Annotated in this window: 377 protein-coding genes, 6 tRNA genes, 3 rRNA genes, 1 other RNA gene, 1 pseudogene and 3 riboswitches (2 of these 391 only partly in view); of the genes and pseudogenes, 221 read left to right on the top strand and 167 right to left on the bottom strand. The window is 72.5% G+C overall.

Going from position 1 to position 461373, the window contains the following annotated elements:
- Positions 1–500: the beginning of a helix-turn-helix domain-containing protein gene (locus tag MQV74_RS18575; RefSeq protein ID WP_242719104.1), read on the bottom strand. The gene continues 715 nt to the left of window position 1, outside the view; only the first 500 of its 1215 coding nucleotides appear in the window; the start codon lies at positions 498–500; its stop codon lies off the left edge, out of view.
- A gap of 139 nt (positions 501–639) precedes the next feature.
- On the opposite strand from MQV74_RS18575, the gene MQV74_RS18570 reads away from it, so the two are divergent.
- Positions 640–1104: a hypothetical protein gene (locus MQV74_RS18570; RefSeq protein WP_242719102.1), complete on the top strand. Its 465-nt coding sequence runs from the start codon at positions 640–642 to the stop codon at positions 1102–1104.
- 193 nt (positions 1105–1297) lie between these two features.
- Positions 1298–1735 carry a hypothetical protein gene (locus MQV74_RS18565; protein WP_242719100.1) on the top strand — a complete coding sequence of 146 codons (438 nt, stop codon included), beginning with the start codon at positions 1298–1300 and terminating at the stop codon, positions 1733–1735.
- Between the two features lie 141 nt (positions 1736–1876).
- Here the strand turns inward: MQV74_RS18565 and MQV74_RS18560 are convergent.
- Positions 1877–1952: transfer RNA gene (locus MQV74_RS18560), tRNA-Arg, on the bottom strand.
- A 181-nt stretch (positions 1953–2133) separates the two neighbouring features.
- Between MQV74_RS18560 and MQV74_RS18555 the strand changes: the two genes are divergently transcribed.
- The 3 genes from MQV74_RS18555 to amaB all read left to right on the top strand — a co-directional run bounded on the left by MQV74_RS18555 (position 2134) and on the right by amaB (position 6455).
- Positions 2134–3318: an NAD(P)/FAD-dependent oxidoreductase gene (locus MQV74_RS18555; protein WP_242719098.1), complete on the top strand. Its 1185-nt coding sequence runs from the start codon at positions 2134–2136 to the stop codon at positions 3316–3318.
- 32 nt (positions 3319–3350) lie between these two features.
- On the top strand, positions 3351–4832 hold the full coding sequence (gene hglS, locus MQV74_RS18550; protein WP_242719096.1) for a 2-oxoadipate dioxygenase/decarboxylase: 1482 nt from the start codon (positions 3351–3353) through the stop codon (positions 4830–4832).
- A 96-nt stretch (positions 4833–4928) separates the two neighbouring features.
- Entirely contained in the window at positions 4929–6455 is a 1527-nt protein-coding gene (gene amaB / locus MQV74_RS18545) for an L-piperidine-6-carboxylate dehydrogenase (RefSeq protein WP_242719094.1), read from the top strand.
- A 39-nt stretch (positions 6456–6494) separates the two neighbouring features.
- Here amaB and MQV74_RS18540 read toward each other — a convergent pair whose 3' ends face one another.
- The 3 genes from MQV74_RS18540 to MQV74_RS18530 all read right to left on the bottom strand — a co-directional run bounded on the left by MQV74_RS18540 (position 6495) and on the right by MQV74_RS18530 (position 8336).
- On the bottom strand, positions 6495–7016 hold the full coding sequence (locus MQV74_RS18540) for a GNAT family N-acetyltransferase (RefSeq protein ID WP_242719092.1): 522 nt from the start codon (positions 7014–7016) through the stop codon (positions 6495–6497).
- 126 nt (positions 7017–7142) lie between these two features.
- Positions 7143–7958: an SDR family NAD(P)-dependent oxidoreductase gene (locus tag MQV74_RS18535; protein ID WP_242719090.1), complete on the bottom strand. Its 816-nt coding sequence runs from the start codon at positions 7956–7958 to the stop codon at positions 7143–7145.
- 87 nt (positions 7959–8045) lie between these two features.
- The gene (locus MQV74_RS18530; protein WP_242719088.1) at positions 8046–8336 is read right to left on the bottom strand and encodes a hypothetical protein; all 291 of its coding nucleotides are present in this window, start codon (positions 8334–8336) and stop codon (positions 8046–8048) included.
- A 447-nt stretch (positions 8337–8783) separates the two neighbouring features.
- Here MQV74_RS18530 and rho point away from each other — a divergent pair, with 447 nt between their 5' ends.
- Positions 8784–9962, top strand: a complete 1179-nt coding sequence (rho, locus tag MQV74_RS18525; protein WP_242719086.1) for a transcription termination factor Rho — start codon at positions 8784–8786, stop codon at positions 9960–9962.
- Positions 9963–9976: 14 nt separating this feature from the next.
- Here rho and MQV74_RS18520 read toward each other — a convergent pair whose 3' ends face one another.
- Positions 9977–11308 (bottom strand): M6 family metalloprotease domain-containing protein, encoded by a 1332-nt coding sequence (locus MQV74_RS18520; RefSeq protein ID WP_242719084.1) that lies wholly within the window; start codon positions 11306–11308, stop codon positions 9977–9979.
- A 358-nt stretch (positions 11309–11666) separates the two neighbouring features.
- Here MQV74_RS18520 and MQV74_RS18515 point away from each other — a divergent pair, with 358 nt between their 5' ends.
- Together MQV74_RS18515 and MQV74_RS18510 are read left to right on the top strand one after the other, a co-directional pair.
- On the top strand, positions 11667–12335 hold the full coding sequence (locus MQV74_RS18515; protein WP_242719083.1) for a TetR/AcrR family transcriptional regulator: 669 nt from the start codon (positions 11667–11669) through the stop codon (positions 12333–12335).
- Between the two features lie 264 nt (positions 12336–12599).
- Positions 12600–14129: an MFS transporter gene (locus MQV74_RS18510; RefSeq protein ID WP_242719081.1), complete on the top strand. Its 1530-nt coding sequence runs from the start codon at positions 12600–12602 to the stop codon at positions 14127–14129.
- Between the two features lie 48 nt (positions 14130–14177).
- Here MQV74_RS18510 and MQV74_RS18505 read toward each other — a convergent pair whose 3' ends face one another.
- The 3 genes from MQV74_RS18505 to MQV74_RS18495 all read right to left on the bottom strand — a co-directional run bounded on the left by MQV74_RS18505 (position 14178) and on the right by MQV74_RS18495 (position 16497).
- Entirely contained in the window at positions 14178–14714 is a 537-nt protein-coding gene (locus MQV74_RS18505) for a MarR family winged helix-turn-helix transcriptional regulator (protein ID WP_242719079.1), read from the bottom strand.
- Positions 14715–14784: 70 nt separating this feature from the next.
- Positions 14785–15912, bottom strand: a complete 1128-nt coding sequence (locus MQV74_RS18500; protein WP_242719076.1) for a questin oxidase family protein — start codon at positions 15910–15912, stop codon at positions 14785–14787.
- 48 nt (positions 15913–15960) lie between these two features.
- Complete coding sequence (locus MQV74_RS18495; RefSeq protein WP_242719074.1) at positions 15961–16497, bottom strand: GNAT family N-acetyltransferase; 537 nt, start codon at positions 16495–16497, stop codon at positions 15961–15963.
- A gap of 216 nt (positions 16498–16713) precedes the next feature.
- Here MQV74_RS18495 and MQV74_RS18490 point away from each other — a divergent pair, with 216 nt between their 5' ends.
- On the top strand, positions 16714–17718 hold the full coding sequence (locus MQV74_RS18490) for a sigma-70 family RNA polymerase sigma factor (protein WP_138960222.1): 1005 nt from the start codon (positions 16714–16716) through the stop codon (positions 17716–17718).
- A 106-nt stretch (positions 17719–17824) separates the two neighbouring features.
- Here the strand turns inward: MQV74_RS18490 and MQV74_RS18485 are convergent, their stop codons facing one another.
- Positions 17825–18802 (bottom strand): helix-turn-helix transcriptional regulator, encoded by a 978-nt coding sequence (locus MQV74_RS18485; protein ID WP_242719072.1) that lies wholly within the window; start codon positions 18800–18802, stop codon positions 17825–17827.
- Positions 18803–18918: 116 nt separating this feature from the next.
- On the opposite strand from MQV74_RS18485, the gene MQV74_RS18480 reads away from it, so the two are divergent.
- From MQV74_RS18480 to MQV74_RS18455, 6 genes are all read left to right on the top strand, one after another.
- Complete coding sequence (locus MQV74_RS18480; RefSeq protein WP_242719070.1) at positions 18919–20448, top strand: MFS transporter; 1530 nt, start codon at positions 18919–18921, stop codon at positions 20446–20448.
- A 217-nt stretch (positions 20449–20665) separates the two neighbouring features.
- The gene (locus tag MQV74_RS18475; protein ID WP_242719068.1) at positions 20666–21433 is read left to right on the top strand and encodes a DeoR/GlpR family DNA-binding transcription regulator; all 768 of its coding nucleotides are present in this window, start codon (positions 20666–20668) and stop codon (positions 21431–21433) included.
- Entirely contained in the window at positions 21430–22377 is a 948-nt protein-coding gene (pfkB, locus tag MQV74_RS18470) for a 1-phosphofructokinase (protein ID WP_242719066.1), read from the top strand. Before MQV74_RS18475 ends, pfkB begins: the two co-directional genes overlap by 4 nt.
- 56 nt (positions 22378–22433) lie before the next feature.
- Entirely contained in the window at positions 22434–24614 is a 2181-nt protein-coding gene (locus MQV74_RS18465; RefSeq protein WP_242719064.1) for a fructose-specific PTS transporter subunit EIIC, read from the top strand.
- Positions 24615–24703: 89 nt separating this feature from the next.
- Positions 24704–25096, top strand: a complete 393-nt coding sequence (locus MQV74_RS18460) for a hypothetical protein (protein ID WP_242719063.1) — start codon at positions 24704–24706, stop codon at positions 25094–25096.
- A 101-nt stretch (positions 25097–25197) separates the two neighbouring features.
- Entirely contained in the window at positions 25198–25455 is a 258-nt protein-coding gene (locus MQV74_RS18455) for a hypothetical protein (protein WP_242719061.1), read from the top strand.
- An 84-nt stretch (positions 25456–25539) separates the two neighbouring features.
- Here the strand turns inward: MQV74_RS18455 and MQV74_RS18450 are convergent, their stop codons facing one another.
- From MQV74_RS18450 to MQV74_RS18435, 4 genes are all read right to left on the bottom strand, one after another.
- A complete protein-coding gene (locus MQV74_RS18450; protein WP_242719059.1) occupies positions 25540–26313 on the bottom strand; it encodes a DUF6227 family protein in 774 nt (257 codons plus the stop codon).
- Between the two features lie 203 nt (positions 26314–26516).
- Entirely contained in the window at positions 26517–27749 is a 1233-nt protein-coding gene (locus MQV74_RS18445) for a L,D-transpeptidase (protein ID WP_242719057.1), read from the bottom strand.
- A 238-nt stretch (positions 27750–27987) separates the two neighbouring features.
- Entirely contained in the window at positions 27988–29106 is a 1119-nt protein-coding gene (locus MQV74_RS18440) for a P1 family peptidase (protein WP_242719055.1), read from the bottom strand.
- Between the two features lie 75 nt (positions 29107–29181).
- Positions 29182–30393: a low temperature requirement protein A gene (locus tag MQV74_RS18435; RefSeq protein ID WP_242719054.1), complete on the bottom strand. Its 1212-nt coding sequence runs from the start codon at positions 30391–30393 to the stop codon at positions 29182–29184.
- A gap of 446 nt (positions 30394–30839) precedes the next feature.
- Between MQV74_RS18435 and MQV74_RS18430 the strand changes: the two genes are divergently transcribed.
- Positions 30840–31058: a hypothetical protein gene (locus MQV74_RS18430; RefSeq protein ID WP_242719052.1), complete on the top strand. Its 219-nt coding sequence runs from the start codon at positions 30840–30842 to the stop codon at positions 31056–31058.
- Positions 31059–31098: 40 nt separating this feature from the next.
- Here the strand turns inward: MQV74_RS18430 and mscL are convergent, their stop codons facing one another.
- The 6 genes from mscL to MQV74_RS18400 form a co-directional block, all read right to left on the bottom strand.
- Positions 31099–31596, bottom strand: coding sequence for a large conductance mechanosensitive channel protein MscL (mscL, locus tag MQV74_RS18425; RefSeq protein WP_242719050.1), 498 nt, complete (start codon positions 31594–31596; stop codon positions 31099–31101).
- 138 nt (positions 31597–31734) lie between these two features.
- Positions 31735–32388 carry an RcpC/CpaB family pilus assembly protein gene (locus MQV74_RS18420; RefSeq protein ID WP_278194170.1) on the bottom strand — a complete coding sequence of 218 codons (654 nt, stop codon included), beginning with the start codon at positions 32386–32388 and terminating at the stop codon, positions 31735–31737.
- Positions 32389–32607: 219 nt separating this feature from the next.
- Complete coding sequence (locus MQV74_RS18415) at positions 32608–33459, bottom strand: S-methyl-5'-thioadenosine phosphorylase (RefSeq protein WP_242719048.1); 852 nt, start codon at positions 33457–33459, stop codon at positions 32608–32610.
- Positions 33460–33559: 100 nt separating this feature from the next.
- On the bottom strand, positions 33560–33886 hold the full coding sequence (locus tag MQV74_RS18410) for an FmdB family zinc ribbon protein (protein WP_242719046.1): 327 nt from the start codon (positions 33884–33886) through the stop codon (positions 33560–33562).
- Positions 33887–33953: 67 nt separating this feature from the next.
- Positions 33954–35219: an MFS transporter gene (locus tag MQV74_RS18405; RefSeq protein ID WP_242719044.1), complete on the bottom strand. Its 1266-nt coding sequence runs from the start codon at positions 35217–35219 to the stop codon at positions 33954–33956.
- Between the two features lie 533 nt (positions 35220–35752).
- Complete coding sequence (locus MQV74_RS18400) at positions 35753–37252, bottom strand: potassium/proton antiporter (protein ID WP_278194901.1); 1500 nt, start codon at positions 37250–37252, stop codon at positions 35753–35755.
- Between the two features lie 228 nt (positions 37253–37480).
- Between MQV74_RS18400 and MQV74_RS18395 the strand changes: the two genes are divergently transcribed.
- On the top strand, positions 37481–40354 hold the full coding sequence (locus MQV74_RS18395; RefSeq protein WP_242719042.1) for a penicillin acylase family protein: 2874 nt from the start codon (positions 37481–37483) through the stop codon (positions 40352–40354).
- Between the two features lie 92 nt (positions 40355–40446).
- Here MQV74_RS18395 and MQV74_RS18390 read toward each other — a convergent pair whose 3' ends face one another.
- A complete protein-coding gene (locus MQV74_RS18390; protein WP_242719041.1) occupies positions 40447–41058 on the bottom strand; it encodes a 5-formyltetrahydrofolate cyclo-ligase in 612 nt (203 codons plus the stop codon).
- A 94-nt stretch (positions 41059–41152) separates the two neighbouring features.
- On the opposite strand from MQV74_RS18390, the gene galU reads away from it, so the two are divergent.
- From galU to MQV74_RS18355, 7 genes are all read left to right on the top strand, one after another.
- Complete coding sequence (gene galU, locus MQV74_RS18385; protein ID WP_242719039.1) at positions 41153–42055, top strand: UTP--glucose-1-phosphate uridylyltransferase GalU; 903 nt, start codon at positions 41153–41155, stop codon at positions 42053–42055.
- A 3-nt stretch (positions 42056–42058) separates the two neighbouring features.
- A complete protein-coding gene (glp, locus tag MQV74_RS18380) occupies positions 42059–43435 on the top strand; it encodes a molybdotransferase-like divisome protein Glp (RefSeq protein WP_374120642.1) in 1377 nt (458 codons plus the stop codon).
- 131 nt (positions 43436–43566) lie between these two features.
- Positions 43567–44058, top strand: a complete 492-nt coding sequence (gene moaC / locus MQV74_RS18375; protein WP_242719037.1) for a cyclic pyranopterin monophosphate synthase MoaC — start codon at positions 43567–43569, stop codon at positions 44056–44058.
- Complete coding sequence (locus MQV74_RS18370; protein WP_242719035.1) at positions 44055–44588, top strand: MogA/MoaB family molybdenum cofactor biosynthesis protein; 534 nt, start codon at positions 44055–44057, stop codon at positions 44586–44588. The genes moaC and MQV74_RS18370 overlap by 4 nt, the downstream gene beginning before the upstream one ends.
- Positions 44585–45208, top strand: coding sequence for a GNAT family N-acetyltransferase (locus tag MQV74_RS18365; RefSeq protein WP_242728811.1), 624 nt, complete (start codon positions 44585–44587; stop codon positions 45206–45208). Before MQV74_RS18370 ends, MQV74_RS18365 begins: the two co-directional genes overlap by 4 nt.
- 305 nt (positions 45209–45513) lie before the next feature.
- A complete protein-coding gene (sepX, locus tag MQV74_RS18360; RefSeq protein ID WP_242719034.1) occupies positions 45514–46797 on the top strand; it encodes a divisome protein SepX/GlpR in 1284 nt (427 codons plus the stop codon).
- Positions 46798–46910: 113 nt separating this feature from the next.
- A tRNA-Ala gene (locus MQV74_RS18355) sits at positions 46911–46984 on the top strand.
- Positions 46985–47062: 78 nt separating this feature from the next.
- Here the strand turns inward: MQV74_RS18355 and MQV74_RS18350 are convergent.
- Positions 47063–47956: a sigma-70 family RNA polymerase sigma factor gene (locus MQV74_RS18350; RefSeq protein WP_242719032.1), complete on the bottom strand. Its 894-nt coding sequence runs from the start codon at positions 47954–47956 to the stop codon at positions 47063–47065.
- Positions 47957–48031: 75 nt separating this feature from the next.
- Here MQV74_RS18350 and MQV74_RS18345 point away from each other — a divergent pair, with 75 nt between their 5' ends.
- From MQV74_RS18345 to MQV74_RS18335, 3 genes are all read left to right on the top strand, one after another.
- Positions 48032–48739 carry an FMN-dependent NADH-azoreductase gene (locus MQV74_RS18345; protein WP_242719030.1) on the top strand — a complete coding sequence of 236 codons (708 nt, stop codon included), beginning with the start codon at positions 48032–48034 and terminating at the stop codon, positions 48737–48739.
- An 84-nt stretch (positions 48740–48823) separates the two neighbouring features.
- Positions 48824–49288 (top strand): hypothetical protein, encoded by a 465-nt coding sequence (locus MQV74_RS18340; protein ID WP_242719028.1) that lies wholly within the window; start codon positions 48824–48826, stop codon positions 49286–49288.
- 13 nt (positions 49289–49301) lie between these two features.
- Positions 49302–50519 (top strand): sensor histidine kinase, encoded by a 1218-nt coding sequence (locus MQV74_RS18335; protein ID WP_242719026.1) that lies wholly within the window; start codon positions 49302–49304, stop codon positions 50517–50519.
- 559 nt (positions 50520–51078) lie between these two features.
- On the opposite strand, the gene MQV74_RS18330 is transcribed toward MQV74_RS18335, so the two are convergent.
- Positions 51079–51558: a GNAT family N-acetyltransferase gene (locus MQV74_RS18330; RefSeq protein ID WP_242719024.1), complete on the bottom strand. Its 480-nt coding sequence runs from the start codon at positions 51556–51558 to the stop codon at positions 51079–51081.
- 75 nt (positions 51559–51633) lie between these two features.
- On the opposite strand from MQV74_RS18330, the gene MQV74_RS18325 reads away from it, so the two are divergent.
- Both MQV74_RS18325 and MQV74_RS18320 read left to right on the top strand, forming a co-directional pair.
- Positions 51634–52422 (top strand): exodeoxyribonuclease III, encoded by a 789-nt coding sequence (locus MQV74_RS18325; RefSeq protein ID WP_242719022.1) that lies wholly within the window; start codon positions 51634–51636, stop codon positions 52420–52422.
- A gap of 144 nt (positions 52423–52566) precedes the next feature.
- The gene (locus tag MQV74_RS18320) at positions 52567–53586 is read left to right on the top strand and encodes a DUF6528 family protein (protein WP_242719020.1); all 1020 of its coding nucleotides are present in this window, start codon (positions 52567–52569) and stop codon (positions 53584–53586) included.
- Between the two features lie 84 nt (positions 53587–53670).
- On the opposite strand, the gene MQV74_RS18315 is transcribed toward MQV74_RS18320, so the two are convergent.
- Positions 53671–54297, bottom strand: coding sequence for a MerR family transcriptional regulator (locus MQV74_RS18315; protein ID WP_242728809.1), 627 nt, complete (start codon positions 54295–54297; stop codon positions 53671–53673).
- 231 nt (positions 54298–54528) lie between these two features.
- On the opposite strand from MQV74_RS18315, the gene MQV74_RS18310 reads away from it, so the two are divergent.
- From MQV74_RS18310 to MQV74_RS18300, 3 genes are read left to right on the top strand one after another with little or no spacing between them, the layout of a single operon-like run.
- Positions 54529–56073, top strand: a complete 1545-nt coding sequence (locus MQV74_RS18310) for a flavin-containing monooxygenase (protein WP_242719018.1) — start codon at positions 54529–54531, stop codon at positions 56071–56073.
- Positions 56070–57011, top strand: coding sequence for an alpha/beta fold hydrolase (locus MQV74_RS18305; protein WP_242719016.1), 942 nt, complete (start codon positions 56070–56072; stop codon positions 57009–57011). The genes MQV74_RS18310 and MQV74_RS18305 overlap by 4 nt, the downstream gene beginning before the upstream one ends.
- Complete coding sequence (locus tag MQV74_RS18300; protein ID WP_242719014.1) at positions 57008–57883, top strand: SDR family oxidoreductase; 876 nt, start codon at positions 57008–57010, stop codon at positions 57881–57883. Before MQV74_RS18305 ends, MQV74_RS18300 begins: the two co-directional genes overlap by 4 nt.
- Positions 57884–58099: 216 nt before the next feature.
- Here the strand turns inward: MQV74_RS18300 and MQV74_RS18295 are convergent, their stop codons facing one another.
- Entirely contained in the window at positions 58100–58285 is a 186-nt protein-coding gene (locus MQV74_RS18295; protein ID WP_242719012.1) for a hypothetical protein, read from the bottom strand.
- 81 nt (positions 58286–58366) lie between these two features.
- On the bottom strand, positions 58367–61630 hold the full coding sequence (locus MQV74_RS18290) for a S41 family peptidase (RefSeq protein ID WP_242719010.1): 3264 nt from the start codon (positions 61628–61630) through the stop codon (positions 58367–58369).
- A 176-nt stretch (positions 61631–61806) separates the two neighbouring features.
- Here MQV74_RS18290 and MQV74_RS18285 point away from each other — a divergent pair, with 176 nt between their 5' ends.
- Positions 61807–62397, top strand: coding sequence for a TetR/AcrR family transcriptional regulator (locus tag MQV74_RS18285; RefSeq protein ID WP_242719008.1), 591 nt, complete (start codon positions 61807–61809; stop codon positions 62395–62397).
- Between the two features lie 100 nt (positions 62398–62497).
- Entirely contained in the window at positions 62498–64741 is a 2244-nt protein-coding gene (locus MQV74_RS18280) for an MMPL family transporter (protein WP_242719006.1), read from the top strand.
- A 19-nt stretch (positions 64742–64760) separates the two neighbouring features.
- Here MQV74_RS18280 and MQV74_RS18275 read toward each other — a convergent pair whose 3' ends face one another.
- Positions 64761–65129 carry an SsgA family sporulation/cell division regulator gene (locus MQV74_RS18275; RefSeq protein ID WP_242719004.1) on the bottom strand — a complete coding sequence of 123 codons (369 nt, stop codon included), beginning with the start codon at positions 65127–65129 and terminating at the stop codon, positions 64761–64763.
- A 265-nt stretch (positions 65130–65394) separates the two neighbouring features.
- Here MQV74_RS18275 and MQV74_RS18270 point away from each other — a divergent pair, with 265 nt between their 5' ends.
- From MQV74_RS18270 to MQV74_RS18255, 4 genes are read left to right on the top strand one after another with little or no spacing between them, the layout of a single operon-like run.
- The gene (locus MQV74_RS18270; RefSeq protein WP_242719002.1) at positions 65395–66468 is read left to right on the top strand and encodes an energy-coupling factor ABC transporter permease; all 1074 of its coding nucleotides are present in this window, start codon (positions 65395–65397) and stop codon (positions 66466–66468) included.
- Between the two features lies 1 nt (position 66469).
- On the top strand, positions 66470–67231 hold the full coding sequence (gene cbiQ, locus MQV74_RS18265; RefSeq protein ID WP_242719000.1) for a cobalt ECF transporter T component CbiQ: 762 nt from the start codon (positions 66470–66472) through the stop codon (positions 67229–67231).
- A complete protein-coding gene (locus tag MQV74_RS18260) occupies positions 67219–67977 on the top strand; it encodes an energy-coupling factor ABC transporter ATP-binding protein (RefSeq protein ID WP_242718998.1) in 759 nt (252 codons plus the stop codon). The genes cbiQ and MQV74_RS18260 overlap by 13 nt, the downstream gene beginning before the upstream one ends.
- Before the next feature lie 36 nt (positions 67978–68013).
- Entirely contained in the window at positions 68014–69210 is a 1197-nt protein-coding gene (locus MQV74_RS18255; protein WP_242718996.1) for a serine hydrolase domain-containing protein, read from the top strand.
- A gap of 177 nt (positions 69211–69387) precedes the next feature.
- On the opposite strand, the gene MQV74_RS18250 is transcribed toward MQV74_RS18255, so the two are convergent.
- The 5 genes from MQV74_RS18250 to MQV74_RS18230 form a co-directional block, all read right to left on the bottom strand.
- A complete protein-coding gene (locus MQV74_RS18250; protein ID WP_242718994.1) occupies positions 69388–70239 on the bottom strand; it encodes a DMT family transporter in 852 nt (283 codons plus the stop codon).
- Positions 70236–70766 carry a YbaK/EbsC family protein gene (locus MQV74_RS18245; RefSeq protein WP_242718992.1) on the bottom strand — a complete coding sequence of 177 codons (531 nt, stop codon included), beginning with the start codon at positions 70764–70766 and terminating at the stop codon, positions 70236–70238. The genes MQV74_RS18250 and MQV74_RS18245 overlap by 4 nt, the downstream gene beginning before the upstream one ends.
- Before the next feature lie 168 nt (positions 70767–70934).
- The gene (locus MQV74_RS18240) at positions 70935–72668 is read right to left on the bottom strand and encodes a penicillin-binding transpeptidase domain-containing protein (protein WP_242718990.1); all 1734 of its coding nucleotides are present in this window, start codon (positions 72666–72668) and stop codon (positions 70935–70937) included.
- Positions 72669–72862: 194 nt separating this feature from the next.
- Positions 72863–74491: a penicillin-binding transpeptidase domain-containing protein gene (locus MQV74_RS18235; RefSeq protein WP_242718988.1), complete on the bottom strand. Its 1629-nt coding sequence runs from the start codon at positions 74489–74491 to the stop codon at positions 72863–72865.
- 120 nt (positions 74492–74611) lie between these two features.
- Positions 74612–75220, bottom strand: a complete 609-nt coding sequence (locus tag MQV74_RS18230) for a hypothetical protein (protein ID WP_242718986.1) — start codon at positions 75218–75220, stop codon at positions 74612–74614.
- Between the two features lie 209 nt (positions 75221–75429).
- On the opposite strand from MQV74_RS18230, the gene MQV74_RS18225 reads away from it, so the two are divergent.
- Positions 75430–76197 carry a polysaccharide deacetylase family protein gene (locus MQV74_RS18225; protein ID WP_242718984.1) on the top strand — a complete coding sequence of 256 codons (768 nt, stop codon included), beginning with the start codon at positions 75430–75432 and terminating at the stop codon, positions 76195–76197.
- Between the two features lie 20 nt (positions 76198–76217).
- Here the strand turns inward: MQV74_RS18225 and MQV74_RS18220 are convergent, their stop codons facing one another.
- Positions 76218–77960: a dolichyl-phosphate-mannose--protein mannosyltransferase gene (locus MQV74_RS18220; protein WP_242718982.1), complete on the bottom strand. Its 1743-nt coding sequence runs from the start codon at positions 77958–77960 to the stop codon at positions 76218–76220.
- Between the two features lie 62 nt (positions 77961–78022).
- On the opposite strand from MQV74_RS18220, the gene rsmI reads away from it, so the two are divergent.
- The 10 genes from rsmI to MQV74_RS18170 all read left to right on the top strand — a co-directional run bounded on the left by rsmI (position 78023) and on the right by MQV74_RS18170 (position 91029).
- Positions 78023–78940, top strand: coding sequence for a 16S rRNA (cytidine(1402)-2'-O)-methyltransferase (gene rsmI / locus MQV74_RS18215; protein WP_308402281.1), 918 nt, complete (start codon positions 78023–78025; stop codon positions 78938–78940).
- 353 nt (positions 78941–79293) lie between these two features.
- The gene (locus tag MQV74_RS18210; RefSeq protein WP_242718980.1) at positions 79294–79722 is read left to right on the top strand and encodes a hypothetical protein; all 429 of its coding nucleotides are present in this window, start codon (positions 79294–79296) and stop codon (positions 79720–79722) included.
- Between the two features lie 81 nt (positions 79723–79803).
- Positions 79804–80673 (top strand): TatD family hydrolase, encoded by an 870-nt coding sequence (locus MQV74_RS18205; protein WP_242718978.1) that lies wholly within the window; start codon positions 79804–79806, stop codon positions 80671–80673.
- Between the two features lie 159 nt (positions 80674–80832).
- A complete protein-coding gene (locus tag MQV74_RS18200) occupies positions 80833–82302 on the top strand; it encodes a resuscitation-promoting factor (protein ID WP_242718976.1) in 1470 nt (489 codons plus the stop codon).
- 83 nt (positions 82303–82385) lie between these two features.
- A complete protein-coding gene (rsmA, locus tag MQV74_RS18195; protein ID WP_242718974.1) occupies positions 82386–83255 on the top strand; it encodes a 16S rRNA (adenine(1518)-N(6)/adenine(1519)-N(6))-dimethyltransferase RsmA in 870 nt (289 codons plus the stop codon).
- Complete coding sequence (locus tag MQV74_RS18190; protein ID WP_242718972.1) at positions 83252–84139, top strand: 4-(cytidine 5'-diphospho)-2-C-methyl-D-erythritol kinase; 888 nt, start codon at positions 83252–83254, stop codon at positions 84137–84139. The genes rsmA and MQV74_RS18190 overlap by 4 nt, the downstream gene beginning before the upstream one ends.
- Positions 84140–84232: 93 nt before the next feature.
- Positions 84233–86038 carry an ABC-F family ATP-binding cassette domain-containing protein gene (locus MQV74_RS18185; RefSeq protein WP_242718971.1) on the top strand — a complete coding sequence of 602 codons (1806 nt, stop codon included), beginning with the start codon at positions 84233–84235 and terminating at the stop codon, positions 86036–86038.
- A gap of 145 nt (positions 86039–86183) precedes the next feature.
- Positions 86184–88013, top strand: a complete 1830-nt coding sequence (locus MQV74_RS18180) for an outer membrane protein assembly factor BamB family protein (RefSeq protein ID WP_242718969.1) — start codon at positions 86184–86186, stop codon at positions 88011–88013.
- 49 nt (positions 88014–88062) lie between these two features.
- Positions 88063–90051 carry an outer membrane protein assembly factor BamB family protein gene (locus MQV74_RS18175; RefSeq protein WP_278194169.1) on the top strand — a complete coding sequence of 663 codons (1989 nt, stop codon included), beginning with the start codon at positions 88063–88065 and terminating at the stop codon, positions 90049–90051.
- A gap of 279 nt (positions 90052–90330) precedes the next feature.
- Positions 90331–91029: a helix-turn-helix transcriptional regulator gene (locus MQV74_RS18170; RefSeq protein ID WP_242718967.1), complete on the top strand. Its 699-nt coding sequence runs from the start codon at positions 90331–90333 to the stop codon at positions 91027–91029.
- A gap of 10 nt (positions 91030–91039) precedes the next feature.
- On the opposite strand, the gene MQV74_RS18165 is transcribed toward MQV74_RS18170, so the two are convergent.
- Both MQV74_RS18165 and MQV74_RS18160 read right to left on the bottom strand, forming a co-directional pair.
- Entirely contained in the window at positions 91040–91363 is a 324-nt protein-coding gene (locus tag MQV74_RS18165; RefSeq protein ID WP_242718965.1) for a hypothetical protein, read from the bottom strand.
- Positions 91364–91381: 18 nt separating this feature from the next.
- Positions 91382–93067 (bottom strand): sodium:solute symporter family protein, encoded by a 1686-nt coding sequence (locus MQV74_RS18160; RefSeq protein ID WP_242718962.1) that lies wholly within the window; start codon positions 93065–93067, stop codon positions 91382–91384.
- Between the two features lie 256 nt (positions 93068–93323).
- Between MQV74_RS18160 and galT the strand changes: the two genes are divergently transcribed.
- From galT to galK, 3 genes are read left to right on the top strand one after another with little or no spacing between them, the layout of a single operon-like run.
- Entirely contained in the window at positions 93324–94382 is a 1059-nt protein-coding gene (galT, locus tag MQV74_RS18155; protein ID WP_242718960.1) for a galactose-1-phosphate uridylyltransferase, read from the top strand.
- Positions 94382–95341 carry a UDP-glucose 4-epimerase GalE gene (gene galE / locus MQV74_RS18150; RefSeq protein ID WP_242718959.1) on the top strand — a complete coding sequence of 320 codons (960 nt, stop codon included), beginning with the start codon at positions 94382–94384 and terminating at the stop codon, positions 95339–95341. The genes galT and galE (MQV74_RS18150) overlap by 1 nt, the downstream gene beginning before the upstream one ends.
- Positions 95342–95348: 7 nt before the next feature.
- Positions 95349–96494 (top strand): galactokinase, encoded by a 1146-nt coding sequence (galK, locus tag MQV74_RS18145; protein WP_242718957.1) that lies wholly within the window; start codon positions 95349–95351, stop codon positions 96492–96494.
- 35 nt (positions 96495–96529) lie between these two features.
- Here galK and MQV74_RS18140 read toward each other — a convergent pair whose 3' ends face one another.
- Entirely contained in the window at positions 96530–96985 is a 456-nt protein-coding gene (locus MQV74_RS18140) for a GNAT family N-acetyltransferase (protein WP_242718955.1), read from the bottom strand.
- 235 nt (positions 96986–97220) lie between these two features.
- Here MQV74_RS18140 and MQV74_RS18135 point away from each other — a divergent pair, with 235 nt between their 5' ends.
- Positions 97221–98000 carry a LuxR C-terminal-related transcriptional regulator gene (locus tag MQV74_RS18135; RefSeq protein ID WP_138960158.1) on the top strand — a complete coding sequence of 260 codons (780 nt, stop codon included), beginning with the start codon at positions 97221–97223 and terminating at the stop codon, positions 97998–98000.
- Here MQV74_RS18135 and tamR read toward each other — a convergent pair.
- Positions 97959–98456 (bottom strand): MarR family transcriptional regulator TamR, encoded by a 498-nt coding sequence (gene tamR, locus MQV74_RS18130; RefSeq protein WP_164324112.1) that lies wholly within the window; start codon positions 98454–98456, stop codon positions 97959–97961. The two genes, MQV74_RS18135 and tamR, sit on opposite strands and share 42 nt — an antisense overlap.
- A gap of 263 nt (positions 98457–98719) precedes the next feature.
- Between tamR and MQV74_RS18125 the strand changes: the two genes are divergently transcribed.
- Positions 98720–99559 carry a trans-aconitate 2-methyltransferase gene (locus MQV74_RS18125; RefSeq protein WP_242718953.1) on the top strand — a complete coding sequence of 280 codons (840 nt, stop codon included), beginning with the start codon at positions 98720–98722 and terminating at the stop codon, positions 99557–99559.
- Complete coding sequence (locus MQV74_RS18120) at positions 99559–99927, top strand: VOC family protein (RefSeq protein ID WP_242718951.1); 369 nt, start codon at positions 99559–99561, stop codon at positions 99925–99927. Before MQV74_RS18125 ends, MQV74_RS18120 begins: the two co-directional genes overlap by 1 nt.
- Before the next feature lie 2084 nt (positions 99928–102011).
- On the opposite strand, the gene MQV74_RS18115 is transcribed toward MQV74_RS18120, so the two are convergent.
- Positions 102012–102731, bottom strand: a complete 720-nt coding sequence (locus MQV74_RS18115; RefSeq protein ID WP_374120641.1) for a TetR/AcrR family transcriptional regulator — start codon at positions 102729–102731, stop codon at positions 102012–102014.
- Positions 102728–103741: an acyl-CoA desaturase gene (locus tag MQV74_RS18110; protein ID WP_242718949.1), complete on the bottom strand. Its 1014-nt coding sequence runs from the start codon at positions 103739–103741 to the stop codon at positions 102728–102730. The genes MQV74_RS18115 and MQV74_RS18110 overlap by 4 nt, the downstream gene beginning before the upstream one ends.
- A 308-nt stretch (positions 103742–104049) precedes the next feature.
- Here MQV74_RS18110 and ppc point away from each other — a divergent pair, with 308 nt between their 5' ends.
- Both ppc and MQV74_RS40800 read left to right on the top strand, forming a co-directional pair.
- The gene (gene ppc, locus MQV74_RS18105) at positions 104050–106812 is read left to right on the top strand and encodes a phosphoenolpyruvate carboxylase (RefSeq protein ID WP_374120640.1); all 2763 of its coding nucleotides are present in this window, start codon (positions 104050–104052) and stop codon (positions 106810–106812) included.
- 136 nt (positions 106813–106948) lie between these two features.
- A complete protein-coding gene (locus tag MQV74_RS40800; RefSeq protein WP_308402278.1) occupies positions 106949–110173 on the top strand; it encodes a hypothetical protein in 3225 nt (1074 codons plus the stop codon).
- 165 nt (positions 110174–110338) lie between these two features.
- Here MQV74_RS40800 and pth read toward each other — a convergent pair whose 3' ends face one another.
- From pth to MQV74_RS18070, 6 genes are all read right to left on the bottom strand, one after another.
- On the bottom strand, positions 110339–110935 hold the full coding sequence (gene pth, locus MQV74_RS18095) for an aminoacyl-tRNA hydrolase (protein WP_242718947.1): 597 nt from the start codon (positions 110933–110935) through the stop codon (positions 110339–110341).
- Between the two features lie 90 nt (positions 110936–111025).
- Positions 111026–111613: a 50S ribosomal protein L25/general stress protein Ctc gene (locus MQV74_RS18090; protein WP_242718945.1), complete on the bottom strand. Its 588-nt coding sequence runs from the start codon at positions 111611–111613 to the stop codon at positions 111026–111028.
- Between the two features lie 175 nt (positions 111614–111788).
- Positions 111789–112778: a ribose-phosphate diphosphokinase gene (locus MQV74_RS18085; RefSeq protein WP_138960149.1), complete on the bottom strand. Its 990-nt coding sequence runs from the start codon at positions 112776–112778 to the stop codon at positions 111789–111791.
- 171 nt (positions 112779–112949) lie between these two features.
- Positions 112950–114407: a bifunctional UDP-N-acetylglucosamine diphosphorylase/glucosamine-1-phosphate N-acetyltransferase GlmU gene (glmU, locus tag MQV74_RS18080; RefSeq protein ID WP_242718943.1), complete on the bottom strand. Its 1458-nt coding sequence runs from the start codon at positions 114405–114407 to the stop codon at positions 112950–112952.
- A gap of 161 nt (positions 114408–114568) precedes the next feature.
- Positions 114569–114639, bottom strand: a tRNA-Gln gene (locus MQV74_RS18075).
- Between the two features lie 6 nt (positions 114640–114645).
- Complete coding sequence (locus MQV74_RS18070; protein WP_242718942.1) at positions 114646–115509, bottom strand: terminase gpP N-terminus-related DNA-binding protein; 864 nt, start codon at positions 115507–115509, stop codon at positions 114646–114648.
- Positions 115510–115686: 177 nt separating this feature from the next.
- On the opposite strand from MQV74_RS18070, the gene MQV74_RS18065 reads away from it, so the two are divergent.
- On the top strand, positions 115687–117018 hold the full coding sequence (locus tag MQV74_RS18065) for a sensor histidine kinase (RefSeq protein ID WP_242718940.1): 1332 nt from the start codon (positions 115687–115689) through the stop codon (positions 117016–117018).
- A gap of 141 nt (positions 117019–117159) precedes the next feature.
- Here the strand turns inward: MQV74_RS18065 and MQV74_RS18060 are convergent, their stop codons facing one another.
- Both MQV74_RS18060 and MQV74_RS18055 read right to left on the bottom strand, forming a co-directional pair.
- Positions 117160–117651 (bottom strand): SUKH-3 domain-containing protein, encoded by a 492-nt coding sequence (locus MQV74_RS18060; protein WP_242718938.1) that lies wholly within the window; start codon positions 117649–117651, stop codon positions 117160–117162.
- Positions 117652–117718: 67 nt separating this feature from the next.
- Entirely contained in the window at positions 117719–118315 is a 597-nt protein-coding gene (locus MQV74_RS18055; protein WP_242718936.1) for a YwqJ-related putative deaminase, read from the bottom strand.
- A gap of 247 nt (positions 118316–118562) precedes the next feature.
- Here MQV74_RS18055 and MQV74_RS18050 point away from each other — a divergent pair, with 247 nt between their 5' ends.
- The 3 genes from MQV74_RS18050 to MQV74_RS18040 all read left to right on the top strand — a co-directional run bounded on the left by MQV74_RS18050 (position 118563) and on the right by MQV74_RS18040 (position 123705).
- On the top strand, positions 118563–119552 hold the full coding sequence (locus tag MQV74_RS18050) for an SMI1/KNR4 family protein (protein WP_242718934.1): 990 nt from the start codon (positions 118563–118565) through the stop codon (positions 119550–119552).
- Positions 119553–119560: 8 nt separating this feature from the next.
- On the top strand, positions 119561–122491 hold the full coding sequence (locus tag MQV74_RS18045) for an SUKH-4 family immunity protein (RefSeq protein ID WP_242718932.1): 2931 nt from the start codon (positions 119561–119563) through the stop codon (positions 122489–122491).
- 296 nt (positions 122492–122787) lie between these two features.
- Positions 122788–123705, top strand: coding sequence for a cellulose-binding protein (locus MQV74_RS18040; protein WP_242718930.1), 918 nt, complete (start codon positions 122788–122790; stop codon positions 123703–123705).
- Between the two features lie 48 nt (positions 123706–123753).
- On the opposite strand, the gene MQV74_RS18035 is transcribed toward MQV74_RS18040, so the two are convergent.
- Positions 123754–125340: an MFS transporter gene (locus tag MQV74_RS18035; protein ID WP_242718928.1), complete on the bottom strand. Its 1587-nt coding sequence runs from the start codon at positions 125338–125340 to the stop codon at positions 123754–123756.
- Positions 125341–125814: 474 nt separating this feature from the next.
- Here MQV74_RS18035 and MQV74_RS18030 point away from each other — a divergent pair, with 474 nt between their 5' ends.
- The 4 genes from MQV74_RS18030 to mfd all read left to right on the top strand — a co-directional run bounded on the left by MQV74_RS18030 (position 125815) and on the right by mfd (position 133699).
- Positions 125815–126603 carry an ABC transporter ATP-binding protein gene (locus MQV74_RS18030; RefSeq protein ID WP_138960139.1) on the top strand — a complete coding sequence of 263 codons (789 nt, stop codon included), beginning with the start codon at positions 125815–125817 and terminating at the stop codon, positions 126601–126603.
- Positions 126600–129182, top strand: coding sequence for an ABC transporter permease (locus tag MQV74_RS18025; RefSeq protein ID WP_242718926.1), 2583 nt, complete (start codon positions 126600–126602; stop codon positions 129180–129182). The genes MQV74_RS18030 and MQV74_RS18025 overlap by 4 nt, the downstream gene beginning before the upstream one ends.
- A gap of 205 nt (positions 129183–129387) precedes the next feature.
- Positions 129388–129972, top strand: a complete 585-nt coding sequence (locus MQV74_RS18020) for a phospholipase A2 (RefSeq protein WP_242718925.1) — start codon at positions 129388–129390, stop codon at positions 129970–129972.
- A 187-nt stretch (positions 129973–130159) separates the two neighbouring features.
- A complete protein-coding gene (mfd, locus tag MQV74_RS18015; RefSeq protein ID WP_242718923.1) occupies positions 130160–133699 on the top strand; it encodes a transcription-repair coupling factor in 3540 nt (1179 codons plus the stop codon).
- A 36-nt stretch (positions 133700–133735) separates the two neighbouring features.
- Here the strand turns inward: mfd and MQV74_RS18010 are convergent, their stop codons facing one another.
- Complete coding sequence (locus MQV74_RS18010) at positions 133736–134161, bottom strand: nuclear transport factor 2 family protein (protein ID WP_242718921.1); 426 nt, start codon at positions 134159–134161, stop codon at positions 133736–133738.
- Between the two features lie 285 nt (positions 134162–134446).
- Between MQV74_RS18010 and MQV74_RS18005 the strand changes: the two genes are divergently transcribed.
- Together MQV74_RS18005 and MQV74_RS18000 are read left to right on the top strand one after the other, a co-directional pair.
- Positions 134447–135148 carry an HNH endonuclease family protein gene (locus MQV74_RS18005; RefSeq protein WP_242718919.1) on the top strand — a complete coding sequence of 234 codons (702 nt, stop codon included), beginning with the start codon at positions 134447–134449 and terminating at the stop codon, positions 135146–135148.
- Positions 135149–135197: 49 nt separating this feature from the next.
- The gene (locus MQV74_RS18000) at positions 135198–135962 is read left to right on the top strand and encodes an N-acetyltransferase (RefSeq protein WP_242718917.1); all 765 of its coding nucleotides are present in this window, start codon (positions 135198–135200) and stop codon (positions 135960–135962) included.
- A gap of 51 nt (positions 135963–136013) precedes the next feature.
- Here the strand turns inward: MQV74_RS18000 and MQV74_RS17995 are convergent, their stop codons facing one another.
- A complete protein-coding gene (locus MQV74_RS17995) occupies positions 136014–136829 on the bottom strand; it encodes a hypothetical protein (RefSeq protein ID WP_242718915.1) in 816 nt (271 codons plus the stop codon).
- Positions 136830–137156: 327 nt separating this feature from the next.
- Here MQV74_RS17995 and MQV74_RS17990 point away from each other — a divergent pair, with 327 nt between their 5' ends.
- From MQV74_RS17990 to MQV74_RS17925, 14 genes are all read left to right on the top strand, one after another.
- On the top strand, positions 137157–139283 hold the full coding sequence (locus MQV74_RS17990) for an N-6 DNA methylase (RefSeq protein WP_242728799.1): 2127 nt from the start codon (positions 137157–137159) through the stop codon (positions 139281–139283).
- Between the two features lie 198 nt (positions 139284–139481).
- Complete coding sequence (locus MQV74_RS17985; RefSeq protein WP_308402382.1) at positions 139482–139991, top strand: hypothetical protein; 510 nt, start codon at positions 139482–139484, stop codon at positions 139989–139991.
- Positions 139988–141526, top strand: coding sequence for a serine/threonine-protein kinase (locus tag MQV74_RS17980; protein WP_278194883.1), 1539 nt, complete (start codon positions 139988–139990; stop codon positions 141524–141526). Before MQV74_RS17985 ends, MQV74_RS17980 begins: the two co-directional genes overlap by 4 nt.
- Positions 141527–141705: 179 nt before the next feature.
- A complete protein-coding gene (locus MQV74_RS17975) occupies positions 141706–142344 on the top strand; it encodes a SurA N-terminal domain-containing protein (protein ID WP_242718911.1) in 639 nt (212 codons plus the stop codon).
- A gap of 20 nt (positions 142345–142364) precedes the next feature.
- Positions 142365–143348, top strand: coding sequence for a nucleoside triphosphate pyrophosphohydrolase (locus MQV74_RS17970; RefSeq protein WP_374120639.1), 984 nt, complete (start codon positions 142365–142367; stop codon positions 143346–143348).
- A 154-nt stretch (positions 143349–143502) separates the two neighbouring features.
- Positions 143503–144798: a cytochrome P450 family protein gene (locus MQV74_RS17965; RefSeq protein ID WP_242718907.1), complete on the top strand. Its 1296-nt coding sequence runs from the start codon at positions 143503–143505 to the stop codon at positions 144796–144798.
- A gap of 127 nt (positions 144799–144925) precedes the next feature.
- Complete coding sequence (locus tag MQV74_RS17960; RefSeq protein ID WP_242718905.1) at positions 144926–146029, top strand: transglycosylase family protein; 1104 nt, start codon at positions 144926–144928, stop codon at positions 146027–146029.
- 191 nt (positions 146030–146220) lie between these two features.
- A riboswitch (cyclic di-AMP (ydaO/yuaA leader) is annotated at positions 146221–146406 on the top strand.
- A gap of 4 nt (positions 146407–146410) precedes the next feature.
- The gene (locus MQV74_RS17955) at positions 146411–147151 is read left to right on the top strand and encodes a LysM peptidoglycan-binding domain-containing protein (RefSeq protein WP_242718903.1); all 741 of its coding nucleotides are present in this window, start codon (positions 146411–146413) and stop codon (positions 147149–147151) included.
- A gap of 261 nt (positions 147152–147412) precedes the next feature.
- Positions 147413–148699: a phosphopyruvate hydratase gene (eno, locus tag MQV74_RS17950; protein WP_242718901.1), complete on the top strand. Its 1287-nt coding sequence runs from the start codon at positions 147413–147415 to the stop codon at positions 148697–148699.
- Positions 148700–148797: 98 nt separating this feature from the next.
- Positions 148798–149295, top strand: coding sequence for an FtsB family cell division protein (locus tag MQV74_RS17945; RefSeq protein ID WP_242718899.1), 498 nt, complete (start codon positions 148798–148800; stop codon positions 149293–149295).
- A 30-nt stretch (positions 149296–149325) separates the two neighbouring features.
- Complete coding sequence (locus MQV74_RS17940; protein ID WP_242718897.1) at positions 149326–149847, top strand: DUF501 domain-containing protein; 522 nt, start codon at positions 149326–149328, stop codon at positions 149845–149847.
- Positions 149848–149950: 103 nt separating this feature from the next.
- Positions 149951–150907, top strand: coding sequence for a Ppx/GppA phosphatase family protein (locus tag MQV74_RS17935; RefSeq protein WP_242718895.1), 957 nt, complete (start codon positions 149951–149953; stop codon positions 150905–150907).
- Between the two features lie 442 nt (positions 150908–151349).
- The gene (locus MQV74_RS17930; RefSeq protein ID WP_138960122.1) at positions 151350–152735 is read left to right on the top strand and encodes an NAD(P)/FAD-dependent oxidoreductase; all 1386 of its coding nucleotides are present in this window, start codon (positions 151350–151352) and stop codon (positions 152733–152735) included.
- A 238-nt stretch (positions 152736–152973) separates the two neighbouring features.
- Positions 152974–154272, top strand: coding sequence for an SAM-dependent methyltransferase (locus tag MQV74_RS17925; protein WP_242718893.1), 1299 nt, complete (start codon positions 152974–152976; stop codon positions 154270–154272).
- 117 nt (positions 154273–154389) lie between these two features.
- Here the strand turns inward: MQV74_RS17925 and MQV74_RS17920 are convergent, their stop codons facing one another.
- Both MQV74_RS17920 and MQV74_RS17915 read right to left on the bottom strand, forming a co-directional pair.
- Complete coding sequence (locus MQV74_RS17920; RefSeq protein WP_242718891.1) at positions 154390–156909, bottom strand: ABC transporter permease; 2520 nt, start codon at positions 156907–156909, stop codon at positions 154390–154392.
- Between the two features lie 113 nt (positions 156910–157022).
- Entirely contained in the window at positions 157023–157796 is a 774-nt protein-coding gene (locus tag MQV74_RS17915) for an ABC transporter ATP-binding protein (protein WP_138960119.1), read from the bottom strand.
- 530 nt (positions 157797–158326) lie between these two features.
- On the opposite strand from MQV74_RS17915, the gene MQV74_RS17910 reads away from it, so the two are divergent.
- A tRNA-Leu gene (locus MQV74_RS17910) sits at positions 158327–158409 on the top strand.
- A gap of 69 nt (positions 158410–158478) precedes the next feature.
- Here MQV74_RS17910 and MQV74_RS17905 read toward each other — a convergent pair.
- The gene (locus tag MQV74_RS17905) at positions 158479–159276 is read right to left on the bottom strand and encodes a VOC family protein (protein WP_242718889.1); all 798 of its coding nucleotides are present in this window, start codon (positions 159274–159276) and stop codon (positions 158479–158481) included.
- A gap of 173 nt (positions 159277–159449) precedes the next feature.
- Between MQV74_RS17905 and MQV74_RS17900 the strand changes: the two genes are divergently transcribed.
- Positions 159450–160634 carry a 4-hydroxybenzoate 3-monooxygenase gene (locus MQV74_RS17900; RefSeq protein WP_242718887.1) on the top strand — a complete coding sequence of 395 codons (1185 nt, stop codon included), beginning with the start codon at positions 159450–159452 and terminating at the stop codon, positions 160632–160634.
- 202 nt (positions 160635–160836) lie between these two features.
- Positions 160837–161748, top strand: a complete 912-nt coding sequence (locus tag MQV74_RS17895; RefSeq protein ID WP_242718885.1) for a Bax inhibitor-1/YccA family protein — start codon at positions 160837–160839, stop codon at positions 161746–161748.
- A 158-nt stretch (positions 161749–161906) separates the two neighbouring features.
- On the opposite strand, the gene MQV74_RS17890 is transcribed toward MQV74_RS17895, so the two are convergent.
- Complete coding sequence (locus tag MQV74_RS17890; protein WP_138960116.1) at positions 161907–162137, bottom strand: DUF4287 domain-containing protein; 231 nt, start codon at positions 162135–162137, stop codon at positions 161907–161909.
- A gap of 101 nt (positions 162138–162238) precedes the next feature.
- On the opposite strand from MQV74_RS17890, the gene MQV74_RS17885 reads away from it, so the two are divergent.
- Complete coding sequence (locus MQV74_RS17885; RefSeq protein ID WP_138960115.1) at positions 162239–162550, top strand: hypothetical protein; 312 nt, start codon at positions 162239–162241, stop codon at positions 162548–162550.
- 35 nt (positions 162551–162585) lie between these two features.
- On the opposite strand, the gene MQV74_RS17880 is transcribed toward MQV74_RS17885, so the two are convergent.
- From MQV74_RS17880 to MQV74_RS17870, 3 genes are all read right to left on the bottom strand, one after another.
- Complete coding sequence (locus MQV74_RS17880) at positions 162586–163398, bottom strand: hypothetical protein (protein WP_374120638.1); 813 nt, start codon at positions 163396–163398, stop codon at positions 162586–162588.
- Positions 163399–163667: 269 nt separating this feature from the next.
- Complete coding sequence (locus tag MQV74_RS17875) at positions 163668–164888, bottom strand: acetyl-CoA C-acetyltransferase (RefSeq protein WP_242718881.1); 1221 nt, start codon at positions 164886–164888, stop codon at positions 163668–163670.
- 275 nt (positions 164889–165163) lie between these two features.
- Complete coding sequence (locus MQV74_RS17870; protein ID WP_242718879.1) at positions 165164–166177, bottom strand: SGNH/GDSL hydrolase family protein; 1014 nt, start codon at positions 166175–166177, stop codon at positions 165164–165166.
- Positions 166178–166396: 219 nt separating this feature from the next.
- On the opposite strand from MQV74_RS17870, the gene MQV74_RS17865 reads away from it, so the two are divergent.
- On the top strand, positions 166397–167788 hold the full coding sequence (locus MQV74_RS17865; protein ID WP_242718877.1) for a cystathionine beta-synthase: 1392 nt from the start codon (positions 166397–166399) through the stop codon (positions 167786–167788).
- Between the two features lie 353 nt (positions 167789–168141).
- On the opposite strand, the gene MQV74_RS17860 is transcribed toward MQV74_RS17865, so the two are convergent.
- Positions 168142–168570, bottom strand: coding sequence for a hypothetical protein (locus MQV74_RS17860; RefSeq protein WP_138960111.1), 429 nt, complete (start codon positions 168568–168570; stop codon positions 168142–168144).
- A gap of 41 nt (positions 168571–168611) precedes the next feature.
- A pseudogene (locus MQV74_RS17855) lies at positions 168612–169777 on the bottom strand (purine-cytosine permease family protein); the annotation flags it as partial.
- 158 nt (positions 169778–169935) lie between these two features.
- On the opposite strand from MQV74_RS17855, the gene MQV74_RS17850 reads away from it, so the two are divergent.
- Positions 169936–170769 carry a MurR/RpiR family transcriptional regulator gene (locus MQV74_RS17850; RefSeq protein WP_242718875.1) on the top strand — a complete coding sequence of 278 codons (834 nt, stop codon included), beginning with the start codon at positions 169936–169938 and terminating at the stop codon, positions 170767–170769.
- Positions 170770–170776: 7 nt separating this feature from the next.
- Here MQV74_RS17850 and hutI read toward each other — a convergent pair whose 3' ends face one another.
- From hutI to hutU, 4 genes are all read right to left on the bottom strand, one after another.
- On the bottom strand, positions 170777–171946 hold the full coding sequence (hutI, locus tag MQV74_RS17845; RefSeq protein ID WP_242718873.1) for an imidazolonepropionase: 1170 nt from the start codon (positions 171944–171946) through the stop codon (positions 170777–170779).
- Between the two features lie 187 nt (positions 171947–172133).
- Positions 172134–173483, bottom strand: coding sequence for a formimidoylglutamate deiminase (locus MQV74_RS17840; RefSeq protein WP_242728796.1), 1350 nt, complete (start codon positions 173481–173483; stop codon positions 172134–172136).
- Complete coding sequence (locus MQV74_RS17835; RefSeq protein WP_242728794.1) at positions 173480–174682, bottom strand: allantoate amidohydrolase; 1203 nt, start codon at positions 174680–174682, stop codon at positions 173480–173482. The genes MQV74_RS17840 and MQV74_RS17835 overlap by 4 nt, the downstream gene beginning before the upstream one ends.
- 92 nt (positions 174683–174774) lie before the next feature.
- Positions 174775–176433, bottom strand: a complete 1659-nt coding sequence (hutU, locus tag MQV74_RS17830; protein WP_242718871.1) for a urocanate hydratase — start codon at positions 176431–176433, stop codon at positions 174775–174777.
- Between the two features lie 116 nt (positions 176434–176549).
- Between hutU and MQV74_RS17825 the strand changes: the two genes are divergently transcribed.
- A complete protein-coding gene (locus MQV74_RS17825; protein WP_242718869.1) occupies positions 176550–177938 on the top strand; it encodes a diaminopimelate decarboxylase in 1389 nt (462 codons plus the stop codon).
- 104 nt (positions 177939–178042) lie between these two features.
- The gene (locus tag MQV74_RS17820; RefSeq protein ID WP_242718867.1) at positions 178043–179410 is read left to right on the top strand and encodes an APC family permease; all 1368 of its coding nucleotides are present in this window, start codon (positions 178043–178045) and stop codon (positions 179408–179410) included.
- A gap of 115 nt (positions 179411–179525) precedes the next feature.
- Here MQV74_RS17820 and MQV74_RS17815 read toward each other — a convergent pair whose 3' ends face one another.
- On the bottom strand, positions 179526–180479 hold the full coding sequence (locus tag MQV74_RS17815; protein WP_242728792.1) for an RNA polymerase sigma factor SigF: 954 nt from the start codon (positions 180477–180479) through the stop codon (positions 179526–179528).
- Positions 180480–180750: 271 nt separating this feature from the next.
- Between MQV74_RS17815 and MQV74_RS17810 the strand changes: the two genes are divergently transcribed.
- From MQV74_RS17810 to MQV74_RS17785, 6 genes are all read left to right on the top strand, one after another.
- Positions 180751–181119: an STAS domain-containing protein gene (locus tag MQV74_RS17810; RefSeq protein ID WP_144003825.1), complete on the top strand. Its 369-nt coding sequence runs from the start codon at positions 180751–180753 to the stop codon at positions 181117–181119.
- Positions 181120–181461: 342 nt separating this feature from the next.
- Positions 181462–181977, top strand: coding sequence for an ATP-binding protein (locus tag MQV74_RS17805; RefSeq protein WP_242718865.1), 516 nt, complete (start codon positions 181462–181464; stop codon positions 181975–181977).
- Between the two features lie 187 nt (positions 181978–182164).
- On the top strand, positions 182165–182920 hold the full coding sequence (locus tag MQV74_RS17800) for an LPXTG cell wall anchor domain-containing protein (protein ID WP_242718863.1): 756 nt from the start codon (positions 182165–182167) through the stop codon (positions 182918–182920).
- On the top strand, positions 182887–183864 hold the full coding sequence (locus MQV74_RS17795; protein ID WP_242718861.1) for a COG1470 family protein: 978 nt from the start codon (positions 182887–182889) through the stop codon (positions 183862–183864). Before MQV74_RS17800 ends, MQV74_RS17795 begins: the two co-directional genes overlap by 34 nt.
- Positions 183861–185018, top strand: coding sequence for a hypothetical protein (locus MQV74_RS17790; RefSeq protein WP_242718859.1), 1158 nt, complete (start codon positions 183861–183863; stop codon positions 185016–185018). Before MQV74_RS17795 ends, MQV74_RS17790 begins: the two co-directional genes overlap by 4 nt.
- An 80-nt stretch (positions 185019–185098) precedes the next feature.
- Positions 185099–186454: a hypothetical protein gene (locus tag MQV74_RS17785; protein ID WP_242728790.1), complete on the top strand. Its 1356-nt coding sequence runs from the start codon at positions 185099–185101 to the stop codon at positions 186452–186454.
- Between the two features lie 82 nt (positions 186455–186536).
- Here MQV74_RS17785 and MQV74_RS17780 read toward each other — a convergent pair whose 3' ends face one another.
- Positions 186537–187367 (bottom strand): alpha/beta hydrolase family protein, encoded by an 831-nt coding sequence (locus tag MQV74_RS17780; RefSeq protein WP_242718857.1) that lies wholly within the window; start codon positions 187365–187367, stop codon positions 186537–186539.
- A gap of 211 nt (positions 187368–187578) precedes the next feature.
- On the bottom strand, positions 187579–189069 hold the full coding sequence (locus tag MQV74_RS17775; RefSeq protein ID WP_242718855.1) for a peptide MFS transporter: 1491 nt from the start codon (positions 189067–189069) through the stop codon (positions 187579–187581).
- Between the two features lie 530 nt (positions 189070–189599).
- On the opposite strand from MQV74_RS17775, the gene MQV74_RS17770 reads away from it, so the two are divergent.
- Complete coding sequence (locus MQV74_RS17770) at positions 189600–190277, top strand: response regulator transcription factor (protein WP_016644465.1); 678 nt, start codon at positions 189600–189602, stop codon at positions 190275–190277.
- Positions 190278–190475: 198 nt separating this feature from the next.
- A complete protein-coding gene (locus MQV74_RS17765) occupies positions 190476–191747 on the top strand; it encodes an ATP-binding protein (protein WP_242718853.1) in 1272 nt (423 codons plus the stop codon).
- Positions 191748–191789: 42 nt separating this feature from the next.
- Here MQV74_RS17765 and MQV74_RS17760 read toward each other — a convergent pair whose 3' ends face one another.
- A complete protein-coding gene (locus MQV74_RS17760; RefSeq protein ID WP_242718851.1) occupies positions 191790–192320 on the bottom strand; it encodes a GtrA family protein in 531 nt (176 codons plus the stop codon).
- A gap of 258 nt (positions 192321–192578) precedes the next feature.
- Here MQV74_RS17760 and MQV74_RS17755 point away from each other — a divergent pair, with 258 nt between their 5' ends.
- The 4 genes from MQV74_RS17755 (at position 192579) to MQV74_RS17740 (ending at position 196566) form a co-directional block, all read left to right on the top strand.
- Positions 192579–193730, top strand: a complete 1152-nt coding sequence (locus MQV74_RS17755; RefSeq protein ID WP_242718849.1) for a 5-(carboxyamino)imidazole ribonucleotide synthase — start codon at positions 192579–192581, stop codon at positions 193728–193730.
- Complete coding sequence (purE, locus tag MQV74_RS17750) at positions 193727–194266, top strand: 5-(carboxyamino)imidazole ribonucleotide mutase (RefSeq protein WP_242718847.1); 540 nt, start codon at positions 193727–193729, stop codon at positions 194264–194266. Before MQV74_RS17755 ends, purE begins: the two co-directional genes overlap by 4 nt.
- 39 nt (positions 194267–194305) lie before the next feature.
- Positions 194306–195502 (top strand): dipeptidase, encoded by a 1197-nt coding sequence (locus tag MQV74_RS17745; RefSeq protein WP_242718845.1) that lies wholly within the window; start codon positions 194306–194308, stop codon positions 195500–195502.
- A gap of 143 nt (positions 195503–195645) precedes the next feature.
- A complete protein-coding gene (locus MQV74_RS17740; RefSeq protein ID WP_242718843.1) occupies positions 195646–196566 on the top strand; it encodes an alpha/beta fold hydrolase in 921 nt (306 codons plus the stop codon).
- Positions 196567–196823: 257 nt separating this feature from the next.
- On the opposite strand, the gene MQV74_RS17735 is transcribed toward MQV74_RS17740, so the two are convergent.
- Positions 196824–197981 (bottom strand): acyl-CoA dehydrogenase family protein, encoded by a 1158-nt coding sequence (locus tag MQV74_RS17735; protein ID WP_242718841.1) that lies wholly within the window; start codon positions 197979–197981, stop codon positions 196824–196826.
- A gap of 220 nt (positions 197982–198201) precedes the next feature.
- Between MQV74_RS17735 and MQV74_RS17730 the strand changes: the two genes are divergently transcribed.
- Positions 198202–199527, top strand: coding sequence for a UDP-glucose dehydrogenase family protein (locus tag MQV74_RS17730; protein ID WP_242718839.1), 1326 nt, complete (start codon positions 198202–198204; stop codon positions 199525–199527).
- Between the two features lie 13 nt (positions 199528–199540).
- Here the strand turns inward: MQV74_RS17730 and MQV74_RS17725 are convergent, their stop codons facing one another.
- On the bottom strand, positions 199541–200662 hold the full coding sequence (locus MQV74_RS17725) for a dipeptidase (RefSeq protein WP_242718837.1): 1122 nt from the start codon (positions 200660–200662) through the stop codon (positions 199541–199543).
- Positions 200663–200823: 161 nt separating this feature from the next.
- Positions 200824–202161 (bottom strand): LCP family protein, encoded by a 1338-nt coding sequence (locus tag MQV74_RS17720; RefSeq protein WP_242718835.1) that lies wholly within the window; start codon positions 202159–202161, stop codon positions 200824–200826.
- 129 nt (positions 202162–202290) lie between these two features.
- Between MQV74_RS17720 and MQV74_RS17715 the strand changes: the two genes are divergently transcribed.
- Entirely contained in the window at positions 202291–202839 is a 549-nt protein-coding gene (locus MQV74_RS17715; protein WP_138960088.1) for an acyl-CoA thioesterase, read from the top strand.
- Positions 202840–203204: 365 nt separating this feature from the next.
- Here the strand turns inward: MQV74_RS17715 and MQV74_RS17710 are convergent, their stop codons facing one another.
- A complete protein-coding gene (locus MQV74_RS17710; RefSeq protein ID WP_441349342.1) occupies positions 203205–204692 on the bottom strand; it encodes an LCP family protein in 1488 nt (495 codons plus the stop codon).
- 198 nt (positions 204693–204890) lie between these two features.
- Between MQV74_RS17710 and MQV74_RS17705 the strand changes: the two genes are divergently transcribed.
- Entirely contained in the window at positions 204891–205931 is a 1041-nt protein-coding gene (locus MQV74_RS17705) for a glycosyltransferase family 2 protein (protein ID WP_268255504.1), read from the top strand.
- 34 nt (positions 205932–205965) lie between these two features.
- Here MQV74_RS17705 and MQV74_RS17700 read toward each other — a convergent pair whose 3' ends face one another.
- From MQV74_RS17700 to MQV74_RS17685, 4 genes are all read right to left on the bottom strand, one after another.
- Positions 205966–207762: an LCP family protein gene (locus MQV74_RS17700; protein WP_242718831.1), complete on the bottom strand. Its 1797-nt coding sequence runs from the start codon at positions 207760–207762 to the stop codon at positions 205966–205968.
- Between the two features lie 143 nt (positions 207763–207905).
- Positions 207906–209726, bottom strand: a complete 1821-nt coding sequence (locus MQV74_RS17695; RefSeq protein ID WP_242718829.1) for an LCP family protein — start codon at positions 209724–209726, stop codon at positions 207906–207908.
- A gap of 226 nt (positions 209727–209952) precedes the next feature.
- Entirely contained in the window at positions 209953–211263 is a 1311-nt protein-coding gene (locus MQV74_RS17690) for an LCP family protein (RefSeq protein WP_242718827.1), read from the bottom strand.
- Between the two features lie 126 nt (positions 211264–211389).
- On the bottom strand, positions 211390–212142 hold the full coding sequence (locus tag MQV74_RS17685) for a TIGR03089 family protein (RefSeq protein ID WP_242718825.1): 753 nt from the start codon (positions 212140–212142) through the stop codon (positions 211390–211392).
- A 138-nt stretch (positions 212143–212280) separates the two neighbouring features.
- Here MQV74_RS17685 and MQV74_RS17680 point away from each other — a divergent pair, with 138 nt between their 5' ends.
- The 3 genes from MQV74_RS17680 to MQV74_RS17670 all read left to right on the top strand — a co-directional run bounded on the left by MQV74_RS17680 (position 212281) and on the right by MQV74_RS17670 (position 216061).
- Positions 212281–213750 (top strand): peptidoglycan recognition protein family protein, encoded by a 1470-nt coding sequence (locus MQV74_RS17680; protein ID WP_242718823.1) that lies wholly within the window; start codon positions 212281–212283, stop codon positions 213748–213750.
- 94 nt (positions 213751–213844) lie between these two features.
- Complete coding sequence (locus tag MQV74_RS17675; protein ID WP_242718821.1) at positions 213845–214927, top strand: nucleotidyltransferase family protein; 1083 nt, start codon at positions 213845–213847, stop codon at positions 214925–214927.
- A 129-nt stretch (positions 214928–215056) separates the two neighbouring features.
- Entirely contained in the window at positions 215057–216061 is a 1005-nt protein-coding gene (locus MQV74_RS17670; RefSeq protein WP_242718819.1) for a DNA-3-methyladenine glycosylase family protein, read from the top strand.
- 51 nt (positions 216062–216112) lie between these two features.
- Here MQV74_RS17670 and MQV74_RS17665 read toward each other — a convergent pair whose 3' ends face one another.
- From MQV74_RS17665 to MQV74_RS17655, 3 genes are all read right to left on the bottom strand, one after another.
- Complete coding sequence (locus MQV74_RS17665) at positions 216113–217429, bottom strand: coenzyme F420-0:L-glutamate ligase (RefSeq protein WP_242718817.1); 1317 nt, start codon at positions 217427–217429, stop codon at positions 216113–216115.
- Positions 217426–218394, bottom strand: a complete 969-nt coding sequence (gene cofD / locus MQV74_RS17660) for a 2-phospho-L-lactate transferase (RefSeq protein WP_242718815.1) — start codon at positions 218392–218394, stop codon at positions 217426–217428. The genes MQV74_RS17665 and cofD overlap by 4 nt, the downstream gene beginning before the upstream one ends.
- A gap of 88 nt (positions 218395–218482) precedes the next feature.
- Positions 218483–218998 (bottom strand): cysteine dioxygenase, encoded by a 516-nt coding sequence (locus MQV74_RS17655; protein WP_138960077.1) that lies wholly within the window; start codon positions 218996–218998, stop codon positions 218483–218485.
- Between the two features lie 775 nt (positions 218999–219773).
- On the opposite strand from MQV74_RS17655, the gene MQV74_RS17650 reads away from it, so the two are divergent.
- The 3 genes from MQV74_RS17650 to MQV74_RS17640 all read left to right on the top strand — a co-directional run bounded on the left by MQV74_RS17650 (position 219774) and on the right by MQV74_RS17640 (position 225474).
- On the top strand, positions 219774–220037 hold the full coding sequence (locus tag MQV74_RS17650; protein WP_030672713.1) for a WhiB family transcriptional regulator: 264 nt from the start codon (positions 219774–219776) through the stop codon (positions 220035–220037).
- 233 nt (positions 220038–220270) lie between these two features.
- Positions 220271–223993 carry a glycosyltransferase gene (locus MQV74_RS17645; RefSeq protein WP_242718813.1) on the top strand — a complete coding sequence of 1241 codons (3723 nt, stop codon included), beginning with the start codon at positions 220271–220273 and terminating at the stop codon, positions 223991–223993.
- Positions 223990–225474: a DUF5719 family protein gene (locus MQV74_RS17640; protein WP_242718811.1), complete on the top strand. Its 1485-nt coding sequence runs from the start codon at positions 223990–223992 to the stop codon at positions 225472–225474. Before MQV74_RS17645 ends, MQV74_RS17640 begins: the two co-directional genes overlap by 4 nt.
- Before the next feature lie 15 nt (positions 225475–225489).
- Here the strand turns inward: MQV74_RS17640 and MQV74_RS17635 are convergent, their stop codons facing one another.
- Positions 225490–225945: a metallopeptidase family protein gene (locus tag MQV74_RS17635; protein WP_242718809.1), complete on the bottom strand. Its 456-nt coding sequence runs from the start codon at positions 225943–225945 to the stop codon at positions 225490–225492.
- Positions 225946–226207: 262 nt separating this feature from the next.
- On the opposite strand from MQV74_RS17635, the gene MQV74_RS17630 reads away from it, so the two are divergent.
- From MQV74_RS17630 to MQV74_RS17600, 7 genes are all read left to right on the top strand, one after another.
- On the top strand, positions 226208–226630 hold the full coding sequence (locus tag MQV74_RS17630) for a DUF3499 domain-containing protein (RefSeq protein WP_242718807.1): 423 nt from the start codon (positions 226208–226210) through the stop codon (positions 226628–226630).
- A gap of 187 nt (positions 226631–226817) precedes the next feature.
- The gene (locus MQV74_RS17625) at positions 226818–228434 is read left to right on the top strand and encodes an L-lactate permease (protein ID WP_242718805.1); all 1617 of its coding nucleotides are present in this window, start codon (positions 226818–226820) and stop codon (positions 228432–228434) included.
- Between the two features lie 161 nt (positions 228435–228595).
- The gene (locus tag MQV74_RS17620; protein ID WP_242718803.1) at positions 228596–229960 is read left to right on the top strand and encodes a phosphomannomutase/phosphoglucomutase; all 1365 of its coding nucleotides are present in this window, start codon (positions 228596–228598) and stop codon (positions 229958–229960) included.
- Positions 229961–230170: 210 nt separating this feature from the next.
- Entirely contained in the window at positions 230171–230347 is a 177-nt protein-coding gene (locus tag MQV74_RS17615; RefSeq protein WP_138960070.1) for a Trm112 family protein, read from the top strand.
- A gap of 83 nt (positions 230348–230430) precedes the next feature.
- Complete coding sequence (locus MQV74_RS17610; protein ID WP_242718801.1) at positions 230431–231585, top strand: SIS domain-containing protein; 1155 nt, start codon at positions 230431–230433, stop codon at positions 231583–231585.
- Positions 231586–231704: 119 nt separating this feature from the next.
- On the top strand, positions 231705–232856 hold the full coding sequence (gene manA, locus MQV74_RS17605; RefSeq protein WP_242718799.1) for a mannose-6-phosphate isomerase, class I: 1152 nt from the start codon (positions 231705–231707) through the stop codon (positions 232854–232856).
- Positions 232857–232994: 138 nt separating this feature from the next.
- Complete coding sequence (locus MQV74_RS17600; protein ID WP_242718797.1) at positions 232995–233972, top strand: cation diffusion facilitator family transporter; 978 nt, start codon at positions 232995–232997, stop codon at positions 233970–233972.
- A 76-nt stretch (positions 233973–234048) separates the two neighbouring features.
- On the opposite strand, the gene MQV74_RS17595 is transcribed toward MQV74_RS17600, so the two are convergent.
- Positions 234049–236142: a fructose-specific PTS transporter subunit EIIC gene (locus MQV74_RS17595; RefSeq protein WP_308402277.1), complete on the bottom strand. Its 2094-nt coding sequence runs from the start codon at positions 236140–236142 to the stop codon at positions 234049–234051.
- Positions 236143–236519: 377 nt separating this feature from the next.
- On the opposite strand from MQV74_RS17595, the gene ahcY reads away from it, so the two are divergent.
- Together ahcY and MQV74_RS17585 are read left to right on the top strand one after the other, a co-directional pair.
- Positions 236520–237977 (top strand): adenosylhomocysteinase, encoded by a 1458-nt coding sequence (gene ahcY, locus MQV74_RS17590; RefSeq protein WP_242728786.1) that lies wholly within the window; start codon positions 236520–236522, stop codon positions 237975–237977.
- Positions 237978–238474: 497 nt separating this feature from the next.
- Positions 238475–239089, top strand: a complete 615-nt coding sequence (locus MQV74_RS17585; RefSeq protein WP_242718795.1) for a hypothetical protein — start codon at positions 238475–238477, stop codon at positions 239087–239089.
- An 8-nt stretch (positions 239090–239097) separates the two neighbouring features.
- Here MQV74_RS17585 and MQV74_RS17580 read toward each other — a convergent pair whose 3' ends face one another.
- Positions 239098–240105 (bottom strand): RDD family protein, encoded by a 1008-nt coding sequence (locus tag MQV74_RS17580; RefSeq protein WP_242718793.1) that lies wholly within the window; start codon positions 240103–240105, stop codon positions 239098–239100.
- 107 nt (positions 240106–240212) lie between these two features.
- Between MQV74_RS17580 and MQV74_RS17575 the strand changes: the two genes are divergently transcribed.
- From MQV74_RS17575 to rrf, 4 genes are all read left to right on the top strand, one after another.
- Positions 240213–241220, top strand: a complete 1008-nt coding sequence (locus MQV74_RS17575) for a stage II sporulation protein M (RefSeq protein ID WP_242718791.1) — start codon at positions 240213–240215, stop codon at positions 241218–241220.
- Between the two features lie 680 nt (positions 241221–241900).
- Positions 241901–243425: ribosomal RNA gene (locus MQV74_RS17570) — 16S ribosomal RNA — on the top strand.
- Between the two features lie 310 nt (positions 243426–243735).
- Positions 243736–246858 (top strand): 23S ribosomal RNA (locus tag MQV74_RS17565).
- A gap of 86 nt (positions 246859–246944) precedes the next feature.
- Positions 246945–247061: ribosomal RNA gene (gene rrf, locus MQV74_RS17560) — 5S ribosomal RNA — on the top strand.
- Together the 16S, 23S and 5S rRNA genes form the textbook arrangement of a ribosomal RNA operon.
- Before the next feature lie 108 nt (positions 247062–247169).
- Here the strand turns inward: rrf and MQV74_RS17555 are convergent.
- From MQV74_RS17555 to MQV74_RS17535, 5 genes are read right to left on the bottom strand one after another with little or no spacing between them, the layout of a single operon-like run.
- Positions 247170–248480, bottom strand: coding sequence for a DUF58 domain-containing protein (locus MQV74_RS17555; protein WP_242718789.1), 1311 nt, complete (start codon positions 248478–248480; stop codon positions 247170–247172).
- Positions 248480–249460, bottom strand: coding sequence for an AAA family ATPase (locus MQV74_RS17550; RefSeq protein ID WP_374120637.1), 981 nt, complete (start codon positions 249458–249460; stop codon positions 248480–248482). The genes MQV74_RS17555 and MQV74_RS17550 overlap by 1 nt, the downstream gene beginning before the upstream one ends.
- Positions 249460–250743 (bottom strand): DUF4350 domain-containing protein, encoded by a 1284-nt coding sequence (locus tag MQV74_RS17545; protein ID WP_242718787.1) that lies wholly within the window; start codon positions 250741–250743, stop codon positions 249460–249462. Before MQV74_RS17545 ends, MQV74_RS17550 begins: the two co-directional genes overlap by 1 nt.
- Positions 250740–251519, bottom strand: a complete 780-nt coding sequence (locus MQV74_RS17540) for a DUF4129 domain-containing protein (protein WP_374120636.1) — start codon at positions 251517–251519, stop codon at positions 250740–250742. Before MQV74_RS17540 ends, MQV74_RS17545 begins: the two co-directional genes overlap by 4 nt.
- Before the next feature lie 4 nt (positions 251520–251523).
- Positions 251524–252840, bottom strand: coding sequence for a glycerophosphoryl diester phosphodiesterase membrane domain-containing protein (locus tag MQV74_RS17535; protein ID WP_242718785.1), 1317 nt, complete (start codon positions 252838–252840; stop codon positions 251524–251526).
- A 365-nt stretch (positions 252841–253205) separates the two neighbouring features.
- On the opposite strand from MQV74_RS17535, the gene mtnA reads away from it, so the two are divergent.
- The 7 genes from mtnA to MQV74_RS17500 all read left to right on the top strand — a co-directional run bounded on the left by mtnA (position 253206) and on the right by MQV74_RS17500 (position 262060).
- Positions 253206–254324, top strand: coding sequence for an S-methyl-5-thioribose-1-phosphate isomerase (gene mtnA, locus MQV74_RS17530; protein ID WP_242718783.1), 1119 nt, complete (start codon positions 253206–253208; stop codon positions 254322–254324).
- A gap of 4 nt (positions 254325–254328) precedes the next feature.
- Positions 254329–255018 (top strand): two-component system response regulator MtrA, encoded by a 690-nt coding sequence (gene mtrA / locus MQV74_RS17525; protein ID WP_189176211.1) that lies wholly within the window; start codon positions 254329–254331, stop codon positions 255016–255018.
- Between the two features lies 1 nt (position 255019).
- A complete protein-coding gene (gene mtrB / locus MQV74_RS17520; protein ID WP_242718781.1) occupies positions 255020–257176 on the top strand; it encodes an MtrAB system histidine kinase MtrB in 2157 nt (718 codons plus the stop codon).
- 73 nt (positions 257177–257249) lie between these two features.
- A complete protein-coding gene (locus MQV74_RS17515) occupies positions 257250–259004 on the top strand; it encodes an LpqB family beta-propeller domain-containing protein (protein WP_242728783.1) in 1755 nt (584 codons plus the stop codon).
- A 207-nt stretch (positions 259005–259211) separates the two neighbouring features.
- Entirely contained in the window at positions 259212–260111 is a 900-nt protein-coding gene (locus tag MQV74_RS17510; protein ID WP_242718779.1) for a ComF family protein, read from the top strand.
- Positions 260112–260426: 315 nt separating this feature from the next.
- The gene (gene hpf / locus MQV74_RS17505; RefSeq protein ID WP_374120635.1) at positions 260427–261119 is read left to right on the top strand and encodes a ribosome hibernation-promoting factor, HPF/YfiA family; all 693 of its coding nucleotides are present in this window, start codon (positions 260427–260429) and stop codon (positions 261117–261119) included.
- Between the two features lie 197 nt (positions 261120–261316).
- Complete coding sequence (locus MQV74_RS17500; RefSeq protein ID WP_242718777.1) at positions 261317–262060, top strand: response regulator; 744 nt, start codon at positions 261317–261319, stop codon at positions 262058–262060.
- A gap of 105 nt (positions 262061–262165) precedes the next feature.
- On the opposite strand, the gene MQV74_RS17495 is transcribed toward MQV74_RS17500, so the two are convergent.
- Together MQV74_RS17495 and MQV74_RS17490 are read right to left on the bottom strand one after the other, a co-directional pair.
- Entirely contained in the window at positions 262166–263368 is a 1203-nt protein-coding gene (locus tag MQV74_RS17495) for a winged helix-turn-helix domain-containing protein (RefSeq protein WP_242718775.1), read from the bottom strand.
- A gap of 198 nt (positions 263369–263566) precedes the next feature.
- Positions 263567–264139, bottom strand: a complete 573-nt coding sequence (locus tag MQV74_RS17490) for a GNAT family N-acetyltransferase (protein ID WP_242718773.1) — start codon at positions 264137–264139, stop codon at positions 263567–263569.
- Positions 264140–264439: 300 nt separating this feature from the next.
- On the opposite strand from MQV74_RS17490, the gene secA reads away from it, so the two are divergent.
- Complete coding sequence (gene secA / locus MQV74_RS17485; RefSeq protein WP_242718771.1) at positions 264440–267295, top strand: preprotein translocase subunit SecA; 2856 nt, start codon at positions 264440–264442, stop codon at positions 267293–267295.
- Positions 267296–267372: 77 nt separating this feature from the next.
- Here the strand turns inward: secA and MQV74_RS17480 are convergent, their stop codons facing one another.
- Complete coding sequence (locus MQV74_RS17480; RefSeq protein WP_242718769.1) at positions 267373–267723, bottom strand: Rv3235 family protein; 351 nt, start codon at positions 267721–267723, stop codon at positions 267373–267375.
- 652 nt (positions 267724–268375) lie between these two features.
- On the opposite strand from MQV74_RS17480, the gene MQV74_RS17475 reads away from it, so the two are divergent.
- Positions 268376–268891 carry a DUF6912 family protein gene (locus tag MQV74_RS17475; RefSeq protein ID WP_242718767.1) on the top strand — a complete coding sequence of 172 codons (516 nt, stop codon included), beginning with the start codon at positions 268376–268378 and terminating at the stop codon, positions 268889–268891.
- 71 nt (positions 268892–268962) lie between these two features.
- The gene (locus tag MQV74_RS17470) at positions 268963–269640 is read left to right on the top strand and encodes an HAD family hydrolase (protein ID WP_242718765.1); all 678 of its coding nucleotides are present in this window, start codon (positions 268963–268965) and stop codon (positions 269638–269640) included.
- A gap of 163 nt (positions 269641–269803) precedes the next feature.
- Here the strand turns inward: MQV74_RS17470 and MQV74_RS17465 are convergent, their stop codons facing one another.
- Positions 269804–270370 carry a DJ-1/PfpI family protein gene (locus MQV74_RS17465; protein ID WP_242718763.1) on the bottom strand — a complete coding sequence of 189 codons (567 nt, stop codon included), beginning with the start codon at positions 270368–270370 and terminating at the stop codon, positions 269804–269806.
- Positions 270371–270932: 562 nt separating this feature from the next.
- Here MQV74_RS17465 and MQV74_RS17460 point away from each other — a divergent pair.
- The 3 genes from MQV74_RS17460 (at position 270933) to MQV74_RS17450 (ending at position 277458) form a co-directional block, all read left to right on the top strand.
- Positions 270933–275906: an NAD-glutamate dehydrogenase gene (locus MQV74_RS17460; protein WP_242718761.1), complete on the top strand. Its 4974-nt coding sequence runs from the start codon at positions 270933–270935 to the stop codon at positions 275904–275906.
- A gap of 251 nt (positions 275907–276157) precedes the next feature.
- Positions 276158–276943 (top strand): polyprenol monophosphomannose synthase, encoded by a 786-nt coding sequence (locus MQV74_RS17455; RefSeq protein WP_374120785.1) that lies wholly within the window; start codon positions 276158–276160, stop codon positions 276941–276943.
- Entirely contained in the window at positions 276940–277458 is a 519-nt protein-coding gene (locus MQV74_RS17450; RefSeq protein WP_242718757.1) for a GtrA family protein, read from the top strand. Before MQV74_RS17455 ends, MQV74_RS17450 begins: the two co-directional genes overlap by 4 nt.
- Here the strand turns inward: MQV74_RS17450 and MQV74_RS17445 are convergent.
- The 4 genes from MQV74_RS17445 to MQV74_RS17430 all read right to left on the bottom strand — a co-directional run bounded on the left by MQV74_RS17445 (position 277397) and on the right by MQV74_RS17430 (position 283095).
- Complete coding sequence (locus MQV74_RS17445; RefSeq protein ID WP_242718755.1) at positions 277397–279073, bottom strand: glycosyltransferase family 2 protein; 1677 nt, start codon at positions 279071–279073, stop codon at positions 277397–277399. The two genes, MQV74_RS17450 and MQV74_RS17445, sit on opposite strands and share 62 nt — an antisense overlap.
- Positions 279070–281286, bottom strand: coding sequence for a CDP-glycerol glycerophosphotransferase family protein (locus MQV74_RS17440; protein WP_242718753.1), 2217 nt, complete (start codon positions 281284–281286; stop codon positions 279070–279072). The genes MQV74_RS17445 and MQV74_RS17440 overlap by 4 nt, the downstream gene beginning before the upstream one ends.
- A gap of 107 nt (positions 281287–281393) precedes the next feature.
- On the bottom strand, positions 281394–282185 hold the full coding sequence (locus MQV74_RS17435; RefSeq protein WP_242718724.1) for an ABC transporter ATP-binding protein: 792 nt from the start codon (positions 282183–282185) through the stop codon (positions 281394–281396).
- On the bottom strand, positions 282172–283095 hold the full coding sequence (locus MQV74_RS17430; protein WP_242718722.1) for an ABC transporter permease: 924 nt from the start codon (positions 283093–283095) through the stop codon (positions 282172–282174). Before MQV74_RS17430 ends, MQV74_RS17435 begins: the two co-directional genes overlap by 14 nt.
- Before the next feature lie 149 nt (positions 283096–283244).
- On the opposite strand from MQV74_RS17430, the gene MQV74_RS17425 reads away from it, so the two are divergent.
- From MQV74_RS17425 to MQV74_RS17410, 4 genes are all read left to right on the top strand, one after another.
- Entirely contained in the window at positions 283245–283877 is a 633-nt protein-coding gene (locus MQV74_RS17425) for a TetR/AcrR family transcriptional regulator (RefSeq protein ID WP_242718720.1), read from the top strand.
- Between the two features lie 152 nt (positions 283878–284029).
- Entirely contained in the window at positions 284030–284194 is a 165-nt protein-coding gene (locus MQV74_RS17420) for a hypothetical protein (protein WP_199818958.1), read from the top strand.
- 10 nt (positions 284195–284204) lie between these two features.
- Complete coding sequence (locus tag MQV74_RS17415) at positions 284205–285374, top strand: sensor histidine kinase (RefSeq protein ID WP_242718718.1); 1170 nt, start codon at positions 284205–284207, stop codon at positions 285372–285374.
- Positions 285362–286006, top strand: coding sequence for a response regulator transcription factor (locus MQV74_RS17410; RefSeq protein WP_242718716.1), 645 nt, complete (start codon positions 285362–285364; stop codon positions 286004–286006). The genes MQV74_RS17415 and MQV74_RS17410 overlap by 13 nt, the downstream gene beginning before the upstream one ends.
- Here MQV74_RS17410 and MQV74_RS17405 read toward each other — a convergent pair.
- From MQV74_RS17405 to MQV74_RS17385, 5 genes are all read right to left on the bottom strand, one after another.
- The gene (locus MQV74_RS17405; protein ID WP_242718709.1) at positions 285993–288566 is read right to left on the bottom strand and encodes an ABC transporter permease; all 2574 of its coding nucleotides are present in this window, start codon (positions 288564–288566) and stop codon (positions 285993–285995) included. The genes MQV74_RS17410 and MQV74_RS17405 overlap by 14 nt on opposite strands.
- Complete coding sequence (locus MQV74_RS17400; RefSeq protein WP_242718707.1) at positions 288563–289348, bottom strand: ABC transporter ATP-binding protein; 786 nt, start codon at positions 289346–289348, stop codon at positions 288563–288565. Before MQV74_RS17400 ends, MQV74_RS17405 begins: the two co-directional genes overlap by 4 nt.
- A 116-nt stretch (positions 289349–289464) precedes the next feature.
- On the bottom strand, positions 289465–290361 hold the full coding sequence (locus tag MQV74_RS17395; RefSeq protein WP_242718705.1) for an NAD(P)-dependent oxidoreductase: 897 nt from the start codon (positions 290359–290361) through the stop codon (positions 289465–289467).
- 136 nt (positions 290362–290497) lie between these two features.
- The gene (galE, locus tag MQV74_RS17390) at positions 290498–291490 is read right to left on the bottom strand and encodes a UDP-glucose 4-epimerase GalE (protein ID WP_242718703.1); all 993 of its coding nucleotides are present in this window, start codon (positions 291488–291490) and stop codon (positions 290498–290500) included.
- Positions 291491–291570: 80 nt separating this feature from the next.
- Positions 291571–293214, bottom strand: a complete 1644-nt coding sequence (locus MQV74_RS17385; RefSeq protein WP_242718701.1) for a glycosyltransferase family 2 protein — start codon at positions 293212–293214, stop codon at positions 291571–291573.
- Between the two features lie 233 nt (positions 293215–293447).
- Between MQV74_RS17385 and MQV74_RS17380 the strand changes: the two genes are divergently transcribed.
- Positions 293448–294893, top strand: a complete 1446-nt coding sequence (locus tag MQV74_RS17380; RefSeq protein WP_242718699.1) for a glycosyltransferase family 39 protein — start codon at positions 293448–293450, stop codon at positions 294891–294893.
- Here MQV74_RS17380 and MQV74_RS17375 read toward each other — a convergent pair.
- Positions 294878–296401: a hypothetical protein gene (locus tag MQV74_RS17375; RefSeq protein WP_242718697.1), complete on the bottom strand. Its 1524-nt coding sequence runs from the start codon at positions 296399–296401 to the stop codon at positions 294878–294880. The two genes, MQV74_RS17380 and MQV74_RS17375, sit on opposite strands and share 16 nt — an antisense overlap.
- Positions 296398–299862, bottom strand: a complete 3465-nt coding sequence (locus tag MQV74_RS17370) for a bifunctional glycosyltransferase/CDP-glycerol:glycerophosphate glycerophosphotransferase (protein WP_242718695.1) — start codon at positions 299860–299862, stop codon at positions 296398–296400. Before MQV74_RS17370 ends, MQV74_RS17375 begins: the two co-directional genes overlap by 4 nt.
- Before the next feature lie 154 nt (positions 299863–300016).
- On the opposite strand from MQV74_RS17370, the gene MQV74_RS17365 reads away from it, so the two are divergent.
- The gene (locus MQV74_RS17365; protein ID WP_242718693.1) at positions 300017–302116 is read left to right on the top strand and encodes a bifunctional glycosyltransferase/CDP-glycerol:glycerophosphate glycerophosphotransferase; all 2100 of its coding nucleotides are present in this window, start codon (positions 300017–300019) and stop codon (positions 302114–302116) included.
- A gap of 102 nt (positions 302117–302218) precedes the next feature.
- On the opposite strand, the gene MQV74_RS17360 is transcribed toward MQV74_RS17365, so the two are convergent.
- From MQV74_RS17360 to MQV74_RS17325, 8 genes are all read right to left on the bottom strand, one after another.
- On the bottom strand, positions 302219–302968 hold the full coding sequence (locus tag MQV74_RS17360) for an ABC transporter permease (protein ID WP_242718691.1): 750 nt from the start codon (positions 302966–302968) through the stop codon (positions 302219–302221).
- Positions 302961–303908 carry an ABC transporter ATP-binding protein gene (locus tag MQV74_RS17355; protein ID WP_242718689.1) on the bottom strand — a complete coding sequence of 316 codons (948 nt, stop codon included), beginning with the start codon at positions 303906–303908 and terminating at the stop codon, positions 302961–302963. The genes MQV74_RS17360 and MQV74_RS17355 overlap by 8 nt, the downstream gene beginning before the upstream one ends.
- Complete coding sequence (locus tag MQV74_RS17350) at positions 303905–304516, bottom strand: ABC transporter ATP-binding protein (protein WP_242718687.1); 612 nt, start codon at positions 304514–304516, stop codon at positions 303905–303907. The genes MQV74_RS17355 and MQV74_RS17350 overlap by 4 nt, the downstream gene beginning before the upstream one ends.
- Positions 304513–306201 (bottom strand): hypothetical protein, encoded by a 1689-nt coding sequence (locus MQV74_RS17345; protein WP_242718685.1) that lies wholly within the window; start codon positions 306199–306201, stop codon positions 304513–304515. The genes MQV74_RS17350 and MQV74_RS17345 overlap by 4 nt, the downstream gene beginning before the upstream one ends.
- On the bottom strand, positions 306198–306716 hold the full coding sequence (locus tag MQV74_RS17340) for a hypothetical protein (RefSeq protein WP_242718683.1): 519 nt from the start codon (positions 306714–306716) through the stop codon (positions 306198–306200). The genes MQV74_RS17345 and MQV74_RS17340 overlap by 4 nt, the downstream gene beginning before the upstream one ends.
- A gap of 23 nt (positions 306717–306739) precedes the next feature.
- Entirely contained in the window at positions 306740–307426 is a 687-nt protein-coding gene (locus MQV74_RS17335; protein WP_242718681.1) for a hypothetical protein, read from the bottom strand.
- A 228-nt stretch (positions 307427–307654) separates the two neighbouring features.
- Complete coding sequence (locus tag MQV74_RS17330) at positions 307655–308248, bottom strand: stage II sporulation protein M (protein ID WP_242718679.1); 594 nt, start codon at positions 308246–308248, stop codon at positions 307655–307657.
- 93 nt (positions 308249–308341) lie between these two features.
- On the bottom strand, positions 308342–308623 hold the full coding sequence (locus MQV74_RS17325; protein ID WP_138960023.1) for a hypothetical protein: 282 nt from the start codon (positions 308621–308623) through the stop codon (positions 308342–308344).
- Between the two features lie 327 nt (positions 308624–308950).
- On the opposite strand from MQV74_RS17325, the gene MQV74_RS17320 reads away from it, so the two are divergent.
- Entirely contained in the window at positions 308951–309586 is a 636-nt protein-coding gene (locus MQV74_RS17320) for a response regulator transcription factor (RefSeq protein WP_242718677.1), read from the top strand.
- Here the strand turns inward: MQV74_RS17320 and MQV74_RS17315 are convergent.
- The 8 genes from MQV74_RS17315 to MQV74_RS17280 form a co-directional block, all read right to left on the bottom strand.
- Complete coding sequence (locus MQV74_RS17315) at positions 309583–312423, bottom strand: stealth conserved region 3 domain-containing protein (protein ID WP_242718675.1); 2841 nt, start codon at positions 312421–312423, stop codon at positions 309583–309585. The two genes, MQV74_RS17320 and MQV74_RS17315, sit on opposite strands and share 4 nt — an antisense overlap.
- Complete coding sequence (locus tag MQV74_RS17310) at positions 312420–313367, bottom strand: hypothetical protein (protein WP_242718673.1); 948 nt, start codon at positions 313365–313367, stop codon at positions 312420–312422. The genes MQV74_RS17315 and MQV74_RS17310 overlap by 4 nt, the downstream gene beginning before the upstream one ends.
- 704 nt (positions 313368–314071) lie before the next feature.
- Positions 314072–314971, bottom strand: coding sequence for a class I SAM-dependent methyltransferase (locus tag MQV74_RS17305; RefSeq protein ID WP_242718671.1), 900 nt, complete (start codon positions 314969–314971; stop codon positions 314072–314074).
- Position 314972: 1 nt separating this feature from the next.
- A complete protein-coding gene (locus tag MQV74_RS17300) occupies positions 314973–317264 on the bottom strand; it encodes a bifunctional glycosyltransferase/CDP-glycerol:glycerophosphate glycerophosphotransferase (protein ID WP_242718669.1) in 2292 nt (763 codons plus the stop codon).
- Positions 317265–317581: 317 nt separating this feature from the next.
- Complete coding sequence (locus MQV74_RS17295) at positions 317582–318481, bottom strand: carbohydrate ABC transporter permease (RefSeq protein ID WP_242718667.1); 900 nt, start codon at positions 318479–318481, stop codon at positions 317582–317584.
- On the bottom strand, positions 318478–319758 hold the full coding sequence (locus tag MQV74_RS17290) for a carbohydrate ABC transporter permease (protein ID WP_242728781.1): 1281 nt from the start codon (positions 319756–319758) through the stop codon (positions 318478–318480). Before MQV74_RS17290 ends, MQV74_RS17295 begins: the two co-directional genes overlap by 4 nt.
- A 109-nt stretch (positions 319759–319867) precedes the next feature.
- Positions 319868–321247 carry an ABC transporter substrate-binding protein gene (locus MQV74_RS17285; protein WP_242718665.1) on the bottom strand — a complete coding sequence of 460 codons (1380 nt, stop codon included), beginning with the start codon at positions 321245–321247 and terminating at the stop codon, positions 319868–319870.
- Between the two features lie 216 nt (positions 321248–321463).
- Complete coding sequence (locus MQV74_RS17280) at positions 321464–324730, bottom strand: FHA domain-containing protein (protein ID WP_242718663.1); 3267 nt, start codon at positions 324728–324730, stop codon at positions 321464–321466.
- A 588-nt stretch (positions 324731–325318) separates the two neighbouring features.
- Here MQV74_RS17280 and MQV74_RS17275 point away from each other — a divergent pair.
- The 4 genes from MQV74_RS17275 (at position 325319) to MQV74_RS17260 (ending at position 330669) form a co-directional block, all read left to right on the top strand.
- Positions 325319–326935, top strand: a complete 1617-nt coding sequence (locus MQV74_RS17275; protein ID WP_242718661.1) for a serine/threonine-protein kinase — start codon at positions 325319–325321, stop codon at positions 326933–326935.
- A gap of 155 nt (positions 326936–327090) precedes the next feature.
- Positions 327091–328320, top strand: a complete 1230-nt coding sequence (locus tag MQV74_RS17270) for a serine/threonine-protein kinase (RefSeq protein ID WP_242718659.1) — start codon at positions 327091–327093, stop codon at positions 328318–328320.
- A 205-nt stretch (positions 328321–328525) separates the two neighbouring features.
- Positions 328526–329632, top strand: a complete 1107-nt coding sequence (prfB, locus tag MQV74_RS17265; protein WP_242718657.1) for a peptide chain release factor 2 — start codon at positions 328526–328528, stop codon at positions 329630–329632.
- A gap of 359 nt (positions 329633–329991) precedes the next feature.
- Entirely contained in the window at positions 329992–330669 is a 678-nt protein-coding gene (locus MQV74_RS17260) for a hypothetical protein (protein WP_242718655.1), read from the top strand.
- A 203-nt stretch (positions 330670–330872) separates the two neighbouring features.
- Here the strand turns inward: MQV74_RS17260 and MQV74_RS17255 are convergent, their stop codons facing one another.
- Entirely contained in the window at positions 330873–331064 is a 192-nt protein-coding gene (locus MQV74_RS17255; protein WP_138960010.1) for a hypothetical protein, read from the bottom strand.
- Positions 331065–331304: 240 nt separating this feature from the next.
- Between MQV74_RS17255 and ftsE the strand changes: the two genes are divergently transcribed.
- From ftsE to dacB, 6 genes are all read left to right on the top strand, one after another.
- Entirely contained in the window at positions 331305–331994 is a 690-nt protein-coding gene (gene ftsE, locus MQV74_RS17250; protein WP_138960009.1) for a cell division ATP-binding protein FtsE, read from the top strand.
- Between the two features lie 106 nt (positions 331995–332100).
- Positions 332101–333018, top strand: coding sequence for a permease-like cell division protein FtsX (gene ftsX / locus MQV74_RS17245; RefSeq protein ID WP_242718653.1), 918 nt, complete (start codon positions 332101–332103; stop codon positions 333016–333018).
- Between the two features lie 100 nt (positions 333019–333118).
- On the top strand, positions 333119–334312 hold the full coding sequence (locus MQV74_RS17240) for a S41 family peptidase (RefSeq protein WP_242718651.1): 1194 nt from the start codon (positions 333119–333121) through the stop codon (positions 334310–334312).
- Positions 334313–334330: 18 nt separating this feature from the next.
- On the top strand, positions 334331–334852 hold the full coding sequence (smpB, locus tag MQV74_RS17235; protein WP_138960006.1) for an SsrA-binding protein SmpB: 522 nt from the start codon (positions 334331–334333) through the stop codon (positions 334850–334852).
- 139 nt (positions 334853–334991) lie between these two features.
- Positions 334992–335362, top strand: a transfer-messenger RNA (tmRNA) gene (ssrA, locus tag MQV74_RS17230).
- 204 nt (positions 335363–335566) lie between these two features.
- The gene (gene dacB / locus MQV74_RS17225; RefSeq protein WP_242718649.1) at positions 335567–337168 is read left to right on the top strand and encodes a D-alanyl-D-alanine carboxypeptidase/D-alanyl-D-alanine endopeptidase; all 1602 of its coding nucleotides are present in this window, start codon (positions 335567–335569) and stop codon (positions 337166–337168) included.
- Between the two features lie 7 nt (positions 337169–337175).
- Here dacB and MQV74_RS17220 read toward each other — a convergent pair whose 3' ends face one another.
- Positions 337176–338531 carry an MFS transporter gene (locus MQV74_RS17220; RefSeq protein WP_242718647.1) on the bottom strand — a complete coding sequence of 452 codons (1356 nt, stop codon included), beginning with the start codon at positions 338529–338531 and terminating at the stop codon, positions 337176–337178.
- Positions 338532–338614: 83 nt separating this feature from the next.
- On the opposite strand from MQV74_RS17220, the gene MQV74_RS17215 reads away from it, so the two are divergent.
- The 8 genes from MQV74_RS17215 (at position 338615) to MQV74_RS17180 (ending at position 348811) form a co-directional block, all read left to right on the top strand.
- Positions 338615–339607 carry a LysR family transcriptional regulator gene (locus MQV74_RS17215; protein ID WP_242718645.1) on the top strand — a complete coding sequence of 331 codons (993 nt, stop codon included), beginning with the start codon at positions 338615–338617 and terminating at the stop codon, positions 339605–339607.
- Between the two features lie 425 nt (positions 339608–340032).
- Entirely contained in the window at positions 340033–340740 is a 708-nt protein-coding gene (locus tag MQV74_RS17210) for a hypothetical protein (RefSeq protein ID WP_242718643.1), read from the top strand.
- Positions 340737–342935, top strand: a complete 2199-nt coding sequence (locus MQV74_RS17205; protein ID WP_374120634.1) for a bifunctional polysaccharide deacetylase/glycosyltransferase family 2 protein — start codon at positions 340737–340739, stop codon at positions 342933–342935. Before MQV74_RS17210 ends, MQV74_RS17205 begins: the two co-directional genes overlap by 4 nt.
- A complete protein-coding gene (locus MQV74_RS17200; protein WP_242718641.1) occupies positions 342932–344137 on the top strand; it encodes an acyltransferase family protein in 1206 nt (401 codons plus the stop codon). Before MQV74_RS17205 ends, MQV74_RS17200 begins: the two co-directional genes overlap by 4 nt.
- 164 nt (positions 344138–344301) lie before the next feature.
- Positions 344302–344961 carry a hypothetical protein gene (locus MQV74_RS17195; RefSeq protein ID WP_242718639.1) on the top strand — a complete coding sequence of 220 codons (660 nt, stop codon included), beginning with the start codon at positions 344302–344304 and terminating at the stop codon, positions 344959–344961.
- Positions 344952–345992 carry a hypothetical protein gene (locus tag MQV74_RS17190; protein WP_242718637.1) on the top strand — a complete coding sequence of 347 codons (1041 nt, stop codon included), beginning with the start codon at positions 344952–344954 and terminating at the stop codon, positions 345990–345992. Before MQV74_RS17195 ends, MQV74_RS17190 begins: the two co-directional genes overlap by 10 nt.
- Before the next feature lie 198 nt (positions 345993–346190).
- Complete coding sequence (locus MQV74_RS17185; RefSeq protein WP_242718635.1) at positions 346191–347537, top strand: nitrate/nitrite transporter; 1347 nt, start codon at positions 346191–346193, stop codon at positions 347535–347537.
- Between the two features lie 134 nt (positions 347538–347671).
- Positions 347672–348811 (top strand): uroporphyrinogen-III synthase, encoded by a 1140-nt coding sequence (locus tag MQV74_RS17180; RefSeq protein WP_242718633.1) that lies wholly within the window; start codon positions 347672–347674, stop codon positions 348809–348811.
- Here MQV74_RS17180 and MQV74_RS17175 read toward each other — a convergent pair.
- Positions 348763–349344, bottom strand: a complete 582-nt coding sequence (locus MQV74_RS17175) for an anthrone oxygenase family protein (RefSeq protein ID WP_242718631.1) — start codon at positions 349342–349344, stop codon at positions 348763–348765. The two genes, MQV74_RS17180 and MQV74_RS17175, sit on opposite strands and share 49 nt — an antisense overlap.
- Before the next feature lie 253 nt (positions 349345–349597).
- Here MQV74_RS17175 and MQV74_RS17170 point away from each other — a divergent pair, with 253 nt between their 5' ends.
- From MQV74_RS17170 to MQV74_RS17145, 6 genes are all read left to right on the top strand, one after another.
- Complete coding sequence (locus tag MQV74_RS17170) at positions 349598–350293, top strand: CGNR zinc finger domain-containing protein (protein ID WP_242718629.1); 696 nt, start codon at positions 349598–349600, stop codon at positions 350291–350293.
- Positions 350294–350492: 199 nt separating this feature from the next.
- Positions 350493–351062 carry a sigma-70 family RNA polymerase sigma factor gene (locus MQV74_RS17165; protein WP_138959997.1) on the top strand — a complete coding sequence of 190 codons (570 nt, stop codon included), beginning with the start codon at positions 350493–350495 and terminating at the stop codon, positions 351060–351062.
- Entirely contained in the window at positions 351059–351964 is a 906-nt protein-coding gene (locus MQV74_RS17160) for an anti-sigma factor family protein (RefSeq protein ID WP_242718627.1), read from the top strand. The genes MQV74_RS17165 and MQV74_RS17160 overlap by 4 nt, the downstream gene beginning before the upstream one ends.
- 69 nt (positions 351965–352033) lie before the next feature.
- Positions 352034–354544, top strand: a complete 2511-nt coding sequence (locus MQV74_RS17155) for a HelD family protein (protein ID WP_242718625.1) — start codon at positions 352034–352036, stop codon at positions 354542–354544.
- 335 nt (positions 354545–354879) lie between these two features.
- On the top strand, positions 354880–356301 hold the full coding sequence (locus MQV74_RS17150) for an NAD-dependent malic enzyme (RefSeq protein ID WP_242718623.1): 1422 nt from the start codon (positions 354880–354882) through the stop codon (positions 356299–356301).
- 401 nt (positions 356302–356702) lie between these two features.
- Positions 356703–356984 (top strand): HU family DNA-binding protein, encoded by a 282-nt coding sequence (locus tag MQV74_RS17145; RefSeq protein ID WP_016645140.1) that lies wholly within the window; start codon positions 356703–356705, stop codon positions 356982–356984.
- Between the two features lie 153 nt (positions 356985–357137).
- On the opposite strand, the gene murA is transcribed toward MQV74_RS17145, so the two are convergent.
- A complete protein-coding gene (gene murA / locus MQV74_RS17140) occupies positions 357138–358487 on the bottom strand; it encodes a UDP-N-acetylglucosamine 1-carboxyvinyltransferase (protein WP_138959993.1) in 1350 nt (449 codons plus the stop codon).
- Between the two features lie 243 nt (positions 358488–358730).
- Here murA and MQV74_RS17135 point away from each other — a divergent pair, with 243 nt between their 5' ends.
- Complete coding sequence (locus tag MQV74_RS17135; RefSeq protein ID WP_242718621.1) at positions 358731–359339, top strand: YqgE/AlgH family protein; 609 nt, start codon at positions 358731–358733, stop codon at positions 359337–359339.
- A gap of 7 nt (positions 359340–359346) precedes the next feature.
- On the opposite strand, the gene MQV74_RS17130 is transcribed toward MQV74_RS17135, so the two are convergent.
- Positions 359347–360204 (bottom strand): LysR family transcriptional regulator, encoded by an 858-nt coding sequence (locus MQV74_RS17130; protein WP_242718619.1) that lies wholly within the window; start codon positions 360202–360204, stop codon positions 359347–359349.
- A gap of 104 nt (positions 360205–360308) precedes the next feature.
- On the opposite strand from MQV74_RS17130, the gene MQV74_RS17125 reads away from it, so the two are divergent.
- The 7 genes from MQV74_RS17125 (at position 360309) to MQV74_RS17095 (ending at position 369876) form a co-directional block, all read left to right on the top strand.
- Positions 360309–361505: an MFS transporter gene (locus tag MQV74_RS17125; RefSeq protein ID WP_242718617.1), complete on the top strand. Its 1197-nt coding sequence runs from the start codon at positions 360309–360311 to the stop codon at positions 361503–361505.
- Positions 361492–361791, top strand: a complete 300-nt coding sequence (locus MQV74_RS17120) for a DUF3039 domain-containing protein (RefSeq protein ID WP_037825937.1) — start codon at positions 361492–361494, stop codon at positions 361789–361791. The genes MQV74_RS17125 and MQV74_RS17120 overlap by 14 nt, the downstream gene beginning before the upstream one ends.
- Positions 361792–362027: 236 nt before the next feature.
- Positions 362028–363665 carry a beta-N-acetylhexosaminidase gene (locus MQV74_RS17115; RefSeq protein WP_242718615.1) on the top strand — a complete coding sequence of 546 codons (1638 nt, stop codon included), beginning with the start codon at positions 362028–362030 and terminating at the stop codon, positions 363663–363665.
- A 297-nt stretch (positions 363666–363962) separates the two neighbouring features.
- Entirely contained in the window at positions 363963–364865 is a 903-nt protein-coding gene (locus MQV74_RS17110) for an FAD binding domain-containing protein (protein ID WP_138959988.1), read from the top strand.
- Positions 364862–366925, top strand: a complete 2064-nt coding sequence (locus MQV74_RS17105; protein ID WP_242718613.1) for a 2Fe-2S iron-sulfur cluster-binding protein — start codon at positions 364862–364864, stop codon at positions 366923–366925. The genes MQV74_RS17110 and MQV74_RS17105 overlap by 4 nt, the downstream gene beginning before the upstream one ends.
- 5 nt (positions 366926–366930) lie before the next feature.
- Positions 366931–369225: a xanthine dehydrogenase family protein molybdopterin-binding subunit gene (locus MQV74_RS17100; RefSeq protein WP_374120784.1), complete on the top strand. Its 2295-nt coding sequence runs from the start codon at positions 366931–366933 to the stop codon at positions 369223–369225.
- 153 nt (positions 369226–369378) lie between these two features.
- On the top strand, positions 369379–369876 hold the full coding sequence (locus MQV74_RS17095) for an AAA family ATPase (protein WP_242728777.1): 498 nt from the start codon (positions 369379–369381) through the stop codon (positions 369874–369876).
- A gap of 266 nt (positions 369877–370142) precedes the next feature.
- Here the strand turns inward: MQV74_RS17095 and MQV74_RS17090 are convergent, their stop codons facing one another.
- Positions 370143–370814, bottom strand: a complete 672-nt coding sequence (locus MQV74_RS17090; protein ID WP_242718609.1) for a TetR/AcrR family transcriptional regulator — start codon at positions 370812–370814, stop codon at positions 370143–370145.
- A gap of 106 nt (positions 370815–370920) precedes the next feature.
- On the opposite strand from MQV74_RS17090, the gene MQV74_RS17085 reads away from it, so the two are divergent.
- Complete coding sequence (locus MQV74_RS17085; RefSeq protein WP_242718607.1) at positions 370921–371610, top strand: nitroreductase; 690 nt, start codon at positions 370921–370923, stop codon at positions 371608–371610.
- A 118-nt stretch (positions 371611–371728) separates the two neighbouring features.
- On the opposite strand, the gene MQV74_RS41180 is transcribed toward MQV74_RS17085, so the two are convergent.
- Together MQV74_RS41180 and MQV74_RS17075 are read right to left on the bottom strand one after the other, a co-directional pair.
- Entirely contained in the window at positions 371729–372397 is a 669-nt protein-coding gene (locus MQV74_RS41180) for a L,D-transpeptidase (protein ID WP_242718605.1), read from the bottom strand.
- A complete protein-coding gene (locus tag MQV74_RS17075; protein WP_242718603.1) occupies positions 372387–372956 on the bottom strand; it encodes a SigE family RNA polymerase sigma factor in 570 nt (189 codons plus the stop codon). The genes MQV74_RS41180 and MQV74_RS17075 overlap by 11 nt, the downstream gene beginning before the upstream one ends.
- Before the next feature lie 106 nt (positions 372957–373062).
- Here MQV74_RS17075 and MQV74_RS17070 point away from each other — a divergent pair, with 106 nt between their 5' ends.
- Positions 373063–374040: a L,D-transpeptidase gene (locus tag MQV74_RS17070; RefSeq protein WP_242718601.1), complete on the top strand. Its 978-nt coding sequence runs from the start codon at positions 373063–373065 to the stop codon at positions 374038–374040.
- A gap of 18 nt (positions 374041–374058) precedes the next feature.
- On the opposite strand, the gene MQV74_RS17065 is transcribed toward MQV74_RS17070, so the two are convergent.
- Positions 374059–374133 (bottom strand) — tRNA-Cys (locus MQV74_RS17065).
- A gap of 233 nt (positions 374134–374366) precedes the next feature.
- Between MQV74_RS17065 and MQV74_RS17060 the strand changes: the two genes are divergently transcribed.
- Positions 374367–375530, top strand: a complete 1164-nt coding sequence (locus tag MQV74_RS17060) for a serine hydrolase domain-containing protein (protein ID WP_242718599.1) — start codon at positions 374367–374369, stop codon at positions 375528–375530.
- 87 nt (positions 375531–375617) lie between these two features.
- Here the strand turns inward: MQV74_RS17060 and MQV74_RS17055 are convergent, their stop codons facing one another.
- Both MQV74_RS17055 and MQV74_RS17050 read right to left on the bottom strand, forming a co-directional pair.
- Positions 375618–381329, bottom strand: coding sequence for a glycosyl hydrolase family 18 protein (locus tag MQV74_RS17055; RefSeq protein WP_242718597.1), 5712 nt, complete (start codon positions 381327–381329; stop codon positions 375618–375620).
- Between the two features lie 255 nt (positions 381330–381584).
- A complete protein-coding gene (locus MQV74_RS17050) occupies positions 381585–382013 on the bottom strand; it encodes an ATP-binding protein (protein WP_242718595.1) in 429 nt (142 codons plus the stop codon).
- Positions 382014–382171: 158 nt separating this feature from the next.
- Between MQV74_RS17050 and MQV74_RS17045 the strand changes: the two genes are divergently transcribed.
- Together MQV74_RS17045 and MQV74_RS17040 are read left to right on the top strand one after the other, a co-directional pair.
- Positions 382172–383026 carry a helix-turn-helix domain-containing protein gene (locus MQV74_RS17045; protein ID WP_242718593.1) on the top strand — a complete coding sequence of 285 codons (855 nt, stop codon included), beginning with the start codon at positions 382172–382174 and terminating at the stop codon, positions 383024–383026.
- Entirely contained in the window at positions 383023–383418 is a 396-nt protein-coding gene (locus tag MQV74_RS17040) for a DUF397 domain-containing protein (protein WP_242718591.1), read from the top strand. The genes MQV74_RS17045 and MQV74_RS17040 overlap by 4 nt, the downstream gene beginning before the upstream one ends.
- Here MQV74_RS17040 and melC2 read toward each other — a convergent pair.
- On the bottom strand, positions 383400–384227 hold the full coding sequence (gene melC2 / locus MQV74_RS17035; protein ID WP_242718589.1) for a tyrosinase MelC2: 828 nt from the start codon (positions 384225–384227) through the stop codon (positions 383400–383402). The genes MQV74_RS17040 and melC2 overlap by 19 nt on opposite strands.
- Before the next feature lie 17 nt (positions 384228–384244).
- Positions 384245–384628, bottom strand: coding sequence for an apotyrosinase chaperone MelC1 (melC1, locus tag MQV74_RS17030; RefSeq protein WP_242718587.1), 384 nt, complete (start codon positions 384626–384628; stop codon positions 384245–384247).
- Between the two features lie 367 nt (positions 384629–384995).
- Between melC1 and MQV74_RS17025 the strand changes: the two genes are divergently transcribed.
- The 5 genes from MQV74_RS17025 to MQV74_RS17005 all read left to right on the top strand — a co-directional run bounded on the left by MQV74_RS17025 (position 384996) and on the right by MQV74_RS17005 (position 391181).
- Positions 384996–385673: a hypothetical protein gene (locus MQV74_RS17025; RefSeq protein ID WP_242718585.1), complete on the top strand. Its 678-nt coding sequence runs from the start codon at positions 384996–384998 to the stop codon at positions 385671–385673.
- A gap of 193 nt (positions 385674–385866) precedes the next feature.
- Positions 385867–387363 carry an MFS transporter gene (locus tag MQV74_RS17020; protein WP_242718583.1) on the top strand — a complete coding sequence of 499 codons (1497 nt, stop codon included), beginning with the start codon at positions 385867–385869 and terminating at the stop codon, positions 387361–387363.
- A gap of 133 nt (positions 387364–387496) precedes the next feature.
- Positions 387497–389290, top strand: coding sequence for a DEAD/DEAH box helicase (locus MQV74_RS17015; RefSeq protein WP_242718581.1), 1794 nt, complete (start codon positions 387497–387499; stop codon positions 389288–389290).
- Positions 389291–389641: 351 nt separating this feature from the next.
- The gene (locus MQV74_RS17010; protein ID WP_030680755.1) at positions 389642–390283 is read left to right on the top strand and encodes an IclR family transcriptional regulator; all 642 of its coding nucleotides are present in this window, start codon (positions 389642–389644) and stop codon (positions 390281–390283) included.
- An 88-nt stretch (positions 390284–390371) separates the two neighbouring features.
- A complete protein-coding gene (locus MQV74_RS17005; RefSeq protein WP_242718579.1) occupies positions 390372–391181 on the top strand; it encodes a S16 family serine protease in 810 nt (269 codons plus the stop codon).
- A gap of 190 nt (positions 391182–391371) precedes the next feature.
- Here MQV74_RS17005 and MQV74_RS16995 read toward each other — a convergent pair whose 3' ends face one another.
- The 6 genes from MQV74_RS16995 to MQV74_RS16970 form a co-directional block, all read right to left on the bottom strand.
- Entirely contained in the window at positions 391372–391983 is a 612-nt protein-coding gene (locus tag MQV74_RS16995; RefSeq protein ID WP_242728776.1) for an ArsR/SmtB family transcription factor, read from the bottom strand.
- A 94-nt stretch (positions 391984–392077) separates the two neighbouring features.
- Positions 392078–393052 (bottom strand): glycine betaine ABC transporter substrate-binding protein, encoded by a 975-nt coding sequence (locus tag MQV74_RS16990; RefSeq protein ID WP_374120633.1) that lies wholly within the window; start codon positions 393050–393052, stop codon positions 392078–392080.
- Positions 393049–393939 carry an ABC transporter permease gene (locus MQV74_RS16985; RefSeq protein ID WP_242728772.1) on the bottom strand — a complete coding sequence of 297 codons (891 nt, stop codon included), beginning with the start codon at positions 393937–393939 and terminating at the stop codon, positions 393049–393051. The genes MQV74_RS16990 and MQV74_RS16985 overlap by 4 nt, the downstream gene beginning before the upstream one ends.
- A 5-nt stretch (positions 393940–393944) precedes the next feature.
- Entirely contained in the window at positions 393945–395156 is a 1212-nt protein-coding gene (locus MQV74_RS16980) for a betaine/proline/choline family ABC transporter ATP-binding protein (RefSeq protein ID WP_242728770.1), read from the bottom strand.
- A gap of 118 nt (positions 395157–395274) precedes the next feature.
- A complete protein-coding gene (locus MQV74_RS16975) occupies positions 395275–395922 on the bottom strand; it encodes an ABC transporter permease (protein ID WP_242718575.1) in 648 nt (215 codons plus the stop codon).
- Positions 395923–396036: 114 nt separating this feature from the next.
- Positions 396037–396504, bottom strand: a complete 468-nt coding sequence (locus MQV74_RS16970; RefSeq protein ID WP_242718573.1) for an Lrp/AsnC family transcriptional regulator — start codon at positions 396502–396504, stop codon at positions 396037–396039.
- 121 nt (positions 396505–396625) lie between these two features.
- Between MQV74_RS16970 and hppD the strand changes: the two genes are divergently transcribed.
- Positions 396626–397771: a 4-hydroxyphenylpyruvate dioxygenase gene (hppD, locus tag MQV74_RS16965; protein WP_242718571.1), complete on the top strand. Its 1146-nt coding sequence runs from the start codon at positions 396626–396628 to the stop codon at positions 397769–397771.
- A 34-nt stretch (positions 397772–397805) separates the two neighbouring features.
- Here the strand turns inward: hppD and MQV74_RS16960 are convergent, their stop codons facing one another.
- Positions 397806–399368 carry a tetratricopeptide repeat protein gene (locus MQV74_RS16960; protein WP_242718569.1) on the bottom strand — a complete coding sequence of 521 codons (1563 nt, stop codon included), beginning with the start codon at positions 399366–399368 and terminating at the stop codon, positions 397806–397808.
- Between the two features lie 97 nt (positions 399369–399465).
- On the opposite strand from MQV74_RS16960, the gene MQV74_RS16955 reads away from it, so the two are divergent.
- Positions 399466–400836, top strand: coding sequence for an FAD-binding oxidoreductase (locus tag MQV74_RS16955; RefSeq protein WP_242718568.1), 1371 nt, complete (start codon positions 399466–399468; stop codon positions 400834–400836).
- 52 nt (positions 400837–400888) lie between these two features.
- Here the strand turns inward: MQV74_RS16955 and MQV74_RS16950 are convergent, their stop codons facing one another.
- On the bottom strand, positions 400889–401368 hold the full coding sequence (locus MQV74_RS16950) for an SsgA family sporulation/cell division regulator (RefSeq protein WP_030680789.1): 480 nt from the start codon (positions 401366–401368) through the stop codon (positions 400889–400891).
- Positions 401369–401661: 293 nt separating this feature from the next.
- Between MQV74_RS16950 and MQV74_RS16945 the strand changes: the two genes are divergently transcribed.
- Together MQV74_RS16945 and MQV74_RS16940 are read left to right on the top strand one after the other, a co-directional pair.
- A complete protein-coding gene (locus MQV74_RS16945; protein ID WP_242718566.1) occupies positions 401662–403080 on the top strand; it encodes an RDD family protein in 1419 nt (472 codons plus the stop codon).
- A 138-nt stretch (positions 403081–403218) separates the two neighbouring features.
- Complete coding sequence (locus MQV74_RS16940; protein WP_242718564.1) at positions 403219–403851, top strand: RDD family protein; 633 nt, start codon at positions 403219–403221, stop codon at positions 403849–403851.
- Between the two features lie 136 nt (positions 403852–403987).
- Here the strand turns inward: MQV74_RS16940 and MQV74_RS16935 are convergent, their stop codons facing one another.
- Positions 403988–404311, bottom strand: coding sequence for a hypothetical protein (locus tag MQV74_RS16935; protein ID WP_242718562.1), 324 nt, complete (start codon positions 404309–404311; stop codon positions 403988–403990).
- Positions 404312–404842: 531 nt separating this feature from the next.
- Here MQV74_RS16935 and MQV74_RS16930 point away from each other — a divergent pair.
- Entirely contained in the window at positions 404843–407281 is a 2439-nt protein-coding gene (locus tag MQV74_RS16930; protein ID WP_242718560.1) for an immune inhibitor A domain-containing protein, read from the top strand.
- Between the two features lie 135 nt (positions 407282–407416).
- On the top strand, positions 407417–407740 hold the full coding sequence (locus tag MQV74_RS16925; RefSeq protein WP_242718558.1) for a hypothetical protein: 324 nt from the start codon (positions 407417–407419) through the stop codon (positions 407738–407740).
- Positions 407741–407884: 144 nt separating this feature from the next.
- Here MQV74_RS16925 and MQV74_RS16920 read toward each other — a convergent pair whose 3' ends face one another.
- Both MQV74_RS16920 and MQV74_RS16915 read right to left on the bottom strand, forming a co-directional pair.
- Positions 407885–408469: an isochorismatase family protein gene (locus MQV74_RS16920; protein WP_242718556.1), complete on the bottom strand. Its 585-nt coding sequence runs from the start codon at positions 408467–408469 to the stop codon at positions 407885–407887.
- Positions 408470–408540: 71 nt separating this feature from the next.
- Entirely contained in the window at positions 408541–409875 is a 1335-nt protein-coding gene (locus tag MQV74_RS16915; RefSeq protein WP_242718554.1) for a nicotinate phosphoribosyltransferase, read from the bottom strand.
- Between the two features lie 80 nt (positions 409876–409955).
- Between MQV74_RS16915 and clpS the strand changes: the two genes are divergently transcribed.
- From clpS to MQV74_RS16870, 10 genes are all read left to right on the top strand, one after another.
- Positions 409956–410273, top strand: coding sequence for an ATP-dependent Clp protease adapter ClpS (gene clpS, locus MQV74_RS16910; protein WP_030680803.1), 318 nt, complete (start codon positions 409956–409958; stop codon positions 410271–410273).
- A gap of 11 nt (positions 410274–410284) precedes the next feature.
- Positions 410285–410893 (top strand): DUF2017 domain-containing protein, encoded by a 609-nt coding sequence (locus tag MQV74_RS16905; RefSeq protein ID WP_242718552.1) that lies wholly within the window; start codon positions 410285–410287, stop codon positions 410891–410893.
- A gap of 433 nt (positions 410894–411326) precedes the next feature.
- Positions 411327–412811, top strand: coding sequence for an amino acid permease (locus MQV74_RS16900; protein WP_242718550.1), 1485 nt, complete (start codon positions 411327–411329; stop codon positions 412809–412811).
- 175 nt (positions 412812–412986) lie between these two features.
- The gene (locus MQV74_RS16895) at positions 412987–413409 is read left to right on the top strand and encodes a Mov34/MPN/PAD-1 family protein (protein ID WP_242718548.1); all 423 of its coding nucleotides are present in this window, start codon (positions 412987–412989) and stop codon (positions 413407–413409) included.
- 2 nt (positions 413410–413411) lie between these two features.
- Positions 413412–413529, top strand: a riboswitch (cobalamin riboswitch).
- Between the two features lie 45 nt (positions 413530–413574).
- On the top strand, positions 413575–414537 hold the full coding sequence (locus tag MQV74_RS16890) for an ABC transporter substrate-binding protein (protein WP_242718546.1): 963 nt from the start codon (positions 413575–413577) through the stop codon (positions 414535–414537).
- Positions 414538–414692: 155 nt separating this feature from the next.
- Positions 414693–415694, top strand: a complete 1002-nt coding sequence (locus MQV74_RS16885; protein ID WP_242718543.1) for a FecCD family ABC transporter permease — start codon at positions 414693–414695, stop codon at positions 415692–415694.
- The gene (locus tag MQV74_RS16880; RefSeq protein ID WP_242718541.1) at positions 415691–416536 is read left to right on the top strand and encodes an ABC transporter ATP-binding protein; all 846 of its coding nucleotides are present in this window, start codon (positions 415691–415693) and stop codon (positions 416534–416536) included. Before MQV74_RS16885 ends, MQV74_RS16880 begins: the two co-directional genes overlap by 4 nt.
- 92 nt (positions 416537–416628) lie before the next feature.
- Complete coding sequence (locus MQV74_RS41385) at positions 416629–416733, top strand: putative leader peptide (protein WP_318783814.1); 105 nt, start codon at positions 416629–416631, stop codon at positions 416731–416733.
- 152 nt (positions 416734–416885) lie between these two features.
- Entirely contained in the window at positions 416886–417173 is a 288-nt protein-coding gene (locus MQV74_RS16875) for a MoaD/ThiS family protein (protein WP_138959951.1), read from the top strand.
- Between the two features lie 16 nt (positions 417174–417189).
- Positions 417190–418140, top strand: coding sequence for a PLP-dependent cysteine synthase family protein (locus MQV74_RS16870; protein ID WP_242718539.1), 951 nt, complete (start codon positions 417190–417192; stop codon positions 418138–418140).
- A gap of 269 nt (positions 418141–418409) precedes the next feature.
- On the opposite strand, the gene MQV74_RS16865 is transcribed toward MQV74_RS16870, so the two are convergent.
- Together MQV74_RS16865 and MQV74_RS16860 are read right to left on the bottom strand one after the other, a co-directional pair.
- Positions 418410–418847, bottom strand: a complete 438-nt coding sequence (locus MQV74_RS16865; RefSeq protein ID WP_242718537.1) for a type II toxin-antitoxin system PemK/MazF family toxin — start codon at positions 418845–418847, stop codon at positions 418410–418412.
- 25 nt (positions 418848–418872) lie between these two features.
- The gene (locus MQV74_RS16860) at positions 418873–419913 is read right to left on the bottom strand and encodes a hypothetical protein (RefSeq protein WP_242718535.1); all 1041 of its coding nucleotides are present in this window, start codon (positions 419911–419913) and stop codon (positions 418873–418875) included.
- Positions 419914–420174: 261 nt separating this feature from the next.
- Here MQV74_RS16860 and MQV74_RS16855 point away from each other — a divergent pair, with 261 nt between their 5' ends.
- The gene (locus MQV74_RS16855; RefSeq protein ID WP_242718534.1) at positions 420175–420927 is read left to right on the top strand and encodes an MBL fold metallo-hydrolase; all 753 of its coding nucleotides are present in this window, start codon (positions 420175–420177) and stop codon (positions 420925–420927) included.
- Between the two features lie 115 nt (positions 420928–421042).
- Here MQV74_RS16855 and MQV74_RS16850 read toward each other — a convergent pair whose 3' ends face one another.
- On the bottom strand, positions 421043–422293 hold the full coding sequence (locus MQV74_RS16850) for a PTS transporter subunit EIIC (protein WP_242718532.1): 1251 nt from the start codon (positions 422291–422293) through the stop codon (positions 421043–421045).
- Between the two features lie 229 nt (positions 422294–422522).
- The gene (locus MQV74_RS16845; RefSeq protein ID WP_242718529.1) at positions 422523–423836 is read right to left on the bottom strand and encodes a PTS transporter subunit EIIC; all 1314 of its coding nucleotides are present in this window, start codon (positions 423834–423836) and stop codon (positions 422523–422525) included.
- A gap of 222 nt (positions 423837–424058) precedes the next feature.
- Here MQV74_RS16845 and MQV74_RS16840 point away from each other — a divergent pair, with 222 nt between their 5' ends.
- From MQV74_RS16840 to rdgB, 4 genes are all read left to right on the top strand, one after another.
- A complete protein-coding gene (locus MQV74_RS16840) occupies positions 424059–424292 on the top strand; it encodes a glucose PTS transporter subunit EIIB (RefSeq protein WP_030686811.1) in 234 nt (77 codons plus the stop codon).
- 201 nt (positions 424293–424493) lie between these two features.
- Complete coding sequence (rph, locus tag MQV74_RS16835) at positions 424494–425225, top strand: ribonuclease PH (RefSeq protein WP_242718527.1); 732 nt, start codon at positions 424494–424496, stop codon at positions 425223–425225.
- Positions 425226–425349: 124 nt separating this feature from the next.
- Positions 425350–425748: a hypothetical protein gene (locus MQV74_RS16830; protein ID WP_030686815.1), complete on the top strand. Its 399-nt coding sequence runs from the start codon at positions 425350–425352 to the stop codon at positions 425746–425748.
- A gap of 108 nt (positions 425749–425856) precedes the next feature.
- Positions 425857–426459, top strand: coding sequence for an RdgB/HAM1 family non-canonical purine NTP pyrophosphatase (gene rdgB / locus MQV74_RS16825; RefSeq protein ID WP_242718525.1), 603 nt, complete (start codon positions 425857–425859; stop codon positions 426457–426459).
- 92 nt (positions 426460–426551) lie between these two features.
- Here rdgB and MQV74_RS16820 read toward each other — a convergent pair.
- The 3 genes from MQV74_RS16820 to bcp all read right to left on the bottom strand — a co-directional run bounded on the left by MQV74_RS16820 (position 426552) and on the right by bcp (position 428799).
- Positions 426552–426635: transfer RNA gene (locus MQV74_RS16820), tRNA-Leu, on the bottom strand.
- Positions 426636–426682: 47 nt separating this feature from the next.
- Positions 426683–428209: a glycine betaine/L-proline transporter ProP gene (proP, locus tag MQV74_RS16815; protein ID WP_242718523.1), complete on the bottom strand. Its 1527-nt coding sequence runs from the start codon at positions 428207–428209 to the stop codon at positions 426683–426685.
- Between the two features lie 122 nt (positions 428210–428331).
- Positions 428332–428799, bottom strand: a complete 468-nt coding sequence (gene bcp, locus MQV74_RS16810) for a thioredoxin-dependent thiol peroxidase (RefSeq protein ID WP_030686824.1) — start codon at positions 428797–428799, stop codon at positions 428332–428334.
- A 144-nt stretch (positions 428800–428943) separates the two neighbouring features.
- Here bcp and MQV74_RS16805 point away from each other — a divergent pair, with 144 nt between their 5' ends.
- From MQV74_RS16805 to MQV74_RS16795, 3 genes are all read left to right on the top strand, one after another.
- Complete coding sequence (locus MQV74_RS16805; RefSeq protein ID WP_138959940.1) at positions 428944–429270, top strand: DUF3618 domain-containing protein; 327 nt, start codon at positions 428944–428946, stop codon at positions 429268–429270.
- A gap of 97 nt (positions 429271–429367) precedes the next feature.
- Entirely contained in the window at positions 429368–429670 is a 303-nt protein-coding gene (locus MQV74_RS16800) for a GroES family chaperonin (protein ID WP_051707732.1), read from the top strand.
- 52 nt (positions 429671–429722) lie between these two features.
- Positions 429723–429793: riboswitch (guanidine-III (ykkC-III) riboswitch) on the top strand.
- 29 nt (positions 429794–429822) lie between these two features.
- Positions 429823–430143, top strand: coding sequence for a DMT family transporter (locus MQV74_RS16795; RefSeq protein WP_242718521.1), 321 nt, complete (start codon positions 429823–429825; stop codon positions 430141–430143).
- 117 nt (positions 430144–430260) lie between these two features.
- Here MQV74_RS16795 and MQV74_RS16790 read toward each other — a convergent pair whose 3' ends face one another.
- Positions 430261–433206 carry a transglycosylase domain-containing protein gene (locus MQV74_RS16790; protein WP_374120632.1) on the bottom strand — a complete coding sequence of 982 codons (2946 nt, stop codon included), beginning with the start codon at positions 433204–433206 and terminating at the stop codon, positions 430261–430263.
- A gap of 202 nt (positions 433207–433408) precedes the next feature.
- Here MQV74_RS16790 and MQV74_RS16785 point away from each other — a divergent pair, with 202 nt between their 5' ends.
- Genes MQV74_RS16785 through MQV74_RS16770 form a run of 4 tightly spaced genes read left to right on the top strand, consistent with a single transcriptional unit; the run spans position 433409 to position 436984 of the window.
- Complete coding sequence (locus MQV74_RS16785) at positions 433409–434230, top strand: ABC transporter permease (RefSeq protein WP_242718519.1); 822 nt, start codon at positions 433409–433411, stop codon at positions 434228–434230.
- Positions 434223–435125 (top strand): ABC transporter permease, encoded by a 903-nt coding sequence (locus tag MQV74_RS16780; protein WP_374120631.1) that lies wholly within the window; start codon positions 434223–434225, stop codon positions 435123–435125. Before MQV74_RS16785 ends, MQV74_RS16780 begins: the two co-directional genes overlap by 8 nt.
- A gap of 7 nt (positions 435126–435132) precedes the next feature.
- On the top strand, positions 435133–436116 hold the full coding sequence (locus MQV74_RS16775) for an ABC transporter ATP-binding protein (protein WP_374120630.1): 984 nt from the start codon (positions 435133–435135) through the stop codon (positions 436114–436116).
- Between the two features lie 10 nt (positions 436117–436126).
- Positions 436127–436984, top strand: a complete 858-nt coding sequence (locus tag MQV74_RS16770; RefSeq protein WP_242718517.1) for a DUF1707 SHOCT-like domain-containing protein — start codon at positions 436127–436129, stop codon at positions 436982–436984.
- Between the two features lie 30 nt (positions 436985–437014).
- Here the strand turns inward: MQV74_RS16770 and MQV74_RS16765 are convergent, their stop codons facing one another.
- The 4 genes from MQV74_RS16765 to MQV74_RS16750 all read right to left on the bottom strand — a co-directional run bounded on the left by MQV74_RS16765 (position 437015) and on the right by MQV74_RS16750 (position 439131).
- Complete coding sequence (locus tag MQV74_RS16765; RefSeq protein ID WP_242718515.1) at positions 437015–437389, bottom strand: hypothetical protein; 375 nt, start codon at positions 437387–437389, stop codon at positions 437015–437017.
- Between the two features lie 56 nt (positions 437390–437445).
- Positions 437446–437838, bottom strand: a complete 393-nt coding sequence (locus MQV74_RS16760) for a roadblock/LC7 domain-containing protein (RefSeq protein WP_242718514.1) — start codon at positions 437836–437838, stop codon at positions 437446–437448.
- Between the two features lie 79 nt (positions 437839–437917).
- Positions 437918–438730, bottom strand: a complete 813-nt coding sequence (locus MQV74_RS16755; protein ID WP_242718512.1) for a transcriptional regulator — start codon at positions 438728–438730, stop codon at positions 437918–437920.
- Positions 438727–439131, bottom strand: coding sequence for a hypothetical protein (locus tag MQV74_RS16750; protein ID WP_242718510.1), 405 nt, complete (start codon positions 439129–439131; stop codon positions 438727–438729). Before MQV74_RS16750 ends, MQV74_RS16755 begins: the two co-directional genes overlap by 4 nt.
- A gap of 390 nt (positions 439132–439521) precedes the next feature.
- On the opposite strand from MQV74_RS16750, the gene MQV74_RS16745 reads away from it, so the two are divergent.
- Positions 439522–439896, top strand: coding sequence for a roadblock/LC7 domain-containing protein (locus tag MQV74_RS16745; protein WP_242718507.1), 375 nt, complete (start codon positions 439522–439524; stop codon positions 439894–439896).
- Positions 439897–439914: 18 nt separating this feature from the next.
- Here the strand turns inward: MQV74_RS16745 and MQV74_RS16740 are convergent, their stop codons facing one another.
- From MQV74_RS16740 to MQV74_RS16730, 3 genes are all read right to left on the bottom strand, one after another.
- On the bottom strand, positions 439915–441588 hold the full coding sequence (locus MQV74_RS16740; protein ID WP_242718505.1) for a DEAD/DEAH box helicase: 1674 nt from the start codon (positions 441586–441588) through the stop codon (positions 439915–439917).
- 87 nt (positions 441589–441675) lie between these two features.
- Positions 441676–441879: a cold-shock protein gene (locus MQV74_RS16735; protein WP_007502648.1), complete on the bottom strand. Its 204-nt coding sequence runs from the start codon at positions 441877–441879 to the stop codon at positions 441676–441678.
- A gap of 164 nt (positions 441880–442043) precedes the next feature.
- Entirely contained in the window at positions 442044–443378 is a 1335-nt protein-coding gene (locus MQV74_RS16730; RefSeq protein ID WP_242718503.1) for an SGNH/GDSL hydrolase family protein, read from the bottom strand.
- A gap of 448 nt (positions 443379–443826) precedes the next feature.
- Between MQV74_RS16730 and MQV74_RS16725 the strand changes: the two genes are divergently transcribed.
- Both MQV74_RS16725 and MQV74_RS16720 read left to right on the top strand, forming a co-directional pair.
- Positions 443827–445038, top strand: a complete 1212-nt coding sequence (locus tag MQV74_RS16725; protein WP_242728756.1) for a DUF445 domain-containing protein — start codon at positions 443827–443829, stop codon at positions 445036–445038.
- A gap of 192 nt (positions 445039–445230) precedes the next feature.
- Positions 445231–445671, top strand: a complete 441-nt coding sequence (locus MQV74_RS16720) for a hypothetical protein (protein ID WP_242718501.1) — start codon at positions 445231–445233, stop codon at positions 445669–445671.
- Between the two features lie 28 nt (positions 445672–445699).
- On the opposite strand, the gene MQV74_RS16715 is transcribed toward MQV74_RS16720, so the two are convergent.
- The 3 genes from MQV74_RS16715 to MQV74_RS16705 all read right to left on the bottom strand — a co-directional run bounded on the left by MQV74_RS16715 (position 445700) and on the right by MQV74_RS16705 (position 447161).
- Positions 445700–446008, bottom strand: coding sequence for a hypothetical protein (locus MQV74_RS16715; RefSeq protein ID WP_242718499.1), 309 nt, complete (start codon positions 446006–446008; stop codon positions 445700–445702).
- Between the two features lie 95 nt (positions 446009–446103).
- A complete protein-coding gene (locus MQV74_RS16710; RefSeq protein WP_242718497.1) occupies positions 446104–446316 on the bottom strand; it encodes a DUF397 domain-containing protein in 213 nt (70 codons plus the stop codon).
- Positions 446316–447161: a helix-turn-helix domain-containing protein gene (locus tag MQV74_RS16705; protein WP_242718495.1), complete on the bottom strand. Its 846-nt coding sequence runs from the start codon at positions 447159–447161 to the stop codon at positions 446316–446318. Before MQV74_RS16705 ends, MQV74_RS16710 begins: the two co-directional genes overlap by 1 nt.
- Positions 447162–447379: 218 nt before the next feature.
- Between MQV74_RS16705 and MQV74_RS16700 the strand changes: the two genes are divergently transcribed.
- Positions 447380–448027, top strand: coding sequence for an ATP-binding protein (locus tag MQV74_RS16700; RefSeq protein WP_242718493.1), 648 nt, complete (start codon positions 447380–447382; stop codon positions 448025–448027).
- Here the strand turns inward: MQV74_RS16700 and MQV74_RS16695 are convergent.
- The gene (locus MQV74_RS16695; RefSeq protein WP_242718491.1) at positions 447982–448770 is read right to left on the bottom strand and encodes an HNH endonuclease; all 789 of its coding nucleotides are present in this window, start codon (positions 448768–448770) and stop codon (positions 447982–447984) included. The genes MQV74_RS16700 and MQV74_RS16695 overlap by 46 nt on opposite strands.
- Positions 448771–448931: 161 nt before the next feature.
- Between MQV74_RS16695 and MQV74_RS16690 the strand changes: the two genes are divergently transcribed.
- Positions 448932–450125 (top strand): DNA cytosine methyltransferase, encoded by a 1194-nt coding sequence (locus MQV74_RS16690; protein ID WP_242718489.1) that lies wholly within the window; start codon positions 448932–448934, stop codon positions 450123–450125.
- On the opposite strand, the gene MQV74_RS16685 is transcribed toward MQV74_RS16690, so the two are convergent.
- The 6 genes from MQV74_RS16685 to MQV74_RS16660 form a co-directional block, all read right to left on the bottom strand.
- Positions 450122–450598: a very short patch repair endonuclease gene (locus MQV74_RS16685; protein ID WP_242718487.1), complete on the bottom strand. Its 477-nt coding sequence runs from the start codon at positions 450596–450598 to the stop codon at positions 450122–450124. The genes MQV74_RS16690 and MQV74_RS16685 overlap by 4 nt on opposite strands.
- A 21-nt stretch (positions 450599–450619) precedes the next feature.
- The gene (locus MQV74_RS16680) at positions 450620–451594 is read right to left on the bottom strand and encodes a hypothetical protein (RefSeq protein WP_242718485.1); all 975 of its coding nucleotides are present in this window, start codon (positions 451592–451594) and stop codon (positions 450620–450622) included.
- A 47-nt stretch (positions 451595–451641) separates the two neighbouring features.
- The gene (locus MQV74_RS16675; RefSeq protein WP_242718483.1) at positions 451642–452610 is read right to left on the bottom strand and encodes a NaeI family type II restriction endonuclease; all 969 of its coding nucleotides are present in this window, start codon (positions 452608–452610) and stop codon (positions 451642–451644) included.
- A gap of 17 nt (positions 452611–452627) precedes the next feature.
- On the bottom strand, positions 452628–455612 hold the full coding sequence (locus tag MQV74_RS16670) for a Z1 domain-containing protein (protein ID WP_374120629.1): 2985 nt from the start codon (positions 455610–455612) through the stop codon (positions 452628–452630).
- A 10-nt stretch (positions 455613–455622) separates the two neighbouring features.
- Positions 455623–457152, bottom strand: a complete 1530-nt coding sequence (locus MQV74_RS16665; protein ID WP_242718482.1) for an ATP-binding protein — start codon at positions 457150–457152, stop codon at positions 455623–455625.
- A gap of 296 nt (positions 457153–457448) precedes the next feature.
- Positions 457449–458498, bottom strand: a complete 1050-nt coding sequence (locus tag MQV74_RS16660; protein WP_242718480.1) for an SEC-C domain-containing protein — start codon at positions 458496–458498, stop codon at positions 457449–457451.
- Positions 458499–458735: 237 nt separating this feature from the next.
- Between MQV74_RS16660 and MQV74_RS16655 the strand changes: the two genes are divergently transcribed.
- The 3 genes from MQV74_RS16655 to MQV74_RS16645 are packed head-to-tail and all read left to right on the top strand — an operon-like array spanning position 458736 to position 461295.
- Positions 458736–459530, top strand: coding sequence for a class E sortase (locus MQV74_RS16655; protein WP_242718478.1), 795 nt, complete (start codon positions 458736–458738; stop codon positions 459528–459530).
- Positions 459531–459541: 11 nt separating this feature from the next.
- Positions 459542–459772 carry a DUF3311 domain-containing protein gene (locus MQV74_RS16650; protein ID WP_242718476.1) on the top strand — a complete coding sequence of 77 codons (231 nt, stop codon included), beginning with the start codon at positions 459542–459544 and terminating at the stop codon, positions 459770–459772.
- Positions 459769–461295, top strand: a complete 1527-nt coding sequence (locus MQV74_RS16645) for a sodium:solute symporter family protein (protein ID WP_242718474.1) — start codon at positions 459769–459771, stop codon at positions 461293–461295. The genes MQV74_RS16650 and MQV74_RS16645 overlap by 4 nt, the downstream gene beginning before the upstream one ends.
- Here the strand turns inward: MQV74_RS16645 and MQV74_RS16640 are convergent.
- Positions 461261–461373, bottom strand: partial view of an MFS transporter gene (locus MQV74_RS16640; RefSeq protein WP_242718472.1) — the 3' end only. 1297 nt of this gene lie beyond the right edge of the window; only the last 113 of its 1410 coding nucleotides appear in the window; the start codon falls outside the window, past its right edge; it ends in the stop codon at positions 461261–461263. The two genes, MQV74_RS16645 and MQV74_RS16640, sit on opposite strands and share 35 nt — an antisense overlap.

Raw genomic sequence — 461373 nt, 5'->3', positions numbered from 1 at the left:
TGCAGGTACGAGGTCACCAACTGGTACACCCGGGACAGCACGGCCTGAGCTTCGGACTGCCGGTCTACCGGGGCGCGGTGCACCGCCTTGGCTGCACCGACGACGAGCGCGGGGAGCTCCCTGCCAAGGGTGGCGTAGTGGCACGCTTGAAAGGCCTCGCAGCAGTAGACGAGCCTGCGCTGCAGGACCGCAAGCGGGGGTGGGTCAGCCGAGTCCAGGCTCTTGTGGAGAGCGTCAACGACCCCAAGAGCATCGCTGGGCGGAGCGCTGCCCGCAGGTGGCTCGGGCGGCCGGTCGGTCAAGAGTTGCTCCAGGGGGATGCGCAGGACCTCGGCCGCGCGCACCAGCACCGACAGGCGTGGGTCCTGCTGACGTTTCCCGCCTTCGAGATCCTGCACCCACCGCTTCGTCTGCCCCATGAGGCGACCGAACTCGGGTTGCGTGAGTCGGCGCCGATCCCGCCAGTAGGCGATGCGTCGGCCGATGCGGGAAGTGTCCATGAGCGAGCTCCCGGATAGGGCACGCACTGTGCGTGCCCACCCCTGTTGTACCCGGCTCTACGGTGCGTTGACCGGCGATCACCGATTGTCGGCACGCTCCTGACGGGCGCACCGAACCAGTGGGAGGCAGGGGTACATCGTGGATGGGAACCTCAGAGCCGTATCGCAGTGGCTGGCAGAGGCCGACCCGCGGCCGGGCAAAGTGCGGGCGGAGTGGGAGAAGCACGGCATAGCGCTCCTCCCGCTCGGCCGCCGCTTCGACGCGATCCGCGTCCCGGCCGAACGCATCCACGCCGCAGCGGGCAGCGACCAGCCGGGCGCTGTGGCGACGGTCCTGCGGGCCTGGCTCGATGGGCCGGTGTTCCGGGACTTCCGGAGCAGCATGGGCCCGTACTACGTGCTCATCGCGCCCGGCGCCGACTGGGACGGCCCGGCCGAGCGGCTCACCACCGACACGTACCTCGGCTTCCCGCGCCCCGGCCACGCGACGACGCTCTCCCGCTGGGTGGTCCGGCCCCCGCACCCCGGCGCCCTGTGCGACCCCCAGCACGTGCGCACGCTGCTCGCCACGGCGACCGCTTCCCTCCGGGCGGTGGGGCGATGAGGGCCGCCGACCTGCCTTTGTTCGAGCGGCAGGCCGAGACCGCGTACCGGCTCTACCTGGATCACCTGCAGGTCTGCCGTCGGTGCGGCCTGAGCCGGACAGGGCGGCGGTGCGCGGAGGGCCTGTACCTGAATGGAGATGTGCGGGCCACGCGGGCGGCGGTGCGTCTGTACGAGCGCGGGAGGGCCAGCTGATGCGTGACGTGACCGAGGCCCTGCGCTTGGCCGTAGTGCCTGCCCTCAGCGCGCTCTGCGCAGAGCAGCGGTCCGGCGCCGTGTGCGTGTGGTGCCCGCGCGCGCTGCCGCCCGGCGAAGGCGTCACCCTCAGCCCCGACGGCCGCCTGCGCGCCTGCGTGCCCTGCCACATGGTCCAGGCCCGGGTCCTTGCCACGTACCTCGACTGGTACGACCACGGCATCGCGTGCCTGTACTGCCCCCTCGGCCCCTGCGGCCGCGGCCACGTCCTCGCAGCCGAGCACCTGGCGGCGCGGGAGCGGGCGGGCAAGCCGGAGCTGTCGTGCGTGGGCTGCCGGACGCCCGTCGCGCCCGGCGATCCGGTCCGCCCGCATCTGTGGCAGGGCCTGGGCGGGCCGGTGTACAGCTACCTCCACGCCCGCGCCTGCCCGCGGTAGGCGGCCGGTCAGGGGGGAGGTCGGCGAGTGCTACGTCCAAGACGCGCGCGACGCGCAGCCGCAGGGGGGCGTCAGAGGGCCAACAAAAAGGCCCAGGTTCGGAGTTCATACCCCGTGACCTGGGCCTTTGGCCGTCTGACCTGGTGCCCCCGGCAGGATTCGAACCTGCGACACCCGCTTTAGGAGAGCGGTGCTCTATCCCCTGAGCTACGAAGGCGTGCCGTCCGTGAGGGCGGCTTTGGACAGGGTAGCCGATGGGGGGCCGGGGGCGCCCGGAGGGAGCGGGGTGGGGCTGGGGGACGGGCGCGGGCGGCGCGGCCTCGCCGTGATGGGCGCGGGGGCGGGTGGGGGCGTGGCTACTGTCCGGTGATGGACCTGCACTGATCGTGTGCGTCACGATGGCACCCCCGGTGATGGCGGAAGAGGTGGTCTCGGTGGCTCGGGCGTCGCGGGTCGTGGTGGTCGGGGGCGGGGTCATGGGGGCCTCCGTGGCCTTTCACCTCGCCGAGGCGGGCGTGCGGGACGTCGTGGTCGTGGAGCGGGGCGCGCTCGGGGGCGGCAGTTCCGGCAAGCCGGTCGGTGGGGTGCGGGCGCAGTTCTCCGACCCGGTGAACATCGCCCTGGGCGCCCGCAGCCTGCGGGCCTTCCGCGACTTCGCGGCGCGGCCCGGCGGCGACATCCGCCTGGAGACGGTGGGCTATCTGTTCCTGCTCGACCGGCCGGAGGACGTCGACGCCTTCGAGGAGAGCGTCCGCGTACAGGAGCGGATGGGGGTGCGCGGCCGGATCGTCGGGCCGCGGGAGGCGCACGAGCTGTGCCCGTACGTCAGGACCGAGGGGCTGCTCGCCGCCGCGTACTCGCCCGACGACGGGCACGCCCGGCCCGGCGCCGTCGTCGCCGGGTACGCGCGGGCCGCCGCCGCGGCCGGGGTCTCCTTCGTCACCGGGACCTCCGTGACCGGGATGGACGTGACCGGCGGGCGCGTCACCGCCGTGCGGACCGACCGCGGGGTGGTCACCTGCGACGCCGTGGTGTGCGCCGCGGGCGCCTGGTCCGCGGGGGTCGGCGCGATGGCCGGGGTGCCGCTGCCGGTGCGGCCGCTGCGGCGGCAGATCGCGTTCACCGCCCCGCTCCTGCCGCCCCCGCCCCGCACCCCGTTCACCATCGACTTCTCCTCCACGGCGTACTTCCACACCAGCGACCAGGGGCTGCTGTTCGGGCTCGCCGACCCGGGGCAGGAGGAAGGTTTCGACACGACGTGGACCGAGGAGTGGCTGGAGCTGTTCCGGGCCGTGATGCGGCGGCGCGCGCCCGACCTCGCGGACCTCGACGTCGTGGGCGGCTGGGCCGGGCTCTACGAGGTCACGCCCGACCGCAACGCCCTGATCGGGCGGTCCCGCGCCGTGCCCAACTTCCTGTACGCCACCGGGTTCTCCGGGCACGGCTTCCTCCAGGCCCCGGCCGTCGGCGAGGTCGTACGCGATCTGTATCTGGAGCGCGAGCCGTGCGTGGACGTGTCGTCCCTGAGCGCCGAGCGGTTCCGGGTCGGCGCGGGCGGCAGGCCGGAGGCGCACGTGGTGTGACCCCTCCAGCAGGTACCGCCGAGAGGAGCCCCATGACCTCCCCGTACGCCCCCTGGCAGCTCCGTGCCGCCTTCGCCGCGCGGCTCTCCGACATGTACGGGCGCGAAGTGCCCGCGTACACCACCCTCGTCGACGTCACCCGCGCGGTGAACGAGGACGTCCTGCGCGAGCGCGGCGCCGCCGCCGAGCGGCTCGGGTCCATCGGACGGGTCACGGCCGAGCGGCACGGCGCGATCCGGGTCGGTACTCCGGCCGAACTCGGCCAGGTGGCGCGGGTCTTCGGGGCGCTCGGGATGCGGCCGGTCGGGTTCTACGACCTGCGCGAGGCCGCCGCGAGCGCCGTGCCCGTGGTGTCCACCGCCTTCCGGCCCGTCGACGCGGACGAGCTGGCCCGGAACCCGTTCCGGGTGTTCACCTCGCTGCTGACCCCCGCCGACCCGCGGTTCTTCGACGAAGGGCTGCGCAAGCGCCTTGAGGGCTTCCTCGCCGCGCGCGAGCTGTTCCCGCCCGAGCTGCTCGCGCTCGCCGACCGGGCCGAGGCCGAGGGCGGGCTCGCCGGGGCCGACGCCGAGCGGTTCCTGGGACTCGCCGTCGCCGCCTTCGAGTTGTCGCGCGAGCCGATCGACAAGGGGTGGTACGAGGAGCTGGAGCGGGTCTCCGCCGTGGCCGCCGACATCGGCGGCGTACGCGGCACGCACATCAACCACCTCACGCCCCGCGTCCTCGACATCGACGAGCTGTACCGCAGGATGACCGCTCGCGGCGTCCGGATGATCGACACCGTGCAGGGGCCGCCCGCGTGGGACGGGCCCGACGTGCTGCTGCGGCAGACGTCGTTCCGGGCGCTCGACGAGCCGCGCGCGCTGCGCCTGGCCGACGGCAGCGTCACCAGCGGGGTGCTGCGGGTGCGGTTCGGGGAGGTGGAGGCCCGGGGGATCGCCCTCACGCGGGCGGGGCGCGCCCTGTACGACGAGCTCCTCACCCGCGTCGACGAGCTCCTCGCCGGTGGCGGCGACCGCCTCGCCGGTGGCGGCGACCGCCTCGCCCATGGTGACCGGCGCGGCCCCGCCACCCCGGCCGAGCGCGCGGACGCCGCCCGCGCGGTGTGGTCGGCCGCGCTGCCCCGCACCGAGCACGAGCTGGCCGCACGGGGGCTCGGCCACTTCACGTACCACGTGGTGGCGGACCGGCCCCGCGACGGCGCCCCGCCGCCCACGGCGCTCGGCGACCTCCTCGACGCGGGGTGGGTGCGGGCCGAGCCCCTCGTGTACGAGGACTTCCTGCCCCGCTCCGCCGCCGGGATCTTCCAGTCGAACCTGGAGGCGGCCGGGGTACGGGACGACGCCCGGGAAGGGGCCGCGTACGACAGCGCCTGGCTGTCGGGGGCCATGGGCCGCGAGGTCCTGGATCCGTTCGGCCTGTACGAGGCGCGGCAGCGGGCTTCTCTGGCCGTGGTCGCGCGGCAGCTCCGCATCCCCGGCCCTGGTGCCCCCGCTGGGGGCTGCGCCCCCTAGACCCCCGCATCGCGCTGCGCGCCCGTCCTCAAACGCCGGACGGGCTTGATGGTCGCCGGCCGCATTCCGTCGAAACGCCCTCTCCGAAGGAGTCCCGTGTCGCCCACCCTCCCCACCACCGAATCCCTCCGCCACCGCGCCCGCGCCGCGCTCTCCCGCGTCGGCGCCGAGATCCCCGAGGGCCGGGGGTGTCAGGCCCGTACGCCGATCACCGGTGAGGGCCTTTTCGCGCTCGCCGGGGCCGGGCCCGCCGCCGTCGACGAGGCCGTCGCCGCCGCGCACGAGGCGTTCCTCCAGTGGCGGGCGGTGCCGCCGCCGCGCCGAGGGGAACTGGTGCGCCGCCTGGGCGAGTTGCTGCGGGCGCACCAGGAGGACGTCGCCGATCTGATCACCATCGAGGCGGGCAAGATCCGCTCGGAGGCGCTCGGCGAGGTCCAGGAGATGATCGACATCTGCGACTTCGCGGTGGGCCTCTCGCGCCAGCTGTACGGGCGGACCATCGCCTCCGAGCGGCCGGGGCACCGGCTCGCGGAGACCTGGCACCCGCTCGGGGTCGTCGGGGTGATCTCCGCGTTCAACTTCCCGGCGGCCGTCTGGTCCTGGAACACCGCCGTCGCCCTGGCCTGCGGCGACACCGTGGTGTGGAAGCCGTCCGAGCTGACGCCGCTGGTCTCGCTCGCGTGCGCGCGGCTGCTGGACCGGGCCGCCGACGACGTGGGCGCCCCGGCCGGAGTGCACCGGCTGCTGCTCGGCGACCGGGCCGTGGGGGAGCGGCTCGTGGACGATCCGCGGGTGGCGCTCGTCAGCGCCACCGGGTCCACGCGCATGGGCCGCGAGGTCGGGCCGAGGGTCGCCGCCCGCTTCGGGCGCTCGCTGCTCGAACTCGGCGGCAACAACGCCGCCGTGGTCGCGCCCTCCACGGACCTCGACCTCGCCGTGCGGAGCGTCGTGTTCGCCGCGGCGGGCACGGCGGGCCAGCGGTGCACCACGCTGCGCCGCCTCATCGTGCACGAGGACGTGGTGGACGCGCTGGTGGGGCGGCTCGCGGGGGCGTACCGGAAGCTGCCCGTCGGGAACCCCTTCGACGCGTCGACGCTCGTCGGTCCGCTGGTCTCACCGGCCGCGCTCGACCGCATGCAGGAGGCGCTCGCCCGCGCCCAGGCGGAGGGCGGCAAGGTCCTCGCGGGCGGTCAGCGGCGCCTGGCCGACATCGCGCCCGACGCGGCGTACGTGGAGCCCGTCCTGGTGCGCGTGGGCGTGCAGACGGGCGTGGTGCGGGAGGAGACCTTCGCGCCGATCCTGTACGTGCTGACGTACGGCGACTTCGAGGAGGCGATCGCGCTGCACAACGACGTGCCGCAGGGGCTCTCGTCGAGCGTCTTCACGCGCGACCAGCGCGAGGCCGAGCTGTTCCTGTCCGCCGAGGGCTCCGACTGCGGCATCGTGAACGTCAACATCGGCACGTCGGGCGCGGAGATCGGCGGGGCCTTCGGCGGCGAGAAGGAGACCGGCGGCGGGCGCGAGTCCGGGTCCGACGCGTGGCGCGCGTACATGCGGTCCGCCACGAACACCGTCAACTACTCGGGAGGGCTCGCGCTCGCGCAGAACGTGAGCTTCCTCTGACCGGCGGACCTGCCGGTTCCGCCGGTTCCGCCGGTCCCGTCAGGCGCCCGGCGCCCGGTCCGCCGGCCGGACGTCCGGCCCGGTCAGGTCGCGGACGTAGGTGATCCCGGGGCGGCCGTCGAGGACGGTCTCCCCGGTGGGCACGAAGCCGGTGCGGGCGAGCACGGCCTGCGAGCCGGGGTTGTCGGTGGTGGTCCCGGCCCGCAGCGACGTCAGGCCGTACTCGGTGGCGGCGAGGACGCACACCTGCCGCACCGCCGACGTGGCGAGCCCTTGGGAGGTGGCCTTCTTGGCGATGCGGTAGCCCAGTTCGGCCGAGCCGTCCGCCACGTCGACCAGGTTGACCCGGCCGAGGATCTCGCCGTCGCCGCCGACCACGACGTGGAAGTGGCAGGCCCCCGTCTCCTGTTCGGCGAGCAGCGCGCGGTGGCGCTCGTCGAACGCGGCGAAGTAGGCGTCGCCGCGGTCCGGGACCGCGGCGGCGAAGTAGGCGCGGTTCTCCCGCTCGAAGGCGAGCAGGGCCGGGGCGTGGTCTGCGCGCAGGCGCTGGAGTTCGGGCATGGGCCAACCGTACGTCGTGATGGGTCGTCAGCCACACTGCTTAACGGCCCGTGAACAGGCGACTTTTGGAGATCGGAGGCTCCGGAAGCAGGTCTTCCGGAGCTGCTCGTCCCGCGACCGGAGCCGTCAGCCCCGCCGCGTGATGTCGAAGCCGAACGCCAGCGTTCCCGGGTCGACGGCCGTCACGCCGCCGTCGACCGTGAGGGTGGCGCCGTTGACGAACGACGCCGCGGGCGAGAGCAGCCAGGCGATGGCCTCGGCGACCTCCTCCGGGGTGCCGGGGCGCCCCGCGGGGATCAGCCGCGTCCCCTGCTCGTACGCGGCGTCGAGCCCTTCCTCGCCGTCGCCGAGCCCGGCGGACCGCGCGAACGCGTCCATGCGCCGGTCGGCCATCTCCGTGCGCACCCAGCTGGGGCAGACGGTGTTGGCCCGCACGCCGAGCGCGCCGTAGTCGACGGCGACGGAGCGGCAGAGCTGGAGCAGCGCCGCCTTGGACGTGGCGTACGCGGCGTTGCCGACGCCGTTGCGCAGCGCGGAGACCGAGGCGACGGCGACGACCGAGCCGCGGCTTTCGAGCAGGTGCGGCAGCGCGGTGCGCAGCAGGTGGAAGGGGCCGGTGAGGTTGGTGCTGAGGACGGTCTCCCAGTCCTCGGGGGTCACGTCGCCGACGGCTCCCGGGCGGCCGGTGCCCGCGTTCAGGACGACGCCGTCGAGCTGTCCGTACGCCTTCACGGTCGCCGCGACGAGACCGGCGACGGCCTCGGGGTCGGCCGCGTCGGCGGGGTGCGCGAGCGCGCCGGTCTCCTCGGCGATCTGGTGCAGCGGCTCCGGGCGCCGTCCGGAGACGACCACGTGGTGCCCGGCGGCGCGCAACTGCCGGGCGGTGGCGGCGCCGATGCCCGTTCCACCGCCGGTGACGAGGACAACGCGGGTATCCGTCATGGTCGTTCGGCCTCCTGTGCCCCTCGGGTGTCCGGACCCTCCAGGGTCGCACGCGGTGTGTGACGCGCCGCGTGCGCCCCTGGCGGGTCAGTCGACGTAGACGCTGGCGCCGAACTCGGAGACCGTCGACTCGCCGGGGGCGACCAGTTCGAGGAGGCCGCCGGTGCAGTCGGGGCCGGAGAGGACGAGGGCGACCTCGTCGGTTTGGTTGTCGACGGTGAGCGGTCGGCTGTCCGTGTCGTAGCAGCCTTCGGGGTCGGCGTACGCGACGCCGCCGACGATCAGCACTCCCTCGGCCGCGAGGGCGGAGCCCGGCAGCGCCAGGGCCAGCGTTCCGGCCGCGACGGCGGAGCCGAGGGCGAGGGCGATACGGCGCATGAGCGGTTCTCCTGCCTGCCGGGGCCGCCGAGCGCAGCCCGCGAGGTAACCGAACGTACGCGATCACACGCGGACAGTCACCGGCGTGCGGAAGCTCAAGATCCCGTGCACGGACGGCCGCGCACGCCAGGTCGTGTGCTACGGTGCGAGCAGCACGTGTGTACGCCCCTTCTGGGCGCCGTGCCTTCCTTCTCCGACCCGGCGCACTCTTCGCCCGGCCCGGACTCCCGCTCCCACCAGCCCGTCGTACGAGGCCACGAGCCGTCGCCGTCCGATGTGCACGACATCCGGTGCGCACGACATCCGATGTGCATGACATCCGATGTGCACGGTGCCCGGTGCGCACATCCCGTGTGCGCGGCACCCGGCGTGTACGGCCCCTCGCGACCGGCCTTCTCCGCGCAGTTCGCGCACGTCCCGCGTTTTCGCGAAAGGACCACCCACCCCATGAACCCCACCCAGACCACCCAGTCCACCCAGGCCCTCTCGGCCATCCCGTCCCCGGCCCCCGCGGCCGGTCTGCGGATCCACAGCGGTGTCCTGGACATCGCGAAGGCCGACGGGCACCTGCGCGCCGAAGGCTGCCTGCCCGGACCCGCCGACGTGCTCGTCCCCGCCGCCCTCGTGCGCCGGCTCGGCCTGCGTACGGGCGACTTCGTCGAGGGCACCTGCGGCGCCCGGCCCCGCGTCCTCACCGAGGTCACCCGGGTCAACGGCCGCGCCCCCCAAGGCCTGCGCGGCAGGCCCCGGTTCGGTGACCTCACCCCGCTGCACCCGCGCGAGCGGCTGCGCCTGGAGACGCCGGGCGGCGCGCTCGCCCCGCGCCTCGTCGACCTGGTGGCGCCCGTCGGCAAGGGCCAGCGCGGCCTGATCGTCGCCCCGCCGCGCGCGGGCAAGACCGTGCTGCTGCGCCAGCTCGCGGACGCCGTCGCCGCCAACCACCCCGAGTGCCACGTCATGGTCGTCCTGCTCGACGAGCGGCCCGAAGAGGTCACCGAGATGCGCCGCGCCGTGCGCGGCGACGTGCTCGCCTCCACCTTCGACCGGGCCCCCAAGGCGCACATCGCGCTCGCCGAACTCGCCGTCGAGCGCGCCAAGCGGCTCGTCGAGGACGGCAAGGACGTCGTCATGCTCTTCGACTCGCTGACCCGGCTGTGCCGCGCGTACAACAACACCGCGGCGAGCGGCGGCCGCACGCTCAGCGGCGGCGTCGACGCGGCCTCCGTGCAGGGCCCCAAGCGGCTCTTCGGCGCCGCCCGCCTGGCCGAGGAGGGCGGCTCCCTGACGATGCTCGCCACCGTCCTGGTGGAGACGGGCTCGCGCGCCGACGAGTACTACTTCGAGGAGCTCAAGTCCACCGGCAACATGGAGCTGCGCCTGGACCGGACCCTCTCCGACCGCCGGGTCTTCCCGGCCGTCGACATCACCCCGTCCGGGACCCGGCGCGAGGAACTGCTCGTCCCCGCCGAGGAGCTGGCGGCCGTGCGCGGGCTGCGGCGGGCGCTGGCGCGGCGCGAGCGCGAGGGGTTCGGGGCGCTCCTCGACCAGCTCCGCAAGACGCCCTCCAACGCGGCCTTCCTGCGGCAGGTGCGCCTGTCCGTGCCGGGGGCCGGGCCGGAGGCGTGAGGAGGGCCGCCGCCTCAGGTGCGGGTCACCAGGACGCGGTAGTTGCCGTCCAGGTCCACGCCCGCCACCTTCACCCTCACCCCCGTCCTGCGGTCCGTGAAGGTCTCGCCGAGGGTGAACGGCGCGTCCGAGAGCTCCGCGTGCACGTTGGGGCTGCGCGTGCAGCCGCCGCTGTCACGGGTCGCGTCGGTGACCGTGATGGGCCCGTGGCCGGTGTCGACGTCCGCGTCCACGCGGTACACGAGCACGCCGGGGCGGCACACCGCCTCGTCGTTGCCCGCGCGGGTGCGCAGCTCCACGGCGTACCCCGTCTTCGCGTCGACGGGCACGAACACCAGCTTCGTGCCGCCGCGCCCGGCGAGCGGGGTGAGCAGGTGCTCCGTCGTGCCGTGCGCCGGGGCGCAGTCGACCTGGGTGTCGTCCAGCCAGCCGAGCTTCCATTTGTGCCAGCCGAGCAGGTCGTTGTTGGCGCCCCAGTCCTCGCTCATGATGTCCCAGTGGCCGACCGCGCCGCCGCCGTCGCGCGTGTACAGGTCCGGCAGGCCGAAGACGTGGCCGTTCTCGTGCGGCAGCACCCGGTAGCCGGTCCGGTCGTAGCTGCCCGAGCCGTCGTCCTGGCGGCTGTACACGAAGGAGGCGTTGGCGATCGGCACCCCGTCCGCCACCGGCGCCTCGTGGTTGCCCGCGAACGTCACCGACAGGACGGTGTCGAGCGCCGAGGGCCCCGCGTTCGGCGTGATGAGGACGTTGAGCAGGTCGTACGCGCGGAAGTCCACGGCCGGGTCGGCCGCGGTCACGATGTCGCGGACCAGGTCGCGGTAGCCCGGGTCGAAGGGGGCGCCGCGCTCTATCCCGTACTTCTTGAACGGCTTCGGCATCCGCAGCCAGTCGGGGACCGGCACCTCGGAGCGGTAGTCGAGACGGCCGTACGAGCTGGTGCGGAACCAGTCGGAGGTCTGCGGGAAGAACTCCCCGAGCCGGTCGAGCGCCGAGCCCTCGCCCGGGGCGTCGGAGAAGTCGATCATCAGGTTCAGGGCGCGCACGGTACCGGTGGAGCGGGTGTAGCCGGGGCCCGTCGGGATGCCCTCCGACATCTGCACGCCGAGCTCGCCGCTGATCATGCAGGGGCCGAGCGCCGTGGAGCGGGCCTGCGAGACCGGGCCCGCGGCCGAAGGGGTGTCCGCGAGGAGGCGGCCGGTGCTCGCGGACGTGGTGACGGCGAGCACCACCGCAGCGGCCGAGCCGAGGGCCACGGCCCTGGCGACCCGGTGCCGGCGCGGCCGTCCCGGCGCCCGGGTCCCCGCGCCGCGGCCCCGGCCTATGCCCTTCCACCTCGGCTGCTGCATGCGTGGGCCCTCCGCTCCGCGGCAGCCGCCGGGTCCGGCTGCGCCCTGTGCGATCACCCTGTGCCGGAGGGTGCGCGGGCGCGCGCTGAGCGCGACCGATCGTGGGTTTCTCGGAAAGTTCCGGGGGAGCGGGGCCGGGGGTGTGACGAGGGCCCCGGGGTCTTTCCGGGATGTGACGCAGGTCACGCGGGGGTGGGGAAATAACCGGGGACGGTCTCCCCGTTTAGACCGGTGTCCGAGTGAAACGGGGATCCACTCCCCGGATCGCGCACCTCAGCTCCCGCCGGGAAATTCGTTGGACCCGCCACCCGGGACCCTGCGAACCTGAGGCCTTTGACCGCTTCGAGGAGACTCCGCCGTGTCCACCGCCACCGCCGCGCAGCGCACCGCACCGCGACCGCGGGCCGACGCCCTGCGCAACCGGGAGCGGATCGTCGCCGCCGCGCGCGAGATGTTCGTGCAGCACGGCCCCGACGTACCGCTCGACGAGATCGCGCGCCGCGCGGGCGTCGGCAACGCCACGGTCTACCGTCACTTCCCCGACCGCGGCGAGCTGGTGCACCACGTCCTGCTCTTCGTCACCGACCGCGTCTCGGTCCTGGCCGAGAAGGCGATCGTGGCCGTGGACGCGGAGCCGGACAGCGCCTTCGAGGCGCTGCGCGGCTTCGCGCACGCCGCGGTGGAGGAGCGCATCGGCGCCCTGTGCCCGATCGTCTCCGAGGCCCTCGATCCCGAGCACCCCGAACTGCACGCGGCGCGGCTGCGCGTGGAGGGCGCGGTGCAGGGGCTCATGGACCGCGCCCGGGCGGTCGGCCAGCTGCGTCCCGACATCGGTGTCGCGGACGTGATGATCGCCCTGTCGCAGCTCACCCGGCCGCTGCCGGGTTCCGCCGGCTGCCTCCTCGACTTCGACCGGTTCGTGCACCGCCATCTCCAGCTGTTCCTGGACGGCCTCATGGCACCGGCCCGCTCCCAGCTTCCTGGACACCCCGCGACCTTGGAGGACCTACGCCAGAAGGCCGACTGACCCGGTGACGGCCGTCCGCGGCCCCGGCTCCGCGCCGCCCCGGTCCACCGACCGGGGACCAAAGGACGAGCCGGCCTCACGCCCGCGGCTCATGTGCCGTCCCGCCCGCCCGGTGTCTCCTTTGTCCGTGTCCGAAATCCGTGTCCGTGCCTGAACTCCGTGTCCGTGCCCGAACTCCGTGACCACGTCTGAATCAGCATTCGCCGACTACGCCTGAATCAGCACTCGCCTCGTTCACTCCTGCGTCTCTAGGTGGCTTCACCCATGTCTGCATCACCCGTCACATCACTCGCTCCGGACCCAAAGCGCTGGAAAGCCCTGGTCTTCATCGCGCTCGCCCAGCTGATGGTCGTCCTCGACGCGACCATCGTGAACATCGCGCTGCCCTCCGCCCAGGAGGACCTCGGCATATCCGAGGGCAACAAGCAGTGGGTCATCACCGCCTACGCCCTCGCCTTCGGTGGCCTGCTGCTCTTCGGCGGCCGCATCGCCGACCTCTGGGGCCGTAAGCGCACCTTCGTCACCGGCCTCATCGGCTTCGCCGCGGCCTCCGCGCTCGGCGGCGCCGCGACCGGCGAGGCGATGATGCTCGGCGCCCGCGCCCTCCAGGGCGTGTTCGGCGCGCTGCTCGCGCCCGCCGCGCTCTCCCTGCTCGCGGTGATGTTCACCGAGGCCAAGGAGCGCGCCAAGGCGTTCGGCATCTACGGTGCGATCGCCGGTGGCGGTGGCGCCGTCGGCCTGATCCTCGGCGGCTTCCTCACCGAGTACCTGAACTGGCGCTGGACGTTCTTCGTGAACATCCCGTTCGCGATCGTCGCCGCCGCCGGTGCCTACTTCGTGATCCGTGAGCCCGAGGGCGGCCGCAACCGCTCGCCGCTCGACATCCCCGGCGTGTTCCTGTCGACGCTCGGCCTGGTCGCGCTCGTCTACGGCTTCACCCGCGCCGAGTCCGACGGCTGGTCGGACGGCGTGACCGTCGCGATGTTCGTCGCGTCCGTCGTGCTGCTCGCCGCCTTCGTCCTCACCGAGGCCAAGGTCAAGCACCCGCTGCTCCCGCTGCGCGTCCTGACCGAGCGCAACCGCGGCGGCGTCTACCTGTCGCTCGGCCTCGCGATCATCTCGATGTTCGGCCTGTTCCTGTTCCTCACGTACTACCTGCAGATCGTGAAGGGCTACTCGCCGGTCAAGACGGGCTTCGCGTTCCTGCCGATGATCGCGGGCATGATCACGGGTTCCACGCAGATCGGCACCCGCCTGATGATCCGCGTGCCCCCGCGCTACCTGATGGCCCCGGGCTTCCTGGTCGCCGCCGTCGGCATGCTGCTCCTGACGCAGCTGGAGGTCGACACCTCGTACGCCGGTCTGATCATGCCCGCGCAGCTGCTGCTCGGCCTCGGCATGGGCACGGCGTTCATGCCCGCCATGTCGCTCGCCACGCACGGCGTCGAGCCGCGTGACGCCGGTGTCGCCTCCGCGATGGTCAACACCTCGCAGCAGGTCGGCGGCGCCATCGGCACGGCCCTCCTGAACACCATCGCGGCCTCCGCGACCACGGCGTACATCGAGGACCACGCGGCCTCCGCGACCACCCCGGCGGCGCAGAAGCTGCTCGCCGCGCAGTCCATGGTGGAGGGCTACACCGCCGCCATCTGGTGGGCGGTCGGCATCCTCGCCGCGTCCGCGGTGATCGCCGCCGTGCTCATCAACACCGGCGCCCAGAACGGCGGCCAGTCGGCCTCCGGCGACGGCGACGGCGTCGAGGACGAGGTGAAGATCCCCGTGGTGGCGCACTGACGCCCAGTACCACCCGGCGCTCCTGGCGGATCTGTCCGGCGCTCCCTCCTAGCGGAGCCAGGGCAGGTCCGCCCCCGCCTCCTTCGGCTGAAGTCCCTCGGCGACGATCCGCATGATCTCGCCGAGGGACTTCTGCTGTTCCGGGGTGAGCCGGTCGAAGATGGCCTGGCGCACCGCGTCCACATGGCCGGGCGCGGTCTGCCGCAGCACCTCCTGGCCGTCCTCGGTCAGGATCGCGAACTGCCCGCGCTTGTCGGTCGGGCAGTCCTCGCGCCGCACCCAGCCGCTGCGCTCCAGGCGCGCGATCGCGTGCGAGAGCCGGGACCGGGTGATCTTGGAGTCGCGGGCCAGCTCCGTCATCCGCATCCGGCGGCGCGGCGCGGCCGAGAGCTGCACCAGGAGCCCGTAGTACAGATGGGGCATGCCCGCGTCGCGCTGGAGCTGACGGTCGAGGTAGTCCTCCAGGAGCGTGGAGGCGTGGATGTACGCGAGCCAGGTGCGCTGCTCCTCGTCGTCGAGCCAGCGCGGCCCGGCGGCGGCGCGCTCCCCGGCGGCGTCCCGTGCCGCGGTGGATGGCCTGTCCATGTAACCCACTGTACGAGCCTTCCCTGTGCCCCCGGCAAGGGTGTCCGCCGCCGGGGCGTGGCGAACGCGCTCAGAGGGCGGGCGGGTTGAGCTCCACGCCCCGCAGCGCGGCCGCGCGCGCCCGCTCGTCGCCGACGTCCAGGGCGGTGTCCGCGAACTTGATCGTGTGGTCGTCGCCGTGCGCCGCGGCCCGCGCGAAGACCTCGTCGAAGGTGCTGCGCCCGGCCTCGCCGTACGCGGTGCGCAGCTCGTCGGCGGGTGCCGGGGCCGCCGGGCCGTAGGCGGCGGTGACGGCGGCGCTCGCCGCCCAGGCCGCGTCCAGGGACGCGGGCCACAGTGCGCGGGGGAGCGCGGGCAGGGTGCGCAGGACGGCGTTCGGCGCGGTCGCCGCGTGCACCAGCATGATCGGGTCGGTGTGGCCGTGGGTGGCGTACCGGTGCACGGCGGCGGTGACCAGGTCGCCGAGGCGGGCGTGCGCCGCCTCCGGGTCGGTGGCCGGGCCGGCGGGCCACACCGGCACGGAGGCCAGCTGCGCGAAGCGGTCCGGAAGGCCGCCGTCCTGGACCGGGACGCGCTCCACGGCGGCGAGCGCCGCCGCGGCCCCCGCCGCGGCGGGCAGGGGGCGGGGCGCGCGCGGCGGCAGCGGGGTGTGCCGGGCCGCCCAGTAGCCGAGGCCGTGCGCCAGCTCGGCGACGCGGGGCGCGGTCCGACCGCCCGGCGCGGTGAGGCCGCGCACGGCGTGCCCGACACGGATCACCGGGTGCGTGGAGCCGCCCGCGATGCCGGGAAGCAGCACCGGCCACCAGGCGGCGAGCACCTCGCGCCAGGGCCGCTCGGCCAGGGCGCGGGCGAAGTGGTCGATCCAGTCGGCGGCCCGGCGCGGGTCGCCGAGGGCCGCGCGCCAGTCGTCGTCGCCGATGGGGGCCACGCGCGCGGGCATGTCCTCCAGCTTGTGGCGGTAGTGGTCGAGCCAGCGGTGCACGGTGTGGGCCTGGCCGTTGTGCACCAGGGACTCCACGGCCATCGGGCCGTGGTTGGTGAGGCGCACGACCCGCTCGGGGCCGCTCGCGTGCAGGCGCTGGAGGGCTTCGTCGAGGACGCCGCCGGAGTCGGAGTCGGAGTCGGAGCCGGAGCCGGAGTCGGGGCCGGAGCCGGAGTCGGGGGAGGGCGCGCCGGGGGCGGTGCTGATCTCGTTCATGGCGGCACGCTAGGCGCGCCGACCGGCCGCCAGGAACGGTCTGCGGAACTAGTCCCTTGGCCCTAGGGGCAGCTCGTACCAGGCCACGTCCCAGTAGCGGTGAAACTTCCGGCCGACTTCCGCGTACGTACCGATGTGCCGGAAACCGAACCGTTCGTGCAGGCGCACCGAGGCCGCGTTGGGCAGCGCGATGCCCGCGTAGGCCCGGTGCAGGTCCTCGCCCTCCAGGGCGGCGAAGAGCGCGCGGTAGAGCAGGGTGCCGACGCCGCGCCCGGCCGCGCGCGGGTCGCAGTAGACGCTGACCTCCACGGAGGTCGCGTAGGCGGGCTTGGCGCGCAGCGGGCCCGACGTGGCATAGCCGAGAATGTCAGGTTTCCCCGGTTTGCCGACCTGGGCAACCATCAGGCGGTACGGGCCGTCTTTGGGGTGGGAGAGCAGCCAACGGCGTCTCTCTTCCGGCAGAAACGGGACGGTGTCGAATGTGACGGCTGTCTCACGGACGTAGTGGTTGTAGATCTCCGTGAGGGCCCCGAGATCCGCCTCGTCGCCGGGTCTGACCTGCACCTCTGTGGGTTCCTGCGCCACCCGACCTCCCTGTGTGGCGGCACAGGGTACTGCATGGTCAGGAAAATGGACGCGCGGGTTGGGAATTCTGTCCGGATTCCAGTCGTTGTATCCATCGGATGCGGGGCACCTGGGAGGGTGTGCCGTCCACCACAGGTCCATACCGGACCGCCCGGCCCGCCCGCCACCACGGGTCACCGCCGGACCGACCAGTGACAACCACGCAAGGGAGCACGCATGGCAACCCGTGCCGTCGCCCGTCGCAAGTCCGCCGACACCGGCGAGACCGACGCGGCACGCAGTGTTCGCGCTTCAGGCGGCGAGATCGCCGACCGCGACCTGGTCGGCATGTACCTCGACGAGATAGCGCGCACACCCCTGCTCGACGCCGCCAAGGAAGTCGAGCTGTCCCAGATCATCGAGGCGGGTGTCTACGCCGAGAAGATCCTCGCGGGCGAGGTCGAGGAGAAGTCGGCCGTGACCGCCTCCGAGGAGGAGCTGCGCGCCCTCGTCGCCGACGGCGAGCGCGCCAAGGACGTCTTCATCCGGTCGAACCTCCGCCTGGTGGTCGCCGTCGCCCGCCGCTATCCGCGCAGCGGCCTGCCCCTGCTCGACCTCATCCAGGAGGGCAACGCGGGCCTGGTCCGCGCGGTCGAGAAGTTCGACTACGCCAAGGGCTTCAAGTTCTCCACGTACGCGACCTGGTGGATCCGCCAGGCCATCACCCGCTCCATCGCCGACCAGTCCCGCACCATCCGGCTGCCCGTGCACCTGGTGGAGGAGCTCGGCCGGATCCGCCGCGTGCAGCGCGAGTTCAACCGCGAGCACGGCCGTGAGCCGGAGGCCACCGAGATCGCCGCCGAGCTGGCGTCGACCCCCGAGCGCGTCACGGACGTCCTCGACTGGGCCCGCGACCCCGTCTCGCTGAACATGCCGGTGGACGACCAGGGCGAGACCCAGTTCGGCGACCTGCTGGAGGACACCTCGGCGGTCTCCCCCGAGCAGTCCGTCCTCACGCTCCTGCGCAGCGAGGAGCTCGACGACCTCATCGGCCGCCTCGACCAGCGCACCGCCTCCATCATCAAGATGCGGTACGGCATCGACGACGGCCGCGAGCGCACGCTCACGGAGGTCGGCAAGGAGCACGGCCTCACCCGCGAGCGCATCCGCCAGATAGAGAAGCACGCCCTGCTCGAACTGAAGAAGCTGGCGCGCGACACGGGCTTCGACGCGGCGGCCTAGGCCCGGCGCCCGATGGGGCGGCCCGCCGCCGAGGCGGCACCGGGCGGGCCCGGCCCGCCCGCGCCCGGCCCTGCTCCGCCCCGGCCCGCGGCGCCGGGCCTCGGCGTCAGGTCCGGTCCACCGCCGCACCGAACCGACGCCCCAGGTCCCGTACCCGCGACACCAGCTGCTCCGGCCCGTGCACGGTGAAGTCGCACTCGACCCAGACGAGCCGGCCCGCCACCCACTCCACGGGCTCGGTCACCGTCCCGCGCAGCCGGCAGCGGTCGTCGCCGACCGGGGCCAGCTCACCGAGGGCGGCGGGCAGCCGCCCCCGCACCCGGTCCAGCGGGGCGTGGAACTCCACGTCCACCTCGTACGCCGAGGACTCCGGCCGCCGCGCGAGCACGCTCCGGCGCACATAGGCGTCCGCGCTCCCGCCCGGCAGCATCCGCGGAGCGAACCGCACCGCCGTGGGGAACGGCTCCGACACCCGGTCCACGCGGAACGTACGCCAGTCCTGCCGCTCCAGGTCGAACGCGACCAGGTACCAGCGCCGCCCCGTGGACACCAGGCGGTGCGGCTCGGTGAGGCGCCTCGACGGGGTGCCGTCCTTGGCCTCGTAGGCGAACCGCAGCTGTTCGTGCGCGGCCGTCGCCGACGCGATCACCGTCAGCGTCTCCGGCGCGATCCGCGCCCCGTCCCCGCTGGTCAGCGACATCGTCGCGGCGCCGAGGGCGGACACCCGGTGGCGCAGCCGGGACGGCAGGACCTGCTCCAGTTTGGCGAGGGCCCGCACCGACGCCTCCTCGACGCCCTCGACGGCGTGCCCGGCCCCGGCGCGCAGCCCCACCGCGATGGCCACGGCCTCCTCGTCGTCCAGGACGAGGGGCGGCATCGCCTTGCCCGCGACGAGCCGGTAGCCGCCGCTGGAGCCCTGCGTGGCCCGCACGGGATAGCCGAGCTCCCGCAGTCGGTCGACGTCCCTGCGCACCGTGCGGCGCGAGACCCCGAGGCGCCCCGCCAGCTCGCCGCCGGGCCATTCGCGCGGGGTCTGGAGCAGCGAGAGCAGCTGAAGGAGCCGTGCCGGTGTGTCCGTGGTCATGGGGTCTCCCGCCGCCGTGGTCGTGCGTTCACCGGGAACCGTCTGCCGGGAACGTGATCCCATGGTCCCGGAGAACTAGGTCATGAGCTGACCTATACGGCCTCTAGCCTGACGGCATGACTTCTCCCAGCACCCCCACCGCGGCTGCTCCGTCCCCGGAGGCACCGTCCGACCGCCGTCGGTGGTTCGCCCTCGCGATCGTGATGACGGCCGCCTTCATGGACCTCGTCGACGTGACGATCGTGAACATCGCGATCCCCTCCATCCAGCGGGACGCGGGCGCCACGTTCAGCCAGATCCAGTGGATCACCGCCGGATACGCGCTCGCGCTCGGCGCGGGCCTCATCACCGGCGGACGGCTCGGCGACATCTACGGCCGCAAGAGGATATTCCTCATCGGCATCACGGGCTTCACCGTCGCCTCGGCGCTGTGCGGCTTCGCCGCGAACCCGGAGATGCTGGTCGCGTCCCGCATCCTCCAGGGCTCGATGGCCGCGCTGATGGTGCCGCAGGTCCTCTCGATCGTGCACGCCACGTTCCCCGCGCACGAGCGCGGCAAGGTCTTCGGCCTGTTCGGCATGGTGGTGGGTCTCGGCGCGGTGTCCGGGCCGCTGCTCGGCGCGCTCCTGACGGAGTGGAACCTCTTCGGTCTCGAATGGCGCCCGATCTTCCTGATCAACCTGCCGGTCGGCATCGCGGGTCTGCTGCTCGGGCGGAAGTTCATCACCGAGTCCAAGGCGCCGCGCGCGCTGCGGCTCGACCTCGTCGGCGTCGTCCTGGTCACCGCCGGTCTGCTGATGCTCCTGTACCCGCTGACGCGCGGCCGCGAGCTGGGCTGGCCGCTGTGGGGATACGCGATGATGGCGGGCGCGGTCGTCGTGTTCGGCGTGCTCGTCGCCTACGAGCGGCGCAAGGCCTCCCGGGACGGTTCGCCGCTCGTGGAGCTCTCCCTGTTCAAGGTGCGCAGCTTCGCCGCGGGCATCGCCGTGCAGACCGTGTTCGGCGTCTCGCTCGGCATCTTCTTCCTCGTCTGGACCATGTACATGCAGGTCGGCCTCGGCTGGAGCGAGCTGCGCGCGGGCCTGACCGGCGTGCCCTTCTCCATCGCCGTGTCCGTCGCCGCGGGCCTCTCCGTGCAGAAGCTGGTGCCCCGCTTCGGCCGCAAGGTCCTCCAGGCGGGCGCCCTGCTGATGGCCGCGGGCGTCCTCATCTACATCTGGGAGTCCGGTCGGTACGGCGCGGACATCGCGCCCTGGCAGATGGCGCTCCCCCTCGTGGTGATGGGCCTCGGCATGGGCCTCATCGTGGCCCCGCTGACGGACGCGGTGCTCTCCGAGGTCCCGCGCGAGCACGCGGGCTCCGCGTCCGGCCTCATCAACACCGTGCAGCAGATGGGCAACGCGCTCGGGCTCGGCCTGGTGTCCGTGGTCTTCTTCGGCGTCATGGACGAGAAGGTGGTGCCGCAGCAGGTCGCCGCGGAGTTCGCCCACGGGTTCCAGAACGCCCTGTGGTGGGTGTTCGGCGTCCTCGCGGTCATCTTCGTGCTGATGCTGGGGCTGCCGCGACGCCCCGCGCAGCACGTGGAGGGCGCCGAGGTCCTTGAGGAGGCCACCGCCAAGGACCGCGAGCCGGCGCTCACCTCCTGAGGCCCTCCGGGGGGCGGGCGCTGGGCCCGCCCCCTGCCGAGGCGGGTGAACCGCCTCCACCGCAAGGCCCCACCGCAAGGCCCCGCCAAGCCCGCCCCGGGCTCCGGCGGGGCCCGTTTGTGTCTGTGTGATGCCCGATCCTGTTTACTTCCGCCCGAAGGGTCCGTACGATCCAAGAGAAACCACACACCCGGGCACAAGCAGGAGGCCCCGAGCCATGTACGCGCCAGAGCGGCAGCAGGAGATCCTGCGCCTGGCCAGAGCGGGCGGCCGCGTCGACGTCCTCTCGCTCGCCGCCGAGTTCCAGGTCACCGCCGAGACCATCCGCCGCGACCTGAAGGCCCTGGACCGTGCGGGCCTGCTCCGCCGCGTGCACGGCGGCGCGATCCCGGCGGGCCGCCTGGACTTCGAGCCGGACCTCGCGGAGCGCGAGGGCACCGCCGCCGACGAGAAGGACCGCATCGCCCGCGCCGCCCTCACCGAGCTCCCCGCCGACGGCACCGGCACGGTCATCCTCGACGCGGGCTCCACCGTCGCCCGCCTCGCCGCCCAGCTCCCCCTGGAGTCCGCCCTCACCGCGGTCACCCACAGCCTGCCCACCGCCGCCCGCCTCGCCGACCACCCGGGCATCCAGCTCCACCTGGTCGGCGGCCGCGTGCGGCACCGCACCCGCGCCGCCGTGGACGCCTGGTCCCTGCGCGCGTACGCGGAGATCCGCGCCGACGTCCTCTTCCTCGCCGCGAACGGCTTCTCGGCCGCGCACGGTCTGACCACCCCCGACCTCGCCGAGGCCGCCGTCAAGCGCGCCGCCGTCGCCGCCGCCCGCCGCGTCGTCCTGCTCGCCGACAGCGGCAAGTACGGCCAGGAGCACTTCGCCCGCTTCGGCGACCTCGCCGACGTGGACCTGCTGATCACGGACACGGGCCTCAGCCCCGACGACGCCGCCGCCGTCGAGCGCGCGGGCACGGAAGTGGTGCGCGCATGATCCTCACCGTCACCCCGAACCCCTCCCTCGACCGCGCCTACGACGTCCCCGCCCTCACCCGCGGCGCCGTCGTCCGCGCCACCGGCGACCGCATGGACCCGGGCGGCAAGGGGGTCAACGTCTCCCGCGCGGTCGCCGCCGCGGGCGTGCCCACCCTCGCCGTCCTCCCGCTCGGCGGCGCCCCCGGCGCCCTCGTCGCCCAGCTCCTCGACGAGCAGGGCATCGACGTCGCCCCGGTCCCGGTCACCGGCCCCACCCGTTCGAACATCTCCGTGGCCGAACCGGACGGCACCCTCACGAAGATCAACGCCCCCGGTCCCGAGCTCACCGCGGCGGAGAGCGAGGCCCTGCTCGCCGCCGTCGCCGCGCACTCCGCCCGCGCCGACTGGATCGCCTGCTGCGGCAGCCTCCCGCGCGGCCTTCCCCCGTCCTGGTACGCGGACCTGGCCGAGCGCTGCCACGCCGCCGGGGCCCGGATCGCCCTGGACACCTCGGGCCCGGCCCTCCTCGCCGCCCTCGCGGGCCGCCCGGACGTCGTCAAGCCCAACGCCGCGGAGCTCGCCGAAGCCGTCGGCCGCCCCCTCGCCACCGTCGGCGACGCCCTCAAGGCCGCCGACGAGCTGCGCGAGCGCGGCGCCCGCGCCGTCCTCGCCAGCCTCGGCGCGGACGGCCAGCTCCTCGTCGACGACTCGGGCGCGCACTTCGGGCACGCCCGCGTCGACGCCGTACGCAGCGACGTGGGCGCGGGCGACAGCTCCCTCGCCGGTCTCCTCGTCGCGGGCGGCACCGGGCCGCGCGCCCTCGCCGCCGCCGTCGCGCACGGCGCCGCCGCGGTCCAGCTGCCCGGCAGCCTCATGCCCACCCCGTCCGACCTCGTCCCGGACGCCGTCACCGTCACCGACCAGGTCCCGCTCGACCTGGTCCTGACCGGGCCCGCCGCCTGACCCCGTCCCCTCCCTCGCCCGTGTCCCCGGGCCGTCCGCGCGCAAAGGAGCCCGCGATGAGCGAGAACCACGCCATGATCACCGCGGAGTTGGTCGATCTCGACCTCGACAGGACCGCCTCCACCAAGGAGGCGGCGGCCCGCGCCCTCGCCGAGCGCATGGTGGCCCTCGGCCGCGTCACCGACCTGGACGGCTTCCTCGCCGACGTGGCCGCCCGCGAGGCCCAGATGCCCACCGGCCTCGACGGCGGCATCGGCATCCCGCACTGCCGCAGCGCCCACGTCACCGAGCCCACCCTGGCCTTCGGCCGCAGCGCGGCGGGCATCGACTTCGGCGCCCCCGACGGCCCCGCCGACCTCGTCTTCCTCATCGCGGCCCCCATCGGCGCGGACGACGCGCATCTGACGATCCTGTCGTCCCTGGCACGGCAGTTGATGGACGCGCGGTTCACGGCGGCCCTGCGCGCGGTGACCTCGGCGGCGGACGCGGCGGCGCTGGTCTCCGGGGACGTGGCCGTGGACACCTGGTCCGCCCCGGGAGCGGACCAGGCGGGCACAGCCCCCGCTGCCGATCGGGCGGGCACAGCCCCGACCTCCGATGCGGTGGACGCAGCCTCCACCTCCGATGCGGTGGACGCAGCCTCCACCTCTGACCCGGTGGACGCAGCCCCCACTTCCGATGCGGCGGGCGCAGCCCCCACCGTCGATCAGCAGCAGGCCGAGCCCCGGCGGGAGCCACCGGCGGACGCGCCCCCGGAAGGCGGCACCCCGCGCTTCCGTATCGTCGCCGTCACCTCCTGCCCCACCGGCATCGCCCACACCTACATGGCCGCCGAGGCCCTGGAGAACGCCGCCCGCGCGGCAGGCGTCGAGCTCACCGTCGAGACCCAGGGCTCCGCGGGCTTCACCCGCCTCGACCCCGAGACCGTCGAGCGGGCCGACGCGGTGATCTTCGCCCACGACGTCCCCGTACGGGACAAGCCCCGCTTCGCGGGCAAGCCCACCGTCGACGTCGGCGTCAAGGCGGGCATCAGCCGCCCCGCCGAACTCATCGCGGAAGCGCGGGAGAAGGCCGCCCGCGGCGAGGTCACCGCCCCGGCCCGCCCGAGCCCGGTCGACGGCGCGGGCGACAGCGGCGACAGCTACGCCACCAAGCTGCGCAAGTGGCTGATGTCCGGCGTCAGCTACATGGTGCCGTTCGTCGCCGCGGGCGGCCTCCTCATCGCGCTCGGCTTCGCCATCGGCGGCTGGAAGATCGACAAGGCCCCGTCGGTCGCGGAGCACTTCGTCTGGACCGACCACACCAGCTGGGCGGCCCTGCTCTTCCAGACCGGCGGCCTCGCCTTCGCCTTCCTGGTGCCCGTCCTCGCGGGCTACATCGCGTACGGCATGGCCGACCGACCGGGCCTCGTACCGGGCTTCGTCGGCGGTTCGGTCGCCGTCACCATCAAGGCGGGCTTCCTCGGCGGCATCGCGGCCGGTCTGCTCGCGGGCGCCGTGGTCATGGGCATCCAGCGGATCCGCATCCCCGCCGTGCTGCGCGGCATCATGCCGGTGGTGGTGATCCCGCTGGTCTCCGCCGCGGTCGTCGGCTTCCTGATGTTCCTCGTCGTCGGCAAGCCCATCGCCTCGTTGCAGAGCGCCCTGACGGACTGGCTGGAGGGCCTGTCCGGCGCCAACGCCGTCATCCTGGGCGTGATCCTCGGCCTGATGATGTGCTTCGACCTCGGCGGCCCGCTCAACAAGGTCGCGTACGCCTTCGCCGTCGGCGGCCTCACCCACCCCACCGACGGCTCGCTGAAGGTGATGGCCGCCGTGATGGCCGCGGGCATGGTGCCGCCGCTCGCCATGGCGCTCGCGACGACCGTCCGGGGCCGCCTGTTCACCCCGGCCGAGCGGGAGAACGGCAAGGCGGCCTGGTTCCTCGGCGCCTCCTTCATCACCGAGGGCGCGATCCCCTTCGCGGCCGCGGACCCGCTGCGGGTCATCCCCGCCTCCATGGCGGGCGGCGCGGTCACGGGCGCCCTGTCGATGGCGTTCGGCTGCACGCTGCGCGCCCCGCACGGCGGTGTCTTCGTGGTGCCGCTGATCGGCCGGCCGTTGCTGTACGTGCTCGCGATCGCCGCCGGCGTCTGCGTGTCGACGGCCGTGGTGGTGCTGCTCAAGAGCGCCCGGAAGACGGCCGTCGCTCCCGAGCCGGACACGGCGGACGAGCCACGGGTTCCGGTCGCCGTCTGATCGGACGTTCCCCGGCCCCCCTCGCGTGGGCATACTGCTGGTACTGCGGCATGGGCGCCCGGGCGCGGGCCACACCCGTGGGGGCCACCGTGAGTCAGCTTCAGCAGAGCCACCTCAGCAGCCTGCTCGGCATGGTCACCGAACTCACCGAGCAGGCGCGGGCCGGCCTCGACCGGCCCACGGAGAGCGACCGCGTCTTTCTCGCCGTCTACTCCGGCTTCCTCATCGAGACCGGCGCGGGCATCCGCTGGCTGCTCGAACCCTCCCTGATCGAGTACGCCGCGCACGCCGTCCGCCGCCAGGCCCCCGCCGCCAGCCCGGCCCGCGCCGACGTCGCCGCCCGGCTGCTCGCCACCCTGTGGGCATCCTGCCTGCTCGCTGGTGTCGACACCGAGGACTGGGACCTGGAGGCCCCCGAACTCCCCGCGATCTGCGTACGCATGGCGGGCCTGGTCACCGGCGAGCGCGAACCGGAATCCTGACGCCCGGATCAACCCCGCCCGATGGGAGATGCGTCACTTCAAGGCCAAAGTCCCATAAACGCCCCTGTTGTTAGGCTGGCGGCTGTTGTCTACTGAGCGGCATGTTCGACGGTGCTTCGATCGTTCAGCAGACAAGTGTGGCGCTGTTCGCCGCCGTGACCACCCTCTGGGCCGTGACCTTCCTGCGGCTGCGCCGCGGCCGGGAGGCAGGACCTGAGGTCTCGGGCGCGGGCGGTCCCGCGCTGCGCTCACTGCCCGTCCAATCGGGTCCGCCGGGCGCGGAGTCCGTGCAGCTGACGGCGGCCGAGCGGGCCGCTTTCGCCGGTCTGGTCCGGCAGTTCGGCAAGGGGCGCGACTAGGGCCGACCCGGCCGACCCGGCCGACAGGCCCTGGACCTCGCGCGTGACCGCCGACCACGCTCGGGCGCGGGTGCGCCCGAGCGGCTAGCGGCTGCGCGTCACCGGGAACGCCCGGGCCCGCCGCTCCATCGCCGCGCGGGCCGCGTGCTCGCTCACATACACCTCGCACATGTGGCGGCCGTCGGTCGTCGCCGTGTGCTCGACCTCCCACAGGCTGACTTCCGAGCCGTCGAAGAGCAGGAAGGCGTGCTCGTACAGCGAGAAGCCGAGCCGGGCCTCGCCGGTGAGGCCGGAGCGCCCGAAGGCCTGGGTGATCTGGTGGGCGAAGGCCGCGCGCAGCAGTCGCGCCATGTCCTCGCCGGGGCGGTCCACGCTCGCCGGGTTCTCGGCGCGGCGCAGCAGCCTGCGCGCGTGGTCGGCCGAGTCGTCCGGCACGTACGTGTGCCGCGGTTCGTGCGCGGCGGTCAGCTGGAGGACGACCGGCAGGTCCCCGGCCGGGGTGTCGGGCGGCAGCGGAAGGCGCGCGGTGGCGACTCCGGCCTCCTCCTCGTCCAGATACAGCTCGTACTGGGCCTGGCTGCCGGGGCCCGCGTTGTGCACGAGCTCCCAGAGGGTGAGCGCGCTGCCGTCGGCGAGCAGCCAGGTGTGGCGGTACGTCTCGCGGTGCAGGCCCGCGCTGTGGTGCGCGGAGTGCAGTGAGCTGTCGTAGGCGAGGGACCGCTCCAGGCGCCGGACCGCGTCGTCCGGCAGGTCGAAGGAGTTCAGCGCGCGGCTGAGCAGTCGCTCGAGGTGCTCCTCTGGAGTCAGGGGCTCGGGCGACTCAGGTGGTTCGTACGCTGTCTCGTACGGAACGCTCACGGATACTCCCGGATGCTTCCGGCGTTGCTGCATGTCACCTTGTGCGTGCATACCGTAGCCCCTGGGTCCGACATCATGTCCGGGAACAGGAAAACGATCGAGCCGCACGGCAAGTTCCCGTGCGGCTCGCTCCGTTGAGGCCCTGAGTGCGCCGTTCGGGGCGCCACGCGCGCCCCTTTTGTGGCGTGTCCGTCAGGCCCGCGTCACTCGGCGCTGCCCGCCGTCCACTGGCTCCACGACATGTTCCAGCCGTTCAGGCCGTTGTCGGGGGCGATGGTCTTGTCCGGCGAACCCTTGACCGTCACGACGTCACCGATCAGCGAGTTGTCGTAGAACCACTTGCCCATCGTGTCGCCCTGCGCCCCTTGCACGTCCTGGAGCCCCACACAGCCGTGGCTGGTATTGGTGCTACCGAAGATGGAGGGCGAGCTCCAGTAATTGCCGTGGATGAACGTGCCGGACGTCGACAGGCGCATGGCGTGCGGCACGTCCTTGATGTCGTACTCCCCGCCGAAGCCGACCGTCGAGCCGTTCATCCGCGTCTGGACGAACTTCTCGGAGATCACCATCTGGCCGTTGTACGTGGGGTTCTGCGCGCTGCCCGCGGAGATCGGGACGGACTTGAGGACCTTGCCGTCCCGCTCGACCGTCATCTTCTTGGCGCCCACGTCGACCGTGGAGACCTGCTTGCGGCCGATGGTGAAGGTGACCGTCTTGTCCTGGACGCCGGTGATGCCGTTGCCGCCCTTCACACCGTCCAGGGCGATCTTCATCGTGACCTTGGAACCGGCCTTCCAGTACTCCTGCGGCCGGAAGTCCAGGCGCTGGTTGCCGAACCAGTGGCCGACGACCTTCTGCCCGCTGCTGGACGTGACCGTGATGTGCGACTGCACGTCCTTCTTGTTCGCGATGGCCTTGTCGAAGTTGAACGACACCGGCATGCCGACGCCGACGGTGGTGCCGCCGTCCGGCGCGTACGAACCGATGAAGCTGTTCGCCGACGACACCGTCGTGAACGTCGCGTTCTCCGTCGCCGGGCGGCCCTCGCCGTCCTTGGCGTCGGCGGTGACCTTGTACTTCGTGCCGCGCTCCAGCTGCGCCTTGGGCTTCCAGGTGCTGCCGTCGGCGGATATGGAACCCTCGACCGCGGCGCCGGACGTCACCTGCGTCATCTTCACGCCGGTCAGCTTGCCGTCCTTGACCTTCACGCCGGTGGCGTTGATCGAGGCGTCGGTCGCGCCGTCCTTGGAGGAGATGGATATCTGGGCGCCGGACGCGTCCTTGGCCGCCCCGGACTTCTTGTCGTCCTTGGCGTCGGCGTCACCGCCGCAGGCCGTCAGGGTCAGCGCGCCGACCGCTGCGAGCGCGGCGGTCGCCAGCATGACCCGCCGACGGCGACGGGGCTGAGGCTGCGCTGCAATGTCCGGCGTTGTCACGGGCTGCTCCCATTCGGTCTGCGTTCAGCACGTTCTTGGTATGTACGTGGTCTGATCCAGTACGGGTAAAGAGTCGCCCGGCCGGGCATTGGTTCCGGGATGCGGGTGTGAGCGCTGGCACATGGCTGCGCCCGCGGCTGTTCTCAAGGCCCTTTACCCTGGCGTCACTTGGGATGTTCTGGGCTGTATATAGGGCTTCGCCCCTTTCCCCCTTTTTTTGGTCCTTCGGGCCTCGTCCTCAAACGCCGGACGGGCTCGGATCACCGGCCTCGCCGGCCTGGCCGCTCGGGCCGGGTTCGTAGAGGCTTCGGTAGGACGGGAAGGTGCCGCCCGGGGTTTCCACCGGGTCTGCCGCCAGGAGGGCCCTGACGATCGCTCGCGTCACCATGTCCGCGCCCGCCGCCAGGATCTCGTTCAGCGCCAAGGGGTTCGTGGCGTCGAGCCGGTGCTCGCCGGTGGCCAGGGCGAACACCGTGTCGCCGTCGTTCAGCAGGTGCACCGGGCGCACGGCCCGCGCCATGCCGTCGTGCGAGGTGCCCGCGAGCTTCTGCGCCTGGGCCTTGGTGAGCTCGGCGTCCGTGGCGACGACGGCCAGCGTGGTGTTCAACGGCGGCCGTCCGTTGCGCGCCGCGACCTCGGCCAGGCGCCGCCGGGCCGCCTCGTGGACCTCGGCCGCGGGCAGCTCGACCCGCGCCCCCTCGAAGAACCGCCCGTACAACGCCCCCGTCGCCGGATCCACCCCCGACCCCGCCGCGTTGGCCACCACCAGGGCGGCCACCGTGACGCCCGAGCCGAGGACCGTGCTCGCCGTGCCGACGCCGCCCTTGAGCACGCCCACCACCGCGCCGGTGCCCGCGCCCACATTGCCCTCGGCCATCGCGTGACCGCTCGGGCGCGCCGCCGCGTCCTCCACCGCCGCCCGCCCGAGCGCCGCGTCGGGCCGCGCCCGGAACGCGCCGCCGCGCCCCAGGTCGAACACGCACGCCGCGGGCACCACCGGCACCACGTGCCTGCTCTCGGGCCCCACCCGCACCCCGCGCTCCCGCTCCTCCAGCCAGGCCATCACCCCGGTCGCGGCGTCGAGGCCGTACGCGCTGCCGCCCGTCAGCACGACCGCCTCCACCCGCTGGACCAGGTTCCGCGGGTCGAGCGCGTCCGTCTCCCGGGTGCCCGGGCCGCCGCCGCGCACGTCCACGGCCGCCACGGCCCCGCCCTCCGGCGCGAGCACGACGGTCGTCCCGCTGAGCCAGCCGTCGCCCATCCGGCCCGCGTGTCCGACCCGCAGCCCCGCGACGTCGGTCAGCGCCCCGTCCGACCCGTCCCGCGTCCCTGCCTCAGGTGCGTCAGATGTCGTCATGCGGCATGCGTATCACGGACTTCGCCGGAGGGGACCGGGTGCTCGGGACGGGTGGGTGCCCTCCTCCGGCGGCTGTCAGGCACTCTGCTCGGACCGCACCATCCGGGTCGTCAGCGTCACCCCGACCGCCACCGCGAGCGCCGCCACGACCCCCGCAGCGAGCACCGCCCAGCGGCCCGCGAACGTGCACGCCAGGATCGCGACCGCCGTGACCGGAAGCACCAGTTGCTGCGCGAGCCCCACCTTGAAGTGGCGCGAGTGCAACAGCCACACCGCGAACAGATACACCGCCGCCGGAATCGTCACCGCCGCCGAGGCCGCCGTCTCCGAGATGTGCGCCTTGCCGACCGCCTGCTCCACCGCCACCTCGATGCCCGCGCCGATCGCCGCGGCCGAACCGAAGATCACGTAGTGGCCGTAGCCCCAGAGGAACGCCTGCTGGTTGGAGCGGAGGTGACCGTGGATCGGCACCACGAAGTAGATCCACCACGCGGAGAAGATCAACAGGAGTCCGCCGACGGCGATGGGCAGCAGCTCGCCGAGCGCGTCGTTCTCGTCGATGCCCGACTTCACCGCGATCGTCGCCGCGGAGATCGTCTCGCCAAGCATGATGATCGTGAACAGGCCGTACCGCTCGGCGATGTGGTGCGGGTGCCACGGCGTCGTCCGCGCCCGCTCCGCGATCGTCGGCACGGCCATCTCGGCGATCGCCATCACCAGGAACGTCCACGACCGGGCGCCCTCCGGCAGGACGAGGAGGCCCAGCCAGCCCACCTGGCAGAGCGCCACCCCGGCCGCGTAGCGCAGTGCCGTGCGCCGCTCGTCGCCCGTCGTCGAGGCCGCCGCCCGTAGCCACTGGGCGATCAGCGCGAGCCGCATGATCAGGTAGCCGAGCCAGAGGGCCAGGAACTGATGGTCCTCGAAGGCCTTCGACACCCCGGCCGCGAGCACCAGGACACCGGCGATCTGGAGGAGGGTCACGACGCGGTACAGCGAGTCGTCGTTGTCGTACGCCGAGGCGAACCAGGTGAAGTTCATCCAGGCCCACCACACCGCGAAGAACACCATCGCGTAGTTGAGGACCCCGTCGCCCGGGTGTCCCTCGGCCACGGCGTGCACCAGCTGCACCCCGGCCTGGGCGACCGCGACCACGAAGCACAGGTCGAAGAAGAGCTCCAGCGGTGTCGCCGCGCGATGGGCCTCCTCCCGCCCGCGGGCGACCATCGGGCGCAACGGCGGGGGAGGGGAGGCAGGAGCCGGGCTCGCGGCGGAAGGAGTGGACATCATGGGGCAAGAACAGCAGAGCCGGGCGGCCCGGTGGCCCGGGTCGAGCCGTGTCGGAGCGGGAGCACCCGGGTGGGCGGCGGCGACCCTCCGCCACGCGCCGGGCCACGGCGGCCACGCGCGGGGCCGGGGCCCTCAACGGCCGGGCCGTGCGCGTCACGCGCCGGGCCGTGGCCGCTGCGGCTCGGGCCAGGTCCGTCACGCCCGGGCCCGGGGTCACCGCGGCTCGGGCCGGGTTCGTCACGCGCCGGGCCGGGGTCACCACGGCTCGGGCCAGGTCCGTGCTGCGCCGGGCCGTGGCCACCACGGCTCGGGCCGTGTTCATCACGCGCCGGGTCGGGGTCGCTGTGGACCGGGCCGGGTTCGTCGCGCCTCGGGGTGCGGCCCGCGCGTCCCGGGCCGCAGTCACCGCGGGGCCGGGGCCGCGGAGGCGGACGTACGCTGGAGGCATGAGCACCGCCCCCGCCCCCGAGTCGCGCGACCCCGAGGACACGACGCCCCGGCAGGCCGCCAAGAAGCCGGCCAGCGCGCTGATCTTCGACGATCCGCTGTCGCAGCAGTCCGCGGACGACTCGGACCGCGGCTGGGGCGAGCGGCCGACCGCGGGCGGCGACAGCGCCGCCGACCTCGCCCGCTTCCTGGACGAGAAGCCGCCCCACCACATCTGAGCCCGCGCCGCCGCCCGCGCGGCGCGGGCCCGTGGCCCCGCTAGCGCGCGTCGTCGCCGGTCTGCCCCGTCCCGCCGGGGCTCGCGCCGCGCTGGGCGACCAGGGCGTCGCGGATCTCCTTGAGCACCTCCAGCTCCGTCACCTCGATGACCTCCTGCGTGCCCTCCTTGGCCGCCTGGCGCGCGGTCTGCTTGGCCAGGTACTTCGACATCGGCAGGACCATGAGGAAGTAGACGACGGCCGCGGTGATCAGGAAGCTGAGGGTGGCGCTGAGCACCGAGCCCCACATGATCGGGATGCCGCTCACGGCTTCGCCGTTCTTCACCACGCACGGGTCCTTGAGACACGAGCTGTAGTGGTCGAGGTCCTTCGTCCCGAAGGCGCCCACCAGCGGGTTGATGACGCCCTTCACCACGGAGTTCACGACGCTCGTGAACGCGGCGCCGATGACGACCGCGACCGCCAGGTCGACGACGTTGCCGCGGGTCAGGAAGGCCTTGAAGCCCTGCCAGACGCTCGGTTCCTTCTTCTCGCTCACCACTAGGCCTTTCGTTGCAAATGCGGGTTGTGCGGCAAACCGCTTCGCAACCTACGGCAGCGCCCGGCAGCCCTGTCCACTTCCGTAACGCGAACGAGCGACTTGACAGGGCATCAGCCGCATGCGCGGGCTTGCGGTTCATCGCAGCGTCACCGCGAGGCGTGCCGTGGCACTCGCTCCCGCGAGCCGCGCAGCCGTCGCTCCCGGCACGGAGAGGACGACCAGCGCCCCGGCCTCGGCCGCGCCGTCGGCGGTCTCCGGCACCTCGGCCACCCGGGCGTTGGCCGCGATCACGCGGGGTGCGGTGCCGCGGCCCGTCGCCGGGTCCTCCGCCGCGACCACGTCCACGCGGTCGCCGGGGCGCAGCAGGCGTGCCGTCGCCGCGTCCGCGATCCGGACCGGGGCGCTCACCGGCCGGACCGCCCGCCGCACCGGCTCCCGGCCCCGGTCCGTCCCCTTGGCGGCCACGGACGCGGCGGAGTCCCCGGGCCGCGCCCGCTCGGTCTCCCGCGGGCCCGCCGCCGCGAGTGCCGCGGCGGTCATCGCGAGCCCCACGGCCACCGCCCGCCTGCGGTGCCGCGCGAGGCGCCGCAGCCGCTGCCGCCCGCCGCGCACGTGGACCGGGGAGAAGTGGGGCACCTGGCAGGGCGGTGGCGGGGCGCCTGTGCCCCCACCGCCGCCGGGCCCTGTCCCGGGCCGCGCCCCGGACCCGTACGCCACGGCCCGGGCACCGTGCCGGGTGCCGGTGCGCGTGCCGGTGCGCGTGCCGATGTGTGAAGCGTCCTGCGTCATGACGACCACCGCCCGCCGTGAGGATGTCGGACCGATGAGCTCGGATTCCGATTCCACGATGCGGGCCCGCCGCCGATCCCGCTGAGCCCCGTGCGCTACCGCCCGGTTGTGGACAACTCCCTCACCCGAAGGGAAGGTTCCGCTCCGCCGAGGCCCCGCTCCGCCGAGGGCTGGCTCCGCCGAGGGCCCGCCCCGCCGAGGGCCCGCCCTGGCACTCGGCTACGGCAGCGGGAACCCCGGATCCATCCCGCCCAGCGCCCCCACGCACAGACAGTCCCGCTCCCCGTCGGCTGGCAGCCCGGCCACCGCGTCGAAGAGCACCGTCCGCAGCCGGTCCACGTTCGCGGAGAACACCCGCAGGACCTCGTCGTGGGAGACGCCCGCGCCCGACTCCGCGCCCGCGTCCAGGTCGGTGACCAGCGTCAGCGACGTGTAGCAGAGCTCCAGCTCCCGGGCGAGCGCCGCCTCGGGGTGGCCGGTCATGCCCACCACGGACCACCCCTGCGCCGCGTACCAGCGCGACTCCGAGCGGGTCGAGAACCGCGGGCCTTCGATCACCACGAGCGTCCCTCCGTCCACCGGCTCCCAGTCCCGGCCGCGCGCGGCCTTGAGCGCGGCGGCCCGCCCGGCCGGGCAGTACGGATCGGCCAGCGACACGTGCACCACGTTCGGCACGCTGCCGTCGGGCAGCGGAAGCCCGTCGAAGTACGACTGCGGGCGCCCCGACGTGCGGTCCACGAACTGGTCGGGCACGAGCAGCGTCCCCGGCCCGTACTCGGGGCGCAGACCGCCCACCGCGCACGGGCCGAGCACCTGCCGCACGCCCATGGAGCGCAGGGCCCACAGGTTGGCGCGGTAGTTGATGCGGTGCGGCGGCAGGTGGTGGCCGCGGCCGTGGCGGGGCAGGAAGGCCACCCGGCGTCCCGCTATGTCGCCGAGGAAGAGGGAGTCGCTCGGGGCGCCGTAGGGGGTGTCGACGTGCACTTCGGTCACGTCGTCGAGGAAGGAGTAGAAGCCCGATCCGCCGATGACGCCGACATCGGCCTGCTGCGCGTTCGCCGTGTTCACCATGGCTCGCACAGTAGCCGCAGGGGGAAACGGCCGGGAGTACGCGAAAGGCCCCGCCGTCCCGGGGACGGCGGGGCCTTTCGGAGTGCGGAGAACCGGCGCGCTACGCGGCCGAGGAGCTCGACGAGGTGGTGCTCGACGCCTTGGAGTCCGAGGACGACGAGGAGGAGGACGACGTCGAAGCGGACGACTTCGAAGAAGACGAAGACGACGACGTCGAAGAGGACGACGCGGGCGAGCTGCTCGACGACGAGCCGCGGCTGTCGTTGCGGTAGAAGCCGGAGCCCTTGAAGACGATGCCGACCGCCGAGAACACCTTCTTGAGGCGTCCGTCGCAGTTCGGGCACACGGTCAGGGCGTCGTCCGTGAACTTCTGCACCGCCTCGAGGCCCTCGCCGCACTCGGTGCACTGGTACTGGTACGTCGGCACTTGCTTCCTCCTGGCACTCTCACTCGATGAGTGCTAACGACGGTCCATAGTGACGTATTCCGCGGGTTCAGTCCACCGCCACCGGTACGCGGTGACCCACGCCACGTGCGACGGTCCGGCCCGCGCTGGGGGGAGTGAGCCGCGAACGCAGGGACAGGAGCACGGCCAGGGCGAGCACCGTGCCGCCGAGCGGGACCAGGAATCCGGCGCCGTCCCAGAGGCGGTCCTCCAGCTGGCCCGCGACCGTGACGGCGGCGGCCTGCCCCAGCGCGACGGCGCCGGTGAGCAGGGTGAAGGCCTCCGTACGGGCGGTCGGCGCGACCAGGCTGTCGACCAGCGTGTAGCCGGTGATCAGGGCGGGCGCGATGCAGACGCCGACGAGCAGGCCGAGCCCGGCGAGCAGCAGCACGGACTGCGCGGCCCACAGGCCCGAGGCCATCAGGGTCAGCGCCGCGTACCCGACGACGAGGCGCCGCTGCGGGGAGACCTTCCAGGCGAGGGCGCCGCAGACGATCCCGGAGAGCATGTTGCCCGCGGCGAAGGTGCCGTACAGGACGCCGTTCAGACCGGGACGGTCGATGGACTCGGTGAAGGCGGCGAGGGCGACCTGCATGCCGCCGAAGACGGTGCCGATGCCGAGGAACGTCACGATCAGTACGCGCACACCGGGCACCCGGAGCGCCGAATCGTGCTTCACGCGTGCGTGGGCGTCGCCGGCCGGCTGCGGCTGGGTGCTCTTCTGGGCGGCGAACAGCAGGCCGCCCACCAGGGTCAGCCCGGCCTCCGTGAGGAGTCCGGCGGCCGGGTCGACGCCCGTGCACAGCGCGGTCGCGACCAGCGGGCCGAGCACGAAGGTCAGCTCGTCCGTGACGGACTCGAACGCGGCTGCCGTCTGGGCGAGCGGGGAGCCCTGGAGCTTGACACCCCAGCGGGCCCGCACCATGGGGCCGATCTGCGGCGTCGAGGCACCCGTGGGCACCGCGGCGACGAAGAGGGCCCACAGGGGGGCGCCGGACAGCGCGAGCACGGTGAGGGTGACGCCGGACGCCGTGTGCACGAGCACGCCGGGCAGGAGCACGGCGCGCTGCCCGAACCGGTCGGCGAGCTTGCCGCTGAAGGGGGCGAACAGCGCCATGGAGACGCCGGTGACGGCCGAGACCGCACCGGCGGCGCCGTACGAGCCGGTGGTGTGCTGCACGAGCAGCACGATGGAGATGGTGAGCATCGCGAACGGCTGCCGCGCGGCGAAGCCGGGGAGCAGGAACGTCCAGGCGCGGGGGGTGCGCAGCAACTGCCCGTAGCCCGGGCGGGGGTCAGTGACCGTGGACGCCACGGCCCATGCCTTTCTGCTGCCTGGTAGCGCGCCCGTGCGGGGGCGCCGAGAGCTGTCCTCTAGCGCAGAACTGCGGTAGATACCGGGCAGCCCACTGCGAGGGCGCCGCGGCCGCCATACGGTCGCGCCAGCTCTGCGTCAGACAGAGTTGGTTCGATCAGTGTCGGTGCGTGGATCCCGGAACGCGCTCCGCCGGCGCTGGTGCAGCGCGCTGACGGGACGTGCCGAGTGCGCCTTCATCATACAGGTACATCACAAATGAGGCCTGTGATTACGAGAAGTGAGACCGGTGACACCTGGGAATCCCCCGGCTGTGCCCCGTAGTCCTGGAAATCCGCCGACGGCGCCTCGGCGGTGGCCCCGCGGCCGCACCCAGGCAGCGCCTCGGCCCCTGGCCCCGCCCAGGCAGCGCCTCGGCCCCCGGCCCCGCCCAGGCAGCGTCTCGCCCCCCGGCTCCACCCAGGCAGCGCCCCGGCCACGCCCCGGCAACCCCGCGCCGCACCGGCCGCGCCCTGGCGGCACCCCGAGCGCGGCTACCGCTGCGCTCCCTGCACCCCCAGCCAGCCCGCGAGCTTGCCGCCCCGGGCCACCGCGCGCAGCCGCTTCTCGGCCGCGTCGCGTGCCGGTTCGGTCGCCACCACCAGGAGCTCGTCGCCGTGCCGGAGGACCGTGGTGGGCAGCGGCACGAACGAGGTCTCGTCCCGTACGACGAGGGTCACGGCCGAGCCGGCGGGCAGCCGCAGTTCGTTGACCTCGACGCCGTGCAGCCGTGAGCCCTCCGGTACGGGTACGGAGAGCAGATGGCCGCGCAGTCGCTCCAGGGGGGCCGATTCGATGCCGAGGTCGGAGGCCGTCGTGCCCTTGCCGAGGCCGAGCAGCTTGGCGAGCCCCGGCAGGGTGGGCCCCTGGATCAGCGTGTAGACGACGACCAGGACGAAGACGATGTTGAAGATGCGCTCGCTGTCCTCGACCCCGTTCACCATGGGGATCGTGGCGAGGATGATGGGCACGGCGCCGCGCAGGCCCGCCCAGGACATCAGGGCCTTCTCCTGCCAGGCCGTCTTGAAGGGCAGCAGGCTCACGACGACCGAGACGGGCCGCGCGACGATCGTCAGGACCAGGCCGATGAGCACGGCGGGCCAGATGTCGTCGAGCAGCGTGTGCGGCGTGACGAGCAGGCCGAGCAGGACGAACATGCCGATCTGCGCGATCCAGCCGAGCCCCTCGGCGAAGCCCCGGGTGGCGGGCCAGTGCGGCAGCTTGGCGTTGCCGAGGACCATCGCGGCGAGGTACACCGCGAGGAAGCCGCTGCCGTGGGCCATGGCCCCGGCCGCGTAGGAGGTCACGGCGATGGCCATCACCGCGATCGGGTACAGGCCGGAGGCGGGCAGCGCCACGTGCCGCAGGCCGTAGGCGCCGAGGCAGCCCACCGCGAGGCCGATGGCGGCGCCGATGGCGAGCTCCAGGGCGATCTCGCCGATGAGGACGTACCAGTGGTCCACGGGGCCCGCGGCCGAGAAGGCCACGACGAGGATCACCACGGGGGCGTCGTTGAACCCGGACTCCGCCTCCAGGATGCCGGTGACCCGGGAGGGGAGGGGGACCCTGCGCAGGACGGAGAAGACCGCGGCCGCGTCCGTCGACGAGACCACCGCGCCGATGATGAGGGCCTGTCGCCATTCGAGCCCGACCAGGTAGTGCGCGCCCGCAGCGGTCACGCCGACGCTCACCGCGACGCCCCCGAGCGCCAGGGACGCGGCCGCGGGAAGGGCCGGTTTGATCTCGCCCCACTTGGTGCCGAGGCCGCCCTCGGCCAGGATCACGACGAGTGCCGCGTAGCCGATCACCTGGGTCAGCTGGGCGTTGTTGAACGTGACGTTGCCTATGCCGTCCTGGCCCATGGCGACGCCGATGCCGAGGTACAGCAGCAGGCTGGGCAGTCCGCTGCGCGAGGAGATGCGCACGGCGACCACCGCGACGAGCAGGACGAGCGACGAGACGAGCAGGAGCTGGTTGAGGTCGTGGACAGACAGGGGCGTTCCTTCCGTCGTGCGAGCCGTGATGCTTCGTTACTTTACCTAAGTTTTAACGCTTCCTTGACGGGGACCCCTGTACTTCTTCCACATTGAGCGAACTTCCGTTCGATGTCTCTTTCCGACTCCGCGTCCGGGGCCGTCTCGCCCTGCGCCTATGGTTGCTCCAGCACTCCAGGACCCGCCCATGCCCCGAACTGCCGCTCGCGAAGGACAGCAAGGACAGCGATGCCCTCCAACACCACCGCCCCTTCCGGCGCCAAGCCCGGGAAGAAGAAGGGGCGCCGCGCCCGACTGATCGTGATCCTCCTGGTCCTGGCCGTCGTCGGCGGCATCGGCTTCGGCGCGTACTGGAGCATCAGCACCGTCCGCGCCTCCTTCCCGCAGACCAAGGGCACCATCGACCTGAAGGGTCTGAAGGGCCCGGTCGACGTCAAGCGCGACGGCAACGGCATCCCGCAGATCTACGCCGACTCCGCCGAGGACCTGTTCATGGCCCAGGGGTTCGTGCAGGCGCAGGACCGCTTCTGGGAGATGGACGTCCGCCGCCATATGACCTCCGGGCGGCTCTCCGAGATGTTCGGCAAGAGCCAGGTCAAGACCGATGAATTCCTGCGCACCCTCGGTTGGCACCGGGTGGCCAAGAAGGAGTACGACTCCAAGCTCTCGCCCGAGACGAAGAAGTACCTCCAGGCGTACGCCAAGGGGGTCAACGCCTATCTCGACGGCAAGGCGGGCAAGGAGATCTCGCTCGAGTACGCGGCGCTCGAGTTCGAGAACGACTACAAGCCCCAGAAGTGGACGCCCGTCGACTCGGTGGCCTGGCTCAAGGCCATGGCCTGGGACCTGCGCGGCAACATGCAGGACGAGATCGACCGCTCCCTGATGACGAGCCGCCTCGGCCCGTCCCAGATCAAGGACCTGTACCCGGACTACCCGTACGACCGGAACAAGCCGATCGTCCAGGAGGGCGCGTACGACCCGGTCACCGGGAAGTTCAGCAGCGACGCCACGGACGACTCCCAGACGCAGTCCGGCACCGGCACGGGTACCGGCACCGGCACGGGTACCGGCACCGGCACGGGTACCGGCACCGGCACGGGTACCGGCACTGGCACGGGTACAGGTACCGGCACGGGTACCGGTACGGGTACCGGCACCGGCGCCGCGGGCACCGGTGTCGCGGGCGGAACCCCGCCCCCCAACGGCCTCCAGTCGCAGCTCTCCGGCCTCTCCGACGTGCTCGACGAGGTCCCGGACGCGGGCCTCGGCTCGAACGGCAACGGCATCGGCTCCAACTCGTGGGTCGTCTCCGGCGCCCACACCATCACCGGCAAGCCCCTGCTGGCCAACGACCCGCACCTGGCGCCGCAGCTGCCGTCCGTCTGGTACCAGATGGGCCTGCACTGCCGGACGGTCTCGGCGAAGTGCCAGTACGACGTCAGCGGCTACACGTTCTCCGGGATGCCCGGCGTGGTCATCGGCCACAACCAGGACATCGCCTGGGGCATGACGAACCTGGGCGCCGACGTCACGGACCTCTACCTGGAGAAGTTCACCGCGGACGGGTACCAGTTCGGCGAGAAGGTGCTGCCGTTCACCACCCGCGAGGAGAAGATCAAGGTCGCGGGCGGCAAGACCAAGACGATCACCGTCCGGGAGACCAACAACGGCCCGCTGATCTCCGACCGGGACGACGAACTGGTCAGGGTCGGCAAGAAGGCCCAGGTCGACTCGGCGGCCCCGGACCGCGGCGAGGGCTACGGCGTCGCGCTGCGCTGGACCGCGCTCACCCCGGGCAAGTCCATGGACGCCGTCTTCGAGCTCAACCGGGCGAAGGACTTCAAGGAGTTCCGCAAGGCGGCGGCCTCCTTCGAGGTGCCCTCGCAGAACCTCATCTACGCCGACACCAAGGGCAACATCGGCTACCAGGCCCCGGGCAGGATCCCCACGCGCGGGAAGGGCGACGGCTCGCTGCCCGCGCCCGGCTGGGACCCGAAGTACCGCTGGGACGGCTACATCCCGCAGGACAAGCTGCCCTACGAGTACAACCCCAAGCGCGGCTACATCGTCACCGCCAACCAGGCCGTGGTCAGCGACAAGTACCCGTACAAGCTCACGACGGACTGGGGCTACGGCGCGCGCAGCCAGCGCATCGAGGACCTGATCAAGGCCAAGACCAAGAACGGCGGCAAGATCTCCACGGAGGACATGCGGCTGATGCAGACCGACAACAGCAGCGAGATCGCACGCCTGCTCGTGCCCAAGCTGCTCAAGGTCGACATCGGCGACAAGCACGTCCGTGAGGCGCAGAAGCTCCTGGAGGGCTGGGACTACACCCAGGACGCCGACTCGGCGGCGGCCGCGTACTTCAACGCCGTCTGGCGCAGCATCCTGCAGCTCTCCATCGGCAACAAGCTGCCCAAGGAGCTGCGCGTCAAGGGCCAGTGCCTGTGGGTGGACCACGCCAGCGACACCCGGCCCGCCGACGAGGACAAGAAGGTCCGCGAGTGCGGCGAGCGCGACGCGGACTCGGCGCAGCCCGACGGCGGCGACCGCTACTTCGAGGTCATCCGCAAGATCCTCAACGACGAGGACAACGACTGGTGGAAGACCCCGCGCAACCGCACGGACAAGGAGACGAAGAACCGCGACCAGCTCTTCGCCCGTGCCCTCGCGGACGCCCGCTGGGACCTGACGGCCAAGCTCGGCAAGGACATCGACACCTGGAGCTGGGGCCGGCTGCACCGGCTCACGCTGAAGAACCAGACGCTCGGCACGGACGGCCCCGGCTGGATCCAGTGGGTGCTCAACCGCGGCCCCTGGAAGCTCGGCGGCGGCGAGGCCACGGTCAACGCCACCGGCTGGAACGCGGCGGGCGGCTACGACGTCATCTGGGTGCCGTCGATGCGGATGGTGGTGAACCTGAAGGACTTCGACAAGTCCAAGTGGATCAACCTCACCGGCGCTTCGGGCCACGCCTACAGCGACCACTACACCGACCAGACCAGCAAGTGGGTCAAGGGTGAGCTGCTGCCGTGGTCCTTCTCCAAGAAGGGCGTCGACGACAGCACGAGCGACACGCTGGTGCTCAAGCCCTGAGTCAGAGCTGAAGCCCGTACGGGCACGTGATGCGAAAGGGCCCTCCACGCGCGCGTGGAGGGCCCTTTCGCATGCCGACGCTTTCGGAGGCCTCAGTCGAAACGCCGTACCCCGGAAGGCGTCACGACGGCGCGCACCGGGCGGTCGTGCGCCTCTCCGGGGACGTGCGCGACGACTTCGGCGTCGTACAGGAGCACGACGAGCGCGGGATCGGCTCCCGCCCGCTCCAGGCGCGCCAGGACGCGGTCGTACGAGCCGCCGCCGCGCCCCAGGCGCGTGCCGTGCCCGTCCACCGCGAGCCCTGGGAGCAGCACGGCGTCGGCCTCCAGGACGGCGTCCGGGCCGAGTCGCGGGCCGGAGGGCTCCAACAGGGTCATCTTGCCGGGGTGTTGGACGCGGGCGAGCGAGCCGGGGCCGGTGTACGCCGACCAGTCCAGGTCGTTGTCCGGGAGCAGCACCGGCAGCAGGACGCGGGTCCCGCGCGCGTGGAGGGTGTCGAGGAGCGCGCGGGTGCCCGGTTCGCCGCCCACGGAGACGTACGCGGCGACCGTGCGGGCCGTGGCGAGTTCGGGCAGATCCAGCGCGCGCCCGGCGAGCTCGGCCGCCGCCTTGTGTGCGTCATCTGGCGGCAACCCCCTTCTTACCGCGAGGATCTCCGCACGCAATGTGCGCTTGATTCCCTTGCCGGAGTCGGGGTGATCCATGGCGAAGTCACACATCCTTCCTATTGTGCTCAAATATGGGCCAATAATCCGAAGCCGCAGATTCTCCGCATAGGCACCGGATATGGTGACGGGCATGACTGAGTCTCACCCCAAGATCACCAAGGCTGTCATCCCCGCAGCTGGTCTTGGCACGCGCTTCCTGCCCGCCACCAAGGCCACGCCCAAGGAAATGCTGCCGGTCGTCGACAAGCCGGCGATCCAGTACGTGGTGGAGGAGGCGGTCGCCGCGGGCCTGGACGACGTCCTCATGATCACGGGCCGCAACAAGCGCCCCCTGGAGGACCACTTCGACCGCAACTACGAGCTGGAGTCCGCCCTGGAGAAGAAGGGCGACGAATCCCGGCTCGCGAAGGTCCAGGAGTCCAGCGACCTGGCCACCATGCACTACGTCCGCCAGGGCGACCCCAGGGGCCTCGGTCACGCCGTCCTGTGCGCCGCCCCGCACGTGGGCCGCGAGCCCTTCGCGGTGCTCCTGGGCGACGACCTGATCGACCCGCGCGACCCGCTGCTCGCCCGCATGGTCGAGATCCAGGACCGGTGCGGCGGCAGCGTCATCGCGCTCATGGAGGTCGCGCCCGAGCAGATCCACCTCTACGGCTGCGCGGCCGTCGAGGCCACCGACGAGGCCGACGTCGTGAAGGTCACCGACCTGGTCGAGAAGCCGGACGTGGCGGACGCCCCCTCGAACTACGCGATCATCGGCCGGTATGTCCTCGACCCGCACATCTTCGACATACTGCGCACGACCGAGCCGGGCCGCGGCGGCGAGATCCAGCTGACCGACGCCCTCCAGCAGCTCGCGGCCGACGAAAAGGTCGGCGGCCCGGTGCACGGCGTGGTCTTCAAGGGCCGCCGCTATGACACCGGCGACCGCGGCGACTATCTGCGTGCCATTGTCAGACTCGCGTGCGAACGTGAAGACCTGGGCCCCGACTTCAAGGCCTGGCTCCGCAGTTACGTCACCGAGGAGATGTAGCACTTGAGCAGCAGCGGCACGACGACGCACGGCGGCACCGGGGCGCACCGCGGGCAGGACACCGGCCAGGAGCACGTGTGGTCGGTGGACGAGCACCTGGAGGACATCCTGGCGGCCGTCCGCCCGCTGGAGCCCATCGAGCTCCAGCTCCTCGACGCCCAGGGCTGCGTCCTGGTCGAGGACGTCACGGTGCCCGTGTCGCTGCCGCCCTTCGACAACAGCTCCATGGACGGGTACGCGGTCCGCGCCGCCGACGTCGCGGGCGCGGGCGAGGAGTTCCCCGCCGTCCTGACCGTCGTCGGCGACGTCGCCGCCGGGCAGGGCGAGCAGCCCACCGTCGGCCCCGGGCAGGCCGCCCGCATCATGACCGGCGCCCCGCTGCCGCCCGGCGCCGAGGCGGTCGTGCCCGTGGAGTGGACCGACGGCGGGCTCGGCGAAGGCCCGGTCTCCGGGATGCGGGCCCACAGCGCGGCCCCCGAGGGCGCCTCCGGGGAAGTCCGGGTGTACCGCCCGGCGAAGCCCCGCGCCCACGTCCGCGCGCGCGGCAGCGACGTGCGGGCGGGCGACCGCGCCCTGACCGCGGGCACGGTCCTCGGCGCTCCGCAGATCGCCCTGCTCGCCGCGATCGGCCGGGGCACGGTCACGGTGCGCCCGCGCCCGCGCGTGGTCGTCCTGTCCACCGGAAGCGAACTGGTCCAGCCCGGTGAGGAACTGGCCGACGGTCAGATCTACGACTCCAACAGCTTCTCCCTCACGGCCGCCGCCCGCGAGGCCGGGGCGATCGCCTACCGGGTGGGTGCCGTCGCCGACGACGCGGAGACCCTGCGCTCCACCATCGAGGACCAGCTCATCCGCGCCGACCTCGTGGTCACCACGGGCGGCGTCAGCGTCGGCGCGTACGACGTCGTCAAGGAGGCCCTCTCCGCCATCGGCGACCCGGACGACGAGAAGGGCCTCGGGGCGGGCGGCGGCGTGGAGTTCCGCAAGCTCGCCATGCAGCCCGGCAAGCCGCAGGGCTTCGGCTCGATCGGCCCCGACCACACCCCGCTGCTCGCCCTGCCGGGCAACCCCGTGTCGTCGTACGTCTCCTTCGAGGTCTTCGTGCGGCCCGCCGTGCGCACCCTGATGGGCCTGCCGGACGTGCACAGGACCACCACCCGGGCCCGGCTGGGCGGTGCCGGCGCACTCACGTCCCCGTCCGGCAGACGCCAGTTCCTGCGCGGGCGCCACGACGCCGGGGCGGGCACGGTGACGCCCGTCGGCGGCAGCGGGTCGCATCTCGTCGCCGCCCTCGCGCAGGCGGACGCGCTGATCGTCGTCCCCGAGGACACGACGTCGGTCGAGCCGGGCGCGGAGGTCGACGTGGTGCTCCTCGGCTGACGCCCGCCCCGGGCGGGGACGAAGGGCGTCGGGCTCGGGTGGGGCGACCGCGCGCGGCGGACGGGCGGTACGGTGTCGCGCACAGCAGGCCGCGCGCCCGCGCGGGGTCCGGACCAGGAGCGCCACAGCACATGAGCACCCAGCAGGGACTGACGCACATCGACGAAGCGGGCGCCGCCCGCATGGTCGACGTATCGGAGAAGGACGTGACCGCGCGCACCGCGCGGGCGAGCGGACGCGTCCTGGTCGCGCCACGCGTGATCGAGCTGCTGCGCGGCGAGGGCGTCCCGAAGGGCGACGCCCTCGCGACCGCCCGGATCGCGGGCATCATGGGCGCCAAGCGCACGCCCGACCTGATCCCGCTCTGCCACCCGCTGGCCGTCTCCGGGGTGAAGCTCGACCTGTCCGTCGCCGACGACGCCGTGGAGATCATCGCCACCGTGAAGACGACGGACCGCACGGGCGTGGAGATGGAGGCCCTCACGGCGGTGAGCGTCGCCGCGCTCACGGTCGTCGACATGGTGAAGGCCGTCGACAAGGGGGCCGTCATCACGGACGTACGGGTGGAGGAGAAGACGGGCGGCAAGTCCGGCACCTGGAGCCGCGAGGGGGAGGGCGCGTGAGCGCCTCCACCGGCGCCGCCCCGGGCTCCCCGGCCCCGTACCGCGCCCTCGTCGTCACCGCGTCCAACCGCGCCGCCGCCGGTGTCTACGCCGACACGGGCGGGCCGATCATCGCCGAGGGGCTCGCCGCGCTCGGCTTCGTCGTCGACGGCCCTCAGGTGGTGCCCGACGGCGATCCCGTGGCGCGGGCCCTGCGCGCCGGGGTCGAGGCCGGGTACGACGTCATCCTCACCACCGGCGGCACCGGCGTCTCGCCCACCGACCGCACGCCCGAGGCGACCCGTGGCGTCCTCGACCACGAGGTGCCGGGCATCCCGGAGGCGATCCGGGCGTACGGCCGCGAGAAGGTGCCCACGGCCGCGCTCTCCCGGGGCCTGGCCGGGGTCGCGGGCCGCACCCTGATCGTGAACCTGCCCGGGTCCAGCGGTGGGGTGCGCGACGGCCTCGCGGTCCTGGGCCCGCTCCTGACGCACGCCGTCGACCAGCTGCGCGGCGGCGACCATCCGAGAACCGACGGGGGTGCGAGCTGAACACCCCCAGCTGGCCCGCCGAGCTGACGGACGGTGATGTCACCCTCCGCCCCATAAAGCTGCGTGACCAGCGCGCCTGGCGCGAGGTCAACCGGCGCAACCGCGACTGGCTGCGCCCCTGGGAGGCCACGATCCCGCCGCCCACGCCCGGCGGCCCGGTCGCGCACCGGCCCACGTACCGCCAGATGGTCCGGCACCTGCGGGCGGAGGCCAACGCGGGCCGGATGCTGCCGTTCGTCATCGATTACCAGGGGCGGCTCGTCGGGCAGTTGACGGTCGCCGGGATCACCTGGGGCTCGATGTGCTCCGGGCACGTCGGGTACTGGGTGGACGAGTCCGTCGCGGGGCGCGGGGTGATGCCGACCGCCGTGGCGCTCGTGGTCGACCACTGCTTCCGTACGGTCGGGCTGCACCGCGTCGAGGTCTGCATTCGGCCGGAGAACGCGCCGAGCCGCCGGGTCGTGGAGAAACTCGGATTCCGCGAGGAGGGGCTTCGTCCACGATATCTTCACATCGACGGGGCCTGGCGCGACCACCTCGTGTTCGCGCTCACCGCCGAGGAGGTCCCGGAGGGCCTGCTGCACCGCTGGCACCGGGCCCGGCCACGGCACACCGCGTAGCGGAGCGTGTGCGCGGCGCAGGTGCGGCGGCTCGTGCGGAGCGGTCGGCGAGGTGCTCACCTGGGTGCTTCGGCGCGCGGACGGGGCGAGTTGGCGCCCCGCGGCGGCCGTGGGGCACGGATGCTGCCTCTCTCATAAATGAAATACCTGTTCGAAATTGATCGGTGAGCGACCGTTAAATTCCTTGCGGGAACGGCCTGTTGATCGCACCAGTCGCAAAAAAAGTTTGAGATATCAGCCGGATCGTGCGACACACCGGCCCAATTGGCGGATGGCCTCGACAAAACCCCTCTACCGTGTGAGGCGTGAGCAGCAGCGGCCTCTTCTACGCAGTCATCGTCGGGGCCTGGGCCGCCTACTTGGTGCCGATGTGGCTCCGTAGGCAGGACGAGCTCAATGAAGCCCGTCCGACGGAACGCTTCAGCACCGCCATCCGGCTGCTGTCCGGACGGGCGGGCATGGAGCGCCGATACGCCAAGGACCTGCGCGCGCGTACGTCCGACTCGTCCGAGGAGGAGTCGCGCGCCGAACCGGACGCCGCCACCGACTCGGTGGACGTCCGGGCCTTCGCCATGCTTCCGGACGAGGACGTGGCGACCGAGCCGCGCGGCCGGGCGACGGGACGGCAGCGGCCCCGGTCCCAGGCGGGCGTGGACACGGAGCCGCACGGCCGGCAGCCGTCCGCGCCGGACGCCGCGGACCGGCGCAGGGGCCCCGACCGCCAGGCCCCCGACCGACAGCAGGCCCCCCGCCGGAACCCCCGGGGCGCGGCTGCCGACCGGCAGGCCGCCCGCGGTGCCGCCGAGGCCGCCGCCCGGGCCCGGCGCTCCAAGGTCCTCGCGCGCCGCCGCCGCACCACGGTGATGCTGTTCCTCGCCTTCACGCTCGCCGCGGTCGTCGCCGCGGTCGGCGGCGTGGGGCTGCTGTGGGTGCCCGGCGTGCCCGCGGCGCTGCTGAGCGCGTACATCGTCTATCTGCGCCGCCAGGAGCGGCGGCGCTTCACGTACACGATGGACCGGCGCCGGGCCGAGGCCGCCGCGCGGCAGCTGCGCGAGCGGCAGCCGCGCCGGCACGAGCGCGGCGCCGAGCCCGTCGCCGAGGAGCCCGTTCCGGAGTCCGACCCCGGTCTGTCCGCGCTCGCCGCCGACCGGCGCGCGCTCGTCGAGCAGACCGACCACGCCGAGTGGGTCGACCAGCAGCGCGAGCGGCGGCACGGCCCCGCCCGCGGTGACAGCTGGGACCCGGTCCCGGTGCCCCTTCCGACGTACGTGACGGCCCCGGTCGCCCCGCGCGCCACCGGCAGCGTCGACCTGGGCGCGCCCGACACCTGGAGCTCGGCCCGGTCGAGCACGGCGGAACCGGCCGCGGACGGCACGGCGGACCGCGCCGAGCGGGACGGGGCCGAGCGCGCCGAGCAGGAGCACCCGGAGCGCGAGGAGCGCGCCGAGGCCGCCGGGGACGACGCCCGCAGCGACGCCCGCAGGGCCGCGTCCGCCCGCCGCTCCCGCGAGCGCGGCCGCACCCCGCTGTTCGACCAGTACGACGACGGCGCCTCCGCCGACGGCCGCCCGCGCGCCGCGAACGAGTGACCGGCGGCACACCCCGGGACCCCGTCGCGCCGTCGCGGGGTCCCGCTCGCTGACCAGCGGGGAACGGATTTCCAAGCACCCCGGTGGGGGTGCTAGAGTTTCACTCGTTGCAAGGGCCTGTGGCGCAGTCCGGTAGCGCACCTCGTTCGCATCGAGGGGGCCAGGGGTTCAAATCCCCTCAGGTCCACTGCACATGAAGATCCCGCCCGATCGAAAGATCGGGCGGGATCTTTGCGTTGGGCCCCCGTGCGGGGCCCGGCGGGCCTCAGTCCGGCAGGAGCGCGAGGTCGAGCGCGTGCAGGCGGGACGGGGTGGCGATCACCTCGTAGGCCGTGACGCGGCCGGACTCGATGGTGACGGTCAGGGCCAGGCGCAGCCGGCCGTGGGGGGCCACGACCAGGCCGGGGCGGCCGTTGACCAGGGCCGGGGCGGCGAACCGGGCGTTGCGGGCGAGCACCACCGTCTCGCGGGCGACGGCGTCGGCGCCGCGGATCTCCGGCCGCATGCGCGCGGACAGCGCCGCGGCCTCGGCGCGGCGGACCACGTCGGGGGCCAGGACCGCGAGCAGGGCGGTGAGGTCGCCGCCGCGGGCCGCGTTGAGGAAGGCCTCCACGACGTGCCGGTGCCGGGCCAGCTCCGCGTCGGGCAGGGCGGGGGTGCCGCGGACCTTCTGGCGGGCGCGGCTCGCGAGCTTCTTCGTGGCGGCGGTGGAGCGGTCCACGACGGGGGCGATCCGGTCGAAGGGCACCGCGAAGGTGTCGTGCAGCACGAACGCGACCCGTTCGGCGGGGCCGAGCGTGTCCAGGACCACGAGCAGGGCGCGCCCCACGGACTCGACCAGGACGGCCTCTTCCTCGGGGGTCGGCGTGGTGCGGCTGGGGACGCGGTCGAGGGCGCCCTCGTCGGACAGGAAGTCCTCGCGGCGCGACGCGCGCGTGCGCAGCATGTCGAGGCAGATGCGGGAGACGACCGTGGTCAGCCAGCCCGGGAGGTTCACGATGTCCTCGACGTCGGTGCGGCCGAGCCGCAGCCAGGTCTCCTGCACGGCGTCGTCGGCCTCGGTGGCGGAGCCGAGCATGCGGTACGCGACCGCCCGGAGGCGGCCGCGGTGCGTCTCGAAGCGGTCCGCGAGGCCGTGTTCCTCGTCCTGCTCGTCCATCGGTCACCTTTTCCCGCGTCGCTCCGTCAGGGCCGTGACGTAGCCAACCACCTTGTGGTGACAGGAGTGATGATCATGGATGAGGCCGTACGGACCGGGGCGCCGGTGCTGCTGCACCTGGACTCCAGCGCCGACCGGAGCGACGGTTCGGTGACCCGGGCGCTCGGCGCCGCGTACGCGCGCGGCTGGCTGGCCCGGCACCCGGGCGCCGAGTACCGGTACCGGGACCTGACCGCGGAGCCCGTACCGCTCGTCGGCGAGGGGTACGTCCGGCTCGGGACACGGGTGGAGCGGCAGGGCGCGCTGCCCCTGGAGAAGGTGGCCGCGCTGGCCGAGGGGGCCGACGAGGAGCGGGAGTGGGCGGCGACGCTGCCGCTGGTGACCCAGGTGCGGGCGGCCACGACCCTGCTCGTCGGGGCCCCCATGTACAACTTCTCCGTCTCCGCCGCCCTGAAGGCCTGGATCGACCGGGTCTCCTTCCCCGGCGCGTACACCGACCCGGACAGCGGGCGGCCGCTGCTCGCCGGGACCCGGGTGGTGGTGGCCGCCGCGTGCGGGGGCGGCTACGGTCCCGGCACCCCGCGCGAGGGGTGCGACTTCCAGCTGCCGTACCTGCGGGCGTACTTCGCGGCCCTCGGGGTGGCGGAGGAGAACCTGCGCGTGGTGCGGGCCGAGCTGACGCGGGCCGGGGACATTCCGGCGCTCGGGCGGTTCCGCGAGCTCGGGGAGCGGTCGCTCGCCGGGGCCCGGGAGGCGGTGGGGGAGCTGGCGCGGTCGTTCTAGGCCCGGCGGGGCCCCGCGGCCGGGCGTCCCTCCTCCGGCTGGTCTCCGCGCGTGCCCTTATGGGGTGATCGTTACATTTGACGCATGCTGGGCAGCTGCAAGAGGCGTGCCGGGGCCGTCGGCGGGACGGCGCTGGCCGTCGTGCTCGCCGGGGGCTGCGCGGAGCACGAGGGGCTGCACGTCGAGGGCTCCGCGCTCACGCCGACGCGGATCAGCGGTCCGGTGTACGTCGCCGACGCGCTGGCGCGGCCCCTCCAGCGGCCCACGGCCTTCGGTGTCACCGACGACGTGGCCATGTCCTCGCTGCGCTGGAAGGACTGGGGCGGGCCCACCGCGCGGGCCACGGGGCGGCTCAGCGGCAGCTGGTGCCTGCCGGGCTGCGGCCGGGAGCCGTACGAGGCGACGCTGACGCTCAGCGGGGTCGAGCGGGAGGACTCCGCCGCCTACTACCGGCGGGCGACCGTCGAGCCCGCGAAGCCCGAGGTGCTGCCGCCCGCCGCCGTGAACGTGCAGTTCCAGGGCATCCGGCTGATGGCGCCGGACTTCTGAGGCCGGGGCGCCCATGGGACTGCGGACGAAGATCGGCCTGGCCATCGCGGGCACGGCGGCCGTCGTGTCCGTGGTGATCGGGCTGCTCGTGCACCACCGGACCGTGGAGGCGCAGTACGACAGCGCGCGCAGTCAGGCGGGGGAGCGGCTGCGGACCGCCGTGCAGGACCACGCGGCCGGGATAGACGGCGACCGCACCCTCATCGACCCGCCCGACCTGCCCAGGCCCCTCGCGCGCGCGGCACGGGCGGGCAAGTGGGGCGTGTTCCTCGACCGGAGCGGGAAGGTGCCGCAGCTCTGGGCGGCCAGCGGGTACCGCGACGAGATCGTCGCCGTGAAGCGGCCGTACCGCTGGGAGACCGAGACGGTACGCGATCTGGACCGGGTCCTGTGGGCCGCGGGCGGCATCGGCACCGCCCTCGCGTGCGTGGCCGGGCTGTTGGTCGCGACGCGCCTCGGGCACCGGCTCACCGCGAAGGCGGACGCGGCGCAGCGGATCGCGGACGGCGATCTGACGGCCCGCCTGCCGCTGCACGGCAAGGACGAGATCACCCGGCTCGCCGCCGCCGTGAACACCATGGCGGACGCGCTCGCCGCGCGGCTGCGGGCCGAGCGTGAGGTCACCGCGAACATCGCCCACGAGCTGCGGACCCCCGTCGCGGGCATGGTCACCGCGGCGGGGCTGCTGCCGCCGGGGCGCCCCGCAGAGCTCGTACGGGAGGCCGCGGGGCGGCTGCGGGAGCTCGTCGACGACGTGATCGAGGTGGCGCGGCTCGACACGGCGGGCGAGGAGGTGCGGACGGAGGTGTGCGGGCTCGGGGACGTGGTGCGGCGGGCCGTGGGCGGGGCGGTGGGGGACGCGGAGGGGGTGTCCGTGCGGGTGGTGCGGGACGTGCGGGTGGAGACCGACCCGCGGCGGGTCGAGCGGATCGTGGCGAACCTCGTCACCAACGCGTTGCGGCACGGGCGGGTGCCGGTGGTGGTGGCGGTGGAGGGGGGTGTGGTGTCCGTGCGGGACCAGGGGGGCGGGTTTCCGGAGGCGCTGCTCGCCGGGGGGCCGCAGCGGTTTCGCACGGGGGCGGGGGAGACGGGGCTGGGGCTCGGGCTCACGATCGCGCGGGGGCAGGCGGAGGTCTTGGGCGCCTCGGTGCGCTTCGCCAATGAGGGGGGTGGGGCGGTGGCGACCCTTGACCTCAGCGGCGCGGTGCGGGCCGCCCCGGGCGGGGGGTAGCCGCCCTGGCTCTTCCCCGGGCGGGGGCCTGGTTCCACGGTTGCTCGGCGCCCGGGTGCTGTGCCCACCTGTCCCGCCCTGCGGGACGATTTGCCCACAGCGGGTGGGGCGAGGGCGTCCGCCCGCGGCGGGGAGGCGGCCCCGTCAGGGGCGCGGGGAACTGCGCGAGCGGCCACGGTGGGCTGGTAGACGGACGGCGGCCCGGCGCGGGCAGGCGCTGCACGGCTCAGCCCGGCCCGGCGAGGGGCCCGCTGGGGGTGCGGGGAACTGCGCGAGCGGCCACGGTGGGCTGGTAGACGGACGGCGGCCCGGCGCGGGCAGGCGCTGCACGGCTCAGCCCGGCCCGGCGAGGGGCCCGCTGGGGGCGCGGGGAACTGCGCGAGCGGCCACGGTGGGCTGGTAGACGGACGGCGGCCCGGCGCGGGCAGGCGCTGCACGGCTCAGCCCGGCCCGGCGAGGGGCCCGCTGGGGGCGCGGGGAACTGCGCGAGCGGCCACGGCGGGCCGGTAGACGGACGACGGCACGGCGTGGTCCGGCGTGGGCCGGGGTGGCGCGGAGCTCAGCGCAAGGGCTTGGCGTAGCAGCGGCTCAGGTCGTGGAAGCGGTAGTAGCCGAAGCGGTCGCAGAGGGCGTAGCCGCTGGAGGCGTAGAGGGCGATGGCCTCGGGCTGCTTGGTGCCGGTTTCGAGGACCATGCGGGCCCGCCCCGCCGCGCGGGCGTCCTCCTCCAGGGCGGCCAGGATCCGCCGGGCGAGCCCGAGGCCGCGCGCCTCGGGGACGACGTACATGCGCTTGATCTCGGCGTCGCCGTCCGCGTACCCCTCGCCGTTCTCGTCCATCACGCGCCAGCCGCCCGTCGCCACGGGCGCGTCCGCGGCGTCGTACGCGATGAGGTAGAGGCCGCGCGGCGGCCGGAACATCGTCGGGTCCAGCGGCGTGACGTCGCCCTCGTCCCCGTAGCGCTCGGCGTACTCGGCCTGGACACGGTCGTTGAGCTTCACGGCGTCGGGGTGGTCGAAGGCGACCCGGCGTATGTCCATGCTGTGAATCGTATCCCTATGCAGAAGGTGTGGTGGCTGCGGCGGTCGCCTCCAGTGTGCCGGTAGGGTGCCGGGATGCTCACTGTGACCAGCGTGAATGTGAACGGGCTGCGGGCCGCCGCCAAGAAGGGGTTCGTGGAGTGGCTCGACGGCACCGGCGCCGACGTGCTGTGCCTGCAGGAGGTGCGGGCCGAGCCGCAGCAGCTGCCGGAGGAGGTGCGCGCGCCCGAGGGCTGGCACGTGACGCACGCCCCGGCCGCGGCGAATGGCCGCGCGGGCGTCTCGCTGTACACGCGGCGGGAGCCGGAGCGCGTGCGGGTCGGCTTCGGGTCCGCCGAGTTCGACGGGAGCGGGCGCTATGTGGAGGCGGACCTGCCGGGCGTCACGGTCGCGAGCCTGTACCTGCCCTCGGGCGAGGTCGGCACCGAGCGGCAGGACGAGAAGATCCGGTTCATGGGGGAGTTCCTCGCCTATCTGAAGGACCTGAAGGCGCGGGCCGCGGCGGACGGCCGTGAGGTCCTCGTCTGCGGCGACTGGAACATCGCCCACCAGGAGGCGGACCTCAAGAACTGGCGCGGCAACAAGAAGAACTCCGGTTTCCTGCCGGAGGAGCGCGCCTGGATGTCGGAGGTGTTCGCCGAGTTCGGCGACGTCGTGCGCGTCCTGCACCCGGACGTCGAGGGGCCGTACTCGTGGTGGTCCTACCGGGGCCGCGCCTTCGACAACGACTCGGGCTGGCGCATCGACTACCACGTCGCGACGCCCGGCCTCGTGGGCCGCGCGGTCAAGGGCTTCGTCGAGCGGGCCGCGACGCACGACGAGCGCTGGTCGGACCACGCCCCGGTGACCGTCGTCTACGAGTAGGCCCGGGAAGCCGCCTGCTTGCGCCCTCCGGGCGAACCGCCGGTGAAAGGTCCGGCGGAGGGCTGTCCCGCCCCCGTACGGCATGGCAGATTGCGGACGCGTACATGGCGAGCGCGTCAACTGCCGGTCGGGCGAGGGGGCTTCATGGCTGCTGGTCTTTCCAGACGGAGTTTTCTGATCGGGGCGGGCGCCGCGGGCGCGCTGGGCGCGGCTCCCGCCGCGGCCGGGGCCGCGCCGCGCGGGGTGCCCCCGGGCACCCCTCCCGTGCTCGTCACCGAGCAGGCGAGCAGGCGCCTGCTCGTCCTCGACCCGCGGCGGCGGGAGTGGGACCCGGCCGCCGATCCGTCCGTCGTGCGCTGGCAGTTCTCGCCGCTCGGCGACCCGCGCTACGCGGACCTGCGGCCCGAGGCGAGCTGGGTCTACCCGTGCGAGGCCAGGCCGCGGCGGCTGCGGGGCCGCACGCTGGTCCTGACGACGGCGTCCTTCGGGTTCGTGGCCGCCGTGGAGCACCCGTCGGGCCGCCGTTACTGGGGGACCGCGATCGGCCCCGGCGACGACCTGTTCAATCCGCACTCCGCCGAACTGCTGCCCGACGGCAACGTGGCGGTCGCGTGCAGCACCGGCGCGCTGGTGCGCCTGTACGCCGCCTCGTGCGGGCCGGACGCCACGCGGTACGCGCAGGCGGGCCTCAAGGGCGCGCACGGCCTGTACTGGGACCGGGCGCGGCGCGTCCTGTGGGCGATCGGCGACGACGAACTGGTGACGTACGAGGTCGGCGAGGACCCCGCGCGGCCCGCGCTCACCCGGACCTCCGCCACGCCGCTGCCGGTGGCCGTGCCGGGGCGGACGGCGGGCGGCCACGACCTGTTCCCGGTGGCGGGGCGGCCGGGGCGGCTGTGGGTGACGACCAACGCGGCGGTGTTCCAGTACGAGAAGCGGACGGGAGCCTTCGTGCGCGACTACGCGGGCCACGAGCTGATCGACCGGGACAAGGTGAAGGCGGTCGGCAACGACCCGCGCACCGGGCAGGTGCTCAGCACCGTGCCGGAGGGCGGCCTGGGGGAGACCTGGTGGACGACGCGGGTCAGCGTGCACCGGCCGAGCGGCAGCTATCACCTGGCAGGCGGGGGGATCTACAAGGCGCGTTGGTGGCTGCCGAGCTGACCGGGCCGCAGGGCTGACCGGGCCGCAGGGCCGGAGCGGGCTGGTTCAGGGCGGCGGACCCAGGGCCGGCTCAGGGCGGCGGGCTCAGGGCCGGTTCAGGCGCCGGTCGAGAGCCAGGGAGAGCTCCGCCTCCACCACGCTCTTGGCGAGCGGGCGCAGCTCGTCCGCCGTCACCTCCGGGTGCTCGGCGGCATGCTCGACGGTGAACGCGACGAACAACTCGGCCAGCGCGTCCGCGTGTTCGCGGATGCGCCGGCCCGCCTCCATGACGGACGCCAGCGGAATGCCCTTGCGCACCAGGGCGGCCGAGGCGTCGAGCAGGCGGTTGCTGATGTGCACGATGTCGTCGCCGTCGGTGCCCAGATAGCCGAACTCCATCGCGGCCGCCAGGTTCTCCGGGGTGACCTGGCCCGCGAAGCGGTCGGCCAGCTCCTCGGGCGTGAGGCGGACCGGGGTCTCCTCCGACGGGCCGTCGATGCCGAGGAGTTCGGCCACGTCGCGGCCCTTCTCGAAGGCCTCGGCCAGCTCGGCGATGCCCTGGAGGGTGTGGCCGCGCTCCAGCAGGGCGGCGATGGTGCGCAGACGGGCCAGGTGGTGGTCGTCGTACCAGGCGATGCGGCCCGCGCGGCGCGGGGGCGGGATGAGGCCGCGCTCGCGGTAGAAGCGCACGGTGCGCACGGTGATCCCGGCCGCCGCGGCGAGTTCGTCCATGCGGTACTCGCGCACCGGCGGTCGGTCGCCGCCCGTGCCCGTCGCCCCTGCCGTCCCGTCCGTCACCGCGTCCGCCCCGTCTCCTGCCACAACCCGCACCCTATGCGCAGGCCCGAGTCCTACCGTCGGTAACTTTCCCCCGTCGACCCCTACCCACGAGTACGGAGCTGCTCTACGCTCCGATTGTGCCAGCGATTACTGGCAGAGTCATGGACTTCGGGAGGCGGCGGCATGGCCGAGCGCAAGCGGGTACGCGACAAGGCGCACGAGCACGTCCGGGTGGCGGTGATCGGATCCGGGTTCGGCGGCCTCGGGGCGGCCGTGCGACTGCGCCGCGAGGGCGTCACCGACTTCGTCGTCCTGGAGCGCGCGGGCGCGGTCGGCGGCACCTGGCGCGACAACAGCTATCCGGGCTGCGCCTGCGACGTGCCGTCCCATCTGTACTCGTTCTCCTTCGCGCCCAACCCCGACTGGCCGCGCACCTTCTCCGGCCAGGAGCACATCTGGGACTACCTGGAACGGGTCGCCGACACCTTCCGGCTGCGGCCGCACATCCGCCTCGACACCGAGGTCCGCGGGGCGCGCTGGAACGGCGAGCGGCTGCTGTGGGAGCTTCGGACCAGCCAGGGGCACCTCACCGCCGATGTCGTGGTCTCCGCCACCGGGCCGCTGTCCGACCCGAAGACGCCCGACATCCCCGGCCTCGACACCTTCCCCGGCAAGGTCTTCCACTCCGCCCGCTGGGACCACGACTACGACCTGCGCGGCAAGCGCGTCGCGATGATCGGCACCGGGGCGTCCGCGATCCAGATCGTGCCGGAGATCCAGCGTGACGTACGCCGCCTCACGCTCTTCCAGCGCACGCCGCCGTGGGTCATGCCGCGCGCCGACCGGGACATCACCGGGGCCGAGCGCTGGCTGCACCGGCAGCTGCCGTTCACCACGCAGCTGCGGCGCGGCCTGCTGTGGGGCATCCGCGAGCTCCAGGTGCAGGCGTTCACCAAGCGGCCGAACGAACTGGGCCTGGTCGAGAGCATCGCCAAGCGGAACATGGCGCGCGCCATCAAGGACCCGGAGCTGCGCGCCAAGCTGACGCCGACGTACCGCATCGGCTGCAAGCGCATCCTGCTGTCCAACAGCTACTACCCGGCGCTCGCGCAGCCGCACGTGGACGTGGTCGCGAGCGGCCTCGCGGAGGTGCGCGGCTCCACGGTCGTGGCCGCCGACGGCACCGAGGCCGAGGTCGACGCGATCGTCTTCGGCACCGGCTTCCACGTCACGGACATGCCGATCGCCGACCGCGTGGTGGGCGACGACGGCCACACGCTCATGGAGACCTGGAAGGACGGCATGAAGGCGCTGCGCGGCGCGACCGCGGCGGGCTTCCCCAACTTCCTCACCGTCATCGGCCCGAACACCGGCCTGGGCAACTCCTCCATGATCCTCATGATCGAGTCCCAGCTGAACTACCTGGCCGACTACCTGCGGCAGTTGGACGTCCTCGGCGGCCGGGCCGCCCTCGCCGCCCGGCCGAGCGCGGTCGACGCGTGGAACCGCCGCGTGCAGGAGCGCATGAAGCGCACCGTGTGGAACACCGGCGGCTGCACCAGCTGGTACCTGGACGCCAACGGCGTCAACACGACGGTCTGGCCCGGCACGACGACGGAGTTCCGCACGGCGACGCGCAGCGTGGACCTGAACGAGTACGAGGTGCTGCGGCCCCCGGCCGCGTCCCCCGCCGACCGGGGCGGCCGCGCCCTTGAGGTCTCCGCGTGAGGGGCCGCGGGCACGCCCTGGTCGGTCCGTTCGCGCCGCCCCTCGCCGCGCGCGAGCTGAGCGCCGTGTCGGCCGACGGCACCCGGCTGCACGTCGAGGCGCACGGGCCCGACGGCGCGCCCGCCGTGGTCCTCGTCCACGGCTGGACCTGCTCGACCGCGTTCTGGGCCGCGCAGATCCGGGCCCTGTCGGCCACGCGCCGCGTCATCGCGTACGACCAGCGCGGGCACGGGCGCAGCGAAGTGCCGGTGGAGGCCGCCGGATACAGCACGCGGGCGCTCGCCGACGACCTGGAGGCCGTGCTCGCCGCGACGCTCGCGCCCGGCGAGCGGGCGGTGCTCGTCGGGCACTCCATGGGCGGCATGACGCTGATGGCGGCGGCCGCGCGGCCCGGGGTGCGCGCGCACGCGGCGGCGGCGCTGCTGTGCAGCACGGGCAGCTCGCGCCTGGTCGCCGAGTCGACGGTGCTGCCGCTGCGGGCGGGCGCGGCACGGACCCTGCTCACCCGGCGGGTGCTTGCCGCGCGGGCGCCGATGGGCCCGGTCACGCCGCTCGCCCGCAGGCTGCTCAAGTACGCCACGATGGGCCCCGGTTCGGCCCCCGAGCGGGTCGAGGCGTGCGCGCGGATCGTGCACGCGTGCCCGCGCGTGCCGCGGTACCGCTGGGCGCACGTGCTCGACGGCCTTCGGCTCGACGCCGGGCTCGCCGACCTGACGGTGCCCACGGCCGTGCTCGCCGGGACCGCGGACCGGCTGACGCCCCTCGTCCACGCGCGGCGGCTCGCGGCGGCGCTGCCAGAGTGCACCGGCCTGACCGAGCTGGTGGGGATCGGCCACATGACACCCGTGGAGGCGCCGGAGGCCGTGACGCGGGCCGTCGCGGAACTCGCCGACACGTATCTGGACGGAACGTCCGCACGACTGAAGGAGGGCGCGTGAGCAAGGTCAGCCTGGAGGGACAGGTCGCGGTCGTCACGGGTGCGGCGCGGGGGGTCGGTGAACTCCTCGCCCGCAAGCTGTCGGCACGCGGCGCGCGCGTCGCGCTCGTGGGCCTGGAGCCGGAGGAGCTGAAGCGGGTCAGCGGGCGGCTGCACACCGAGAGCGACTTCTGGTACGCGGACGTCACCGACCACGAGGCGATGGCGCGGGTGGCGGCGGAGGTCAAGGAGCGCTTCGGCAAGGCCGACGTCGTGGTCGCCAACGCGGGCGTCGCCAGCGGCGGGCCCTTCATGGACTCGGACCCCGTCGCCTGGCGGCGGGTCATCGAGGTCAACCTGATCGGCAGCGCGGTGACGGCGCGGGCGTTCCTGCCCGTGCTCGCCGAGAGCCGGGGCTATCTGCTGCAGATCGCCTCGCTCGCGGCGATGACTCCGGCGCCGATGATGACCGCGTACTGCGCGTCCAAGTCCGGCGTGGAGGCGTACGCGCACGCGCTGCGGGCCGAGGTCGGGTACAAGGGCGTGAAGGTGGGGGTCGGGTACCTGTCCTGGACGGACACCGACATGGTGCGGGGGGCCGACCAGGACGACGTGATGCGGGAGTTGCGGCAGCGCCTTCCGTGGCCGTCCAACAAGACCTATCCGCTGGGGCCCGCGGTCGACCGGCTCGTGGCGGGGATCGAGCGGCGCTCCGCCCACGTCTACGGGCAGTGGTGGCTGCGGGGGATGCAGGGGGCGCGGCCCTATCTGCCCGGGATCATCGCAGGGGTCGGGCAGCGCGAGATGCGGCGTCTGGAGCCGCGGCTCGGGCAGGTGTCCAGGGGCCTGGTCGGCGCGGGCGGCTCCGCCGACGAGGCCGTCCGGCCCCACTGACAGCCCGGGCCGCACCTTGGCCTCGGGCCCTGGCGGGACGGCTGGGCGGCACCTCGGCGCTGTGCCCACCCGTCCGCGGGGCGCGGGGGTGGTCCCACCGCCCGCCCCCACCGGGCGGCAGCGCTCCGCGTCGGGGCCGGGCAGGCGAAAGCCGGGGCATGAAAGGGCGGGTGGGTGGGAGGAAACCCCACTCACCCGCCCAAGCACAGCGCAGCGTTACGCGTCGTAGTCGCGGTTGAACCGGTCCTCCGCCTCGCGCTGCGCGTCGTCCAGGGAGTCCTGCGACTGCTCGCGCGCCTGCGAGGACCGCTCGCCCGCCTCGCTCCGCCCCCGCTGCGCGGCCTGCTTGGCCTTTTCGGAGAGCTCCTGCGCCTTGTCCTGGAACTGGTCCTTGATGCCCATGAAGTTTCACTCCCAATGTGGGTGAGGGGATTGGGCCTCGACCAGCCTGACACGCACCGACATCCCACGCATGTCGGACAGTTACGCTCCGTTCGCCCCCCGCGGCGGGAGCGGGGGCCGCCGCCGGTCGGGCACGTCGTCGTACCCGGGAGGGACGGCCGCGGGGCGCGCGGCGAGGAGGTCGAGCGCGACCCGCACCGCGTCGTCGAGCTGGGCGTGGCGCCCCTCGGCCCAGTCGAGCGGGGTGCGCAGCACGGCGAGGTCGGGCTCGACGCCGTGGTTCTCCATGCTCCAGCCGTACGCGTCGAACCAGCCCGCGTTCATCGGCACGGTGATCACCGTGCCGTCGCCGAGCGCGTGCCGCCCGGTCATGCCGACGACGCCGCCCCAGGTCCGCTGCCCCACCACGGGCCCGAGCCCGAGGAGTTTGAACACGGCCGTGATCATGTCGCCGTCGGACGAGGTCGCCTCGTCCGCGAGGGCCACCACGGGGCCCCGGGGCGCGCTGGACGCGTACGACACGGGCTGCGCGTCGCGCGTGAGGTCCCAGCCCAGGATCTTCCGGGTCAGCTTCTCCACGACGAGTTCGCTGATGTTCCCGCCCGCGTTGCCGCGCACGTCGACGATCAGCGCGGGCCGGGAGACCTCCAGGCGCAGATCGCGGTTGAACTGGGCCCAGCCGGAGCCGCCCATGTCGGGGATGTGCAGATAGCCGCACTTGCCGCCGCTGAGGTCCCGTACGACACCGCGGCGTTTGGCGACCCAGTCCTGGTAGCGCAGCGGCCGCTCGTCGATCAGCGGTACGACGGCGACGCGCCGGGCGCGGCCCTCGCCCTCGGCGGGCTGGAAGGTCAGCTCCACGGTGGTCCCGCCCGCCGCGGCGAGCAGCGGGGACGGGCCGGTCACCGGGTCCACCGGGCGCCCGTCCACGTGCGTGAGCACGGCGCCCTCCCGGATGCCCGAACCGGCCAGTGGGGAGCGCGCCTTGGAGTCGGAGGACTCGCCGGGCAGGATGCGCTTGACCATCCAGCCGTCGTCGCGGCGCACGAGGTTGGCGCCGAGCAGGCCGATGGCGCGCTGGTAGTGGGCGGGGCCCTCGTTGCGCCGGGCGGCGCTCACGTAGGCGTGGGAGGTGCCCAGCTCGCCGAGGACCTCCCGGAGCAGGTCGGCGAACTCGTCGGGCGACGCGACGCGCTCCACGAGCGGCCGGTACTGGTCGAGGACGGCGTCCCAGTCGATGCCGCACATCCCGGGGTCCCAGAAGTAGGCGCGGATCAGCCGGCCCGCCTCGTCGAAGGACTGGCGCCACTCGGCGGCCGGGTCGACGTCGTGCAGGATGCGCCGCAGGTCGATCCAGACCGTGGTGTCGCCGTCGCCGGACTCCGTGGACGGCACGGCCCGCAGCTCGCCCTCGTCGACGACGACGAGCCTGCTGCCGTCGCCGCTGAGCGCGAACCAGTCGAGGTGGTCGACGAGTTCGGACTTCTTGGCCTTGGTGATGTTGAAGTACTCAAGGGTCGGCCGTCCCGAGGTGTCGGCCGGATTGGCGAAGGTCTCACCGAGGGCGCCCGAGATCGGCCAGCGCAGCCACACCAGGCCGCCGCCGCTCACCGGGTAGAGGGCCGAGTACTTGGACGCGGCCACCGGGAACGGCGTCACCCGGCTCTCCAGGCCCTCCGCCTCCACGGTCACCTGCCCGTCCCGGGACTCGTCGTCGTCCGGGTCGAGCCCGCCCGCCGCGGGCCGCCCGTCCGGGAGGAGCGCGAAGGGGGAGGGGGTGGCGGAGGACAGCGGGACGAGATAGGGGCGGCAGCCGAGCGGGAAGGACAGGTCGCCGGTGTGCACGTCGTAGACGGGGTCGAAGCCGCGCCAGGACAGGAAGGCCAGATAGCGGCCGTCCCGGGTGAACACCGGGTTCTCGTCCTCGAAGCGGCCGTTGGTGACGTCGATGACCGTGCGCGCCCCCGGGCCCTCGATCCGGGCCAGCTTGATCTGCCGCAGGGAGCGGCCGATGCCGGGGTGCGACCAGGTGAGCCAGGCGCCGTCGGGGGAGAAGGCGAGGTCGCGCACCGGTCCGTTGAGGGACCGGATCAGCTCGGTGACCTCGCCGTTGGAGTCCTCCGTCGCGTCCACGAGGAGCAGGCGTCCGTCGTGCGAGGCGATGGCGAGCCGCTCGCCGTCGGGGTCGGACACCAGCTCCAGGACCCGTCCGAGCTCCCCGGACGCGAGGCGGCGCGGCTCGCGCTCGCCGCTGGCCCGGGGCAGATAGGCGATCTCGATCGCGTCCTCGCCCTCGGCGTCGGTGACGTAGGCGACCTGTCCGCCGGTGCCGAGCATCTCGGGGAGCCGGACGCGGACGCCGGGGGTGTCGGCGATGGTGCGGGCGGGGCCGTCGCGGTGGGTCAGCCAGTACAGGCTGCCCCGGACCACGACCGCGCTCGCCCGGCCTGTGGTGTCCACGGAGAGGGCGTCGACGTGGTGGGCGGCGGGCACCTGGTAGGTGCGCCGGCCCGCGCGCGGGCCGCCGATGGTCACCGGGACGCGGCGCGGCACCGAGTCGGGGGCCAGGTCCTCCACGAGCCAGATCTCGCCCGCGCACTGGTAGACGACGCGGGTGCCGTCGCTGGCCGCGTGCCGGGCGTAGAAGGCGTCGTGGTCGGTGTGGCGCCGCAGGTCCTTGCCGTCGGGCAGGCACGAGTAGAGGTTGCCGACGCCCTCGTGGTCGGAGAGGAAGGCGAGGCGCCCGGCCACGAACATGGGCGCGTCCAGATGCCCTTCGAGGTCCTTCAGGACGTGCTCGCCGTGCAGCCACAGCCGGCCCGTGGCGCCGCCCCGGTAGCGCTTCCAGGCGGCGGGCTCGTGCGGCGGCTTGCCGGTCAGGAGCAGCGTCTTGCGCTCGCCGTCGAGGTCGTCGACGGCGATGTCGTGGACCGGCCCCCAGGGCAGCTTGCCGCCGGGGGAGCCGTCGGTGGGCACGCTGTAGGCCCAGCAGAAGTGCGAGAAGGGCTGGCCGTGCGAGGACACGGCGAGGATCTGCCCGTCGGGCGTCCAGCCGCAGACCCGGGTGTCCGGGGAGCCCCAGTAGGTCAGGCGCCGCGCGGCCCCGCCGTCCACCGGCGCGAGGTGGATCTCCGGGTCGAGACTGCGCCAGCTCGTGTACGCGATGTGGCGGCCGTCCGGGGCGAAGCGGGGGTGGCCGAGCTTGGTGCGGTCGGCCGTCACCCGCCAGGCCCGGCCCGGTGGGGCGCCCGCCGCGGCGAGCGGGGCCACCCACAGGTCGTCCTCGGCGACGAAGCAGAGCCGGTCGCCGCTGATGTGGGGGAAGCGGAGGTACGCCTGGGTCACGTCCCCATGCTTTGCCGAGCTTGTTGGTCCAGCAACTTTTTCGGCGGCGCCGCGCCGGTCGCCCTGGTGAACGAAACCGTTTCGTTCCTGTGATGGAGCACACGTACGAAACCGTTTCGTTTCGCTAGTGGCGGCCCGTAGAGTAAGGGGGCAGGCGGCACAGGAAGGCGACGGTCATGGCGGAAGCGGTAGCGGCCCGGCGCAGCCGGATCACCCCCGAGCGGGAGGCCGAGCTGTACGAGGCCGTGCTCGACCTGGTCCGCGAGGTCGGGTACGAGGGCCTCACCATGGACGCCGTCGCCGCGCGCACGCACTCCAGCAAGGCCACGCTCTACCGCCAGTGGGGCGGCAAGATCCAGCTGGTCGCGCGGGCGCTCAAGCACAACCAGCGCGGGTCCGTCGCCGACATCGACACCGGTTCGCTGCGCGGCGACTTCCACGCGATGGTCGCCCGCGCGGACGACTGCCAGATGGAGAGCGACGCCCTGCTCCTGCGCAGCATGGCGCACGCCGCGTACAAGGACCCTGAGCTCGGCCAGGCGCTCAGGGAGCTGTTCGTCGAGCCCGAGCTCAAGGCGTTCGACGACCTGCTGCGGCGGGCCGTGGAGCGCGGCGAGGTCCCCGCCGACCACCCGGCCCTCGACTACGTCATCTACATGCTCGCCGGTGTCTACAACGCCCGCGAGAACATCGACGGCCGCCCCATGGACCGCGCCTTCCTCGGCGCCTACGTGGACGCCGTGATCCTGCCCGTGCTCGGCGTCTAGCCGGGCACACCCCCGATCCCACCTGACGCGACCGCTCACGTCGTCGGGCTGGTTCCCCCTGCCCATCCACCACCACGACCTGACCGGGAGATACGTTCTCGTGGCCACCTTTCTCTACAAACTAGGGCGAACCGCCTTCCGGCGGCGGCACTTCGTCACTCTGATCTGGATCGCGCTGCTCACCCTCGCCGGGGTCGGCGCCGCGTCCGCGCCCACCGCCGCGTCCAGCTCCTTCTCGATACCGGGCACGGAGGCACAGAAGGCCTTCGACCTCCTGGAGCAGCGCGCCCCCGAGGCCAGCGCCGACGGCGCCGCCGCCCGCGTGGTGTTCAAGGCGCCGGACGGCGAGAAGGTCACCGACCCGGCCAACAAGGCCGCGATCAGCAAGACCGTGACCGCGCTCAAGTCCGGCTCGGACCAGGTGGCGCGCGCCGACGACCCGTTCGCGGCCAAGACGGTCTCCAAGGACGGCACCACGGCCTACGCGTCGGTGACGTACAAGGTCACCTCCATGGAGCTGTCCGACGACAGCCGGGACGCCCTGGAGAAGACCACCGACAAGGCCCGCACCGGCGGCATGACCGTCGAGGTCGGCGGCGACGCGCTCCAGGCCGTGCCGCACACCGGCGCCACGGAGATCATCGGCATCGCCGTCGCCGCCGTCGTCCTTGTCATCACCTTCGGCTCGCTCGTTGCGGCCGGGCTTCCGCTGCTCACCGCCCTGATCGGCGTCGGCATCGGCGTCTCGTCGATCACCGCGCTCGCCAGCGCGCTCGACCTCGGTACGACCACGTCGACGCTCGCCATGATGATCGGCCTCGCGGTCGGCATCGACTACGCCCTGTTCATCGTCTCGCGCTACCGCGCCGAGCTGGCCGAGGGCCGCGACCGCGAGGACGCGGCGGGCCGGGCCGTCGGCACGGCGGGCTCCGCGGTGGTCTTCGCCGGTCTGACGGTGGTCATCGCGCTGGTCGGGCTCGCGGTCGTCAACATCCCGATGCTCACCAAGATGGGCGTCGCGGCGGCAGGCACCGTCGCCATCGCCGTCCTGATCGCACTCACCCTGGTCCCGGCGCTGCTCGGGTACGCGGGCCGCAAGGTCAGGCCCGCGGGCGTGAAGGGCAAGCGGTTCGGCCGCGGCGCGAAGGCCGCGCCGCGGGCCGCGGAGTCCGCCGCGCCCGCGAAGGAGAACCTCGGCACCCGCTGGGCCCGCTTCGTGGTCCGCCGCCCGCTCGCCGTCCTGCTGCTCGGCGTGCTCGGCCTCGGCGCCGCCGCGGTGCCGGTCGCCGGCCTCGAACTCGGCCTGCCCGACGACGGCGCGCAGCCCACCTCCACCACCCAGCGCAAGGCCTACGACCTCATCGCGGACGGCTTCGGCCCCGGCTACAACGGCCCGCTGATGACGGTCACCGACCTCAAGGGCGTCGCCGACCCCAAGGGCGAGGCCGCCGCCGTCGCCAAGAAGATCGGCGGCCTGGACGACGTGCTCACGGTGAGCCCGCCGGTGTTCAACAAGGCGGGCGACACCGCGATCATCAGCGTCGTGCCGTCCTCCAAGCCGAGCGGCACCGAGACCGAGGACCTCGTCCACGCGATCCGCGACGAGGCCGAGGACGTCAAGGCCGACAGCGGCGCCGACGTCATGGTCACCGGCACCACGGCCATGAACATCGACGTCTCGCAGAAGCTCAACGACGCGCTGATCCCGTACCTCGCGCTGGTCGTGGGCCTCGCCTTCCTGCTCCTGATCGTCGTCTTCCGCTCGGTCCTCGTCCCGCTCAAGGCGGCGCTCGGCTTCCTGCTCTCGGTGCTCGCCGCGCTCGGCGCCGTGGTCGCGGTCTTCCAGTGGGGCTGGCTCGGCTCGCTGTTCGGCGTGGAGCAGACCGGCCCGATCATGAGCATGATGCCGATCTTCATGGTGGGCGTCGTCTTCGGCCTCGCGATGGACTACGAGGTGTTCCTGGTGACCCGGATGCGCGAGGCGTACGTCCACGGGGAGAGCCCCGAGGACGCGATCGTCACCGGCTTCAAGTACGGCGCGCGGGTCGTGACGGCGGCCGCCGTCATCATGATCGCCGTCTTCGCGGGCTTCATCGGCTCCGGCGAGCAGATGGTCAAGATGATCGGATTCGGCCTCGCGATCGCGGTCTTCTTCGACGCGTTCATCGTGCGCATGGCGATCGTCCCGGCCGTGCTCGCGCTCCTCGGCCGCAGGGCCTGGAGCCTGCCGCGCTGGCTCGACAGGGCGCTGCCGAACGTGGACGTCGAGGGCGAGGGCCTGAAGGACATGGCGCCCCCGGCCACCGGCGACCGCGACGGGCGGCGGGAGCCCGTGGGCGTGTGACGCCCGCGCCCCCGGGCGCTCAGTGACTGACCGGCGTGGCGGCCGTGTACGTACGACGCAGGAAGCGCACCAGCGCGGACGAGTCGAACTGCACGACCGCCACGCCGTTCGGCGTGTGGAACTCCACCACCGCCTGCACCCGCCCGCACGGCCAGATCCGTACGTCGCCCTCGGCCGCCGGGGCCCTCAGCCCCCGCTCCAGGAGGTCGCGGTCGAGGACCCAGTCGGGTGCTCCGGGGTGGTCCGCGGCCACCGTGCCGGGCAGGCCGATGCGCACGGAAGCCGGGTCGGCGTCCGGGTCGTACCGCAGGGCGACGGGGACGACGACGTGGTCGTCGGGGGAGTCGGTGACGAGGTGGGCCCGGGTGACTTGTTCGACCACTGACATGGCTCTGTCCTCTCGTCGTCCCGGCCCGCGCACAGGCGGAAGCCCTCTCCCCAATGTCGCATATGTACAGATGTTGAGGCGTTTGGAGGGGCGCTGTTCCGGGGCGCGGGCGGGGGCGCGTATTGGTGCTCCTGCGCTCTTGCGACCTTTTCGCAGGAGCGCACATCATTGAAAGGTTCACGAGCGTCCCGCTCGGGAGCGATCCGCTCATTTCGCGTGAGTGCCTCCCCACGCTCACGACATGCACCTTTCCAGGAGCGCGCGCATGCATGTCCCCGATGGATTCATCAACGCTCCCGTATCCGCCGCCGCGGGCGTCGCCGCGGTGGGTGCCGTCGCCGTCGCGCTGCGCGGGGCGCGACGTGAATTGGACGAACGCACGGCGCCGCTCGCGGGTCTCGTGGCGGCCTTCATCTTCGCCGTGCAGATGCTGAACTTCCCCGTCGCCGCCGGGACGAGCGGCCACCTCCTCGGCGGCGCCCTGGCGGCGATACTCGTGGGCCCCTACACAGGGGTCCTGTGCGTCTCCGTGGTGCTGCTCATGCAGGGCGTCCTGTTCGCGGACGGCGGCCTGACCGCGCTCGGCGTGAACATCACGGTCATGGCGGTCGTCACCACGGTCGTGGCGTACGCGGTCTTCCGGGGCCTGGCGAAGGTCCTGCCGCGCGGCCGCCGCTCGCTCACCGCCGCCGCGTTCACGGCGGCCCTGCTCTCCGTGCCGGCCGCGGCCGCCGCCTTCACCCTCATCTACGCCGTCGGCGGCACCACCGACGTGCCGATCGGCAAGGTCGCCACCGCCATGGTCGGCGTCCACGTCCTCATCGGCGTCGGCGAGGCCGCCATCACCGCGCTCACGGTCGGCGCGGTGATCGCCGTGCGGCCCGACCTGGTGCACGGCGCCCGCGGCCTGACCGCGCCGCTCAAGCTGCGCGTGGGGGGCGCACTCGTCGACGCGCCCGCCGCCGCCCCCGCCCCCGTGGCCCGCTCCCACCGCAAGCTGTGGGCCGCGGGCCTGGTCGCCTCGCTGGCCCTCGCCGGATTCGTCTCCTTCTACGCCTCCACGAACCCCGACGGCCTGGAGAAGGTCGCCCACGACAAGGGCATCGACCGCAAGGAGGAGGAGCACGCCGCCAAGGACTCGCCCTTCTTCGACTACAGCGTGGAGGGCATCACCGACGCCCGCCTCTCCGGCGGCCTCGCGGGCGTCATCGGCGTCGGCGTGACCGTCGTCGCGGGCACCGGCGTCTTCTGGGCGGTGCGCAGGCGGCGCGCCCCGCACGCGGACCAGGCGGACCCGGCGGGGACGGCCGCCGTGGCCGAGCCCGCCGAGAGCGCCTGACGTGGGCGCGGGCCACGCGCACCGCCTGTACCGCCACGGCCGCTCCCCGGTGCACACGCTGCCGCCGCACGCCAAGCTCACCGCCGTCCTCTGCTTCGTGGTCGTGGTGGTGTCCACCCCGCGCGAGGCGCTCTGGGCCTTCGCCGCGTACGCCGCGCTGCTCGCGACCGTCGCGTACGCGGCCCGCGTGCCGCCCCCGTTCCTCCTGAAGCGGCTGCTGATCGAGATCCCCTTCGTGGGGTTCGCGCTGCTCCTTCCGTTCGTCGCGCAGGGCGAGCGCGTGCACGTCCTCGGCCTCTCGCTCAGCGAGAGCGGCCTGTGGGGCGCGTGGAACGTCCTCGCCAAGGGCACCCTCGGCGTCGCCGCCTCGGTGCTGCTCGCCGCCACCACGGAGCTGCGCGAACTGCTCCTCGGCCTCCAGCGCCTGCGGCTCCCGCCGCTCCTCGTGCAGATCGCCTCCTTCATGATCCGCTACGGCGACGTCATCGCCGACGAGATGCGCCGCATGCGCATCGCGCGCGAGTCCCGCGGCTTCGAGGCCCGCGGCGTACGCCAGTGGGGCGTGCTCGCCAAGTCCGCGGGGGCGCTGTTCATCCGCTCCTACGAACGGGGCGAGCGCGTGCACCTGGCGATGGTGAGCCGGGGCTACACGGGCTCCATGCCGGTCATCGACGAGGTGACGGCGAGCCGCGCCCAGTGGTCGTACGCCCTCGCCCTGCCCGTGGCCGCCCTCGTCGTCTGCCTGTTGGGATGGACCCTGTGACCGCTTCCCTGGAGGTCTCCGGCCTCGCCTACGCCTACCCCGACGGTCACCAGGCCCTGTTCGGCGTGGACCTGACCCTCACCCGCGGCGAGCGCGTCGCCCTGCTCGGGCCGAACGGCGCGGGCAAGACGACGCTCGTGCTCCACCTCAACGGCATCCTCACCGCGGGCGCCGGGACCGTCACCGTGGCCGGACTGCCCGTCGGCAAGCGGCACATGGCGGAGATCCGCCGCAAGGTCGGCATCGTCTTCCAGGACCCGGACGACCAGCTGTTCATGCCGACCGTGCGCGAGGACGTCGCCTTCGGCCCCGCGGCGGCGGGCCTGCGCGGCCCGGAGCTCGAAGCACGGGTGCACCAGGCGCTCGCCCGGGTCGGCATGGACGGGTACGCCGACCGACCGCCGCACCACCTCTCCTTCGGCCAACGGCGCCGAGTCGCCGTGGCGACGGTCCTCGCGATGGAGCCGGAGATCCTGGTCCTGGACGAGCCCTCGTCGAACCTCGACCCGGCCTCGCGCCGCGAACTCGCCGACATCCTGCGGGCGTTGGACGTCACCGTCCTCATGGTCACGCACGACCTTCCGTACGCGCTCGAACTGTGCCCCAGGGCGCTGGTCCTCAGCGAGGGCGTCATCGCGGCCGACGGCGCCACCGGCGAGCTGCTCGCCGACGAGGAGCTGATGCGCAGCCACCGCCTGGAACTTCCCTTCGGCTTCGATCCGAAGACAGCGGGGGCGGCCCGCTAGCGGAATCTTCGGCGGCGCGGGGAGGTTGGCTCAGGTATGGACGCTGACGGAGTGGCTGTGGCGGGGGCGGACACCGACGTGCACGGCACGGTCGCCCCCGGGTACGAACCGGTCGGGGACGCCTTCCGGCGCACCTTCACCGCGCTCGGCGAGCGGGGCGCGGCGGTCGTCGTGTACCGCGACGGGCGGCGCGTGGTGAACCTGTGGGGCGGCACGCGCGCCGCCGACGCGCCCGCCCCCTGGGAGCCCGGCACCGCCCAGATCGTCCGCTCGGCCACCAAGGGCGTGGCCGCCGCCGCGCTGCTCCTGCTGCACCAGCGCGGGCGCCTCGACCTGGACGCGCCCGTGGGGGAGTACTGGCCGGAGTTCAAGGCGCGCGGCAAGGAGCGGGCGCTCGTGCGGCACGTGCTCGCCCACCGGGCCGGGGTGCCGGTCCTCGACCAGCCGCTGACCCCCGCCGAGGCGTACTCGCCCGACCTCGCGGCCGCGGTCGTCGCCGCGCAGGCGCCCGCGTGGGAGCCGGGCACCGACCACGGCTACCACGCGCACACCTTCGGCTGGCTCACCGGGGAGCTGGTGCGCCGCGTCACCGGCCGCGCCATCGGCGACTGGATCGCGGACGAGGTCGCGGGGCCGCTGGGCCTCGACCTGTGGCTCGGGCTCCCCGACGCCCAGGCCTCCCGGGTCGGGCGCCTCGGGCGCCTCACGGCCGACACCGGGCGCGGCGGGCTGCGCGCCCGGCCCAAGCCGGAGGTCGCCGCGGCGTACGCGGACCCCGCCTCCCTGACGCGGCGCGCCTTCGCGGTCATCGACCCGGCGCCCGACGAGAACGACCCCGCCTACCGTGCGGCCGCCCTGCCCGCCTCGAACGGCATCGCCACGGCCGACGGGCTCGCCCGCTTCTACGCCGCGCTCATCGGGGACGTCGACGGGGGCGGGCGCCTCTTCGAGCCTGCGACGCTGGCCCTCGCGCGCGGCGAGGCGTCCGCCGGGGCCGACCGGGTCCTCGTCACCCGCACCCGCTTCGGCCTCGGCTACATGCTGCACGGCCCCGCCGCCCCGCTCCTGACCCCGGGCTCCTTCGGCCACCCCGGCCGCGGCGGCACCCTCGCCCTCGCCGACCCCGCATCGGGCCTGTCCTTCGCCTACGTCACCCACACCATGGCCAAGGGCATCACCGCGGACGCCCGGCCCCAGGCCGTACTCCGGGCCTTGCGCACGGTGTCGGCGTAGCCCGCGTGGGACGCCCCTGGCCCGCCCCTTCCCGCTCCGGGGGCTCCGCCCCCGTACCCCCGGTCCTCAAACGCCGGACGGGCTGAAAGATCCAGCCCCTCCGGCGTTTGAGGAGCGGGGTCTGGGGCGGAGCCCCAGTTTCGGGAAGGGGTGGGCCTGGGGAGGCCCCCGGCAGGGTCAGCCCGCGTGCAGCATCAGCCCGATCCCCGCCACCATCACGCCCGCCGCAAGCATCCTCGGTGCCCCGAACCGCTCCTTGAAGAACACCGCCCCGATCCCCGCCCCCACGATGATCGAGGACTCCCGCAGCGCGGAGATCGGCGCGAGATCCGCCCGCGTCTGCGCCCACAGGACGAGCGCGTACGCGGAGACGGAGAGGGCCGCCCCGAGCAGCCCGAGCGGGGCCGCAGGGCGCACCCGCGCCACGAACCCCCCGCGCCACCGCCACAGCGCGTACAGCGGCACGACGGTGCCCTGCACGAGCATGAGCCAGGCGATGTACCCGAGGGACGAGCCGGACGCCCGTACGCCGAGCCCGTCCACGACGGTGTACGCCGCGATGGAGACGCCGGTGGTGAGCGCGGCGCCGAGCGCGGTCCAGTCGGGCCGCCGCCCGGAGCCCCGGATGCCCCACAGGGCGAGCCCGGTGAGCCCGGCCGAGCAGACGGCGACCCCGGCGGCCTGCCACCCGCCGGGCACCTCGCCCACGAACACGGCCGCGAGCACGGTCACCACCAGCGGCGCGGTGCCGCGCGCGATGGGGTAGGCCTGCCCGAAGTCCCCGAGCCGGTAGGACCACATGAGCAGCGCGTAGTAGCCGACGTGCAGGACGGCGGAGAGCAGCAGCCAGGGCCATGCCCCGGCGTCGGGGACCTCCACGACGGGGGCGAGCAGCAACCCGATGAGGGCGCCGCCGCCCGAGATGAGCGTGAAGCCGACGAGCTTGTCGGTGATGTGGTGGGCGAGCGCGTTCCAGGCGGCGTGGGTGACGGCGGCGAGCAGGACGGCCGCGGTGACCAGCGGGGTCATTGAGCGGTTCCGGCGGCCTCGCGCACGTCCACCAGGGTGCCCCCGGCGTGGGCGACGAGGGCCTCGGGAGCCATGGGGAACACCGTGTGCGGGGTGCCCGCGGCGGCCCACACCACGTCGTGCGCGAGCAGCGAACGGTCGGCGAGGACCCGGGTCCTGGTGGCGTGCCCGAAGGGCGGCACCCCGCCGATGGCGTACCCCGTGGTCTCCCGGACGAGGGCCGCGTCGGCCCGCGTGACCCGCCGCGCGCCGAGCTCCTGGCGCACCCGCTCGACGTCGACGCGCGAGGCGCCGTCCAGGAGGACGAGGACGGGCACCCCGTCCGCGGCGAAGACCAGGGACTTGCAGATCTGGCTCAGTGCGCAGCCGATCGCGGCGGCGGCCTCGGCGGCGGTCCGGGTCCGGTCGGGGAACCGCAGGACCGCGCCGGTCAGTTCGCCGAGGCCGAGCTCGCGCAGGGCCCGGGCGAATCGGGGGTGCGCGGGTGAACCGCCGGTGTCGTGCGCGTCGCTCGCAGAAGTACCCATGCGGCGCACGCTAGCGGTGCGTGTACGCGCCACGCGACCAGGTATCCGCGGAGCGGACGGCCCGCCCCGTCACCTGGCCGCCCCGTCACCCGGCCGCCCCGTCGCTCCGCGAGCCCGTCACCCCGCGGGCCCGTCACTTCGCCGGGCCGCCGCCCCGCCGCGCGGGCCTCAGCCTCCGGCCAGCAGCACCGCCCGCACCACCGGGCCCGCCGAGTCGCCGCCGTGCCCGCCGGCCTGGACCACCGCCGCCGCGGCCACGTCCCCGCGGTACGCCGTGAACCAGCCGTTGGGCTTCTTCTGCCCGTCGACCTCGGCGGAGCCGGTCTTCGCGCCGGAGTCGGAGCCGAGGCCCGACATCGGCTTGACCGCGGTGCCCGCGACCGCCGTGTAGTGCATGAGGTCGCGCAGGGCGGACGCCGTGGAGGGGGACATCTTCCGCGCGGCCGTCGCCAGCTTCCGCTTGTCCAGGGCGGGCGGGACCAGGTACGGCTGCCGGAACGTGCCGGACTTGACCGTCGCCGCCACCGACGCCATGTTCAGCGGGTTCATCCGCACCCCGCCCTGGCCGATGAGCGACGCCGCCATCTGCGCGTCCGACTGCACCGGCACTGCGCCGTCGAACGACGACACGCCGATCGACCAGTTGTCGTTGCCGAGCCCGAAGACGTCCCGGGCCTGCTTCGTCAGGTCGTCGTCGGAGAGCTTCTTCGCCTGGCTGATGAAGGCCGTGTTGCAGGAGCGTGCGAAGCTCGCCCGGAACGTGCCGTTCTTGATCTGGAACTTGTCGTCGTTCTGGAACTTCCAGCCGCCGTACGTCTCATACTTGGGGCAGGGGTGCTTCTTGTCGACGCCCGCGAGCTTCTTCTCCAGGAGCATCGCCGACGAGACGACCTTCATCGTGGAGCCGGGCGCGAGCGAGCCCTGGAAGGCCGTGTTGAAGCCGCCGGGGCTGGAGTTGGCGACGGCCAGGATCTCGCCGGTGCTCGGCTTCACCACCACGACGGACGCCCGCTTCCGCTTGGCCGTCTCCCGCTCGGCCGTCGCCTGCGCGGCGGGGCTGATCGTGGTCTTCAGGGTGCCCGGGGTGCCGGGCGCGAGCGTCAGGAGCGTCTTGTCGGGCGTCACCTTCGCGTCGTCGCTCTTGGTCTTCGTGCGCGCCGCGTCCCGCGCGTCCTTGCGCACGATCCGCAGCTCGATACCGCCGGTGCCGCCCGCCTTCTTGCCGTACTTGTCGCGCAGGCCGTCGAGGACCGTGCCGAGCGAGGGGTACTTCGCGGCGGTCAGCGGGCGTCCTTCGCGGTCCAGGGCCTTGATCGGCGGAGTGCCCGCCTCGCCGGTGACCAGGCGGTCGCCGGGCTTCAGCTCCGGGTGGACGACGGAGGGGCGCCAGTCGACGAGCGTGTGGCCGTCGGACGCCCGGCGCACCACCCGCAGCGCCGACGCGTACGCGTACGGCTTGCGGACCGTGCCGACCGCGCCCTCGGCCTTGCGGTTTCCCTCGTACGAGACCGTCGCCGCCGCCTTGAACGGCACCGTCGGGCTCGTGCGGCCCGCGGGCTTGCCCGGCGTGAGCCGCACCTTCGTCATCCGGGCGTCCTTCTGGTACGACCGCAGGGCCGTCCGGGCCGCCTCGCGGTCGTCCGTCAGCGCGGCCGCCCGGTCCACGTCGCCCGCGGCCCAGGCCGCGAGGAACCCCCGCGCGGTGGCGCGCACTTCCGCGGCCGTCGGCGGGCCCGACGCCACCGGCTTGCCGTCCGCCCCGCCGGAGCCGCCCTTCTCCGGCTCCCCGGCCAGGGCGTACGCGGCGAAGCCCACGCCGCACACGACGGCGACCGCGGCCCCGCCGAGCACGCCCGGACGACGCACCTTCTTGCGCTCGGCCACACGTCTTCTCTTGCCCACGAACCAGCCCTCCGCGATTCCCCGTCGGCCCCCGCCGCACTCTGCTCAACTCACCGAAGGCCCAACCTAGCGGCAGCCCGTCCGGGCACGGTTCGCAGTGTCGTTGGATTGGGTTATGTCCAGCCTGCGGGTCGTCTGTGGCTGGGCGCGCAGTTCCCCGCGCCCCTTCGGGGCGCGCCCCCCTCGGGGCCCGTTTAGCGCGTCGCTCGCAGGATCGCCGCTACGATCGGGCCCGCCGTGTCCCCGCCGTGGCCGCCCTCCTGGGCCATCGCTGCGGCCGCCACGTCACCGCGGTAGCCCGTGAACCAGCTGTTGGGCCGCGCCTGCCCGTCGACCTCCGCCGAGCCGGTCTTCGCGCCGACGTCGGGGCCGAGGCCCGCCATGGCCCGCGCGCCCGTGCCGGAGAGCGCGGTGCGCCGCAGCATCTGGCGCAGCTGGGCGACCGTGCTCCCGGACAGGCCGCGCGCGGTGGCCAGTTCGCCGTCGATGAACGACTTGGGCACGAGCACGGGCTGCCGGAAGGAGCCCGTCATCGCCGTGGCCGTCACCGACGCCAGGTTCAGCGGGTTGAGCTGCACCTCGCCCTGGCCGATGGCGTTCGCCGCCCGGTCGGGCCCGGTGGAGGCGGGCACGGAGCCGTCCGCGGAGGGGATGCCGGTGCGCCAGTCGCCGCGCCCCAGGCCGAAGTTGTCCCGCGCCTCCTCGGTGAGCGAGGCGTCGGTGAGCGGCTTCTCGTCGACGAGCTTCACGAACGCGGTGTTGCAGGAGCGCGCGAAGCTGTCCGCGAGCGTGGCCCCGTCGTCCGGCGCGAGGCCGGTGAGGTTGGTGAAGGTCTGGCTCTGCCAGGTCGCCGTCGACGGGCACGGCGCCGGGCCGCCCGCTTTGGTGACGCCCTTGTCGATGAGCATCGCCGCGGTCACGATCTTCATGGTGGAACCGGGCGCCAGCTCGCCCAGGAAGGCCGCGTTGAAGTCGTCCTCGCGGTGGTTGGCGACCGCGAGGACCTCACCGGTGCTCGGCTTGACCGCGACCACCGACGACTCGGGGTGCCGGGCGACCGCGTCCTCGGCGGCCCGCTGCGCGGCGGCGCTCAGCGTCGTCGGCAGCGTGCCGGGTCTGCCCTTGGCGAGCGTGAGCAGCGTCGTCGTGCCGGCGTCCGCCGAGGCCCGCTTCACATACAGCTCGATCCCCGGGCGGCCGCCCGCCTTCTCGCCGTACGCCGTCCGCAGCTGCGCGAGCACCGGCGCGAGCGAGGGGTGGGCGTCGGGCGTCAGGACCCTGCCGTCGCGGTCCACGGCCCTGATGGGCGGCGCCGAGGCCTCGCCCGTCTCCAGGCTCTCGCCCTCGTGCAGCCGGGGGTGCACGACGGATGCCTCCCAGTCGACCAGTGGCCGCCCGGTGCTCCGGCCGCGCACGACCTCGAACGACGACTCGTACGCCAGGCTCTTGGACGTGCCCCCGTACGACACGGTCGCGCGTACCGAGAACGGCACGCGCGTGCCGTCGATCCGACCCGGCGTCAGGCGCACGCGGCGGATGTGCGCGTCCTCGCGGTAGCCGGTCAGGGCGCGCGCGGCGCTCTCCGCGTCGTTCGTGTACACGGCCGCCGTGTCCGCGTCCCCCTTCGCCCATGCCGCGAGGAACGTCCGCGCGGTGTCGCGGACCTCCTTCGCGTCGAGCGGTTTCTTCCGCGCCGCCGCGGGCGATGCCGAACCGCCGTCGTCGTTCAGCGCGTTCACCACGTTGTACGTGCCGTATCCGGCGCCCCCCACCATGACGGCGAAGACCCCGCCGACGATGACGCTCTTCACCCGTTTGCTCATGAAGCGCTCCCTCCCCAGGAATGGCCTCACTTTAGGAGCAGGAACGCCGCCCCACCCCGGCTTTCCCCAGGGCGGGTCCGTCTTGGCCGGATCTCCGGCCGAATTCTCGATCGCTATGTGTCAGGAAGAATGGCTGGACCGGTACGGATCGGACAGAACCGAATGGGGCGCGGGAAACGCCAATTGGGTCCGTACGGCCCCGACGAATTCCGCCCGCGCCCGAGCGAGGTCCCCCCAGCCGGAGTCGATCCGCCTCACCTGCTCGCCCAGGGCGTCCGCGTCGCCGGACGCGAACGCCGCGAGCCAGTGCACGAACAGTCGGTGCTGGGTGTGCGCCGTGTCGGTGATCCCTTGCGCGGCGGTGACGATGTCGTCGGGCCCCCACAGCTCCAAGTGCCCCGCCACGACCGTCAGGTCGAGGGTGGCATCGGTCAGTTCGCCGATCTCGTCGCTCGACACCGCGCGGTCCGCCCTGACGTGGGATCCACACACGCTCGCCGCCCGCGAATAGCGGCTGAACGCGTCGAAGACGTCGGTGCACGCCTGGCGGCGCTGGTCCCTGACCCACTGTTGATGGTCGACGGACGACTGCGCCTGGACCTGCGTCCGAGCTGCTTCGATGGTCTTCTGCGCGCCGATGCGGGCCCCGTAGGCCGTGGCAAGTCCCCCTACCCCGGCCCCGATGAGCCCTGCGATGCCCGCGGCCAGCCCGGCGATGCCCTGATCCATCGCAGCATTCTCGGTCCGCGTCGGCGCGGAGGCGAGCGATCGAGTCGATCCGTGCGGTTCCGGCCGCCGTTCGCGGGGGAGTTGTCCGCGAAATCTCCCGGAATTGTCCGTGATCCGTAACAGCGGGATCCTCCGGCCGCCCCGCCCCCTCTTGCCGTGCGGTCGCGAGGGTGACCGGGGATCGGCTGGGGACTGTGAGAGGGGCGGACATGGCGCGGCACAGCGGCGGGCGGGGCTGGTACGGCAAGGTGGTCGGGGCGGCGCTCGGGGTGATGCTGCTCGCCACCGGCGCCTCGGTGTGGACCGCGCAGGCCGGTGGCACGGAGGACGCGGCACCGCGGGCGACCGGCCCCGGCAAGTCCGCCGTCAAGCCGGTCTCGGAGTCCATCGCGCACGCCTCGGAGAAGGGCAAGCGCGCCGTCAACATCACCATCGACGACGGCCCCGACCCCAAGTGGACCCCGCCGATGCTCGACCTGCTGCGCCAGTACGACGTGAAGGCCACGTTCTGCATGGTGGGCACGCAGGCGCAGGCCCACCCGGACCTCGTCAAGAAGGTGGTGGCGGAGGGGCACCGGCTGTGCGACCACTCGGTGTCGCACAACACCGCCATGGACAAGGACTCCCAGGCCTACCAGTCGCAGCAGATACTCGACGCCGAGCGCATGATCACCAAGGCGTCCGGGGGCGTGCGGCCGATGTACTACCGGGCACCCGGCGGGGCCTTCACCCCCTACAGCCGCAAGCTCGCCGCCTCCCGCGGCATGCGCCCGCTGGGCTGGAACGTGGACACCAAGGACTTCGAGCGGCCCGGCACGGACGCCATCGTCGCCACCGTCCAGCGGGAGCTGCCCAACGGCCCGACGCTCCTCTTCCACGACGCGGGCGGCGACCGCACCCAGACCGTCGAGGCCCTGCGCCGCCTCCTGCCCTGGCTCAAGGGGCAGGGCTACTCCTTCGGCTTCCCCGTGCGCTGAACCCCGCCCCCGCCGCCCGCTCAGACCCAGGTGTCCAGCCACATCCGCGAGCGCCACGAGTCGATGGGGATCGCGGTGCCCGTGTAGATCGGCCAGAAGTAGATGAAGTTCCAGAAGATCAGCAGGACCAGGACGCCCGCGCTCGCCGCGCCCGCCACCCGGCGCCGCTCGCTGGAGCCCGGCGGCCCGATCAGCGCGCCCACGAGCATCGCCACGGCCAGGCACAGGAACGGCACGAAGACCACGGCGTAGAAGTAGAAGATGGTCCGTTCCTGGTACATGAACCACGGCAGATAGCCCGCCGCGACCCCGCAGACGATCGCGCCCGCGCGCCAGTCCCTGCGGAAGAACCACCGCCACAGCACGTAGAGCAGCGCGGCGCCCGCCGCCCACCACAGCAGCGGGGTGCCGAGGGCGAGGACCTCGCGGGCGCACTTCTCCTTGGTGTCGGCCGGGCAGCCGTCCTTGCCGGGCAGCGGCGACTCGTAGAAGTACGAGACGGGACGGCCGTCGACGATCCAGCTCCACGGGTTCGACTGGTAGGTGTGCGGCGAGGACAGGCCGACGTGGAAGTCGTACACCTTGTTCTCGTAGTGCCACAGGCTGCGCAGCCAGTCCGGGAGCCAGGTGAAGCTGCCGCCCTTGCCGTCCGTCGCCGCCCAGTTGCGGTAGTAGCCGCCGGTGCCGTCGCTCGGCGAGAGGATCCAGCCGAGCCAGGAGAGCAGATACGTGCCGACGGCGACCGGCACCGTCGCGACGAACGCGGGCAGGACGTCCAGCCTGAGCACCGCCGCGTACGGCCGCCGCGCCCCGGCCACGCGGCGCGCGCCCACGTCCCAGGCCACGGTCATCAGGCAGAAGAACACCATGACGTACAGGCCGTTCCACTTGGTCGCGAAGGCCAGGCCGAGGCAGAGCCCGGCCGCCCAGCGCCACGGCCGCCACCCCAGGCGCGTGGTCTCGGCGACGCGCCGGTCCGGGCGCACCGCGCCGTCGGCGTCCAGCGGCAGCGCCGCCGCGAGCCGGGCGCGCGCCCGGTCCCGGTCCACCAGGAAGCAGCCGAACGCGGCAAGCACGAAGAACATGAGGACCTGGTCGAGCAGCGCGGTCCGGCTCATCACGAAGTGCAGCCCGTCCACGGTGAGCAGCGCGCCCGCGACACAGCCGAGGAACGTGGAGCGGAACAGGCGCCGCCCGATCCGGCACAGCATCAGGACCGAAAGGGTGCCGAGCACCGCCGTCATGAACCGCCAGCCGAACGGATCGAAGCCGAACAGCCACTCGCCGATGCCGATCACGTACTTGCCGACCGGCGGATGCACCACGTACGCGGCGTCCGTGGGCAGCGCGATGCCGTCGCCCTGCTGGATGACCGTGTCGTTGATCTTGTCGGGCCAGCTCAGCTCGTAGCCGCGGTGGATCAGTGCCCAGGCGTCCTTGGCGTAGTACGTCTCGTCGAATATCACCGCCTTCGGGCTGCCCAGGTTCCAGAACCGCAGCAGGCCCGCGACGAGAGCCACCAGGATCGGCCCGCCCCAGCCCGACCAGCGCGTCACCCGCCGCGCGGCGGCCGGGGGCACCCCGAGCGCCGCCCAGATCCGCGAGCTCGGTTCGGCGTACGGCGGGACGAGCCGCGCCCGCACGTCGGCCCCGGTCCGGGCCGCGTGGCCGAAGCGGCGCAGTCTGCGGTGCCAGGGCGACGGCTGCTGTTCCTCGGCTCGGCGGCCCTCACGAGTGTCCGGGGACGACGCGGTACTGGTCACCGCGCCATCGTAGGGAACCAGACTGTGACAGTCCCGCTGCCCGCCCCTGCGAGGATGGAACCGTGACAGGAAGCGCAGACCCCAGCCCCGACGGCACGCCCGGCACCACGCCCGCGGGCTCTCCCGACACCGCCGGCACGCTCGTCCTCGCGGGCACCCCCATCGGCGACCCCGCGGACGCCCCGCCCCGGCTCGCGGCCGAACTGGAGCGCGCCGACGTCGTGGCCGCCGAGGACACCCGCAGGCTCAAGCGGCTCACGCAGGCGCTCGGCGTGAGCGTGGGCGGCCGCGTGGTGTCGTACTTCGAGGGCAACGAGTCGGCGCGCACGCCCGAGCTCGCCGACGCGCTCGAAGGCGGCGCGCGGGTGCTGCTCGTCACCGACGCGGGCATGCCGTCGGTCTCCGACCCCGGCTACCGCCTGGTCGCCGCCGCCGTCGAGCGCGGCATCCGGGTCACCGCGGTGCCCGGCCCCTCGGCCGTCCTGACCGCGCTCGCGCTCTCCGGGCTTCCCGTGGACCGGTTCTGCTTCGAGGGCTTCCTGCCCCGCAAGGCGGGCGAACGCCTCGCCCGGCTCCGCGAGTCCGCCGACGAGCGGCGCACCCTCGTGTACTTCGAGGCCCCGCACCGCCTGGCCGACGCCCTCGCCGCGATGGCCGAGGCCTTCGGGCCCGAGCGCCGGGCCGCCGTGTGCCGCGAGCTGACCAAGACGTACGAGGAGGTCCGCCGCGGCCCCCTCAAGGAGCTCGCCGAGTGGGCGGCCGACGGGGTGCGCGGCGAGATCACCGTCGTCGTCACGGGCGCGCCCGAGCGCGGCGCCGACGAGCTCGACGACGACGAGCTGGTGCGCCGGGTCCGGGTGCGCGAGGAGGCGGGGGAGCGGCGCAAGGAGGCGATCGCCGCGGTGGCCGCCGACGCCGGGCTCCCCAAGCGGCGTGTTTTCGACGCCGTGGTCGCGGCGAAGCACGCGCCTGGGGCGTGACGCGAGACGGGTGCGACAGCGTGTGCGCAGGGGCGTGAGATACCGGCGCACACGCTTGCTACCTGCACCTTTTCTGTCCTCGCCGGGCTTTGGGTACGCGGGGGTTTTATTCCTCCGAGCGGCCCATCGCCTGGCAAAGGACTATCGTGAAAGGCAAAAGCGCGGGCCCCGCGTCCGGCCGAATTCCTATGGGAATGCCAAATCGGGCCCAACAGTGCACAGGTCTGGTGCACTCGCTGCGGGAAAGGCGTCCACTGGTGGTCAGGGACGCACCCGTCCCTCGCCGCCAGGCCCGGGTCCGGGCAGGACGCTCCGGGCCGGTGGCGCTTGTCCTGCGGACAAGAGGAGCTCGCATGAGTGAGATCGCAGACACCGGTCACCGCACGGCTGTCGACGTCGTCCATGAGTCCTACGCGTTCGCCTGCATGCGCTGCGGGCACGGCTGGGAACAGTCGTACGAGATAGAGCACCACGTGGACGCCAAGGGGCAGGAGTTCGTGATGTATCTGGCGGGCGGGCAGCGCGTGCCGTCCCCGCTCACCCGGCCCACCTGCCTGAACTGCGGGGGCCACGTCGTACGGATCATGCGCGCGGGCCAGGTGTCGACCGTGCGGTCCGCTCTGGAGTCCATGCACCGCCAGCCCCACACCGAGCACCCGCCGTCGGCCACGAAGGTCCCGGCGAGCGACGGCTCCGCCGAGGCCGCCGAGGACCCCGCCAAGCACCACTGGCACCTCTCGGACCTGCTGCACCCCTTCCAGAACCACCGCAAGGCGGGCTGAGGCCCGCCGCGGCCAGGGGGCGGGGCGCGGGGCCCGACGGCCGGGCTCCGGGGAGACGGCCGGGCTCCGTAGGATCGGGGCATGCCCGCCGACACCACCCCGCCCCCGGCCCCCGCCCCGCTCAGGGTCCCGGTCGCCGACTCCCACACCCACCTGGACATGCAGTCCTCCACCGTCGACGAGGCGCTCGCCAAGGCCGCGGCGGTGGGCGTCACCACGGTCGTCCAGGTCGGCTGCGACGTCGCCGGGTCCCGCTGGGCCGCCGAGACCGCCGCCGCGCACACCGCCGTCCACGCGGCAGTGGCCCTTCACCCGAACGAGGCGCCGCGCATCGTGCACGGCGACCCCGACGGCTGGTCGCGGCAGGGGGCCCGTGCCGCCGGAGGCGAGGCCGCGCTCGACGAGGCTCTCGCCGAGATCGACCGGCTCGCCGCGCTGCCGCACGTCAAGGGCGTCGGCGAGACCGGCCTCGACCACTTCCGCACCGGCCCCGAGGGCATGGCCGCGCAGGAACGGTCCTTCCGCGCCCACATCGAGATCGCCAAGCGGCACGGCAAGGCCCTGGTCATCCACGACCGCGAGGCCCACGACGACGTGCTGCGCATCCTCAAGGAGGAGGGCGCCCCCGAGCGCACCGTCTTCCACTGCTACTCCGGCGACGCCGCGATGGCCGAGGTGTGCGCGGAGCACGGCTACTTCATGTCCTTCGCGGGCAACGTCACCTTCAAGAACGCGGGACACCTGCGCGCCGCCCTCGCCGTGGCCCCGCGGGAGCTCGTCCTCGTCGAGACCGACGCCCCGTTCCTGACCCCCGCGCCCTACCGCGGACGGCCCAACGCCCCTTATCTCATTCCGGTCACGCTGCGCGCCATGGCCGAGGTGCGGGGCGTCGACGAGGACACCATGGCCGAGGCGGTCTCGGCGAACACGGCCCGTGCCTTTGATTACTGATCGATAACGACCGAAGCGTTCCAGGGCCTGACAGCCTGGGGCAGTGCCGCGACACAGAGTAGTCACCCTGCTTTGGAGAGTGACGGCCGCTCCGCTAGGTTCTGCAAGCCGATCTGCACATGGCTTGTCAGTGGTTCACATGTCAGCTGGAGCGTCGCCGTGAGCACACCGCAGTACGAGACGTATGGGCAGGCGCCGTTCGCGCCCCACGAGCCGTACGGGGGCGGCGCGGCCGCCGTGGGGCACGGAGGGTACGAGGATCCGTACCGGCCGGCGTACGAAATGGCCCCGGGGGCCGGGGAGTACGGCGCGTACGCGGTCGGCGGGGACGGGAGCGCGCCCGGCGGCCCGGAGTACGGCGGATACGCCGAGCACGTCGAGTACGCCGGGGCCGTGGACGCCCCGGCGCTCGCCGAGCCCGCCCAGGACGCCGATGCCGACGTCGACGCCGCGCCCCTGCTGCCCCGGCAGGCCGAAGGGCCCCGGAGCGCGGGGCGCGCCCGGGCCCGCCGCGCCGCGCGGCGCAAGCGGGGCGGCGAGCGGCCCGACGGCCTGCGCAGGCTCGTCCCGCAGGCCCTCGTCGTCGCCTTCCTCGCGGGCGGCACCTCCGCCTTCGTCGCCAACGACAAGGCCATCCAGCTCAGCGTCGACGGCAAGTCCCGCACCCTGCACACCTTCGCCGACGACGTCGGGGAACTCCTCGCCGACGAGGGCGTGGACGTCGGCACCCACGACATCGTGGCGCCCACCGCCGGGACCGTGCTCGCCAGCGGCGACGAGATCGCCGTCCGCTACGGCCGCCCCGTGCGGCTCACCCTCGACGGCAAGAGCCGCCAGGTGTGGACCACCGCCCGCACCGTCGACGGCGCGCTGCGCCAGCTCGGCGTGCGCGCCGAGGGCGCCTATCTGTCGGCCTCGCGCAGCAAGCGCATCGCCCGCGAGGGCCTCGAACTCGACGTCCGCACCGAGCGCACCGTGACCGTCATGGCCGACGGCCGGGCCCGCACCCTCCGCACCAACGCCGCGACCGTCCACGAGGCCGTGGAGGAGTCCGGCGTCACCCTGCGCGGCTCCGACACGACGTCCGCGCCGCCCGACAGCTTCCCGCGCGACGGGCAGACCATCACCGTCATGCGCATCTCCGGCCGCAAGGAGGTGCGCGAGGAGGTCATCCCCTTCGAGGTCCGCAAGACCGAGGACGCCTCGCTCCTGCGCGGCACGGAGGCCGTGGTGCAGGCCGGGCACACCGGGGCCCGGCGGGTCACCTACGCGCTGCGCACCGTCAACGGCGTGAAGCAGAAGCCGCGGCGCATCAAGAGCGAGGTGGTGCGCGAGCCGCAGACGCGCATCGTGAAGGTCGGCACCAAGGCCCCGCCCACGTCCGTGCCCGGGGCCGACGGGCTCGACTGGGGCGCCCTCGCGACCTGCGAGTCCGGGGGGCGGCCCAACGCGGTCGACCCCTCCGGCACCTACGGCGGGCTCTACCAGTTCGACACGCGCACCTGGCAGGGCCTCGGCGGCTCCGGACGCCCGCAGGACGCCCCCGCCGCCGAGCAGACCCACCGCGCGAAGAAGCTCTACGTCCAGCGCGGCGCGAGCCCCTGGCCGCACTGCGGCAAACGCCTGTAGCCCCCGGGGCCCGGCCGGCGGCCACCACCGGGGCGGACGCCGCGTGGCCCGGGGCCGGGGCGGGGCGCGGATACCCTGGGGCGGTGAGTAGCACCGAGCACGACGCCCTCCTGGGCCCCGCCGACATCCGCGAGCTGGCCGCGACCCTCGGCGTCCGGCCGACCAAGCAGCGCGGCCAGAACTTCGTCATCGACGCGAACACCGTCCGCCGCATCGTCCGCACCGCGGAGGTCCGCCCCGACGACGTCGTGGTCGAGGTGGGCCCGGGCCTCGGCTCGCTGACCCTCGCGCTCCTGGAGACGGCCGCGCACGTCACCGCCGTGGAGATCGACGACGTGCTTGCCGGGGCCCTCCCGGCGACGATCGCGGCCCGGCTCCCGGCGAAGGCGGACTCCTTCGCCCTCGTGCACAGCGACGCCATGCTGGTGCGCGAGCTGCCGGGCCCCGCCCCGACGGCCCTGGTCGCGAACCTCCCGTACAACGTCGCCGTCCCCGTGCTCCTGCACATGCTGGACACCTTCCCCAGCCTGGAGCGCACCCTCGTGATGGTGCAGGCCGAGGTCGCCGACCGCCTCGCCGCCGCCCCCGGCTCGAAGGTGTACGGCGTTCCCTCCGTGAAGGCCAACTGGTACGCGGACGTCAAGCGCGCGGGCGCCATCGGGCGCAACGTCTTCTGGCCCGCGCCGAACGTCGACTCCGGCCTCGTGTCCCTGGTCCGGCGCGCCGAGCCGGTGAAGACCTCGGCCTCGAAGCGGGAGGTGTTCGCCGTCGTGGACGCCGCCTTCGCCCAGCGCCGCAAGACGCTGCGGGCCGCCCTCGCGGGCTGGGCGGGCTCCGCCGCCGCGGCCGAGGCCGCCCTGGTCGCCGCGGGCGTGTCCCCGCAGGCGCGCGGCGAGTCCCTGACCGTCGAGGAGTTCGCGCGGATCGCCGAGCACAAGGGGGCCGCGGCGTGAGCGTCACCGTCCGCGTCCCCGCGAAGGTCAACGCGCAGCTCGCCGTGGGCCCCGCCCGCCCCGACGGCTTCCACGACCTCGCCAACGTCTTTCTCGCCGTCGGCCTGTACGACGAGGTGACGGTGGCGCCCGCCGACGAGCTGCGCGTCACCTGCTCGGGCCCGGACGCCGCCCAGGTGCCCCTGGACCGCACCAATCTCGCGGCCCGCGCGGCCCTCGCCCTCGCCGAGCGCCACGGCCGCTCCGCCGACGTGCACATCCACATCGCCAAGGACATCCCCGTCGCGGGCGGCATGGCGGGCGGCAGCGCGGACGGCGCGGGCGCCCTGCTCGCCTGCGACGCGCTCTGGGGGACCGGCGCGTCCCGGGCCGAGCTGCTCGACATCTGCGCCGAGCTCGGCAGCGACGTGCCGTTCAGCCTGGTCGGTGGCGCCGCCCTCGGCACCGGGCGCGGCGAGCGGCTCCAGGAGCTGGAGGTGGGCGGCGACTTCCACTGGGTGTTCGCCCTCGCCGACGGCGGCCTCTCCACGCCCGCCGTGTACCGCGAGTTCGACCGCCTCACCCCCGACGCCCCCGCCCCGCAGGCCTCGGCGGCCCTCCTGGAGGCGCTGCGCACCGGCGACGCCACGGCCCTCGCGGGCGCCCTGTCGAACGACCTCCAGGCCGCCGCGCTGTCCCTGTTCCCCGCGCTCGCCGACACCCTGGCGGCGGGCACCGCGGCGGGCGCCCTGGCCGCCCTGGTCTCCGGCTCGGGCCCGACGACCGCCTTCCTGGTCAAGGACGCGGACGCCGCCGAGCAGGTCGCCGCCGCCCTGCGCGCGTCCGGCACCTGCCGCACGGCCCGCGCGGCGACCTCGCCCGCGCCCGGGGCCGAGGTCCGCTAGCTCCGCCGGCTCCGCGCGCTCCTCGCGCCGGAGCACCGTGCGGCGGGCGACTACGCTGGACGGTCGGGTTCGTCTTCCGTCGTCAGGAGTGAAATGGCCGTCAACCTCGTCAACGTCGAGGCAGTCAGCAAGGTGTACGGCACCCGCGCGCTGCTCGACGGCGTCTCGCTCGGCGTCTCCGAGGGCGACCGCATCGGCGTCGTCGGGCGCAACGGTGACGGCAAGACGACCCTCATCCGGATGCTCGCCAAGCTGGAGGATCCCGACACCGGGCGCGTCACGCACAGCGGCGGCCTGCGCCTCGGCGTGCTGACCCAGCACGACTCGCTCGATCCCGAGGCGACCGTGCGGCACGAGGTCATCGGTGACCTCGCCGACCACGAGTGGGCCGGGAACGCCAAGATCCGGGACGTCCTCACGGGCCTCTTCGGCGGCCTCGACCTGCCGGGCTTCCCGCAGGGCCTCGACACCGTCATCGGCCCGCTGTCCGGCGGCGAGCGCCGCCGCATCGCGCTCGCCCAGCTGCTCATCGCCGAGCAGGACCTGATCGTCCTCGACGAGCCCACCAACCACCTCGACGTGGAGGGCATCTCCTGGCTCGCCCGGCACCTGCGCGAGCGCCGCTCGGCGCTCGTGTGCGTGACGCACGACCGCTGGTTCCTCGACCAGGTGTGCACCCGCATGTGGGACGTCCAGCGCGGAGACGTCTTCGAGTACGAGGGCGGCTACTCCGACTACGTCTTCGCGCGCGCCGAGCGCGAGCGCATCGCCGCCACCGAGGAGACCAAGCGGCAGAACCTGGTCCGCAAGGAGCTGGCGTGGCTGCGCCGCGGCGCCCCGGCCCGCACCTCCAAGCCGCGCTTCCGCGTCGAGGCCGCCAACGAGCTGATCAAGGACGTGCCGGCGCCGCGCGACACCAGCGAGCTGATGAAGTTCGCCACCACGCGGCTCGGCAAGACCGTCTTCGACCTGGAGGACGTGTCCGTCCAGGCCGGTCCCAAGCTGCTCCTGAAGCACCTGACGTGGCAGCTCGGCCCGGGCGACCGCATCGGCCTGGTGGGGGTGAACGGCGCGGGCAAGACCTCGCTCCTGCGGGCCATGGCGGACGCCGCCCGCTCCGAGGGCGAGACGCAGCCCGTGGCCGGCCGGATCGCCGTCGGCAAGACCGTGAAGCTCGCCTACCTCTCCCAGGAGGTCGCCGAGCTGGACCCGGCCACGCGCGTCCTGGAGGCCGTGCAGCAGGTGCGCGAGCGCGTCGACCTCGGCAAGGGCCGGGAGATGACCGCGGGCCAGCTGTGCGAGACGTTCGGCTTCAGCAAGGAGAAGCAGTGGACGCCGGTCGGCGACCTGTCCGGCGGTGAGCGCCGCAGGCTCCAGCTCCTTCGCCTCCTCATGGACGAGCCGAACGTGCTGTTCCTCGACGAGCCCACCAACGACCTCGACATCGAGACCCTGACGCAGCTGGAGGACCTGCTCGACGGCTGGCCCGGATCGATGATCGTGATCTCCCACGACCGGTTCTTCGTCGAGCGCACCACGGACCGGGTGCACGCGCTGCTCGGCGACGCCACGATGCGGATGCTGCCGCGCGGCATCGACGAGTACCTGGAGCGCAGGCAGCGGATGACCGAGGCCGCGGCCCCGGCGCCCGCCGCGCGGCCCGAGCCGGAGACCAAGGCGGCCTCCGCCGCCGACGTGCGCGCCGCGAAGAAGGAACTGGCGAAGATCGAGCGGCAGCTGGACAAGATCTCGGCCAAGGAGAGCACCCTCCACGCGCAGATCGCCGATAACGCCACAGACTTCGAGAAGGTGGCCAAACTGGACGCCGAACTGCGCGAACTCGGCAGCGAGCGTGAAGAGTTGGAAATGCGCTGGCTGGAGCTCGCGGAGAACGCGTGAGCATCGCATAACAGACGCATCACGGGCCGGTCCGCCCTTGGGTACAGGGTCAGGACCGGTCCCGGCCATGGCTTGATTGGAGTGATAGAAAGGTCGGCCTGAGCACCACTTGGCGTGCCGAAAATCAGTGAAGGGGGAAGCGCTGATGACTCAGCCGCCCAATCAGCCGCCGCACGGCGGCTTCGGAGCTCCACAGGATCCACAGGACCCGCGGCAGCCCGGCCCGCCGCAGCCGCCGACGCCTCCCGCGGGTCCGCCGCAGTCGCCTCCCCCGGCCCCGCAGCCCGGCTACGGCCAGCCCCAGCAGCCGCCCGCGCAGGCGGGCGCGTACGGCTATCCGCAGCAGCCCGGCCCGTACGGCCAGCCCTCACAGCCCGGCCCCTACGGCCAGCCCCAGCAGCCGGGCCCGTACGGCCAGCCCCCGCAGCCCGGTTACGGCCAGCCGCAGCAGCCCGGTCCCTACGGCCAGCCCCAGCAGCCCGCCGGCTACGGCTTCCCGCAGCAGCAGTACCCGGGCGGCCCGGCCACCCCGCCGCCGCCCGGCGGCGGCAAGGGCCCCTTCAAGCGCAAGACCGTGGTGATCATCGGGGCCGCGGTGGCCACCCTGCTCGTCGCGGGCGGCGCGGTGTACGCGCTCACCAGCGGCGGCGACGAGAAGAAGTCCGAGTCCAAGAAGAAGGGCCCCAAGCCCACCGCCTCCGCCCCGGTCAACCCGGGCGACGGCAGCGGCGACGGCCACGCGGGCAAGGAGGACCTCAACGAGGGCCGCAAGCCCGGCGAGTCGAAGGTCCTCTGGTACAAGGAGGCCCCCAAGGCCCCCGGCAAGGGCGCCGACGCCCCCGGCATGTGGGTCCAGGACGGCGTCGCCGTGAAGGCCGTCTACAAGGAAGTCCTCGGCTACGACGTCGAGTCGGGCAAGCCCGCCTGGCCCGCCCTCGAACTGCCCCAGGACATCTGCGCGGCGTCCAAGCAGGTCAGCGAGGACGGCAAGGTCGTCATCGCGTACAAGGGCGGCACGAAGAGCGACGCCAAGTGCGACCAGCTCCAGGTCGTCGACCTGAAGACGGGCGAGAAGGGCTGGAAGAAGCAGATCAAGGAGGAAGGTCTCTTCGACTCCACGCTCAGCATCGAGCTGACCATCACCGGCGACACGCTGATGGTCGGCCGCTCGCAGTCCGGCACCGCGTACAGCATGAGCGGCGGCGACGAGCTCTTCGTCTCCCGCAAGAAGGACGAGGGCACCTGCTTCCCGAACGGCTTCACCGGCGGTGACCGGATGCTGCGGGCGCTGTCCTGCGGCGCCAGCACGCCCACCGAGCACGACGAGATCCAGGAGCTGGACCCGAAGACGGGCAAGGCCAAGTGGACGAAGAAGTTCCCCAAGGGCTGGCGTCTGAACAAGGTCTACTCCACCACCCCGGCCGTCCTCTACCTCACCAACGAGGACAAGAAGCAGTGGAACATCACCACGCTCAAGCCGGGTAGCTCCGCGACCCGTTCCGAGGTCCGGGTCAACGAGGACTTCGCACCCGAGTGCGGCTGGGGCGGCGTCATGGTGAGCGACCTCCAGGGCTGCGAGGGCGCCGTCGCCGACGACACGTACCTCTACCTGCCGACCAAGAAGACGAGCGGCGCCAACGAGATCGTCGCGATCGGTCTGAACACCGGCAAGGCGAACTGGCGCGTCAAGTCGCCGTCGGACACCTCGATGATGCCGATGAAGATGCAGGACGGCAGGCTCGTCGCCTACGTCAAGCCGTCGTACAGCAGCGGCGGCCAGGTCGTCTCCATCGCGCCGAGCGGCTCGCACGCGCCGAAGACGCTCCTCAAGAACCCCGAGGGCACGGCGAGGATCGAGAACGGCTTCTTCTCGAAGGCGATCGACTACGTGGACGGGCGCTTCTACCTCTCCACCACGCGCCTGTCCGGCAGCGCGCAGGGCCGCGAGAAGCTGATGCTCGCCTACGGCAAGTGACCCTCCCCCTCGCCTCGTTCCCCTTCCGTCCCCCCAAGGAAAACACGTCATGACTCAGCCGCCTCAGCCCCCCAACGAGCCCCCGCAGGGCGGGTTCGGCGCCCCCCAGGACCCGCCGTCCGGCGGTTTCGGCGCGCCCCAGGACCCCCAGCAGGGAGGCTTCGGCAAGGCCCCGGAGCCGGGCTACGGCTACCCGCAGGCGCCGGGCACCCCGCCGCCGCCCCCGCAGGGCCAGCCGGGCCAGGCGCCGTACGGCTACCCGCAGGCGCCCCAGCCGCCCCAGGTCCCGCAGACGCCGCCGCCCGCGGCCCCGCCGCAGACCCCGCCGCCCGCCGCTCCGCCGCAGGCGCCGCCCGCCCCGCCCGCGTACGGCCGGCCCGCCGCCCCGGCCTACGGTCAGCCCGCGGCCCCCGCGTACGGCCAGCCCGCCGCGCCCGCGTACGGCCAGCAGCCCGGCTACGGCTACCCGGGCCAGCCCGGCGCGCCCGGACAGCAGCAGTACGGCTATCCGCAGCCGCCCACCGTGTCGATGCAGCCGCAGCCGCCGGGCCCCGGCGGCCCCGGCGGTTCCAACGGCAAGAAGAAGCAGATGACGATCATCGTCGCGGCGGTCGCCGCGATCGCGCTGATCGTCGGCGGCGGAGTGATCTACGCGGCGCAGAAGGGCGGCGACGACAAGAGCAACAGCGCCAAGAAGGGCGACAAGGACGGCAAGGGCGGCGAGGGCGGCGACAAGAAGGACCTGCCCTCCGGCGGTCCCGCCAAGGAGAAGGCCCCGGCGGACACCAGCGCCAAGGTGGCCTTCCAGGTCCCCGCCCCGGCCGTCCCCAAGGACGACGTGTGGAGCGTCGAGGGCTCCTGGCTGACCGACGACGCGGTCGTCAAGTCCGGCTACCAGGGCAAGGACAAGGACCACGCCCTGATCGCGTACGACCCCGCGTCCGGCAAGCAGAAGTGGTCGGTCCCGCTCACCGGCGAGACCTGCGCGGTCTCCAAGGAGATCACCAAGGACGGCATCGCCGCGGTCGTCGCCAAGGACGCCAAGGCCACCAAGGCGAACAAGTACCCGGACTGCAGCCAGGTCTCCGCGGTCAACGTGAAGACCGGCAAGAAGCTGTGGACCAAGGACGTCACCAACAGCGGCATGAAGGTGGAGTTCGAGGAGATCACCATCTCCGGTTCCACCATCGCCGCGGGCTCCGGCACCGGCGGCACCGGCGCCGCCTGGGACCTCTCCGGCAAGCTCCTGTGGAAGCCGCAGATCGGCGACAAGTGCAAGGACGTCGGCTACGCGGGCGGCGAGCAGCTCGTCGCGGTCCGCAAGTGCGGCGACTACGACGACCCCAAGCTGAAGATCCAGCTGATCGACCCCAAGTCGGGCGACGTCAAGTGGAGTTACGCGCTGGCCGCGGGCATCGACAACGCCAAGATCATCTCGACCAGCCCGGTCGTCTTCGGCCAGGACACCGAGGAGATCACCGCCAGCGGCGCCACGGACGTCTTCTCGCTGAGCAACAACGGCAAGCTGCGCGCCCGCATCAAGCTGGAGGACGGCAAGTACTCCCACGACTGCGACGTCAACAAGGTCTACAGCTGCCGCGCGATCGCCGTCGGCAACGACAAGCTGTACGTGCCCACGCGCCAGCACGACGCGGGCGGCTCCGGCTACGGCTTCACCAACGAGATCATCGGGTTCTCGCTGGCCACGGGCAAGACCACCGGTGACCGCGCGGACGCGGGCAAGGACGGCGAGATGTTCCCGCTGCGCATGGACGGCGGCAACGTCCTCGCGTACAAGGGCGGCGGCTACAACAAGGGCGCCAAGGTCGTCTCGCTCGACGGCAAGTCGATGAAGGAGACCACGCTCCTGGAGACGCCCGCCACCGAATCGGTCAGCAGCGCCATCAGCGGCATGGTCCCCAAGTCCAACGAGGTCCTGTACGGCAACGGCCATCTGTTCATGGGCAAGGAGCTGATCAGCAAGCCGTACTCCAAGGACGACAAGGAGTACATCGCGCTCGGCTTCACCACGGAGTGAGCCGGCGGGTGACCGGTCGGGCACCGGTCACCCACCGCCACGAACGGCCCCGGACCGCGCGGTCCGGGGCCGTTCCCGTCTCCGGGGCCGTTCACTCTCCGTACTCCCGTACTGCCGCTAGCTCAAAGGCAGTGATTTCGGCATCCAGGGCTGCATCTGGACGGTAGGGGCAGCGCAACGTCGAACAAGCGTGTAGCTTCCGGGGGATGGAGGGCCGGGGCCCCGGGTCCGTGGGGGGACCAGTGGGGGAATCCGTGGGGGACATTGGGGGGTTGCTCGATGGGTGTGCGGCTCATGGTGGTCGACGACCACCGTCTGCTCGCCGAGGCGCTCGCGTCGGCGCTCAAGCTGCGCGGGCACCGGGTGCTGGCCGCGGCCGCACCGGCCGCGGGCGCGGCCGAACTGGTCATCAGCCGGGCCCCTGAGGTGTGCCTCCTCGGCACGGCGACACCCGCCGAGCCGGGCATGTTCGACCCCGTGGTCAAGATCAAGCGGGAGCGTCCGCAGGTGGCCGTGGTGGTGCTCGGGCCCGTGCCGTCGCCGCGGGGCATCGCGGCGGCCTTCGCCTCCGGCGCCTCCGGGTACGTACGGCACGACGAGCGCATCGAAGGAGTGGAGCGCGCCATCATGAAGGCGCGCGCCGGTGAGGCCGCCGTCGCGCCCCAATTGCTCCAAGGCGCCTTCAGCGAGCTGCTCAACCCCGCGGCGCAGCCCGACGACGAGGGGCAGCGGCTCCTCCAGATGCTCACGCCGCGTGAGGTCGAGGTGCTCGTGCGGGTCGCGGACGGTGAGGACACGCGGCTCATCGCGGCGGGGATGGGGATCGCGCCCAGCACGGCGCGGACGCATGTGCAGCGCGTGCTGATGAAACTGGGCGTGGGCTCGCGCCTGGAGGCCGCCGCCCTGGCTGCCCGCACGGGCCTCCTGGACCGCGCGGAGCGCCCCGCCCGCCTCAACAACTCGGGCACGCCCCAGTAGCCCCCGGCCCTTATCGGCCTTCGGCCTCGTCCTCAAACGCCGGAGGGGCTGGATCTTCCAGCCCCTCCGGCGGTTGCGGAGCGAGGGTCGGGCGCAACCACAGCCAGACGAGGAAGAAGAGGCCGAGGGCGAGCATGCCCAGGCCCGTCCAGAGGTTGATGTTGATGCCCTCGGCCTTGTCGAGGTCGGCGTCGGACGCCGTGATCCCCGCGATCGTCACGATCACGCCGTAGACGACGAACAGGCCCCCGATGATGCGCCGGATGTCGAAGAGGCGCGCGGCCGTCGCGGACTTCCGCTCCAGGTCGGAGACTTCCTTCTGCAGGTCGGACATGGTGGCTCGGACCTCCGGTCAGAACGAGTAGGGGACGTAGCAGGCCGCGGCGAGCACCACCGCGCCCCACCCGAGCAGCGCGGGCCTGCGGTACCAGGCGGAGTCGCCCGGCTCGGCGCCGTCGTCCTCCAGGCCCGGCGACGCGGTGCCGTACACGAGCCCGGCGAGCTCGGCCTCGGGCTTGGGCGCGGTGAAGAGCGTGACCACCACCATCACCACCGCACCGGCGACGAAGCCGACGATCGCGGAGACGAAGTTGGCGCCCTGGTCGGTGGGGATGTCGACGACGCCCTGCTTGTAGATCCAGAAGTAGTTGAGCATCGCGGCACTGGTGCCCGCGACCAGGCCCCACACACCGGATTTCATGGAGGCGCGCTTCCAGAACATCCCGATGACGAAGACCACGAACATCGGGACGTTGAAGAAGGAGAACAGCGTCTGGAGGTAGCCCATGATGTTGGAGAAGGACGAGGCGATGAAGGCCGTGCCGATCGAGGCGAGCACACCGATCGCGGTGATGAGCCGGCCGAACTTCAAGTAGTAGCCGTCCTCACGGCCCTTCACCACGTACCGCGCCCAGATGTCGTACGTGAACACGGTGTTGAAGGAGGACACGTTGGCCGCCATGCCCGCCATGAACGCGGCGAGCAGGCCGGTGACCGCGATGCCGAGGACGCCGTTGGGCAGCAGCTCCTGCATCAGATAGGGGATCGCGTCGTTGTAGGTGAGGTCCGAGTCCGCCGTGCCGATCTTCGGGACGAGCACCGCGGCGATGAGGCCGGGCAGCATGACCAGGAACACGATGAACATCTTCGGGAACGCGGCGATCAGCGGGGTGCGCTGCGCGGCGGAGAGGTTCTTCGCGGACAGGGCGCGCTGCACCTCGGCGAAGTTGGTCGTCCAGTAGCCGAAGGAGAGCACGAAGCCGAGGCCCAGGATGATGGTGAGCCAGTTGGCGCCCAACGGATTGGGGTCGCCGATGCCGGTGCCGCCCCAGGCGGTGAGGAAGTTGTCGCCGTGTTGCTTCTCCAGGTTGCCGCTGAGGCCGTCCCAGCCGCCGACCTTCTTCATGCCGATGACGCAGATCGGGATGAGCGCGGCGAGAATGACGAAGAACTGGAGGACCTCGTTGTAGATCGCCGAGGAGAGGCCGCCGATGGTGATGTACGCGAGCACGAAGATCCCGGCGACCACGATGGCCACCCACTGCGGCCAGCCGAGCAGCGCCTCCACGACGATCGACAGGGCGTAGAGGTTCACGCCCGCGATGAGGATCGCGGCGAAGGCGAAGAGCGCCGAGCTGAGCAGATGGGCGGACCTGTCGAAGCGCTGGAGCAGGAACTCCGGGACCGAGCGCACCTTCGAGCGGTAGTAGAAGGGCATCATCACGAGGCCCAGGAAGACCATCGCGGGGATGGCGCCGATCCAGTACCAGTGCACGACGGCGACGCCGTACTGCGCGCCGGTCGCGGCCATGCCGAGGATCTCGGTGGCGCCGAGGTTGGCGGCCACGAAGGCGAGGCCGGTCACCCAGGCGGGCAGCGAGCGGCCCGAGAGGAAGAAGTCGAGGCTGGTCCGCACGGAGCGCCGGGCGGCGAACCCGATGCCGAGGACGACCACGAAGTAGAGGGCGAGGATGGTGTAGTCGAGGCCGTTGGTGGGCAGCCGGAGCCCCTCGGCCAGGGTGTGTGTGGATGCGGGCATGCAGAACTCCGGAATCCGACGAGAACTCGCTTCGGCACGCGAACTGATCAGACGGGAACCTACGCCCACCGCTTCAGTAAGTGAACAGTTCTGTTGATGTTCTTTGTTTGATTGTGATCGAGTCTCTGTGGGTGCCTGGTTTGCACGATTACTGTCGGTGTGGGGATTGCGCACCGGCGGTGGGCATTGACGATGCTGTTGGCTTGTGGTTTGTTATGTTCGGTTCTGTTGGCGGGCCGGATGAGGAGCCCCACACGTGAAGAAGACCTCGACGCGTCTCGCTGACGGTCGTGAGCTCATCTACTACGACCTGCGCGACGACACCGTCCGTGCCGCCCCCGACCGGCGCCCCCTCGACGCCGTCGCCACCACCTCCGGGATCCGCCGGGACCCCCTCCTCGGCGACAGCGTCGCGATCGCGTCCCACCGCCAGGGCCGCACCTACCACCCCCCGGCCGACCAGTGCCCCCTGTGCCCCTCCACCCCCGAGCGGCCCACCGAGATCCCCGAGTCCACGTACGACGTCGTGGTCTTCGAGAACCGCTTCCCCTCCCTCGCGGGCGACGCGGGCCGCTGCGAGGTCGTCTGCTTCACCTCCGACCACACGGTGTCCTTCGCCGACCTCACCGAGGAGCAGGCCCGCCTCGTCCTGGACGCCTGGACCGACCGCACCGCCGAGCTGTCCCACCTGCCCGCCGTCCAGCAGGTGTTCTGCTTCGAGAACCGCGGCGCGGAGATCGGCGTGACCCTCGGCCACCCGCACGGCCAGATCTACGCCTATCCCTTCGTGACCCCCCGCACGGCCCTGATGCTGCGCTCCCTGGCCGCGCACAAGGAGACGACCGGCGGCCGCAACCTCTTCGACGACGTCCTCGCCGACGAGCGCGCGGGCGCACGCGTCGTCCTGGACGCCGCGCACTGGGTGGCCTTCGTGCCGTACGCCGCGCACTGGCCCTACGAGGTGCACCTCTACCCCAAGCGCCGCGTCCCCGACCTGCTCGCCCTCGACGAGGCGGCGCGTGCCGAGTTCCCCGGCGTCTATCTGGAGCTGCTCAAGCGCTTCGACCGCCTCTTCGCCGCGGACGGGGCGGACGGGTCCCCGACTCCCTACATCGCGGCCTGGCACCAGGCGCCCTTCGCCGCCCTCGACGGCGTCAACCGCGACGACTTTGCGCTCCACCTCGAGCTTTTCACCATTCGCCGCACTTCGGGCAAGCTGAAGTTCCTCGCGGGTTCCGAATCCGGCATGAGTGTGTTCATCAACGACGTGCCGCCGGAGACCGCGGCCGAGCGACTGCGAGAGGTAGCGAGTTGATGAGTGCGAAGTACCTGGTCACGGGCGGCGCGGGCTATGTCGGCAGCGTCGTCGCACAGCATCTGGTCGAGGCCGGGCACGAGGTCACGGTCCTCGACAACCTCTCCACGGGCTTCCGCGAGGGCGTGCCCGCCGGTGCCGCGTTCATCGAGGGTGACATCCGCGATGCCGCCAAGTGGCTGGATTCCTCGTACGCGGGCGTCCTGCACTTCGCCGCCTTCTCCCAGGTCGGCGAGTCCGTCGCCAAGCCCGAGAAGTACTGGGACAACAACGTCGGCGGCACCATGGCGCTGCTCGCCGCCATGCGCGACGCGGACGTGCGCACGCTCGTCTTCTCCTCCACCGCCGCGACCTACGGCGAACCGGTGAGCACCCCCATCAAGGAGACCGACCCGACCGCGCCGACCTCCCCCTACGGCGCCTCCAAGCTCGCCGTCGACCACATGATCACGGGCGAGGCGAAGGCCCACGGCCTGGGCGCGGTCTCCCTGCGCTACTTCAACGTGGCGGGCGCCTACGGAGAGTTCGGCGAGCGCCACGACCCCGAGTCCCACCTCATCCCGCTCGTCCTCCAGGTCGCCCAGGGCAGGCGCGAGGCGATCTCCGTCTTCGGCGACGACTACGCCACCCCCGACGGCACCTGCGTGCGCGACTACATCCATGTCGCCGACCTCGCCGACGCCCATCTGCGCGCCCTCGACGCCGCCACGCCGGGCGAGCACCTCATCTGCAACCTCGGCAACGGCAGCGGCTTCTCCGTGCGCGAGGTCATCGAGACCGTCCGCAAGGTGACCGGGCACCCGATCCCCGAGGTCGTGGCCGCGCGCAGGGGCGGCGACCCGGCCGTCCTCGTCGCCTCCGCCGCCACCGCCCACGAGCGCCTCGGCTGGCGGCCCGCCCGCGCCGGCCTCGCGGGCATCGTCGCCGACGCCTGGGCCTTCGCCCAGCGAAAGGGGTAACCGGCCCATGCCCGTCGCCGAGGAGTTCACCACCCTCTACGGATACGAACCCGCCGGGGTGTGGGCGGCCCCGGGCCGCGTCAACCTCATCGGCGAGTACACGGACTTCAACGAGGGCTTCGTGATGCCGCTCGCCCTGCCGCACACGGCGGTGGCCGCGGTCGCCCGCCGCGACGACGGGACCCTGCGGCTGCACTCCGCCGACGTCGAGGGACCCGTCGTCGAACTCGCCGCGGCCGCTCTGGAGCCGCTCTCCGACAGCGGCGGCTGGGCCGCCTACCCCGCCGGCGTCGTCTGGGCGCTGCGCGCGGCCGGGCACCCGGTCGGCGGCGCGGACCTGCACCTGGCCTCCACGGTGCCGACCGGGGCGGGTCTTTCCTCCTCGGCGGCGCTGGAGGTGGTGACGGCCCTCGCCCTGAACGACCTCTACGAACTCGGCCTGGACCGGCGGGAGTTGGCGCTCGTCGCCCAGCGCGCCGAGAACGCGTTCGTGGGTGTGCCGTGCGGCGTCATGGACCAGACGGCGTCCGCCGTCTGCGAGCCCGGCCACGTGCTGCACCTCGACTGCCGCGACCTGTCCGTGCGCCAGGTCCCCTTCGACCTCGCCGCGCACGGGCTGCGGCTCCTCGTCGTCGACACGCGCGTGAAGCACGAGCTGGGCGACGGGGCGTACGCCGAGCGGCGCGCGGGCTGCGAGGCCGGGGCGCGCGCGCTCGGCGTGACCCATCTGCGCGACGTTCCGTACGCCGAACTCCCCGCGGCCCTCGACCGCTTGAGCGAGGACCGCGTCCGCCGCTACGTGCGGCACGTCGTCTCCGACGACCACCGGGTCGAGCGGGTCGCGGCGCTCCTCGACGCGGGCGACGTGCGCGGCATCGGCCCGCTCCTCACCGAGGGCCACGCCTCCCTCCGGGACGACCTGCGCATCTCCTGCCCCGAGCTCGACCTCGCCGTCTCGGCGGCGGGCGAGGCGGGGGCGCTCGGCGCGCGGATGACCGGGGGCGGGTTCGGCGGCTCCGCGGTCGTCCTCGTGGAGGCGGCGGAGACGGAGGCCGTCACCAAGGCCCTCCACGCCGCCTTCGCCCGGGCGGGCTTCCCCGAGCCCCGCGTCTTCGAGGCGGAGCCTTCGCCCGGGGCGCGCCGCCTGGCCTAGGGCCTGTCCGATGGGTCGGGGGCGCCCGCGAAGGCTCAGCCCAAGCGCTTCGTCAGGGTGTACTCCGTGACGCCCTCCGGGTAGTCGGGGATGGCGCACACCACCGCGTAGCCCTGCTTCTCGTAGAACGCGGGAGCCTGGAAGTCCCAGGTCTCCAGGCGCGAGTTGAGGCAGCCGCGCTCCGCCACGGCCACCGCCTCCGCCCGCGCGAGCAACCGCGCGCCGAGCCCCGCGCCCCGCGCGCCCGGCGCGACCCAGAGCAGGCCCACGTGCAGCCACCCCGCCCACGTGTGCCCGGACAGGCCCCCGACCAGCGCGTCGTCGCCCCCCAACGCCCAGACCCCGAGCGGAACTTCCCGTTCGGCAGGGGTCCCCCGCATCGCCCGCAGCACGGGTGAGGCGTCCGTATTGGCCGCCCGCAGCCGTGCCCGAAGCAGACGAAGCCGTTCTTTGTCGACTCCTGTCTCAATACGAAACATACGGCTCACCATAAACGCGCCGGACAATCAGTTCTGCAAATCCACTTCCGCTCCGGGCCCCCGTCCGTACTCTGAAGGACAGCGCCGGTGGGGGCCGGCGCCGTTCAGGGGGCGAGACAGTCGGGTACGACGCCCGGCCTGGGGGTGGCAGTCACAGCACGGCGGCGGCCGTGCGGCTGTGGCGCTCCCTCGTGCCGGGCGCCGTATCCGCACTTGGTCCACCGTCCTCCAGCCTGTGGGGGTTTCCGTGGTTCGTATCCGAGTCCTGGTCGTCGACGACCATCGCATCTTCGCCGAGTCGCTCGCGGCCGCGCTCGCCGCCGAGCCCGACGTGGACGTGTCCGCCGCGGGCAGCGGCCCGGCGGCGCTGCGCTGCCTTGACCGTGCGGCCGCCGAAGGCCGCAGATACGACGTGCTGCTCGTCGACGCCGACCTCGGCGGCACCGCACCCGTGCTGCACAGCGCGGCACGCCCGGCGGTGCCCGTGCACGACGGCCAGGCGGACGGGCTCGTGGACGGCATCTCCCTGGTCACGGGCGTGCGTTCGGCGCAGCCCGCCGTGCGGACCGTCGTCCTCGCGGAGAAGGACGACCCGCGCCGCGCCGCGCTCGCGCTCCAGGCCGGGGCCTCGGGCTGGGTGGCGAAGGACTGCTCCCTGTCCCGGCTGCTCACCGTCATCCGCGGCGTCCTGCGGGACGAGACGCATCTGCCGCCCGCCCTGCTCACCGGCGTCCTGCGCGAGCTGACGGCCGCCCGCAAGCACCGTACGGAGTCCGAGCGGCTCGTGGAGTCCCTGACGCCGCGCGAGCGCGAGGTCCTTCGCTGCATGGTCGCGGGCCTCGGCCGCAAGGCCGTCGCGGAACGCCTCTTCCTGTCCCCGCACACCGTCCGCACCCATATGCAGAACGTGCTCGGCAAACTCGGCGTGCACTCCACGCTCGCCGCCGTCGCCCTCGCCCGCAGGGCCGGGGTCGGGCCCGTCGACCTAGCCGGGGACGTTGTCGAACGGGGCGGTCAACTGGCGTAGCAGCGCCGCCAGTTCACCGCGCTGGGCGCGCGACAGCTCGCCGAGGATCGCCCGCTCCTGATCGAGCAGCCCCGCGAGGGCCTGGTCGGCGCGGTCGCGGCCCTCGTCGGTGAGCCGCACGAGCACGCCGCGGCGGTCGCTCGGGTCGGGCAGGCGCTCCACGAGCCCCTTCTTGGCGAGCCGGTCGATGCGGTTCGTCATCGTGCCCGAGGTCACCAGGGTCTGGGTGAGGAGCTGGCCCGGGGACAGCTGATAGGGGGCGCCCGCGCGTCTGAGCGACGTCAGTACGTCGAACTCCCAGGGCTCCAGCTCGTGCTCGGAGAACGCCAGCCGACGTGCCCGGTCGAGATGGCGCGCCAGCCTGCTCACGCGGCTCAGCACCTCGAGCGGTTCCACGTCGAGGTCAGGGCGCTCCCGACGCCATGCAGCGACCAGCCGGTCGACCTCGTCCTCCATGACGATCAGTGTAGGGGGTCTGTCGACATGAAGTCTCTTGACGTCAAGATAGTCGGGAGGTGAGGATGGCGACGACCGATCGGCACGCCCAGTCCGTACGGGGTGGCCGTACGGCGTGTGTCCGCACGCCCCGGTGGTGCGCGCCGCGCACGCCCCTGGGCCGCGTGGACGCCCGCCGCCGCGCCCCTTGCGGTCCCGCCCGTCCGCACCCGCGCCCGCTGTTCCGTACGGCCCGCGCCCGTGCGCCGCAGAGGAGCCCCCTCATGCCGTCCACGCCGCTTCCCGCATCTCCCACCTGGGACCCGAACCAGTACCTGCGCCACGCGGGCCACCGCAACCGCGCCCTTACCGATCTGCTCGCCCACGTCGGCCCGCCCGCCGACGGGCGGCCCCCGCGCATCGCCGACCTCGGCTGCGGGCCCGGCAACTCCACCGCGCTCATCGCCGAGCGCTGGCCCGGCGCGCACATCACCGGCTACGACAACTCGCCCGAGATGCTGGCGCGCGCCGCCGACCACGCCGGGGCCACGCCCGGCGGGGGCCGCGTGGACTTCGCCCACGCCGACCTCGCCCGGTGGGCGCCCCCGGAGCCGTACGACCTGATCCTGTCCAACGCCACCTTCCAGTGGGTGCCCGGGCACGCCGACTCCTTCGCCGCCTGGATCCACGCCCTCGCGCCCGGCGGCACCTTCGCCTTCCAGGTCCCCGCCAACTTCGACGCGCCCAGCCACGCGCTGATGCGGGACCTCGCGGCGGCGCCTCGCTGGCGCGAACGCCTCGCCGGGAGCCTGCGCCACGCCGACGCGGTCCTCGAACCCGCCGCCTATCTCGACCTCCTCAGCGGCCTCGGCTGCGCCGCCGACGTCTGGGAGACCACCTACCTCCAGGTCCTGCCCGGGCAGGACGCGGTCCTCGACTGGGTCAAGGGCACCGGGCTCCGGCCCGTCCTCACGGCCCTCGCCGACGATCCCGGGGCGGTGGAGGACTTCCTCGCCGAGTACGGCGCCCTCCTGCGCGAGGCCTATCCCCGGCGGGACCACGGCACGGTCTTCCCCTTCCGCCGCCTCTTCGCGGTGGCCCGCACGGCGACGGGGGCCGTGTGATGCTCACCGCCATCGACCATGTGCAGCTCGCCGCGCCGCCCGGCAGCGAGCCCGTCCTCCGCGCCTTCTACGGGGACGTCCTCGGGATGACCGAGGTGCCCAAGCCGCCGGGGCTCGCGGGGCGGGGCGGCTGCTGGTTCCGGGCCGGGGCCGTGCAGCTGCACGTCGGGGTCGAGGACGGGTTCCGGCCCGCGCGCAAGGCCCATCCCGGGCTGCGGGTCACCGGCATCGACGCGTACGCCGCCCGGCTCGTGGCCCGCGGGGTCGGCGTCGTCTGGGACGACGCGCTCCCTGGCCACCGCCGCTTCTACGCCCACGACCCGGCAGGCAACCGCCTGGAGTTCCTGGAACCGTCTCCCCGGGCCTGAGCCCCGTGCCCCTGCGGGGAGGGTGTCCGCGGGTCCCCGCCGAGGGGCGGCCCGGCCCGCCGCCCCGCCGCCCGGGCACGTGGCCCCGAGGCGGGGTGCTCGCCCGCGACCCCGGCGACACGGGGCTGCGCTGCGCGCCGCCGGGGCGGTCCCACCCACCCGCCCAACAGGGAACCGGGGGCCTGACCCCGCGACCCCGAACTGTCTCCCCGGGCCTGAGCCCCGTTGCCCCTGCGGGGCGGGTGTCCGCGGGTCCTGCCGAGGGGCGGCCCGGCCCGCCGCCCCGCCGCCCGGGCACGTGCCCCGGAGGCGGGATGCTCGCCCGCGACCCCGGCGTCACGGGGCTGCGCTGCGCGCCGCCGGGCGGTCCCACCCACCCGCCCAACAGGGAACCGGGGGCCTGACCCCGCGCCCCGAATCGTCTCCCCGGGCCTGAGCCCTTGGGCCGCGCCGCTGCGGGGCGGGTGTCCGCGGGTCCCGCCGAGGGGTGGCCTCGCCCGCTGCCCGGGTACGCGGTCCCGAGGCGGGATGCTCGCCCGGGGCTGCGCTGCGCGCCGCCGGGGCGGTCCCACCCACCCGCCCTCCAGGGGGCCAGGGGCCTGACCTCGCGCCCCACCCCGAAGCCAGGCTCCCGCCGGGCCAGGACGGCCCCGCCACCCGCCCCGCCCGGTACGGGCTCCGCGGGGCGCCGCCGCGCAGTGCCGGGGGCAGCCCCACATCGCCCGTCCCCCCTTGCCGGGGCCAAGCAGCGCAGAGCCGGGGCAGTCCCCCCACCCGCCCCCACCCGAGTCGGGAGCCCATGGGCGCCACCCGCCCCGCGCTTCGCCCGGGGCAGGGCGTGGTGGAGGGCGCCTCCCGCAAACACCTCCGCCGAGGCCAGGCCGCCCGAGGCCGGGGGCAGCCCCACCACCCGTCCCCCCGCCCGGGGCGGGGCCGCCGGGCACCGGCCGCGAGCGCCCGCATTCGGCTTGAGCGGTCCGGGCCGGGGCTGTGGGGCCTCACCGGCAAGGGGGCCGCGTCGGCAGAGCTCAGCAGGGTGGGAGACATCTGCGGGGGGCGGCACCCCATGCCGGGGTCGGGCTTCGCACGTCGAGGGGGGCGGGTGGGTGGGCCTGCCTCGGCTGGCGCGCAGCGCGGCCCCGTATCGCCGGGCCGGGGGATGGGGCATCACCGGGATCCGTTCCGGGTCGGGGCCGGGCTGGGCCGTGCCGGGGGTGGTCCCGCAGCCCTTCCCTGCTCGGGGTGGGGGCTTGGGGGCGTCATAGGCGAGTGTCCTGTACCGGAGGCGGGCCGTGCGCAGGCTGGGGTGGAGGTGGCGTTCCGGGTCGGGGCCGGGTTGGGCCGTGCCGGGGGTGGTCCCGTAGCCCTTCCCTGCTCGGGGTGGGGGCTTGGGGGCGCCATAGGCGAGTGTCCTGTACCGGAGGCGGGCCGTGCGCAGGCTGGGGTGGAGGTGGCGTTCCGGGTCGGGGCCGGGTTGGGCCGTGCTGGGGGTGGTCCCGCCGCCCGCCCCCGCCCGGGGCGCGGGCTGGGGGCGCCACCGGCATGCGCTCCGCGTCGGGGGTCGGCCCGCGAAGCCGGGGAGATTCGGGCGGGCGGGGGGGGAAGCCGTCCGCCGCGGTAGAGCCCCGTGCTGGAACGGTGGCCCCGCAAGGGCAGGGAGTCCCCGGCGGGAGAGCCCGGCCCGGTGGGGGCGGGTGGGTGGGACCGCCCGGCGGCGCGCAGCGCAAGCCCCGTGTCGCCGGGCAGCCGCGTGGGGCACCGACGGCGAGCGCCCCGCGCCCCCGTGTCGCCGGGCAGCCGCGTAGGGCACCGACGGCGAGCGTCCCGCGCCGTGGGCGGGCGAGTGGGGGAGGAACCGCCGCAGTAGCCGCGGCACGTGGGCCCGGGGGCGGCGTTCCGCTTGGAGGCCTGGCCTCGTGAAGGCGGCGGAGCTTTGGGCGGGTGGGAGAGGGACCGCCGCGGCGGCTGCGGCATGGTGGGCCCGGGGGCGGTGTTCCGCGGTGGGGCCTGGCCTCGTAAGGCCGGGGAGTTTCGGGTGGGAGAGGCCCCCGCCGCGGTGGCGGTGGGGGGCTCGCGACCCGCCGTCAGGACTTGCGGTGGCCTATCAGGCGCGGCTTCGGCTCCAGGCCGTCAAGCCCGTGCCAGGCCAGGTTGACCAGGTGCGCGGCCACCTCCGCCTTCTTGGGCTTGCGCACGTCCAGCCACCACTGCCCGGTCAGGGCCACGCTGCCGACCAGCGCCTGCGCGTACAGCGGCGCCAGCTTCGGATCGAAGCCGCGGGTCTTGAACTCCTGCCCGAGGATGTCCTCGACCTGCGTCGCGATGTCGGAGATCAGCGAGGCGAAGGAGCCCGTGGACTGCGGAATGGGGGAGTCGCGGACCAGGATGCGGAAGCCGTCCGTGTACTCCTCGATGTAGTCGAGGAGGGCGAAGGCCGCCTGCTCGCACAGCTCCCGCGGGTGCCCGGCGGTCAGGGACCCCGTCACCATGCCGAGGAGCTGGCGCATCTCGCGGTCCACGACCACCGCGTACAGCCCCTCCTTGCCGCCGAAGTGCTCGTACACGACCGGCTTGGAGACCCCGGCCTTCGCCGCGATCTCCTCGACGGAGGTCCCTTCGAAGCCCTTGGCGGCAAACAGGGTGCGGCCGATGTCCAGCAGCTGTTCGCGGCGCTCGGCGCCGGTCATACGGGTCCGGCGGGTACGCCGGGGCTTGTCGTTGTTCGAATTCGACGGGCTCTTCGGGGCCCGGGAGGAGCCCTTGGTGCCCGGAGTGCTGGAGTCGGTCGCCACGTGTTCCATCATGCCGCGTCAGCGGCCTGACGGTTGCCACGGGCATCGATCGCGTCGGCCGGCTTGCGGCGCGCGTCGATCCGGGACCGCGACGGCCAGCGCACGTCGTACGCCCAGCCGAACTGTTCGAACCAGCGGATCAGACGCGCGGAGGAGTCGATCTGCCCCCGCATCACCCCGTGCCGCGCGGACGTCGGGTCGGCGTGGTGCAGGTTGTGCCAGGACTCGCCGCAGGACAGGACGGCCAGCCACCACACGTTCCCCGAGCGGTCACGCGACTTGAAGGGCCGCTTGCCCACCGCGTGGCAGATGGAATTGATGGACCACGTCACGTGGTGCAGCAGCGACACCCGGACGAGTGAGCCCCAGAAGAACGCCGTGAGCGCGCCCCACCACGACATCGTCACCAGACCGCCGACCAGCGGCGGGAAGAGCAGCGACACCAGCGTCCACAGGACGAACTGACGCGAGACGGCACGGATCGCCGGGTCCTTGATCAGATCCGGCGCGTACTTCTCCTGCGACGTCTGCTCCTGGTCGAACAGCCAGCCGATGTGCGCCCACCACAGGCCCTTCATCAGAGCGGGCACCGTCTCGCCGTACCGCCACGGGGAGTGCGGGTCGCCCTCCGCGTCGGAGAACTTGTGGTGCTTGCGGTGGTCGGCCACCCAGCGCACCAGCGGGCCCTCGACCGCGAGCGACCCCATCACCGCGAGGGCGATCCGCAGCGGACGCTTGGCCTTGAACGAGCCGTGCGTGAAGTACCGGTGGAAACCGATCGTGATGCCGTGACAGCCCAGGAAGTACATGAAGACGAGCAGACCCAGATCGAGCCAGCTCACCCCCCAGCCCCAGGCCAGCGGCACCGCCGCGACCAGGGCGACGAAGGGGACGGCGATGAACGCGAGCAGCGTGATCTGCTCCAGCGAACCCTTCTGCTCGCCGCCCAGCGTCGCGGACGGGAGCGGGGCGCCGCCGGGCGCCCCCTGAGATTCTTCGATGACATCGGGGCTTGTGGTCATTGGGCGTTCCCCTGGGGGGTCGAGGGTGTGTGCGCAGGCCATGTGCCATGAGAGCGAGTGCCCGCGCGGTGGCCGGCGCATGCCGCGCCTACGGGACCGTAACCTACGGGCACGTAAGTATCGCAGCGCGCGGCCCGGCGGCAAGAGGCCGCGAGACAGCTGGAACGCATCGACACCTATCCTTGGATCGGTCGGACAGCGCGGTCCGCTCTGTTATCTCCCCCGGTTCACCCACCGGGACCCCTCCCAGACGTGCCCACCGTCTCCCCGCCCGCGAGGGCCGGGATTCACCGCAAGGAGCCGCACCTGTGAGCAGTGCCGACGACCAGACCGCCCCGCAGGCCGCCGCGAGCACCGCGACGGCCACGGCCACCAGCGAGCTGCGCGCCGACATCCGCCGCCTCGGCGACCTCCTCGGCGAGACCCTCGTCCGCCAGGAAGGCCCCGAGCTCCTCGACCTCGTCGAGAAGGTCCGCCGCCTGACCCGCGAGGACGGCGAGGCCGCCGCCAAGCTCCTCGGCGGCACCGAGCTGGAGACCGCCGCCAAGCTGGTACGGGCCTTCTCCACCTACTTCCACCTCGCGAACGTCACCGAGCAGGTGCACCGCGGCCGCGAGCTGCGCGCCCGCCGCGCCGCCGAGGGCGGCCTCCTCGCCCGCACCGCGGACCGCCTCAAGGACGCCGACCCCGAGCACCTGCGCCAGACCGTCGAGCACCTCAACGTGCGCCCGGTCTTCACCGCCCACCCCACCGAGGCCGCCCGCCGCTCCGTCCTCAACAAGCTGCGCCGCGTCGCCGAGCTCCTGGAAACCCCGGTCATCCCCTCCGACCGGCGCCGCCACGACATCCGCCTCGCCGAGAACATCGACCTCGTCTGGCAGACCGACGAACTGCGCGTGGTCCGCCCCGAGCCCGCCGACGAGGCCCGCAACGCCATCTACTACCTCGACGAACTGCACGCCGGAGCCGTCGGCGACGTCCTGGAGGACCTCACCGCCGAACTGGAGCGCGTCGGCGTCCAGCTGCCCGAAGGCACCCGCCCGCTGACCTTCGGCACCTGGATCGGCGGCGACCGCGACGGCAACCCCAACGTGACGCCCGACGTCACCTGGGACGTCCTGATCCTCCAGCACGAGCACGGCATCAACGACGCCCTCGACACCATCGACGAACTCCGCAGCTTCCTGTCGAACTCCATCCGCTACACCGGCGCCACCGAGGAACTCCTCGCCTCCCTCCAGGCCGACCTGGAGCGACTGCCCGAGATCAGCCCCCGCTACAAGCGCCTCAACGCCGAGGAGCCCTACCGCCTCAAGGCCACCTGCGTCCGCCAGAAGCTGGAGAACACCAAGCAGCGCCTGGCCAAGGGCACCGCGCACGAACCCGGCCGCGACTACCTGGGCACCACCGAGCTCCTGCACGACCTCACGCTCATCCAGACGTCGCTGCGCGCCCACAAGGGCGCCCTCTTCGCCGACGGCCGCATGAACCGCACCATCCGCACCCTCGCCGCCTTCGGCCTCCAGCTCGCCACCATGGACGTACGCGAACACGCCGACGCCCACCACCACGCCCTCGGCCAGCTCTTCGACCGGCTCGGCGAGGAGTCCTGGCGCTACGCCGACATGCCGCGCGAGTACCGGCAGAAGCTGCTCGCCAAGGAGCTCAGGTCGCGCCGCCCGCTCGCGCCCTCCCCGGCCCCCCTCGACGCCGCCGGACAGAAGACCCTCGGCGTCTTCGAAACGGTCAAGAAGGCCCTGGACGTCTTCGGCCCCGAGGTCATCGAGTCGTACATCATCTCCATGTGCCAGGGCGCCGACGACGTCTTCGCCGCCGCCGTCCTCGCCCGCGAGGCCGGCCTGCTCGACCTGCACGCGGGCTGGGCCAAGATCGGCATCGTGCCGCTCCTGGAGACCACCGACGAGCTGCGCGCCGCCGACGTCATCCTCGACGAGATGCTCGCCGACCCCTCCTACCGCCGCCTCGTCGCCCTGCGCGGCGACGTCCAGGAGGTCATGCTCGGCTACTCCGACTCCTCCAAGTTCGGCGGCATCACCACCAGCCAGTGGGAGATCCACCGCGCCCAGCGCCGCCTGCGCGACGTCGCCCACCGCTACGGCGTGCGCCTGCGCCTCTTCCACGGCCGCGGCGGCACCGTCGGCCGCGGCGGCGGCCCCTCGCACGACGCCATCCTCGCCCAGCCCTGGGGCACCCTCGAAGGCGAGATCAAGGTCACCGAGCAGGGCGAAGTCATCTCCGACAAGTACCTGGTGCCCTCGCTCGCCCGCGAGAACCTGGAACTCACCGTGGCCGCCACCCTCCAGGCCTCCGCGCTGCACACCGCCCCGCGCCAGTCCGACGAGGCCCTCGCCCGCTGGGACGCCGCCATGGATGTCGTCTCCGACGCCGCCCACGCCGCGTACCGCGAGCTGGTCGAGGACCCGGACCTGCCGACCTACTTCCTGGCCTCCACGCCGGTCGACCAGCTCGCCGACCTGCACCTGGGCTCCCGGCCCTCCCGCCGCCCCGGCTCCGGCGTCTCGCTCGACGGCCTGCGCGCCATCCCGTGGGTCTTCGGCTGGACCCAGTCGCGGCAGATCGTGCCCGGCTGGTTCGGCGTCGGCTCCGGCCTCAAGGCCCTGCGCGAAGCGGGCCTGGACACCGTCCTGGAAGAGATGCACGAGCACTGGCACTTCTTCCGCAACTTCATCTCCAACGTCGAGATGACCCTGGCCAAGACCGACCTCAGGATCGCCCGGCACTACGTCGACTCCCTCGTCCCCGACGACCTCAAGCACGTCTTCGCCACCATCGAGGCCGAACACGAGCTGACCGTCCGCGAAGTCCTCCGCGTCACCGGCGAGAAGGAACTCCTCGACGCCCAGCCCGTCCTCCGCCAGACCTTCGCCATCCGCGACGCCTACCTCGACCCGATCTCCTACCTCCAGGTCGCCCTCCTCAAGCGCCAGCGCGACGCGGCCGCCGCCGACGGCGAACCCGACCCGCTGCTCGCCCGCGCCCTGCTGCTCACCGTCAACGGCGTCGCCGCCGGACTGCGCAACACCGGCTGACCCCCCCCACACGGCCGAACGGCCCCGCACCCACCCGGGTGCGGGGCCTTTCAGGTGAAAAGTGCGGTTAACGCCTTGTCGTAACGGCCACCACCCCCACCCCCGCCCCACAGTTGACCCGTCCTCAGGTCCCCTCGTGGTCGGAAGTGCTGTGGTCCTCCTCGCCCACCGGTACCGTCGCGCGCTCGGCGCCACGGTGGCCGTCCTGCTCGCCGCCCTCGCGGCACTCGCCCTGGTCCCCCACGACAGCGCGGCCCGCGCCGACGCCCGCATGAGCGTCCGCCTCGACCCCGGCACCACGCCGGTGCCGTCCGGCGACCACGTCACCTACAACGGCTTCATCCAGTGCTCCATCCCCGGAGACTGCCAGTCGGTGACCGTCACCTTCACCCCGCCGCCCGGCGCCTCCGGCAAGGGAGTGGTCTCCCAGCCGTACCCGCCCGGCGTCACCGGCGTCACCGCCCACGACGACGGCAGCGTCACCGTCACCTACACCTCCATCGCCAGCGGCCAGAGCTCACAGCTCACCGTCAGCTGGCCCACCGAGGACTACTGGACACCCCCCGGCGACCAGCGCGCGACCATGTCCGCCACCGCCACCAACGGCGACGGCACCCCCAGCACCGACGACGCCGTCGTCGACGTCACCGCCGAACCCAACCCGGCCGTCCGCAAAGAGGGCCCCTCCCGCGCCCGCCCCGGCGAGACCATCACCTACAAGGTCACCGCCACCAACGACCCGCGCAACACCAACCGCCCCCGCGGCAACCTCGCGCTGGAGAACGCCGTCCTCACCGACGTCCTCCCCGAAGGCGTCGACCTCGTCGACGCCACCCCCGCCGGATACACCTACGACGCCGCCACCCGCACCATCAGCTGGCCCGTCGACACCGAACCCGACCGCCCCGGCGACCAGCTCGCCCAGGTCACGACCTACCCCTACGGCGTCGTCCACGAAATCCGGGTCAAAGTACGCGACGGCGTCGCCGACGGCACCACCCTCACCGACACCGCCACCCTCAGCGGCGACCCCTTCGGCCCCGGCACCGAAGAGATCACCAAGACCGACACGGCCGACACCGTCGTCGGCACCGGCGGCGGCGAAGTCTCCGGCACCCTCGACAAATCCGTCGACACCCCCCTCGCCGCCGACGGCCAGCGCGTCTCCTACGTCCTGCGCTTCGCCAACACCGGCACCGACCCCGCCGACGCCCGCCTCAGCGACACCCTCCCCACCGGCTTCACCCCGCAGACCCTCAGCCTCTCCACCCCCTCCGGCAGCGCCTACACCGGCGACTGGACCGTCACCGTCACCCGCCGCGACGGCACCACCGAGACCATCACCCCCAGCGGCCAGACCATCGACCTCAGCCGCCTCGGCGACCTCACCTCCGTACGCGTCGACGTCCCCGGCCTCGCCGCGGGCACCAGCCTCATCGCCCAGATCGGCGGCCGCGCCGACGCCGGCGAACTGCCCGGCGGCAGCGGCGACGTCGACAACTGCGCCCGCCTGAACCTCACCGGCGCCGCGGGCACCGCCGAAGAGGACTCCTGCACCAGCTTCCACATCGAACCCCAGGTCTCCCAGCCCGAGCTGACCAAGTCCACCGACCCCACCCCCGTCGGCCCCGGCGGCAGCCACACCTGGACCGTCACCCTCCGCAACGACCGCTACCGCACCGGATCCTCCCCGCTGCGCCCCCGCTTCGTCGACCTCGTCCCCCGCCAGCTCGCCTACGACAAGGGCTCCTGGACCCTCGCCGACGGCCAGCCCGACTACTGCCCCGCCGCCGACCGCTTCACCGAGACCGTCTCCGAAGGCCCCGACGGCCGCACCCGCGTCGAACTCACCGCGGAACCCGGCGCCGAGATCCCCGCCGACGACTCCTCCTGCGCGTACGAGTTCCGCACCACCGTCGAACCCGGCGTCGCCAGCGGCACCTACGGCGGCTCGCCCGACAGCGCCGACTACGCGGGCAACCGCGCCGGGCTCTACGACGCCGAGCGGCCCATCAACACCCGCAGGACCGACACCCACGACATCGACGGCGACGGCGACACCACCGAGAACGTCGCCGAGGCCACCGACGACTTCGCCATCGCCGAATCCTCCGCCCTGTTCGTCACCAAAGAGGTCAAGGGCGACAAGGACGACGCCTTCAAGGGCTCCGCGGAGGTCCCCGGCAAGGAGGACGAGATCGGCCAGTCCACCATCGGCGGCACCGTCGAATACCGCACCGTCCTCGGCAACATGGGCAACACCGACCTCACCAACGTCGTCGCCTACGACCTGCTGCCCGCCCCCGGCACCTACGGCGTCACCAGCGGCCGCTACGAGGACGACGTGACCAGCCAGTGGCGCCCCACCCTCACCGGGCCCATCGGCGCGGGCGGCGCCCCCGTGACCATCACCTACTCCGAGGAACCCGACCCCTGCCGCCCCGAGATGGACAACACCCCCGACAAGAGCGCGCCCTTCCAGTGCGGGGGCGAGGTCGACCCCTCCTTCGTCCCCGCCGACGACGTCACCGACTGGAGCCGGATCCGCTCCATCCGCTTCGACTTCGACGGGCACGTGTTCTCCGCCGGTGAGCGCTATACGCTGCGCTGGCTGATGGAGGTGCCGGAGCGCTCCCCGTCCGGGGAGCCGTTCGAGGGCGGGGAACGCACCTGGAACAAGATCGCCATCTCGGGCGACCGCCGCCAGCCGGACGGCTCCACGCGGGACCTCCTCGCCACCGAGGCCCCCTGGGTCGTCGACGAAGTCCAACCGGCCCCTTCGCCGTCTCCGTCGCCGTCTCCGTCGGATTCCCCGTCTCCGTCGCCGTCGCCGTCCCCGTCGGACTCGCCGTCGCCGTCCCCGTCTCCGTCGGACTCGCCGTCGCCGTCCCCGTCCCCGTCGGACTCGCCGTCCCCGTCCCCATCCGACTCGCCGTCTCCGTCGCCGTCTCCGTCGGATTCCCCATCGCCGTCGCCGTCGCCGTCGGACTCGCCGTCCCCGTCCCCGTCTCCGTCGGACTCGCCCTCGCCCTCGCCGTCGCCGTCGGACTCCCCGTCTCCGTCGCCGTCCCCGTCGGACTCGCCGTCGCCGTCGGACTCCCCGTCCCCGTCACCGTCGCCCTCGGATTCGCCGTCGCCCTCGCCGTCTCCGTCTGACTCCCCGTCCCCGTCGCCGTCCGAGCCGACCGAACCTCCGTCGCCCTCGCCGTCGCCCTCCGAGTCGACCCGGCCGCCGACGCTGCCGGACACCGGGTCCGGGGGAGCGTGGCTGGCCTCGGGGATCGCGGCGGCGCTGCTAGCGGCAGGCGCGTTGCTCGCGGCGATCGCCCGCAGGCGCCGGGAGGAACAGGGCCACCTGTGAGCTGAACCCGCGCCGGACTGAAAACACCCCGCCCACCCGCCCCCGAAAAGGGGGCGGGTGGGCGGGGGAACATCCGGACGACGGCGGGAAAGCCGCCAGGCCGGGGCCGAGCCGGGCCACCGGGGCCGCACGGGCGGGAGGGTGGGAGGGGAAGGCCCCCACCGCTCAGGAGTTGTACGTGCCCTGGGCCCGCTCCAAGCCCTCCACCGTCAAGGACTCCACCGCATCCGCGGCCCGGTCCACGAAGTAGTCCAGCTCCTTGCGCTCCGTGGACGAGAAGTCCTTCAGCACGAAGTCGGCGACCTGCATCCGCCCCGGCGGGCGGCCGATGCCGAAGCGGACCCGGTGGTAGTCGGACCCCATGGCCTTGGTCATCGACTTCAGACCGTTGTGCCCGTTGTCACCGCCACCGAGCTTCAGCCGCAGCGTGCCGTAGTCGATGTCGAGCTCGTCGTGGACGGCGACGACGTTCGCCGTCGGCACCTTGTAGAAGTCGCGCAGCGCCGTCACCGGACCGCCCGACAGATTCATGTACGACGTCGGCTTGGCGAGGACGACACGGCGGCTGCCAGGGCCCATCGGCCCCAGACGGCCCTCCAGGACCTGCGCCTGGGCCTTCCCGGCACGCTTGAACGTACCGCCGATCCGCTGGGCGAGCAGGTCGACGACCATGAAGCCCACGTTGTGCCGGTTCATGGCGTACCCGGGCCCGGGGTTGCCGAGCCCCACGACCAGCCAGGGAGCGCTCGGGTCCGTCGTCATCTGGGTGTCTCCTCCATCGCTGCTCATAGCCCAACCGCCGCCCAGCGCCGGAGCGCTGGACGGCGGTTGTCACTGCCTTGAGAACGCGGCTCAGGCCTCGGCGGCCGCGTCGCCCTCGCCCTCGGCCGGGGCTTCCTCGGCCTGCGCGGCCAGGACCTGCAGGACCACGGCGTCGGCGTCGACGGCCAGGGTCGCACCGGCGGGCAGCGTGATGTCCTTGGCGTGGATGGAGGCACCGGCCTCCAGGCCCGCGATGGAGACCGTGACGGCCTCGGGAAGGTGCGTGGCCTCGGCCTCGATCGGCAGCGTGGACAGCACGTGCTCGAGCAGGTTGCCACCGGCGGCGAGCTCGCCCTCGGTGTGGACCGGAACCTCGACGGTGACCTTCTCGCCACGCTTGACCAGGAGCAGGTCGACGTGCTCGATGAAGCCCTTCAGCGCGTCACGCTGCACGGCCTTCGGGATGGCCAGCTCGCTCTTGCCGTCGATGTCCAGGGACAGCAGGACGTTCGGCGTACGCAGGGCGATCATCAGGTCGTGACCCGGCAGCGTGACGTGGACGGGGTCCGTGCCGTGGCCGTACAGCACGCCGGGAACCTTGTTCTCACGACGGACGCGGCGGGCGGCACCCTTGCCGAACTCGGAACGGATCTCGGTGCTGAGCTTGACCTCAGACATGGGGCACTCCTCGTAGATAGGTGAACGAAGGTGTCACCCGGCCATACGACTGGCCTGCTACGAAGAGCGCGTCGATAACGGACCGCCGTACCGCAATGAGTACGGCCTCCCTCGCCGAGCAACTTCGACAGTCTACTCGGCGGGGAGGCCGCACCCCAAAACGATCAAGCAGGACTCAGTCCGTCGGACCCGACTGCTCCTCGAAGAGGCTGGTCACAGAGCCGTCCTCGAAGATCTCCCGCACCGCGTTGGCGATGGTCGGAGCGATCGAAAGCACCGTGATCTTGTCGAGCTCCAGCTCGTTCGGCGTCGGCAGCGTGTTCGTGAACACGAACTCGCTCACCTTCGAGTTCTTCAGCCGGTCCGCCGCCGGACCCGACAGCACACCGTGCGTCGCCGTCACGATGACGTCCTCGGCACCGTGCGCGAACAGCGCGTCGGCCGCCGCACAGATCGTGCCACCGGTGTCGATCATGTCGTCGACCAGGACACACACACGGCCCTCGACGTTACCGACCACCTCGTGGACCGTCACCTGGTTGGCGACGTCCTTGTCACGACGCTTGTGCACGATCGCCAGCGGCGCGCCCAGACGGTCGCACCAGCGGTCGGCCACGCGCACCCGGCCCGCGTCCGGGGACACGACCGTGAGCTTGTCCCGGTCGACCTTCGCACCCACGTAGTCCGCGAGGATCGGCAGGGCGAACAGGTGGTCCACCGGACCGTCGAAGAAGCCCACGATCTGGTCGGTGTGCAGATCCACCGAGACGATGCGGTCCGCGCCCGCCGTCTTCAGCAGGTCCGCGACCAGACGCGCCGAGATCGGCTCACGGCCGCGGTGCTTCTTGTCCTGACGCGCATAGCCGTAGAACGGCACGATCACGGTGATGCTCCGCGCGGAAGCCCGCTTCAGAGCGTCGATCATGATCAGCTGCTCCATGATCCACTTGTTGATCGGAGCCGTGTGGCTCTGGATCAGGAAGCAGTCCGCGCCACGTGCCGACTCCTGGTAGCGCACGTAGATCTCGCCGTTGGCGAAATCGAAGGCCTTCGTCGGTACGACGCCGATGCCCAGCTCGTGGGCAACCTCCTCGGCCAACTCGGGGTGGGCGCGGCCGGAGAAGAACATCAACTTCTTCTCGCCGGTCGTCTTGATCCCGGTCACAGCACTGTCTCCTCAGACGAGTTCTTCCGCTGCTGCACCCGCGATACATCCAGAGGTCCAGGAGCGATACTCCGCATCCCAGGACATAGGCCGCGCCACGAGTCAGCCGATTGGTGTGCACCTATCACGGTACGCGGTGTTCAGCGCACCTTTTTCCAGTCAGGTTCCCGGTCAGCCCTCGCCGACCGCGTTCTCGGACCCCCGGGAGGCCGCCTCGGCCGCCTTCGCCGCCGCGCTCCCCGGACGCTTACGGGCCACCCAGCCCTCGATATTCCGCTGCTGGCCACGGGCGACGGCCAGCGAACCCGGCGGCACGTCCTTCGTGATCACGGACCCCGCCGCCGTGTAAGCACCGTCGCCAATCGTGACAGGAGCCACAAACATGTTGTCCGAACCCGTCTTGCAGTGCGACCCCACCGTCGTGTGGTGCTTGGCCTCACCGTCGTAGTTCACGAAGACGCTCGCGGCCCCGATGTTCGAGTACTCACCGATCGTCGCGTCCCCCACGTACGACAGGTGCGGCACCTTCGTGCCCTCACCGATCGTCGCGTTCTTCATCTCCACGTACGTCCCGGCCTTCGACTTCGTCCCCAGCCGCGTACCGGGCCGCAGATACGCGAACGGGCCCACCGACGCCCCCTCGCCGACCTCCGCGCCGTTCGCCACCGTGTTGTCCACCCGCGCGCCCGCACCCACCGTCGTGTCCAGCAGACGCGTGTTGGGGCCGACCTCCGCACCCTCACCGAGGTGCGTCGCCCCCAGCAGCTGCGTCCCCGGATGCACCAGCGCGTCCCGCTCGAACGTCACCGTCGCGTCCACCCACGTCGACGCCGGATCCACCACCGTCACGCCCGCGAGCATGGCCTCCGTAAGGAGTCGGTCGTTCAACACCCGCCGCGCGTCCGCCAGTTGCACCCGGTTGTTGATCCCCGCGATCTCCCGGTGGTCCTCCGCCACCGACGCCCCCACCCGGTGCCCCGCCTCCCGCAGGATGCCGAGCACGTCCGTCAGGTACTCCTCGCCCTGACTGTTGTCCGTACGCACCTTGCCCAGCGCGTCCGCGAGCAGCTGGCCGTCGAACGCGAACACCCCGGAGTTGATCTCACGGATCGCACGCTGCTCGTCGCTCGCGTCCTTGTGCTCCACGATCGCGGTGACCGCGCCCGAGGCCGGGTCGCGCACGATGCGGCCGTAGCCGGTCGCGTCGGGGACCTCGGCGGTCAGTACGGTCACGGCGTTGCCGTCGGCGGAGTGGGTGTCGGCGAGCCGTCGCAGCGTCGCGCCCGTCAGCAGTGGGGTGTCCCCGCACACGACGACGACCGTCCCCTCGACCCGGCCGCCGATCTCCTCCAGGCCGATGCGGACCGCGTGACCTGTGCCGTTCTGCTCCGCCTGGTACGCGGTGCGGGCCTCCGGGTCGATCTCGGCGAGGTGCGCGGTCACGCGGTCGCTCCCGTGCCCCACGACGGCGACCAGGCGCTCCGGCGCGAGCTCACGCGCGGCGGCGAGCACGTGCCCGACGAGGGAACGGCCACAGATGTCGTGCAGGACCTTCGGAGTGGCCGACTTCATACGGGTGCCCTCACCCGCTGCGAGGACGACGACGGCTGCCGGGCAATTGGCGCTCACGGGGGTGCCCTTCGGCTTCGAATGCGTGGGGTTCGGACATCCGCAGGATACCGGGGCGTAATCGGGCCGGGGGCCTTGGGCGGGCGGGGTGCGCGGGGCGGCCCACTAGGGCAAAAGGAAGCGGGCCCCGACCCTTAGGTCAGGACCCGAACCGAGGAATGCTCCCGGGGGAGGACTCGAACCCCCATGATCAGAACCAAAATCTGACGTCTTGCCCTTAGACGACCCGGGATGGGCGCTATGTCCGATTAGGAAGATCCCGCGCGGACGCAGCCCCTACTATGCCGCACCAGGCGCCTTCGATGCGACGGTACAACTCGGCGCTCTGCCGGACCTGGATCACCAGGCAGCCACGGTAGGTCTCGCCCACGTTCTTGCGCACGGTCTTGGGGTTGTGCTTCTTGATGGTCGTCTTGTGGAACGCGGAGCCGTCGGCGCCGACGAGGTCCGCCCAGTACTGCTCGGCACCCCGAACGTCCGCCGTCTCATGGATCATGACGCAGTACCGCACGCGCTCGCGGTCGACTTCGAGGAGGTCGAGCCAGCGCAGGAAGACCTCGACCATTCCCGGGTCGCTGTTCACGAACGTGACACGCTCACGCCGAGCGTACGACTTGCTCTTGGAGCCCTCGGCCCAGTAGAGGCCGACGCCGATCAGGAACAGCTCGCGGTCGGTGAGTTGCCCCACCTCGTCCAGTGCCGCCTTCATGGTGCGCTGGCGCTCCTCCTCGCGCAGTCGCAGCTTGGGCTCCCACCCACGCTTGGCGATGGCTGAAGCCTCCTCGCGGGTCCGCGGGCGCGGCTCCGGCTTGGGCAGGTCCCGTACCCAGAGGGACACCGAGCTCTTCGAGCAGCCGAGCTCCTCCTTGATCTCGTTGTACGTCCAGCCCTTGAGGCGCAGCTCGCGGGCGCGTTCGCGGAGGTCGTCCTTGGCCCGGGGGCGCTTGGTCCACTCCGGTGCGGGTTCGCCCTCCACGAGGCGCTGGAGCAGGTCCTTGCTGCGGACCTGGAGCGCGTCGGCGATCTGGCGGAGGCTGAGGCCCGCGCGGCGCAGGGTGAGGGCCCGGTCGCGGAGGGAGGCGAAGTCGGTGATCTCGGTCATGCGGCGAGCCTCGTTCGGAATTCGGGGCTCCGGGTCGAAAATCTGGGCGGTTCAACTGTTCGAGGGTTACCTGGCGGTTCGGGCGTCGTCCGAGGGGTGCCGGGGTAGGGCCGCGGGGTGCTCGCGTGCCGGAAACTCACCGGAAAACCGGGCGTCGGCGCCCGTAGGCTGGAAGACATGACCACGACGGGGGACAGCGGAACCGCGGCCAGGACAGGGCCGTGGTGGTGGGAGCGGCGGCGCAGTGCCGTGCTCGATGTGGGGCTCGGCGTCGTGTCGGCGGCCGAGTGCGGCGCGGAGGGCGTGGAGTTCGCGCGGGACGCGGGGCTGCCGCTGGCGGTGGGGGTGGGCTTCGGGGTGCTGGCCGGGGCGATGCTGGTGTTGCGTCGTCGTTGGCCGATCGCGGTGGTGCTGGTCGCGGTGGCGATCACGCCGGCGCAGATGGGCGTCCTGATGACGATCGTGGGTCTGTACACGCTGGCGGCGTCGGAGCTGCCGCGCCGGATCATCGGGGCGCTGGCGGGGATGTCGTTGGCGGGCACGTTGATCGTGACGTTGGTGCGGGCCAATCAGGACATAGCGAGCGGGGATCTGACGATCGGCGAGGGGGTCATCCCGTTCATCGCGATCAGTACGTCGCTGGGGGTGACGGCGCCGCCGTTGTTGCTCGGGCTGTACGTGGGTGCGCGTCGTCGGCTGATGGAGTCGTTGCGGGAGCGGGCGGACAGTTTGGAGCGGGAGCTCCAGTTGCTCGCGGAGCGGGCGGAGGAGCGGGCGGAGTGGGCGCGCAACGAGGAGCGCACGCGGATCGCCCGGGACATGCACGACGTGGTGGCGCACCGGGTGAGTCTGATGGTGGTGCACGCGGCGGCGTTGCAGGCGGTGGCGCGGAAGGATCCGGAGAAGGCGGTGAAGAACGCGGCGCTGGTGGGGGACATGGGTCGGCAGGCGCTGACGGAGTTGCGGGAGATGTTGGGGGTGTTGCGGGCGGGGGAGGCTCCGCCGAAGCCTGCTCCGGCTCCGGTGCCGTTGGCCGCGGTGGGGGAGGCGGCGTCGCGGGCGGCGTCGCGGGCGGGGGGTGCGGAGGCCGCGGAGCTGGCGGAGGGTCCGTGTCTGGCGGAGCTGGACGAGCTGGTGGATCAGTCGCGGGCGGCGGGCATGGTGGTGGACATGTCCGTGGAGGGTGAGGCGCGGCTGTATGCGGCGGATGTGGAGGAGACGGCGTACCGGGTGGTGCAGGAGGCGCTGACGAACGTCTTCAAGCATGCGGCGGGTGCGAAGGCGTATGTGCGGCTCGCGCATCGTGGTGCGGAGATCGCGATGCAGGTGGAGAACGGGCCGCCGCCGGAGACGGCTCCGGCGGACGCGCGGTTGCCGAGTGGTGGCAATGGTCTGGTGGGGATGAAGGAGCGGGTGACGGCGCTCGGCGGGGTGTTCGTGTCGGGGCCGACGGACGCGGGTGGTTTCCGGGTGTCGGCGGTGCTTCCGGCGGGGGCGGCCGGGGCCTGATCGCGGCGTCCGCCGCCGTACGGGGGCGCCCCGTAGGGGCGCGGGGCCGTGTTGATGGCGGCTCTGCCGCGTGGGTGCGACCAGCCGCGGTGGGCCCCGCGGTCGCCAGGCGGCACAGGGCGGCGAGGTCCAGCGAGGCGCCTACGCTCCGGCGGTGAGGCGTACGGGTCGGGTGCCCGCGATGAGGGTGGTGAGGGCCTGGTCGATGTGTTGGCCGAGGTACCAGTCGCCGGTGTGGTCGAGGCTGTAGACGCGGCCGCGGGCGTCGACGGCGAGGAGGGCCTGGGTGTCGGTCTCTTCGCCGATGGGGCTGACTTCGGTGCCGAGGGCGCGGCCGAGGTCGCCGAGGGTGCGGGCGGTGTGGAGGCCGTACATGGGGTCGAGGTGCAGGGTGGCGGGGGCTATCTGGCGGCCGGGGCCCTGGGGGGTGATGTGGAGGCCGCCGAATTCGGCCCAGGCTTCGACGGCGGCGGGGAAGACGGCGTGCTGGTGGCCTGCGGGTGAGGTGTGGCGGCGCAGGACGTCGGCCCAGATCTCGGCCTGTTTGATGTCCCAGCGGCCGGGGCGCCAGCCCGCGGTGCGCAGGGCGGCGTCGACGGGTACGGGGAAGCGGGTGGAGTGGTCGGTGTGCATGGTGGTGGGCGCCCTCGGGTGTGGTGCGGTGTGGTGCGGTGTGGTGGTGGACGGTGCGGCGGGGGTGTCAGCCGTCGGCCGCGGTGGGGTCCACGACGCGGACGCCGAAGTGGTCGGTGAGGGCGGTGCAGGAGCGGCAGGGGCGGGCGAAGGAGCCGTGCAGGGGGTCGCCGTCCTCGCGGATGCGGCGGGTGGTGAGTTTGGCGTGTTTGAGGGCTTTGCGGGCTTCGCCGTTGGTCATGGGTTTGCGGCGGGCGCGTTTGGAGCGGCCGGCGTCGGCGGTGGTGAGGTGCCGGGAGACGAGCAGGGCTTCGGCGCAGCGTCCGGTGAAGCGTTCGCGCTGGGCGCTGGGGAGGGCGTCGAGGAAGTCCTGGACGAGGGGGTGCAGGTCGGGTGGTTCTGCGCCGCGTTTGGGGGTGCTGGTGAGGGTGGTGCCGCGGACGGAGAGTGCGGCGGCGACGGTGGGCAGGATGCCGTCGCGGCGGTGGAGCAGGACGGGTGCGTCGGCGGGGACGCTGCTCCAGCCGACGCGGGGGTCGCCGCCGGGGGTGCCTGGGGTCCCCGGGGTGCGCGCCGTGGTGGCTGTGGTCGTGGAGTGAACGGTTCCGGCGCTTTCGGTGGATGTATCGGTGGTCCGTGACATGCTGGTTTGTGCCGTGTGCATGTGGTGTTTCCCTCCCCGTGCCCGCGGCGTCGGCCGCTGGTGCCACGCCCCCGCGTTGCGGGAACAGACTGCCAAATGGGGCGCGTGGTACGGAAGCTGGGTCGGTGCGACACGACGGGGTTTCGTCTCTGGGTGACGGGCTCGTGGCGGGTGGTCACGGATCCGGCGGGCCGATGACCCGTGTCGTCCTTCCGCATAGGCTGTCGCCATTCGTGAACCTCGACAGTGCCGCAGGAGGGCAACCGCCATGACGACAGGTCGGCCAGGTCGGCTCGGGCAGCAGGCCGCGCCGCCGAACGCGGCCTACGCCGGGCAGGTCGTGCACTTCCCGGATCCGGTCCGTGCCGCGCGGCACCCCAGGGGTGTGCGGGTGGACGGTGAGGGCTATCCGGTCTTCTCGCCGTACGCGCGTGCCGCGGCGGAGATCGCGGAGCCGCCGGAGGGTTTCGGCGTGGACGAGCTGCGGCTCACGGACTACGTGTCGGCGAACGCGGCGCTCGCGGCGTCGGGGCACGAGCTGTGGGACACGGTTCCGGCGGTGGCGACGCCGCACGGCTGGACGTGGCACCACGTGCCGGGTGGCCGCCGTCTTGAGCTGGTGCCGGTCGAGGTGAAGGCGTTGCTGCGGCATCACGGCGGCATCGCCACGTCTGCGGTGGATCACGGCAAGCGGGGTACGCGTCCGTTGCAGGAGACGCGTCCGGCGCATCTGGCGCTGCCGAAGGGGGCGCTGGCGGTCTCGGAGAGCCAGGTGGCGGGGGTCGAGGAGGACCTGGGCTATCGGCTGCCGGGGGCGTATCGCTCCTTCTTGAAGGCGGCGGGCGGCTGTGCGCCGGTGGGGACGGCCCTGGACGCGGAGCTGGGTCTGCTGATCGACCAGCCGTTCTTCACGGTGCGTGACGAGGCGGCCGTGAACGACCTGGTGTACGTGAACAAGTGTCTGCGCGACCATCTGACCAAGGATTTCCTGGGGGTCGGTTTCGTGCAGGGCGGTCTGCTCGCGGTGAAGGTGAAGGGCGATCGGATCGGCTCGGTGTGGTTCTGCGCGTACGACGACGCGCGTGACGTGGATCCGTCCTGGGCGCCCGCGGAGCGGGTGCAGCGGCTGCTGTTGCCGTGCGGGGACGACTTCGACGCGTTCCTGTCCCGGCTCGCGGGCAGTCCGCCCGAGCTGGAGACCGTGGCGAACCTGATGGTGGACGGCGGCTTCGCGCGCGTCGTCCCGGTGGGGGAGTGAGCTCCGAGATGGTGACCTTCGCACAGGCGCAGGAGCGCGCCGAGGAGTGGATCAACGGTGAGGTGCCGCCGCCGGATCACCGTGAGGTGCGGGTGCGGGAGTTCGACCTGGGTTTCGTGGTCTGGGCGGAGGACCGCGAGGGCGGTCCGCGTTCGGACGGTGGTGGTCAGCGTCTGGTGATCGCCAGGGACAGCGGTGAGGCCACGTTGTGGCCCGCGCTGCCGGTGGGTGAGGTGATCCGCCGGTACGAGGAGGAGTACGGGGTGTCGGACGCGCCGGAGCCCGCTGTCGCGCCCGCGGCGCCGGCGCGCATGGATCTGAACCAGACGTCGTTCTTGTTGAGTCCGCCGGAGTGGTTGCAGGAGGCGGCGGACAAGCTGGGGATCCCGGACCGGCGGTCGTCGTCGTCCGCTCCGGAGCCCGCGGCCGCGCCGGAGCCTGAGCCCGCGGCGACGTCGGCGGGGCCTGTTCCGGCCGCGCCTGTTCCGGCCGCGCCGGAGGGTGGTGGCACGTCGTGGCCTGCCGCCGGTGGGTCCGCCGGGGCGTCGGTGGGTGTGTCCGGTTCCGCTTCCGCCGTGCCGTCGTCGGAGACGCCGTGGGCCGGTACGGACACGAACATCGGGGGTGATGACGACGACGTGGCGGTGCCGCTGCCCGCGACGGTGTTCTCGCCGCCGGTGAACCTGGACGGGGACGAGGAGGACGTGCCGCCGCCGAGCGTGTCGCCGGAGGCGAAGACCGCGCTGATGTCGGGCGGCAGTCAGCTCCCGAGGACGGCGGTCGCGCCCGCCCTGGACGATCCGGCGCCCGGGGCGCCGGGTCCGGGCCCGCAGCTTCCGCCGCCGCCCGCGGGTGCCGCGGTGAGCGGCCCGGATCTGCCTCCGCCGCCCGCGGGTTCGGCCGTGGGCGGTCCGAACCTTCCGCCGCCGCCCGTCGGCTCGGCGGTGAGTGGCCCGCATGTGCCGCCGCCGCCCGCCGGTCCGGCGGTCAGCGGTCCCCCTGTGCCGCCTGCGCCTGCTGGTCCGGGTGCCGGTGGCGCGCATGTGCCGCTTCCGACCGCGGGCGGGCCCGGTGCGCCGCTTCCGTCGGCCGGTGGGCCGGGTACGCCGCTTCCGCCGGTGGGTGGGGTTCCGGGTGGTCCTGGTACGCCGCCGCCCGCCGGGGCGGCTCCGAGTGGTCCGGGCATGCCTCCGCCGCCCGTGGGTGCGACGCCGGGCGGCCCCGGTATGCCGCCGCCCGCCGGTGCGCCGGGCGCGGGCCCGCAGCTTCCGCCGCCGCCCGCCGGTGCGGCCGTGGGTGGTCCCGGTACGCCGCCTCCGCCCGAGGGCGTCGGCGCGCCGCAGCCCGGTGCGCCCGGCGGCGCCTATGTGGCGACGCAGCTCGTGTCGTCGCTCGGCCCCGAGGGGCCGCAGCCTCCCGGAGCGCCGCAGCCGCCGGCCGCGCCCGGTGGGCCGGGTACGCCGCCCGGTGGGGTGCACCACGCGGCGACGATGCTGGCCGACCCGAGCATGGGCGGTGGGCCGCAGCCTCCGGCTGCTCCTGGTGCTCCTGGTGCTCCTGGTGCTCCGCAGCCTCCGGGTCCGCCCGGTGTGCCGGGTACGCCGCCCGGTGGGGTGCACCACGCCGCGACGATGCTGGCCGACCCGAGCCTCGGCGGTGCGCCCAAGCCTCCTGGTGCCCCGGGTGTGCCCGGTGCGCCGCAGCCTCCCGGCCCGCCCGGTGCTCCGGGTGCTCCGCAGCCCCCTGGCGCGCCCGGCGTCCCGGGTGCGCCCGGTGGCGGTGTCCACCACGCCGCCACCATGCTCGCGGGTCCCGCCGTCGGTGGCCCCGGTGCGCCTTTGCCGCCCGCGGCCCCGGGTGCGCCCGGCATGCCGCCGCCCGCCCCGGGCGCGGTGCCGCCGGGCCCGGGGATGGTGCCGCCCGGTGCCGGGCAGCCGTACGGCTATCCGCAGCCGCCCACCGGGCAGCCCACCGTGGGGCCCGGCTACCAGGCGGTGCTGCGGTACCGCGCCCCGGACGGGTCCGAGCAGCAGGTGATCCGGCGGTCGGCGCCGGGCACCCCGCACCCGGAGTGGCAGATCTTCCACGAGCTGCGCGGCATGAACATCCCGGCGGACCAGGTCCTGGAGCTGCACACGGAGCTGGAGTCGTGTGAGCTGCCGGGGGCGTACTGCGCGCGCATGATCCGCGAGACGTGGCCGCAGGCGCGCATCACGTCGATCGCGCCGTACGGCAGGGATCACGCGTCGCGTCAGCAGGGCATGCAGCAGCTGCTCGCGCACCAGGGCGAGTTGCACCAGGTCGCGGACGGTCCGGCGCGTCCGGCGCCGGTGCGGGCGCCGCTGCCGCCGGTGGCGCCGGCGCCACCGGTGCCGCCGGAGGCCGTGGCGCAGGAGCTCGCGGGGGCGTTCGGGCCCGGGGTGTTCCGGTTCGACCAGCGGGCGGTGTCCCGGCAGGGCGTGCCGGACGTCGTGGCGCACACGCTCGTCGTGGCGGGTCTGCCGCTCGACTTCGGTCCGTTCTTCTGGGCGCAGGCCCAGCCGGGGCGGCCGGTGCCGACGCTCGCGGAGCTGGCGCAGGAGCGCGGGGTGGCGCCCGCGTCGGACGCGGGTTCGTACCTGGTGATGGGCAGCGACTTCGGCCGGGCGCTCTGTGTCCAGTACGGCACGGCGCACATCGTCGCGGTGCCGGTGGAGGCGGGTCCTGGCGGGGCTCCGGTGCCGCCGCAGTTCGTGAACACGGGGCTGCCGGAGTTCGTGCGCTGTCTGGCGCTGCTCGGCCGCATGTGGCGGCTGCGCTACGGCCTCAACCAGGAGCAGGCGGGGCGCTGGACCGTCGACTTCCAGTCGCAGCTCGCCGCGCTCGACCCGGCGGCGCTGTCCTCGCCGGAGACCTGGTGGTCGGTGCTCCTGGAGCAGATGTGGGACGGCTTGCTGTAGTCCGTACGCGGTGTGTGACCGGGGCGCTCGACCTGTACGACGGGTCGGGCGCCCCGGCGCTGCGCCCCCGGTCGGGGGTCGCACGGTTCTTCGACGTACGGCGGAACGACACCCCGATTCCGACTTCTGGTCCCAATTGGCGCATCCTTGACCGGGTGGCGCTGACGGAGTGTCGTGTTATGACCACTTCCGCTTGATCCATCAAGATGTGCGCCAATCGCGTTGTACGCGGGTGGCGCGGCGGAGAGAGTCAGCGCGACGGTGAGAGTCCGTGTGGGCGAAAGAGGGGAACCAGGATGAGCGGCAGCGGTGCGTCACCTCATGGCTTCGTCACCGGCCGCGGCCGCGGCTACCGTCCCGAGCAGGTGGAGGCGTACGCCGACGCGCTGTCCCGGGACCGGGACGCCGCGTGGGAGCGGGCCGCCCGCCTCACCGTCCTCGCCCGGGACATGGGTGAGGAGGCGGCGCGCCTGCGCGAGGCCGTCGCGCGCCTGGCCCCGCAGACGTACGACGAGCTCGGCCGGCGCGCCCAGTACCTGCTCGCGCTGAGCGAGGAGGAGGCCGCGGCCGTGCGGGACGCCGCCGCGGCCGACACCTACGAGCTCGGGCAGGCCGTCGCGGCCGCCACCACGGAGCTGCGCGGGGCCGCGCGGGCGTACGCCGATTCGGTGCGGGGCGAGGCCGAGGAGCGGGCCAGGCAGCGGCTGCTCGCCGCGCGGGCCGCCGAGGACGAGCTGCGGACCGCGGCGCGCCGCGACGCGAAGGAGTGGCGCGGCGAGGCGCTCGCCGCGCTGCGGGAGATGCGCCGGCGCACGAGCGGTCTCCTTGCCGAGCAGGAGAAGGAGCACGCCGAGCGCTGGGAGGCCACGGAGCGGGAGATCGCCGAGCGGGAGGCCGTCGCCGACGCCCGCGAGGCGGCCCTCGTCGCCGCGGCCGAGGCCCGTCTCACCGAGGCGAAGCGGGCCTGCGCCGAGGCGGAGGAGGCGGCCCGGCACCGCGAGGAGGACGCGGCCGCGCGCGCCGCCGAGCTGATCGCGGAGGCCCGGGTGCGGGAGGAGCGGGTCGGGCGGGAGACGGAGCGGTTGCTGCGCGAGCACGGCGAGCGCTGGGACGAGGTGCGGGCGCACATGGACCACGTCCGCAACAGCCTGGCCTCGCTGACCGGCCGGGGCTACGGCGACGTCCCCGGCCAGAGCCCGGGCGACGCCTCCTGAGCGCGGGGCTCGGCCAGGAGGGGGCGCGTGGGCCTTTCCCCGTGCTGATCAGTCGGTAGGGCGTTTCTCGGGGCGCGTACGAGTCAACTGCGCCTCCTGGGGCTCCTGTTGCGCCCCGGCTTCGGTGGCGGCCTCCGCGCCCGGCTCCTCGGCGTCCGGCTCCTGGATGACGGGGAAGCGCCGGGGCGCGAGCAGCAGCAGGACGAGCAGGCACAGCACCGCCGCGCAGGCCGCGCCCACGTACACGGCGTCCACGGCCGCGTCGACGGCCCGGCGCAGCCGCTCCGGGTCGGCGACGGAGTCCGGGTCGTCGAGGGACTTCGCGACGGCGTCGAGCGAGCCCGCGCCGCCGAGCCTGGAGCTGAGGACGCCGTTGGCGATCGCCCCGAAGACGGCCGCGCCCATGGTCTGGCCGATCTGGCGGCAGAAGAGGACGGACGCGGTGGTCGTGCCGCGCTCCGCCCAGCCGACGGTCGACTGGACGCCGACGATCAGGGGGAGCTGGAAGAGCCCGAGCGCGGCGCCGAGCAGCAGCATCAGGAGCGCGGGCTGCCAGGCCGCGCCGGGGTAGGGGAGCAGCGGGAAGGTGAACAGGACGCAGGCGGCGGCGCTGATGCCGACCATCGCGCTGTTGCGGAAGCCGATGCGCCGGTAGACGTGCTGGCTCAGGGCGGCCGACACGGGCCAGCTCAGGGTCATGATGGACAGGACGAAACCGGCGGCCGTCGGGGCGAGTTGGAGCACCGACTGCGCGTACGTGGGCAGGAAGACGGTGGGCGCCACCATCAGCAGGCCGAGTGAGCCGAGCGCCAGGTTCACGGCGGCGATGGGGCGGCGCCGCCACACCCAGCCCGGAATGATCGGGTCCGCGGCGCGCCGCTCGATGGCCACGATCGCGCCGACGCACGCGAGCCCCGCCGCGAACAGCGCGAGCGAGGGCGGCGACAGCCAGCCCCAGGCGACGCCTCCCTGTACGAGTGCGGTGAGCAGCGCCCCGCCCGCGGCGAACACGGCGAGAGCCCCGGGCCAGTCGACGCGGTGCCGCTCGCCCGGCGGGCGTACCGGCTCGTGCAGGTGGCGGACGATCAGCCAGAGCGCGAAGGCGCCGACGGGCAGGTTGATCAGGAAGATCCAGCGCCAGTCCGCGTAGGCGGTGAGCAGGCCGCCGACCGCGGGGCCCGCGACGGCGGACACGGCCCACACGGTCGAGAGCCTGGCCTGGATGCGGGGGCGCTCCTTGAGCGGGTACAGATCGGCGGCGACGGTCTGCACGGTGCCCTGGAGGGCGCCGCCGCCGAGGCCCTGCAGGACGCGGAAGGCGATCAGGGAGCCCATGTTCCAGGCGAGCGCGCACAGCACCGAACCGGCGAGGAACAGGGCGCAGCCCACGATCAGGACGGGCTTGCGGCCGAAGGTGTCGGACAGCTTCCCGTAGACGGGCAGCGTGACCGTCGCGGCGAGCAGATAGCCGGAGAACAGCCAGGAGAAGACGGAGAAGCCGCCGAGGGAGCCGACGATCTGCGGTACGGCCGTGGAGACGATGGTGGCGTCCAGGGCGGCGAGCGCCATGACGAGCATGAGCGCGGCGACGACGGCGCCGCGCCGGTCCGAGCGCCGCGCCCGCGCTGCCGCCATGACCAAAGTCCTTTCCCCTTGCACCGGTTGCCCCGGTCACCTTCTCACTGTTGGCGCGCTCCAGGGAGGGGGTGGAGAGCTTCTCCCCTGGTAGGGCGGTTGCTTGGTCAATAAGTGGGTGGAGCGACCCTGAGAAGCGCTCCACCGCCGGGTGGAGAACCCCTAGGGGGACCTCCGTACTAGGGACAGGGGGACGTTGGTACCGGCGGAGGACGAGAAGGCGCGGGCCCGTCCTTAGATTTGCTTTACGCCGCAGGGCACGGGGTGAAGCCGCCGGGCACGGGCACGGGGCGTGGGGCCGGTAACGGGGGTCCGGCTCCGCGTCCTGCGACGAACCACAGCGCGGGGGGTGGGGTTTTCCCCAGGAAAAGACTGCGCTGCGCACCAGGGCGCCGGAGTACCCCGGCGTTCCACACTGATCCACGTGGGCGCGCCGACACGCGTTCATCTCGTCACCGACATAGGAGACTTACCGTGACAACGGCTGTATCCACTCCCAGGCACGGGGGAACTGGCGGGCGTACGGCCGTCGCGGCGCGGGCTCGCCAGGTCGTCAAGGCGTACGGCTCCGGCGAGACCCGGGTCGTCGCGCTCGACCACATCGACGTGGACATCGCCCGCGGCCAGTTCACCGCGATCATGGGCCCCTCCGGGTCCGGCAAGTCCACGCTGATGCACTGCCTCGCGGGCCTCGACACGGTCAGCAGCGGACAGATCTACCTCGACGAGACCGAGATCACCGGCCTGAAGGACAAGAAGCTCACCCAGCTGCGCCGCGACCGCGTCGGCTTCATCTTCCAGGCGTTCAACCTCCTGCCGACGCTGAACGCCCTGGAGAACATCACGCTGCCGATGGACATAGCGGGCCGCAAGCCCGACAAGGGCTGGCTCGACCAGGTCGTCCAGACCGTCGGTCTCGCCGGGCGCCTCAAGCACCGGCCCACCGAGCTCTCCGGCGGTCAGCAGCAGCGCGTCGCCGTGGCCCGTGCCCTGGCCTCCCGGCCCGAGATCATCTTCGGTGACGAGCCGACCGGAAACCTCGACTCCCGCGCGGGCGCCGAAGTCCTCGGCTTCCTGCGCACGTCGGTGACGCAGCTCGGCCAGACCATCGTCATGGTCACCCACGACCCGGTCGCCGCGTCGTACGCGGACCGCGTGCTGTATCTGGCCGACGGCCGCATCGTCGACGAGATGTACAGCCCCACCGCCGAGCAGGTCCTGGACCGCATGAAGCACTTCGACGCCCGGGGGCGCACGTCATGACCGTCCTGAAGACCTCGATGCGCAACTTCTTCGCGCACAAGGGACGCATGGCGCTCTCCGCCGTCGCCGTGGTCCTCTCGGTGGCCTTCGTGTGCGGCACCCTGGTGTTCTCCGACACGATGTCCACCACCTTCGACAAGCTCTTCGCGGCCACGTCCTCCGACGTCACCCTCACTCCGAAGGACGCGCCGGACGCGGGCGACGAGGGCCCGCGCACCGGCAAGCCCGAGACCCTGCCCGCCGCCACGGTCGACCGGGTGAAGAAGGCCGACGGCGTGCAGTCCGTCGAGGGCGCGATCACCAGCGACAGCGTCACCGTCGTCAATTCCAGGAACAAGGACATCGGCCCCTCCAGCGGCGCCCCCACCCTCGCGGGCAACTGGACGAAGAACGACCTGCGGTCCATGGAGATCACCTCCGGCCACGCCCCGCGCGGCCCCACCGAGGTGATGCTCGACGCCGACACCGCCGACAAGAAGAACCTCAAGATCGGTGACGAGCTGCGCACCATCGCCGCCACCGGCACCTTCACCGCGAAGATCACCGGCATCGCCACCTTCAAGGTGACCAACCCCGGCGCCACCGTCGTCTACTTCGACACCGCCACTGCCCAGCGCGAACTGCTCGGTGCCACCGGCCGGTTCACGCACGTCAACGTCACCGCGGCGAGCGGCGTCAGCGACGCCCGGCTGAAGGCGAACGTGGCGAGCACCCTCGGCGCCGACGCCGCCGACTACAAGATCAAGACGCAGAAGGAGAGCGCCGACGCCAACCGCAAGTCCGTCAGCGGCTTCCTGGACGTCATGAAGTACGCGATGCTCGGCTTCGCCGGGATCGCCTTCCTCGTCGGCATCTTCCTGATCATCAACACCTTCTCCATGCTGGTCGCCCAGCGCACCCGCGAGATCGGTCTGATGCGGGCCATCGGCTCCAGCCGCAAGCAGGTCAACCGCTCGGTGCTCGTCGAGGCCCTGCTGCTCGGCGTCGTCGGCTCCGTCCTCGGCATCGGCGCGGGCATCGGCCTCGCGGTCGGCCTGATGAAGCTGATGTCGGGCGTGGGCATGGAGCTGTCCACGGAGGACCTCACCGTCTCGGCGACGACCCCGGTGGTGGGCCTGCTCCTCGGCGTCATCGTCACCGTCCTCGCCGCGTACCTCCCGGCCCGCCGCGCGGGCAAGGTCTCCCCGATGGCCGCCCTGCGCGACTCGGGCACCCCGGCCGACGGCAGGTCCGGAGCCGTGCGCGCCGCCCTCGGCCTGGTCCTCACCGGAGGCGGAGTCTTCGGCCTCTACGCCGCGGCGGCTGCCGACAAGGCGAAGGAGGGCTCCCTCTTCCTCGGCCTGGGCGTCGTCCTCACGCTCATCGGCTTCGTCGTCATCGGCCCGGTCCTCGCGGCCTTCGTGGTCCGTGCGATCAGCGCGGTCCTGCTGCGGATGTTCGGCCCCGTCGGCCGCATGGCCGAGCGCAACGCCCTGCGCAACCCCCGCCGCACCGGTGCCACCGGCGCCGCCCTGATGATCGGCCTGGCCCTGGTGGCCTGCCTCTCGGTGGTCGGCACGTCGATGGTCGCCTCGGCCACGGACGAGCTGGACAAGTCGGTCGGCGCGGACTTCATCGTGCAGGGCAAGCAGCCCGTCAGCCACCAGGTGGAGAAGCGCCTGAAGAACACCCCGTACGTCGCCCACACCACGCGTTTCAAGGAGGTCAAGGCCGACATCACCACCCCCGACGGCAAGACCGACAAGGGCGTCGGCCTCAGCGCGAACGACCGCACCTACGTACAGGACCTGCGCCGCGAGACCACCGCGGGCGAGATGTCCGCCGCCTACGGGGCGAACGCGATGTCGGTGGGCGAGGGCTTTGCCAAGGACCACCACCTGAAGGTGGGCGACAAGCTCAAGGTCGCCTTCGACGACGGCCGGACCGGACAGCTGAAGCTCGCGGCGATCACCGATGAGGAGGGCACCCTCGACCGGGGTGCGATGTACCTGAACATCACCACCGTCGAGCGGTACGTCCCCGCCGACCGGATGCCCCTGAGCGACACCGTCTTCGCCAAGGCGGAAGAGGGCAAGCAGGACGAGGCCTACGCCGCGCTGAAGAAGACCCTGGAGACGGACCCGCAGGTCAAGGTCCAGGACCAGACCGACTTCAAGCAGACCCTGAAGGACCAGGTCGGCCAGCTTCTGAACATCGTCTACGGCCTCCTCGGCCTCGCGATCATCGTGGCCATCCTGGGCGTGGTGAACACCCTGGCCCTCTCCGTGGTGGAGCGCACCCGCGAGATCGGCCTGATGCGGGCCATCGGCCTCTCCCGCCGCCAGCTGCGCCGCATGATCCGCATGGAGTCCGTGGTCATCGCCCTCTTCGGCGCCCTCCTCGGCCTCGGCCTGGGCATGGGCTGGGGTGCGACCGCCCAGCAGCTCCTCGCCCTGGAGGGCCTGAAGGTCCTGGAGATCCCCTGGCCGACGATCATCGCGGTCTTCGTGGGCTCGGCCTTCGTGGGCCTGTTCGCCGCCCTGGTCCCGGCGTTCCGGGCGGGCCGGATGAACGTGCTGAACGCGATCGCGACGGAGTAGCCCCACCCGCGAGAGCCCCCTCCGGTGCCCCGGCCCGCACGGCCGGGGCACTGTGGTGTGCGCCACGGTATGCGCTCTCTTTGGATCTTCCCTTTCCGGGGGCCGGGCGATGGGCTAATTTGCTCTCGGTCGATGTGCTCCGCCCGGAACTGCCCGGGCGGTGAGGCGTCGGCCGTAAACGGGGAACAACGGGGAATGGAGAAAAGTGAATAAAGCGTGTATCTCTCTCGGGGGTGCCCTGCTGGCCGGCGCGGTCGTCGCCACCTCGGCACTGCCCGCCGCCGCGGACGCGGAACCGACGGCTCCCGCCGTGGTCCAGGGCGCCGCGAAGGCGGACGCCTCCGCGACGGTGCTGCCCATGGTCGGCGCCGCCTACCGGCTGAAGAAGCTCAAGGCCCTGACGATCAAGGGCAATGCCTCGCGTGACGAGTGGTTCAAGTACCTGGGCCTCTACCGGCAGGGTTCGAACTATTTCCGGTTCAATTGGGACACCGACTACTGCTCGGGTCCCGCGACCGAGAAGCAGCCCGGTGGTTACGATTTCACCTTCTCTTGCTACCGGCATGACTTCGGTTACCGGAACTACAAGAAGTACGCCGGTGAGTACAATTTCAAGACGCACCACCGGAAGCGCATTGACGACGTATTCCTGCAGGACATGCAGAACCAGTGCGGCAGGAAGTTCTGGGCCGACCCGCTCACGCCCGCCCTGCGCAAGAAGATGAAGGCGGCCTGCAACAAGACGGCGAAGACGTACTACAACGCCGTCCGCACCGCCGGGCACCTCTAGAGCGGAAGCAGGAACCAGGGCCGGGCCCGGTGGCATCCCACCGGGCCCGGTGGCGCTCGGAGACGCCTTCTGTACAGTCCCTGGATCGGGTGGGTGGTGGTGGGGCGACGTACCCTGGAGGCCCCCCGGCCCGTGAGACGTGTCGGGTGGTTCGCGTTGTCCACGCCCCCGGACGGGATGCCCCTTCATGACCCTGCACGGACTGCTGGACGCCGTCGTCAAGGACGCGGCCCTCACCGAAGCGGTGAAGGCGGCCACAGACGGCAACCGGCACCACATCGACCTCGTCGGTCCCCCGGCCGCCCGGCCCTTCGCCGTGGCCGCCCTCGCGCGCGAGACACGGCGGACCGTGCTCGCCGTGACGGCCACCGGCCGCGAGGCCGAGGACCTGGCCGCGGCGCTGCGCACGATCCTGCCGCCGGAAGGCGTGGCCGAGTACCCCTCGTGGGAGACGCTGCCGCACGAGCGGCTGAGCCCGCGCAGCGACACCGTGGGCCGCCGCCTGGCCGTCCTTCGCCGCCTCGCGCACCCGAGCACCGACGGCGCCGACCCCGAGACGGGCCCCGTGAGCGTGGTCGTGGCGCCCGTGCGCTCCGTGCTCCAGCCCCAGGTCAAGGGGTTGGGCGACCTGGAGCCCGTGGCCCTGCGCACCGGGCACGCGGCCGACCTCAACGACGTGGTCGACGCGCTCGGCGCCGCCGCGTACTCCCGCGTGGAGCTGGTGGAGAAGCGCGGCGAGTTCGCTGTGCGCGGCGGCATCCTCGACGTCTTCCCGCCCACCGAGGAGCACCCCCTGCGGGTGGAGTTCTGGGGCGACGACGTGGAGGAGATCCGCTACTTCAAGGTCGCCGACCAGCGGTCCCTGGAGGTGGCCGAGCACGGCCTGTGGGCGCCGCCGTGCCGGGAGCTGCTGCTCACCGACGACGTGCGCGCCCGCGCCCGGGAGCTCGCCGAGGCCCACCCCGAGCTGGGCGAACTGCTCGGCAAGATCGCCGAGGGCATCGCCGTCGAGGGCATGGAGTCCCTCGCCCCGGTGCTCGTGGACGACATGGAGCTGCTGCTCGACGTGCTGCCCGAGGGCGCGATGGCCGTGGTGTGCGACCCGGAGCGGGTGCGGACGCGGGCCGCCGACCTGGTGGCGACGAGCCAGGAGTTCCTCCAGGCGAGCTGGGCGGCCACGGCCGGCGGCGGCGAGGCCCCCATCGACGTGGGCGCGGCCTCGCTGTGGGGCATCGCGGACGTCCGCGACCGGGCCCGGGAGCTCGGCATGATGTGGTGGTCGGTGAGCCCGTTCGCGGCCGACCTCGACGCGGACGACGACACGCTCACGCTCGGCATGCACGCCCCGGACACCTACCGCGGGGACACGGCGAAGGCGCTGGCCGACACCAAGGGCTGGCTGGCCGACGGCTGGCGGACGGTGTACGTCACGGAGGGCCACGGCCCGGCCGCCCGCACCGTCGAGGTGCTCGGCGGCGAGGGCATCGCGGCCCGCCTGGACGCGGACCTCGCCGAGATCGCCCCGTCCGTGGTGCACGTGGCCTGCGGCTCCATCGACTACGGCTTCGTCGACCAGCGGCTGCGGCTCGCCGTCCTGACGGAGACCGACCTCACCGGCCAGAAGGCCGCGGGCAAGGACGGGCAGCGCATGCCCGCCCGCCGCCGCAAGACCATCGACCCGCTCACCCTGGAGCCGGGCGACTACATCGTCCACGAGCAGCACGGCGTGGGCCGCTACATCGAGATGGTGCAGCGGACGGTTCAGGGCGCGACGCGTGAATACCTGGTCGTCGAGTACGCGCCCGCCAAGCGCGGCCAGCCCGGCGACCGCCTGTACATCCCGACGGACCAGCTGGAGCAGATCACCAAGTACGTGGGCGGCGAGGCCCCCACGCTGCACCGGCTCGGCGGCGCCGACTGGACCAAGACCAAGGCCCGTGCGAAGAAGGCGGTCAAGGAGATCGCCGCGGACCTGATCAAGCTGTACTCGGCGCGGATGGCGGCCCCCGGCCACACCTTCGGCCCCGACACGCCCTGGCAGCGCGAGCTGGAGGACGCCTTCCCGTACGCGGAGACGCCCGACCAGCTCACGACGATCGCCGAAGTCAAGGAGGACATGGAGAAGTCGGTCCCGATGGACCGGCTGATCTGCGGCGACGTCGGCTACGGCAAGACGGAGATCGCGGTGCGCGCCGCGTTCAAGGCCGTCCAGGACGGCAAGCAGGTCGCCGTCCTGGTCCCGACGACGCTCCTGGTGCAGCAGCACTTCGGCACGTTCACGGAGCGCTACGGCCAGTTCCCCGTGAACGTACGGGCGCTCAGCCGCTTCCAGAGCGACACCGAGTCGAAGGCGACCCTGGAGGGTCTGCGCGAGGGCTCGGTCGACATCGTCATCGGCACGCACCGCCTCTTCTCCTCCGAGACGAAGTTCAAGGACCTGGGCCTGGTCATCGTCGACGAGGAGCAGCGCTTCGGCGTCGAGCACAAGGAGCAGCTGAAGAAGCTGCGCGCCAACGTGGACGTCCTGACGATGTCGGCCACCCCCATTCCCCGGACGCTCGAAATGGCCGTCACCGGCATCCGCGAGATGTCAACGATCACGACGCCGCCGGAGGAGCGCCACCCGGTGCTCACCTTCGTGGGGCCGTACGAGGAGAAGCAGATCGGCGCGGCCGTCCGCCGTGAACTGCTGCGCGAGGGCCAGGTCTTCTACATCCACAACCGGGTGGAGTCCATCGACCGGGCCGCCGCCCGGCTGCGCGAGGTCGTGCCGGAGGCGCGGATCGCCACCGCCCACGGCCAGATGTCCGAGCAGGCCCTGGAGCAGGTCGTGGTGGACTTCTGGGAGAAGAAATTCGACGTACTCGTGTCCACGACGATCGTCGAGTCCGGCATCGACATCTCCAACGCCAACACCCTGATCGTGGAGCGCGGCGACAACTTCGGCCTGAGCCAGCTGCACCAGCTGCGCGGCCGTGTCGGCCGCGGCCGCGAGCGCGGCTACGCGTACTTCCTGTACCCGCCGGAGAAGCCGCTCACGGAGACCGCGCACGAGCGGCTCGCGACGATCGCCCAGCACACCGAGATGGGCGCGGGCATGTACGTGGCGATGAAGGACCTGGAGATCCGCGGCGCGGGCAATCTGCTCGGCGGCGAGCAGTCCGGGCACATCGCGGGCGTCGGCTTCGACCTGTACGTCCGCATGGTCGGCGAGGCCGTCGCGGACTACCGCAAGTCCCTGGAGGGCGGCGGCGTCGAGGAGGAGGCGCCTCTGGAGGTGAAGATCGAGCTGCCGGTCGACGCGCACGTCCCGCACGACTACGCGCCCGGCGAGCGGCTCCGTCTCCAGGCCTACCGCGCGATCGCCTCCGCCAACTCCGAGGGCGACGTCAAGGCGGTCCGTGAGGAGCTCACCGACCGCTACGGCAAGCTGCCGGAGCCGGTCGAGAACCTGCTGCTCGTGGCGGGCCTGCGGATGCTGGCCCGCGCCTGCGGGGTGGGCGAGATCGTGCTCCAGGGCACGAACATCCGCTTCGCTCCGGTGGAGCTGAGGGAGTCCCAGGAGCTGCGCCTGAAGCGGCTCTACCCCGGCTCGGTCATCAAGGGGGCCGCGCACCAGGTGCTCGTGCCCCGGCCGAAGACCGCGAAGGTCGGCGGCAAGCCGCTGGTCGGGCGGGAACTGCTCGGCTGGGTGGGGGAGTTCCTGGCCTCGGTCCTCGGGTCGTAGCCGGACGGCGTGCGCGCCCAGGGGCCCGGGGCGGGCTCAGGGCGTGCACGCCGCCGCGATGGAGAGGCTGTTCTCGTACAGGTGGTGCCGGGTGATCCGGCCGTCCTCGACGGTCAGGCGCAGGGCGAACGGGCCCTCGAAGGACTTCCCGGTGGCGCGTACGGTGCCCGACAGACGGCCCATGATCACGGCGTCCTGCCCGCTCACCAGGTAGGTGTCGACGTCGGCCCGCGCGTCCTCGGCGACCGTGTGGCTCGCCAGCTCCGCTCCCTGGGCGGCGCATTCGGCGCCGGTGGAGCGCGGGCGTATCCACGGCACGACCGGGTTCTCGGCGAGCAGCCAGTCGACGTCGTCGGCGAAGATCTCGGTGAGGCGCGCGGTGTCGTTCGCGAGGCGCGCGGCGAAGAAGGCGTCGACGGTGGCGCGGGTGGCGTCCTCGACCGTACGGGCTTCCGTGACCATGGGAACTCCCTCGTTGACGTGACCGGCCCCCTGCGCGGGGCCTGTTGACGCCCTTGAGGCTGCCAGGGCGCGCGGCAGCGCGCGATTACCTCGGAGGTAGTGCCCCGAAGGGGCGCGGGGCTGTGCCGATGTGCGGCTCTGCCCCGCGGGCGCGACCAGCCACCACGAACCCGCAGGTTGCCGACGGCCGAACACGGCAATGCAAGTACGGTGGGGACCGTTCCATGGGGAGGGAAATCAGTGAGGTTCGGAGTCACGGGGCGGCGCGCGGCCGCTCACGCTGTCGTGCTTGTTGTCGCCCTCGGCGGCCTGGCCGCCTGCGATGGCGGGGACAAGGACGGGAGGGACGGGGCGAAGGAGGGCGGCGCGCCCGGCGGGCGCGCGGGCTCCGCGCTGGCCGCCGTGGACTCACTGACCGTCAAGGGCCGTGCCCCCAAGACCGGTTACGAGCGCGCGCGCTTCGGCAGCGCCTGGGCCGACACCGACTCCAACGGCTGCGGCACCCGCGACGACATACTCAAGCGGGACCTGAAGGACGTGAGGTTCCGGGGCGGCGGCTGCGTGGTCACCGCGGGGACGCTCGCGCCCGACCCGTACACCGGCAAGGACGTGACGTTCACGCGCGGCCGCAGCCGCGTCGACATCGACCACGTCGTGGCGCTCTCGGACGCCTGGCAGAAGGGCGCGCAGCGCTGGGACGCGAGCAAGCGCATCGCCCTCGCCAACGACCCCCTGAACCTGCTCGCCGTCGACGCGGGCCCCAACCGCGGCAAGGGCGACGGCGACACCGCGACGTGGCTGCCGCCGGACAAGGGCTTCCGGTGCACGTACGTGGCCCGGCAGGTGGCCGTGAAGAAGAAGTACGAGCTGTCAGTGACGGGCGCCGAGCGCGACGCGATGCGCAAGGTCCTCTCCGGCTGCCCGCAGGAGAAGCTGCCCGGCGGCGGCAGTCCGACCCGGGCCCCGGAGCGCTTCCGGGCGCGGTGACGCACGAATTCGGTGGGCGGGCCGGGTCCGCGCCGCTAGCGTGCTGTGCGTGGACTTGACGATTACCACCCTCGCCGAGCGTCCCGGTCTCGCCGAGCCGATGTGGGCCATGGACGACTCCTGGGACGAGTTCGTGGGCCACGACCTGGTCGCCCGGTCGCACATGAGCCGGATCCCCGACGAGTTCCCGGAGTACGTCCTGCTGGCCACGGACGGTCAGGAGCGGGTGGTGGCGCGGGCGTTCAGCGTGCCGTTCGCGCTGCGCTCCGAGGAGCGGGGCGGCAGCCGTGGCGAGCTGCCGGACGGGGGCTGGGACCAGGTCCTGGTCTGGGCGTTCGCCGATCGGCGGTACGGCGACGAGACGGACACGGTCAGTGCGATCGAGGTCGTCGTCGACCCCGCGCGCCAAGGACACGGCCTCTCCGGCCGGATGGTGGCCGCGATGCGGGAGAACGCGCGCGCCCAGGGCTTCGCGGAGGTCGTCGCGCCGGTGCGGCCCACCGCCAAGCACCGGGAGCCCGCGACGTCGATGGAGGAGTACGCGCGGCGCACCCGCGACGACGGCCTGCCGTACGACCCGTGGCTGCGCGTCCACGCCCGCGTGGGCGGCGTCATCGCGAAGGTGGCGCCGGCGTCGATGACGGTGTCGGGTTCGCTCGCGCAGTGGCGGGAGTGGACGGGGCTGCCGTTCGACGGATCGGGCGGGGAGCGTCTCGTCGAGGTGCCGGGCGCGCTCGTGCCGGTGTACTGCACGCCGGAGCGCGACTGCGCGGTCTACGTCGAGCCGAACGTGTGGGTGCGGCACGCCCTGTGACAGGGGTGCCGCGGGGCCCGGCGGGCGCCGGCCGGCCGGGCCCTGCGGGTGTCAGCCGTCCAGCTTGTCGAGGTCGAGCACGTCGCCCTTGGGCGGGGTGGCCTTCACGGGCTTGTCGAAGTCGGTGAAGACGATCGTGTCCCGCTTCTTGCCCTTGCCGGGGTCGTTGACCGCCTTCAGGAGGTACGGCTTGCCCTCGGTGGCCACGTAGAGCGTCGCCCGGCCCTCGCCGTCGGACTCGTGCAGGGCGATCGCCGGGGTGCCGTCGACGGTGGTGGCCTTGCCCTTGCGCGCCGCCGACTCGGCGTCCTTGAAGTCGGCGAGGACCGTCTTCAGGTCGCAGAACTGGTCGAAGTCCTTCTGGTCGGACTTCGTCGTCGTGGTCTTCACCCAGCGGTCCGCCATCATGTCGATCGACGCCTGGACGTCGGCCTTCGGCTCGCCCTTCATCTCGGAGCGCAGGAACGCGGCGTCGTTCCGCATGTACACCGTCCTGCCCGTGCCGATCAGGTCGACCGAGCCCTCGCCGCCGGTGCCGATGGTGCCGACGCAGCTCCCCTTGGTGTCGAGCGCGAGGTCGATGGAGCCCGGGCCGCCGCCCTCCGACATGGACCCCTTCATCCGGACCGAGGACGCGCCGGACGTCGCCTTCATGGCCTTGGCGACGATCTGGGGCCCCGAGAGGTCCGCGAACGGGTCCTTCTTCTTCGCGGCCGCCGACTTCTTGGTGTCGTCGGACTTGTCGCCCCCGCAGGCCGTGAGCGTGACGGTCGCGGCGGTGGCGAGGCAGAGCGCGGCGAAGGCGGTGCGGCGCGAGTAGGCGTGCATGGAGAGTCCCCCCAGGGAGTTCGTGTTCAGCTCGGACATCAGACCAGATGCTTGTGAACCGAGTCAACACCGTTCACAGTCCATGGTGGGTTAACGGTCGTGAAAGGGGTTCGCCCGACTCGCCTGGGTAGGCTCGGCGTCACACGCGGTGGGCGGTGACCGACGCGCGCCGCACGCGGGATCGATGGGACGAGGGGCGGGCCAGTGGGGACCAGCGGGCCGACGCGGCCGGGCGGGAGCACGGGGGACGCGACGTACGGCGGGACGCACGACGTGGCGCATGACGCGACGCGCGACGTGGCGCAGGGCACGACGCGCGACGCGACGTACGGCGACGGCGGGGCGGCCGGGCCGGGTGCCACCGAGGTGACCGCCGCCGGGATCGCCCGCCTCGCCGGGGTCGGCCGCGCCGCCGTCAGCAACTGGCGCCGCCGCCACGCCGACTTCCCCAAGCCCGTCGGCGGCACCGACACCAGCCCGTCCTTCGCGCTCGCCGAGGTCGAGCGGTGGCTGCGCGGCCAGGGCAAGCTCTCCGAAGTACCGCTGCGCGAACGGGTCTGGCAGCAGCTCGCGGGACACCCCGCGGGCCCCGTCACCGCCCTGCTGCACGCGGGCTGCGGCCTGCTCCTCGTGCACGACCGGCACACCGACTGGCTGCGCCTGAGCGCGGTGTCCGACGCGCACCTGGCACGGCAGCTCCCGGACGCCCTGGACGCCGTGCTCACGCCGAGGTTCGGCAAGCCGCGGCGCACCCGCGCCGTGCCCGTCCCCGCGACGCCCGACCTCCTGCCGTCGGTCCCGCTGCTGCGCTCCGCCGCCGAACTCGCCGCCGAACTCGGCGCGCACAAGGCGTACGAGTTCCTGCTCGGCCGCCACCTCGACGCCAACCCCCGGCAGTACACGCTCACCCCCCAGGGCCCCGCCGAGCTCATGGCCGAGCTCGCCGGGCCCGCCCGCAGCGTGCTCGACCCTGCCTGCGGCACCGGCGCCCTCCTCCGGGCCGCCGCCGGCGCCCCCGGCCAGCAGCTCTACGGCCAGGACAGCGCCGCCGACCTCGCCGCGCTCACCGCGCTGCGCCTGGCCCTCGGCTCCGATGCCCCGGCCACCGTGCGCACCGCCGCCGCCGACACCCTGCGCGCCGACGCCCACCCGGACGTCGCCGTCGACGCCGTCCTGTGCCACCCGCCGTTCAACGACCGCAACTGGGGCCACGACGAGCTGTCCTACGACGCCCGCTGGGAGTACGGCCTGCCGGCGCGCACCGAGTCCGAACTCGCCTGGGTGCAGCACGCCCTCGCCCGGCTGCGCGACGGCGGCACCGCCGTCCTGCTGATGCCGCCCGCCGCCGCGTCCCGCCGCTCGGGGCGCCGCATCCGCGCCGACCTGCTGCGCCGCGGCGCCCTGCGCGCCGTGATCGCCCTGCCGCCGGGGGCGGCGCCCCCGTACAACCTGCCGCTGCACGTCTGGGTCCTGCGCAGGCCGGGCCCCGGCGTGCCCGCGGCCCCCGAGGCCCTCCTCGTCGAGGCGGCCGGGGCCACGGCCGCCGCCGACGGCAGGCACCCCGACCCCCGGCACCCCGAGTCCCGCCACACCGACGGGCGCGACCCGCGCGCCTGGCCGCCGGTGCAGGACGCCGTGCTCGACGCCTACCGCCGCTTCGAGCGGCACGGCACCCTCGCCGAGATCCCCGGCTTCGCCCTGTCCGTGCCCGTGCTCGACCTCCTCGACGACGAGGTCGACCTGGCGCCCGCGCGCCGCCTGCCGCCCCGGGCCGCGGGCGGCGGCGCGAAGGAGCTGCGCGCGGTCCGCGACCGGCTCGGCGAGACCCTGCGCCTGACCGCCGACCTCACCCCGCCGCGGGCCGCGCCCGCCACCCCCGACACGGCCCGCTGGCCGCTCACCACCGTCGGCGAACTGGCCCGCGCGGGCCACCTGGTGATCCACACCGGCGGCGGCGTCGGCGCCCCCGGGGTGCCCGTCCTCACCGACCACGACGTGCTCACCGGCGCGCCGCCCGCCGTCCCGGCCGCGCCCCACGACGACACCGCCCTGTCCGTGCGGCCGGAGCAGCCCGTACTCACCGAGCCCGGCGACGTCGTCGTGCCCGTCTCCGGCACCGCCGCCGCCCGCGTCGTCGACGGGGCCACCGCGGGCGCCGCCCTCGGCCGCGGCCTCGCCCTGCTCCGCCCCGACCCGGCGGCGCTCGACCCCTGGTTCCTCGCCGGGTTCCTGCGCGGCACGGCCAACACCCGCCAGGCCAGCAGCTACGCCTCCACCTCCGCCCGGCTCGACGTGCGCCGCCTCCAGCTGCCCCGCCTCCCGCCCGAGCGCCAGCGCGGCTACGGCGAGCGGTTCCGCGCGCTCGCCGCCTTCGAGGACGCGCTGCGGCTCGCGGGCCGCCTGGGCGAGCAACTGGTGCGCGGGATGTACGACGGGCTGACGGACGGCTCGGTGGCCCCGGGGGAACCGGTGGCGCCGGGGGAACCGGACTGACACGTACCCGCGTGACCAGTACGACAACGGTTCGGTACAACCCGATCCGGGTCCGCGGAGTCGGCCTATACGCTCGAATCCTCAACCGTCCGTCTCGTCAGGTAACCAGGAGCAGCCATGCACGGCCACGGCTATGCGCCGCCGCCCCCGCCGGCCCCTTCGGGACCGACGGGCCCGACGACGGGGGCGCCTGTGACGATGCGCGTGCTGTTCGTCGTGCTCGCCGCCCTGACGTGCGGCCTGCTGGCGTGGGCCGCGATGCTCCGGCTCGCGCTCGTCACGCGCGCCGTCCGCGACTGGGTGCTCTTCGTGGCCGTCGTCGCCCTCGACGTGCTCGCCGTCGTACTCATCGGCGTCGACAAGGGCGACGAGGAGTTCACCGGGCCCGGCAACACGGGCATGACGATCCTCGTCGCCACCCTGGTGCCCGTGATCGCCTACTACCTGACCATGGACATCCGCCACCACGCGCGGCTCGCCCGCGCCCAGGCCCCGTACCAGCAGACGCAGTTCCCGGGCTACCCCCCGCAGCAGGCCCCGCCCGCGTACGGCTACCCGACGCAGAACACGCCCGTCCCCGCGCCCGCGCCGACCCCGGCGCCGCCGCCGAACCCGCCGGGCCGCCAGGCGCCCGCCCGCATCGACCAGGTCCGCGCCGAGCTCGACGAGCTGAGCGACTACCTGCGCAAGCAGGAAGGCGGCAGCTGACCGTGGCGGCGGGGACCGACCGACGCGTCGTCGCCGGGCGCTACGAGCTGGCCACCCTCATCGGCCAGGGCGGCATGGGCCAGGTCTGGACGGCGTACGACCAGCGCCTGGACCGCCGCGTCGCGGTCAAACTCCTGCGCCCGGACAAGGTCGCGGGCGCCGAGGCCGACGAGCTGCGCCGCCGCTTCATCCGCGAGTGCCGCGTCACCGCGCAGGTCGACCACCCCGGCCTGGTCACCGTGCACGACGCGGGCAGCGACGACGACGACCTCTACCTCGTCATGCAGTACGTCGACGGCGCCGACCTCGGCGACCACCTCGCCGAGCACACGCCCTACCCCTGGCAGTGGGCCGTCGCCGTCGCCGCCCAGCTGTGCGCCGTGCTCTCCGCGGTGCACGCCGTGCCGATCGTGCACCGCGACCTCAAGCCGCGGAACGTGATGGTCCGCCAGGACGGCACGCTCACCATCCTCGACCTCGGCATCGCCTCGGTCATGGACACCGACACCACCCGGCTCACCCACACCGGCTCCCCGATCGGCAGCCCCTCGTACATGGCGCCGGAGCAGGCCATGGGCGGCGCCGTCGGCCCGTACACCGACCTGTACGCGCTCGGCGTGCTGCTCCACGAACTCCTCAGCGGCGACGTGCCGTTCTCCGGCTCGACCGCCCTCGGCGTGCTGCACCGGCACCTGTACGAGCCGCCGCTGCCGGTGCGCAGGCTGCGCCCCGAGGTCCCCGAGTCCGTCGAGTCCCTGGTCCTGCGGCTGCTCGCCAAGGACCCCCAGCACCGGCCCGCCAGCGCCCAGGACGTCTACGAGGAGCTGGTGCCGCTGCTGCCCCCGCGCTCCGCGCCCTCCGGCCGCCCGCTCGACCCGACCCGCCCCTTCCTGCGCCCGCACGCGCCCTGGCCCGACCGGGCCGCGACCCCCGCCGCCACGCCGCAGGCCCAGCCGCCCCGGCCCGGCCACGGCCAGGACGTGGCCCGCGCCGTCGACGAGGTCAAGCGGCTGCTCGGCGAGGGCCGCATCACCCAGGCCGTCGACGTGCTCGGCTCGATCCTGCCGGCCGCCGCCGCCCAGCACGGCGAGCACTCGCCCGTCGTCCGCACCCTGCGCAAGCAGTACGCGGCCACGCTGATGGACGACGGCCAGTACCGCCGCGCCCTGCCCGAGCTGCGCCGCCTCGCCGACCAGCGCGCCGCCGAGTCCGGCCACGCCGACCCGCAGTCCCTCCAGTTCCGCTACGAGGCGGCCCAGTGCCTGGAGCAGCTCGGCGAACCGGCCGCGGCCCTGGCCGAGTACCGCGCGCTGCTCCCTTACTACGAGAACCAGTACGCGACCGACGACATCCGCCAGTCCCTGGAGATCCGCCGCCGCATCGGCCACCTCCTGCTCGCCCTCGGCGACCGCTCGGCGGCCCACGACACGCTGGCCCGCCTCGTCCTGGACGCGGAGCGCGTCCACGGCATCGGGCATCCCTTCCCCGCGGAGATCCGCAGAACCCTCCAGTGGCTGGGGCAAGTGCGCGGATAGGGCGGATTCCGGGCGCCGGGGGTGCCCCAACTCCCGGTGAGTCGTTGGTGGTGGCGCGTCCCCCTGAACGAACCGGACGAGTTCTGGGGGAAGGGTGGCCGAGACGACCACCGCTGCCTACCATCGATCACCGCAAGACTTTGTGCAGCGAAGCACAATCTCTCCACCGGGAGGCCAACTTGCACCGCCGCCGTCGCACCGCGCTCCTCCTCTCCGCCGCGGCCGTCGCCGCTGCCCCGCTCCTCACCGCCTGCGGCAGTGACGCGCGCCCCGGCGCCGCGGCCGTCGTGGGCGACGACCGCATCACGGTGGCGCAGCTCGAACACCGGGTGAACGAGGTGCGCTCCGCGCAGCGCGCCGCCGTCCCCGACGACCGGCAGTACGAGCAGGTCATCGCCAAGACCGGCAGCCTCACCCGCAACACGCTGCACACGATGGTCCTCGACCGGGTCCTGCACCGCGCCGCGCGCGACGCCGGGGTCACCGTCACCCGCAAGGAGATCCAGACCACCCGCGCCGACATGGCGAAGCAGACGGGCGGCCGCAAGGCCCTGGAGGCGAGCTGGCTCCAGCAGTACAACGTCGCGCCCAAGCGCCTCGACGACAGCATCCGCACGGAGATCGAGGCCCGGAAGCTGTCGACGAAGCTCGGCGCCGACATGACCTCCAAGGCGGGCCAGGACGCCTTCTGGGCCGCCCTGTCCAAGGCCTCCAAGAAGCTCGACGTCGATGTGAACCCGCGCTACGGCACGTGGGACACCACCCAGAACAAGCGGGTCGACACCAAGACCCCCTGGCTCCGCGAAGCGGCGGCCTGACCCCGTCGTCCAGCAGGGCCGTGGGTTACGTTCGAGCGGTGAACGAAACCCCGGCGGGGCGCGTCGTCCTGCTCACCACCAGCCACCGCGTAGCCCCCGGCCTCCTGTCCTGGCCCGCCTGGCAGGCCCTGCACGGCGCCGACGACGTGCTGTGCGCCGACGCCGCCCATCCGCAGCTGCCGTATCTGCGCGAGGCGGGCGTCGACGTCAAGCAGGCCGCGCCCACCGCCGAGGAACTGGTGCGCGCCTGCGCGGGCGGCCGCACCGTCCTGGTCGTGGCCACGGCCGAGGGCGACCGGCCGCTGACGGACGGCCTGGCCCGGCTGGCGGGCTCCGGCCGCCACGCCATGCCGGACCTGGAGCTGCTCCCCGCCTCGTACGACCTGCCGGGCGCCCGCCTCCTCGACCTCGTCCAGGTCATGGACCGCATCCGGGCCGAGTGCCCGTGGTCGTCGCGGCAGACCCACAAGAGCCTCGCGAAGTACGGCATCGAGGAGGCCTACGAACTGGTGGAGGCGATCGAGGACGGCGACCGCACGGAGCTCCGCGAGGAGCTGGGCGACGTCCTGCTCCAGGTCGTCTTCCACGCGCGCATCGCGGAGGAGGACGAGGAGGCGCCCTTCTCCGTGGACGACGTGGCGGGCACCATCGTCGACAAGCTCATCCACCGCCACCCCCACGTCTTCGGCGACGACACGGCGTCGACGCCCGAGGAGGTCAAGGCGCACTGGCTGCGCACCAAGGCGGTGGAGAAGCAGCGCGACTCCGTGACGGAGGGCATCCCCCTCGGCCAGCCGGGCCTCGCCCTCGCCGCCAAGCTCGCCTCCCGCGCCCGCACGGCAGCCCTGGACGTCCCCCTGCCGACGGGCGAGGGCATCGGCTACGAACTCCTGGCGATGGCCGTCCGCGCGGAAGCCGCGGGCGTCGACCCGGAAGCCGCGCTACGGGCAGCGGCCCGCGCCTACCGGGACGCGATCCGGACGACGGAGACGGCGGAAGGCTGAAACACAGCCGTGAGCGGCGACAGTTTCAGCCCGTCCGGCGTTTGAGGACGAGGCGCGGAGCGCCGAAAAAGCAGGGGCGCGGGGGCGGGCCCCCGGTTCGGGACGGGGCGGGCCTGGGGCGCACCGCGAGGGACGGGCGGCTACCGTCGACCGCATGCACGACACGCCCCCCGTCCCCCCAGAGCCCGAGCTGTTCACCTGGGAGTTCGCCTCCGACCCCTACCCCGCGTACGCCTGGCTGCGCGAGCACGCCCCGGTGACGAAGCGGCGCCTGCCGAGCGGCGTGGAGGCCTGGCTGGTCACCCGCTACGCGGACGCGCGGCAGGCCCTCGCCGACCAGCGGCTCAGCAAGAACCCGGCCCACCACGACGAGCCCGCGCACGCCAAGGGCAAGACCGGCATCCCGGGCGAGCGCAAGGCCGAGCTGATGACGCATCTGCTGAACATCGACCCGCCGGACCACACCCGGCTGCGCCGCCTGGTGTCGAAGGCGTTCACGCCGCGCCGCGTGGCGGAGTTCGAGTCCCGGGTGCAGGAGCTGACGGACCAGCTCATCGACGGCTTCGCGGAGCGGGGCGAGGCCGACCTCATCCACGAGTTCGCGTTCCCGCTGCCGATCTACGCCATCTGCGACATGCTCGGCGTACCGCGCGAGGACCAGGACGACTTCCGGGACTGGGCCGGGATGATGATCCGACACGGCGGAGGCCCGCGCGGCGGCGTGGCGCGCTCGGTGAAGAAGATGCGCGGCTACCTCGCCGAGCTCATCCACCGCAAGCGGGAGTCCCTCGCGGACGAGGGCGACGACGACCTGATCTCCGGGCTCATCCGCGCCTCCGACCACGGCGAGCACCTCACCGAGAACGAGGCCGCGGCGATGGCCTTCATCCTGCTGTTCGCCGGCTTCGAGACGACCGTCAACCTCATCGGGAACGGCACGTACGCCCTGCTCACCCACCCCGAGCAGCGGGCCCTGCTGCAGCGCTCCCTGGCCGCGGGCGACACCGGCCTCCTCGCCACGGGCCTGGAGGAACTCCTGCGCTACGACGGGCCCGTGGAGCTTGCCACCTGGCGGTTCGCCACCGAGCCGCTGCGCATCGGCGGCCAGGACATCGCGGCGGGCGACCCGGTGCTCGTCGTGCTCGCCGCAGCCGACCGCGACCCCGACCGCTTCGCCGAGCCCGACCGCCTCGACCTCTCGCGCCGCGACAACCAGCACCTCGGCTACGGCCACGGCATCCACTACTGCCTCGGCGCCCCGCTGGCCCGGCTGGAGGGGCAGACCGCCCTGGCCACCCTCCTGCGCCGCCTGCCCGACCTGCAACTGGCCGCGGCCCCGGAGGAGTTGAGGTGGCGCGGCGGGCTCATCATGCGGGGCCTCAGGACGTTGCCGGTGCGTTTCACACCCGCCCCGCGGGTCACTCGTGCTGATGGGCCGTCAACAATGTGACTTTCGCGTGATCTCGGCTGAACCGACTTGTGACTGGCGTTCGAGTGCCGCTACGTTCACGACGGCCCGGCACCCGCGCGCTCGCGCTCGCGCCGCGCCCGACCTGTCGTCCACGAAAGGCACCTGCATGCTCTCCGGCCAAGGCCGTCACCGTCGCCCCCGCCAGGTCCCGGCGATCCTCGTCACGGCGGGCGTCACCGGATCCGCCATCGCCATCCCGCTCCTCGGCGCGTCGAGCGCGAGCGCGGCGGACGCCGAGACGTGGGACAAGGTCGCGGAGTGCGAGAGCGGCGGCGCGTGGAGCGCCAAGGGCAGCGGCTACTACGGCGGCCTCCAGCTCACCCAGGACACCTGGGAGCAGTACGGCGGCCTCTCGTACGCGCCGACTGCCGACCAGGCGAGCCGCTCGCAGCAGATCCACGTCGCCGAGAACGTGCTCGCCGACCGCGGCCCCGACGCCTGGCCGAACTGCGCCCCGGCCGCGGGTCTGACGACGGGCGGCGCGGCCGCCGACGTCGACCCGGGCCTGCCGACGACCCCGCCGCGCCCCGCGGACTCCGACGAGTCCACGACGTCCGGCAAGGGTGAGGACGAGGGCAAGGGCAAGGAGAAGGACAAGGGCGAGGAGAAGGACGCGAAGGGCGGGCGCGAGGACGCCGCCGCGGACGCGGACGGCTCCGAGAAGGCCGAGAAGCCCGGGAGTTCCGCCGACGCGCGAGACAAGAGTCACGAAGCGGACGGCCGGGACGGCGGCGCCGACCGCGCCGACGAGGGCGGCAAGAGCGACGAGCGCGGCGGCAAGCACCGCAAGCCCGCCGCCGACGGCTCCGACAAGTCCGGTGCGGACGACAGCGCTTCGCCGCGGGAGTCCGACAGCGCGGGGCCCGGCACGGACGACGCGTCCGAGAGCGGCTCCTCGGGCCGTCACCGCGGCGACCGCGCCGACGAGAACGCCCCGTCCGGCGACACCGGTCCCGGCCGTCACGCCTCGCGCGGCGACGCGCGGGACGTCCCCGGCGCCGAGCGCCCCGCGGGCACGTACACGGTCCGCTCCGGCGACAACCTCTCGGCGATCGCCGACAGCCACGACCTTGACGGCGGCTGGACGGATCTGTACGCGGGCAACAAGAAGACGGTCGGCTCCGACCCGGACCTCATCCTCCCCGGTCAGCGGCTCGAACTGAGCGCGGACGACAAGGAAGTGACCGAGGGGAAGCCGGGCGGGAAGTAGGGCGAAAGCCTGGCAGTTCGCGATGAATGTCCGGTTTAAAGACGGTGAGAGGCAAGTGAGAGATGGGTCTCAGAAGCCCTGATCGTCTTTGAAATTCGGATGATTGCCTGACTACGGTCATGACCGCTCGCCACAGCGGGCCCCGCCGGTCGGTACGCCGAATCCTGCCAACGGCCGGACGGGAACAGTCGTCGCTTCGAGCGCCGAAGGCAGGAGCGGGGGACCCAAGGTAAGTGCCGGGCCCGGACGTTGAGCGGTCGCCAGACCGCGGGACGCACGGACACGGCTAGGGGTGAAGTCGCGCGCTAGGACGTGCGGCCGGGCACTCACCCGCCCGAACCCGACAGCTCACCTCGCAGGCGTCGGTGAGGGGATCACTTCATGCTGCGTTCCGGCAAGGGCAAGCACCGTCGTCCGACCAAGCTCGACAAGGCCACCCGCGCCGCCACCGTCGTCGGTGTCACCGGTGCCGCTGTCGCCGCCCCGCTGATGGCGGCCGGCACGGCCAACGCCGCCACCCCGGCCGAGTGGGACCGCGTCGCCGCGTGCGAGTCCGGCGGCAACTGGTCCATCAACACCGGCAACGGCTACTACGGCGGCCTCCAGTTCTCCGCCTCGACCTGGGCCGCGTACGGCGGCACCCAGTACGCGCCCACCGCCGACAAGGCGTCCAAGGCGCAGCAGATCGAGATCGCCCAGAAGGTCCTCGCGGGCCAGGGCAAGGGCGCCTGGCCGAAGTGCGGCGTGGGCCTGTCCAGCTCCCCGTACACCGGCGGCGGTTCCTCCGGCGGCGGCCAGCAGCAGCCGCAGCAGCAGACCAAGCCGCGGCCGCAGCAGCAGGCCCAGCCGCAGCAGCAGGCCGCGCCCAAGCCGCAGGCCCAGCCGCAGCACCAGCCGCAGCAGGCCGCCCCGCAGGTCGAGAAGAAGACCGTCCAGACCCCGACCGGCAAGGTCGTGAAGAAGGGCGACGGCGAGTACAAGGTCGAGTCCGGCGACACCCTCTCCAAGATCGCCGAGGAGCACGACGTCAAGGGTGGCTGGCAGAAGCTGTACCAGCTGAACGACGACATCGTCTCCGACGCCGACTTCATCTACCCGGGCCAGCAGCTGCACCTCAGCTGACCCGCCCCGGCCCCGGCAGCGCCCGGAGCCGCCCCGTCCCCATGGGCTACCGCCCCGGTGCGCGTCCCCCCGCCGCACCGGGGCGGTACCTTTTTGTCCGGTAGTTTGTTTGCTGAGGGAACTATCCGCGTTCGGCCCGTCGGCCCGTCCATGTGCTGGGCGGTCGGATGGCCGATGCCCCGGAGCCGGTTAGGCTCGTGTCGCAGGGGCCAGCGCGGCCCCTAGTACCCCCGCGTACCCCGCGTCACATCCCATAAGGAGATGCTCGTGCCGTCCATCGACGTCGTCGTAGCCCGGGAAATCCTGGACTCCCGAGGCAATCCCACGGTCGAGGTCGAGGTCGGCCTCGACGACGGCTCCACCGGCCGTGCCGCCGTCCCGTCCGGCGCCTCCACCGGCGCCTTCGAGGCCATCGAACTCCGTGACGGAGACGCCAACCGCTACGGCGGCAAGGGCGTGGAGAAGGCCGTTCTCGCCGTCATCGAGCAGATCGGCCCGGAGCTCGTCGGCTACGACGCCACCGAGCAGCGCCTGATCGACCAGGCCATGTTCGACCTGGACGCCACGGACAACAAGGGCTCGCTCGGCGCCAACGCCATCCTCGGCGTCTCCCTCGCCGTGGCCCACGCCGCCTCCGAGGCCTCCGACCTGCCGCTCTTCCGCTACCTCGGCGGCCCGAACGCGCACCTGCTGCCGGTGCCGATGATGAACATCCTGAACGGCGGATCCCACGCGGACTCCAACGTCGACATCCAGGAGTTCATGATCGCCCCGATCGGCGCGGAGTCCTTCTCCGAGGCCCTGCGCTGGGGCGCCGAGGTCTACCACACGCTGAAGAAGGTCCTGAAGGCCAAGGGCCTGTCCACCGGCCTCGGCGACGAGGGCGGCTTCGCGCCGAACCTGGAGTCCAACCGCGCCGCCCTCGACCTCATCGTCGAGGCCATCAAGCAGGCCGGTTACGTCCCGGGCGAGCAGATCGCGCTGGCGCTCGACGTCGCCGCGTCCGAGTTCTACAAGGACGGCGCTTACGAGTTCGAGGGCAAGTCCCGCTCGGCCGCCGAGATGACCGACTACTACGCCGAGCTGGTCTCCGCGTACCCGCTGGTCTCCATCGAGGACCCGCTGTACGAGGACGACTGGGACGGCTGGAAGATCATCACCGAGAAGCTGGGCGACAAGGTCCAGATCGTCGGCGACGACCTCTTCGTCACCAACCCCGAGCGCCTCCAGCGCGGCATCGACGAGGACGCCGCCAACGCACTGCTCGTCAAGGTCAACCAGATCGGCTCGCTGACCGAGACCCTGGACGCCGTCGAGCTGGCCCAGCGCAACGGCTTCAAGTGCATGATGTCCCACCGCTCCGGCGAGACCGAGGACGTCACCATCGCCGACCTCGCCGTCGCGGTGAACTGCGGCCAGATCAAGACCGGCGCCCCGGCCCGCTCGGACCGCGTCGCCAAGTACAACCAGCTGCTTCGCATCGAGGAGATCCTCGACGACGCCGCGGTGTACGCGGGCCGCAGCGCGTTCCCGCGCTTCAAGGGCTGAGCCGCTTCCAGGGCTAAGGCCTAGCCAGTCGTACGTACGTCCCCGTACTCGGTCCCGTACCGTGTGCGGGGACGTACGCACGTACTGGGGAGGCGGACATGGCAGTGAAGAACCGCGACCGGTTCTCCACCGCGACGCGGCTCAAGCTGCTCGGTGAGCAGACCGCGCAGCGCGTCTACCGCTCCCAGACCAAGCGCCAGGCCCGCCGCTCCCGGCTCACCGGGCGCGCGGCGCTGCTCGTCCTCGTGGTGTGCTCGCTCGTGGTCGCGCTCGCCTACCCGATACGGCAGTACGTCTCGCAGCGCGCCGAGATCGCCGAGCAGCGGCAGAAGCAGGCGGAGCACCGCGAGAACGTCGAGCGCCTGCGCGACGAGAAGGCCCGCTGGCAGGACGACGCCTACGCCGAGCAGCGCATCCGCGACCGGCTGCACTACGTGATGCCCGGCGAGACCGGCTTCACGGTGATCGACCCCCAGGCCGCCGAACGCCACCGCCCCGACGGGGGCGGCACGGACCGGCCCTGGTACTCCAACGTCTGGGACGGCATCGACAAGGCGGACGGCTCCGGCGCCGCGGGCCCTTCCGACGACAACTGATCCGACCCTCGCACCCACCGAAAGACAGGCATGGAAACGCCCCCGCCCCAGACCGAGTCCACCGTGCCCACGGACGCCGACATCGCCGCGTTCCAGGAGCAGCTGGGCCGCCCGCCGCGCGGCCTGCGGGCCATCGCGCACCGCTGCCCCTGCGGCAACCCGGACGTGGTCGAGACGGCCCCCCGCCTTGAGGACGGCACGCCGTTCCCGACGACGTTCTACCTCTCGTGCCCGCGCGCGGCCTCCGCGATCGGCACGCTGGAGGCCAACGGCGTGATGAAGGAGATGACGGAGCGGCTCGCGGCCGACCCGGAGCTCGCCGCCGCGTACCGCGCGGCGCACGAGGACTACATCGCCCGGCGCGACTCCATCGAGGTCCTGGAGGGCTTTCCCTCGGCCGGCGGCATGCCGGACCGCGTGAAGTGCCTGCACGTCCTGGTCGCCCACTCCCTGGCCGCGGGCCCCGGCGTGAACCCCCTCGGCGACGAGGCCATCGCCATGCTCCCGGAGTGGTGGCGCAAGGGCCCCTGCGTCACCGCGGACGCGGGCTGACGCCCTCCCTTCCCGCTGTGGGCAGCTGGTTCGCCCAGGGGGCGGAACGGGTGGGCACAGCCCCCCGCCGCCCCGCACCCGTCAACGCAAAGGAGCACCCAGCGTGACCCGCGTGGCCGCCATCGACTGCGGTACCAACTCCATCCGGCTCCTCGTGGCGGACGCCGACCCGGCCACGGGCGAGCTCGTCGACCTCGACCGCCGCATGCAGATCGTCCGTCTCGGACAGGGCGTGGACAAGACGGGCCGTCTCGCCCCGGAGGCGCTTGAGCGGACCTTCGCGGCCTGCCGCGAGTACGCCGCCGTCATCAAGGAGCACGGCGCGCAGCGCACCCGCTTCGTGGCGACCTCCGCATCGCGCGACGCCGAGAACCGCGACGAGTTCGTCCGCGGCGTCCTGGACATCCTCGGCGTCGAGCCGGAGGTGATCAGCGGCGACCAGGAGGCGGAGTTCTCCTTCACCGGCGCCACCAAGGAGCTGACGGGCCGCGCCGACCTGGAGACGCCCTACCTCGTCGTGGACATCGGCGGCGGCTCCACGGAGTTCGTCGTGGGCGACGCCGGTGTCCGGGCGGCCCGCTCCGTGGACGTCGGCTGTGTCCGCATGACCGAGCGGCACTTCGTGCGCGACGGCGCCGTCACCGACCCGCCGACCGCCGAGCAGCTCGCCGCCGTCCGCGCGGACATCGCCGCGGCGCTCGACCTCGCCGAGGAGACGGTCCCGCTGCGCGAGGCGAGGACCCTGGTGGGGCTCGCGGGCTCGGTCACCACGGTGGCCGGGATCGCGCTCGGCCTCGACGCGTACGAGTCCGCCGCGATCCACCACTCGCGCGTCTCGTACGAGCAGGTCAAGGCCATCGTGGAGCGACTCACGCAGTCGACGCACGCCGAGCGCGCGGCGATCCCCGTGATGCACCCGGGCCGGGTCGACGTGATCGTGGCGGGCGCCCTCGTACTGCTCTCGATCATGGAGCGGGCCGGCGCCCGCGAGGTGGTCGTGAGCGAACACGACATCCTGGACGGAATCGCCTGGAAAGTGGCGGAGGAGCTCGGCGCCTAGTCCCGCGCGGATCCCCTCGGCGCGGCCCTGTGGATCATCGCTTGAGCGGGGCAGATGTCGTTTGAGCAGCCGTCGGGCGGCTTCGGCGGCCCGGCGGCGACACTCCGTCGGAAAACTTCGTGAAGTTCTTCACAAGGAAAACGGCCCTGTAGGGCGTGGTTCCGAGGAGTTTCGGGTCCGCAGGCGGGGTTTTGAAGGCGCCAGGCTGACGCTCGTGGCGCATCGCAGGCGTTACGGGGGTGTGAACCGAGGAGTGGTTCACCCGGCGTTGCGGCCCGGAGTGGCTGCTCAAGAGGGGTTGACAACGACTCGCGGTACCGGCTGGTTCCCCTGAGGTGTCATGACCTCCGTCACGTGGGCGGCGAAGTGTAGCAGAGGCCCCACCCATCCTTGTGAAGGGGCGCACGAGCGACCCCCTCCGAGGGGGTGGATACTCAATGGCATGAGCACCACGGAGCGTCCCAGGATCCTCGTAGTAGGCGGTGGGTACGTAGGCCTGTACGCAGCTCGTCGCATTCTCAAGAAGATGCGCTACGGCGAGGCGACCGTCACGGTCGTCGACCCGCGCTCGTACATGACGTACCAGCCCTTCCTCCCCGAAGCCGCCGCCGGCAGCATCTCGCCGAGGCACGTCGTCGTCCCGCTGCGACGCGTGCTGCCCAAGGCCGAGGTACTGACCGGTCGGGTCACGACCATCGACCAGGACCGCAAGGTCGCCACGATCGCGCCGCTCGTCGGCGAGGCGTACGAGCTGCCGTTCGACTACCTGGTCATCGCGATGGGCGCGGTCTCCCGCACCTTCCCGATCCCCGGCCTCGCCGAGCAGGGCATCGGCATGAAGGGCATCGAGGAGGCCATCGGCCTGCGCAACCACGTGCTCGAGCAGCTGGACAAGGCCGACTCCACGACCGACGAGGAGGTCCGCCGCAAGGCGCTGACCTTCGTCTTCGTCGGCGGTGGCTTCGCCGGTGCCGAGACCATCGGCGAGGTCGAGGACATGGCCCGCGACGCGGCGAAGTACTACAACACCGTGTCGCGCGACGACATGCGCTTCGTCCTGGTCGACGCGGCCGACAAGATCCTGCCGGAGGTCGGCCCGAAGCTCGGCCAGTACGGCAAGGAGCACCTGGAGAGCCGCGGCGTCGAGGTCTACCTCTCCACGTCCATGGACTCCTGCGTCGACGGCCACGTCGTGCTGAAGAACGGCCTCGAGGTCGACTCCAACACGATCGTGTGGACCGCCGGCGTGAAGCCGAACCCGGCGCTCGCCCGCTTCGGCCTCCCGCTCGGCCCGCGCGGCCACGTCGACACCCAGACGACCCTCCAGGTCCAGGGCACCGACTACATCTGGGCCGCGGGCGACAACGCCCAGGTCCCGGACCTCGTCGGCCGCAAGGCGGGCAATGAGAACGCCTGGTGCCCGCCGAACGCCCAGCACGCCCTGCGCCAGGCCAAGGTCCTCGGCGACAACGTGGTCTCCGGCATGCGGGGCTTCCCGCAGAAGGAGTACAGCCACGCCAACAAGGGCGCGGTCGCGGGTCTCGGCCTGCACAAGGGCGTCGCGATGATCGTCATGGGCAAGATGAAGATCAAGCTCAAGGGCCGTCTCGCCTGGTACATGCACCGTGGCTACCACGGCATGGCGATGCCGACGTTCAACCGCAAGATCCGCGTCTTCGCGGACTGGACCCTCGGCATGTTCCTCAAGCGCGAGGTCGTCTCCCTCGGTGCGATGGAGACCCCGCGCGAGGAGTTCTACGAGGCCGCCAAGCCCGCGCCCAAGCCGGCCGCCGCCGCTCCGGTCGAGGAGAAGGCCAAGGCCTCCTAGGCTCCGGCGCACGCCGCATTGACCCGAAGGGTCCCCGCTATCCGTGGAGCGGGGGCCCTTCGGGTTTTTCGCGTCCCGGTGGGAAGAACGGGGAGGAGCGCTTTCCGTCGGCCGATTTTAATGCCACGTACACGTATTTTGCCGATTCGTGACGCCGCGACGGGACTGCGCGGACGTGTCGGTGGTGTTTACGTGGAGTCGGACCGTTCCGGGGTACCCCATTGCGGAGGTGTGTGCCATGCAGGACGCCGCTTCGCGGCTGAAGGACATTGCCGAACAGGTGCTGGGAGCCCAGCTGCCCGTGCGGATCCGTGCCTGGGACGGTTCGGAGGACGGTCCGCCGGGGGCACCCGTCCTCGTCGTACGGCATCGGCGCGCGCTGCGCAGGCTGCTGTGGAAGCCGGGGGAGCTGGGGCTCGCGCGGGCCTGGGTGGCCGGGGACCTCGACGTCGACGGCGACCTCTACCAAGCCCTCGACCTGCTCGCCGAGTTCATCTGGGAGCGCGACGACGACGCCCCCACGCTGCGGCAGTCGCTGCGCGACCCGCGGGTGCGCGCCGCCGTCCGCTCGCTGCTCGCGCTCGCCGCGCCGTTCGTGCCGCCGCCCGTGCCGCGCGAGGAGATGCGCAAGCAGGGCAGGCTGCACCGGCACACCAAGGGCAGCGACAAGCAGGCCATCAGCTACCACTACGACGTCGGCAACGACTTCTACGAGCTGGTCCTCGGCCCCTCCATGGTCTACTCCTGCGCCTACTTCGAGGAGCCCGGGAGCACCCTGGAGGACGCCCAGCGCGACAAGCTCGAACTGATCTGCCGCAAGCTCGGCCTGAAGCCCGGCATGCGCCTCCTCGACGTCGGCTGCGGCTGGGGCTCCATGGCCATCCACGCCGCCCGCGAGCACGGCGTGCACGTCGTCGGCGTCACGCTCTCCCGCGAGCAGGCCGCGTACGCCCGCAAGCGCATCGCCGAGGAGGGCCTGACCGACCGCGTCGAGATCCGCGTCCAGGACTACCGCGACGTGCGCGACGGCCCGTACGACGCGATCTCGTCCATCGGCATGGCCGAACACGTCGGCTCCGACCGCTACCTGGACTACGCGCGCGACCTCCACACCCTCCTGAAGCCCGGCGGGCGGCTGCTCAACCACCAGATCGCGCGCCGCCCCCTCGGCGACGAGGCGGCCTACTCCGTCGACGAGTTCATCGACGCCTACGTCTTCCCCGACGGCGAACTGGCCCCGCTCGGCACCACCGTGGGCCTCCTGGAGCGCGCGGGCTTCGAGGTCCGCGACGTGGAGTCCATCCGCGAGCACTACGCCCACACCCTGCGCCGCTGGGTCGCCAACCTGGAGGCCGACTGGAAGCGGGGCCAGCGCCTGACGACGCCGGGCCGCGCCCGCATCTGGCGCCTCTACATGGCCGCGTCGGCCCTGGCCTTCGAGCGCAACCGCATCGGGGTCAACCAGGTCCTGGCGGTCAGGACCCCCCAGGACGGCAGATCGGGCATGCCGCTGCGGTCTCGCGACTGGCGCCCGTGACCGGCGCCCCGAAGGGGCACGGGGAACTGCGCGACCAGCCACAGCGAATCCGCAGATGAAGCACTGAAAAGGAAGGGCCCGGGTGCACCAGCACCCGGGCCCTCGCACAGCCCGACGTCAGTCGGACTTGATGGCCTGCAACGGATTGAGCCGTGCGGCGGACCGCGCGGGCCACACCGCCGCGAGCACGCCCACCACCGCCGCGATGGCGAGGAAGAGCAGGATCCGCCCGGCGGGGATCTCCATGGTGTACGTCTTCACCGTGCCGGAGATGCTGTCGCCCGCGACCCAGCCGAGGAACAGGCCGAGGCCGACGCCGAGCACCGCGCCGAACAGGGAGATCACGACGGACTCCAGGCGCACCATCTGCTTGATCTTCGCGCGGTCGAGGCCGATCGCGCGGAGCATGCCGATCTCGTGCTTCCGCTCGAAGACGGACATCGCCAGGGTGTTGATGACACCGAGGACCGCGACCAGGATCGCCATGGCGAGCAGGCCGTACAGCATGTTGAGGATCAGGTTGATGGCGCCGCCGATCTCGTTGCTGATGTCGTCCTTGTCCTGGATCTTGATGGCGGGGTTGTCGCCGAGGGCCTTGACGACGGCGTCCTCCGACGCGTCGCTCGCGCCGTCCTTCATCTTCAGCAGGACCTGCTGGTCGGCGATCTTGTTGAGGTGCGGGTCGACCACGGCCGTCGGCGTGAACAGGCCGTCGAGCATCTCGTTCGACTCGTAGATGCCCGCGACCGTCAGCCGGACCGTCTTGTCGTCGTCGAACTTCACCGGGACGGTGTCGCCCGCCTTCAGGCCCTTCTTCTTCGCGGTGCCGTCGTCGACGAGCGCGCTGTCGCCCTTGAGACCGGCGGCGGAGCCGCTGGTGTAGTCGAGGGAGACCAGCTTGCCGAAGGACTTCGGGTCCACACCGGTGATGCGGGTGGACGTGCCGTCGGCCTCGCCCCAGGTGGAGCGCAGCGGGCTGGACGCCTCGACGTCCGGCAGCTTGGCCAGGTCGGCGCGGACCTCGGGGCTCAGCGGCTGGTAGTTGGCCATCGAGACGGTGTAGTCGGCCTTCAGGGAACCGGCGGCCATCTTGTTGATGGCGCTGGCCAGCGAGGTCGCGATGACCGTCATCGCCGTGATGAGGGTCAGGCCGATCATCAGGGCCGAGGCGGTGGAGGCCGTGCGGCGCGGGTTGCGCACCGAGTTGAGGCGGGCCAGCTTGCCGGTGACGCCGAACGGCTTGAGCAGCGGTCCCGCGGCGGCGATGAAGGGGCGGGAGAGCAGCGGTGTGAGGACGATGACGCCGACGAGGACGACGGCGGCGCCGCCCGCCATCACGTAGTTGTCCTCCATGAAGAGCATGACCACGCCGAGCGCGACGATGATCGAGCCGATGGTGTTGCGCACGACCAGGCCGCGTGTGGTGGGCGAGGCGTGGACGCTGTTCATGGCGGCGACCGGCGGGATCTTCGCGGCGCGGCGGCCGGGCAGCCACGCGGCCAGCATCGTCACGACGACACCGATGAGCAGGGCGACGAGGATCGTCGTCGGGCCGATCTTCAGCGGCCCGTCGGGCAGCGAGGCGCCGCCCGCGTTCATCAGGGACTCCAGGCCCACGGCCACGCCGATGCCGAGCGCGAAGCCCGCGACGGCGGCGATCAGGCCGACGATGAACGCCTCGATCAGGACCGAGCGCGTGACCTGGCGGCGCGAGGCGCCGACGGCCCGCATCAGGGCCAGCTCCTTGGTGCGCTGGGCGACCAGCATGGTGAAGGTGTTGGCGATGATGAAGATGCCGACGAACAGCGCGATCCCGGCGAAGATCAGCAGCACCTGGCTCATGGCGCTGGTGTTCTGCTCGATCATCCGGTCCTGCTCGTCCTTCAGCGAGGCACCGGTCTCCGCCTCGGTGTCCTTCGGCAGGAGCTTCTCGACGGACGCCTTCAGGGCGGACTCGCTGGTGCCCGCGGCGGCCTTCACGTCGATCTCGTCGTACTCGGACTTGCCGAGGACCTTGCGCGCGGTGTCGTTGTCGAAGACGACGAGGCTGCCGCCCGCGACGACGCTGCCGTCGTCGGTGTCGAAGATGCCGGAGATCTTCGCGGTCTTCACGGGGCCGTCGGTGGAGTAGCGGACGGTGTCGCCGACCTTGTACCCGGCGCGGTCGGCGGTACGGCTGTCGAGGGCGATGTCCGCCGCGGACTTCGGGGCGTGGCCCTCGGCGAAGTCGTAGCGCGGGTCCTTGCCGCCCTTGCCGGGGTAGTAGTTGGAGCCGGTGGTGCCCCACTCGCCGCCGACGAGCTTGCCGTCCTTGTCGGCGACGGCGGTGAAGCCGGAGTACGCGCCGATCGCGGAGTCGGCGCCGGGCAGCTGCTTGGCCTTGCCGAGCAGGGCGTCGGTGAGCCGGGGCTTCTGCTTGGCCTCCTGGCCGTCGTCGTCGTGGGAGCCGCCCTCCGGGCGGACGGCGACGGAGACGTGGTCGAAGCTCTTCGCCGACTTGTTCTTGTAGGCGGAGCCGAAGGTGTCGGTGAAGACCAGCGTGCCGGAGACGAACGCGACGCCGAGCATGACGGCGAGCACGGTCATCAACAGCCGGGCCTTGTGCGCGAGCACGTTGCGCAGGGCAGTACGGAACATGGGTGTGAGTCCTGGTGAGGGCGGGCCTGGGGGCGGGAGCGCCCCCTAGGGGCGCGGGGAACTGCGCGACCAGCCACATGCGGCCCGCAGAAAGAGAACTGACCGGCGAAGCGCTAGCTCACGCGGCCCTTGGCGTCGAAGTCCTTCATGCGGTCGAGCACGCGCTCGGCGGAGGGCTGGTGCATCTCGTCCACGATCCGCCCGTCCGCGAGGAAGATCACGCGGTCCGCGTACGACGCGGCCACCGGGTCGTGGGTGACCATGACGACGGTCTGCCCGAGCTCGCGCACGGAGTTGCGGAGGAAGCCGAGGACCTCGGCGCCGGAGCGCGAGTCGAGGTTTCCGGTCGGCTCGTCACCGAAGATGATCTCGGGCTGGGAGGCGAGCGCACGGGCCACGGCGACGCGCTGCTGCTGACCGCCGGAGAGCTCGGTGGGCCGGTGGGAGAGGCGCCCGGCCAGGCCCACCATGGAGATCACCTGCTCCAGCCACTGCTTGTTGACCTTGCGGCCCGCGATGTCCATGGGGAGCGTGATGTTCTCCAGGGCGGTCAGCGTCGGCAGCAGGTTGAACGCCTGGAAGATGAAGCCGATCTTGTCCCGGCGGAGCTTGGTGAGCTGCTTGTCCTTCAGCGTCGACAGCTCGGTCTCGCCGATGCGCACCGAGCCGGAGCTGAAGCTGTCCAGACCGGCCACGCAGTGCATCAGGGTGGACTTGCCGGAGCCCGAGGGGCCCATGATCGCGGTGAACTGGCCCTGCCCGAAGTCGACGGAGACCCGGTCGAGCGCGACCACCTGGGTCTCGCCCTGGCCGTACACCTTGGACAGATCCGTGGCGCGCGCGGCCACGGCGGTGGCGTGGGCGGCGAAGGGAGTGGTGGTGGTCACGGGGCGGTGCTCCTGTCGGGAGGACGTGTCGGGGGGACTTCATCCATCGTCCTGTCCGAGGAGGGCCCCGTAGTCAGCCGCTGCTCCCGGTTCCGGGGACGACTTCCGACGGACTCGGGGCGTGCATGTCATACCTGGGGATGAGGGGCACCCCTGAGGCGCGGGGCCGGGGAACGGCCGGTCCGGCCCCGTGCACACGACCGGGGGAACCGGTGGGACACGACCGGGGGAAGCGCTCGGGGCACTGGCCGGCCGACGGTGTGCGCGGGGGCGGCGCACAACGGTGCGCGGCCCTCGCGGAGGCGGGCGGGGAACGCATGCCGCACGGGGCGCGGAGAGGGCTAAATTCCGTCAATTCCCTCGTGTGCGCGGGCCTTGGCCGGTGAGGCCCGGGGCAAGTACCACCGGCGCGTACCAGGTGCTGATGCACCCTCAGGCGTCAATAAAATAAGACAACGTCGGGCTGCCGTTCCGCTATTCGGGGGATGCCTCCCGATAGGGTCGAAGCCTTGATGCGGAGCCTACGGCCTGCCCGGGTGGTGGAATGCAGACACGGCGAGCTTAAACCTCGCTGCCCTTCATGGGCGTACCGGTTCAAGTCCGGTTCCGGGCACCTCCGCCACCTTTAGCCGAGCGTTCTGACCTGGGGCGTTCCGCATTCAGCCCCCTTATTGACGGGTCGTCAACTATGGCCCGCGGGCGCGCTCTTGATCACTGCGAACGGGGCCCCGGCCGGGTCGAGGAACATCGCCATCCGCCCGATGCCCTCGGCGTCCATCGCCGGGATGATCACCGTGGCCCCCGCCGCCGAGGCCCCCGCGAGGGTGGCGTCGACATCGGCCACTTCGAAGTACGGATGCCACTCGGGGGTCGAGCCCGCGTCCAGATTCTCCTGCGGAAGCTGCATAAGGCCGCCGTGGCTGTTCTCCTCGGAGCCGCCCGCCGGAGTCAGGACCGTGTACGTCAGCTCCGGGCTCATCCGCACGTCACGCGTCTGCCAGGCGAACACCGCGCGGTAGAAAGCCTTCGCCTCGGCTGAATTTGTCGTGTACAGCTCTACCCAGGCCAGTGAATTGTGCTCCGCCACCAGCTCGACCCCATTCGTGTCGGCAGGCTGCCAGACGGCGAAGTCCGCGCCCGCGGGGTCGGTGAACTGTGCCAGGCGCCCGAAGCCGAACACGTCCGACGGGGCCACGCGGACGGTGCCGCCGCCCTCCTCCACCGCCTTCGCGGTGGCGTCCGCGTCCCGGGTGTGGAAGTACACCGTCCACGCGGAGGACGCGCCCTCCTCGGTCAGCGGGCCCAGGCCCGCGACGGTCCTCCCGTCCTGCCGGAAGAAGCCGTAGCCGCCGGCCTCGGGGCCCGCGGACTCGTACTCCCAGCCGAAGGCCGCCGCGTAGAACGCGGCGGCGGCGTCGGTGTCGGGTGCGCCGAGGTCCAGCCAGTTCGGCGCACCGGGGACGAAATCGGTGGAAAGCATGCCTCCAGCATGGCAGCGCCCCCCTGGCTCCGCCTCGCGGCAGGGCTTCAGCCCCTCCGGCGTTCGAGGAGCGGGGTCTGGGGCGGAGCCCCAGTTCCGGGAAGGGGCGGGAATGCGGAGGCCCCCGGCAGGGCCCGTTGACACCCGCGGCAGGAGGGCCGGAGACTCCCCGGATGCGGACGCAGGTGGGGATCATCGGAGCGGGCCCCGCGGGGCTCGTGCTGGCCCGGCTCCTGCACGGCGCGGGCATCGCCACCACCGTCCTCGAGGCCCGCGACCGGGCCTACGTGGAGGGCCGCCAACGAGCCGGAATCCTGGAGCACGGCACCGCCGAGGTGCTGCGCGCGGCGGGCGCGGGCGAGCGCATGGACCGCGAGGGGACGCGGCACGACGGCATCGAGCTCCGCTTCGACCGCCGCAGGCACCGCGTCGACTTCCCGTCACTCACCGGCGGGAGGTCCGTGAGGGTCTACGCGCAGACCGAGGTGTGCAAGGACCTCATCGCCCTGCGGCTCCAGGACGACGGCCCGCTGCTCTTCGGCGCCGAGGCGCTCGCCGTGGAGGACGCGGACACCGACCGGCCGCGCGTCCGCTACCGCCACGAGGGCCGCGAGCGGACCCTGGAGTGCGACTACGTCGCCGGGTGCGACGGCTTCTGGGGCGTGGCCCGCGCCGCCGTACCGGCCGCGGTGGCGCGCACGTACGAGCGCACGTACCCCTTCGGCTGGCTCGGGGTCCTCGCCGCCGCGCCGCCCTCGCACCACGAGCTGGTCTACGCCCGCCACGACCGCGGCTTCGCCCTGCTCAGCCACCGCTCGCCCACGGTCTCCCGGCTCTACCTCCAGGTGCCCGCGGACACCGACCCCGCGGCCTGGAGCGACACGGAGATCTGGGACGAGCTGGAGCGCCGCTGCGAGACCGACGACGGCTGGCGGCTCGCGCGCGGCCCCCTCACCGCGAAGTCCGTCACGCCCCTGCGCTCCTACGTGCACGAGCCGATGCGCCACGGACGGCTCTTCCTCGCCGGGGACGCCGCCCACATCGTGCCGCCCACCGGTGCCAAGGGGCTCAACCTCGCTGTCGGCGACGCCGCCACCCTCGCCCGCGCCCTCGTCGCGCACGCGCGCACCGGCGACCCCGCGCTCCTGGACGCGTACTCCGCGACCTGCCTGCGCCGCGTCTGGCAGGCCGAGCGGTTCTCGAACGCGCTGACGGCCCTGCTGCACCGGCACCCGGACGCCACCCCCTTCGACGACCGCCTCCAGCTCGCCCAGCTCGACCGCGTCGCCACCTCGCGCGCGGCCCGCGCGGACCTCGCCGAGGCCTATACGGGCCGCCCCCTGGACGGCGTACTGTGACCGACACCACCCGATAGGGGGTCCGCGGGCGGGCCGGGAACAGCGCGCCCGGTCCCGCGCGTTCTCCGGGCGAAGAGTGGGGTCTTCAAGAGGGATCCCCCGCCACCTGGCGGGAAAGATCCTCCCCAAGCACTAGGCACATCCTTTTGCCTACGCATTACTCTTGAACCAAAGCCACGCACGGTGGCCATGGAGGAGTGAGATGAGGAGCAGCAACCCGGTCTTCTCGCGACGGGGGTTCAGCCGCGACAACGGCTATGCGGGCTTCAACGCGCAGCCGCAGGCCGGGGGCCCCGCAGTCGCGACCCAGGGCAATCCCTATGCCCCGGGGAACCCGCAAGCGGGCCAGCAGGCCCCCACCAACCCGTACGCGGCGAACCCGTACGGCCAGCAGGACCTCCAGGGCGCCCCGCCGCACGCCCCGGTGACCACGCGCATGACGATGGACGACGTCGTCATGCGCACCGCCACCACGCTCGGCGTCCTCGTCGTGACGGCCGCGCTCGCCTGGGCGCTGCTCCCCGTCGACGACGCGAACATCAGCAAGTCGTACGGCATCGCGATCGGCGCCGGCCTCGTGGCGATGGTCCTGGGCTTCGTCCAGGCCTTCAAGCGCAAGGCGTCCCCGCCGCTGATCCTGGCGTACGCCGCCCTGGAAGGCGTCTTCCTCGGCGTCGTCTCCAGCGTCGTGGACAACCGCATCGCGAGCGGCGCGGCCATGCAGGCCGTGCTCGGCACGATGGCCGTCTTCCTCGCCGTCCTGGTGGCGTACAAGGCGGGCTGGATCCGCGTCAACCGCCGCTTCTACGGCTTCGTGATGGCCGCGGCCCTCGGCTTCGTCCTCCTGATGGCGGTGAACCTGCTGTTCTCCGTCTTCGGCGGCGGTGACGGCCTGGGCTTCCGCAGCGGTGGCCTCGGCATCATGTTCGGCATCATCGGCGTGCTGCTCGGCGCGTGCTTCCTGGCCCTGGACTTCAAGCAGGTCGAGGACGGCATCGCGTACGGCGCCCCGCGCGAGGAGGCCTGGCTCGCCGCCTTCGGCCTCACGATGACGCTGGTCTGGATCTACCTGGAGTTCCTGCGCCTGATCGCGATCCTGCAGGGGAACGACTGAGCATCGCCGACGCGCCGGTGACCCCACCGGCCGGTCGGTGACAGAGCGGCCGAAGGGCCCGCGGACCACGGTCCGCGGGCCCTTCGTCGTGTCGTGGTGGGGATCGGAAATCGGGGGACTTCGGGGGAACGGGGGAACGGCGGGACTACGGGTGCCGGTCAGCCCAGGTTGCGCGCGGCACGCCTGAGGTCGTATTCGTGGATGATCGCCTTGGCGTGGCCGTAGGCCAGATTGTGCTCGCCGCGGAGCCAGCTGACCTTCTCCTCGAAGCGGAAGAGAGAAGGGCCCTCGTCGACGGTGCGCAGCCAGTCGGAGACTTCACGACCGGTGCAGTGGGGGATGCGAGCGAGCAGATTCCGGTGGGTCTCCGCGGAGAAGACTTGGGACATCGGCGCCTCCGGACGCGTTCGATGTGGTCCGTCCTTCACGCCACCGTGCCTGAGCGTTCGGACATTGGCAACAGTCCCGGCTCGGCGCATAGGGTCGCGGTGTGTTCGATACGACGCCTTTGATCGCCGCCGTGGACCGGTTCGCCGACCGGCTGCGGGCCGCCCCCCAGTCCCGTCTGCAGCGCGGCGCGGCCGCCGAAGCCCTGGCACTCGCCCGAGAGTTGGCGGTGCGGGCCCAGCTCAACGAGGCGCCGGAGGCCGAGCCCCGGCTGATGCCGGACGCCGGGATGTTCGCGGCCGCCGACCAGATCACGGTGGCGGGCCGGGACTTGGCGGTCGTCCTGCGGGACGAGGGGGAGCTGACGGAGGCGGTACGTCTGGTGGAGGAGGCGCTGGCGCGAGCCGGGGTGTGACCGCGGCCGGGGGGCGGCGGGGCGCGGCCCGTTCCTCAGACCGAGGCGATGACGCGGTCCGCCAGGATGTAGACGTTCTCCGTACCGCAGGCGAACGTCAGTGCGTACGCGCCCGAGACGCCGGAGCCGCCGAGCAGGACCGGGGCCTGGCCGTCGCGCAGGGCCGCGGCGAGCAGCTCCGCGGTCTCGCGGTGGCCGGGGGTCATGCACAGCGTCGTGCCGTCCGCGAAGACGTACACGTCGAGGGTGCCGAGCGGCCCCGGGCGGACGTCGGCGAGGGCGGTGCGGGCGTCGGCGAGCTCCTCCAGACAGGCCACCGTGCGCTCGTGGTCGGTGTAGGCGGGGGACTGCACCGGGACGAAGTCGGGGTGCGAGGGGTGGCGGCGGCGGGCCGCGGCCAGCTCCGCGGAGTCGCCCGCGAACTCGTCGGGGTCGGCGAAGGGCTCCACGACCGGTTCGAGACTGTCCGATTCCAGACCCGCCAGATCGGCCTGGCGCGGCAGGAACAGCTCGTCCGCGATGCTCTCCGGAAGCCCGCCGAGCAGCGAGGGGGCGTCCGCGATGTCACGGGCCTCCTGCGCGGCCCAGAACGCGCGCGCCTCGGCCAGCTCCCGCTCCCGCTCCTCGGCGAGGGCGTCGGCGACCGCGGCGCGTATCTCGTCGGTGTCCACCGTGGTGCGGGCGGCCGGCACCGTGGCCCGGCCGCCGGCCGCGGCGTGGCTCTCGGCGAGCTCGGTGCGCAGGTCGGTGATCTGCTGCCGCAGGCCCCGCACGGTGTGCAGGGACGCGGCGCCCACGGCCGTGGCAGCGGCCGCGGAGAGCAGCAAGGCAAGACTCATGGCGCTCACTGACGTACTCCCGGTTTCAAGTCGACCCCCGACTTACTACATCAGCTTGAAGCCTGCACCATCCGCCTGTCAGTGCATTACGTCACGAATTGGACAGGACTTTCGGCCCGGCGTTTACCAGTGGATCCACGCTGACCTGGGCATATGAATCTCCCCCAGGAGATTGGTCACATCCTGGGGGAGATTGGGTCACGAATGTGTGGAGGGGGCGGAGGTGCCGCCGTTTCCCGGTGGGTGGGACGGGCGGCCCCGGGCGCGGGTCCGGCGCGTCAGCTGAGGCGCTCGATCACCATGGCCATGCCCTGGCCGCCGCCGACGCACATGGTCTCCAGGCCGAACTGCTTGTCGTGGAACTGGAGGCTGTTGATCAGCGTGCCGGTGATGCGGGCGCCGGTCATGCCGAAGGGGTGGCCGACGGCGATCGCGCCGCCGTTGACGTTCAGCTTGTCGAGCGGGATGCCCAGGTCGCGGTACGAGGGGATGACCTGGGCGGCGAAGGCCTCGTTGATCTCGACGAGGTCGATGTCGGAGATCGTGAGCCCGGCCCGCTTCAGGGCCTGCTTGCTGGCCTCGACCGGGCCGAGGCCCATGATCTCGGGGGAGAGCGCGGAGACGCCGGTCGACACGATCCGGGCCAGCGGGGTCAGGCCGAGCTCGCGGGCCTTGGTGTCGGACATGATCACGAGGGCGGCGGCGCCGTCGTTCAGGGGGCAGCAGTTGCCCGCCGTGACGAGTCCGTCCGGGCGGAAGACCGGCTTGAGGCCCGCGACGCCCTCCATGGTGACGCCCGCGCGCGGGCCGTCGTCCTTGGCGACGACCGTGCCGTCGGGCAGCGTCACCGGGGTGATCTCGCGCTGCCAGAAGCCGTTCTTGAGGGCCTCCTCGGCGAGGTTCTGGGACCGCACGCCGAACTCGTCCATGTCCTGGCGGGTGATGCCCTTGAGCCGGGCGAGGTTCTCCGCGGTCTGGCCCATCGCGATGTAGGCGTCCGGCACGAGGCCGTCCTCGCGGGGGTCGTGCCAGTCGGTGTCCGTCTGCTGGGCGCGCTCGGCGGTGCGGGCCTCGGCGTCGGCGAAGAGCGGGTTGTGGGTGTCGGGCTGGCCGTCGCTGCTGCCCTTGACGCTGCGGGACACCATCTCCACGCCCGCCGAGACGAAGACGTCGCCCTCGCCCGCCTTGATGGCGTGCAGGGCCATGCGGGACGTCTGCAGCGACGAGGAGCAGTAGCGGGTGATGGTGCAGCCCGGCAGGTGGTCCATGCCCATCTGCACGGCCACGATCCGGCCGAGGTTGTGGCCCTGCTCGCCGCCGGGCAGACCGCAGCCCAGCATCAGGTCGTCGATGTCCCTGGGGTCGAGCGCGGGGATCTTGTCGAGGGCGGCACGGACGATCGTGGCCGTCAGGTCGTCGGGTCGGAGCTCCTTGAGCGAGCCCTTGAAGGCGCGGCCGATGGGGGAGCGGGCGGCGGAGACGATCACGGCTTCGGGCATCACGGGGCTCCAGGGGGTAACGGGCAGGGCTTCTTGGGAAGTTACCCGCACGTATGGTGAGGGTCACGGGGTCCGGACTGTGACACGGACCGCATTTCTAAGCGAGCGCTCAGGGCGCGCGCGGGAACGGGCCTTGGCTCTCCCTGGCGGGCGGTGTCGCCGCTGCCGCGGCGGGGCGCTTTCCGGCGGGGTTTTCCCACCCGCCCGCCCGGTGCCCGGGCGGCTGTGCCCGCGCGGCTGTTCGGCGCTCCCCCGGCGCCCCTCGTGTGCCGCCGCTACGTGATCGGCGCCGGGTCCGGCGTCTGGATCCGGCGGCGGCGCCTGCGCTTGAGGAGGGCGAAGGGGCCGCGCGGACCGGAGGGCATTGCTCCGGTTACTTCCGTGCCGCCTTCGGAGGCGGCCCGCGCGGCCGCCCGGGCCACCGGCAGGAAGCCCTCGCGCCGCGACACGTCGGGGCGCTCCTCCTCCGGCCACAGGCCGAGCGCCGCGCAGAGCGTGGGCAGGACCGCCATCGCCGCCGTGGCGTACCCCTCCGCGGAGGGGTGGTAGTTGTCGGGACCGAACAGTTCGCGGGGGTTCGCGGCGAACTCCGGGCCGAGCAGGTCGCCGAGCGACACCGTGCGGCCGCCCTGCTCGACCACGCCGATCGTCTGCGCGGCGGCCAGCTGCCGCGAGACCCGGCGGGCCAGCCACCGCAGCGGCTGGTAGACGGGCTCGATCGTGCCGAGGTCGGGACACGTGCCGACGACCACCTCGGCGCCCGCGGTGCGCAGCCTGCGCACCGCCGACGCGAGCAGCCGCACCGACCGCGTCGGCGGCATCCGGTGCGTCACGTCGTTGGCCCCGATCATCAGGACGCACACGTCGGGCACCGGGCCCGTCTCGTCGGACAGGACCAGCGTCACCTGTCGGTCGAGGTCGTCGGACTGCGCCCCGGCCTTGGCCACGACCCGCAGGTCCACCGGCCGCTCGGCCACCGCGGCGAGCCCGGACGCCAGCAGCGCGGCGGGCGTCTGCCGGGCCCGGTGCACGCCGAGCCCCGCGGCCGTGGAGTCCCCGAGCATCGCGAACCGCAGCGGCTCCCCGCACGCGGCCCGGGCCGCGAAGGCCGCCCCGTACCGTCCGTCGGCCCGCGGCGGCGTCCCGTGCCCGCCGTTGCCCACGGACCGCTTGGCCAGCTGCACCTCGGCGAGGACGACCCCGACCGTGGCCGCGCCCAGCAGCCCGATGCCTCCGCCGCCGTACGCCGCGCCCGCGGCGATGCGCCGCGCCACCCTCGCCCTCGACATCCCCGCTGTCACCTCTGCCAGGTCCCTGTGGAGCCGTTCGTCCCTTACATCCACTCATTGCCCCGTCGGGGCGGTCGGCCAATCGTGAGAGGAGGTGACTCGGGCAGATGGCCCCGTAGTCTGACGGTTACCGAAAACCGAAATACGAACACCTCGTGCGAGCAGCCATGCCCTCACGACGTCGCGCCCCGGATACCCGGCCGGATACACGGAGACAACGTGCAATTCCACGACTCGATGACCAGCCTCGTCGGCAACACCCCGCTGGTCAGGCTCAACAACGTGACGCAGGGCCTGAAGGCCACCGTCCTCGCCAAGGTCGAGTACTTCAACCCGGGCGGCTCCGTGAAGGACCGCATCGCCCTGCGCATGATCGAGGCGGCCGAGGCCAGCGGCGAGCTCCGTCCCGGCGGCACCATCGTCGAGCCGACCAGCGGCAACACCGGTGTCGGCCTGGCGATCGTGGCCCAGCAGAAGGGCTACAAGTGCGTCTTCGTGTGCCCGGACAAGGTGAGCACCGACAAGATCAACGTGCTGCGGGCCTACGGTGCCGAGGTGGTCGTCTGCCCGACCGCCGTCGACCCGGAGCACCCGGACTCGTACTACAACGTCTCCGACCGGCTGGTCCGTGAGATCCCGGACGCCTGGAAGCCGGACCAGTACTCCAACCCCAACAACCCGCTGTCGCACTACCACTCCACCGGGCCCGAGCTGTGGGACCAGACGGAGGGGAAGATCACCCACTTCGTGGCGGGCATCGGCACCGGCGGCACGATCTCCGGCACCGGCGGGTACCTGAAGGAGGTCTCGGGCGGCAAGGTCAGGATCGTCGGCGCGGACCCGGAGGGCTCCGTGTACTCCGGCGGCTCCGGGCGGCCGTACCTCGTCGAGGGTGTCGGTGAGGACTTCTGGCCGACGGCCTACGACCGCAACGTCACCGACGAGATCGTCGCCGTGTCCGACAAGGACTCCTTCCAGATGACGCGGCGCCTCGCCAAGGAGGAAGGCCTCCTGGTGGGCGGCTCCTGCGGCATGGCCGTCGTCGCGGCGCTCCGCGTCGCCGAGGGCCTCGGCCCCGACGACGTCGTGGTCGTCCTGCTGCCCGACAGCGGCCGCGGCTACATGAGCAAGATCTTCAGCGACGAGTGGATGAACGACTACGGCTTCCTGGAGGAGGCCGGTGACCAGCCGCGCGTCGGTGACGTCCTGCGCCGCAAGGAGGGCGGCGAGCTGCCCTCGCTCGTCCACATGCACCCGGAGGAGACGGTCGGCGAGGCGATCGAGGTCCTGCGCGAGTACGGGGTCTCGCAGATGCCCATCGTGAAGCCGGGCGCCGGGCACCCCGACGTCATGGCCGCCGAGGTCATCGGCTCGGTGGTGGAGCGCGAGCTGCTCGACGCGCTGTTCGCGCAGCGGGCGTCGCTGCACGACCCGCTGGAGAAGCACATGTCCGACCCGCTGCCGCAGGTCGGCTCCGGCGAGCCCGTCGGGGACCTGATGTCCGTGCTCGGCACCGCGGACGCGGCCATCGTCCTCGTCGAGGGCAAGCCCACGGGCGTCGTGAGCCGCCAGGACCTCCTGGCCTTCCTCGCGGAGCAGCAGGGCAGCTAGGCCCGGACTTCGCGGAACCGGTACGCACGCGACACGTCCGCGCAGCACCCCCTTAACACGGCTCGGGCACCGTAGGGGGTGTCGGCGTCAGGACTTCCGGAGCGGCTCCCGGACCTCCGTGACGCCCCGGACGCGAGCGTGCGGCCCTGACCTGCGCGCCCGTCCCCGCGGGGACCGCCGTCGTCCCGCCCTCCGGCTTCGCCCGGGGGTGCGGCGGTCCCCGCGCTACGCGCGGGCGCTGTTCTGTTGCCGCCCTCCGCCGTCGCCCCCTTCAAACACCGCGCTACCGCGCTTGTCCTCAAACGCCGGACGGGCTGGGAGCCTCCGGCTGGGCCGGAGGCTTTCCGTGGGGGTCAGTCTTCCCAGTCGGGCTTGCGGGGGGAACGGCGCAGGAAGGGCAGGAGGCCCGTGCCGCGCGCGGCGTGTACCGCGTTGACGCCGACGATGCCGAACCAGGTCACGAAGAGGCCGGACAGTCCCGCGTTCACCACGCCGATCGCCGAGAGGGGGATCGCGAGGATGAGGGAGACGATGCCGAAGCCGAAGCGCTCGCCCCAGGAGTCGACTCCGCTGGCGGGGTTGCGGGCGCTGCGGGCCATGATCATCTGCTGTTCGGCCAGGTGACGGCGCATCTGCCGGTCGATCGTCCCGTCCAGGCGCTTCTCGACCTTTTCGAGGAACGAGTCGACGAGCGCGGACTCGTACTCCTCGCCGAGGTCCTTGCGCGCGTGCAAGGCGGCGTCGAGTTCCTTCTTGAGTTCGGCGTCACGTGTGGCTTCCATACCTCTTACGGTACGCAGCCCGCGGCCCCCGGACAGTGGGGCTAACCCCCCTTTGTGTCCTGGGCGAGGCCCCCGGTCGCCGGTGCGCGGTCCGGGTCGCGCCGGGCGAGCAGCCAGTACAGGACGGCCGGGACCACGAGCCCCACGATCCAGGAGACGTCCGCGCCGCCGAGGGAGTCCACCAGCGGCCCGGTGTAGAAGTGCGTGACGAGGAACGGGAGCTGGGCCAGGAGGCCGATGCCGTACACGGTGAGCGCGTCCCAGCGCCAGGCGCCGTAGCGGCCGTGCGGGTCGAACAGGGCCGGGATGTCGTACCGCTCCTTGGAGATCAGGTAGTAGTCGACGAGGTTGATCGCCGACCACGGGGTGAAGAACGTCAGCAGGAACAGCAGGAAGTCCTTGAAGGACGTCAGGAAGCTGTCCTTGCCGAGGAGTGCCACCGCGGTGCCCGCGACCATGATCAGGCCGATGTACGCGGCCCGGCCGCGCGGCGAGAGCGTCTTCTGGGCGCGGAAGCCGCCGATGCCGGTGACCATCGACATGAAGCCGCCGTACGTGTTGAGCACGTTGATGGTCAGCTTGCCGAGCGCGATCACGAAGTACAGGAGCGAGGCCACCAGGCCGGTGCCGCCCAGCCCCACGACGTACTCGACCTGGTGGTCCATGAACGCCCCGCCCGCGCTCGCCGCCACCAGGACGCCGAACGTCATCGACCTCCCCCAAGCTCTTAATGAGCAGGGGGGACCCCCTGCGAGCCGAGCGCGGAGCCCGACAGCGTCCACCAGAACGTGGCGCGGGCCGACGTCGTGCGCGGCAGATAGCGGGAGTAGTCCGCGACGTACGGGCCGAACGCCAGCTGGCTCGCGATCCGGCCGAGGACGTGGATCACGCGGTAGCCGACCGCGGCCGTCACCGCCGTGACCACCGCGAAGAGGACGATCCCGGTGGTCTCGCCGGTGTGCGTCAGCTCGGCGGTGGCCTGGCCGGCGAGCACGCTGCCGCTGGCGAAGAAGCCGACGTACATCAGGATGACGAGGAGCAGCGGCGTGACGGCGCCGCGCACCCCGAACTGGGCCCGGGACTGGATCATCTGGGGCAGGCCGAGCCGGGGCCCCTGCGCGGAGTGCAGGGCCATGACGGCGCCGCCGAGCACGTTGCCGAGGGCGAGGCCCACGATCGACCACACCACGTCGCCGCCGAAGACGACGATGGAGCGCTGCTCCACCAGGGACTTGGGTGACTCCGTCATGGTGCGCCGGTCCTCGCCCCGCCGGACTGTATATGGTCATGCAGAGTTCTGGTTTGCTGAATACTTTGTCAATGGTCGGGTGGCGACAGGAGCGGGAGCGGCGTGAGGAGTCCGGCATGAGTGACAGTCCAGCGGCACGGCTTCAGGCGCTCTTCGAGGGGCATCGGCTCACGCCGACGCAGCGCCGCATCGCCCACTGCATGGTGCGGCGCGCCGCCGACGCGCCCTTCCTGTCCAGCGTCGAACTGGCCGAACTCGCGGGCGTCAGCCAGCCGTCCGTGACCCGCTTCGCGGTCGCGCTCGGCTTCGACGGCTACCCGGCGCTGCGGCGGCACCTGCGCGACGTGGCCCCGGCGGAGGCGCCGGAGGACGCCGCGGCGAACGAGTACCAGCAGGCCGTCGAGGCCGAGATCGAGAACCTGCGCCACCTCGCGGCCGTGCTCGCCGACCCCGCGCCGGTCGAGCGCGCGGGCCGCCTCCTGGCTGCCTCCCGCCCCCTGCCGGTCCTCGGCCTGCGCGCCGCCGCCTCCCAGGCCTACGGCTTCTCGTACTTCGCCGCGAAGGTCCACCCCGACGTGCGGCTGCTCGACGAGGGCGGCTCCATGCTCACCGACCGCCTGGACGCGGCCGTGCGCGCCGGGGCCGGCGCCCTGCTCTGCTTCGCGCTGCCCCGCCACCCGCGCGAGGTCGTGGACGCCCTCGCCCATGCCCAGGACGCGGGCCTCACCGTCGTCACCGTCGCCGACTCCGCCTTCGCGCCCGTGGCCGCGCACTCCGACCTGCTGCTGCCCGCAGCCGTCGGCACCGGCCTCGCCTTCGACACGGCCTGCGCCCCCATGCTGCTCGGCCGGGCGCTCCTGGAGGCCATGTGCGACGCGCTGCCCGACGCGCAGGCGCGCCTGGAGGAGTTCGACGTGGGGGCGGCCGAGCGCGGCCTCTTCGTCGAGTAGCGCCCCGTCAGGCGACGCGGGCGCCGCGCCGCCACACCGCCGAGACCAGCGGCACGCCCGGCCGGTAGGCGAGGTGGACGTGGCTCGGCGCGTCCAGGAGCGCCAGGTCGGCGCGGGCGCCGGGGGCGAGGCGGCCGACGTCCGTGCGGCGCAGCGCCGCGGCGCCGCCCGCCGTGGCCGCCCACACCGCCTCGTCGGGGGTCATCCCCATGTCCCGTACGGCGAGCGCGATGCAGAACGGCACGGACGAGGTGAACGACGAGCCCGGGTTGCAGTCCGTCGACAGGGCCACCGTCGCGCCCGCGTCGAGCAGCCGCCGGGCGTCGGGCCACTCGGCGCGCGTGGAGAACTCCGCGCCCGGCAGCAGCGTGGCCACCGTGTCGCTGTGGGCGAGGGCGTCCACGTCGGCGTCCGTCAGGTGCGTGCAGTGGTCGGCGCTCGCGGCGTCGAGCTCCACGGCCAGCTGGACGCCGGGGCCGTGGCCGAGCTGGTTGGCGTGCACGCGCGGGTGCAGCCCCTTCGCCTTCCCCGCGGTCAGGATCGCCCGCGCCTGGTCGCCGTCGAAGGCGCCCTTCTCGCAGAACACGTCGATCCAGCGGGCGTGCGGGGCGCAGGCCGCCAGCATCTCGCCCGTCACCAGGGCCACGTACGCCGCCGGGTCCGTGGCGTAGTCCGGCGAGACGATGTGGGCGCCGAGGAAGGTGACCTCGTCCGTGTGGCGCGCCGCGATGCGCAGGGCGCGGGCCTCGTCCTCGGTGGTCAGCCCGTAGCCCGACTTCGTCTCGAACGTCGTGGTGCCCTGGCGCAGGGCCTCGGCGAGGTAGCGGCCTAGGTTCGCCTCCAGGGCCTCGTCCGACGCGGCGCGGGTCGCCGCCACGGTGGTGCGGATGCCGCCCGCCTCGTAGGGGCGGCCCTCCATGCGGGCGTTGAACTCCTGGGTGCGGTCGCCCGCGAAGAGCAGGTGCGAGTGGGAGTCCACGAAGCCCGGGAGGGCCGCGCGGCCCTGGGCGTCGTACGCCTCGTCCGCCGCCGGGGCCCCGGCGCTCGGGCCCACCCAGGCGACCTCCTCGCCGTCCAGGACGACGGCGGCGTCCTCGACGAGGCCGAGGGGGCCTCGGCCCAGGGCGGGGTCGTTGGTGACGAGGCTGCGGATGCTGTGGATGACGGTGGTGGGCATGGGGGGTGTCCTGTTCGTGGGTGGGTGCGGGTGGTGCCCTCGCGGGGGCGCCCCTGACCCGCCCCTTCCCGAACAAGGGGGCTCCGCCCCCTTGGACCCCCGTTTGTCGGCGCTCCGCGAGCGGGGTCCGGGGCGGAGCCCCAGTTCGGGAAGGGGCGGGTGGCGGGTCTGGGGCGTCCCACGCGGGCTAGTGCAGGGCAGTCACCGCTTGGGTCAGGGCCGACGGTACGTCGGGGACGAGGGTGTGGGCGCCGTCGCGGACCACGTGGCGGCCCCCGACCACGGTGTGCCGCACGTCCGCCGCGCTCGCCGCGAACACCGCCACCTCCGCCCCGAGCCGCGCCGCGGCCCCCGCGGTCCGCACGGAGTCGAGCGCGACCGTGGTGAAGTCGGCGAGCCGCCCCGCCTCCAGGGCCCCGGCATCGGCCCAGCCGAGCGCCGCGTGCCCGTCGGCGGACGCCGCCCGCAGCAGCGCGGCCGCCGTCCAGTGCCCCCGCGTGTGCGTCCGGAGCCGTTCGTTGAGCTCCATCGCCCGCGCCTCCTCGAAGAGGTCGATGACGGCGTGGCTGTCGCTGCCGAGGGAGAGCGGGCTGCCCGCCCGCTGGAGGGCGGGCGCGGGCCCGATGCCGTCGGCGAGGTCCCGCTCGGTGGTGGGGCACATGCAGGTGCCGGTGCCCGAGCCGCCGATCAGGGCGATGTCGGCGTCGGTCAGATGGGTGTTGTGCACGCCCGTCGTGCGTGCCCCGAGCACCCCGTGGTCGGCGAGCAGCCGCGTGGGCGTGCGGCCGTGCACGGCGAGGCACGCCTCGTTCTCGGCGGTCTGCTCGGAGAGGTGGACGTGCAGCGGGGCGCCGCGCGTCGCGGCCCACTCGGCCACGGTGCCCAACTGCCGCGCGGGCACGGCCCGTACGGAGTGGATCGCGGCGCCGACGCGGGCGTGCTCGCGGTCCTTGAGCAGCGCGGCCCGCTCCGCCCACGCCTGGGCCGTGCCGTCGGAGAACCGCAGCTGGTGCTGGTCGGGCGGCGCGCCCTCGGCGGCGTCGCGCAGGCCGGAGGCCACGTACGCGGTGTCGAGGAGCGTGATGCGGATGCCCGCGTCGGCGGCGGCCGCGATCAGGGCCTCGCCCATGGCGTTGGGGTCGGCGTACCGCTTGCCGCCGGGCGCGTGGTGCAGGTAGTGGAACTCGCCTACGGCCGTGATCCCGGCGAGCGCCATCTCCGCGTACACCGCCCGCGCGAGCGCGTGGTACGTCTCCGGCGTGAGCCGGTCGGCCACGGAGTACATGACCTCGCGCCAGGTCCAGAACGTGCCGCTGCCGACCTGCACGGTGGAGCGCAGCGCCCGGTGGAAAGCGTGGGAGTGGGCGTTGGCCAGGCCGGGCAGGGTCAGGCCGCGCAGCACCGTGGCGCCCGGCGGCGGGGCCTGGACGCCGGTGCGGACGGCGGCGATCCGCCCGTCCGCGCCCACGTCGAGCGCCACGCCGGGCTCCACGACCGGCTCCAGCCAGGCGTGCTCCGCCCAGTACGTGTGCGTCACCGGCACGCCAGGCCCTCCAGTACGTCGGCGAGCGCCCGCACCCCGGCGACGCAGTCGTCCTCCGCCGCGTGCTCGGCGGGGGAGTGCGAGACGCCCGTGGGGTTGCGGACGAACAGCATGGCGGTCGGGACGGACGCGGAGAGGATGCCCGCGTCGTGCCCGGCGCCGGTGCCGAGCACGGGCACCTCGCGGCCGGTGCGCCCGCGCAGGAGCACGCCCAGCTCGTCGCGCAGCGCGTGCTCGAACTCGATGACCGGTGTGAACGACTCGCGGACGACGGCGAGGTCGACGCCGTGCCGGTCCGCGTACTCGCGGGCCGCCTTCTCGACCGCCGTCACCACGGTGTCGAGCGTCTCCTGGTCGGCTGCGCGCGAGTCGAGCCAGCCGCGCACCAGGGACGGGATGGCGTTGACGCCGTTGGGCTCGACGGAGATCTTGCCGAACGTCGCCACCGCGCCCGCGAGCTCCGCCTCGCGGCGGGCCGCGAGGACCGTCTCCGCGTAGCTCAGCATCGGGTCACGGCGGTCGACGAGCCGGGTGGTGCCCGCGTGGTTGGCCTCGCCGCGGAAGTCGAAGCGCCAGCGGCCGTGCGGCCAGATGGCGCTGGCGATGCCGACCTCGTCGCCGGACAGGTCAAGGGCCCGGCCCTGCTCCACGTGCAGCTCCACGAACGCGCCGATCCGGGCGAGCCGCCCGGGGTCCGGGCCGATCACCGCCGGGTCGTACCCGGCGGCCTCCATCGCCTCCGGCAGGCGTACGCCGTCCCCGTCGCGCAGCTCGTACGCCTGCTCCTTGGTGAGCTGCCCGGCCGTGAGCCGGGAGCCGACGCAGGCCAGGCCGAAGCGGGCCCCCTCCTCGTCGCCGAAGTTGGTGAGGGCGAGGGGCCGGGTGAACTCGACGCCCCTGGCGCGGAGTTCGTCGAGCGCGGCGAAGGCCGAGACGACGCCGAGGGGGCCGTCGAAGGCGCCGCCGTCGGGGACGGAGTCCAGGTGCGAGCCGGTGACGACGGCGTCCCCCGCGGCCGGGTCGCCGAGCCACGCCCACTGGTTGCCGTTCCGGTCCGTCTCGTACGCGAGCCCCCGGCTCTCGGCCTGCTCCTGGAACCAGGTCCGGCAGTCGGCGTCGGCCCCGGTCCAGGCGTAGCGGCGGTACCCGCCTGTTTCGGCGTTGCGGCCGATGGGGCGCAGCTCGCGCCACATCTGCTGGAACGAGGGGGGATTCGGGCCGGTACCAGCGACGGAATCAGCCCGTCCGGCGTTCGAGGACGAGGCCGCGGGCCGATCGGTGGCGGTCACTCGCCCTCCCGCATGGGCACGCGGACCCCGCGCTCGGAGGCCACGGCCTCGGCGCCCTCGTACCCCGCGTCCACATGCCGGATCACGCCCATGCCCGGGTCGTTGGTGAGGACCCTGCGGATCTTCTCGCCCCCGAGCTGCGTGCCGTCGGCGACCGTGACCTGTCCCGCGTGGATGGAGCGGCCCATGCCGACGCCGCCGCCGTGGTGGAGGGAGACCCAGGAGGCGCCGGAGGCCACGTTGACCATGGCGTTCAGGAGGGGCCAGTCGGCGATGGCGTCGGAGCCGTCGCGCATGCCCTCGGTCTCGCGGTACGGGGAGGCCACCGAGCCGCAGTCGAGGTGGTCGCGGCCGATGGCGAGCGGGGCCTGGAGCTCGCCGGAGGCCACCATGTCGTTGAAGCGCTCACCCGCCTTGTCGCGCTCGCCGTAGCCGAGCCAGCAGATGCGGGCGGGCAGGCCCTGGAAGTGGACGCGCTCGCCCGCCATCTTGATCCAGCGGTGCAGTGACTCGTTCTCCGGGAAGAGGTCGAGGAGCGCCTTGTCGGTCTTGTGGATGTCCGAGGCCTCGCCCGAGAGCGCCGCCCAGCGGAACGGGCCCTTGCCCTCGCAGAACAGCGGCCGGATGTACGCGGGGACGAAGCCGGGGAAGGCGAACGCCCGGTCATAACCCGCCAGTTGGGCCTCGCCGCGGATGGAGTTGCCGTAGTCGAAGACCTCGGCGCCCGCGTCCATGAAGCCGACCATGGCCTCGACGTGCCGGGCCATGGATTCGCGGGCGCGGGTGGTGAAGCCCGCCGGGTCCTTCTCGGCGGCCGTCGCCATGTCGTCGAAGTCGACGCCGACGGGGAGGTAGGCGAGCGGGTCGTGGGCGCTCGTCTGGTCCGTGACGATGTCGACGGGCGCGCCCTCGGCGAGCATGCGCGGCAGCAGCTCCGCCGCGTTGCCGAGCAGGCCGATGGAGAGCGGGCGGCGGGCGTCGCGGGCCTCGGTGGCGAGCTGGAGCGCGTGCTCCAGGGAGTCCGCCTTCACGTCGAGGTAGCGGTGCTCGATGCGGCGCTCGATGGCGCGCGGGTCGCAGTCGATGCAGATCGCGACGCCGTCGTTCATGGTGACGGCCAGCGGCTGGGCGCCGCCCATGCCGCCGAGCCCGGCGGTGAGCGTGATGGTCCCGGCGAGCGTGCCGCCGAACTTCTTCGCCGCGACGGCCGCGAAGGTCTCGTACGTGCCCTGGAGGATGCCCTGGGTGCCGATGTAGATCCAGGAACCGGCCGTCATCTGGCCGTACATGGTGAGGCCGAGCTGCTCCAGGCGGCGGAACTCCTCCCAGTTCGCCCAGTCGCCGACCAGGTTGGAGTTGGCGATGAGCACGCGCGGCGCCCACTCGTGGGTCTGCATCACGCCGACGGGACGGCCGGACTGGACCAGCATGGTCTCGTCCTGCTTGAGGGTCCTGAGCGTGCGCACCATCGCGTCGAAGGAGCGCCAGTCGCGGGCCGCCTTGCCGGTGCCGCCGTAGACGACGAGCTTGTCGGGGTGCTCGGCGACCTCGGGGTCGAGGTTGTTCTGGAGCATGCGCAGGGCGGCTTCCTGCTGCCATCCCAGGGTGCTCAGTTCGGTGCCGCGCGGCGCTCGTACGGGGCGGGGTCCTGACATGGCGGTGCCTCCTCCGGGCTGTGACCTTGTTATTCACATCCTCGGTCGGTGAATAGCTCTAGTCAATAGCGCCGTAGGGCCAGCGGACGCGGCGCTCGGGTGATTGTGTGGATCACATGAGCCTCGACGACGCGACGGTTCCCGGCCCCACCGTCGATCCCACGAGTCCCCCGGGCGCGGAGGCCGCCGCCCGCCGGGACCAAGCAGTACGCGCCGCGATCGAGCAGGGCCTGGTGAGCCCCGAGGACCCGCTCGCGGGCCTCGTCGACGTCACCGGCGTCCGCGCGGCCGCCGTCGCCCTGCGCGCCGCCTTCGCCGGGGTCACCCCGCCCGGCACCCCCGTCCTGCACGCCTTCGCCGTGAAGGCGACGCCCCTGGTGCCCGTCCTGCGGCTGCTGTACGAGGAGGGCATCGGCGCCGAGGTGGCGAGCCCCGGCGAGCTGGCCCTCGCCCGCGCCGCCGGGGTGCCGCCCGCGCACACCGTGCTCGACTCGCCCGCCAAGACCCCCGCCGAGCTGCGCGAGGCCCTCGCCCTCGGCATCGCCGTCAACGCCGACAACCCGCAGGAACTGGCCCGTCTCGACGCCCTGGTGCGCTCGGCGCCCACCGGATCGCCGCTCGGGATCCGGGTGAACCCGCAGGTCGGCGGGGGCTCCATCGGCGCGCTCTCCACGGCGACGGCGACCTCTAAGTTCGGCGTGCCGCTGCGGGACGACGGCGGCCGCGACTGGCTCGTCCAGGCGTATCTCGACCGGCCCTGGCTGACCCGGCTGCACGCGCACACCGGCTCCCAGGGCATCCCCCTCGACCTGCTCGTGCGGGGCGTCGCCGCGGTGTACGAACTCGCCGAGGAGATCAACGCCCGCGCCGGGCGCCGCCAGATCGACACCGTCGACATCGGCGGCGGCCTGCCCGTCAACTTCGCCTCCGACGAGGCGAGCCCGACCCACGGCCAGTACGCGCGCCTGCTCAAGGAGCGCGTGCCCGGCCTGCTCGACGGGCGCTACGGCCTGGTCACCGAGTTCGGCCGCTCGCTGCTCGCCAAGCAGGGGGTGCTGCTCGCCCGCGTCGAGTACGTCAAGGAGGCGGGTGGGCGGCCCATCGCGCTGACCCACGCGGGCGTCCAGGTGGCGACCCGCACGGTGTACGCGCCCGAGTCCTGGCCGCTGAGGCTCGCCGCGTACGACGCCAAGGGCCGCCCCAAGCAGGGGCCCGCCGTCGGCCAGGACGTCGCGGGCCCGGCCTGCTTCGCGGGCGACCTGCTCGCCGCCGACCACCCGCTGCCCCGGCTCGAAGCGGGCGACCACGTGGCGGCCCTGGACACCGGCGCCTACTACTTCGCCCAGCACTACTCGTACAACAGCCTGCCCCGGCCCGGGATCCACGGCTTCGCCGCGGGGGCGGACGGTGCGGTCCGCTTCGCCACCGTGCGCGCGCCGCAGCCGGTCGCGGAGCTGGTCGAGGAGGCGGGCGGCGGCGTACCGGACGCGCTGAACGGGCTGTGAGGCGCCGTCGAGGGCTCTGATGTTGCTCAACTCCCGCATCGTCCCGGCGTGTCCCGGGCAAGAGATCCTTCCGAAGTTCCCGGTCACGTTCGGGGGAGGCTCCTGTGACGACTTCAGGAACGAGCGGTACCACCACGCAACCGGCCGAGGAGGAGCCCGGTCTGCGCCGGGTCCTCGGCCCCAAGCTGCTGATCCTCTTCGTGATCGGCGACATCCTCGGCACCGGCATCTACGCCACCACCGGCAAGGTGGCGGGAAAGGTGGGCGGCGCCCTGTGGGTGCCGTTCCTCATCGGCTTCGTCGTGGCGATCCTGACGGCCGCGTCGTACGTGGAACTGGTCGGCAAGTACCCCAAGGCGGCGGGCGCCGCGCTCTACACCCAGAAGGCCTTCAAGGTCCCCTTCCTGACCTTCATCATCGCGTTCATGGTGATGTGCTCGGGCCTGTCGTCCGCGAGCGCGGCCGCCCGCGCCTTCAGCGGGGACTATCTGAGCGAGCTGACCGATGACGCGCTGCCGCCGACGCTGGTGGCGATCGTGTTCATCCTCGCCCTCGCCGCGCTGAACCTGCGGGGCGTGTCGGAGTCGGTGAAGACGAACGTCGTGCTGACCGTGGTCGAGCTGACCGGTCTGCTGATCATCCTCGCAATCGGCGCGTGGGCCGTGCTCACGGGGGACGGAGAGCCGTCGCGGCTCACCGAGTTCGAGTCGAGCGGCACCGGATACGCCCTGTTCACGGGCGTCCTCGGGGCCACCGCGCTCGGCTTCTTCGCCTTCGTCGGCTTCGAGGACTCGGTGAACATGGCCGAGGAGACCAAGGACCCCACCCGCACCTTCCCGCGCGCGATCTTCATCGGCGTGGCGGTGACCGGCACCATCTACGTCCTGGTCGCCCTGGTCTCCTCGCTCCTGGTGGACTACGAGACCCTGGAGGGCTCCAGCGGACCGCTCCTGGAGGTCGTGAAGGCGGGCGGCGTCGACTTCCCGCACAAACTCTTCGCGCTCATCGCCCTGTTCGCGGTCACCAACTCCGCCCTCATCAACATCATGATGGCGTCCCGCCTCTGCTACGGCATGGCCAACGAACGCATCCTGCCGCGCTCCATGGGCCGCGTCCTGGCCGGTCGCCGCACACCGGTCGTGGGCATCGCCTTCGTGTCCCTGCTCGCCGTCGGCCTGGTCTCCACCGGCGAGATCGAGGGCCTCGGCGACACCACGGCGTTCCTGCTCCTGTGCGTGTTCGCCGTCGTCAACGTCGCCGTCCTGGTGCTGCGCAGGGACCCCGTGGACCACGACCACTTCCGCACGCCCACGGCCCTGCCCGTGCTCGGCGCGATCACCGCGCTCGTCCTCGCGAGCCCGCTCGCCGACCGCCCGGCCGACGTCTACATCCGCGCGGGCGTCCTGCTCGCGATCGGCATCGCCCTGTGGGCGGTGAACAAGCTGGTGATGCGGGCGCGTACGGAGGGCTGACCGGGGCAGGGGCCCCGGAACTCGAACGCCGGAGGGGGCGAACGCTGCCGCGAGCGGCACCGTCCAGCCCCTCCGGCGTTCGAGGGACGGGGCGCGGAGCGCCGGTGGGGTGCCGCTACTCCTCGACCGTCAGAGCTCTGCGCAGCCGCACCAGCGTGCGGGACAGCAGACGCGAGACGTGCATCTGGGAGATGCCCAGCTCCTCGCCGATCTCCGACTGGGTCATGTTCGCCACGAACCGCAGGGAGAGGATCTTCCGGTCCCGCGGCGGCAGTTCGGCGATCAGCGGCTTCAGCGACTCGACGTACTCGATGCCTTCGAGCCCGTGGTCCTCGTAGCCGATGCGGTCGGCGAGCGCGCCTTCGGAGTCGTCGTCCTCGGGCTGCGCGTCGAGGGAGCTGGCGGTGTAGGCGTTGGACGCCGCCATGCCCTCGACGACCTCGTCGTGCGAGAGGCCGAGGCGCTCGGCGAGCTCGGCCACCGTCGGCGAGCGGTCGAGCTGCTGCGCGAGTTCGTCACCCGCCTTGGCGAGGTCGAGGCGGAGCTCCTGGAGCCGTCGCGGCACGCGCACCGACCACGAGGTGTCGCGGAAGAAGCGCTTGATCTCGCCGACGATGGTCGGCATCGCGAAGGTGGGGAACTCGACGCCGCGGCTGAGCTCGAAGCGGTCGATCGCCTTGATCAGGCCGATGGTGCCGACCTGGATGATGTCCTCCATCGGCTCGCTGCGGGAGCGGAACCGGGAGGCGGCGAACTTCACCAGGGCGAGGTTGAGCTCGACGAGGGTGTTGCGTACGTACGCGTAGGCGTGGGTGCCTTCTTCGAGGGCCTCGAGCCGCTCGAAGAGCGTCTTGGACAGGGCTCGCGCGTCGAGGGGGCCCACCTCGTCGAACGGGGGGATCTCGGGGAGCCCGGAGAGTGAGTCGGGCCGCTCGTCGGGGCGCGACGGGTCCGTCGCGGCCGCCGGCGGGGCCTCTTCGGCGGGGCCGGGGATCGTGGTTCGGGTGCGGTTCGGCGGGGGTGTCGACGTCGCTTGGTCAGTACGCGATTCGTCGAGCCGGGGTGACATGGTGTCCTCCATCGTTCTCGGCATATGGCTGCCGATGCCACTACGTGCACTGCGGTGTGCGGCGCCTCCATGGCCGTCCGGGTCGGGTGATGTCTCTTCTACCCCTACCCGCTTCCGGCGCGGAGTCGCAAGTGCGTTGCGTGGCGAAATGTCCGAATTCAGGGGGATGTTCGGGTACCCCGGGGCGTACGGAAGGCGTAATGTTCAAGGGCGTCATCGCGCGTCACGGCGCGCGCCAGTAACAGCCCAACGGTCGGAAGAGAGTGACGGCATGGACCGCGGGACGGTCGGCAGCGCACACAGGGGCCGACTTCTGGTCGAAGTCCGGAAAGAGGGCCGCAGCGCCGTCGTGACTCCGGCGGGTGAGCTCGATCACCACACCGCCGATGTGCTGCGCGAGCCGCTGGAGGGCTGCGTCGACGAGGGCTTCTCGCGCCTCGTGGTCGACTGCTCACGGTTGGAGTTCTGTGATTCCACGGGTCTCAACGTGCTCCTCGGGGCCCGCCTCAAGGCCGAGGCCGCGGGCGGCGGCGTGCATCTCGCCGGGATGCTGCCGGTGGTGGCCAGGGTGTTCGAGATCACGGGGGCCGACGCCGTCTTCACCGTCCACGAGACGCTCGAAGCGGCGCTGGCCGACTGAGCCGGACCTCTCTTCGTGGGGAGTACGAGGTGTGTGGGGGCGATATGGCGGATGACGTGAAGCGTTATGTGTCAGTTGCCGCTGTGTGACCAATGCGTTACCAGCGTCACACGGTTCCCACCGAATCCATGGGTGTTCGTCCGGTTCGGCCGGGCAGGAGTCACCCTGAATCCGGAGTCGGCCGTCGTTCGGCGGGCGCCGGACCGAACAGCAGACCAACGTCGGATCAAACGTCAGAAATGGCAAGCGGCCGGGGAGCGGCCGGGCGGGCGAAGGCCCCGCCGCCGGGCTCCCGCGGTCCGTCCTTGTCCAGAGTCCTCTTGTCGGTGAGGTGAAGTGCTGATGAGCGCCACCCGGCCTTACTCGCCGGGCGACCGTGGCCCGGAGCCGGAGGCCGCTGTCGCGGACGCTCCCGCGCACGCGGCCACCCCCGGGTCCGGGGGCCGCCAGGTCCGCAGGCTGAGCCTGGACGGCGCGAGCGGCGTGGTCCCGCTCTCGCGGGACTTCACCCGCGAGGCGCTGCACGCCTGGGGCTGGCTGCCCGCGGCCACCGCCGACCGGCGCGCCGCGGCGGAGGACGTCCTGCTCGTGGTCTCCGAGCTGGTCACCAACGCCTGCCTGCACGCCGAGGGCCCCGACGAGCTCTGGCTGTCCTGTGACGGCGGCCGGAAGGCGCTGCGCATCGAGGTCTCCGACCGCGGTGCCGGGCAGCCCGCGCCGCGCACGCCGCACCGGGCCGGGCGGCCCGGCGGGCACGGCATGTTCATCGTGCAGCGGCTCTGTCTGGACTGGGGGGTTGTGCGGACCCCTGGGGAGACGGGCAAGACGGTGTGGGCGGAGCTGGAGGCGCCGGGCTAGCGCCCGCGCCCGGAGTCACAAGGGTTACCAGCGGTTCGAAGGACGCGCCGGATCTCCACGGATCCGGCGCGTCCTTTGTCTTCCCTCGACAAGGTCCCCGGCGTACCTTGAGCGCCCGATCTGATGTGCCGTCAGCAAATCAGTGCGCGCGGCACGGATTTCGCCACCGGCATGAGGGGACCACGAGGTGCCGTACCAGAGGAAACCCGCCGCGCTCGCACTCACCGCCGCCCTGGCCGGATCGGCGCTGCTGCTGACCGCACCCGCCGCACGGGCCGGGGTCCAGGACGTCGACTACCAGTGCAAGACACCCATCGGGAACAAGGGCGCCGTCTCGCCGATCGACATCAAGAGCGTCAAGAGCGGCAGCGGCTACAAGCTCACGATGTCCTTCCAGAAGGGCGTCTCCTCCAGCCCCGTCGAACTCGGCAAGGGCGCCATGAAGCCGAGCGCGCTCATCGAACTCGGCGGCGCGGAGAGCGGCACCGTCCCGGTGTCGGGGCCGCCCAACTCCGGGCCCGTCCCGGCCAACACCCCCATCAAGATCAGCACCCTGACGGGCACGTACACGCCCAAGAAGTCCGGCAAGGTCACCTTCACCGCCGGTGTCCTCACCATCAAGGCCCTCGGTACGACGACGACGTGCACCCCCGCGAACGACCCGAAGCCGTCGCTGACCCTGAACGTGAAGGGGAGCGGCTCGGACGCCGGCTCCGGCGCGGGCTCGGGATCCGGCGCCGGTTCCGGTTCCGACCCGGGCTCCGGCTCCGGCTCCGGCGACACGTCCGACGGTTCGCAGGGCACGCCGTCCGGCGGCGAGGACCTGCCGCAGACCGGACCCGCCGACTCCGCGATCGCGCTCGGCACGCTCGGCGGCACGGTGCTGCTCGCGGGCGCGGCCGGGGTGCTGTGGCTGACGCGCCGGAACCAGGCGCCGCGCTGAGGGCGGGGACGCGGGCGATGCGGGTGCGGGCCGCCGCGCGGGCGCTCGCCGTGGCCGGGGCGCTGCTCGCGTGCGCTGCCGCGCCCCTCGCCCGCGCGGCCGACGGCGGCGGCTGGTCGCTGGCGCCCGCGGGCTCCGCACGGCCCTCCCTGTACGCGGAGGGCGCGCCCGGTGCCGTCGTCGAGGACAAGGTGTCCGTCACGAACCGGAGCGCGCGGCCCCGCACGGTGACCCTGCGCGGCACCGGTCCCGACGGCATGGGGGCGTGGATGGCCTTCGCCCGGCGGAAGGTGACGGTGCCGCCGCGCACCCGGGCCGACGTCCCGTTCACCGTGGCGGTGCCGAAGGGGGCCGCGCCGGGCGACCGCTCCGGCGCGGTCGTCGCGCGCGGCGGCGGCCGGGACGCCCGGGTGCCCCTGCGCCTGAGGGTGGCCGGGCCCGCCCTGGCCGCGCTGACCGTGGAGCGCGTACGCCTCGACGCGGACGCGGAGCGGATCACGTACGAGCTGGTGAACCGGGGCAACACGGTGCTTACGCCGCGCGTCGCGGTACGGGCCGACGGCGTCTTCGGGCAGCTGCTCGACCGGGCGCCGCACCGGGTGCCCGCGCGGATCGCGCCCGGCGGCCGGGTCACGCTGAGCGAGCCGTGGCCCGATGTGCCGTCGTTCGACGCCGTGGACGTGCGCCTGACGGTCACGGCGGCGGGCGGGGCGCGGGCCGAGGGTTCCGCGTCCGCGCGCCTCGTGCCGTGGCCCGCCGCCGTGGGCGCGGGCGCCGGTGCCGTCGCGGCGGGCGTCGCCGCGTGGTGCGCCGTACGGCACGTCGTACGCCGCCGGAGACAGGACACCGGCCCACCGGCGGAGACGACAGCGGCGGCGGAATCGGAGACGGCAGCGGCGGCGGAGCGGGAGCCGGCGGCCACGGGGACGGGAGGCAAGCCGTGAACGCACAGCGGACGTGGGCGCGCGGCTGCGCGTCGGCCCTGGTCCTCGCCCTGGCCTGCGCGCTGCTCGGGGCCGTACCGGGCGCCGCGGCCGAGCCGAAGCCGGCGGTGACGCTCTCCAAGCCCCAGGCGGGCACCGGCGGCTCGGTCACCGTGACCGGCAAGGGGTGGCGGCCGCGCGCGCTGCTCATGATGCTCGTCTGCGGGCAGGGCACGCCCGCCGCGGGGGTGCCCGGCGGCACCAACTCCTGCGCCAACGCCGAGGGCCGTGCCGTCACCACCGGCGGCGACGGCACCTTCCGCAAGCGGCTGCCCGTCGCCGAGCCGCCGAAGCCCTGCCCGTGCGTCGTGCACGTGGCCACGGTGACCGGCGACAAGGCCGCGGTGGACGCGGCGTTCACGGTCGCGGGGCATCCGGTGAAGCCGCTGCGGAAGCCGCGCGGCGGGCGGCTCGCCGTGCTGGCGGACACCCGGCTCGACGGGTCGAGCGGCCTCCTCACGTGGTTCGGCTCCCCGCCCGCGCGGCAGCTGGTGGTCACGGTGGGCAACCTGGGCACCGCGCCGGTCAGGAACCCGGTCTTCCAGGTCGGCACCTCCCACGGCGTGTTCGCCCCGCAGTGGGAGCAGCAGCAGTGGCGCGGCACCATCGCGCCCGGCGCGAAGGCCAGGATCAGGCTTCCGGTCGAGCTGCCCGCGGGCGCCCACGGCGACTACCTGGTCTCGCTCCGGTACGGCAGCGAGGTCCTCGCCGAGCAGCCGTGGGGCGTGGGGCGGCCCTGGGGCGTGACGCTGTTCTGGGTGCTCCTCGCCCTCGTGGTGCCCGCGGCCGTCTTCCGCGTCGGCATGGTGGCCGTCGACCGGCTCCGCCCCGCCAAGGGGCCCGGCGGCCGCCCGCAGGGCCGCCACCGCACGCGGCGCGTCACCGCGGCCCTGCCCGGCGGCACCCGGCTCACGAAGAACGCCCTGCTCGCCAAGGCGGCGCTGCTCAGGAGGACGGACACCGCCGCCGACGACGACCCGGCACCCACCTCCCGGGACGCCGGGGCCTCCTCCACCGGCCTGCCGTGGTTCACCCCGGAGACCGATCCGGGCGCACCGGCGGGACAGCTCTCCGCACCGTCCGACAACGGCCCCCCGACGAAAGGAAAGCCGTGACAAGGAAGCCGACGCAACGGAGCGCGAGGGCGGGAAGGCGGACACCACCCCGGACGAGAGCGGCCGCGGCCTCGGTCGCCCTGGCGCTCGGCGGCGCGGGCCTCGCCGTGTTCGGCGCGGCGGGCCCGGCGAGCGCCGCCGAGGTCGCGTACAAGACCGAGTGCGTGCCGCCGCCGATCTCCAATCTGCCGCCGGTGCACGGCACCACGAAGGTGGACGTGACGGCGCCCGCGGAGGCGAAGGTCGGCGACGAGGTCGAGGTGGTGTGGAAGACGGTCGAGGCCGCCTCGAAGAACCCCGACATCCTCGACCTCGGCAAGGACACCGTCCTGCCGACCGGCACCGTCGCGGTGGGCGGCGCCCAGAGCGGCGCCCTGAAGGTCGAGGGGACCCGCACCAATCCGCCCATCCCCAAGGGCGGCGCGATGGTCCTGTCCGACATGAGGGGCAAGCTGAAGCTGACCGCGCCGGGCGAGGTGACGCTGACCCCGGGCGCGTACGACATCAACGTGAACAAGCCGATCTCCACGGACACCAAGTGCAAGCCCGAGGAGGCCGTGAAGGCCGCCGTGACCATCAAGGTGACCGACGGCGGCGGCACGTCCGGGGGCTCCTCGGGCGGGACGTCCGGCGGGTCCTCCGGCGGGTCCTCCGGTGGGTCCTCCGGCGGCACTTCGGGCGGCACGACCTCCGGCGGCGGTGACAGCGGCGGCACTTCGGGCGGTACGACGGGTGGCTCGTCCGGCGGCTCCTCCGGCGGCTCCTCCGGCGGGTCCGCCGGGGGCTCCTCCGGTGGCGGCGACGGCCAGACCGACTTCCCCGGCAAGGAGGTGCAGGTCCCGTACAAGTGCAAGACGCCGATCGGCGACAAGGAGGCCACCTCGCCGGTGCAGATCGACGCCCGGAAGGACGGCGGGAAGTACGGCCTGACCGTGCGGTTCAAGAAGTCCGTGATGGACAGCCCGGCCGACATCCCCGCGGGCGCGGTGAAGCCCTCCATGGCCGTGCTCCTCGGCGGCGCCGACAAGGGCACGGTGCCCGTCGCGGGCCCCGCCAACAAGGAGCCCATCAGGTCCGGCGCCCCGATCGCCGTCCCGAACCTGACCGGCACCTACACCCCGGGCGCCGACGGCAAGGCCACGCTCTCGCCCGGCGTCCTCACCGTGAAGGCCCTCGGCACGACCACCACCTGTACGCCCGCGAAGACCGGGGTGTCCCTGGTGCTCGACACCTCCGCGCAGCCGGGCGGCACGACAGGCGGCTCGGGCTCCGGCTCCGGCTCCGGCTCCGGCTCGGGCTCCGGCGGCGGCCTCGCCGACACCGGCGCCGACGACAACGGCGCGCTACGGGCACTGGGCCTGATCGCGGGCACCGCGGTCCTCCTGGGCGGCGCGGTGTTCACGTACCTGCCGAGGAGGCGCGGACGGCTGCGCTGAAGCGCCCCGAAGGGGCGCGGGGCTGTGTCTCTGTGCGGCTCCGCCGCGCGGGCGCGACCAGCCACGACGGCGCGGCAGACGCTCAACGGTCCCGCAGCCACCGCAGCACCCCGGCGGTAATCCCCCGCTCCCGCAGCAGCGCCCCACCGTGCGCCGAGCCGGGCAGCGTACGTACGCTCACGTCCCGCAGCCCCGCGCGCCGCTGCGCCGAGGCGAGGTCCGCGGAGTGCGCGGGCGGCACGAAGTCGCCCGCCGAGTGCACCAGGTACAGCGGAGCGTCCCGCGCGCCCGACGCGTGGGAGGCGGCCGTCAGGTCGTCCCAGCGCTCCCGGCAGGGCTGCCCGGCGCGGTCCGGGTCGCACCCGGCGAGACGTTTCGCCGCCCGGGCCAGCGCCCGCCGCTGGTCCGTGGCGCCCGGCACGGTGCCGTCGCGCCAGGCCCGGTACGGCGAGGCGACGGGGGAGAGGGCGACCACGCCCCGGGTGCGGGCGCGCCCGTCGCGGTACGCCCCGACGCTCACGGCGAGGTGCCCGCCCGCCGACGAGCCGAGCAGCAGGGGCCGGGGCGCGCCCGGCCCCTCGCGGCGGGAGATCCAGCGCAGGGCGGCCAGGACGTCGGTGCGCTGCGCGGGCCAGACGGCGTCCGAGGAGAGCCGGTAGTCGGTCTCGTACACGGTGAAGCCGCGCGCGGCGAACCACCGGGACCAGCCGCTCCAGTCGTTGTCCCGCGCCCACGAGCCGCCGTGCAGGATCACCAGGGCCGTGCCGCCGTGGCCGTACACGGTCACGGTCTGGCGCGGGTGGGCCCCGTAGGAGTACGTGCGTCCGGGCGTGGGCGAGGCCTCGGCGGCCGCGCTGGACGACAGGAGCGTGCCGCACAGGGCGAGGGTCAGGAGCGTCCGGCGTACGGTCATGGCCCGATGCTGCACCGGCGGACACCGCGCCGCCCCGGGAAAGCCCGAGGGCCACCGCACCGGGTGGTGCGGCGGCCCTCAGTTCGTACGGGTGTGGTGCCGGCGAGTGGTTCCGCCGCGGCGCGGGGCCGTGTCCATGTGCGGCTCCGCCGCGTGGGCGCGACCAGCCCGGACGGCCCGCAGGTTCATCACTGCGGCTCCGGCGAAGCGACTAGTGCACGTCGCCCATGAGCGCCTTGACCTTCTTGCGGTACATGAACACCGCGACGGCCGCGATGACCGCCATCGTGGCCTCCATGGCGACCACGCCGGACTTGTTCAGGTCGACACCGGCGATGGAGAGCAGACCCGTGGTGCAGTCACCGGCGGTGACGGCGAGGAACCAGACGCCCAGCATCTGGGAGGCGTACTTCTGCGGGGCCATCTTCGTGGTGACCGACAGGCCGACGGGGGAGACGCACAGCTCGCCGACGGTGTGGATGAAGTAGATCGCGACGATCCAGTACGCGCCGACCTTGTCGCCGTCGCCCGCCATGGACAGCGGGATCAGGAAGACGAAGAACGAGACGCCGACGATGAAGAGACCGGAGGCGAACTTCACGACCGAGTTCGGCTCCTGGCCGCGCCGGTTGAGCGCCAGCCAGATCCAGGCGACGACCGGGGCCAGGGCCATGATCAGGACCGGGTTGACCGACTGGAACCAGGAGACCGGGAAGTCGAAGCCGAAGATCGAGGTGTCGGTGGAGTTCTTGCCGAACAGGGCCACGGTGGACGCGCCCTGGTCGTAGATCATCCAGAAGATCGCGGCGGCCACGAAGAACCAGATGTACGCCGTCATCTTGGACTGCTCGGTCTCGTCCAGCGACTTGTCGCGCTTGATCTTGGTCAGGACCCAGATCGGGATGAGCAGACCGGAGACCGTGATCGGGACGATGGCCCAGTTCAGGGTGTAGACGTCCGTGGCGACGGCGACGCCGTAGAAGACGACGGCGGCGATGATCCACAGCATGGCCTTGCGGACCAGGCCCATGAGCTCGGCGCGCGGCACCGGCTTCGGCACGACGCTGCTCTGCGGGCTCAGGTGGCGGCCGCCGAGCAGGAACTGGATCAGGCCGAGGCCCATGCCGAAGGCGGCGATGGCGAAGCCCAGGTGCCAGTTGACCTTCTCACCGACGGTGCCGATGGCCAGCGGGGCGAAGAAGGCGCCCAGGTTGATGCCGATGTAGAAGACCGTGAAGCCGCCGTCGCGGCGCGGGTCGTCCGGGCCGTTGTAGAGGTGGCCCACCATCGTGGAGATGTTGGCCTTCAGGAGGCCGGAGCCGATCGCCACGAAGACCAGGCCGAGGAAGAACATCGCCTGGCCGGGCAGCGCGAGCGTGAGGTGACCGAGCATGATCACCAGAGCGGCTATCGTGATCGTCTTGCGCGGGCCCCACAGGCGGTCCGCGAACCAGCCGCCCGGCAGGGCGAGCAGATAGACCATCGCCATGTAGATCGAGAAGATCGCCGTGGCTGTGGCGGCGTTCATGTCCATGCCGCCGGGCGCGACCAGGTACAAGGGGAGCAGGGCCTTCATGCCGTAGAAGCTGAAGCGCTCCCACATCTCGGTCATGAAGAGAGTGGCCAGGCCGCGGGGGTGGCCGAAGAAGGTCTTCTCGGAGCCAGGAGTGCTGGCCGAGTCCTTCGTCAGGCTGGACGCCATGGGTCGATCCTCGTGGTGTCGGGACGCGCGTGGCGAGGCCGCCGTGGGCGCGCCCGGTGGGGGCGGTCGGCACCGGCGCCGGACCGTCCACCCCCCACGCCTGCGAGGGGAACCGGTCCGCTGGGCGGAGCACGAGAGACGGCGACACCGAGATCCACACCCCGGACGCATCTTCGCGAGCGGGGCCCGACCACAGGTCATTGCTTTCAGGCTGATGATCACCAGCCCACACACAGAAGGACCCTTGGCGCGCAATAGCGGGCCAAAGGTCCTTGAGTAGTGCTACAGGCGTCTCGCCACCATACGCCACGACAGAGCGTGATTTGGAAGGAGTTGAGACATGGATCACAGGTGACCTAGGAACCAATGGAGCACATTCCAAGGTGTCCCCGAGGTGTATCCAAGGATCGCATCCTGGATTGTGATCTTCCGGTCCTGGGGGGCCGCCCCGGACGGACCCCCGGCGCATGCCGCGCCCGCTCCTGGCGATCACCCTTCGGCGGCCGTCCGCAGCGGACTACCATCACTCCATGACCCGTGTACTGCTCGCCGAGGACGACGCGTCCATCTCGGAGCCGCTGGCCCGCGCACTGCGCCGCGAGGGCTACGAGGTCGAAGTGCGCGAGGACGGCCCCACCGCCCTCGACGCCGGGCTGCAGGGCAGCGTGGACCTGGTCGTGCTCGACCTGGGCCTGCCCGGCATGGACGGCCTGGAGGTCGCGAGGCGGCTGCGCGCCGAGGGGCACACGGTGCCGATCCTCATCCTCACCGCGCGCGCCGACGAGGTCGACACCGTTGTCGGGCTCGACGCGGGCGCCGACGACTACGTCACCAAACCGTTCCGGCTCGCCGAGCTGCTCGCCCGGGTCCGGGCCCTGCTGCGGCGCGGCGCCACGGAGCCGGCGCAGCCGCCCGCCACGCACGGGGTGCGGATCGACGTCGAGTCGCACCGGGCCTGGATGGGCGAGGAGGAACTCCAGCTCACGGCGAAGGAGTTCGACCTCCTGCGGGTACTAGTCCGGGACGCGGGGCGGGTCGTCACCCGGGACCAGCTGATGCGCGAGGTCTGGGACACGACGTGGTGGTCCTCCACCAAGACCCTCGACATGCACATCTCCTGGCTCCGCAAGAAGCTCGGCGACGACGCGGCGAACCCCCGCTACATCGCCACGGTCCGAGGAGTCGGCTTCCGCTTCGAGAAGTCGTAGCCCCTTCCTGACGGCGTACGCCGTCCTTGCTGTGGGCAATCGTCCCGCAGGGCGGGACGGGTGGGCACAGCGCCGAGCTGCCGGGCAACCGGAACATGGGGCCCCGCCCAGGCCAGGGCAAGGGCCGAGGGCGACCGGGCCCCCGCCGGGGAGGGGCACACTGGTCAGGTCCGTCCCCCTGCCCGGCCGGAGGGCCTCGTGCGTCGTCGCCTCATCAACTCGACCCTCGCCGTCGTACTCGTAGTGATCGCCGTCTTCGGCGTCTCGTTGGTGATCGTCGAGACCCGCACGATCAGCAACAGCGCCCAGGAGCGCGTGAACTCCGAGGCCGTCCGCCTCGCGAGCATCGTGGACAGCCGTCTGATCAGCGACGAGCGCGTCAGCGGGGCGATCCTGCGGGAGCAGGTGGACACCGAGCGGTACGCCCGCATCGACATTCCGGGCCGCGCCCCCATCGAGGTCGGCACCCGCCCGACGGGCGACGTCATCCGGGCCACGGAGGACGGCGAGGAGGGCGAGAAGGTCACCGTCGAGGAGCCCCGCACCGCGGTCACCCAGGAGGTCGGCCGCACCCTGCTGATCATCGGCGGCGTGGCCCTGCTCGCCATCATCGCCGCGGTCCTGCTCGCCGTGCGCCAGGCGAACCGCCTCGCCTCCCCGCTCACGGACCTCGCCGAGACCGCCGAGCGCCTGGGCTCGGGCGACCCGCGCCCCCGCCACCGCCGCTACGGCGTGCCGGAGCTCGACCGGGTCGCGGACGTCCTGGACGCCAGCGCGGAGCGGATCGCCCGCATGCTCACCGCCGAGCGCCGCCTCGCCGCCGACGCCTCCCACCAGCTGCGCACCCCGCTGACCGCCCTGTCCATGCGCCTGGAGGAGATCGCCGTGACCGACGACCTGGACACGGTGAAGGAGGAGGCGACGATCGCCCTGACCCAGGTGGAGCGGCTCACCGACGTCGTGGAGCGGCTGCTCACCAACTCCCGCGACCCCCGCACGGGCTCCGCGGTCTCCTTCGACCTGGACGAGGTGATCAAGCAGCAGCTGGAGGAGTGGCGCCCCGCCTACCGCAGCGCGGGCCGCGCCATCGTCAGCTCCGGCAAGCGCCACCTCCAGGCCGTCGGTACGCCGGGCGCGGTCGCCCAGGTCCTGGCGGCACTGATCGAGAACTCGCTGATGCACGGCGGCGGCACCGTGGCCCTGCGCACCCGCGTCACCGGCAACCAGGCGGTCGTCGAGGTCACGGACAGCGGCCCGGGCGTGCCCGCCGACCTCGGCGCGCGGATCTTCGAGCGCACCATCAGCGGCCGCAACTCGACGGGGATCGGCCTCGCCGTGGCCCGGGATCTGGCCGAAGCGGACGGGGGCCGCCTGGAGATGCTCCAGGGGAAGCCGCCGGTGTTCGGGCTGTTCCTCTCGCGGACGCCGACGCACCGCGAGGAGCGCCACGAGGACGAGACGGTGCGCTGAGCGCCCCCGCGACGCCGGGGCCCGGCGCAGGGCCGGCGCAGGTCAGGCCTGGCGGCGCCCGCCCGATGCGGCCGGTCGGCCGCCGTCGGCCGCCGGAGCGTCCTCCAGGAACGATTCGGCATCGGCGACCGCGGCGCGCGCGGGCAGGGCCCGGAACACCCAGGTGCGGTACGACCAGAAGCGGAACAGCGTGGCGATGCCCATGCCGAGGAACTTGAAGACGTTCGCCTGGAGCTTGCTGTCCCACTCGAAACCGTACGTGGCCACGTACAGGACGCCGTTCTCGATCACCAGGCCGACGACGCTGAACAGCAGGAAGAGCGTCAGCTCCTTGGTGCGGCCGCTCTTGTCCCGGTCACGGTAGGTGAAGTAGCGGAACCCCACGTAGTTGCAGCAGATCGCGACCATGGTCGCGATGACGCTGGCGCGCACCACCTGGAGGTCGGTGAGGTGGCGTACGAGGTTGAAGACGGCGAAGTTCACCAGCGTCCCCACCGCGCCCACGGCCCCGAACTTGGCCACTTCCCGCGTGAGCCGGTCCATTCGCACCCGCAGTGCGCCGCGGTCCGTCATGGTTGGTCGCCCCAGCCCCGTGATTGGTGTCCATCGGTCGTGTTGCCCGTGTCGGTCGGCCGTACCGGCGGGTCATGCCGGTGGTGCCGCTCCTGTGGTGCCGCGCCCGCCTCGTTTGCGGTTTCCCCGGTCGCGTCAACCCAGCCATGCTAACCAGCCCCTCCCGGTGGTGCGCGGGGACGCCGTCCAATCCGTGGCACGGCTGTGACGCCAGTGCACGGGATCGGGCCGTTCCCGGATGGCCGATACCCTGTGGGTGTGACGTTCCCGGTAGTCGGCATGGTCGGCGGGGGGCAGCTCGCTCGTATGACCCACGAGGCGGGCATCCCGCTAGGCATCAGGTTCAAGCTCCTCAGTGACACTCCGCAGGATTCCGCGGCGCAGGTCGTCAGCGACGTCGTCATCGGCGACTATCGCGACCTGGACACGCTGCGTGACTTCGCGCGGGGCTGCGACGTGATCACCTTCGATCACGAACACGTACCCACCGAGCATCTACGGGCCCTGGAGGCGGACGGCATCCCCGTGCGCCCGGGGCCCGACGCCTTGGTGCACGCCCAGGACAAGGGGGTGATGCGCGCGAAGCTGGATGAGCTCGGGGTGCCGTGCCCACGCCACCGCATCGTGGAGGACCCGGCGGACGTCGTGGCCTTCGCGGCGGAAGGGGACACGGAGGGTGACGGCTTCCCGGTCATCCTGAAGACCGTGCGCGGCGGGTACGACGGCAAGGGCGTCTGGGTCGTACGCTCCGCAGCCGACGCCGCCGAGCCGTTCCGCGCGGGTGTGCCGGTCCTCGCCGAGGAGATGGTGGACTTCGCCCGGGAGCTGGCGGCGAACGTCGTGCGCTCGCCGCACGGCCAGGCCGTGGCGTACCCGGTCGTGGAGTCCCGGCAGGTCGACGGCGTCTGCGACACCGTGATCGCGCCCGCCCCCGACCTCAGCGACGAACTGGCCGGGCAGGCCCAGGAGCTGGCGCTTCGCGTGGCCCAGGAGCTCGGCGTGGTCGGACACCTCGCCGTCGAGCTGTTCGAGACCCGCGACGGCCGCGTCCTGGTCAACGAGCTCGCGATGCGACCGCACAATTCCGGCCACTGGAGCCAGGACGGCGCCGTGACCTCCCAGTTCGCCAACCACGTCCGCGCGGTTCTCGACCTGCCCCTCGGCGACCCGCGCCCGCGCGCCACGTGGACGGTCATGGCGAACGTCCTGGGCGGCGACTACCCCGACATGTACACCGCGTACCTGCACTGCATGGCACGGGACCCGCAGCTGAAGATCCACATGTACGGAAAGGACGTGAAGCCCGGCCGCAAGGTCGGACACGTCAACACCTACGGCGACGACCTGGACGAGGTCCTCGACCGCGCCCGTCACGCTGCCGGCTACCTCCGAGGAACGATCACCGAATGAGCACATCCGTGAGCAGTCCCGTCGTCGGCATCGTCATGGGCTCGGACTCCGACTGGCCCGTCATGGAGGCCGCCGCCAAGGCCCTCGACGAGTTCGAGATCCCGTACGAGGTGGACGTGGTGTCCGCGCACCGCATGCCGCGCGAGATGATCGCGTACGGCGAGGGGGCCGCCGACCGCGGCCTGAAGGTGATCATCGCGGGCGCGGGCGGCGCCGCGCACCTGCCGGGCATGCTGGCCTCGGTGACCCCGCTGCCGGTGATCGGCGTCCCCGTGCCGCTGAAGTACCTGGACGGCATGGACTCCCTGCTCTCCATCGTGCAGATGCCCGCGGGCGTGCCGGTCGCGACGGTCTCGGTGGGCGGCGCGCGCAACGCGGGCCTGCTCGCCGCGCGGACCCTCGCCGCGCACGACGCCGAACTGCTCGGCCGGATGCGCGAGTTCCAGCAGGAGCTGAACGAGCAGGCGACCGAGAAGGGCAAGCGTCTGCGCGCCAAGGTCGAGGGCGCGGGGTCCGGCTTCGGCTTCGGGAAGTGACCCCGTGACAGCGCGCGTGATCGAGGGAACAGTGGCCGCATGACGAAGCTGACCGATTCCCTGGCCCGAGCCCGCTCCCTGCTCGCCGAGTTCCCCGTCGTGGACGGTCACAACGACCTGCCGTGGGCGCTGCGCGAGAAGGCCGGTTACGACCTCGACCGCCTGGACGTCGCCGCCGACCAGACGGGCCGGCTCCACACCGACCTGGCACGCCTTCGCGCGGGCGGGGTCGGCGCGCAGTACTGGTCGGTGTACGTGCGCACCGACATGGCGGGCGACGACGCGGTCAGCGCGACGCTGGAGCAGATCGACTGCGTCCAGCGGCTGCTCGCCCGCCACCCGGGCGAGCTGCGCCCCGCGCTGACCGCCGCCGACATGGAGGCGGCCCGCGCGGAGGGCCGCATCGCGTCCCTGATGGGCGCCGAGGGCGGCCACTCGATCAACAACTCCCTCGCCACGCTGCGGGCGTTGTACGCCCTCGGCGTGCGCTACATGACGCTGACGCACAACGACAACATCGCCTGGGCGGACTCGGCGACGGACGTCCCCGGTGTCGGCGGCCTGTCCGCGTTCGGCCGCGAGGTCGTCCGCGAGATGAACCGGCTCGGCATGCTGGTGGACCTCTCGCACGTGGCGGCGGTGACGATGCGGGCGGCCCTGGACACCTCCGAGGCGCCGGTGATCTTCTCGCACTCCTCGTCCCGCGCGGTGTGCGACCACCCGCGCAACATCCCGGACGACGTCCTGGAGCGGCTGCCCGCGAACGGCGGCGTGGCGATGGCCACCTTCGTCCCGAAGTTCGTCCTCCAGGCGGCGGTCGACTGGACCCTCGCGGCCGACGAGAACATGCGGGCGCACGGCTTCCACCACCTGGACACCACCCCGGAGGCCATGAAGGTGCACGCGGCCTTCGAGGAGTCGCGGCCGCGCCCCGTCGCCACCGCGGCGACGGTGGCCGACCACCTCGACCACATGCGGGAGGTCGCGGGCATCGACCACGTGGGCATCGGCGGGGACTACGACGGCACGGCGTTCACCCCGTCCGGCCTCGACGACGTCTCCGGCTATCCGAACCTCGTCGCCGAGCTCCTCGACCGCGGCTGGTCCGAGCCCGACATCGCCAAGCTGACCTGGCGGAACGCGGTCCGGGTCCTGGGCGCGGCGGAGGACGTGGCCCGCGACGCGAAGGCCCGCAGGGGACCGTCGATCGCGACCCTGGAGCAGCTCGACGGCTGACGGGTCATCACCGGGCGTCAGGGGCGCGGCTCCAGAGCCGCGCCCCTTCGTCGCCCCCTTTTCTTGAACGATCGGTCTGAATGGGCTACCGTCCTCGCAGAGGTTGTGAACTGAGCAGTCCAAAACTCTCGGAGGAGACCCCCATGTCCGACACCGTTCCCACCGTGCCCACCGACGAGGAGCTGGCCCACTCCCTGGAGGGCGACTTCACCAGCGCGTACGCCGAGGTGAACGGCGTCCGGCTGCACTACGTGGCGGGCGGCAGCGGCGACCCGCTCGTCCTGCTCGGCGGCTGGCCGCAGACCTGGTGGCAGTTCCACAAGGTCATGCCGGCCCTGGCGCGCCGCTACCGCGTCATAGCCGTGGACCTGCGCGGCATGGGCGGCTCCGCGAAGCCGCCGTCCGGCTACGACAAGAAGACGATGGCCGAGGACATCCACGCGCTGGTCCGCCACCTCGGCCACGACCGCGTGCACCTCGCCGGGCACGACATCGGCGCGATGGTCGCCCACGCCTTCGCCGTCAACCACCCCGAGGCCACCCGGAAGCTGGCCCTCCTGGACGTGGCCCACCCCGACCCGAGCCTGCGCGAGCTCACCCTGCTCCCGGTCGGCGACGGGGCCGACTGGGAGGCCGCGCCCGGCGGTGTCTATCTCTGGTGGTTCGCGTTCAACCAGGTCAAGGGCCTGCCGGAGCGGCTGCTCGCCGGCCGGACCGACGTCCTCATCGACTGGCTCTTCGGCTATCTGCTCCAGGACCAGGCCACGATCGACGAGCGCTCGCGCGCGGTGTACGCGGCGGCCTACGCCACGCCCGACGCGGTCCGCGCGGGCAACGCCTGGTACCAGACGTTCCTCCAGGACGTCGAGGACTTCGAGACGTACGACCGGGTGGGCGTCCCCGTCCTCGCGCTCGCGGGCGACCGCAGCCACGCGTATCTGCGCGCCATCCTGCCCGGCCACGCCGAGGACTTCCGCCTCCGGCGGATCGAGGGCAGCGGCCACTACCTCCCCGAGGAGCGGCCGGAGCGGGTGACGGCGGAGCTGGTGGAGTTCTTCGCCTGACGCGCCGCGGTGCCGCTGGCGGGCGTCCCGCCGCATCAGGCATGCCCTCCGCGAGCGGGCCCTCGTCGGGTTCGCCCTCGGCGCGCGGCGGCAGCCGGAAGGAGGCCGCCGAACCGGTCGGCTCGCACAGGCCGTTGGGCCCGTAGTGGGGGCGAGGGGGCGCCCCGGAGGCAGGCGGTGGAGGGCGTCAACTCGCCTGCCCCACAAGCGGATCGGCCCCTTCCCATGCGTGCGGGAAGGGGCCGATCCGGCCGGGGTTACGGCAGGTTGCGGGCCATGACGATCCGCTGGACCTGATTCGTGCCTTCGTAAATCTGCGTGATCTTGGCGTCGCGCATCATGCGCTCGACCGGGTAGTCACGGGTGTAGCCGTAGCCGCCGAGGAGCTGGACGGCGTCCGTGGTGACCTCCATCGCGATGTCGGAGGCGAAGCACTTGGCGGCGGCGCCGAGGTAGGTGAGGTCGGCGTCACCGCGCTCGGAGGCGGCCGCGGCCTGGTAGGTCAGGGCGCGGGCGGCGGAGATCTTCATCGCCATGTCGGCGAGCATGAACTGGATGCCCTGGAAGTCGGCGATCGGCTTGCCGAACTGCTTGCGCTCCTGGACGTAGCCCTTGGCGTAGTCGAGGGCGCCCTGGGCGATGCCGAGGGCCTGGGCGGCGATGGTGATGCGGGTGTGGTCGAGCGTCTTCATCGCCGTGGCGAAGCCCGTGCCCTCCTCGCCGATCATGCGGTCGGCGGGGATGCGCACGTTGTCGAGGTAGACCTCGCGGGTCGGCGAGCCCTTGATGCCGAGCTTCTTCTCCGGGGCGCCGAAGGACACGCCCTCGTCGCCCTTCTCCACGACGAAGGCGCTGATGCCCTTGGAGCGCTTCTCAGGGTCGGTGACGGCCATGACCGTGTAGTACTCGGAGACGCCCGCGTTGGTGATCCAGCGCTTCACGCCGTTCAGGACGTAGGAGTCGCCGTCGCGCACGGCCTTCGTCTTCATGCCCGCCGCGTCCGAACCCGCGTCCGGCTCCGAGAGGCAGTACGAGAACATGCCCTCGCCCTTGGCCAGCGGCGTCATGTACTTCTTCTTCAGCTCCTCGGAGCCGGAGAGGATGACGGGCAGCGAACCCAGCTTGTTCACGGCCGGGATGAGGGAGGACGACGCGCAGACGCGGGCCACCTCCTCGATCACGATGACCGTGGCGAGCGCGTCGGCGCCGCCGCCGCCGTAGCTCTCCGGTACGTGCACCGCGTGCAGGTCGGAGGCCACCAGGGCGTCCAGGGCCTCCTGCGGGAAGCGGGCCTCCTCGTCCACGGCGGCGGCGAACGGCGCGATCTTCGACTCGGCGAGCGAGCGGATCGTGTCGCGGAGCATGTCGTGCTCCTCGGACGGGCGGTACAGGTCGAAGTCAGCCGATCCGGCCAAGGTCTCTCACGCTCCAAGCACGCTGTGGACGCTAGTCACCCTTGCTAATTACCGTTAAGTAACACGATGGGTACTCGAATTTTAGGGTGCCGCCCGCGCCACGGATACGTGAGCTTGACGACAGGGGGAAACGTGCCCGGTGAGAGCCCCGGGCACGCCTGACCGCGCCCCGACTATGCTCGGGCAGCGCACCCCGGCCAGTACACCTCTGGAGCACCTCATGGCCCTGAAGATCACCGTGATCGGCACCGGCTACCTCGGCGCCACGCACGCCGCGGCCATGGCGGAGCTCGGCTTCGAGGTCCTCGGGCTCGACGTCGTGCCCGAGAAGATCGAGATGCTCACGCGGGGCGAAGTCCCCATGTACGAGCCCGGTCTCGAAGAGCTGCTGCGCCGTCACGTCGCCGGGATCGAGGGATCCAGCGGCCGGCTGCGCTTCACGATGGACTTCGCCGAGGCCGCGGAGTTCGGCGACGTCCACTTCGTCTGCGTGAACACCCCGCAGAAGCACGGCGAGTACGCCTGCGACATGAGCTACGTCGACGCCGCCTTCGCCTCCCTCGCCCCGCATCTGAAGCCGGGCGCGCTGGTCGTCGGCAAGTCGACGGTGCCGGTCGGCTCGGCCCAGCGCCTGGCCGGGCTCCTTCCCGAGGGCACCGAGCTGGCCTGGAACCCGGAGTTCCTGCGCGAGGGCTTCGCCGTGGACGACACGCTGCACCCCGACCGGATCGTGGTCGGCGTGGACAGCGAGCGGGCCGAGAAGCTGCTGCGCGACGTCTACGCCAAGCCGGTCGCCGAGGGCACGCCCTTCGTCGTGACGGACTTCCCCACGGCCGAACTCGTGAAGACGGCGGCGAACTCCTTCCTCGCCACGAAGATCTCCTTCATCAACGCCATGGCCGAGGTGTGCGAGGCCGCGGGCGGCGACGTGGTGAAGCTGGCCGAGGCCCTCGGGTACGACGACCGCATCGGCGCCAAGTTCCTGCGCGCCGGCATCGGCTTCGGCGGCGGCTGTCTGCCCAAGGACATCCGCGCGTTCATGGCACGCGCCGGTGAGCTGGGCGCCGACCAGGCCCTCACCTTCCTGCGCGAGGTCGACTCCATCAACATGCGCCGCCGCGGACACATGGTGGAGCTGGCCCGCGAGGCCGTCGGCGGCGGCTCCTTCCTCGGCAAGCGGGTGGCCGTCCTCGGCGCCACGTTCAAGCCCGACTCGGACGACGTGCGCGACTCGCCCGCCCTGAACGTGGCCGGGCAGATCCACCTCCAGGGCGGCCAGGTCACCGTCTACGACCCCAAGGGCATGGACAACGCCCGCCGCCTCTTCCCCACGCTCGGGTACGCCGCCACCGCCGAGGAGGCGGTCCGGGGCGCCGACGTCGTCCTGCACCTCACGGAGTGGCGGGAGTTCCGCGACCTCGACCCCGAGGCGCTCGGGGCCGTCGCCGGACACCGCGTCCTGCTCGACGGGCGCAACGCGCTCGACCCGGAGCGCTGGCGGGCCGGGGGCTGGACGTACCGCGCCATGGGCAGGCCCGCCGCCTGACGCACGGCCGGGGCTAGCCGTCGAGGCGGCCGATCGTCGCCGTCGACGCCTCCCTGCGCTCGCGGGCCGCCCGGGCCGTGAAGTCCGCCCCGCGCAGCACGCGTTGCACATTGCCCCAGGTGAGCGCCCCGATCTCGGCATCGCTCCAGCCCTGCCCGAGCAGCTCGGTGACGAGCCGGGGGAAGCACGAGGCGTCGTCGAGCTCCTCGGGGTGCGCGGCCGTGGTGTCGTACGTCCCCGCGATCCCGACGCACTCCGGCCCCGCGATCCGGCGCACGTGCTCCAGATGGCTCACGACGTCCCGGACCGAGGTCCCCGTCTGCTCCGTCGCCAGCGGCACCAGACACAGGCCCTTGGCCGCGCCCACGGCCGCGAGCAGGTCGTCACTGAGGTTCGCGGGGTGCTCGCACAGCGCCCGCGCCCCGGACCGGGTGAAGAGGACCGGCGCCCTGGACACCGAAAGCACCCGGCGCGCGGTCTCCTCGGGCGCCCCGGACAGATCGGCGAGGACGCCGAGCCGGTTCATCTCCCGTACGACCTCCTCGCCGAAGGCGCTCAGACCGCCCCCGCCCGCCCACGACGTGCCGGCGAGCGTGAGGACGCTCAGGCCGAGCGCGTGCAGCGAGCGCAGCGCGCCCAGCGAGTCGCCGATGGCACGGGCGCTCGCCGGGCCCACGACGGTGGCGACGCGGCCGTGGTTGCGGGCGTCGGCGGCCTCGGAGGCGTCCCGGGCGAGCCGCAGGGCGTCGCCGTAGCGGGTGACGACGTGGCGCACCAGGTCGAGCTGTTCGAGGGTCGCGCTCACCGCACGGTCACCGGCGAGCTCGTCGGGCACGTGCAGCGACCAGAACTGCGCGCCGACCGCACCCGCTCTCAGCCTTGGCACATCGGTCTCCAAACAGCTGTCGCCGGACTCCAGGTCGCAGTACGGAAGGCCGCGCAGCGCCCACGGCAGGCCGCTGTAGCCGTCGGCGACGGGATGCGCGGCCAGCAGGGCGCGGGCCCGCCCGTCGGCGTCGTCGAGGCGCGCGTCGGGCTCGGGCCCGGCCGTCTCGGCGCCTGGTACGGCGTCCGGCAGCCGGTCGAGCTCTCCGGCCTCGGCGGTGGTGTCGAATTCGTCCTGCAGGTCCGCCATGGCAGCTCCGCGGTCCGGTGGGCACTTTCTCGCTGGTCCACCACCGTCGCACGGCGAGCCCGCGGCTTCGCGGCGGGCGGAGCGTTCGGGGTATGCGTGCGGTGGAACGCCGCGGGCCCCGCCGTCGGTGACGGCGGGGCCCGCGGGCTTCGGGTGACCGGTCAGTTGCCCGACACGGTCACCGTCTCGTCGTTGTTGAGCTGCTCGACGAGCTGCTTGACCTTCGCCTTGTCCCAGACGAGGTTGCCGCCGACCGAGCCCGAGATCGGCATGTTCATGGACTTGCCGTCGCCGCCCGTGACGCCCTTCATCGCCCAGAACATCGAGGCCACGTCGAACAGGCCCATGTCCTTGTCGACGATCAGCGTGTCCAGGCCCGCGCCCATCATCGGGTAGAGCTTGAACGGATTCATGACCGTGCCGGGCGTCGCCGCCTGGTTGGCCAGGGCCGCGAGGAACTTCTGCTGGTTCTTGGTGCGGTCCAGGTCGCTGCCCGGGAGCGCGTAGCGGGTGCGGACGAAGGCCAGGGCCTCCTCGCCGTTCAGCTTCTGCTTGCCCGCCTCGAAGTCGGCGCCGGACTTCTTGTCCTTGAAGCCCTTGGGGATGTTCATCTCGACGCCGCCGACCGCGTCCACGATCTTCGCGAAGCCGCCGAAGCCGATCTCCGCGTAGTGGTCGATGCGCAGGCCCGTGTTGGCCTCCACGGTCCGGACGAGCAGCTCGGGGCCGTCCTCGGCGTACGCGGCGTTCAGCTTGGTCTGGCGGCCCGTGGCCGGGTAGAGCTTGCCCGACTCGGCGCCCTTGAAGGACGGGATCGTGACGTTCGAGTCGCGCGGCAGCGAGATCATCGTGTTCCCGCCGTCGTCCGCGACGTGCAGGATCATCATCGAGTCGGTCCGCTTGCCCTCGGCCGAGCCGGTGTGGAGCTTCTTCTTCTCCTCGTCGGACATGCCCGCGCGGCTGTCCGAACCGACGATCAGGTAGTTCGTGCCCTTGCCGCCCGCGGGCCGCTCGATCACCTTCGACAGGTCGACCTCGCGCTTGAGCTTGGAGTCCGCCCAGAAGTACGTGCTCACGGAGACCACGATCAGCAGGGCGAGGAACGTGACCAGGCCCCAGGTGATCCGCTTCTTCCAGTTCACCGGGGGCTTGGGGCGCGGCGGGGCCGGCGGGCCGCCCGGTCCCTGCGGGCCGCCGGGCGCCTGGCCGCGGCGGGGCCCGGCGGGCGAGCCGTACACCTGGCCGGTGTTGTAGCCGCTGTCGTAGCCCTCCGGGCCGCCGGGGCCCTGGGCGTGCTGCTGGCCGTGCTGCCCGGGCTGCGCCCGCTGGTCGCGGTACAGGTCGTCGTACACGTTGTCGTCGTACGAGGGCTGGCGCGGGACTCCGTCGGGCCGCTGGACGTGGCGCATCACGCGGGCGCCCTCGGGCTGTGCGTTGCCGCTGCCGTACCCGTGGCGGTCCCCGTTGTTGCCGTTCCGCGCGTCTGGCCAATCGCTCATGTGGCTTAGTGTGCAGTGCCGCGAGCCCTCTCTTACAGGGAGGGCGTGATTTCGGGTCACGCCTGTTGCAGAGCTGTGGCAATGCGCCCGTAACCGGCACGATGCCCCCGGCGACATAGGGTGGAGGGCATGACAGATCAGGCCACTGCTCCGGAGCCGGAGATTCCGGGCAAGCCGACCTCGGTGTCCCGCACCACCCTCAGCCACATCATGACCCACGCCGACACCAACCTCCTCGGCACGGTGCACGGTGGCGTGATCATGAAGCTCGTGGACGACGCGGCGGGCGCCGTCGCCGGGCGCCACTCCGGCGGGCCCGCGGTGACCGCCTCCATGGACGAGATGGCCTTCCTCTCGCCCGTGCGCGTCGGCGACCTCGTCCATGTGAAAGCCCAGGTCAACTGGACCGGCCGCACCTCCATGGAGGTCGGCGTACGGGTGCTCGCCGAGCGCTGGAACGAGTCGACGCCCGCGCAGCAGGTGGGCTCCGCGTACCTCGTCTTCGCCGCGGTCGACGCCGACGGCAAGCCGCGGCTCGTGCCGCCGGTCGAGCCCGAGACCGACCGGGACCGGCGCCGCTACCAGGAGGCGCAGATCCGCCGCACCCACCGCCTGGCTCGCCGCCGGGCCATCAAGGACCTCCGCGAAGCCCGGGCCCGGGAGGGCTACGAGGACTGACCCCGGGCCTTCCCCCAGGCCCGGCCCCTACAGGGCCCTGGCCCTCTGCCGGACCCCGGCTGCGTGGCGCAGCCCCCCTTCCCGCCGCTACCGCGGCGGGTTTCCTCCCACCCGCCCACCCGTCTCTCCCCGGCTGCGCGAGGCCCGGCCCCGACGCGGAGCGCCTGCGGGTGGCGCCGTCCCTGTTCCCGCCCACCCACCTGTTTCTGCCCGGCTGCGCGAGGTCCGGCCCCAGCGCGGAGCGCTGCCGGTCGGGTGGGTGGGACTGCCCCGCCGCGCGGAGCGCGGCACCGGCGGACGGCGCTTGGGCGTCAGCCGGGCGGGGGAGGGCGGTGGGACCGCCCCGCCCCGGTGCGGGACCCGGGCTATGGGCAGATGACCTGGTCGCCCGTGATGGCGCCGAATTCGCCCTGGTGGGCGTCCTGCGCCCGCACCGCGCGGACCCCGCGGAAATCCGCCCCGGCCAGCACCTTCAGCGTCGGCCCCTGCCCGTTCACGCGCCGCATCTCGCAGCCGGGCAACGCGGTGGCCAGAGACTTCGCGGAGCGGTCCCAGCGCGGGTCGTAGGCCACGACCGTGCGGGCGAGCGGCCCGGCGCCGGGGGCCAGGGGGACGGAGCCGGGCACCCCGGAGGTGCGGAAGCCGGACCTCCGTAGCGCCGAGTCCACCCGCCGCCCGAGCCCGGACGTCCGCGTGCCGTTGTCGACCTGCACCCGGATCTGCTCGGGGGAGACCGGCACGAGCGCCAGCTTCCGCCGCTCCCGGTGCGGAGCCAGCGGCTTGTCGTCGCGCAGCGCCTGGAACAGCTTCGCGGACTTCTGCGGGTCCCACTTCAGCGTCGACCCGACGCCGGGGATCAGCTGCCCCTTGGGCGCCAGCGGCACGGTCGTGAACTCCGACGACGACGGCGAGAAGTTCCGCATGGCCCGGCCGAGCGCCAGCATGTCCGTCGTACCGAAGCCGTCGTCGGCCCGCACCGAGCCGAGCAGCGTCTGCGAGACGTCACGGAACTTGACCGGATTCAACAGCACGCCGCTGCTCGTGGCCTTCGCGATGAGCGCCGCGAGGAACCGCTGCTGACGCTGCATGCGCCCGAGGTCGGCGGCCCCGTCGATGTGCCGCGAGCGGACGTACTGCAGTGCCTGGCCCCCGCTGAGCTGGTGCGTGCCGACGGACAGGTCGAGGCCCGTGTAGGAGTCCTTCAGGGGGATCGTGGTGCAGATCTCCACACCGCCGACGACGTCGACGGTCTTCATGAAGCTGGTGAAGTCGACCTCCAGATAGTGGTCGATCTTCACCTTCGTCATGCGCTCGACCGTCCGGACCGTGAGGTTGGGCCCGCCCTCCGCGTACGCCGCGTTGATCTTCACGGGGTGCGACCTGTGGTGCTTGCGCGAGTTCTGGTCGACGTGCGGAGGCAGCTCCGCGTACGAGTCCCGGGGCAGGCTGACCACGCTGGCGCGCTCCCGGTCCTCCGAGATGTGCACGATCATGATCGTGTCCGTGCAGTGGCAGGGGGCGCCGCCGAGCCGGTACTTCCTCTTCTCCGCGCGGCTGATCCTGTCGCGCCCGTCCGTGCCGACGAGCAGCACGTTCGTGCCGTGGCTGCCCTCGGGCCGGTTCTTCATGTCCTTGAAGGCGTCGACGCGCCTGATGCCGGTGTCCAGGCTGGAGACCACCGAGTGCCCGATCCCGGCGGCACCGAGCACCGTGACGGACAGCGCCGTCGCGATCCGCATCGCCCAGCGCGGCCGCCGCGTCCGCCGCGCCGCCGGTCGGGCCGGGGGGCGCGGGGGCCGCGGCGGGTGGGGCCGGCGCGGGGGCGGGGCGGGGGAGCGGTGCGGTGCGGGCACGTGCGAGGACACCTCCGCGGTCGCGGCTTGAGCCGGGGGACGCCAGAACCGTAGGCCCATACGATCTGCGGCCCGGGGTAGCGACCCGGACGGCGCGCGCCCGTGTCCCCCGTTCGCGGTAACGTGACGCCCGATGCTGCATTCTCCGGGGGCGTCCCCCGGGAACCCGGGCCGCGAGACGAGAAGGAAACTCCGCACGTGAATTCTGACGGTCAGCCTCCCGCCGTCTCCGTGATCATGCCGGTCCTCAACGAGGAGCGGCATCTGCGCGAAGCCGTCCACGCGATCCTCAAGCAGGAGTACGCGGGTGAGATGGAGGTCGTCGTCGCACTCGGCCCCTCCACCGACCGCACGGACGAGATCGCCGCCGAGCTGGTCGCCGAAGACCCCCGGGTGCACACGGTCCCGAACCCGACAGGTCGTACGCCCGCGGCCCTCAACGCGGCCATCAAGGCCTCGCGCCACCCGATCGTGGTGCGCGTGGACGGCCATGCCGCGCTCTCGCCGGGGTACATCACCACCGCCGTGCGCCTCCTGGAGGAGACCGGCGCGATGAACGTCGGCGGCATCATGCACGCCGAGGGCGAGAACGACTGGGAGCACGCCGTCGCCGCCGCCATGACCTCGAAGATCGGCGTCGGCAACGCCGCCTTCCACACGGGCGGCGACGCCCAGCAGGCCGAGACGGTCTATCTGGGCGTCTTCCGCCGCGAGGCCCTCGAACAACAGGGCGGTTACAACGAGGAGTTCATCCGCGCCCAGGACTGGGAGCTGAACTTCCGCATCCGCGAGGCGGGCGGCCTCATCTGGTTCTCGCCGGAGCTGAAGGTCTCCTACCGGCCGCGCCCGAGCGTGAAGGCCCTCGCCAAGCAGTACAAGGACTACGGCCGCTGGCGGCACGTCGTCGCCCGCTACCACGAGGGCTCCATCAACCTGCGCTACCTCGCGCCGCCGACGGCCGTGTGCGCCATCGCCGCGGGCCTGGTCGTGGGCGCGGCCCTGACGCCGTGGGGCCTGGTGATCCCCGGCGGCTATCTGGCGGCGATCGCCGCCGGGTCCGTGCCCGCGGGCAAGGGCCTGCCCCTGAAGGCGCGGCTCCAGATCCCCGTGGCCCTCGCGACGATGCACATGTCGTGGGGCTGGGGCTTCCTCACCAGCCCGCGCTCGCTCGCCAAGAAGGTCATCGCCTCGCGCCGCCCCGCGGTCCTCGGCACGGACCGCAAGCCCCAGGAAGCCTGACCCCGGAGCCCGCGTCCGGACCCGGACTCCCGCCTCACCAGGTGAAGTTCGGGTCCACCTTCATGCACGCCTTCTTGTCGGAGCCGTTGAGCGCGTCCGCCGACTTCGGCGTCGAGTCGTCCTGCTTCTTCGCCTTCTCCGGCTTGTCGCCCTCGCGCCAGTCGGCGCCCACGACCAGCGTCACGCCGGAGACGTCGGTCGACCTCTTGGCCGCGCTCAGCGGCAGGCCCAGGGACTTCGCGACCCGCTGGGCGTCGCCCTCGAGCTCGACCGAGGGATAGCGCACCACCGTCCTCGCCTCGGTGAGGGCCGTCGCCGTGTCCGGCGCCGCCTTGGCGAAGCCCGCGGCCGTGAGCAGCTGTGCGACCGTGCCGGCGCGGCCGCTGACCGCCGGCTCGGTGGCGGTGCGGGTGCCGTTCTGGACCTGCACCGCGATGTCGGCGTCCGGCGCGGCCGGGTCGTCGGACGGCTTCTCCTTCGGCTTCTTCTTCTTGCCCTTGCCGTCCAGGGGGATGTCGTCGCGTACGAGGCGGAAGAGCTGCTCGGCATCGCCCGGCTTGGGCACCACGCGCGAACCGGAGTACTCGAACGGCATCGTGGTCATCGTCGTGCGCTCCGGCGAGACCTTCTTCAGCTCGTTGCCGAGGTCGTACAGCTTGAGGACCGTGCCGAGGCCCGGGTCGACCTTCAGGGCCCTCGTGGCGTTCTCGGCGAGCTTGCGCAGCCGGTTCGGGCTGGTCAGGCTCGCGTTCTCGCGCAGGGTGCGGACCAGCGAGTTCATGTACATGTGCTGGGCCTTGGCGCGGCCGATGTCGCTGCCGTCCTCGAAGCCGTAGCGCGTGCGCAGCCACTGGAGGGCCTGCTCGCCCTGGATCTTCGAGGTGCCCTTGGGCAGCTTCAGGCCGGAGCCCTTGCCGGTGCTGGTGCGCGAGTGGATGTTCTTGTCCACGCAGACGGGCACGCCGCCGATGGCGTCGGCCATCGACACCACGCCGGAGAAGTCGACCATCATGAAGTGGTCGATGCGGATGTTGGTCAGCTTCTCCCAGGTGGCGACCGTGCAGCCGGGGCCGCCGCGCCCCAGGGACTCGTTCGTCATCGCCCGCGGCCCGAGCTCGTCGTACACCTTGCCGTCGTCCGGGTCCGTGCACTTGGGGATGGTCAGGAGCGTGTCGCGGGGCATGCTGATCATCGACATGTTGGTGCGGTCCGCCGACAGGTGGAGCAGCATCTGCACGTCCGCGAGCGGGGGGCCGCCGAAGGTGTCCTTGGCGCCGCCGAGCTTCTGGTTCTCCTTGGAGTCCCGCGCGTCCGAGCCGATCAGGAGGATGTTCAGCGGGGTCTGGCCCGCGGCGTTGGGCGTGGGCGCGGGCGCCCGGTGGTCGCCCAGGTTCAGGTCGTCCGTTTCGAGGTTGCTGTTGAGGTGCTGGTAGTAGAGGTATCCGGCCCCTGCCGTGCCGAGTATCAGGACGGCCAGGATGGTCGCCGACCACCGCAGCACCCGCCGCTTGCGCCGGGGTGCCGCGCGGCGCGTACGGCTGCGGGAGCCCCGGGCCTCTTTCCCGCGGGCGCGGCCCTCGCCCTGCGGGCCGCCTTTTCCGGAGGAGCGGCCCTCGCCCTTCGCGCCGCCTTTTCCGCGGGCGCGGCCCTCGCCCGCTGCGCCGCCTTTCCCGCGGGAGCGCCCCGGGCCTTTCGTGTCCCGCGCGTGTGGCTCCGCTTCCCCGGCGTCGCTGTCCGGACGGCCGCCTTCCGCGCGGGACCGCTCACTCGTGGCCTCGTGAGTGCCCGCCCCCGAGGACACTCCCTCCCCACGCACGCTGTTCTGCCCCATCCCCTGTCCCTCCCCGCCGTGCTTCCCAAGTGTGGCCCACCCGTGGCCACTTGCGGCACGCTGCCGCCGCCCCGGCAGTCCGCGCGGTATGTCGCGCTTCAACCACCGGGGCGTTCTGTGAGACGTGAAACGACCGCCTCAGGTCACTTGGCACACACGGTTTTGTCGGCCCCGACCTTCTGGATGCCCTCCGGAGCCTTCGACGGAGCCTTCACGGGCACCCCCGCGCCCTTGAAGTCGGCACCGAGGGTCAGCACGATCGCCGGCAGGCCCTGCGCGTTCTTCTCGCTCTTGCCCGGCTTCAGCGCGGCGGCGGGCAGCCCCATGAGGTCGGCCAGCTTCCGGGCCTCGTCGGCCTGTCCGGCGCTGTACTCCACGGTCGTCTTGCCCTGTTTGCCGGCGTTGCCGAGCTGGCTGGACTTCGTCACGCCCTCAGTGTTCTGCAGCCAGCTGAGAGTTTCCTGAGCGGCACCGATGCGCTCGCTGCCGTTGTAGACGTCGACGCGCACGTCACCGGCCTCGGCGCGCGGGCCCTTGAGCCGTGCGGCCACGGCGGCCTTCTCCTTCTTCTCCTGCTTCTTGACCTCGGTCAGCGACACGTCCTCGCGCAGCATCGAGAACAGCTCGTCGGACTTGGCCTTGTTCAGCACGACCGTGACGGGCTTCTTCTCGGCGGGGTTGTCGACCACCGGGGTCGTCGCGAAGGTCAGGTTCTTCATGTCGAACTTGCCGAGCTCCATGCCGAGGTCACGGAGTTTCATTATGTCGTCGATCTTGGAGTCGACGGTGAGCGCCTTCGTGCCCGCCTCCGCCAGACTTATGATCTTCTTCGGGCTGGTCAGCGTGCCCTTCGACTTCAGCTTGCGCATCAGCGAGCTGAGGAACTGCTGCTGCAGCTGGATCCGGCTGAGGTCACCGCCGGTGCCCACGGTGTACCGGGTCCGGACGAACGCCAGCGCCTCCTCGCCCTCGATCGAGTGCTTGCCCGCGGGCAGCTTCAGATGCGACTTGGGGTCGTCGAAGTCCTTGGCGAGGCACACGTCCACGCCGTCGACCGCGCTGGACAGCGTCTTGACCGCGTTGAAGTCGGCCACCATGAAGTGGTCGAGCTCTATGCCGGTGATCTGCGTGACCGTGCGCATGACACAGCTGGGCGTGCGCTCGTTCTGCCCGAGGCTCTCGTTGAAGCGGACCTTCTGCGAGCCCGGGATCGTCTTGGTGGAGCCGTCGTCCTGCTTGGTGGGGCAGTCCGGGATGTCGGTGATCAGGTCCCGGGGGATGCTCAGCGCGGTCGCGTTGGACCGGTCCTTGGACACGTGCAGCAGGATCGTGGTGTCCGCGTGCCCGACGCTGCCCTCGTCGCCGTAGCCCTTGTTGCCGTCGCCGCTGCGCTCGTCCGTGCCCACGAGCAGGATGTTGATCGCGCGGTCCTTGCTGAAGCCGCCGGTGCCCGCGCCGTCGTCGGAGACGGACGTGATGTTGCCGTTGAGGTGCTGGTAGTACAGATAGCCGCCGACACCGGCCGCGACCACCACGAAGGCGACCGTGCCCCCCGTCCACGCCAGTATCCGCTTGCCCGTGGACTTCTTCTTGGTCTTGCCCTTGCGGCGGCTGCCCGCCGCCTCCGGCTGCGCGGCGCGGCGCCTGCGCTGGCCCGGCACCTGCTCCCGGCCGCCGCCCCGGCTCCCCGGGCGCTCGGGGCCGCGCGCGCCGGGGCGCGGGGCGCCCTCCTGCGGCGTGCTCTGCTGCGGGTCCGCCGGGCGCGGGGCTCCCCGCCGGGGCGCCGCCCTGCGCGGGCCCGGCACGCCGGTCTGAGGCGTGCCGGTCTGAGGCGTGCCGGTCTGAGGCGCCGACTGCTCTGCGGAAGGGCTCAGTCGCAGCTCGTAGTCACCGGTCTGTGGATTGAGTACCCACTGGTCTGCGGGATCGATGTTCTCCGCCCGCCCACGGCCTTGCGCGTCCACGGTTGTTTGCGTCCTCCGTCAGGGCCACGCGGCGCCTTTCCCCCCTCAAGAAGGCGCTCGGTCCAGTCGTACCAACGGTGTGCGGCCCATCGGCCGGACACCGGATCGGCTCACACTATCCGCCCAGTTCAGCGTCCAACGACGCCGGTGACAAATTCCACTCCCCTACAACTGGGCAATCCGCCCAATTTCTTTGGTGCGCGGCCCTGTCCGTCCGGTGTTCGGATTACGTACAGGTCGATCCGGCGGCCGTGTTGCCCCGGAATGTGGGTGCCGGACTCGGCGTGTGCGTGGGGTCGTCCGGCTTCTCGTCGCTCCACTCGCCGCCGTCCTCGTACTCCCCGGAGTCCGCGTACCCCTCGGCTCCCTCGCCGGAGTCGTCCTCTTCTTCTTCGTACTCCCCGCCGTCGTCGCCGTTCTCGTACGAGGATTCGTCACTGTGCGAAGTGGTTGAGGCATTCGATACGTCCGGCCGGGCGCGGCTCACCTGCACCGGCTCGTCCGTGCGGAGCCGGGTGAAGAGTTCGTCGGCCGCGGGTTCCACCAGCTCGTCGCGATTCGCGTCGTACGTGTACGAGCGGCGCGGCACCGTGAGGAATTGAACCCGTTCTGTGGGGATATTGCGTAGTCCGCGCACCAGTTCGTACAAACCGCGCAGGCTCGCGAGTCCCGGGTCCGTGGTGAGCGACGACGTGGCCGCGTCCAGAACGGGATAGAGCTTCACCGGATTCAGCAGGACGTCGTTGCTGCGCACTTTGTTGACGAGCGCGCCGAGGAACTCCTGCTGCCGGTCCATGCGTTCGGTGTCGCTGCCGTTGCCGAGCGACTTGCGGGCGCGGACGAATCCGAGGGCCTGCTCGCCGTTGAGGGTCTGCCGTCCGGCGGGCAGCCGCAGCTTCGCGGCCGCGTCGTCCACCGGCGCCTTGAGGCATACCTGCACGCCGTCGACGGCGTCCACCATGTCCTTGAACCCGGCGAAGTCCACGACCATGTGGTGGTCGACCCGGATGTTCGTGAGCTTCTCCACCGTGCGGATCGTGCAGGCCGTGCCGCCGAACTCGAACGCCCAGTTGAACTGCGCGAATTGGGCCCGGGTGCGGGAGCCGTCCGGGCGGCGGCAGCTCGGGATCCGCACCATCAGGTCGCGCGGCAGCGACACCGCGGTGGCGCTCTGCCGGTCGGCGGCCAGGTGCAACAGGATCGTGGTGTCCGAGCGCTGGGTGCCGAGGTCGCGCCCGTACTTGTGGTTGCCGCGCCCCGAGCGGGTGTCCGAGCCGATCAGCAGGATGTTCTGCGCGTCGTGCACGAGCGGGGTCGGCCGCTCCTTCTCGTACCGCGCGAGCTCGGCGGCGGCGTCGGTGTCCTCGGTGATGTTCCCGTCGAGCTTCCGGTACACGGCCCAGCCGACACCGCCCGCCGCCAGGACGACCACGGCCGTGCCGACCCCGGCGTACCGCAGCCAGCGTCGTCTGCGGCGCCGCGCGGCGAGCCCCGACGGACTCGCCCCCGCGCCCGGTCCGTACGTGCTGTCGGTCACGTGTGGATCCACCCCTCGTGGCTGCGTCGGTGCATGGCGCTCCTACGACCATGACCCGGCCGGGGGCGGGGGGCTCGCGGAAGGTGGGCCGAACGGGTGAGGGGCCCCGGGACCGGCCCGCCCCGGCTACCGCACCGTCACGGTGACCCGCTCCGCCTCCACCCGCTTCTCCAGGCCGCCCTCCGGGGCCTGGTCGAGGTGGCGGCACAGCACCACGGAGCCACCGGAGGCGAGCGGCGCGTACAGCCCGGCGCTCAGCCCGTCCCAGCTGTCGTAGGGGCGGCCGGACAGCAGCCGCGCCCCGGCTGCGAGCCCGAGCCCGGCGGCGTCGTCCAGGGCCCGCGCCACCACCTCGGCGCCGGTCAGCTCGGCGCCGTCGACGGCCAGGGCGGGCCCGTCCGGGTCCACGGGCGCGTACGGCGCGAAGCGGTCGCCCTGGCTCGGCACCTCCACCGCGTAGTCGACGAAGCCGTCCGGGGTCTGCGGGAAGCGCCCGCCGAGCGGCCGCAGCGCGAGCGCCACCCGCTCCCCGGAGCAGGCCCGCGCCGCTTCGAGGGTGTCGGGGCCGCTGACGACGAGGTCGGCGCCGGCCGGGTCGCCGCCGACGTCCGCGACGACGCCCACCGAGGAGCAGGCGAGCAGCCACACGGCGGTCTGCCAGTGCGCGGGAAGGAGCAGGGCGAGCCGGTCGCCGGGCTCGGCGGCGAGGTCGCCCTGGAGCAGGTTGGCGGTCTTGGCCACCCAATTGGCGAAGGTGGCCACGGACAATTCCACGCGCTCACCGGTGGCGTCGTCGTAGTACGTGACGAGTGGGCGCGCCGGGTCGGCGGCGAGCGCGGATCGCAGCAGGTCGGCAGGGGTGCGGTCGTTGGCGTTCACGGCCGCAAGGGTACGCGGGGCCCGCGTGTCGCCCGTGCGGGCGGGGCAGTTGGGGCCACCGGTTCGGCCGACTCCGGGCCGACGGACCGTCAGTTCCCCAATGGACAGATATGGCCCGATATGCGGACGATCGTCTGCATGCGTGGATTCCTTGCTTCCTCGATCGGTGTCACCTGTGCGGCGGCGCTGGCCCTGCCCCTCGCCCTTCCGTCGACGGCCGCCGCCACGGCCGCCGGGCCGCCCGCGGCGGGCGCGCTGCCCGGCAGTACCCAGTCGCTCCCGCTGGCCCCGCTCGGCTCCGACCGGGCGGGCGGCGCGCCCCGGGCGGAGGGCCTGCCGCGGCGTGACGTACGGCCGTTCTCGCTGCTCGGCGTGGTCTGGGACGACGCGGACGCCGAGCTTCGCGGCACCGTCCAGGTCCGCACCCGCGCCACCGGCACCACGGTCTGGTCCGCCTGGCAGGACGTCGAGACGCACAACCACGAGCACGCCGCGGACCCCGGCACGGCCGAGCGCGCCTCGGGCCGGGTGCGCGGGGCGACCGCCCCCCTGTGGGTGGGGGACTCGGACGGAGTGGAGGTACGCGTACGGGCGCGCGGCGCGGAGCCCGCGACGGGCGCACGCGCCGGACGACCGGCCACCCCGCGCGACCGGGCCCCGGCGGCGGACGCCCTCCACGCCCACGCCGCGGCGGCCGACGCGGAAGGCCGGACCCCGGCAGGCGACGCGGAAGGCCGGGCCCCGGCGGACGGCGCCCCGGGGCTCCTCCCCGCCGGGCTGCGCCTGGAGCTCGTGGATCCCGGAGCGGCGCCCCCGCCCGGCGGCGCCCCGGCCGACGCCCCGCGCGCCACCACCATGACCGCCGAGGCCGCGGCCTCCTCCGCCGTGAACGCCGACCTCGCCCCGCTGGGCGCCCCGGCCGTCCCCGAGCTGACGAAGGAGCGCACCCGAGCGGACCTCCTGGCCGCCCGCGGCCTTCCCGGCGCCAGCGGGGCCCGGCCCTACGTCGGCCCGCGCCCGCGCATCGTCACGCGCCGCGGCTGGGGCGCCGACGAGCGGCTCCGCGAACGGAACTTCGCGTACACGAAGACCGTCAAGGCCGCCTTCGTGCACCACAGCGCCACCGGCAACAACTACCGCTGCTCACAGGCGCCCTCCGTCCTGCGCAGTATCTACCGCTACCACGTCGAGAGCAGTGGCTGGCGCGACATCGGCTACAACTTCGCCGTCGACAAGTGCGGAAACATCTACGAAGGCCGCGCCGGTGGCGTGGCGAAGGCCGTCCTCGGCGCCCACACGCTCGGTTTCAACACCAACAGCATGGGCATCGCCGTCCTCGGCACCTACACCAGTGCCGCCCCGCCGAAGGCCGCGGTCACCGCCGTCGCCCGCCTCACGGCGTGGAAGCTGGGCCTGTTCGGGGCGAATCCCCGCGGAACGACATACCTGAAGTCGGGAGGTGGCAACCTCTACTCGAAGGGCACGAAGGTCCGGCTGCATGTGATCTCCGGCCACCGGGACGGTTTCGCCACCGAGTGCCCGGGCCGCCGCCTTTACAGCAAACTCGGCACGGCCCGTACCGCGTCGGCGCGCTACCAGGGCCGCTGACCCCGATCGCACCGCACGGCCCGCATACACGTCTGCATACACTGGCCGGCCGAAACAGAGTTCGGCCGGCCCCAGCAGGAAGCAGAGACGACAGGTGACAGAAGCGATCCTCCTGGTCGGCGGCAAGGGCACCCGGTTGCGGCCGCTCACGGTGAACACACCCAAGCCCATGGTCCCGGCGGCGGGTGTCCCGTTCCTCACCCACCAGCTGGCCAGGGCCCGTGCGGCGGGCGTGGACCACATCGTCCTCGCCACGTCGTACCTGGCGGAGGTGTTCGAGCCGTACTTCGGCGACGGCTCGGCGTTCGGTCTCCACATCGAGTACGTCACCGAGGAGGAGCCCCTGGGCACCGGCGGCGCCCTCCGCAACGTGGCGTCGCGCCTGCGCTCCGGGCCGCAGGATCCCGTCCTGGTCTTCAACGGCGACATCCTCACGGGCCTGAACATCCGCGCCCTGGTCGCCGAGCACGAGCGGACGCGGGCGGACGTCTCGCTCCACCTGACCCGGGTCACGGACCCGCGCGCGTACGGCCTCGTCCCCACCGACGGGACCGGCAAGGTCCTCGCCTTCCTGGAGAAGCCCCAGACGCCCGAGGAGATCGTCACCGACCAGATCAACGCGGGCGCGTACGTGTTCCGCCGCTCGGTCATCGACACCATCCCCGCGGGCCGCCCCGTCTCCGTCGAGCGCGAGACCTTCCCCGAGCTGCTCGCCTCCGGCGCGCACCTCCAGGGCCTGGTCGACTCGACGTACTGGCTGGACCTCGGCACCCCGCAGGCCTTCGTGCGCGGCTCCGCCGACCTCGTCCTCGGCCGTGCCCCCTCGCCCGCGGTGCCCGGCCGCTGCGGCGACCGCCTGGTCCTGCCGTCCGCCCGGGTCGCCTCCGACGCCAAGCTGACCGGCGGCACGGTGATCGGCGAACATGCGGTGGTCGGCGAGGGCGCCCGGCTGTACGGCAGCACGATCCTGTCCGGCGCGGTCATCGAGCCCGGCGCCGTCATCACCGACTCCCTCATCGGGGCCCGCGCCTCGGTCGGGGCCCGCTCGGTCCTCACCGGCGCGGTGGTGGGCGACGGCGCCCGCATCGGCGCGGACAACGAACTGCGGGACGGCGTGCGCGTCTGGTGCGAGGCCACGCTCCCGGCGGGCTCGGTCCGCTTCTCCTCGGACCAGTAGGGCGCCTTCGGGCGGGGCGGGCGGGCAGGCTCACCGGCGGGCGGCCCCCGGCCTTCGGGAACGGGCGGGCAGGCTTCCGCCTTCGGGAAGGGCGGACGGGCGGGCTCCCGGCGGGGCTACCCTCGACGGATGTCCTCCCGTTTCGCCCCCCGCCCCACCCGCCCCACCGTGCGCGGCGGCGAAACCCGTGTCCCCGCGGCGAGGCCCCGGCCCGCCACCGCGGCCAGGCGCCGCACCTGGACCCCCGAGGCCCCGCTGCACCTGGGCCTCACCCTGGGCCCCCTGCGCCGGGGCCCCGCCGACCCCACCTTCCGCACCACCCCGGACGGCTCGGTCTGGCGGGCGACCCGCACCCCGCAGGGCCCCGCGACCCTGCGCGTGGCGCTGCGCGCGGGCACGGCGGAGGCGGAGGCCTGGGGTCCGGGCGCGGACTGGGCCCTGGACACCCTGCCCGACCTGCTCGGCGCGGCGGACGCCCCGGACGGCTTCACCGCCCGCCACCGCCTGGTCGCGCACACGGAGCGCCGCCGCCAGGGCCTGCGCCTGACCCGTACGGGCCTGGTGCTCGAATCCCTGATCCCGTCGGTGCTCGAACAGAAGGTCACCACGGACGAGGCGTACCGCGCCTGGCGCCTGCTGGTCCGCACGTACGGCGAACCGGCCCCGGGCCCGACGCCCCCGCAGGCCCGCATGCACGTGATGCCGGACCCGGCGACGTGGCGCCGCATCCCGTCCTGGGAGTGGCACAGGGCAGGGGTGGACGACAAGCGGGCCTCGGCGATCCTGCGGGCCGCGCGAGTGGCCGCCCGCCTGGAGGAGGCGGCGGCGATGCCTCCGGAAGAGGCCCGGGCCCGGCTCGAACTGATCCCCGGCATCGGCCCCTGGACCTCGGCGGAGACGGTCCAGCGCAGCAACGGCGCCCCCGACGCCGTCACCGTCGGCGATCTGCACCTGCCCGGCATCATCGGCTACGCCCTGGCGGGCGAACGCGACGCCGACGACGCCCGCATGCTGGAACTCCTGGCCCCCTACGAAGGCCAGCGCCACCGCGCGGCCCGGCTGATCTGCCTCAGCGGCCACACCCCGCCGCGCCGCAAGCCCAAGATGCCGAAAGCCGACATCGCGGCCCTCTGAGACGGTCGGGCGGCAGCCCTTCGTGCAAGGGGCGCCTCCGCGAGGGCCCGGTTACCGCACGACGAGGAACTCCGCCGCGTCCCGACCGACCCGCGCCACCGGCGCCACGGCGGGGTGCCCCACCGCGACGGCCCCCATCGGCTCCCACTCCCGCGGCAGCCCGAGCACGTCCCGCACCACGTCACGGCAGAACATCGTCGAGGACACCCACGCGGACCCGAGCCGCTCCCCGGCGAGGGCCACGAGCAGGTTCTGCACCCCCGCGCCCGCGGCGACGACGAACATCTCCCGCTCGGCGGCGTCCCGCCGCTCGTCGCCGTACGTGTGCGCGCCGTCCGTGACGAGGCAGGGGACCACCAGGTACGGCGCGTTGCGCAGCACGTCGCCGCGCCGCACGCGGCGGGCGATGGACTCCTCGGACTTGCCGTCGCGCCGCAGGTCGGCGACCCACGCGTCCCGCATGGCGTCGAGCAGCCGCAGCCGGGACTCCGCCGACTCCAGGAGCACGAACCGCCAGGGCGTCGTGTGGTGCGGCGCGGGCGCGGTCACGGCGGCGGCGACGGCGCGCCGCACGGCCCCGGGGTCGACGGGCTCGTCGGTGAACTCCCGCACCGTGCGCCGCAGGGCGAGGGCTTCCCGCACGGCCTCGCTCGTGCCGAGGCGGAACATGTCGTCGCGGGCGTCGCGCACCAGGGCCCGCGCCCCGGTGTCGGTGCCGTCGGGGCCGTCCGCGCCGCGCACCGCGTGCGGCAGCCCGCGTACGACCGCGACGGGAAGCCCGGCGGCCTTGCCCTTCACGAGGTCACCGGCGGCGGCCAGCTCGTCGGCGGTGGCGACGACGGTGGCCTGGAGGGGATTGCCGTACGAGTCCACGCCGCCGCGCAGGTCGTCGAGCACGCGCACTCCGGCGGCGCCGATGGCGACGTCCGTCAGGCCGGAGCGCCAGGGGCGCCCGAAGGTGTCGGTGACGAGCACGCCGACGTCGACGCCGAGCGCGTCGCGCAGCCCCGCGCGCAGGGCGCGCGCGGACGCGTCGGGGTCCTCGGGCAGCAGCAGGACGGTCCCCGCGGGGGTGTTGGAGGCGTCGACCCCGGCGGCGGCCATCACCAGGCCCTGGCGGTTCTCGACGATGCGCAGGGTGCCGCGGCGGGCCACGACGCGGACGGTCTCCGCGTCGATCGCGGCCTCGCGGTCGTCGGCGTCGACGACGCGCCCCTCGGCCTTGCTGACGATCTTCGAGGTGACGAGGACGACGTCCCCGTCGGCGAGGCCGGGCTCGGCCGCGGCGATCAGCTTCGCCAGGTCGTCGCCCGGGCGGACCTCGGGCAGTCCGGGCACGGCCCAGACCCGGAAGGCCGGGGCGGTCACGCGCGGACCTCCTCGGCGAGGGCGAGTGCCTCGCGGGCCATGGCCGCGGCGGCGTCGACGTCCGTCATCATCAGCGGGATGGCGCGGCACCGGATGCCCGCGGTCTCGACGCGCTCCACGGTGGCGGCGTCCACGGTGTCGACGAGCCAGCCGTCGAGCAGTCCGCTGCCGTAGTGCTCGGCGACGGCGGCGGCCGTCGAGTCGACGCCCACGGCGGCGAGCACCTTGTCGGCCATGCCGCGCACGGGCGCGTCCCCGACGATGGGGGACAGGCCCACCACGGGCACCCCGGCCTCGGCGATGGCCTCGCGGATGCCGGGCACGGCGAGGATCGTGCCGACGCTGACGACGGGGTTGGACGGCGGGAAGAGGACGACGTCGGCCTCGGCGATGGCTTCGAGGACGCCGGGCGCGGGCTTGGCCTGCTCGGCGCCGACGGGCACGATCGCGTGGGCGTCGACGGAGGCCCGCAGGCGGACCCAGTACTCCTGGAAGTGCACGGCCTTGCGCTCGCCGGAGTCGCTGTCGGGCACGGTGATGGCCACGTGGGTCTCGACGCGGTCGTCCGACATGGGGATGAGCCGCACGCCGGGCTGCCAGCGCTCGCACAGCGCCTCGGTGACGGCGCTGAGCGGATAGCCCGCGGCGAGCATCTGGGTCCGCACGATGTGCGTGGCGAAGTCGCGGTCGCCGAGGCCGAACCACTCGGGTCCGACGCCGTAGGCCGCGAGCTCCTCCTTCACCTTGAAGGTCTCGTCCTCGCGGCCCCAGCCCTGTTCCTCGTTGATGCCGCCGCCGAGCGTGTACATCACCGTGTCGAGGTCGGGGCAGACCTTCAGGCCGAACAGGTGGATGTCGTCACCGGTGTTGCCGATGACGGTGATCGCCGCGTCGGGCGCGGCCTTCTTGAGGCCGCGGAGGAAACGGGCGCCGCCGATGCCGCCGGCCAGAACCACAATGCGCATGTGCCCAGCATCGCAGGCGGGTGTGACAGTGCGGCAGGCGCCCGGGGGTTCGGCCGTGACGTCGGCGGGATCGCGCCGGTTGTGCGCCCTACGCGGTGAGTGCGTCGCGCGCCGGGTCCCGCGGCGCGTGTGCCTCGCAACGGGCCGTGTGCATCGGCATTTCGGTGAGGCCGGGGTAGTAGACGTGCAGGCTCACGGCGGGTTCCAGGGAGTCGTTGACGACTTCGTGGTCGTAGCCGGGCGCGAAGACGCGCTGCGCCCCCGCGGCGAGGGTGCGGCTGCCGCGCCGGGTGCGCTCGGTCAACCGGCCTTCCAGGAGGGTCAGTACGCCGGAGGAGCGGCCGTGGCCGTGGAAGCCGCTGCTCTGTCCGGGCACCCAGGAGAGCAGCCACACCTCGTAGCCGGGCGCGGTGCGCAGGCGGTGGTACCAGCGGCTGGTGGCGTCGTACTGGACGAGGGGTGCCCACTGGGCGCGGTCGGCGGCGATGGCGCGGGCGAGCCCGGCGAACTCCGCGACGGTTTCGGGGTGCTCGCGCGGGGGCTGCAGGAGGTGCGGGACTTCGAGGATGTCGCCGGCGATCTGGAGGTCGCTGTCGCTGTTCATGGGGTGCGGTGGTTCCTCAACGTAAGAGTGCTGGGGTGTCGCGGGGCAGAAAGCGGAGAGGTGCTGCTCGGGGGTGCGGGCCGGGTGCGGAGCGGGCGCCGGGGAGCGGGGTGGCCGGGGCCTGGCGGTGGCTCAGCGGTTCAACAGCTGGAGACGGTGTGGCTCAACAGCTGGAACAGGCACACGCACAGGTACAGCGACAGCGCGCGAGGGCAGCACCGGCAGACCCGCTGTTGCGGGTCACGGAAAGCGCCAAGTTCGCGAGCATGCCCACCAGGACAGCGGCTCACACCTCACCTGTCAACTCGATGTCCGGAATGTGGACAATGTTTCACCGCATCCGGTTGTTCTCTCAGGGGAAAGGTTTGTGCGGCGCTTCAGGGGACACAAGCCGCACCAACCGGCGCTCGAACCGGCGCGTCGACCGGCGCTCGACCGCCGTCGCGATCCCGTGATCCACATGTGATCCGGTTCGCTTCGGCGAGTTCGCTGCAACGGGAGTGCGAGTCGTGGCGTCCCTCTCGGTGAGGGGGCGCGACGCGACGCCTGTCGGGCGAGGGGACACCTGCTCGGACGGGTCACTGGCGAGTGTCACGGTTTAGGTAGATTTGAACACTTTCCGCAAAGCCTTGGTTCCGCAGAGTGAATAAGGGGCTCAATAGCAGATCCCGGCTTGACTGCCCCGGATCGGCACACTTGTAATTTCACTCGTGTCGTTCAGCCGAAATCGGTAACGGCAGCACCACGGGGACGCGAAGACAGACGAGGGGCGCATATGACCGAGCTGGTTCAGGAACTGCTGGTCGAAGACGCGGACGACGAACTCGGCTGGCAGGAGCGCGCACTGTGCGCCCAGACCGATCCCGAGTCCTTCTTCCCCGAGAAGGGCGGCTCGACCCGCGAGGCCAAGAAGGTCTGCCTCGCCTGCGAGGTCCGCTCGGAATGCCTTGAGTACGCGCTTGCGAACGACGAACGCTTCGGCATCTGGGGCGGCCTCTCGGAGCGCGAGCGCCGCCGCCTGAAGAAAGCGGCCGTCTGATCCGCCCCTTCCGGAACCGTCCCTCAGCCCGCCCATCCGCCCCTACCAGGGACGGGTGGGCGGCGCCATGTGACGCACCCGCAAGGCATACCAGCCAGGCACTCCCCAGTTGTCCACAGGCGGCGGGCCGTTGTGTCGCCAGCCGTTAGTGTGGGGCCCCGTCCGAGACGCCACGGCGCCCCCACAGGGCACGGGCGTCCACCGCAGTCCAGCGAACCGGGGCCCGTACCTCGATGTCCGTGCACAGCCACCCCCAAGACCACGACGGCGCCGCCGCCGGGTTCGACCCGTCCCGCGCGGCGGGGTTCGATCCGGCGAGCCCACCCGAGTTCCCGCGGCACGTCGTGACAGCGGTGCTCGTCTCCCACGACGGCGCCCGCTGGCTGCCCGACGCGCTCGCCGGACTGCTCGGCCAGGACCGCCCCGTACAGAACGCGATCGCGGCCGACACCGGCAGCGCCGACGACTCCGCGCGCCTGGTCACCGAGGCCCTCGGCGACGACCGCGTGCTGCACCTGGCCCGCCGCTCCGGCTTCGGCACCGCCGTCGACGAGGCGGTGCGCACGGCCCCCGTCCTCACCCCGGAGGACCTGCCGTATCTGAAGCGCCCCAGCGGCTGGGACCCGGTGAGCCGCACCTGGCGCGACGAGGCCTACGACCTGCCGGACCTGCCGCACGGCGAACCCGAGCAGTGGCTGTGGCTCCTGCACGACGACTGCGCGCCCGAGCCCGGCGCCCTCGCCGAACTGCTGCGCGCCGTCGAGGCGGAGCGCGAGGCGGGCAACGAGGTCGCGGTCGTCGGCCCCAAGCTCCGCGGCTGGTACGACCGCAGACAGCTGCTCGAAGTCGGCGTCTCCATCGCCCACTCGGGCCGCCGCTGGACCGGCCTCGACCGGCGCGAACAGGACCAGGGCCAGCACGACCACGTACGGCCCGTGCTCTCCGTGTCCACCGCGGGCATGCTGATCCGCCGTGAGGTCTTCGAGCGGCTCGGCGGGTTCGACCGCCGGCTGCCCCTCATGCGCGACGACGTCGACCTGTGCTGGCGCGCCCACGCGGCGGGACACCGCGTCCTGGTCGCCCCCGACGCCGTCGTGCGGCACGCGGAGGCCGCCTCGCGCGAGCGCCGCACCGTCGACTGCGTGGGCCGTACGGCGACCTCGCCGCACCGCGTCGACAAGGCGGGCGCGGTCTACACCCTGCTCGCCAACTCCCGCACCGCCGTGCTGCCCTGGGTCCTCGTCCGGCTCGTCGTCGGCACCCTGCTGCGCACGCTCGGGCTGCTCCTCGGCAAGGCGCCCGGCCAGGCCCTGGACGAGGTCGCCGGGCTCTTCGGCACGCTGCTGCGGCCCGAGCGGATCCTCGCCGCCCGCAAGAAGCGCGGCAAGCCGCAGGTGACCGGCGGCGAGATGCGCCCCCTGTTCCCGCCGCCCGGCGCCACGGTGCGCGCCACCGTCGAGCAGGTCGCGGGCCACCTCGGCGGCGACTCCGACCCCGAGGTCTCCGCCGCGGGGCGGCACGGAGCCGTCGAGTCGGGGCCCGGGGGAGACGACGCCGACTTCCTGGAGATCGAGCAGTTCGCGCGCCTCAAGCGCGTCGCCCGCAAGCCCGGACCGCTGCTCTTCGTCGTCCTGCTCTTCGTCTCGCTCGTCGCGTGCCGGTCGTTGCTCGGCGGCGGCGCGCTCGCGGGCGGCGCGCTCCTGCCCGCGCCCGCCGACGCCTCGGACCTGTGGTCCCGGTACGCGGACGCGTGGCACCCCGTGGGCATCGGCGGCACGGACGCGGCGCCCCCTTACCTGGCCCTCCTGGCCGGCCTGTCGACGCTCCTGTTCGGCTCCACCGGGCTCGCCGTCACCGTCCTCCTGATCGGCTCGGTGCCGCTCGCGGGCTTCACCGCCTACTTCGCGTCCCGGCCCCTGGTCACCTCCCGGCTGCTGCGCGCGTGGGCGTCCGTCGCGTACGCCTTCCTGCCCGCCACCACCGGCGCGCTCGCGGGCGGGCGCGTCGGCACCGCGGTCCTCGCCGTCCTGCTGCCGCTCATCGCGCGCGCGGGAGCCTCGGCCGCCGGGCTCACCTCCCAGGACGGCGGCCGCGGCAGCTGGCGCGCCACGTGGGCGTACGCGCTGCTGCTCACCGTCACCACGGCCTTCACGCCCATCGTGTGGCCCATCGCCGCCGTCGTCGGCCTCCTGGTGCTCGCGCTGCGCCGCGCCGACCTCGTCGCGTACGGCACCCGCTTCCTGGCCGCCGTCGGCACGCCGCTGCTCGTCCTCGCGCCCTGGTCCCTCACGCTGCTGCCGACCGGCTTCTTCAAGGAGGCCGGTCTCGCGTACGGCACGGGCTCCGCGTCCGCGCTCGACCTGCTCGGCGGCAGCCCCGGCGGCCCCGGCACCGTGCACGGCCTGCTGCTCATCGGCATCGTCCTGGCCGCGCTCGCCGCCCTGCTGCGCGCCGAGCGGCAGCTGGCCGTCCGCACCGCCTGGGCCGTCGCCCTGGTCGCGCTGGTCTTCGCCGCCCTTTCGAACGGCTCGGCGTGGGCGGGCCCGGCCACGCTCGCGTACGGCATCGCGCTGCTCGCCGCCGCCGCGCTCGGCGCCGACGGCGCACGCGCGCGCGTCGCCGAGCAGAGCTTCGGCTGGCGCCAGCCGGTGGCCGCGCTCATCGCGTTCGCCACGGCCGCGGGGCCGCTGCTCGCCGCCGCCGGGTGGATGATCCGCGGCGCCGACGGCCCGCTGGAGCGCCGCGACCCGGTGCAGGTGCCCGCGTTCGTCGCCGAGGAGAGCCGCACCCAGGACCAGGCCCGCACGCTCGTCCTGGACAGCGCGTCCCCGGCCGAGGTCGCCTACATGCTGGTCCGCGGCTCCGGCGCCCGCCTCGGCGACGCCGAACTCGCCGCGAAGGACGGCACGGACGCCCGCCTCGACCGCATCGTCGCCCGCCTCCTCACGGGCTCCGGCGCCGACCAGGCCGACCAGCTCGGCGGCTACGCCGTGCGCTACGTCCTCGTCCGCGACGGCGCCCCGCGCCAGCTCAGCCGCACCCTGGACACCACACCGGGCCTGACCCGGCTCAGCCAGGAGGACGGCAGCGCCCTGTGGCGCGTGGACCGGCAGGTCGCCCGCGCGGCCGTCGTGTCCGGCTCCCAGGACCCCGAGCCGGTCGCCGCGGGCCCCGTGGAGGTGCACACGAAGGTCCCGTCCGGCGACGAGGGCCGCGTGCTGCGCCTCGCCGACGCGGTCGACCCGGGCTGGACGGCGACCCTGGACGGCCACACGCTGACCAGGACCACCGTGGACGGCTGGGCCCAGGGTTTCGAACTGCCCGCCTCGGGCGGCCGCTTGGACATCACGTACGAGGCCCCGGCCGCCCACACGGCGCTGCTGTGGACGCAGGGCGCCCTCGCGCTCGTCCTGGTGGTCCTCGCGCTGCCCGGCCGCCGCCGCGACGTGGACGACGACCTCCCGGAGGAGCAGCTGGTGCCCGCGCAGGCAGCCGCGGGCGAGGGCCGCAGGGCGCGCAGGCTGCGGGCCCAGGGCGAACAGGGCCCCCAGGAGGGCGCGTTCCCGGACGGCACCCCCGAAGAGGCCGCTCTGGGCGCCGTTCCGGCCCAGCACACCCCCGCGCCGCCCCAGCACGCGCCCGCCCAGGGCGAGTGGCAGACCCCCGCCCACGCGGGCGCCGACCAGGGCGCGTACGGCGGCGAACAGCACCACCAGGGCGGCCAGTACGCCTCCGGAGGCTACGACCAGGCGTACCAGGCGGATCCTTACCAGGGCGCCCAGTACGACCCGTACGCCTACGAAGGCACGTACGGCACGTACGAGACGAACCCCGGCTACGGCCAGACGTACGGCTCCTACGACGCCACGGACGCCGCCCACCCGCAGCACCCGCCGGTGCCGCCGCGCCCCCCGCACGGCACCGACAGTGAGCGTCCCGACGGGAGCCAGCAGTGAACCGCACCACCCTGTCCCTGATCGCCGCGGCGGCGGCCCTGGCCGCCGTGACCGGTTTCGCCGCCGTCAACGCCCCCGCGGGCGACGGCGGCGCCGCGGCGGCGAAGCGGCTGCCCGTGGAGCGCACGAGCCTGCTGTGCCCGGAGCCCAGCACGTCCGACCTCGCGGAGACGACGTACACGGCGTTCACGCCCGCCTCGCGGGCCTCGGGGCGCGCGGGCGGGGCCGCGCTGTTCCCCGTCGTCAAGCAGCTCACGGACGCGCCGCAGGGCGGCAAGGGCAAGGGCGCCAAGCCGTTCCTGACCCAGAAGGAGCCCGGGAAGCCGGTCTCCGGCGAGGAGTCGGGCGCGGAGGCCCCCACGCTCATCGGCAGTGCCGACGGCCGCCTCGCGCCCGGCTGGACCGCCCAGCAGACGACCTCGGTCAGCGCGGGCGCGGGGCGCGGCCTGCACGGCACCAACTGCACCGCCCCTGACACCGACTTCTGGTTCCCGGGGGCCGGCACGGCCAAGGGCCGCAACGACTACGTCCACCTGATGAACCCCGACGACGCGGCGGCGGTCGTGGACATCGAGCTGTACGGCCCCGGCGGCGCCCTGAAGGCCGAGGTCGGCGAGTCCATCCAGATCCAGCCGCGCTCCAGCGTCCCCGTGCTCCTGTCCACGCTCACACCCAAGCCGCAGACCGACCTCACGATGCACGTCACCGCGCGCAGCGGCCGCGTCGCCGCCGCGGTCCAGTCGTCGGACGAGGAGCTGGGCGGCGACTGGCTGCCCGCCGCCACCGACCCGGCGCCCCGTCTGGTGCTGCCGGGCATCCCGAAGGACGCGACCTCGGTGCGTCTCGTCGCGTTCGCGCCCGGCGCCGACGACGCCGACCTGAAGGTCCAACTCGCCTCGCCCACCGGCTCGATCACCCCGGCCGGGCACGAGAGCCTGCACGTGAAGTCCGGCATGACGGCGGCCGTTGACCTGGGCGACGTGACGAAGGGGGAGGCGGGTTCGCTGGTCCTCACCCCCACGGAGGACCCGGTCCCGGTCGTGGCGGCGCTCCGCGTCACGCGCGGCAAGGGCGCCAAGCAGGAGACGGCGTTCATCCCGGCGACGGCCCCCGTGGGCGCCCGCGCCACCGTCGCCGACAACCGCGCCAAGGGCACCACGCTCTCCCTGACGGCCCCCGACAAGACCACCCGCGTCAAGGTGACCGCGTCCCCGGGCACGGAGGCGGGCGAGGCCACCAGCAAGACGTACACGGTCAAGGCGGGCACGACGCTCGCCGTCGCCCCGCCCGCGCCCGTGGGCCTGAAGGGCTCCTACGCCCTCACTCTGGAGCCCCAGTCGGACACCCCTGTCTACGCGTCGCGCACCTTGGAGATCCCCGAGAACGGCATCCCCATGTTCACGATCCAGTCCCTGCCGGACGACAGGGGCACGGTGGAGGTGCCGAGGGCGAAGCAGGACCTGGAGGTACTCCAGAAGTAAGGGGGGCCCGGCCGGTCAGTCCTCGCCGTAGCGGGGGTCCACCGACTCCGGGGAGAGCCCGAGGAGCTCGGCGACCTGCTCGACGACCACCTCGTGGACGAGCGCGGCCCGCTCGTCCCGCCCCTTGGTCCGGATCTCCACGGGCCGCCGGTAGATGACGACCCGCGCGGGCCGCCCCTCGGACGCGGTCACGGTCCCCCCGAGCGGTACGGTCTCCCCGGTCCACTCGTCGTCGGGGGCGCCGCCGACGGTGGGAGGCACCTCCAACACCAGGAAGTCGATCTCGGTGAGCTGCGGCCAGCGCCGCTCCAGGCGCTCCACCGAGTCCTGCACGAGGTCGGTGAAGGCCTCGGCGCGGCTCGTGGAGAGGGGGACCTGCGGCGGCGCCACGGGGCCGCGCATGCCCCTGCCGTGGCGGTCGCGGCGGCGGGGCCTCGGCTCGGCGGAGCGGGGCTGTACGGGGTCGTCCATCACTGACGAAGCGTAGTCCCCGAGATCGCCCTTTCCGCGCGGAGCACGGCATGTCGCTTCCTGACCATTCCAGCCAAGCTTGGGCACGATTGTGCATCTCTCCTGTACCGCCGATCTCGCCCTGATTGGCAGTATTTGTTCCGAGTGGTGACCGGGTTCAACACCACAGGCCCCGTTGGTCCCTTGTGTCTCCGCAGGTCAGAGCGGTGCTTTCCGGACACGCCACGCACGGTGGCACAGCACGACACGGGGGAGTGACCTGGTGGAGAGTCGTCGCGGCCCGCTCAAGAGTGCGGTACCGTCCAACGTCGTGAGCCCTGTACGTCGCTGTTCGCGCACCGCTTGCGGCCGACCCGCCGTCGCGACGCTGACGTACGTCTACGCCGACTCGACCGCGGTCCTCGGCCCCCTCGCCACCTACGCCGAACCCCACTGCTACGACCTGTGCGCCGAGCACTCCGAGCGCCTGACCGCGCCGCGCGGCTGGGAGGTCGTCCGGCTCGCCGACGCCTCCGGCCCGGCCCGGCCCAGCGGCGACGACCTCGAAGCCCTCGCCAACGCCGTGCGGGAGGCCGCACGGCCCCAGGAGCGCGCCGCGGGTGCGGGCGGCGGTGCGCGCGGAGCCGACCCCATGGAGGTCGCGCGCCGCGGCCATCTGCGGGTGCTGCGCTCGCCGGACAACTGAGCACGGCCCCCGCCTGACGTCCGAGGCCGACCGGGACGCAGTCCGGCCGGCCTGTTCCCATGCCGCCGGGCGTGCGGTCCGCACGCCCATGAGTGAATCTTCACCGGCACACGGATTGACGGCTGTTTGTCGAGGCCACGACTATTTCGCCACCCCGTGATCAAGGGATCATCCAGGGAGGCACCCCGTGTTCGTGCAGCAACTGGAGCCCGTGGCCGACTCGCTCGGCCTGTCCGCACTCGTCGCGACCCTTCCCCTGCTCACCGTCCTCGTCCTCCTCGGCGCCGTCCGCATGAAGGCACACCGGGCCGGGCTCATCGGCCTGTGCGTGGCCGTGGCCGTCGCCTGGCTCGTGTTCGGCATGCCCCTCGGCCAGACCGTGTCCAGCGCCGCCCAGGGGGCCGTCTTCGGGCTCTTCCCCATCCTGTGGATCGTCGTCAACGCCCTGTGGGTGTACCGGATGACCGTCCGCACCCGGCACTTCGACATCCTCAGACGCTCCTTCGGACGGCTCTCCGACGACCCGCGCATCCAGGCGCTCGTCGTCGCCTTCTGCTTCGGCGCGCTGCTCGAAGCCCTCGCGGGCTTCGGTGCGCCCGTCGCGATCAGCGCGGTCATGCTCGTGGCGCTCGGCTTCGACCCGGTGCGCGCCGCGGTCGTCGCCCTCGTCGCCAACACCGCGCCCGTCGCCTTCGGAGCCATGGGCACCCCCGTAGTGACGCTCGCGCAAGTCACCGGCATCCCCCTGGACACCGTCGCCACCGTGGTCGGCCGCCAGACGCCGCTGCTCGCGCTCGTCGTGCCGCTGCTCCTGGTCGCCCTCGTCGACGGACGGCGCGGCCTGCGCGAGACCTGGGTGCCCGCCCTCGTCTGCGGCTTCGCCTTCGCCGCCGCGCAGTTCGCGGCCTCCAACTACGTCTCTGCGCAACTGGCCGACATCGGTGCCGCCTTGGCGGGCGCGGGCGCCCTCGTGGCCGTGCCGCACGCGCGCAGGCCCGCAGCCGAGCCCGTGCGCGCCGCGGTCCTCACCGGCGCGCGCAGCGAGGACCTCGACCACGACGACCCGCGCGCCGACGTGCTGCGCGCCTACGCCCCGTACGCCCTGATCGTCGCGATCTTCTCCGTCGCGCAGATCCCGCCCGTCAAGGACTTCCTCACCGAGGCCACTCGCACCTTCGACTGGCCCTTCCTGGACGTCGCCGACCCCGCGGGCGACCCGGTCGGGGGCAACGTCTTCTCGCTGCCCCTGGTGGCCACCGGCGGCACGCTCGTGCTGCTCGCCGGGTTCGGGACGGCCGCCGTACTCGGCGTCCACGCGCGCGTGGCGGCACGGGAGTGGGCGGCGACCGTCCACGAACTGCGGTTCGCGATCCTGACGGTGACGAGCGTCCTCGCGCTCGCGTACGTCATGAACCTCTCCGGACAGGCCGCCGCCATCGGGCACTTCGTGGCCGACGCGGGCGCGGGCCTCGCCTTCCTCTCGCCGGTGCTCGGCTGGTTCGGCGTCGCGGTGACCGGCTCGGACACCTCGGCGAACGCGCTGTTCGGCGCCCTCCAGGTGACCGCGGCCGAACAGTCGGGGCTCTCGCCCGAACTCCTCGCCGCCGCCAACAGCTCGGGCGGGGTGCTCGGCAAGATGATCTCCCCGCAGAACCTGACCATCGCGTGCGCGGCCGTCGGACTCGCGGGCAGGGAGGGCGATCTGCTGCGCAAGGTGCTGCCCTGGAGCCTCGGCCTGCTGCTCGTGATGTGCCTGATCGTGGTGGGCCAGAGCACGGCGGCGCTCGGGTGGATGCTTCCCTGACGTCCTTGTGTAACGCCGCCACAACCCGCTGTCAGTGGTTGGAGGTAGTTTGGGGGCGCCGTAGGAAGTCCGTAGGAAGTCCGTCGACGAAGTCCGCCGCGTGCGGCCGCCCGCCCGGGCACCCCACGCGTCGCTGAACGTACGTAAAGAGAGGCTTGGCCGTGGCTGCTGATCTGTCCCAGATCGTGAAGGCGTACGACGTGCGCGGGGTGGTCCCGGACCAGTGGGACGAGACCCTGGCCGAGCAGTTCGGCGCCGCCTTCGCGCGGGTGACGGGCGCGGCCGCGATCGTCGTCGGGCACGACATGCGGCCCTCGTCGCCCGGCCTCTCCGGCGCCTTCGCGCGCGGCGCGGCGGCCCTCGGCGTGGACGTCACGGAGATCGGCCTCTGCTCCACGGACCAGCTGTACTACGCCTCCGGCGCGTTGAACCTGCCGGGGGCGATGTTCACCGCCTCGCACAACCCGGCGCAGTACAACGGCATCAAGATGTGCCGCGCGGGCGCCGCCCCGGTCGGCCAGGACACCGGCCTGGCCGACATCCGCGCCCTGGTGGAGAGCTGGGCGCGGACAGGCGCCCCCGAGCCCGCGTCCACCCCCGGCACGCTCACCCGCCAGGACACCCTCAAGGACTACGCGGCGCATCTGCGGTCCCTGGTCGACCTCTCGGCGATCCGGCCGCTGAAGGTGGTCGTGGACGCGGGCAACGGCATGGGCGGCCACACCGTGCCCACCGTCTTCGAGGGCCTGCCCCTGACGCTGGTGCCGATGTACTTCGAGCTGGACGGCACCTTCCCCAACCACGAGGCCAACCCGCTGGACCCGGCGAACATCGTCGACCTCCAGCAGCGCGTGCGTGAGGAAGGCGCCGACATCGGCATCGCCTTCGACGGCGACGCCGACCGCTGCTTCGTCGTCGACGAGAGGGGTGAGCCGGTCTCCCCGTCGGCGATCACCGCCCTGGTCGCCGCCCGTGAACTGGCCCGCAACGGCGGCTCCGGCACCGTCATCCACAACCTGATCACCTCCTGGACCGTCCCCGAAGTCGTACGCGAGAACGGCGGCACCCCGGTGCGCACCCGCGTGGGCCACTCCTTCATCAAGCAGGAAATGGCCGCCACCGGCGCGATCTTCGGCGGCGAGCACTCCGCGCACTACTACTTCCGCGACTTCTGGAACGCCGACACCGGCATGCTGGCCGCCCTGCACGTCCTGGCCGCCCTCGGCGGCCAGGAGGGCCCCCTGTCGGGCCTCGTGGAGCAGTACGACCGCTATGTGGGCTCCGGCGAGATCAACTCCACGGTGGCCGACCAGCAGGCCCGCCTCGCCGCGATCAGGGCCGCGTACGAAGGCCAGGACGGCGTCACCCTCGACGAGCTGGACGGCCTGACGGTCACGACGGCCGACTGGTGGTTCAACGTCCGCGCCTCCAACACGGAGCCGCTCCTCCGCCTCAACGCGGAGGCCCGCGACCAGCAGACCATGGAGAAGACCCGCGACGCGGCTCTGGCGATCATCAGGGCGTAGCCGCGCAGGCCCGCGCCTCCGCGTTGTGCCCCGCGTCTGTGCCCACCGGGCCCGCACCCGGAGAGCGACACCAGGGGAGGGGCGGGCCCAGGGCCGCAGCCCCACCCCGGGCAGGGCCCCAGCCCCCCCGGAGGCCCGCCCCCGCCCAAGGCCCCCAGGCCAGCGATAGGCTGGGCGGGCCGCACGACCCCACCCCGAAGGGACCACCCCATGCCGCTCGAAGCCGGCCTCCTGGAGATCCTCGCCTGCCCGGCCTGCCACGCCCCTCTCAAGGAGACGGACGACGAGCTGGTCTGCACCGCGGAAGGCACCGACTGCGGCCTCGCCTACCCGATCCGCGACGGCATCCCCGTACTCCTGGTCGACGAGGCCCGCCGCCCCGAGTAAGGATCAGAAGAGGGCAGGCGTGCACCCCGCACGGACGCCCGACCGCACCCCTGCCGCGCACGGCGATCGGAGGCCGGACCCCCATGCTCGACGAGTCGCTCCTGGACGCCCCCGACGAGCTCGCCCGCGCAGACCTGCGTGACCTGCTGCGCGGCGCCGCCGAAGCGGGCGCCCGCGTACGGACCGCGGTCCGCCACACCACCGAGTCCGGCGTCACGGAGCTGAAACCGGACGGCCGCCCCCGCGCCGTCCTGATCGCGGGCCCCGGCACGGCCGCCGCCGGCGTCGCCGACCTCATCGGCGCCCTCGTGGGCACCGGCTGCCCCGTCATCAGGATCGCCCCCACCGGCGTCGCCCCCGCGGCGGGCGCCCTGCGCTGGTCCCTGCCCGGCTGGGTCGGCCCCGTGGACCTGCTGCTCATCGCCACGCCCGACGGCACGGAGCCGGGCCTCTCGCTCCTCGCCGAGCAGTCCTACCGCCGCGGTTGCACCGTCGCCGCCGTGGCCCCGGCCCGCTCCCCGCTCGCCGAGGGCGTCAGCGGCTCGCACGGCCTCACCGTCCCGATGGCCCTGGCGCCCCGGCCCAGCACGGACGACGCCGACGGCACAGGCGCCCCGGCCGCCGCCCCCGGCACCCTGTGGTCCCTGCTCGTCCCCCTGCTCGCCCTGCTCGACCGCACCGGCCTGGTCACCGCCCCCGTGGAGACCCTCCAGAAGGTCGCCGACCGGCTCGACGGCGTCGCGGAGCGCTGCGGCCCCGCCGTCGCGACCTACCACAACCCCGCCAAGACCCTCGCGACCGAGCTGGCCGAAGCGCTGCCGCTGATCTGGACCGAGGGCGAGAGCGCGGGCCCCGTGGGCCGCCGCTTCGCCGCCGCGCTCGCCGAGCTGGCCGGGCACCCCGCGCTCGCCGCCGAGCTCCCCGAAGCGCTGCCCGCGCACGCCTCGCTGCTCGCGCGCGGCCTCACCGGCGGCACCGACAGCGACGACTTCTTCCGCGACCGCGTCGAAGAGCCGGGCCCCTTGCGCGCCCGCGCGGTCCTGCTGCGCGACCGCTCCGCCGACGCGGGCGGCCTCACCGCGGCGCCCGCCGCCCGCGAGCTCGCCCAGAGCCACGACATCGCCCTCAGCGAGCTCGACCCCGAGGACGGCGACGACCTGGAGCGCCTGGCCGAACTGATCGCCCTCACGGATTTCGCCGCCGTTTACCTGGCGCTCGCCTCCGGGAGCCGATCATGATCCCGGCCCCCGTACGGGCGCCCGCCCGCGCGCACCCGTACCCGTAGGGGGCACGCGCGTACCCGCACCGAAGGACGCGCCCGCCCGCGTCCCCGCACGCCCGTAAGGGAGACCCTTCCGTGGACCGCCTCACCAACACCATCCGCCCCTACGCCTGGGGTTCCACCACCGCCATCGCGGGTCTCCTCGGTGTCGAGCCGACCGGCGAACCGCAGGCCGAGATGTGGATGGGCGCCCACCCGGGCGCGCCCTCGCGCACCGAGCGCGGGCCGCTCAACGAGGTGATCGACGAGGACCCGCGCGCCGAGCTCGGCGCCCGCGCCGCCGACAAGTTCGGCCCGCGCCTGCCCTTCCTCCTGAAGATCCTCGCCGCGGGCGCCCCCCTGTCCGTACAGGTGCACCCGGACCTGGAGCAGGCCCGCGAGGGCTTCGAGGACGAAGAGGCCCGCGGCATCCCGCTCGACGCGCCCCACCGCAACTACAAGGACGCCAACCACAAGCCCGAACTGATCTGCGCGCTCACGCCGTTCGACGGCCTGTGCGGCTTCCGCCCGCCCGCCGAGGCCGCCGACCTCATCGAGGGCCTCGGCGTGGACTCCCTCAAGCCGTACGTCGACCTGCTGCGGGCCAAGCCCGAGGACGCGGCGCTGCGCGAGGTCCTCACGGCCGTCCTGACCGCCGACCGCGAGGAGATGGCGCGCGCGGTCACCGAGGCCGCGACCGCCGCCGAGCACCTCGGTGGCCCCTACGCCCCGTACGCCGACGCGGCCCGGCACTTCCCCGGCGACCCCGGCGTCATCGCCGCCATGCTGCTCAACCACGTCACCCTCAAGCCCGGCGAGGCCCTCTACCTCGGCGCCGGGGTCCCGCACGCCTACCTCAACGGCATGGGCGTCGAGATCATGGCCAACTCCGACAACGTGCTGCGCTGCGGCCTCACCCCCAAGCACGTCGACGTGCCCGAACTCCTGCGCGTCGTCCGCTTCGAGGCGAGCGACCCCGGCATCCTGCGCCCCGAGGCGTCTCCCGACGGCGAGGAGGTCTACGAGACGCCGATCGACGAGTTCCGGCTCTCCCGCTACGTCCTGCCCGAGGGCGACGCCCGGCACGACCTCACCGCGGGGACGCCGCAGATCCTGCTCTGCGCGGCGGGCGAGGTCCGCGTGGGCGACCTCTCCCTCACACCCGGCGGATCCGTGTTCGTGCCCGCGGACGAGAAGGCCGACGTCTCCGGCAGCGGCACCCTTTTCCGCGCCACCGTGGTGGCCTGACCCACCCCACGCCTCCCGTGCTGCAACAATGACGCACCGCACCGGCCGGGCCCATCGGCGCCCGGCCGCCGCGGAACGGAGAACGTACGCGTGTCACGCGGCAGGCGCGGCACGCAACGGAAGGGACAACGGGCACACATGAGTGCGTCAGGCGGAACAAAGGCGATCGTGGCGGCACTCGGCGCCAACCTCGCGATCGCGGTGGCCAAGTTCGTGGCGTTCCTCTTCAGTGGCTCGTCGTCGATGCTGGCCGAGAGCGTGCACTCGCTCGCCGACTCCGGCAACCAGGGCCTGCTGCTCCTCGGCGGCAAGAAGGCCCAGCGCGAGGCCACTCCACAACACCCCTTCGGGTACGGCCGCGAGCGCTACATCTACGCGTTCCTCGTCTCCATCGTGCTCTTCTCCGTGGGCGGCATGTTCGCCCTCTACGAGGGCTACGAGAAGATCAAGCACCCGCACGAGATCGAGCACTGGTACTGGCCGGTCGGTGTCCTGGTGTTCGCCATCATCGCCGAGTCGTTCTCCTTCCGGACGGCCATCAAGGAATCCAACACCCTGCGCGGATCGCTCTCCTGGAAGGAGTTCATCCGCCGCGCCAAGGCACCCGAGCTGCCCGTCGTCCTCCTGGAGGACTTCGGCGCCCTCGTCGGCCTGGTCCTCGCGCTCGGCGGCGTCGGCCTCGCGCTCGCCACGGGCGACGGCGTCTGGGACGGTGTCGGCACGCTCTGCATCGGCGCCCTGCTGATCCTCATCGCGATCGTCCTCGCGGCCGAGACCAAGTCGCTGCTGCTCGGCGAGGCCGCGGGCACCGAAGAGGTCCAGAAGATCGAGAAGGCCATCGTCGACGGCGACACCGTCACTCGCATCATCCACATGCGCACCCTCCACCTCGGCCCGGAGGAACTGCTCGTCGCCGCCAAGATCGCCGTCCAGCACGACGACACCGCCCGCGAGATCGCCGACGCCATCAACGCCGCCGAAACCCGCATCCGCGAGGCAGTCCCGATCGCCCGCGTGATCTACCTGGAGCCGGACATATACCGCGAGGACGCGGCCGCCGCGGGCACCAACCCGGCCAAGTCCCCGGGCGGCCCGCCTCCGGAGCCCGGCCACTGACCCAGGGCGTACGCAAAAGGGGCCCCGCACCAACACCGGTGCGGGGCCCCTTCGTCGTACGAACGAACGCCGAGGCTCACTGAACCTCGCGCAGCACCTCCAGCACCGCGGCCTCATCCCCCGCGGCCACGAGCCGCTCCCGGAACCCCCCATCCATGAGCTTCCGCGACAGCAACGCGAGGATCCGCAGATGCTCGTCGCCCGCGGCGGCCTCCGGCACGGAGATCATGAAGATCAGCTTGGCCTTCGTACCGTCGAGCGACCCCCACTCGATGCCCTCGGCCGACCGCGCGAAGCCCACGACCGGCGAGGTCACCGCGTCGGTCTTGGCATGCGGGATCGCGATCTCCTCACCGAGCCCCGTGGTGCCCTGCGCCTCGCGCGCGAGCGCCGTCCGCACCAGTTCCTCCACGTCGGTGACCTTGCCGGTACGCGCAAGGAGCCCGGCCATCTCGCGGATCGCGGCCTCCTTGTCCTCGGCGGTGAGCTCGACCTTGACGGTCTGCCGGGTGAGATAGCCCGAGAGCACCTCGGGCGCCGCATCCCCGGCCACCGGGGGAGCGGCCACCGGAGCCGAGACGGCGGACTCCCGCCCTCCGGTTCGCGCGGCCCCGGCCCCGGACACAGCCGCCCCGCCGGTCCCCGTGCCCACACCGGCCGGCACCGGCTCGGCCACGCCGACCCCGCCGACCGGCACCCCGCGCCGCCTCCGCTCGCTCAGATCCACCAGCGACACGGTGACGAGGGCGGTGACGGCCGTTCCCGCGGCCACGGCGACGAAGAACATGGGCACACCGCCGACCGCACCGAGCACCGCGACGATCGGCCCGCCGTGCGGCACCGCGTCCTTCACGCTCGCGAGGCCCGCGATCGCACCGGCCACGGCACCGCCGAGCATGTTCGCGGGAATGACCTGCGCGGGCCGCGCGGCAGCAAACGGAATTGCACCTTCCGAAATCCCGAACAGCCCCATGAACAGCGACGCGAGCCCGGTCTCCCGCTCCTGCTCCGTGTACAGCCGCTTGCGGATCAGCGTCGCGAGACCCTGCCCGAGCGGCATCACCGGAATCGCGGCCGCGCACATGCCCATGACGGTCTGGTTGCCGGTGGCGATGAGCCCCGCGCCGAACAGGAACGCCGTCTTGTTGACCGGACCACCCATGTCGAAGGCGATCATCAGCCCCAGGATCGCGCCGAGCAGGATCGCGCTCGTGCCCGTCATCCCGCTGAGCCAGTCCGTCAGATGCTCGAAGACCCACGAGATCGGCTTGCCGATGACGTAGATGAAGAAGAGCCCGAGCGCGCTCGTCGCCAGGATCGGGATCACGATGATCGGCATGATCGGCTGGACGAACTTCGGGACCTTGACCTTCTTGATCCACAGCACCAGATACCCGGCCAGGAACCCGGTCACGATCGCCCCGATGAAGCCCGCCCCCGCCTTGGAGTCGTACAGCTCACCGGTGTTGGCGATCCACCCGCCGATCATGCCCGGCACCAGGGCGGGCCGGTCCCCGATCGCGTACGCGATGTACCCCGACAGGATCGGCACCATCAGCGTGAACCCGATGACGCCGATCTGGTTCACGTGCATCCAGAACGAGTCGTCCGGGATGACGAGCCCGCCCTTCGGGTCGGTGTGCCCGCCGAGCGACAGCGAGATCGCGATCAGCAGACCGCCGACCACGACGAACGGGATCATGTACGAGACGCCGTTCATCAGCGCCTTGTACGCGACGCTCCGCTCCCGGCCGCCGCCCCCGCCCCCACCGCCGGTGGCCGCGCCCGTGCCGCCGCTCCCGGCCCCGTCGCCGCCCTGCACGGGCGCGCTCCCGACCCGCTCGATCAGCCGCTCGGGGTGGCTGATGCCCTCGGAAACCCCGACGGACAGCACGCGTTTGCCCGCGAACCTGCCGCGGTCCACATCTTTGTCGGCCGCGATGATGATGCCGTCCGCGTCTCTGACATCGTTGTCAGACAGCACGTTCTCGGCCCCGATCGAGCCTTGCGTCTCCACCTTCATGTCGACGCCGAGACGGTCGGCGGCCTGCTGGAGCTTCTCCGCCGCCATGTACGTGTGGGCGATGCCGGTCGGGCAGGCGGTCACCGCGAGCAGCTTCAGCCTCTTCTGCCCGTCGGCGCCGGTCGGGGGGTCGGCCGGACTGGTCACGTGGTTCTCCTAACGCCTTGACCGAACAAGATCGCGCATATGTTCCCGATCTCCAGGCATCCTGCAACAGACAGGGACAGGAGCAAAAGCGCAAAGGTCCCGGTTCGTCATGGGCTGATGGCCTTTGCTCAGCCTCGGGGAAGGTAGCGATTCAGCCACGGCCCCTCTCCCGGCACCCTTGTGGCTCACTGCGCCGATCGGTGTAGATTCGTGACAGTGCCAGACGTCGCTGCTGATGGCGGTCGGGCGGTCCGCTCCTGGACCGGCCGAGGGAGAGAGGGCCTCCGACGGACTGCGCTGCGCGCGCCGGTGTGTCTCCGTGCCCCGACGCCGCAGATCAGCCACGCCCACCCTCGACCCATCACGAGGAGCAGCTCATCATGACTGCCGTCAACGGCAAGGACTTCAAGGTCGCCGATCTCTCCCTGGCCGAGTTCGGCCGCAAGGAGATCACCCTCGCCGAGCACGAGATGCCCGGCCTGATGGCGATCCGCAAGGAATTCGCCGCCAGCCAGCCGCTCGCCGGCTCCCGGATCATGGGCTCGCTGCACATGACCGTGCAGACCGCCGTGCTCATCGAGACCCTGGTCGCCCTCGGCGCCGAGGTCCGCTGGGTCTCCTGCAACATCTTCTCGACCCAGGACCACGCCGCCGCGGCCATCGCCGTCGGTCCGAACGGCACCCCGGACGACCCCCAGGGCATCCCGGTCTTCGCCTGGAAGGGCGAGACCCTGGAGGAGTACTGGTGGTGCACCGAGCAGGCCCTGACCTGGCCGAACTCGCCCACCGGCGGCCCGAACATGATCCTGGACGACGGCGGCGACGCCACCATGCTCGTCCACCTGGGCGTCCAGTACGAGAAGGACGGCAAGGCCCCGGCCGTCGAGACCGCCGAGAACGACGAGCACCGCGTCATCCTCCAGGTCCTCAACCGCACCCTGGCCGAGAACCCGCAGAAGTGGACCCAGCTCTCCTCGGAGATCCGTGGTGTCACCGAGGAGACCACGACCGGCGTCCACCGCCTGTACGAGATGCAGCGCGACGGCAAGCTCCTCTTCCCGGCGATCAACGTGAACGACGCCGTCACCAAGTCGAAGTTCGACAACAAGTACGGCTGCCGCCACTCGCTCATCGACGGCATCAACCGCGCCACCGACGTCCTCATCGGCGGCAAGACCGCCGTGGTCTTCGGCTACGGCGACGTCGGCAAGGGCTGCGCCGAGTCTCTGCGCGGCCAGGGCGCCCGCGTCATCGTCACCGAGGTCGACCCGATCTGCGCCCTGCAGGCCGCGATGGACGGCTACCAGGTCACCACCCTGGACGAGGTCGTCGAGACCGCCGACATCTTCATCACCACGACCGGCAACAAGGACATCATCATGGCCGCCGACATGGCCAAGATGAAGCACCAGGCGATCGTGGGCAACATCGGCCACTTCGACAATGAGATCGACATGGCCGGCCTCGCGCAGATCCCGGGCATCGTCAAGGACGAGGTCAAGCCGCAGGTCCACACCTGGACCTTCGAGGACGGCAAGGTCCTCATCGTCCTCTCCGAGGGCCGCCTGCTGAACCTGGGCAACGCCACGGGCCACCCGTCCTTCGTGATGTCCAACTCCTTCGCGGACCAGACCCTGGCCCAGATCGAGCTGTTCACCAAGCAGGACGAGTACCCGATCGGCGTCTACACGCTGCCGAAGCACCTCGACGAGAAGGTCGCCCGTCTGCACCTGGACGCGCTCGGCGTGAAGCTCACGACGCTCAGCCCCGAGCAGGCCGCGTACATCGGCGTCGAGGTCGAGGGCCCGTACAAGCCGGACCACTACCGCTACTGATCCGGCCCGCGTACCGCCCCTGATCACGGAGCGGCCCTCACCTCGGGCCGCTCCCGATCCCCGGGGCGGTGCCCGGCCCGTCCGGCCGATCCCGGCCGTGCGTCTCCAGCAGGCCCTCGCCGTTGTGGCGGGGGCCTGTCGGCGTACCGGCCCGGAACCGCGCCATGGTCGTGGCCCGGGACCGCGTCATGGCCGTCCCGCGAGCCCGGGGCTGGCCCCAGCAGCCTCACCGTCAGGACGCCCGACTCCGCATCCCTGACGGCGCGCTGCCTCACGAGCTCTCGACGCACTAGCTCCCGCCCCACGAGCCCTCGGCTCACGAGCTCCCGGCTCACGAGCCCTCGGCTCACTAGTTCGCCGGCACTCGACTGCGCGCCCCCCGACGGCTCGCCTCACGACGCTCCGTACGCTCGCCCCACGACGCTCCATCGCTCTGCCCGACGCTCCCCAGCGTCGACGACGCCCTACCGCACGTCCCCCGACAAGGACCGAGCCCCATGCCCCGCGGTCGCTATTCGCTGCACGATCCGCACGATCACACCCCCCTGGCTGAGGAACACTTCCACTGCGCGCCCGGCCCCTCCGGCTGGCGCTACGTCGCCCAGCGCACCGGCCCCTCCGGCGACCACACGGGCTCCATCGACCTGGCCGTCGACGAACTGGGCCGCCCCATCCGTCTCGAACTGAACGCCTCCGGCTGGCACGTGCGGGCCGCCGCCCTCGACGGCGTCACCTGGGTCCGCACCGACGCCACCGGCGCGCACGCCACCGAGAACAACGCCCCCGCTCATGCCTTCACCGGCACGTCCCCCGCCTTCCTCGTCGCCACCGCCCGGCTGCTGCGCCTCACCCCCGATTCCCCCGCGACCCGCGTCCGCCTGGTCGCCTTCACTGACCCGGTCCTGGCGCCGCGCACCCTCGACCAGTCCTGGGCCCTGCTGACGAGAGAAGCACACGCCACTGACAACGGCCCGCTGACCGTGGACGAATACCAGGTCACAGCCCTGGACACGGGCGAGCAGCACACCGTCCACCTCAGCGGCGACGTCGTCCTCGCGGCCCCCGGCATCGAGCTCGAACACCTCGAGTCGCCACCATCGACCTTCCCCTGACGCCCGCCCTACGCCGGCGGCACGAAGCCCGTCGACGGCCGACGCGGCTCGTCACGAGGCCCGGACTCCGGCACGGCACGGGGCACGGCCCGGGGCGCCTCCGCGTCCGCCGCAGCAGGCGACGGCGGAGCCCACTGCCCCGCCGAGGGCAGGGGGGCGTGAGGAGCCGGCGGGGGGTACGGGACCGGGGTGGGGGAGCTGGGCGCACTCGGGGCGTGCGCAACCGGCGCGTAGGGGCCCGGGTACGGCGCACTCCCCTCAACCGCGGCCCCGCCGAAGGCGCGCTGCGCCTCCCGCGCCTGCCGCTCGTGCACCACGGCGGCCAGGAACGCGGCCGGCGGCACCCCCGCCGGAGCCGGGGCGCCCGTCCGCGCCACCAGATCGCCCGCCAGGCGCTCCGCCATGCCCCAGCCGACCTGCGGATCCAACTGCCCCATGCGCGTCAGGTACTGCCGTATCGCCAGCCACAGGCCGTCCGGAACCGCCGACAGATCGAGCTCGGAGAACCGCCCCGCGAGCCACGGCGGCGGCGCGGGCACGTACGCCGTCTGCCCTGTGGGCACCCGCTCCCGTACGACGAGCGTCCCCGCGAACACGTCCCCGAGCCGCCGCCCCCGCGCCGAGACCAAGGACGCGATGCAGGCGACCACCCCGAACGTCATCAGGATCTCGACGACGCCGACGGCCCCGCGCACCAGGGCGTGCCGGAACCGGATCGGCCCGCCGTCGTCCCGTACGACCCGCAGCCCGCAGGCCAGTTTCCCCAGCGACCGCCCGTGGCTGAGCGTCTCGATCGCTATGGGCACGCCCACGAGCACCAGGACGAACGTCGCCACGGCGACGGCGGCGACCGCCGCGTCGTCGAGGGACGCGGTCGCCGCGAGCAGCCCCAGCGTCACGGCCAGGTACACCGACCAGGCCACGACCATGTCGATCAGGAGGGCGAGCACCCGGCTCGGCAGCTTCGCGGGACGCAGCTCCAGCGCCACCGCCTCGCCCGTCACAAGCTCGCTCACGCCCGCCGTCCTTCCCGTCGCTGCCCCCGCCACCGCCAGTCTGCCAAGCTGATGAGTGATCGCGCCGCAGTAGGAGCAGTACGAGAAGCCGAGGAGCAGCCAATCCGATGGACCTCGACGTCTTCGTGTCGGCCCACGCAGCCGAGTGGGACCGGCTCGACGCCCTGGTACGCCGCCAGCGCCGGCTCACCGGCCCTGAGGTCGACGAGCTCGTCACGCTCTACCAGCGCACCGCCACCCATCTCTCCCTGATCCAGTCCAGCGCCCCGGACCCGCAGCTCACCGGACGCCTCACACAGCTGGTGGCACGCGCGCGTAGTGCCGTGACGGGCACGCGCCGCGCCTCCTGGAGAGACGTCACCCGCTTCCTGACCCACGCGTTCCCCGCCGCGGTCTACCGGTCCCGGCGCTGGTGGATTCCGGTGTCCCTGTTGTCCGTAGCCCTCGCGGCCGTGATCGGCTGGTGGGTCGGCACGCACCCGGAGGTGCAGTCCTCGATCGCGGCCCCTTCGGCGCTGCGGGACATGACCCGCCCCGGAGGTGAGTACGAGACGTACTACTCCAGCCACCCGGCGACGTCCTTCGCCGCCCAGGTGTGGACGAACAACGCCCAAGCGGCCGCGATGTGCCTGGTCCTGGGCGCCTTCCTGGGGATACCGGTCATCTGGATCCTCTTCCAGAACATGCTCAACGTGGGCGTCGGCCTCGGCCTGATGTCCTCCGCGGGCCGTCTGGACACCTTCCTGGGGCTGCTGCTCCCGCACGGCCTGCTGGAGCTGACCGCCGTCTTCGTAGCCGCCGGAACGGGACTGCGCCTCGGCTGGACGCTGATCGACCCCGGCCCGCGCACCCGCCGCGCGGCCATGGCGGAAGAAGGCCGCTCCGCCCTGGGAATGGCCATCGGCCTGGCTCTGGTCCTGCTCGTGTCCGGCGCCATCGAAGGCTTCGTCACCCCCTCCGGCCTGCCCACCTGGGCCCGCATCACCATCGGAATCGCCGCCGAGCTGGCGTTCCTCGCATACGTCTACGTCCTCGGCGGCCGGGCGGCGCGCGAGGGCGAGACCGGCGACATCGACGCATCGGAGCGGAGCGCGTCCGTCCCCACTGCGGCGTGATGTGCGTACGACCGTTCTGACCTGCTAGTCTCCTCATCGCTCCGGAAAAACCGTTGACACGGAAGGACCGGGGAGGTAGATTCGAACAGTTGCCTAGAGCTGGACAGCTCGCACGGCGGCAGTGAAAATCCATCTGCTTCTCGAATCACATCAATCGAGAAGCCACCCCCGATGAATCGGAATCCTGAGCCGGTCAGACCGGCCCAAAACTTCTGATAAAGTCGGAACCGCCGAAAAGGGAAACGCGAAAGCGAAAACCTGAAAGGCGCCGATGAAAATCGGAACGGACCGGGAAGCCGGAAAGATCTGATAGAGTCGGAAACGCCGAAAGGCAAAGGCCCTCCAACGGCCACCGGAAATGAAATCCGAACCGGGAACGGAACGGAAAACGGATCTGGTAGGGTTGGACACACGAAATACCGAAGGGAAGCGCCCGGAGGAAAGCCCGAGAGGGTGAGTACAAAGGAAGCGTCCGTTCCTTGAGAACTCAACAGCGTGCCAAAAGTCAACGCCAGATATGTTGATACCCCGTCTACTGGACATCATGTCCAGTGGCGAGGTTCCTTTGAAAAAGTCCTCCCACGTTGTGGGAGGCGCACAGCGAGGACGCTGTGAACGACCAGGATTATTCCTCCTGGTTGTTCCGCTCTCGTGGTGTTGCACCCGATTACGGGTACACATTCACGGAGAGTTTGATCCTGGCTCAGGACGAACGCTGGCGGCGTGCTTAACACATGCAAGTCGAACGATGAAGCCCTTCGGGGTGGATTAGTGGCGAACGGGTGAGTAACACGTGGGCAATCTGCCCTGCACTCTGGGACAAGCCCTGGAAACGGGGTCTAATACCGGATACGACACGGGATCGCATGATCCTGTGTGGAAAGCTCCGGCGGTGCAGGATGAGCCCGCGGCCTATCAGCTAGTTGGTGAGGTAATGGCTCACCAAGGCGACGACGGGTAGCCGGCCTGAGAGGGCGACCGGCCACACTGGGACTGAGACACGGCCCAGACTCCTACGGGAGGCAGCAGTGGGGAATATTGCACAATGGGCGAAAGCCTGATGCAGCGACGCCGCGTGAGGGATGACGGCCTTCGGGTTGTAAACCTCTTTCAGCAGGGAAGAAGCGAAAGTGACGGTACCTGCAGAAGAAGCGCCGGCTAACTACGTGCCAGCAGCCGCGGTAATACGTAGGGCGCGAGCGTTGTCCGGAATTATTGGGCGTAAAGAGCTCGTAGGCGGCTTGTCACGTCGGTTGTGAAAGCCCGGGGCTTAACCCCGGGTCTGCAGTCGATACGGGCAGGCTAGAGTTCGGTAGGGGAGATCGGAATTCCTGGTGTAGCGGTGAAATGCGCAGATATCAGGAGGAACACCGGTGGCGAAGGCGGATCTCTGGGCCGATACTGACGCTGAGGAGCGAAAGCGTGGGGAGCGAACAGGATTAGATACCCTGGTAGTCCACGCCGTAAACGGTGGGCACTAGGTGTGGGCGACATTCCACGTCGTCCGTGCCGCAGCTAACGCATTAAGTGCCCCGCCTGGGGAGTACGGCCGCAAGGCTAAAACTCAAAGGAATTGACGGGGGCCCGCACAAGCGGCGGAGCATGTGGCTTAATTCGACGCAACGCGAAGAACCTTACCAAGGCTTGACATACACCGGAAACGGCCAGAGATGGTCGCCCCCTTGTGGTCGGTGTACAGGTGGTGCATGGCTGTCGTCAGCTCGTGTCGTGAGATGTTGGGTTAAGTCCCGCAACGAGCGCAACCCTTGTCCCGTGTTGCCAGCAGGCCCTTGTGGTGCTGGGGACTCACGGGAGACCGCCGGGGTCAACTCGGAGGAAGGTGGGGACGACGTCAAGTCATCATGCCCCTTATGTCTTGGGCTGCACACGTGCTACAATGGCCGGTACAATGAGCTGCGATACCGCGAGGTGGAGCGAATCTCAAAAAGCCGGTCTCAGTTCGGATTGGGGTCTGCAACTCGACCCCATGAAGTCGGAGTCGCTAGTAATCGCAGATCAGCATTGCTGCGGTGAATACGTTCCCGGGCCTTGTACACACCGCCCGTCACGTCACGAAAGTCGGTAACACCCGAAGCCGGTGGCCCAACCCCTTGTGGGAGGGAGCTGTCGAAGGTGGGACTGGCGATTGGGACGAAGTCGTAACAAGGTAGCCGTACCGGAAGGTGCGGCTGGATCACCTCCTTTCTAAGGAGCACTTCTTGGCTGCCAGCTTGGCTGACAGTCCAGAGGCCAGTACATCAGCGAATGTCTGATGCTGGTTGCTCATGGGTGGAACGTTGACTACTCGGCACACTTGACCTGCTTCTCTTCCCAGTACTGCTTCGGCGTGGAACGGAACGAGGAGGGGCGAGGGTGTCGGGCACGCTGTTGGGTATCTGAGGGTACGGAACTTGTTCCCGACCTCAATGCCGACCCTGGTAAAGATCTGCTTCGGCGGGTTGTGACGGGTGGTTGGTCGTTGTTTGAGAACTGCACAGTGAACGCGAGCATCTGTGGCCAAGTTTTTAAGGGCGCACGGTGGATGCCTTGGCACCAGGAACCGATGAAGGACGTGGGAGGCCACGATAGTCCCCGGGGAGTCGTCAACCAGGCTTTGATCCGGGGGTTTCCGAATGGGGAAACCCGGCAGTCGTCATGGGCTGTCACCCACCGCTGAATATATAGGCGGTGTGGAGGGAACGCGGGGAAGTGAAACATCTCAGTACCCGCAGGAAGAGAAAACAACCGTGATTCCGGGAGTAGTGGCGAGCGAAACTGGATGAGGCCAAACCTCAAGCGTGTGAGACCCGGCAGGGGTTGCGCTTGGGGGGTTGTGGGATCTCTCTTTTACAGTCTGCCGGCTGTGAGACGAGTCAGAAACCGTTGATGTAGGCGAAGGACATGCGAAAGGTCCGGCGTAGAGGGTAAGACCCCCGTAGTCGAAACGTCAGCGGCTCGTTTGAGAGACACCCAAGTAGCACGGGGCCCGAGAAATCCCGTGTGAATCTGGCGGGACCACCCGTTAAGCCTAAATATTCCCTGGTGACCGATAGCGGATAGTACCGTGAGGGAATGGTGAAAAGTACCGCGGGAGCGGAGTGAAATAGTACCTGAAACCGTGTGCCTACAAGCCGTGGGAGCGTCGGACATCAAGCTTGCTTGGTGTCTCGTGACTGCGTGCCTTTTGAAGAATGAGCCTGCGAGTTTGCGGTGTGTTGCGAGGTTAACCCGTGTGGGGAAGCCGTAGCGAAAGCGAGTCCGAATAGGGCGATTGAGTAGCGCGCCCAAGACCCGAAGCGGAGTGATCTAGCCATGGGCAGGCTGAAGCGGAGGTAAGACTTCGTGGAGGGCCGAACCCACCAGGGTTGAAAACCTGGGGGATGACCTGTGGTTAGGGGTGAAAGGCCAATCAAACTCCGTGATAGCTGGTTCTCCCCGAAATGCATTTAGGTGCAGCGTCGTGTGTTTCTTGCCGGAGGTAGAGCACTGGATAGGCGATGGGCCCTACCGGGTTACTGACCTTAGCCAAACTCCGAATGCCGGTAAGTGAGAGCGCGGCAGTGAGACTGTGGGGGATAAGCTCCATGGTCGAGAGGGAAACAGCCCAGAGCATCGACTAAGGCCCCTAAGCGTACGCTAAGTGGGAAAGGATGTGGAGTCGCAGAGACAACCAGGAGGTTGGCTTAGAAGCAGCCACCCTTGAAAGAGTGCGTAATAGCTCACTGGTCTAGTGATTCCGCGCCGACAATGTAGCGGGGCTCAAGCGTACCGCCGAAGTCGTGTCATTGCAGTACATACCCCCAACGGGGACTGTGATGGGTAGGGGAGCGTCGTGTGCCGGGTGAAGCTGCGCCGGAAGGCAGTGGTGGACGGTTCACGAGTGAGAATGCAGGCATGAGTAGCGATACATACGTGAGAAACGTGTGCGCCGATTGACTAAGGGTTCCTGGGTCAAGCTGATCTGCCCAGGGTAAGTCGGGACCTAAGGCGAGGCCGACAGGCGTAGTCGATGGATAACCGGTTGATATTCCGGTACCCGCTTTGAAACGCCCAATATCGAGCCCATTAATGCTAAGGCCGTGAAGCCGCCCTGGAGCCTTCGGGCAAAGGGGAGTGGTGGAGCCGCTGACCCAAGGTGGTAGTAGGTAAGCGATGGGGTGACGCAGGAAGGTAGTCCAGCCCGGGCGGTGGTTGTCCCGGGGTAAGGGTGTAGCCCGTCATCTAGGCAAATCCGGATGACATGAGGGTGAGACCTGATGCCGAGCCGATTGTGGTGAAGTGGATGATCCTATGCTGTCGAGAAAAGCCTCTAGCGAGTTTCATGGCGGCCCGTACCCTAAACCGACTCAGGTGGTCAGGTAGAGAATACCGAGGCGTTCGGGTGAACTATGGTTAAGGAACTCGGCAAAATGCCCCCGTAACTTCGGGAGAAGGGGGGCCACACCCGGTGACGGCACTTGCTGCCAGAGCTGGGGGTGGCCGCAGAGACCAGCGAGAAGCGACTGTTTACTAAAAACACAGGTCCGTGCGAAGCCGTAAGGCGATGTATACGGACTGACGCCTGCCCGGTGCTGGAACGTTAAGGGGACCGGTTAGTCACTCTTCGGGGTGGCGAAGCTGAGAACTTAAGCGCCAGTAAACGGCGGTGGTAACTATAACCATCCTAAGGTAGCGAAATTCCTTGTCGGGTAAGTTCCGACCTGCACGAATGGCGTAACGACTTCTCGACTGTCTCAACCATAGGCCCGGTGAAATTGCACTACGAGTAAAGATGCTCGTTTCGCGCAGCAGGACGGAAAGACCCCGGGACCTTTACTACAGTTTGATATTGGTGTTCGGTTCGGCTTGTGTAGGATAGGTGGGAGACTGTGAACCCGGTACGCCAGTATCGGGGGAGTCGCCGTTGAAATACCACTCTGGTCGTGCTGGATGTCTAACCTGGGTCCGTGATCCGGATCAGGGACAGTGTCTGATGGGTAGTTTAACTGGGGCGGTTGCCTCCCAAAGGGTAACGGAGGCGCCCAAAGGTTCCCTCAGCCTGGTTGGTAATCAGGTGTTGAGTGTAAGTGCACAAGGGAGCTTGACTGTGAGACTGACGGGTCGAGCAGGGACGAAAGTCGGGACTAGTGATCCGGCGGTGGCTTGTGGAAGCGCCGTCGCTCAACGGATAAAAGGTACCCCGGGGATAACAGGCTGATCTTCCCCAAGAGTCCATATCGACGGGATGGTTTGGCACCTCGATGTCGGCTCGTCGCATCCTGGGGCTGGAGTCGGTCCCAAGGGTTGGGCTGTTCGCCCATTAAAGCGGTACGCGAGCTGGGTTTAGAACGTCGTGAGACAGTTCGGTCCCTATCCGCTGTGCGCGTAGGAATATTGAGAAGGGCTGTCCCTAGTACGAGAGGACCGGGACGGACGAACCTCTGGTGTGCCAGTTGTTCTGCCAAGGGCATGGCTGGTTGGCTACGTTCGGGAGGGATAACCGCTGAAAGCATCTAAGCGGGAAGCCTGCTTCGAGATGAGTATTCCCACCCACTTGATGGGGTAAGGCTCCCAGTAGACGACTGGGTTGATAGGCCAGATATGGAAGCCTGGTAACGGGTGGAGTTGACTGGTACTAATAGGCCGAGGGCTTGTCCTCAGTTGCTCGCGTTCACTGTGTTGGTTCTGAAACCACGAACAACCCCACACTGTGGTGTGGTGCGGTAGTTCACAGTTTCATAGTGTTTCGGTGGTCATAGCGTGAGGGAAACGCCCGGTTACATTCCGAACCCGGAAGCTAAGCCTTACAGCGCCGATGGTACTGCAGGGGGGACCCTGTGGGAGAGTAGGACGCCGCCGAACAAACTTTGAGGGAAACCCCCGTGCCGGATGGCACGGGGGTTTTCTGCGTTGTGCCGCCTTTTTGCGCCCGCCTCTTTCCCCATTCCTTTCATTGTTCTTGCGGCTGCCTCAGAGACGGCCCGCTGCCTTGAGGGAGAGATAGGCGTCGGCCAGCGCCGGAGGCAGAGCGTCAGGGGTGGCGTCCACGACCGTGACGCCATGACGGGAGAGCTGCTCCACGGTGCGCTGCCGCTCCGCCTGGGACTGGGCGGCGGCTGCGGCGTCGTACACCGCCTCCGCAGTGCCCCGGGACGTGGCCATCTTGGCGATGTGCGGGTCCGCGACCGACGCGACGAGAACCGTGTGGCGCTGGGTGAGACGGGGGAGCACCGGCAGCAGGCCCTCCTCGATGGGGGCCGTGTCGAGGCTGGTCAGCAGCACGATCAATGAACTGCGGGGGGCCGTGCGGAGAGCCGTCGCGGTGAGGCCGCGGGCGTCCGTCTCGACGAGCTCCGGTTCCAATGAGGCCAGGGCGTTCACGAGGGAGGGGAGCACGTCGCCCGCCGCCTTGCCCTGGACCAGGGCGCGTACGCGGCGATCGTAGGCGAGGAGGTCGACGCGGTCGCCCGCGCGGGACGCGAGCGCTGCCAGGAGGAGCGCGGCCTCCATGGACGCGTCGAGGCGGGGAGCGTCGCCGACGCGGCCCGCGGAGGTGCGGCCGGTGTCGAGGACCAACAAGATGTGCCGGTCGCGCTCCGGGCGCCAGGTGCGGACGGCCACCACGGACTGGCGGGCGGTGGCGCGCCAGTCGATGGAGCGGGTGTCGTCCCCGGGAACGTACTCGCGGAGGCTGTCGAACTCGGTGCCCTGACCGCGGATCAGCACGCTGGTGCGGCCGTCGAGTTCGCGCAGGCGGGCCAGCTTGGACGGCAGGCGCTTGCGGCTCGCGAAGGGCGGCAGGACGCGCAGGGCCCAAGGAACGCGGTGGCCGCCCTGGCGGGTGAACAGACCCAGCGGGCCGTACGAGCGGATCGTCACGCGGTCCGCGCGGTGATCGCCGCGGCGGGTGGGACGCAAACGCGTGGTGAGACGGCGGCGCTCGCCGGAAGGGACGTCCAACCGGTGCCGGGAGGCGGCGACTTCGGTACCGGGCTGCCAGCTGCTGGGCGGCCAGGCGTCGCGGACTTCGGCACGCAAGGGGCGCTTGGTGGGGTTGGTGACGGTGAGCTCGACGTCCACGGGCTCGCCGAGGCGCACGGTGGTGTCGCCGGAGCGGGTCAGGCCGAGTCGGCGCACCGGCGCGGCCAGTGCGTAGTCGCAGGCGCAGGCCAGGGCCAGCGGGGCGTTGACGGCCAGGATGCCGGTCCAGCTGGGTTCCAGGAGGCCCACGGGGAGGGTGCCGAGCGCCGCCAGGAGGGCGGCGCGGCCGGTGGGGGCCATCAGCGGGGCACCGGCACGTGGTTGAGGATCGCAGTGATGACGGAGTCGGCCGTCACGCCTTCCATCTCGGCCTCTGGGCGGAGCTGGACGCGGTGGCGGAGCGTGGGCAGGGCGAGGGCCTTCACGTCGTCAGGGGTGACGTAGTCGCGGCCGGTCAGCCAGGCCCAGGCGCGGGCCGTCGACAGCAGGGCGGTGGCACCGCGCGGTGACACGCCGAGCGTAAGGGACGGCGATTCACGGGTCGCACGGCAAACGTCGACTACGTAGGCGGCGATTTCGGGGGAGACCGAGGTCTTGGCGACGGCGGAGCGGGCGGCTTCGAGGTCGGCTGCGGTCGCGACGGGGCGCACGCCCGCAGCGCGCAGGTCGCGCGGATTGAAGCCTTCCGCGTGGCGCTGCAGAACGGCGATCTCGTCCTCGCGGGCGGGCAGGGGCACCGTCAGCTTGAGGAGGAAACGGTCCAGCTGGGCCTCGGGCAGGGGATACGTGCCCTCGTACTCGACGGGGTTCTGCGTGGCGGCCACGAGGAACGGGTCGGGCAGGAGGCGCGGGGTGCCGTCGACGGTGACCTGGCGCTCCTCCATCGCTTCGAGGAGGGAGGACTGCGTCTTGGGCGGGGTGCGGTTGATCTCGTCGGCGAGCAGGAGGTTGGTGAAGACCGGGCCCGGCTGGAAGGAGAACTCCGTGCTGCGGGCGTCGTAGACGAGGGAGCCCGTGACGTCGCTCGGCATCAGGTCGGGCGTGAACTGGACGCGCTTGGTGTCGAGTTCCAGGGAGGCGGCGAGGGCGCGTACGAGCAGGGTCTTCGCGACGCCGGGGACGCCTTCGAGCAGGACGTGGCCGCGGCAGAGGAGGGCCACGACGAGGCCGGTGACGGCGGGGTCCTGGCCGACCACGGCCTTGGAGATCTCGGTGCGCAGGGCCTCAAGGGAGGAGCGGGCGCGGTCGGAGCTCCCGGCGTTGTCAGTGGTCGGGTCCATCATGAAGTACGTACCTCACTTTCGAGGGCGTCGAGTTGGTCGGCGAGGGCGATGAGGCCTGCGTCGTCGCCGGGCGGCGGGCCGAAGAGAAGGGGGTGCAGGTCCTGGCCGGGCGTGCGCAGGCGGCTCGTCAGGGCGGGCAGGAGCGCCTCGGGCGAGTGGGCCCGGGCGGTGGGGACGCCGACGAGGGGGGCGAGGCGGGTGCGGGTGGCCGAGCGAAGAGCCGTGGCGGCGCGGTCGCGGGCGTCGGCCTTGCGGTAGAGGCGGGCGCGGCCTTCGACGGCTTCGGAGGCGCGGATCGCGACGGGGAGCTTCTCGGGCACGAGCGGGCCGAGGCGGCGGGCGCGCCAGAGGGCGGCCAGCGCGGCGGCGACGGCGAGCTGCAGGGTGCCCCAGAGCCAGCCGGAGGGGATCAGGTCGAAGAAGTCCTCGTCGGCGCTGTCGTCGACGGCGTCGTCGGCGAGCGAGGGGAGGTACCAGACCAGGTGGGGGCGGGAACCGAGGAGTTGGAGGGCGAGCGAGGCGTTGCCGTGCTCGTCGAGGCGGTCGTTGTAGAGGATGTCGGGGGCGCCGAGGACGACGGTGTCGCCCTTCGCGTCCCCGGAGGCCGCCGTGGCGGGCAGTCGCAGGAGGCTGGGCAGGCCGTCGCTGGAGTAGCAGGAATCGGCGTCCGGGACGAGCGTCTCGTAGCGGTTGCCGCCGACGTCGGCGGTGCCCGCGCGGCGGGCGGCGGGCAGGGAGCAGCCGGGGGACAGCGTCGAGTCGAGGCTGCGGGCGGAGTCCGCGGTGACCCCGGGGGCGAGGGTCGAGACGGACAGGGTGTTGGGGGCGACCAGGACGGTGCGGCCTCCGGAGTCCTTGGTGGCGGCGTGCAGCCGGGACTGCTGGCGTTCGGTGAGGAGGTCCGGGGTGGCCACGAGGAGCGTGGTGTCCGGGCCCGCGGCGGTCCGGGCCTCTTCGGTGGTGGTGACCACGCGCGTGGACACTCCCCGGTCGTCGAGGAGTTCGGCGACGGCGCGGCTGCCGTAGGGGTCGGCGGAGCGCGGGTCCAGGCGCCCGTGCTGGGCGCCGGAGCGGACGGCGGCGATGGCGACGGCCGCGGCCAGGAGGACGACGACCGCGAGGGCGATGCCCCGGGTGCGGGTCCACAGCTGGCGCGGGGTGGCGGCGAGGGACGTCCCTGCGGGCGCTTCCGCCGGGGCCTCGGCGGGCGGGGCGGCTGTCCGGGACGGGGCGCCTCCGGGGGTGCCCGGTGTGTCCGCGCGGGGGGTGGGGCCGGTCATCCGTGGGCTCCGGGGGAGCTGGAAGGGGCCGCGCCGGCGGTGGTGAGCACCGGCTTGGCGCGCTCCAGGGTCTGGTCGAGCTGGGCGATGCGCCGGTACGCGGCCGCGTCGGCGCTGCGGCCGCCGTACGTGACGTCGTCGAACTCCCGGGCCGCGGCGCGGAGCTCGGCGGCGTGCGCGGGCAGGGTGCGGCCGGCCTCGGCGGCGGCCTCGTCCGCCGTGCGGCCGGGGCGCGGGTCGAGAAGGGCGCGCTCCTCCAGGGAGCGGACGACGGCGCGCATCCGCTCCTGGACGGCCTGGTTCCAGTGGCCTTGGGTGGCGTGCGCCTCGGCGGTCGCCCGGTGTTCGGCGGCGCTGCGGGGGCGGTCGTCGAAGAGGACGGCCGAGGTGGCGGGGGTGCGGCGGGGCGTGCCGAGGCGCCACCACAGGGCCGCGCCGACGGCGACCACGGCGAGCACGATGACGACCAGGCCGAGCCAGCCGCCCGGAGCCGCCCCGGAGGCGGCGTTCAGGAGGTCGCCCACCCACTCCCAGAAGCGGTTCAGGGCGCGCTGGAAGAGGCCCGGGTCGTTCTCGTGGTACGCGGGCTCGGACAGCTCCTTCTCGGCCGCCTCCCGCGCGGGGTCGCGCGGGATCGTCACCGGGGGTTCGTCGCCGGTGCGCGGCAGCGACAGGGCCGCCCTGAGGCCGGTGCGCGGCGACGGCGTCCCGAAGCCAGGGAGTGACGACGGGACGGCCGTGCCGAGCCTGTTGAGTACTGCCCCCGCCAGGGTCACCGCATCAGCTCCCCGGGGTGCTGCCGGGCGTGTCGGAGTCGCCGTGGCCAGGGACGCCGGCAGCGCGGGCCAGCTCCAGGTCCAGGGCCTCGCGGCGGATCCGCTGGTCGATGTAGAGGAGCACGGTGACGCCCGCGGTGATCGGGAACGTGAGCATGGAGCCGATGACCTGTCCGATGCCGCTGACGATCAGGAAGGTCCAGCCGACGTCGCCGGTACCGCTGTCCAGGAGGTTGGAGACGCTGTCGCCGCTGAGCGCGCTCGCGATGACGGTGAACGGGATGACGATGATCGACGAGATGACGTTCGCGATGACGGCGGCGAGCAGCTGGATGCCGAAGACCCGCCACCAGGAGCGGTCGACCAGCTTCGCGGACCGGCTCATCGACTTCTTCACGCCCTGCTTCTCCAGCATCAGGGCCGGGGAGGAGAGCGAGAGGCGGACCACCAGCCAGATGGCGACGAGTCCGGCCGCGAGGCCGCCGAGGATCGCGAGGGTGACACCGGCGTCACCGGCCCCGAAGGCGGCGATCAGTACGCCGGGCAGGGTGCCGACCGCGACGATGCCCACCGCGATGAGCGGCAGGAGCAGGGTGAGGCCGAGCAGCTTGGGCAGCATCGGGCGGGAGTCCCGCCAGGCCTCCGCCGTGGTCACGGACCTGCCGAGCACGGCGCGGCTGGTGACCATGGTGAGCAGGGCCGTCGCCACGATCGTGCCGAGCAGGGTGATGACCAGGACGACGCCGCTGCCCACGAGCGTGGCGCCGAGGGCGCGGGTCACCTCGCCGACGGTCGCGCTCGGGTCGTCCAGGGCGTCGGTGTCGGCGGAGTCGTTGAGGAACAGCCCCTGGAGCAGGACGACGACGACCTCGGTGACGACGGCGACGGTCAGCGAGATGCCGAGGACCGTGCGCCAGTACGTGCGCATCGTGGAGACCGCGCCGTCCAGGATCTCGCCGACGGCGAGCGGGCGGAGCGGGATGACACCGGGCTTGGCGGCGGCGGGCGGGCCCTGCCAGGCGCCCCAGCCCCGGTAGGGGCCGCCGGGCCCTCCTTGGCCGCCTCCCGGGCCGCCGGTGGGGCCTTGGCCCCAGCCCTGGCCTCCGCCCCAGCCCTGGCCGGGGGGAGCGGGCGGGGGCGGCGTCTGGGCCGGTCCGGGGGTGCCGGGCGCGGACCACTGGGCGGGCGGCGGCTGCTCCTTGGACCACTTCGAGGACGGGCCGCTCGGCTGGTCCTGGGGGGCCTCGGGCCCCTGCTCGCCGGAGTCGTGGCCGTCGGAGGGGGCGGATCCGGGCGAGGCCCAGCCCGGAGTGTCGTTCATCGTCGCTCCTTCACAGTGCCCGTCCGCGGTCGCGGCGGCAGGTTGCCTGCCATCGTGCCACGGGGCGGTGGCCCGGGGACCAGGCACGGTGGCCCGGAGACCGGGTGCTGGCCGGGCTGCACACCTTCTATTGTCCGACGGGTAGCGGGCAGACTGGGCGGATGGCTGATCAGTACGCGCAATCCGGCGAGGACGTACGGCCGACACCGCCCCCGACGGCTTCCGGCGGCGACCCGGGAACGCCCGGCGGCTCAGGCACGCCCGGCACGCCCGGCCCCTCCGGCATCCCTGGCCCCTCCGGCACCACCGCGACCTCCGCGATCCCAGAGCCCCCAAAGACCCCAGGGGCTTCCGCGGCCTCTGCGATGCCCGCGACCTCCGCGATTCCTACGATCCGGTGGGACGAGCCGCCCGAGGGTCCCGTTCTCGTCCTCCTCGACCAGACCAGGCTGCCGGGCGAGGAGACGGAGCTGGTGTGCACGGACGCGCCCGCTCTGGTGCAGGCGATCCGGACGCTCGCCGTGCGCGGGGCGCCGGTGCTCGGCATCGCCGGTGCGTACGGCGTCGCGCTGGCCGCGGCCCGGGGCTTCGACGTGGACGAGGCGGCCGAGGCGCTCGCGGCCGCGCGGCCCACCGCCGTGAACCTGGCATACGGCGTGCGCAGGGCCCAGGCGGCGTACCGCGGCGCGGTCGCCGGTGGCGCGGACCAGCGGGGCGCGGCGAGCGCCGCCCTGGCCGCGGCGCGGGCGCTGCACCAGGAGGACGCCGAGGCCAGCGCGCGGATGGCGGTGCACGGCCTGGCGCTGCTCGACGAGCTGCTGCCCGGTGGCGGCCACCGCGTCCTCACGCACTGCAACACCGGGGCGCTGGTCTCCGGCGGCGAGGGCACGGCGTTCGCGGTGGCGCTCGCGGCACATCGCGAGGGCCGGCTGCGCAGGCTGTGGGTCGACGAGACGCGGCCGCTGCTCCAGGGCGCCCGGCTCACGGCGTACGAGGCGGCGCGCAACGGCATGCCGTACACCCTGCTCACGGACAACGCGGCGGGATCGCTGTTCGCGGCCGGTGAGGTCGACGCGGTGCTGATCGGCGCCGACCGGATCGCGGCCGACGGTTCGGTGGCCAACAAGGTGGGGAGCTATCCGCTCGCGGTCCTCGCCCGCTACCACCACGTGCCGTTCGTGGTGGTGGCACCGGTGACGACCGTGGACCCGGAGACCCCGGACGGCGCCTCCATCGAGGTCGAGCAGCGGGCCTCCCACGAGGTGACGGAGGTCACGGGCCCCTTCGTAGCAGGGTCGGGAGTGGAAGGGGGAGGCGGAATTCCGGTGGCGCCGCTGGGGACGCAGGCGTACAACCCGGCCTTCGACGTGACGCCCCCCGAGTTGGTGACGGCCATCGTCACGGAGGAAGGCGTCGTGTCGCCGGTCACAGCGGAGGCCCTTGCCGAGCTGTGTGCCAGGTCACGCCAGGTAACGATTAGCTAATGGGATGATGTCAGGCATGAAGGGACGAGTCCTTGTCGTCGACGACGACACCGCACTGGCCGAGATGCTCGGGATTGTGCTGCGTGGTGAGGGTTTCGAGCCGTCGTTCGTGGCGGATGGCGACAAGGCGTTGGCGGCTTTTCGAGAGGCCAAGCCGGATCTGGTGCTCCTCGATCTGATGCTGCCCGGTCGGGACGGCATCGAGGTGTGCCGTCTGATCAGGGCGGAGTCCGGGGTGCCGATCGTCATGCTCACTGCCAAGAGCGACACCGTGGACGTGGTGGTCGGCCTGGAGTCCGGGGCCGATGACTACATCGTCAAGCCGTTCAAGCCCAAGGAGCTGGTGGCCCGCATCCGGGCGCGCCTGCGTCGCTCCGAGGAGCCCGCGCCGGAGCAGCTGGCCATCGGTGACCTGGTCATCGACGTGGCGGGGCACTCCGTGAAGCGGGACGGGCAGTCGATCGCGCTGACGCCGCTGGAGTTCGACCTCCTGGTGGCGCTGGCCCGCAAGCCGTGGCAGGTGTTCACGCGCGAGGTGCTGCTGGAGCAGGTGTGGGGCTATCGCCACGCCGCCGACACCCGCCTGGTGAATGTGCATGTGCAGCGCCTGCGCTCCAAGGTCGAGAGGGACCCGGAGCGGCCGGAGATCGTGGTGACCGTCCGTGGCGTCGGTTACAAGGCCGGACCGAGCTGACGTGTCCAAGGACAGTTCCGCTCCGGCGCCCGGCGACCCGGGAGCGCGTCCGGGGCGGACTGTGCGGCCGCCACGGCGAGGGTCCCGGTTCGGGGCCCTCGTCGACAGCGGCCTGATGCTTCAGGGCGGGGTGCAGGGCAGCCCCGTGCTGCGGCTCTTCACCCGCTGGGTGCGCCGTCCGCTGCTGCCCGTGATGCGGCTGTGGCGGCGCAACATCCAGCTCCGGGTCGTCGTCACGACCCTCCTGATGTCGCTCGGCGTGGTCCTGCTGCTGGGCTTCGTCGTCATGAGCTCGGTGAGCAACGGCCTGCTCAAGGCGAAGGTCAACGCCTCCCAGAGCCAGGCCGACGGCGGCTTCAAGGTCGCCCAGGAGAAGGCCAACTCCGCGCGCCCGTCCTCCCCGCAGGGCGACGGCGCCGACGGCCCCACCGCGCAGAACGCCGCCGTGTGGATGTCGGAGCTGGCCGAGCAACTCGCCAGCGGTGGGCAGAACGCGTTCTACGTAGTGACGCTGAGCTCCAATACGGGTGACGTCGGCAGCGTGCGCGGACCGCGTGCCTCCGGAGGCGTGGATCCGATCCAGAGCGTGCCCGAAGAGGTGCGCGAGAAGGTCGGCGACGGCACGCTCGCCTACCAGAGCAACACCCGCATCAATTTCATCGACCACCGTGCGTCGCAGGCCGGCCTGGTGATCGGCAAGCAGCTCAGCGACCTCAACGGCGACTCGTACCAGCTGTACTACCTCTTCCCGCTGACGCAGGAAGAGGAGTCGATGCGCCTGGTGCGCGGCACGCTCGCGACGGCGGGCCTGTTCGTGGTGGTGCTCCTCGGTGCCATCGCCTGGCTGGTCGTGCGCCAGGTCGTCACGCCCGTACGGATGGCGGCCGGGATCGCCGAGCGGCTGTCCGCGGGGCGGCTCCAGGAGCGCATGAAGGTCACCGGAGAGGACGACATCGCACGCCTCGGCGAGGCCTTCAACAAGATGGCGCAGAACCTCCAGTTGAAGATCCAGCAGCTGGAGGAGCTGTCGCGGATGCAGCGCCGGTTCGTGTCGGACGTGTCGCACGAGCTGCGCACGCCCCTGACCACCGTGCGGATGGCGGCCGACGTCATCCATGAGGCGCGCGTGGACTTCGACCCCGTCACGGCGCGCTCCGCGGAGCTGCTCGCCGACCAGCTGGACCGCTTCGAGTCGCTGCTCGCCGACCTCCTGGAGATCAGCCGCTTCGACGCGGGCGCGGCGGCCCTGGAGGCCGAGCCGATAGACCTGCGCGAGGTGGTCCGCCGGGTGGTGGGCGGCGCCGAGCCGCTCGCGGAGCGCAAGGGCACCCGCATACGGGTCGTCGGCGACCAGCAGCCCGTGGTCGCGGAGGCCGACGCGCGGCGCGTGGAGCGGGTGCTCAGGAACCTCGTGGTCAACGCCGTGGAGCACGGCGAGGGCCAGGACGTCATCGTCAAGCTCGCTGCGGCGGGCGGCGCGGTCGCCGTCGCGGTGCGGGACTACGGCGTCGGGCTCAAGCCCGGCGAGGCGACCCGCGTCTTCAGCCGCTTCTGGCGGGCCGACCCGGCACGCGCGCGTACCACCGGCGGTACGGGTCTCGGCCTGTCCATCGCCCTGGAGGACGCACGGTTGCACGGCGGCTGGCTGCAGGCCTGGGGGGAGCCGGGCGGCGGCTCGCAGTTCCGGCTCACGCTGCCGCGCACGGCCGACGAGGTCCTGCGGGGCTCGCCCATACCCCTGGAGCCCGACGACTCGCGGCGCCACCGAGACCGGGACGCCGCGGGCCTTCCGCGCGGGGGCGGCGGCAAGCGGGCCACCGTGCCGCACCAGCCGCAGGACCAGCCGCCGCCCGTGCCCGCGAAGGCGCCGATCGCGCCCCGGCTCGCCCAGGCAGCGGCCCTGGACGTCGACCCGACGGCCTTGCCGGGCAACGGCGCGCGCGTGGTGCCCCGTCAGCCCCTGGTGCCGGGCGACGAGCGGACGGGGGAGCCGCGCAGCGACGTGTCGGAGCCGGGAGCGGACCGGTACGCACCGGCAGTGGATCACCAGGCGGATCACGACGACGAGCCGGGAGCGGGCAGTGGCGGCGGGCCCGGTGCGGGCAGGAACGGCGGCCCTGGTGCCGACGAGGAAGAGGGAGCCTCGCGTGCGCGCTGAAGGGAAGGGGCGTCGGCTGCGGGCCGGGGTCGCGCTCACCGCGGGCGCAGTGCTGCTCGCCGGGTGCGCCTCCATGCCCGACGAGGGCAATCTGAAGAAGGTCGACGCGTCACAGCGCCCGGACTCGCAGTCCCAGGTGCGCGTGTACGCGATCCCCCCGTCCGAGAACGCGCGGGCCGTGGACATCGTCCAGGGCTTCCTGGAGGCCCTGACCAGCGACGACCCGGACTTCACGATCGCCCGCAAGTACCTCACGAAGGAAGCGTCCGCGGCGTGGGACCCGGAGCACTCCACCACGGTCCTCGCGGACGGCCCGAACACGGTCGCGGACAACCTGGGCAACGACAGCGGCGGCGGCAGGACGTACTCGCTGACCGGACGCCAGGTCGCGACGGTGAACAAGCAGCACGCGTACGTGCCCGATGAGAAGTCGTACGCGCAGACCGTGCACCTGTCGCAGCAGAACGGGCAGAACGGCCGTGCGTGGCGCATCGACCGGCTGCCCAAGGGCATCGTGCTCGGCGAGTCGGACTTCGAGCGCAACTACGAAGCGGTCAACAAGTACTACTTCGCCGAGCCCGGGGCGGGCAGCCGCGGTGGCGGCCCCAAGGCGCTCGTCGCCGACCCCATCTACGTACGGCAGCGCATCGATCCGCTGACGGAGACGGTGAAGTCGCTCCTCGACGGGCCGACGCACTGGCTCGAACCGGTGGTCAACTCGCGGTTCGACACCGGGACGAGGCTCGCGCCCGACGCCAAGTCACTGGCGCCCGACGACCAGAACAAGCTGGTCGTGCCCCTGAGCGGGCGCGGTGGCCGGGTCGGTCAGGAGCGGTGCACCGAGATGGCCGCGCAACTGCTCTTCACCCTCCAGGACCTGGCGTCCTCCGGAGTGGAGCAGGTGGAGCTCCAGGGCGAGGGCGGCTCGCAGCTGTGCGTGCTCGGCAAGGACCGCGCCGAGACGGTCGCGTCGCCGCGCAGCACGAACCGACCGTCCTACCAGTACTTCGTCGACGACAAGCGGCGCCTGGTGCGGATGCCGGGCAACGCGGGGAGCAACGCCAAGCCCGAGCCGGTGTCCGGGCCGTTCGGCCAGCCCGAGGAGGCGCTGCAGTCGGTCGCGGTGTCGCGCAACGAGGTGCGCGCGGCCGGGGTGTCGGCCGACGGGCACCGGCTGTACACGGCGTCCCTGGTCGGCGGCGCGCTCGGCGGTCCCGAGCTGCGCTCGCGGGGCAAGACGCCGGACCAGGGCCTGTCCACGCCCAGCTGGGACGGCCGGGGCGACCTGTGGGTGGCCGACCGGGACCGGAAGCGGCCGCGGCTTCTCTGGCTCGACCAGGGCACGGGCGAGCCGGTGCAGGTCGGCGTCTCGGGCCTGGACGGGCGCATCGAGGCGGTCCGGGTGTCGGCCGACGGCGTGCGCATCGCGCTGCTCGTGAAGAAGGGTGACAAGACGTCGCTGCGCATCGGCCGGGTCGAGCGCTCGGGCGGCAAGGGCGAGCGCCCGGAGATCTCCGTCGTCGAGCCGCGCGAGGCGGCCCCGCAGATGGAGGAGGTCACCGCCATGTCCTGGGCGGGCCCGAGCCGCCTCGTGGTGGTCGGCCGCGAGTCCGGTGGCGTGCAGCAGATGCGGTACGTCCAGTGCGACGGCTCGGCGCGCGCGGGTGCGACGCTGCCCGGTCTGACCGGCGTGAAGGAGATCGCCGCGTCCGAGGACGAGACGCAGCCGCTGCTCGCGCACTCGGACGACGGCATCGTGCGGCTGCCGTCGGGGGCGCAGTGGCAGACGGTGGGCAAGGACGGGACGGGGCCGGTCTACCCCGGGTGACGTGCCCGCGGGGCGAAGCGCCCCAGGAATCCCTTGGAGCGCCCCTGGGGCGCCCCTCAGAGCACCTCAGGGGCGGGCGCGCCGCCCGGCGCGCGGAAGTCGGTACAGAGGCGCGTTGACGCAGCCCAGTCGGGGTGCGGACGGTTGTCCACAGGGGGTTATCCACAGGGGTGGCAGGGCGGGCCGCGCGTTGGCACAGTGGTGGGCATGCGGGGGTGGTGGCAGGACCTCACGGATCTGGTGCTGCCGGCCGAGTGCGGAGGCTGCGGGACGCCTCGGGTGGCGCTGTGCGCGCGGTGCCGGGCCGCTCTGTGCGGGGCCGCGCCGCGCAGGGTGCGGCCGGTGCCGGAGCCGCCGGGCCTGCCGGTGGTGCACGCGGCGGCGGCGTACGAGGAAGCGGTGCGGGCGGTCCTGCTCGCACACAAGGAAAGGGGCGCGCTGGCGCTCGTCGGGCCGCTCGGCGAGGCGCTCGCGGGCGCGGTGCGGGCCTCGCTGGCGTACGGCGGCGCGGACGGGGCGCGCGGTGCGGTCGCCGGGGGAGCCGGTGCGGCCTCCGTGCTGCTCGTCCCGGTGCCGTCCGCGGGGCGCGCGGTGCGGGCGCGGGGGCACGACCCCGTGCGGCGGATCGCGCTGGCCGCGGCGGGCGAGCTGCGCCGTCACGGGGTGCCCGCGCGGGTGCTCGGGGCGCTGCGGCAGCGGCGTCCGGTCGCCGACCAGTCCGGCCTCAACTCCCGCGAGCGGCGGGCGAATCTGTCGGGCGCGCTCGGGGTGGTGGCCGGTGCGGGGCCGCTGCTGCGGGGTGCGGGGCACGTCGTCGTGGTGGACGACCTCATGACGACCGGCGCCTCTCTCAGGGAAGCGGCGCGTGCGGTGGGTGGCGTGAACGGCGCATACGGGGAAGGAGATGACCGAGCACACCGGACCGGCCCCGAGGCACGGAACGGGACGGAGAACCAGATAGGGAACCAGCCAAGCCGCGGTAAGCAGAACGGCGCCGTGGGCGCGTCCGCTAATGCCCTGGTGGCCGGGGCAAAGGCCGTCGCAATGACGCTCAGCGCGGCGGTCGTCGCGGCTTCACCGGATTCCTTCGAAATAAACCGGAACTGACTGGGAACTTTCATCGTTGCAGGTAGTGAGAGGGCCAAGACGCCCGAATGGAGGTACGCCGCAGTAGAGGGTGACGACATCCGTCCGGGCGAGATATGTTCGGTTGTGAGGAGCAGCGGACAGCGCTTCCTCGCATATCGGAATGCCGGTCCATGGGTTTTCCGCAATCACCCGGGGCCGGTGGGTGGAGATCTTGCCCACGGGGGAGGAGGAGGTGGAAGTCACCGAGTCCGAGGCTCCGGGAGTTCCCGGGGTCTGGTGCAAAAGGGAGAAGCCCCGCCGAGGTGGCGGAGCGATCCGGGAACGGAGTTCTGCGTGGACATCGTCGTCAAGGGCCGCAAGACCGAGGTGCCCGAGCGGTTCCGCAAGCACGTGGCCGAGAAGCTGAAGCTGGACAAGATCCAGAAGCTCGACGGCAAGGTGATCAGCCTCGACGTCGAGGTGTCCAAGGAAACCAACCCGCGTCAGGCCGACCGTTCCGACCGTGTGGAGATCACCGTCCGCGGGCGCGGACCCGTGATCCGGGCCGAGGCCTCGGCGTCGGATCCGTACGCGGCACTCGACCTGGCGACCGCCAAGCTCGAAGCCCGGCTGCGCAAGCAGCACGAGAAGCGGCACAACAGGCGTGGTACCGGCAGGCTCACCGCCGCCGAGGTCGCCAGCCGCGTGCCGGACGCGGCGCATCTCAACGGGGACGGCACCGTGGCCCACGACGAAGAGCCCGACGGCGTGCCGACCACCAGGATCGGCTCGCTGGAGATCCAGGGCGAAGGCCCCCTCGTGGTCCGCGAGAAGACGCACGTCGCAGCCCCCATGTCACTCGACCAGGCGCTCTACGAGATGGAGCTGGTCGGCCACGACTTCTACTTGTTCATCGACTCCGAGACCAAGGAACCGAGCGTCGTCTACCGGCGGCACGCCTACGACTACGGAGTGATCCACCTCAACGCGGACCCCATGGTCACCCAGCCGCAGTCGGCCGGCGGAGGCAGCGCCCTCGGCGGCTGACGCCCCCTCGCGGAGCGCGTAGGCAGGTGCCCCTGGAGCGCGTGTGCGCCCCCAGGGGCACCCCCGTGCGCCCACTGCGCGCACGGCTCGGCCGCCGGGCATGGAATCATGGGCCCGACAGCCCAACCCGCTTGACCCTGCCTAGGGTTGGTGCAGCCAAGGCAAGACACTGGCCCTGGCCTTCAGGGGGAGGAACGATGGCGGACAGCTTCGGACCGATGCGGAACGAGGATGCCGAGGACGGCATCGGCATCGGCACGGACGCGGGCGCCCCGCGCAAGGAGCCCATCCGGGTCCTCGTGGTGGACGACCACGCGCTCTTCCGCCGCGGCCTGGAGATCGTCCTCGCCGCCGAGGAGGACATCCAGGTGGTCGGGGAGGCCGGTGACGGCGCGGAGGCGGTGGACAAGGCCGCGGACCTGCTGCCGGACATCGTGCTCATGGATGTGCGCATGCCCAAGCGGGGCGGCATCGAGGCGTGTACCTCCATCAAGGAGGTGGCCCCCAGCGCCAAGATCATCATGTTGACGATCAGCGACGAGGAGGCCGACCTCTACGACGCGATCAAGGCGGGCGCCACCGGCTATCTGCTCAAGGAGATCTCCACGGACGAGGTCGCCACGGCGATCCGGGCGGTGGCCGACGGGCAGTCGCAGATCAGCCCGTCGATGGCGTCGAAGCTGCTCACGGAGTTCAAGTCGATGATCCAGCGCACGGACGAGCGACGGCTCGTGCCCGCGCCCCGGCTCACCGACCGGGAGCTCGAGGTCCTCAAGCTGGTGGCCACGGGCATGAACAACCGGGACATCGCCAAGGAGCTCTTCATCTCCGAGAACACCGTGAAGAACCACGTGCGCAACATCCTGGAGAAGCTCCAGCTGCACTCCCGGATGGAAGCCGTGGTGTACGCGATGCGGGAGAAGATCCTCGAGATCCGCTGACCTGCCGGGCGCCGGTGACTTGTCCGCCGTCGGTGACCGGCCCGGTACTGGTGGCCGCCCCGGCCCCAGTGGCCGTCCGGCGGCAGGGGCGGGGCCGGGTGGTCGTCAGCCCAGGGCGCGGACCAGGTCGGCCGTCAGCTCGGGACGGTCCGCCACGCGCTCCACGCGCACGGCGTCGCAGCCCACCCACTCCGCCGCCTCCAGGAGCGCCTGAGCGACCGCGGGAACCGCCTTGGGGCCCTCCAGGGACACCTGCTTGGCGACCAGCGTGGAGCCCTCGCGCGCCGGGTCCACCCGGCCCACCAGACGGCCGCCCGCGAGGACCGGCATCGCGAAATAGCCGTGGATCCGCTTCGGCTTCGGGACGTACGCCTCCAGGCGGTGGGTGAAGCCGAAGATCCGCTCCGTCCGGGCCCGCTCCCAGATCAGGGAGTCGAAGGGCGACAGGAGCGTGGTGCGGTGGCGGCCGCGCGGAGGCGTCGCGAGGGCCTCGGGGTCCGCCCAGGCGGGCTTGTCCCAGCCCTCGACCGCCACCGGCACCAGGCCGGAGTCCGCCACGACCGCGTCGAACTGCTCGCCCTTGAGGCGGTGGTAGTCCGCGATGTCCGCGCGCGTGCCCACACCGAGGGCCTGGCCCGCCAGGCGGACCAGTCGGCGCACGCACTCCAGGTCGTCCAGGTCGTCGTGGAGGAGGTCGTCGGGGACGGCGCGCTCCGCCAGGTCGTACACCCGCTTCCAGCTGCGGCGCTCCACGCACACCACTTCGCCGTACATCAGCGCGCGCTCCACCGCGATCTTGGAGTCGGACCAGTCCCACCACTCGCCCTTGTTCTTCGCGCCGCCCAACTCCGTGGCCGTGAGCGGGCCTTCGGCGCGCAGCTGTTTGATGACCTGGTCGTACGCGCCGTCCGGGAGGTCGTGGTGCCAGTGCGGCCGGGCGCGGTAGGCGCGGCGGCGGAAGGCGAAGTGGGGCCACTCCTCGATGGGCAGGACGCAGGCGGCGTGCGACCAGTACTCGAAGGCGTGGGGCCGTGCCGCGGGCGCGCCGGGGGACGCGGGGCCCCAGTACGCCGACTCGACCTGTTTGCGGCCCACCGCGCCCAGGCGTGCGTACGGGATCAGCTCGTGGGAGCGGGCCAGGACCGAGATCGTGTCCAGCTGCACCGCGCCCAGGTGGCGGAGGACGCCGCGGACGCCTGCCCTGCGGTCGGGGGCGCCGAGGAAGCCCTGGGCCCGGAGGGCGAGGCGGCGGGCTTCGTCGGCGGTGAGGGTGGCCTCGGGGGGCGGGGTGCGGGTGGGCTCGGTCATGGTCGGAACGATAGGGGGAGGGTCTGACAGCGGAGGCCCGGGTGGGCCTTCGCGTGCGGCTGCCCTCGCGGGGCGCCCCAGGCCCGCCCCTTCCCGAAACCAGGGGGCTCCGCCCCCCCCCAGACCCCCTGTGATCGGCGCTCCGCGCCTCGCCCTCAAACGCCGGACGGGCTTGAAGGTCCGCTGCGCGCTCGTCGTTCAGTTCGCCGTCGGCAGATACTGCTGCTGCGACGGCAAGCCGATGTCCGTGGGCAGGAGGGCGCCGATCCAGCAGTCGCGGAGGGTGTTCTTGTTGGGCAGGGCCGCGCGGAGGGTGCCCTCGACGGTGAAGCCCGACTTCTCGGCCACCGCGCGGGAGCCCTTGTTGCCCACTTCGGCGCGCCACTCCAGGCGCGTGCAGCCGAGGCGTGTGAACGCCCAGTGGGCCATCGCCTGGACGGTCTCCGTCATGTAGCCCTGGCCCCGGTGCTCCTTGGCGGTCCAGAAGCCGATCTCCCAGCTGCCCGCGCGCGGGTGGTGCAGGCTCGTCGCGGCCAGGAGGGGGCCGCCCGCGCGGGGGCGTACGGAGAAGGTGTACTCGATGTCGTGCCGCCAGCCGTCGGGGACCATGCGGCCGGTGAAGCCCTCGGCGTCCACGCGCGCGTAGGGCGACGGGATGGTCGTCCAGCGCTGGATGTCGGGGTCCTGGCACGCCGCGTACACCTCGTCCGTGTCGGCGGACGTGAAGGTGCGCAGCAGCAGGCGTTCGGTGGTGAGGGTGACGGGCTCCATCGGCCGATTCTGCGGGGGCGCCCCGAGCGGCGCCAGCGGTTTGAGGCCTCGGCCTCGGTCCGGGGCGTCGACGGAAGGGTGCCTCGGTCCGGCGCGGGCGGGGGCCGAAGGCGTCGCGGAGGCGGTGCGGCGGCGGGCGGACCCGCGGTCGGATGGCCCGGTATGCGGCACCTTCCAGGCCGCCCGAGCGTTGACGTACTGGCAGACCTCCCGGCGTGGCGGGGTCCTCGCATACGATGGCCGTTGCCCGACGAGTACAACCGACCGTGCCAGGCCCGACCGGCAAGGAGACCAACCCCCGTGTCCGTCCTCTCGAAGATCATGCGTGCAGGCGAAGGCAAGATCCTGCGCAAGCTGCACCGCATCGCGGACCAGGTCAACTCCATCGAGGAGGACTTCACGGTCCTCTCCGACGCCGAGCTGCGCGCGCTGACTGCGGAGTACAAGGAGCGTTACGCCGACGGCGAAACGCTCGACGACCTCATGCCGGAGGCCTTCGCGACCGTGCGCGAGGCCGCCAAGCGCGTCCTCGGCCAGCGCCACTACGACGTGCAGATCATGGGCGGCGCGGCCCTGCACATGGGCTATGTCGCGGAGATGAAGACCGGTGAGGGCAAGACGCTGGTCGGCACTCTGCCCGCGTATCTGAACGCGCTCTCGGGCAAGGGCGTGCACCTCATCACGGTCAACGACTACCTGGCCGAGCGCGACTCCGAAATGATGGGCCGCGTCCACAAGTTCCTCGGCCTGAACGTCGGCTGCATCCTGGCGAACATGCCGCCCGCGCAGCGCCGCGAGATGTACAACTGCGACATCACCTACGGCACGAACAACGAGTTCGGCTTCGACTACCTCCGCGACAACATGGCGTGGTCGCAGGACGAGCTCGTCCAGCGCGGCCACAACTTCGCGATCGTCGACGAGGTGGACTCCATCCTCGTCGACGAGGCGCGTACGCCGCTGATCATCTCCGGCCCCGCCGACCAGGCCACCAAGTGGTACGGCGACTTCGCCAAGCTGGTCACCCGCCTCACCAAGGGCAAGCCCGGCGAGCCCCTCAAGGGCATCGAGGAGACCGGGGACTACGAGGTCGACGAGAAGAAGCGCACCGTCGGCATCCACGAGTCCGGCGTCGCCAAGGTCGAGGACTGGCTCGGCATCGACAACCTCTACGAGTCGGTGAACACCCCGCTCGTCGGCTACTTGAACAACGCCATCAAGGCCAAGGAACTGTTCAAGAAGGACAAGGACTACGTCGTCATCGACGGCGAAGTCATGATCGTCGACGAGCACACCGGCCGTATCCTCGCCGGCCGCCGCTACAACGAGGGCATGCACCAGGCGATCGAGGCGAAGGAAGGGGTGGACATCAAGGACGAGAACCAGACGCTCGCCACGATCACCCTGCAGAACTTCTTCCGCCTCTACAAGCGCCAGGACCACCAGGGCAAGGAAGTCCCCGGCCTGTCCGGCATGACCGGTACGGCCATGACCGAGGCCGCCGAGTTCCACCAGATCTACAAGCTGGGCGTCGTCCCGATCCCGACGAACCGGCCGATGGTCCGCAAGGACCAGTCGGACCTGATCTACCGCACCGAGGTCGCCAAGTTCGCCGCGGTCGTCGACGACATCGCGGAGAAGCACGAGAAGGGCCAGCCGATCCTCGTCGGCACCACCTCGGTCGAGAAGTCCGAGTACCTCTCGCAGCAGCTGTCCAAGCGCGGCGTCCAGCACGAGGTGCTCAACGCCAAGCAGCACGACCGGGAGGCGACGATCGTCGCCCAGGCCGGCCGCAAGGGCGCCGTGACCGTCGCGACGAACATGGCCGGTCGTGGCACGGACATCAAGCTCGGCGGCAACCCCGAGGACCTCGCCGAGGCGGAGCTGCGCCAGCAGGGCCTCGACCCCGAGGAGCACATCGAGGAGTGGGCGCACGCCCTGCCCGCCGCCCTGGAGCGGGCCGAGCAGGCGGTCAAGGCCGAGTTCGAAGAGGTCAAGGACCTCGGCGGGCTCTACGTCCTCGGCACCGAGCGCCACGAGTCGCGCCGCATCGACAACCAGCTGCGCGGCCGCTCCGGCCGTCAGGGCGACCCCGGTGAGTCGCGCTTCTACCTCTCGCTCGGCGACGACCTCATGCGCCTGTTCAAGGCCCAGATGGTCGAGCGCGTGATGTCCATGGCGAACGTGCCGGACGACGTCCCGATCGAGAACAAGATGGTCACGCGCGCCATCGCCTCCGCCCAGTCGCAGGTCGAGCAGCAGAACTTCGAGACCCGCAAGAACGTCCTCAAGTACGACGAGGTCCTCAACCGCCAGCGCGAGGTCATCTACGGCGAGCGCCGCCGCGTCCTGGAGGGCGAGGACCTGCACGAGCAGGTCCAGCACTTCATGGACGACACCATCGACGCGTACGTCGCGGCGGAGAGCGCCGAGGGCTTCGCGGAGGAGTGGGACCTCGACCGCCTCTGGAGCGCCTTCAAGCAGCTGTACCCGGTGAAGGTCACCATCGAGGAGCTCGAGGACGAGGTCGGCGACCGCGCGGGCCTGACCGCCGAGTTCATCGGCGAGGCCATCAAGGAAGACGTCCGCCAGCAGTACGAGGCCCGGGAGGCGCAGCTCGGCTCCGAGATCATGCGCGAGCTGGAGCGCCGCGTGGTCCTGTCGGTCCTCGACCGCAAGTGGCGCGAGCACCTCTACGAGATGGACTACCTCCAGGAGGGCATCGGCCTCCGCGCCATGGCGCAGAAGGACCCGCTGGTCGAGTACCAGCGCGAGGGCTTCGACATGTTCAACGCCATGATGGACGGCATCAAGGAGGAATCCGTCGGCTATCTGTTCAACCTGGAGGTCCAGGTCGAGCAGCAGGTCGAGGAGGTCCCGGTGGCGGACACCGCGCCGTCCCTGACGAAGGAAGGCGTGCAGGACGCGGTTCCGGCCGGTGCCGCCCGCCCGGAGATCCGGGCCAAGGGCCTGGACGCCCCGCAGCGCCCGGACCGCCTGCACTTCCAGGCGCCGAACGCCGAGGGCGGTGTCGACGAGGGCGACTTCACGACCTCCGGCGAGCCCGCGGGCAGCGCGCCCGCGGCCGGCGGCGACGGCATGACGCGCGCGGAGCGCCGCAAGGCCCAGAAGGGCGGCCGGCGCCGCAAGAAGTAGCCGTCGAGCGCTTTCGGGCGCGGACCGAGTGGGGCCGGGTGCCGAGGGGCGCCCGGCCCTTCGGCGTTCTTCCGGGCTCACGCGTGCTGCCGTACGCCGCTGTCGACCTCCACGGCGGTGCAGCGCCAGCGCTCGTCGTCGCCCCGGTGCAGCCGGAAGGCCAGCGCGCGCAGCGCGGGGCCCGCGCCGACGCGGGCGAAGACCTCGTAGACGCCGGGCCGCACCTCGTAGTGGCCGACGCGCCGCACCGCGGGCCGGTGGCCGCCCACGGAGCGCAGCGGCAGCAGCTCGGCGAGCCGGACCAGGTCGTCGTAGGCGGTGTGGGCGACGTGGCGGGCCACCGCGTGGACCGGGCGCTGGCCGCTGAGCACCAGTAACAGCAGCTCCGTGAAGAGCTCCGCCGGGTGCGGGGGAGGCTGCGCGGGCACCCGGTGCGACCGGGAGCCGGGGCGGCGCGGATCAGGGCGCCCCGGGGGACGGCCCGCCGGTGGGCGGGACGCGGCCGGGCGGGTCGCCGGGCGCCGGGGCCGGGTCATCACCTTCGGCCCGGCAGGCCCGGCAGGCCCGGCAGGCCCGGCTGGCCCGGCTGGCCCGGCTGGCCCGGCAGGCCCGGTAGGCCCGGTAGGCCCGGCTGGCATCGTGGGCGCGACGGCCACGGGCGGCGGTGTGGCGGACTGGGGCACGGCTGAGCCTCCGTAACGGCGAGAGCGGGTGGGCGCGGCCCTCAGGGCGCGGGATTCGGGGTCGGACCAGGGTCGGACCAGGGTCGGACCGGGGTCGGGCCGGGGTCGGGGTTCGGCATCCGCATCGGGATACCGAGGGGTAACTTCACTCGGATCTTGTACGGCGGCGAGGGCGGCCGTGGCAACGCTCCCGAGGGGCCGCCGGGCCCGCCACGGCGGTTCGCTCATCAGGGTGAGCGGAGGGGGTCGCGGCCCCCTGGCCACGGGGCCGGTGCGGGTGACGGGCCGGACGGAAGTGGACGCGGCGACGGGCTCGGGCAGCACCTCGAAGGGGGACGCGCGCACGTATCCTGAAGCCCCTGCCGGGAGCCTTCGCTACTACGAAAGCGGCCAAGCCATGCGCGTCTACGTACCCCTGACACTGCCCCGTCTCGCGCAGGCGCACGAGGCGGGCGAGGTGGGTCCCGGGCCGCTGACCGCGTACGCCGTGACGCCCGCGCTGCGCGAGTGGTACGTGTCCGACGACATCGAGGAGCTGGAGTACGCGGCCCTCAACCGGGCCGCGCTCGCCTCGCTGCGGCTGCTCGCGGGCGAGCCCGGCACCCCGCGGCGCCGGGTCGTCCTCGCGGCGGACGTGCCCGACGGCGCCGCCGTGGCCGACCCCGACCGGGGCCTGGACGCGGGAGCGCTCGGCGAGGTGCGGATCGCGGGCGCGCTGCCGCTGGCCAAGGCGGCGGCCGTGCACGTGGACGCGGACGACGCGGAGCCGGACGTCACGGCGGCGGCGGACGTGCTGGGGGCGGCGGACCAGGGCGACGACGACGCCCAGTTCGTCGTGGACGGCGCGGAGGACCACGAGCTGCTCTGGTACGCGACCCAGGAGATCCCGAACCTGGTCGGGCCCGGCGCCTGAGCCCGGGCCCCGTCCCGGCCCCGAGGGCCGTGGGAGCGGTGCTGTCAGTGGGGCCGGGTACGGTCTTGTGCATGGGGAAGCTGCAGCGCGGGGCGCACGGGGCCCACATCGTCTGGGACTGGAACGGGACACTCCTGCACGACATCCACGCCGTGATCGACGCGACGAACGCGTCGTTCGTCGAGATAGGCCTGGAGCCGATCACTCTTGAGCGGTATCGCGAGCTGTACTGCGTGCCGGTGCCGCGGTTCTACGAGCGGCTGATGGGGCGGCTGCCCACCGAGGCCGAGTGGCTGATGATGGACGCCGTCTTCCACAAGCACTACGGAACGCGGGTGGACGCCTGCGCCCTCGCCGAGGGCGCGGCGGAGCTGCTCGCCGGGCGGCAGGCCGCGGGGCGGACGCAGTCGCTCCTTTCGCTGGCGCCGCACGAGCAGCTGGTGCCCTTGGTCCGGCGGCACGGGATCGCCGAGCGGTTCGTGCGCATCGACGGGCGGACGGACGGGTCGCACACGGGGAAGGCCGAGCGGATGGTGCGGCACCTCGCGGCGCTCGACGGGGTCGACGCGGCGCGGATCGTCGTGATCGGGGACGCGGTGGACGACGCGGTGGCCGCGGCGCACGTCGGGGCACAGGCGGTGCTGTACACCGGGGGGTCGCACAGCCGGGGCAGCCTTGAGCTCGCCGGGGTTCCCGTCGTGGACTCCCTCGGCGAGGCCGTGGACCTGGCGGAGAGCCTGGTGGCATAGCCCCCCAGGCCCAGGCCCAGGCCCAGGCCTCAAGCCCAGGCCCAGGCCCCAAGCCCCCGGGAGCCCCGGCCGGGGCCTGGCGCGACGGCTGGGCGGCAGCCGGGTGCTGTGACCACCCGCTCCACCACCTGGGCGCACCAGCTGCCCACAGCTCGAAGGACAGCTACGTCACCGGTGCCTTCGCCCTCAGCACCGTCAGGAACTCGCGCATCCAGCCCGAGTGGTCCGGCCACGCGCGGGCCGAGACCAGCGTGCCGTCGACGACCGCCTCCGCGTCCTGGAAGGTGGCCCCGGCGGTCTGCATGTCGATCTCCAGGGCCGGATAGGCCGTGACGCGGCGGCCCGCGAGGCCCCCGACCGCCGCGGTGAGCAGGGGGCCGTGGCAGATCTGCGCCACCGGCTTGTCCGCGTCGAAGAAGGCCTTGAGGATCTTGCGGAGCTCGGGGTCGCCGCGCAGGTACTCGGGCGCCCGCCCGCCGGGGACGACGAGGGCGACGTACTGCCCGGGGTCGACCTCCGCGAAGGCCAGGTCGGCGGGCCAGGTGTAGCCGGGCTTCTCCGTGTAGGTGTCGAAGCCCGGCTCGAAGTCGTGCACGACGAACTGGAGCTTCTTGCGGGACGGGGCGGCGATATGGACGTCGTACCCCTCCTCACGCAGTCGCTGGTACGGGTAGAGGACCTCCAGTGACTCCGCCGCGTCACCGGTGACTATCAGGATCTTGGCTGCCATCGCTGCTCGCTCCCTGCCTCAGCGCTTCGCTGGAATTGCCGTAGTGGGCTGTCGATCGCCCGCGGGTCCGTCGTGGCTGCTCGCGCAGTTCCCCGCGCCCCTTCGGGGCGCCCTGTGCCGTCCCGGTCAACGTGCATCCCGTCGGGACGTTTGCCAAGAGGGCCGCACGGGGGCCGCGAGGGCGGGACTGTGCAGACTGTCAAAGTTCGGGCCCAGGTTTTGTACACATACGGCTCATGACGAGTTCCCGGTGGGGGGCGATAGCCTTGTCCCGTGATCAGCGCGATATCCCGCGGAGGCACGGCCGCCTCCGCCCTGCGCCCGCTATGCACGGAGGACATCCGTGCCGGGCGCCGCGCTGACGTTTTCCCGCGGTGCGGACAGCGCGGTCAGCGCGCCCCTCAGGACCGGTCAACGATCACCCCGGAAATGGCGGAATCCCGCCCGCTCATCGCTCATCGCGGCATAACGTCGACCTCGACCGGAGACCCCGCGTCGCGGCGTTACGTCACATCACTTCCTTCTACGTCACGCAACGGCGCGCGACAGGAGTCAGAGGACAATGCAGACCAAGCTGGACGAAGCCAAGGCCGAGCTGCTCGCGCGGGCCGCCCGGGTAGCTGAGAACAGCCCGGTCGGGGGGCGCCTGCCAACGGGAGCACCGACCGGGTCGAAGGGCGGTGGCGGGTCCGGCTCGGACCCGGCCGCCCAGGCCGACCAGGACAAGGTGTTCGCGTTCCTCCAGCGCTACTACCTGCACACCGCCCCAGAGGACCTCACCGACCGCGACCCGGTCGACGTCTTCGGCGCCGCCTTCTCGCACTACCGCCTCGCGGAGAACCGCCCGCAGGGCACCGCGAACGTCCGGGTGCACACGCCCACGGTCGAGGAGAACGGCTGGACGTGCAGCCACTCCGTCGTCGAGGTCGTCACCGACGACATGCCGTTCCTCGTGGACTCCGTGACGAACGAGCTGTCGCGGCAGAGCCGCGGCATCCACGTCGTGATCCACCCGCAGGTCATCGTGCGCCGCGACCTGACCGGCAAGCTCCTCGAGGTGCTGCCCGCGGGGGCGCCGGGCGCGGACAAGCCGCACGACACCCTCACCGAGTCGTGGATCCACGTCGAGATCGACCGTGAGACCGACCGCTCCGATCTGAAGCAGATCACCACCGACCTGCTGCGCATCCTGTCCGACGTCCGCGAGACCGTCGAGGACTGGGAGAAGATGCGCGACTCCGCGCTGCGCATCGCCGACGAGCTGCCGACCGAGCCGACCGCGTCCGACGTCCAGGGCGAGGACGTCGAGGAGGCCCGCGAGCTGCTGCGCTGGCTGGCCGCCGACCACTTCACCTTCCTCGGCTTCCGTGAGTACGACCTCACCGACGAGGACTCCCTCACCGCCGTGCCCGGCACCGGCCTCGGCATCCTGCGTTCCGACCCCAAGCACAGCGGCGACGACCACCACCCGGGCGGTCCGTCCTTCAACCGGCTGCCCGCCGACGCCCGCGCCAAGGCCCGCGAGCACAAGCTCCTCGTCCTGACGAAGGCCAACAGCCGCGCGACCGTCCACCGGCCGTCCTACCTCGACTACGTGGGCGTGAAGAAGTTCGACGCCGACGGCAACGTGGTGGGCGAGCGCCGCTTCCTCGGCCTCTTCTCCAGCGCCGCGTACACCGAGTCGGTGCGCCGCGTGCCCGTCATCCGCCGCAAGGTCGCCGAGGTCCTCAAGGGCGCGGGCTTCTCGCCCAACAGCCACGACGGCCGCGACCTGCTCCAGATCCTGGAGACGTACCCGCGCGACGAGCTGTTCCAGACGCCCCCCGACGAGCTGCGGTCGATCGTCACCAGCGTCCTGTACCTCCAGGAGCGCCGCCGCCTGCGGCTCTACCTCCGCAAGGACGTGTACGGGCGCTACTACTCGGCCCTGGTCTACCTGCCGCGCGACCGCTACACCACCGGCGTCCGGCTGCGGATCATCGACATCCTCAAGGAAGAGCTCAACGGCGCCAGCGTCGACTTCACGGCCTGGAACACCGAGTCGATCCTGTCCCGCATCCACTTCGTGGTCCGGGTGCCCAAGGGAGGCGAGGTCCCCGCGCTCTCCGACACCGACGTCGAGCGCATCGAGTCCCGCCTGGTGGAGGCCGCCCGCTCCTGGGCCGACGGCTTCGCGGAGGCGCTGACCGCCGAGTGCGGCGAGGAGCGCGCCGCCGAGCTGCTCCGCCGCTACCAGGGCGCGTTCCCCGAGGGCTACAAGGCCGACCACACGCCGCGCGCCGCCGTCGCCGACCTGGTCCACCTGGAGCACCTCCAGCAGGGCCACAAGGACTTCGCGCTCAGCCTGTACGAGCCGGTGGGCGCCGCCCCCGACGAGCGCCGCTTCAAGATCTACCGCTCCGGCGGCCAGGTCTCGCTGTCCGCCGTCCTGCCCGTCCTGCAGCGCCTGGGCGTGGAGGTCACCGACGAGCGGCCGTACGAGCTGCGCTGCGCGGACCGTACGAACGCGTGGATCTACGACTTCGGCCTGCGCATGCCCAAGCTGGGCAACGGCAGCGGCGACTACCTGGGCGACGACGGCCGCGAGCGCTTCCAGGAGGCCTTCGCCGCCGCCTGGACCGGCGAGGCCGAGGTCGACGGCTTCAACTCGCTCGTCCTGCGCGCCGGTCTGAACTGGCGCCAGGCGATGGTCCTGCGCGCGTACGCCAAGTACCTGCGCCAGGCGGGCTCCACCTTCAGCCAGGACTACATGGAGGACACCCTCCGCAACAACGTCCACACCACGCGGCTGCTCGTCTCCCTCTTCGAGGCCCGGATGTCGCCGGAGCGCCAGCGCGCGGGCACCGAGCTGACCGACGGACTGCTCGAAGAGCTCGACGGGGCCCTCGACCAGGTGGCGTCGCTCGACGAGGACCGCATCCTGCGCTCCTTCCTCACCGTCATCAAGGCGACGCTGCGCACCAACTTCTTCCAGGAGGCGGCGGGCGGCAGGCCGCACGGCTATGTCTCCATGAAGTTCGACCCGCAGGCCATCCCCGACCTGCCGGCGCCGCGTCCGGCGTACGAGATCTGGGTGTACTCGCCGCGCGTGGAGGGCGTGCACCTGCGCTTCGGCAAGGTCGCGCGCGGCGGCCTGCGCTGGTCGGACCGGCGTGAGGACTTCCGTACGGAGATCCTCGGCCTGGTCAAGGCGCAGATGGTGAAGAACACCGTGATCGTGCCGGTCGGCGCGAAGGGCGGCTTCGTCGCCAAGCAGCTGCCCGACCCGTCGGTGGACCGGGACGCGTGGCTCGCCGAGGGCGTCGCCTGCTACAAGATCTTCATCTCGGCGCTGCTCGACATCACGGACAACCTGGTCGCGGGCGAGGTCGTGCCCCCGGCCGACGTGGTGCGCCACGACGAGGACGACACCTATCTGGTGGTCGCGGCCGACAAGGGCACGGCGACGTTCTCGGACATCGCCAACGAGGTGGCGGAGAGCTACAACTTCTGGCTCGGCGACGCCTTCGCCTCCGGCGGCAGCGCGGGCTACGACCACAAGGGCATGGGCATCACCGCGCGCGGCGCCTGGGAGTCCGTGAAGCGGCACTTCCGCGAGCTGGGCGTGAACACGCAGACCGAGGACTTCACCGTCGTCGGCGTCGGCGACATGTCCGGTGACGTGTTCGGCAACGGCATGCTCCTGTCCGAGCACATCCGCCTGGTGGCCGCCTTCGACCACCGGCACATCTTCATCGACCCGAACCCGGACGCGGCCACCTCGTACGCCGAGCGCCGCCGCCTGTTCGAGCTGCCCCGCTCCAGCTGGGCCGACTACGACAAGGACCTGCTCTCCCCGGGCGGCGGGATCTTCCCGCGCTCGGCCAAGGCGATCCAGCTCAACGCGCACATCCGCGAGGCCCTCGGCATCCAGACCGGCGGCGCCAAGATGACGCCCGCCGAGCTGATGCAGGCCATCCTGAAGTCGCCGGTCGACCTGCTGTGGAACGGCGGCATCGGCACGTACGTGAAGGCGTCCACCGAGTCGCACGCGGACGTCGGCGACAAGGCCAACGACGCCATCCGCGTCAACGGCGCCGACCTGCGCGTGAAGGTCGTCGGCGAGGGCGGCAACCTGGGGCTCACCCAGCTCGGCCGGATCGAGTTCGCGCGCTCCGGCGGCCGCATCAACACCGACGCCATCGACAACAGCGCGGGCGTGGACACCTCCGACCACGAGGTGAACATCAAGATCCTGCTGAACGCCGTGGTGCAGGCCGGGGACATGACCGTCAAGCAGCGCAACAAGCTGCTCGCCCAGATGACCGACGAGGTCGGCCAGCTCGTCCTGCGCAACAACTACGCGCAGAACACGGCGCTCGCCAACTCCGTCTTCGAGGCCCCCTCGCTGCTGCACGCGCACCAGCGCTTCATGCGGCGCATGGGCCGCGAGGGCCATCTGGACCGCTCCCTGGAGTTCCTGCCGACCGACCGGCAGATCCGGGAGCTGCTCGGCTCCGGGCGCGGTCTGTCGCAGCCGGAGCTGGCCGTCCTGCTCGCGTACACGAAGATCGTGGCGGCGGACGCGCTGATCCAGACCTCGCTGCCGGACGACGCGTACCTCCAGCGGCTGCTGCACGCGTACTTCCCGAAGGCGCTGCGGGAGAAGTTCCCCGAGCAGGTCGACGGGCACGCGCTGCGCCGGGAGATCATCACCACGGTCCTGGTCAACGACACCGTGAACTCGGGCGGCTCGACCTTCCTGCACCGGCTGCGCGAGGAGACCGGCGCGTCCCTGGAGGAGATCGTCCGGGCGCAGCTCGCCGCCCGGGAGATCTTCGGGCTCGGCGAGGTGTGGGACGCCGTCGAGGCGCTGGACAACGTGGTGGCCGCCGACGTGCAGACGCGGGTCCGCCTGCACTGCCGCCGCCTCGTCGAGCGCGGCACGCGCTGGCTGCTCAACAACCGGCCGCAGCCGCTGCAGCTCGCCGAGACGGTCAGCTTCTTCAGCGAGGGCGTCACGCAGGTGTGGGCGTCGCTGCCCAAGCTGGTGCGCGGCTCGGACCTGGAGTGGTACGAGAACATCCGCGAGGAGCTGACCGGCGCCGGGGTGCCGGACGAGCTGGCGCAGCGCGTGGCCGGGTTCTCCTCGGCCTTCCCGGCGCTCGACATCGTCGCCGTCGCCGACCGCGTGGGCCGGGACCCGCTGGACGTCGCCGAGGTGTACTACGACCTCGCCGACCGGCTGCGGATCACGCAGCTGATGGACCGCATCATCGAGCTGCCGCGCAACGACCGCTGGCAGTCCATGGCGCGGGCCTCCATCCGCGAGGACCTGTACGCGGCGCACGCCGCGCTGACGGCCGACATCCTGGCCGTGGGCAACGGCTCCTCGACGCCCGAGCAGCGCTTCAAGGCGTGGGAGGAGAAGAACGCCGCGATCCTCGGCCGGGCCCGGACCACCCTGGAGGAGATCCAGGGCTCGGACGCCTTCGACCTGGCGAACCTGTCGGTGGCCATGCGGACCATGCGCACGCTGCTTCGCACGCATTCGTAGTCCTTGCGCCGCCGGGGCGCCCCGCACCGAACGGTGCGGGGCGCCCCGGCGTTTTGGCGTCCGTACGCGCCGTACGCGCCTGTGCTGGCAAATCGGGCATTTGGGGTACGGTGAATGAGATTATTTCGGGAAGGTCACAGGGTAAGCCGATGACAGAAGCAAGTCCGCTGGACGCTGCGGAAAGCGCGGTCCGTGCCTTCGGAGCGCCGCAGCTGCCCGAGGAGTGGGGAGCCACCCCGCTCACCGTCGTGATGCCGACCTACAACGAAGCGGGCAGCCTGCCCGGCATGGCCAGGGCCCTCATGGCGCTGCCGCTGCCCGGCCTGCGCCTGCTCGTCGTCGACGACTCCAGCCCCGACGGCACCGGGGCCCTCGCCGAGGAGCACGCCCGGCGCGTCGAGGAGACGTACGGGACGCGCCGCATGAGCGTGCTGCACCGCACCGAGAAGGACGGCCTCGGCCGGGCCTACGCGGCGGGCATGGCACGGGCCGTCGCCGACGGCGCGCACTACGTGCTGCAGATGGACGCCGACGGCAGCCACCCCGCCGACAAGGTCGCCGAGCTGCTCGGCGTGGCCCTCGCCACCGACGCCGGGGTCGTCGTCGGCAGCCGCTACGTCCAGGGCGGCACCCTCTCCGACGCCTGGGGCGCCCACCGCAAGCTGCTGTCCCGCTGGGCCAACGCGTACGCGGGCACGATCCTCGGCACCCGGGTCAGGGACATCACCGGCGGCTTCAACCTGTGGCGCGCCGACGCCGTGCGCGCCGTGGACCTGGCGACGGTCGACAGCGCGGGCTACAGCTTCCAGGTCGAGATGAAGTACCGGGCGCTACGGCACGGCTTCGGCCTCGTGGAGGTGCCCATCCACTTCGAGGACCGCACCGTCGGCGAGTCCAAGATGAATCTGATGGTGCAGCTGGAGTCGGTCGCCATGCCCTGGAAGCTGCGCCTGCGCGACACCCGCCGCGGGGCGCGCGACACCCTCGTGGCCCGCGCGGCCCGGGCGGCGCGGGGCGTCCGGGGGCCGCTGGAATGACGAGCACCCTCCACGAGGCGGCCCGGCTCGCGGGCGCGCCGCACGAGGCGGCGGCGCCGGGGCAGCGCGTGGCGCGGCCGCGGCGGGTCCCGCCGCGGCTGCGCCGGCTGTGCGTGGAGCTCGCCAAGTTCGGCGTGGTCGGCGGCAGCGGCGTCGCGGTCAACTTCCTCGTCTTCAACCTGCTGCTGCACGGCCTGGGCTCGGCCCCGATGGCCGCGACGGTCCTCGCCAGCGTCGTCGCCATGGGCACCAACTACCTGGGCTTCCGCTTCTTCGCCTACCGGGACCGGGCCCGCCGCACCCGGCGCCAGATCGTGCTGTTCTTCGCCTTCAGCGGCATCGGCGTGGCGATGGAGACCCTGCTGTTCTACGCGGCGTACCACGGGGCGGGGATGAACGGCCCCCTCGGTGCCAACGTCGCCAAGGCCCAGTCCATCGTTCTGGCCTCGGCCTTCAGGTTCCTGGTGTACCGGACCTGGGTGTTCCAGCACCGCGCCCAGACGCGGAGCGCGTGAGCCGCAGCGCCAGCGGCCGCACCAGGCGCGCCGTCACGCCCACGGGCGTCCAGCGCAGCTGGAGGCGGCCCGCGCCCCGGCCCTCCGGCTCCGCCGTGACCCGGTGCGGCGCGGTGCCGCGCCGGTAGCCGATGCGTGCCGTGACCGCGGGGAAGTCCAGGGGCGCGAGCAGCAGGCCGCTGTTGCGCAGCCGGCCCTCGGTGAGCTGGACCACGGGGTGGCGGACGCCCTCGAAGCCCTGGGGCGGCAGCGCGGCCCGCGCGAGGTCGAGCACGGTCTCGCCCGCGAAGACGCCGGGGCGCACCGGGTCGAGACGGAAGCGGACCGTCAGGCGCCGCCCGCCCGGGGCGACGACCAGGGACGCCACCTGCGGGCCCACCGGCAGCCGCAGCCCCGGGTCGTAGGTGCGCACGCTCAGGCGCAGGGCCGCGCCGGGGCCCGGCTCGACGCGGGTGAGCTCGTGGCGGAACAGGGCGCCGGGGAACGGCCGGGTGTCCAGGCCCAGGTCGGTGAGGTCCAGGTCGCGCCGGGCCTCGGGGGTCTGCGGGAGTCGCGCGCCCCAGTAGAGGCGGCCGCCGGTGTCCGCCACGGCCTCGCGCGGGGCGACGGGGTGGCCGAGGGCGCGGGCGGCCACCTGCGCCTCGGCGAGGCGTCCGTCCCGCACCAGGCGCAGGACCACGCGCTCGGCGCGCGGAAGGCGTGCGTACGCCGTGGGGGACAGGCCCGCCAGATACGGGTTCACGAGGTCCGCGAAGCCGCGCAGCCAGGCGTCGTCGCGGTAGGGCAGGTCACCCGCGTACATGCGGAAGTCGTGCTTGAGGAACTTGTAGTCCTTGGCCTCGCGCAGGGCGGTGTGATCGCTGGTCCCGCTGGTGCGCAGGAAGTCGTCGATGAGGCCCTGGACGTGCACGCGGTCGCGCACGTTGGCCAGCTTGTGCCGCTGGTTGGAGATGGAGGCCGCGGAAACCGCGCCGTAGGGCTCTATGTACCAGCGGTAGACGGGCTCGGGGATCACGGTGAAGGCCTTGGCCAGGCAGTAGGCCTGGGCCGTGAAGAGCTGGTCCTCGTAGTGGATGCCCTCGGGGAAGCGCAGGCCGTTCCGGTCGAGGAAGGACTTGCGGTACATCTTGCTCGTCGACAGGTGCTCGAAGAGCAGGCCGGGTTCGGTCTCGATGCCCTCGACCGTGCGGCGCTCCGCGACCAGGTGGGGCATCCACGTGGAGGTGCGGCCGGTGTCGACGCGGACGCGCTCGACGGCGCCCATCACGAAGTCGGCCTCCCGCTCGGCGTGCGCGGCGAGCAGCGACTCCACGGCGCGCTCGGGGAGTTCGTCGTCGCTGTCGAGGAACATCAGGTACGGGGCGCGGGCGAGGTCGATCGCGCGGTTGCGGGGCGCGCTGCACCCGCCGCTGTTCTCCGGCAGCCGCAGATACCGGACGCGCGGGTCCCGGGCGGCGAGGTCGCGGGCCACGCGGGGGGTGTCGTCCGTCGAGTGGTCGTCGCTGATGATCACCTCGACGTCGCCGTGGGTCTGCCGGAGCGCGGAGCGGACCGCGCGCGGGAGGCGGGCCGCGTCGTTGAAGACGATGACCGTGATCGTCACGTCGGGGGTCACGGGGCCGCCTCCTCGGGCGTCGGGGCGGGGGTGCGCCCGTCGAGCGGCACGACGGGCGGCAGCGCCGACTCCGGTTCGCCGAGGAACACGCGGCGCACCACCCGCTCCGCCGCGCGGCCGTCGTCGAACTCGCAGAAGCGGCGCCGGAAGGCCGCCCGCGCCCGCCCCGCCGCCGCGTCCCGCCAGGCGTCGGTGGTGAGGACCTCCGTGAGCTCCTCCTGGGTGCGCGCCACCGCGCCCGGGGGCTCGGCGATGAGGTCGAAGTAGACCCCGCGCGTCGTCGCGTACGTCTCCCAGTCGTCGGCGTAGACGACGATGGGCCGGTCCAGGTTGGCGTAGTCGAACATGAGGGACGAGTAGTCCGTGATCAGGGCGTCCGCCGCCAGGGCGAGGTCCTCCACCGGGTCGTACGCGGACACGTCGAGGACCCGGCCGGTGCGGCGCAGGGCGGCGGGGGAGGGGCCCGCGCCGCCGCCGTAGAAGTAGTGGCCGCGGACGAGGAGGACGGTGTCCTCGCCGAGGCGGTCCGCCAGGGCGGCCAGGTCGAGGCGCGGGGTCCAGGCCGCCTCGTAGTCGCGGTGGGTGGGCGCGTAGAGCAGGGCGCGGCTGCCGGGGGCGATGCCGAGGCGGTCGCGGACGGCCCGGACGTCGGCGGCCGTCGCGGTGTAGTAGACGTCGTTGCGCGGGTAGCCGTGGTCGAGTTCGACGTAGCGGGACTGGTAGGCGCGCTGCCACATCTCCGTCGAGTGGGTGTTGGAGCTGACGCTGTAGTCCCAGCGGTCGACGCGGGCGAGCAGGTCGTGGAAGTTGAGGCCCTGCGCGGCGGCCGGGTGGTCGAGCTGGTCGAGGCCCATGCGCTTCAGGGGGGTGCCGTGGTGGGTCTGGAGGTGGACGGAGCCCTGCCGTTTGACGATCGCGTCGGGGAAGTTGGCGTTGTTCACGAGGTACGTCGCCGTCGCCATGACGCGCCAGTAGCGGCGGCTGCCGGGGACGACGTGGTCCGTGCCCGGCGGAAGCAGCGGTTCGTTCGCCCGGGACACCACCCACACGGGGTGGATGTGGGGCGCGAGCTCGGCGAGCTTCGCCGCGATCGCGGCCGGGTTGCAGGCCACGCCCCGGCCCCAGTAGGCCGAGAACACCGCGAGGCGGGGGTCGAGGGGTCGTCGCAGGTCCTGGTGGTACTGGAGGCCGCGGACGGTCCGCGCGGCCTTGCGCCTGCCGGCCGCCACGGCCGATCGCACCTGGCGGCGCCGCTGGTCGGCGGCCTGGAAGGCGCGGTACTTCGAGTACGCGTCCTCTTCGAGCAGGCGGCGGCGCACGCCCTCCAGGCCGCCGGGGCGCCGGTGTCCGGGCGGCCGGTGGGTGACCGCCGCCCGGGCCGCGCGGTGGAAGAACGCGCGGGCCTCGGGCTCCGGAAGGTCCGCGCGGGCGATCGTCCGCAGACTGGCGGTGACCATCGCCGCGTACAGGACGCCGAGCGGCCCCGCGCCCGCCGCGCGCTCCCCGGCCAGGCGCAGCAGCCGCTCGTACGTCTCCAGGAGGGCGAAGCGGTCCGCGGCCGTGGGCGGCGGCAGGCTCTCGGGCCGCGGCTGCCGGTCCTCCAGGGCGACGTGGTCGTACGCCGCGATCCGGTCGGCGGCCAGGAGCGCGGCGTACGCCGTGAACAGCTCGTCGTCCGTGGCCAGTTGGTCCCGCCGGGCCTGCCAGAAGTCCCGGCGCAGCACGCGGGTGCCCAGGAGCGGGGTGGTCTTCAGCAGGTCGGGGCAGTCCGCGAGGCGCACGTCACGGCGGCCCGGCTTCGCCAGGAACCGGCCGTCGGGGCTCGGCAGGCGGGTGTGGCGCCAGGTCGACCGGGTGTGGTCGGTGAGCAGGACGTCCACGGTGTCCGGCAGCGCGGCCACGCGCTCGGCGACGGCGCGCACGGCGCCCGTGGGCACGCTGTCCTTGCTGTGCACGAAGTGCAGCCAGCGGCCCTCGGCCCGGGCGGCGCCCGCCGCGCGGGCCGCGCCGTCCGGGGTGCCGTCGGGCAGGGCGACGAGGGTCAGGTCGGGGTGGCGGGCGGCCGCCGCCCGCGCGGAGGCGCCGACGGCGGCGACGACGACCTGCACGCCGGGGCCCGCCTGGCGGGCGAGGGCGCCGAGGCTCTCGCCCAAGTGGCCCTGGACGTTGCGGCCGTGGACGACGACGCTCAGGTGCGGCTGGTCCTCGCTCACGCACACTCCTCGGGTCGCTCAACTCCCCCATAGTGTAATGATCTGGACATTGATGGCACAAAGGGGGAGCGGCTCCACGGAGGCGGGGGCGGGGGCGGCGGCCGTGGTCAGGCCTTGTCGCCGCCGCTCGTGAAGCGCTCGTACTCCTTGATGACCTCGTCGGTGGGTCCGTCCATGCGCAGCTCGCCGCGCTCCAGCCACAGGACCCGGTCGCAGGTGTCACGGATCGACTTGTTGTTGTGACTGACCAGGAAGACCGTGCCCGCCTCCTTGCGCAGCTCGCGGATGCGGGCCTCGGAGCGCTTCTGGAACTTGCGGTCCCCCGTGGCCAGGGCCTCGTCGATCATCAGCACGTCGTGGTCCTTGGCCGCCGCGATGGAGAACCGCAGCCGCGCCGCCATCCCCGAGGAATACGTCCGCATCGGCAGCGTGATGAAGTCACCCTTCTCATTGATCCCCGAGAAGTCCACGATCTGCTGGTAACGCTCCTTGATCTGCTCCCGGCTCATCCCCATCGCAAGGCCGCCCAGGATCACATTGCGCTCCCCGGTCAGATCGTTCATCAGCGCCGCGTTCACCCCGAGCAGCGAGGGCTGCCCGTCGGTGTAGACCTTGCCGCGCTCGGCGGGCAGCAGACCCGCGATCGCCCGCAGCAGCGTCGACTTGCCCGACCCGTTCGACCCGATCAACCCGATCGCCTCACCCCGGTACGCGGTGAAACTCACCCCCCGCACCGCGTGCACCTTGCGCACACCCGGCGACTCACCCCGCCGCACGATCCGGCTCAACGCCGCCGTCGCACTGCCCTTGCCCGTCTTCCCACCGTTCACCCGGTACACGATGTGCAGCTCGTCCGCGATCACCGTGGGGGTACGTCCGTGCTGCTCAGCCGCGTCCATAGGTGTCCTCCGCCTTCCAGAAGCAGACGAACCCGCCGACTCCGGCGAGCAGTGCCCAGCCCACGGCCCACGCCCACACGTGCGCGGGCAGCTGCGCGGCGTGGAAGCTGTCGATGAGGGCGAAGCGCATCAGGTCGATGTAGACGGCGGCCGGGTTGGCCTCCAGGAGCACGGTCACCGCGCGCGGCAGGTCCCGGTCGGCGAGGACCTTGTCGATGCTCCACATCACGCCGGACGCGTACATCCACGTCCGCAGGACGAACGGCATCAGCTGGGCGACGTCCGGGGTCCGCGCGCCGAGCCGGGCGAGCGCGAGCGCGAGCCCCGCGTTGAAGGTGAACTGCAGCGCGAGCGCGGGCAGGACGAGGAGCCAGGACGCGGTGGGCGGCACGCCGAAGCACAGCAGGATCGCGAGCAGCGCGACCATGGAGAAGAGCAGCTGCTGGAGCTGTTGGAGGCAGTACGAGACCGGCAGCGCGGCCCGGGGGAAGTGCAGTGCGCGCACCAGGCCGAGGTTGCCCGAGACGGCGCGGGTGCCCGCGAGGGCGGACTGCTGCGTGAAGGTGAACACGAAGACGCCCGTGACCAGGAAGGGCACGTAGTCGGGCACGTCGTGCTTGGTGTTCATCAGGACGCCGAAGACGAAGTAGTAGACGGCCGCGTTGAGCAGCGGTGTCATCACCTGCCAGAGCTGGCCGAGCTTGGCCTGGCTGTACTGGGCGGTGAGCCGCGCGGTGGCGAAGGCCGTGACGAAGTGGCGCCGCTGCCACAGCCGGCGCACATAGGTGCCGAGCGGGACGCGGGCGCCGCTGACCGTGAGGCCGTGGCGGGCGGCGAGCTCGGCGGGCGTCGGGCCGGACGCCGGGGCGGGGGCCGGGGCGCCGGGGGGCTTCTCCAGGACTTGGGTCACGTCCGCTGCTTTCGCTCGGGGGCGCGGGGACGGCGGACGACAAGCGGCACCCTCCACGTCGGGACGGGTCCGTATCGTCGTGACGTCGACAGTAGGGTGTTCCGACGTCGGGACGCAACCGTTTCGTCGTCACGTTCTATGCTGTCCCCATGACGACGAGCGACAGGACGAGCGACAAGAGGCCGGGTGAGCAGGGCCGCAGGGCACCGGCCGGGGCCGCCGTGCTCCGCGAGGACGTGACCGAGGCCATCCGGTCCGCCGTCTTCGAGGAGCTCGCCGCCGTCGGGTACGCGCGCATGTCGATCGAGGGCATCGCGCGCCGCGCCGGTGTCGGCAAGACCGCCGTCTACCGCCGCTGGCGCTCCAAGCTGCACCTCGTCCTCGACCTGGTCTCGGCCATCGCGGTCCAGGGCCTGCCCACGCCCGACACCGGCTCCCTGGAAGGCGATCTGCGCCTGCTGTACGAGGTGACCTCGCGCGCCCTGCGCCACCCCGTCGCCTCCCAGGTGATCCCCGACCTGATGGCCGAGGCGGCCCGCAACCCCGACATCGACGCGGCCCTGCAGAAGGCGCTCCGCGAGGGCCAGCACGGCGTCGCCAGCGGCATCGTGGCCCAGGCCGCCGCCCGCGGCGAGCTGCGCGCGGGCCTGGACGAGGAGCTGGCCCTCGACCTGATGTCGGGCCCGCTGTACTGGCGCGCGGTGGTGGTCCGCGGGCAGCTTCCCAAGGGCTATGTGGAGCGGCTCACGGCGGCGACGGCAGCGGCCCTCAAGGCGCTGTAGCGGCCGGCCCGGGGGTGTGGCGGGCTCGGGGGTGTAGCGGGCTGCACCCCCGTTCTGGGAGCGTCCTCCCTGGCCCCGCACCCGCCCCGACCGGCAGGGTCGAGACGTACGGAAGTCCTCCGCGACCAGCGGACGTCCCGAAAGGCCTCGTCATGAAGTCCCTGCTCTGGCTCGTGCTCGCTCTCGGCGTGATCGTCAACGCGTTCAGCAGCGTCGTCTTCGACGGCGCGCAGCAGGTCGTCATCAGCGTGATCACCGGGCTCGCCGTCATCGGCTCGATCACAGGGCTGGTCCTGACCCGTGAGCGCCACTCGTAACCTGGTGCCCGTGCGAGAGACGCTGGAGCGTGCCGACCGCGCGTCCATGCAGCTGCTGACGGGCGCGGGCCTCGCGCTCGTCTCGTACGTGTTCGTCGGCGTGCTGCTCTTCACGGCCGTCTCCTCCCTCATCGTCATCGGCCTCGGCGTCCTGCCCGAGACGGTGCTGCTGCTGCGGCGCCTTGCCCGGCTCAAGCGGCGCCAGGTCGCGCGCGGCTCCGGGGTCGAGATCCCCGAGGCGTACACGCCGCTGACCGGCACGCTCACCGAACGCGTCCGCGCGGCGCTGCGGGACCCCGGCACCTGGCGCGACCTGCGCTGGCTCCTCGCGCACTTCGCGTACGGGCTCGTGCTCCTCTACGCCATGCTCGTGCTCTGGGTCTTCGGGGCCTTCGTCGACGGGGTGTGGTGCGGGCTGCTGCGCCGCAGGGCCGTCGTGCTCCCGCTGATCGGACGGCTCGCCGCGCTCGACGCGGCCTGGTCGAGGGCGCTGCTCAGGCCCGCGCCGCAGGCCCTGCGCGCCGCCGAACTCGCCGCGCGCGTCGAGGAGCTGACCGCCACGCGCGCGGACGCCGTCGCCGCGCACGGCGCCGAACTGCGGCGCATCGAGCGGGACCTGCACGACGGCGCGCAGGCCCGCCTGGTCGCCCTCTCGATGCGCGTCGGCCTCGCCAAGCGCGCCTACGACAAGGACCCCGACGCCGCCCGCAAGCTCCTCGACGACGCGCAGCAACAGGCCGAGGAGGCACTCACCGAACTGCGGCACGTGGTCCGCGGCATCCACCCGCCGATCCTCACCGACCGGGGCCTGGTCGGCGCCGTGCGCGCGCTCGCCGCGGGCAGCGGGCTCGACGTGGCGGTGCGCGACGACGGCGTCGAGGACGGGCCCCGGGCCCCGGCCGCCGTCGAGGCCGCCGCGTACTTCGTGGTTGCCGAGGCCCTCACCAACGCCGCCAAGCACAGCGGGGCCGCGCACGCCTCGGTGGACCTGGCGCGGGGGCGCACGGGCCTGCGGATCGCCGTGCGCGACGCGGGGCGCGGGGGCGCCGGAGGGACGGGCACCGGCAGCGGGCTGCTCGGCATGCGGCGCCGGGTCGCCGCGCTCGACGGGATCATGGAGGTGAACAGCCCCGCCGGGGGGCCGACCGTCATCGAAGTGGAGCTGCCGTGCGTGTGGTGATCGCCGAGGACAACGCGCTGCTGCGGGAAGGTCTCGTGCTGCTGCTCTCGACCTCCGGGCACGAGGTCGCCGCCGTCGCGGCCACCGGGCCCGAGATCCTGCCCGCGCTCCTCGAACACCGGCCCGACGTCGCGGTCCTCGACGTCCGCATGCCGCCCGGCTTCCGCGACGAGGGGCTGCGGGCGGCCCTCGCCGCGCGCCGCGAGCTGCCGGGGCTTCCCGTGCTCGTCCTCTCCCAGTACGTCGAGGAGACGTACGCGGCGGAGCTGCTCGGCGGGGGTGCGGGCGGGGTCGGCTACCTCCTCAAGGACCGGGTCGGGCGGGTCGACGAGTTCCTCGACGCGCTGGAGCGGGTGGCCGGGGGCGGCACCGCGCTCGACCCCGAGGTCGTCACGGAGCTCCTGACCCGGCGGCGGTCCGATCCCCTCGACTCGCTCACGCCCCGCGAGCGGGAGGTCCTCCACCTCATGGCTGAGGGGCGGGACAACGCGACCATCGCCGCCGCGCTCGTGGTCTCCGACCGGGCCGTCAGCAAACACATCGGCAACGTCTTCCTGAAGCTCGGCCTCCCCCCGACGGACTCGGGCCACCGCCGGGTGCTCGCTGTGCTGGCTTACCTCAACCGGTCCTGATCCCTCGCGGCGTCGGGTAGCGGCCCCGCAACGCCGCCCGCGCAGGCAGGAGCGTGCCCGCGTACGTGGTCGCGGAGGCCAGGAGGATCACCAAGGCCGCCTGCGCGAAGGGAAGGCGGGGGAGGGTGCCCGCGGAGGTGAGGGTGAAGGCGGTGAGGGGGACCAGGGCGACGGCCGTGCCGACGGTGAGGCCCGTGAGCGCCACGGCCCCGGCTTCGAGGCGCAGCGCGCGCCGGAGCTGGGCCCGCCCGGCCCCCACCCGCCGCAGCAGCGCCAGCTCGGGCCGCCGCCCCACCCCGATGAGGGCCAGCGTGGACAGCACGGCGATGGCGGTGAAGCCGCCGATCGCGGCGACGACGGCCCCGCTGACCACGTCGGCCAGGGCCTGGTCCGAGGGCGTGACCCGCACCGCGTCCCGCACGGCACCGGCTCCCGGGGAGAGCCGTGCGCCGGGCACGGCGGTCCGTACGGCGGCCGGGACGCCGGGACGGTCCGTGGCCACCAGGACGCGCCGCTCCCCGGGCCCGCCCCCGGACATGTGGCGGACCAGTTGGTCGCGCGGGAGCAGGAAGTCGCCGAGGCCCAGGCCCCGTTCGTAGACCGCGATGACGCGCGGGCGGACCGCCGTGCCGTCGCCCATGCGGAGGGACACCGGGGAGCCGATGCCGGCGTGCAGGTCCCGGGCGCGTTCCCGGCTGATGGCGACCGTCCCGGGGCGCAGCCGGGTCAGGGCGCCCTCGGTGACGGCGGGGTCCAGGGTCCGGAGCAGGCCGGGGGCCGTCACGCCGAGGACGGGGAGGCGGTCAAGGCGCGGGGAGCCCGTCTCGCGGCGGGCCACGACCACCGTGCTGTGGACGACCTCGGTGGCCGCCCGCACCCCGGGCACCGCGCGCAGCCGCTCGAGCGCCCCGGCGGGCAGGCCCCCGTCGGCCCGGACGACGAGGTCGGCGCGGACGGCGTCCCGCAGCTGGGCGCCCGCCGCGTGCGTCAGCGTGGCGCCCGCCGACAGCTGGACGCCGATGAAGGCCGTGACGAGGACGACGGGCGTGATCGCCGCGCCCAGACGGCCCGCGGTGGCCGCGCAGTTGGCGGCCGCGAGGTGCCCGCCCGGGCCTCCGGCGCGCCGCAGCGGCCCGCCGAGCACGCGCAGCGCGCCGCGCGCGATCCACGGCCCGAGCAGCGCGCACCCGATGACCAGGGCGAGGGCCGCGGCGCTCGCCGCGGCGGCGGCCGCCCGGCCGTGCTGCAGCGCGGCCGTCCCGGCGGAGGTGACGCCGACGCCGAGCAGCACGAGCCCGGCGACGCGGCGGGCGGTGCCCGGCTCCGGCTCGCGCAGGGCCTCGGCCGGGCGCGCCTTCGCCGTGCGCGCGCACGCGAACAGGGCCGCGAGGCGGGCGATGAGGAGCGTCACGCCCGCGGTGCACAGGGGCGCCGTCAACAGCCAGGCGGGAGTGGGGAGTTCCAGACCGGGCGGCAGCGCCTCGCGGGCGGCGAGCAGGGCGCGCAGACCCGCGTACGCCGGGACGGCGAGCACCGCGCCGAGCAGTCCCGCGGCCACGGCGACGCGCCCCACCTCGCGGCCCACCGCGCCGCGCAGCTGCCGCGGTGTCGCGCCCACGGCCCGCAACAGGCCCAGCTCGTGCGCCCGTTGCCGCAGGGCCTGCGCCACCGTGGAGGAGACGACGAGGACCGCGACGAGGACCACGGAGCCCGCCACCGCGCCGAGGAGTTCCAGGAGGCCCGCGCGGGCGGGCGCGGCGGCCAGGTGCTCCGCCGCGCCCCGGCCGTTCCCGGTGAGGACGCGAAGGCGGGCCGCGTCGCCCTCGGCCCGGCGGTCCGCGCCGCGCAGGCCCGCCCCGTCCACGGCCGCGCGCACCCGGTCGTGGACGTCGGCGGTGCGGACGCCGGGCCGCGTCACGATGCCGACGGCGTCCAGGGTGCCCGCTCCCGGGGCCAGACGGCGGGCCTCGGCCGCGGTGAAGTAGACGGCCGACCGGGGGCCGTGCGCGGTGCCGACGACCCGGTACGCCGCCTCGGTGTCGCCGGCCCGCAGCAGCACGCGGGACCCGGGGGCGTGGCCGCCGCCCACGACGACCTCGCGGTCGTGCCGGGGCGCGTGTCCGGCGCGCAGCGCGTACGGCGCGAGGCGGGCCGCCTCCCAGGGGCGGCCGGTCGCCGCGCGGCCCGCGAAGCCGGTCGCGCGGCCCGCGAAGCCGACGGGGAACACCCGGTCCGCCACCGCGTGCCGCACCCCGGGGACCGCGCGCACCACGTCCAGGGCGCGTTCCGGCACCCGGACGCGCTCGGTGAGCCCGGCCGTGGCCGTCTCGGGCTCGGAGCCCCACGGCTTGGTCGTGTAGCGGGTGTGCTGGTCCCCGGCGACCACGAGGTCGGCGGCGGCGTAGCGCTCCACGCGCGCGTGGCCGAGGCCCGCGGAGGCCACGGCGATCGCGAAGGTGCCGAGCAGGGCCGAGGTGAGGACGAGCGCCGCGAAGACGGCCGCCCAGGCCTTGCGGTGGGTGCGCGCCGCGCGGGCCGCGAGCAGCGACGCGGCCTTCACGCCGCCACCGCCGCACGGCCGATGCGGCGCAGCACGTCCCGCACGCGCGGCGCGTCCGGGCGGTGCAGCGCCGCCACGAGCCGTCCCTGCGCCAGGAACACCGCCTCGTCGCACCAGGCCGCCGCGGCCGGGTCGTGCGTGACCATCACGACGGTGTGGCCGTCGTGGTCCACGGCCTGGCGCAGCAGCGAGAGGACGTCGTGGGCCGTCTCGGGGTCCAGGGCGCCGGTGGGCTCGTCGGCGAAGACGACGGCGGGCTCGGTGACCAGGGCGCGGGCGATCGCGACGCGCTGCTGCTGGCCGCCGGAGAGCTCGGCCGGCCGGTCCTCGGCCCGGTCGGCGAGCCCGACGGCGGCGAGCGCCCGGGCCGCGGGGCCGTGCGGGTCGGCGGCGGCGCCGAGGAGCAGCGGCAGGGCGACGTTCTCGGCGACGCTCAGCGAGGGGACGAGGTTGTGGGTCTGGAAGACGAAGCCGACGCGCTCCCGGCGCAGGTCCGTGAGCCGGGCCTCCTTGAGGCCGTCGAGGGCGACGCCTTCGATCCGTACGGTGCCGGAGGTGGGGCGGTCGAGCCCCGCCGCGCACTGCAGGAGCGTGGACTTGCCCGACCCCGAGGGTCCCATGACCGCGAGGAAGCAGCCGCGCGGCACGACCAGGTCCACGGGGTGCAGGGCCACCAGCGTGCCGCGCCGGTAGGTGCGCCCGACGCCGTCGAGCGTCAGCGCGTGGCTCTCGGGGCGCCGTTCGCCGACCGTCTCCCGCGCGGGTCCGCGCCGCCTGAACATGCCGTACGTCCTCTCCGTGACCGTCGCGGCGATCGCGCCGCCCGCCGGAGGAAACGCTAGAAACCAGGGCCGGTGCGCCGCGAGGGAGCGCGGTACCGGAGCGGGGGTGGATCCTGCTACACCCCCGGGTGCCCGGCGGGGTCGCGGAGCAGCTCCACCAGGGCCGAGACGCTCTGGTTCCCGCGCCCCTCGGCCACGGCCCGGCGGAGCAGGTCGTGCATGGGCGCGTGCCAGCGCACGTCGAGGCCGTGCTCGGTGCCCATCTCCTCGTCGTACGGGATCCCCGCGTGGAAGACCTCGATGGTGGAGAGGGGGTCGGAGTAGTCGCCCCGGTCGATCTCCGCCGCGAGGAGCGGCAGCAGGGAGATGATCATCTCCAGCCACTTCGCGGTGTGCGGCACCAGCGTCTCCGTCTTCAGGCCGCGCGCGGTGACGAGGGCCGCGCCCTGGAAGAAGCCGAGCAGGGCGGGCAGCAGGGTGCCGCCGACGGCCAGCTCGTACAGGGCGGCGAGGTCCGGCTCCGGGCCGAGGAACTGGGTGTCGCCGCCCAGGACGCGCAGCGTGGCCTCGTACTCGTCGAACACGGCCCGGTCGCCGCCGTAGTACAGCAGGGTGTCGGGCTTGCCGACGGCCGTCGGCACGTTCTTGACCGCGCCGTCGAGGAAGCGGGCGCCGTGCCCGGTGGCCCAGGAGGCCATGGTGCGGGCGCCGGACGGGCTGCCGGAGTTGAGGGTGACCAGGGTGCGCCCGGCGAGCTCGGCGGCGGCCGGTTCCAGGGCGGCGAGGGTCGCGTCGTACGTCGTCAGACAGGCCACGGTCAGCGGGCTCGCGGCGATCGCCGCGCGGATGTCCGGGGCGTGTGCGGCGCCCAGCTCGACGAGCGGCGCGGCCTTCTCGGGGCTGCGGTTCCAGACGGTGACGGGGTGCCCGGCGGCGAGGTAGGCGGAGGCGAGGGCCGCGCCCATCGCGCCGAGTCCGACGAGGGTCACGGGCGTGCGGGCAGGCGTGGGCATGGCGGCTCCAATGCTGGGGCGGGGTGGGGGTGTTGATCGCTCACCCCAGCCTGGATTCCACCGTCGCGTTCCTCAAGTACCGACTAATTAGTGGGGTACTTACCCTTCGGTGGGTGCTGGTGCTGGTGCGGGTGGGTCAGGACGCCGCAGCGCGCTCCGCCTCGGGGTGCAGGCGCACCCAGCCCGCCCACGCCGACTCGACCATCTCGCGCACGTCCCGCTTGGCCGACCAGCCGAGCTCGGCCGTGATGCGGTCGGCGGCGGCGACGACGCGCGCCGGGTCGCCGGCGCGGCGCCCGGTGACCTCGGCGGGGACGGCGTACCCGGTGACGTCGGCGATGAGGTCGACCATCTCGCGGACCGAGACGCCCTCGCCCCGGCCGATGTTGAGCGTCAGATCGGTGCCCTCGGGCACTTCGGTGAGGCGCCGGGCGGCGGCCACGTGGGCCTCGGCGACGTCGCTGATGTGGATGTAGTCGCGCACGCAGGTGCCGTCGGGCGTGGGGTAGTCGGCGCCGAAGATCCGCGGGGCCTCGCCCTGGGTGAGCTTCTCGAAGACCATCGGGACGATGTTGAAGACGCCGGTGTCGGCGAGGTCGGGGCTCGCCGCGCCCGCCACGTTGAAGTACCGCAGGCAGGCCGTGCGCAGGCCCGTCGCCCGGCCCGTCGCGCGGGCCAGCCACTCGCCCGCGAGCTTCGTCTCGCCGTACGGGCTCATCGGCAGGCAGGGCGTGTCCTCCGTGACGAGGTCGACATCCGGCATGCCGTACACCGCGGCGGAGGAGGACAGGACGAAGGCCGGGACGCCCGCGTCCGCCATGGTCTCCAGGAGGACGCGCAGGCCCTCCACGTTCTCCCGGTAGTAGCGCAGGGGCTGCTCCACGGACTCGCCGACCTGCTTCTTGGCCGCGAGGTGGATGACGCCCGTGACCTCGTGCTCCTCCAGGGCGCGGGCGAGCGGCCCGGCGTCCAGGGTCGAGCCGGTGACGAGCGGCACCTCGGCGGGCACGCGCGCGGCGATGCCGGTGGACAGGTCGTCGTAGACCACCGTCCGCTCGCCCGCCTCGGTCATGGCGCGTACGACGTGCGCGCCGATGTAGCCGGCGCCGCCGGTGATCAGCCAGGTCATGGTCAGCTCGTCCCGTCGTGTGTCGTCTGTCGTGCTCGTCCCGGACGGTGCAGTCTCGCAGAGCCGGGGTGAGGGGGGTGTCAGTGGGCGTTTCCTCCCGGTCGCAGGGCGCGCAACAGGCGCCCGAAGCGCCGCCGCGCGACCCCGGCGATGCCGAGCGCGCCCGGCGCGAGCCGCACCGCCAGGTTTCCGGCCCGGGTGGCGTACGGCTGGACGAGCAGCACGCCGCGCCGCCCGTCCGGCACCACCGCGCGGCGCAGCAGGCCGGGGCCCGGCACCGCGCGGGCCGTGGTCTCGCGGGTCGTGCCGTCGTCGAAGAGCAGGCGCACCCGCAGGTCGAAGACCTCGCCGTCGAGCGCGCCGAGGTCGAGCCGCACCTCCGCCTCCCAGGTCCCGTCCGGCGTCCCGGCGCCGAACGCGGCCGTGCGGCGCAGGCCGGGGCGGCCGCCGTCCCGGGGCACGAGCTCCACGTCGACCACGGCGGGACCGGCCTCGGCCACCCGCCCGTACAGCTCGTGCAGGCGTAGCAGCAGCGTGCCCGCGCGCGGGCGCAGCTCGGCGTCGACGGTGAGCGGGAGCAGCCGCAGCGGGCGGTGGAGGAGGTGGTCGAGGGTGACCTGGGGCAGGTCGGCGGACCACACGGGCGTGGCGTCGCCCGCGCGCGCGTAGGGCGGGGCGAGCCGGGCCGGGCGCGCGGCCACCTGCTGGATCCTGGCCAGGTCGCGGGGGTGCGGCGAGGCGAGCAGGACCCGGGCGATGACGCGTCCGGGCGCGGGCGCGGCCTCCAGGTCGGCGGCGTCGAACTCCGTCAGGTACGCGCGCGTGAGCGCCCACCACTCGCGCTGGTACGCCGTGCCGCGCGCGGGCAGCTCGCGTGCGTATATGCGCAGGGAGTGGTCGAGGAACTTGGCGCGGGCGGCCCGCGCGAGCGCCTTGCCGCCGCTGTCCCCGGTCGCGCGCAGGATGTCCACGGCCTGGCGGTGGGCCCCGACGCGGGCCTTCCAGTTGGCGATCCCGGACCGGTCGAGGGAGATCGACAGCTTGGCGGCGGAGCGCCGTACGTGCCACACGTAGACGGGGTCGGGGACGAGCGCGATGCGCGGCGCGGCGGCGAGCACGCGGGCGCCGAACACGAAGTCCTCGTAGAGGAAGCGGCCTTCGGGGAAGCGGGCGCCGTGCGCGCGCAGGAAGTCCGTGCGGTAGAGCTTGTTGACGCAGAGGGTGTCGTGGACCAGGCGCGGGCGCAGCTCGGGGCGGGCGACGAGCGCGGGCTTGCGGTACAGCTCGGGCTGCCAGGGCACCTCGCGCCCGGACGGCAGCTCGCGGCGCACGCACAGGCCGGAGGCGACCTCGGCGCCGTGGCGCTCGGCGGCGGCGAGCAGGGCGTCGGCCGCGCCCGGCGGCAGCACGTCGTCGCTGTCGAGGAACATCACGTAGTCGCCGCTCGCCGCGTCGATCCCGGCGTTGCGCGGGGCGCCGCAGCCGCCGCTGTTGGCCGCGCGGCGCAGGACCGTGAGGCGCTGCTCGGCCTCGGCCAGGTCGTGCAGGACCGCGAGGCTGTCGTCGGTCGAGCAGTCGTCGACGGCGATCACCTCGTGGACCACGGGGCCCTGGGCGAGTGCGGAGCGCACCGCGTCAGCGACGTGCGGGGCGTCGTTGTAGCCGATCACGACGACGGTGACGCACGGGGACGACGGTTGCGCCTGAGGCGAATTCGGTTCCACAAGGGAAATGTTAGAGGTTGCCAGGAATTATCCGATTAAGGGCCCGTGCTGGGTCGTCTGTGGCATGTCTGGTTAATCCCGGTTATATCGGAGCAAAGCTCTTCTTCGTGCGGGTCACGCGGGGCAAGCGGTACAGGCGATTCCAGCAGGCAGGGCAGGCAGGGCAGGCAGGGCAGGCAGGGCAGGCAAGGCAGGCAGGGCGGGCGGGCCGGGCGGGGCGGCTCCGGGGAGCGGTGGTCGTCCTCGTGCCCGCCCTCGTCATGCTCGCCGTCGGCCTGTGGGGCGTCGTACGCGGCAACGTCTGGCGCGACGAGGGCGTCACGCTCCAGGTGGCGCGCCGCTCGCTGCCCGAGATCTGGCGGCTCCTTCGCACCGTGGACGCGGTGCACGGCCTCTACTACCTGCTCATGCACACCGTGCTCCCGGCCGACGCGGGCGAGCTCGCGCTGCGCCTTCCGTCCGTGTTCGCGGCGGCCGCCACCGCCGGGCTCGTCGCCGCCGTCGGGGCGCGCCTCGCCCGCCCGCGCGTCGGCCTGTGGGCGGGCCTGCTGTACGCGGTGACCCCGCTCGCCGGGCAGTACGCGCAGCAGGGCCGCTCCTACGCGCTCGTCGCCGCCGGGGCGGCCCTCGCCACGCTGCTGCTCGTCCGGGCCGCCGAGCACCCGGAGCGGCCCTGGCCGTGGTGCGCGTACGCCGCCGTGAGCACCGCGACCGTGCTCCTGCACGAACTCGCCGGGCTGCTGCTCGCCGCGCACGCCGCGGCCCTGCTGCTCGGGCGCGCCGCACCCCGCGTGCGGCGGGCCTGGGCGGGCGCCGCGGTCCCTGCCGCGCTGGCCCTGGTGCCGCTCGCCCTCGTCTCGCACCGGCAGGCGGCGCAGGTCGGCTGGCTGCGGCCGCCCGACGGCACGGCCGCGGTGCGGCTCCTGCGGGAGTTCACCGGGCCGACGCTCGCCGTCCTCGCCGCCGAACTGGCCCTGGCCGCGCTCGCCCTGTGCGGCCCCTGGACCGGCCGCCGCGCCGGGCTCCCCCTCCAGGCGGTGGCCCTGCCGCTGCTCGTCGTGCCGCCCGCCGCGCTGCTCGCGGTGTCGCAGCAGTGGCCGCTGTACCACGCGCGGTACGTGCTGTTCGCGCTCGCGGGCGGGCCGTTGCTGGTGGCGGCGGGTGCCGACCGGGCGGTGCGGGCGTTCGCGGGCGGGCGCGGCCGCGGTGCCGTGGCCGCCGCCGGCGCGCTCGCCGTCGGCTGCGTCTTCTGGTGGCAGTTCCCCTTGCACCGCGGCGACCGGGCCGCCGGGCGCGGCGAGGACCACGCGGCGCTCGCCGCCGTCGCCGCCCGCGAACTGCGCCCCGGCGACCCGGTCCTGTACCTGCCGCTCATCGCCCGCCGCGTCCCGCTCACCTACCCCGACGCCTTCCACGGCGTACGGGACGTGGCCCTGCGGACCTCGGGCGCCGCGTCCGGCACGCTCTACGGCCGCGAGGCGGGCCCCGCCGAACTGCGCCGCAGGCTCGCGGGCGTGGACCGCCTCTGGGTGCTCTCCGAGGCGGGCCCGCTGCGGGGCGCGGCCGGAGACCGGGGCGGCACGGAGGGCGTCAAGCTCGCCGTGCTGCGCGGGGAGTTCACCCGGCGCGCCGAGTACGTCACGGTCGGCGGGGCGCTGCGGCTCTACGTACGCCGCTGACCGGACCCGCCGACCCGGGCGAGGACCTCTCCGGTACGCGGCCCCCACGCCACCACCACCGCCTCCGGCGGCACCCGCTGCGCCGGGTCGAGCAGCAGCCAGCGCACGGCGTAGCGGCGCACGACGGCGGCGCGCTCGGCGCGGGTCGACTCCGGCGCGAGGTACGCCCGCACCGCGCGCAGGCGCCGCCCGCGCTCCTCCTCGGCGAGCGAGGTGTCCGGCCAGGCGGGCGCGACGAGGTTGGCGCCGAAGGCCGGGAGCGAGCGCGTGGGCCGGTAGCCGTCGGTGAGCACCACGTCGCCGGGGTGCATCCGGGCGGCCGCCCAGGCGTAGCCGGGCCAGCGCGGCGGCTGGTCGAAGCCCACCGGGTCGAGGGCCCGGGGCACCACCGCCCCCGCCTGGACCTGGCAGAACCCGACGGCCGCCCCGAGCGCGGCCGCCCCCGCGAGCGCGGCGCGGCGCGTCCCCCACGGGCGGGGTGCCGCCAGCTCGATCGCCAGGGCGAACTGGAGGGGCACCAGGGTGAGGCCGAGGATGCGGCCGTACGTGTAGTGGCCGCTGAGCCAGCCGTAGGCGACGACCGCGCAGTCGAGGGCGAACATCAGGACCAGGGGGTCCCGGTGGTCGCGGCGCCAGCGGGCCGCGAGGGCGGGGAGGCCCAGGGCCGCCAGCCAGAAGCGCGCGGGCAGCTCTGTGTAGAGCTGTCTGTGGATGCCGTCGACGCTTTGGTCTCCGACCAGGGTGAACGGGTTGAAGTAGGGCCAGGTTGTCGCTACTGCCACGGCGGCCGTGGCGGCCAGGGCCCAGCCCGCTGCGGCACGTGGCCGCCTGCGGCGGGCGACCGCGAAGGATGCCACGCCGATCACCGCCGCCACCGATGAGATCGGGTGGATGAGCAGGATCAGGCCGCACAGCGCGCCCAGGCCCCCGTACCCCCACAGCGACTTCGGGCCCGTGGCCGTCCAGGCCCAAGCCCAGAACGTCAGGCCGATGGCGAAGGTCGACGGGTAGCCGAGGTTGCCCGTCATCGACAGCAGGCCCAGGTAGCCGCTCCACCAGGCCGTGCGGGTGCCCCACAGGAGGACCATCGCGGCGAGGGCGAGGACCGGGGCCCAGGGCCGGGGCGTGAGGGCGCGGACGAAGCGGCCCAGGCCGGTGAGCAGGACGAGCAGGTTGACCGGCCCGGCGAGCTTGACCGTCTCCCAGCCGGTCAGGCCGGTGGCTTCGGCGAACAGGGCCTGGGCGACGGCGTAGGGGGAGTAGTACGCGCTGCCGTCGCCCGGCAGGTCCGCCATCGGGTGGGCGGGGTGCAGCAGGTCGGCCTTGAGGCGTTCGACGACCGCCGCGTGCTGGCCGAAGTCGCAGCACATCGGGACCCGCCAGTACGCGAGCGTCATGCCGAGCCAGAACAGGCCGCCGAAGACCAGGAACGGCGTCGGCCGCCACAGCCGTCCGGGGCCGGAGGCCGTGGCGCCCGCCGGGACGCGCCCGGTCAGGAGCGCGGTCACCGCATGAGCCTCTCCGCGACGCGGGCCGCCGCCCGGCCGTCGTCGAGGTCGCAGTACTCCGCGCGGAAGGACGCGTAGGCGGGGGCGTGCCGGGCGGTGACCGCGTCGAGGTCGCGCAGGGCGGCCACGACGTCGGCGGTGGAGGCGAGCAGCGGCCCGGGCGCGCGGGTCTCGAAGTCGAGGTAGAAGCCGCGCACGGTGTCGCGGTAGTGCTCCAGGTCGTAGGCGTGGAACAGCATCGGGCGGCCGGTGTGCGCGAAGTCGAACATCAGGGACGAGTAGTCGGTGACCAGGACGTCGGCGACGAGCAGGAGTTCGGCGGCGCGGGGGTGGGAGCTGACGTCGCGCACGAAGGGCGCGCGGGCGCCGGGGAGGCGGCCGGAGGTGAGCGGGTGCTTGCGGACGAGCAGGACGTGGTCGTCGCCGAGGGCGTGTTCGACGGCGCGGAAGTCGAGGGCGGCCTCGTAGCGGAAGCGGCCGGGCGCGGCGGCGAGGTGGTCGCGGTACGTCGGCGCGTACAGGACGACCCGCTTGCCGGGGGGCAGGCCGAGGTCGCGCCGCACGCGCTCGGCGACCTTGGCGCGGTCGGCGGCGAACAGCACGTCGTTGCGCGGCGACCCGGCTTCCAGGACCTCACCGTCGTAGGCGAGGGCGCGGCCCAGGTGCCCGGTGGCGAAGCGGTTGGGGGAGACCAGGACGTTCCACTGCCGGGCCAGGCGCGGCAGCGCGTCGAGGTGGCCGTGGTCGGCGTACAGGGTGTCGGTCAGATCGGTGCCGAGGCGCTTGAGCGGGGCGCCGTGCCAGGTCTGCACGACGGTCTGGCCGGGGCGCCGCTCGAAGAAGTCCGGCAGGTGCCCCGCGGTGACGACGCGGCGGCAGCGGGCCAGGGCCTCGTACCAGGCGGCGCTGTGCTCCTCCACGCCGCGCGCGCCGGGCGGCACCGGCGTCTGCTGGTCGTGCGTGACCCACAGGTGCTCGACGTCGGCGCCGCGCCGCACGAGTTCGTCGTGGACGGCGCGCGGCGAGTCGCCGTCGAGGTACAGGACCGCGTCGCGCAGGGACTTGGCGCGCTCCCTCGGGTAGTGCTCGGTGCGCAGCCGGTGGCGCCGGTACGCGCCGCGTTCGGTGCGCGCGAGCACGGACCCGGCCTCGATCAGGAGCCGGTCGCCGAAGCGTCGGTCGACGGTGAATTCCCGCCCGCCTACGGTGCGGTGCTCCGGCAGGGCCGCGCCGAGGGAGGCGAGGACCCGCACGGGCACGCCGGGGCCGCCGTGCCCGGCCTCCCGCAGGAAGGCGTACCAGCGGCCCTGCCGCAGCGTGCCGCCGCCGGGGGCGAGGGCCGCGCGGAAGCGGCCGCCGACGCGCTCCACCGGCACGGTCACCTCGTCGTCGCGGCCGCTGTGGCGCAGCACGAGTTCGGCGGTGGGCCAGCTGGCGGGCGTGGCCGTGCCCTCCACGGTGAGGCCGCCGTCGTCGGTCCAGGCCAGGCGGTCGGCGACGGGTTGCCGGGTGAGTTCGACGACGAGGCGGCCCTGGTCGTCGGCGGTGGCGCACAGCTCGCGGCCGGGCCGGGACGCGTACCGCCCCGGCGGCAGGCCGAGGGCGGCGGCGAGCGGCACCCGCTTGCCGTCGGGCAGCTCCAGGCGGGCCTGCCAGCGGTCGCCGTGCGGGGGCTCGACCTGGGCGGGCGCGTGCTGCGGGGCGGGCGGCACGTCCTCCAGGTCGGCGAGGCGGATCCGGGTGTCGAAGCGGTCGCCCACGACCGTGACCGGGTAGGTGAACTCGGCGCGGCCGTCGCTCAGCCGCAGCGTCCGCGGGCGGGCGTCGCCGGTGAGCGTGCCGGTGAGCACGGCGTGGCCGTCGTCGAGGCGGTGGGCGTCCACGCGCGCCGCGTACTCCTGGACGCGCAGGACGAGCCGCCCCTTGCTGAAGCCCGCCGTCAGACGGAGCCCGTCGCCGAGGTCGCGGACCAGGGACTGGGTGCCCGCGCCGTCCTGGGCGCGCACGGCGGCGCGCCGCACCGTGCCGTGGCCCGCGACGACCACGCCGAGCAGCCAGTTCCCCGGCTGCCAGCGGCCGCCGGTCCTCAGGCGCTCGGGGTCGACGGTCATCTCGAAGCCGGACAGGTCGTAGCTGTGCAGCTGCTGGCGCGAGGCCTCGGTGGCCTCGGGCAGGGAGACCGTGCGGGTGGGCACGCGGCGGAACCTGCCCTTGCTGTGGGCGGACTTGAGGAGCCCGGTCTTCACGCTCCGCGCGGGGCGGTCCGCCGGGAGGTTGCGCACGTACGCGTAGCCGCGAAGGCGCAGCCTCCCCTCGGCGTCCCAGGAGGCCTCGCGCAGCCGGGCCACGACGGGCAGTTCGCCGCGGCCGAGCCGGGTCAGCCCGCGCGGCAGCGCGCCGACGCCGGGGAACGCGGCGTGCCGCCGGCGGGCGCCGCGCACCGTGAACACGCCCTTGCCGCCCTGGCGTTCGCGGGCGAGCAGCGCGATCAGCTCGTCGGTGCGCCGCTCGCGCACCAGCTGCCACTTCACCCGCAGGTCCACGGGGAGCCGCCGGACGAGCTCCGGGTCCGCGGCGCCCAGGAACTCCGCGGTGCCGTCGAGGAACGCGGCCCGGTACTCGGGCCCGCCCATCGGCAGCCCCTCCAGGAAGTACACGAAGTCGTCGCGCAGGCAGGAGGCGTCGTACGTCGCCTTGAGGCCGGGCGCGTGCTCGCCGAGGAAGGCGCTGACGTGCGCGCAGGCCGCGATCCGGTCGCGCACGCCCTTGACGTCGGTGCGCCGCCGCGTGATGGAGCCCTCGCGCACCCGCCAGTAGTAGACGTGGTCGCTCAGCACGTCCACGGCCTCGGCGAGGAAGTGCGCGGGGATCATCACCGGCGTGTCCTCGTACAGCCTGCCCTCGGGGAAGACGAAGCCGTGCTGGTCCCAGAACGCCCTGCGGAACATCTTGTTCCAGGCGACGCGGTCGGCGAGGAGCGCGAGGTCGCGGCCGATGTGCGTGCGGGTGCGCGGCTCGGTGAGCCACTGGTACTGCCAGGCCTGCGAGCGGCCGCGCTCGGTGAGCCGCCACACGTTGCCGGTGGCGAAGTCGGAGCCGCTGATGTCCAGGCTCGCGATCATCCGGGCGTACGCGCCGTCCGGCACGACGTCGTCGCTGTCCGCGAACGTCAGATAGGCGGCGCCCGGACTCGCGTGCCGCACGCCGGTGTTGCGGGCGGCGCTCAGACCCGCGTTGGGCTGGCGCACATAGACGAACCGCGGGTCGCGGGCGGCGAAGGCGCGCGCGATGTCCGGGCTCGCGTCGGTGGAGCCGTCGTCGACGAGGATGACCTCCAGGCGGCCGGAGGAGCCGGGGTCGTCCTCGGGGCCCGGTGTCTGCCGGGCGATCGACTCCAGGCACTCCTCAAGGAACTCCTCGACGTTGTAGATGGGTACGACGACGCTGAGTCGGGGCTGCACGGGCGACCGGCCTTTCCTGGGCGTACAGGGGCAATACGTCCATTACGGGCGTATCCCTCCCGTTTTCCCGGCCGTGTCGCCCTTGTTGACGCCGATCACCCCTACGAGTGAGGGTTCTTCGGCGGTCCGTACGCATTGGCTACCGTCGGTGCGCATGTCGCGCTTCTCCGTAGTCGTGCCCGTCCACCGCGTCCAGGGCTATCTCAGGGAGTGCCTTGACTCGGTGCTCGACCAGTCCTTCGGCGACCTCGAACTGATCGTCGTCGACGACGCCTCCCCCGACGGCTGCGCGGACATCGCCGCCGCCTACGCGCGCCGCGACCCGCGCGCGCACCTCGTCCGGCTGCCCGAGAGCCGGGGCCCGGGGCCCGCCCGCGACGCCGGGGCCGCCCGCGCCACCGGGGCCTATCTGCTCTTCCTCGACGGCGACGACCTGCTCCTGCCCGGCGCGCTCGGCGCCGCCGACACCGCGCTCACCGGGGCGGGCGACCCGGACGTCCTGCTGTTCGGACACGACAGGCTCAACTGGTGGGGCGACGTGCGCGCCGGACGCGACGACCTGACCGGCGACCCGCTCGCCGTGACACCGGCCGCCTGGAACCGCGTCGTACGGCGGGAGTTCTGGACCGGCCGGCGCCTGGCGTTCTCGGCGGGCCCCTACGAGGACGTGGTGCCCGCGCACCGGGCGACCCTCCAGGCCGGGGACCGCGTCGCCACGCTCGACCGGGTGTGCGTGCGCTGGCGGGAGCGGCGCGTCGGCGGCTTCGCCAACGCCCCGGGCGAGCGGCACCTCACCGTGATCGAGCGCTACGAGGAACTGTTCACCGGCACCTACGACGCCCCGGACGCCGTCGCCCGGCTCTACCCGCACGCCGTACGCCATTTGCTCGCCGTCCTCGGCGACCCCGGGCGCGTCGCCCCGCGCGACCGGCCGGAGTTCTTCCGCCGCGCGGCCCCGCTGCTCGGCGCGCACCGCCCGCCGGGCCACGAACCCGCCTCGGCCGAGGAGCGCGCCCTGGCCGACGGCTCCCACCGCGCCTACGAACGCCTGGAGCGGTCCGCGAGCCGGGGCGCCGCCCTGCGCGCCCAGCTCGCCCGGCGCAAGAAGCAGCTCGCCGCCCGCGTCAAGCGCACCGCCTACCGCGCCGAGCTGCGCACCGCCCGCCTCGACCCGGAACTCGCCGTCTACGGGGCGTACTGGAACCGCGGCGTCGCCTGCAACCCGGCCGCCATCCACGCCAAGGCCCGCGAACTCGCCCCGCACGTCAGGGGCGTCTTCGTCGTCTCGTACCACCACCGGCACCGGGTCCCGCCCGGCGTCGACCACGTGCTCGCGGGCTCGCTCGGCTACTGGCGGGCCATGGCCCGCGCCACGTACCTGATCAACAACTCCAGCTTCCCCGGCGGCTTCACCAAGCGCCCGGGCCAGGTCTACCTCCAGACCCACCACGGCACGCCCCTGAAGAAGATGGGCATGGACCAGCGGCGCTACCCCGCGAGCACGCACAACCTCAGCTTCCAGCGCCTCATGGACCACGTCGACCAGTGGGACTTCAGCCTCTCCGCCAACCCGCACTCCACCGAGACCTGGGAGCGCGTCTACCCGTCCGCGTCCTACCGCGCCCTGGAGCTCGGCTACCCGCGCAACGACGTGTACTTCACGGCGACGGGCGACGACGTGCGCCGCGTCCGCAAGGAACTCGGCGTCGACGACGGCCGCACGGTCCTCCTGTACGCGCCCACGCACCGCGACTACCAGAAGGGCTTCCTGCCCCGCCTCGACCTGGAGCGCCTCGCCGCCGCGCTCGGCCCCGCGTACGTGGTCCTCGTCCGCGCCCACTACTTCTACGGCGCCGACGCGGGCCTCGCAGCGCACCCCGGCCTGCTCGACGTGACCGGGCACCCGCGCGTGGAGGACCTCTGCCTGGCCGCCGACGCCCTGGTGACGGACTACTCCTCGCTGATGTTCGACTACGCCTGCCTGGACCGCCCGATCGTCACCTACGCCCCGGACTGGCAGGCCTACCGGCTCGCCCGCGGCACGTACTTCGACCTCCTGTCGGGCCACGAGGGCGACACCCCGGGCGCGGTCGCCACCACGGAGGACGACCTCATCGCCCTGTTCCGCGACAACGCCTGGGACACCCCCGACACCACCCGCCTGCGGTCCGCCTTCCGGGCCCGCTTCTGCCCGTACGACGACGGGGGAGCGGCGGAGCGGGTGGTCCGACATCTGTTCCTGACAGGGGCTTGAGGGGGGAGCGCCCCTTAGGGGCGCTCCCTCAGGGGCGCGGGGCTGTATCGATGTGCGGCTCCGCCGCGTGGGCGCGACCAGCTCCCACCGACCCGCACCCGCTCAACACTCCTGACGCCGCAGTACCAACCGCGCAACCACAACAACCAGCACAACCCACAGAAGCAGAACCCCACCACCGGCCAGGGGGGTCAGGTCGCCCGCGTCCTGATGCCCCTGCATCAAGCGAAGCCCGGCCCGGTCCGGCAGCAGCCGGGCGAGCGGCCGCAGCCGAGGCGCCGTGGCCATCACCCCGGAGACAACGAACAGCAGCGGAAGGAGAATCCCCAGCGCGGTCATGGAGCGCCGCACCATGAACGTAAGAGCACCGGAGAGAACGGCGAGCAACCCGGCATACGCCCCCGCACCGGCCACGGCGCGCACCCCGGCCCCGCTCAAGGGCAGCCCCGCGCCGAGCACCGCGCTCCCCGAGCCCAGCGCGAGCACCCCGGTGACAAGGCCCCAGGCGAGCCCGACGAGGCCGAGCACCGCGAGCTTCGCGGCGAGCAGCAGCCCGCGGCGGGGCACGGCGGCGAGGGTGGTGCGGATCATCCCGGTGCCGTACTCGTTGCCGACGGCGAGCACCGCGAGGATCACCAGGGGCACCTGACCGAACTGCAAGCCGGTGAACGGCAGTCCCACCGGGTCGAGTTCGCGCTGCCGCCCGGCGTCCGCGGCCCGGTACTCGGGGCCGATCAGGGCGCAGAACAGCAAGCCCACGGCGACGGTCAGGGCGGTGCCGAGCGCGAGCAGGGTCCAGGTGGAGCGCACGGAGCGGAGCTTGATCCACTCGGCGGCGAGCAGGTCACGCATGGGCTACCGCCTCCTTCCGGGGGGCGTCGGTCGTGGGGGCGGTCGCGCGGTACTCGGCGGCGCGCTCGGTCAGACGCAGGTACGCCTCCTCCAACGACGGCCGCACGGGCGTGAGTTCGTGCACGCTCCAGGCGTGCGCGGCGGCGACGTCCCCGATGCGGGCGCCGGTCAGGCCGGTCACGGTCGCGGTGTCCGGCTCGTCGTCGTACGCCACCTGGGCGCCCGCGGCGCGCAGGGCGGGCGCGAGCGCGTCGAGCCGCGGCGACACCAGGCGGACGGCGGCCGGGCCCGCCGTGAGGAGCGAGGCCATGTCGCCGTCGGCGAGGACCCGGCCCCGGCCGATCACCAGGACGTGGTCGGCGGTGACCGCCATCTCGTGCATGAGGTGACTGGAGACCAGGACCGTACGGCCCTCGTCGGCGAGGGCGCGCAGGAGCTTGCGCAGCCACTGGATGCCCTCGGGGTCCAGGCCGTTCATGGGCTCGTCGAGCAGCAGCACCTCGGGGTCGCCGAGGAGCGTCACCGCGATGCCGAGCCGCTGCCGCATGCCCAGCGAGAAGCCGCGCACGGGCCTGCGCGCGGCCGTCGCGAGGCCCACCAGGCCGAGGACCTCGTCCACGCGCGCCAAGGGGATGCGGTGCGTGCGCGCCAGCCAGGCGAGGTGCGCGCGGGGGCTGCGCGCCGGGTGGCAGGCCGACGCGTCGAGGAGGGCGCCCACCGTGCGCAGCGGGTCGCGCAGCTGCGCGTACGGCACGCCGCGCACCAGGGCGCTGCCCGCGTCGGGGGTGCCGAGGCCGAGGACCATCCGCAGCGTGGTGCTCTTGCCCGCGCCGTTGGGCCCGAGGAACGCGGTGACGCTGCCGGGCGCGGCCGTGAACGACAGGCCGTCCAGGACGCGGCGGCCGCCGTAGGACTTGACCAGGTCGCGGACCTCGATCACGCGGCGGCCTCCAGGGTCAGGGTGCGGTCCACCAGGCCCGCGACCGAGGTGTCGGAGTGCGAGACGACGACGAGCGTGCGGCCCTCGGCCCGCCACCGGGCCAGGTCCTCGCGGACGGCGCTCTCGGCGGCCGTGTCCAGGCCGTTGAACGGCTCGTCGAGCAGGACGAGCCGGGGCGCGTGGGCGGTCGCGCAGACGTAGCCGAGCTTCTTGCGCTGGCCGAGGGAGAGTTCGCCGACGAGCACGTCGAGCCGCTCGCCGAGCCCGAGGGCCGCCGCGCGTTCGCGCAGCTCACCCGCGGGCACGCCCCAGACCCCCGCGGTGAACCCCAGCTGCTCGGCCGCGGTGAGGTGTTCGTACAGCGGCGGCGGCTCCTGCACATAGCCGCGCAGGGCCCGCACCGCCGGGTCGCCGGGCGGCCGGCCGTCCACGGCGACGCGGCCCGCGTCGGGCGCGGTGAGCCCGGCGATGACCCGCAGGAGCGTGCTCTTGCCGCTGCCGTTCGGCCCGGCGACGCGGACGGACTCGCCCGGGGCGACACGGGCGCTCAGGCCGCTGAGGACGTCCGCCGGGCCCCGGCGGACGACGAGGTCGTCGATGACTATCACTGGAGCGCTCCGGCTTTCTGCTGGCGGGCGGGTGATGCGGCGGCCGCGGCGGGCGCCGCAACGGGGTCGGGCAGGTCGCGGGCCGCGACGGCGCGCAGCGCGGTCCAGGCGCCCGCGAGACAGAGCGCGAGCAGCGCGCCGTGCGCGAGGCGGGCCGCGGTGCCGTCGGCGAGGGCCTGGCAGAGCCCGGCGCCCGCCGTGACCGGCACGGTCAGCAGGGCCACGAACACGCCCTCGGTGACGTCCGCCGCCGGTGCCCGCGTCACCCGGCCGTCGGCGAAGGTCTCGGCGCGCGGTACGCAGGAATAGGTGAGGACCGTGGCGCAGCCCGCGCCGCAGGCCACGGCGGCGAGCGCGAGCAGGGTCTGGGCCCAGGCGGCCGCGCCGCGCACCCCGCACAGCGCGGCCGCGCCCAGCGCGAACGGGCCGATCGCCGCGCCGACCGCCGCGGTCGCCGCCCACGCCTTCGCCGCCACCCAGGTGCCCGTGGGGCGCGGCGACTGGCGCAGCGCGTCCCAGCACTCCCGGTCCGCCTCGATGCCGCAGACCTGCACGACCTCGCTCGTCGTGATCAGCGCGGCCGCCACGAACAGGGCGCCGACGGCGGCGGGGGGCAGCTGCCACACCGGCTGACCGTTCGTCACCACGACGGCCGCGCAGGCCGCGCCGACGAACACGCCGAACCGCTGGAGCCGCAGCAGACCGCCGACGGTCTCCGGGTGCCCGCGGAGCAGCCGCAGCCGGGTCACGCGCCACACCGCGCGGTACGGGGACGCGGGCCAGGCGCCCGTGGAGCCGGTGGCCGCGCGGGCGGCCGGGCCCGCGGCCGCGTCACGACGGACCGTGGCCCGCACCCGCAGCACGGCGAAGGCGGCCAGGAGCAGCGTGAGCACGGCGTACCCGGCGACGGCGGCGCCGAGGGCGTCCGGCTCGTGCAGGTCCGTCCACAGCTGGGGACGCGAGGCCGTCACGGCGTCCCCGAGCAGCCGGGCCACGTCCTGCTCGGACGGCCCCGAGCCGCCCCCGAGCGCACGCACGAACGGCGCGGCCACGACGCCGACGAGGCCGCCGCCCACCAGGGCGACGGCCAGGCGCGGCAGATGCGGCACGCGCACCACGCGGACCATGAGCGCCGTCACCAGGGCCACGCGCAGCGCGACGCCACTGACCGCCGCGCCCACCGCGTGCGCCGCGAGGACCGGCAGGGCGGCGCGCCCCTCGGCCCCGGCCGCGAGCCACGGCACGGCGATGGCGGCCGCGGCGACGAGCAGCCCCGCCGCGACCCCGGCCGCGGGGACGACGAGCCGGGCGGTCACCAGCTGGGCGCGCGACACCGGCAGCGTGTGCAGCACGCTCGCGTCGGGCGGACTCACCAGGGCGCGGGCCCTGGCCGGTTCCGCGCTGAAGAGCTGGAAGAGGAACCACAGGGCCACGGGTGTCCAGGTCCACGTGGCCAGGTCCGTCCGCAGGCCCGGTCCCGGCGGCGCCAGGACGCCGAGGGTGCGGCCGAGCACGACCAGGGTGCCGAGCACCGCGGCCGCGCCCGCGCAGACGACGACGCGCGCCGCCGCCCGGCGGCGCCGCGCCGAAGGGCCCGTACCGGCGAGGAGGTTGAGGCGCCGCCGGGTGTCGGCGAGCCACAGGGCGTACACGGTGCGCGGCCAGGCGCCGGGGCGGGCCGTCATGCCGCCTCACCGGCGCGGGCCCCGCCGAACCGCTCGGCGGGGCAGAGCACGGTGGCGGGCACGATCAGCGCGACGAAGGCCGCGGCGAGCAGCTTGGGCGCCGTAGCGGACGGCAGGTACAGACCGAGGATGCCGAGCGGGGCCCACCACAGCACCCCGCCGACGATCATCAGGACGCTGCCCCAGCGCGCCACGGCGACGAGCAGTCCCACGGCGAGCAGGACGACACCGCTGATCAGCCAGACGACGCTGAGCAGATGGAGGACGTCCACGACGTCGTCGGGGTCGCCGCTCAGATCGGCCGAGGCCTCGACGGCCCGGCGCGTCGCGTCGGCCGTGGCCCGGAACGCGGCGAAGTACGCCACCGCGCACACCCCGGCGGCCGCCGCGAGCACCCCGCCCGCGATCCGCACCCCGGGCCGGGCGATGCCGTCCACGACCACGGTCCAGCAGCGCAGCGCGAACCGCAGGAGCCGGGGGTTTCCCAGGGTGGCGAAGAAGAGGCGGTGCAGCATGGTTCTCCGGGGGCGGTGGGACGTCAGGAGGGGAGCAGCCCGAGCGCGGTGGCGTAGACGGCGGTGACCGCGGCGGCGACGGCCGCGGCGCGCGGCAGGGCGGCACCGGCGGCGCGGCCCGCGAGCAGCAGTGCGCAGGGCAGCAGGGGAAGCCAGGCGTCGAGGTGCGTCACCGTGGGCACGGCCCGCGAGACGTCGTGGCCGAGCGCGAGGCCCGCCGCGGTCCAGGCGGTGAGCTTGGCGAGGACGAAGGCGACCCAGCCGAGCGTGAACGCCCGCCGCAGGCGGGTGAAGTCGCCGCTCACGTCCGCGGTGGGCAGGGTGCCGGGCAGCGGCAGGTGGCGCGCGGCGACCGCGCCGAGCGCGCCCACGAGGACGCCGAGCAGGCCGAGCGTCAGGACGTTGGCGAGCAGGCTGGTGCACCAGGCGATGCTGGTGCCGATGCCGATGGCGCCCTCGGACGCGCTGTCGATGCGCTCCACGACCTGGTCGTGGATCTCGCCCCACAGCGGCACGCTGAACCCGGCCGTGGCGACGACGAGCGCGCTCACGCCGAGGGCGTGGCCGCGCCGGGTCAGCAGGCGCCGGCCGAAGGGGCCGCGCGCGGGCGGGGGCGCGGGCGCCGCGCCGGGGGCGTCGTCGTCGAAGGCGGGCAGCCCCGCCACACCGTTCGCCCTGGTGGTGCCGGTCGTCCCGGTAGTCCCGCTCATGCTCCCCATCCCGATCGTGCCGCCCGTCTCAAAAGGTCTCACTGGCACCGAATGCCCCATCGCCCACGGCCTCACAGGCCGTGGAGGCCCCGCCTGCCGCGGAAGCCGGAGCCCCGCCGCCCGCAGCCGCCCCGCTCGTCGGGGCAGGCCCGGTCGTCGCGAAACCCTCGGGCATCACGAAGGCCTCGGCCAAGGCGGCGGCCCCGGTCGTCACGGGCGCCTCCGCCCTCACGTGCTCACCCATGTCTCCACCGCCGCGGCCAGGGTCAGGCCCGCCAGGGACACGCCCCACAGCAGGCACGCGTCCTGGAAGCCGAAGCGGTCCCGTGTGCCGCGCTCCCGCGCGGGCCGTCGCCCGAGTCCGGCGCGCGCCCACGTCACGAGCGGCACCAGACCGGCCGCCGCGGCGAGCGCCAGGCAGGCCAGTTCGAGGGGCATGTGCGGCAGCAGATGGCGTACGACGCCCTGCGTGCCGAGGACCGCGCTGCCCTGGCCCCAGTAGTAGCCCGCGAGCGTCCCGGTCAGGAGCGTGAGCGGGATCGTCATGACGCCGAGCGTGGCGACGCCGAGGAAGAGGGCCGCCGAGACGCCGACGTTGCGCGCGAGGATCTCCGCGAACAGGCCCCAGTCGGCCTGTTTGGGGGCCCGGCTCACCCCGGTCGGGTCGGCGGGCGCGAACCACCAGCCCGCGCCGAACGCGGCGAGCCACAGCAGGGCGCCGCTGACCACGGCGGGCCACTGCCGCCGGAAGGGTCCCGTCACCGCGGACCTCAAGCCGCCCACGGCCGAGGGCCGGGCGATCGGCCCGGTCGTCGTATCCATCTGCCCTCGCGTCTCCGTGCCCTCGGTGTTGCCGGTCGGTCCCGCCGGGACCCCGCACGCGCGGGGTCCCGGCCGGATGCGCTGCCTCGGGACTTAGGCGACGACGGCCTTCTTGCCGCCCTTCTTGATGGCCTGCTTGACGCCCCAGATGATCACGGAGCCGACGGCCAGGCCGCCGGAGACCAGGCCGATCGCCGAGGCGACGTCCATGCCCGTCATGATCGACTGGTAGACGACGTTCGCGGAGTCCTTGCTCATGTTGAGCACGTTCTTCAGGAAGAACGGGGTGGCCGTGGCGGCCACCATGAAGGCGCCGAACACGGTGGCGGTGACGGCGGCGGTGGTCAGGGGACGGCGGGTGGCCGAGCGGTTCATGTCGCGTGTTCCTTCGGATCGATTCATTACGATCGGACGCGTGCCCGCCCCGATTGGCGCGGGGCGGGCACGTCCGTTACCGGGCCCGGCGAGAGCGCCGGACCCGGTAACGATCTTGTGGGGGAACCGGAGCGCGCCCTACTGCCTGTTGACGGGGCCGTTCGGCAGTTACCAGTGCGTAGGGGTGTTAAATCCGGACATACGCACAGGAGTTGATCGAGCTCTCATGTGAGCGCATCGCCGCACGTCAACGCGGCACCGCTGGGGTAGGTTGAAGCCCGACCACATATTGACGACTTCTTGACTAATGGATCGCTCGGGGGAGCCATGCTGAACGTGACGGTCGCGCACCACCACCCGTTGATCCGCAGGGGGCTCGCGCAGTCCCTCGCGGACGGCGGGGAATTCACGGTCACCTCATACGGAGACGTCGACGGGGTGCTCGCGTGGGTGCGGGCCCAGCCGGACTCGGTCGTCCTGGCGTCGCGGATCCTGCCCGGCATCGACCGGCTGCTCGACGCGGTCAGGGGCGGCGAACTGTCCCGCGTCCCCGTCGCGCTGCTCGGCGAGGCCGCCGTCACCCGCCCCACCGTCGTCGGCGTGCCGCCCGGCGTCTCCGGCTACCTCCCGGAGGACGCCGACGTCAGCGCCCTCGCACACGCCGTGCACACCCTCGCCTCCGGGGCCGCCGTGCTGCCCGCCGCGTGGATCCACCGCGCCGGCGCCACCACCGCCCGGGCCGAGTCCCGCGATGCGCACAGCGGGGCGCCGCTCTCGCTGCGCGAGCGGGAGGTCCTCGCCCTGGTGGGCGAGGGCCTGACGAACCAGCAGATCGGCCGGCGCCTCGGCCTCAGCGCCGGGACCGTCAAGTCCTACATCAGCGCCGTGTACGCGAAGTGCGGCGTGGACAACCGCGTCCAGGCCGCGCTCTTCGCCCACGGCATCGAGGTCTCTGCGGCCTAGGCCCCCGAGGCCCGCTCGAAGGGCGACGGCACCGGGAAGTACGCCGTGAGGAACGCCCGCAGGGCGAGGGCCGACTCCTCGTCCGCCACGTCGCCGCCGGGCGTCTCGCCGACGCAGAACGCGGTCTTGGCGCGGGACTGGAGCAGCTGCCCGAGGCGGGCGTGGTCGGCGCGCTCGGCGATGTCCACGAAGTCGTACGCGAGGGAGCCGGGCACGGCCCGGCCCGTCAGATACGCGTAGTGCTGGAACAGCGACGAGACGACGGAGTGGTCGCCCGTGCCCCGGAAGGGGTTGCGGGCGGTCGCCGCCAGCTCGTCGGCGTACCGCTCGGCCAGCTCCGCGAGGACGTCGCGCCGCAGCGCGTACGGCACGTGCAGCAGGCAGTGCGTCGCGGTGCGGCCGAAGTCGCGGCGCAGCAGCGCCCGGTTGTTCTTCGCGGCGGCCAGATAGCCCTCGTCGGCCGCGGACACCGGCAGATCGGGCACGGACACCGACGACCAGAAGAACCGGGCGAGCCCCGACGGCAGGAAGAACGTGTCCGGGGTCGTGGGGCGGCCCAGGAACATGTCGTCGTTGAAGTACAGGAAGTGCTCCGACAGGCCCTCGATCCGGTGCAGCTGGGTCTCGATGGCGTGCGAGTTGAACGTCGGCAGACAGCCGTCCGGGTCCGCGAAGAGGTCGCGGTGGTCCACCACCGTCAGACCCGGGTGGGTCCCGTCCAGCCACGCCGGGACCTGGCCCGCCGTGACCAGGTACACGTGCCGCACCCAGGGCGCGTACATCGCGAGGGACCGCAGGGAGTACCGGAGTTCGTCGCGGTTGCGGAAGCGGACCGCGCCGGTGTCGGCCGACGCGCCGTCGTCCCCGCCGCCCAGGGCGGCGGCGCGGGCCGCGCGCCAGGCCGGGTCGGAGTCGTCGACCCAGGTGTAGACGGCGTCGACGGGGAAGTCGACGTCCTTCATGAGCAGCCGCGCGAAGACGTCGAGGCTCGGGTACTCCCGCGCCCCGACCCGCAGCCGCGCCGTGGGCGTCAGGGACGGCAGCTCCGCCCCGGCGAGCGTGCTCCCGAACGGCGCCCGCCACACCCGCCCGCTCCCCTCCGGCTCGCCGGTGCGCGTCCAGAACGCCACCGTGCACGCCTGCTGCACGCCGTGGCGCAGCGAGAGCGTCGTCGTGGTGACCGGCTTGAAGACCTTGATGCCCGCCATCTCGCCGACGCCGTCGAGGCGTTCGGCGAGCACCACGCCGGGCGCGGCGTCGCGCGGCGCCACGAGCTCGGCGTACACGGCCCGGCCGTGCAGCGCCTCGGTCAGCGCCTTCAGGGCGGCGTCGCGGTGGTCGTCGGCGACGGCGAGCGTGTACGCGGTCGAGCCGCCGTTCGTCCGCACCAGGACGTACGGCACCTCCCGCGCGTCGAGGGCGGCCGCGGTCAGGTCCAGGTTCCAGGCGGCCATGTCGGCGGTGCGGACGTCGTCGCGCCGCTCGGCGAGCCGCCCCACCGAACGGATCAGACCGCCGTCGGCCGCCAGGATCTCCTCCTCGCGGGCCCGCTCGTCGGCGGGCGCGGGCGCGTCGAGGGTGTGCGGCGCGGTCGGCCGGAAGCCCGGGCCGCCGGACGCGACGCCCAGCGCCACCCGGTCCGCGCGCTCCGCGAGCCGCTCCGGCCGGTCGCGGCCCGCGACGAGCCGCGCGTACAGCTCCTCCCACAGCGCGGTCACGCGCTCCGAGGAGAAGCGGGCGTACACGCCCTCGCGGGCGGCCCGCGCGTACCCGAGCCGGGTGGCGTCGTCGGACATCAACTCGGCCATGGCGGCGGCAAGGCGCTCGATCTCGCCGGGCGGCACGAGCAGGCCGTCCACGCGGTGCCGCACGATCTCGGCGGGCCCCGTCATGACGTCGTACGCCACCACCGGCACGCCCGCCGCGAGGGCTTCGAGCAGCACCAGCGGGAACGCCTCGTTGTGGCCCGCCGTCATCAGGGTCAGGCCCGCCTTGGCCCACTCGGCGGCCATGTCCTGGCAGGGGCCGAGGAGTTCGACCCGGTCCTGGAGGCCGAAGGCGTCCACCAGGCGGCGCAGGCTCGGCTCGCGGTGTCCGCCGCCGAAGATCCGCAAGCTCCAGTCCGGGTGCGCCTCGGCGAGCCGCGCGAAGGCGCGGACCGCGTGGTCGACCCGCTTCTCGCCGGTGAGCCGCGCGGCCATCACGATGACCTTGCTGCCGCCGTCGGCGCGCGGCCTGAAGCCGTCCGGGACCGCGTTGGGGATCACCGCGAGCTCCGGCGCCGTCGCGCCGAGGGACTCCGCGATCCACTCCCGGGTCCGCTCCGTCAGCGTCACCAGGGCGTCCAGGCGCGGCGCGAAGAGCAGCAGCGGCTCACCGGACGGGCCGCGGCGCTGGGTCGGCCGGTGCTCCTGGTGCACGGTCACCACGCGCCCCGGCACCAGCCGCACGGCCGCGGCGAGCAGCGCGGGCGTCGTGGTGACCAGGACGTCCGTGTCCAGCTCGGTCAGCGCCGCCGTCAGCTCCACGTCCGCCAGCCGGTCGAACGCCGACTCCCAGGAGCGCGCGATCAGTTCGCTGGGCAGCGCGGCCAGTGCCCGGCAGGCCGCCTCGTCGAGCCGCGAGCCGCGCACCGGCCGCTCCGGCGTCACCGTGCGGTCCACCAGATAGCGCACGGCCAGGCCCCGCGCCTCGGGGAAGAACGGCTCGGCCCGGGTGCGGAAGACCGAGAGGACCTCCACGTCGTGCCGCTCGGCCAGGTGCAGCGCCTGGGTGTACGTGGCGAGTTCGGTGCCGCCCATCTCGTCTCCCCAGCCGAGGAGGTACGTGATCTTCATGAGGTCTCCTTCTGCTCCAGGTCCCGCCCCAGGTCCAGACAGGTCACGGCGAACGCGCCGGACGCGGTGACGTGCGGATGGGCCCGCACCAGACCGCCGCCCTCCAGCGCGACGAGCCGGAACGGCGTGGGGAACGCCGACGGCAGATCCCGTACGTCGGTCAGCCAGCGCCCCAGCGGCAGGTCGCCCACGCGGAAGTCCCACACCCACTGGCCGGGCCCCGCCCCGGCCATCGCCGCCAGCGGCAGCGCGAAGCGGAACCGGTCGCCGTCCCACTCGGGCCGCACCGGCACGGCCAGGCCGTCCCGCCGCCGCACCGCACTGGCCCGCCGCTCCGCGCGCGCCGCGACCATCCGGCCGTGCACCGTGATGCCGTCCCCGCGCGGCTCGAACCGCACCAGTTCCGCGCGCGGCCGCGACCGCGTGACCTGCACCGCGGCCCGCCCGCCCCGGCAGCGCACGAGCCGCAGGAGCGTGCCGGTGCGCGGGTGCGGGGCGTGCGGGAGCGTCGGGCCCGGCGGCCCCGGTACGTCGGCCGGGGCGAGCCCCTGACGGCGTACGCGGCCGTCGGCGCCGGTCGTCTCCACCGTCAGGCGCCACACGCCCTCACCCAGGACGGGCCCGGCGCCGCCCTCGCCCGCGGCGGCGTCCCGCAGGCTGACGGTCGCCGTGAGCAGCGCCGCCTCCGCTTCGAACGCGAGCGGTACGCGGAAGCGGCGGGGGCCTCGGCTGATCAGGAGCCGCGCGGCGGCCGGGGGCGGGGCCGGGGCGGGCAGGGCGAGGTTGAGGGTGCGGCTGTCCCTGAGCGACAGGTGGACGGGCGCGAGCGGTGCGTCGCCGCTCCGGCCCTGGCGGCCCGCGGTGGCCCGCTCCGCCCGGAACCTGGCCCGGCGTGCGGCCCCCCGCGCCCTCCGGGCGAGCCCCCCGACAAGAAAGGTCTGCATCGCCCCACTTTGCCCCCTCTCCCTCCCCGCCCCTCGGACCGCCGCGCCTACCCTCCCCGGCTCCGCGAAGCCGCCCCCCAACGCGTGGCACCTCACGTACCCCCACCGCCGACGGGCCTTTCCCACCCACCCACCCGTCCCTCCCGGCTTCGCGGAGCCGGACCCCGACGCGTGGCGCTGCGCCCCAGCGTCCGCCCCCACCGCTACCGCGGTGACCTTTCCCGCCCACCCACCCGAATCCCCCCTGCCTTGCGGGGCTGGGCCCCGACGCGTGGCGCTTGCAGGTGGCGCCCCACGGATCCCTTCCCTCGCCCCCAACCCGGGCGGGGGCGGGTGGCGGGCCCGCCCCGCGCTGCGGCCTGGGGCCGTCTCGTGGGCTGGGCCCGGTCAGGCCACGGGTGGGGGCGGGTGGCGGGTCCGCCCCGCGCGTTCGGGTGCCCGGCGGTGGGCGGCTGCCCCGCAGTGGGGTCCGCGCCCCTACCCCTCCCTGTTGTGGGCCATCGTTCCGCAGGGCGAGTGGGGCATCCCCTGCTCGAGCGGAGCCGAGGGCTCGGGGACGGGTGGGCACAGCACCAGGTGCCGCCAAGCCGTTCAACGGGGGCGCAAGCCCAACTGCCGCGCGCCCGTAGCGCAGGACCCCCAGCAAAGGGCCCCGGCAGCACCCCCGCCCCGGCCCCGGAGCGCCCCGCCCCGCCCGGCAGGGCTCAGCGCCTGCGGCCCGGGAGGAGTGCTGCCAGGCCCCGGCCGCGGGGGCGGCGGGTGCGGTGGGGGCCCGGGTCCGGCTGGCGGGGCGGGGCCGTGGGGGCGTACCGGGACCGGGGATGGGCCGGGGTGCGGGCCTTGCGGCCGCTGATGCGGATCATCGGGTGCCCGGCCACCTCCTCGGCCCCGTGCCACATGTCGTCCCGCCCCTTCAGGAGCCGCCCCAGCTCCCCGTGCACGGCCTCGTACCGCCCCCACGTCCCGTAGAACTTCGTCGCCGTGATGCACAGCGGCTTCAGCCCCGTCGTGGCGACGGCCCCCCACGTGGCGGCGGCCACGCCGGGACAGTGCTCGGCCCGGAAGTCGTCGAGGACGACGATCCCGTCCGGCGTGAGCAGCTCGCGCGCCGCCGCGATGTCGGCGTGCACGTGCTCGTACAGGTGCGAGGCGTCGATGTGGACGAAGCGGCAGCTCCCCCCGGGCACGTGCGTGGCGATGCCGGCCGAGGGGGCCTGCACGACCTCGGGCAGCTCGTCGTGGAAGGAGCGGTAGTTGGCCTCGAAGGCGCGCCGGGTCAGCGTCGCGTACGAGCGGCCCATCTCCTTGGAGTTCGCGTCGTCGGGCGCGGGCGAGTCGAACAGGTCGCAGACCGTGAAGGTCTCGTCGGGCCGCAGATAGGACCCCATGAAGATCGCGCTCTTGCCCAGGTAGGCGCCGAGTTCGAGCAGGTCGCCCGATTCGCCGAGGTCCAGCTGACGGCTGAGGAACCAGTCGAAGAGCACTTGGTCGGCCGGGTGGAACCAGCCCTTCACGTCGGAGAAGGCGGTGGGCACGGGCAGGTCGTCCGTCTCCTCGGCGGACGCGGGCGCGGACGTGGGCACGGAAGCGGAGGCTTCGGGCATCTCAGATCCTGGAGTTGGGGGGAGTGCGCTGCGACAGGAGCGCGGCGGTCTGCGCGACCCCGGAGTCCTCGGCCCCGGACACACGGGTGCCCTCGGGCCCCGCCGCCGGCGTGGGGTGCCGCTCCGGGAGCGCCACGACCGAAGGTAGTGGGATCTTCGCCCCGAACACCACCCGCCGCACGACACGCTCCGCGGCACTCCCGTCGTCGTAGGGGCAGAACCGCTCCCGGAAGGCCCGCCGCAGCTGGGCCGAGCGCGAGCCCCGCCAGTGCCCCGACGCGAAGATGTCGGCCAGCTCGTCCTCGCCGCGCGCCACCGCGCCCGGCGGGAAGGCGCGCACGTCGAAGTAGGTGCCGCGGGCCGCCTCGTACGCCTCCCAGTCGTCGGCGTGCAGGACGATCGGCCGGTCCAGGTTGGCGTAGTCGAACATCAGCGACGAGTAGTCCGTGACCAGCGCGTCCGCGGCCAGGCACAGCCGCCCCGGGTCCGGCTCGCCGGAGACGTCGACCCACCGCCCGGTGAGGTCGTCGGGCAGCGGCTCCGCGTCGACGTGGGGGGCGTGCACCAGGACCGTGAAGCGGGGGCCGAGGCGGCGCAGCAGCCGCTCCAGGTCGACGCCGAGCCGCTGCGTGCGCCGGTAGTCGCGGTACTCCGGCGCGTACAGGATCGCCGTCGTCCCCGGCCGTACGCCGAGGCCCTCGCGGATCCGTGCCACGTCGGTGGCGGTGGCGCGCTGGTAGCGGTCGTTGCGCGGACAGCCGTACTCCAGCGTCGTGTACGTCGCCGGGTACGCCCGCTCGCCCGCGAGGGTCGCGTGCCGGTTGGGGGACACGACGTAGTCCCAGGTGTCGGCGTCGCGCAGCCGCGCGTCGACGTCCGTGCCGCACGCGGCCGCCGGGCGCTCCAGGAGGTCGGCGCCCTCGTGCCGCAGGGGCGTGCCCGGATGGGTCCGCACCACGAGCTGCCCGGGGCGCTTGGCGAGCCGGCCGTCGAAGCCGGAGTCGCTCACCAGGTACGCGGCGCGCGCCAGGGCCGTCCGGGCCGCGGCCGTGCCGGGCGTGAGCCTGCGGGTCGCGGTCGGCAGCGTGTGGTGGTGCGCGGGCGCGGCCAGCCAGGCGGTGCGCACGTGCGGCGCGAGCTCGCGGAACGCGGCCTCCAGCGCGCCCGGGTCACCGCTGTGCCCGCGCCCGTCGCCCGCCGTGAACACCGCGAGGTCCGCGCGCACCGGACGCCGCAGCTGGATCCGGTAGTGCAGCCGCAGCAGGGACTCCCGGGCCCGGCCCAGCGCCCCGGCGGAGTACCGCGCGGCCGTCCCGCCGAACCGGCGCACCGACCGCAGGACCTGGTAGGCGCGGTGCGAGCCGAGCCGCACCAGGGCGTGCCGCAGCCGGGCTCCCGCCCGCGGCCGGGCGCCGGGGACGTGGAAGCGGCGGTAGTGGGCGCGCGCCCGGCGCAGGAACTCGGCCCTGCTGCCGTGCGGCAGCCGCTCCGGCCGGGAGTAGATGGTCAGGAAGTGGTCGACCATGCGCCGGAAGACCAGCGCCCGCCAGGCCTCCGGCAGCTGGGGCCGCGCGTCGAGGAACGCGAACACCCGCTCGTACTGGTCGAAGACGTCGAAGTGCGCGCGGCTTGCCGTGCCGAGGAGCCCGCCGCGCCGCCGCTGCCGGTAGCGCACGCACACCCGGTCGAGCGTCGCGATGGACTTCGCGGACATCATCAGCGGGTACGTCCACGGCGCGTCCTCGTAGGTGCCGGGCGGGAACGTGAGGCCGGTCCGCTCGACGAACTCGCGGCGGTGCGCCTTGTTCCACGCGACCATGAGCAGCCGCAGCAGGCCGCTCCTGTCACCGAGTTCGAAGGGGGCGGGGCCGTCCTCGGCGAGGAGGTGCGCGAGCTGGTTGCGGACCCGCTCGCCCGTCCAGTACGTCCGCTCGTAGTCGTAGACCAGGACGTCGGGCTCGCCGGTCTCCTTCAGCCGGTCGGCGATGGCCTGGAGGGAGCCGGGCGCCATGCTGTCGTCGGCGTCCAGGAAGATCAGGTAGTCGCCGGTGGCGTGCTCCATGCCCGCGTTCCGCGCGCGGCCGAGGCCCACGTTCTCCTCCAGGTGGACCGCCCTGACCCGGGCGTCCCGGCCCGCGAACTCGTCGATGATCGCGGCGCAGCCGTCCGGCGAGCGGTCCTCGACCGCGATCAGCTCCCAGTCCGCGAAGCTCTGTTCGAGGACGGACGTGAGGCATTCGTGCAGATAGGCCTGCACCTGGTACGCGGGGACGATGACACTGAACCGGGGCACGGCACATCCATGGGTCGGCGCGGGCACTCTGCCCGGGAACGCCCGGTGGGGTGATCTGGTTACGCCCGGGTCTCCCCATCGGGGGACGCCCGTCAAGCGGGCGGAAAGGGGCCGGTCCGGTGCCGGACCGACCCCTTCCGCTCAAGTCACGCCAGGCGTAAGGCAGTTGATCATTTCTGCGCCGCCGGGCGCGCGGGCGCGCACGCGTCCTCACTTGACGGCGCCCGCGCCACGGCTCCCGTCCTGCGTGACCTACGTGACGGCGCCCGCGCCACGGCTCCCGTACCGCGGGACGGCGCCCGCCGTCGCGTCCCCCACTACTTGACCGCGCCCGCCATCACGCCCGACACGAACTGCCGCTGGAACGCGAAGAACACCGCCAGCGGGATCACCATCGAGATGAACGCGCCGGGCGCGAGGATCTGCACGTTGTCCCCGAAGAACCGCACCTGCTGCTGGAGCGCCACCGTGATCGGCGGGCTGCCCGCGTCCGCGAAGATCAGCGCGATCAGCATGTCGTTCCACACCCACAGGAACTGGAAGATGCCGAGCGAGGCGATCGCCGGTGCGCCGAGCGGCATCACCACGCGGATGAAGAGCCGCAGCTCACCGGCGCCGTCCAGGCGCGCAGCCTCCAGGAGTTCGCGGGGGATCTCCGCGAAGAAGTTCCGCAGCAGGAAGATCGCGAACGGCAGCCCGAAGGCGGTGTGGAAGAGCACCACGCCCGTCGTCGTCTCGAAGATCCCGATCTTGCCGAAGAGGTCGGAGACCGGGACGAGCGCCACCTGCACCGGCACCACGAGCAGCCCCACCACGCCGAGGAACCACCAGTCGCGGCCCGGGAACTCCATCCACGCGAACGCGTACCCGGCGAGCGAGCCGATCACCACGACGAGCAGCGTCGCCGGGACGGTGATGGACACGCTCGTCAGGATCGAGTCGGTGATCGTCTCGTCCTTCAGGAGGCTGGAGTAGTTCTCGAACGTCAGCTGCGACGGCGCCCCGAAGACCTTCCACCAGCCCGTCGCGCTCATGTCCTCCTTGGTGCGCAGCGAGCCGAGCAGCAGGCCGAGCGTGGGCACCAGCCAGAACAGGCCGACGAGGATCAGGAAGACCCGGACCGCGGTGCTGCCGAGCAGCCCCGCGATCCGTCCGCCGAGCGACTGCCTGGCCTTCACCACACCTGCCTCCGCGGCGGACCGCGTGTGCGTGCTCATCGCTTCGCCTCCCGCCGCAGCCGCCGCAAGTTGAACCACATCACCGGGAGTACGAGGACGAAGAGCAGCACCGCGATCGCGCTCGCCACGCCGTCGTTCTGGTCCCCGAAGGCCGAGTTGTAGAGCTGGACGGCGAGGACGTTCGCCTCGTCCTTGGAGGAGCCCGGCGGGATCACGAAGACCAGGTCGAAGATCTTCATCACGTTGATCATCAGCGTGACCAGGACGACCGCGAGGACGGGCGCGAGCAGCGGCACCGTGACCCGGCGGAACACCTGCCACTCGTTGGCGCCGTCCACGCGCGCGGCCTCCAGGAGCTCGCGCGGCACGCTCGCGAGCCCCGCAGCGATGAGGACCATCGCGAACCCGGCCCACATCCACACGTAACTGCCGATGACGGCGGGTGTGATGAGCGAGGGGCCGAGCCAGTTCACACCGTCGTACGGCTCGCGGAAGTTCGACGCGGGGTAGCGCAGGAGCGCCCCGTCGGCCTCCTTCGGCAGGGCGAAGGTGCCGTCGTCCGCCGCCGTCGTCGAGGCCACCACCTCGCCGTCCTTGACCGCCTCGATCCTGATGCCCGGGTAGCCGAGCTCGACGGCGTCCGGGGCGTTGACCTCGCCGCGGCCCTTGCCGCGGGTGAAGTCCTGCCAGGCCGTGCCGGTGACCTTGCCGGGGTCGGCCCCGGCGCGCTTCGCCGACGTGGCATCGTCGGGCATCTTGTTGGGCGGTACGCCGGTCAGGGGCAGGGCCACCGGCTGCCCGGCGCGCACGGGTTCACGGGTCACGAAGGCGCCGCCGCCCGCCTCCTTCATCGGGGACCTCGCGGCCAGGTGTCCGCTCGGGAAGTGCGAGGACTCCACGAACGTGTCGTGCACGCCCACCCACACCGCGTTGACCACCCCGCGGTCGGGGTTCGCCTCGTACACCAGCCGGAAGATGATCCCCGCCGCCAGCATCGAGATCGCCATCGGCATAAAGATCACGATCTTGAACGCCGTGCCCCAGCGCACCCGTTCGGTCAGCACGGCGAAGATCAGGCCGAGCGCGGTCGCCACCGCGGGCGCGAACACCACCCAGATCGCCGTGTTCTTGACGGCGGTACGGATCCCGGAGTCCTCGAACATCGTCTCGTAGTTGTCGACGCCCGCGAAGCCGCCGCTCTTGTCGAAGAAGCTGCGCAGGACCGAGAACCCGATCGGATACAGCACGAGCGCGCCGAGCAGGACCAGGGCGGGCAGCAGGAACAGGGCCGCCACCGCCCTGCGGGTCCCGGTCACGCTCCTGCGGGGACCGGCGCCGCGCGGGCCGGTCGTGGACGTACGCGCAGTCGGCCTGGCCGGGGGCACCGCGGCGGTGCCCCCGGCGTCCGGAGTCGTCATCGCCCCGTCAGCTCTTCGGGTACGCCTTGGCCGCCGCGTCCTCCAGCGTCCGCTGGGTGCCCGCGACGTCCTTCGGGTTCTTCAGGAAGTCCTGGAGCGCCTTCCACTCGCCCTTGCCCGGCGTGCCGCCGAAGGCCGGGGGCGCCTGGTCGGACATGTCGAAGCGGATGTCGTCACCGGCCGCGATGAGCGCCTTGGCGATGCCGCGCTGCACGTCGTTGGGGTACGCGGCCAGGTCCAGGCTCTTGTTCGGCGACACGAAGCCGCCCGCCTCCGCCCAGATCCTCGCCGCGTCCGGGGAGGCCAGGAACGTGAGCAGGGCCTGCGCGCCCTTGCCGTCCTTCAGCGCCACCGCGGCGTCACCGCCGACGACCGCGGGGGACTCGTCCCCGACCGCCGGGAACGGGAACACCTTCGCGTCCGTGCCGATCTTCGCCTTCGTCTCCGAGATCGAGAGCGACACCATGTCCCCCTCGAAGACCATGCCCGCCTTCGGCTGGTCGCCCCCGACGAACGTCTGCTTCACCGACGCCGGGAACTCCGTCTGCAGCGCGCCGTCCGCGCCCCCGGCGACGAACCCCTTCTTCCCGAAGAGCCCGCCGAGCGTCGTCAGCGCCTTCTTGACCGAGGGGTCCGTCCACTTGATCTTGTGCTGGGCCAGCTGGTCGTACTTCTCGGGGCCCGCCTGCGAGAGGTAGACGTTCTCGAACCAGTCGGTGAGCGTCCAGGCCTCCGCGCCGCCCACGGACACGGGCGCGACCCCGGAGTCGTACACCGTCTGGGCGGTCTTCATGAACGCGTCCCAGGTCTTGGGCTCGTCGACGCCCGCGTTCTCGAAGACCTTGGTGTTGTACCAGACCAGCGACTTGTTGGCCGCCTTGAAGTACACGCCGTACTGCTTGCCGTCGACCGTCCCGAGGTCCTTCCAGCCCTGCGCGTAGTTCTCGTCCAGCTCCTTCTGCGCCGCCGCGCCGAGCGGCTTGGCCCACTTCTTCTCCACGGCCTGCTTCACCGCGCCGACCTGCGGCAGCATCGCCACGTCCGGGGGCTGGCCGCCCGCCACCTTCGACGCGAGGAAGCTGATGATCGGCTCCTGCGCGGGCACGAACGACACGTCGGCGCCCGTCCGCTCCTCGAACTCGTCCAGGACCCTGAGGAACACCTTGCGCTCCGCGCCGCCCCACACCGCCGAGACCGACAGCTTCTGCCCGTCCAGCTTCGGCAGTCGAACGGTGGCCGCGGTCTCCTCCTTGCCGCCGCCCTTGCCGTTGCCGTCGTCGTCCTTGTCGTCGTCACCGCCGCACGCGGTGAGGCCAAGGGCGAGGGCGCCCACCGCCGTGGCGGCGACCATCCTGCCGGTCGTGCGTGTACGAAGAGTGCTGCGCATCACTGCCCCGTTCTCTTCCCTGACAGTCCCGTTCCGGCCTGTCTACGCCCGGGGGCGTGGGGCGGCAAGACGGTCTACGGTGTCAACCCGCCGATCGTGATGCCGTTGTAACGGCCCATCACCTCCCCTGACCCCAGTCGTCCCTCACTGTGGGTAAACGTCCCGAAGGGGCCGCGCGAGGCAGGGCGGGACGCAGCCCCGGACGCCGCTCAACTGTCAGAGCAGGGAGGGCACCTGGTCGGCCGAGACCTCGCGGGCCGCGCGGTCCAGGGCGCTGGCGAGCAGGGCCAAGTCCGTAGGCCCGTTGCCCAGTTCGCGGACGGGGCGGCGGGTGGGAGGGTCCCCCATGCGATCCCACTCCAGGGGGACCACGGTGGGCCGCAGGGTCGCCGTACGGGGGATGCGTCCCGTGACCCGCCCCGCCTGGAAGGCGGTGACCCGCCCGTCAGCCCCGCACAACACCCCCCGCCCGGGCGCCGGATCCTCCACCCCGCCCCCAGGCGCGTCCAGCGTGACCCGGAACCCGGCCCGCCGCCCCACCTCCGTCTCGGCCACGCGCTCGGCCCCCCGCACCGCGGCCACCAGATGCACCCCGAGCCGCTCCCCGTCCCGGGCCACCGCGTCGAGCGCCCGGACGACGGACCCGGCGGCGGGCCGCCCGGGCGACCCGAGCGCGGGCGCCAGCAAGGAGTCGTAGTCGTCGACGACCACGACGAGCCGCGCCAGCGGCGGCCCCGGCTCGGTGCGTGCCCCGGCCCCGGGCGGCCGCAGCCGCAGCGTGGAACTGCTCGGCACCTCGATGTCCCCGGCCCCCGCGCCCCCGCCCGCCTCGGCGTCCGGAGCCCCGCGAGGCGCCACGATCCGCCCGGCCACCGCCCGGCCCGCGTGCCACTCGGCGAACCCCTGCCGTCCAAGGAGCTCGGCCCGTCGCTTCAGCTCCGCGGTGAGAGACTGCGCGAACTCCCGCATCCGTACGGGGTCGTTGGCGGCGAGGTGGGTGCCGACGTGGGGGAGGTCCGTACAGGCCCGCAGCCCTTCGCCGGGCCGCTCGCCCGCGCCGCCGCCGCCCGCCGTGCCCCCGTCCCGCCCGTCGACCCCGCCGTCGACGAGGACGACGCCGAGCCGGTCGGGCCGCTCGGCTGCGGCGAGGGACGCGGCGACGGACCGCAGCAGCTCCGTGCGCCCGCTGCCGGGCGGCCCCGCCACCAGCAGGTGCGGCCCGTCCGCGGCGAGGTCCACCACGACGGGCCCGCGCGCCCCCGCGCCGAGCACCGCCCAGGCCCGCCCGCCCAGGGCACCCGCGTCGTCCCCGGCGGCCGCCCACCGCGCCATCAGCGAGGCGGGCGTGGCCCGGGCGAGCCCCAACTCGTCCAGGAGCCGCGCGGCTTGCGGCAGCGGTGCCGCCACGCGCGCGTGCCCGCCGCCCGCGCCGTCGGGCCGCAGCGGGGCGAGCGCCCGCGCGAAGCGCTGCGCCCAGGCCGCCGACACGGCGTCCACCACGGCGACCGTGCCGTGCCCCGCGGGCTGCCCGTCCGCCGTGCGCAGCACCCGCAGGGCCGTCGCCACATCACCGCTGAGCAGCGCGACCGCCCCGCAGGCGCGGAAGGCGGGCGACACCGAACACGCCGCTTCGTACGTCTCCGTCACCGGCGACGCGGGCGAGGCCGCGGCCGTCTCGGCCAGGCACACGACGTGGATCCCGGCCCTGCCGCCGTCCCGCGCGAGCCGCACGGCGGCCTCCCGCAGCGCGGCGGAACCGGGGTCGCCGTCGACGACCACCACCGTGCGCGGCCCGGACGCCTCCCGGGCCGTCCGCTCCTGAGCGGGCCCCGGCCCGCCGGGACCCGCGTCCGCCGTCTCCGGCTCGTCCAGGCGGCGCAGCAGCTCGGCCGTGCGCGCCGCCGCCTGCTCGCGGTCGTACGCGAGCAGCAGACGGCAGTCCTGGCCGTGCGCGGGCCGCAGATGCGGCAGCCAGCCGAGCCAGGCCCACTCCTCGGCCCGCTCGCCCGGCGTACGCGCCCGGTCCGTGCTGATCAGCACGATCTCCAGGTCAGCGGGGGAGTGCAGCGCGGCCAGCTGGGCGAGCACCGACCGGGCGAGCCCCGCGAGCCGCTCGCGCGGCCCGGCCAGACCGAGCGCCCCGGTCTCCCCGAGGCTCACCGTCACCGGCACGGCGGGCAGCAGCGCGCTCTGCCCGGGCGCCGCCCGGTCGACCGTGCCGAGGCGCACCGCGAGCGCCTCCGGGTGCCCTGGTCCGCGCTCCCACAGCCGCGTCCCCGGCCCGAGCGCCGTCAGGAGCAGCGCCGCCGCGTCGGGCCACACCTCGGGCACCGGCTCCGGGAGCGGCCCGCCGTCGCCCCACTCCTCGATCGCCTCGGGCCCCTGCGGCCCTTCGTGCACTTCGTCGTACGCACCGTGCTCGCGTGCCGTCTCCTCGCCGCGCCCGCCGGTCAGCCGCCGCGCCCACGCGGACAGGCCGCCCCGCTTGCGCGGGCCGCGCGGCAGGGGCGTCCCGCGCGCGGGGGTGCCGGTCGGGTGCTGCTCGGCCTCGGGCGCGCCGCCCTGCCGGGGCACCACGGGGGACTCCGCGACCCCGCTCCCCCCCTCTCCGCTGCCTCCGGAGGCACCCCACTCGGCCGTGCCGTACGCGTGCTGCGTCACGCCCTCTCCGGGGGCAACGGGCACGGACGTACCGGATGACGATTCAGGGAAGCCGGGCACGGCTGCCGCACCCGAGGCGGGCGCTCCGGCGCCACCCGCGGCCCGGGCGCCCCAGGCGCCGCGCAGATCTCCGACGCCCCTCGCCGTGGCTCCGCCCCCTCCGTCCGCGGTGACCCGCACGCGCACGTGCCCCTCGCCGTCCGCCGCCGTGTCGAGCACGCCGCCCATGCCGCTGCCCGTGGTCAGCCGGAGCACGGACTCGCCGATGCGCAGGAGCGAGCCGGAGGCGAGCCGCACCGGCCGGTCGGTGAGCACGCGGCCGTCCACCGCCGTGCCGTTCGTCGAGCCGAGGTCCGTGACCGTGACCCGGCCGTCCGGGTCGAGCGTGACCGCGCAGTGCAGCCGGGACACGTCCGGGTCGTCCAGGGGGACGTCGGCCTGCGCGGAGCGGCCGACGCGGATCTGGCCGCCGTGCAGCAGGTGCACGCCGCCCGCGTCGGGACCGGCGACGACATGGAGCTGGGCGGCGGCGTCCGCGAGCTCGGGCCCCGGCTCGGCGGGGGTGCCCACGCACAGCACCGCGCCGTCGACCAGCGGGGGCTCGCCGAGCGTGCAGCGCTGGAGGTCGAGCCGCTCCGACTCCGCGTACAGGACGGCGGGCCCCTCGCCCGCGGCGACGGCGGCGGCGAGGCCGGAGGCGACGGCGGCGAGCGCGGTCCCGGCGGGCGCCGTGACCAGCACGTCGCAGGACGTCGCGGGGCGTCCTCCCGGCTCGGCGGTCTGGCCGCCACGCGGCCCGAGGACGGTCAGCCGGATCTGCATGCCGTCAGCGGTCCCTTCTGCGCTGGGCGCCCGGCACGGGGACTCGCGCTGTGATTCCCCCCACCGCACACGGGCACGTCGGCCAGTACGGAAGCATCCTCGCACCTGCCACTGACAACACGCCCGCCCCCCACCCGTAAGTGATCTTGATTGGTCGCCTCTGTACGGAAACGTGCCCGGAAAAGTGCGGGAAGCGGGCCAGAAGGAAAATCGTCACCCCCGGGAGGGCGCACGCTGCCGCCGAGCCCCTGTCGAGCCCCTGTCGAGCCCCCACGAGAGCCCCGTCCGGAGCCCCTTTCGCACCCCGGTCCGGGGTCGTCGGCAACCAACGGCCCTGGTAGCGCGTCTTCCCTGCGAACAAAGGTCCGCACGGGCGGCAACCACTGGCAAGATCGTCGTCCGGTGCCCCGTCCGGCGGCACTACAGTGGGTCGGAACGCCCATCGCGGCGAGGGCCGACCGGGATCCCCGGGTCACCGGGAGCCCAGGACCACAGATCCACCCGATCCACCCGATCCACCCGATCCACCTGATCCACCTGATCCACCTGATCCACCAGACCAGTCAGATCCAGCAGGGAGCGCATGACGTGCGGCCGGTAGGCAGCAAGTACCTGCTCGAGGAGCCGCTCGGGCGCGGCGCCACGGGCACCGTCTGGCGAGCCCGCCAGCGGGAGACCGCGGGTGCCGAGGCGGCCGTCCCCGGCCAGCCCGGCGAGACCGTCGCGATCAAGGTCCTCAAGGAGGAGCTCGCGAACGACGCGGACGTCGTGATGCGCTTCCTCAGGGAGCGCTCCGTCCTGCTCCGCCTGACGCACCCGAACATCGTCCGCACCCGCGACCTCGTCGTCGAGGGCGATCTGCTCGCCCTGGTCATGGACCTCATCGAGGGCCCGGACCTGCACAAGTACCTGCGCGAGAACGGCCCGTTCAGCCCGGCCGCCGCCGCCCTGCTCACCGCGCAGATCGCCGACGCGCTGGCCGCGAGCCACGCCGACGGCGTCGTCCACCGCGACCTGAAGCCCGCGAACGTCCTGGTCAAGCAGGACACCGACGGCATGCACCCGATGCTCACGGACTTCGGCATCGCCCGTCTCGCCGACTCCCCGGGCCTCACCCGCACCCAGGAGTTCGTCGGCACGCCCGCGTACGTCGCGCCGGAGTCCGCCGAGGGCCGCCCCCAGACCAGCGCGGTCGACATCTACGGGGCCGGCATCCTGCTGTACGAGCTGGTCACCGGGCGCCCGCCGTTCGCGGGCGGCTCCGCACTCGAAGTCCTGCACCAGCACCTGAGCGCCGAACCGCGCCGCCCCTCCACCGTCCCCGACCCTCTGTGGACGGTCATCGAGCGCTGCCTGAGCAAGGACCCGGACCGCCGCCCCAGCGCCGAGAACCTGGCGCGCGCCCTGCGCACCGTCGCCGACGGCATCGGCGTGCACGCCTCCGCCGCGCAGATCGCCGCCGCCGAGGGTGTCGCCGCCCTGCTCGCGCCCGACCCGGCGCCCGCTCCGGTGCCGGGCACCCCCGGCGCGGCCGACCCCACCCAGGTCCTGCCGAACACCTCGGGCGCCCCGGGCGGCTACGACCCGGCCGCGCCCACCAGCGTCATGCCGCACACCGGCGGCCCCCAGGGCGCCGACCCCACGGCCGTCATGCCGCCCGTGGGCCCCGGTCAGGGCCCGGACGACCCGCACCCCTGGCAGAGCCAGATGCGCGCCGCCCGCGACCGCAACGACCAGACGCAGGTGCAGTACCTGGACCCCAGCCAGGACCCGCTGCGCCGCCGTCCGCAGCGCCAGGTCGCCCGCCCCCAGCAGCACCAGCCGCAGCCGCAGCCGTACGCGCCCCAGCACCAGCCGCAGCCGTACCCCCCGCAGCAGCAGTACGCGCCGCAGCACCAGCCCCAGCCCTACGCGCCGCAGCAGCCGCAGCCGTACGCGCCGCCCGCGCCCGCTCCGGCTCCCCAGCCGCCGCAGCCCGAGCCGCCCCGGCAGCGCCGCCAGCGCAGCGCCAACCCGACGAAGATCCCGGGCCTCGGCTGCCTCAAGGGCTGCCTGGTCGTCCTCGTCATCCTGTTCGTCGCGAGCTGGCTGGTCTGGGAGCTGAGCCCGCTCCAGGACTGGATCGGCACGACGAAGGGGTACTGGGACCAGCTCCAGGACGTCTGGAACAAGCTCTCGGAGTGGAGCTCGAAGATCAACGGCTGAGCCGGCGGCCCGGACCCCGTCCGGGCCGCCGTACGGCAACATCCCCGCGACCTAGGGGATTTGTCGACATCTGAGGGGTGATTTCCGCTCCCGGAGTGAAGGTTGGTGTCACGGACGCGTACTTTTGACGCCAACACACATCCGTAGGAGCAGTCTTGGCACGCAAGATCGGCAGCCGGTACACCGCCCATCAGATCCTGGGCCGTGGCAGCGCCGGCACGGTGTGGCTGGGCGAGGGGCCCGAGGGCCCCGTCGCCATCAAGCTGTTGCGCGAGGACCTGGCCTCCGACCAGGAGCTCGTCGGCCGCTTCGTCCAGGAGCGCACGGCCCTGCTGAGCCTCGACCACGCACGCGTGGTGGGCGTCCACGACCTGGTGGTCGACGGCAACGACCTCGCACTCGTCATGGACCTCGTCCGCGGCACGGACCTGCGCACCCGCCTCGAACGCGAGCGCCGCCTCGCCCCCGAGGCCGCCGTGGCCATCGTCGCGGACGTCGCCGACGCCCTGGCCGCCGCGCACGCCGCCGGAATCGTGCACCGCGACGTCAAGCCCGAGAACGTCCTCCTGGACATGCAGGGCCCCCTCGGCCCCGGCGGCTCCCACCCCGCCCTCCTGACGGACTTCGGCGTCGCCAAACTCATCGACACCCCGCGCCGGACCCGCGCCACGAAGATCATCGGTACGCCGGACTATCTGGCGCCCGAGATCATCGAGGGCCTGCCCCCGCGCGCGGCCGTCGATATTTACGCCCTCGCGACCGTCCTCTACGAGCTCCTCGCGGGCTTCACCCCCTTCGGCGGCGGCCACCCCGGCGCGATCCTGCGCCGCCACGTCACCGAGACCGTCGTGCCCCTGCCCGGCATCCCCGAAGAGCTCTGGCAGCTCATGGTCCAGTGCCTGGCCAAGGCGCCCGCGTCCCGGCTGCGCGCCTCCGAGCTCGCGGCCCGCCTGCGCGAACAGCTGCCCCTGCTCGCGGGCATCCCGCCCCTGGACGTCGACGAGCCGGACGCGGAGCCGCAGGGCGCCGAGGCGCGCGAGGAGGCGCCCCCCGAGCCCCGGCCGCGCGCCCCCCGGCGCGGCGCCGTCCCGCTGGTCCCCGGCGCCACCCCCGCCGACGCCAACCGCGACACCCACACCTCCATGCGCGTCCCCGGCCCCGAGGAGCTGGCCGGAGGCGCCCTGGGCACCGCCCGCGTCCCCCGCGCGACCGGTACCGCCCGGCCCGGCTCGGCCCGCCACCGCTCCACGACGCGCCGCCGCCGGATCGCCCTCGGGGTGGCGGGGGCGGCCCTGGCCGCCGCGATAGGCGCGGGCGCCTGGTACGCCACCACGGACGACCCCCCGCCCTCCACCCCCAAAACCACAGCTCCCCCAGCCCCCTGACCGCACCGGCCCCTCGGGCACCGCCTGCCGGCGCGGACCCGCCGACGCTCCGCCCCGCGTAGGAGCCCACCCCCCGAAGCCAGGAGATCCGGGCGGGAGGGGCGGGGACAGGAGGCCCCCCGCCGGGCCCAGGCGCAGGCCCGTCGCAGGGGCGTCCCGCCCCCACAGGGGGAGGGACGCCAGCCGCAGCCGTTACGCTGGTGTCGTGGCAGTCGTCGACGTATCCGAAGAGCTCAAGTCCCTCTCCTCGACCATGGAGTCGATCGAGGCCGTCCTGGACCTCGACAAGCTGAGGGCAGACATCGCCGTGCTCGAGGAGCAGGCGGCCGCGCCGTCCCTCTGGGACGACCCGGACGAGGCGCAGAAGATCACCAGCAAGCTGAGTCACCTCCAGGCGGAGGTGCGCAAGGCGGAGACCCTGCGCGGGCGCATCGACGACCTGGGCGTTCTCTTCGAGATGGCCGAGGAGGAGGACGACCCGGACACCCGCGCGGAGGCCGAGTCGGAGCTCACGGCCGTCAGGAAGGCCCTGGACGAGATGGAGGTCCGCACCCTCCTCTCCGGTGAGTACGACGCCCGTGAGGCCCTGGTCACCATCCGCGCGGAGGCCGGTGGCGTCGACGCCTCGGACTTCGCCGAGAAGCTCCAGCGCATGTACCTGCGCTGGGCGGAGCGCCACGGCTACAAGACGGAGCTGTACGAGACGTCGTACGCGGAAGAGGCCGGCATCAAGTCGACCACCTTCGCCGTCCAGGCGCCGTACGCGTACGGGACGCTCTCCGTGGAGCAGGGCACGCACCGCCTGGTGCGCATCTCGCCGTTCGACAACCAGGGCCGCCGTCAGACGTCCTTCGCGGGTGTCGAGATCCTGCCCGTGGTCGAGCAGACCGACCACATCGAGATCGACGAGAGCGAGCTGCGCATCGACGTGTACCGCTCGTCGGGCCCCGGTGGCCAGGGCGTCAACACGACGGACTCCGCGGTCCGCCTGACCCACCTCCCCACCGGCATCGTCGTCTCCTGTCAGAACGAGCGCTCGCAGATCCAGAACAAGGCGACCGCGATGAACGTCCTCCAGGCGAAGCTGCTCGAGCGCCGCCGCCAGGAGGAGCAGGAGAAGATGAACGCCCTCAAGGGTGACGGCGGCAATTCCTGGGGCAACCAGATGCGGTCGTACGTCCTGCACCCGTACCAGATGGTGAAGGACCTGCGTACGGAGCACGAGGTCGGTAACCCGGAAGCGGTGTTCAACGGCGAGATCGACGGCTTCCTGGAGGCCGGAATTCGCTGGCGCAAGCAGCAGGAGAAGTAATTTCGGCGCTTTGTCGACATGGCGGGGTCTCCGTCGCGTCGTCGGGCACCCCGCGAAATTCACGTCGACCGCGGCCCACAGGGCCGCGGTCGCCGCGTTCTGTGGGGTAGTTGTGGGCCCCTCGCGTGTTTCCCGCGCCCTAACGTCACAGTCGCATGTCCGCTCGACGGTCAACTGAGCGCATACCGGGCATCGCGCGCGCAACGTCCTTGACGGTGCTCAGGAAAGTGGAAAAGCTAGCGGGCGGCATGCGTATTTCTGGGGCGCGTGTGATCCGGGGGGCCGATCGAGAGCCACCCCGTGACCCGGGCCCCGGGCGCTGCCTCACTGACGATTCAGCTACTGGGGGTAGCAGCCTGATGACCAAGAAGACGCGGATCCGCATCGCGCGGATAGCCGCCGGTGCGGTGATCGCCGCCGGTGCGTCGCTCACCGCCGCCGGCGCCGCCTCGGCCCTGGACGTGGGCGTCGACCTGGGCGGCACGGGCGCGAGCGCCTCCGCCGACGAGAACGGCATCGGTGTCGACACGGACCTCCCGGGTGACGATGACGACCCGCCGGAGCCCACCAACCCGCCGGAGCCGACCGACGAGCCGACCGAGCCGACGGACCCGCCGGAGCCCACCGAGCCGCCGGAGCCGACGACCCGGCCCACCGAGCCCACGGACCCGCCGAAGCCCACGGAGCCGACGAACCCGCCCAAGCCCACCAGCGACCCGGGCGACCCGGGCGACGGCGGCACGGGTGGCACAGGCGGCGGTGGCAACGGCGGCGGCAACGGCGCCGACCCCGCCGGTGGCGGCGAGCGGCCCGTCGAGCAGGGGCAGGGCAAGGACAGCCTGACCGACACCGGCACCTCCCCGCAGCAGGTCGACCAGGTGGCCGACAAGGGGCAGGGCAAGAACGACGGGGAGCTGGCCGAGACCGGCGCCACCGAGGTGACCTTCCTGCTCATCGGTGCCGCGACGATGATCGCGGGCGGCATCGGCTTCCGCCTCCTGCCGCGCCTGGTCGGCAACCGCGGAGCAGCGGCGTAACCCTCCCGGGTCGACAAACTGCAAAAAGGCCCGGAGCCCCACGGCTCCGGGCCTTTTCGCATGCACGGCGGACGGTCACCAACAGCCACGGACGAGCTCGGCCCACCCGGTCACGGGGCGGCCGACGAGTCCGTCGGTCACGCCGAGCGACAACCGGTGACAGCCGTCCGCGGGCGAGCGCTCCGTCCCCGCGCCCGGCGCGGCTACGCGGTCTGGTGCGCGAGCAGCGCCACCGCCGCGATCAGCACGACGAGCAGCCCTATCAGGGTCGCGGGGCTGAGGCCGCCGAAGGGGCCTTCCTGCTGCATACGGTCCCGGTTGGCCCGGCACACGGGGCAGCGGCCCTCGCTCACAGGCGCCGCGCAGTTCGCGCACACCAACCTGTCAAAGGTCATGCGCTTCTCCTCCCGCACAGTCTCAGCCTGCCCAACGCTCTGGGAACCTCAACCGTTCCCCCTACCACTGTGCCAGCTTCCGCGGATTTCGGCGCGGCCCGCCCTGCTCCGCCGGTTTCCAGCCGATCCGTTCCTGCCCCCGACGGCGACAAATCGCGCAACTCAGGACGCCGACTGCGCTCGCGTACCGCATTCGCGTAGGGTCACGCTCACCTACCCCCGGCTAACCGTGGTGCACCCGTGATCCGATTCGACAACGTCTCCAAGGCCTATCCGAAGCAGAACCGCCCGGCGCTCCGCGATGTGTCGCTGGAGATCGAAAAGGGCGAGTTCGTCTTCCTGGTGGGGTCATCCGGCTCCGGAAAGTCCACCTTCCTGCGGCTGATCCTCCGCGAGGAGCGCACCAGCCACGGCCAGGTGCACGTCCTGGGCAAGGACCTGGCCCGGCTCTCCCACTGGAAGGTGCCGCACATGCGCCGCCAGCTGGGCACCGTCTTCCAGGACTTCCGGCTCCTGCCGAACAAGACCGTCGCCGAGAACGTGGCCTTCGCCCAGGAGGTCATCGGCAAGTCGCGAGGCGAGATCCGCAAGTCCGTGCCCCAGGTGCTCGACCTCGTCGGGCTCGGCGGCAAGGAGGACCGGATGCCCGGCGAGCTCTCCGGTGGTGAGCAGCAGCGCGTGGCGATCGCCCGCGCCTTCGTCAACCGGCCGAAGCTCCTGATCGCCGACGAACCGACGGGCAACCTCGACCCGCAGACCTCCGTCGGCATCATGAAGCTGCTCGACCGCATCAACCGGACCGGCACCACCGTCGTGATGGCCACCCACGACCAGCAGATCGTGGACCAGATGCGCAAGCGCGTCATCGAGCTGGAGAAGGGCCGTCTCGTCCGCGACCAGTCCCGCGGCGTCTACGGCTACCAGCACTGATACGACGACTGCCCCCGTCGGCGGCCGGCCCCTGGTGTCCCTCGGCCGGCCCTGACGACCCGCCTGCCGGAACCATCTGTTCCACCTGATCCACCGAAAGGCCGCCATGCGCGCCCAGTTCGTCCTGTCGGAGATCGGCGTCGGTCTCCGCCGCAATCTCACGATGACGTTCGCCGTCGTCGTGTCCGTCGCCCTCTCGCTCGCCCTGTTCGGCGGCTCGCTGCTCATGCGCGACCAGGTGAGCACGATGAAGGGCTACTGGTACGACAAGGTCAACGTCTCGATCTTCCTCTGCAACAAGGCGGACGCCGAGCAGGACCCCAAGTGCGCCAAGGGCGCCGTCACCAACGAGCAGAAGGACCGGATCCTCACCGACCTCAAGAAGATGTCGGTCGTGGACACCGTCCAGCACGAGTCGGCGGACCAGGCGTACAAGCACTACAAGGAGCAGTTCGGCGACTCCCCGCTGTCCAGCTCCCTGACCCCGGACCAGATGCAGGAGTCGTACCGCATCAAGCTGAAGGACCCGGAGAAGTACCAGGTGGTGGCGACCGCCTTCTCCGGGCGTGACGGCGTGCAGTCGGTGGAGGACCAGAAGGGCGTCCTGGACAACCTCTTCGAGCTGCTCAACGGCATGAACAAGGCGGCCCTCGCGGTGATGGCCCTGATGCTGGTCGTCGCCCTGATGCTGATCGTCAACACGGTGCGGGTCTCGGCGTTCAGCCGTCGCCGTGAAACCGGGATCATGCGTCTGGTGGGCGCGTCCAGCCTCTACATCCAGATGCCGTTCATCCTGGAGGCCGCCGTCTCCGGGCTCATCGGCGGCGGGCTCGCCTGCGGGTTCCTGCTGCTCGGCCGGTACTTCATCATCGATCACGGCCTGGAGCTCTCCGAGAAGCTGACGCTGATCAACTTCATCGGCTGGGACTCCGTCTTCGCGGTCCTTCCGCTGGTCCTCGTCATCGGACTGCTCATGCCCGCGCTTGCCGCTTTCCTCGCGCTGCGCAAGTACCTGAAGGTGTGAGGCGGCGGGCGGCGCGGGGTGCCGCTGATGTGAGGAGTGCCTCGGGCGCCGTGCGGTCAACCGACCGTGCGGCGCCCCTCGTTGTCCTAGACTCACCGACATGTCAGGCCCCGATTGGCTCTCCTCGCCCCGCCGCGTCCGCCGCGGGGCGGCCCTGACATTGGTCTTCACGAGCGTCCTCGTCACCGGCGCGGCCACCGGTTCCTGGAGCGAGGACCCCCCGGAAGGCCGGAACTCTGCGGCACCCCCCACCCGTTCCGTCGCCTCCGCGCGCGACCGGGACCGGGAGCACGGGAGGGATCCCGCCGAGGACGCGGCGGACGCCGCCGCCGAGGCCATGGCCGACGGCAAGTCCGGCACGGAGGCCGCCGAGGACGCGGTCAGCCGCAGCGGCGACCGCTGGGCGTCGGTGTACTCCCAGGGGGAGTACGAGGAGTTCGAGCAGGCCCTGGACGGCGCCTACACCGGCGTCGGCCTGTGGGCCCGGCGCGCGGCCGACGGCCGCATCGAGGTCTCGAAGGTGCGCGGCGACGGCCCCGCCGCCCGCGCGGGCATCCGCCAGGGCGACCGGCTCACCACCGTCGACGGCCACCAGGTCAAGGGCCGCCCGGTGACCGAGGTCGTGTCCCTGCTGCGCGGCGCCCGCGAGGGCACCCCGGTCGAGCTCGGCCTGGAGCGCGGCACGCGCGCGTGGCGGACGACGCTGCACCGGGAGCGCCTGTCGACGGACTCGGTGCGCGTGAGCCGGCTGACCGGCGGCGCCGTGAAGATCAAGGTGGACGCGTTCACGAAGGGCTCCGGCGCGGCCGTGCGCGACGCGGTGCGCAGCGCCCCGCGGGGCGCCGGCGTCCTCCTCGACCTGCGGGGCAACGCGGGCGGCCTGGTCACCGAGGCCGTCACCGCCGCCTCGGCGCTCCTGGACGGCGGCCTGGTGGCGACCTACGACGTCCGGGGCCGCCAGCGCGCGCTGCACGCCCGGCCCGGCGGCGACGCGGCGAGACCCGTGGTCGCGCTCGTCGACGGCGGCACGATGAGCGCGGCCGAGCTGCTCACCGGGGCCCTCCAGGACCGCGGGCGCGCGGTCGTCGTGGGCTCCAGGACGTTCGGCAAGGGCTCGGTGCAGATGCCGAGCCGCCTGCCCGACGGATCCGTCGCCGAGCTGACCGTGGGGCACTACCGCACCCCTTCGGGGCGGGGCGTCGACCGCCGGGGCATCACCCCGGACCTGGAGGTCGACGGAGGTGCCCAGGAGCGGGCCGAGACAGTATTGACTGGCCTCGGACCCCCCTCGTAGTGCGAAAATGGCCGCACTATGGCGAAGGAAAAGGTAAAGCGCAAGGCGGCGAAGGCAGAGAGCAAGGCCGCCCGTCCCAAGATGATCGCGCAGAACAAGAAGGCGCGGCACGACTACCACATCCTGGACACGTACGAGTGCGGCGTGGTCCTGATGGGTACCGAGGTCAAGTCCCTCAGGCTCGGCCGGGCCTCCCTGGTGGACGGCTTCGTGCAGATCGACGGCCACGAGGCCTGGCTGCACAACATCCACATCCCGGAGTACGTCCAGGGCACGTGGACCAACCACTCCGCCAAGCGCAAGCGCAAGCTGCTGCTGCACCGCGCGGAGATCGACAAGCTGGAGGCGAAGTCCCAGGAGACGGGTCACACCCTCGTGCCGCTCGCCCTGTACTTCAAGGACAGCCGCGTCAAGGTCGAGATCGCGCTCGCCAAGGGCAAGAAGGAGTACGACAAGCGGCAGACGCTGCGCGAGAAGCAGGACCTGCGCGAGACGAACCGCGCGATCTCCGCCGTCCGGCGGCGCCAGGGCATCGCCTAGGTCCTCCGTGGCGGGGAATACGCTGGCACCCGACGGCGTTGGTCACGTACGATGGTTCATGCTCCGCCGGTGACGGGGCAGCCCCTCCTCGGAGGGTCCTCTTCGGAGGACTCGAAAAGGGGGTTTGAAAAATCAACATGGGGATGATCGGTTTCGACAGCGGATGTCGAAGCAGGGGAAGCGTGTCGAGGAAGCGGCAATGATCTCGTTAACCATATGTCGCAACCAATAATCGCCAACACCAAGCGCGATTCCTTCGCCCTCGCTGCCTAAGTAGCGACTTTGCGAAGTGTCAGCCCGGGGCTGTTCCCGACCCGGATCCTGGCATCAGCTAGGGGACTAAACTTCTAGACCCGGTCACGGGGCCTAGGAGGAAATCAAACAGTGACTGAGCCCGTCGGAGACTTGTCCACGTGATCTCCGGGGCTGAGAAAATCGCAGTGGACTGCACACGGAGAAGCCCTGATTCTGCACCGTTGGACGCGGGTTCGATTCCCGCCATCTCCACAATTCCCATGTGAGACGAAGGCCCGGAGGTCACCCGACCGCCGGGCCTTCGTCGTGTGCCCGCGGACAGCGCGGGCCACGTCGCCTTCGTATTTTCTGCGCGGCTTCGCCGCGCGATGCGGGGGCTCCGCCACCCGCACCCCCCTGGCCCAGGTCGTGGCGCGGCCTACTGTTGCCAGGGGCCGTCATCCGGGATCCTCCAGGGTCATGAGTAGACCCGTGAGTCGCGTCAACATCCGCATGCGCCACTGGATCTGGCCCGCCGTCCTCGGCGTCGCCGCCGCCTCGCTGTCCCTCAGCGCCCCGGCCGGGGCCGACGCCGAGCGCAGCGGGCTCCCCGAAGCCATCGACACCATCCTCGGCGACCCCCGTATGGAGGGCGGCGTCGCCGGCGTCGTGGTCGCCGACGCCAAGAGCGGCGACGTCCTCTACCAGCACCGGCCGACCGGGCGGCTCATGCCCGCCTCCAACACCAAGATGCTCACCTCGGCCGCCGCCCTGGAGCTCCTCGGCCCCGACCACCGGTTCACCACCGACGTCCTCGCCGCCGGCGAGCAGCACGGGCCCGTGCTCAAGGGGGACCTGTACCTGCGCGGCACCGGCGACCCGACGACCCTCGCCAAGGACTACGACGCACTGGCGGCGAAGGTCGCCGCGGCCGGGGTCCGGCGGGTCTCGGGGCGGCTCGTCGCCGACGACACCCGGTTCGACGACCGGCGCGTCGGCGACACCTGGGGCGCCGACGACGAGTCGTCGTACTACGCGGCCCAGATCTCGGCGCTCAGCCTCGCCCCCGACACGGACTACGACACCGGGACCGTCATCGTCGCGGTGACGCCGGGCGCCGCTCCCGGGGACGAGCCGCGGGTGTCCCTCACCCCGAAGACCGACTACGTGGACATCGACCTGCGCGCCACCACGGGCGCCGCGGGCAGCGCGAACAGCCTCGCCGTCGAGCGGCGGCACGGCGAGAACACCATCACCGTCACGGGCTCCGTCCCGGCCGGCGCCGCGGCCGTCAAGGAATGGGTGACCGTCTGGGAGCCCACCCGGTACGCGGCCGCCGTCTTCCGGGACGCGCTCGCCGCCCACGGAGTGAAGGTCAGCGGGCCGACCAGGGCGGGGCGCGCGACCCCGAAGGGCGCGCACGAGCTCGCCTCGCACGCCTCCATGCCGCTCAAGGACCTGCTCGTCCCGTTCATGAAGCTGTCCAACAACATGCACGCCGAGTCCCTGACGAAGGCCATGGGGTACGAGGCGACCGGGCGGCCCGGCAGCTGGGGCGACGGCATCGCGGCGATCGGCGGCTATCTGAAGACGGCGGGCGTCGACCCGGGCAAGCTGCGCCAGGTCGACGGCTCCGGCCTCTCGCGCAAGGACAACGTCCCCGCGGACCAGCTCATCACGCTGCTGCGCTCGGCCAAGGGCGAGCCCTGGTTCGCCGACTGGTACCGGTCCCTTCCGGTGGCCTGCGAGCCGGACAAGTTCGTCGGCGGCACGCTGCGCACCCGCATGTGCGGGACGCCCGCCGCCCGCAACGTGCGCGCGAAGACCGGGACGCTGACCGGCGCGTCGGCCCTCTCCGGGTACGTGACCGACGCGGGCGGGCGCGAACTGGTCTTCAGCATCGTCCTCAACAACCACCTGGCCTCCTCGGTGAAGCCCCTGGAGGACGCGATCGTCGTCACCCTCGCCAAGTCCACCGCGGACAAGGCGGTCCTGGTGGAGCCGCGCTCGCCGCGGGCCGGTTCCGGGGGACGCGGCGGCGGCGACCTCGAGTGCTCGTGGGTCAAGCCCGCCCGGTGCTGACGGTGCGCTAGGAGGGGGCCTGCTCGCCGGGGGTCTCCTTGGTGGCGGCCCCCTTGGCGGGGTCCCCGCCGAGCAGCGTGAGCAGCAGCGCGCAGCCCGCGGCTGCCACCGGCACGGCGTAGCCGGTGGTGGCGCCCAGGTGCTCCACGGTCCAGCCGCTGGCCGCCGCGCCGCAGGCGATGCCCCCGAGGAGGCCGGTCACGGCGAGGGTCATGCCCTCGTTCGTCCGCCCCTCGGGGGTGAGCCGCTGGACCAGCGTCATGCCGGTCACCATCGTCGGCGCGGTGGCCATCCCGGCGCACAGCAGCGCCCCGGCGAGGACGACGAGCGAGCCGGTGGCGGTGGCCGCGAGCAGCGGCAGACCCATCAGGGCCGCCATCGCCGCCGCGCACAGCAGCCTGCGGCGGTGCAGCGGGCCGCGCGGCCGCACCGCGCCGAAGACGAGCCCCGCGGCGCACGAACCCGCCGCCTGGAGGGCCAGGACGGCGCCCGCGGCCGCCTTGTGGCCCCGCTCGTCGGCGTAGGCGATGGTGACGACCTCCATGGCGCCGAAGACCGCGCCGGTGGCCAGGAAGACGACGAGCAGCGCGGGCATCCCCCGTGCGCGCAGGGGCGATGCCGCCCTCGCGGCGGCGTCCGGGCGCCCGTGGGGCGGCGGTTCCGTCGCGCGCTGGGCGGCGAAGAGCAGCACGCCGGTCAGGAGCAGCGCGGCGGCCACGAGGGTGCCCGCCTCCGGGAAGAACGCCCCGCACAGGAAGGCCGCGAGCACCGGGCCGAGCATGAAGCACAGCTCGTCCGCCGCCTGTTCGAAGGAGTTGGCGGTGTGCAGGGCGCGCGCGTCGCCCTTCAGGAGGTGGGCCCAGCGGGCGCGCGACATGCCGCCGGTGTTCGGGACCGTGGCCGTGGCGGCGTACGAGGCGAACAGGGTCCAGTCGGGGGCCCCGTAACGCACGCACAGCAGCAGGCAGAGCGAGCCGAGCACGGCGAACGCGGTGGCGGGCACGGCCACGCGCGCCTGTCCGTGGCGGTCGACGAGCCGCGCCGTCCAGGGCGCCACGACGGCGGTGGCCGCGAGCCCGGTGGCGGTGACAGCGCCCGCGAGCGCGTACGAACCGCGGGACCCGGCGATCATCGTCACTGCGCTCACGCTGAACATCCCCATGGGCAGCCGGGCGATGAGGTTGCCGGCGGTGAAGGCGGTGGCTCCGGGGGCGGCGAAGAGGCGGGCGTAGGGGTTGCGGCGGCGGCCCCGGTCCTCGGAGGTGCCGGGGGAGGGGGACGTGAGGGCCTCGGCGGCGGGGGACGCGGGAGAGCCGGGGGCGGTGGTGGATATGTCGGGGGAGTCGGAAGGGGCTTGCGGCATGGCTCCAGGCTGATCGCTGTCCCCAGGAGTGGTCCAACACCTACTGGAGGGCGATTAACGCGCCCGCGTTGTAAGTTCCCCGGATGGTCACCTCACCGCCCGGGGCATCCCGTGATGTGGAGCCGCGGCTGCTCCGCGCCTTCGTCGCCGTCGCCGAGGAACTGCACTTCACGCGGGCGGCCGCCCGCCTCTACGTCGCCCAGCAGGCGCTGAGCCGCGATGTGCGGCGCCTGGAGCGGGAGTTGGGCACGGACCTGTTCGCGCGCTCGACGCGGCAGGTCGCTCTGACGGCCGACGGCGAGCGGCTGCTGCCCCACGCCCGGCGGGTCCTGGCCGCGCAGGACGAGCTGACGGCCGCCTTCGCGCGCGGGAGCACGGCCGCCGCCCGCCCCCTGCTTGTCGACCTCAACAGCCCCGGCCTGGTCTTCGGCCGGATCCTGGAACGGGCCCGCGAACTGGCCCCGCACTGCGAGCTGATGGCCCGCTTCGAGAGCGGTCTGACGGGCGCGGCGGCCGAGATCGCGGCGGGCCGGATCGACGCGTCGTTCGGCCGGTACGCGGGGCTGTCCGCGGCCCTGCGCGCCGGGCTCGCGCAGCAGCCCGTACGGTACGAGCCGATGGCGGTGCTGCTCCCGGCCGGGCATCCGCTGGCGGCCCTGGAGGAGGTGCCGCTGGCCCGGCTCGCGGGCGAGCGCGTGTACGCGGGCGCGGGCAACGACCGCACCCTGGAGTGGACCGACCTGGCCGCACGCCTCTTCGCGGGCCGGGGCATCGAGGTCGCGCCGCCCGCCCCGCTGGCCGTCGGGCCCGAGGAGTTCGCGCGGATCATGGCCAAGCACCGCAACCCCGTGCTCGCCGTGGTCGGCTTCCCCGAGCTGCCCGGATGCGTGCTGCGGCCGCTCGTCGACCCGGTGCCGCTGTCCCCGGTGTCCCTGGTGTGGCGGCGCGGTCTCGACCACCCCGGTCTCGACGCGCTGCGGCGCGCGGCGGCCGAACTCGCCGCGGCGGAAGGCTGGCTGGTCAAGCCCACGAATGCGTGGATTCCAGACAACGATGCACTCATCATGGTGAGTTAAGACTGGCGGAAAAACACAGCTGTCCCCGGCGTGCGCTACATTCGTCGCCCGGGTGCGGTGTGATAGTAGGGGCGCTCGGGCCGGGTGGGGGCCCGGTCCGGACGGCGAGGCCCGGAGCGTCGTACGCGCACCCGCACCGGTCCATTGGGGGGTTGCGCGTGCGCGGCGAGAAGTGGCGGGAGAACACGCTGTCGAACGACCCGACGAGCGTGCTGACAGGCGATCTACCAGGCGATTCCCCGGCAGACCCGCGCGGTCGCCCGAGGGTGGAACCGCTGGGCCCCACCCTCGCGCCGGCGGGGTACGCGCACGACCCGCACGAGGTCACGGTCCAGATCGACGGTGTGGGGCGGCACTTGGCGGGGGAGTCTCCCGGTGGTGCCGGTGACACCCATGTCATGGGAACAGTTTCAGACACCACAGACATGGCCGACAGGCCGGTGTTCGTCGACGAGACAGGCCGCCGCGGCCGCAGATACCGCCGCATCGGCACCTTCGTCGGCCTGGCCTGCGCCGGGTACGCGGTCGTCATCGTCGCGACCCTCGCCTCCGGCAACTCCAGCGCGCCCTGGCTGCCCGTGCCCGACCCCGCGGACGAGAAGCCCGCGAGCAAGGTGGACACGCCGGACGGGCCGTCGGAATCCACGAGTTCGCCCGAAGCGGCCCCCTCGTCCGGGAGGACGCCCTCGCCCGGGCCCTCGCGGACGACGAGCGGTACGGCCCCGGAGCGGGTCGTCGTTCCCTCCGGCGGCCCCGGGGCGGCCGCGCCCTCCAAGGCCCGTGACGACGGCGGCGAGCCGGGCGGCCCCGCGGCACCGGCCCCGACCCGCCGCGGCGAGCGGCCCGCCCCCCGCCCGACGGACGGCGGCGGAGCCCCCGCCCCGGCCCCCACGAGCGACCCCGAACCCCCGGCCCCCGAGCCGACACAGGACCCCGAGCCCCCTGCCGCCCCGTCCGCCCCGTCACCCGAGGCCGAGGCCGAGAGCGGGAGTGGGAGCGGGAGCGGGAATGGCGGCGACGGCGACGGTGACGGCGCGGAAGCGGGCGGCGCGCAGGCGGGCGGCGAGGCCTCCTCCGGGGCCGAGCCCGTGACCGGCGCGGGCGCCACCCCACCCCAGGAGGCCCAGCCATGACCTCCCGCTCCGGCGGCCGCGGTGCGGCCCACCGCGCCGAACGCGCCCCCGCCCGCGCGGGCCGCCGCCTCCCCATGCGCTATCTCCTGCCCAGCCTCCTGCTCGTGGCCCTTGTCGCGATGCTGCTGCTCCGCGGGTACGTGCACAGCGAGATCCTCGCCGACCACCGCGTCCGCCCGCCCGCCGCCACCGACCACGTCCCCCGGGAGATCCTGCGGGGCGGCCCGGTCATCGACACGCGCGGGGACCGCCAGAAGACCCTGCGCGTGCCCGACCACCACGTCGTGCTGACCTTCGACGACGGCCCCGACCCCCAGTGGACCCCGAAGGTCCTCGACGTCCTGGCCGAACACGACGCGCACGGCGTCTTCTTCGTCACCGGCACGATGGCCTCGCGCCACCCCGGCCTGGTCGCGCGGATGGTCCGCGAGGGCCACGAGGTCGGCCTGCACACCTTCAACCACCCCGACCTGTCGTACCAGTCGAAGGGCCGCATCGACCGGGAGCTGTCCCAGAACCAGCTGGCGCTCGCGGGCGCCGCGGGCATCCGAACCTCGCTCTTCCGCCCGCCGTACTCCTCCTTCGCCGACGCCATGGACAACGCGTCGTGGCCGGTCGCGCGGCACGTCGGAAGCCGTGGCTATCTGACCGTCGTCAACGACACCGACAGCGAGGACTGGAAGCGCCCCGGCGTCGACGAGATCGTCCGCCGCGCGACCCCCGCGGACGGCAAGGGCGCCATCGTCCTCATGCACGACTCGGGCGGCGACCGCTCGCAGACGGTGGCGGCGCTCGGCCGCCTCCTGCCGAAGCTCCAGCGCGAGGGCTACGCGTTCACCAACCTCACCGAGGCCCTGCACGCCCCCAGCGCCCACGCCCAGGCGCGCGGCCTCGCGCTCTGGCAGGGCCGGATCTGGATCGCCCTGGTCACCGCGTCCGAGTACGTCACGGACATCCTGGTCGTGGGCCTCGCCGTGATCGGCTTCCTGGTCCTCGGCCGGTTCGCCCTGATGCTGGTGCTCTCCGCGATCCACACCCGTCGCGTCCGCAAACGCGGCTTCCGGTGGGGCGCGCCCGTGACGGAGCCGGTCTCGGTGCTCGTGCCCGCGTACAACGAGGCGAAGTGCATCGAGAACACCGTCCGCTCCCTCATGGCGAGCGACCACCCCATCGAGGTCGTCGTCGTCGACGACGGCTCGTCGGACGGCACCGCCCGCATCGTCGAGGATCTCGGCCTGCCGGACGTACGCGTCGTGCGCCAGCACAACGCGGGCAAGCCCGCGGCGCTCAACCGGGGTCTGGCCAACGCGCGCCACGACCTCGTCGTGATGATGGACGGCGACACCGTCTTCGAGGCGTCGACCGTACGGGAGCTGGTGCAGCCCTTCGGCGACCCGCGCGTGGGCGCGGTGGCGGGCAACGCGAAGGTCGGCAACAGGGACTCGCTCATCGGAGCCTGGCAGCACATCGAGTACGTGATGGGCTTCAACCTCGACCGCCGCATGTACGACGTGCTGCGCTGCATGCCGACCATCCCCGGGGCCGTCGGCGCCTTCCGCCGCTCCGCCCTGGAGCGGGTCGGCGGCATGAGCGACGACACGCTCGCCGAGGACACCGACATCACGATGGCCCTGCACCGCGACGGCTGGCGCGTCGTGTACGCGGAGAGGGCCCGCGCGTGGACCGAGGCCCCCGAGACCGTCCGCCAGCTGTGGTCCCAGCGCTACCGCTGGTCGTACGGCACGATGCAGGCGATCTGGAAGCACCGGCGCGCGCTCGTCGACTCCGGCCCCTCGGGCCGCTTCGGCCGGGTCGGCCTGCCCCTGGTCTCCCTTTTCATGGTCCTGGCCCCGCTCCTCGCCCCGCTGATCGACGTCTTCCTCCTCTACGGCCTGGTCTTCGGCCCCACCCAGAAGACGGTCGCGGCCTGGCTCGGCGTCCTCGCCGTCCAGGCGGTGTGCGCGGCGTACGCCTTCCGCCTCGACCGCGAGCCCATGACCCACCTCATCTCGCTGCCGCTCCAGCAGGTCCTCTACCGGCAGTTGATGTACGTCGTCCTGCTCCAGTCCTGGATCACCGCCCTCACCGGCGGGCGGCTGCGCTGGCAGAAGCTCCGCCGCACGGGCGTGGTGGAGGCGCCGGGCGCGCCGCCGCGGCGGTGGCGGGGCGGCGCGGAAGGGGGGTCGGTGGCATGACCCACCCCACGCGCGTGGGGGAGCCTCCCGTGCGGGAAGCCCCCTCGGCCCCGGCCCCCCGGGACCGCTACCTCGACCTGCTGCGTTCCCTCGCCCTGGTCCGCGTCGTCGTCTACCACCTCTTCGGCTGGGCCTGGCTGACGATCCTGTTCCCCTCGATGGGCGTCATGTTCGCGCTCGCGGGCTCCTTGACGGCCCGCTCCCTGAAGCGGCCGGCGCGGCAGGTCATCGCGTCCCGCCTGCGCCGCCTGCTGCCGCCCCTGTGGCTGTTCGGCGCGGTCGCGCTGTTCCTGCTCTTCGCGGCGGGCTGGAAGCCGGGCGACGACCCCGACCACGGCGGCACCTGGGGCCTGCTGAGCCTCGCCGGCTACGTCCTGCCGGTCGGCGCGCCGCCCTTCCCCTGGCACCTGGGCGACAAGGCGGGCCTCCTGGAGGACACCTGGGCCGTGCAGGCGGTCGGCCCGCTCTGGTACCTCCGCGCGTACCTGTGGTTCGTCCTCGCCTCCCCCCTGCTGCTGCGGGCCTTTCGCCGCGCCCCCTGGCCGACGCTCCTCGCCCCCCTGGCCCTCACGGCCCTGCTGTCCACGGACCTCGTCCGCATCCCCGGCGAAACGGGCAACGCCGTCTCCGACTTCGCGGTCTACGGAGGCTGCTGGATCCTCGGCTTCGCCCACCAGGAGGGCGTCCTCGCGCGCGTCCCGCGCTATCTGGCCGTCTCCCTCGCCGCCCTCGCCATGGCCTTCGGCCTGTGGTGGGCCTCCGGCCACCTCGGCCCCGACGGCTGGGACCTCAACGACATCCCCCTCGCCCAGGCCACCTGGTCCCTGGGCTTCGTCGTCGTCCTTCTCGTCTACTCCCCCGCCTGGCACCGACTCCCCGGCCGCCTGGCCAGGTGGGACGGACTCATCACCCTCTCGAACAACCGCGCCGTCACGATCTATCTCTGGCACAACCTCTTGATCATGGCGACGGTCCCACTGATCGACATGGCGTACGACGTCCCGTTCATGACCGAGCGGACGATGGCGGCGCTCGACTCGACGTACACGATGTGGATGTTCATGCTGGTGTGGCCGCTGATCGGAGTGATGGTGCTGGCTGTGGGCTGGGTGGAGGACCTGGCCGCGCGACGCAGCCCGCGGGTGTGGCCGGACGGTGCCCCGAAGCGGCGCCGCGGGGGGCGTCCCGCCAAGGGGGCGTGACCCGGGCTCCCGCGTTCTGCGACCGTTCCGCAACAACCCCCGCCGCGCGGCGGGGGTATGCCCCCATGTGCCCCCGTCCTCGGCAAACCTCACCGTCGCGCGCCGCTTTGCCCGTGGATAGCGTGGGTTCACTCAAGTGAACCCACGTCCCATGGGAGCTGACTGTGAACCGCCGACCCACACTGCTCGCTGCCGCGTCTCTGACCGCTGCCGCAGTCCTGTCACTCTCCGCCTGCGGCGGCGGAGACGGCGGCTCCAAGAACGACGACGAGATCGAGGGCGCGAGCAACGGCAAGCCCGACCACGCGACCTCGTCACCGAAGGCACCGGCCAACGCGATAGACCGCCCGCGGATCGAGCTGCCCAAGGACGTGAAGAACGTCTTCGAGGGCGGGCGAACGGGTGATGCGAAGAAGGACGCGATCCTTGCGGACAGCGAGCGGCGCATCGACTCCCTCGATGAGGCGATCACGGTCAACGCCAAGGAGCACCCGGCGCTGAAGTTCTACTCGGCGGGGGATGCCCTGGTGTCGGCGGCCACGTACATCAAGAGCTTCTATGACGAGGGCAGGTCGTTCGTCGGCACGACGCGCTATTACCAGCGAAACGTCACCATCCTCAAGAAGGGAACCGCCGCGGTGACCTATTGCATGGACTCGAGCAAGACGTATCCCCTGGATCGCAAGACCAAGAAGGTGGACAGGTCCATCCCGGCCTCGGACAAGGATTACGCGTTCTTCAACACGAGGTTGGAGAAGAACGCCGAGGGGGTCTGGCAGACGACTTCGGTCACGTCCATCGAGGCGGCGAAGCAATGCCTGTGAGCCGACTGGTGATTCGGTGCGCGCTCGTACCGGTGCTCGCGCTGGCCGTGGTGGTGCACGGCAACGCTTACGCGAGCGGCGGCAAGGGCGGCGGCAAGCCGATCGAGGGCAGCGGCAAGGGTGGCAAGAACGGCGGCACCATCTTTGCGCGGACGAAGATTCAGACGACGACCAACGGCAGCTCGCGTTCCACGAAGACCGGCACGCTCACTCCTGCCGACAGCAACTGGACGCCGCCCGCCTGCTGGTACGAGCCCGCTTTCTCGCCGAAGCAGCTCGAGTCCACGGTGAAGGCGCTGCGCAGCCTGGACTCGCTGCCGTTCATCGGGGGCATCGGGAGCGTTCTCGGAGACGCTCTGGACAAGCGCTACAAGGACGGCGAGTACAAGGACTACAACCTGGACAAGCAGGGCAAGGGGATGTTCTGGGCGGCGGTGAAGAACGAGAATCGCCTCGACGATCCGAAGGTGAACTCCTGCAACAAGCCGCCCTTCTGGGTCGACGAGAAGGAGACCCCTGACGAGCCCCTTGCCGTCACCCCGAGAATTCTCGCGGAGTACGCCTACGACGAACTCCCCATCCCCGGCACCGAGATCACCATGGCCCCCGAAGGTGAGACCAAAGTGAATCTGCCGACCTGGGTCTGGTTGGACAAGGGGAAGTTCAAGGAGGTGTCGGTCACGGCGAGTCTGCCGGGGACGGGGCTTTCGGCCACGACGACGGCGAAGCCCGTTTCGTTGCGGATCGAGCCCGGGACGAAGGATGCCGAGACCTACCCCGGCTCGGCGGAGTGCGCCGTGGTGAAGGGGCGGATCGGTGAGCCCTGGGCGAAGGGCAGGAGCGAGGAGACGCCGCCGTGCGGCGTGAAGTACCTGCGGTCCTCGGGGGACGGTACGTACGGCCTGAAGGCCACGGTCACCTGGAAGATCAGCTGGACGAGCACCACGGAGAAGGGCGACGACCTGCCGGACGGCGAGTTCGGCGCGGGGCAGGACGTCGTGGTCAAGGAGATCCAGTCCGTGAACCGCTGACGCGGCGGCCGCCCCGGGGGCCGCGCAGGCGCCCCCGGCTCCGGTCCGGGCGGGCATCCGGCGGCCCAGGCCCGCCCCCTCACCACCCCCCACCCCCCGTAGTGAGCCCAACGTTCCCCCGTGGTCATCCCTCGGCACAGGGCTGAAACGCGTCGTCCCTACCTTCGGGGGCACCGTCGTTGGCCGGGGAGGCTGGGCATGAGGAGCAGGTGGATCGCGCGGTGGGAGCCGGAGGACGCGGAGTTCTGGGCGCGGGAGGGGGAGCGGGTCGCCCGGCGGAACCTGGCGTTCTCGGTGCTTTCGGAGCACGTGGGGTTCTCGGTGTGGACCCTGTGGTCGGTCATGGTGCTGTTCATGGGGCCGGAGTACGGCATCGACCCGGCGGGGAAGTTCTTCCTCGTGTCGATGGCGACGCTCGTGGGCGCCGTCGTGCGCGTGCCGTACACCTTCGCCGTGGCCCGGTTCGGGGGACGGAACTGGACGGTCATCGCGGCGGGCCTGCTCCTGTTGCCCACCGTGGCCGCGTTCGTCGTCATGGAGCCCGGCACGTCGTACGGCACGTTCATGGCGTGTGCGCTGCTCACCGGCATCGGCGGGGGGAACTTCGCCTCGTCCATGACGAACATCAACTCCTTCTTCCCGCTGCGCAAGAAGGGCTGGGCCCTCGGCCTCAACGCGGGCGGCGGCAACATCGGCGTGCCCGTGGTGCAGCTGGTCGCGCTCGCCGTCATCGGCGCCGGTGGCGGGCCGCGGCTGCTGCTCGGCGTCTACATCCCGCTGGTCGTCGTCTCCGCCGTCTGCGCCGCGCTGTTCATGGACAACATCGCCTCCGTGCGCAACGACACGGGGGCCGTGCGGGCGGCCGCGCGCGACCCGCACACCTGGATCATGGCGTTCCTGTACGTGGGGACCTTCGGGTCGTTCATCGGCTACAGCTTCGCCTTCGGCCTCGTGCTCCAGACCCAGTTCGGACGCACCCCGCTGGAGGCCGCGCAGCTCACCTTCGTCGGGCCGCTGCTCGGCTCGCTCGTGCGCCCCGTGGGCGGGCGGCTCGCCGACCGCTACGGCGGGGCCCGGATCACGCTGGGGACCTTCGTCGCCATGGCGGCGGCCACCGGCGTCGTCGTGCTGGCCTCCGAGCGGGCGTCGCTCGGGCTCTTCACCGGCGCGTTCGTGGTGCTCTTCGTGCTCAGCGGCCTCGGCAACGGCTCCACGTACAAGATGATCCCGGGCATCTTCCAGGCCAAGGCCCTGCGCGAGGGGCTCACCGGGGACGACGCCGACCGGTACGGGCGGCGGCTCTCGGGCGCTGCCATGGGGCTCATCGGGGCCGTCGGCGCGCTCGGCGGGCTCGGGATCAACCTCGCCTTCCGGCAGTCGTTCCTGAGCGTCGGCTCGGGGACCGGGGCCTACGTCTCCTTCCTCGCGTTCTACGCCCTGTGCTTCGGGGTCACCTGGGCCGTGTACCTGCGCGGGCCCGCGGCCCGTACGCGGTCCGTGGCCGCCGCGGGCGCCGAGCGGAGGCCGTCGTACGCCGAGGTGTGACGTAACACGGCGGACATCGGGGTGATCCAGGCCCGTCACCGGGCGTTGGCAGGCTCGATGGCCCGTGGACCTGCGGAGACTGCCACGACAGGGCGGCGGGGCGACGGGCCACTACGACGAGCGGGACGCCAGACATGAACGTGATCCACGACCACGGTCCCCTCGCCGGGTTCACCGTCGGCGTCACCGCCGCCCGCCGGGCCGACGAGCTCGGCGCGCTGCTCCAGCGCCGCGGCGCCACCGTGCTGCACGCGCCCGCGCTCCGCATCCTGCCGCTGTCCGACGACGGGCGGCTCCTCGCCGCCACCAAGGAGCTGATCGACCACGCCCCTGACGTGGTCGTCGCCACCACCGCCATCGGCTTCCGCGGCTGGGTGGAGGCCGCCGACGGCTGGGGCCACGGCGAGGCGCTCCTCGCGCGGCTGCGCGGGGTGGAACTGCTCGCGCGGGGGCCGAAGGTGAAGGGCGCCGTGCGGGCGGCGGGGCTCGTCGAGCACTGGTCGCCGTCGTCGGAGTCGATGGCGGAGGTCCTGGACCGGCTGCTCGCCGAGGGCGTCGCGGGGCGGCGCGTCGCGCTCCAGCTGCACGGCGAGCCGCTGCCCGGGTTCGTGGAGGCACTGCGGGCCGGGGGAGCGGACGTCGTCCTCGTACCGGTGTACCGGTGGCTGCCGCCCGCCGACCTCGCGCCCGTGGACCGGCTGCTCGACGCGGCCGTGGCGCGCGGCGTCGACGCGCTCACGTTCACCAGCGCGCCCGCCGCCGCCTCGCTGCTCGCGCGGGCCGAGGACCGGGGGATGGCGGGGGAGCTGCGCGCCGCCCTGGCGCACGACGTGCTCGCGGCCTGCGTGGGCCCGGTGACCGCGCTGCCGCTCCAGGGCCTGGGCGTGGACACCGTCCAGCCGGAACGGTTCAGGCTCGGTCCCCTCGTCCAGCTGCTGTGCCAGGAACTGCCCGCGCGGGCACGGGCGTTGCCGGTCGCCGGGCACCGCGTGGAGATCCGCGGGCACGCGGTCCTCGTGGACGGCGAGCTGCGGGCCGTGCCGCCCGCGGGGATGGCGCTGCTGCGCTCGCTGGCGCGGCGGCCCGGGTGGGTGGTCGCGCGCGCCGAGCTGCTGCGGGCGCTGCCCGGCGCGGGCCGCGACGAGCACGCCGTCGAGACCGCGATGGCCCGGCTGCGCACGGCACTCGGCGTGCCCCGGCTCATCCAGACGGTCGTCAAGCGGGGCTACCGGCTCGCGCTCGACCCGGCCTCCGGGTCCAAGTACGGGGCCTGAGGGCCCCGGCCCTGCGCGCCCAGGAGCCTGCCGCGCAGCACGAGCGCCCGGCCGAGCAGGCCGAACGCGAGCGTGCACAGGGCCGCCCGCACGATGTTCCACGCCACCCACGGGCCCTCGAAGTCCGCGCGCACGGCGGCCGGGTCGGCGATCCGCGCCGGGTCGCCCGCCGCGGCGAGGTCGTCGTTCAGGGGCACGTTCACCACGGCGGTGAGCACGAAGGCGAGCGCGTACGCGGCCAGGGCGCCGAACACCCACCACCGCAGCGGCGTGCGCCGCAGCCGCCACGCGGCGAGCCCGGTGCTCAACAGCGCCCCGAAGAAGCCGAAGAAGAACACCGGGTTCTGGATGACGTCGTTGATGTGCTGCATGACCTCGATGTACGCGCGGTCCGAGCTGCGCGCGAGGCCGGGCATCACCGCGCACGCGAAGACGTAGAAGGATCCGGCCATCAGGCCCGTGGTGAGCGCTGCCGCGCCCAGGGCGACGCCGCTGGTGGGCCGGTCGGTGCGGGGAGTGCCGTTGTTCGTCATGCCGTCGAGTCAAGCCGCGCGCCGCCGCCGGGGCCATGGCCGACGAGCGCGGGGGCATAAGCGTGCGTCTCCCGTCTCCGGGACGCCCGTCTTGCCACGAGGGCGTCCGCTCGCGGTGGCAGGGGTTCCAGAGCCGCCCCGGGACGGGCACTGTAGGAGTACGGACGGGCGTACGGACGGCACGCGCGCGCACGTCGGCACGGACCGGACCGGCCCCCGAACTCACCGGCGACCCCGAGGCGGTGACACCCGCATGGCGTTGAGTGCGGCCCCCCAGGAGGCCCCGCACAAGCCCCCGGACAAGGCTCCGTACCAGCCTCCGGACAAGGCGACGTACCAGGCTCCGTACACACCCCCGCACAAACCCCCGCACAAGGTCGCGTACGGCGAGCTGCGCTTCGACTCCGGACGGATCTGCCTCGACCTCCTCGCGACGGACCACCCCGTGGAGCGGCTCGACGACGTGGACCGGCTGGGCGCCTGGCTGGCCGGGGCGGGCCTGCTCCCGCCGGGCACGCCGCTGCCGGACGCCGACCAGGCCTGGCTCGCCGGGTTCCGCGAACTGCGCGGGCACATCGGCCGGTTGGTCGGCGGCGAGCTGGCGGGACGGCCCGCCGACGCCTCCCTCGCCCGGGTGAACGCGCTGGCCGCCGCGGCCCCGCCCGCGCCGTGCGCCGTCCGGCACGCCGACGGCAGCCTCGTCCGCGCGCTGCACGGCACCCCGGGGCGCGCCGCGCTGCTCGCGGCCGTCGCCCGGGACGCCGTCGAACTGCTCACCGACCCGGTGGCGCGCTCGCTGCTGCGCCGGTGCGAGGGCGACAGCTGCCCGCTGGTCTACCTCGACACGTCACGGGGGCACCGCCGCCGCTGGTGCTCCAGCGAGGTGTGCGGCAACCGGGAGCGGGTGGCCCGGCACCGGCGGCGGGCGGCGGGACTCGCGCCCGCGTGAGCGAGGAAAACCTCGCCGCTGCCTGAACACATCCCCCGCTCTGTCCGTACGTCCCTGATGACCAGCCAGCGCGTGGTTCGGCAGCGCCCCGAAGGGGCGCGCGAACTGTGCGACCAGCTCAAGTCGGCCCGCAGACAAACGGCGACTCAGCGAAGCGCCCGGCGCCAGCCGGGCCGAAGCGCGGACAGCGGAGGCAGACGTGCGCAAGGATTCCGCCGTGGCCGATGAACGCCCGCACCGACATCGTGCGGCGCCCGCGCCGGAGCCGGACGAGGAGTTGATGCGCGCGCTGTACCGCGAGCACGCCGGTCCGCTTCTCGCCTATGTGCTCCGGCTCGTGGCGGGAGACCGGCAGCGCGCCGAGGATGTCGTGCAGGAGACGCTCATCCGTGCCTGGAAGAACGCCGGTCAGCTCAACCGTGCGACCGGTTCGGTACGCCCCTGGCTGGTGACGGTCGCACGCCGCATCGTCATCGACGGCCACCGCAGCCGGCAGGCCCGGCCGCAGGAGGTCGACCCGTCGCCGCTGGAGGTCATCCCCGCGGAGGACGAGATCGATAAGGCGCTGTGGCTGATGACGCTGTCGGACGCGCTGGAGGACCTGACTCCCGCGCACCGGGAGGTACTTGTCGAGACCTACTTCAAAGGGCGTACGGTCAATGAGGCGGCCGAGACGCTGGGCATACCCAGTGGGACGGTGCGCTCGCGGGTCTTCTACGCGCTGCGCTCGATGAAGCTGGCTCTGGAGGAGCGGGGGGTGACGGCATGAGTACGCCGTACGACGCACACGGCCGTGACCACGGGGGCCACGACCCGCGGGGCCCCGGCGCGGTCCACGAGACCGTCGGCGCCTACGCCCTCGGCATCCTGGACGACGCGGAGGCCACCGAGTTCGAGGCGCACCTGGCGGGCTGCGAGATCTGCGCCCGGCAGCTGGAGGAGTTCGCCGGCATGGAGCCGATGCTGGCCGCCCTGGCGGACCTCCCCGGGGCGCAAGAGGCACAAGGGGCCCGAGGGGCACAAGGGATGCCCGGGTCGCCCGGCGCGCCCGAGGCTCCGGACGCGGCCGTGCCCCGCCCGCGCGGACTGCCCGCCGTCGGCGAGCAGCTCGCCGCCCGGCCGGGCCCGCGCCTGGCCGAACGCCTCGTGGACGAGGTCGCGGAGCGGCGCGCGCGGCGGCGCAGGCGCGGTCTGTTCCTGGCCGCGGCGGCGGCCGCGCTGATCGTCGGCGGGCCGCTCGCGGTCGTCGCGGTGGACGGCGACGACGGCTCGAAGGGGCAGGTGGCGATCGACCCGCACCCGACCTCGCCCGCCGAGGACGCCTTCTTCCACCACATGGAGGAGAAGAAGTCCGCCACCGACCCGAAGACCGAGGTCACCGCCACGGTCGGCACCGAGAGGAAGGCCTGGGGCACCCACACGGTCCTGGAGTTGAAGAACGTCAAGGGCCCGCTCAAGTGCTCCCTCGTCGCCGTCGGCAAGGACGGCAAGCGCGAGACCGTCTCGTCCTGGTCGGTGCCCAAGTGGGGCTACGGCATCAAGGACAGCTCGAACAAGTGGGCCCGCAACCCGCTGTACGTGCACGGCGGCGCCGCCTTCGACCGCGACGACATCGACCGCTTCGAGGTCACCACGTTCGGCGGCGAACGCCTCGTGTCGGTGGACGTCTGAGGCCCCGAAGACCCCCGCCACCGCCCTGACCAGCGAAGCCCCGGGTCACGGCCCGGCGACGGACGGCGCATGAGACTGCACAAGCGGGGCCCCTTTCGCGTACGGTGGACGGCTGCTCAGTACGAGCAGCAGCACGTCAGGAAAGGGGCCCCGGTGGCCGACGTACGCGACCGCGAGATCAGCGTCGAACAGGAACACCTCGACCAGGTCTACCGCCGCCTGGAGGAGAAGATCCACGAGGCCGAGTTTCTGATGAACGACGCCGCCCAGCGTTCTCAGGTCGGTACGCCGGGCGCGCTCGCCGAGCGCGACGCGCAGGTCTTCCGCGCGGGCATCCACCTCAACCGTCTCAACAACGAGTTCGAGGACTTCCTCTTCGGCCGCATCGACCTGCTCCTCGGCAAGGACGGCAAGAAGGGCCCGGACGGCGCCTACACGGCGGTCGAACCCGCCGAGGGCGTGGTCCGCCAGGACGCGTCGGGGCCGTGCGCGGACATCGCCGAGACCCTGCACATCGGCCGCATCGGCGTCCTCGACGCGGACTACTCGCCGCTGGTCATCGACTGGCGCGCGCCCGCCGCCGCGCCCTTCTACCGCTCCACCCCGGTGGACCCCGGCCGGGTCGTGCGCCGCCGCGTCATCCGCTCCAAGGGCCGCAAGGTGCTCGGCGTCGAGGACGACCTGATGCGCCCCGAGCTGACGGCGTACCTGGACGGCGATGCGCTGGCCGTCGTCGGCGACGGCGCGCTCATGGCCGCGCTCGGGCAGGCCCGCAGCCACACCATGCGCGACATCGTGGCGTCCATCCAGGCCGAGCAGGACCAGGTCATCCGCGCGCCCGCCGCGTCCGTGACGTACGTGGAGGGCGGCCCGGGCACCGGCAAGACGGCGGTCGCGCTGCACCGCGCCGCCTACCTGCTCTACCAGGACCGCCGGCGCTACTCGGGCGGCATCCTCATCGTCTCGCCGACGCCCCTCCTCGTCGCCTATACGGAGGGCGTCCTGCCGTCCCTGGGCGAGGAGGGCCAGGTCGCCATCCGCGCGGTCGGCTCCCTCGTCGACGGCGTGGACGCCACTGTCTACGACAGCCCGGCGGTGGCCCGCGTCAAGGGCTCGTCCCGGATGTTGAAGGTCCTGCGCAAGGCGGCCAGGGGCGCCCTGGAGACCCCGCCCGCCCCGCCGGAGGCCCCCGCCGCCGACGAGGACGCCCTGTTCCCCGTCCCGGCCGCGCCCGGCACCGCCGTCCCGGCCGCGCCCGGCACCGCCGTCCCGGCCGCGCCCGGCACCGCCGTCCCGGCCGCGCCCGGCACCGCCGTCCCGGCCGCGCCCGGCACCCCCACCCGCCTCCGCGTCGTGGCGTTCAACAGGCGCCTGGAGCTCGACGCCGAGGAACTCGCCCGCGTCAGACGCACCGCGCTCGGCGGCACCGCCCCCGTCAACCTGCTGCGCCCCCGGGCCCGCAAGCTCCTCCTGGACGCCCTCTGGGACAAGTCCGGCGCGGCCACCCGGCACAGCGACCCCGAACTCGCCGCCGAACTCCGCTCGTCGTTCGACGAGGACATCACCACCGAGGACGCCTTCATCGCGTTCCTGGACGCGTGGTGGCCCGTCCTCACGCCGCGCGGCGTGCTGAGCGCGATGGCCGACGAGAGGCGCCTCGGCCGCTGGGCGCGCCGGGTGCTCAACCCGGGCGAGGTCCGCAAGCTGGCCCGCTCCCTGCGCCGCGAGGCCTGCTCGGTGCACGACATCGCGCTCCTCGACGAGCTCCAGGCGGTCCTCGGCACCCCCGCGCGGCCGAAGAAGAAGCGCGACCTCGACCCGCTGGACCAGCTCACCGGGCTCGACGAGCTGATGCCGGTGCGCGAGGAGTCGCAGCGCGAGCGCGCCGAGCGGCTCGCCGCCGAGCGCACCGAGTACGCGCACGTCATCGTCGACGAGGCCCAGGACCTCACCCCGATGCAGTGGCGCATGGTGGGCCGCCGCGGGCGCCACGCGACCTGGACGGTGGTGGGCGACCCGGCGCAGTCCTCCTGGTCCGACCCGGACGAGGCCGCCGCGGCGCGCGACGAGGCGCTCGGCACCCGCCCGCGCCGCCGCTTCACGCTGACCGTCAACTACCGCAACCCCGCCGAGATCGCCGATCTCGCCGCCAAGGTCCTGGCCCTGGCCATGCCCGGCTCCGAGTCCCCGTCCGCCGTCCGCTCCACGGGGGTCGAGCCGCGCTTCGCCGTCGTACGGGGCAAGGACCTCGGCCGGTCCGTGCGCGAAGAGGCGGCCCGGCTGCTCGACGAGGTCGAGGGGACCGTCGGCGTCGTCGTCGCCATGCACCGCCGCGACCAGGCGGCCCGCTGGCTGGCCGGGCTCGGCGAGCGCGTCGTGGCGCTCGGCAGCCTGGAGGCCAAGGGCCTGGAGTACGACGCGACGGTCGTCGTGTCGCCCGCGGAGATCGCCGACGAGTCCCCGGCGGGCCTGCGCGTGCTGTACGTCGCGCTGACCCGTGCCACCCAGCAGCTCACGGTCCTGTCGGGCGAGCGCGACGAGCCGGACGCCGACGGCGTGCCGGACCTGCTCAGGGAATGACCCCCTGCTACGGGAATTGCCTTACGGGATTCGTTTGTTACCGTTGATGTGACACCGGCTCGATCCAAGCCCCCGGGCCCAACCTTCGTCGCTACGAGCGACCACTTGCCGCGAGGCGAGCATGGCGGGTCGGTGTCACTTCGCGTAGGAGAGGTCCACGTCACCCGGTGACGTGGACCTCTTTTCGTTTCCCCACACTTCTCGTATGGTGGAAACTGTTTTCCGAAATACATGTGAACAAAACGTTCTCAATCCGGGGCGGCTACCACGTACTCAGGGGTAGGTGCGACCATCGGACGGCAACAGCTACAAGGTGAAAGCAGAGGAAGTCCGCCATGGCAACGGCGCCCAGCGTCTCCTACTCGATGACGGTCAGGCTGGAGGTGCCCGCGAGCGGAACCGCGGTCTCCCAGCTCACCACGGCCGTGGAGTCCTCCGGCGGCTCCGTCACCGGCCTCGACGTCACGGCGTCCGGCCACGAGAAGCTGCGCATCGACGTCACGATCGCCGCGACGTCCACCGCGCACGCCGACGAGATCGTCGAGAAGCTGCGCGGCATCGAGGGCGTCACGCTCGGGAAGGTCTCCGACCGTACGTTCCTGATGCACCTCGGCGGCAAGATCGAGATGGCGTCCAAGCACCCCATCCGCAACCGCGACGACCTCTCCATGGTCTACACCCCGGGCGTGGCCCGCGTGTGCATGGCGATCGCCGAGAACCCCGAGGACGCCCGCCGCCTCACCATCAAGCGCAACTCCGTCGCGGTCGTCACGGACGGCTCGGCCGTCCTCGGCCTCGGCAACATCGGCCCCAAGGCCGCGCTGCCCGTCATGGAGGGCAAGGCCGCCCTCTTCAAGCGCTTCGCGGGCATCGACGCCTGGCCGATCTGCCTGGACACCCAGGACTCCGACGCGATCGTCGAGATCGTCAAGGCCATCGCCCCGGGCTTCGCGGGCATCAACCTGGAGGACATCTCCGCGCCCCGCTGCTTCGAGATCGAGGCCCGTCTTCGCGAGGCCCTCGACATCCCCGTCTTCCACGACGACCAGCACGGCACCGCGATCGTCGTGCTCGCCGCGCTGACCAACGCCCTGCGCGTGGTGGGCAAGAACATCGGTGACGTACGCGTCGTCATGTCCGGCGCCGGCGCGGCCGGTACGGCCATCCTGAAGCTGCTGCTCGCCGCGGGCGTCAAGCACGCCGTCGTCGCCGACATCCACGGCGTCGTGCACGCCGACCGCGCGGACCTGGTGGACGCCGCGGCCGATTCGCCGCTGCGCTGGATCGCCGACAACACCAACCCCGAGGGCGTCACCGGCAGCCTCAAGGAGGCCGTGCGCGGCGCCGACGTGTTCATCGGCGTCTCGGCGCCGAACGTGCTCGGCGGCGAGGACGTCGCGGCCATGGCCGACGGCGCCATCGTGTTCGCGCTCGCGAACCCGGACCCGGAGGTCGACCCGGCCATCGCCCGCCAGACGGCGGCGGTCGTGGCCACGGGCCGCTCGGACTTCCCGAACCAGATCAACAACGTCCTGGTCTTCCCCGGAGTCTTCCGCGGCCTGCTCGACGCCCAGTCGCGCACGGTCAACACCGAGATGATGCTGGCCGCGGCCACCGCCCTCGCGGACGTGGTGACCGAGGACGAGCTCAACCCGAACTACATCATCCCGAGCGTCTTCAACGACAAGGTCGCCGGAGCCGTCGCCGGGGCGGTGCGCACCGCCGCCAAGGCCGCGGGCGCGAGCGCGGCGGGCTGAGCCCCTCCCGCGGCCTGTGACAGGTGCCACGGCGCGTCGGCACGGCGCGTCGTGGAACACCGCCCTCAGCGGGCCTCTAGGGTGGCTGGGCGCGGACCTGCGGGTCCGTGCCGCCCTGACCAGGCCCGCACGGCCTGCGGCACGGCACCGGGACCGGACGGAGCGTCACCATTTCGAGGCACCTAGACGAAATGGGCGCTTTTCGTGTGACTCCCAGGGGTGCCGGATTGGCTTTCCCGCCGCAGGTGGGGGCAGGATGCGTCTCTGGGCGCGAGGGTCTGACCACGGACCCGGGTCCTGGGACTGACCGAGACCCTGGCAGCATCGGCTTCGCTGTTGCCTCACATGCGGCTCCGCCGCGTGGCACGCCTCAACGGCAAGAAGAACACGGGAGTACAAACATGAACCGCAGTGAGCTGGTGGCCGCGCTGGCCGACCGCGCCGAGGTGACCCGCAAGGACGCCGACGCCGTGCTGGCCGCGTTCGCCGAGACCGTCGGCGAGATCGTTGCCAAGGGCGACGAGAAGGTCACCATCCCCGGCTTCCTGACCTTCGAGCGCACCCACCGTGCCGCTCGCACCGCCCGCAACCCGCAGACCGGCGAGCCGATCAACATCCCGGCCGGTTACAGCGTCAAGGTCTCCGCGGGCAGCAAGCTCAAGGAAGCCGCCAAGGGCAAGTAAGTCCGTCTGCAGCCCTGAGGCTCATTCGGTACGCAGAAGGGGCGGCCACCTGGTTCAGGTGGCCGCCCCTTCGGCGTTGTGCGGTGGTGTTCTCGTCCGCGGCGCCGTCGCGGGCCGGGCGCGCGGTTCCCCGCGCCCCTTCGGGGTGCCTGGCTAGCCCAGCGCGGGCTCGCCGGGCAGCTCGACCTTCGCGCCGAGCGACACGAGCTTGTCCATGAAGTTCTCGTAGCCGCGGTTGATCAGGTCGATGCCGTGCACCCGGGACGTGCCCTGGGCGGCAAGGGCCGCGATCAGATACGAGAAGCCGCCGCGCAGGTCGGGGATGACCAGGTCGGCGCCCTGCAGCTTCGTGGGGCCGCTGACGACCGCGGAGTGCAGGAAGTTGCGCTGGCCGAAGCGGCAGTCGGAGCCGCCGAGGCACTCGCGGTAGAGCTGGATGTGGGCGCCCATCTGGTTCAGCGCCGAGGTGAAGCCGAGGCGGGACTCGTACACCGTCTCGTGGACGATGGACAGGCCCGTCGCCTGCGTCAGGGCGACGACGAGCGGCTGCTGCCAGTCGGTCTGGAAGCCGGGGTGGACGTCCGTCTCCAGGGCGATGGACTTCAGCTGGCCGCCGGGGTGCCAGAAGCGGATGCCCTCGTCGTCGATCTCGAAGGCGCCGCCGACCTTCCGGTACGTGTTCAGGAAGGTCATCATCGAGCGCTGCTGGGCGCCGCGGACGTAGATGTTGCCTTCGGTCGCCAGGGCCGCGGAAGCCCAGGAGGCGGCCTCCAGGCGGTCCGAGAGGGCGTGGTGGTTGTAGCCGCCGAGGCTGTCCACACCGGTGATCCGTATGGTCCGGTCCGTGTCCATGGCGATGATCGCGCCCATTTTCTGCAGGACGCAGATCAGGTCCTCGATCTCCGGCTCGACCGCGGCGTTGGAGAGCTCCGTCACACCCTCGGCGAGCACGGCGGTGAGCAGCACCTGCTCGGTGGCGCCCACGGAGGGGTACGGCAGGCGGATCTTGGTGCCGCGCAGGCGCTGCGGCGCCTCCAGGTACTGGCCGCCCTCGCGCTTCTCGATGGTCGCGCCGAACTGGCGGAGCACCTCGAAGTGGAAGTCGATGGGACGGCCGCCGATGTCACAGCCGCCGAGGCCCGGGATGAACGCGTGGCCGAGGCGGTGCAGGAGCGGGCCGCAGAACAGGATCGGAATCCGCGAGGAACCCGCGTGCGCGTCGATGTCGGCGACGTTCGCACTTTCCACATGCGAGGGGTCGAGCACCAGCTCGCCCGGCTCCTCGCCGGGGCGGACCGTCACGCCGTGCAGCTGCAGCAGGCCGCGTACGACACGGACGTCGCGGATGTCGGGAACGTTGCGCAGACGGCTCGGAGCGCTGCCGAGCAGCGCGGCGACCATGGCCTTGGGCACGAGGTTCTTCGCGCCGCGGACACGGATCTCGCCCTCCAGCGGGGTTCCGCCGTGGACAAGCAGTACGTCTTGGGTGCCGGTGACGGTCATGAATCTCGCGTTCCGAAGAGGTGGACGGGGGGATCAAAGGGAAAGCGTAATGGCCGCCCACCCCCTGTCCGTAGGCCCGAGGGGGCCCAAGCACGTCATGAGTCGGCTACAACACGAACCGTACGGAACCGGACGCTCAGGGTCACCTTTCCCGCGCGCCGCCCGAACCGCCCGCGTACGCCCTGAACTGGGCGCACTTCCGTGAGGCCATTGCCTCCCCGGACGAGCCCAAGATGCGGGATCATGTCTGGCATGACCGAGGTGTCCTCGCTCACAGGGCGGCTGCTCGTGGCCACGCCGGCCCTGTCGGACCCCAATTTCGACCGTGCGGTGGTGCTGCTCCTCGACCACGACGAGGAGGGCTCGCTGGGCGTGGTCCTCAACCGCCCGACCCCGGTGGGCGTCGGCGACATCCTGGAGGGCTGGGGCGAGCTCGCGGGCGCGCCCGGCGTCGTCTTCCAGGGCGGCCCGGTCTCCCTGGACTCGGCGCTCGGCGTCGCGGTGATCCCCGGTGACGAGGGGGCCCCCGCGCGCTCCCGGCGCCGCCCGGGCCGCGACGACCCCGTCGGCTTCCGGCGGGTGCACGGCGCGATCGGCCTGGTCGACCTGGAGGCCCCGCCGGAGCTGCTTGCCGCCGCGCTCGGCTCCCTGCGGATCTTCGCGGGGTACGCGGGCTGGGGTCCGGGCCAGCTGGAGGACGAACTGGTCGAGGGCGCGTGGTACGTGGTCGAGTCCGAGCCGGGCGACGTCTCCTCGCCCGACCCGGAGCGGCTGTGGCGCTCCGTGCTGCGGCGCCAGCGCAGCGAGCTCGCGATGGTGGCGACGTATCCGGACGACCCGTCGCTGAACTGACGTCCGGTCAGCCGGTCGCCGTCCGCAGATACCGGTCCGCCAGCGGGTGCGGATCCTGCGTCGGGACGGCCAGGTGGACGGTGACCGGGGGCGCGTTCTTCAGGCGTACGTAGCGCAGTCCGGAGTGGGCGTACCGGCGGGCGACCGGCTCCGGCGCGACGCCGACGCCGTGGTCCGCGGCGACGGCCTCCAGCCACTCGTCGACGTTGTCGGCGGTGCAGGCGAGGTCGGGACGGCGGCCCGCGGGCCACAGCTCGGGGCGGGTCGTGCCGGTGACGGTGTTCACCACCAGCGGGTACGCGGCCAGCTCCGTCCAGTCGACGACGCGGCGCCCCGCGAGTGCCCCGGAACCGCGGGCGAGCACGGCGACGCGCGGCTCGTCGAGCAGCTTCCGGCCCCGTACCCCTTCCGGCAGTTCACCGCGTACGACCGCCACGTCGCAGGCGCCCGACGTGAGCCCCGCCAGCGGCTCGTCGCGGCGCACCAGGCGCACGAGCGCCCCGGTCGCCTGCTTGAACGCGGTGGTGAGCGGCCCGCAGACCTCCGGGAGCATGGAGGTGAAGCCGAGCCGCAGCTCCGGCCGCCCGGCGCCCGGTGCGCGCAGCGCGGCGTCGAGGCGCGTGAGCAGCGGCGCGAGGTCGTCGCGCAGGCGGCGCCCGGCGTCGGTGAGGTCCACGTGGCGCGTGGTGCGGTCGACGAGGCGGGTGCCGACGGCCTCCTCAAGGGCCCGCACGGTCCGCGTGAGCGCGGGCTGCCCGATGCCGAGCGCGGCCGCCGCGTGCGTGAAGCTCAGCTCGTCGGCGACGGCGAGGAAGCCGCGCAGATGCCGTAGTTCCACGGCGTCGACGGTGCTCGAAGGATTCATGCCTGCCGAGCATAAGCGCACTCCACGGGCATTTCCCTGCCGATCCGGAGACTGCCTACGTTTCCGCACCGGACTACCCGCTACCTGAAGGGAGCTGATCGCCCGTGCGGAAGATCTGGCTGTTGATGCTGGGGGCCTTCACCTTGGGGCTCGACGCGTATGTGATGGCGGGCCTCCTGCCCGTGGTCGCGGACGACCTGGACACCACCGTGTCCCTCGCCGGGCAGATGGTCACCGTCTTCACACTGGCGTACGCGGTGAGCGCGCCGCTCGTCGCGGGCCTGTTCGCGGGCGCCCGGCCGCGCGTGCTGATCATCGCGGCGCTCGCCGTGTTCACGGTGGGCAACGCCCTGACCGCGCTCGCGCCCGGCCTCGCGGTGCTGCTCGTCGCCCGCGCCGTGGCGGGCGTGGGCGCCGGGGTGTACTCGGCGCTGTCCACGGCGGCCGCCGCCGCGCTCGCCGGGCCGGAGAAGCGCGGCCGGGCGCTCGCCCTGGTGATGGGCGGGATGAGCTCGGGCACGGTGCTCGGCGTGCCGCTGGGAGTGCTGCTCGCCGACCACACCTCGTGGCGCTCGACCATGTGGCTGGTGACGGGGCTCGGCGCGGCCGCCCTCGCGGGCCTCGCGGTGGGCCTGCCCGAGATCCCCGCGCCGCCCGCCGTGCCGGTGCGGGCGCGGCTCGGGGCGCTCACCGACCGGGCCGTGCTGCCCGTCGTGAGCGTGTCCTTCCTGGGGGCCGTGTCGAGCCTCGGCCTGTACACGTACCTCGCCCCGGTCCTGGACGCGGTGGGCGGCGTCGGCGAGGGCGAGGTGGCGCCGTACCTGTGGGCGTGGGGGATCGGCGGCGTGCTCGGCAGCGTGCTCGCGGGGCCGCTCGTGGACCGCACGGGCCGGGTGCTCGCCCTCGTGACGGGCGTGACGGCGCTCCTGGTCGTCTCGGAAGCCTCGCTTCCGCTCCTTGGGGCGGCGGCCTTCCCCGCGCTCGTGGTCTGGGGCGGTGCGGGCTGGGCCTTCCAGGTGCCGCAGCAGCACCGCCTGTTGGCGCTGAGCGCCGAGCGCGGCACGGTGGCCCTCGCCCTCAACAACTCCGCCCTCTACCTGGGCAGCGCGGTGGGCTCCGGCGTCGCGGGACTCGCCCTGTCGGCGGGCCTGGACGCGGGCGCGCTGCCGTGGGCCGCGGCCGGGGTCGCGGCCCTGGGCCTCGCCCTGCACCTGGTGACGGGGCGTCGCGCCCGCGGAGCCGACAGCCGCTGCCAGGACGCGCCGGGCGTGAGTACCCTTGGCACCTATGAGCACTCTTGAGCCCGAGCCCGAGCGCGGGGCAGGTACGGGGACCCTCGTAGAGCCGACGCCCCAGGTGTCGCACGGTGACGGCGACCACGAGCGCTATGCGCACTACGTCCAGAAGGACAAGATCATGGCGAGCGCGCTCGACGGGACCCCCGTCGTGGCGCTCTGCGGCAAGGTGTGGGTCCCCGGCCGCGACCCGAAGAAGTACCCCGTCTGTCCCATGTGCAAGGAGATCTACGAGTCCATGGGCGCCGGCGGCGACAAGGACAAGGGCGGCAAGGACGGCGGCAAGAAGTAGCCACCCGCCGACCCGGCCGACCACCGTGGGCCCCCGCCGCGCCTGAGGGCGTGCCGGGGGCCCGCGCATGTCCGGGACCGGCGCGGCGGCACGCCCGCTGAGGCACCCGGGCCCGTCCGGCTTCCGAGGCCCAAGAGCGCGGCGCCGACGGCCGTTCGAGGCCCGGGGGCCGGGCCCCGTTGCATATGCCGCAAAGGCTCTTTTGCCCCGCGCAATGCCGTGGCAGCCTCCTCCCCATGACCTTCGAGCAACTGATCCCCGCGCCCGCACGCGCCGAGGGCGCACCGGGCGGCACCGGCTTCACCGTCGACGGGTCGACCGCGCTCTGGGCGGGCCCGGGCACCGAGACCACCGAACGCTGGCTGCGCGCGACGCTGGGCGGCACGTTCCACCTCCCGCTCGCGCCGGGCGCGGAGACGGCGCCCGGCACCATCGTGCTGCGCGTCGACGACGAGGGCGGGGCGCTGGCGCCCGAGGCGTACCGCCTCACCGCCACCTCCGACCGCGTGGAAATCGTCGGCGGCGGCTCGGCCGGCGTCTTCTGGGGCGCCCAGACGCTGCGCCAACTGCTCGGCCCGGAGGCGTTCCGCCGGGCCCCGATCGCCACGCAGGGCACGCTCACCGTCCCCGAGGGCGTCGTCGAGGACGCTCCCCGGTTCGGCTGGCGCGGCATGATGCTCGACGTGTCGCGGCACTTCATGTCCAAGGAAGGGGTCCTGCGCTATCTGGACCTGCTCGCCGCGCACAAGCTGAACGTCTTCCACTTCCACCTCACCGACGACCAGGGCTGGCGCCTGGAGATCAAGCGCTACCCCCGGCTCACCGAGGTGGGCGCGTGGCGCTCGCGCACCAAGTGGGGCCACCGCCAGTCGGACTTGTGGAACGAGACCCCGCACGGCGGCTTCTACACCCAGGAGGACATCCGCGAGATCGTCGCCTACGCCACGGCCCGGCACATCACGGTCGTACCGGAGATCGAGGTTCCGGGGCACTCGCAGGCCGCCATCGCCGCCTATCCGGAACTCGGCAACGCCGACGTCATCGACACGAACGCGCTGTCCGTCTGGGACAACTGGGGCGTCACGCCGAACGTGCTCGCGCCCACCGACGGCACCCTCCGCTTCTACGAAGGGGTCTTCGAGGAGGTCCTGGAGCTGTTCCCGTCGACGTTCATCCACGTCGGCGGCGACGAGTGCCCCAAGGAGCAGTGGAAGGACTCCCAGGTCGCCCAGGAGCGCATCGAGCAGCTCGGGGTCAGCAACGAGGACGAGCTGCAGAGCTGGTTCATCCGGCACTTCGACAAGTGGCTGGCCGCGCGCGGGCGTCGGCTCATCGGCTGGGACGAGATCCTGGAGGGCGGGCTCGCGGAGGGCGCGGCCGTGTCCTCCTGGCGCGGCTACAGCGGTGGCATCGCGGCGGCCAAGGCGGGCCACGACGTCGTCATGTGCCCCGAGCAGCACGTGTATCTGGACCACCGTCAGCACGGCGGCGCGGACGAGCCGGTGCCCATCGGCTGGGTGCGCACCCTGGAGGACGTGTACCGCTTCGAGCCGGTGCCGGACAAGCTCACCGCCGAGGAGGCCCGGCACGTGCTCGGCACCCAGGCCAACGTGTGGACCGAGGTGATGGAGAACGAAGACCGCGTGGACTACCAGGTCTTCCCCAGGCTCGCGGCGCTCGCCGAGGTCGCCTGGAGCGAGCTCCCCGCGTCCGCCGACCGCGACTTCGCGGGCTTCGAGGAGCGAATGACGGCCCACTACGCGCGACTTGACGCCCTTGGTGTGTCCTACCGCCCGCCGGGCGGCCCGCTGCCCTGGCAGCAGCGTCCCGGCGTGTTCGGACGCCCGATCGAGGGGGCGCCCCCAATCGTGTGAGGTCCGCCCCGCGCACGTGCTCCTGGCGGCCCGCCCTGCGACTGTGGGCCGCCAGGAGAAAGCCGTACAAGGCTCACCGAAGAGTGGCAATTCCCGCCGACCGGCGAGGGAGTGCGAAAACGGCATATCCCCCAGGTCTGCGGACGAACGTCTCCTAGCGGACCCCCGCGCCGGGGCCCGGTGAAGATGTGCCAGAGTTGCCACGTCCGGGTTGTGAGCACGTACCGTACGGCGGAACAGGCGTAACGGTGAGCGCGGCACGCAAGTGGCCGGGCCATCGGGAAGGGGCAGCCGGTTTTGACCACGCACGCACCGCGGGCGGCGCAGGGGGCGCAGTCTGTGTCGCTGCCCGCCACGCTCGACGAGGCCGTCGCGGCGCTCGCCGCCGTGCCCGCAGCCGTGCCCGTCGCGGGCGGCACGGACCTGATGTCGTCGGTCAACGCCGGCCTGCTGCGCCCCGCCGCGCTCGTCGGCCTCGGCCGCATCAGCGAGATCCGCGGCTGGCAGTACCAGGACGGGCACGCCCTGCTCGGTGCCGGGCTCACGCACGCGCGCATGGGGCGCCCGGACTTCGCGGCGCTCATCCCAGCGCTCGCCGCGGCCGCGCGCGCCGCGGGCCCCCCGCCGATCCGCAACGCGGGCACCCTCGGCGGCAACATCGCGTCCGCCGCGCCGACCGGCGACTCGCTGCCCGTACTCGCCGCGCTCGAAGCCGTGTTGATCATCGTGGGCCCCGGCGGCTCCCGCCGCGAGGTCCCGGTCTCGCACCTGCTCGCGGGCATGGAGATGCTCCAGCCCGGCGAACTCATCGGATTTGTCCGCGTACCGCTCCTGCACGCCCCCCAGGTCTTCCTGAAGGCCACGGGGCGCACCGGACCCGGCCGCGCCATCGCGTCCGTCGCGCTGGTCCTCGACCCCGCGCGCCGGGGCGTGCGATGCGCGGTGGGGGCGATCGCGCCCATGCCCCTGCGCCCCCTGGAGGCGGAGCAGTGGGTGGCCGGGCTCATCGACTGGGACGGCGAGCGCGGGCTCGTGCCGGAGGCCCTCGCGGCCTTCGGTGACTACGTGGCCGCGGCGTGCATCCCGGACCAGCCGCCCGCCGAGGACGGCAGCGAGCGGCCGCACCCGCCCGCCGTACTGCATCTGCGGCGCACCGTCGCCGCGCTGGCCCGACGAGCACTGGGGAGGGCGCTGTCGTGACCGACGCTCAGAGGAACGGGGCGGGCGGCGGCTGGCAGCCGCACCCGCAGGGCGAGTACGACGCCGACGCCACGGCGTTCGTCCAGCTCCCGGAGGGCGCTGTCGACGCGGTGAGCACGCCGCTCGCCGCCCCCGGACACGGCTATGTGCCGCCGCAGATAACGGTCGCGCCGACCGCCGCGGACGCCACCGACCCCGCCGCCACGGGCGTGTGGGTGCTGCCCCCGGAGATCACCGGGGTCGCGCCCGCCACCGGCGACGCCCCGGTCGCGAGCTGGCCGGACCCCGCCGCGCAACCCGGACTCCCGGTCCACGAGGCGTACGACGGGCCGGGCCACGAGCCGCACCAGCCGCACGGTCCGTACGAGCAGCACGTCCAGGACGCCTACGACCCGCGCGCCACCGGCCAGTGGACCTTCCCGGACGCGGTGCCGCCGGAGCAGCCCGCTCCGGGGCATCCGCACGCGCCCGCGCCCGCCGCGCACGACGTGACCGGGCAGTGGTCCATCCCTGTCGCGGATGGTGATCTTCCGGACGAATCGGGCGAGTTCACCACGTCCTCCCTCGCGCAGCAGTGGGGTGGTACGCCGCCCGCGACGCTGCCCGGGGGGGCGCCCGCGCCCTGGGCGTCGGCGCTCGCGGCCATGCCGGAGCCGATGGCTCCGCAAGCGCCGGAGGCCTTCGCCGGACAGCCCTTCGCCGAACAGTCGCCGCTGGAGCGGCCGCCGGTGGAGCCGTCCCTGGTGGAGCAGTCCCCGCTGGGGCCGCCCCAGGTCGAGCGGCCCCAGGCCGAGCAGCCCCCCGTGGAGCCGCCCGCCGTCGCGGAGACCCCCTTCGAGCGGACCGCCAAGCTGTTCGTCGTCGAGCGGCGCCCGGACGGGTCGCTCGGCCCCCGGGGCGGCGTCTCGGAGGAGGCGGCGGAGCCGCAGCCGCTGGTCGCGCCGGAGCCGGAGCCGTTCGTGGCGCCGGAGCCGCAGCTCGTGACCGCGCCGGAGCCCGTGGCCGCCGAGCCTGAGCCGCCGGTCGCCCCCGCCCCTGAGCCGTCGGTCGCCCCCGAGCCCGCCCCCGTGGCGGCCGAGGTGCCGGTCCCGGTCGAACTCCCGGAAGCCCCGGCGCTGGTGGAGCCCGCCGCTCCGGAGGAGCTGGTGGCCGCCTCCGAGGAGCCCGAGGCGGAGCCCGAGGCCCCGGCCCCCGCGCCGGAAGCCGCGCCGGAGCTGGAGCTGGAGCCCGAGGCGGAGCCCGAGCTGGAGGAGCCCGCGCCCGAGCCCGCGCCGGAGCCAGCGCCCGAAGCCGAGCTCGCGGGCGGACCCGCCCCGGAGGCCGCCCCGGAGGCCGCACCAGAACCCGCCCCCGCGACCGAAACGGAAGCTGCCCCTGCGGTCGAGGCCGGGCCCGACGCGGTGGCCGACGTCCAGGAGGCGGCGGCCGAGGCGGAGCCCGAGCAGGAGCCGAAGGCCCCGGCCGAGCCGCAGCCCCACCACGACGAACACCCCCTCGTCTCCTATGTCCTGCGCGTCAACGGCGCCGACCGGCCCGTCACCGATGCCTGGATCGGCGAGTCGCTCCTGTACGTGCTGCGCGAGCGGCTCGGCCTCGCGGGCGCCAAGGACGGCTGCTCGCAGGGCGAGTGCGGGGCCTGCAACGTCCAGGTGGACGGCCGGCTCGTGGCCTCCTGCCTGGTGCCCGCCGCCACCACGGCGAGCAGCGAGGTGCGCACCGTCGAGGGCCTCGCCGCCGACGGGCAGCCCTCCGACGTCCAGCGGGCGCTGGCCAACTGCGGCGCCGTGCAGTGCGGCTTCTGCGTCCCGGGCATGGCCATGACGCTGCACGACCTCCTTGAGGGCAATCCCGCGCCCAGCGACCTGGAGACCCGTCGCGCCCTGTGCGGCAACCTGTGCCGCTGCTCGGGCTACCGGGGCGTGCTCGACGCGGTGCGCGACGTCGTCGCCGAGCGCGCGGCCAAGGGCGCCGCCGAGCAGGAGCAGGACGGGCAGACCGCCGGGCACACGCGCATCCCGCACCAGGCGGGCCCGTACGGGCAGGACGGAGAGCAGGCGTGACCGGCGTGACCAACGAAGCCGTCACCACCCCCGGAGGGGCCGAGCAGCTGCCGCGCGGCATCGGCTCCTCGCTGCCGTCGGCGGACATCAGGGCCAAGACGGAGGGCACCTTCCCCTACGCCTCCGACCTGTGGGCCGAGGGCCTGCTGTGGGCGGCCGTCCTGCGCTCCCCGCACGCGCACGCGCGCGTGGTGTCCATCGACACCACCCACGCGCGCGAGCTGCCGGGCGTCCGCGCGGTCGTCACGCACGAGGACGTGCCGGGAGCGGCCCTGCACGGCCGGTGGAGCGCCGACCGCCCCGTCTTCGCCGCCGACGTCGTGCGCCACCACGGCGAGCCCATCGCCGCCGTCGCCGCCGACCACCCGGACACCGCCCGTATGGCCGCCGCCGCGATCATCGTCGAGTACGAGGCCCTCGACCCGGTCACCGACCCCGAGCAGGCCTTCGAGGCGCCGCCGCTGCACCCGGACGGCAATCTGATCAGGCACATCCCGCTGCGCCACGGCGACCCGGAGGCGACCGGCGAGGTCGTCGTCGAGGGCCTGTACCGCATCGGCCGCCAGGACCCGGCGCCGATCGGCGCGGAGGCGGGGCTCGCGGTGCCGCGCCCGGACGGCGGCGTCGAGCTGTACGTCGCCTCGACCGACCCGCACGGCGACCGCGACCGGGCGGCCGCCGTCTACGGCCTCGCGCCGGACCTGGTGAAGGTCGTCGTCACGGGCGTGCCCGGCGCCACCGCCGACCGCGAGGACCCGGGCTTCCAGCTGCCGCTCGGCCTGCTCGCCCTGAAGACGGGCTGCCCGGTCAAGCTCACCGCGACGCGCGAGGAGTCCTTCCTCGGCCACGCCCACCGCCACCCCACGCTCCTGCGCTACCGCCACCACGCGGACGCGGACGGCAAGTTGGTGAAGGTGGAGGCGCAGATCCTGCTCGACGGGGGCGCGTACGCGGACACCTCGGCGCAGGTGCTCGCCGCCGCCGTCTCCTTCGCCTGCGGCCCGTACGTCGTCCCGAACGCCTTCATCGAGGGCTGGGTGGTGCGCACGAACAACCCGCCCTCCGGCCACGTGCGCGGCGAGGGCGCCTTCCAGGTCTGCGCGGCGTACGAGGCGCAGATGGACAAGCTCGCCAAGAAGCTGGGCGTCGACCCGGCCGAGGTGCGGCTGCGCAACGCGATGGCGACCGGCGACGTCCTGCCCACGGGACAGACCGTGACGTGCCCGGCCCCCACGGCCGAACTGCTCACCGCCGTACGGGACTTCCCGCTGCCGGAGCTGCCGAAGGACACCCCGCAGGAGGAGTGGCTGCTGCCCGGCGGCCCCGAGGGCGCGGGCGAACCGGCCGCCGTGCGGCGCGGCGTCGGCTACGGCCTCGGCATGGTCCAGCTCCTCGGCGCGGAGGGCGCCGACGAGGTCTCCACGGCCACGGTGAAGGTCCACGACGGTGTGGCCACGGTCATCTGCGCGGCCGTCGAGACCGGCCAGGGCTTCGCGACGCTCGCCCGTCAGATCGTCCAGGAGACCCTGGGCGTCGACGACGTGCGCGTGGCCCCCGTGGACACCGACCAGCCTCCCTCGGGCCCGAGCTGCCACGGCCGCCACACCTGGGTGTCGGGCGGTGCGGTGGAACGGGCCGCGAAGATGGTCCGCACCCAGCTCCTGCAGCCCCTGGCGCACAAGTTCGGCATGTCCACCGAGCTGCTCCAGATCGCCGACGGCAAGATCACCTCGTACGACGGCGTCCTCTCCACGACCGTGGAGGAGGCGATGGAGGGCAAGGAGCTGTGGGCCACGGCCCAGTGCCGTCCGCACCCCACCGAGCCGCTCGACGCCGACGGGCAGGGCGACGCCTTCGTGGGGATGGCCTTCTGCGCGATCCGCGCGGTCGTGGACGTGGACATCGAGATCGGCTCGGTACGGGTCGTGGAGCTGGCGGTCGCCCAGGACGTCGGCCGGGTCCTCAACCCCGCGCAGCTGCGGGTCCGCATCGAGGCGGGCGTCACCCAGGGCCTGGGCGCGGCGCTCACGGAGAACCTCCGCACCCCGCGCGGCATCGTCCGCCACCCCGACCTGACGGGCTACGCCCTGCCGACCGCCCTGGACGCGCCGGACATCCGCATCGTCAAGCTCGTCGAGGAGCGCGACGTCGTCGCCCCCTTCGGCGCGAAGGCGGCCAGCGCGGTGCCGGTGGTCACCTCCCCGGCCGCGATCGCCTCGGCGGTGCGGGCGGCGACGGGCCGCCCCGTGAACCGGCTGCCGATCCGGCCGCAGGCCGCGGTGGGGGCGGAGCTGGCCTGAGCCGCGTTCCGCCCACCGGAAGGGGACGCGGTCCGGGAAGGGATTGCGTTCCGCCCACCGGAAAAGAAGAGGAGCTCCGGCCCGCCCTGCGATACGTTCGCGCGCGTGAACGCACACACGGGTACGGACGGCGTCATCCTCATCACCGGCATCATGGCCGCGGGCAAGTCCACGGTCGCGCAGGCCCTCGCGGAGCGCCTGCCGCGCGCGGCGCACGTACGGGGTGACGTGTTCCGCCGCATGATCGTCTCCGGCCGCGAGGAGTACGAGCCCGGCGCGGGCGGCGAGGCCGAGGCCCAACTCCGGCTGCGCTACGGCCTGTCGGCGGCCACGGCCGACGCGTACGCCGCCGCGGGCTTCACCGCGGTCGTCCAGGACGTCGTCCTCGGCGCGGAGCTGAAGCGCTACGTCGACCTGGTGCGGACCCGCCCCCTGTACGTCGTCGTCCTCGCCCCGCGCCCCGACGCGGTCGCCGCCCGCGAGGCCGCCCGCGGCAAGACCGGCTACGGCGAGTGGACCGTCGAGGCCCTCGACGCCGGTCTGCGCGCCGAGACCCCGCGCATCGGACTGTGGCTGGACAGCTCGGAGTTGACGGCGGATCAGACGGTGACGGAGCTCCTCGCGCGCCTGGGCGAGGCCGCGGTGGCCTGAGCGCGGAATGTCTCGTACCGGCGCCCGTACGGTAGCGAGCACGTTCCAGGCTCTCCATGACCGCATAAATCCCTTTTAATTCGGGCGAGTTGCAGGGCACCATCGGAAGAGTCCCGAACCACTCACCGCACGATCCGACTCGCTACGGGGGAGACACGTCATGGGGGATGACAACGACACGGGCTGGGGCTGACGGCCCCGCACTCTGAAGACGCGCAAGGGGCGGCTCCGGTTGGAGCCGCCCTCACTCGTGCTCGGGCCCGCGGTCAGCCCGCTTCCGCCCGTGCGTGGTCGAGGAGGACGTCCGCCGCCGCCCGCGCGTGCCGGCCGTAGTCCGCGTCGTCGAGGACCATGGCGCGGCTGGCCGCGCCGTCCGCGAGGGTGGCCAGCTGTTCGGCGAGCGCGAGGGGGTCGCGGCAGCCCAGCTCCGTCACCAGGGCGGCGATCAGTCGCACCATGCGCAGCTTCTGCTCCCGGGCGTAGGAGTGCACCGCGCTCGCCGGGTCGGGGAACTCCGCGGCGGCGTCGATGAACGGGCACCCGCGCACGAGGGCCGCGCCCGCCGCGGACGGGTCCGCGCCCGTCGTCGGTGGGTTCGCGTCCGTCACCGGCGAGTCGAACAGCTTGCGGATCCGGTCGCGCGGAGAGATGTCCTCGCGGGTCAGCACGCCTTCCAGGGTGGCGCCCGACTGGACGAGGCCCTGCAAGTGGGCGATGACCAGATCGTTCTTGGTGCGGAAGTGCGCGTAGAGCGTCCGCTTGGACACCGGCGCCTCCTCCGCGATCTGTTCCATGCCGGTCGCGTTGATGCCCTGCGCCGCGAACAGCCGGGCGGCGGCGGCCAGGACGCGCTCGCGCCCGCCGCGTCCGCGCCGCGGGGGTGGCGTGGCGATCGTGTCGGCGGTCGTGTCGCCTGTCGTGCTCCCGGTCGGACCCATGCGGGAAGTATACGCACGCGTTTACTTCGGCCGGAGGGCCGCGTTAGGGTGGCGCCCGCATGTAAACGGATCCGTTTACACATGTCCTCCGTCACCAAGGAGTCCCATGAGCAGGTTCGTCGCCACCGAGCTGAGCGGCTGTGCGGAGAAGCTGATACGCGGCCGTCGCGCGACCCGCGCGTTCCGTCCCGACCCCGTGCCCGAGGACACGCTGCGCAGGATCTTCTCGCTGGCCGCCGCCGCGCCGTCCAACTCCAACGCGCAGCCGTGGCAGGTGGAGGTGGTGAGCGGCGCGGCACGGCGGCGCCTGGCCGCCGCCTTGCGGGCGGCCCACGCCGAGGGGCGCACCTCGGCGGACTTCCCGTACACCGAGGAGATGTACGCGCCGGTGCACCGGGCGCGCCGGTCGGCGTTCGGCGCCGAGCTGTACGGAGCCCTGGGCATCGGCCCCGACGACCACGCGGCCCGCGCGGCCTACGACGCGGAGAGCCTGGCCTTCTACGGCGCGCCCCACGTGGCGTTCCTCTTCGTCCACGGCGACGGCGAGGCGCGCCTCGCCGCGGACGTCGGCGCCTACCTTCAGACGCTGCTCCTGGCGATGGCCGCGTACGGCGTGGACAGCTGCCCGCAGGGGCTGTTGAGCTTCTACGCCGACACCGTCCGCGCCGAACTCGGCGTCACCGCAGGGAAGCTGCTCGTCGGCGTCTCCTTCGGCCATGCCGACGAGGCCGCGCCGGTGAACCGGGTGCGGACCGGCCGTGCTCCGGTCGAGTCGACCACGGCCTTCCACCACTAGGGCCTGTCCGATGGGTCGGCGCGGCCGGGCGGTACGCGGGGCGGGGCGATCGCCTGCGGGTGCGTCGTGGCCGGTCGCGCAGTTCCCCGCGCCCCTTCGGGGCGCTGCACAAGACCGCTTAGTGCCGCACCGTCACGACCGCGCCCGGCTCAAGGCGCTCGTACACCCACCGCGCGTCGGCCGACCGGAGCCCGATGGAGCCCCGGGTGGCGTCCCGCTCGCCGGGTGCGTCCTCCGCGTACGTCATCGCGAGGATGAAGTTGCTCCGGCCGTCCGGCCCGCGCAGCTCCACCACCCACGGCAAGGTCACGTCGTACTCCTGCCCGAGACCGACCGACTCGCTGGTGAGCCGCTTCTCGCGGTACTTGGCGACGACCGTCATCCGGCCCGTGCGCGTCGGGTGGGACTCCTTGCCGGAGGAGACGGGCACGCTCCGCCCGCCCAGGGCCAGCGTGCGTGAGCCCAGGTCGACGGTCGCGGCGGGCGCGGCGGCGGAGCGCGTGGCGGGTGCGGCGGGGGGCGCGGGCCGGGCGTCGGAGCCGTCGCGCAGGGCGCTGGTGAGGCCGAACGCGAGGGCGGCCACGGCGACGGCGGCGCCCCCCGCGAGGGCGGTGCGGCGACGCCGCCGCCGGGCCGCGGCACGGCGGCGGACCTGGGCACCGGCCACGGGCGCGGGCGCCGTACCGCTCCCGGCGAGGGCGCGCAGCGCGGCGGACAGCTCCGGAGCGGACGGGCCCGGGGTCGTGGCGTCGGCGGGGTACGGCTCGCGGGACAGGTCATCGGACACGGCCGGTCTCCTTCTCGCTGGGCGGCCCGCCGAGGGCGCCGCGGGGGCCGCCGAGCACGGCGCCGGGCCCGTCGGCGGCGTCGGCCTCGCTCGCGGTGAGGAGCTTCGCGAGCGCCGCACGCCCGCGCGCGAGGCGGGCCTTGACCGTCCCCGTAGGGGCGCCGGTCTCCGCGGCCACCTGGTCCACGCTGAGGTCGCACAGGTGGTGCAGCACGATCGCGAGGCGCTGGGCGTCGGGCAGTCGGCGCAGGGCCTCCACGAGGGCGAGGTGCTCGGGGCCCGGGCCCGGGGCGTGCTCGGGCGGCGGGGTGCGGCGTACGAGGTCGAGCCAGCGCCGGGCCCGCCGCCAGTGGCTGACGGCGAGGCGCATGGCGACCGTACGGATCCACGCCTCCGGGGCCTCGGTGGCGAGGAAGTCGCGCCGCCGGTCCCAGGCGCGCACGAAGGCCTCCTGGACGACGTCCTGGGCCTGCCCGTGGTCCCCGGTGAACGCGTACACCTGGCCGACGACGCGCGGGAACGCCGACGCGTAGAACGCGTCGAACTCGTCCTCCGTCATGCCGCCCCCGAAGTCCCGAAAAGTTTCTCGCACGGCATGCAACCCGGTGGCCCCTGGCGTGCGTACAGGTCGCGTACATCGAAGCACACCACACAGGGGGGCTCTGTTGAGCGGGGCGAGCACGGGAACCAGGGGACAGCGCGGGGCCAGGGGCAACGCCCGGATCTGGGGCAGCAGGGGAGCCGCGGCCGCGCTCGGCGCGCTGCTGCTCGCGGGCTGCGGGGTCGGCGGCGGCGAGGGCGAAGCGGGCGGCACGAGCGACGGCAAGGGCGGCAAGCCCGCCGCGGCGGCCCCGGCCGCCAAGCCGTCCCCGCGCGCGAAGCCGCTGCCGGAGGCGCTGCGCGAGGGCGCCAAGGTCAACCTCTTCGACGGCCAGACGGTCGGCGTCGGCATGCCGGTGTCGGTGACGTTCGCACGGCCCGTCCCCGCGGCGGAGCGCGCGGCGGTCGAGAAGCGCCTGAAGGTCACCACGGACAACGGCACCACCGGCTCCTGGAGCTGGGTCAAGGACCGCAACCTGCACGAGGGCCAGCGGATCGACTACCGCCCCGAGACCTACTGGAAGCCCGGCACGAAGATCACCGTCCGGGCGGGCAGGTCCATCGACACGACCGTCACCGTGGGCCGCTCCCTGGTGGCCACGGTCGACGTGCGCAGCCACACCATGACCGTAGTGAAGGCCGGGGCGACGCGCCGCGTGCCGATCACGGCGGGCGCCCCGGGCATGGACACCTGGAACGGCACGATGGTCGTCTCCGACAAGCAGCGCCGCGTCCTCATGGACTCCCGGACCGTCGGCTACGGAGACGCGTACAAGGGCTACTACGACTACGCGGTGCACCTGACGACGTCGGGCACGTATCTGCACCAGAACCCGAAGGCCAACACGTTCGCGGGGAACAGCAACGTGACGCACGGCTGCATAGGCCTCGCCACGGACGGCACCGCACAGCGCTTCTACGAAGAGGTGATCCCCGGGGACGTCATCCGCGTCACCGGCTCCACGGAGACGGTGGCCGCGGGGAACGGGTACGGCGACTGGAACGTGCCGTGGGACCAATGGAAGGCGGGCAGCGCCCTGTAGGCGCCGCCCGCTCCCTCCTGGAGGCCGTGACCGGAATCGAACCGGTGTGCTTCGCTTTGCAGGCGAATCCCTAAACCACTCGGGCACACGGCCAAGCTGTGCTCTCTTGTCCTCGACCGTAGGCGGTGGCCGCGACCTCCTTCAAGGCCGCGGCGCCGGACGCAATGGGACTGCCATGCGGCGTTCACGAACGGCGTTTCACGAACGGTGTTCATGAACGAGGGAAACGGGGTAGGGAGGGGCATTCGTGTCTAGGGGTGAACTCCGGGGCGGGGTGGGTGACTTCCCGGATGTGGGCGGCGCGGCGGCGCGGCGACCATGAACGCATGACATCTCAGTGGATCTCACGGCGGGCAGTGGTGCGGGGCGCGGCGGCGGGCGCGCTCCTCGCGGCGGCGGGCGGCGCGCCCGCGTTCGCAGGGCAGAGGCGGGGGCGTGGCGGCTGGGACCCGGCCGCGCTGCGCGCCGCGATCTCCGACCTCACCCACCCGCCGTCGACCGCCGCACAGTTATGGGCGGAGCACGGAAGGGACCGGTGGTACGGCAGCACGGGCGTGACCGAGCTGAAGGGCGGCCGGGCCCCGCGCCCCGGCGACGCGTTCCGGGCGGGCAGCGTCACCAAGCTCTTCGTGGCGGTGGTGGTGTTCCAGCTGTGGTCGGAGGGCCGTCTGCGCCTCGACGACCCGATCGGGCGGCACGTGCCCGGGTGGCTGCCGCCCACCTCCGCCCGCATCACGGTCCGGCAGCTCCTGGATCACACCAGTGGGCTCCCGGACCACCGTGGCCTGCCGGACCTCAGCACCCCGGAGGCCGTACTGCGCCACCGCTTCGACCGCTGGACCCCCGAGGAGATCGTCGCGTCGGTGGCGCACGAAGGCCCGAAGTTCCCCCCGGGCACGGCCCAGGAGTACCGAGGCATCAACTACGTGATGCTCTCCCTGCTCATACAGGAACTGACCGGCCAGGAGTACGGCGAGGCGATAGCGGCCCGCGTCCTGCGCCCACTGGGCCTGCGGCGCACCTGGTTCCCCGGCACCGACCCCCGCCTCCGCGGCCCGCACGTCCACGGCTATCTGAGGATGAGCGACGGCTCGACGCGTGACACCACGGCGTGCGACCCGTCGAGCATGTGGGGCGAGGGCGAGCTGGTGTCGACGCTGGACGACCTGAAACGATTCCAATGCGCCTTGTTCAACGGCGAGTTGCTGTCACGCGCCGCGATGGACCAGCTCTTCGTCCTGCCACCCGACTCGGTGCGCATGCTGGACGGCACCCCGGCGCGGTACAGCACGGGATTGCAGCGGATCCCCCTGGGCGGCGGCGTGACGCTCTGGGGCAAGACCGGCGAGACCTACGGCTACCGCACACGGGTGTTCACCACCAGGGACCAGCGGACGCGCTTCGTCCTGGCATACCACCCGACATCGAGAGCGGCGAAGGAGGAAATGGCCGAGCGGGTCGTCGCGGCCCTTCCGCTCGACGGCGCGTGAGTGGACGGTGGGGAGACGACGGGCCCCGGCAGGGGCGTGCTGCCCGCTGCCGGGGCCCGGGGACCCGTTGCCGCGTGAGGTGAGGAGCTACGGCGTGGGGCCGAGCTTCCTCCAGGGGCGGCCTCCGTTGCCCTCGGCCGTGCCCGGTTCGGCGGTCGTGTACCACTGGGCGTACCAGTAGAAGCCGTCGTGCTTGACGTAGGCGCCGGTGGCGCGCTTGGGGTCACCGGTCAGGATGTGGGTTTCGTGGGCGTTGTCGCCGTCGGCGGCTTCGGCCTCCTGTCCGGTGGCGGCGCGCAGTTTGAAGAGTTTGCCGTGGCGTGGTCCGCCGGGCCGGCCCTCGGTGCCGTCGTCGTTGACGGGGACGAACCGCCAGCGCTGGCGTTCGCCGTCGCCGCAGTCCCGGGTGGCGAGGTCCTCTCCGGCGTCGGTGGCGGTGAGGCACCTGTCGCCGTTGCCGATGCTGTACCAGCCGTCGCCCACGTCCTTGACCTGCCAGAACTGGTTGGGGTTGGTCGTGGACGGGGAGACGAGGTGGACCCGCGACTGGTCGGGGTAGTGATCCATGTTCATCTGCTGGTACTCGAACTGCCAGCCCTTGTCGCCCTTGTCGAACGCACCCCAGAGACGGCCCGCCGCGGGGGTGTAGGTCTTGCCGGGCTTCCAGTCGGCTGCGGGGCAGGTGCCCGCGGACGGGGCCGGGGGCTCCACGGTGTCGGTGCCGCGGCGCTGGTCACCGGTGACGCCGTACTCCTTGTCGTCGATCTTGACCGTGGTGTTCGCGGGCCCTGTGATCGGCAGGTAGTACTTGACGTCGATGTCCAGGGATTTGCCCGGCGGGATGTCCTGGCAGTAGTCGAGCTCGATGGTCACGCGGTGGAAGTCGGCCTTCAGGCCGCCCTGGTTGGGCCCGGTGCGGCCGGGCTTGATGACGGGCATCTCCTTGTAGTCGCCGTCCTTGATGACCGGTGGGGCGGAGGTGGGGATGTCGAAGGAGATCTCGGTGCCCTGGCCGAGGGTCTGCCCGCTGTTGTTGGTGATGCGCAGCTTGGGCTGGAGGGGGTAGAAGTCGTCCTTCTTGGTGGGGTAGTCGACGAGTTCCACGTCGGCGTCGATGACTTGGCGGGGCAGGCTGCGGCCTTCGCCCGCCTTGGTGGACCCGTAGGGGCCCGCGGCGCGCATCGCCTTGTCCAGGCGGGTCGTCAGGTCGTAGCCCATGCCGTATTCGCCGCCGGGGCGTTCGGTGTAGTCACCGGCCAGTTCCCACAGCATGACGCCGCCGATGCCGTTGTCCTTCACGTACTGGGCCTTGGCGTCGATCGACCGCTCGTTCTCGGTGGAAAGGAACACCTTCTTGTCGGCGTTCCACAGCCAGGGGGCCTCCAGCTCGGAGCTGTACTTCTCCTCGTAACGGCCGCGCAGTTTGTTCTCCTGCTTCGCCGTGTCGAGTCCGTACGACTTCAGATAGCCCGGGGCGGTGCCGTGCTGGAGGTTCTTGGCGTGCCACAGCGGGTTGGAGCCCGCGGCGACTTCCTTGCCGTCCTCGGTGTCGTGCCAGACGTTGTCGATGCCCACGGCGCCGGCGCCGCAGTCCGAGTCGCCGCCGCGGCCGCCGGTGCCCACCGGGCAGTCACCCTGCTGGGGCAGCGATGCGGTGCCCCACAGCCCGTCCTGTCCGCCCTGCACGTCGCGCCAGCCGCGCGTGTAGTACGGCAGGCCGAGGTTGATGCGGCCCGCGGGCAGCGCGCCGCGGTAGTAGTGGTAGGCCCAGTCGGTGTTGAAGTACCCGTGCTTCTGGAAGTCCTTGGTGTCCGCCTTCTGGTCGTCGTAGATGCCCGCGGCGGCCAGCTCGTTGTCCTTGCCGTCGTCGTACAGCGGCGCCTGCGGGCCGACGTACTTGTTCCAGGAGCCGTGCAGGTCGTACGACATGACGTTGACGAAGTCCTGGTACTGCAAGGCCTGTCCGGCGTCCAGGCCGCGCACCAGATAGCCGGAGGAGGAGCCCGCGGAGGTCAGCTGGAAGTAGCGGCCCTTGTCGGCTCCGGCCCGGTCGAGCTTCTCCCGCAACGCCTTCATCAGCGCGTTGTAGCCCTTGGTCAGACCCTTGCGGCGCGGGTCGGCGACGTCCCAGTCCTTGGGGTTGCCGGTCTTCGGCAGGGCCGTGGGGTACTCGTAGTCGATGTCCACCCCGTCGAACCCGTACTTCTGGAGGAAGCCGGTCACCGAGTCGGCGAAGGTGTCGATGCCCTCCTGGTTGACCGACCCGTCCGCGTTGGTGGCCATCGAGTAGAACTGGCGGGTCTCCGCCCAGCCGCCGACCGAGATCAGCGTCTTCACCGCCGGGTGCCGCTTCTTGTAGGTGTTCAGCAGGTTGAAGTGCCCCTTGTACGGCAGCGAGTCGTCCATCTTGGCGCGCGGGTTGCCCGGCCAGGTCATGCCGGTGGCCGGGTTCTTCGGGTCCGAGGTGTCCCCGACCGAGATCCGGTTGTCCTTGTCGACGTGCGCGAACGCGTAGTTGATGTGCGTGACCTTGGTCCACGGGATGTTGCCGACCAGGTACTTCGGATCGCCGTTCGCGCCGGTGCGCCAGCCGGTGAAGTAGCCGACCACGCGCCGCGAGCGGCCGTTGCCGAGCCACTCACGGCCCTGCTCGTCGTACACGTCGCAGTACGGAGTGTTCACCCCGGCCGTCTTCGCCATCCCGTCGGGACGGCAGTCACCGGAGGCAGCGGGCTTGTCGTTGCGCACCGGTTCCCCGTCGTCGTAGGGGTCACCGGCGTCGCCGCCCTTGCCGTTGTCGTCCGGCTTCTCCGGAGTGACTCCGGGGGCCTTCCACCGCTGCCCCGCGTCGCCGGACGCGCAGTCCTTGACGGCCAGCGTCTCGTCCTCGCCGCCCGCCGTCAGACACAGACCGCCGTTGCGCAGCCGCGTCCACCCGTCACCCGCGTCCTCGGCCTGCCACAGCTGGTCCTTGTCCCCGTCGTCGTCCTTGGCGAGCCGGGCCTCGTGCTTGCCGGTGTCGTGCGCAAGGACGGGGGCGCCGTCCAGGGCGCTGATGATCTGCCACCCCTCGGGCGTGGACCGCGCCCGCCACTTCTGCGCGGGGTGGTCCTTGGACGCGAGCGCCTTCACCCGGGTTCCCGGCTCCGACCACGCGTTGTCCACGTCGGCGACCAGGTCGTCCTTGGCGGACTTGAGGTGGCCGGTGCGGTCGACTGGCTGGGGGCGGGGGGTGATCTTGATGTCGGCGTTCTCGATGTTCCACCCCTGGAACACGGAGGAGCTGCACGGCCGCAGCGAGCCCCAGAGGACGGAGCCGGGTTCGTAGGCCAGGCACCATTTCCCGTCATCGGTGGTGATGCGGGAAACACCGTCTTCCGGCTTGATCTTCCACACGCGAGGCGTGTCGGTGACCGACGCCCACTGCCACGATCGCCCGCCGTCCCCCTGCAGGTACTGCCCCGTCCGGTTCCTGATGGTCGTCTCCAGCTCGCGGCCCTCCTTCAGGTCACCGGTGATGTACCAGCGTCCCGTGTCGGCGTCGTCCGCGCCCGTGGAGACCCATTTGGAGCTGGTTCCGTGGCGCTGCAGCACGCCCTGGGGCCCGGCGTCGCCGCCCACACCCTGGTTCTGGAACCAGGAGGAGATGCGCACGGAGTGCTCCGCTCCCACGCCGTCGCTGTCCCTGCCGGGAGTGCCCACGCACGTGGACGTCCGTGCCCGCCCCGCGACACCTGACCGGGCGAAGGAGGCCAGGCACGCGCCGAGCGCCTTCTGCCCGTACGCGTTGGGGTGGACGGCCTCCTGCTTGTCGCCCTGGGACCCCCACAGCCAGCCCTTGGCCCTGTCGTACAGGTACGGAACCCACCGCACCCACTCGGCATCCGCCTCCGGCAGCGGGTTGGCACGCGAGTTGGCGCTCGTGGCCTGCTTGGTGCCCTTCCCGCACAGCTCGTGCCCGGTGAAGGCGTTCTCCACGTTCAGCAGGGACACCCCGGCGTCGTCCGACGCGCCGCGCAGCATGGAGGTGATGCCCGGCATGAGCTCGCCACGGGCCCAGTTCAGGTCGGAGTCGCGGAACGGGCAGCCGCCGAGGCCATAGCGTTCGTCCTCGTCGTCGTACCTCATCTGCGCACCGGAGGGCAGCGGATTCGGATACGTGCTCAGCACCAGGTCGTACTCGCCGCGCTCGTACCCGGCGTCCGTCATGACGGAGCGGATCTTCTCCAGGGCCTTGACGACGTCGCCCCGTGTGGTGGCCAGCTTCTCCTTCAGCTCCGCGTTCGCGGAGGCCGTGTTGCAGCTGCCGCCGCTCGGCCAGCCCCAGTAGCGCCAGACGCAATCGGTGATGATCTTGGAGAAGCCCAGGTCGTTGCCGCCGATGGACACCACGATCATCTTGACGTCGTAGTCCTTCGCCAGCTGTGCGAGCTGCTCGGCCTGCGGCTCCTGGTCCTGGTACTTCTCCTTGATGATGTGCTCGGTCCTGGCACCCGAGCAGGCGATGTTGAAACGGCGTTCCCTGGGGATGCCTTCGATCGCGGCACTCTTGATGGGCGCGACGTCCGAACGGTCGCAGCGGTTCTTGCCGCCGTCGTACGAGGTGTCGCCGTAGACGCAGTCCTTGCCGTCCTTGCCGCCCGGGCAGTCGGCCCTGCGGTCGGTGCCCCACACGTCGCCGCTGGGGGTGGTGTTGGCGTTACCCGCCCACCGGCCGCCTTCGCCGGAGATGTAGCTGTCGCCCATGGAGACGGCGGCGTCCATGTTGTTCTCGCAGGCATCACCTTCGGCGGCCCGGGCGGTACGGCCCACCGGGTTGTACACGGTGCGGTACTCCCAGTCGAACGAATCGCACGGTGCACTGTCGGCGGGGGCGAACCGCACCGGCCAGTGGTCCGATCCGCCGTTGCCGCTCTTGATGGACACCTGCAGGTTTCTGAGCTGATCGTTGGCGACCAAGTAGTCCAGGGCGCCTGCGTTCAATTGCGTGGGCGCAGCCGTGCCGTCCGGACGTCCGTTCGTAGTGGCGTAGAACTTGTTGTAGCGCCTGACCTGGTCGTCCGGCTCAAGGGTGTCGGCGAGGCTGTTGAAGTCCCCCATGACCCGCCACGGCTCCGCCGGCCTGCCGGGCCTGGCCGCCTTCTCGGCGCTGATGGCCTCCACAAGGGCGCGCGAGTGGGGATTGACCGCTTCGTTCACGCGTCTCGATTCCGCGTGGACGTTGAAGTACCACGTGTTCTGGAGCTGGATTCCGAACGCGGGGCGAGACCTGATCCACCTGTTGGGATCCAGGTTTGGGGCATGCTCCGGAGGTGTCACGAAGTCGAGGGGATCGTCATGGGGGGCGATGCCCTCGCGGACCCAGATCGCCATTGACTTCGTCGCGTTTCTACCCGCGTCAGGGTCGTTGGGAGCACCCTCGTCGGGGGCGTGGTCCCACTCTTCCGTGGGGAGGATCTTCAGGTAGTACAGAACCCCTTTCACCCCACGGTTGGACTGGTTGAACGGCGACTTGTACACCTGATACTTCAGGCTGGGCTGACCGTTGGCGTTGACCTGGCCGTCGCCCCAGTTCGTGGCCCACTGCAACCGGCGCATCTGCGTCTCGCCAGGTCTGGTGTTGGCCTCCTGCAGCAGGATGATGTCGGCGTCGGACATCATGTGCTTGACGTCACTCCACTTGTTGCCGCCCTGCATGTTGAACGTGATGGCGCGCAACTGCGGATCGGTCAGCGCCACCGCCGGAGCGGGGCTCAGCAAAGTGATCAGTGATGCCAGCAGGCCGGCCAGCGCCGTCACTGCGGCCGACCGTCTCCAGCGAGTTCGCGGGCGGGCGGAGGGCAAGGGCATCCACCGTCCGGCGTGGCTCCGGGCAAGCATGCCACCACGTGGCGGACGCGTACTCGGTGGTGATCTGTGCATGGTTCCTTCTCGGGTCGAAGAGCGGGCCTGGCCAGCCGAGAAAGGTATGCGGGGCGGATCAACGAGCGGTCAACACGCGTTGAGCGGCCGGGGGGCGCCGCGAGAAGCCGCTGTGGCCAGGCGGCGGCGTCCCTACCGGCCGCTGTCGAGCTCCGCCCAGACCGTCTTGCGGGGGTCGGGGCCGAACTCCGTGCCCCAGCGGTCCGCGATCGCCGCCACGATCAGCAGGCCGCGGCCCGACTCCGCGTCCGGGTCGACGGGCCCGGGGCCTGGAGCGCGTGGCAGGCGCTCGGCGCACGTGTCGCTCACCTCCACCCGCAGCACCCCGCTGGCCGCGAGGCGCAGAGTGAGCCGGAAGTTCCGCCCCGGCACGTGCCCGTGCCGCACCGCGTTGCTCGCCAGCTCGGCCACGACGTGTTCCGCCCGCTCGTACGGCCGCTCCCATGCCATGAGTTGGCGTACGACGGCCCGCCGGGCCAGGTGCGCCCCGCGCGGGCTCGACGGCATCAGCGCGGTGAACTGCCGTACGGGGGCCAGGGCTTGTGTGGTCTCTGTGTTCATGCGCCCCAGCGTGACGCAGGCCACCTAGCCTGCACCGTGGTGCGACGCGCACGTACGGTGACTGTCCCGTCGCTGTCCGGCCCTGTCCGGGCTGTCCGGGGTGTCGTACGGGTACGGCTGCGCGTTGGAGCGGGGCGGCACTTCGGAGGTGGGCGTTGATGAGCGCGGACGGCGACAGTGTGGACGGGGCGGGCTGGGACGTCGAGCCCGAGGACGAGATCGCGTCGGTCGTGGAGGCCCTCGGCCACCAGCAGAAGCGCTGGCGCGAGGCCGCGGGCCTGAGCGCGGCGGAGCTGGGCGAGGCGATCGGCTACGGCGAGGACCAGGTCCGCAAGGTGGAGCGCGGGGCAAGGATCCCGCGCCCGGAGTACCTGGACGCGGTGGATCGGGTCCTGGGGGCGAACGGCTTCATCTCGGCGATGAAGGAGGAGATGGCGAAGGCGAGGTACCCGAAGAAGGTGCGGGAACTGGCGAAGCTGGAGGAGCGGGCTGTTGAGGTGTGCCTCTACAGCACCCAGAGCATCCATGGCCTGTTGCAGACCAAGGAGCACGCGCGGGCGCTGTTCGAGATGCGGCGGCCCGCCTACGCGACCGACGAAGTGGAGCGGGCGTTGGCCGCACGTATGGCGCGGCAGTCCATCTTCCGGCGAACGCCCGCTCCTGAGCTCAGCTTTGTCCAAGAGGAGGGGACTCTCAGGCGCCCGCTCGGAGGAACAATGGTGAAGCGTCGGCAACTTGAACGTCTGCTTGAGGTGGGCCAGTTGCGGCACGTCGAGATCCAGGTCATGCCACTCGACTGCAAGGAGCATGCTGGGATCGATGGCGGCATCGAGCTGCTGAAGTTCATGGACGGTACGGCGGTTGGGCGCTCCGAAGGCGCCTTCAACGGTCGGCCCGTCTCGGAGCCGAAGCAGATCCGAATCCTTGAGCTGCGGTATGGCATCATCCGGGCGCAGGCTTTGCCGCCACAAGATTCGCTGGCCTTCAGCGAGCGAGTGCTGGGAGAGACATGACTCGTACGCCCCGTGTTGAAGGTCCATCCGGGCTGGCTTGGTTCAAGAGCAGTTACAGCAGCGGCAGCGAGGGCGACAGCTGCGTCGAAGTCGCGCTGGAGTGGGTCAAGAGCAGCTACAGCAGTAGCAGTAACGGCGAGGACTGCGTCGAGGTCGCGTTGGAGTGGGCCAAGAGTAGCCACAGCAGCAGCGGCGACGGCAATGACTGCGTCGAGGTCGCGCTGGGGTGGGCCAAGAGCAGCTACAGCGACAGCAGTGACATCAACGACTGCGTAGAGGTCGCCGCGACCCCCGGCACCGTCCACATACGGGACTCCAAGAACCCCCAAGGCCCCCGCCTCGGGTTCGGGGCGGGGGCCTGGCGGGACTTCGTTCAGGCGGCCACGTCGTAGGTGTAGTACCTCGTGTGGTCCAGCATGTCCGCAGGAGTCACGTTGCCCCAGGGGCGCATGGTCTCGCGGAGGTCGACGACGTCGCGCGTGCCGGAGGCCGGGAGGTAGGGCGAGTTGGGGTGGCGGGACTGCCACTGGGTCCACAGCTTGTCGACGTAGGCGTGGTGGAGCCAGAAGACGGGGTCGTTGGGGGAGGCCCCGGTGGCCATGTGGCCGCCGACCCAGACGTGGACGCGGTTGTGGAGGTTGACGCCGCGCCAGCCTTCGAGGTGGTTGCGGAAGCCGTCGGACGCGCTGTTCCACGGCGCGGCGTCGTAGACGGGCATGGCGAGGACGGAGTCGACCTCGGCCTTGGTGGGGAGCTGGAGGCCGTTGGAGCCGAGGCTGCGGCGGAGGAAGTCGCGGCCGTCGACGCGGACGTTGATGCGCCAGCCGTTGCCGGATGAGGCGAAGGCGCCGTCGGTGACCTGGCCGTCACGGGAGCGCCCCGTGCCGCCGAGGAAGTCGGGGGCCCACAGGGAGGCGGCGGGGGTGCGGTCGGTGGTCCAGTCCCAGTAGGGGAGGGCGACGGAGGGGTCGACGGACTGGAGGGCCTGCTCGAACTGTATGAGGAAGCGGCGGTGCCAGGGCAGGAAGGAAGGGGAGCGGTGGCCGACGCGGTCGCTGTCGTCGCGGTCGCTCATGATGAAGTCGTTGTGGGTCGAGACGAAGGAGTCGTAGCGCCCGTCGCGCTTCAGCGCGAGCAGCGCGTTGACGAAGCGGCGCTTCTCGTCGGCGGTGAGCTGGGCCTGGTTCTTGCGTACGGTCATGGCGGCGGGGCTCCGGATCAGCGGGTGGCGGGGGCGAGCGGGACGAGGGCTGCGCCCTGGAGGTCGTCGACGGCGGCGCGGGCGAGGGCGCGAGGCGTGGCCTGCGGGTCGTAGTGGTTGATGACGCTGATCCAGGTGCCGTCGGCGTTGCGCATGATGTGGAGCTCGTCGCCGTCGATGCGGACGGAGTAGCCGCCGCCGTGGTCGGCGTGGTGGCCGCCGTGGCCTCCGGCGGGCCCGCCCTGGATGCGGCGGCCGAGGTAGACCTCGTCGAAGGAGCCGGGCTCGGCGCCGTGGCCGGCGGCGAGGGCGGGACCCTGGGCGGCGCCGACACCGACGACGGCGGCCCCGGCGACGGCGCTCGCGGCGCCGATGGCCTGGCGGCGGGTGATTCCGGACATGCGTAAAACCCCCAAGTGTGCGTGGTGGAAAGGCGGTTCCGGTGGTCGGGCGGAACTGCCGGGACCATGCGTACAGGGAGGGAGATGTGCGGCCGTAATCGACGCGAAGGGTTGCCCGTCAATACGGACACCTGCGGATAAATAGTGCATTCTTGAACGACGCCGATCCTGCGGCGCGTTCACCTGCGCGGGGCGCGTACCGCAGATCCTCCGGCGGAAGTGACGATACCGTGAAAGATCTTCACAGCCACATCACGGCTCGTGTGCGGCGTCACAAGGAAAACGTGTCCGAAAGCCGTGCCGCGTGAGTAGCCCCTGAGTACCCGTACTCAAGGCCGTTTCCGGGCCGTTGGCGACACTGGTGCGCATGACGACACCGCCCTCGCAGGCCCCGGTTCCCCCTCCGCCTCCCTATGCGCCGCAGCCGTCGCAGCCGTCGCTGTCGGGGCGGTCGCGGCGGCGGCAGGGGATCGTCGCGGGCGTGCTCGTGGCGCTGGTGGGCGCCGGGCTCGGGGCCTGGTGGTGGAACAGGGGCGGGGACGACGATCCGTTGGCGGGGCGGCCCTGGGAGACGGATCTGAAGGCCGGGGTGTCGTACCGGCTCCCCGAGGGCTGGAAGCGGGACAAGGGGGACCTCGTCGACGCCTTCACCAGCTCGATCCGGACGGAGGACACAGGGGAGGACACGGGGGAGGGCGGCGACGGGGAGCGGTTCGGCATGGTCGTCACCGGGCGCGGGGGCGCCGTCGCGGAGTCGGACCTGAAGGCGCAGACGGAGCGCGCCGCCCGGTCCAACGCGGAGTTCTTCAACCCGGACGGGTCGGCGGAGCAGACCGAGTCCGAGGCGACCACGGTCGGCGGGCACCCCGCCCACACCGTCGTCCTCGTACTGAAGGGCGGCGAGGGCGGCGAGACCCGTCTGCGCCTGACGGTGATCAAGGCGGACGCCGCGCGGTCGGTGTTCCTGATGGGCATGGCGAAGCCGGGCGCGGGCGACGAGCAGGAGGCGGCGGACGCGGTCCTGAAGAGCGCGAAGGTGCTGTGAGCCCGGTGCGCGGGTCCCTGGCGGAGCCGCCGGGGGCCAGGCCCCGGTAGAGCCGCCGGTCCCCGTTCCGCGGGCGGAGGGAGCAGCCGCGCGACCTCCGTGGAAGGGGCCGGGGGCGTACGACCAAGGGACCAGGCAGGGCCCGTCTCAAGGCAGGCGTCACGTGTCAGTGGTCGCTTCTACGCTGACGGGCATGACCGCCCACGACTCCCGCGACTCCCGCGACACCTCCCGCGACACCGATGTCGCCACCGCGCCGGCCGCCCCGCAGGCGGCACCCCACGAGGTGCCCGAGGGCGGTGTGCTTGCGAAACCGTATCGGGCGCTGAGCATCGGGATGGTCTCCGTCGTGCTGCTCATCGCCTTCGAGGCGACCGCCGTCGGCACGGCGATGCCGGTGGCGGCCCGCGAGCTCGACGGGGTGTCGCTGTACGCGTTCGGGTTCTCCGCGTACTTCACGACCAGCCTGTTCGGGATGGTCCTCGCCGGGCAGTGGGGGGACCGGCGCGGACCGCTCGGCCCGCTGACCGCGGGCATGTCCGCGTTCGCGGCGGGCCTCCTCCTGTCCGGCACGGCGGGCGCGATGTGGCAGTTCATCCTGGGCCGCGCCGTGCAGGGCCTCGGCGGCGGCCTCGTCATCGTGTCCCTGTACGTGGTGGTGAGCAGGGCCTATCCGGAGCGGCTCCGCCCGGCGATCCTGGCGTCGTTCGCGGCGGCCTGGGTGGTGCCGTCCGTGGTCGGCCCCCTGGTGTCGGGCACGGTCACGGAGCACCTGGGGTGGCGGTGGGTGTTCATCGGCGTCCCGGTCCTGGTCGCCGCGCCCCTCGCGCTCGCGCTGCCCGCGATCCGCCGCGACGCCTCGGGCCCGCTGGACCCCGACGCCCCCGCCGAGCCCCTGGACCGCCGCCGCGTCCGCCTCGCCCTCGGCATCTCGCTCGGCGCGGGCCTGCTCCAGTACGCGGGACAGGACCTGCGCTGGCTGTCCCTGCTCCCGGCGGCGGTCGGCGCGGCCGTCCTGGTGCCGTCCGTGCTCGGCCTGCTGCCGCGCGGCACCTACCGGGCCGCGCGCGGGCTGCCCTCCGTGGTGCTGCTGCGGGGCGTGGCCGCCGGGTCCTTCGTCGCCGCCGAGTCGTTCGTGCCGCTGATGCTGGTCAGCGAGCGCGGCCTGTCGCCCACGCTCGCGGGCCTCTCGCTCGCGGCGGGCGGCGCGACCTGGGCCCTCGGCTCGTACGCGCAGTCGCGGCCGCGCATGGAGGCCCACCGGGAGAAGCTGGTGGTCGTCGGCATGGTGCTCGTCGCCGCGGCCATCGCCACCGCGCCCGGCGTGCTGATCGACGCCGTGCCGGTGTGGACCGTCGCGGTCGCCTGGGGCGTCGGCTGCCTCGGCATGGGCATGGTCATCGCCTCGACCAGCGTGCTGCTGCTCCGCCTGTCGCCCCCGGAGGACGCGGGGACGAACTCCGCCTCGCTCCAGATATCCGACGGCCTGTCCAACGCCCTCCTGCTCGCCGCGGGCGGCGCCGCCTTCGCCGCGCTCGGCGGCGGCGTGATCGGCGCCCACGGCGCGGACGCCGGGGCCGCGGGCTCGCACCCGGGCGCCTTCACCGCGGTGTTCCTGCCGATGGCGGCCGTGGCGCTCGCCGGGGCATGGCTGGGCACACGCCTGCGGGGACCTGCGAAGACGGCCTGAATCATCCCCGGCGGACCGGTGTGAACCGCGTCGCACCCCGGGGCGGACCCGAGCGTCAGCCCCGGAGTGCGGTCATCCCACCGGTAGGGTGGCCCGGTTGTCGTACGTACCCCCAGCGTCAAAAACGGAGACCGTGACTACCACCGCCGCCTCCAACCACCACCTCTCGCCCGCCTTCCCGGGGCGCGCTCCCTGGGGCACTGCCAGCAAGCTGCGCGCCTGGCAGCAGGGGGCGATGGAGAAGTACATCCAGGAGCAGCCGCGCGACTTCCTCGCGGTGGCGACGCCCGGCGCCGGCAAGACCACGTTCGCGCTGACGCTCGCGTCCTGGCTGCTGCACCACCACGTGGTGCAGCAGGTCACCGTGGTCGCCCCCACCGAGCACCTGAAGAAGCAGTGGGCCGAGGCCGCGGCTCGCATAGGCATCAAGCTGGACCCGGAGTACAGCGCGGGCCCGCTCAGCAGGGAGTACCACGGCGTCGCCGTGACGTACGCGGGCGTCGGCGTCCGGCCCATGCTGCACCGCAACCGCTCGGAGCAGCGCAAGACCCTCGTCATCCTCGACGAGATCCACCACGCCGGTGACTCCAAGTCCTGGGGCGAGGCCTGTCTGGAGGCCTTCGAGCCCGCGACCCGGCGCCTGGCCCTGACCGGCACGCCCTTCCGCTCCGACACCAACCCCATCCCCTTCGTGACGTACGAGGAGGGGAACGACGGCATCCGCCGGTCCTCCGCCGACTACACGTACGGATACGGCAGCGCGCTCGGCGACGGTGTCGTGCGGCCCGTCATCTTCCTCTCCTACAGCGGCAACATGCGCTGGCGCACCAAGGCCGGTGACGAGATCGCCGCCCGGCTCGGCGAGCCGATGACCAAGGACGCGGTCTCGCAGGCCTGGCGCACCGCCCTCGACCCGCGCGGCGACTGGATGCCGAACGTGCTGCGGGCCGCCGACCGCCGCCTCAGCGAGGTCCGCAAGGCCATCCCCGACGCGGGCGCCCTGGTGATCGCCTCCGACCAGGAGTCGGCGCGCGCGTACGCCAAGCTCATCCGGGAGATCACCGGGACGAAGGCCACCCTCGTGCTCTCCGACGACACCGGGGCCTCGCAGCGCATCGACGACTTCAGCGGCAGCGACGACCGCTGGATGGTCGCCGTCCGCATGGTGTCCGAGGGCGTCGACGTGCCCCGGCTCGCGGTCGGCGTGTACGCGACGACGATCTCGACCCCGCTGTTCTTCGCCCAGGCCGTGGGCCGCTTCGTGCGCTCCCGGCGGCGCGGCGAGACCGCGTCCGTCTTCCTGCCCACCGTCCCCGACCTGCTCGGCTTCGCCAACGAGATGGAGGTCGAGCGCGACCACGCCCTCGACAAGCCGAAGAAGCAGGGCGAGGACGAGGACCCGTACGCCGAGTCCGAGAAGGAGATGGACGAGGCGAACAAGCAGCAGGACGAGGACACCGGTGAGCAGGAGCAGTTCTCCTTCGAGGCCCTGGAGTCCGAGGCCGTCTTCGACCGGGTGCTCTACGACGGTGCCGAGTTCGGCATGCAGGCCCACCCCGGCAGCGAGGAGGAGCAGGACTACCTCGGCATCCCGGGGCTCCTGGAGCCCGACCAGGTGCAGCTCCTGCTCCAGAAGCGGCAGGCCCGCCAGATCGCCCACAGCAAGAAGAAGCCCGCCGAGGAGGCCGACCTTCTGGAGCTGCCCGCGGAGCGGCGGCCCGTGGTCTCCCACAAGGAGCTCCTCGAACTGCGCAAGCAGCTGAACACGATGGTCGGGGCGTACGTCCACCAGAGCGGGAAGCCGCACGGGGTGGTCCACACGGAGCTGCGGCGCGTGTGCGGGGGGCCGCCGTCCGCGGAGGCCACCGCCGGGCAGCTGCGGCAGCGCATCGCCAAGGTGCAGGAGTGGGCCACGCGTATGCGGTAGCCGTGCGCCGCGCCGTCTTCGTCCGCGGATCGGCTGTGGCTGGGCGCGCAGTTCCCCGCGCCCCCAAAAAAGGCTGCTCCCGTGAGGCCTGCTCGTTACCGGAAGGTCGGGAAACGTGCGCACTCCGTGCAGGCATTGTGCGTTCCGCATACACATACGGGGGTGCGTATCGGGATGATCCGGACCGTCTTTCCGTCCCCTTGACCGGATTCTGGACGGAGTCTTCCGCTGAGCGGGACGCCCTCGCTACTGTCCCCGCTACACAACGCCCCGTGGCAGCGCCGCCCCGGAGCGCAGCCGGTGCCCGCCGCAGAGGGGGCCGTCGACCCTCACGACTAAGGAGTGGGCGTCGTGACCGCGGAGACATCTCAGACGCTCGACCGAGGACTGCGCGTCCTCAAGCTGCTCGCCGACACCGACCACGGCCTGACCGTCACCGAGCTGTCCAACAAGCTCGGCGTCAACCGGACCGTCGTGTACCGGCTCCTCGCCACCCTTGAGCAACACGCCCTCGTGCGCCGCGACTTGGGCGGCCGGGCCCGGGTGGGCCTCGGGGTCCTGCGGCTCGGCCGCCAGGTGCACCCCCTGGTGCGCGAGGCCGCCCTGCCCGCCCTGCGCTCCCTCGCCGAGGACATAGGGGCCACGGCCCACCTGACCCTCGTCGACGGCACGGAGGCGCTCGCCGTCGCCGTGGTCGAGCCGACGTGGACCGACTACCACGTGGCGTACCGGACCGGGTTCCGCCACCCCCTGGACCGGGGCGCCGCGGGCAAGGCCATCCTCGCCGCCCGGCAGGGGCACATCACCGACCCCGGGTACGCGCTCACCCACGGCGAACTGGAGGCCGGGGCCAGCGGCGCCGCCGCCCCCCTGGTCGGCGTGACCGGCCTGGAGGGCAGCGTGGGCGTGGTCATGCTCGCGGACTCGGTGCCCGAGCGGGTGGGCCCGCGGGTGGTGGACGCGGCCCGCGAGGTCGCGGAGGCGCTGCGCTGAGGAAATCCAAGCCCGTCCGGCGTTTGAGGACGAGCAGGCCGCAGGCCGCGATCCCCCGCGCCGCGGGTGACCCATTACATTTGAGGCTGTGCTGTCCCGCCTCGCTCGTCTGAGCCGCCCCAAAGTCCTCGCCCTGGCTGCCGCGCCGGTCGTCGCCCTCCTGGCCGTTGCTGGGCTCGCGCCCCTCCCGTTCGCCGTGGCGCAGCCCGGCGGCACCGCCGACGTGCTGGGGGAGTACGAGGGCAAGCCGGTGCTCACGATCTCCGGGGCGCCCACGCGGAAGACCGAGGGCCAGCTGCGGATGACGACGATCGTGGCGACGGGGCCGCAGATGACCGTGCGGCTCGGCGACGTGATCGACGGCTGGTTCCGTACGGACCGGGCCGTGATGCCCAAGGACTCGGTCTATCCGGACGGCGACGACGAGAAGAAGGTCGAGGAGCGCAACCTCGGCGACATGCGCGAGTCGCAGGACGACGCCACGAAGGCGGCGCTGCACTACCTGCGCGCGGACGGCGTGGACGGCACCGACAAGGTCAAGGTCAACGCCGACCTGGGGAAGATCGGCGGGCCGAGCGCCGGGCTCTTCCTCGCGCTCGGCATCATCGACAAGCTGGACGGGAACGGCAGCGGCGGCGACCTGACCGGCGGCCGCACGATCGCCGGGACCGGCACGATCAAGGCGGACGGCAAGGTGGGCGCCGTCGGCGGCGTCTCCCTGAAGACGCAGGCCGCGGCCCGTGACGGCGCCACCGTCTTCCTCGTGCCGAAGGCCGAGTGCTCGGACGCCGAGGCGGAGAAGCCGAAGGGGCTTCAGCTGGTCCCGGTCACCACGCTGTCCGGTACGGTCGACGCGCTGCGGGCGCTGCAGAAGGGCGAGAAGGTTCCGAGCTGCTGACCAGGCGCAGGCCCAACTCGACCATGGTCCAGCCCAGTTGGGTGCGGATCGGGGGCCTGGCCGGTCTGCGGGCGGGGGCCTCGCGGCGCAGCTCGGCGGCGCGGGTGTCGTGCAGGAGCAGATGGATGTCGGGGTGCACGGTGACGCACTCCTCCCGGTCGTCTTGGATGCCTCAGTCGTCTTGGATGTCTCAGTCGTCGTGGGCGTCGGGTGCGGTCGTCGTCGGGAACGCGTGCAGGTGGATGCGCACCCGGGCCGCGTCCGGAGCGTCGTCGTCGGGGGACAACTGCCGGTAGCTCTCGATGAGTTCGTGGACCTTGCGGCCCAGCTCCGCGTTCTGCGCCGGGGTGAGCCGCAGCGTGAAGTCGCTCATGTCCGAGGACTCGACCCACTCCTTGGACCAGTCGCCCTCGGTGCCGAGCCAGGTGGCCAGCTCCTGGGCGTGGTGCGTCGCGGACTCGTGCAGATAGGCGTTGAGCGCGCCCCGCACCTCCGGGGTCGGGTCGGTGCGCAGGTCGTCGTCCAGGTACGTGCCCTGGTGGACGGAGCGCCACCACCGCTCCCTGCCCTTGCCGCGCTCCGGGTCGTCCTCCGCGAAGCCGTACTCCGCGAGCTGGCGCAGGTGGTAGCTGGTCGCGCCGCTCGACTCGCCCAGACGGGCGGCGAGTTGGGAGGCGGTGGCCGGGCCGTCGAAGCGCAGTGAGGTGAGCAGCCGCATCCGCAGTGGATGCGCGAGGCCGCGCAGCGAGCGCGCGTCGAGGTGATGGATCTTCCGGGGCTTCGGGTCCTGCGTCATGCTCATCAGCGTACGCATGCAAAGACTCCGTTGCAACGCATTCTTTGCAAGGGAGTCTTTGCATGGCCGGAAGGCGCCGGGAGCGCCTCCGGGACGGGGGCTACTCCTTCACGAAGCCCTGCTCCACCATCCAGTCCTTCGCCACCTCGTGCGGATCCTCGCCGTCCACGTCGACCTTGGAGTTCAGGTCCTGCGCCACCTTGTTGTCGAGCTTCTTCGTGATGGGCGCGAGGACCTCCGCGATCTCCGGGTACTTCTTGAGGGTCTTGCTGTTGATCTCGGGGGCCGCGTTGTAGTTGGGGAAGAAGTGGCGGTCGTCCGCCATCGGCGTCAGGTTCATGGCCTTGATGCGGCCGTCCGTCGTGAAGACCTCGCCGTACGTGCAGGTGCCCTTCCGGGCCTGGGTGTAGATGATCCCGGTGTCCATCTGCGTGATGTTCCCGGCCGGGAGCTTCATGCCGTACGCCTTCTGCATGCCGGGCAGGCCGTCCGCGCGGTTGGCGAACTCGCCCTCCACGCACACCGTGACGGCCTTGGGGTCCTTCTTCGCCAGGGCGGCGACGTCGGACAGCGTCTTGGTGCCGTACTTCTTGAAGTTGGACTCGTTCATGGCGAGGGCGTAGGTGTTGTTCAGGGAGGCGGGCGGCAGCCAGGTCAGGCCGTTCTTCGCGTCGGCCTCGCGGACCACCTCCCACTGCTGGCGCGGGTCGGTGACGGGCTTGGCGTTGCCGAGGTAGGTGATCCACGCGGTGCCCGTGTACTCGTACATGGCGTCCGCGTCCCCGCCCTTGACCGCCTCCCGCGCGCCGATCGAGCCCTGGATGCCGGTGCGGTCCAGGACGTCCGCGCCCGCCGCCTGGAAGGCGATGCCCATGATCGCGCCGAGGATCAGCTGCTCGGTGAACTCCTTCGAGGTGACCGTGAGGTCGGCGCCCTTCAGGGGCTGCCCCCGGCCGACGGTGCCGGGCTTCACGTCGTCCACCATCGGCGAGCCGCTGGTCAGACCGCAGCCGCCCGCCGCCAGGAGGACCCCGGCCACCGCGCCCCACGCCTTCGTACGCGCCGCCCACCTCATGAGCGCACCTCCAGACCGCGCGGGCTGAGGACCACTTCGGCGAGCGAGGCCAGCCAGTCCACGAGCAGGGCGAGGACCACCGTGAGGATCGAGCCGAGCATCAGGACCGGCATGCGCTGGTTGGTGATGCCCGTGGTGATCAGGACGCCGAGGCCCCCGCCGCCGCCGAAGGTCGCGAGCGTCGCCGTGCCCACGTTCAGGACGAGCGCGGTGCGCACGCCCGCGAGGATCAGCGGGACGGCCAGCGGGAGTTCGACCCGGGCGAGCACGCCGAGCGGGGACATGCCGATGCCCCGCGCGGCTTCGAGCAGGGTGGGATCGTTCGCCTTCAGGCCCGCGATCGTGTTGGAGAGCACCGGCAGGACGGCGTAGATGATGATGCCCGTCAGGGCCGCCTTCTCGCCGATGCCCATCCAGATCACCAGGAGGGCGAGCAGGCCGATCGCGGGCGTCGCCTGGCCCGTGTTCGCCAGGGCCATGGCCACCGGGGCGCCCTTGCGGAAGCGGCGCCGCGTCAGCAGGATCCCCAGCGGGATCGCGATGATCAGCACGAAGAAGGTGGAGATCGCCGTCAGCTCGACGTGCTGCCGCAGGGCCTTGCCTACCTGGCCGTTGGACAGCGCGTTCTTGGAGATCTCGTCCAGGTCGGCCTGCTCGAACCAGATCCAGGTGGCGATCAGGACCGCCGCGAGCAGCGCGGGCAGGAACGTCAGCTTCTGCCAGGTCACCCGGCGCGGCTCGCGCGCCACCGGGGTCGCGGGCGTCTCCTGCCCGGCCTCGCCGTCGTCGCGGAAGGCCAGGCCCTTGACCTCGTGCTCGCCGCGCGGGCGCGACGCCTGCCGGGCGGCGTGCTTGCGCTCGGGGACGCGCGGCTCGTTGCCGGGCACCGGACTCAACGCTCCGCCTCCCCGCCGCCGTCGCCTTCCTGCTCCTTCTGCGTCAACTGGGCCCGCTGCTGCTCCAGTTCGTGCTGGTGCTCCAGGGCGTCGAGGCGGTCGGCCTCCAGCATCTCGTGCACGGAGTTCATCAGCGTCTCCATGTCGACGACGCCCGTGTACTCGCCGCGCCGCCCGGTCACGGCGACCCGGCCCGCGTTGTCGGTGAGGACCGCCTCCAGGGCGTCGCGGAGCGTGGCGTCCCGGGTCACCGTGTCGTGCACGAGGGTGCCGGCGCGGGCCAGGGAGCCCTTGGCGCGCATCAGGTCGCCGCGCCTGAGCCACTTGTAGGGGCGGCCGCGCTTGTCGAGCAGGAGCAGTTCGTTGGTGCCGCTCGCGCGCAGCTTGTCGAAGATGGTCTGGAGCGGGTCGTCGACCGTCACCGTCGGCACGTCGGCCATCTCCACGTCCCGTACGCGCGTCAGGTTCAGCCGCTTCAGGGCCGCGCCCGCGCCGACGAAGCCCGACACGAAGTCGTCGGCCGGGTTGGTGAGGATCGCCTCGGGGGTGTCGAACTGCGCGATGTGCGAGCGCTCGCGGAGCACGGCGATGCGGTCGCCCAGCTTGATGGCCTCGTCGAAGTCGTGGGTGACGAAGACGATCGTCTTGTGCAGCTCGTGCTGGAGCCGGATCAGCTCGTCCTGGAGGTGGTCGCGGGTGATCGGGTCGACCGCGCCGAACGGCTCGTCCATGAGGAGCACGGGCGGATCGGCCGCGAGCGCCCGGGCCACGCCCACGCGCTGCTGCTGGCCGCCGGAGAGCTGGCGCGGATAGCGGCCGTGGAACTCGGCCGGGTCGAGCCCGACCAGGTCCAGCATCTCCTCCACCCGCTCCTTGATCCTGGCCTTGCCCCAGCCCACCATCTTCGGGACGAGCGCGATGTTCTGAGCGACCGTCATGTGCGGGAAGAGGCCGGAGGACTGGATGGCGTAGCCGACCTTGCGGCGCAGCTTCACCGGGTCGATGTCGGTGACGTCCTCGCCGTTGATGCGGATGCGGCCGCTGGTCGGCTCGATCAGCCGGTTGATCATCTTCAGCGTGGTGGACTTGCCGCAGCCCGAGGGGCCGACGAAGATCACGATCTCGCCCGCCTTGATCTCCATGTTCACGCTGTCCACGGCCGGTTCGGAGCTGCCGGGGTAGCGCTTGGTGAGGCTTTCGAGCTCGATCGTCGCCCCGGTGGTGGCGGTGGCCCCGGTGGCGGGCGAGGTGGCGGTGGAGCCCGCCTGGTCGGCGGTGGAGCCCGCCGCGCCGGGCGCGGGGGACGGGGCGGGCCTCTCCGGAGTCTCAGACACGGATCCCCCTCGGAATCGTCAGACGGCCGATCAGGACGTACGCGGCGTCGAAGAGCAGCGCCAGGACGATGATCCCGAGCGTGCCCGCGAGCACTTGGTTGAGCGCGTTCTTGCTGCCGAGCGAGGCGATGCCGCGGAAGATCTCGTTGCCGAGCCCCGGCCCGGAGGCGTAGGCGGCGATCGCGGCGATGCCCATCAGCATCTGGGTGGAGACCCGGATGCCGGTCAGGATCGGCGGCCACGCCAGCGGCAGCTCGATCCGCACGAGCCGGTGCAGGCGGGACATCCCGATGCCCTTCGCGGCGTCCACCAGGGTGGGGTCGACGCCGCGCAGGCCCACGATGGAGTTGCGCACGATCGGAAGGAGGCCGTACAGCGTCAGGGCCGTCACCGTCGGCGCGACGCCGAGGCCCACGACCGGGATCAGCAGACCGATCATGGCGAGCGACGGGATGGTCAGGATCGTGGAGGTCGCGGTCGTGGCGAGGTTGCCCGCCCACTCGCTGCGGTACGTGGCCACACCGATCAGCACGCCGATGACCGTGGCCACCACCATGCACTGGAAGACCGCGCTGGCGTGCTGGTACGCGTCCATCAGCAACTGCTGGTGACGGTTGCCGAGGTAGTCCCAGAAGTTCACCGTGCCGCTCACCTCGCGGGGTGCGCCAGACGGCGCGGGGAGTCTCCCCGCGCCCGCGTGCGTCGTACGGGTGGATCGCCCTACTCCCTACCCACACCCACGTCGCTCGTGCCGTCAGCCGCCGGACGCCTGCTCCACCAGCGGGATGATCCGCAGCGGAACGGGGTTCTCCATGACGATCGCCGTGGAGGCCCGGACGATGCCATCAAAACCCACCACCCGGTCGATCACACGTTGGAGATCCGCGTTGGAGCGGGCCACCAGACGGCACAGCATGTCGCCGTGCCCGGTGATGGTGTGCAGTTCGAGGACCTCGGCCACGCCCGCCAAGTGCGCCCGCACGTCGGCGCCCTGGCCCTGTTTGATCTCCAGGGTCGCGAACGCCGTGACCGGGTAGCCGAGCGCCGCCGGGTCCACCTCCGGGCCGAAGCCGCGGATGACTCCGTTCGACTGAAGCCGGTCCATGCGGGCCTGCACCGTGCCGCGTGCGACGCCGAGCCTGCGGGACGCCTCCAGGACGCCGATCCGCGGCTCGCGCGCGAGCAGCACGATGAGCCTGCCGTCCAGATGATCGATCGACATGCCGCCTCCGAAATGGTCAGGATGTACAGAACGCCCGGCGTTCCTCGGCGTTCGCTGCGCACATTGCCCAGTGAATACGCGAACTATTGCGCATCTTGCGGTTCGGCGGGAGCCTCGGAGTATGACTCAGACCACACACACCACGCCCGAAACCGCGCGCGAGGCCGACCCCTTCCCGGTCAAGGGAATGGACGCGGTCGTCTTCGCCGTGGGCAACGCCAAGCAGGCCGCGCACTACTACTCCACGGCGTTCGGCATGAAGCTCGTGGCCTACTCCGGACCGGAGAACGGCAGCCGCGAGACCGCCAGTTACGTTCTGGAGAACGGCGCCGCGCGGTTCGTCTTCACCTCGGTCATCAAGCCCTCCACCGAGCGGGGCGCCTTCCTCGCCGAGCACGTGGCCGCGCACGGCGACGGCGTCGTCGACCTCGCCATCGAGGTGCCGGACGCGCGCGCCGCGTACGCGTACGCCGTCGAGCACGGGGCGCGCGGCATCGACGAGCCGTACGAGGTCAAGGACGAGAACGGCACGGTGGTCCTCGCGGCCATCGCGACGTACGGCAAGACCCGCCACACCCTGGTCGAGCGCAAGGGCTACGACGGCCCGTACCTGCCCGGCTTCGTGGCGGCGTCGCCGATCGTCGAGCCGCCCGCCAAGCGGACCTTCCAGGCCATCGACCACTGTGTGGGCAACGTCGAGCTCGGCAAGATGAACGAGTGGGTCGGCTTCTACAACAAGGTCATGGGCTTCACGAACATGAAGGAGTTCGTGGGCGACGACATCGCGACCGAGTACTCGGCGCTGATGTCGAAGGTGGTGGCCGACGGGACCCTGAAGGTGAAGTTCCCGATCAACGAGCCCGCCATCGCCAAGAAGAAGTCCCAGATCGACGAGTACCTGGAGTTCTACGGCGGCGCGGGCGTCCAGCACATCGCGCTCGCCACGAACGACATCGTCGCCACGGTGCGCGCCATGCGCGCGGCGGGCGTGCAGTTCCTCGACACCCCCGACTCCTACTACGACACCCTCGGCGAGTGGGCCGGTGAGACCCGGGTGCCCGTGGAGACGCTGCGCGAGCTGAAGATCCTGGTCGACCGCGACGAGGACGGCTATCTGCTGCAGATCTTCACCAAGCCGGTCCAGGACCGGCCGACGGTCTTCTTCGAGATGATCGAGCGCCACGGCTCGATGGGCTTCGGCAAGGGCAACTTCAAGGCCCTGTTCGAGGCGATCGAGCGCGAGCAGGAGAAGCGCGGCAACCTCTGAGCCGCCCCTTCCGGGTACGGGACCGGGCGCCGCCTCAGCGAGGCGCCCGGGCCCCGCGGGGAGCGGGGAGCTTCGGGACCGGGGCTCCCGGTGGGGCGTAGAGCTGGGCGGGGCCGCCCTCGGGCGGGTCGCCCAGGGCCTCAAGGGCGCTGCGCGCCGCCGCGGCGCCCAGCGGGGAGAAGTACGGGTTCACCCGCAGGGCCTCCGTGAGATGCCGCCGCGCCGCCCCGTACCGCCCGAGCTCCCGCTCGATCTCCCCCCGGTGATAGGCGAACACCGCACTGCGCGGCCCCTTCTTCATCGCCCGCTCCGCGAACGGAAGCCCTGCCCCTGAGTCCCCGGCCCGGTGCAGCGCCCACCCCAGCGCGTCCGCGTTCTCCGGACTCCCGTGCCGCGCGAACTCCGCCCGCAGCCGCCGCACCGCGGCCTCCGGGTCCCCGTGGTCCGCCTCGAAGAGCCCGAGCACCCGCTCGTCGTTCACGCCGCCGCGCCCGGCGTCCCGGACCCGCGCCCGCACCAGGTCGTACTGCGCCCGCGCGGCGGGCATCAGCTTCAAGGACTCGTACAACTCGCCCAGCTCCAGGGCGTACTGCGGCTCCGGCCACTTGGCGAGCGCGCCCCGGTACGCCTGCAGCGCCTCCGAGGTGCGGCCGAGCGCGGCGAGGGCGCGCCCCTTCGCCGCCAGCGCGGGAGGCTGCCCCGGGTCGGCCGCGAGCGCCGCCTCGGCGTAGCGAAGGGCCTGCGCGGGCTCGCCCCGCTCCCAGGACAGCTCCCCGACCCGGTGGAGCGCCGCGGCCCGCTCGGCGGGGCCCTCGGCGAGCGCCGCCGCGTCGGTGAGCGCGGCCGCCGCATCCTCGCGCCAGCCCCGGTCGCGGTAGACCGTCCCGGCCCGGGCCATGACGGCCGCCCCGGACCTCAGCTTCTGCAGCGCCGCCAGCGAACGGGCCACGCCCTTGGCGTCACCGAGGCCCCGGTAGGCCTCGATGAGCACCGGATACGTCATCCACCGCTTCGGCGCGAGCCGCACCGCCCGCTCGCCCCACGTCCGCGCCGCCCGGTAGTCGTGCCGCGCGCCGGCGAGCGCCGCGAGCCCGGCGACGGCGTCCGCGTTCCCCTCGGGCCGCGCCTTCAGGGAGGCGCGCAGCGCGTGCTCGGCCTTCGGGTAGGACATGAAGTCCCCCGTCCGCGCGCCCTGTTCGACGTACGCCGAGCCGAGGACCGCCCACGACTGGTCGTCGCCGGGGTGCGCCCGCAGATGGGCCTCGCGCTCGCCGATGAGCGCGGCCAGGTCGGGCAGCGCGGCCGGCACCCCGGTGCCCGCGGCGGCCAGGGCGCGCCCGGCGGGCCCCGGCGCGGGTGGTGCGGCCCGCTCGCCCGCGCCGGGCACCAGCACGAGCACCAGTACGCCGCCCAGCACGGCGGCGCCCGCCACGGACCCCACGAGGGCCCGCCGCAGCCCGCGCCGGCGCGGCCGCCGCTCCCCGGCGAGCCCGTCGAGCAGCCGGGCCACGGACCCGGCGGGGCCGAGCGCCGGGGCCCGGCCCTCGGCGGGGCTCGCGGCCTGCTCCTCGCCCGCGCCGGGCTTCTCGGTCTCCATGGCGCTCACTGTGCGTCAATACGAAGATCGCGTCGCGGCACGCGGAGGGCGTCGCACACGGGTTCACACCGATGGCCCCGGGTGCGAGGCTGTGATCATGAGCAGCGCCCTCATCGAAGCCCTCCGGGCGGGCCTCCCCGCCGACGCGGTCCTCACCGACCCGGACGTCACGTCCTCGTACGCGCACGACATGGCGAGCTTCTGCGCGGCGGGCAGCCCGGCCGCGGTCGTCCTGCCCCGCACCGTCGAGCAGGTCCAGCACGTCATGCGCACTGCCACCGAGCTGCGCGTGCCCGTCGTGCCGCAGGGCGCCCGCACGGGCCTGTCGGGCGGGGCCAACGCCAGCGACGGCTGCGTCGTGCTCTCGCTCGTGAAGATGGACCGCATCCTGGAGATCAACCCCGTGGACCGCGTGGCCGTCGTCGAGCCGGGCGTCGTCAACGCCGCTCTCTCGCGCGCGGTCGCCGCCCACGGCCTCGCCTACCCGCCCGACCCCTCCAGCTGGGAGACGTGCACCATCGGCGGGAACATCGGCACCGCGTCGGGCGGCCTGTGCTGCGTGAAGTACGGCGTGACGGCCGAGTACGTCCTCGGCCTCGACGTCGTCCTCGCCGACGGGCGCCTCCTGCGCACCGGCCGCCGCACCGCCAAGGGCGTCGCCGGATACGACCTGACGCGCCTGTTCGTCGGCTCCGAGGGGAGCCTCGGCATCGTCGTCCGGGCGATCCTCGCGCTCAAGCCGCAGCCGCCCCGACAGCTCGCCCTCGCGGCCGAGTTCGGCTCGGCGGCCGCGGCCTGTGACGCCGTGTGCCGGATCATGGAGGGGGGCCATGTGCCGTCGCTCCTCGAACTGATGGACCGCACGACGATCCGGGCCGTCAACTCCCTCGCCCACATGGGCCTGCCGGAGACCACCGAGGCCCTGCTCCTGGCCGCCTTCGACACCCCGGACCCGGCCGCGGACCTCGCCGCCGTCGGCGCCCTGTGCGAGGCGGCGGGCGCCACCCAGGTCGTCCCCGCGGAGGACGCGGCCGAGTCCGAACTCCTGCTCCAGGCGCGCCGCCTGTCGCTCACCGCCCTCGAAGCGGTCAAGGGCACCACGATGATCGACGACGTGTGCGTGCCGCGCTCCCGGCTCGGCGACATGCTCGACGGCGTCGAGCGCATCGCGGACAAGTACGCCCTGACCATCGGCGTGTGCGCGCACGCGGGCGACGGCAACACGCACCCCACCGTCTGCTTCGACGCCGCCGACCCCGACGAGTCCCGGCGCGCCCGCGAGTCCTTCGACGAGATCATGGCCCTCGGCCTCGAACTCGGCGGCACCATCACCGGTGAGCACGGCGTCGGCGTCCTCAAGAAGGAGTGGCTGGCGCGCGAACTCGGACCCGTCGGCGTCGAGATGCAGCGCGCCGTCAAGGCCGCCTTCGACCCGCACCACCTCCTCAACCCGGGCAAGCTCTTCTGAGAGCCCTCGCTCTCACCCACCCCCGTGGTGGGCTCCCCCGTGACGCTCGCGCTCACTCACCGTCCTTGGACTCGTCAGAGGGCCACGGGTCCCGCAGCCACAGCTCGTCGGCGCGGCCGGGGGTGGGGGCGAGCAGCTCGGCGAGGCCGTCGTCGATGCCGAGCCGCTCGGCCTCAGAGCCCGGAGGGACCACCCGCAGGGTGCGCTCCAGCCAGGCCGACACGGCGGGCGCCGGGGCCTCCAGGAGCGCGTCCCCGTCGGGGGAGCTCAGCGCCATCAGGACCACGGACTTGCCCTCGACCTTCGTCGGCCACACCCGCACGTCGCCGTGGCCGCACGGCCGGAACACCCCCTCCACGAGCAGCTCCCGGGCGAACGTCCAGTTCACGGGGTTCTCCGAGCCGATGTGAAAGGCGATGTGGACGGCGTACGGATCGTCGGTGCGGTAGCTGAGCCGGGCCGGCACGGGGATCGAGCGCTCCGGCGAGAGGACCAGTTTCAGCTCCAGCTCGCGTTCCACCACGGTGTGCATATCGCTCGCGCTTCCTTTCTCTCTTCTCTGTTCCGCGCGGACCCGGAACAGGCCCGCAGAGAGTCAGAGCGCGAGGAGCGCCGAGCATTACGCGACTTCGGGAAAGTTTTTCGGAGAACTTTCGAAGGGCTCGTACGGGCCCCCGTCCGCGCCCCCGTACGAGCCCTTCGTACGAGGTCGGGGAGGAACCGTGCACGGAAGGGGGCGGTGCGGCGGGAGCCCCCCGGCGACACGCGCCGGTCTGATAGATGTGGAGCCGCACACGACCCCCGAGCAGATACGGGACGACGGACATGAGCGCCCCAACCCCGGCCCCCGGCGACGACAGGCCCCGCGAGGGCTACTACCCCGATCCGTCCATCCCCGGCTACGTCCGGTACTGGAACGGCGCCGCCTGGGTGCCCGGTACGAGCCGCCCGGCGCCGTCCGACGGTGAGCCCCTGCCCGCCCCGCCGCGCTCGGCGGCCGCCGCGGTGCCCGCGCCCGCACCGCAGGTCGAGGAGACGGGCCCCGTCTTCTTCGACGAGGAGCCGGAGGGCGTCGCCCAGTCCGAGGAGCCGGGGCCCGACGCCGGTCAGGAGCCCGCGTCGGCCTGGGGCGCGGACGCCGCCCGGCAGAGCGGGCTCGGCGGCGAGCAGGACCAGCGGGTGTCGTGGGGCGCGCCCGGACAGCAGGACCCCCGGCGGTCGGCCGAGCCCGCGGCCCGCCCCGACGCGGCCGCGCCGGGCGCCGCCCAGGGCACCGCGAACCGCGTGCCCGCGCAGGCGCGCCCCGAGGACGCCGCCCAGGCCCCCGGCGTCAAGGCGGGCGCTGTGCAGCCCCCCTCCGGCGAGGGAACGGTCACCTTCCGCCGCCCCACCGGACCGGTGAAGCCCGGCGGCCCTGCCACGCCCGGCGCGTCCGGCGGCGCCGAGGGCACGATGGCGATCAGGGCGCTGCACCCCAAGCCGGCCCCGGGGTCCGCGGCACCCGCCGCTCCTTCCGCTCCGTCCGCGCCTTCCGTGCCCGCCGCACCCGCCGTACCGTCCGCGCCTTCCGTGCCGCAGCAGACCGGTGCCCCCGGGAGCGGGGGAGTGGTGACCCCCGGCCCCGGTGGAGGCGCCGCCTCCTGGGCGCAGCAGGTGCACCAGCTCGCCCAGCCGCCCGCGGCCCCGCAGGGTGACGGGCCCGTCGTGCCGTGGAAGCCGGTGGCCACGGACCCGTTCGCGGCGGTGGCGCAGGCCCAGGCCGAGGCGCGGCCCGCCGCGCTCGGCAAGCGGCTCGTGGCGCGGCTCGTCGACACCGTCGTCCTCGCCGCGGTCACCGCGGGGGCCGCGCTGCCGCTCGGCACGCGGGCCGCGGACCACATCGACAGCAAGATCGACGCGGCGAAGCTGTCCGGCGAGAAGGTCACGGTCTGGCTGCTCGACGGCACCACCGCGGGCTACCTCGGCATCGTCCTCGGCGTGCTGCTGTTCTTCGGCGTCCTGTACGAGGCGCTGCCGACGGCCAAGTGGGGGCGCACGCTCGGCAAGAAGCTGTGCGGGATCCAGGTGCGGGGCATCGAGGGGCACGGGGCGCCGTCCTTCGGGGCGGCCCTGCGGCGCTGGCTCGTGTACGCCGTGCCCGGGATCCTGGTGGTGGGAGTGCTCGGCGTGCTGTGGTGCCTGTTCGACCGGCCGTGGCGCCAGTGCTGGCACGACAAGGCCGCGAAGACGTTCGTGGCGTCCTGACCGGGGCGCGCGCCCCGCAAGGGGCGCGGGGAACTGCGCGACCAGCCACAATGGACCGGCAGACGTGATGGACGGGGAGGTAACCCGGACAGCCGCCCATCACATGCAGGGGCTTCCACTTCGAGGTGCACTCACCCCATGAGCACCGAACCGCCGCCCTACCCCACAGGACCGGACCCCGACGACAACGATCCGTTCAAGAAGCAGCCGCCCCCGCCGGGCCAAGGCGGTGGATCGCCCTATGACACCCCGCCCCCGGGCGGCGGTGCCCCGCCCCCGCCCTACGGCGGTGACCCCTACGGCGCTCCCGACCCCCTCGGGGGCATGCCCCCCTTGGCCGACAGCGGCAAGCGCGTCCTCGCCCGCATCATCGACATGATCCTCGTCGGCATCGTCGTCTGGGCGCTCACGTGGCTGTTCGGCACGCACGAGTACGACCTGGACCCCGACAAGGTGGACGCGGGCAAGTCGTTCGGCCAGTCGCTCCTGGCCGCCGTGCTGTACATCGCCTACGACAGTTACTTCATCTCCAAGTCCGGCCAGACGCTGGGCAAGAAGTGGCTGAATCTGCGGGTGGCGAACCTCAACGACGGGGCCACGCCCACCCTCCAGTCGGCGCTCGCCCGCGCCGCGGTCCTGTGGATCCCGTTCGCGTTCTGCTGCGCGTGCATCTGGACGGCGATCTGCGGCGGCTGGAGCTTCTTCGACAAGCCGTACAAACAGGGCCTGCACGACAAGGCGGCCAAGACCGTGGTGGTCAGCACGGGCTGAGCCGCGCGCGGCGGACGGCGGCCGCGGGGCAGGTGGAAGCGGCGCCCGCGCGATGCGGGACGCTCGTCAACCGGCGGGTTCGTGGAGGTGGTTCACGATCCCGCCGGTTCTGTATGCGTATGTCCGTACGGAACCGTCAAGGACCGGCGGGTTCCCGTACGGAGGCGGAGGCGGAGGCGGCGGCCGCGCTGGCCCGCGAGGGCTCCCGCGTCGGCACGGGCGCGATGACCGTGCGCTGGGCGGGGACCTGGTGCTCCGCGGGGGCGGTGGTGGTCTTGCCGCGCCCCTGCTTGGGCAGCGGAACCGTTAAGGCGACGAGCAGTCCGAGCCCGAGCGCGGCAAGGGCTATGACCGCGATTCCTGGGGGTGAGGTCGCCTGCGACAGGAGCAGCATGGCGAGGGTGGAACAGATGACGGTCGCGGAACCATACGAGAGCTGTGCGACGGTCGGACGAGGCATGGGGCGAGACATGGCGTGATCCGTCCTCGGGACAGCGGATGCGGGGGTGATCCTGGGGCTATGGGGGTTGTGGGTGGGGCATAGCGGAACGTATACGAATCGAAGGGGGCTTTTTGGCGTCGGCTTGGATGCCTTGCCGAGCACCCGCGCCTGCCGTTGATTTGGCGCCGTTCTCCAGGGTCTGGCTCTATTTGCCTGCATGCCCGACGCGACCACGCGGTAAGCGTGACCTTACCCACGGCGCCGGTGCACGGGGGGCGCATAGATTCATGCATTCCATCAACTGGACGGTCGCACGCGCCGGTTGACGATGCAATATGCCGCTCGGTCGTGCCGCCGCCACACACCGCGTGCGTCCGGATAGTGGACAAGCGGGTCTGCATAGAGCATTTGGCCTGTTCAAGTCAAGGTCTGTCTTTTCTCTTCACCCTCCGGTCGAATGTCGTCACTTATGACGCGCTTACCGCGCGCGGACCTCCTTGACCGGGACACCTCCGGTTCCGCGGCGGGAGCGGGGGAGGAAACCATCAAGTGAGAGTCAAGAGACGGGCGTTCCGTGCCGCGGCCGCCACGGTCGCGGTGGCCGCGGCCGCCGCGACGTTCTCGGCGTACGGGGTGGCGGTCGCCGACGACGGCGCGAAGGCACCCTCGGCCAAGGACGGGCAGGCCGTTGACCGCCGCGATCCGGCGGACGCCAAGACGGGTGTCGACCACGACCTGGACGGGCCCTTCAGCAAGCAGCAGGCCCAGCAGCGCAAGGCCGCCCTGGAGCAGGTCGTGTCGGGCGAGGCCGAGGTCAAGAAGCGCGGCGGCTCCAACGTCGTCAAGCTCGACGACAAGAAGTACGTCGAGCTGGGCCGCGAGCAGACCGACAAGATCTTCACGATCCTGGTGGAGTTCGGGGACAAGGTGGACGACACCACCATGTACGACCCCGACGGCCCCGACGGTCCCGAGCAGCCGGTCAAGAAGTACGGCGGCACGCCCGGACCGCAGCACAACAAGATAGCCAAGCCGGACCGTGCGAAGGACAACAGCACGGCCTGGCAAGCCGATTACAACCGCAAGCACTTCCAGGACCTGTACTTCGGCAAGGGCAAGGACAGCAAGGGCAAGACCAAGCACTCGCTGAAGACGTACTACGAGAAGACCTCCTCCGGGCGCTACTCGGTCGACGGCACGGTCTCCGACTGGGTCAAGGTCGACTACAACGAGGCCCGTTACGGCTCGAACTACTGCGGCGACAACAACTGCGCCAACGTCTGGGACGCGGTGCGCGACGGCGTCACGGCCTGGGAGAAGGACCAGAAGGCCAAGGGCCGTACGGACGCGCAGATCAAGGCGGACCTCGCGAAGTACGACAAGTGGGACCGCTACGACTTCGACAACGACGGCAACTTCAACGAGCCCGACGGCTACATCGACCACTTCCAGATCGTCCACGCCGGTGAGGACGAGTCCGCCGGCGGCGGGGCCGAGGGCCCCAACGCCCTGTGGGCGCACCGCTGGTACGCCTACGGCGACGATGCGGGCAAGACGGGCCCCGGCAACAACAAGGCGGGCGGCACCCAGATCGGCAAGTCCGGCATCTGGGTCGGCGACTACACGATGCAGCCGGAGAACGGCGGCCTCGGCGTCTTCGCCCACGAGTACGGCCACGACCTCGGCCTGCCGGACCTCTACGACACGACGGGCCCCGGCGCGGCCGGTGAGAACTCCGTCGGCTTCTGGTCGCTGATGTCGGCCGGCTCCTGGCTCGGCACCGCCAAGAACGCCATCGGCGACCTGCCCGGCGACATGACCTCCTGGGACAAGTTCCAGCTGGGCTGGCTCAACTACGCCAAGGCGAAGGCCGCGACGAAGTCCACGCACAAACTGGGCGTGTCCGAGTACAACACCCGCAACAAGCAGGCGCTGCTCGTCACGCTGCCCAAGAAGTCGGTCACCACGACGGTCGTGAAGCCCACCGAGGGCGCGAACCAGTGGTGGAGCGGCCAGGACGACGACCTCAGGAACACCCTGACCCGGTCCGTCGACCTCACCGGCAAGTCGAAGGCCGAACTGTCCCTCGACGGCTGGTGGGACATCGAGCGGAACTACGACTACCTCTACACCGAGGTCTCGACGGACGGCGGCGCCAGCTTCACGCCCGTCGACGGCACCGCCGACGGCAAGCAGATCACCCGTGACGGCGGCGACAAGCCCGCGCTCACCGGCTCGTCGACGAAGTACCAGAAGCTCGTCTACCCGCTCGACGCCTACGCGGGCAAGAAGATCGACGTCCGCTTCCGCTACGCCACGGACGGCGGCACCTCGCTCAAGGGCTTCACCGCCGACCAGATCACGCTGACCGCGGACGGCGCCAAGCTGTTCACCGACGGCGCGGAGAACGGCGACAACGGCTGGAAGGTGAAGGGCTTCTCGCGCATCGGCGAGTCCTTCACGAAGAAGTACGAGCAGTACTACTTCGCCGAGAACCGCCAGTACGTGTCGTACGACAAGACCCTCAAGGCGGGTCCGTACAACTTCGGCTTCTCCACGACGCGTCCGGACTGGGTGGAGCACTACCCGTACCAGACCGGCCTGTTGGTCTGGCAGTGGGACACCTCCCAGAAGGACAACAACGTCAGCAAGCACCACGGCAAGGGTCTGATCCTGCCGGTGGACGCGCACGCCAAGCCGCTGAAGTGGAAGGACGGCACGTTCCTCCGGAACAAGATCCAGCCGTACGACGCGCCGTTCTCGAAGTACCGCACCGACGCCTTCACGCTCCACAACGCGGACGTCGCGCTGAAGCTGAAGTCGCGCGCCGGGGTCTCGGCCTTCGATGACCACAAGGGCACCTACTGGTACCCGGAGAACCCCACGGGCAGCGTCAAGGTCACTGACACCAACACCAAGATCAAGATCGTGAAGCAGCCCAAGGACGGCTCCTCGATCACGGTCCAGGTGGGCCCCTCCGTCCGGTAATTTTGCGTTCCCCCAGGTCAGAGGCGTATTTCTGACCGAGCGGCCGTCGCCCCCTAGCGGGCGGCGGCCGTTCGTGTTTAGGTGCGTGCTGTGGATTCCTTATTGACGCGACGTCTCACGGGGGTGTGACACGGCATGGCCGCAGGAGGCTTCTGCAAGCTGCCGAACGGCAGTGTGGTGGTGGCGCTGACCCTGCCGAGCCCCGGCGCTCCGGCGGGCGGCGGTGCGCGGGTACGGGTGCTCGTGCACGCCGTGAACCGGGCGCGTGCCCTGACCCGGCTGCGGAATCTCGGCCTGCGGGCGGTGTACCTGCGCGGCAACGCGGAGCCGCCCACGCCGGACGAGGTCACGGCGGTCCTGCACCACCCCGACGGCCTCATATGGCGCACGGCCCCCATGCAGGGCGCGCAGGAGCTGTGGCACCCGATCAGGTCCCTGCTGCGCCGGGCGGCGGCCTGACCCGCGTGGGACGCCCCTGACCCGCCCCTTCCCGATCCGGGGGCTGCCGCCCCCCGTGCCCCCGCCTTTTTCGGCGCTCCGCGCCTCGTCCTCAAACGCCGGACGGGCTGGATCCGGGCGGAGCCCCCAGGAATCGGGCGAGGGTCACACCACCGGCTTGCCCGTCAGCTCGACGCCCGCGGCGCGGAGCTCCTCCAGGGCCCGTTCCGTCGTGGCCTCGGCCACGCCCGCCGTCAGGTCCAGCAGGACATGGGTGCGGAAGCCCTCGCGGACCGCGTCGAGCGCGGTGGCCCGCACGCAGTGGTCCGTGGCGATCCCCACCACGTCCACCTCCCGCACCTGCCGCTCCCGCAGCCACCGCGCCAGCGGCACCCCGTTCTCGTCGGCCCCCTCGAAGCCGGAGTACGCCGCCGAGCGCTCCCCCTTGGAGAAGACGGCGTCGACGGCCCCGGACGCCACGGCGGGCGCGAAGTTCGGGTGGAAGCCGACGCCCTCGGTCCCGGCCACGCAGTGCGGCGGCCAGGAGTCGACGTAGTCGGGCGTGGCGGAGAAGTGGTCGCCGGGGGCGATGTGGTGGTCACGGGTGGCCACGACGTGGCGGTAGCAGGCGGACGTCTGGCCGATGAGGTCGGTGATGGCGGCGGCCACGTCCGCGCCACCCGCCACCGCCAGGCTGCCCCCCTCGCAGAAGTCGTTCTGCACGTCTACGACAATCAGGGCGCGGCGCATGGCGGGTGTCCTTCGTTAGCTGGATGAATCGAGCGTAGAGACTTCACGTCCGATGCGGGAGGGGGCGGCGGTCACACGAACTCCGTGGGGATGACGGCCTCGCCCCGCGAGAGCTGGGTCGCCGAGAGCGGCAGCGAGGCCCGGGCCGCCGCGTGCCGGTCGCGGACGGTGTCCAGGGGCTCCCGGGCGAGCACCGCGCCGCCCTTGATCAGCTCGACGTGGAGCTGGTGGTCGGCCAGGTCCGCGGGGACCGGCCCGGTGCCGACGACCTCGGCCTCGGCGACCCCCTGGGCGTCGGGGCGGCGCGCGGCCCACTTGCGGCCGCCCAGGGACGACTTGGCGCCGAGCGACTTCTTCGCGACGGGTTCGAGGGGCGCCTTCGGGTCGGCGGAGCGGGCGCGGGCGACCAGCTTGTAGACCATGGAGCAGGTGGGGTGCCCGGAGCCGGTGACCAGCTGGGTGCCCACGCCGTAGGCGTCCACGGGCGCGGCCGCCAGCGAGGCGATGGCGTACTCGTCCAGGTCGGAGGTGACGACGATCTTGGTCTGGGTGGCGCCGAGCTCGTCCAGCTGCTGCCGCACCCGGTGCGCGACCAGGAGGAGGTCGCCGGAGTCGATGCGGACGGCGCCGAGCTCCGGGCCCGCGATCTCGACGGCCATCCGGACGGCCTCGCCGACGTCGTAGGTGTCGACGAGCAGGGTCGTGCCGCGGCCGAGGGAGTCCACCTGGGCGCGGAAGGCGTCGCGCTCGCTGTCGTGGACGAGGGTGAAGGCGTGCGCGGAGGTGCCGACGGTCGGGATGCCGTAGCGGAAGCCCGCGGCGAGGTCGGAGGTGGTGGTGAAGCCGCCGACGTAGGCCGCCCGGGACGCGGCGACGGCCGCCAGCTCGTGGGTGCGGCGCGCGCCCATCTCGATCAGCGGCCGCCCGCCCGCGGCGGAGGCCATCCGGGACGCGGCCGCGGCGATGGCCGAGTCGTGGTTGAGGATCGACAGGATCACGGTCTCCAGGAGCACGCACTCCGCGAAGCTGCCCTCGACCCGCAGGATCGGCGAGCCGGGGAAGTACACCTCGCCCTCCGGGTAGCCCCACACGTCCCCGCTGAAGCGGTACGAGGCGAGCCACTTCAGGGTCGGCTCGTCCACGACGCCGCGCTCGCGCAGGAAGGAGAGGACGTCCGCGTCGAAGCGGAAGTTCTCCACGGCGTCCAGGACCCGGCCGGTCCCGGCGACCACTCCGTAGCGGCGGCCCTCGGGCAGACGGCGCGTGAACACCTCGAAGACCGAGCGGCGGTGCGCGGCGCCGGACTTGAGCGTGCCCTGCAACATCGTCAACTCGTAGTGATCCGTGAAGAGCGCGGTCGACGGAACGTCGACCGGCAGCCCCAGGTCATGCTCCCCATGGTTCATACGACGGATGCTACCGCTCATCTCGTCACTCTGACGATTTCGGGGGTCCGTTTGTGCGGTCACCCCCCGCGGGTGGCAGCATGGGACAAGTGAGTAGCGCGGCTCCTGCAGAGATCACCCGCCCGGACGCGGACGAAGAGACCTTCGCGGTCCCCGAACCCGACGTCCCCTGGATCACCCTGGTGCACAACGACCCGGTGAATCTCATGAGCTACGTGACGTACGTCTTCCAGACGTACTTCGGGTACTCCAAGGACAAGGCGACCAAGCTCATGCTCGACGTCCACCACAAGGGCCGTGCCGTCGTCTCCGCGGGAACGCGCGAGGAGATGGAGCGCGACGTGCAGGCGATGCACGGGTACGGGCTGTGGGCCACCCTCCAGCAGGACCGGAAGTAGCGACGCGACCGATGCCAGGACACTTCGAACCGATCCCGGGGGGCGGCGCGGCCGTCGCGCTCGACGAGGTCGAGATCTCCATCATCCGCTCCCTCGCCGTACAGCTCCTGGAGCTGATCGGCCCCGGCGACGAGCCCGCGGGCGCCGAGGACGACCTCTTCGCCGAGCTCTTCGCGCCGGGCCCGAGCGAGCCGCCCGCCGACCCGGTGCTCAAGCGGCTGCTCCCGGACGCGTACGGCGGCCCCGGCACCGAGGGCGCCTCCGAGGCGCAGGCCGCCGAACTGCGGTCGTACTCCGCGGAGTTCCGCCGCTTCACCGAGAACGACCTGCGGGCGCGCAAGCGGGACGACGCGCTCGCGGTGGTCCGCTGCCTGGACGCGCTGACCGTCGCGGGCGAGGGCGGCGCCGTCCTGAAGCTGTCCGTCGACGACTCGCGCCGCTGGCTCGGCGCGCTCAACGACCTGCGGCTCGCGATCGGCACCCGCCTGGAGGTGACCGACGAGGAGGACACCGACATCCTCTACCGCCTGCCGGACGCCGATCCGCGCAAGCCGATGGTGATGGCGTACCTGTGGCTGGGGGGACTCCAGGAGACCCTCGTCGACACGCTGACCGGATGAGGCGGGACCCGGCCGGGGCGGCGCGGGACCCGGCCGGGCGTGAAGTTCTTCCGAGGGCCGGTGTGAAGGTTTTCTGTCGGACGGGGTGACGGTTTCCCGGCGTCCGCGTGACGTCTTCTTGAAGATCGTGGACGTTCGCTCAACGGACGCTCAAATCCGGATAACGATCGGGTCACCACACCGTCCGCATATGGCGCTCGATAGGAGTTTTGTCCGCTTCTTCCTGTGGTGTGCGCCATAAAGGACTCATTCGATCACTGTGACGGTCGTGATAAATGTTCACGACCGCTCGGTGACGCCACCCATGTCGCCGACGGCACGCCAGGGGCCGACTGACCGTCGGCGGCACTCCATCACCATTCGGGGGATCACGACCTGGTCCGCGGCGAAACCGCAGTTCGCGGCGCGGATCAGCATGGAGAAAGGCGTCACCATGACCTCAGTGCGGGTCGAAGAGCATCACGACGGCAATGGGGCCGCGGCGGGCGCGGACGCGTCCGGCGAGAACGAGGGCTATCAGCGCGGGCTCGGTGCCCGGCAGATCCAGATGATCGCGATCGGCGGTGCCATCGGCACCGGCCTGTTCCTCGGTGCGGGCAAGGCCATTCACAAGGCCGGTCCGAGCCTCATCCTCGCTTACGCCATCGCGGGCCTCGTCATCTTCTTCATCATGCGCGCGCTCGGCGAGCTCCTGATGTACCGGCCCGTCTCGGGCTCGTTCTCCGAGTACGCCCGCGAGTTCGTCGGCCCGTTCTTCGGATTCGTGACCGGTTGGACGTACTGGCTCTTCTGGGTCGTCACCGGCATCACCGAAGTCACGGCGGCAGCCCAGTACATGCAGTACTGGACCCATGACTCCATTCCGCAATGGGCCTACGCGCTGATCTTCACCGTCATCCTGTACGGCGCCAACCTGATCTCCGTGAAGCTCTTCGGCGAGCTGGAGTTCTGGTTCTCCATGGTCAAGGTCACCGCCATCATCGGCATGATCCTGATCTGTGCCGGCATCCTCACCATCGGCTTCTCCGACGCCGGTGACAGCGCGTCCGTCACGCACCTGTGGGACAACGGCGGCTTCTTCCCCAACGGCATCGGCAACACGCTGATGACCCTCCAGATCGTGATGTTCGCCTTCCTGGCCGTGGAGCTCGTCGGCGTCACCGCGGGTGAGTCCAAGGACCCGAAGAAGACCCTGCCCAAGGCGATCAACACCGTGCCGTGGCGCATCGCCGTCTTCTACGTCGGCGCCCTGATCATGATCCTCTCGGTCGTCCCGTGGACGTCCTTCCAGCCCGGTGTCTCCCCGTTCGTCGCGGCCTTCGAGAAGATGGGCCTCGGCATCGGCGCCGCGATCGTGAACTTCGTGGTCCTGACGGCCGCGCTCTCCTCCTGCAACTCGGGCATGTACTCCACCGGCCGCATGCTGCGCGACCTCGCGCTCAACGGCCAGGGTCCGAAGTTCTTCACCAAGCTCACCAAGAACGGCCTGCCGCTGGTCGGCACCACCGCGTCCGCCGCGCTGATGCTCGTCGGCGTGTGGATCAACTACCAGTGGCCGGGCGAGGCGTTCAACTACGTCGTCTCCTTCGCCACCATCTCCGGCATGTGGGCCTGGATCATGATCCTGGTCTCCCAGATCAACTACCGCCGCAAGGCCGACCGCGGCATCCTGCCGCAGTCCACCTTCCGCGCCCCGGGCGCCCCGTACACGAGCTGGTTCGCGCTCGCCTTCATCGGCATGGTCATCGTGATGATGGGCGTCGACAAGGACGCCCGGATCTCGCTGTACTGCGCCCCGGTCTGGGCCGCCATCCTGTGCGTGTCCTACCTGGTCCTCAAGAGCCGCAACCCGGAGGCCGCGGCCTTCAAGAAGCGCGAGCACGGCGCCGCTGCCGCGACGCCTGTCACCAAGGACTGACCTCCGAGCGCTTCGCTGGATCTGCGGGCCGTCCTCGGCTGGTCGCGCAGTTCCTCGCGCCCCTTCGGGGCGCTGCCCTGCCGGAGCGAACTACATCCACGATGCGGGCCGCCGCGTACCACATGGTGGTACGCGGCGGCCCTTTCGTACGTCCGTGCTGCTTATCCTGGCCCACATGCTGACCATCACCCAGGCCCTGCGGGACGAGATCGTCGCGCACGCGCGCAAGGACCACCCCGACGAGGCGTGCGGCGTCGTCGCGGGCCCGGCGGGCACGGACCGCCCCGAGCGGTTCGTCCCGATGCTGAACGCGGCCCGCTCGCCCACGTTCTACGAGTTCGACTCGGCGGACCTGCTCAAGCTGTACCGCGACCTCGACGACCGCGACGAGGAGCCCGTGGTCATCTACCACTCGCACACCGCCACGGAGGCCTACCCCTCCCGTACGGACATCTCGTACGCGAACGAGCCCGGCGCCCACTACGTCCTGGTGTCCACCGCCGACGCCGACGACGCGGGCCCCTTCCAGTTCCGCTCGTTCCGCATCGTGGACGGGGAGGTCACCGAGGAGGACGTCCAGGTCGTACAGGCATACTGATCCCGACCTTCGAGGCGGCAGGACCCCAGGAAGCCGGTGTGAGTCCGGCGCGGTCCCGCCACTGTGACCGGCACGCACGCGTGCCGGGAGTCAGGAACTGACCTGCCGCCTCCTCCCACTTGACGCAGGGGACGCGGAAATCCCCTGGAGGAGGACCGCACAGTCATGCGCATCCGCGTGCTGCTCGTCGCCGCGGCGACCCTGCTCCCGCTCACGGCCTGCTCCTCGTCGTCCGGCGACGACGACCCGGCCGGGAAGCCCAAGGCGGCCGGATTCCCCTACACCGTCACCAACTGCGGTGTGAAGACGACGTACAAGGCGCCCCCCGAGCGCGCCGTGCCCATGAACCAGCACGCCACGGAGATCCTCCTGGAGCTGGGCCTCAAGGACAGCATCGCCGGGACCGCCTACCTCGACGACAAGGTGCTCCCCGCCTACGAGAAGGCCTACAAGGCCCTGCCGGTGCTCGCCAAGGAGTACCCCTCGTACGAGAAGCTCCTCGCCGCGAACCCCGACTTCGTCTACGGCGGCTACTCCAGCGCCTTCGCCGCCGGCGAGGGCCGCTCCCGCGAGGCCCTCGCCAAGTCCGGGATCAACAGCCGTCTGAACATCGAGGGCTGTGCCGAGAAGCCGGTCACGATGGACGACGTCTACCGCGAGGTCCGCGAGACCGGCGCCACCTTCGGCGTCCGCGACCGCGCCGAGAAGTGGGTGCGCTCCGCCGAGGCCGAGCTGGCCCGCGCCGCGAAGAAGGCCAAGGGCGGCAAGGCCCCGTCGGTCTTCGTCTACGACAGCGGCGACAAGACGGCCTTCACCGCGGGCGGCAAGGGCATCGGCAACGACATCATCAAGCGCGCCGGAGGCCGCAACGTGATGGCCGACCTCGACAAGTCCTTCGGCGACGCCTCCTGGGAGACGGTGGTCGACCGCAGCCCCGACGTCGTCCTCATCTACGACTACGGCGCGACGACCGTGGCCCAGAAGAAGAAGCGCCTCCTCGACGACCCGGCCCTCAAGGACGTCCCCGCCATCAAGAACAAGCGCTTCGCGGTCCTGCCCCTTTCGGACGTGGTCCTCGGCGTACGGGCACCAAAGGCGGTGGAGAAGCTGGCGGAGCAGCTGCGGTGACCCAGACCGAGAAGTCCGCCCCGGGCACTGTCCAGCCCGTCCGGCGTTCGAGGACGAGCCGCGCAGCGGCGACACGGGGGCCCGGGGGCGGAGCCCCCGGTTTCGGGAAGGGGCGGGCTCGGGGAGCCCCCGGCAGGGCCCGCTACGCCGTCCTCATGGCGACCCTGACCCTCGCCCTCGCGGCCGCAGGCATCGCCGCGCTGACCTACGGCTCCGTCAGGATCCCGCCCGCCGAGGTCTTCGACATCCTCACGGGCAGGGCCGAAGGACCGTCCCCGTACCGGACCATCGTCCTCGACGTCCGCCTTCCCAGGGTGCTGCTCGGCGCAGCCGTCGGCGCGGGCCTCGCCGTCATCGGCACCACCCTCCAGGCCCTGGTCCGCAACCCCCTCGCCGACCCCTTCCTGCTCGGCGTCTCCTCCGGCGCCTCCGCGGGCGCGGTCGGTGTGATCGTGCTCGGCTGGGGCGCGGGCCTGGCCACCACGGTGACCATCCCGGCGGCGTCCTTCGCGGGCGCGTTCCTCGCGCTGCTCGTGGTGTACGTACTGGCCCGGGAGCCCGGCGGCGGCTTCACCACCGGCCGCCTGGTCCTCGCGGGCGTGGCCGTCTCCTACGTCCTGTCCGCCCTGACCAGCCTGATCCTGGTGGTCTCGGCCCGCGCCGACCACCTCCAGGAGGTCCTGTACTGGACGCTCGGCGGTCTCGGCAGCGCCCGCTGGGACATGCTCGCCGTGCCCCTGACCGTGCTCGCGCTCGGCACGGCCGTGCTCCTCGCGCTCGCCCGGCCGCTCGACCTGCTCCTTGTGGGGGAGGAGGGCGCCACCGTCCTCGGCCTGGACACGGCCCGGTTCCGCGCGGGCGTCTTCGTGCTCGCCTCCCTGGTGACCGGCGTCCTCGTCGCGCACAGCGGGGCCATCGGCTTCGTCGGCCTGATGGTGCCGCACGCGGCCCGCATGCTGGTCGGCGCCGGACACCGGGCGCTGCTCCCGGTGGCCGCGCTGATGGGCGCGGTGTTCCTGGTCGTCGCCGACCTCGCGGCGCGCACGCTGGCGGCGCCGCAGGACATCCCCGTGGGCGTGCTCACCGCGCTCACCGGCGGCCCGTTCTTCCTGTGGCAGCTGCGCCGGGGCCGGACGCACGAAGGGGTGACGGCATGACCGAAGGACGACGACCGCCCGCCGGGGCCGCGGGCCCGCTCCCCGGCGCCGGGTGCCTGCGCGCCGAGGACCTCACGTACGACACCCCGTCCGGCCGCCGCCTCGTCGACGGCGTCTCGCTCACCGTCTCCGCGGGTGAGACGGTCGGCATCGTCGGCCCCAACGGCAGCGGCAAGACGACGCTGCTGCGGTGCGTCTACGGCGCGCTCGCGGCCACCGCGGGGCGGGTCCTGCTCGACGGCACCGACCTGGCCGCGGCCGGGGTCAAGGCGCGGGCCCGCCGCGTCGCCACCGTGCCGCAGGACGGCCACGCGGGCTTCGAGCTCACCGTCCGCCAGGTGGTGGCCATGGGCCGCTCCCCGCACAAGCGCTTCTGGGAGGCCGACACCACCACCGACCGGGCCATGGTGGCCGACGCCCTGGAGCGCGTCGGCGCGGCGGACCTCGCCGACCGCCCCTTCGGCCAGCTCTCCGGCGGCGAGCGGCAACGGGCCCTGCTCGCCCGCGCGCTGGTGCAGGAGCCCGCCGTCCTCGTGCTCGACGAGCCCACCAACCACCTGGACATCCGCTACCAGCTGGAGATCCTCGGCCTGGTCAAGGAGCTCGGCACGGCGAACCTGCTCGCCCTGCACGACCTGACCCTGGCCGCGTACTACTGCGACCGCCTGTACGTGCTCGACGGCGGCCGCGTCGTCGCGTCCGGGCCCCCGGCCACGGTCCTGACCGGCGAACTCCTCGCGGAGGTCTACGGCGTCACGGCCGAAGTGGCCGTCCACCCGGCCACCGGAGCCCCCACCGTCACGTATCTGCCGGGCCCGTCGCGGCGCGTCCCCGCGCCCTGAGCGGTCCGCCCGCGTCCGGGTGCCGAGCCGGATCCGTCCGGTATCCGAGATCACATTCCGGGACCCGGACCGGGAATCGATACGATGACCCCATGGTTTCGAACGACGTGAGCATCGATACGACGCCGGGCGCCCTGCTCGTCGGCCGGCTGCACGTCGACCTGTGCCGTCTCGCCAGCGCCATCTGTCGGCGCTGAGGCGCCGCCGGGCGCCGGGCCGCGCCCCGCGCCCCCGAGCCGGGGGCGCCGCCCGCCCGCGCACCGGGCGTCCCGCACCCCGCGCAGTGCTCGCAGTCCCCGCACTTCTCGCAGTTCCGGTAGTTCGACCCTCCCGACAGGAGCCCATCGCCATGGCCATCGAGGTCCGCATCCCGACCATCCTCCGCACCTACACCGGCGGCGAGAAGGCCGTCGAGGGCAACGGCGACACCATCGCCGCGCTCTTCGCCGACCTCGAGACCCGGCACGCGGGCATCCAGGAGCGCCTCATCGACAAGGACAAGGGCAACGAACTGCGCCGGTTCGTGAACGTGTACCTGAACGACGAGGACGTCCGCTTCCTGGCGGGCGTCTCCACCGAGCTCACCGACGGCGACAGCGTCACGATCCTGCCCGCCGTCGCGGGCGGGATGGTCTGACGGCCGCGGCCGCCGCATGCGTTACGACTCCCCGCTCGCGGCCGTCGGCAACACGCCGCTGGTCCGCCTGCCGCGCCTGTCCCCGTCCGCCGACGTCCGCGTCTGGGCCAAGCTGGAGGACCGCAATCCGACCGGCTCCATCAAGGACCGGCCCGCGCTCCACATGATCGAACAGGCCGAGAAGGACGGCCGGTTGACCCCCGGCTGCACCATCCTCGAACCGACCTCGGGCAACACCGGCATCTCGCTCGCCATGGCGGCCAGGCTCAAGGGCTACCGCATCGTGTGCGTCATGCCGGAGAACACCTCGCAGGAGCGGCGCGAGCTCCTGACGATGTGGGGCGCCGAGATCGTCCCGTCGCCCGCGGCGGGGGGCTCCAACACCGCCGTCCGCGTCGCCAAGGAGCTGGCGGCCGAGCACCCCGACTGGGTGATGCTCTACCAGTACGGCAACCCGGACAACGCGGGCGCCCACTACGCCACCACCGGCCCCGAGATCCTCGCCGACCTGCCCTCGATCACCCACTTCGTGGCCGGGCTCGGCACCACCGGCACCCTCATGGGCGTCGGCCGCTTCCTGCGCGAGCACAAGCCCGACGTCAAGATCGTCGCCGCGGAGCCGCGCTACGACGACCTCGTCTACGGCCTGCGCAACCTCGACGAGGGCTTCGTCCCCGAGCTGTACGACGAGTCGGTCCTCACCACCCGCTTCTCCGTGGGCTCCGCCGACGCGGTCACCCGCACCCGCGAGCTGCTCCAACAGGAGGGCATCTTCGCCGGAGTCTCCACCGGCGCGGCCCTGCACGCGGCCATCGGCGTCGGCCGCAAGGCCCTCAAGGCCGGGGAACAGGCGGACATCGCCTTCGTGGTGGCCGACGGCGGCTGGAAGTACCTCTCGACGGGCCTGTACACGGCCCCGACGACGGAGGAGGCCATCGCCACGGTCCAGGGCCAGCTCTGGGCGTAGCCCTGGGGAGGGCGCCCTGGAACCGGTCGGTCGGCCTGCGGCCTCGTCCTCAAACGCCGGACGGGCTTGAAAGATCTCGGTTCGGGCCGGACGCCTTCTGCGGGTCCGCAGACGCCGTCGGCGGACCCGCAGACGAGATGAGGCCCGCAGCGGCACCATCCAGCCCGTCCGGCGTTTGAGGACGAGGCGCGGAGCGCCGAAAAACGGGGGTGCAAGGGGGCGGAGCCCCCTTGATCGGTAAGGGGCGGGCCTGGGGCGCACCGCGCGGGTCAGCCGCCGCCGAGGTAGCGGACCTGGTCCCACAGCGCCGGGTCCACCACCCCCGCCCGCCGCCGGAAGTCCCCGGCCCACAGCTCCCGCACCCCGTCCGGCTCCAGGAAGCTCGCGCGCCCCTGGACGTCGCCCACGGTCCCGGGCGGCAGCGGAATCACCCCGGCCCGCTCGTCGTGGAACCGGGTGGTGATCGTCGCGACGCGCACGGCGTCACCCCGTACGGACAGGACGAGGAAGGGGCGCTCGGCCTCGTCGGCCACGGCCCACCAGATCTCCGCGGCCCGCGGCCGGACCGGCACTCCCGAGGCGGGCCGACGCGCCGCGCGCCCGGCGCCGCGCGAGCGCCCGCGTCCGCGCCCCCACCCGTCCACCACGGTGGCCACCAGGGCGAGCACCACCACCGCGGCGAGGGCCAGCCACCAGGACGTATCCATAGCCCCGACGGTACCGGCGGGCCCGTCAGCCCGCCGCCCGCGCGGCCGAAAGGAGGGCACCGAGGACGACCGGAGCGTCCTCGCGCGCCAGGGCGACGAGCACGGTCTCGGCTCCGTCGCGGCACTCGATGAGGACGGTGTCGTACGAGCCGCCGCCCGACGCCCCGAGGACGGTGTCGCCGGGCCGCGGCGCCCGGACCTCGTGCACGGTCAGTGACGGCGGCAGCGGCCTGCGGGCGACGCGCCCGTCCGGGTCGGGCGTCACCGCGGGCGCCCCGTCCCCGACGACCAGGTGGTCGAAGCCGTCCACGCTGTAGGGCACGTCCCCGAGCACGGCCGCGCGCACGCACCGCTTCCCGGCGGGCGGCACCGGGACGATGTCGCTGGTGTCGACGGCCCGCCGCTCCCGCCGCCGCGTGAGCCACGCGACAAGGGCGGTGAGTGCCGCCACCGGAGGCACCCCGAGGGCCGTGACCAGCAGGGCGCCGCGCACGTCCGGGCAGACCTGGGCCGCGACGAAGCCGAGGCAGCCCAGGAGCCCCCCGGCCACGGGCCCCACGGAGAGCTGCCAGGCGCTCGCGTGCGCGGCGGACGCGTACCTCCGGCGCCACCACCGGACCGCGCCCAGGACGCCGAGCCCGACGGGCAGCGTCAGCAGGCCGATGCCGAGGGGCAGGCGCCAGTCGTCGGCGGGCGAGGCCTCGGTGTCCTCGGCGGTGGTGCCGAACCGCACGGTGCGGATCTCGCCCCGCCAGTACGTCAGCGACACCCGGTCCCCGGCGCGCACGGCGTCGTGCAGCCTCGATCCGGACATGTGCACGCGCCGCACCCGGTCGTCGCCGCGCTCAGTGACGCGGAGCCAGTAGTCGGCCTTCCGGCCGCGGGCCTTCTCCTCGGTGCCCGTGACGGTCGCGGCCACCGTCGTCGTGCACGAGTCCGGCCGGGCCCCGGCCGTACAGGCGGGCGCGGAGGCGTACGCGTGCCCCCGCGCGAGGGCGCCCGGCACGGCGGCGAAGAACCCGACGGGGGCCAGCAGGAGCACCAGCGCGCAGCCGACCGCGAGCACCGGCCGCCACCGCCCGGGCCCGTTCCCCGTCCGTCCCGCCGTCCCCGACACTCCCGCAGCCCTCCCTGACCCAGCCGAAACCTTCCCTCACAGTGTCCCCCGCCACCCCGCCCCCGGACGGCCCCCCGAACCGGTGACACCCCAGGTGAGTTCGCCCACAACGGCCCACGACGGAGGAGCGAGGCGTCGTTTCGCGCCTTACGCTCGTCGGACCGCACGCCCCCGAATTCCCCCGACCGCCAGCGCGGAGGTTCCAGCTATATGAAGCTCACCGTCGTCGGCTGCTCGGGGTCGTTTCCGTCCGCGGACTCGGCCTGCTCGAGCTACCTCGTCGAGGCCGACGGCTTCCGGCTGCTGCTCGACATGGGCAACGGCGCCCTGGGCGAGCTGCAGCGCCACATCGGTCTGTACGACCTCGACGCGATCTTCCTCAGCCATCTGCACGCCGACCACTGCATCGACATGTGCGCGTACTTCGTGGCCCGCTACTACCGGCACGAGGGCGGCCGCTGCGCGCCCATCCCGGTGTACGGCCCCGAGGGCACCGAGCAGCGCCTGACCACGGCGTACGCCGACACGCCCTCCGCGTCCTCGATGAGCGAGGTCTTCGACTTCCACACGGTCAAGCCGGGCGCCTTCGACATCGGCCCGTTCGCGGTGCGCACCGAGAAGGTCTGCCACCCGGTCGAGGCGTACGCCGTGCGCGTCGAGCACGGCGGCAGGTCGCTCACGTACTCCGGCGACACGGGCCCCTGCGCGGCGCTCGACGAACTCGCCACCGGAACGGACCTCTTCCTGTGCGAGGCCGCGTTCACGCACGGCAAGGAGAACATCCCGGACCTGCACCTCAACGGCCGCGAGGCGGGCGAGTCCGCCCGGCGCGCGGGCGCCGGGCGCCTGGTCCTCACCCACATCCCGCCGTGGACGGACCCCGCGGTGAACCTCGCGGACGCCCGCGCGGTGTTCGAGGGCCCGACGGAGCTGGCCGCGCCCGGAGCGTCGTACCAGCTCTGAGGCGCCGTATCGATACGCCCCCGGACCGGCGCGCACCGCGGGGGCGGCCCGCCCGACACGACGACGAAGGCCCCGGAACCCAAGCGGTTCCGGGGCCTTCGCGCTGTCCGAGGGGCTACGCCTTCGTCAGGTCCTCGATCTCCTCCTCGGGCTCACGGCCCGGGGTGGGGATGTTGAACTTGACGATCGCGAAGCGGAAGACCACGTAGTAGACGGCCGCGAAGACGAGGCCGATCGGGATGATCATCCAGGGCTTGTCGGCGAACTTCCAGTTCAGGACGTAGTCGATGGCACCGGCGGAGAAGGTGAAGCCGTGGTGCACGCCGAGCGCCCAGGTGACCGTCATGGCCACGGCCGTGAGGACCGCGTGGATCACGTACAGGGCCGGGGCGATGAACATGAACGCGAACTCGATCGGCTCGGTGATGCCGGTGACGAACGAGGTGAGCGCGAGGGACATCATCATGCCGCCGACGACCTTGCGGCGCTCGGGGCGGGCGGTGTGCGTGATGGCGAGCGCGACGGCGGGCAGCGCGAACATCATGATCGGGAAGAAGCCGGACATGAACTGGCCCGCGGTCGGGTCGCCGTGCATGAAGCGCTGGATGTCGCCGTGCCAGACGGCACCGGCGGAGTCCGTGAAGGAGCCGATCTCCTGCCAGGCGACGGTGTTCACGAACTGGTGCATGCCGACCGGGAGGAGCCCGCGGTTGACCACGCCGAAGATGCCCGCGCCGACCGAGCCGAGGTCGGTCATCCACTCGCCGAAGCTGGTGATCGCGTCGCCGACCGGGCCCCAGGCCAGACCGAAGAAGACACCCAGGGCGGTGCCGATGAAGGCCATGATGATCGGCACCAGACGGCGGCCGTTGAAGAAGCCGAGCCAGTCCACCAGCTTGGTGCGGTGGAACTTCTGCCACACCACGGCGGAGATCAGACCCATGATGATGCCGCCGAAGACCTTGGGGTCGTTGTACGTGGCGGCGATGTCGGCACCCTTGGTGATCTTCGCCTCGGTCACCGGGAACGCCTTGAGCACGTTCGTGTAGACCAGGAAGCCGACGAGCGCGGCGAGGGCCGTGGAGCCGTCCGCCTTCTTCGCGAAGCCGATCGCGACACCGATGCAGAACAGCATCGGCATGTTCGCGAACACGGCGTCACCGGCGTTGGCGAACACCGTGGCGACCTTGCCCCAGCCCAGGCCGTCCGCGCCGAACACGTCCGGCTGGCCGAGACGGAGCAGGATGCCCGCGGCGGGCAGCACGGCGATGGGCAGCTGCAGGCTGCGGCCGACCTTCTGCAGACCCTGCAAGAGGCCGGCGCCCCGCTTCTTCGCGGGCGCCGCCTTGGCGGTGGCCGTACTCATGACTTCCTCCATGTGCGGGTGCTGTCAGGGGACAGTTCGGGGGGTGCGACAGCATCCAGGTGGTCTACACCACTCAGTGGTGTAGACCTGTTGTAACACGGTCAAGGCGGCATAAGGAACCCGCGATTCCTGTGGGGTGGGCCATACCGTCACAAGCATGACGAAAGGCCCCGGGACCAGGGGGTCCGAGGGCCTTTCCGGAGGCTCTGAGCGGGGTTCCGCTTGAGGCCTACGCCTTGGTCTGTTCTGCGTCCAACGCCTTTGCCTCTTCTTCCGGTTCGCGGCCCGGGGTGGGCAGGTCGAACTTGTGGATGACGAAGCGGAACAAAGCGTAGTAGACGACCGCGAACGCCAGGCCGATGGGAATGATCAACCAGGGCTTGGTGGCCAGACTCCAGTTGATGACGTAGTCGATGAGACCCGCCGAGAAGCTGAAGCCGTCCTTCACGCCGAGCGCCCACGTCACCGCCATCGAGACGCCGGTGAGCACCGCGTGGATCGCGTACAGGAGCGGCGCGATGAAGAGGAAGGAGTACTCGATCGGCTCGGTGATGCCGGTGACGAAGGAGGTCAGGCCGACCGAGAGCATCATGCCGCCGACGACCTTGCGGCGCTCGGGGCGGGCCGCGTGCGTGATGGCGAGCGCGGCGGCGGGCAGCGCGAACATCATGATCGGGAAGAAGCCCGAGGTGAACTGGCCCGCCGTCGGGTCCCCGGCGAGGAAGCGGTTGATGTCACCGTGCACCACGGTGCCGTCCGCCTTGGTGTAGTCGCCGAACTGGAACCAGACGAAGGTGTTCAGGAACTGGTGCAGGCCGACCGTGAGCAGCGCGCGGTTGGCCACGCCGAAGATGCCCGAGCCCAGCCAGCCGAGGTCCACCAGCCACTTGGAGAAGCTGGTGAGGCCGTCGCCGACGGGCGGCCAGACCCAGACGCACAGGCCCGCGAAGACCAGGCCGACGAAGGCCATGATGATCGGCACGAGCCTGCGGCCGTTGAAGAAGCCCAGCCAGTCCACCAGGCGCACCCGGTGGTAGCGCTGCCAGAGCCGGGCCGCGAGCAGGCCCATCACGATGCCGCCGAACACGCCCGGATTCTGGTACGAGGCCTGCGCCGAGGTGCCGTCCTCGGCCACGCACACCCCGCTCCACATCCCGGCGCCCGCGAAGTCGGCCCCGGCCGCGCAGTCCTCGGGGAAGGCGCGGAGCACCGCGTAGTAGACGAGGAAGCCCGCGACGGCGGCGAGCGCGGTGGAGCCGTCCGACTTCTTGGCCATGCCGATCGCCACGCCGATGCAGAAGAGGAGCGGCAGGCCGAGCGAGGAGTCGAGCAGCGCGCCGCCCGCGGCCGCGAAGACCTTGGCGACGTTCGTCCAGCCCAGGCCGTCGTCGCCGAAGACGTCCGGCTGGCCGAGCCGGTTCAGGATGCCCGCGGCGGGCAGCACGGCGATGGGCAGCTGGAGGCTGCGGCCCATCTTCTGCAGGCCCTGGAAGAGGCCGTTCCACCACTGCTTCCGCGGTGCCGCGGCGGCGTCCGAAGTCATCGGCGTTCCTCCTGGAACCGGCCAGTTTGGCGGTCGTTGAAAACTGGTGTAGACCAGTTGCGGGCGGGTGTGCGGTGGCCCCCTGGTCAGGGACGACACCTTGATCGTCATGATGGGGTGCGGCCGCCGTGACCGCCCGCGAAGATGGGCCAACCGTGCGTTACCGTGACAAAGCGGACCTACGGTGTCGTGGCCGCGTCCTTTCACAGCAGGGAGTAAGCAATGGCCAGCAAGGCTGAGAAGATCGTTGCCGGGCTCGGCGGCATCGACAACATCGAAGAGGTCGAGGGCTGCATCACCCGTCTCCGCACGGAGGTCAACGACGCGGGCCTGGTCGACGAGGCCGCCCTGAAGGCCGCGGGCGCGCACGGCGTCGTGAAGATGGGCACGGCGATCCAGGTGGTCATCGGCACGGACGCGGACCCGATCGCGGCGGAGATCGAAGACATGATGTGAGACCGGCCCTGCCGGTCCCGTGAAGGCCCCGTTCCCGCTGACCGGAACGGGGCCTTCACGCTGTCGCGGGGCGCCGCCGATCGCCGCTTCGCGGCCCCGTCCTCAAGCGCCGGACGGCCTGGATCTCCGAGCCCGTCCGGCGATTGAGGACGAGGCCGCAGGCCGATGAACGGGGGCTCCGGCGCCGGATAGGCTCACCGCATGTCTCGATTCGACGGTCGTACCCCCGCCCAGCTCCGTCCCGTTTCCATCGAGCGGGGGTGGAGCAAGCACGCCGAGGGCTCCGTCCTCGTCTCCTTCGGCGACACCAAGGTCTTCTGCACGGCCTCCGTCACGGAGGGCGTGCCCCGCTGGCGCAAGGGCAGCGGCGAGGGGTGGGTCACCGCCGAGTACTCGATGCTGCCGCGCTCCACCAACACCCGCGGCGACCGCGAGTCCGTACGCGGCAAGATCGGCGGCCGCACGCACGAGATCTCCCGCCTCATCGGCCGCTCGCTGCGCGCCGTCATCGACTACAAGGCGCTCGGCGAGAACACCATCGTCCTGGACTGCGACGTCCTCCAGGCCGACGGCGGCACCCGCACCGCCGCCATCACCGGCGCGTACGTCGCCCTCGCCGACGCCGTCTCCTGGGCGCAGGGCAAGAAGCTCATCAAGGCGGGCCGCCAGCCGCTGACCGGCACCGTCAGCGCCGTCTCCGTCGGCATCGTCGGCGGCGTGCCGCTGCTCGACCTCGCCTACGAGGAGGACGTCAAGGCGGACACCGACATGAACGTGGTGTGCACCGGCGATGGCCGGTTCGTCGAGGTCCAGGGCACCGCGGAGGCCGAGCCGTTCGCGCGCGACGAGCTGAACGCCCTGCTCGACCTCGCTGTCGGGGGCTGCGCGGAGCTGACCGCACTCCAGCGCGAGGCACTGGATTCGGCCAAGTAACCTCCGATGTAAAGGGGTTCGCCTCCCGGCGAGCAACCGTCCCGACGACCACGGGCGTTCTATGAGGTGGAGCGTGTGGGAACGACCGCACGCTCGCTCACCGCATAACGGGAGGGAACCATCCATGGCCGTGCGCCACCGCCGTGTCACCGTCGCCATAACCACCGCCCTGATCGCCGTACCGGCGACGCTCGGCCTGGTCGCCTGCGACCCGAAGGACGCCGTGGACTGCGTCAAGGCGGCCGACGCCGTGTCGGACGGCGCCGACGCGCTCCGGCAGGCCGCCCAGGACGCCGTCCTCTACCCGGACCGGAAGTCCGAGAAGCGCTTCGACAAGATCCGGGGCGACCTCGACGACATCCGCAGGGACCACGAGGACGACGAGGACATCAGCGAAGCCGTCGACGAGATGCAGAAGGCCGTCGACAACGTGGAGAAGGCCGTCGACAACGGCGACAAGACGCCCGACCTCCGCCCGATGGCGAACGCCGCGGGCAAGGTCACCAAGGCCTGCACGAACTGACGCGGGGCCAGGGCCGGGGCCCGCACGAACGGACGCGGCGGGGCGGCCGGGGGGGGCACACCCCCGGCCGGGCGGCCGGGTCCCGGCGACGGGACGGATACTGGTCCCATGACCCGTCTCATCCTCGCCACCCGCAACGCCCACAAGGTCACCGAGCTCAGGGCGATCCTCGCCGCCGCGGGCCTCGACCACGAACTCGTCGGCGCGGACGCCTATCCCGAGATCCCCGACGTCAAGGAGACCGGGGTCACCTTCGCCGAGAACGCCCTGCTCAAGGCGCACGCCCTGGCGCGGGCCACCGGCCTGCCCGCCGTCGCCGACGACTCCGGGCTCTGCGTCGACGTGCTCGGCGGGGCGCCCGGCATCTTCTCCGCGCGCTGGGCGGGGCGCCACGGCGACGACGAGGCCAACCTCGACCTGCTGCTCGCCCAGCTCGGCGACATCGACGAGGCCCACCGCGGCGCGCACTTCACCTGCGCCGCGGCCCTCGCCCTGCCCGACGGCACCGAGCGCGTCGTCGAGGGCCGGCTGCGCGGCACCCTGCGCCACGCCCCCGCGGGCACGAACGGCTTCGGCTACGACCCGGTCCTCCAGCCCGACGGCTCCACCCGGACCTGCGCCGAGCTGACGGCCGAGGAGAAGAACGCGATCAGCCACCGCGGCGAGGCGTTCCGCGCCCTCGTGCCGGTGGTGCGGGAGCTGCTCGGCTGACCCGGCGCGCACGGACGGCGAAGGGCGCCCCCGCGTGCGGCGGGGGCGCCCTTTCGTACGTCTGCTTCCGAAGGCGGCAGGTCCTTCGCGAGTGCGGCCGGAGGGACTCGAACCCTCACGGGTGTTACCCCACTGGGACCTAAACCCAGCGTGACTGCCAATTCCACCACGGCCGCGTGCCGCCCCATCGTAATGGGCGCCCGCCCGCGGTCGCCGGGCGGAGTCAGAACTTGGGCGCCGCGGCCCGCTCCTCGACCAGGTCGGCGGCCTCCTCCTCGGTCTCGACGCACGGCGGCGAGCCGCTGAGCGGCCGCTGCGCCGTCTCCTTCATGCAGGCGACCGCGGCGATGCCGACGCCCGCCGCCGCCATGGAGTAGTAGGCGGGCATCATGTCCGAGCCCGTGACGCTGATCAGCGCGGTGATCACCAGCGGCGCGGTGCCGCCGAACAGCGAGGCGGAGAGGTTGTAGCCCACCGAGAGCGAGCCGTAGCGCACCGGTGTCGGGAACAGCGCCGGAAGCGTCGCGGACATGGTGCCCAGCAGACACACCAGGGACAGGCCGAGCATCAGCATGCCCGCCGCGACTGCGACCAGCGCGCCCTGCTTGATCAGCAGGAACGCCGGGACCGGCAGCACCAGGAAGCCCGCCATGCCGGTCATCAGGAGCGGCTTGCGGCCGAAGCGGTCGGACAGCACGCCGATCCGGCTGATCACCAGCATCAGCGCGAGCATCGTCACGATGAGGATCACCAGGCCGTGCGTGTCGTCGTAGCCCAGCTCGTCGGTGAGGTACGTCGGCATGTACGACAGGAGCGTGTAGTGGGCGATGTTGTACGCGCCGACCAGGGCGACGCACAGCACCAGCGGCCGCCAGTACTCGCGGAAGATCCTGGCCAGATCGCCCTTGGCGGAGGTCTCGACGGCGGACGCGGCGTCGGAGGCGGGGTGGTAGCTCTCGTCCGTGAGCTTCTGGAACGCCGGGGTCTCGTCCAGGCGCAGCCGCAGATACAGACCGACCAGGCCGAGCGGGCCCGCCACCAGGAACGGCACGCGCCAGCCCCACGCCTCCATGGCGCCGTCGTCGAGCACGGTCGTCAGGATCGTGACCAGGCCCGCCGCGCCCACGTACCCGGCGAGCGTGCCGAACTCCAGGAAGCTGCCGAAGTAGCCGCGCCGCTTGTCCGGCGCGTACTCGGCGATGAAGGTGGACGCGCCGCCGTACTCGCCGCCGGTGGAGAAGCCCTGCACCATGCGGAAGAGGATCAGCAGCACCGGGGCCCAGAAGCCGATGGTGGCGTAGCCGGGGATCAGGCCGATGGCGAAGGTCCCGGCCGCCATCAGGATCATCGTCAGGGCAAGGACCTTCTTGCGGCCGACCTTGTCGCCCATCGGGCCGAACACCATCCCGCCGAGCGGCCGGACCAGGAACGAGACCGCGAAGGTGGCGAACGACGACAGGAGCTGGACCGTGCTGTTCCCGGACGGGAAGAAGACATGCCCGATGGTGACGGCCAGATAGCTGTAGATGCCGAAGTCGAACCACTCCATGGCGTTGCCGAGCGACGCCGCCTTCACCGCGCGGCGCACCGCCGCGTCGTCGGTGACGGTGATGTCGGTGCGCCGCAGGGGTGGGTTCCGGCGCCGTCTCACCGTGCGGAAGAGGAGGCGGTGACGCTTCACCGCCTCCGGGTCGGCGCCGGGGGCGAGGGGGTCGGCCCCCGGGTCGGCCTGGTACCTGCTGGCCGCCATGGAAGGAGTCCTTTCGGAGCGGGTGGGTCTCCAGGACGCCTACTCCGAGCCCGCGATCGCAAACGAAAGCCCCCTACTGGAGGGGGCTTTCTCACATCCGCCGCGGCGGCCGTGCGCGCTCGTCAGATGCCGAGATCGCGGATGATCTTGGCGACGTGGCCGGTCGCCTTCACGTTGTAGAACGCGTGTTCCACCTTGCCGTCCTCGTCCACGACGACGGTCGAGCGGATCACGCCCGTCACCGTCTTGCCGTACAGCTTCTTCTCGCCGAAGGCGCCGTACGCCTCCAGGGTCTCCTTGGCCGGGTCGCCGACCAGCGTGACCTTCAGGTTCTCCTTCTCGCGGAACTTCGCGAGCTTCTCCGGCTTGTCCGGGGACACCCCGATGACGTCGTAGCCCGCGGCCGCGAGCGCGTCCAGGTTGTCCGTGAAGTCGCAGGCCTGCTTGGTGCAGCCGGGGGTCAGGGCGGCCGGGTAGAAGTACACGATCACCTTGCGGCCCTTGTGGTCCGCGAGGGAGACCTGCTTGCCGTCGGCGTCGGGCAGGGAGAAGGCGGGGGCGGTGTCGCCGGGCTGCAGTCGCTCGCTCATTCTTGGGCTCCTCACGGTGCGCGTACGCACCAAGCTGTGGTGACGGAGACGAGCGTAATAGGGGTGCCGTGGGGTGCGGCGCGGGCGAAGCTGACAGACTGTGGAGGTCCGAGTACAAGGAACACACCCCACGGAGGCAGCGCGGTGTCGGATGCGGATGCCAGGACCCCTGCGCAGATCGAGGCGGACATCAAGCTCCGGCGCGAGCAGCTCGCCGAGACCCTCGACGAGATCGGGGTGCGGGTCCACCCGAAGACGATCGTCGGCGACGCGAAGGCGAAGGTCGCGGCCAGCGTGGACAACACCCTCGGGCGGGCCTACGTCGGGGCGAACCGCTTCGTCTCCGACGTGCGCGGTCAGCTCGTCTCGGCGGACGGCCAGCCACGCCTGGAGCGGATCGTGCCGGTGGCCCTGGTGGTCGTGGGTCTCGTGGGGCTCCTCGCCGTCGGATCCCGGCGTCGCAAGGGCTGACCCGGGGGCGTACAGGGCGCGTGCGGGCAGGTAGGTTCGGGGCGTGAGCGCCAAGACACAGGAATCAAGCACCCACGACGACAAGCTGCCGATCCGGATGCTGCACGACCGCGTGCTCGTGCGGCAGGACACCGCCGAGGGCGAGCGGCGCTCCGGCGGCGGCATCCTGATCCCCGCGACCGCGGCCGTCGGCCGCCGGCTCGCCTGGGCGGAAGTGGTCGCCGTCGGGCAGAACGTGCGCACGGTGGAGCCGGGCGACCGGGTGCTCTACGACCCGGAGGACCGGGCCGAGGTCGAGGTGCGGGGCACGGCGTACGTGCTGATGCGCGAGCGCGACCTGCACGCGGTCGCCGCGGACCGCTTCGAGGGCTCGGAGGACTCCACAGGGCTCTATCTGTAGCCCGTGCACAGGTGCGCGAAGGGGCTGGTGACCATGGTCACCAGCCCCTTTTGCCTGCCTTTTGCTACCGTGGAGGGACCCCGACGAGACGCGCCGTACCGGGCCCCGCAAAGACGACGCACCCCTGAAGTCTCGTTCTCGGAGGTGCCGTCATGGCCTGGGTCCTGCTCATCATCGCCGGTCTGCTCGAAGTCGGCTGGTCGATCGGCATGAAGTTCACCGAGGGGTTCACCCGCCTGTGGCCGAGCGTGTTCACCGGCGCGGGCATCGTCGCGAGCATGGTCCTGCTGTCGTACGCGGCGAAGACGCTCCCCATCGGTACGGCCTACGGCGTGTGGGTCGGCATCGGCGCCGCGGGCGCCGCGGTGGTCGGCATGGTCGCCCTGGGCGAGCCCACCACCGCGGCCCGGATCTTCTTCGTCTGCCTGCTCCTCGTCGCCGTGGTGGGCCTCAAGGCGACGAGCGGTCACTAGGGCCTGTCCCTAGGGCCTGTCCGACGGGCCGGCGCGGGGAGCTGCGCGCCAGCCCCCGCGCACCCGCGCCGCCAGCCCCCGCGCACCCGCGCCGCCAGCCCCCGCGCACCCGCCCCGTCAGTCGTCGCGGTCCCGCCCACCGGGCCCCACGGTGAGCCCGCCGAGGGCCCCCTGGGCGGCCCCGCCGCCCTGGCCCCCGTCGTTGTCCCCGGTGGCGCCCCCGCCGTCCGCACCGCCGCCGCCCTGCGTAGCGCCCTGGTCCTGGCCGCCGGTCGGGTCCTGCGTCTGGCCGCCCTGGTCCCGGCCGCCCTGGTCCTGGCCGCCCTGGCCCTGGCCACCGGTCGGCTCCTGGGTCCGGCCGCCCTGGGTCTGGCCGCCCTGGTCCGGTTCCTCGGACGGCCCGCCGTCCGTGGCGCCGCCGGTGTCGTCGCCCTCGTCGGGGTCCTGCGCCGTCTGCGACGGGTCCGGCGCGACCGGCTCCTCGGAGCCCGGCTCCAGCTGGAGGTCGAACTCCTTGACGGGCTTGCCCTCCAGGGCGTCCTTGGTGAACTGCGCCCACACCTTCGCCGGGTAGCCGCCGCCGTTGATGCGGGTCTCGCCGAGCGCCCCGTACAGCGGTGTCTGCGTCGCCGTGACCGGGTCCTGGCCCATCACCGCGACCACGGTGGCGAGGTCGGGGGTGTAGCCCGCGAACCAGGCCGCCTTGTCGTTCTCCGCCGTGCCCGTCTTGCCCGCCGCCGGGCGGCCCGCGGCGAGGGCCTCGCGGCCGGTGCCGGACTGCACCACGCTCTGCAGGATCGACGTCGTCGTGTCGGCTGCCTCGCGGCTCACCGCCGTCGACGTCTTGCGCTGCGGAAGGGCGATGTCCTGGCCGTCCTTGCTGATCTTCTCGACGAGCGTGTACGTGCCGTGCTTGCCGTGGTTGGCGAGCGTCGCGTACGCCTCGGTCATGTCCAGGACGGACGCCGTGGACGGGCCGAGCGCGATCGACGGGGACGCGGTCAGGTCCGGCGTCTTCGCCGGGACGCCGAGCGAGACCGCGGTCTCCTTGACCTTGTCCGAGCCGACGTCGACGGCCATCTGCGCGTACACCGAGTTCACGGACTTGTCCGTGGCCTCGCGCACGCTGATGTCGCCGTACTGGTAGTCGTCCTCGTTGGCGGGCGCGTACGTGCCGCCGTCCCAGCCCTGGACCGGGCGGCGGTTGTTGCCGTCGTAGACCGTGTTCGGCGTGATCGGGCGGCCGTCCTGCGTGGTCGAGTCGTTCTCCACCGCCGAGGTGAACACGAACGGCTTGAAGGTCGAGCCGACCTGGTAGTCGCGCCGGGTCGCGTTGTTCACGAACTGCTTCGTGTAGTCGATGCCGCCGTACATCGCGACGACCTTGCCGGTCTTCGGGTCCACCGACGCGCCGCCCACCCGCACGTCCTTGTCGATCTTGCGGGCCTTCTTGTCGATCTTCGACATGACCTGCTCGTCGACGGCCTTCACGAAGGCGTCCTGCTTGGGCTTCTGGAGCGTGGTGGTGATGCGGTAGCCGCCCTTGCTGAGGGCGTCCTCGTCGACGATCCGGTTCTCGATCAGATAGTCCTCGACGGCCTTCACGACGTAGCCGCGCTGGCCGGAGAGGCCCGGCGCGCCCTTCGCCTGCTCCGGCATCGGGAACTTGACCTTGTCCCGCTCGGCCCGGTCGAGCCAGCCCTCCTTGACCATGCCGTCCAGGACGTAGTTCCAGCGCGCGACGGCACGCGGCTTGTTCTCCGGGTGCGTCGCCACGTCGTAGGCGTTGGGGGAGTTCACCAGGGTCGCCAGGTACGCGCCCTGGCCGACGGACAGGTCCTCGACGTCCTTGCCGTAGTACGCCTGCGCCGCGGCCTGCACGCCGTACGCGCTGCGGCCGAAGTAGCTGGTGTTCAGATAGCCCTGGAGGATCTCGTCCTTGCTCACCTCGCGGTCCAGCTTGATCGCGATGAAGAACTCCTTCACCTTGCGCGAGACCGTCTGCTCCTGCGCCAGGTAGTAGTTCTTCACGTACTGCTGGGTGATCGTCGAACCGGACTGCTTGCCCTTGCCGGTGAGCGTGTTCCAGCCCGCGCGGAGCATCGCCTTGGGGTCGACGGCGGACTCGCTGTAGAAGTCCCGGTCCTCGGCGGCGAGGACCGCGTGCTGGACCTTCTTGGGCACCTTCGAGAGCGGCACGTTCTCGCGGTTGACCTTGCCGTCGCGGGCGATCTCGGTGCCGTCGGAGTACAGGTAGACGTTGCTCTGCTTGGTGGCCATGGCGTTGGCCGGCGGGATGTTCACGAGGAAGTAGCCCGTCATGAACGCGCCCACGCCGAGCAGGATGAACAGGATGAAGGCGCCGAGCACCATCCGCCAGGTCGGGAAGAGGCGCCGCCAGCCCTTGCGCTTGGGCCGCTTCGCCTTCTTGCCCTTCTTGCCCTGCTGGCCGGGCGCGACGGGCCCGGCGGGGCTCGCCCCGTCGCCGTCGCCCGCCCCGCCCTCGTCGGGGTCGCGGGGCGCCCAGCCCTGCGGCCGGCCGTTCCCGGGCTCCTGGTGCGCGGCGCCGGGCCCCTCGGGCCGCACGGGCCGCAGCCGGGTGGTGGCGGGGCCGCCCTTCGCCGCCGCCCCCGCTGCCCCGGCGGCCGCGGCCCCCTGGGCACCGGCCTTGACGGGGCGGATCTGCTGGGTCGCGGGGTCGTTCGCCCCGGCGGCCGGGGTGCCCTGGGGCGGCGCGGCGGAGCCGTTCTTGCGCAGGGGCGCGGCGCCGTCCCCGCCCTTGCCCCGCGGCGCGGCCCCGTCCCGGTCCGTGACCGGCCGGATCTGCTGGGTGGCGGGGTCGGGCGCGCCCCGGCCGGGGCGCGCGGCGGGGTCATCCGGACGCGCGGGCCGGTCACCCTTGCCGGGGACGCCCGGGCGCCCGGCGTCGGCGGGGCGGCGGGCCCCCTCGGGGGTGTCCTGGCGCGGGGCCGCAGGCCCGTCCTCGGGGGCGGCGGGCTCCCCGGGCCCGTCAGCGGGCCCGCGCCCGGGGCCACGCTGCTGCTGCGGCTCGTCGCTGCTCATGTCTCGCGGAACTCCCAGTTCGCGTCGTACGCCTCGTACGACCCATTGCACACTGTCTCCGCATGCCCTTCTGACCAGGCACGCGCCGCGCGGCGAAATTGCCTGGCACGGACGGCCCCGCTCACATTAGGCTCCTGCGCTTCGGTCCGGACACACGGTCCGGGCGCCCGGCCTGGAAGCGGGACGAGGCTCTCTGAAAGGGATGTGCGTGAGAACAGGACGGTTCCGCTTGTACGCGGCCGTCGCCGGAGGAAACTTCCGGAGATTCGCCACATACCGGATGGCGACGCTGGCGGGTGTGTTCACCAACACCGTGTTCGGGGTGATCCTGGCCTACACCTACAAAGCCCTCTGGGACGAGAGACCCGGACTAGGAGGATACGACCAGGCGCAGGCGCTCACGTACGTCTGGCTCGGTCAGGCCCTCCTGATGACCGTCGCGGCGATGGGCGGCGGCTTCGAGGCGGACCTGATGGAGCGCATCCGCACCGGCGACGTGGCGACCGATCTCCACCGGCCCGCCGACCTCCAGGCGTGGTGGCTCGCGAGCGATCTGGGCCGGGCCGCGTTCCACCTTCTGGGCCGTGGGGTGGTGCCGATGATTTTCGGGGCGCTCGCCTTCCAACTCGCGCTGCCGACGTCCCCGTTGACCTGGCTCGCGACGCTCCTCGCGGTGTTCCTCGGCGTCGTGGTCAGCTTCGCCCTGCGCTATCTGGTGGCGCTCAGCGCCTTCTGGCTCCTGGACGGCGCGGGCGTGGCCCAGATCTCCTGGCTCGCGGGCACGTTCTTCTCCGGCATGCTGCTGCCCCTGAACGTCTTCCCCGGCGCCCTCGGCGAGGTCGCCCGGGCCCTGCCCTGGTCGGCGCTGCTCCAGGTGCCCGCGGACGTGTTCCTCGGCAAGCACACGGGCACCGGGCTCCTCGCGATCTACGCCTTCCAGGCCGCCTGGGCGGCGGGGCTGCTCGCCCTCGGACGGCTGCTCCAGGGCGTGGCGACCCGCCGGGTGGTGGTCCAAGGTGGCTGAGTCGCTGCGGGAGCGGCCCGAGCCGCTGCGCGGGCGGGCCGGGGGACCGGCGTCCGGAGGCCTCGGTGCCCCGCTGGGGCCGCTCGGCAGGGCCCGCGAGGGCGTGCGCGCCTACCGTCTGATCACCGCCATGTGGATCCGCTCCACGATGGCGTACCGCGCCTCCTTCGCGCTGACGGCCTTCGGGAACTTCGCGGCGACCGCGCTCGACTTCGTCGCGATCCTGCTGATGTTCTCCCAGGTGGACCGGCTCGGCGGCTACGGCCTCGGCGAGATCGCCTTCCTGTACGGGGTGGCGTCCACCGCCTTCGGCGTGGCCGACCTCGCCATGGGCTCCATGGAGCGGCTCGGCACCCGGGTGCGCGACGGCACGCTCGACACCCTCCTGGTCCGCCCCGTGCCGGTCCTCGCGCAGGTCGCGGCCGACCGCTTCGCGCTGCGCCGCCTCGGCCGCATCACCCAGGGCCTGCTGGTCCTCGCGTACGCCTTCTGGAGCGTGGACATCGCCTGGACGCCCCTGAAGGTGCTCCTCGTGCCGCTGATGCTGATCAGCGGGGCCGGGATCTTCGCCGCCGTCTTCGTGCTCGGCGCGGCCTTCCAGTTCGTCGCCCAGGACGCCTCCGAGGTGCAGAACTCCGTCACGTACGGCGGCAACACGCTGCTCCAGTACCCGCCGACCGTCTTCGCCGACGACCTGGTGCGCGGGGTCACCTTCGTCGTCCCGATCGCCTTCGTGAACTGGCTGCCCGGCCTGTACGTCCTCGACCGCCCGGCCCCGCTGGGCCTGCCGGAGTGGGCCGCCTTCGCCCCGCCGCTCGTGGCCCTCGCGTGCCTGGCGCTCGCGGGGCTCGCCTGGCGCGCGGGACTCCGCTCGTACCGCAGCACAGGGAGCTGACTCTTACGTGGACACCGATTTCGTGGACACCGACGCGTTCATCACCCTCGACGGCGTCGAGAAGGTCTTCGACGTCCGCAGGAGGACCGGCTTCCTGCGCCGCGAGCGGCACGAGGTGCGGGCCGTCGACGGCATCACCTTCCGGGTGCCGCGCGGCGAGATGGTCGGCTACATCGGGCCGAACGGCGCGGGCAAGTCGACCACCATCAAGATGCTCACCGGCATCCTCACGCCCAGCGGCGGCCGGCTGCGGGTCGCGGGCATCGACCCGGCCCGCGAACGCACCCGCCTGGCCCGGCACATCGGCGTCGTCTTCGGCCAGCGCACCACCCTGTGGTGGGACCTGCCGCTGATCGACTCGTACCGCCTGATGCACCGGATGTACCGGATTCCGGACGCCCGGTTCGCCGAGAACCTCGACCGCTGCGTCGAACTCCTGGACCTGGGCGCCCTGTTGGACGTCCCCGTGCGCCAGCTCTCGCTCGGCCAGCGCATGCGCGGCGACATCGCGGCGGCGCTCCTGCACGACCCGGAGGTCCTCTACCTGGACGAGCCGACCATCGGCCTCGACGTGGTCAGCAAGGCCAAGGTCCGCGGCTTCCTGCGCGACCTGAACGCCGAGTCCGGCACCACGGTCCTGCTCACCACGCACGACCTCACCGACATCGAGCAGCTCTGCGAGCGCGTCATGGTCATCGACCACGGGCGCCTGATGTACGACGGCCCGCTCGACGGCCTCCACGAGGCGGGCCAGAGCGAGCGCATGCTGATCGTGGACCTGGAGCACGAACTGCCGCCCCTGGAGGTCGAGTCGGCGCGGGTCGTGCGCACCGAGGGCCCACGGCAGTGGCTGGCCTTCCCCGCGGACGCCTCCGCGGCCCCTCTGGTCGCGGCGGTCGCCGAGCGCTATCCGCTCGTCGACCTCTCCGTGCGCGAGCCGGACATCGAGGCCGTCATCGCCAAGATGTACGCCGACCGGGGGACCTCGTAGGCTTCGGGGTATGACGGACGCCGAGTCTTCCCAGCCCCCCGCGTCGCCGCCCTCCGGGTCGCCGCCGGCCGTCCCCGGTGCGCCGGACCCGGGGCTCCGCGCCTCCGACGCCGACCGCGAGCGCGTCGCCGAGGTCCTGCGCGAGGCCCTCGCCGAGGGCCGCCTGGACATGGACGAGTTCAACGAGCGGGTGGACACGGCGTACCGCGCCCGTACGTACGGTGACCTCGCACCGCTCACCCGGGACCTGCCCGCGGCCGGTGCGGTCGCCCCCAAGACCTCCCTGGTCAAGAGGTCCGCCGACGACGGCTCGACGGAGATCGACTGGGCGGAGCGCGTCGTCGTGGGCGCCGAGCCCACCTCCGGCGGCGCCTTCGCCCTCTGGAGCGGCTTCAACCGCAAGGGCGGCTGGACCATCGGGCGGCTCTTCACCTCGTTCGCGATGTGGGGCGGCGGCGAGATCGACCTGCGCGAGGCGCGCTTCGCCGAACGCGACGTCGTGATCCGCTGCTTCACGATCATGGGCGGCATCCAGGTCACCGTGCCGCCCGAACTGAACGTCACCGTCAAGGGCTTCGGCATCATGGGCGGCTTCGGCGACGACGCCACGGGCGAGGGCACCCCGGGCTCCCCGCGGGTGACCGTCACCGGCTTCGCCCTGATGGGCGGCGTCGGCGTCGAGCGCAAGCTCCGCAAGGCCGAGCGCCAGCGCCTGAAGGAGGAGCGCCGCCAGGAGCGCCTGGAGGAGCGGGAGGCCCGGCGCCTGGCACACCAGGAGCGCCACGAGCTCCACCGCGGCCGGGTGGAGGAGCACCACCGCCGGACGGAGGACCGGCACCACGGCACGCACGGCGGGGACGGGCAGTAGCCCGCCCGCCCCCGCCGTCCGCCGCGGCGGTCAGACGTCCAGCTCCGCCTCGATGCGCCGCAGCTGGTGCCGGGCCATCGCGAGGTTCGCCTTGTCCTTGTCGAGGGCGAGATAGAGGAAGAGCCCGCTGTTGTTGCGGGACTTCAGCAGCCGGATCAAGTGGTACTGATCGCTGAGGGTGATCAGGACGTCCTCGATCTCGCTCTTGAGGCCGAGCATTTCCATGGTCCGCACTTTGGCGCGCACCACGTCGGTGTTGCCCGCCGCGGCCACGGACAGGTCGAGTTCCTTGCTGCCGCCCAGGGTGCCGAGGGCCATGCCGCTGCTGTAGTCGACGAGGGCCGCGCCGAGGGCGCCGTCGATGGCGGTCATGGCCTCTTTGAGGGCGGCTTCGGTGTTGTACATGGGGCTCGTACTTCCTTTCCGTCTGCTGGTGGAGCGGGCTGTGGGAGGGGTCATGGTCAGGTGTTCTCCAGTCGTTCGAGCGCCCCGTCGAGCAGATCCCCGATCCGGGCGCCGGCCCGGCGGCCCTCCAGATGGAGCCGGCCCACGTTGACGCGCGGCTCCGCGAGGAGGGCCAGGACGGCGGTGGGGCCCGCCGCGTACGCCGCGACGTAGCCCCCCTCGCCCCGGACGAGGAGCTCTCCCGCGCGTCCCTGGCCCGCCGCGTCCGCGAGCCGCAGGGCGGCGAGGAGGGCGTCCACGGTGAGGGCGGCGAGACGCTGTGCCCCCTCGTCGGTGGTGTCCCGGGCGAGCACGCGGCCGCCCGCGTCGGCCGCGAGGGCGCCGGTCAGCTGCGGGATGCGGGCCCGTAGCCGTCCGAGTTCGTCGAGCACGTCGGGTTCCACCGCCATCAGCTGCCTCCTCAGGGCGCGGCGCCGCGCGGCCCGCCCCCTCACGGAGCACTCGCGCCCCGGCCCGTGGCGCCGCGCGTCACAGGGCCTCCAGGGCGTCGCGGACCCGGCGCAACAGCGCGACGTCGGGCGGGGCGAAGCCGTCCGTCCCGAAGGGGCGGGCGACGGGGGAGTCCCGGGGCGGGACGCCCGGGGCGTCCGGCCCGGGCGGCGGCGGGCGCGGCGGGTCGACCAGACCCGCGACGGCCAGGCGGCGCACTTCGAGCAGGACGTGGAAGACCGGCCTGCCGAGCAGCCGCGACAGCTCGGCCGGGGTGCGGCGGCCGTCGGCCAGGTCGAGCAGCGCGCGCAGCCGGCGCGGCACGCTTCCGCCGGGCGGCCCCGGCCGCCGGACCAGCGGGGCCGTGTCGATGGCCGGGCCCGGCCAGGCGCTGTCGAGCAGCCGTCTGCGCCGCCGGGCCTCCCGCTCCACGGCGGCGGCGGGCACGGGCCGCACGGTGCCGATGCCGTGGCCGACGCCGCGCCGGAACCGGGTGGGCCCGCCGCCCGGGGCCAGGGCGAAGAGCGCGGCGTCGTACAGCGCGGTGAGCAGGCAGATCTCCAGCTCGCCGGGCGTGAGGTGCCCCTCGGCGACCAGATAGCGGCCGACCTGCCGCCGGGGGCCCGCCCGGCCCGCGGCCTCGTCCCAGACCGCGCGCGGCAGCCGTCCGCCCGCGATGAGCAGGACGTCCACGCCGGGGGCCGACGCGCTCTCGGCGTGGCTGACCCGGCCCTCGGTGAGGTACAGCGTCCCGGTGTCGCGCAGCAGCGCGCCGGTGGCGCCCTCCGCGGCGAGGCGCTGGAGCGTCGAGCAGCGCGAGGGCAGGGCCGTCGGCGGCGCGGTCGCGTTCACTCCAGGACCAGCCTGCGGGCGGCGTCCCTGAGGCACAGGCGGGCCACGGCCAGGTTCCCCGCGTCCCGGTCGAGCCACAGGTGCAGGAACACGCTGCTCTCGTCGCCGGTCTCGACGAACCGCAGCAGGTGGTAGGCGGTGCGGGTGGTGACGATCAGGTCCTCGACGGCCCCGGGCGCCCCGGGGCCCGGCGGCGCCTCGTCGTCCGGCGGCCGGAAGGTGCCGTACTCCACGGAAAGACGGGCCAGCTCCGCCGTCTCGACGGCGGCCGACTCGGCCTCACCGTGCGGCGGTTCGCCCGCCGAGCCGAGCGCGAGGCCGCACGTCCAGTCGACGAGGGCGGCGCCCCGCGCACCCGGCAGGGCCATGACCTCGTACAGACACACGTCGATTCCGGACACCCGGGCTCCCCTCCCCGCGCGGCGCGGCGGTCGGCGCACCGTGCCGCGGTGACGCGGAGGTTATGCACCGCCGCGACACCGGCGGAAGGACCTGGCGCATTCCCTCGGAACCTGCCCGAGAACGACAGGTCCGTGCCGCAGGGCGTCCATTCCGTGACGTGTTCCGGCGGTACTCCGGGCGGGTGAGCGAATTTCTCCCCGAAATGGGTGAACCAGAAGTAAACAGTCGCTCGATCGAAAGGAAAGCGATTCCCGACCCACGGGCCGGGCCACATTCCGTCACATTGCGCGAATGCCGCGGAAGGGCGCACGCCGGTTGGTAGACATGCCCCCTGCTCGGCGAGGGGGCCCGTCGGACATCACGTACGTACGCCCGAGGGGGGCCACGGAATGAACCACGAGGCACTGGCGACGGAGATGCGGGGGCTGCGCGAACAGCTCGCGGGCGTCACGGACACGGCCGTGGCGGCGGTCGACGGGCTGCTCATCGTGTCCGACACCGACGAGGCGATCGACGCCGAGAGCCTGGCCGCGCTCGCCGCGGCCAGCCTGGGCCTCTCCCAGCGCATGGTCGCGATGACCGAGCGGGGAGCGCTGCACAGGGCGGTGTCGTACGGCAGCCGGGGCTGCGCGGCGGTGTACGCGGTCGGGGACAACGCCCTGTTCGTCGTCCTGGGGGACGAGGGCCTCGATCTGGACCGGCTGCACCGCGCGTCGCAGCCGGTCCTGAAGCGGATCGACACCATCCTGGCGAGCGGGGTGTGAGGGCCCCGCAGGGGTGGACTAGGCCGCGGAGTCCCTGCGGCCGCCCTGGCGGCCGGTGCCCGCGCCGCCCTTGGCGCCGCCCGCCGCCGTACGCCGTCCGGAACCGCGCCCGGCGTTGCCGGAGGCGGCACCGGCCGCGGAGCGGCGGCCGGAGCCACGGCCGGAGGCCGCGCCCGCCGTCGTCCCGCCGGACGCCCGGCGCTCCGAGCCCCGGCCTCCGGCCGTGCCCGTGGCGCCGGTCGTGGTGCCCGTCGCGGCCTTCGTCCCGCCGCCGCCACCGCGGCGCCGGCGGCTGGACCGCCTGCGGGACTCGGAGCCGGACGCCCCGTCGGCACGGCCGGACGCCGGTGCCTGGGGCTGCGGGACCTCGATGGTCACGGCCACGCCGGAGGGCTCGCGGGCGCCGGTGATGTCGGCCAGCTCCGTGTCGCTCGACGTGACGCGGCTGGTCCGGGGGCGGATGCCCGCGTCCGACATGAGCCGGGTGATGTCCCGCTTCTGCTCGGGCAGGACCAGCGTGACCACGCTGCCGGAGTCACCGGCGCGGGCCGTGCGGCCGCCGCGGTGCAGATAGTCCTTGTGGTCGGCGGGGGGATCGACGTTCACGACGAGGTCGAGGTCGTCGACGTGTATGCCCCGGGCCGCGACGTTCGTCGCCACCAGGGCGGTGACCTGCCCGTTCTTGAACTGCTCCAGGGTGCGGTTGCGCTGCGGCTGGGAGCGGCCGCCGTGCAGTGCCGCCGCGCGGACGCCCACGGCCAGGAGCCGCTTGGCGAGCCGGTCCGCGGCCCGCTTGGTGTCGATGAAGAGGATCACCCGGCCGTCGCGGGCGGCGATGCGCGTGGTGACGGCCTTCTTGTCGGTCTCGTCCTGCACGTGGAGCACGTGGTGCTCCATGGTGGTCACCGCGCCCGCGGACGGGTCCACGGAGTGCACCACCGGGTCGGTCAGGAACCGCTGCACCAGGCGGTCGATGTTCCGGTCCAGGGTGGCCGAGAAGAGCAGGCGCTGACCGTCGGGCCGTACGCGCTCGACCAGCTTGGTGATCTGCGGCAGGAAGCCCATGTCGGTCATCTGGTCGGCCTCGTCGAGCACCGTGACGCGGACGTCGCCGAGCACGCAGTCCCCGCGCTCCACCAGGTCGTTGAGCCTGCCGGGGGTCGCCACGAGGACCTCGGCGCCGCGCCGGATCGTGGCGGCCTGCTTGGTGATGGAGAGGCCGCCGACCACGGTGGCGAGGCGGAGGTTCACCGCCGTCGCGTAGGGGGTCAGCGCGTCCGTGACCTGCTGGGCGAGCTCACGCGTGGGCACCAGGACGAGGGCGAGGGGCGCCTTGGGCTCGGCGCGCAGGCCGGCCGTGCGGGTCAGCAGCGCGAGCCCGAAGGCGAGCGTCTTGCCGGAACCGGTGCGGCCGCGGCCGAGGAGGTCGCGCCCGGCGATCGAGTTGGGCAGCGTGGCGGCCTGGATGGGGAAGGGGGTGGTCACCCCCTGGGCGGTGAGGGTCTTGAGCAGGCCCGAAGGCATGTCCAGATCGGCGAAGCCCTCGACGGCGGGGAGTGCGGGTGTCGTGTTCTCCGGCAGCCGGAAATCCCTCGCGGGCGGCGCCGAGGACGCGGACGACTTGGACGACCTGGACGAGGACGTCTTGGCCGACGACGCGCGCCGGTTCGGCTTCTGGGGCCTGCGGGACATGCGGGTACTTGCCTTCCTGGAAACAGCACAAACCGGGGTCCGCACCGTGACGGTACGGACCCCGGTGAGTGGATACGCGTCCGGCGATCAGGCGGGGACGATGTTCTCCGCCTGCGGGCCCTTCTGGCCCTGCGTCACGTCGAAGGAGACGCGCTGGCCCTCCTGGAGCTCACGGAAGCCCTGGGTGGCGATGTTCGAGTAGTGGGCGAAGACGTCGGGGCCGCCGCCGTCCTGCTCGATGAAGCCGAAGCCCTTTTCCGAGTTGAACCACTTCACGGTTCCCTGTGCCATGACATTCTCCTTGACTGTAGGCAGAGGCCCCATCCGGAGATGCCGGAAAAAACTAATGCGCCCGAGGAAACATTCCCGTCAGGCGCACATAGGTTCATGGGTACCACAACTGCAACGCTGAAACTCTAACACAGCCCGGCGGCGGCCGCCGGGTGACCGTGCTCTCACAGCTCGGCCGCGCCCGACCCCTTCAGATCTCCCAGGTCGAAGGCCTCGCCCATGCGGCGGAAGCCCGCGTCGCTGGGGTGGAGGCTGTCGCCCGAGTCGTAGCGGCCGAGGAGCCTGCGGGGGTCGTACGGGTCGCGCAGGGCCTTGTCGAAGTCCACGTAGTCGTCGAAGACCCTCCCCGAGCGGATCTCGGCGTTGACGGACTGCCGCACCGCCTCCAGGGCGGGGGTGTAGCCCCGGTGGCCGCCGAAGGGCATGAGGGTGGCGCCGACGACGCGCAGGCCGCGGGTGTGGGCCTGGCGGGACAGCTCCCGCAGCCCGTCGAGGATGCGCCGGGCGTCGGTCTGCCGCGGGTTGCGCAGGATGTCGTTGATGCCGAGGGCGATGACGACGGCCTTGGCGCCGCTGCGGCCGAGGACGTCGCGGTCGAAGCGGGACAGGCCGCTGGGGTTGCCCGCCGGGGCACCCGCGGAGCGGGCGGGGCGCCCGTCGGACAGGACGCGGTTGCCGCTGATGCCCTGGTTGACGACGCTGTAACGCGGTGCGCCCGCCTCGTCACGCAACCGGTCCGCGAGCACGTCGGTCCAGCGGCGGTTGGCGCCCATGGTGGACGTGATGCCGTCGGTGATCGAGTCCCCGATGACGACGACCGTGCCGTCCGTGTCGCTGCTGAGCACGTCCACGGCGGAGACGTACCGCCAGTACGGGCTCTGCTCGTGGTACGCCGCCCCGGTCGCGTCCTCGGTCCGGTCGCCGTCGGCCACGTAGGAGATCTGGCGGGCGTGCGGGTGGTACGTCACCGGGCCCGAGGGCGTCGGCGAGTACGTGGTGACCAGCAGGTCCGCGTCGTGCGGGACGCGCAGGCGCGCCGCGTCGCTGACCACCTGGCCGCCGGGCGGGACGACGACGGACGTCTCGCCCCGGAAGGTGAGGCGGCGCAGCGTGTCGGCGGCCGCGGCCGGGCTGCCGGCGCCGGCGGCCACCGCGAGGGAGGCGTGCGTGACGGTCAGCGGCCGGCTGCCGTACAGGTTCGAAAGGGTGACGCGGGCGCCGTCGCCGCCCACGCTGGTGTGCACCACATTGCGCACGGAGCGGCCCGCGAGGCCGTGCGCCTCCGTGCCGGGCTCGGCGCCCGCCGGGGACGCCGACCAGGTCCCGACCCAGGTGCCCGCGGAGGCGGGGGCCGCGGAGTTGCGCGGTGCGCGGGGGTTCGCGCCGGACGCGTCCCCGGTGTCGTCGGCGCCCGTGACGCCGAGGTATATGGCCGCCGACACGACCAGGGTGACCGCGAGCAAAGCGGCCAGCAGTGCATAACCGTGACGCTTGGTCATGCGGCCTTTTTCTCCTCGGGCAGGGGGAGCCCGAGGCTCCGGTGTGATGACCCCATGATGCGTCATGGGCCGCGAGGAAGCCGACGGTGCCCCCCTCCGTCCCTTCAGACGCCGGGAACTCCTGGTCCGTTCCGGGAGTCGGTCTGAAGGGAACCCGGATGGGATCCGCTGAAGGGCACCCGGAAGGGACCTGAAGGGACAATGCGTACGACGAACGACGCGAGACGGGGCGCAGGGTATGAATCGCATCAAGGGTGAGGAACCACTCGAAACGGGTTCCGGGGCTCGGCGGGGCGCCGCGGCCTCCACGGCCTCCACAGACGTGCCGGACACGGTGGGCACAGCGGGCCCGGAGGGCCTAGAGGACCCTGAGGACCGGACGGGCGCCCCCGGCTCCGGCTTCACCTACAGTGCGGCCGACGAGGAGAAGCGGCGCGGCGTGCGCCGGATGAAGCTCACGGCGACGGGGCTCCTGCTGTTCGTCGCGGTCGTGTACGTCCTCGCGAAGTGGGCGCAGCACGAGGGCGCGGGCGCCTGGGCCGGGTACGTCGCGGCGGCGGCCGAGGCGGGCATGGTCGGCGCGCTCGCCGACTGGTTCGCGGTCACGGCCCTGTTCCGCCACCCGCTCGGCATCCCCATCCCGCACACCGCGATCATCCCCAAGAAGAAGGACCAGCTGGGCGCCTCGCTGGGTGACTTCGTGGGCGAGAACTTCCTCTCCCGGACCGTCGTGCGCCAGCGGCTGCGGGCCGTGGGCATCGGCAGCCGCCTCGGTGCCTGGCTGGCCGAGCCGGAGCACGCCGACCGGGTGACGGCCGAGCTGGCCACGGCCCTGCGCGGCGCCCTGACCGTGCTGCGCGACTCGGACGTCCAGGCCGTCGTCGGCGAGGCCATCACGCGCCGCGCGGACGCGCAGGAGATCGCGCCCGGCATGGGCAAGATGCTGGAGAAGGTCGTCGCGGACGGCGGGCACAAGCGGTTCGTCGACCTGGTGTGCGTCCGCGCCCACGACTGGCTGGTCGTGCACGCGGACCAGGTCATGGACGCGGTGCAGGGCGGCGCCCCCGGCTGGACCCCCCGCTTCGTCGACAAGAAGGTCGGCGAGCGCGTCTACCGCGAGCTGCTCCGCTTCGTCACCGAGATGCGGGACATGCCCGAGCACCCCGCGCGCGGGGCCCTCGACCGCTTCCTCACCGACTTCGCCGCCGACCTGCAGTCCGACTCGGACACGCGGGCGCGCGTGGAGCACCTCAAGCGCGAGGTCCTCGCCCGCGGCGAGGTGCAGGACCTGATCGCCTCCGCCTGGTCGGCGGTCCGCCAGATGATCGTGGCCGCCGCCGAGGACGAGCGCAGCGAGCTGCGGCTCCGGGTGCGGGCGGCCCTCCTCTCGCTCGGCGCGCGCATGGCGGGCGACGCCCGCCTCCAGCAGAAGGTCGACGGCTGGGTCGAGGGCGCGGCGGTGTACGTCGTGACGACGTACCGCGACGAGATCACGTCGCTGATCACCGACACGGTCGCGGGCTGGGACGCGGAGCACACGTCGAAGAAGATCGAGGCGCACATCGGCCGCGACCTCCAGTTCATCCGCATCAACGGCACGGTGGTGGGCTCGCTGGCGGGCCTGGCGATCTACTCGGTGTCGCGGCTGTTCGTGGGCTGAGGTGGGGCGGGGCCGGGGTGCGACCGGGACCCGGCTGGCTCTGCCGGGCTTCGGCGGGCTCTGCCGGGCCCCGGCGGGTTCCGATGGGCTCCGGTGGAGGGGGCCGTCGCGCGGGGAACTGTGCTCGCCCGGACGGTACTTGAGTACGCGTACTCAGGCGGCACCCACGGCCCGCACGCCATCGTCGTACACATGAGCGCACTGAGCCCCCTGCCCGCCCGCCCCCTCCTGGAGCGCGGGACGGTCCGCCTGCTCGGCGCGGGCCTGGCAGCCGCGACGTACCTCCTGTTCCTGCCCTGGGACCTGCGCAACCGTGTCGAGTCGCCGGGCGACATCAACGAGACGACCCCCGTCACGGACATGGGCATCACCGGCGTCGTCGTCACGGTCCTGGCCCTCGCGGCCTACTTCGGCTACCGCGACCGCCTGTACTGGGTCCTCCCGGTGGTGGCCGCGCCCCCGGCCGGCCTCCTCCTGGCATCGTTCCTGACCCATGAGTCCCCGGACGCGTCGCTGTGGCCGCTGGCCTGGGTGGTGTTCGTGGTGGCTGGTACGGGTGCGGTGCTCGCGGTGGCGGGGTTCGCGCGACAGTTCCGGCCGGGGGCGGGCGGGGCAGCCGGAAGCAGCACGTAGGCGGCGCGGCGCCGCTGGCCCGCTCCCGCTACGGGCGCCGGTCCGCCACGGCCCACGAGGCGAGCCCCACCGCCCCGGCGACCCCGAACACGGCGGGCCAGGCCCCCACCTTCTTGGCGAGCGGATGCGACCCGGCGAAGGCGGCGACGTACGCGGTGCCGAGCGCGACGGCGGCCGTGCCCCCGGCCCGCTCCTGCCACCCCTTGGCCGCGACGGCCCCGGCAACGGCGAGCACGACCCCGCCGAGGGGCCGCTTCTTGGTGAACCGGGCGGTGGCGTACCCACCCACGAGCCCGGCTGCCGCGACTGCTGCCGGGGGTACCTGGACCTTGGCCATGCTTGCCTCGCCTTCGGGGAGTCGTTGGACGCTTTCTATGGCCTGAGGGTAACGGGCGGTGGTTTCCGGTGTGTGGCCCTGTCAGCCGGGTGATATCAGAGCCGCGGGTATCCGTGCAGCGAGGCGATGAAGTCCGCCCAGGCCTCCGGCGGGACGGCGATGGGCTCGCCTACGGGATGCTTTGAATCGCGTATGAGCACGGTGGCGCTTCCCGCGACAGCCACCTCTACGCACTCGGTCGTGTTGCCCCCGCTGTAGGAGGACTTGAACCAGGCAAGCGCATGGGGCGAGCGGGCGCGGTCAGACATCACAGCTCCTTGCGGACTCGTTGGATCAGCGCGGAGGAGGCCTCCATGTCCAACGCTTGTGCGCGCAAGTAGTCCAACGCAAGTCTGTATCGCTTCAGTTCCTCGTCCTTTTCCAGGAAGAGCGAGCCGGTGTGGTAGTCGACGTACACGACATCGAGGGACGATTCGGCCCCGCCGATGATGACGAAGCTCCCGAGGGCAGCGCAGTGCGCGCCTTTGGAGAAGGGCAGCACCTGAAGCGTGATGTGGGGCGAGCCGTTGGCTTCGAGCAGACGGCTGAGCTGCTCCCGCATGACCGCGGGCGATCCGACGACCCGGCGGATCACGGACTCGTCGAGGACGGCCCACAGGTGTGGTGGTTCGGGGCGGCTGAGGATCTCCTGCCGCTTCACGCGGATGTCGACGAGCCGCTCGATCTCGGCCGATGCGAGCTGTATTTCGTTGGCCTGTTGCAAGGCCGTGCTGTAAGCGCGCGTCTGAAGCAGCCCAGGAACGTAGACGCAAGCGAAGTGGTCCTCGCGTACGGCCTCGTCCTCCAGCGTGAGCAAGAGGTTCATACTCTCCGGGATCGAGTCGGCGACGGAGCTCCACCAACCCTGCCGCTTGGCGTCCTTGGCGAGGTTGACGAGTGAGTTCTGCTCGGCCCCGCTGGCCCCGTACGCCCGGCAAAGCGCTTCCACGACGAGCCACTTGACCGGCCCTTCGCGCGTCTCGTACCGGCTGACGGTCGCCTTTGACACGCCTACGCGGAGCCCGGCCTCCTCAAGGGTCAGCCCTTTGCGTGCCCGCAATTTGCGCAAGGTCACGCCTAGTTGGCGGCGGCGGGTCGTGGGCCTGGCTGGCACGTCGGCTACCTCCTCGGCGACGCGGGCTCCCTGCCCGCAGGCCGCGAACAGGCTATGGGGAAGGGGAGTTGAAGCCCTGCGGATTTACTCGATGGATTCCGGTGAGAAGTTACATGGTGAGACTTCTCTGTGCCATGCTCGCACACGGAAGGCTACGCAGCGTCGCCGCGCGGTCGCGGTGGGCGCAGCGCTGGTGTGGCCGGAGAGGGAGTCTCGGTATGTCCTTCTACGAAGAGAGCGCGGGGCGGCTGCGATGTGTTCTGCCCTTCAAGGCGGTGCCTTCAGAACTGCGGCCCTTGCGGAGGGCGGTTCGCCGGACGCTTGAGCAGTGGGGTGCTGCGGCCGTGAGTGACGCCGCCGAACTGGCGGCCACGGAGCTGGCGGCCAACGTCATCAAACACGTAGGTGAGGGGGCGGCAGCAACTCTCGTACTCGAACCGCGGGACGACCGGCTCCACCTGGAACTCCACGACAAGAGCCACGCTGTCCCCGCCGCCCGGCCCGGCGCCCGCGACGCTCTGTCCGGCCGCGGGCTTCAGCTACTCACGGCCATGACCCTGGACTGGGGCACGCTGCTCACGGCGACGGGCAAGGCGGTGTGGTGCGAGATCTCCCTGGAGCCCGCCCGGCACTGCGCCCGGGCGCAGCGGGCGGCCGCAGTGCTGGAGGCGTACCGGCGCGTGTCCGGCGTCTGTTCCGTGGCCGTCCCCACTCAAGCCGCCCTGAAGGAATCGGCCAGGGATGTGATTGCGGACCTCTTGCACTGGCTGGCGGCCTGGGGCGGCGATCCGGACGCAGCGCTTGAGCAGGCGCTGATCCGCTACGAAGCGGAAACAGGGGCGGCCTCGGAAGCGGAGGCGGCATGACGGGCCCCTGGGACGGATGTGCGCATCAGCCCACGCAGCTCTTCGGGTGTGCGCCAGGATTTCCCAGGGCTGACTCTGTGGCACATGCGGTGACAGTTGGCGCACAGGCAGGCGAGGCCGTCGAGACTCGTCTCGCTGGCGCCTGCGGCGTGGAGAGGGGTGACGTGGTGCACTTCGATGTAGTCGGCGCCGAGCTCTCCGTACGTGCGGGCGAAGTCGAAGCTGCAGACCTCGCAGCGGAGCGACTCACCGCGCCCCTTGACCTGCTTGATCTTCAGACGCCTGAGCTTCGCGCTCCGCTCGCGGACCAGCGCCTGGCGGACAAGCAGGCGTCCCTCGACGGCGATGACACCGACGTCGTCCACCTCGTCGGGCTGCGGCGCGTACAGCTGGAGCTGCCCCGATCCGATGCCTTCCTCGATGGCCCTGGCTGCTGCCAGCATCTCGGCCTCGCGGTCGATGAGGGCCGCGATCATCCGCAGCGTGGGCTTGCCGCATCGTGTACGCCCACCGCTGTAGCCGGGATGGTTCGTCGCGAAGTCGGTCGTCTTCCGGCTGACGCTGTCCGGAGACCGGAAGCCCGGCAGCGCGAGGGCTTCGGGGGAGTGGATGGGCAGCGACCGCAGCAGTTCCGAGAGCTCCTGGACCGCCCGATCGCCGGTGCGCAGCTCGCGCCAGCCGTTCTCCACGACGAGCGCTCCGGCCAGCACGAGCTCGTCCTCGGTCCATGCGGGTGCCTTCATAGGCAATATCGTATGAGTGTTCGTAGTGGCGGAGGGTGCGTTCTGTGAATGGCTGGCAGTGCTGCACACTTAGGCAGGTCTCGATGTCAGTGGGGTCTGTCACCCTCTGTGATAGCGGATTGCACGGTGTGTCCGCTGCTGCATGGCTGTAAGGAGGGGGCATGACCCGCATGAAGGAACGCGCATACACGTCTGTGGAGATCTGCGCCGGCGCGGGCGGGCAGGCCGTTGGCTTGCACCAGGCCGGATTCAAGCATCTCGCGCTCGTTGAGATCGACACGTATGCAGCGGAAACCCTCAAGGGGAACGTCAAGAAGGACGAGGGCTGGGCTTGGGAGCGGGAGCACTGTGATGTTCTGGCTCCGATGGACGTCAACGCCTTCGCCCCTTCCGAGCACCTGCAGAAGAGCGCCAAGATTTTCGCTGCAGAGGGTCTAGATCTTCTTGCAGGAGGCGTGCCCTGTCCGCCGTTCTCGCACGCTGGCAAGCAACTTGGCAGAGATGACGAGCGTGACCTGTTCCCTCGCATGCTGGACCTCGTCGAGCAGCTCAAACCGCGCGCAGTCATGATCGAGAACGTGCGCGGGATCATGGACCCGAAGTTCGCTGACTACCGCGAGGAGATCCTGGCCAAGCTGCAGGGGGGGAGCTACTGGGGCCCGGACCGGCAGCGGGTGCATGATGACGGCCTCGGTTACACCGTCTGCAACTGGGGCGTCCTTGAAGCCAGCGACTTCGGAGTTCCGCAGCTCCGGCCGCGCGCCATCCTCGTAGCCATCCGTGATGACGTCCTCAAGGACGTCAAGTACGAATGGCCGACTCCCACACACGAGGAGCCGGTGAGCGTCGCAGAGAGCCTCCAGCCCTCCATGCTCGAACGGTACGAGCCGTTCTTCGACGGTGAGCGTGCTGAGGAGGCCCGTCGTATCTACAGCCATTGGTTGAAGACGGCGCAAGACCGAGACGCTGAGCTCAAGGGTAAGGGTGGGGGCATCGCGCCCACCCTCGTTGGCGGCTCGAAGAAGCACGGCGGCGCGGATCTCGGACCTAGCCGTGCAAAGAATGCATGGAAGCAACTTGGCGTCGACGGGCTCGGAGTGGCCAACGATGCCGAGACGATGGCGCAGAAGAAGAGCGAGAATCGCGACCTCTTCGGCGAGCGTGGGCCGATGCTGACCGTGGAGCAGGCGGCGATCATCCAGGGCTTTCCGCCCGAGTGGGGCTTCGAGGGAGGAAAGACGGCGCAGTACCGGCAGGTAGGCAACGCCTTTCCGCCGCCGGTGGCCAAGGCTGTCGGTAAGTCGATCCTGGATGTACTGAAGGCTGCCCGCGAGCGGGACCGCGAGACAAGCTAGTCAGCGGCCTCCGAACCGGGCTTCCGAGGATTCGTCCTGCGCTTCTCCACCTCCGCGGCGATCCGGTCGGCGCACGCCCCCGCTGGCTCGTGTTCCCAGAAACGGAGCACGAGCCAGCCAGCGTCAGTGAGACGCTGGTCGGTGTCCCGGTCACGCGTCATGTTCCGGGCCACCTTGTCCGACCAGTAGCCGGAGTTGGTCTTTGGCGGCACGTAGTGTTCGGGGCAGCCGTGCCAGTAGCAGCCGTCGATGAACACCGCGACCCGGGCGGGCCGGAAGACCATGTCCGCTGTCCTGCGCAATCCCGGAAGTGGCTTGGCGGCGACGCGGTAGCGCAGGCCCTGCGCGTGCACAAGCTTGCGGATCAAGCGCTCCGGTCTCGTGTCGCGGCTCCGGATGGCCTGCATGTTCCTGCGGCGGGCAGCAGAAGACGCCCACGAACCGTCCGGTGGCTGCCACGGCTCGTCGCTCATCGCTCGCCCTCCGTGTCCCGGCTAGAGGATGTCGCCACTGTCCTTGAGGTCCCTGACGAGGACGTCCAGGCCCTTCAACGCGAGCGCGCTGGCCCTGGCCTCTCCCTCTTGCCTCAGCGAGGTCAGGTTCGGCCAGTGGGCGTGCGCGGAAGTGCCTGGAGCCAGTTCGTTCACTGCCAGCCATGCTCCCACCCATGTGGGACACAGGTGGTAGATGCGGTCTTCAATACTCTCCCGTGCCACGCTTGCAGCTCTGGGGAACTCAGCAGTGGCCATGGCATACGGGACGTCGGGTCGGTAGCGGGTGAGGGGCACCATTTGCGCAGCCTCTGTGCCGCGGTCTGACCGCCAGCTCCACTTGGACGACAGTGCGGCGACGAGTCGGCTCCCGTCATCAATGATGAGGATGTCGCTCTTCCGGTCGCCCACGTCCCGGCGCATGTGCAGCCCTCGGATATGAGTGAGTGGGACTTCGTGACGGACTTGCCATCCCTCCGGAAGGCTCCGCTGCAAGTAGTAGATCAGAAGGTCGCGGAAGACGGTGCCGCGTGTGCCTCCTGGTTGTGCCGACGGCCTGTCGATGGTGATATCCCGTGCCGTCACAGCGTGCATCCAAAGAGAGAGCGCGGCGAGTTCACCCGAGGTGCGTCGTCGATAGCGCGTTCCCGTAGCGGCGTCAGAGATCTTGTCGTCGAAACGGAATGTTCGTATCTGGGGTGACCAATTCACAGGACCAGAAGCTTCTGCAAGCTGGTCAATCGAGGTCCCGTTGGCATCAAATGCGGTGAACCCTGCCTCCCTCAGCCAGATGGGATTCCAGCCCAACCCGAGGCGATTGGCGGCTTCGAGCAGCGTCTCGGCCTCATGTGCCACGAAGTCCGCTGCAGAGGCAAGCGCGGATTCATTCCAGCAGAACCCCATAATCACGGCGCTGATGGCCTCGGGGTCTCCCAGGTTTGCGTCTATAAGGGTCTTCTGGGTGGCGGTGAGTGGCATGGTTCCCTTGCAATGGAGCTTTGGGTAAGAGGTAAAGGGAAGAGGGGCTAGGAGATGAAGGTATGGGCTGGAAGTGCTGGAGCAGTCTCCACTGGGTCATTTTCTCCGGCAACGACCCATTCGTGGCCATCGAGGGAGCAGCTTGGCCCATGGTGGTGAGGCATGGCGCGGGCCACCCGCACGGACACGAACTCGCCTTCCCGGGGTGCCTGCAGGCCGAGTTGCACAGCCACGGCGCGGTGGCTGTCATAGTCACCCATGATGAGGATGCCCTCGGGCCTGAGTGCTGAGCGCGATCCTCCGTTGCCGCGCACTCGTTTCATGTAGTCCTTTTGCTGGGCCACGGTGCGCACCACGTTCCGACCGATGGGCCGTTGCTGTACTCGTCTGAACAGCTCATTCAGACGCTGCTGGCCATACTTTGAAGCGAAGACAGCATCACGGTCCTGAGGGCGCATGTGGAGGAGCACGTTTTCCGGAAGTTTCGCGTCGCGCCACAGCCACATGATCTTGTCGCGACGGTGCTCAGCCGCCACCGTGAGCTTGGAGTCACGATTGCCGCCGGGATTCAGCCACTCTTGGCGCACTCGAAAGAGGCCGGAACTCCACTGACTCTTGTAGTCGTCGGCCCAGACGAGGAGGCAGAGGTGTCCCACAGCCTCCGGAGGGATCATCCAGCTGCCGAACTTCTGGGAGTATTTGCAGTCGACCTCGATGCCTGCGATGCGATAGTCCATTATCAGGCCGTCAGTGAACCTGAACTCACGCTGAAGATTGATCTCGACGAGAGTGCCGGCGTGTGTCTTTTCCGTCTTGAAAAGGGTTTTCCAGTCGTAACGGCCCGTTACCTCGCCATTGAGTAGCTGATCGATAGTGTCTCGCAGGACGACTGCGAACCGGTTGCCTGTGGGATCGAGTCGCAGAAGCTCCGCGTGCACCAGCGCGACTTCTGCGTCGTTTTGCACCTCTGGAGACAGGGCGATGTTCTGCGCGGCTGTTGTATCGATGGGCAGCAAGGTTGACACCTCGATCTTCAGTTACCGGAAGTCTTCGTGCTGAGGCGGGAATCCTTTGCTCGGAACCGCACCAGGGGATGTCCCGCGACGATGGCTGATGTCGGCGGGATCAGAGTGAAGGCCATCACGACGCTGGAAGGGTCGACAGTGCCATTTCGTACCGCGGCTCGGACAATGCTGGCCTTAGCGCCCTCGATCACTGGATAGAGCAGTGCGACACCCGTAGTGCGACTGAGATGAATGTCGGCATCGCCCCGTGAGGTCGGTGCACTTGCGGCGTCGATGAGACGCTGTGCTGCCATACGGTGCTCGTAGCTCGCGATGCGCCCGAAGGAGTTCTTGTCCTCCTGGCGGCTGCGGCGTGCGAGAGAGAGGGGCGTGGACCCGAGGATGGTGGCCTCTACTCGGTTGTTCTTAGCGAGTTGTGGGCAGATGAGCAGCCAGTCGTCCACCTTGGCCAGTGAGCCGTCCAGCTGATTCAGATACGCCAAGTGGGGAGCGAAGTGGCCAGAGCGCTCCCATTCGAGGTTGCCTAGCACGCTGACGAGTTCTGCGTGAGGGACAGTTCCTGTCAGGGCTGTGAAGCTGCGGGTCAGGGAACTGGTGCTGTCCGGTGGGTTGGTGAACGTCACCGGTGCTGTTCTGAAGTATTCCAGCAGAGGTCGCCAGCGTTCCGTGTTTCTTCCGATTGCTGTGCTGTCCCTCGGGTAGGAAGCGGGCTCGATCGGCTGCCCTGGCGTCAGCATTTCCTCCACGAGTTCCGCGTTGAACATCTTGTTCCGAGCGGATGGTTTGATCCAGTGCAGGTGTTGAGCCACGAGAGGCGGGATCTGCTCGGGCTTCACCTGTGGCTTTCCATCCACCATGACCGCATATCGGGCCAGTTGCTCGCGGAATGCTTCCTCGTCCCGGCAAATGGCTTCAAAGGCCTCGTATAGGTCGACCGTCTTGGTCTTCGTCAAAGGCTCTTCCCTGCCGACGTACAGGCGCACAAGATCCTGGTATCCGGGACGGAAGCCGAACCAACGCCCCATCTGCATCAGTGTGTCTGCCTGGCGGGTGGTGCGGCGGTAGTACGTCACTGTCAGACCCTCAACAGTGAAACCCCGGGAGAGCTTTGTGCCGCCCACCAGAATCTTCCATACGTGGGGAGTGCCGTCGAAGTCCAGGTTGAGTTGGTCGAAGTAGCGGTCGGTGTCGCCGTTGACGACCACCACAGGGCTGCCGCCAGAGTTGATGAGTTGGCGAGCCCGGCTGACGTAGGGGCGCAGTTCCGCATACGAAGCAGGGCGTGGGAGTCCTGAAGATCGGGCTGCTGATACCTGAGAGAAGTCTGAGTCGAAGAGGTCGGACAAGCGGGCATGACCCGTCGACCCGGTGTAACCCGCCTGATGCCACATTGAGTTGAGGCGCAGCGCGATTTCGCTGTGGTCGTCCACCTTGACCGACTCGTGGACAAGCATGGTGTGGTGGCGGAACGGGCCGTCAGGCACACCATGGTCCGTGCGGTAGAGCTTGAGGGCGCCAGAGAGCACGAAAGCATCCATGGCCTCCTGCATGCGGTCGCCGGTGGCCTCGTAGATCCCGCGGACATGAGCCATCTCCTGAGAGTTGGCGTACGACCGTTCCGCGGTCCGCTCCTCCAGTGGAATGGAGGAGTCGAGGTCATGAAAGTCCTGGACCCCCATGTACCCGATTGGGCGGGGAAGGGAGATCAGGAAGTCACGGGGGAAGATGTCTTCGTCATCACCCGGGTCGATGAAGACATTCGCAAAGGGTGTTGCTGTGTAACCGACGTACTGAGCCCTCGGCAGGAGCCTGAGAAGGTCCGTGATCAGACCGTTGATCGAGGTACGGGTGACCTTGCCGGCCTCCCACTTCTTGGGGTCAGTGGTATTGACCGATGCCTGGTCTGATTCGTCATCGATGATCAGGGTCGGAATCTCGCTGAGGAGCGGTCCGATCTTCTTGAGGTCCTTGACCAGTTTAGTCAGCACCGACTTGTTCTTCTTGACGACCATGACGCGGGCTGCAGCGTGGTGCAGATTCTGCGGGTCGTAGAGCGGCAGGGTGCGGTCACGCTTCTCGAACTCAAGGGCGCTGATGCCGCGTGCCAGGCTCTTATAGTCCTCGTCGCGTGAGGTGAGCCGCTCGATGTCGAAGGCGTGCAGAGCAGAGGGACGCGCGCCGTGCGAGACGAACTTGGTGGGCCAGTCGTCGTCGTGCTGGTAGTCGATGCCAACCAGCGCATCGGGGTCGCTGGGGTCGGCGGAACCCAGGATGTTCTCCTGGCCGATCAGCTCCATGTCAAGGCGACGCTGGGTCTGACTGCGCAGCAAGTTGAGGGTGCCGCCCAGGACGATCACCAGTCGGTAGCCCGCGTCGATGGCCTTCGCTGTCACGCCAGTGAAGTTCGCGGTCTTGCCGGACTGCACGTACCCGAGGACCAAGCCGCGTGCCCCGTAGGCATCCACACGTGTCGGATCGGAGAGACGCTCGACAACCGAGTGTGCGGCTTCATCAAGGCCGGAGATTGCTGCCGCGCTCCACCCTTTGCTGCGGAGCAGATTCTCGTAGGCATCCCAATAGAACGACCGGTTGGCCGCGTTCTCCCGTGTGTACCAGCACTCATGTTCCCTGCTGATGGTGACCGGACCCGGTTCCTTGAAAACGGGGACTACCGTGTCGAGTGCCTTGCGCAGTTCCGCGCTGAAGCCGAGCCGCGTGTATACGTCGGCGCGTCGTTCGTCGCTGCGGGGCGGAGAGTCTGACCACGAGGGCTGCGGCTCGAAATCCCAAGAGCTGAGCTTCCTGCCCCACAGTGCGATGAGATCGTCACCGGGGGATGCGGCCAGGAGCCGCTCATGAAAGTGGGACAGCGCGGTATCAGCGGGCTCGTCCGCTTCGGCGAGGACGAAGGCGAGCTTGGCGAAGTGCTTGGGGCCGCGGCGGGCCATCGCGTCTAGTACTTCGCCGTGCAGATCGGTCAGGGGGTCGGCCACGGGGAGTCCTTCAGCGGGCGATTTCGGAGCGGACTGCGGTGACGAGGATGCTGTTCCACAGAGCAATTTTGTCCGTCTGGTTTGCCCAGACTCGCTCTTTTTGGAATATCTCGTTCAGCATCAAATAGAGCATGCTCTTCACGACGGGAGCATCATTGGAGCCGCTGCGCCTGCCGCCATTGAAAGCCTGACGGAACTCCTTGTTGAGCGTGACCAGCCGTTCTTTGTGGTCGACCTCGAAGAAGACATTGGCAGAGGTAAGGGGTCCCCACCGGAACGTGATCGGGTCTTCACCTTCCAGTTGGGGCAGTTCATCCCGCAGTATCCGCTTCAGCTTGGGGTCGATGCCCTTTCCAGGCGGGATGACTGCCTTGCGCTGTACTTCGGTGCGACGCCGTGCGGCTTCCCGGTAGGTGACTTCTGCGTCGTGGACATACGTGGCGAAGCTGGTTCCGGTGTCGTCCGTTGCTTTTTCAAGGCCGCGGGCGAAAGCAGGGGTGACCTGTACGCCGTCCTTCTTCACGGTCAGGCTGAAGACGTCATTCGGGGCGGTTGGAAGGTCAAGCTCGATCCGCGCGAGGCTGAGGTGGCTCTCGGCGCTCCGGGTGTCATTCCAGCCGCCGGCTTGGACTAGCCGATCGTGGCGGTATATGTAGAAGCCCTGACGCTCAGCCAGCGGGCCAATGCCTCGGAAACTCACCAAAGGGGACTTGGGCGGCCAGATGTGTGCGGTGAGGGTGACGCCGCCGATGCCCTCGACGGGAGCGGTGTAAGGGCGCGGATAGCCAGCACGTCCCGGCACCCGGTAGCCGAACGGGTCGATGGGCTCGACTCCCCGGTGATCCAGCTCTTCCTTGGTGCGCACGTCTTCGACCACGATGTCGATGTGGAAGTCCTCGCGGGACAGGAAACGATGGAAGTACAGGCCGAGGTGTGATTCGAGCTTTTCGATCGCGTCGTTGAGGTAGCGGTCCGCCTGTCCCGCAGTGATCGTCTCGAACGCACGGACCTGGTCCCAGCGCACGATGGTGCCGTGCCAGTTGATGATTCCGTCGTACCGGTCGACGAGGTCCTGACAGTACCGGGGCTCGACGATGTCGCAGCTGTAGTCGGCTCTTGCCTGGCTGGTCAGCCAGCGGCGTCCGGCCGAAGGGCTGCGTTTTGTGCGGCTGATCACGGTGAGAGCGGCAGCGTGTGAGAGGGAAGCAGCCTTCAGGCCCGCACCGAAGTGGCCGAGCGCCGAGTCGGAGTAGTCCTTCCGGCCGCCGACGGTCATGGCAGTGTCGAGGCCTGCATCGTTCATGCCCTGACCGTCATCGATGACCAGCAGGCTGACCAAGCGGTCCTCGTCGCGCAGGAAGCTGACCACGACGTTGTGTGCCCGTGCGTCGATGGAGTTGTCGACCAGGTCGGCGATGGCCGCTTCGAAGCCGTAGCCCTGGTGGGCCAGCGAATCGACATAGCGGGAGGCAGGCGGCAGTCGCTTGCTGCCGCTTGTCGGCACGTCGAACTGCCAGTCAGAGGTCTGCTGGTAGACCATGACCTTCCTTGTTCATGTATGAGGCGTGACCGTCATTTCAGGCACTATCACGCCGGATCAATTTGTTGATTTCCGACCGTAGCGCAGCCGATGCGTGCATGTGCCTTTGGCTGGAAAATGAGGGACGTTCGACCGAATTATCCAGGGTGAAGGTCCTGGCTGGGAGAGCTGCGGCTGGCTGCGCCGCCAGGCGCTGTCGTGCGATGGCCGTAGTTGCACGCTTAGTCGAACTGGCGCCCCTCACAGGGCTCTCATCTCGTATGGCCGGGAGCCCGAGTGATCAACGAGGAAGATGATCAGCTTCCGGCCCCGTGGCACTCGCCATAGGAATGGCCCGACCCGCACCAGCAAGCCCCCGAAGGGCGTGGCGGCCACTCCTCCGCCCGCCCCCGTGCCGCCAGCGTTGTCGCGTACTGGGGGAGGAGGGCGGGGTCCGACGGTGGGGTGCCCTCGGAGGCGGCGAAGGCTTCGTAGGAGGGGACCGTGCCGGTGACGATGCCGAGGTTGGGGGTGCCGGAGGCCGAGAGTTCGCGCAGCGATGCCTCTATCGTCGCCAAGTGGGCCTCGTGGGAGGGGTATTCGGCCGCCAGCTCGGGGTACGCCGCCAGGAGCTCGGTGAGTTCCGTGGCGGGCCAGTGCAGGACCGCCACCGGGAAGGGGCGGGACAGGGCCTCCCGGTACGTGCCCAGTTCCGCCTGGAGGCGGGTGATCTCGGCGCGGATCTCCTCCGGGTTCTCCGAGCCGAGGCTCCAGATCCGCTTCGGGTCGTGGAGCTCGTCCAGGGGCACCGGCGTGCGGCCCGCCGCCGCCGCGCGGGCCCGGTGGACGCGGTCCGCGCGCTCGTCCCAGTTGTCGTGCGGCGCGCCGAGCAGGCGCCGGACGCGGTGGCGGCCGTAGAGCAACGGGTGCGTGGCGTACGGGGGTTCGAGGTCGGGCGCGGGGAGCAGGAGGGTCAGCGCCTCCGAGAACGTGTCCTGCGCCTGGTCCAGCTCGTCGTGGGACTCCAGGGACTCCGCCACGATCACCCACGGGGCCGCGTCCGCCGGGCGCTGGCCGCGTACGCCGTCGATGATCGCCCTGGCCTCCGCCTCGTGGCCGTACTCCCAGAGGTTCGCCGCCTTGAGCGCGCGGATCAGGGTGGGGTTCTCCGGCGGGTGCGGTGCCGACGGGGACAGCAGCTGGTCGTAGAGCGCCGTCGCGCGTTCTCGGGCGTCGGCCAGCTCCAGATGGGCCGCGGCCTGGAGGAGGAGGTGCTCGGCGTCCTCGGGGTAGAGGCCCGCGGTGCGCTCCAGGCGCTCCGCTTCGGCGATGTGGTCGACGTGGTCGGCAGGCGTGTCGGGGCGCATGAGTGACACCGTACTGCCGTACCCCGGCCAGGGTGTATGGGCCTTGTCGTCGGTGTGGTCCGTTCCTTCCGCGAGGACGTCGCGAGGACGTCGCGAGGACGTCGCGAGGGCGTTGTGAGGATGCCGTTCCCTCGTCGGTACGTCCCCTTCCTCTCCTCGGGGCGCCCCGAGGCTGGTCTCTTCGCGGCCGTGGCCCTATCTTGCGTGCCTGCCGAGTCGCCGGGAGGGGGGGGCGGAGTGGTTCGCGTCGTCACGCACGGAGGCCCCGGGGAGCGCGGGTCCGTCCTCGCCCGCTCCCTCTGGTACGCGGCCGAGCTCCTCGTCACCCTCGGGCTCGTGCTGCTCCTGCTGGTCGTGCACCAGCTGTGGTGGACCAATCGGCAGGCGCGGGCCGGGGCACAGGCCGCCGTCCAGCGCTTGGAGGAGGAGTGGGGCCACCGGGCCGTCCCCGATGCCGTCCCCGATGCCCTCCCTGATGCCGTCGCCGACGCGTCCCCCGATGCCGTCCCCGATACCTCCCCCGACACCGCCCCCAAGGCCGTCCCCGGCACCGCCCCCGTCGTCCCCCCGCCCTCCCGGCCCCACGCCGCCTACGCCATCCTCCGCATCCCCCGCCTCGGCCTCAGCGCCCCCGTCGCCGAAGGCATCGGCAAGCGGGCGGTGCTCAACAAGGGGTACGTCGGCCACTATCCGCGCACCGCCCAGCCCGGCCGGGCCGGGAACTTCGCGCTCGCGGGGCACCGGAACACCCACGGCGAGCCGTTCCGGCACCTCGACCGGCTGCGGGCCGGTGACCGGATCACCGTCGAGACCCGTGCCGCCGTCCACACGTACGCCGTGGTCGGGGCGCCGGCCCGGACCACCCCGTACGACAGCGGTGTCCTGAAGGCCGTGCCGCGCAGCGACGTGCGGCCGGGGCAGGGCTTCCGCGAGCCGGGGTACTACCTCACGCTCACCACGTGCACCCCGGTCCACACCTCGAAGTACCGGCTCGTCGTGTGGGGGAAGCTGCGTTCGACAGTGCCTCGGTAGGCTGACGCCCCGTGATCATTCGCCGTCAGCCGCGCGCCCCGCGCCGGCCGCAGCTGCTCTGGCTGCTCGTGCCCTTCGTGCTGTATCTGGGGGCGCTGCCCTTCGCCAACCGGGTCGATCCGGTGGTGCTCGGGCTGCCCTTCCTGTTCGTGTGGCTGCTCGGCGCCACGCTCCTGACGCCGGTCGCGGTGTGGTTCACGTATCGAGCCGATCGCAAGCGGCGGACGGGGCGGCGCCCGTGAACACCGCCGTCGCCACCTCCGTCTTCGGTGTCTTCATGGTCGGCACGGTCGCGCTCGGCCTCCTCGCGGTGCGGGGCCGCGGCGGGCAGGGCGGGCTCACCGAGTGGTCGGTGGGCGGGCGCTCGCTCGGGCCCGTGTTCATCTGGGTCCTGATGGCGGGCGAGGGGTACACGAGCTTCAGCTATCTCGGCGCCGCGGGCTGGGGGTACAACTACGGGGCGCCCGTGCTCTACGTGGTCGCCTACATGTCCTGCGGTTACGCGGTCGGGTACGTCGTCGGGCCGCTGCTGTGGGACTACGCGCGGCGGCACGGGCTCGTCAGCGTCAGCGACATGGTGGCGCACCGCTTCGGCAGGCCGTGGCTCGGCGCCGCGGTCGCCGTGCTCGCGACCGTGTTCCTGCTGCCGTACATCCAGCTCCAGATCACCGGGATGGGCGTGGTCGTCTCGACCATCTCGTACGGCGCGATCAGCCTGAACTGGGCCTATTTCATCGGGTTCGCCGTCACCACCGGGTTCGTGGTGGTGAGCGGCCTGCGCGGCAGCGCGTGGGTGTCCGTGCTCAAGGACGTGCTCGTCATCGGCACGCTCGCCTTCCTCGCCGTGTACGTGCCGCTGCACTACTTCGACGGGTACGGGGACTTCCTCGACCGGGTGGTGAACGAGAAGCGTGACTGGCTGACGCTGCCGGGGCACGGCGGGTCCCCGTACGGCGAGGCCTGGTTCGCCACGACGTCGTTCCTCAACGCGCTCACCGTGGTGATCTTCCCGACCACCGTCGCCGGGTACCTCGGCGCCCGCAGCGCCGACGCGCTGCGCCGCAACGCCATCTGGCTGCCCGCGTACAACGTCCTGCTGTTCGTGCCGATGCTGCTCGGCCTCGCGGCCCTGTTCGTGGTGCCGGGGCTGACCGGCGCCGGGTCCAACCTGGCCCTGTTCAAGCTGGTGGTGGACTCGCTGCCCGCGTGGGCCGTCGGCGTGATCGGGGTCGCCGCCGCGCTCTCGTCGATCGTGCCGATGGCGGTGTTCATGCTGGTCATCGGGACGATGTGGGGCAGCAGCGTGTTGTCCCTGCTGCCCCGGTGGCGGCCGCCCGCGCGACAGAAGCTCGCCTCGCAGGGCGTCGTCGTGGCCGCGGGCGCGCTCGCGCTCTTCCTGACGTACGCGACGCCCAACACCCTCGTGCGCCTCTCGCTCATCTCGTACGAGGGGATGGCGCAGCTCGTGCCGATGCTGCTGCTCGGCCTGGTGTGGCGGCGGCTCACGCTCGCGGGGGCGGTGAGCGGGCTCGTCGTGGGCGTCGCGGTCGTGTGCGGCCTCGTCTTCACCGACCGCGATCCGGTGGTCGGCGTGAACGCCGGGATCGTCGCGCTCGGCGTCAACCTCCTGGTCGCGCTCGTGGTGTCGTACGCCGGTCCGGCGGACCGGGACCCGCGGCCGGACGGCGAGGTGCTCGCGCGGGACCCGGTCGACGACGACCACGACGAGGTCAGCGGCGCCGTTCCCGCAGCGTCAGGACGGTGAGCGCGGCCAGGACGCCGAGGCCCGCCGACACCAGGAGGGCCACGTCGGCGCCGTGCGCGAGCGCGGCGGGCGAGGAGC

This window comes from Streptomyces sp. AN091965, assembly GCF_022698285.1.
Classification (GTDB): Bacteria; Actinomycetota; Actinomycetes; order Streptomycetales; family Streptomycetaceae; genus Streptomyces.
Note: the sequence above shows the minus strand (reverse complement) of the source record. Positions and strands in the feature narration are given on the sequence as shown.

What these genes read in the sequence shown, in the direction of transcription:
- MQV74_RS18565 (WP_242719100.1), top strand. Translation starts at nt 1,298, where the DNA reads ATGCGTGACGTGACCGAGGCCCTGCGCTTGGCCGTAGTGCCTGCCCTC.
- MQV74_RS18555 (WP_242719098.1), top strand. Translation starts at nt 2,134, where the DNA reads ATGGCACCCCCGGTGATGGCGGAAGAGGTGGTCTCGGTGGCTCGGGCG.
- hglS (WP_242719096.1), top strand. Translation starts at nt 3,351, where the DNA reads ATGACCTCCCCGTACGCCCCCTGGCAGCTCCGTGCCGCCTTCGCCGCG.
- MQV74_RS18540 (WP_242719092.1), bottom strand. Translation starts at nt 7,016, where the DNA reads ATGCCCGAACTCCAGCGCCTGCGCGCAGACCACGCCCCGGCCCTGCTC.
- MQV74_RS18535 (WP_242719090.1), bottom strand. Translation starts at nt 7,958, where the DNA reads ATGACGGATACCCGCGTTGTCCTCGTCACCGGCGGTGGAACGGGCATC.
- MQV74_RS18530 (WP_242719088.1), bottom strand. Translation starts at nt 8,336, where the DNA reads ATGCGCCGTATCGCCCTCGCCCTCGGCTCCGCCGTCGCGGCCGGAACG.
- rho (WP_242719086.1), top strand. Translation starts at nt 8,784, where the DNA reads ATGAACCCCACCCAGACCACCCAGTCCACCCAGGCCCTCTCGGCCATC.
- MQV74_RS18520 (WP_242719084.1), bottom strand. Translation starts at nt 11,308, where the DNA reads ATGCAGCAGCCGAGGTGGAAGGGCATAGGCCGGGGCCGCGGCGCGGGG.
- MQV74_RS18510 (WP_242719081.1), top strand. Translation starts at nt 12,600, where the DNA reads ATGTCTGCATCACCCGTCACATCACTCGCTCCGGACCCAAAGCGCTGG.
- MQV74_RS18505 (WP_242719079.1), bottom strand. Translation starts at nt 14,714, where the DNA reads ATGGACAGGCCATCCACCGCGGCACGGGACGCCGCCGGGGAGCGCGCC.
- MQV74_RS18500 (WP_242719076.1), bottom strand. Translation starts at nt 15,912, where the DNA reads ATGAACGAGATCAGCACCGCCCCCGGCGCGCCCTCCCCCGACTCCGGC.
- MQV74_RS18490 (WP_138960222.1), top strand. Translation starts at nt 16,714, where the DNA reads ATGGCAACCCGTGCCGTCGCCCGTCGCAAGTCCGCCGACACCGGCGAG.
- MQV74_RS18485 (WP_242719072.1), bottom strand. Translation starts at nt 18,802, where the DNA reads ATGACCACGGACACACCGGCACGGCTCCTTCAGCTGCTCTCGCTGCTC.
- MQV74_RS18480 (WP_242719070.1), top strand. Translation starts at nt 18,919, where the DNA reads ATGACTTCTCCCAGCACCCCCACCGCGGCTGCTCCGTCCCCGGAGGCA.
- MQV74_RS18475 (WP_242719068.1), top strand. Translation starts at nt 20,666, where the DNA reads ATGTACGCGCCAGAGCGGCAGCAGGAGATCCTGCGCCTGGCCAGAGCG.
- pfkB (WP_242719066.1), top strand. Translation starts at nt 21,430, where the DNA reads ATGATCCTCACCGTCACCCCGAACCCCTCCCTCGACCGCGCCTACGAC.
- MQV74_RS18465 (WP_242719064.1), top strand. Translation starts at nt 22,434, where the DNA reads ATGAGCGAGAACCACGCCATGATCACCGCGGAGTTGGTCGATCTCGAC.
- MQV74_RS18455 (WP_242719061.1), top strand. Translation starts at nt 25,198, where the DNA reads ATGTTCGACGGTGCTTCGATCGTTCAGCAGACAAGTGTGGCGCTGTTC.
- MQV74_RS18440 (WP_242719055.1), bottom strand. Translation starts at nt 29,106, where the DNA reads ATGACGACATCTGACGCACCTGAGGCAGGGACGCGGGACGGGTCGGAC.
- MQV74_RS18435 (WP_242719054.1), bottom strand. Translation starts at nt 30,393, where the DNA reads ATGATGTCCACTCCTTCCGCCGCGAGCCCGGCTCCTGCCTCCCCTCCC.
- MQV74_RS18430 (WP_242719052.1), top strand. Translation starts at nt 30,840, where the DNA reads ATGAGCACCGCCCCCGCCCCCGAGTCGCGCGACCCCGAGGACACGACG.
- MQV74_RS18420 (WP_278194170.1), bottom strand. Translation starts at nt 32,388, where the DNA reads ATGACGCAGGACGCTTCACACATCGGCACGCGCACCGGCACGCGCACC.
- MQV74_RS18415 (WP_242719048.1), bottom strand. Translation starts at nt 33,459, where the DNA reads ATGGTGAACACGGCGAACGCGCAGCAGGCCGATGTCGGCGTCATCGGC.
- MQV74_RS18395 (WP_242719042.1), top strand. Translation starts at nt 37,481, where the DNA reads ATGCCCTCCAACACCACCGCCCCTTCCGGCGCCAAGCCCGGGAAGAAG.
- MQV74_RS18390 (WP_242719041.1), bottom strand. Translation starts at nt 41,058, where the DNA reads ATGGATCACCCCGACTCCGGCAAGGGAATCAAGCGCACATTGCGTGCG.
- galU (WP_242719039.1), top strand. Translation starts at nt 41,153, where the DNA reads ATGACTGAGTCTCACCCCAAGATCACCAAGGCTGTCATCCCCGCAGCT.
- moaC (WP_242719037.1), top strand. Translation starts at nt 43,567, where the DNA reads ATGAGCACCCAGCAGGGACTGACGCACATCGACGAAGCGGGCGCCGCC.
- MQV74_RS18350 (WP_242719032.1), bottom strand. Translation starts at nt 47,956, where the DNA reads ATGGACGAGCAGGACGAGGAACACGGCCTCGCGGACCGCTTCGAGACG.
- MQV74_RS18345 (WP_242719030.1), top strand. Translation starts at nt 48,032, where the DNA reads ATGGATGAGGCCGTACGGACCGGGGCGCCGGTGCTGCTGCACCTGGAC.
- MQV74_RS18340 (WP_242719028.1), top strand. Translation starts at nt 48,824, where the DNA reads ATGCTGGGCAGCTGCAAGAGGCGTGCCGGGGCCGTCGGCGGGACGGCG.
- MQV74_RS18335 (WP_242719026.1), top strand. Translation starts at nt 49,302, where the DNA reads ATGGGACTGCGGACGAAGATCGGCCTGGCCATCGCGGGCACGGCGGCC.
- MQV74_RS18330 (WP_242719024.1), bottom strand. Translation starts at nt 51,558, where the DNA reads ATGGACATACGCCGGGTCGCCTTCGACCACCCCGACGCCGTGAAGCTC.
- MQV74_RS18325 (WP_242719022.1), top strand. Translation starts at nt 51,634, where the DNA reads ATGCTCACTGTGACCAGCGTGAATGTGAACGGGCTGCGGGCCGCCGCC.
- MQV74_RS18320 (WP_242719020.1), top strand. Translation starts at nt 52,567, where the DNA reads ATGGCTGCTGGTCTTTCCAGACGGAGTTTTCTGATCGGGGCGGGCGCC.
- MQV74_RS18315 (WP_242728809.1), bottom strand. Translation starts at nt 54,297, where the DNA reads ATGGACGAACTCGCCGCGGCGGCCGGGATCACCGTGCGCACCGTGCGC.
- MQV74_RS18310 (WP_242719018.1), top strand. Translation starts at nt 54,529, where the DNA reads ATGGCCGAGCGCAAGCGGGTACGCGACAAGGCGCACGAGCACGTCCGG.
- MQV74_RS18295 (WP_242719012.1), bottom strand. Translation starts at nt 58,285, where the DNA reads ATGGGCATCAAGGACCAGTTCCAGGACAAGGCGCAGGAGCTCTCCGAA.
- MQV74_RS18285 (WP_242719008.1), top strand. Translation starts at nt 61,807, where the DNA reads ATGGCGGAAGCGGTAGCGGCCCGGCGCAGCCGGATCACCCCCGAGCGG.
- MQV74_RS18275 (WP_242719004.1), bottom strand. Translation starts at nt 65,129, where the DNA reads ATGTCAGTGGTCGAACAAGTCACCCGGGCCCACCTCGTCACCGACTCC.
- MQV74_RS18270 (WP_242719002.1), top strand. Translation starts at nt 65,395, where the DNA reads ATGCATGTCCCCGATGGATTCATCAACGCTCCCGTATCCGCCGCCGCG.
- MQV74_RS18260 (WP_242718998.1), top strand. Translation starts at nt 67,219, where the DNA reads ATGGACCCTGTGACCGCTTCCCTGGAGGTCTCCGGCCTCGCCTACGCC.
- MQV74_RS18255 (WP_242718996.1), top strand. Translation starts at nt 68,014, where the DNA reads ATGGACGCTGACGGAGTGGCTGTGGCGGGGGCGGACACCGACGTGCAC.
- MQV74_RS18250 (WP_242718994.1), bottom strand. Translation starts at nt 70,239, where the DNA reads ATGACCCCGCTGGTCACCGCGGCCGTCCTGCTCGCCGCCGTCACCCAC.
- MQV74_RS18245 (WP_242718992.1), bottom strand. Translation starts at nt 70,766, where the DNA reads ATGGGTACTTCTGCGAGCGACGCGCACGACACCGGCGGTTCACCCGCG.
- MQV74_RS18235 (WP_242718988.1), bottom strand. Translation starts at nt 74,491, where the DNA reads ATGAGCAAACGGGTGAAGAGCGTCATCGTCGGCGGGGTCTTCGCCGTC.
- MQV74_RS18230 (WP_242718986.1), bottom strand. Translation starts at nt 75,220, where the DNA reads ATGGATCAGGGCATCGCCGGGCTGGCCGCGGGCATCGCAGGGCTCATC.
- MQV74_RS18225 (WP_242718984.1), top strand. Translation starts at nt 75,430, where the DNA reads ATGGCGCGGCACAGCGGCGGGCGGGGCTGGTACGGCAAGGTGGTCGGG.
- MQV74_RS18210 (WP_242718980.1), top strand. Translation starts at nt 79,294, where the DNA reads ATGAGTGAGATCGCAGACACCGGTCACCGCACGGCTGTCGACGTCGTC.
- MQV74_RS18205 (WP_242718978.1), top strand. Translation starts at nt 79,804, where the DNA reads ATGCCCGCCGACACCACCCCGCCCCCGGCCCCCGCCCCGCTCAGGGTC.
- MQV74_RS18185 (WP_242718971.1), top strand. Translation starts at nt 84,233, where the DNA reads ATGGCCGTCAACCTCGTCAACGTCGAGGCAGTCAGCAAGGTGTACGGC.
- MQV74_RS18180 (WP_242718969.1), top strand. Translation starts at nt 86,184, where the DNA reads ATGACTCAGCCGCCCAATCAGCCGCCGCACGGCGGCTTCGGAGCTCCA.
- MQV74_RS18175 (WP_278194169.1), top strand. Translation starts at nt 88,063, where the DNA reads ATGACTCAGCCGCCTCAGCCCCCCAACGAGCCCCCGCAGGGCGGGTTC.
- MQV74_RS18170 (WP_242718967.1), top strand. Translation starts at nt 90,331, where the DNA reads ATGGGTGTGCGGCTCATGGTGGTCGACGACCACCGTCTGCTCGCCGAG.
- MQV74_RS18165 (WP_242718965.1), bottom strand. Translation starts at nt 91,363, where the DNA reads ATGTCCGACCTGCAGAAGGAAGTCTCCGACCTGGAGCGGAAGTCCGCG.
- MQV74_RS18160 (WP_242718962.1), bottom strand. Translation starts at nt 93,067, where the DNA reads ATGCCCGCATCCACACACACCCTGGCCGAGGGGCTCCGGCTGCCCACC.
- galE (WP_242718959.1), top strand. Translation starts at nt 94,382, where the DNA reads ATGAGTGCGAAGTACCTGGTCACGGGCGGCGCGGGCTATGTCGGCAGC.
- galK (WP_242718957.1), top strand. Translation starts at nt 95,349, where the DNA reads ATGCCCGTCGCCGAGGAGTTCACCACCCTCTACGGATACGAACCCGCC.
- MQV74_RS18140 (WP_242718955.1), bottom strand. Translation starts at nt 96,985, where the DNA reads ATGGTGAGCCGTATGTTTCGTATTGAGACAGGAGTCGACAAAGAACGG.
- tamR (WP_164324112.1), bottom strand. Translation starts at nt 98,456, where the DNA reads ATGGAGGACGAGGTCGACCGGCTGGTCGCTGCATGGCGTCGGGAGCGC.
- MQV74_RS18125 (WP_242718953.1), top strand. Translation starts at nt 98,720, where the DNA reads ATGCCGTCCACGCCGCTTCCCGCATCTCCCACCTGGGACCCGAACCAG.
- MQV74_RS18120 (WP_242718951.1), top strand. Translation starts at nt 99,559, where the DNA reads ATGCTCACCGCCATCGACCATGTGCAGCTCGCCGCGCCGCCCGGCAGC.
- MQV74_RS18115 (WP_374120641.1), bottom strand. Translation starts at nt 102,731, where the DNA reads ATGATGGAACACGTGGCGACCGACTCCAGCACTCCGGGCACCAAGGGC.
- MQV74_RS18110 (WP_242718949.1), bottom strand. Translation starts at nt 103,741, where the DNA reads ATGACCACAAGCCCCGATGTCATCGAAGAATCTCAGGGGGCGCCCGGC.
- pth (WP_242718947.1), bottom strand. Translation starts at nt 110,935, where the DNA reads ATGACGACGGACCCGAGCGCTCCCTGGCTGGTCGTGGGGCTCGGCAAC.
- MQV74_RS18090 (WP_242718945.1), bottom strand. Translation starts at nt 111,613, where the DNA reads ATGTCTGAGGTCAAGCTCAGCACCGAGATCCGTTCCGAGTTCGGCAAG.
- MQV74_RS18070 (WP_242718942.1), bottom strand. Translation starts at nt 115,509, where the DNA reads ATGACCGAGATCACCGACTTCGCCTCCCTCCGCGACCGGGCCCTCACC.
- MQV74_RS18065 (WP_242718940.1), top strand. Translation starts at nt 115,687, where the DNA reads ATGACCACGACGGGGGACAGCGGAACCGCGGCCAGGACAGGGCCGTGG.
- MQV74_RS18060 (WP_242718938.1), bottom strand. Translation starts at nt 117,651, where the DNA reads ATGCACACCGACCACTCCACCCGCTTCCCCGTACCCGTCGACGCCGCC.
- MQV74_RS18055 (WP_242718936.1), bottom strand. Translation starts at nt 118,315, where the DNA reads ATGCACACGGCACAAACCAGCATGTCACGGACCACCGATACATCCACC.
- MQV74_RS18050 (WP_242718934.1), top strand. Translation starts at nt 118,563, where the DNA reads ATGACGACAGGTCGGCCAGGTCGGCTCGGGCAGCAGGCCGCGCCGCCG.
- MQV74_RS18045 (WP_242718932.1), top strand. Translation starts at nt 119,561, where the DNA reads ATGGTGACCTTCGCACAGGCGCAGGAGCGCGCCGAGGAGTGGATCAAC.
- MQV74_RS18040 (WP_242718930.1), top strand. Translation starts at nt 122,788, where the DNA reads ATGAGCGGCAGCGGTGCGTCACCTCATGGCTTCGTCACCGGCCGCGGC.
- MQV74_RS18035 (WP_242718928.1), bottom strand. Translation starts at nt 125,340, where the DNA reads ATGGCGGCAGCGCGGGCGCGGCGCTCGGACCGGCGCGGCGCCGTCGTC.
- MQV74_RS18025 (WP_242718926.1), top strand. Translation starts at nt 126,600, where the DNA reads ATGACCGTCCTGAAGACCTCGATGCGCAACTTCTTCGCGCACAAGGGA.
- mfd (WP_242718923.1), top strand. Translation starts at nt 130,160, where the DNA reads ATGACCCTGCACGGACTGCTGGACGCCGTCGTCAAGGACGCGGCCCTC.
- MQV74_RS18010 (WP_242718921.1), bottom strand. Translation starts at nt 134,161, where the DNA reads ATGGTCACGGAAGCCCGTACGGTCGAGGACGCCACCCGCGCCACCGTC.
- MQV74_RS17995 (WP_242718915.1), bottom strand. Translation starts at nt 136,829, where the DNA reads ATGTCCGAGCTGAACACGAACTCCCTGGGGGGACTCTCCATGCACGCC.
- MQV74_RS17985 (WP_308402382.1), top strand. Translation starts at nt 139,482, where the DNA reads ATGCGCGTGCTGTTCGTCGTGCTCGCCGCCCTGACGTGCGGCCTGCTG.
- MQV74_RS17965 (WP_242718907.1), top strand. Translation starts at nt 143,503, where the DNA reads ATGCACGACACGCCCCCCGTCCCCCCAGAGCCCGAGCTGTTCACCTGG.
- MQV74_RS17960 (WP_242718905.1), top strand. Translation starts at nt 144,926, where the DNA reads ATGCTCTCCGGCCAAGGCCGTCACCGTCGCCCCCGCCAGGTCCCGGCG.
- MQV74_RS17955 (WP_242718903.1), top strand. Translation starts at nt 146,411, where the DNA reads ATGCTGCGTTCCGGCAAGGGCAAGCACCGTCGTCCGACCAAGCTCGAC.
- eno (WP_242718901.1), top strand. Translation starts at nt 147,413, where the DNA reads ATGCTCGTGCCGTCCATCGACGTCGTCGTAGCCCGGGAAATCCTGGAC.
- MQV74_RS17945 (WP_242718899.1), top strand. Translation starts at nt 148,798, where the DNA reads ATGGCAGTGAAGAACCGCGACCGGTTCTCCACCGCGACGCGGCTCAAG.
- MQV74_RS17940 (WP_242718897.1), top strand. Translation starts at nt 149,326, where the DNA reads ATGGAAACGCCCCCGCCCCAGACCGAGTCCACCGTGCCCACGGACGCC.
- MQV74_RS17930 (WP_138960122.1), top strand. Translation starts at nt 151,350, where the DNA reads ATGAGCACCACGGAGCGTCCCAGGATCCTCGTAGTAGGCGGTGGGTAC.
- MQV74_RS17925 (WP_242718893.1), top strand. Translation starts at nt 152,974, where the DNA reads ATGCAGGACGCCGCTTCGCGGCTGAAGGACATTGCCGAACAGGTGCTG.
- MQV74_RS17920 (WP_242718891.1), bottom strand. Translation starts at nt 156,909, where the DNA reads ATGTTCCGTACTGCCCTGCGCAACGTGCTCGCGCACAAGGCCCGGCTG.
- MQV74_RS17905 (WP_242718889.1), bottom strand. Translation starts at nt 159,276, where the DNA reads ATGCTTTCCACCGATTTCGTCCCCGGTGCGCCGAACTGGCTGGACCTC.
- MQV74_RS17900 (WP_242718887.1), top strand. Translation starts at nt 159,450, where the DNA reads ATGCGGACGCAGGTGGGGATCATCGGAGCGGGCCCCGCGGGGCTCGTG.
- MQV74_RS17895 (WP_242718885.1), top strand. Translation starts at nt 160,837, where the DNA reads ATGAGGAGCAGCAACCCGGTCTTCTCGCGACGGGGGTTCAGCCGCGAC.
- MQV74_RS17890 (WP_138960116.1), bottom strand. Translation starts at nt 162,137, where the DNA reads ATGTCCCAAGTCTTCTCCGCGGAGACCCACCGGAATCTGCTCGCTCGC.
- MQV74_RS17875 (WP_242718881.1), bottom strand. Translation starts at nt 164,888, where the DNA reads ATGCCCGAAGCCGTGATCGTCTCCGCCGCCCGCTCCCCCATCGGCCGC.
- MQV74_RS17870 (WP_242718879.1), bottom strand. Translation starts at nt 166,177, where the DNA reads ATGTCGAGGGCGAGGGTGGCGCGGCGCATCGCCGCGGGCGCGGCGTAC.
- MQV74_RS17860 (WP_138960111.1), bottom strand. Translation starts at nt 168,570, where the DNA reads ATGGAAGCCACACGTGACGCCGAACTCAAGAAGGAACTCGACGCCGCC.
- MQV74_RS17850 (WP_242718875.1), top strand. Translation starts at nt 169,936, where the DNA reads ATGAGTGACAGTCCAGCGGCACGGCTTCAGGCGCTCTTCGAGGGGCAT.
- hutI (WP_242718873.1), bottom strand. Translation starts at nt 171,946, where the DNA reads ATGCCCACCACCGTCATCCACAGCATCCGCAGCCTCGTCACCAACGAC.
- MQV74_RS17835 (WP_242728794.1), bottom strand. Translation starts at nt 174,682, where the DNA reads ATGTGGCGCGAGCTGCGCCCCATCGGCCGCAACGCCGAAACAGGCGGG.
- hutU (WP_242718871.1), bottom strand. Translation starts at nt 176,433, where the DNA reads ATGTCAGGACCCCGCCCCGTACGAGCGCCGCGCGGCACCGAACTGAGC.
- MQV74_RS17825 (WP_242718869.1), top strand. Translation starts at nt 176,550, where the DNA reads ATGAGCCTCGACGACGCGACGGTTCCCGGCCCCACCGTCGATCCCACG.
- MQV74_RS17815 (WP_242728792.1), bottom strand. Translation starts at nt 180,479, where the DNA reads ATGTCACCCCGGCTCGACGAATCGCGTACTGACCAAGCGACGTCGACA.
- MQV74_RS17810 (WP_144003825.1), top strand. Translation starts at nt 180,751, where the DNA reads ATGGACCGCGGGACGGTCGGCAGCGCACACAGGGGCCGACTTCTGGTC.
- MQV74_RS17805 (WP_242718865.1), top strand. Translation starts at nt 181,462, where the DNA reads ATGAGCGCCACCCGGCCTTACTCGCCGGGCGACCGTGGCCCGGAGCCG.
- MQV74_RS17780 (WP_242718857.1), bottom strand. Translation starts at nt 187,367, where the DNA reads ATGACCGTACGCCGGACGCTCCTGACCCTCGCCCTGTGCGGCACGCTC.
- MQV74_RS17775 (WP_242718855.1), bottom strand. Translation starts at nt 189,069, where the DNA reads ATGGCGTCCAGCCTGACGAAGGACTCGGCCAGCACTCCTGGCTCCGAG.
- MQV74_RS17770 (WP_016644465.1), top strand. Translation starts at nt 189,600, where the DNA reads ATGACCCGTGTACTGCTCGCCGAGGACGACGCGTCCATCTCGGAGCCG.
- MQV74_RS17760 (WP_242718851.1), bottom strand. Translation starts at nt 192,320, where the DNA reads ATGACGGACCGCGGCGCACTGCGGGTGCGAATGGACCGGCTCACGCGG.
- purE (WP_242718847.1), top strand. Translation starts at nt 193,727, where the DNA reads ATGAGCACATCCGTGAGCAGTCCCGTCGTCGGCATCGTCATGGGCTCG.
- MQV74_RS17745 (WP_242718845.1), top strand. Translation starts at nt 194,306, where the DNA reads ATGACGAAGCTGACCGATTCCCTGGCCCGAGCCCGCTCCCTGCTCGCC.
- MQV74_RS17740 (WP_242718843.1), top strand. Translation starts at nt 195,646, where the DNA reads ATGTCCGACACCGTTCCCACCGTGCCCACCGACGAGGAGCTGGCCCAC.
- MQV74_RS17730 (WP_242718839.1), top strand. Translation starts at nt 198,202, where the DNA reads ATGGCCCTGAAGATCACCGTGATCGGCACCGGCTACCTCGGCGCCACG.
- MQV74_RS17725 (WP_242718837.1), bottom strand. Translation starts at nt 200,662, where the DNA reads ATGGCGGACCTGCAGGACGAATTCGACACCACCGCCGAGGCCGGAGAG.
- MQV74_RS17720 (WP_242718835.1), bottom strand. Translation starts at nt 202,161, where the DNA reads ATGAGCGATTGGCCAGACGCGCGGAACGGCAACAACGGGGACCGCCAC.
- MQV74_RS17715 (WP_138960088.1), top strand. Translation starts at nt 202,291, where the DNA reads ATGACAGATCAGGCCACTGCTCCGGAGCCGGAGATTCCGGGCAAGCCG.
- MQV74_RS17700 (WP_242718831.1), bottom strand. Translation starts at nt 207,762, where the DNA reads ATGGGGCAGAACAGCGTGCGTGGGGAGGGAGTGTCCTCGGGGGCGGGC.
- MQV74_RS17680 (WP_242718823.1), top strand. Translation starts at nt 212,281, where the DNA reads ATGCGTGGATTCCTTGCTTCCTCGATCGGTGTCACCTGTGCGGCGGCG.
- MQV74_RS17670 (WP_242718819.1), top strand. Translation starts at nt 215,057, where the DNA reads ATGTCCTCCCGTTTCGCCCCCCGCCCCACCCGCCCCACCGTGCGCGGC.
- cofD (WP_242718815.1), bottom strand. Translation starts at nt 218,394, where the DNA reads ATGCGCATTGTGGTTCTGGCCGGCGGCATCGGCGGCGCCCGTTTCCTC.
- MQV74_RS17655 (WP_138960077.1), bottom strand. Translation starts at nt 218,998, where the DNA reads ATGAACAGCGACAGCGACCTCCAGATCGCCGGCGACATCCTCGAAGTC.
- MQV74_RS17650 (WP_030672713.1), top strand. Translation starts at nt 219,774, where the DNA reads ATGACCGAGCTGGTTCAGGAACTGCTGGTCGAAGACGCGGACGACGAA.
- MQV74_RS17645 (WP_242718813.1), top strand. Translation starts at nt 220,271, where the DNA reads ATGTCCGTGCACAGCCACCCCCAAGACCACGACGGCGCCGCCGCCGGG.
- MQV74_RS17635 (WP_242718809.1), bottom strand. Translation starts at nt 225,945, where the DNA reads ATGGACGACCCCGTACAGCCCCGCTCCGCCGAGCCGAGGCCCCGCCGC.
- MQV74_RS17615 (WP_138960070.1), top strand. Translation starts at nt 230,171, where the DNA reads ATGCCGCTCGAAGCCGGCCTCCTGGAGATCCTCGCCTGCCCGGCCTGC.
- MQV74_RS17610 (WP_242718801.1), top strand. Translation starts at nt 230,431, where the DNA reads ATGCTCGACGAGTCGCTCCTGGACGCCCCCGACGAGCTCGCCCGCGCA.
- MQV74_RS17600 (WP_242718797.1), top strand. Translation starts at nt 232,995, where the DNA reads ATGAGTGCGTCAGGCGGAACAAAGGCGATCGTGGCGGCACTCGGCGCC.
- MQV74_RS17585 (WP_242718795.1), top strand. Translation starts at nt 238,475, where the DNA reads ATGCCCCGCGGTCGCTATTCGCTGCACGATCCGCACGATCACACCCCC.
- MQV74_RS17575 (WP_242718791.1), top strand. Translation starts at nt 240,213, where the DNA reads ATGGACCTCGACGTCTTCGTGTCGGCCCACGCAGCCGAGTGGGACCGG.
- MQV74_RS17555 (WP_242718789.1), bottom strand. Translation starts at nt 248,480, where the DNA reads ATGGCCCCCACCGGCCGCGCCGCCCTCCTGGCGGCGCTCGGCACCCTC.
- MQV74_RS17550 (WP_374120637.1), bottom strand. Translation starts at nt 249,460, where the DNA reads ATGGACCCGACCACTGACAACGCCGGGAGCTCCGACCGCGCCCGCTCC.
- MQV74_RS17545 (WP_242718787.1), bottom strand. Translation starts at nt 250,743, where the DNA reads ATGACCGGCCCCACCCCCCGCGCGGACACACCGGGCACCCCCGGAGGC.
- MQV74_RS17535 (WP_242718785.1), bottom strand. Translation starts at nt 252,840, where the DNA reads ATGAACGACACTCCGGGCTGGGCCTCGCCCGGATCCGCCCCCTCCGAC.
- mtnA (WP_242718783.1), top strand. Translation starts at nt 253,206, where the DNA reads ATGCCCGCGACCTCCGCGATTCCTACGATCCGGTGGGACGAGCCGCCC.
- mtrA (WP_189176211.1), top strand. Translation starts at nt 254,329, where the DNA reads ATGATGTCAGGCATGAAGGGACGAGTCCTTGTCGTCGACGACGACACC.
- MQV74_RS17515 (WP_242728783.1), top strand. Translation starts at nt 257,250, where the DNA reads ATGCCCGACGAGGGCAATCTGAAGAAGGTCGACGCGTCACAGCGCCCG.
- MQV74_RS17510 (WP_242718779.1), top strand. Translation starts at nt 259,212, where the DNA reads ATGCGGGGGTGGTGGCAGGACCTCACGGATCTGGTGCTGCCGGCCGAG.
- MQV74_RS17500 (WP_242718777.1), top strand. Translation starts at nt 261,317, where the DNA reads ATGGCGGACAGCTTCGGACCGATGCGGAACGAGGATGCCGAGGACGGC.
- MQV74_RS17495 (WP_242718775.1), bottom strand. Translation starts at nt 263,368, where the DNA reads ATGACCGAGCCCACCCGCACCCCGCCCCCCGAGGCCACCCTCACCGCC.
- MQV74_RS17490 (WP_242718773.1), bottom strand. Translation starts at nt 264,139, where the DNA reads ATGGAGCCCGTCACCCTCACCACCGAACGCCTGCTGCTGCGCACCTTC.
- MQV74_RS17475 (WP_242718767.1), top strand. Translation starts at nt 268,376, where the DNA reads ATGCGCGTCTACGTACCCCTGACACTGCCCCGTCTCGCGCAGGCGCAC.
- MQV74_RS17470 (WP_242718765.1), top strand. Translation starts at nt 268,963, where the DNA reads ATGGGGAAGCTGCAGCGCGGGGCGCACGGGGCCCACATCGTCTGGGAC.
- MQV74_RS17465 (WP_242718763.1), bottom strand. Translation starts at nt 270,370, where the DNA reads ATGGCAGCCAAGATCCTGATAGTCACCGGTGACGCGGCGGAGTCACTG.
- MQV74_RS17460 (WP_242718761.1), top strand. Translation starts at nt 270,933, where the DNA reads ATGCAGACCAAGCTGGACGAAGCCAAGGCCGAGCTGCTCGCGCGGGCC.
- MQV74_RS17455 (WP_374120785.1), top strand. Translation starts at nt 276,158, where the DNA reads ATGCCGACCTACAACGAAGCGGGCAGCCTGCCCGGCATGGCCAGGGCC.
- MQV74_RS17450 (WP_242718757.1), top strand. Translation starts at nt 276,940, where the DNA reads ATGACGAGCACCCTCCACGAGGCGGCCCGGCTCGCGGGCGCGCCGCAC.
- MQV74_RS17435 (WP_242718724.1), bottom strand. Translation starts at nt 282,185, where the DNA reads ATGGACGCGGCTGAGCAGCACGGACGTACCCCCACGGTGATCGCGGAC.
- MQV74_RS17425 (WP_242718720.1), top strand. Translation starts at nt 283,245, where the DNA reads ATGACGACGAGCGACAGGACGAGCGACAAGAGGCCGGGTGAGCAGGGC.
- MQV74_RS17420 (WP_199818958.1), top strand. Translation starts at nt 284,030, where the DNA reads ATGAAGTCCCTGCTCTGGCTCGTGCTCGCTCTCGGCGTGATCGTCAAC.
- MQV74_RS17400 (WP_242718707.1), bottom strand. Translation starts at nt 289,348, where the DNA reads ATGTTCAGGCGGCGCGGACCCGCGCGGGAGACGGTCGGCGAACGGCGC.
- MQV74_RS17395 (WP_242718705.1), bottom strand. Translation starts at nt 290,361, where the DNA reads ATGCCCACGCCTGCCCGCACGCCCGTGACCCTCGTCGGACTCGGCGCG.
- galE (WP_242718703.1), bottom strand. Translation starts at nt 291,490, where the DNA reads ATGACCTGGCTGATCACCGGCGGCGCCGGCTACATCGGCGCGCACGTC.
- MQV74_RS17365 (WP_242718693.1), top strand. Translation starts at nt 300,017, where the DNA reads ATGTCGCGCTTCTCCGTAGTCGTGCCCGTCCACCGCGTCCAGGGCTAT.
- MQV74_RS17360 (WP_242718691.1), bottom strand. Translation starts at nt 302,968, where the DNA reads ATGCGTGACCTGCTCGCCGCCGAGTGGATCAAGCTCCGCTCCGTGCGC.
- MQV74_RS17345 (WP_242718685.1), bottom strand. Translation starts at nt 306,201, where the DNA reads ATGACGGCCCGCCCCGGCGCCTGGCCGCGCACCGTGTACGCCCTGTGG.
- MQV74_RS17340 (WP_242718683.1), bottom strand. Translation starts at nt 306,716, where the DNA reads ATGCTGCACCGCCTCTTCTTCGCCACCCTGGGAAACCCCCGGCTCCTG.
- MQV74_RS17335 (WP_242718681.1), bottom strand. Translation starts at nt 307,426, where the DNA reads ATGAGCGGGACTACCGGGACGACCGGCACCACCAGGGCGAACGGTGTG.
- MQV74_RS17330 (WP_242718679.1), bottom strand. Translation starts at nt 308,248, where the DNA reads ATGGATACGACGACCGGGCCGATCGCCCGGCCCTCGGCCGTGGGCGGC.
- MQV74_RS17325 (WP_138960023.1), bottom strand. Translation starts at nt 308,623, where the DNA reads ATGAACCGCTCGGCCACCCGCCGTCCCCTGACCACCGCCGCCGTCACC.
- MQV74_RS17320 (WP_242718677.1), top strand. Translation starts at nt 308,951, where the DNA reads ATGCTGAACGTGACGGTCGCGCACCACCACCCGTTGATCCGCAGGGGG.
- MQV74_RS17315 (WP_242718675.1), bottom strand. Translation starts at nt 312,423, where the DNA reads ATGAAGATCACGTACCTCCTCGGCTGGGGAGACGAGATGGGCGGCACC.
- MQV74_RS17310 (WP_242718673.1), bottom strand. Translation starts at nt 313,367, where the DNA reads ATGCAGACCTTTCTTGTCGGGGGGCTCGCCCGGAGGGCGCGGGGGGCC.
- MQV74_RS17305 (WP_242718671.1), bottom strand. Translation starts at nt 314,971, where the DNA reads ATGCCCGAAGCCTCCGCTTCCGTGCCCACGTCCGCGCCCGCGTCCGCC.
- MQV74_RS17295 (WP_242718667.1), bottom strand. Translation starts at nt 318,481, where the DNA reads ATGAGCACGCACACGCGGTCCGCCGCGGAGGCAGGTGTGGTGAAGGCC.
- MQV74_RS17285 (WP_242718665.1), bottom strand. Translation starts at nt 321,247, where the DNA reads ATGCGCAGCACTCTTCGTACACGCACGACCGGCAGGATGGTCGCCGCC.
- MQV74_RS17280 (WP_242718663.1), bottom strand. Translation starts at nt 324,730, where the DNA reads ATGCAGATCCGGCTGACCGTCCTCGGGCCGCGTGGCGGCCAGACCGCC.
- MQV74_RS17260 (WP_242718655.1), top strand. Translation starts at nt 329,992, where the DNA reads ATGACCAAGAAGACGCGGATCCGCATCGCGCGGATAGCCGCCGGTGCG.
- MQV74_RS17255 (WP_138960010.1), bottom strand. Translation starts at nt 331,064, where the DNA reads ATGACCTTTGACAGGTTGGTGTGCGCGAACTGCGCGGCGCCTGTGAGC.
- ftsX (WP_242718653.1), top strand. Translation starts at nt 332,101, where the DNA reads ATGCGCGCCCAGTTCGTCCTGTCGGAGATCGGCGTCGGTCTCCGCCGC.
- MQV74_RS17240 (WP_242718651.1), top strand. Translation starts at nt 333,119, where the DNA reads ATGTCAGGCCCCGATTGGCTCTCCTCGCCCCGCCGCGTCCGCCGCGGG.
- smpB (WP_138960006.1), top strand. Translation starts at nt 334,331, where the DNA reads ATGGCGAAGGAAAAGGTAAAGCGCAAGGCGGCGAAGGCAGAGAGCAAG.
- dacB (WP_242718649.1), top strand. Translation starts at nt 335,567, where the DNA reads ATGAGTAGACCCGTGAGTCGCGTCAACATCCGCATGCGCCACTGGATC.
- MQV74_RS17220 (WP_242718647.1), bottom strand. Translation starts at nt 338,531, where the DNA reads ATGCCGCAAGCCCCTTCCGACTCCCCCGACATATCCACCACCGCCCCC.
- MQV74_RS17215 (WP_242718645.1), top strand. Translation starts at nt 338,615, where the DNA reads ATGGTCACCTCACCGCCCGGGGCATCCCGTGATGTGGAGCCGCGGCTG.
- MQV74_RS17210 (WP_242718643.1), top strand. Translation starts at nt 340,033, where the DNA reads ATGGCCGACAGGCCGGTGTTCGTCGACGAGACAGGCCGCCGCGGCCGC.
- MQV74_RS17205 (WP_374120634.1), top strand. Translation starts at nt 340,737, where the DNA reads ATGACCTCCCGCTCCGGCGGCCGCGGTGCGGCCCACCGCGCCGAACGC.
- MQV74_RS17200 (WP_242718641.1), top strand. Translation starts at nt 342,932, where the DNA reads ATGACCCACCCCACGCGCGTGGGGGAGCCTCCCGTGCGGGAAGCCCCC.
- MQV74_RS17190 (WP_242718637.1), top strand. Translation starts at nt 344,952, where the DNA reads ATGCCTGTGAGCCGACTGGTGATTCGGTGCGCGCTCGTACCGGTGCTC.
- MQV74_RS17185 (WP_242718635.1), top strand. Translation starts at nt 346,191, where the DNA reads ATGAGGAGCAGGTGGATCGCGCGGTGGGAGCCGGAGGACGCGGAGTTC.
- MQV74_RS17180 (WP_242718633.1), top strand. Translation starts at nt 347,672, where the DNA reads ATGAACGTGATCCACGACCACGGTCCCCTCGCCGGGTTCACCGTCGGC.
- MQV74_RS17175 (WP_242718631.1), bottom strand. Translation starts at nt 349,344, where the DNA reads ATGACGAACAACGGCACTCCCCGCACCGACCGGCCCACCAGCGGCGTC.
- MQV74_RS17170 (WP_242718629.1), top strand. Translation starts at nt 349,598, where the DNA reads ATGGCGTTGAGTGCGGCCCCCCAGGAGGCCCCGCACAAGCCCCCGGAC.
- MQV74_RS17160 (WP_242718627.1), top strand. Translation starts at nt 351,059, where the DNA reads ATGAGTACGCCGTACGACGCACACGGCCGTGACCACGGGGGCCACGAC.
- MQV74_RS17155 (WP_242718625.1), top strand. Translation starts at nt 352,034, where the DNA reads ATGAGACTGCACAAGCGGGGCCCCTTTCGCGTACGGTGGACGGCTGCT.
- MQV74_RS17150 (WP_242718623.1), top strand. Translation starts at nt 354,880, where the DNA reads ATGGCAACGGCGCCCAGCGTCTCCTACTCGATGACGGTCAGGCTGGAG.
- MQV74_RS17145 (WP_016645140.1), top strand. Translation starts at nt 356,703, where the DNA reads ATGAACCGCAGTGAGCTGGTGGCCGCGCTGGCCGACCGCGCCGAGGTG.
- murA (WP_138959993.1), bottom strand. Translation starts at nt 358,487, where the DNA reads ATGACCGTCACCGGCACCCAAGACGTACTGCTTGTCCACGGCGGAACC.
- MQV74_RS17135 (WP_242718621.1), top strand. Translation starts at nt 358,731, where the DNA reads ATGTCTGGCATGACCGAGGTGTCCTCGCTCACAGGGCGGCTGCTCGTG.
- MQV74_RS17130 (WP_242718619.1), bottom strand. Translation starts at nt 360,204, where the DNA reads ATGAATCCTTCGAGCACCGTCGACGCCGTGGAACTACGGCATCTGCGC.
- MQV74_RS17120 (WP_037825937.1), top strand. Translation starts at nt 361,492, where the DNA reads ATGAGCACTCTTGAGCCCGAGCCCGAGCGCGGGGCAGGTACGGGGACC.
- MQV74_RS17115 (WP_242718615.1), top strand. Translation starts at nt 362,028, where the DNA reads ATGACCTTCGAGCAACTGATCCCCGCGCCCGCACGCGCCGAGGGCGCA.
- MQV74_RS17095 (WP_242728777.1), top strand. Translation starts at nt 369,379, where the DNA reads ATGGCCGCGGGCAAGTCCACGGTCGCGCAGGCCCTCGCGGAGCGCCTG.
- MQV74_RS17090 (WP_242718609.1), bottom strand. Translation starts at nt 370,814, where the DNA reads ATGGGTCCGACCGGGAGCACGACAGGCGACACGACCGCCGACACGATC.
- MQV74_RS17085 (WP_242718607.1), top strand. Translation starts at nt 370,921, where the DNA reads ATGAGCAGGTTCGTCGCCACCGAGCTGAGCGGCTGTGCGGAGAAGCTG.
- MQV74_RS17075 (WP_242718603.1), bottom strand. Translation starts at nt 372,956, where the DNA reads ATGACGGAGGACGAGTTCGACGCGTTCTACGCGTCGGCGTTCCCGCGC.
- MQV74_RS17060 (WP_242718599.1), top strand. Translation starts at nt 374,367, where the DNA reads ATGACATCTCAGTGGATCTCACGGCGGGCAGTGGTGCGGGGCGCGGCG.
- MQV74_RS17050 (WP_242718595.1), bottom strand. Translation starts at nt 382,013, where the DNA reads ATGAACACAGAGACCACACAAGCCCTGGCCCCCGTACGGCAGTTCACC.
- MQV74_RS17045 (WP_242718593.1), top strand. Translation starts at nt 382,172, where the DNA reads ATGAGCGCGGACGGCGACAGTGTGGACGGGGCGGGCTGGGACGTCGAG.
- MQV74_RS17040 (WP_242718591.1), top strand. Translation starts at nt 383,023, where the DNA reads ATGACTCGTACGCCCCGTGTTGAAGGTCCATCCGGGCTGGCTTGGTTC.
- melC2 (WP_242718589.1), bottom strand. Translation starts at nt 384,227, where the DNA reads ATGACCGTACGCAAGAACCAGGCCCAGCTCACCGCCGACGAGAAGCGC.
- melC1 (WP_242718587.1), bottom strand. Translation starts at nt 384,628, where the DNA reads ATGTCCGGAATCACCCGCCGCCAGGCCATCGGCGCCGCGAGCGCCGTC.
- MQV74_RS17025 (WP_242718585.1), top strand. Translation starts at nt 384,996, where the DNA reads ATGACGACACCGCCCTCGCAGGCCCCGGTTCCCCCTCCGCCTCCCTAT.
- MQV74_RS17020 (WP_242718583.1), top strand. Translation starts at nt 385,867, where the DNA reads ATGACCGCCCACGACTCCCGCGACTCCCGCGACACCTCCCGCGACACC.
- MQV74_RS16995 (WP_242728776.1), bottom strand. Translation starts at nt 391,983, where the DNA reads ATGAGCATGACGCAGGACCCGAAGCCCCGGAAGATCCATCACCTCGAC.
- MQV74_RS16990 (WP_374120633.1), bottom strand. Translation starts at nt 393,052, where the DNA reads ATGAGGTGGGCGGCGCGTACGAAGGCGTGGGGCGCGGTGGCCGGGGTC.
- MQV74_RS16970 (WP_242718573.1), bottom strand. Translation starts at nt 396,504, where the DNA reads ATGTCGATCGATCATCTGGACGGCAGGCTCATCGTGCTGCTCGCGCGC.
- hppD (WP_242718571.1), top strand. Translation starts at nt 396,626, where the DNA reads ATGACTCAGACCACACACACCACGCCCGAAACCGCGCGCGAGGCCGAC.
- MQV74_RS16960 (WP_242718569.1), bottom strand. Translation starts at nt 399,368, where the DNA reads ATGGAGACCGAGAAGCCCGGCGCGGGCGAGGAGCAGGCCGCGAGCCCC.
- MQV74_RS16955 (WP_242718568.1), top strand. Translation starts at nt 399,466, where the DNA reads ATGAGCAGCGCCCTCATCGAAGCCCTCCGGGCGGGCCTCCCCGCCGAC.
- MQV74_RS16950 (WP_030680789.1), bottom strand. Translation starts at nt 401,368, where the DNA reads ATGCACACCGTGGTGGAACGCGAGCTGGAGCTGAAACTGGTCCTCTCG.
- MQV74_RS16945 (WP_242718566.1), top strand. Translation starts at nt 401,662, where the DNA reads ATGAGCGCCCCAACCCCGGCCCCCGGCGACGACAGGCCCCGCGAGGGC.
- MQV74_RS16940 (WP_242718564.1), top strand. Translation starts at nt 403,219, where the DNA reads ATGAGCACCGAACCGCCGCCCTACCCCACAGGACCGGACCCCGACGAC.
- MQV74_RS16935 (WP_242718562.1), bottom strand. Translation starts at nt 404,311, where the DNA reads ATGCCTCGTCCGACCGTCGCACAGCTCTCGTATGGTTCCGCGACCGTC.
- MQV74_RS16925 (WP_242718558.1), top strand. Translation starts at nt 407,417, where the DNA reads ATGGCCGCAGGAGGCTTCTGCAAGCTGCCGAACGGCAGTGTGGTGGTG.
- MQV74_RS16920 (WP_242718556.1), bottom strand. Translation starts at nt 408,469, where the DNA reads ATGCGCCGCGCCCTGATTGTCGTAGACGTGCAGAACGACTTCTGCGAG.
- MQV74_RS16915 (WP_242718554.1), bottom strand. Translation starts at nt 409,875, where the DNA reads ATGAACCATGGGGAGCATGACCTGGGGCTGCCGGTCGACGTTCCGTCG.
- clpS (WP_030680803.1), top strand. Translation starts at nt 409,956, where the DNA reads ATGGGACAAGTGAGTAGCGCGGCTCCTGCAGAGATCACCCGCCCGGAC.
- MQV74_RS16905 (WP_242718552.1), top strand. Translation starts at nt 410,285, where the DNA reads ATGCCAGGACACTTCGAACCGATCCCGGGGGGCGGCGCGGCCGTCGCG.
- MQV74_RS16900 (WP_242718550.1), top strand. Translation starts at nt 411,327, where the DNA reads ATGACCTCAGTGCGGGTCGAAGAGCATCACGACGGCAATGGGGCCGCG.
- MQV74_RS16895 (WP_242718548.1), top strand. Translation starts at nt 412,987, where the DNA reads ATGCTGACCATCACCCAGGCCCTGCGGGACGAGATCGTCGCGCACGCG.
- MQV74_RS16890 (WP_242718546.1), top strand. Translation starts at nt 413,575, where the DNA reads ATGCGCATCCGCGTGCTGCTCGTCGCCGCGGCGACCCTGCTCCCGCTC.
- MQV74_RS16885 (WP_242718543.1), top strand. Translation starts at nt 414,693, where the DNA reads ATGGCGACCCTGACCCTCGCCCTCGCGGCCGCAGGCATCGCCGCGCTG.
- MQV74_RS16880 (WP_242718541.1), top strand. Translation starts at nt 415,691, where the DNA reads ATGACCGAAGGACGACGACCGCCCGCCGGGGCCGCGGGCCCGCTCCCC.
- MQV74_RS41385 (WP_318783814.1), top strand. Translation starts at nt 416,629, where the DNA reads ATGGTTTCGAACGACGTGAGCATCGATACGACGCCGGGCGCCCTGCTC.
- MQV74_RS16875 (WP_138959951.1), top strand. Translation starts at nt 416,886, where the DNA reads ATGGCCATCGAGGTCCGCATCCCGACCATCCTCCGCACCTACACCGGC.
- MQV74_RS16870 (WP_242718539.1), top strand. Translation starts at nt 417,190, where the DNA reads ATGCGTTACGACTCCCCGCTCGCGGCCGTCGGCAACACGCCGCTGGTC.
- MQV74_RS16865 (WP_242718537.1), bottom strand. Translation starts at nt 418,847, where the DNA reads ATGGATACGTCCTGGTGGCTGGCCCTCGCCGCGGTGGTGGTGCTCGCC.
- MQV74_RS16855 (WP_242718534.1), top strand. Translation starts at nt 420,175, where the DNA reads ATGAAGCTCACCGTCGTCGGCTGCTCGGGGTCGTTTCCGTCCGCGGAC.
- MQV74_RS16850 (WP_242718532.1), bottom strand. Translation starts at nt 422,293, where the DNA reads ATGAGTACGGCCACCGCCAAGGCGGCGCCCGCGAAGAAGCGGGGCGCC.
- MQV74_RS16845 (WP_242718529.1), bottom strand. Translation starts at nt 423,836, where the DNA reads ATGACTTCGGACGCCGCCGCGGCACCGCGGAAGCAGTGGTGGAACGGC.
- MQV74_RS16840 (WP_030686811.1), top strand. Translation starts at nt 424,059, where the DNA reads ATGGCCAGCAAGGCTGAGAAGATCGTTGCCGGGCTCGGCGGCATCGAC.
- rph (WP_242718527.1), top strand. Translation starts at nt 424,494, where the DNA reads ATGTCTCGATTCGACGGTCGTACCCCCGCCCAGCTCCGTCCCGTTTCC.
- MQV74_RS16830 (WP_030686815.1), top strand. Translation starts at nt 425,350, where the DNA reads ATGGCCGTGCGCCACCGCCGTGTCACCGTCGCCATAACCACCGCCCTG.
- rdgB (WP_242718525.1), top strand. Translation starts at nt 425,857, where the DNA reads ATGACCCGTCTCATCCTCGCCACCCGCAACGCCCACAAGGTCACCGAG.
- proP (WP_242718523.1), bottom strand. Translation starts at nt 428,209, where the DNA reads ATGGCGGCCAGCAGGTACCAGGCCGACCCGGGGGCCGACCCCCTCGCC.
- bcp (WP_030686824.1), bottom strand. Translation starts at nt 428,799, where the DNA reads ATGAGCGAGCGACTGCAGCCCGGCGACACCGCCCCCGCCTTCTCCCTG.
- MQV74_RS16800 (WP_051707732.1), top strand. Translation starts at nt 429,368, where the DNA reads ATGCTGCACGACCGCGTGCTCGTGCGGCAGGACACCGCCGAGGGCGAG.
- MQV74_RS16795 (WP_242718521.1), top strand. Translation starts at nt 429,823, where the DNA reads ATGGCCTGGGTCCTGCTCATCATCGCCGGTCTGCTCGAAGTCGGCTGG.
- MQV74_RS16790 (WP_374120632.1), bottom strand. Translation starts at nt 433,206, where the DNA reads ATGAGCAGCGACGAGCCGCAGCAGCAGCGTGGCCCCGGGCGCGGGCCC.
- MQV74_RS16785 (WP_242718519.1), top strand. Translation starts at nt 433,409, where the DNA reads ATGTGCGTGAGAACAGGACGGTTCCGCTTGTACGCGGCCGTCGCCGGA.
- MQV74_RS16770 (WP_242718517.1), top strand. Translation starts at nt 436,127, where the DNA reads ATGACGGACGCCGAGTCTTCCCAGCCCCCCGCGTCGCCGCCCTCCGGG.
- MQV74_RS16765 (WP_242718515.1), bottom strand. Translation starts at nt 437,389, where the DNA reads ATGTACAACACCGAAGCCGCCCTCAAAGAGGCCATGACCGCCATCGAC.
- MQV74_RS16760 (WP_242718514.1), bottom strand. Translation starts at nt 437,838, where the DNA reads ATGGCGGTGGAACCCGACGTGCTCGACGAACTCGGACGGCTACGGGCC.
- MQV74_RS16745 (WP_242718507.1), top strand. Translation starts at nt 439,522, where the DNA reads ATGAACCACGAGGCACTGGCGACGGAGATGCGGGGGCTGCGCGAACAG.
- MQV74_RS16740 (WP_242718505.1), bottom strand. Translation starts at nt 441,588, where the DNA reads ATGTCCCGCAGGCCCCAGAAGCCGAACCGGCGCGCGTCGTCGGCCAAG.
- MQV74_RS16735 (WP_007502648.1), bottom strand. Translation starts at nt 441,879, where the DNA reads ATGGCACAGGGAACCGTGAAGTGGTTCAACTCGGAAAAGGGCTTCGGC.
- MQV74_RS16730 (WP_242718503.1), bottom strand. Translation starts at nt 443,378, where the DNA reads ATGACCAAGCGTCACGGTTATGCACTGCTGGCCGCTTTGCTCGCGGTC.
- MQV74_RS16725 (WP_242728756.1), top strand. Translation starts at nt 443,827, where the DNA reads ATGAAGCTCACGGCGACGGGGCTCCTGCTGTTCGTCGCGGTCGTGTAC.
- MQV74_RS16720 (WP_242718501.1), top strand. Translation starts at nt 445,231, where the DNA reads ATGAGCGCACTGAGCCCCCTGCCCGCCCGCCCCCTCCTGGAGCGCGGG.
- MQV74_RS16715 (WP_242718499.1), bottom strand. Translation starts at nt 446,008, where the DNA reads ATGGCCAAGGTCCAGGTACCCCCGGCAGCAGTCGCGGCAGCCGGGCTC.
- MQV74_RS16710 (WP_242718497.1), bottom strand. Translation starts at nt 446,316, where the DNA reads ATGTCTGACCGCGCCCGCTCGCCCCATGCGCTTGCCTGGTTCAAGTCC.
- MQV74_RS16700 (WP_242718493.1), top strand. Translation starts at nt 447,380, where the DNA reads ATGTCCTTCTACGAAGAGAGCGCGGGGCGGCTGCGATGTGTTCTGCCC.
- MQV74_RS16695 (WP_242718491.1), bottom strand. Translation starts at nt 448,770, where the DNA reads ATGAAGGCACCCGCATGGACCGAGGACGAGCTCGTGCTGGCCGGAGCG.
- MQV74_RS16690 (WP_242718489.1), top strand. Translation starts at nt 448,932, where the DNA reads ATGACCCGCATGAAGGAACGCGCATACACGTCTGTGGAGATCTGCGCC.
- MQV74_RS16685 (WP_242718487.1), bottom strand. Translation starts at nt 450,598, where the DNA reads ATGAGCGACGAGCCGTGGCAGCCACCGGACGGTTCGTGGGCGTCTTCT.
- MQV74_RS16680 (WP_242718485.1), bottom strand. Translation starts at nt 451,594, where the DNA reads ATGCCACTCACCGCCACCCAGAAGACCCTTATAGACGCAAACCTGGGA.
- MQV74_RS16665 (WP_242718482.1), bottom strand. Translation starts at nt 457,152, where the DNA reads ATGGTCTACCAGCAGACCTCTGACTGGCAGTTCGACGTGCCGACAAGC.
- MQV74_RS16660 (WP_242718480.1), bottom strand. Translation starts at nt 458,498, where the DNA reads ATGCGCCCCGACACGCCTGCCGACCACGTCGACCACATCGCCGAAGCG.